Annotated in this window: 312 protein-coding genes, 5 tRNA genes and 3 pseudogenes; 187 read left to right on the top strand and 133 right to left on the bottom strand. The window is 67.0% G+C overall.

The features are described 5' to 3' along the window. Positions 1-96: 96 nt before the first annotated feature. Positions 97-1,293 (bottom strand): annotated as a pseudogene (locus AC4ELS_RS24860) (molybdopterin-dependent oxidoreductase); the annotation flags it as partial. A gap of 101 nt (positions 1,294-1,394) precedes the next feature. Here AC4ELS_RS24860 and AC4ELS_RS24855 point away from each other — a divergent pair. Both AC4ELS_RS24855 and AC4ELS_RS24850 read left to right on the top strand, forming a co-directional pair. After that, positions 1,395-2,555: an acyl-CoA dehydrogenase family protein gene (locus AC4ELS_RS24855; RefSeq protein ID WP_055113240.1), complete on the top strand. Its 1,161-nt coding sequence runs from the start codon at positions 1,395-1,397 to the stop codon at positions 2,553-2,555. 189 nt (positions 2,556-2,744) lie between these two features. Next, on the top strand, positions 2,745-5,048 hold the full coding sequence (locus AC4ELS_RS24850) for an LGFP repeat-containing protein (protein WP_064884420.1): 2,304 nt from the start codon (positions 2,745-2,747) through the stop codon (positions 5,046-5,048). Between the two features lie 47 nt (positions 5,049-5,095). Here AC4ELS_RS24850 and lexA read toward each other — a convergent pair whose 3' ends face one another. Then, positions 5,096-5,818, bottom strand: a complete 723-nt coding sequence (gene lexA / locus AC4ELS_RS24845; RefSeq protein ID WP_064884422.1) for a transcriptional repressor LexA — start codon at positions 5,816-5,818, stop codon at positions 5,096-5,098. 241 nt (positions 5,819-6,059) lie between these two features. Between lexA and AC4ELS_RS24840 the strand changes: the two genes are divergently transcribed. Both AC4ELS_RS24840 and nrdR read left to right on the top strand, forming a co-directional pair. Beyond that, the gene (locus AC4ELS_RS24840) at positions 6,060-6,605 is read left to right on the top strand and encodes a LysM peptidoglycan-binding domain-containing protein (protein ID WP_499049667.1); all 546 of its coding nucleotides are present in this window, start codon (positions 6,060-6,062) and stop codon (positions 6,603-6,605) included. A 164-nt stretch (positions 6,606-6,769) separates the two neighbouring features. Further along, entirely contained in the window at positions 6,770-7,225 is a 456-nt protein-coding gene (gene nrdR / locus AC4ELS_RS24835; protein WP_019348288.1) for a transcriptional regulator NrdR, read from the top strand. 1 nt (position 7,226) lies between these two features. On the opposite strand, the gene AC4ELS_RS24830 is transcribed toward nrdR, so the two are convergent. From AC4ELS_RS24830 to AC4ELS_RS24820, 3 genes are all read right to left on the bottom strand, one after another. Then, positions 7,227-7,904, bottom strand: a complete 678-nt coding sequence (locus AC4ELS_RS24830; protein WP_064960211.1) for a PhzF family protein — start codon at positions 7,902-7,904, stop codon at positions 7,227-7,229. 77 nt (positions 7,905-7,981) lie between these two features. Next, positions 7,982-9,004 (bottom strand): alpha/beta fold hydrolase, encoded by a 1,023-nt coding sequence (locus AC4ELS_RS24825; protein ID WP_064884426.1) that lies wholly within the window; start codon positions 9,002-9,004, stop codon positions 7,982-7,984. A 36-nt stretch (positions 9,005-9,040) separates the two neighbouring features. Beyond that, positions 9,041-10,066, bottom strand: coding sequence for a proteasome assembly chaperone family protein (locus AC4ELS_RS24820; protein WP_064935798.1), 1,026 nt, complete (start codon positions 10,064-10,066; stop codon positions 9,041-9,043). Between the two features lie 186 nt (positions 10,067-10,252). Between AC4ELS_RS24820 and AC4ELS_RS24815 the strand changes: the two genes are divergently transcribed. Then, positions 10,253-11,062: a trypsin-like serine peptidase gene (locus AC4ELS_RS24815; protein ID WP_499049665.1), complete on the top strand. Its 810-nt coding sequence runs from the start codon at positions 10,253-10,255 to the stop codon at positions 11,060-11,062. Here the strand turns inward: AC4ELS_RS24815 and sthA are convergent. Then, positions 11,056-12,462, bottom strand: a complete 1,407-nt coding sequence (gene sthA, locus AC4ELS_RS24810; protein ID WP_498884467.1) for a Si-specific NAD(P)(+) transhydrogenase — start codon at positions 12,460-12,462, stop codon at positions 11,056-11,058. The genes AC4ELS_RS24815 and sthA overlap by 7 nt on opposite strands. Before the next feature lie 171 nt (positions 12,463-12,633). Between sthA and AC4ELS_RS24805 the strand changes: the two genes are divergently transcribed. Continuing rightward, positions 12,634-13,701, top strand: a complete 1,068-nt coding sequence (locus AC4ELS_RS24805) for a DUF4192 domain-containing protein (RefSeq protein WP_448448540.1) — start codon at positions 12,634-12,636, stop codon at positions 13,699-13,701. 4 nt (positions 13,702-13,705) lie between these two features. Here AC4ELS_RS24805 and AC4ELS_RS24800 read toward each other — a convergent pair whose 3' ends face one another. From AC4ELS_RS24800 to AC4ELS_RS24790, 3 genes are all read right to left on the bottom strand, one after another. Continuing rightward, positions 13,706-14,395 (bottom strand): iron-dependent transcriptional repressor DtxR, encoded by a 690-nt coding sequence (locus AC4ELS_RS24800; protein WP_019348280.1) that lies wholly within the window; start codon positions 14,393-14,395, stop codon positions 13,706-13,708. Between the two features lie 202 nt (positions 14,396-14,597). After that, a complete protein-coding gene (locus AC4ELS_RS24795) occupies positions 14,598-15,587 on the bottom strand; it encodes a sigma-70 family RNA polymerase sigma factor (protein ID WP_264010495.1) in 990 nt (329 codons plus the stop codon). Between the two features lie 117 nt (positions 15,588-15,704). Further along, positions 15,705-16,133 carry a DUF3099 domain-containing protein gene (locus tag AC4ELS_RS24790; RefSeq protein WP_064960214.1) on the bottom strand — a complete coding sequence of 143 codons (429 nt, stop codon included), beginning with the start codon at positions 16,131-16,133 and terminating at the stop codon, positions 15,705-15,707. Between the two features lie 77 nt (positions 16,134-16,210). On the opposite strand from AC4ELS_RS24790, the gene AC4ELS_RS24785 reads away from it, so the two are divergent. Then, the gene (locus AC4ELS_RS24785; RefSeq protein WP_055113262.1) at positions 16,211-16,447 is read left to right on the top strand and encodes a DUF3039 domain-containing protein; all 237 of its coding nucleotides are present in this window, start codon (positions 16,211-16,213) and stop codon (positions 16,445-16,447) included. On the opposite strand, the gene AC4ELS_RS24780 is transcribed toward AC4ELS_RS24785, so the two are convergent. Next, positions 16,437-17,435 (bottom strand): YihY/virulence factor BrkB family protein, encoded by a 999-nt coding sequence (locus tag AC4ELS_RS24780; RefSeq protein ID WP_064960215.1) that lies wholly within the window; start codon positions 17,433-17,435, stop codon positions 16,437-16,439. The two genes, AC4ELS_RS24785 and AC4ELS_RS24780, sit on opposite strands and share 11 nt — an antisense overlap. A 64-nt stretch (positions 17,436-17,499) precedes the next feature. Beyond that, positions 17,500-17,691: a DUF7455 domain-containing protein gene (locus AC4ELS_RS24775; protein ID WP_055113266.1), complete on the bottom strand. Its 192-nt coding sequence runs from the start codon at positions 17,689-17,691 to the stop codon at positions 17,500-17,502. A gap of 159 nt (positions 17,692-17,850) precedes the next feature. Between AC4ELS_RS24775 and AC4ELS_RS24770 the strand changes: the two genes are divergently transcribed. From AC4ELS_RS24770 to AC4ELS_RS24755, 4 genes are all read left to right on the top strand, one after another. Continuing rightward, the gene (locus tag AC4ELS_RS24770; RefSeq protein ID WP_448448539.1) at positions 17,851-18,225 is read left to right on the top strand and encodes a DUF952 domain-containing protein; all 375 of its coding nucleotides are present in this window, start codon (positions 17,851-17,853) and stop codon (positions 18,223-18,225) included. Positions 18,226-18,268: 43 nt separating this feature from the next. Further along, positions 18,269-18,907, top strand: coding sequence for a TetR/AcrR family transcriptional regulator (locus AC4ELS_RS24765; protein WP_064884438.1), 639 nt, complete (start codon positions 18,269-18,271; stop codon positions 18,905-18,907). A gap of 87 nt (positions 18,908-18,994) precedes the next feature. Then, positions 18,995-20,191: an LLM class flavin-dependent oxidoreductase gene (locus AC4ELS_RS24760; protein WP_448448538.1), complete on the top strand. Its 1,197-nt coding sequence runs from the start codon at positions 18,995-18,997 to the stop codon at positions 20,189-20,191. Next, positions 20,191-21,243: an alcohol dehydrogenase catalytic domain-containing protein gene (locus tag AC4ELS_RS24755; RefSeq protein WP_448448537.1), complete on the top strand. Its 1,053-nt coding sequence runs from the start codon at positions 20,191-20,193 to the stop codon at positions 21,241-21,243. Before AC4ELS_RS24760 ends, AC4ELS_RS24755 begins: the two co-directional genes overlap by 1 nt. A gap of 78 nt (positions 21,244-21,321) precedes the next feature. Here the strand turns inward: AC4ELS_RS24755 and AC4ELS_RS24750 are convergent, their stop codons facing one another. Genes AC4ELS_RS24750 through AC4ELS_RS24735 form a run of 4 tightly spaced genes read right to left on the bottom strand, consistent with a single transcriptional unit; the run spans position 21,322 to position 25,541 of the window. Further along, positions 21,322-22,095: a glucose 1-dehydrogenase gene (locus AC4ELS_RS24750; protein WP_064960219.1), complete on the bottom strand. Its 774-nt coding sequence runs from the start codon at positions 22,093-22,095 to the stop codon at positions 21,322-21,324. Beyond that, a complete protein-coding gene (locus AC4ELS_RS24745) occupies positions 22,095-22,892 on the bottom strand; it encodes an SDR family NAD(P)-dependent oxidoreductase (protein WP_498884428.1) in 798 nt (265 codons plus the stop codon). Before AC4ELS_RS24745 ends, AC4ELS_RS24750 begins: the two co-directional genes overlap by 1 nt. Positions 22,893-22,932: 40 nt before the next feature. Continuing rightward, on the bottom strand, positions 22,933-23,898 hold the full coding sequence (locus AC4ELS_RS24740; protein WP_448457111.1) for an alpha/beta hydrolase: 966 nt from the start codon (positions 23,896-23,898) through the stop codon (positions 22,933-22,935). Next, on the bottom strand, positions 23,895-25,541 hold the full coding sequence (locus AC4ELS_RS24735) for an AMP-binding protein (RefSeq protein WP_448448533.1): 1,647 nt from the start codon (positions 25,539-25,541) through the stop codon (positions 23,895-23,897). The genes AC4ELS_RS24740 and AC4ELS_RS24735 overlap by 4 nt, the downstream gene beginning before the upstream one ends. Positions 25,542-25,686: 145 nt before the next feature. Between AC4ELS_RS24735 and AC4ELS_RS24730 the strand changes: the two genes are divergently transcribed. After that, positions 25,687-27,123 (top strand): wax ester/triacylglycerol synthase family O-acyltransferase, encoded by a 1,437-nt coding sequence (locus AC4ELS_RS24730; protein ID WP_448448532.1) that lies wholly within the window; start codon positions 25,687-25,689, stop codon positions 27,121-27,123. On the opposite strand, the gene AC4ELS_RS24725 is transcribed toward AC4ELS_RS24730, so the two are convergent. After that, positions 27,073-28,074: an acyl-CoA dehydrogenase family protein gene (locus tag AC4ELS_RS24725; RefSeq protein ID WP_499049663.1), complete on the bottom strand. Its 1,002-nt coding sequence runs from the start codon at positions 28,072-28,074 to the stop codon at positions 27,073-27,075. The genes AC4ELS_RS24730 and AC4ELS_RS24725 overlap by 51 nt on opposite strands. 74 nt (positions 28,075-28,148) lie before the next feature. Here AC4ELS_RS24725 and AC4ELS_RS24720 point away from each other — a divergent pair, with 74 nt between their 5' ends. After that, positions 28,149-29,246, top strand: a complete 1,098-nt coding sequence (locus tag AC4ELS_RS24720; RefSeq protein ID WP_448448530.1) for an acyl-CoA dehydrogenase family protein — start codon at positions 28,149-28,151, stop codon at positions 29,244-29,246. An 8-nt stretch (positions 29,247-29,254) separates the two neighbouring features. On the opposite strand, the gene AC4ELS_RS24715 is transcribed toward AC4ELS_RS24720, so the two are convergent. Beyond that, positions 29,255-30,079 carry an IclR family transcriptional regulator gene (locus tag AC4ELS_RS24715; RefSeq protein WP_082941750.1) on the bottom strand — a complete coding sequence of 275 codons (825 nt, stop codon included), beginning with the start codon at positions 30,077-30,079 and terminating at the stop codon, positions 29,255-29,257. A 208-nt stretch (positions 30,080-30,287) separates the two neighbouring features. Here AC4ELS_RS24715 and AC4ELS_RS24710 point away from each other — a divergent pair, with 208 nt between their 5' ends. Continuing rightward, complete coding sequence (locus tag AC4ELS_RS24710; protein ID WP_448448529.1) at positions 30,288-31,355, top strand: acyl-CoA dehydrogenase family protein; 1,068 nt, start codon at positions 30,288-30,290, stop codon at positions 31,353-31,355. Between the two features lie 69 nt (positions 31,356-31,424). Here AC4ELS_RS24710 and AC4ELS_RS24705 read toward each other — a convergent pair whose 3' ends face one another. After that, a complete protein-coding gene (locus AC4ELS_RS24705) occupies positions 31,425-32,216 on the bottom strand; it encodes an SDR family NAD(P)-dependent oxidoreductase (protein WP_448448528.1) in 792 nt (263 codons plus the stop codon). A 5-nt stretch (positions 32,217-32,221) separates the two neighbouring features. Beyond that, positions 32,222-32,998 (bottom strand): SDR family oxidoreductase, encoded by a 777-nt coding sequence (locus AC4ELS_RS24700; protein WP_499049661.1) that lies wholly within the window; start codon positions 32,996-32,998, stop codon positions 32,222-32,224. A gap of 218 nt (positions 32,999-33,216) precedes the next feature. Here AC4ELS_RS24700 and AC4ELS_RS24695 point away from each other — a divergent pair, with 218 nt between their 5' ends. Continuing rightward, positions 33,217-34,863: a flavin-containing monooxygenase gene (locus tag AC4ELS_RS24695; protein WP_448448526.1), complete on the top strand. Its 1,647-nt coding sequence runs from the start codon at positions 33,217-33,219 to the stop codon at positions 34,861-34,863. A gap of 16 nt (positions 34,864-34,879) precedes the next feature. On the opposite strand, the gene lipP1 is transcribed toward AC4ELS_RS24695, so the two are convergent. Then, a complete protein-coding gene (gene lipP1 / locus AC4ELS_RS24690; protein ID WP_499049659.1) occupies positions 34,880-35,809 on the bottom strand; it encodes a LipP1 family hormone-sensitive lipase in 930 nt (309 codons plus the stop codon). A gap of 349 nt (positions 35,810-36,158) precedes the next feature. Here lipP1 and AC4ELS_RS24685 point away from each other — a divergent pair, with 349 nt between their 5' ends. After that, positions 36,159-37,592: a histidine phosphatase family protein gene (locus tag AC4ELS_RS24685; protein WP_499049657.1), complete on the top strand. Its 1,434-nt coding sequence runs from the start codon at positions 36,159-36,161 to the stop codon at positions 37,590-37,592. 66 nt (positions 37,593-37,658) lie between these two features. Here the strand turns inward: AC4ELS_RS24685 and AC4ELS_RS24680 are convergent, their stop codons facing one another. Next, positions 37,659-39,104, bottom strand: a complete 1,446-nt coding sequence (locus tag AC4ELS_RS24680) for an RNA polymerase sigma factor (RefSeq protein ID WP_498884418.1) — start codon at positions 39,102-39,104, stop codon at positions 37,659-37,661. 204 nt (positions 39,105-39,308) lie between these two features. Beyond that, positions 39,309-40,130: a polyphosphate--glucose phosphotransferase gene (ppgK, locus tag AC4ELS_RS24675; protein WP_064960228.1), complete on the bottom strand. Its 822-nt coding sequence runs from the start codon at positions 40,128-40,130 to the stop codon at positions 39,309-39,311. 157 nt (positions 40,131-40,287) lie between these two features. Here ppgK and AC4ELS_RS24670 point away from each other — a divergent pair, with 157 nt between their 5' ends. Beyond that, positions 40,288-41,136 (top strand): inositol monophosphatase family protein, encoded by an 849-nt coding sequence (locus AC4ELS_RS24670; RefSeq protein WP_064960229.1) that lies wholly within the window; start codon positions 40,288-40,290, stop codon positions 41,134-41,136. On the opposite strand, the gene cei is transcribed toward AC4ELS_RS24670, so the two are convergent. Beyond that, complete coding sequence (gene cei / locus AC4ELS_RS24665) at positions 41,110-41,760, bottom strand: envelope integrity protein Cei (RefSeq protein ID WP_064884469.1); 651 nt, start codon at positions 41,758-41,760, stop codon at positions 41,110-41,112. The two genes, AC4ELS_RS24670 and cei, sit on opposite strands and share 27 nt — an antisense overlap. Positions 41,761-41,925: 165 nt before the next feature. Here cei and AC4ELS_RS24660 point away from each other — a divergent pair, with 165 nt between their 5' ends. Beyond that, positions 41,926-42,228, top strand: coding sequence for a DUF4193 domain-containing protein (locus AC4ELS_RS24660; RefSeq protein ID WP_019344626.1), 303 nt, complete (start codon positions 41,926-41,928; stop codon positions 42,226-42,228). Between the two features lie 34 nt (positions 42,229-42,262). Here AC4ELS_RS24660 and AC4ELS_RS24655 read toward each other — a convergent pair whose 3' ends face one another. Beyond that, positions 42,263-42,742, bottom strand: a complete 480-nt coding sequence (locus tag AC4ELS_RS24655; protein ID WP_064884471.1) for a DUF3093 domain-containing protein — start codon at positions 42,740-42,742, stop codon at positions 42,263-42,265. Between the two features lie 25 nt (positions 42,743-42,767). Here AC4ELS_RS24655 and dut point away from each other — a divergent pair, with 25 nt between their 5' ends. Beyond that, positions 42,768-43,232 (top strand): dUTP diphosphatase, encoded by a 465-nt coding sequence (gene dut, locus AC4ELS_RS24650; RefSeq protein ID WP_064884473.1) that lies wholly within the window; start codon positions 42,768-42,770, stop codon positions 43,230-43,232. Continuing rightward, the gene (locus AC4ELS_RS24645; protein ID WP_110777472.1) at positions 43,229-44,032 is read left to right on the top strand and encodes a DUF3710 domain-containing protein; all 804 of its coding nucleotides are present in this window, start codon (positions 43,229-43,231) and stop codon (positions 44,030-44,032) included. The genes dut and AC4ELS_RS24645 overlap by 4 nt, the downstream gene beginning before the upstream one ends. A 6-nt stretch (positions 44,033-44,038) precedes the next feature. Here the strand turns inward: AC4ELS_RS24645 and AC4ELS_RS24640 are convergent, their stop codons facing one another. Next, positions 44,039-44,758 carry an alpha/beta fold hydrolase gene (locus AC4ELS_RS24640; protein WP_064960233.1) on the bottom strand — a complete coding sequence of 240 codons (720 nt, stop codon included), beginning with the start codon at positions 44,756-44,758 and terminating at the stop codon, positions 44,039-44,041. Between the two features lie 134 nt (positions 44,759-44,892). On the opposite strand from AC4ELS_RS24640, the gene AC4ELS_RS24635 reads away from it, so the two are divergent. Further along, on the top strand, positions 44,893-45,264 hold the full coding sequence (locus AC4ELS_RS24635; protein WP_036444904.1) for an OB-fold nucleic acid binding domain-containing protein: 372 nt from the start codon (positions 44,893-44,895) through the stop codon (positions 45,262-45,264). After that, the gene (locus AC4ELS_RS24630; RefSeq protein ID WP_499049655.1) at positions 45,261-45,956 is read left to right on the top strand and encodes a DUF3159 domain-containing protein; all 696 of its coding nucleotides are present in this window, start codon (positions 45,261-45,263) and stop codon (positions 45,954-45,956) included. The genes AC4ELS_RS24635 and AC4ELS_RS24630 overlap by 4 nt, the downstream gene beginning before the upstream one ends. Before the next feature lie 6 nt (positions 45,957-45,962). Here the strand turns inward: AC4ELS_RS24630 and AC4ELS_RS24625 are convergent, their stop codons facing one another. Continuing rightward, positions 45,963-46,631 carry a potassium channel family protein gene (locus tag AC4ELS_RS24625; protein ID WP_055113307.1) on the bottom strand — a complete coding sequence of 223 codons (669 nt, stop codon included), beginning with the start codon at positions 46,629-46,631 and terminating at the stop codon, positions 45,963-45,965. Then, the gene (locus tag AC4ELS_RS24620) at positions 46,631-47,305 is read right to left on the bottom strand and encodes a potassium channel family protein (protein ID WP_088303980.1); all 675 of its coding nucleotides are present in this window, start codon (positions 47,303-47,305) and stop codon (positions 46,631-46,633) included. The genes AC4ELS_RS24625 and AC4ELS_RS24620 overlap by 1 nt, the downstream gene beginning before the upstream one ends. A gap of 107 nt (positions 47,306-47,412) precedes the next feature. Between AC4ELS_RS24620 and AC4ELS_RS24615 the strand changes: the two genes are divergently transcribed. Together AC4ELS_RS24615 and AC4ELS_RS24610 are read left to right on the top strand one after the other, a co-directional pair. After that, positions 47,413-49,407, top strand: a complete 1,995-nt coding sequence (locus tag AC4ELS_RS24615) for an APC family permease (RefSeq protein ID WP_064960235.1) — start codon at positions 47,413-47,415, stop codon at positions 49,405-49,407. After that, complete coding sequence (locus tag AC4ELS_RS24610) at positions 49,404-50,630, top strand: class I SAM-dependent RNA methyltransferase (protein ID WP_448448522.1); 1,227 nt, start codon at positions 49,404-49,406, stop codon at positions 50,628-50,630. The genes AC4ELS_RS24615 and AC4ELS_RS24610 overlap by 4 nt, the downstream gene beginning before the upstream one ends. Before the next feature lie 11 nt (positions 50,631-50,641). Here the strand turns inward: AC4ELS_RS24610 and AC4ELS_RS24605 are convergent, their stop codons facing one another. Continuing rightward, positions 50,642-51,730: a GGDEF domain-containing protein gene (locus AC4ELS_RS24605; protein WP_064879187.1), complete on the bottom strand. Its 1,089-nt coding sequence runs from the start codon at positions 51,728-51,730 to the stop codon at positions 50,642-50,644. A gap of 188 nt (positions 51,731-51,918) precedes the next feature. On the opposite strand from AC4ELS_RS24605, the gene nhaA reads away from it, so the two are divergent. Together nhaA and dxs are read left to right on the top strand one after the other, a co-directional pair. Further along, a complete protein-coding gene (gene nhaA / locus AC4ELS_RS24600; protein ID WP_448448521.1) occupies positions 51,919-53,211 on the top strand; it encodes a Na+/H+ antiporter NhaA in 1,293 nt (430 codons plus the stop codon). Between the two features lie 28 nt (positions 53,212-53,239). After that, on the top strand, positions 53,240-55,153 hold the full coding sequence (gene dxs / locus AC4ELS_RS24595; RefSeq protein ID WP_064960274.1) for a 1-deoxy-D-xylulose-5-phosphate synthase: 1,914 nt from the start codon (positions 53,240-53,242) through the stop codon (positions 55,151-55,153). Here dxs and AC4ELS_RS24590 read toward each other — a convergent pair. Further along, positions 55,150-55,653 carry a phosphate-starvation-inducible PsiE family protein gene (locus AC4ELS_RS24590; protein ID WP_064960239.1) on the bottom strand — a complete coding sequence of 168 codons (504 nt, stop codon included), beginning with the start codon at positions 55,651-55,653 and terminating at the stop codon, positions 55,150-55,152. The genes dxs and AC4ELS_RS24590 overlap by 4 nt on opposite strands. Positions 55,654-55,753: 100 nt before the next feature. Here AC4ELS_RS24590 and AC4ELS_RS24585 point away from each other — a divergent pair, with 100 nt between their 5' ends. Continuing rightward, positions 55,754-56,653 (top strand): alpha/beta fold hydrolase, encoded by a 900-nt coding sequence (locus AC4ELS_RS24585; RefSeq protein ID WP_448448520.1) that lies wholly within the window; start codon positions 55,754-55,756, stop codon positions 56,651-56,653. A gap of 12 nt (positions 56,654-56,665) precedes the next feature. Here AC4ELS_RS24585 and AC4ELS_RS24580 read toward each other — a convergent pair whose 3' ends face one another. Further along, positions 56,666-57,931, bottom strand: a complete 1,266-nt coding sequence (locus tag AC4ELS_RS24580) for an HRDC domain-containing protein (protein WP_448448519.1) — start codon at positions 57,929-57,931, stop codon at positions 56,666-56,668. Position 57,932: 1 nt separating this feature from the next. Then, positions 57,933-58,541: a DUF3000 domain-containing protein gene (locus AC4ELS_RS24575; RefSeq protein ID WP_448448518.1), complete on the bottom strand. Its 609-nt coding sequence runs from the start codon at positions 58,539-58,541 to the stop codon at positions 57,933-57,935. A gap of 84 nt (positions 58,542-58,625) precedes the next feature. On the opposite strand from AC4ELS_RS24575, the gene hemE reads away from it, so the two are divergent. The 4 genes from hemE to AC4ELS_RS24555 all read left to right on the top strand — a co-directional run bounded on the left by hemE (position 58,626) and on the right by AC4ELS_RS24555 (position 62,695). Further along, positions 58,626-59,687, top strand: coding sequence for a uroporphyrinogen decarboxylase (hemE, locus tag AC4ELS_RS24570; RefSeq protein ID WP_463806018.1), 1,062 nt, complete (start codon positions 58,626-58,628; stop codon positions 59,685-59,687). Next, positions 59,684-61,039: a protoporphyrinogen oxidase gene (locus tag AC4ELS_RS24565; protein WP_064879199.1), complete on the top strand. Its 1,356-nt coding sequence runs from the start codon at positions 59,684-59,686 to the stop codon at positions 61,037-61,039. The genes hemE and AC4ELS_RS24565 overlap by 4 nt, the downstream gene beginning before the upstream one ends. Before the next feature lie 4 nt (positions 61,040-61,043). Next, complete coding sequence (hemQ, locus tag AC4ELS_RS24560) at positions 61,044-61,739, top strand: hydrogen peroxide-dependent heme synthase (RefSeq protein ID WP_055113328.1); 696 nt, start codon at positions 61,044-61,046, stop codon at positions 61,737-61,739. Positions 61,740-61,951: 212 nt separating this feature from the next. Beyond that, positions 61,952-62,695 carry a class I SAM-dependent methyltransferase gene (locus AC4ELS_RS24555; RefSeq protein ID WP_448449165.1) on the top strand — a complete coding sequence of 248 codons (744 nt, stop codon included), beginning with the start codon at positions 61,952-61,954 and terminating at the stop codon, positions 62,693-62,695. A 10-nt stretch (positions 62,696-62,705) separates the two neighbouring features. On the opposite strand, the gene msrB is transcribed toward AC4ELS_RS24555, so the two are convergent. Then, the gene (msrB, locus tag AC4ELS_RS24550) at positions 62,706-63,122 is read right to left on the bottom strand and encodes a peptide-methionine (R)-S-oxide reductase MsrB (protein WP_448449166.1); all 417 of its coding nucleotides are present in this window, start codon (positions 63,120-63,122) and stop codon (positions 62,706-62,708) included. A gap of 71 nt (positions 63,123-63,193) precedes the next feature. Further along, a complete protein-coding gene (locus AC4ELS_RS24545; protein WP_448449167.1) occupies positions 63,194-63,937 on the bottom strand; it encodes a helix-turn-helix transcriptional regulator in 744 nt (247 codons plus the stop codon). Positions 63,938-64,029: 92 nt separating this feature from the next. Between AC4ELS_RS24545 and AC4ELS_RS24540 the strand changes: the two genes are divergently transcribed. Further along, positions 64,030-64,602: a class I SAM-dependent methyltransferase gene (locus tag AC4ELS_RS24540; RefSeq protein ID WP_448449168.1), complete on the top strand. Its 573-nt coding sequence runs from the start codon at positions 64,030-64,032 to the stop codon at positions 64,600-64,602. On the opposite strand, the gene aftC is transcribed toward AC4ELS_RS24540, so the two are convergent. Genes aftC through AC4ELS_RS24525 form a run of 3 tightly spaced genes read right to left on the bottom strand, consistent with a single transcriptional unit; the run spans position 64,594 to position 68,315 of the window. After that, a complete protein-coding gene (gene aftC, locus AC4ELS_RS24535; RefSeq protein WP_064879206.1) occupies positions 64,594-65,871 on the bottom strand; it encodes an arabinofuranan 3-O-arabinosyltransferase in 1,278 nt (425 codons plus the stop codon). The two genes, AC4ELS_RS24540 and aftC, sit on opposite strands and share 9 nt — an antisense overlap. Positions 65,872-65,907: 36 nt before the next feature. Continuing rightward, positions 65,908-67,485 carry an alpha/beta hydrolase gene (locus AC4ELS_RS24530; RefSeq protein WP_463792142.1) on the bottom strand — a complete coding sequence of 526 codons (1,578 nt, stop codon included), beginning with the start codon at positions 67,483-67,485 and terminating at the stop codon, positions 65,908-65,910. 59 nt (positions 67,486-67,544) lie between these two features. After that, positions 67,545-68,315 (bottom strand): pyrimidine reductase family protein, encoded by a 771-nt coding sequence (locus AC4ELS_RS24525; RefSeq protein WP_064879208.1) that lies wholly within the window; start codon positions 68,313-68,315, stop codon positions 67,545-67,547. Between the two features lie 34 nt (positions 68,316-68,349). On the opposite strand from AC4ELS_RS24525, the gene zapE reads away from it, so the two are divergent. Further along, on the top strand, positions 68,350-69,387 hold the full coding sequence (gene zapE, locus AC4ELS_RS24520; protein ID WP_498884403.1) for a cell division protein ZapE: 1,038 nt from the start codon (positions 68,350-68,352) through the stop codon (positions 69,385-69,387). On the opposite strand, the gene AC4ELS_RS24515 is transcribed toward zapE, so the two are convergent. From AC4ELS_RS24515 to AC4ELS_RS24500, 4 genes are read right to left on the bottom strand one after another with little or no spacing between them, the layout of a single operon-like run. Continuing rightward, on the bottom strand, positions 69,384-69,902 hold the full coding sequence (locus tag AC4ELS_RS24515; protein WP_499049652.1) for a GNAT family N-acetyltransferase: 519 nt from the start codon (positions 69,900-69,902) through the stop codon (positions 69,384-69,386). The genes zapE and AC4ELS_RS24515 overlap by 4 nt on opposite strands. Continuing rightward, positions 69,902-70,435, bottom strand: coding sequence for a hypothetical protein (locus tag AC4ELS_RS24510; RefSeq protein ID WP_498884400.1), 534 nt, complete (start codon positions 70,433-70,435; stop codon positions 69,902-69,904). The genes AC4ELS_RS24515 and AC4ELS_RS24510 overlap by 1 nt, the downstream gene beginning before the upstream one ends. 45 nt (positions 70,436-70,480) lie before the next feature. Then, the gene (locus AC4ELS_RS24505) at positions 70,481-70,906 is read right to left on the bottom strand and encodes a PPOX class F420-dependent oxidoreductase (protein WP_064879217.1); all 426 of its coding nucleotides are present in this window, start codon (positions 70,904-70,906) and stop codon (positions 70,481-70,483) included. A gap of 40 nt (positions 70,907-70,946) precedes the next feature. Beyond that, a complete protein-coding gene (locus AC4ELS_RS24500) occupies positions 70,947-71,693 on the bottom strand; it encodes a Clp protease N-terminal domain-containing protein (RefSeq protein ID WP_448449173.1) in 747 nt (248 codons plus the stop codon). A gap of 167 nt (positions 71,694-71,860) precedes the next feature. On the opposite strand from AC4ELS_RS24500, the gene AC4ELS_RS24495 reads away from it, so the two are divergent. Then, on the top strand, positions 71,861-73,201 hold the full coding sequence (locus AC4ELS_RS24495; RefSeq protein WP_064879281.1) for a sensor histidine kinase: 1,341 nt from the start codon (positions 71,861-71,863) through the stop codon (positions 73,199-73,201). A gap of 1 nt (position 73,202) precedes the next feature. Here the strand turns inward: AC4ELS_RS24495 and AC4ELS_RS24490 are convergent, their stop codons facing one another. Continuing rightward, the gene (locus AC4ELS_RS24490; RefSeq protein ID WP_448449174.1) at positions 73,203-73,937 is read right to left on the bottom strand and encodes an SDR family oxidoreductase; all 735 of its coding nucleotides are present in this window, start codon (positions 73,935-73,937) and stop codon (positions 73,203-73,205) included. Between the two features lie 46 nt (positions 73,938-73,983). Here AC4ELS_RS24490 and AC4ELS_RS24485 point away from each other — a divergent pair, with 46 nt between their 5' ends. Continuing rightward, positions 73,984-74,328, top strand: coding sequence for a winged helix-turn-helix transcriptional regulator (locus AC4ELS_RS24485; RefSeq protein WP_064879223.1), 345 nt, complete (start codon positions 73,984-73,986; stop codon positions 74,326-74,328). Here the strand turns inward: AC4ELS_RS24485 and AC4ELS_RS24480 are convergent. Then, complete coding sequence (locus tag AC4ELS_RS24480) at positions 74,316-74,978, bottom strand: FadR/GntR family transcriptional regulator (RefSeq protein WP_463792145.1); 663 nt, start codon at positions 74,976-74,978, stop codon at positions 74,316-74,318. The genes AC4ELS_RS24485 and AC4ELS_RS24480 overlap by 13 nt on opposite strands. Before the next feature lie 140 nt (positions 74,979-75,118). Between AC4ELS_RS24480 and AC4ELS_RS24475 the strand changes: the two genes are divergently transcribed. Continuing rightward, positions 75,119-76,279 (top strand): CynX/NimT family MFS transporter, encoded by a 1,161-nt coding sequence (locus AC4ELS_RS24475; RefSeq protein WP_064879283.1) that lies wholly within the window; start codon positions 75,119-75,121, stop codon positions 76,277-76,279. Between the two features lie 76 nt (positions 76,280-76,355). Continuing rightward, the gene (locus AC4ELS_RS24470) at positions 76,356-77,492 is read left to right on the top strand and encodes a TDT family transporter (RefSeq protein ID WP_498884395.1); all 1,137 of its coding nucleotides are present in this window, start codon (positions 76,356-76,358) and stop codon (positions 77,490-77,492) included. Between the two features lie 91 nt (positions 77,493-77,583). Here the strand turns inward: AC4ELS_RS24470 and AC4ELS_RS24465 are convergent, their stop codons facing one another. After that, entirely contained in the window at positions 77,584-78,519 is a 936-nt protein-coding gene (locus AC4ELS_RS24465; protein WP_064879229.1) for a LysR family transcriptional regulator, read from the bottom strand. Between the two features lie 270 nt (positions 78,520-78,789). Here AC4ELS_RS24465 and AC4ELS_RS24460 point away from each other — a divergent pair, with 270 nt between their 5' ends. Then, positions 78,790-79,848 (top strand): 3-deoxy-7-phosphoheptulonate synthase, encoded by a 1,059-nt coding sequence (locus tag AC4ELS_RS24460; protein WP_064879231.1) that lies wholly within the window; start codon positions 78,790-78,792, stop codon positions 79,846-79,848. Here AC4ELS_RS24460 and AC4ELS_RS24455 read toward each other — a convergent pair. From AC4ELS_RS24455 to AC4ELS_RS24440, 4 genes are all read right to left on the bottom strand, one after another. Next, on the bottom strand, positions 79,845-80,654 hold the full coding sequence (locus AC4ELS_RS24455) for a hypothetical protein (RefSeq protein WP_448446412.1): 810 nt from the start codon (positions 80,652-80,654) through the stop codon (positions 79,845-79,847). The two genes, AC4ELS_RS24460 and AC4ELS_RS24455, sit on opposite strands and share 4 nt — an antisense overlap. 117 nt (positions 80,655-80,771) lie before the next feature. Then, positions 80,772-82,361, bottom strand: a complete 1,590-nt coding sequence (locus AC4ELS_RS24450; RefSeq protein ID WP_448446414.1) for a PPE family protein — start codon at positions 82,359-82,361, stop codon at positions 80,772-80,774. A gap of 228 nt (positions 82,362-82,589) precedes the next feature. Continuing rightward, entirely contained in the window at positions 82,590-83,243 is a 654-nt protein-coding gene (locus AC4ELS_RS24445) for a biliverdin-producing heme oxygenase (protein ID WP_499049650.1), read from the bottom strand. A 91-nt stretch (positions 83,244-83,334) separates the two neighbouring features. Next, a complete protein-coding gene (locus AC4ELS_RS24440) occupies positions 83,335-83,901 on the bottom strand; it encodes a TetR/AcrR family transcriptional regulator (protein ID WP_499049649.1) in 567 nt (188 codons plus the stop codon). 156 nt (positions 83,902-84,057) lie between these two features. On the opposite strand from AC4ELS_RS24440, the gene AC4ELS_RS24435 reads away from it, so the two are divergent. Both AC4ELS_RS24435 and AC4ELS_RS24430 read left to right on the top strand, forming a co-directional pair. Then, positions 84,058-85,689, top strand: a complete 1,632-nt coding sequence (locus AC4ELS_RS24435) for an alpha/beta hydrolase (protein ID WP_499049648.1) — start codon at positions 84,058-84,060, stop codon at positions 85,687-85,689. An 11-nt stretch (positions 85,690-85,700) separates the two neighbouring features. After that, a complete protein-coding gene (locus AC4ELS_RS24430) occupies positions 85,701-86,153 on the top strand; it encodes a hypothetical protein (protein ID WP_448446420.1) in 453 nt (150 codons plus the stop codon). Between the two features lie 12 nt (positions 86,154-86,165). Here AC4ELS_RS24430 and AC4ELS_RS24425 read toward each other — a convergent pair. Continuing rightward, positions 86,166-86,238, bottom strand: a tRNA-Gly gene (locus AC4ELS_RS24425). A gap of 181 nt (positions 86,239-86,419) precedes the next feature. Here AC4ELS_RS24425 and AC4ELS_RS24420 point away from each other — a divergent pair. The 3 genes from AC4ELS_RS24420 (at position 86,420) to AC4ELS_RS24410 (ending at position 88,786) form a co-directional block, all read left to right on the top strand. After that, entirely contained in the window at positions 86,420-88,123 is a 1,704-nt protein-coding gene (locus AC4ELS_RS24420) for a serine/threonine-protein kinase (protein WP_448446422.1), read from the top strand. A 148-nt stretch (positions 88,124-88,271) separates the two neighbouring features. Further along, positions 88,272-88,622: a hypothetical protein gene (locus AC4ELS_RS24415; RefSeq protein WP_064879245.1), complete on the top strand. Its 351-nt coding sequence runs from the start codon at positions 88,272-88,274 to the stop codon at positions 88,620-88,622. After that, positions 88,622-88,786 (top strand): hypothetical protein, encoded by a 165-nt coding sequence (locus tag AC4ELS_RS24410; RefSeq protein ID WP_165609738.1) that lies wholly within the window; start codon positions 88,622-88,624, stop codon positions 88,784-88,786. The genes AC4ELS_RS24415 and AC4ELS_RS24410 overlap by 1 nt, the downstream gene beginning before the upstream one ends. On the opposite strand, the gene AC4ELS_RS24405 is transcribed toward AC4ELS_RS24410, so the two are convergent. The 6 genes from AC4ELS_RS24405 to AC4ELS_RS24380 all read right to left on the bottom strand — a co-directional run bounded on the left by AC4ELS_RS24405 (position 88,787) and on the right by AC4ELS_RS24380 (position 90,466). Continuing rightward, positions 88,787-89,134 (bottom strand): hypothetical protein, encoded by a 348-nt coding sequence (locus tag AC4ELS_RS24405; protein WP_413784891.1) that lies wholly within the window; start codon positions 89,132-89,134, stop codon positions 88,787-88,789. Between the two features lie 91 nt (positions 89,135-89,225). Next, positions 89,226-89,555 (bottom strand): DUF732 domain-containing protein, encoded by a 330-nt coding sequence (locus AC4ELS_RS24400; RefSeq protein WP_448446426.1) that lies wholly within the window; start codon positions 89,553-89,555, stop codon positions 89,226-89,228. A 122-nt stretch (positions 89,556-89,677) separates the two neighbouring features. Then, a tRNA-Val gene (locus AC4ELS_RS24395) sits at positions 89,678-89,752 on the bottom strand. A 16-nt stretch (positions 89,753-89,768) separates the two neighbouring features. Then, positions 89,769-89,842 (bottom strand) — tRNA-Cys (locus AC4ELS_RS24390). Between the two features lie 31 nt (positions 89,843-89,873). After that, a tRNA-Gly gene (locus AC4ELS_RS24385) sits at positions 89,874-89,946 on the bottom strand. A gap of 109 nt (positions 89,947-90,055) precedes the next feature. Further along, a complete protein-coding gene (locus AC4ELS_RS24380) occupies positions 90,056-90,466 on the bottom strand; it encodes a hypothetical protein (RefSeq protein WP_499049646.1) in 411 nt (136 codons plus the stop codon). A gap of 211 nt (positions 90,467-90,677) precedes the next feature. Between AC4ELS_RS24380 and AC4ELS_RS24375 the strand changes: the two genes are divergently transcribed. Together AC4ELS_RS24375 and AC4ELS_RS24370 are read left to right on the top strand one after the other, a co-directional pair. Continuing rightward, positions 90,678-90,752, top strand: a tRNA-Val gene (locus AC4ELS_RS24375). 105 nt (positions 90,753-90,857) lie between these two features. Continuing rightward, the gene (locus tag AC4ELS_RS24370) at positions 90,858-93,263 is read left to right on the top strand and encodes a Tex family protein (RefSeq protein ID WP_463792154.1); all 2,406 of its coding nucleotides are present in this window, start codon (positions 90,858-90,860) and stop codon (positions 93,261-93,263) included. A gap of 3 nt (positions 93,264-93,266) precedes the next feature. Here AC4ELS_RS24370 and AC4ELS_RS24365 read toward each other — a convergent pair whose 3' ends face one another. After that, the gene (locus tag AC4ELS_RS24365; protein WP_498884353.1) at positions 93,267-93,983 is read right to left on the bottom strand and encodes a TVP38/TMEM64 family protein; all 717 of its coding nucleotides are present in this window, start codon (positions 93,981-93,983) and stop codon (positions 93,267-93,269) included. A 123-nt stretch (positions 93,984-94,106) separates the two neighbouring features. Further along, the gene (gene trxA / locus AC4ELS_RS24360) at positions 94,107-94,490 is read right to left on the bottom strand and encodes a thioredoxin (RefSeq protein WP_448446434.1); all 384 of its coding nucleotides are present in this window, start codon (positions 94,488-94,490) and stop codon (positions 94,107-94,109) included. Between the two features lie 184 nt (positions 94,491-94,674). Between trxA and AC4ELS_RS24355 the strand changes: the two genes are divergently transcribed. Further along, entirely contained in the window at positions 94,675-95,079 is a 405-nt protein-coding gene (locus AC4ELS_RS24355) for a DUF302 domain-containing protein (protein WP_064879256.1), read from the top strand. Position 95,080: 1 nt separating this feature from the next. Here AC4ELS_RS24355 and AC4ELS_RS24350 read toward each other — a convergent pair. Beyond that, positions 95,081-95,436: pseudogene (locus AC4ELS_RS24350) on the bottom strand (MerR family transcriptional regulator). 59 nt (positions 95,437-95,495) lie between these two features. On the opposite strand from AC4ELS_RS24350, the gene AC4ELS_RS24345 reads away from it, so the two are divergent. After that, positions 95,496-96,365, top strand: a complete 870-nt coding sequence (locus AC4ELS_RS24345; protein ID WP_499049644.1) for a polysaccharide deacetylase family protein — start codon at positions 95,496-95,498, stop codon at positions 96,363-96,365. Between the two features lie 118 nt (positions 96,366-96,483). Next, complete coding sequence (locus tag AC4ELS_RS24340) at positions 96,484-97,785, top strand: cytochrome P450 (protein ID WP_448446439.1); 1,302 nt, start codon at positions 96,484-96,486, stop codon at positions 97,783-97,785. Here the strand turns inward: AC4ELS_RS24340 and AC4ELS_RS24335 are convergent. Together AC4ELS_RS24335 and AC4ELS_RS24330 are read right to left on the bottom strand one after the other, a co-directional pair. Next, positions 97,748-98,797, bottom strand: a complete 1,050-nt coding sequence (locus AC4ELS_RS24335; protein ID WP_499049642.1) for a ketopantoate reductase family protein — start codon at positions 98,795-98,797, stop codon at positions 97,748-97,750. The genes AC4ELS_RS24340 and AC4ELS_RS24335 overlap by 38 nt on opposite strands. Beyond that, positions 98,794-99,726: a LysR family transcriptional regulator gene (locus AC4ELS_RS24330; protein ID WP_064960264.1), complete on the bottom strand. Its 933-nt coding sequence runs from the start codon at positions 99,724-99,726 to the stop codon at positions 98,794-98,796. The genes AC4ELS_RS24335 and AC4ELS_RS24330 overlap by 4 nt, the downstream gene beginning before the upstream one ends. A gap of 298 nt (positions 99,727-100,024) precedes the next feature. On the opposite strand from AC4ELS_RS24330, the gene AC4ELS_RS24325 reads away from it, so the two are divergent. The 3 genes from AC4ELS_RS24325 to AC4ELS_RS24315 are packed head-to-tail and all read left to right on the top strand — an operon-like array spanning position 100,025 to position 102,603. Beyond that, the gene (locus tag AC4ELS_RS24325; RefSeq protein ID WP_499049640.1) at positions 100,025-100,963 is read left to right on the top strand and encodes a TauD/TfdA dioxygenase family protein; all 939 of its coding nucleotides are present in this window, start codon (positions 100,025-100,027) and stop codon (positions 100,961-100,963) included. Next, positions 100,963-101,760 (top strand): NADPH-dependent oxidoreductase, encoded by a 798-nt coding sequence (locus AC4ELS_RS24320; protein WP_064879269.1) that lies wholly within the window; start codon positions 100,963-100,965, stop codon positions 101,758-101,760. The genes AC4ELS_RS24325 and AC4ELS_RS24320 overlap by 1 nt, the downstream gene beginning before the upstream one ends. A 42-nt stretch (positions 101,761-101,802) precedes the next feature. Continuing rightward, on the top strand, positions 101,803-102,603 hold the full coding sequence (locus tag AC4ELS_RS24315) for an SDR family NAD(P)-dependent oxidoreductase (RefSeq protein WP_110776873.1): 801 nt from the start codon (positions 101,803-101,805) through the stop codon (positions 102,601-102,603). On the opposite strand, the gene AC4ELS_RS24310 is transcribed toward AC4ELS_RS24315, so the two are convergent. Next, positions 102,604-103,671: an NAD(P)H-dependent amine dehydrogenase family protein gene (locus tag AC4ELS_RS24310; RefSeq protein ID WP_499049638.1), complete on the bottom strand. Its 1,068-nt coding sequence runs from the start codon at positions 103,669-103,671 to the stop codon at positions 102,604-102,606. 14 nt (positions 103,672-103,685) lie between these two features. After that, positions 103,686-104,183, bottom strand: coding sequence for a DUF1990 domain-containing protein (locus tag AC4ELS_RS24305; RefSeq protein WP_064879272.1), 498 nt, complete (start codon positions 104,181-104,183; stop codon positions 103,686-103,688). A gap of 31 nt (positions 104,184-104,214) precedes the next feature. Here AC4ELS_RS24305 and AC4ELS_RS24300 point away from each other — a divergent pair, with 31 nt between their 5' ends. The 12 genes from AC4ELS_RS24300 to AC4ELS_RS24245 all read left to right on the top strand — a co-directional run bounded on the left by AC4ELS_RS24300 (position 104,215) and on the right by AC4ELS_RS24245 (position 116,137). Beyond that, entirely contained in the window at positions 104,215-104,847 is a 633-nt protein-coding gene (locus tag AC4ELS_RS24300) for a PaaI family thioesterase (protein ID WP_064879274.1), read from the top strand. Next, complete coding sequence (locus AC4ELS_RS24295; RefSeq protein WP_135360772.1) at positions 104,844-105,275, top strand: TIGR02611 family protein; 432 nt, start codon at positions 104,844-104,846, stop codon at positions 105,273-105,275. The genes AC4ELS_RS24300 and AC4ELS_RS24295 overlap by 4 nt, the downstream gene beginning before the upstream one ends. A gap of 74 nt (positions 105,276-105,349) precedes the next feature. Beyond that, positions 105,350-107,398, top strand: coding sequence for a threonine--tRNA ligase (gene thrS / locus AC4ELS_RS24290; protein WP_064886622.1), 2,049 nt, complete (start codon positions 105,350-105,352; stop codon positions 107,396-107,398). A gap of 28 nt (positions 107,399-107,426) precedes the next feature. Next, the gene (locus tag AC4ELS_RS24285; RefSeq protein WP_499049636.1) at positions 107,427-107,996 is read left to right on the top strand and encodes an ATP adenylyltransferase; all 570 of its coding nucleotides are present in this window, start codon (positions 107,427-107,429) and stop codon (positions 107,994-107,996) included. After that, a complete protein-coding gene (pgsA, locus tag AC4ELS_RS24280) occupies positions 107,993-108,640 on the top strand; it encodes a phosphatidylinositol phosphate synthase (RefSeq protein WP_064886627.1) in 648 nt (215 codons plus the stop codon). Before AC4ELS_RS24285 ends, pgsA begins: the two co-directional genes overlap by 4 nt. Then, complete coding sequence (locus AC4ELS_RS24275; RefSeq protein ID WP_064886621.1) at positions 108,637-109,548, top strand: phosphatidylinositol mannoside acyltransferase; 912 nt, start codon at positions 108,637-108,639, stop codon at positions 109,546-109,548. The genes pgsA and AC4ELS_RS24275 overlap by 4 nt, the downstream gene beginning before the upstream one ends. 34 nt (positions 109,549-109,582) lie before the next feature. Next, entirely contained in the window at positions 109,583-110,707 is a 1,125-nt protein-coding gene (locus AC4ELS_RS24270; RefSeq protein WP_448446453.1) for a glycosyltransferase family 4 protein, read from the top strand. 2 nt (positions 110,708-110,709) lie between these two features. Further along, the gene (locus tag AC4ELS_RS24265; RefSeq protein WP_064886619.1) at positions 110,710-111,780 is read left to right on the top strand and encodes an NUDIX hydrolase; all 1,071 of its coding nucleotides are present in this window, start codon (positions 110,710-110,712) and stop codon (positions 111,778-111,780) included. Positions 111,781-111,845: 65 nt separating this feature from the next. After that, positions 111,846-112,757, top strand: coding sequence for a pyridoxal 5'-phosphate synthase lyase subunit PdxS (gene pdxS / locus AC4ELS_RS24260; RefSeq protein ID WP_064886626.1), 912 nt, complete (start codon positions 111,846-111,848; stop codon positions 112,755-112,757). A gap of 9 nt (positions 112,758-112,766) precedes the next feature. Then, positions 112,767-113,615, top strand: coding sequence for an acyl-CoA thioesterase II (tesB, locus tag AC4ELS_RS24255; RefSeq protein ID WP_064886618.1), 849 nt, complete (start codon positions 112,767-112,769; stop codon positions 113,613-113,615). Next, positions 113,612-114,193 carry a pyridoxal 5'-phosphate synthase glutaminase subunit PdxT gene (gene pdxT, locus AC4ELS_RS24250; protein WP_499049633.1) on the top strand — a complete coding sequence of 194 codons (582 nt, stop codon included), beginning with the start codon at positions 113,612-113,614 and terminating at the stop codon, positions 114,191-114,193. Before tesB ends, pdxT begins: the two co-directional genes overlap by 4 nt. Before the next feature lie 60 nt (positions 114,194-114,253). Beyond that, the gene (locus AC4ELS_RS24245; RefSeq protein WP_448446458.1) at positions 114,254-116,137 is read left to right on the top strand and encodes an ArnT family glycosyltransferase; all 1,884 of its coding nucleotides are present in this window, start codon (positions 114,254-114,256) and stop codon (positions 116,135-116,137) included. Here AC4ELS_RS24245 and AC4ELS_RS24240 read toward each other — a convergent pair. Genes AC4ELS_RS24240 through AC4ELS_RS24220 form a run of 5 tightly spaced genes read right to left on the bottom strand, consistent with a single transcriptional unit; the run spans position 116,127 to position 120,340 of the window. Continuing rightward, positions 116,127-116,990, bottom strand: coding sequence for an SDR family NAD(P)-dependent oxidoreductase (locus AC4ELS_RS24240; protein ID WP_448446460.1), 864 nt, complete (start codon positions 116,988-116,990; stop codon positions 116,127-116,129). The genes AC4ELS_RS24245 and AC4ELS_RS24240 overlap by 11 nt on opposite strands. Continuing rightward, on the bottom strand, positions 116,987-117,877 hold the full coding sequence (locus AC4ELS_RS24235; protein WP_498884335.1) for an NAD(P)-dependent oxidoreductase: 891 nt from the start codon (positions 117,875-117,877) through the stop codon (positions 116,987-116,989). The genes AC4ELS_RS24240 and AC4ELS_RS24235 overlap by 4 nt, the downstream gene beginning before the upstream one ends. Then, positions 117,870-118,265, bottom strand: a complete 396-nt coding sequence (locus tag AC4ELS_RS24230; RefSeq protein WP_064886613.1) for a carboxymuconolactone decarboxylase family protein — start codon at positions 118,263-118,265, stop codon at positions 117,870-117,872. Before AC4ELS_RS24230 ends, AC4ELS_RS24235 begins: the two co-directional genes overlap by 8 nt. 27 nt (positions 118,266-118,292) lie before the next feature. Beyond that, the gene (locus tag AC4ELS_RS24225) at positions 118,293-119,711 is read right to left on the bottom strand and encodes an aldehyde dehydrogenase family protein (protein WP_499049631.1); all 1,419 of its coding nucleotides are present in this window, start codon (positions 119,709-119,711) and stop codon (positions 118,293-118,295) included. Then, positions 119,708-120,340 carry a TetR/AcrR family transcriptional regulator gene (locus AC4ELS_RS24220; RefSeq protein WP_499049629.1) on the bottom strand — a complete coding sequence of 211 codons (633 nt, stop codon included), beginning with the start codon at positions 120,338-120,340 and terminating at the stop codon, positions 119,708-119,710. Before AC4ELS_RS24220 ends, AC4ELS_RS24225 begins: the two co-directional genes overlap by 4 nt. Before the next feature lie 75 nt (positions 120,341-120,415). Between AC4ELS_RS24220 and AC4ELS_RS24215 the strand changes: the two genes are divergently transcribed. The 6 genes from AC4ELS_RS24215 to AC4ELS_RS24190 all read left to right on the top strand — a co-directional run bounded on the left by AC4ELS_RS24215 (position 120,416) and on the right by AC4ELS_RS24190 (position 125,165). Further along, positions 120,416-121,753 (top strand): long-chain-fatty-acid--protein ligase, encoded by a 1,338-nt coding sequence (locus tag AC4ELS_RS24215; RefSeq protein ID WP_499049627.1) that lies wholly within the window; start codon positions 120,416-120,418, stop codon positions 121,751-121,753. Further along, positions 121,750-123,189, top strand: a complete 1,440-nt coding sequence (locus tag AC4ELS_RS24210; RefSeq protein ID WP_499049625.1) for an acyl-CoA reductase — start codon at positions 121,750-121,752, stop codon at positions 123,187-123,189. Before AC4ELS_RS24215 ends, AC4ELS_RS24210 begins: the two co-directional genes overlap by 4 nt. 28 nt (positions 123,190-123,217) lie before the next feature. Then, complete coding sequence (locus tag AC4ELS_RS24205) at positions 123,218-123,541, top strand: hypothetical protein (protein WP_064960868.1); 324 nt, start codon at positions 123,218-123,220, stop codon at positions 123,539-123,541. 77 nt (positions 123,542-123,618) lie between these two features. Beyond that, entirely contained in the window at positions 123,619-124,374 is a 756-nt protein-coding gene (locus tag AC4ELS_RS24200; protein ID WP_064886608.1) for a YebC/PmpR family DNA-binding transcriptional regulator, read from the top strand. A 3-nt stretch (positions 124,375-124,377) separates the two neighbouring features. Then, positions 124,378-124,797: a MarR family winged helix-turn-helix transcriptional regulator gene (locus AC4ELS_RS24195; protein WP_448446692.1), complete on the top strand. Its 420-nt coding sequence runs from the start codon at positions 124,378-124,380 to the stop codon at positions 124,795-124,797. A gap of 38 nt (positions 124,798-124,835) precedes the next feature. Then, on the top strand, positions 124,836-125,165 hold the full coding sequence (locus AC4ELS_RS24190; RefSeq protein ID WP_064886606.1) for a rhodanese-like domain-containing protein: 330 nt from the start codon (positions 124,836-124,838) through the stop codon (positions 125,163-125,165). 3 nt (positions 125,166-125,168) lie between these two features. On the opposite strand, the gene AC4ELS_RS24185 is transcribed toward AC4ELS_RS24190, so the two are convergent. Both AC4ELS_RS24185 and AC4ELS_RS24180 read right to left on the bottom strand, forming a co-directional pair. Further along, on the bottom strand, positions 125,169-125,819 hold the full coding sequence (locus AC4ELS_RS24185) for an NAD(P)H-binding protein (RefSeq protein WP_064886605.1): 651 nt from the start codon (positions 125,817-125,819) through the stop codon (positions 125,169-125,171). Positions 125,820-125,855: 36 nt separating this feature from the next. Further along, on the bottom strand, positions 125,856-126,689 hold the full coding sequence (locus AC4ELS_RS24180; RefSeq protein WP_499049623.1) for an alpha/beta fold hydrolase: 834 nt from the start codon (positions 126,687-126,689) through the stop codon (positions 125,856-125,858). Positions 126,690-126,757: 68 nt separating this feature from the next. On the opposite strand from AC4ELS_RS24180, the gene AC4ELS_RS24175 reads away from it, so the two are divergent. From AC4ELS_RS24175 to AC4ELS_RS24145, 7 genes are all read left to right on the top strand, one after another. Further along, positions 126,758-127,360 carry a TetR/AcrR family transcriptional regulator gene (locus AC4ELS_RS24175; RefSeq protein WP_448446476.1) on the top strand — a complete coding sequence of 201 codons (603 nt, stop codon included), beginning with the start codon at positions 126,758-126,760 and terminating at the stop codon, positions 127,358-127,360. Between the two features lie 72 nt (positions 127,361-127,432). Next, the gene (locus AC4ELS_RS24170) at positions 127,433-127,753 is read left to right on the top strand and encodes a hypothetical protein (RefSeq protein ID WP_499049621.1); all 321 of its coding nucleotides are present in this window, start codon (positions 127,433-127,435) and stop codon (positions 127,751-127,753) included. Positions 127,754-127,828: 75 nt separating this feature from the next. Beyond that, positions 127,829-128,398: a crossover junction endodeoxyribonuclease RuvC gene (gene ruvC / locus AC4ELS_RS24165; protein WP_064886602.1), complete on the top strand. Its 570-nt coding sequence runs from the start codon at positions 127,829-127,831 to the stop codon at positions 128,396-128,398. Next, a complete protein-coding gene (ruvA, locus tag AC4ELS_RS24160; protein ID WP_064886601.1) occupies positions 128,395-128,982 on the top strand; it encodes a Holliday junction branch migration protein RuvA in 588 nt (195 codons plus the stop codon). Before ruvC ends, ruvA begins: the two co-directional genes overlap by 4 nt. Beyond that, complete coding sequence (gene ruvB / locus AC4ELS_RS24155; protein WP_055113446.1) at positions 128,983-130,038, top strand: Holliday junction branch migration DNA helicase RuvB; 1,056 nt, start codon at positions 128,983-128,985, stop codon at positions 130,036-130,038. A gap of 5 nt (positions 130,039-130,043) precedes the next feature. Further along, positions 130,044-130,427, top strand: a complete 384-nt coding sequence (locus AC4ELS_RS24150) for a DUF1304 domain-containing protein (RefSeq protein WP_064960862.1) — start codon at positions 130,044-130,046, stop codon at positions 130,425-130,427. 97 nt (positions 130,428-130,524) lie between these two features. Beyond that, complete coding sequence (locus AC4ELS_RS24145) at positions 130,525-131,286, top strand: MerR family transcriptional regulator (RefSeq protein ID WP_064960882.1); 762 nt, start codon at positions 130,525-130,527, stop codon at positions 131,284-131,286. Between the two features lie 95 nt (positions 131,287-131,381). On the opposite strand, the gene car (AC4ELS_RS24140) is transcribed toward AC4ELS_RS24145, so the two are convergent. From car (AC4ELS_RS24140) to AC4ELS_RS24130, 3 genes are all read right to left on the bottom strand, one after another. After that, entirely contained in the window at positions 131,382-134,852 is a 3,471-nt protein-coding gene (gene car / locus AC4ELS_RS24140) for a carboxylic acid reductase (protein WP_499049619.1), read from the bottom strand. Between the two features lie 171 nt (positions 134,853-135,023). Next, a complete protein-coding gene (gene car, locus AC4ELS_RS24135; RefSeq protein WP_499049617.1) occupies positions 135,024-138,509 on the bottom strand; it encodes a carboxylic acid reductase in 3,486 nt (1,161 codons plus the stop codon). A 170-nt stretch (positions 138,510-138,679) separates the two neighbouring features. Further along, positions 138,680-139,315, bottom strand: a complete 636-nt coding sequence (locus tag AC4ELS_RS24130; protein ID WP_463792193.1) for a maleylpyruvate isomerase N-terminal domain-containing protein — start codon at positions 139,313-139,315, stop codon at positions 138,680-138,682. Between the two features lie 68 nt (positions 139,316-139,383). Between AC4ELS_RS24130 and AC4ELS_RS24125 the strand changes: the two genes are divergently transcribed. Continuing rightward, entirely contained in the window at positions 139,384-140,001 is a 618-nt protein-coding gene (locus AC4ELS_RS24125) for a hypothetical protein (protein WP_064885322.1), read from the top strand. A gap of 4 nt (positions 140,002-140,005) precedes the next feature. Here the strand turns inward: AC4ELS_RS24125 and gabT are convergent, their stop codons facing one another. Continuing rightward, a complete protein-coding gene (gabT, locus tag AC4ELS_RS24120) occupies positions 140,006-141,346 on the bottom strand; it encodes a 4-aminobutyrate--2-oxoglutarate transaminase (protein ID WP_499049615.1) in 1,341 nt (446 codons plus the stop codon). A gap of 160 nt (positions 141,347-141,506) precedes the next feature. Between gabT and yajC the strand changes: the two genes are divergently transcribed. The 6 genes from yajC to AC4ELS_RS24090 all read left to right on the top strand — a co-directional run bounded on the left by yajC (position 141,507) and on the right by AC4ELS_RS24090 (position 149,637). Continuing rightward, positions 141,507-141,860, top strand: coding sequence for a preprotein translocase subunit YajC (yajC, locus tag AC4ELS_RS24115; RefSeq protein WP_499049613.1), 354 nt, complete (start codon positions 141,507-141,509; stop codon positions 141,858-141,860). Between the two features lie 72 nt (positions 141,861-141,932). Then, on the top strand, positions 141,933-143,768 hold the full coding sequence (secD, locus tag AC4ELS_RS24110) for a protein translocase subunit SecD (protein WP_064959142.1): 1,836 nt from the start codon (positions 141,933-141,935) through the stop codon (positions 143,766-143,768). A 4-nt stretch (positions 143,769-143,772) separates the two neighbouring features. Then, on the top strand, positions 143,773-145,047 hold the full coding sequence (gene secF, locus AC4ELS_RS24105; RefSeq protein ID WP_064959141.1) for a protein translocase subunit SecF: 1,275 nt from the start codon (positions 143,773-143,775) through the stop codon (positions 145,045-145,047). Positions 145,048-145,053: 6 nt separating this feature from the next. Further along, the gene (locus AC4ELS_RS24100; protein ID WP_499049610.1) at positions 145,054-146,721 is read left to right on the top strand and encodes an ABC transporter substrate-binding protein; all 1,668 of its coding nucleotides are present in this window, start codon (positions 145,054-145,056) and stop codon (positions 146,719-146,721) included. Next, the gene (locus AC4ELS_RS24095; RefSeq protein WP_174554257.1) at positions 146,718-147,245 is read left to right on the top strand and encodes an adenine phosphoribosyltransferase; all 528 of its coding nucleotides are present in this window, start codon (positions 146,718-146,720) and stop codon (positions 147,243-147,245) included. The genes AC4ELS_RS24100 and AC4ELS_RS24095 overlap by 4 nt, the downstream gene beginning before the upstream one ends. Positions 147,246-147,285: 40 nt before the next feature. Continuing rightward, positions 147,286-149,637 carry a RelA/SpoT family protein gene (locus AC4ELS_RS24090; RefSeq protein ID WP_064885385.1) on the top strand — a complete coding sequence of 784 codons (2,352 nt, stop codon included), beginning with the start codon at positions 147,286-147,288 and terminating at the stop codon, positions 149,635-149,637. On the opposite strand, the gene AC4ELS_RS24085 is transcribed toward AC4ELS_RS24090, so the two are convergent. From AC4ELS_RS24085 to AC4ELS_RS24075, 3 genes are read right to left on the bottom strand one after another with little or no spacing between them, the layout of a single operon-like run. Beyond that, the gene (locus AC4ELS_RS24085) at positions 149,634-150,722 is read right to left on the bottom strand and encodes a preprotein translocase subunit SecD (protein ID WP_499049608.1); all 1,089 of its coding nucleotides are present in this window, start codon (positions 150,720-150,722) and stop codon (positions 149,634-149,636) included. The two genes, AC4ELS_RS24090 and AC4ELS_RS24085, sit on opposite strands and share 4 nt — an antisense overlap. Positions 150,723-150,740: 18 nt before the next feature. Beyond that, positions 150,741-151,715: a peptidylprolyl isomerase gene (locus tag AC4ELS_RS24080; protein WP_064959138.1), complete on the bottom strand. Its 975-nt coding sequence runs from the start codon at positions 151,713-151,715 to the stop codon at positions 150,741-150,743. Positions 151,716-151,721: 6 nt separating this feature from the next. Next, positions 151,722-152,597 carry a peptidylprolyl isomerase gene (locus AC4ELS_RS24075; RefSeq protein ID WP_448446502.1) on the bottom strand — a complete coding sequence of 292 codons (876 nt, stop codon included), beginning with the start codon at positions 152,595-152,597 and terminating at the stop codon, positions 151,722-151,724. Between the two features lie 133 nt (positions 152,598-152,730). Between AC4ELS_RS24075 and AC4ELS_RS24070 the strand changes: the two genes are divergently transcribed. Both AC4ELS_RS24070 and hisS read left to right on the top strand, forming a co-directional pair. Continuing rightward, complete coding sequence (locus AC4ELS_RS24070; protein ID WP_448446504.1) at positions 152,731-153,423, top strand: MBL fold metallo-hydrolase; 693 nt, start codon at positions 152,731-152,733, stop codon at positions 153,421-153,423. Beyond that, complete coding sequence (hisS, locus tag AC4ELS_RS24065) at positions 153,420-154,682, top strand: histidine--tRNA ligase (protein WP_064959135.1); 1,263 nt, start codon at positions 153,420-153,422, stop codon at positions 154,680-154,682. The genes AC4ELS_RS24070 and hisS overlap by 4 nt, the downstream gene beginning before the upstream one ends. Here the strand turns inward: hisS and urtE are convergent, their stop codons facing one another. Genes urtE through urtA form a run of 5 tightly spaced genes read right to left on the bottom strand, consistent with a single transcriptional unit; the run spans position 154,683 to position 159,481 of the window. Next, positions 154,683-155,375, bottom strand: coding sequence for an urea ABC transporter ATP-binding subunit UrtE (gene urtE, locus AC4ELS_RS24060; protein ID WP_064885340.1), 693 nt, complete (start codon positions 155,373-155,375; stop codon positions 154,683-154,685). After that, positions 155,375-156,130 carry an urea ABC transporter ATP-binding protein UrtD gene (gene urtD / locus AC4ELS_RS24055; RefSeq protein WP_110916925.1) on the bottom strand — a complete coding sequence of 252 codons (756 nt, stop codon included), beginning with the start codon at positions 156,128-156,130 and terminating at the stop codon, positions 155,375-155,377. Before urtD ends, urtE begins: the two co-directional genes overlap by 1 nt. A gap of 53 nt (positions 156,131-156,183) precedes the next feature. Further along, complete coding sequence (gene urtC / locus AC4ELS_RS24050) at positions 156,184-157,299, bottom strand: urea ABC transporter permease subunit UrtC (protein WP_055113476.1); 1,116 nt, start codon at positions 157,297-157,299, stop codon at positions 156,184-156,186. Next, the gene (gene urtB / locus AC4ELS_RS24045) at positions 157,296-158,180 is read right to left on the bottom strand and encodes an urea ABC transporter permease subunit UrtB (RefSeq protein WP_135360806.1); all 885 of its coding nucleotides are present in this window, start codon (positions 158,178-158,180) and stop codon (positions 157,296-157,298) included. Before urtB ends, urtC begins: the two co-directional genes overlap by 4 nt. 32 nt (positions 158,181-158,212) lie before the next feature. Next, a complete protein-coding gene (urtA, locus tag AC4ELS_RS24040; protein WP_448446508.1) occupies positions 158,213-159,481 on the bottom strand; it encodes an urea ABC transporter substrate-binding protein in 1,269 nt (422 codons plus the stop codon). Between the two features lie 255 nt (positions 159,482-159,736). Here urtA and AC4ELS_RS24035 point away from each other — a divergent pair, with 255 nt between their 5' ends. Next, positions 159,737-160,162, top strand: a complete 426-nt coding sequence (locus AC4ELS_RS24035; RefSeq protein ID WP_174554256.1) for an Rv2576c family protein — start codon at positions 159,737-159,739, stop codon at positions 160,160-160,162. A 15-nt stretch (positions 160,163-160,177) separates the two neighbouring features. Here AC4ELS_RS24035 and AC4ELS_RS24030 read toward each other — a convergent pair whose 3' ends face one another. Then, the gene (locus tag AC4ELS_RS24030) at positions 160,178-161,614 is read right to left on the bottom strand and encodes a hypothetical protein (RefSeq protein ID WP_499049604.1); all 1,437 of its coding nucleotides are present in this window, start codon (positions 161,612-161,614) and stop codon (positions 160,178-160,180) included. A 143-nt stretch (positions 161,615-161,757) separates the two neighbouring features. Here AC4ELS_RS24030 and AC4ELS_RS24025 point away from each other — a divergent pair, with 143 nt between their 5' ends. Both AC4ELS_RS24025 and AC4ELS_RS24020 read left to right on the top strand, forming a co-directional pair. Further along, on the top strand, positions 161,758-162,912 hold the full coding sequence (locus AC4ELS_RS24025; RefSeq protein ID WP_499049602.1) for a hypothetical protein: 1,155 nt from the start codon (positions 161,758-161,760) through the stop codon (positions 162,910-162,912). Positions 162,913-163,212: 300 nt separating this feature from the next. Next, on the top strand, positions 163,213-164,223 hold the full coding sequence (locus AC4ELS_RS24020; protein WP_499049600.1) for an Rv2578c family radical SAM protein: 1,011 nt from the start codon (positions 163,213-163,215) through the stop codon (positions 164,221-164,223). Between the two features lie 216 nt (positions 164,224-164,439). Here the strand turns inward: AC4ELS_RS24020 and AC4ELS_RS24015 are convergent, their stop codons facing one another. The 4 genes from AC4ELS_RS24015 to AC4ELS_RS24000 form a co-directional block, all read right to left on the bottom strand. Beyond that, a complete protein-coding gene (locus AC4ELS_RS24015; RefSeq protein ID WP_499049598.1) occupies positions 164,440-165,714 on the bottom strand; it encodes an acyl-CoA dehydrogenase family protein in 1,275 nt (424 codons plus the stop codon). Beyond that, positions 165,711-166,871: an acyl-CoA dehydrogenase family protein gene (locus AC4ELS_RS24010; protein WP_499049596.1), complete on the bottom strand. Its 1,161-nt coding sequence runs from the start codon at positions 166,869-166,871 to the stop codon at positions 165,711-165,713. The genes AC4ELS_RS24015 and AC4ELS_RS24010 overlap by 4 nt, the downstream gene beginning before the upstream one ends. 37 nt (positions 166,872-166,908) lie before the next feature. Further along, positions 166,909-168,138 (bottom strand): amidohydrolase family protein, encoded by a 1,230-nt coding sequence (locus tag AC4ELS_RS24005; RefSeq protein WP_064885359.1) that lies wholly within the window; start codon positions 168,136-168,138, stop codon positions 166,909-166,911. Between the two features lie 112 nt (positions 168,139-168,250). Then, on the bottom strand, positions 168,251-168,889 hold the full coding sequence (locus AC4ELS_RS24000) for a TetR/AcrR family transcriptional regulator (protein WP_064960731.1): 639 nt from the start codon (positions 168,887-168,889) through the stop codon (positions 168,251-168,253). Positions 168,890-168,980: 91 nt separating this feature from the next. Between AC4ELS_RS24000 and AC4ELS_RS23995 the strand changes: the two genes are divergently transcribed. Beyond that, positions 168,981-169,814, top strand: a complete 834-nt coding sequence (locus AC4ELS_RS23995) for an LLM class flavin-dependent oxidoreductase (RefSeq protein WP_064885363.1) — start codon at positions 168,981-168,983, stop codon at positions 169,812-169,814. Positions 169,815-169,828: 14 nt separating this feature from the next. Then, entirely contained in the window at positions 169,829-170,728 is a 900-nt protein-coding gene (locus AC4ELS_RS23990) for an acyl-CoA thioesterase (protein WP_064885364.1), read from the top strand. Between the two features lie 76 nt (positions 170,729-170,804). On the opposite strand, the gene AC4ELS_RS23985 is transcribed toward AC4ELS_RS23990, so the two are convergent. The 8 genes from AC4ELS_RS23985 to ypfJ all read right to left on the bottom strand — a co-directional run bounded on the left by AC4ELS_RS23985 (position 170,805) and on the right by ypfJ (position 178,279). Next, positions 170,805-171,626, bottom strand: a complete 822-nt coding sequence (locus AC4ELS_RS23985) for a mycofactocin-coupled SDR family oxidoreductase (protein WP_498884284.1) — start codon at positions 171,624-171,626, stop codon at positions 170,805-170,807. Then, complete coding sequence (locus tag AC4ELS_RS23980) at positions 171,623-173,182, bottom strand: flavin-containing monooxygenase (RefSeq protein WP_499049594.1); 1,560 nt, start codon at positions 173,180-173,182, stop codon at positions 171,623-171,625. Before AC4ELS_RS23980 ends, AC4ELS_RS23985 begins: the two co-directional genes overlap by 4 nt. Next, complete coding sequence (locus AC4ELS_RS23975) at positions 173,179-173,769, bottom strand: TetR/AcrR family transcriptional regulator (RefSeq protein WP_064885369.1); 591 nt, start codon at positions 173,767-173,769, stop codon at positions 173,179-173,181. Before AC4ELS_RS23975 ends, AC4ELS_RS23980 begins: the two co-directional genes overlap by 4 nt. 32 nt (positions 173,770-173,801) lie before the next feature. After that, entirely contained in the window at positions 173,802-174,248 is a 447-nt protein-coding gene (locus tag AC4ELS_RS23970) for an SRPBCC family protein (RefSeq protein ID WP_499049591.1), read from the bottom strand. After that, on the bottom strand, positions 174,248-175,129 hold the full coding sequence (locus AC4ELS_RS23965; RefSeq protein ID WP_499049679.1) for an RNA polymerase sigma-70 factor: 882 nt from the start codon (positions 175,127-175,129) through the stop codon (positions 174,248-174,250). Before AC4ELS_RS23965 ends, AC4ELS_RS23970 begins: the two co-directional genes overlap by 1 nt. A gap of 83 nt (positions 175,130-175,212) precedes the next feature. Further along, entirely contained in the window at positions 175,213-175,737 is a 525-nt protein-coding gene (locus AC4ELS_RS23960) for a DinB family protein (protein ID WP_499049589.1), read from the bottom strand. A 21-nt stretch (positions 175,738-175,758) separates the two neighbouring features. Beyond that, positions 175,759-177,393 (bottom strand): DUF885 domain-containing protein, encoded by a 1,635-nt coding sequence (locus AC4ELS_RS23955; protein ID WP_499049587.1) that lies wholly within the window; start codon positions 177,391-177,393, stop codon positions 175,759-175,761. Beyond that, the gene (gene ypfJ / locus AC4ELS_RS23950) at positions 177,386-178,279 is read right to left on the bottom strand and encodes a KPN_02809 family neutral zinc metallopeptidase (protein WP_064885379.1); all 894 of its coding nucleotides are present in this window, start codon (positions 178,277-178,279) and stop codon (positions 177,386-177,388) included. Before ypfJ ends, AC4ELS_RS23955 begins: the two co-directional genes overlap by 8 nt. A gap of 74 nt (positions 178,280-178,353) precedes the next feature. Between ypfJ and AC4ELS_RS23945 the strand changes: the two genes are divergently transcribed. Further along, entirely contained in the window at positions 178,354-179,829 is a 1,476-nt protein-coding gene (locus tag AC4ELS_RS23945; RefSeq protein ID WP_499049585.1) for a carboxylesterase/lipase family protein, read from the top strand. Between the two features lie 4 nt (positions 179,830-179,833). Here the strand turns inward: AC4ELS_RS23945 and AC4ELS_RS23940 are convergent, their stop codons facing one another. After that, positions 179,834-180,337 (bottom strand): SRPBCC family protein, encoded by a 504-nt coding sequence (locus tag AC4ELS_RS23940; RefSeq protein WP_064960741.1) that lies wholly within the window; start codon positions 180,335-180,337, stop codon positions 179,834-179,836. 36 nt (positions 180,338-180,373) lie between these two features. Further along, complete coding sequence (locus AC4ELS_RS23935; protein WP_499049677.1) at positions 180,374-181,270, bottom strand: oxidoreductase; 897 nt, start codon at positions 181,268-181,270, stop codon at positions 180,374-180,376. 119 nt (positions 181,271-181,389) lie between these two features. Here AC4ELS_RS23935 and aspS point away from each other — a divergent pair, with 119 nt between their 5' ends. Then, positions 181,390-183,189 carry an aspartate--tRNA ligase gene (aspS, locus tag AC4ELS_RS23930; RefSeq protein ID WP_498884275.1) on the top strand — a complete coding sequence of 600 codons (1,800 nt, stop codon included), beginning with the start codon at positions 181,390-181,392 and terminating at the stop codon, positions 183,187-183,189. Positions 183,190-183,273: 84 nt separating this feature from the next. Beyond that, positions 183,274-183,735 carry a nitroreductase family deazaflavin-dependent oxidoreductase gene (locus AC4ELS_RS23925; protein ID WP_448446543.1) on the top strand — a complete coding sequence of 154 codons (462 nt, stop codon included), beginning with the start codon at positions 183,274-183,276 and terminating at the stop codon, positions 183,733-183,735. A gap of 76 nt (positions 183,736-183,811) precedes the next feature. Here AC4ELS_RS23925 and AC4ELS_RS23920 read toward each other — a convergent pair whose 3' ends face one another. Beyond that, positions 183,812-184,999: a thiolase family protein gene (locus AC4ELS_RS23920; protein WP_499049675.1), complete on the bottom strand. Its 1,188-nt coding sequence runs from the start codon at positions 184,997-184,999 to the stop codon at positions 183,812-183,814. A gap of 81 nt (positions 185,000-185,080) precedes the next feature. On the opposite strand from AC4ELS_RS23920, the gene AC4ELS_RS23915 reads away from it, so the two are divergent. Genes AC4ELS_RS23915 through AC4ELS_RS23905 form a run of 3 tightly spaced genes read left to right on the top strand, consistent with a single transcriptional unit; the run spans position 185,081 to position 187,845 of the window. Then, positions 185,081-185,569 carry a winged helix-turn-helix transcriptional regulator gene (locus tag AC4ELS_RS23915; RefSeq protein WP_276029082.1) on the top strand — a complete coding sequence of 163 codons (489 nt, stop codon included), beginning with the start codon at positions 185,081-185,083 and terminating at the stop codon, positions 185,567-185,569. After that, positions 185,566-186,915 carry a DUF4253 domain-containing protein gene (locus AC4ELS_RS23910; RefSeq protein WP_498884273.1) on the top strand — a complete coding sequence of 450 codons (1,350 nt, stop codon included), beginning with the start codon at positions 185,566-185,568 and terminating at the stop codon, positions 186,913-186,915. The genes AC4ELS_RS23915 and AC4ELS_RS23910 overlap by 4 nt, the downstream gene beginning before the upstream one ends. Before the next feature lie 18 nt (positions 186,916-186,933). Beyond that, the gene (locus AC4ELS_RS23905; RefSeq protein ID WP_064960753.1) at positions 186,934-187,845 is read left to right on the top strand and encodes a DUF389 domain-containing protein; all 912 of its coding nucleotides are present in this window, start codon (positions 186,934-186,936) and stop codon (positions 187,843-187,845) included. 13 nt (positions 187,846-187,858) lie between these two features. On the opposite strand, the gene AC4ELS_RS23900 is transcribed toward AC4ELS_RS23905, so the two are convergent. Beyond that, the gene (locus tag AC4ELS_RS23900) at positions 187,859-188,578 is read right to left on the bottom strand and encodes a GAP family protein (protein WP_254358838.1); all 720 of its coding nucleotides are present in this window, start codon (positions 188,576-188,578) and stop codon (positions 187,859-187,861) included. Positions 188,579-188,712: 134 nt separating this feature from the next. Between AC4ELS_RS23900 and AC4ELS_RS23895 the strand changes: the two genes are divergently transcribed. From AC4ELS_RS23895 to AC4ELS_RS23885, 3 genes are read left to right on the top strand one after another with little or no spacing between them, the layout of a single operon-like run. After that, entirely contained in the window at positions 188,713-191,424 is a 2,712-nt protein-coding gene (locus AC4ELS_RS23895) for a circularly permuted type 2 ATP-grasp protein (protein WP_499049583.1), read from the top strand. Further along, a complete protein-coding gene (locus AC4ELS_RS23890; protein WP_499049581.1) occupies positions 191,421-192,350 on the top strand; it encodes a transglutaminase family protein in 930 nt (309 codons plus the stop codon). The genes AC4ELS_RS23895 and AC4ELS_RS23890 overlap by 4 nt, the downstream gene beginning before the upstream one ends. Continuing rightward, positions 192,343-193,368 (top strand): zinc-binding metallopeptidase family protein, encoded by a 1,026-nt coding sequence (locus AC4ELS_RS23885; RefSeq protein WP_499049579.1) that lies wholly within the window; start codon positions 192,343-192,345, stop codon positions 193,366-193,368. The genes AC4ELS_RS23890 and AC4ELS_RS23885 overlap by 8 nt, the downstream gene beginning before the upstream one ends. On the opposite strand, the gene AC4ELS_RS23880 is transcribed toward AC4ELS_RS23885, so the two are convergent. After that, positions 193,355-194,671, bottom strand: a complete 1,317-nt coding sequence (locus tag AC4ELS_RS23880; protein ID WP_499049577.1) for a serine hydrolase domain-containing protein — start codon at positions 194,669-194,671, stop codon at positions 193,355-193,357. The two genes, AC4ELS_RS23885 and AC4ELS_RS23880, sit on opposite strands and share 14 nt — an antisense overlap. A 57-nt stretch (positions 194,672-194,728) precedes the next feature. Here AC4ELS_RS23880 and AC4ELS_RS23875 point away from each other — a divergent pair, with 57 nt between their 5' ends. Continuing rightward, positions 194,729-195,562, top strand: coding sequence for a DUF3097 domain-containing protein (locus tag AC4ELS_RS23875; RefSeq protein WP_448446558.1), 834 nt, complete (start codon positions 194,729-194,731; stop codon positions 195,560-195,562). A gap of 30 nt (positions 195,563-195,592) precedes the next feature. Further along, on the top strand, positions 195,593-196,930 hold the full coding sequence (locus AC4ELS_RS23870) for a replication-associated recombination protein A (RefSeq protein WP_499049575.1): 1,338 nt from the start codon (positions 195,593-195,595) through the stop codon (positions 196,928-196,930). A 67-nt stretch (positions 196,931-196,997) separates the two neighbouring features. Here the strand turns inward: AC4ELS_RS23870 and AC4ELS_RS23865 are convergent, their stop codons facing one another. Next, entirely contained in the window at positions 196,998-197,306 is a 309-nt protein-coding gene (locus AC4ELS_RS23865) for a GlsB/YeaQ/YmgE family stress response membrane protein (RefSeq protein WP_064887059.1), read from the bottom strand. A gap of 89 nt (positions 197,307-197,395) precedes the next feature. After that, positions 197,396-198,016: an antibiotic biosynthesis monooxygenase gene (locus AC4ELS_RS23860; protein WP_064887060.1), complete on the bottom strand. Its 621-nt coding sequence runs from the start codon at positions 198,014-198,016 to the stop codon at positions 197,396-197,398. A gap of 127 nt (positions 198,017-198,143) precedes the next feature. Between AC4ELS_RS23860 and AC4ELS_RS23855 the strand changes: the two genes are divergently transcribed. From AC4ELS_RS23855 to aroB, 11 genes and pseudogenes are all read left to right on the top strand, one after another. Next, complete coding sequence (locus AC4ELS_RS23855) at positions 198,144-198,533, top strand: secondary thiamine-phosphate synthase enzyme YjbQ (protein WP_110777841.1); 390 nt, start codon at positions 198,144-198,146, stop codon at positions 198,531-198,533. Between the two features lie 108 nt (positions 198,534-198,641). Continuing rightward, on the top strand, positions 198,642-201,332 hold the full coding sequence (gene alaS / locus AC4ELS_RS23850; protein WP_499049573.1) for an alanine--tRNA ligase: 2,691 nt from the start codon (positions 198,642-198,644) through the stop codon (positions 201,330-201,332). Between the two features lie 4 nt (positions 201,333-201,336). Continuing rightward, entirely contained in the window at positions 201,337-201,855 is a 519-nt protein-coding gene (gene ruvX / locus AC4ELS_RS23845; protein WP_055113549.1) for a Holliday junction resolvase RuvX, read from the top strand. Next, a complete protein-coding gene (locus AC4ELS_RS23840; protein ID WP_064887063.1) occupies positions 201,848-203,092 on the top strand; it encodes an endolytic transglycosylase MltG in 1,245 nt (414 codons plus the stop codon). Before ruvX ends, AC4ELS_RS23840 begins: the two co-directional genes overlap by 8 nt. Next, positions 203,082-203,897, top strand: coding sequence for a shikimate dehydrogenase (locus AC4ELS_RS23835; protein ID WP_499049571.1), 816 nt, complete (start codon positions 203,082-203,084; stop codon positions 203,895-203,897). The genes AC4ELS_RS23840 and AC4ELS_RS23835 overlap by 11 nt, the downstream gene beginning before the upstream one ends. A 24-nt stretch (positions 203,898-203,921) precedes the next feature. Then, positions 203,922-204,800 (top strand): LLM class flavin-dependent oxidoreductase, encoded by an 879-nt coding sequence (locus AC4ELS_RS23830; protein ID WP_499049569.1) that lies wholly within the window; start codon positions 203,922-203,924, stop codon positions 204,798-204,800. 51 nt (positions 204,801-204,851) lie between these two features. Continuing rightward, positions 204,852-205,277 carry an A24 family peptidase gene (locus AC4ELS_RS23825; protein WP_064887065.1) on the top strand — a complete coding sequence of 142 codons (426 nt, stop codon included), beginning with the start codon at positions 204,852-204,854 and terminating at the stop codon, positions 205,275-205,277. Positions 205,278-205,359: 82 nt separating this feature from the next. Continuing rightward, positions 205,360-205,722 (top strand): hypothetical protein, encoded by a 363-nt coding sequence (locus tag AC4ELS_RS23820; protein ID WP_064887066.1) that lies wholly within the window; start codon positions 205,360-205,362, stop codon positions 205,720-205,722. 61 nt (positions 205,723-205,783) lie between these two features. Then, positions 205,784-206,992: a chorismate synthase gene (aroC, locus tag AC4ELS_RS23815; RefSeq protein ID WP_064960770.1), complete on the top strand. Its 1,209-nt coding sequence runs from the start codon at positions 205,784-205,786 to the stop codon at positions 206,990-206,992. Then, positions 206,992-207,510 (top strand): annotated as a pseudogene (locus AC4ELS_RS23810) (shikimate kinase); the annotation flags it as partial. The gene aroC and the pseudogene AC4ELS_RS23810, both read left to right, overlap by 1 nt. A 193-nt stretch (positions 207,511-207,703) precedes the next feature. Further along, positions 207,704-208,783 (top strand): 3-dehydroquinate synthase, encoded by a 1,080-nt coding sequence (aroB, locus tag AC4ELS_RS23805; RefSeq protein WP_463792262.1) that lies wholly within the window; start codon positions 207,704-207,706, stop codon positions 208,781-208,783. Positions 208,784-208,839: 56 nt separating this feature from the next. On the opposite strand, the gene AC4ELS_RS23800 is transcribed toward aroB, so the two are convergent. Next, positions 208,840-209,409 (bottom strand): B-4DMT family transporter, encoded by a 570-nt coding sequence (locus AC4ELS_RS23800; protein ID WP_064880459.1) that lies wholly within the window; start codon positions 209,407-209,409, stop codon positions 208,840-208,842. 33 nt (positions 209,410-209,442) lie between these two features. Here AC4ELS_RS23800 and AC4ELS_RS23795 point away from each other — a divergent pair, with 33 nt between their 5' ends. From AC4ELS_RS23795 to AC4ELS_RS23780, 4 genes are all read left to right on the top strand, one after another. After that, positions 209,443-210,528 (top strand): aminopeptidase P family protein, encoded by a 1,086-nt coding sequence (locus AC4ELS_RS23795; RefSeq protein WP_064880457.1) that lies wholly within the window; start codon positions 209,443-209,445, stop codon positions 210,526-210,528. A gap of 24 nt (positions 210,529-210,552) precedes the next feature. Then, positions 210,553-211,116, top strand: coding sequence for an elongation factor P (efp, locus tag AC4ELS_RS23790; protein WP_029107488.1), 564 nt, complete (start codon positions 210,553-210,555; stop codon positions 211,114-211,116). 2 nt (positions 211,117-211,118) lie between these two features. Further along, complete coding sequence (nusB, locus tag AC4ELS_RS23785) at positions 211,119-211,607, top strand: transcription antitermination factor NusB (RefSeq protein WP_064880455.1); 489 nt, start codon at positions 211,119-211,121, stop codon at positions 211,605-211,607. Between the two features lie 90 nt (positions 211,608-211,697). Then, entirely contained in the window at positions 211,698-213,947 is a 2,250-nt protein-coding gene (locus tag AC4ELS_RS23780; RefSeq protein ID WP_499049566.1) for a molybdopterin-dependent oxidoreductase, read from the top strand. 191 nt (positions 213,948-214,138) lie between these two features. Here AC4ELS_RS23780 and AC4ELS_RS23775 read toward each other — a convergent pair whose 3' ends face one another. Continuing rightward, the gene (locus AC4ELS_RS23775) at positions 214,139-215,641 is read right to left on the bottom strand and encodes an HNH endonuclease signature motif containing protein (protein WP_448446578.1); all 1,503 of its coding nucleotides are present in this window, start codon (positions 215,639-215,641) and stop codon (positions 214,139-214,141) included. Between the two features lie 289 nt (positions 215,642-215,930). Here AC4ELS_RS23775 and AC4ELS_RS23770 point away from each other — a divergent pair, with 289 nt between their 5' ends. The 9 genes from AC4ELS_RS23770 to AC4ELS_RS23730 all read left to right on the top strand — a co-directional run bounded on the left by AC4ELS_RS23770 (position 215,931) and on the right by AC4ELS_RS23730 (position 226,224). Continuing rightward, complete coding sequence (locus AC4ELS_RS23770) at positions 215,931-216,689, top strand: GntR family transcriptional regulator (RefSeq protein ID WP_448446580.1); 759 nt, start codon at positions 215,931-215,933, stop codon at positions 216,687-216,689. Continuing rightward, on the top strand, positions 216,686-216,913 hold the full coding sequence (locus AC4ELS_RS23765; protein ID WP_003880761.1) for a 4Fe-4S dicluster domain-containing protein: 228 nt from the start codon (positions 216,686-216,688) through the stop codon (positions 216,911-216,913). The genes AC4ELS_RS23770 and AC4ELS_RS23765 overlap by 4 nt, the downstream gene beginning before the upstream one ends. Before the next feature lie 10 nt (positions 216,914-216,923). Beyond that, positions 216,924-218,354, top strand: a complete 1,431-nt coding sequence (locus AC4ELS_RS23760) for an ABC transporter substrate-binding protein (protein WP_499049564.1) — start codon at positions 216,924-216,926, stop codon at positions 218,352-218,354. Next, entirely contained in the window at positions 218,351-219,211 is an 861-nt protein-coding gene (locus AC4ELS_RS23755) for an ABC transporter permease (protein ID WP_064880448.1), read from the top strand. The genes AC4ELS_RS23760 and AC4ELS_RS23755 overlap by 4 nt, the downstream gene beginning before the upstream one ends. Continuing rightward, positions 219,208-219,957, top strand: a complete 750-nt coding sequence (locus AC4ELS_RS23750) for an ABC transporter ATP-binding protein (protein WP_064880446.1) — start codon at positions 219,208-219,210, stop codon at positions 219,955-219,957. The genes AC4ELS_RS23755 and AC4ELS_RS23750 overlap by 4 nt, the downstream gene beginning before the upstream one ends. A 5-nt stretch (positions 219,958-219,962) precedes the next feature. Next, on the top strand, positions 219,963-222,638 hold the full coding sequence (locus AC4ELS_RS23745) for a fumarate reductase/succinate dehydrogenase flavoprotein subunit (RefSeq protein WP_499049672.1): 2,676 nt from the start codon (positions 219,963-219,965) through the stop codon (positions 222,636-222,638). A gap of 139 nt (positions 222,639-222,777) precedes the next feature. Beyond that, positions 222,778-223,272, top strand: coding sequence for a DinB family protein (locus tag AC4ELS_RS23740; RefSeq protein WP_499049562.1), 495 nt, complete (start codon positions 222,778-222,780; stop codon positions 223,270-223,272). Between the two features lie 87 nt (positions 223,273-223,359). Further along, positions 223,360-225,969, top strand: coding sequence for a helix-turn-helix transcriptional regulator (locus tag AC4ELS_RS23735; protein WP_499049560.1), 2,610 nt, complete (start codon positions 223,360-223,362; stop codon positions 225,967-225,969). Between the two features lie 54 nt (positions 225,970-226,023). Beyond that, positions 226,024-226,224 (top strand): hypothetical protein, encoded by a 201-nt coding sequence (locus AC4ELS_RS23730; protein ID WP_463792279.1) that lies wholly within the window; start codon positions 226,024-226,026, stop codon positions 226,222-226,224. A 7-nt stretch (positions 226,225-226,231) separates the two neighbouring features. Here the strand turns inward: AC4ELS_RS23730 and AC4ELS_RS23725 are convergent, their stop codons facing one another. The 4 genes from AC4ELS_RS23725 to AC4ELS_RS23710 all read right to left on the bottom strand — a co-directional run bounded on the left by AC4ELS_RS23725 (position 226,232) and on the right by AC4ELS_RS23710 (position 237,576). After that, positions 226,232-229,336 (bottom strand): hypothetical protein, encoded by a 3,105-nt coding sequence (locus AC4ELS_RS23725; protein WP_499049558.1) that lies wholly within the window; start codon positions 229,334-229,336, stop codon positions 226,232-226,234. Continuing rightward, entirely contained in the window at positions 229,333-234,468 is a 5,136-nt protein-coding gene (locus AC4ELS_RS23720; protein WP_499049556.1) for a hypothetical protein, read from the bottom strand. Before AC4ELS_RS23720 ends, AC4ELS_RS23725 begins: the two co-directional genes overlap by 4 nt. Positions 234,469-235,233: 765 nt before the next feature. Then, positions 235,234-236,436 (bottom strand): serine hydrolase domain-containing protein, encoded by a 1,203-nt coding sequence (locus tag AC4ELS_RS23715; RefSeq protein WP_064960472.1) that lies wholly within the window; start codon positions 236,434-236,436, stop codon positions 235,234-235,236. 51 nt (positions 236,437-236,487) lie between these two features. After that, positions 236,488-237,576: an AraC family transcriptional regulator gene (locus AC4ELS_RS23710; RefSeq protein WP_499049553.1), complete on the bottom strand. Its 1,089-nt coding sequence runs from the start codon at positions 237,574-237,576 to the stop codon at positions 236,488-236,490. 187 nt (positions 237,577-237,763) lie between these two features. On the opposite strand from AC4ELS_RS23710, the gene AC4ELS_RS23705 reads away from it, so the two are divergent. From AC4ELS_RS23705 to pyrF, 12 genes are all read left to right on the top strand, one after another. After that, positions 237,764-238,891, top strand: coding sequence for an NDMA-dependent alcohol dehydrogenase (locus AC4ELS_RS23705; protein ID WP_064879700.1), 1,128 nt, complete (start codon positions 237,764-237,766; stop codon positions 238,889-238,891). Between the two features lie 18 nt (positions 238,892-238,909). Beyond that, a complete protein-coding gene (locus AC4ELS_RS23700) occupies positions 238,910-240,322 on the top strand; it encodes an aldehyde dehydrogenase family protein (protein ID WP_448446602.1) in 1,413 nt (470 codons plus the stop codon). A 4-nt stretch (positions 240,323-240,326) separates the two neighbouring features. Next, complete coding sequence (locus tag AC4ELS_RS23695) at positions 240,327-241,286, top strand: alpha/beta hydrolase (protein ID WP_499049551.1); 960 nt, start codon at positions 240,327-240,329, stop codon at positions 241,284-241,286. A gap of 3 nt (positions 241,287-241,289) precedes the next feature. After that, the gene (locus AC4ELS_RS23690) at positions 241,290-242,897 is read left to right on the top strand and encodes a flavin-containing monooxygenase (protein ID WP_499049549.1); all 1,608 of its coding nucleotides are present in this window, start codon (positions 241,290-241,292) and stop codon (positions 242,895-242,897) included. A gap of 117 nt (positions 242,898-243,014) precedes the next feature. Then, positions 243,015-244,298, top strand: coding sequence for an MFS transporter (locus tag AC4ELS_RS23685; protein ID WP_499049670.1), 1,284 nt, complete (start codon positions 243,015-243,017; stop codon positions 244,296-244,298). A 101-nt stretch (positions 244,299-244,399) separates the two neighbouring features. Beyond that, complete coding sequence (pyrR, locus tag AC4ELS_RS23680) at positions 244,400-244,957, top strand: bifunctional pyr operon transcriptional regulator/uracil phosphoribosyltransferase PyrR (RefSeq protein ID WP_448446608.1); 558 nt, start codon at positions 244,400-244,402, stop codon at positions 244,955-244,957. A 28-nt stretch (positions 244,958-244,985) separates the two neighbouring features. After that, positions 244,986-245,939: an aspartate carbamoyltransferase catalytic subunit gene (locus AC4ELS_RS23675; protein ID WP_055113602.1), complete on the top strand. Its 954-nt coding sequence runs from the start codon at positions 244,986-244,988 to the stop codon at positions 245,937-245,939. Continuing rightward, positions 245,936-247,270: a dihydroorotase gene (locus tag AC4ELS_RS23670; protein ID WP_499049546.1), complete on the top strand. Its 1,335-nt coding sequence runs from the start codon at positions 245,936-245,938 to the stop codon at positions 247,268-247,270. The genes AC4ELS_RS23675 and AC4ELS_RS23670 overlap by 4 nt, the downstream gene beginning before the upstream one ends. Beyond that, positions 247,267-247,767 (top strand): PH-like domain-containing protein, encoded by a 501-nt coding sequence (locus AC4ELS_RS23665; protein WP_064879753.1) that lies wholly within the window; start codon positions 247,267-247,269, stop codon positions 247,765-247,767. The genes AC4ELS_RS23670 and AC4ELS_RS23665 overlap by 4 nt, the downstream gene beginning before the upstream one ends. Continuing rightward, positions 247,764-248,897 carry a glutamine-hydrolyzing carbamoyl-phosphate synthase small subunit gene (gene carA, locus AC4ELS_RS23660; RefSeq protein WP_499049544.1) on the top strand — a complete coding sequence of 378 codons (1,134 nt, stop codon included), beginning with the start codon at positions 247,764-247,766 and terminating at the stop codon, positions 248,895-248,897. Before AC4ELS_RS23665 ends, carA begins: the two co-directional genes overlap by 4 nt. Continuing rightward, the gene (gene carB / locus AC4ELS_RS23655; RefSeq protein WP_499049542.1) at positions 248,898-252,251 is read left to right on the top strand and encodes a carbamoyl-phosphate synthase large subunit; all 3,354 of its coding nucleotides are present in this window, start codon (positions 248,898-248,900) and stop codon (positions 252,249-252,251) included. It abuts the gene before it with no gap. 2 nt (positions 252,252-252,253) lie between these two features. After that, a complete protein-coding gene (gene pyrF, locus AC4ELS_RS23650; RefSeq protein ID WP_463792296.1) occupies positions 252,254-253,066 on the top strand; it encodes an orotidine-5'-phosphate decarboxylase in 813 nt (270 codons plus the stop codon). Here pyrF and AC4ELS_RS23645 read toward each other — a convergent pair. Next, the gene (locus AC4ELS_RS23645; RefSeq protein ID WP_499049540.1) at positions 253,054-254,115 is read right to left on the bottom strand and encodes a DUF2330 domain-containing protein; all 1,062 of its coding nucleotides are present in this window, start codon (positions 254,113-254,115) and stop codon (positions 253,054-253,056) included. The two genes, pyrF and AC4ELS_RS23645, sit on opposite strands and share 13 nt — an antisense overlap. Positions 254,116-254,294: 179 nt before the next feature. Next, complete coding sequence (locus AC4ELS_RS23640; RefSeq protein WP_463805967.1) at positions 254,295-254,816, bottom strand: hypothetical protein; 522 nt, start codon at positions 254,814-254,816, stop codon at positions 254,295-254,297. A gap of 500 nt (positions 254,817-255,316) precedes the next feature. On the opposite strand from AC4ELS_RS23640, the gene mihF reads away from it, so the two are divergent. The 5 genes from mihF to metK all read left to right on the top strand — a co-directional run bounded on the left by mihF (position 255,317) and on the right by metK (position 259,256). After that, positions 255,317-255,631: an integration host factor, actinobacterial type gene (gene mihF / locus AC4ELS_RS23635; protein WP_003880790.1), complete on the top strand. Its 315-nt coding sequence runs from the start codon at positions 255,317-255,319 to the stop codon at positions 255,629-255,631. An 11-nt stretch (positions 255,632-255,642) separates the two neighbouring features. Continuing rightward, positions 255,643-256,236 carry a guanylate kinase gene (gene gmk / locus AC4ELS_RS23630; RefSeq protein WP_448446626.1) on the top strand — a complete coding sequence of 198 codons (594 nt, stop codon included), beginning with the start codon at positions 255,643-255,645 and terminating at the stop codon, positions 256,234-256,236. 91 nt (positions 256,237-256,327) lie between these two features. Beyond that, a complete protein-coding gene (gene rpoZ, locus AC4ELS_RS23625; RefSeq protein ID WP_044518192.1) occupies positions 256,328-256,648 on the top strand; it encodes a DNA-directed RNA polymerase subunit omega in 321 nt (106 codons plus the stop codon). Positions 256,649-256,667: 19 nt separating this feature from the next. Further along, the gene (gene coaBC, locus AC4ELS_RS23620) at positions 256,668-257,915 is read left to right on the top strand and encodes a bifunctional phosphopantothenoylcysteine decarboxylase/phosphopantothenate--cysteine ligase CoaBC (RefSeq protein WP_064960482.1); all 1,248 of its coding nucleotides are present in this window, start codon (positions 256,668-256,670) and stop codon (positions 257,913-257,915) included. 141 nt (positions 257,916-258,056) lie between these two features. Then, positions 258,057-259,256 (top strand): methionine adenosyltransferase, encoded by a 1,200-nt coding sequence (gene metK, locus AC4ELS_RS23615; RefSeq protein WP_064879727.1) that lies wholly within the window; start codon positions 258,057-258,059, stop codon positions 259,254-259,256. 131 nt (positions 259,257-259,387) lie between these two features. Here metK and AC4ELS_RS23610 read toward each other — a convergent pair whose 3' ends face one another. Beyond that, positions 259,388-259,987, bottom strand: coding sequence for a TetR/AcrR family transcriptional regulator (locus tag AC4ELS_RS23610; protein WP_499049537.1), 600 nt, complete (start codon positions 259,985-259,987; stop codon positions 259,388-259,390). 99 nt (positions 259,988-260,086) lie between these two features. On the opposite strand from AC4ELS_RS23610, the gene AC4ELS_RS23605 reads away from it, so the two are divergent. Further along, positions 260,087-260,560, top strand: coding sequence for an SRPBCC family protein (locus AC4ELS_RS23605; protein ID WP_499049535.1), 474 nt, complete (start codon positions 260,087-260,089; stop codon positions 260,558-260,560). A gap of 4 nt (positions 260,561-260,564) precedes the next feature. On the opposite strand, the gene AC4ELS_RS23600 is transcribed toward AC4ELS_RS23605, so the two are convergent. Further along, complete coding sequence (locus AC4ELS_RS23600; RefSeq protein ID WP_499049533.1) at positions 260,565-262,037, bottom strand: flavin-containing monooxygenase; 1,473 nt, start codon at positions 262,035-262,037, stop codon at positions 260,565-260,567. Then, a complete protein-coding gene (locus tag AC4ELS_RS23595; protein WP_499049531.1) occupies positions 262,037-263,416 on the bottom strand; it encodes a cytochrome P450 in 1,380 nt (459 codons plus the stop codon). The genes AC4ELS_RS23600 and AC4ELS_RS23595 overlap by 1 nt, the downstream gene beginning before the upstream one ends. 86 nt (positions 263,417-263,502) lie before the next feature. Between AC4ELS_RS23595 and AC4ELS_RS23590 the strand changes: the two genes are divergently transcribed. Beyond that, positions 263,503-264,561: an AraC family transcriptional regulator gene (locus tag AC4ELS_RS23590; protein WP_499049529.1), complete on the top strand. Its 1,059-nt coding sequence runs from the start codon at positions 263,503-263,505 to the stop codon at positions 264,559-264,561. A 54-nt stretch (positions 264,562-264,615) separates the two neighbouring features. Here AC4ELS_RS23590 and AC4ELS_RS23585 read toward each other — a convergent pair whose 3' ends face one another. After that, the gene (locus AC4ELS_RS23585; RefSeq protein WP_499049527.1) at positions 264,616-265,734 is read right to left on the bottom strand and encodes a suppressor of fused domain protein; all 1,119 of its coding nucleotides are present in this window, start codon (positions 265,732-265,734) and stop codon (positions 264,616-264,618) included. A gap of 235 nt (positions 265,735-265,969) precedes the next feature. Between AC4ELS_RS23585 and AC4ELS_RS23580 the strand changes: the two genes are divergently transcribed. After that, the gene (locus AC4ELS_RS23580) at positions 265,970-267,049 is read left to right on the top strand and encodes a catalase family peroxidase (protein ID WP_499049525.1); all 1,080 of its coding nucleotides are present in this window, start codon (positions 265,970-265,972) and stop codon (positions 267,047-267,049) included. Then, positions 267,046-267,609 (top strand): cytochrome b, encoded by a 564-nt coding sequence (locus AC4ELS_RS23575; protein WP_499049523.1) that lies wholly within the window; start codon positions 267,046-267,048, stop codon positions 267,607-267,609. Before AC4ELS_RS23580 ends, AC4ELS_RS23575 begins: the two co-directional genes overlap by 4 nt. Here AC4ELS_RS23575 and AC4ELS_RS23570 read toward each other — a convergent pair. Beyond that, positions 267,600-268,547 (bottom strand): alpha/beta hydrolase, encoded by a 948-nt coding sequence (locus AC4ELS_RS23570; protein WP_499049521.1) that lies wholly within the window; start codon positions 268,545-268,547, stop codon positions 267,600-267,602. The two genes, AC4ELS_RS23575 and AC4ELS_RS23570, sit on opposite strands and share 10 nt — an antisense overlap. On the opposite strand from AC4ELS_RS23570, the gene AC4ELS_RS23565 reads away from it, so the two are divergent. The 9 genes from AC4ELS_RS23565 to AC4ELS_RS23525 all read left to right on the top strand — a co-directional run bounded on the left by AC4ELS_RS23565 (position 268,510) and on the right by AC4ELS_RS23525 (position 278,048). Continuing rightward, positions 268,510-269,268 (top strand): lysoplasmalogenase, encoded by a 759-nt coding sequence (locus AC4ELS_RS23565; RefSeq protein WP_165609744.1) that lies wholly within the window; start codon positions 268,510-268,512, stop codon positions 269,266-269,268. The two genes, AC4ELS_RS23570 and AC4ELS_RS23565, sit on opposite strands and share 38 nt — an antisense overlap. Beyond that, the gene (locus AC4ELS_RS23560; RefSeq protein WP_499049518.1) at positions 269,265-271,265 is read left to right on the top strand and encodes a primosomal protein N'; all 2,001 of its coding nucleotides are present in this window, start codon (positions 269,265-269,267) and stop codon (positions 271,263-271,265) included. Before AC4ELS_RS23565 ends, AC4ELS_RS23560 begins: the two co-directional genes overlap by 4 nt. 48 nt (positions 271,266-271,313) lie before the next feature. Next, positions 271,314-273,134, top strand: a complete 1,821-nt coding sequence (locus tag AC4ELS_RS23555; protein ID WP_499049516.1) for a DUF2207 domain-containing protein — start codon at positions 271,314-271,316, stop codon at positions 273,132-273,134. Then, entirely contained in the window at positions 273,128-273,664 is a 537-nt protein-coding gene (locus AC4ELS_RS23550; protein WP_064878007.1) for a LemA family protein, read from the top strand. The genes AC4ELS_RS23555 and AC4ELS_RS23550 overlap by 7 nt, the downstream gene beginning before the upstream one ends. Positions 273,665-273,697: 33 nt before the next feature. Continuing rightward, complete coding sequence (gene fmt, locus AC4ELS_RS23545) at positions 273,698-274,627, top strand: methionyl-tRNA formyltransferase (protein ID WP_499049514.1); 930 nt, start codon at positions 273,698-273,700, stop codon at positions 274,625-274,627. Beyond that, positions 274,624-276,027 carry an RsmB/NOP family class I SAM-dependent RNA methyltransferase gene (locus AC4ELS_RS23540; RefSeq protein ID WP_499049512.1) on the top strand — a complete coding sequence of 468 codons (1,404 nt, stop codon included), beginning with the start codon at positions 274,624-274,626 and terminating at the stop codon, positions 276,025-276,027. Before fmt ends, AC4ELS_RS23540 begins: the two co-directional genes overlap by 4 nt. A gap of 36 nt (positions 276,028-276,063) precedes the next feature. Further along, on the top strand, positions 276,064-276,741 hold the full coding sequence (rpe, locus tag AC4ELS_RS23535) for a ribulose-phosphate 3-epimerase (protein WP_064878001.1): 678 nt from the start codon (positions 276,064-276,066) through the stop codon (positions 276,739-276,741). Continuing rightward, positions 276,738-277,739, top strand: a complete 1,002-nt coding sequence (gene ribD / locus AC4ELS_RS23530) for a bifunctional diaminohydroxyphosphoribosylaminopyrimidine deaminase/5-amino-6-(5-phosphoribosylamino)uracil reductase RibD (protein WP_498883198.1) — start codon at positions 276,738-276,740, stop codon at positions 277,737-277,739. The genes rpe and ribD overlap by 4 nt, the downstream gene beginning before the upstream one ends. Before the next feature lie 153 nt (positions 277,740-277,892). Next, positions 277,893-278,048: a hypothetical protein gene (locus tag AC4ELS_RS23525; RefSeq protein ID WP_498883199.1), complete on the top strand. Its 156-nt coding sequence runs from the start codon at positions 277,893-277,895 to the stop codon at positions 278,046-278,048. A 6-nt stretch (positions 278,049-278,054) separates the two neighbouring features. Here AC4ELS_RS23525 and AC4ELS_RS23520 read toward each other — a convergent pair whose 3' ends face one another. Together AC4ELS_RS23520 and AC4ELS_RS23515 are read right to left on the bottom strand one after the other, a co-directional pair. Further along, positions 278,055-279,728 (bottom strand): MFS transporter, encoded by a 1,674-nt coding sequence (locus AC4ELS_RS23520; RefSeq protein WP_498883200.1) that lies wholly within the window; start codon positions 279,726-279,728, stop codon positions 278,055-278,057. Further along, positions 279,728-280,444 carry an LppX_LprAFG lipoprotein gene (locus AC4ELS_RS23515; protein WP_064960557.1) on the bottom strand — a complete coding sequence of 239 codons (717 nt, stop codon included), beginning with the start codon at positions 280,442-280,444 and terminating at the stop codon, positions 279,728-279,730. The genes AC4ELS_RS23520 and AC4ELS_RS23515 overlap by 1 nt, the downstream gene beginning before the upstream one ends. Before the next feature lie 73 nt (positions 280,445-280,517). On the opposite strand from AC4ELS_RS23515, the gene AC4ELS_RS23510 reads away from it, so the two are divergent. The 4 genes from AC4ELS_RS23510 (at position 280,518) to AC4ELS_RS23495 (ending at position 283,503) form a co-directional block, all read left to right on the top strand. Continuing rightward, positions 280,518-281,117 (top strand): riboflavin synthase, encoded by a 600-nt coding sequence (locus AC4ELS_RS23510; RefSeq protein ID WP_055113658.1) that lies wholly within the window; start codon positions 280,518-280,520, stop codon positions 281,115-281,117. A 97-nt stretch (positions 281,118-281,214) separates the two neighbouring features. Further along, the gene (locus AC4ELS_RS23505) at positions 281,215-282,543 is read left to right on the top strand and encodes a bifunctional 3,4-dihydroxy-2-butanone-4-phosphate synthase/GTP cyclohydrolase II (RefSeq protein WP_003880816.1); all 1,329 of its coding nucleotides are present in this window, start codon (positions 281,215-281,217) and stop codon (positions 282,541-282,543) included. Then, entirely contained in the window at positions 282,540-283,019 is a 480-nt protein-coding gene (ribH, locus tag AC4ELS_RS23500; RefSeq protein WP_448446662.1) for a 6,7-dimethyl-8-ribityllumazine synthase, read from the top strand. Before AC4ELS_RS23505 ends, ribH begins: the two co-directional genes overlap by 4 nt. Before the next feature lie 7 nt (positions 283,020-283,026). Then, positions 283,027-283,503, top strand: a complete 477-nt coding sequence (locus tag AC4ELS_RS23495) for a PH domain-containing protein (RefSeq protein ID WP_499049510.1) — start codon at positions 283,027-283,029, stop codon at positions 283,501-283,503. 10 nt (positions 283,504-283,513) lie between these two features. Here AC4ELS_RS23495 and AC4ELS_RS23490 read toward each other — a convergent pair whose 3' ends face one another. Beyond that, entirely contained in the window at positions 283,514-285,478 is a 1,965-nt protein-coding gene (locus AC4ELS_RS23490; protein ID WP_499049508.1) for a gamma-glutamyltransferase family protein, read from the bottom strand. Between the two features lie 50 nt (positions 285,479-285,528). Here AC4ELS_RS23490 and uvrC point away from each other — a divergent pair, with 50 nt between their 5' ends. Genes uvrC through whiA form a run of 4 tightly spaced genes read left to right on the top strand, consistent with a single transcriptional unit; the run spans position 285,529 to position 290,660 of the window. Continuing rightward, the gene (gene uvrC / locus AC4ELS_RS23485) at positions 285,529-287,676 is read left to right on the top strand and encodes an excinuclease ABC subunit UvrC (protein ID WP_498883202.1); all 2,148 of its coding nucleotides are present in this window, start codon (positions 285,529-285,531) and stop codon (positions 287,674-287,676) included. Positions 287,677-287,713: 37 nt separating this feature from the next. Next, on the top strand, positions 287,714-288,628 hold the full coding sequence (rapZ, locus tag AC4ELS_RS23480) for an RNase adapter RapZ (protein WP_055113665.1): 915 nt from the start codon (positions 287,714-287,716) through the stop codon (positions 288,626-288,628). Beyond that, positions 288,625-289,686, top strand: a complete 1,062-nt coding sequence (gene yvcK / locus AC4ELS_RS23475) for a uridine diphosphate-N-acetylglucosamine-binding protein YvcK (protein ID WP_064877987.1) — start codon at positions 288,625-288,627, stop codon at positions 289,684-289,686. Before rapZ ends, yvcK begins: the two co-directional genes overlap by 4 nt. Continuing rightward, positions 289,677-290,660, top strand: a complete 984-nt coding sequence (whiA, locus tag AC4ELS_RS23470) for a DNA-binding protein WhiA (protein WP_064877985.1) — start codon at positions 289,677-289,679, stop codon at positions 290,658-290,660. The genes yvcK and whiA overlap by 10 nt, the downstream gene beginning before the upstream one ends. A gap of 76 nt (positions 290,661-290,736) precedes the next feature. Here the strand turns inward: whiA and AC4ELS_RS23465 are convergent, their stop codons facing one another. Both AC4ELS_RS23465 and AC4ELS_RS23460 read right to left on the bottom strand, forming a co-directional pair. Continuing rightward, positions 290,737-291,033 carry a hypothetical protein gene (locus AC4ELS_RS23465; RefSeq protein WP_064960559.1) on the bottom strand — a complete coding sequence of 99 codons (297 nt, stop codon included), beginning with the start codon at positions 291,031-291,033 and terminating at the stop codon, positions 290,737-290,739. 374 nt (positions 291,034-291,407) lie between these two features. Next, entirely contained in the window at positions 291,408-291,935 is a 528-nt protein-coding gene (locus AC4ELS_RS23460) for a hypothetical protein (RefSeq protein ID WP_448446671.1), read from the bottom strand. 95 nt (positions 291,936-292,030) lie between these two features. Here AC4ELS_RS23460 and AC4ELS_RS23455 point away from each other — a divergent pair, with 95 nt between their 5' ends. The 10 genes from AC4ELS_RS23455 (at position 292,031) to ppc (ending at position 303,745) form a co-directional block, all read left to right on the top strand. After that, entirely contained in the window at positions 292,031-292,672 is a 642-nt protein-coding gene (locus tag AC4ELS_RS23455; RefSeq protein ID WP_448446673.1) for a TetR/AcrR family transcriptional regulator, read from the top strand. 5 nt (positions 292,673-292,677) lie between these two features. Next, a complete protein-coding gene (locus tag AC4ELS_RS23450; RefSeq protein ID WP_448446675.1) occupies positions 292,678-293,622 on the top strand; it encodes a sterol desaturase family protein in 945 nt (314 codons plus the stop codon). A gap of 107 nt (positions 293,623-293,729) precedes the next feature. After that, a complete protein-coding gene (locus AC4ELS_RS23445; protein ID WP_448446677.1) occupies positions 293,730-294,365 on the top strand; it encodes an SOUL family heme-binding protein in 636 nt (211 codons plus the stop codon). A gap of 147 nt (positions 294,366-294,512) precedes the next feature. Continuing rightward, positions 294,513-296,288, top strand: a complete 1,776-nt coding sequence (locus tag AC4ELS_RS23440; RefSeq protein WP_064886531.1) for an ABC transporter ATP-binding protein — start codon at positions 294,513-294,515, stop codon at positions 296,286-296,288. Next, positions 296,285-297,277, top strand: a complete 993-nt coding sequence (locus AC4ELS_RS23435) for a phospholipase D-like domain-containing protein (protein ID WP_055113680.1) — start codon at positions 296,285-296,287, stop codon at positions 297,275-297,277. Before AC4ELS_RS23440 ends, AC4ELS_RS23435 begins: the two co-directional genes overlap by 4 nt. Positions 297,278-297,364: 87 nt before the next feature. Then, on the top strand, positions 297,365-298,387 hold the full coding sequence (gene gap, locus AC4ELS_RS23430) for a type I glyceraldehyde-3-phosphate dehydrogenase (protein WP_055113682.1): 1,023 nt from the start codon (positions 297,365-297,367) through the stop codon (positions 298,385-298,387). A 5-nt stretch (positions 298,388-298,392) separates the two neighbouring features. Further along, positions 298,393-299,619, top strand: a complete 1,227-nt coding sequence (locus tag AC4ELS_RS23425; RefSeq protein ID WP_448446680.1) for a phosphoglycerate kinase — start codon at positions 298,393-298,395, stop codon at positions 299,617-299,619. A gap of 3 nt (positions 299,620-299,622) precedes the next feature. Further along, entirely contained in the window at positions 299,623-300,408 is a 786-nt protein-coding gene (gene tpiA / locus AC4ELS_RS23420) for a triose-phosphate isomerase (protein WP_064886527.1), read from the top strand. 45 nt (positions 300,409-300,453) lie between these two features. Continuing rightward, a complete protein-coding gene (gene secG, locus AC4ELS_RS23415) occupies positions 300,454-300,687 on the top strand; it encodes a preprotein translocase subunit SecG (RefSeq protein WP_003880837.1) in 234 nt (77 codons plus the stop codon). Positions 300,688-300,940: 253 nt separating this feature from the next. Then, positions 300,941-303,745, top strand: coding sequence for a phosphoenolpyruvate carboxylase (ppc, locus tag AC4ELS_RS23410; protein ID WP_499049505.1), 2,805 nt, complete (start codon positions 300,941-300,943; stop codon positions 303,743-303,745). 74 nt (positions 303,746-303,819) lie between these two features. Here the strand turns inward: ppc and AC4ELS_RS23405 are convergent, their stop codons facing one another. The 9 genes from AC4ELS_RS23405 to tkt all read right to left on the bottom strand — a co-directional run bounded on the left by AC4ELS_RS23405 (position 303,820) and on the right by tkt (position 314,767). Then, positions 303,820-304,944: an FAD-dependent oxidoreductase gene (locus AC4ELS_RS23405; RefSeq protein WP_448446685.1), complete on the bottom strand. Its 1,125-nt coding sequence runs from the start codon at positions 304,942-304,944 to the stop codon at positions 303,820-303,822. Between the two features lie 17 nt (positions 304,945-304,961). Continuing rightward, positions 304,962-306,269: an ABC transporter substrate-binding protein gene (locus tag AC4ELS_RS23400; RefSeq protein ID WP_448457041.1), complete on the bottom strand. Its 1,308-nt coding sequence runs from the start codon at positions 306,267-306,269 to the stop codon at positions 304,962-304,964. Beyond that, positions 306,236-307,528: an MFS transporter gene (locus tag AC4ELS_RS23395; RefSeq protein ID WP_448446689.1), complete on the bottom strand. Its 1,293-nt coding sequence runs from the start codon at positions 307,526-307,528 to the stop codon at positions 306,236-306,238. Before AC4ELS_RS23395 ends, AC4ELS_RS23400 begins: the two co-directional genes overlap by 34 nt. 205 nt (positions 307,529-307,733) lie before the next feature. After that, the gene (locus tag AC4ELS_RS23390) at positions 307,734-308,111 is read right to left on the bottom strand and encodes a hypothetical protein (RefSeq protein ID WP_064886522.1); all 378 of its coding nucleotides are present in this window, start codon (positions 308,109-308,111) and stop codon (positions 307,734-307,736) included. Positions 308,112-308,326: 215 nt separating this feature from the next. After that, a complete protein-coding gene (gene pgl, locus AC4ELS_RS23385; protein ID WP_064886521.1) occupies positions 308,327-309,058 on the bottom strand; it encodes a 6-phosphogluconolactonase in 732 nt (243 codons plus the stop codon). After that, positions 309,055-309,966 carry a glucose-6-phosphate dehydrogenase assembly protein OpcA gene (gene opcA, locus AC4ELS_RS23380; protein ID WP_064886541.1) on the bottom strand — a complete coding sequence of 304 codons (912 nt, stop codon included), beginning with the start codon at positions 309,964-309,966 and terminating at the stop codon, positions 309,055-309,057. The genes pgl and opcA overlap by 4 nt, the downstream gene beginning before the upstream one ends. Continuing rightward, complete coding sequence (zwf, locus tag AC4ELS_RS23375) at positions 309,963-311,513, bottom strand: glucose-6-phosphate dehydrogenase (protein WP_055113699.1); 1,551 nt, start codon at positions 311,511-311,513, stop codon at positions 309,963-309,965. Before zwf ends, opcA begins: the two co-directional genes overlap by 4 nt. Beyond that, positions 311,510-312,625, bottom strand: a complete 1,116-nt coding sequence (gene tal / locus AC4ELS_RS23370; RefSeq protein WP_499049501.1) for a transaldolase — start codon at positions 312,623-312,625, stop codon at positions 311,510-311,512. The genes zwf and tal overlap by 4 nt, the downstream gene beginning before the upstream one ends. A 51-nt stretch (positions 312,626-312,676) precedes the next feature. Continuing rightward, on the bottom strand, positions 312,677-314,767 hold the full coding sequence (gene tkt / locus AC4ELS_RS23365) for a transketolase (RefSeq protein ID WP_448447813.1): 2,091 nt from the start codon (positions 314,765-314,767) through the stop codon (positions 312,677-312,679). A 232-nt stretch (positions 314,768-314,999) separates the two neighbouring features. On the opposite strand from tkt, the gene AC4ELS_RS23360 reads away from it, so the two are divergent. Beyond that, a complete protein-coding gene (locus AC4ELS_RS23360; RefSeq protein ID WP_055113706.1) occupies positions 315,000-315,932 on the top strand; it encodes a heme o synthase in 933 nt (310 codons plus the stop codon). A gap of 60 nt (positions 315,933-315,992) precedes the next feature. Beyond that, the gene (locus tag AC4ELS_RS23355) at positions 315,993-316,937 is read left to right on the top strand and encodes a DUF1214 domain-containing protein (RefSeq protein WP_448447811.1); all 945 of its coding nucleotides are present in this window, start codon (positions 315,993-315,995) and stop codon (positions 316,935-316,937) included. Here AC4ELS_RS23355 and AC4ELS_RS23350 read toward each other — a convergent pair. Continuing rightward, positions 316,934-317,908, bottom strand: a complete 975-nt coding sequence (locus AC4ELS_RS23350; RefSeq protein WP_064886540.1) for a quinone oxidoreductase family protein — start codon at positions 317,906-317,908, stop codon at positions 316,934-316,936. The genes AC4ELS_RS23355 and AC4ELS_RS23350 overlap by 4 nt on opposite strands. A 32-nt stretch (positions 317,909-317,940) precedes the next feature. On the opposite strand from AC4ELS_RS23350, the gene AC4ELS_RS23345 reads away from it, so the two are divergent. Together AC4ELS_RS23345 and AC4ELS_RS23340 are read left to right on the top strand one after the other, a co-directional pair. Next, the gene (locus tag AC4ELS_RS23345; RefSeq protein WP_448447795.1) at positions 317,941-318,879 is read left to right on the top strand and encodes an ATP-grasp domain-containing protein; all 939 of its coding nucleotides are present in this window, start codon (positions 317,941-317,943) and stop codon (positions 318,877-318,879) included. 35 nt (positions 318,880-318,914) lie between these two features. Then, positions 318,915-319,718: an SDR family NAD(P)-dependent oxidoreductase gene (locus AC4ELS_RS23340; protein WP_064886515.1), complete on the top strand. Its 804-nt coding sequence runs from the start codon at positions 318,915-318,917 to the stop codon at positions 319,716-319,718. Between the two features lie 16 nt (positions 319,719-319,734). Here AC4ELS_RS23340 and AC4ELS_RS23335 read toward each other — a convergent pair whose 3' ends face one another. The 4 genes from AC4ELS_RS23335 to mptB all read right to left on the bottom strand — a co-directional run bounded on the left by AC4ELS_RS23335 (position 319,735) and on the right by mptB (position 324,146). Continuing rightward, on the bottom strand, positions 319,735-320,655 hold the full coding sequence (locus AC4ELS_RS23335; protein WP_498883324.1) for a COX15/CtaA family protein: 921 nt from the start codon (positions 320,653-320,655) through the stop codon (positions 319,735-319,737). Positions 320,656-320,734: 79 nt separating this feature from the next. Further along, the gene (locus tag AC4ELS_RS23330; protein ID WP_055113716.1) at positions 320,735-321,517 is read right to left on the bottom strand and encodes an ABC transporter permease; all 783 of its coding nucleotides are present in this window, start codon (positions 321,515-321,517) and stop codon (positions 320,735-320,737) included. Beyond that, positions 321,514-322,446: an ABC transporter ATP-binding protein gene (locus AC4ELS_RS23325; protein ID WP_064886512.1), complete on the bottom strand. Its 933-nt coding sequence runs from the start codon at positions 322,444-322,446 to the stop codon at positions 321,514-321,516. Before AC4ELS_RS23325 ends, AC4ELS_RS23330 begins: the two co-directional genes overlap by 4 nt. Further along, positions 322,443-324,146, bottom strand: a complete 1,704-nt coding sequence (gene mptB, locus AC4ELS_RS23320; protein ID WP_064886511.1) for a polyprenol phosphomannose-dependent alpha 1,6 mannosyltransferase MptB — start codon at positions 324,144-324,146, stop codon at positions 322,443-322,445. The genes AC4ELS_RS23325 and mptB overlap by 4 nt, the downstream gene beginning before the upstream one ends. 116 nt (positions 324,147-324,262) lie before the next feature. Between mptB and AC4ELS_RS23315 the strand changes: the two genes are divergently transcribed. The 10 genes from AC4ELS_RS23315 to AC4ELS_RS23270 all read left to right on the top strand — a co-directional run bounded on the left by AC4ELS_RS23315 (position 324,263) and on the right by AC4ELS_RS23270 (position 332,853). Then, positions 324,263-325,030: a helix-turn-helix transcriptional regulator gene (locus AC4ELS_RS23315; RefSeq protein WP_088304528.1), complete on the top strand. Its 768-nt coding sequence runs from the start codon at positions 324,263-324,265 to the stop codon at positions 325,028-325,030. Beyond that, positions 325,027-326,457 carry a Fe-S cluster assembly protein SufB gene (gene sufB, locus AC4ELS_RS23310; RefSeq protein ID WP_055113723.1) on the top strand — a complete coding sequence of 477 codons (1,431 nt, stop codon included), beginning with the start codon at positions 325,027-325,029 and terminating at the stop codon, positions 326,455-326,457. Before AC4ELS_RS23315 ends, sufB begins: the two co-directional genes overlap by 4 nt. Then, on the top strand, positions 326,458-327,636 hold the full coding sequence (gene sufD / locus AC4ELS_RS23305; protein ID WP_448447791.1) for a Fe-S cluster assembly protein SufD: 1,179 nt from the start codon (positions 326,458-326,460) through the stop codon (positions 327,634-327,636). Positions 327,637-327,638: 2 nt separating this feature from the next. Beyond that, a complete protein-coding gene (sufC, locus tag AC4ELS_RS23300; RefSeq protein ID WP_064886509.1) occupies positions 327,639-328,412 on the top strand; it encodes a Fe-S cluster assembly ATPase SufC in 774 nt (257 codons plus the stop codon). A gap of 1 nt (position 328,413) precedes the next feature. After that, positions 328,414-329,667, top strand: a complete 1,254-nt coding sequence (locus AC4ELS_RS23295) for a cysteine desulfurase (protein ID WP_498883215.1) — start codon at positions 328,414-328,416, stop codon at positions 329,665-329,667. 2 nt (positions 329,668-329,669) lie between these two features. Then, positions 329,670-330,122 (top strand): Fe-S cluster assembly sulfur transfer protein SufU, encoded by a 453-nt coding sequence (sufU, locus tag AC4ELS_RS23290; protein ID WP_498883325.1) that lies wholly within the window; start codon positions 329,670-329,672, stop codon positions 330,120-330,122. Next, the gene (locus tag AC4ELS_RS23285) at positions 330,119-330,460 is read left to right on the top strand and encodes a metal-sulfur cluster assembly factor (protein ID WP_064886506.1); all 342 of its coding nucleotides are present in this window, start codon (positions 330,119-330,121) and stop codon (positions 330,458-330,460) included. The genes sufU and AC4ELS_RS23285 overlap by 4 nt, the downstream gene beginning before the upstream one ends. Positions 330,461-330,540: 80 nt before the next feature. Further along, a complete protein-coding gene (locus AC4ELS_RS23280; protein WP_498883216.1) occupies positions 330,541-331,521 on the top strand; it encodes a hypothetical protein in 981 nt (326 codons plus the stop codon). Positions 331,522-331,527: 6 nt separating this feature from the next. Then, a complete protein-coding gene (locus AC4ELS_RS23275; RefSeq protein ID WP_498883217.1) occupies positions 331,528-332,055 on the top strand; it encodes a hypothetical protein in 528 nt (175 codons plus the stop codon). 105 nt (positions 332,056-332,160) lie between these two features. Beyond that, a complete protein-coding gene (locus AC4ELS_RS23270) occupies positions 332,161-332,853 on the top strand; it encodes a DUF8548 family protein (RefSeq protein WP_498883218.1) in 693 nt (230 codons plus the stop codon). 63 nt (positions 332,854-332,916) lie between these two features. Here the strand turns inward: AC4ELS_RS23270 and AC4ELS_RS23265 are convergent. Beyond that, a partial coding sequence (locus tag AC4ELS_RS23265) for an HNH endonuclease signature motif containing protein (RefSeq protein WP_499049499.1) occupies positions 332,917-334,352 on the bottom strand: 1,436 nt, incomplete at its 5' end.

The following is a 334,352-nucleotide window of genomic DNA, read 5'->3' as shown; positions in this document are numbered from 1 at the left end:
GTCCTTCATCGCAGCGCGGACACGCCGAGAACGCTTGAGCTTCAATCGAAAACACCGCTGAACAGCAGAAAAGCGCCCACTAGAACACTAGGAGCGCCACGGTTGTCCGGGGTGCAGCAGCATGTCGGTGACGGCCGCGACGGGGATGAAGGTCTGCACCGGGTTGAAGCCCTGTGGCAGCGCGGGCAGGCCGCAGCGCAGCGGCGGCAACCCCGGCTCGTTCATCGACCCGTAGCCGTGCCCGAAACCTCCTCCGGGCACACCGATCTGGCCCAGCATGGCCGCCAGGGTCAAGCCCATCCACGGCGCCTGCTCGCCGTGCCGGATCCGCTGCAGCGACCAGCTGACGGTGACCAGGGTGCGCGAGGCCGCCATCTGCCTGGCGAGGTCCACGAGCTCGCCGGCGGGCAGGCCGCTGAGCCTCGACGCCCATTGCGGGCTCTTGGCGATACCGTCGTCGCGGCCCAGCAGGTAGCGCTCGAACCGCCGGTATCCGCTGCAGTGCGTGTCGAGGAAATCGAGATCGGCCAGGCCCTCGGTGGCCAGCACGTAGGCCAGCGCGAGCATCACCGCCACGTCGGTGCCGGGGACCGGGGCCAGCCATCGGCAGTCGCCATCGACGTCGTCACGAAGCGGGCTCAGCGACACGATCTTCCCGCCGCGCTCACGCATCCGGCGCAGCGCGTCGCGGGCCGGATGTGCCGTGGTGCCACCGTGGTTGATGCCGGTGTTCTTCAGTGCGAGACCGCCGAAGCACACCAGCAGATCGGTGTGCTCGGTGATGACCTCCCAGTCGGTGGAGCGCTTGAACAGGTCGTCATGGGTCCCGACCACCCGGGGCATGATCACCCCGGTGGCGCCCAGGCTGTAGGAATGGCGGGAAGACGTATAGCCGCCGAGCATTTTCAGAAAGCGGTGCACCTGGCTCTGGGCGTGGTGGAAGCGTCCGGCGCTGGCCCAGCCGTAGGAGCCGCCGTAGATCGCCTCGTTGCCGTAGGTGTCGACGACCCGGCGCAGCTCCTCGGCCAGCAAGTCGGAGAGCTCATCCCAGGAGACCGCGACGTAGTCGTCGGCGCCCCGTTCTGTACTGGGGCCGGGGCCGTCGCGCAGCCAGCCGCGTCGCACTGCGGGCCCGGCGATACGGGAGCGGTGCCGGATCGAGCCCGCGAGGTTGCCGAGCAACGGTGAGGGGTCGGTGTCACCGTCCATCGGGGTGACGGCCGCGATGTCGCCGTCCGCGACGTTCGCGGTGAAGGCGCCCCAGTGCGCGAGGCTCATGGGGGACCGGGGCATGAGCAGAGTTTACGGGCGGCACCCACCCTCCCCAGGGCTGACCAACCACCCGGTTGGTATAGGTTGGCCCCAAATCAGTAACCAGTACCGGAGGTCACACCATGGGCAGTGTTGTGAAGTACGACCGCACGTTGTTCGAGCCCGAGCACGACTTGTTCCGCGAGTCGTACCGGGCGTTCCTGGACAAGCACGTCGCGCCGTTCCACGACCAGTGGGAGAAGGACAAGATCGTCGACCGCGGGGTCTGGCTCGAGGCGGGCAAGCAGGGCTTTCTCGGGATGGCGGTGCCCGAGGAGTACGGCGGCGGCGGCAACGACGACTTCCGGTACAACACGATCGTCTGTGAGGAGACCGTCGCCGGTCGCTACAGCGGCATCGGCTTCAGCCTGCACAACGACGTCGTCGCGCCGTACCTGCTCCGGCTGGCCAACGAGGAGCAGAAGCAGCGTTGGCTGCCCAAGTTCTGCACGGGCGAATTGATCACGGCGATCGCAATGACCGAACCGGGCACCGGCAGCGACCTGCAGGGCATCAAGACCCGTGCGGTGCGTGACGGTGACCACTACGTCCTCAACGGGTCCAAGACCTTCATCACCAACGGCATCAACTCCGATCTGGTGATCGTCGTCGCCCAGACCGACCCGGAGAAGGGTGCTCTCGGCTTCTCCCTGCTGGTGGTTGAGCGCGGTATGGAGGGCTTCGAGCGGGGCCGCCACCTGGACAAGATCGGCCTGGATGCCCAGGACACCGCCGAGCTGTCGTTCACCGACGTCAAGGTGCCCGTCGAGAACCTGCTCGGCGAGGAAGGTCAGGGTTTCGTCTACCTGATGCAGAACCTGCCGCAGGAGCGCATCTCGATCGCGATCATGGCCGCCGCGGCGATGGAGGCGGTGCTGGAGCAGACCGTGCAGTACACCAAGGAGCGCAAGGCGTTCGGCAAGCCGATCGGTAGTTTCCAGAACAGCCGGTTCCTGCTGGCCGAACTGGCCACCGAAGCCACCGTGGTCCGGATGATGGTCGACGAGTTCATCCGGTTGCACCTCGACGAGAAGCTCACCGTGGAGCAGGCGGCGATGGCCAAGTGGTACTCGACCGAGAAGCAGGTGGAGCTCATCGACCGCTGCCTGCAGCTGCACGGCGGTTACGGCTACATGCGGGAGTACCCCGTTGCGCGGGCCTACCTGGATGCGCGAGTCCAGACGATTTACGGCGGCACGACCGAGATCATGAAGGAGATCATCGGTCGCGGGCTGGGCGTCTAGCGGGCCGATCGGCCCCCGAATTTATCCGGTACTTGTCCAAAAAAGCCTAAATCTGGGTCTTCGGACCCAGATATTGGGCCTTTTTTGGTCATGATCGGCCACGTTAGTTGGTTATCGTCACGTGCTGACGCAAAGTTGTCCGGGCGGGACTTTTCTAAGGAAACTTTGCCGAACGAGCGGGGAGGGCGCATGACTAGGCCGGGAGCGAGGCTGAACGCGGCCGTGTGGCGGTTGGCGGTCGGCCTGCTCGCACTCGTAGTCGCTGCTTTGGTGGTGCCGGCGGTGGCTTCGGCCACCCCGGAGTCGGATGCCGACGCCGCGGTCACCGCCGCTTGGGAGGCCAACGGTGGAGACGGCGGCCCGCTCGGGCCGCGGCAGGGCGGCGTGTACGCGGTGGGTTCTGGCTTCGCGCAGAACTTCTCCGGCGGTAAGATGTTCTTCACCCCGGCAACCGGCGCACACTTCATGCAGGGCGCAATCCTGGACAAGTACGAGTCGCTGGGTGGTCCGGCCGACGGTGACATGGGATTCCCCACCATCGACGAGGGCGCTGGACGTGCCGCGGACAGCCGTAACTCGACGTTGAGTGCGCCTGACAACCCGGTCATCTTCTGGACTCCGTCCACCGGTGCCCGGGTGGTGCGGGGCGCCATCAACGCCGCATGGGACAAGCTCGGCGGCTCCGCGGGAGTGCTCGGCGTCCCCGCGGACGACGAGACGTTCGACGGCGACGTGATCTCCCAGAAGTTCACCGGCGGCGAGATCTCCTGGAACCGCAAGACCAAGGCGTTCACCACGGTGCCGCCCGAACTGGCCGATCAGCTCGCCGGTCTGGACGTACCGTCGGATCCCGCCTCGGCGATCGCCGCCGCGCGCCGCGAGGCAGGCGGGGTGATGGGACCGCTGGGAGCCAAGGACGGCGACCAGTATCCGATCGGCGACGGTGGATTCGGCCAGAAGTACGCCGGCGGCAAGATCTTCTACAGCCCGGCCACCGGCGCCAACGCCATCACCGGCCAGCTGCTCGAAAAGTACGAAAGCGTCGGTGGCCCGGAAGGCGATCTGGGGTTCCCGACCGCCGGCGAGTCCGAGGGCGGATTGGGACCCAACAGCCGGATCAGCACCTTCGCCGCGGCCGACAACCCCGTCATCTTCTGGACTCCCGACTACGGCGCGGTGATCGTGCGGGGCGCGATGAACGCGGCCTGGGAGAAGCTCGGCGGGGCGAAGGGAGCGCTGGGCGCCCCGATGGCCGACCAGACCGAAGACGGCGGTGTCATCAGTCAGCGGTTCAGCGGGGGAGCGATCTCGTGGGACCGCGACGCCAACAAGTTCACCACCGAGCCGTCGAAACTCGCCTCCGAATTGAGCGGGCTGCAGGTTCCTGGACTCGACCAGACCCCGGCGGCCGGTCCGCAGCCCTCCGACGCGGACAGCAAGAAGCCGTTCTCCTGGCATTGGAGCTGGTGGTGGCTGATCGCGGTGATCCCGGTCGTGCTGCTCGCCGGGTTGATCGTGGGGGCCGCGCTGTGGCACCGTCGGCGCGCCGGTGGCGATGACGACTTCGACCACGATCCGTTCGACGACGACTACGACGGCGGACCGGGCGATTCGTCCTACGACGAGGGTCGATATGACGACGCGCGCTACGGTTCGCGTGGGTACGACCACGATGAGTACCGCGACGGCGGTGACTCCGACGCGGCCAACGGCTACGGGCCGAGCGCCGCGTACGGCGACGCCGCGACGGCACGGTTTGCCGGGCCCGGCGAGGAATCATCAGGCGCGGCATCTCCGTACGACGGCCCCACCGATATCGCCATTCCGGTCAGTCAATGGGCCGCTCCGCACGGATCGGCCAGTGGGTACGGGGCGCCGGGCGAGGAGGAGGAACCGCCGGAGGATTCCTCGCGGTTGGTCGGGGAGCAGGGTTTCGACGACTTCGGCGACGATGACGACTTCGAAGACGACTATGAAGATGACGACTTCGAGGACGACGACTTCGACGACGAGGATCTCGATACGCCCATTGATGCCGACTTCGAAGAGGTCGCCGAGGGCGACGATGTCGACGACATCGAGGCGGAACTCGTGGACGAGGACCTGGCGGATACCGGGTCTATGCCCGGTCCGGTAGGCGGAGTGCGTGAGGCGCAGGGTTTCGCGGGCCTGGGTGGCCTGACAGTGCCGAGCGATCAGGACAACGTCGACACCGCGCCGACCCGCGTCATCACCGAGGCCGAGGCCTACAGCAGCGAGGCGCACAGCGGGCGCCACGCCGCCATCGAGCTCGACGAGATACCCAGTGCCACCGCCATCCATCTGCCGTTGGAGGACCCTTACCGCGCGCCGGAGGGTTATCCGATCAAGGCGGACACGAAGTCCGGACGGTACTGGGCACCCGACAGCGCCGAGTACGACGACGCAGTAGCCGAAATCTGGTTCGCCAGTGAGGAATTCGCCCGCACGAACGGGTTCGTGCGGACGGACTGAGGAAGCGGGCCCGGCAGCCGTCAGGTGCGGCCGGGCCCCTCACCCGGTCAGATCTTGCGAATTACGGTGACGACCTTGCCGAGCACCGCTGCGTCGTTGCCCGGGATCGGGTCGTATGCCGGGTTGTGCGGCATCAACCACACCTGACCGCGGGTGCGCTTGAACGTCTTGACGGTGGCTTCGCCGTCGATCATGGCTGCCACGATGTCGCCGTTGTCGGCCACGCTCTGCTGGCGTACCACCACCCAGTCGCCGTCACAGATGGCGGCATCGACCATCGAGTCGCCGACGACCTTGAGCAGGAACAGTGAGCCCTCGCCGACCAATTCGCGGGGCAGCGGGAAGACGTCCTCGACGGCCTGCTCGGCCAGGATGGGGCCGCCTGCGGCGATACGCCCGAGCACCGGCACGAACGTCGGCTCGGGTAGTGCGTCGGAGCCGGCCACGTCGGTGGACACCAGTGCTGCGGCCGTCGGATCGTCGGCGGCGCGCACATCGACGGCGCGCGGGCGGTTGGGATCGCGGCGCAGGTAGCCCTTGCGTTCCAGGGTGCGCAACTGGTGGGCGACCGACGAGGTCGAGGTCAGTCCGACCGCATCGCCGATCTCGCGGATGCTGGGCGGGTAACCGCGAGTGGTCACCGACGCGCGGATCACGTCGAGAATGGTGCGTTGCCGGTCGGTGAGGCCGCCCTCGGCCCGGCGTGGGCCCGCGCCGTCCGATCCGGCCGGGCTTTCCGTGTTGCCGTCCCTGCTGCGGTCGTCGCTCATGGGCCGAATGTAGTCCCTGATCGAACATTAATCAAACATGTGTTCGAGGCGTGTTGTGGGCGTGTCTGCTGGTGGAGCGCACGGGGTGGCAGTTCGGGGCCGTCCCCGCGGTCGGTGGCCGGAACTTGTCGGTGCCCTGTTCTATCGTTTGGCAACAGTTCGATCACATGTTCTATCAATCGAACACCTGAGCGAGTATGTTCGAACACAAGAGCGAAAGAGTCCACCGAAAGGCAGTCAGATGGCGATCATCGATATCCCCGCCGATAGCCGCTCCCGTGCTGTTCGGGCCGTGCCGCAGTCCTCACCGCAGCGGGCCCGTGCCAGGGGTGCCGCAGGTGCTGCGGGTACCAGGGGCAGCGCCACCTTCGGTACCGGTGTGGCCCGGCCGGTGCGCCGGGTGCAGCGGGTGCAGCGCCCGCGCCACGCCCGACCCGCCGCCGGCACGGTCCACTACCGCGGAACCGGTGTGCTGATGTCGCGGGCGTCGCACCGCAGTCGGCCCATCACTCCGCTGACCACGGTGTTACTGGCCCTGGTCGCCGCCGGTATCACGGTGTGGCTGGGCCTGGTGGCGCAACTCGGCGGGGTGATGGGGGCGGAGAACCCGCAGCCGGCCGAACTCGCGGTGGTCCAGGTGAAGTCGGGGGAGTCGCTGCAGCAGGTGGCACGCCGGGTCGCCCCGGATGCTCCGGTGGCCCGGGTCGTCGAGCAGATTCGTGACCTCAACCAACTCGACTCCGCCGCGGTCGACGCCGGGCAGACACTGCTCGCGCCGGTTGGCTGAGCAGCGCAATGTCCGCTGAATCGTCCTGGCAGGCAGCATCACTGGCCGGTGTCGGCGTGAGCACCTACATGCCACTGGACCCGGCGGTGAGTCTGCCTAGGGCATCGCGGGTACGCTCAAGGGCGCTCGAACTACTTGTCCGGCGGCATGACGAAGGAGCGGTAATGCATTGTCCGTTCTGTCGTCATCCTGATTCGCGTGTGGTCGATTCCCGCGAGACCGACGAGGGACAGGCCATCCGACGCCGGCGGTCGTGCCCGGAGTGTGGACGTCGGTTCACCACTGTGGAGACCGCGGTGCTGGCTGTGGTGAAGCGCAGCGGGGTGACCGAACCGTTCAGCCGGGAGAAGGTCATCCGCGGAGTGCGCCGGTCCTGTCAGGGCAGGCAGGTCGACGACGACGCGCTCAATGTCTTGGCGCAGAAGGTCGAGGACGCGGTCCGCGGCCTCGGCACGCCGGAGATCCCCAGCCATGAGGTCGGCCTGGCGATCCTCGGACCGCTCCGCGAACTGGACGAGGTCGCCTATCTGAGGTTCGCCTCGGTGTACCGGTCATTCTCCTCAGCCGAGGACTTCGAGCGCGAAATCGAGGCCCTGCGGGCGCATCGCGCCGAGGCGTAATTCAGTCCAGTTGGGTTGTGCCGTCGTTGACGACGCGGCCGGCCAAACGGACCCAGCCTTCCGGACTCCAGCGGGTCTCGATCACCGAACCTTTCCCCTGGATGATCGTGAGGTCCCGGCTGAGATAGTCGGTCATCCGCACCGCCGCCGACCCTGTGGCCTCGTCTTCGGGAATCCCCAGGTGTGAGGCGAACGACCGGGATCGCAACGTGCCGCGCGCTTCGTCGCTCCAGGCCCACAGGTAGGCATCATCGAAATCGTCGGGGTCTGCGGCGAGCACCTCGTCGACCGTGGCCAGGTCGTAGATGGCGAATTCCGGGGCCCATTCCGAGCGGGCATTGACAATGGCGCGATCATCCTCGTACTCGACCGGAAGAATCCCGGCGGGCACCCGCAATGTGTTGACCGGCAGGCCTTTTTCGCGCAGCCACCACGATGCGCCGACCGTTGGGTGTCCTGCGAACGGCAGCTCGGCGACCGGGGTGAAGATGTGGGCACCGGCGGAGTTGGCGCCCGGCTGGGGAAGGTCGATGAATACCGTTTCGCTGTAACCCAATTCGGTGGCGATCCGCTGACGGTCGGCGGGGGCGACGGTGCTGTTGTCGACCACGCCGAGCGGATTGCCGTACTTGCCGTCCGGATCGGTGAATACGCGTAACACGGTGACGTCGATGGCCATGCCCCGATGCTACGTCGCATCTCAGGGCCGCATCTCGGGCTCTTCGCGGGACTGTCCGACCCGGCTGGGGGAGCGGGTCAGGTGGCGCTGCGCTCGTCGGCGTCCATTGCGTCGAGCACCGCGATCTGAGTGTCGAAGGGCCCGCTCATCGTCGCTTCTGTCCGCCCGCTGCGCAGCAGGCTGCGGAGCCGGTCCTGGTCGTACACCGACGGTTCGGTCGTGTCGATGAAGCGTTCGACCACCTCGACGAAGCGGTCGGGATCGTCGTGGAACGGAAAATGCCCGGATCCAGAGAAAATCTCCAACTGGGAACCGGGCATTGCGGCGTGTGCCATGTGGGCGTGGCTGACGGGGATGACCGAATCGCTTTGACCCCAGATCAACTGGACCGGAACCGATTCGGTCAGGTAACAGCGGTCCAGCATCGTCACCACCTGGCCGCGCCAGTCCACGACGGCGCGCAGGGTCCGGGCGAACGCCGACGATGCCGTCGGTTCCGGCAGATCCGCCAGGATGCGCAGCATGTCCGGGATGTCGTGGCCGAGACCGGTTGAGCCCAGTACCGTGCCCGCGGCCCGACCGGCCAGTTGTAGGGCCGGCAGCACCAGGGGCAATCGCAGGAGGGCCAGCGCCTCACTGCCCATCGGGAGGGAGGCCACCCGCAGCGCCACGTTGACATCCTTCGTGACGCCGCCGGAGCCCACGAGGATGAGCCGGTCCACCAACTGCGGGAACTGGTAGGCGAACTGCATCGCCACGCCACCGCCCAGTGAATGACCGACCACGGTCACCCGGTCGATGTCGAGCACGCTGAGTAGGTCGCGCATGCCGTTGGCGTACGCCGCGACCGAGTAGTCCGCACGCGGCTTGTCGGAGCTACCGTGGCCGAGCAGATCGGGGGCGATCACGGTGAACCGCTGGGCCAGCGCCGATTGCACGGTGTGCCAGGTGGTGGAGTTGTCGCCGATGCCGTGGATCAGCAGGATCGCCGGCCCGGATCCGGCCACGCGGAAGGCCCGTCGGTATCCGTGGATCGTGCGGTACTCGAGCGTCGGTGTGAGCTCGCGAACGGTCCGCAGATGGGGTTTGCGTTCGGTCATGCTGGTCAACCTCGCCCTCGGCCCGGCGTCGGGCTGTTATGAGTGGTTGTCGCCGTTCGGGAAGCCGTCGCCGAAGCCGTCCCGTCCGTCTTTGTACCTGTCGTCTTTGTGCTTGTCACCGGTCTGCTGGGCGAGGAACCGTTCGAACTCGGCTCCCAGCTCGTCACCGCTGGGCAGTTCCTCGTCACGCGCCAGCAGAGACCGATTCTCCTGTGCGGCAACGAACGCATCGTACTGGCGCTCCAACCCGGTCACCACCTGAGCCACCTCTTCGCTGGCCTCTACCTGCTCGTTGATCTTGCTGTATACCTCGGCTCCGGCCTCGGAAAGTTTCTCCAACGGCAGTTGTAGCGAACCGGTCCGGGCCACCTCGGCCAGCAGCGCCTCGGCAGCCGGTGGGTAGGCCGTCTGGGCCAGGTAGTGCGGGACGTGCACGGTGTACCCCACCACCTCGTGCCCATGCTGGGCCATGCGGAACTCCAACAGGTTGGAAACGCTGGCCGGGACCTGGACTTCGCCGACCCACGGGGTGTGGTCGGCGATCAGCTCCTTGTCGTTCGCGTGCGCGGTGAGCATGACGGGGCGCGTGTGGGGCACCGCCATCGGGATGGTGCCGAGGCCGATCACCCGGCGGACCCCGAGCTGTTCGGCGAGCAGCCGCACCGCGGTGATGAACCGCTCCCACCGCAGGTCCGGCTCCAGGCCGGCCAGCAGCAGGAACGGCGTGCCCACGCCGTCGTGCAGCGCGTACAGGTTCAGCTCGGGTTCCTCGTAGCTGGTGAAGTGGTCGGTCTTGAATGTCATCAGCGGCCGGCGCGACCGGTAGTCGAGCAGCTCGTCGATGGCGAAGGAGGCCACCAGCTCGGTGTCGAGCGTGTCCTTGAGATGCTCGGCGGCCAGGCGGATCGCGTGGCCGGCATCGGAGAACCCCTCCAGCGCATGGATCAGCACCGGGCCGCGTCCATCCGAAGACGACAACTGCGGGGCCGGGAACTCAAGCTCGTACATGCCGCTCTGGTCGGGCTGGTAGTGCTGATCGGGGGTGTCGCTGGTGTCGGTCATCTCGCTTCGTCTCCTCGCTGCGGTAGGACGCTGTGACGGCCCACCGCCGTATCTTCCAGTGTCCCGCATACCCGTACTGCGGGTTCGTTCCGCCCCGCATGTGCGTTCGAACGCGCCCGGCTGGTGGTCGCATTCCGGCAGTTCTCCGCGCGATCAGGCAAAATCGTGATGATGCGCGTGACCCGGATGGCGAAGTTCACAGTCGCGGCTGCCCTGACGGCGGCCGGGGCGGCGGCGTGCACCGTTCCGGGCCCCACCGCCGGTGGCGCGGCAGCCAACCTCACGACCGTCCCCCCGAGCAGCACGCCGGCTGCGGCCAGCGCGTTGTCGCAGGCCGGGGTCGAGTCGGTGACGCCGGATCGTCGGGTGGGGGCGCTTTTCCTGGGCGATACCACGACGCACACCTGTAGCGGGTCGGTGCTGGCCACCCCGACGGCGGACCTCATACTGACGGCCGCGCATTGCCTACTCGACGGTGTCGACACCACGTTCGTCCCAGGTTTCGGCGCGGGCGCCGGTGACGCCTGGCACGTGAGCAGCGTGTATCTGGACTCGCGCTGGCTCGCCAACCAGGATCCTCAGGCCGACTATGCGATCGTGCGGGTGACCGGGGATTCCACCGCCAGGCTGCTGGCCGAGTCCGGCGGCGGGCTGACCCTGGGGTCGGCGCCGGCGGCGGGAAGCCCGGTGACGGTGACCGGTTACCCGATGGGTGAGGGCGGCAGTCCGATGGCGTGCCGAGGCGCGACCGAGTCGTCACTGCAGGGATTCCCGGCCCTGGCCTGTGCGGGCGTGACCGATGGTTTCAGCGGTGCCCCGTGGGTTTCGGGATCGACGGTGACCGGGTTGGTCGGCGGACTCGACGGCGGCGGCTGCGACGACGACGTGTCCTACTCACCGCGCTTCGATGACCGGATCGCGCGTCTGCTCGTCCGCGCTGAGGCCGACGGCCCCGGCGACGCCGCGCCCGCGGCACTCGAATCGGACTGTCAGTAGCGGAACTGGTTGAGCGCGCGCAGTTTGTTCATCACGTCGAGCGCCGCGACCTTGTAGGCCTCCGAGAACGTCGGATAGTTGAACACCGCGTCGACGAGGTAATCGACGGTGCCGCCGCAACCCATCACGGCCTGTCCGATGTGGACCATCTCGGTGGCGTTGGTACCGAAGATGTGCACCCCCAGTAGCCGCAGATCCTCGGTGGACACGAGCAGTTTCAGCATCCCGTAGGAATCACCGGCGATCTGCCCGCGCGCCAGTTCGCGATACCGGGATACGCCGACCTCATACGGAATCGAATCCTTGGTCAGATCGACCTCGGTGGCCCCGACGAACGACACCTCAGGAATCGAGTAGATGCCGATCGGCTGCAGGCTCATCATGGCCTTGGTGGGTTCGCCGAAGGCGTGGTAGGCGGCCAACCGTCCCTGCTCCATGGACGTCGCGGCCAGCGCCGGGAATCCGATGACGTCGCCGACCGCGTAGATGTGGTCCACCTTGGTGGTGAAGTTGTCGTCGACGTAGATGCGGCCGCGGGAGTCTGCCTCCAGGCCGGCGTTCGCCAGATCGAGGTGATCGGTCTGGCCCTGGCGTCCGGCCGAGTACATCACGGTCTCGGCGGGGATCTGCTTGCCACTGGCCAGGGTGGTCACCGTGCCCGAAGTGCCGATGTCGACGGCGGTCACCTCTTCGCCGAACCGGAACGTCACCGCGAGGTCGCGGAGGTGGAAGCGCAGCGACTCGATGATCTCGGGATCGCAGAACTCCAGCATGTCGGCGCGTTTCTCCACCACGGTGACCTTGGTGCCCAGCGCGGCGAACATCGAGGCGTACTCGATGCCGATGACCCCGGCGCCGACCACCACCATCGAGGTGGGCAGGGTCGCGAGATTGAGGATGCCGTCGGAATCGAGCACGCGTGCCTCGTCGAACGTGACCCCGGCCGGCCTGGCCGGTTTGGTCCCGGTGGCGATCACGATGAAACGGCCACGGACAGTGACCAATTCAGCGCGGGTGGGATCCTCGACGAGGATCGTGTGCTCGTCGGAGAATCGGCCGTGCCCGGTGTACAGCTCGATGCGGTTGCGCATCAGCTGGGACCGTACGACGTCGATCTCCTTGCCGATGACGTGCTGGGTGCGTGACAGCAGATCGGCGGGGGTGATCTTCTCCTTGACGCGGTAGCTCGCGCCGTAGAGTTCGCGCTGACTCATGCCGGTCAGGTAGACGACGGCCTCACGCAACGTCTTGGACGGAATGGTGCCGGTGTTGACGCAGACTCCGCCGAGCATCATGCCCCGCTCGATCACCGCAACGGTCTTGCCGAGTTTCGCTGCGGCGATTGCGGCGCGTTGGCCCCCGGGACCCGAACCGATGACGACGAGGTCATACTCCTGCATCGAACCCATGGGTCAACTGTCTACGCGGGGTGGCCGAACCGGCGCATGTGGCTGCCGCCGAATACCGAGTGAACAAACGGGTTATCCACAGCGCAGCGTCCATCCCCAACCGGGCGTGGGCGCCCGGTTCGTGCGGCGGCCCGTGACGGCGCTGGTTGGCACGGTCGGGCCATGACTACACCATCGTCTTCTTCGCCCGGGTTCGACTTCCACCTCAACCGCCCCGGTGCGCTGATCGCCGCGCTGCCCGCGGTGCTCGGCTTCGTCCCGCACCGCAGCCTCGTGCTCGTCACCATCGACCGGGGCGAGTTGGGCTGCGTCATGCGCGCCGATCTGGCCGACGACATGTCCGGCCGCGTGGCACACCTGGTCGACCTCGCGGCGAACGCCGGCGCGGACGCCGTGATCGCTGTGGTCGTGGACGACCACAGCCGGGACTGCCTGGCGTGCGATGACCGCTACCGCGACCTCGCGGCGGAGCTGGACGAGGCGCTGGGTGCGGACGGCATCGAGCTCTACGCCGCGCATGTGGTGGACAAGGTGGCTGCCGGGGGGTTCTGGCACTGCGCCGACGGTTGTGGCGCAGAGGGATACGTGGACGACCCGGGCGCGTCACCACTGGCGGCAGCCGCGGTGCTCGACGGTCGGCGTCTCTACGGCAGCCGTGACGAGCTACTTCGGGTGATCCGGCCGGACCCCGTGGCCGCCGCGTCGATGAAACGGCCATTGGAGCTCGCGGCGCAGCGGCCGGGACGCCCGGACGCCCGGCCCGACGACGAGGTGCGTGGGGACGTCGAGGCCGCGATGCGGGCAGCGGTGCAGTTGGCCGAGGGCGACGCGCCCGGCAGCACCGAGTTGGCGCGGTTGGCCGTCGGGTTGGCCGATCCGAGGGTCCGCGACACGCTCTATGCGCTGGCGGTCGGGGAGTGCGCGGAGCAGGCCGAAGCGTTGTGGGCGCTGTTGGCCCGCAATCTGCCCGATCCCTGGCGCGCCGAAGCGCTTGTTCTGCTGGCCTTCTCGGCGTATGCGCGGGGGGACGGGCCGCTGGCCGGGGCATCGCTCGATGCCGCGCTGGACGCACGGCCGACGCACCGGATGGCGGGCATGCTCGATACCGCGCTACAAGCGGGCATGCGGCCGGAGCGCATCCGGGAGCTGGCGGTCACCGGTTATCGGCTGGCCGAACAGCTCGGCGTGCAACTGCCGCGGCGGCGGACGTGGCGCCGCAGGGCCGGTTGAGTGGCTAGACCTTCTCCACGCGGACCGCGTGGGCCATGTGATGGGGCAACTCGACCTGCTCGTGCCCCGGGATCACGATCATCACGCCGCCGTGATCGTTGGCCTCGACGGTGACCCTCGCATTCGGCACCACGCCGGCATCCTTGAGTCGACCGATGAGTTCGGTGTCGCCCTGAACATGTTCGGTGAGTTGGCGGACCACCACGGCAACCGGCAACCCGACCGGAAGTTCGGTGAGCCGGACCAGGCTGACATCGTCGTAGCCCGTCGCGCCGACACCGAGGTCGGACAGCCCCGGGATGGGGTTGCCGAACGGCGAGGTCGTGGGGTTGTCGAGCACCTGCACCAGGCGCCGCTCCACGTCTTCGCTCATCACGTGCTCCCAGCGGCAGGCTTCGGCGTGGACGTCCTCCCACGGCAGCCCGATCACGTCGACGAGCAGCCTTTCGGCCAAACGGTGCTTGCGCATCACGGCAACCGCCAGAGCGCGGCCCTTGTCGGTCAGCTCCAGGTGGCGGTCGCCGGCGACGTGCAGCAAACCGTCGCGTTCCATGCGTGACACCGTCTGGCTTACCGTCGGTCCGCTTTGGTCGAGCCGTTCGGCGATGCGGGCGCGCAACGGCACCACGCCCTCTTCCTCGAGGTCGTAGATCGTCCGCAGGTACATCTCGGTGGTGTCGACCAGATCGTTCATGCGCGCCTTCCCAGCCCAAACGTCACGGCTCAGTCTACCGTTTCCGGCTCTTGAACTGCGGCGCAACATCGGGGCGTCGGGCACCTCACAGCGTGGGGCAAAACCCCAGGACATGGGCCCGGAACCGCCCGGCGAGGCCCGAAACAGCCCAGATGTGCGACGTGCCCCGCCGGAAACCGACGGGGCACATCTGGCGGAGGGACTAGCTGGCGTAGGAGCGGAGTCGGTCCGCACGCTCGCCGTTGCGGAGCTTGGCCATGACCTCACGCTCGATCTGGCGGACCCGCTCGCGGGAGAGACCGAACAGCTTGCCGATCTGATCCAGGGTGCGGGGCTGGCCGTCGTCGAGGCCGAACCGCAGCCGGATCACCTGCTGCTCACGCTCGTCGAGCGTGGCCAGCACGTGGCGGATATCGGTGTGCAGCAGTTCGGAGATGACCGCGTTCTCGGCCGACATCGCCTCGGAGTCCTCGATGAAGTCGCCCAGCGGGGCTTCCTCGTCGGTGCCGACGGGCATGTCCAGGCTCACCGGGTCGCGGCTGTGCTCCAGCAGGTCGTTGATCTTCTCGACGGGGATACCGGACTCTTCGGCCAGTTCCTCGTCGGTGGCCTCGCGGCCCAGGTTCTGGTGCATCTCGCGCTTGATCCGGGCCAGTTTGTTGACCTGCTCGACCAGGTGGACCGGGAGCCGGATGGTGCGGCTCTGGTCCGCCATCCCGCGGGTGATGGCCTGCCGGATCCACCAGGTGGCATACGTGGAGAACTTGAAGCCCTTGGTGTAGTCGAACTTCTCCATCGCGCGGATCAGGCCCAGGTTCCCTTCCTGGATCAGATCCAGCAGCGGCATGCCGCGACCGGTGTAGCGCTTGGCCAGCGACACCACCAGGCGGAGGTTGGCCTCCAGCAGGTGCCGCCGTGCTGCCTCACCGTCACGGACGACGGTGGCCAGATCACGCTTCCGGTTCTCGCCCAGGCGCTTCTTGGTGTTCAGCACGTGCTGGGCGTACAAGCCCGCCTCGATGCGCTTTGCGAGTTCTACCTCATCGGCGGCGTTGAGCAACGCCGTTTTGCCAATGCCGTTCAGATACACGCGCACGAGGTCGGCGGCAGGGCTCTGGGCATCCAGATCACTGTCGACGCGGCTTGTGGTGGCATTTGCCATGACGGCCTCCTGATCAGCTCGAACTGTCATGATCTACAACGTCGTAGACCCCATGAGAGTTCCCGCCGACCGTCGGATTCATGCCCGTTGAGCTGCGGTTTTTCCGAACCGACCTGAGAATGTCCTGAGAATGGCTAAAGAAGCCGCTCAGCTGGGCTCATCGCCGTCGGTCCGCGCTGCGTCCGGTTGCGGTGGCGTAAACGGGTCCTTCTGTAACGCCGGCCGCTCTGCGGTGGGGAACAGTGGGATCCGCTCGCCGCGCCCGGCATACCGCCGCGGCTCCTCGGCGCTACGCGGGGGTCGGTCGTTGGCGATCAGCACGGCCATCCAGGGCAGCGGTATCGACGCCACGATGATCGCGAGCGAGATGAGCCCGTTCTGCCAGATGTTGTAGGCGACCGCGGCGAGGATGAGCGCCGGGATGCGGAAGGCCATCAGCGTCAGATACTTGCGGACGCGTTGGCGGTGCTGCACTTCGTAGGCAGGTGCGGCTTTGGTGATGAGAACCGGGCGGGCTTCCTTGCCGAAATCGTCGCCGAAATCGTCGTCGAAACTCAGCTCGTGGCTTTGTTTCATACCTCTACTGTTCCACACCCGGACCGGGTCGTGGCATGCGGATTTCCCAATGCCCCGCAGCCAGGCACAATAAAACTATGCAGACCCAGACCATCGAGCGCCCGGACACCGACGAACGCGTCGACGACGGGACCGACGACGACAGCCCCAAGTTCTTCCATTACGTCAAGAAAAACAAGATCGCCGAAAGTGCGGTCATGGGCACGCATGTGGTCGCGCTGTGCGGCGAGGTGTTCCCGGTGACCAAGTCGGCCAAGCCGGGCTCTCCGGTGTGCCCGGATTGCAAGAAGATCTACGAATCGCTCAAGAAGTAGGCGGCGGCGGTTCAGCCGGCTCGGGCGCGGGCGTTCCTGCCGGCGCCTGGGTCTCGCCATTGTTGGAGCCGTTGAGGGCTTTTTCCTCCAGCCATTCCCGCAGCCTCCTGGCGTGCGTGTCCGACGCCGGCCACTCCTCTTGGATCGCCGCATTCAGTTCGGCGCCGAGCATGATGGCGAAACCCAGGAAGAATGCGAACAGCAGGAACGCGATCGGCGTGGCCAGTGCGCCGTAGGTGTAGCCGGTGCTCGTGATCCAGGTCAGGTAGATCCGCAGCCCGAACGTGGCGACCAGGAACACCACCGTGGCCAGTACCGCGCCCAGCACCAGGCGGTGCGTCGGGATCGGAGCGGGCAACGAGACCCGGTACAGCACAGTCACCCCCACGAACACCGCGAGGAACAGCGCCGGGTAGTAGCCGTAGCGCAGCGCGTTGTCCAGACTGTCCGGAATGTGCTCGGAGACCGCCCGCGGCCCGAGCGCCAGCAGCGGCGCTATCCCGATGGCAGAGACGAGCATGACTACGTACAGGCCCAACGCGTAGAAGCGTTGCCGCACCGGATGCCGCAGCGGTGTCTGATCGTGGGCCTCCACGATGGAGTCCACGAACGCAGACACCGCCGACGACCCGGCCCACAGCGAGATCACGAAACCCACCGACACCACCTCGCCGCGGGCGCCCCGGACGATGTCGCGGATCGTCGGTTCGATGATCTCGTTGACGACGTTGGGGGAGAAGAAGCTGTTCGCCGCGTTGATCAGCTGATCCTGAATTGTCGGCAGGGTGTCCGGCCCGAACAATGGTGCGATATAGGCCAGGCTGCCGAGCATCCCCAGTAGCAGGGGAGGCAGTGACAACGCGCACCAGAACGCCGCCTGTGCCGATTCCGAGAAGATGGAATCGTCCCAGCTCTTCGACAACGTGCGTCGAGTGAGGTGCCAGATGTGGTGGCGTGATGGTGGTACTGGAAGCGGCTGGCCAGTCATGACCAGTCAAGCATTACTGACGAAACGTGCTCCTGCCCAGGCGGGTGGTGCCGGCTGTTGGCGGTCAGGCGTCTGCCGCGCTGGTCTCCAGCACTGCGGCCAGCTCAACCAGCTTTGCTTCGTGTTCGTTCGCGTGGTGCTGGCAGAAGAGCAACTCGGCCCCCGAGGGCAGCTTCGCGCGCACGCGTGCGGCCGCACCGCAACGATCGCAGCGATCGGCTCTGGTTAGCTCCGGGCTTGTCAGAGTTGCGTTCATGGCTCCTCCGTCTTCTGCTCTGCGCATCTCGGCAAAGGCGCCTCGATTGCGTATGTCTACTCTGTCAGACGTTTTGGATTCCGGCCTTGTTCCCCAAGGGTTCACCGGTGTGTCGTGTCTCACTTGGCCCCCGTGTTGCTGGCCCGGCAAGCTGACGATATGCATCCATCCCCGCGTGTCCTGGTTCACTTGTGCAGTGTCGAGGATTGGCTGACGGCCCAGCGTAGCGGTGAGCACCGTCCGGACTCGCTGGGCCTGCAGGGCTTCGTTCACCTGTCGGCGCCTGAGCAGGTGCATCTGCCGGCCAACCGGCTCTACTCCGGACGGCGCGACCTGGTGCTGCTGCACATCGATCCGGCGAAGTTGACCGACCCGGTGCGCTGGGAACCCGGAGTTTCGACGGACCCCGACGCGATGTTGTTCCCGCATCTGTACGGTCCGCTGCCCGTGGACGCTGTGATGACCACCACGACCTATGCGCCCGACGGCGACGGGCGGTTCGCGCCGCTGACCGACGACACGCCGTCGGCGTAGAGCGCAGCTCAGCACCTCATACGCCACGTGACATGCTCGTCGGGTGTCTGTCGCCGCCCAGAACCGGCAGGGCGCGGCCACCCGGCTGCGCCTGGTGAAGGCTGCCGAACGGCTGTTCGCCGCCCAGGGGGTGGACGCCGTGTCGGTGCGGGCGGTCAACGCGGCCGCGGGACTCGGCGCGGCCTCGGTGCACTATCACTTCGGCTCCAAGGACGACCTGCTGCGCGCGGTGCTCACCGACATCGGCGCGCCGGTACGCGACGAGATCGCGGCCAACGTGGCGGCACTGGCGGCCGAGCCGAGCGCGCCGGCTACTGACGCCCTTGTCCGCGCGGTCACCGAGCCGTATCTGAAACTGTTGCTCCGCCACCGGGTCCGGGGGATGCGGTGGATCAAGATCATCGCTCAGATCTCACAGGAGAACCATCCGGTGATGCTCGAAACCGAGCAGCACCTGCCCGACGAACTCTTCGCTCAGGTTCAGCGGGCGTTCCCCGATTCGGACCCGTCGCGCCTGGAGTTGCGCTGGGCCATCTCGATCATGAACTTCATCCAGGCGCTGAGTCGGGCCGACGGATGGCGCCGTAACGGGAACCGTCTGGACGAGACCGAACTGCGGGACTTCTACGAAGACCTGGTGCGGTTCGTCGTCGGCGGGGTCGATCGGCTGCTCGGAACCTGACCCATCAGTGCGGTACCGGCGGGCCTTCGCGGGCCCAAATTTCTGGATCATTTGATCCAATCAGTCGATCCAGATAACGTGCCCGGCATGTGGAATTCGAGTTCGATCAAGTTCGGGGCATTCCTTGCGCCCTATCACCCACTCAACGCCGACCCGGCCCTGCAGCTGCGCCGCGACATCGACCTGATGGAGCATCTCGACCACCTCGGTTTCGACGAGGCCTGGATGGGTGAGCATCACTCGACCGGATCTGAAATCGTCCCTGCACCAGATGTTTTCATCGCGGCAGCCGCCGAGCGCACCGAGCGCCTCCGGTTCGGGACGGGCGTGATGTCGCTGCCGTACCACCACCCGCTGGTCACCGCGGACCGCATCACCCAGCTCGATCTGCAGACCCGTGGCCGGCTGATCGTCGGCACCGGGCCGGGCAAGATCCCGCTGGACGCACACATGATGGGGATCAACCCGATCGACCAGCGCCGCATGCAGGGCGAGGCACTGGAGGCGGTGCTGCGACTGCTGCGCGGTGAGGTCGTCAACATGGAGACCGACTGGTTCACCCTGCGCGACGCGCGAGCCCAGCTGCCGACCTACGATCCGGCCGGCATCGAGGTGGCGACCGCCTCGACCATCTCGCCGAACGGATCGGTGCTCGCCGGCACGCACGGATTGTCCCTGCTGTCACTGGCCGCCAGCTCACCCAGCGGGTTCGACGTACTCGACCGCAACTGGGGTGTATACGAGAAGGTTTCGGCCGAGAACGGGTATCAGGCAGACCGCTCCACCTGGCGCCTGGTCAATCCGATGTTCATCGCCGAGACCCGGGCCGAAGCCGAGCGGGCCGTCAGCCGCCGGATCCATGCCATCGCCGAGTACGTCAACCGGCAACAGGGCATCAATCCCGATTGGGCGCAGACGCCCGAGGGCATCATCAACCAGTGGCGCGCCGACAATCTGGGCGAGTTCGGTCAGGTCATCATCGGTACCCCGGAGGATGCGATCGCTCAGATCGAGCGCCTCATCGACAAGACCGGCGGGTTCGGCACCCTTCTGATCATGCATGTGGACATGGCGAGTTGGGAGGACACCAAGCGCAGTTACGAGCTGTTCGCGTCAGAGGTCGTGCCGCACTTCAAGAACCGCAACGCCGGCAGACAGGCCAGCATGCAGTTCGCCGAGGACAACAGCGAATACCTGCTGGGCGGCCTGATCGGCGCAATCACCAAGGCGCACACCGACTATTACGGCCAGCCTGCCGAGCAGCTCGCCGGGCAGGGGGCGTAATGCGCGCCGCGGAGTACTTCGACGGTCAGTTCACCGTCACCGATGTCACCGAACCGCCCGCCACCGGGTCCGGGCAACTGCGCATCAAGGTGGCCGCGTGCGGCATCTGCGGCAGTGACCTGAGCATGTCCAAGGATCCGTGCCGGTTTGTCGAGGTGGCCGCCGGTGCGGGCTATCCGTTCGCGGTGTTCGACGCCACCCGTCCGGTGGTTCTCGGTCACGAGTGGTCCGGCACCGTCGTCGAAACCGGCCCGGGCGTCGAGGATTTCACCGAGGGGGACCGGGTGACCGGGCTCGGCATCACCACCGAGCAGGGCAGCGGGATGCCGACGATCATCGGCTACTCGAACCGATACCACGGGGCCTTCGGCGAATTCATCGTCGTCGACGCCTTCTGGGTCCGGCACGTGCCCGACGGCCTGTCGCTGGAGCACGCCGCTCTGGCCGAGCCGCTGCATGTCGGCGAGATGCACATGCAGCAGTCGGGTCTGACGCCCGCGGACACCGCTCTGGTGATCGGATGCGGATCGATCGGTCTGGGCACGATCCTGGCCGCCAAGGCGGCCGGCGCGCACACCGTCATCGCGTCGGAGCCGTCACCCAAGCGCCGCGAGCTCGCCGCGAAGATGGGTGCCGACATCGTCGTCGACCCCGGCGAGCGGGATCCGATCGCGCTGTACAACGAGCTGCTGGGCAGCGGCAAGACCGGTGGCGGTCTCCTGATCGCGTACGAGTGCAGCGGGCGCGTCGGCACCCTGAACACGCTGACCCACACGCTGCCGTGGGGTTCGCGCATCCAGGTGGTGGCCTCGCCGTTCGCCGAGGAGACCATCATCCCGGTGGTCGCGCAGATGCGGCAGATCGCCATCAATTTCGGTCACGGCCCCTACGACCAGGCCTACGAGAAGGTGCTGGCACGGCTGGCCGCAGGTGAGATCGATGCCGAGGCGATCATCACGGGGCGGGTCGGCCTCGACGGACTGGGCGGCGCGTTCGAGTCGCTGCGTGACCCCGAGGCGCACGTCAAGATCCTGGTGCTGCCGGGGAAGTGAGATGCGGCGACCCGGTCAGCCGCGGTGTCCGGGGGACACTTTCGGCTGCCGGGTATGCCGGTCGGCGAGGGGCGACTCTCAGTTGGTGTGGACCGGGGTGACGGGGATCCGGCCCGCGCTGGCGCCACCGTCGACGGTCAGATCCGCGCCGGTGATGTACGACGACGCATCCGAGGCCAGGAAGGCGACGACCTCGGCGACCTCCTCGGGCGTGCCCACGCGGGTCAGCGGCGCACCGGGATGGCCGCCCGGCCCGCGTTCCACCTCGAGATGAGCGATCATCGGGGTGTCGATCATGCCGGGATAGACGGTGTTGACCCGAATACCCAACGGGCCCAGCTCGATTGCCGCGACCTTCGACATCCCGCGCAGGCCCCACTTGGAGGCACCGTAGGCGGTGTAGCCGGCCAGCCCCTGCACACCCGCCTGCGACGAGATGTTCACGATCGAACCGCCGCCCGCGGCCTGCATCGGCTCGGTGACGGCCTGCATGCCGAGGAAGGCGCCGATGAGATTGACCCGCAGCATCTGCTCGAACCCGGCGGTGTCCTGCTCGGCCAGCGGCACCACTTTGCAGATGGCGGCGTTGTTGACCAGAACGTCGACGCGGCCGAATTCGCGCACAGCGGTGTCGACCGCTGTGCGCCAGTCAGTTTCGTTGCCGACATCGTGGCGGACGAAGCGGGCGGCGGCGCCGATGGACTCGGCGACCTGCTGACCGTCGGCGACGAGGAGATCGGTCAGCACCACCTTGGCGCCCAGCGCGGCGAACAGCCGCGCCTCGGCCTCGCCCTGCCCGCGGGCGGCGCCGGTGACGATCGCGACCTTGCCGGTCAGGTCCACGCCGGGCATCAGTCGTTGTCCTGGTCGATGCCGGTCAGCATGAGTTCGGAGACGCGGCGGGGGAATTCGGTGAACTTTGCCATCGGGACGATATTGCGCGGCAGGACGACGTGGCGACGGTTGTTCTCGATGGCATCGGCGATCGCCGCGGAAACCACCTCCGGGTCCAACTGGTCGCGCGGAATCATCCGCCACCGGATCGACCGCTCGATGGTGCGCCGCGCCGGACCGAATGCGCGGATGTGGTCGATCATGTCGGTCTTGACCTCGCCGACCTGGACCAGCGTGGTGCCGACCGGTTTGCCCCGCAGCTCGCCGCGGATGCCCGCGGTGAAGTGGCTCAGCCCGGCCTTCGACGTGCCGTACAGGGTCAGTCCCGGCCCCTGCGAAATCGCACCCATCGACGAGACGTTGACGATGTGGCCCCGCCCGCGCTGGACCATGCGGGGTATCGCCTGGCGGCAGATGTCCATCGGCGCAGCCAGATTGACCTGAAGCAGGTTACGGATCTGCTCGGGACTGACCTGATGGAACCGGCCGACGTGGTCGATACCGGCGTTGTTGATCACGATGTCCACCGGCCCGTCGGCCTCGACCCGGTCCAGCAGTCCCTCCACGGCCGCCGGGTCACCCAGGTCGGTGGGGTAGGCCTTGCCGCCGATCTCCTTGACGAGCAGGTTGAGCGCTTCGGCGTCACGGGCCACCACGGCGACGTCGACACCGCGCGCGGCCAGCACCTCGGCGATGCTCTTGCCCAGGCCGCGGCTCGCGCCGGTGACCAGAGCGCGGGAGTTCCTCAGCTTCATGGGTTGCCTTTCAGTGGTTTTCAGGTGTGGTCTTGGTTGTTCAGGACTTCAGGGCGTCGCGGACGACGGCGCACACGTCTTCGGTGGCTTCGGCCGCGGCGGGCAGGTGGTCGGCGAGGTTGAAGAAGCCGTGGAAGCCACGCTCGTAACGCCGGACGCTCACTTTCGCGCCGCCGGCCGCGAGCATGCGGCCGTACTCCTCGCCTTCCTCACACAGCGGATCCAGGGCACCGGTCAACACGTGCGCATCCGGAAGTCCGGTCAGGTCACCGAGAATCGGCGACGCCGACACCTCGGCCTGCGCGCCGCTCGCCCCGAGGTATTGGGCGGTGAACCACTGCATGTGTTCGGCGGTCAGCACCCCGCTCTTGGTGTGCGGGCTGGACAGCGACGACTTGCGACGCTGATCCACCACCGGGTAGATCAGCAGCTGGAACGCGATCGCCGGTCCGCCCCGGTCGCGGGCTGTCATGGCGATCACGGCAGCCAGGTTGCCGCCCGCGCTGTCGCCTGCGATCACGAGCCGGGCCGGATCGCCGCCGATCTCGACGGCGTGGGCTGCTGCCCATTCCGTTGCCGCCCAGGCATCTTCGATCGCGGCGGGGTAGGGGTGCTCGGGTGCCAGCCGGTAGTCGACCGAGACCACGATCGCGCCGATGCCGTTGGCGAGTCTGCGGCAGCACGAGTCGTGTGAGTCGAGATCACACAGCACGAATCCGCCGCCGTGGAAATAGACCAGTACGGGCAAGGCCACGCCGGGCTCGGGGTCCAGCGGGTGATAGATCCGCACCGGAATGTCACCGGCGGGTCCCGGGATCGCACGGTTCTCGACATGGCCCACCTGCACGGGTTTGGCCGGCCGGCGACTGGCCTTGAGCCGGGCCCGCACCTCGCCCGCCGCGGCGACCGGATCCATGCCGCCTTCGAGGATCGGGGCGAACGCGTCGCCCATCCGACCGGCGACCTCGCGCTTCATGGTGTCGTCCTGAGTGTTCACGTCGCTCACCGGGTACCTCCGGTCAGCTCGCCCCGCAGCACCTTGCCGGTGGCATTGCGGGGCAGCTTGCCGAGGAACTCGACGTCGCGCGGAATCTTGTACCGGGCCAGGTTCGCCCGCACATAGTCCTTGATCTCATCGGCGCCCAGCGTCGCCCCGTCGACCAGCACCACATAGGCGTTGAGCCGCTGACCGAAATCGTCGTCGCTGACCCCGATCACCGCCACTTCGTCGACCTCGGGATGGCTGGTGATCAGGTTCTCGACCTCCAGTGGATAGACGTTCTCACCACCGCAGATCACCATGTCGTCGTCACGGCCGTCGATGTAGAGGCGGCCGGTGTCGTCGAAGTGGCCGACGTCCCCGCTGCTCTGCAATCCGTCGATCGATTCCTTGGTGCGGCCGTCGGTGTAACCGGCGAAGCTCACGTCGCTGCCGGCGAATACCCGTCCGATCACGCCGGGTTCGGTGATCTCGTTGCCCGCCGAGTCGTACAGGCGAACGGCACATCCGACCGGGGCCCGGCCGGCCGTGCGTGGATCGTGCTCGAGATCCTCCGGCATCGCCACGGTCATGACCGCGAGTTCGGTTGAGCCGTAGAGGTTGTAGAGCACCGGGCCGAACTCGGCCAGGGTGCGCGTGACCAGGTCGGGCGGCATGGCCGAGCCCGAGACGAAGATGATCTTCAGCGACGACGTGTCGTAGCCGTCGCGGACATCCTTCGGCAGAGCCAGGATCCGCTGCAGCATCGTGGGCACGACGACCAGTACGTCACAGTGGTGGTTCTGGACCGCGCGCAGCGTCTCCTCCGGGTTGAACTTGCGTCGTAGCACCAGGCGGTTGCCAAGGGCCAGCGACAGCACGGCCTGCCCGAGCCCGGTGCCGTGGAACATCGGCGCGGCCAACATGCAGGTCTGACCTCGCCGGCGTGGCACGCGGTCCAGCAGCTGAGCCGAGAACAGGGGAGAGGTCTTGCCTCGCGGGGCGCCCTTGGGGGTGCCGGTGGTGCCGCTGGTGAGCAGCGTCATGCCGCCGGGCTTGGCCGGCGCGGCGACCGGCGCCGGCGAGGTGGCGGCGATCAGACCTTCCAATGAACCCTCGACGTCGGCTGTCGAGCGTTCGTCGGTCCAGGCCAGGAATCGGCGAACGGCGGAATCGACGGCGCTGACGAGGTCGGTGAACTCCTCGTCATAGATCAGTACGGTGACCTTTTCGCGGGCCGCCACATCGGCGAGCTGCGGCTTGGCGAACCCGGTGTTCATCAGCAAGAGCTGCGCCCCGACCTTGCCGGCCGAGGCCAGGACGGTGACCAGGCCGCGGTGGTCCCGGCACAGCGCTGCGATCACCGAGCCCGCACCGATGCCGCGTGAGTTCCAGGCCCGGGCAAGGGCATTGACCCGGTCGTTGAGTTGAGCGAACGTCACGTCACCCCATTCGTCGGTGATCGCGATGGCATTGGGATCGCGGGTCGCGGCACTTTCGATGACGGCGGCGAAGCCGCCGAACTGGCGGACCAACTTTGCCTGCCGGATCCCGTCGGCCGCTCCACCGGACAGGCCGGACTCACGCAGCACGGCGAGGCTACGGGCGATCACCCGGAGCCGGTTGATCCTGGCGGCGAGGCTGGATGGGCGCGGAGTAGCTCGCTTCATGGCGCAAACCGTAGGTCGCATCGGGCCCGGTGCGGGCCCTGAAGTCTCGCTGGGCGAGACAGCTTGTCTCCTGGGACACACGATTGGTCCAGAGTGATGGCAGCCACAGGAGAGCCGTATCGGCGGCGGACAAGCGAGGTTGAGAATGCGGCGTTTGAAAGGCGAGGACAACAGCTTTCTGGCATGGGAGAGCTCGGTCCAACCGCAACACACGATGAAGGCCGTCGTTCTGGATCCCGACCAGGTTTCTGAACCGCTCACCTTCGACCGGATCAAGAGCGCCGTGCAGGGCTGGGTAGATCAGATCGAACCGATGCAGTGGCAGTTGCTGTCACCACGGGTGGGCTTCGGCCGGCCGTGGTGGGTATCGCGACCGGAGATCGATATCGAACACCACGTCCAGCGGACCACCGCTCCCGCGCCCGGCGGTGACGAGGAGCTCGCCGCGACCATCGGCGAGATCTTCGAGGTGGCCCTGGACCGCGACCGACCGGCCTGGCAGCTCTGGTACGTCGAAGGCCTCAAAGACGGCCGTATCGCCCTGGTACTCAAGATCCACCATGCCGTCGCAGACGGCACCGCCTCGCTACGTCTGCTCGAAACCCTGTACAGCGCCGACCCGGCGACCCCGCTACCACAGCCAGGGCGGACTGCACTGCGCAACGAGCAGCGGCCCGCACCGTGGGTGTGGTGGCCGCTGGTGCTGCGTCACCAGATCGCCGCGCTGGCCCGTTTCCCCGGCATCATCGCCCGCACCGTGGCCGTCACCGGTGTGATCCGCCGTCGGCAGAAGACCGGAAAGCCGGGCTACGCAGAGGCTTTCGCCGCACCGGCGATGCCGTTCAACGAACCGTTCTCGGCCAGCCGTCGATTCGCCTACCGACGATGCGACGTCACCGAGATCAAACGCGTGTCCAAGGCATTCGGCGTCACCATCAACGATGTGTTCCTGACCATCTGCGGCGGCGCCCTGCGCGACTACCTGGTCGAGAGCGGACAGGCCAGTGACGAGAGCATGACCGCTGTCGTGCCTGTGTCGATGCGGCCGGCCGAAACCGAGGCTGAGTGGGGCAACAAGGTGGCGCGTTGGAACGTCGACCTCGCCACCCACATCGCCGACCCGGTGGAGCGCCTGGCAGCGGTCGCATCGGCCACCCGGACCGCGCGCGAGGTGCAGGCCGAGCGGGACGCCTGGCTGCAGCATGACTGGATGGAGTACTGGCCGCTGTTCTGGCTGTACTCGCGTGTGCTGCCGATCCTCGGGGCCAAGATGAAGCGCCGCCCGATGTTCAGCCTGATCGCCTCCAACATGCGCGGTCCGCAGGAAACGCTGTACTGGGGCGGTGCGCCGATCGAGCAACTGATCTCGTCGGGGCCGATCGTGTTCCCGATGGGGCTGAACTTCACCGGCTGGAGCTACCGCGACGAGATGGCGGTCTGCGTCCTCACCTGTGGCGATCAGGTGTCGGACCCGTACCGGATCGCCGACCGGGTGCCGCAGGTTCTGGCCGAGTTGGCGGCGCGGGCCGGTTCAGTCGACGGCGAGCATCGAGCGCCGGATCGTCAGGCGGTATCCGGCTAGGACGTCGAACCACAGGCGGGTCACCGGGTCTGTCACATCGAGCGCGTGGCGGTTGCCGCTGCTCAACAGTTGGTCGGCGGCATTGCGCGCGCGGGTGACAACCTGGCGCAGTGCCGAGGCCGCGCTGTCGGCATCTGTGCTCAGTGCTTTGGACAGCTGCAGCCGAGCGGCGTCGATGTCGGATTCCGCCGTCGCCACCAGCACCGCCGAGGCCGTCAGTTCGGTGGTGTCCTCGCTGCCGTACGAGGTGCCCAGCCGCCGGCGGACCTGACCGACGTGTGCCTGCCACACCCCGGATGCGGCACCGACGACGGCGGCCGCCTGCCCGGCTGCGGCAAGGAGCGGGTAGGGAGGTCGGACATCGTCGAATTCGCCTCTGTCCCAGGCGTCGTCGTCAGACGGCGCGAACACGGAGTCGCTGTCGAGGGCGACGTCCGACACTGTGACATCGCCGATTCCGGCCGCGTCCAGACCACGCGGGCCGCCGGTGCCGTCCACCCGGACCGCGCTGCGGGGGACAAGGGCGTACCGGACCGTCTCGCCGTCGAGGGCGCCCAGCAGCAGCCAGTCCACGAGGTGGGCGCCGGTCACCGATGCCCAGCGACCGGTGAGCCGAAACTGTCCGTCGCCGGCGGCCAACCGCCCGACCGGTTCCGCATCAGCGGTCACCAACGCACGGGGGTCGGCGCCCCACACCTGTTCGGCGGCAGGGTCGCCCAGTCCGGCCACCGCGTAGGCGGCGGCGTTGACCGCCGCCGCGAGCCATCCCGTCGACCCGTCGCGCTCGGCGAGGTCGGCAACCGCGGTGAGGAACTCGGCTGGCGGCACTGCCCGCCCGCCGTATCGCACCGGCTGCAACAACCGGCCAGATTCCGAATCACGCACGACGGCAATCGATTCAGCGGCCGAGCGGGTGGGCTCGACGTCGGGCGCACCGGGCGGCTCGGCCATATGACCTCCTGGGAGGGGCGACGAATGGTATTCACGATGGTGACACACCGGACGGGCAGGACAGGGCGGCAACGATGACGCAGAATGTGCGCGGCGCAGTGCGCCAGGCACTGCCGGCGATCGCCGCGGCCGCGGCCGACGTCGACCGTACCGGCGCCGTCGACCCCTCGGTGATCACCGGCCTGCACAACGCTGGTTTCTTTGCGATGCTGCGGCCCAAGGCGTTCGGCGGGACCGAGGCCGACCCGGCCGAGTACCTGGCGGTCACCCGTGAGCTGTCCGCGGCGTGTACCTCCACAGGGTGGCTGGCCGGTGGGTTGGGCGTCAACACCTGGCATCTCTCGTTGTTCGATCACCGGGCCCAGCGCGACGTGTGGGGCGCAGATTCACGGACCCTGCTCTGTGAGTCGTATGCACCGACCGGTCGGCTCGAACGGGTGGGGGACGAATTCCGGTTGTCGGGCCGGTGGAGCCGGTGCACCGGAATCCTGCATGCGTCGTGGCTGATGGCCGCCGCGGTGCTGGTCGGTGAGGACGGTGCGGCCCAGGACTTTCTGGTGGCGCTGGTGCCGCGTCAGGACTACGTCGTGGAATCGACTTGGAACAGTGTGGGATTGCGCGGTATCGGGGCGCACGACGTCGTCGTCTCCGGTGCGGCCGTGCCGCGTTACCGCACGTTCGGCTGGGTCAGCAGTGACCAGCTCGGCTCGCTGGCTCCGCTGTACCGGTTGCCGCAGCCCACCATGTACACCCACACAGGAACGGTTCCGCTGCTGGGCGCGGCCGAGAACGTGCTGTCCGCGCTGCGGCCCGGGCACGGTTCGCCGGTGGATCCGGTGGCGATGGCGTGCAGCGATCTCGACCTGTCGAACCGGCAGATCGAACGCAACCTCGGCGATCTCATGGACTGCGCGCGGGCCGATCTGGCGCCCGGCAACGACCTGGTGCTGCGGTCGCGGCGGGACCAGGTGCTGGCCTCCCGGCGCGCTGTCGCGGCGATCCGAACATTCATCGCGCACTCGCACGGTGGCGACATCGGAGATCCGCTGGTGGAACGGGTGTGGCGCGATGTCCAGACCGCGCAGACCCACGTTGCCAGCAACGTGGAGCAGGTGTTGTCGCTCGTCGGCCGCCACTCGTTCGGCATGGAGGTCGACGAGATCGTCTGGTAGTCGGCCGGTCAGACCCACGCGTCGGAAGTGAGTGTCCGCAGCACGCGGGACAGCATGTTGTCGGTGGCCTGCGTCTGTGAGGTGGCCGGCGAGGTGGAATCACGCGCACTTGTTTGCTGGGAGCCGAGCTGCGCGGAGATGTGCCGGGCCGCCCTGATGACGAACGGGGCGGTGCGCTGGAGGCGATGCAATGGAACCGCGCCCGTCAACGACAGTCCTGCCACTTCACCGTCGGCCGAGCGCAGTGGCGCCGCCACGCTGGTCAGGCCGATCGCCAGTTCCTCGTTGTCGTAGGCGAGCCCGTGGCGTGACCGGATCCGCGCGAGTTCGCGGTGCAGGGTCTCCAGATCACTGATGGTGGACCGCGTGGAACGGGTCAGGCGCGGCCCCAGGACGGCATCGACCTCCTCGGCAGGAAGCTCGGCCAGCATGGTCTTGCCCAGCGCGCTGGCGTGCGCGGGCGTGTGGCCCGCGACGCGGGTGGGCACCACCGCGCTGTTGCGTCCGGCCACCTTGTCGAGGTAGATGACGTCGCCGCCGAAAAGCACGCCGAGGTGGACCACCAGACCGGTGTCGGCATGAAGTCGGGACAGGGTGGGTGACGCCACGCTGCGTAGCTGTGAGTGGTCGATCATCCGGGTCACCGGCAGCGGAGAGGCCGCCAGTGAATAGCCGTCCGGCCGGTGTTGCAGAAGGCCGGCGCTGTGCAGCTGTTTGAGGATGCGGTGCACCGAGGACCGGGGCAGCCCCGTGCGTGCGGCGATCTGATCCAGCCGTAGATGTTTGCCAGGTTCGTCGAAGGAGTTGAGGATCAGGGCGACCCGATCCACCATCGAAACGGCCGCATCACCCGATTCGGCGCGTGGTCGAGCGGTCGCGTTTCTGGTGGATGCCGGCACTGCGCCCCCTAGGACGTCGATCACTGAGTTCCCCAGAATCTCACTCAGCGAGATCCTGGCGCAAGCGTAAAGGTGCCGTACCTCACCATGGTGGGCAACATGCGATACGCGCGACAAGGAGTTTTTGATGCGTGGTGTTGAAATGACCAGGGACGTTCTGGACGGCATCGACGAGAATGCCGATCTGATACTGGCACTCGGGCCCGTCAACGAAAAGCTCGGCCGGCTCGACGATCGGGCCGTCGAGGCGCTGCGTGAGTCCGGCGTGATGCACATGCTGCAGCCCGAGGAGTTCGGCGGAATCGAGACGCATCCAGGTGACTTCGCCGAGGCCGTGCTCGACATCGCCCGGCTGGACGGGGCAGCGGGCTGGGTTGCCGGTTCGGTCGGCGTGCCGCCGTGGGCGTTGGCCTCGGCCGACCGCCGCCTGCGCGACGAGGTGTGGGAGGCGGACTCCGATGTCTGGATCGCCTCGGCTCACGCGCCGGCCGGCGTGCTCCTGCCCGTCGACGGGGGCTACCGGCTCTCGGGAGAGTGGCGGTCGGTCGCGGCCATCGACCATTGCGAATGGGTTGTGGTCGGCGCCCGCGTGGTCGGCACCGGAGACGTCGACGGACTCGGGTATTCGCTTGTGCCGCGGGAAGATCTGCGGATCGACGACGAATCCTGGAACGCCATCGGATTGATCGGTACCGGAAGCAAGAACATCACGATCGACGATGTGTTCATCCCCGGACATCGGCTGCTGAACCACAACCGCATCGTCGACGGCACCGCGCCGGGACACGCCGGCCTGCGCAACCCGATCTACCACATCCCGCTCAGCACCATCGCGCCGTTGGGAATCACGGCCGCGGTGATCGGCATGGCCGAGGGCGCACTGAGCCACCATGTCGAGGTGACCGGTGCCGACGGACCGGTCGAAGAACATGCGGCCGCAGAGATCCGGGCGTCGCGGCTGGTGCTGCTCGACACGCTCACCGCGTCCTTCAACCGGGTGTTGGACGGCCCGGTCGACACGGGGATGCGGGCCCGCGCACGCCGTGATCAGATCGCCGCGGCCCGCCGGGCAGTACGGGCGCTCGATGAGATCGTCTGTCACTCGAACGTCGATGCCTTACGCCGCGGCAACCCGGTGCAGCGGTTGTGGCGGGATGCCCATGTGGGCCTGGCAACCGTGGTCACCGAGTCGAAGGTGGTGTCGCCCTGACCCGACGGCACGGCGAAAAATGCTGGACGGCAAAAAGATCAGCGCCGCCCACCATTTTCGTTGCCCGGGTCAGGCGTGGGTGCCGCCGTCGATGCGGATCTCGGTGCCGCTGATGAACGCGCCGTCGTCGGACACCAGCATGGCGATCACCCCGGCGACCGCGGACGGATCACCCATGCCGGCACCACCGGAGGCCAGGGTGGTCGGCATGATCGGCGACAGTTTCGCGAACAACGACCAGTCGCTGTCGGCCGGAACGAGTCCCGGTGTGGCATCGGTGATTCCGGACTTGATGCTGCCCGGTGCCACACTGACCGCCCGCAGGCCCTGCTTGCCGTACTCCAGCGCGAGCGCATGCGTCATCGCCTGGATGCCGCCCTTGCTGGCCGCGTAGGCCGCCATATAGGGGTGGGCGAAGACTGCCGAGGTGGAACTGAAGTTTACGATCACGCTCTGCGGGTTCTCCAACAGCGCAGGCAGTGCCTCTCGGATCACCAGGAAGGTGCCGGTGAGGTTGACACCGATGATCTGATTCCAGGCCGCCAGCGTCATCTCGTGGGTGTGTACCGCGCGTAGCATCCCGGCGGCGTTGACGACCGAGTCGAGGCCGCCCAGAGCCTCGACCGCGGTGCGCACGCCGTCGACCACCGACGCCTCGTCGCCGATGTCCATCGTCAGCACGGTGAACCGGTCGGCGGTGCCGGCCTGCTGTGCGCTCTGCCGGGTGGTGTCCAGGCCGTCGCCGGAGATGTCGGCACCCACCACCGCGGCGCCCTCGTCGAGCAGCCGCAGCGCGGTGGCCTGTCCGATTCCCGATCCTGCACCGGTCACCAGGATCCGGCGTCCCTCAAGTCGCTTCATGATCGTCACTGTCCCATCACGTATTTCACGGTCGGTCCGGCGGTCCAGCCACCGTCGACGGCGATCTCGGCACCGGTGACGTAGCTGGAGGCGCTGGACAACAGATAGCAGACGGCGCCGGAGATCTCATCGGCCTCGCCCACGCGGCCCATCGGTGTGTTGGGGTAGTTGCCCTCGCCCGGGGTGATGCCGACCTGAGCGGTCATCGGTGTATACGTCATGCCGGGATGCACCGAGTTCACCCGGATCCGGTCGGTGCCGAGTTCCACGGCGGCGATCTTGCTCAGGCCGCGCACACCCCATTTCGAGGCGCCGTAGCCGGCCGTCAGTGCCAGGCCCATCAGGCCTGCGGCCGAGGAGATGTTGACGATGGAGCCGCCGCCGGCGGCGCGCATCGGAGCGATGACGGACTGCAGGCCGTTGAAGATTCCGACCAGGTTCACCTCGAGCACGGTGCGGAAATGGTCGAGCGGTTCATGTTCGATGAACTGGCCGGTCGAGATGCCGGCATTGTTGACCAGGCCGTTCAGTTTGCCGAACTCGGATAGGGCAAGCTCCACCGCGGACTGCCACTGCGCGGCATCGATCACGTCGAGATGGATGTAGCGCGCGTTGCCGCCCAGGTCTGCGGCCAGTGCGGCGCCGTCGTCGTCGAGTACGTCCGAAATCACCACCTTGCCCCCGCGCGTGACGATCTGCCGGGCGAAGGACGCTCCGAGGCCCCGCGCACCGCCGGTGACGATCGCTACGACATCCGACAAGCCATCCGAATTTGCTTGCATCCCAACAACTTCCTTTCAAGGTGAAACTGAGCTGGATCCAGCGTCGATGCGGCCACACCGTGGCCGCAGGGTGACCGCCACGATAACCGCGGTGGCTGTCGTTCGGGCGTGAGTCTCACCCAGCGGGAGTCGTACCGGTGAGTGAGACACCTGCTGTCCAGCGCACACGGTCGTTCGTACCGTGACGCAGGCGAACAGTGAAGCGAAAGGCAACGATTGTGACAGCGCAGTCAGCTCCGTCGGGTACCGCCGAGAAAACACCTGCTGCGGTGGATGTCGTCGTGGTGGGAGCCGGCTTCGCCGGGCTGTACGCGCTGCATCGCTTTCGGCAGCAAGGCCTTTCGGTCCGGGTGTTCGAGGCCGCCGACGGTGTGGGCGGGGTCTGGTACTGGAACCGTTATCCGGGCGCTCGGTGTGACGTCGAAAGCGTCGACTACTCCTACTCGTTCGACAAGGATCTCGAACAGGAGTGGAACTGGACCGAGAAGTACGCGACCCAACCGGAGATCCTGGCCTACCTCAACCATGTGGCCGACCGGTTCGACTTGCGGCGCGACATCTCGTTCGGGACCAGGGTGACCGACATGGTGCTCGACGAGAAGGCGTTGCGCTGGGAGGTCCGCACCGACCGCGGCGACGTGGTTTCCGCGCGCTTCTGCATCCTGGCGGTCGGACCGCTGTCCAACGCGAACATCCCCGCGATCGATGGTCTCGAATCGTTCGCGGGCGAGGTCTATCACACCGCGCACTGGCCGCACGAAGGCGTTGACTTCACCGGCAAGCGGGTCGGTGTGATCGGTACCGGATCCTCCGGTATCCAGGCGATTCCGTGCATCGCCCGGCAAGCCGAACAGCTCATCGTCTTTCAGCGCACCCCGAACTACAGCGTGCCTGCCGGCAACATTCCCCTCGACGATGAGACGCGGGCCACGCAGAAGGCCGGGTACGCCGAACGTCGCAGGCTCTCGATGCTCAGTGGCGGGGGCTCGCCGCACCAGCCCCATCCCAAGTCCGCTCTGGAGGTCTCTGCCGAGGAACTGCAGCAGACCTACGAGCGGCGCTGGGAACTGGGCGGAGTGTTGTTCTCCAAGGCCTTCCCGGACCAGTTGGTCACCATCGAGGCCAACGACACCGCGCGGCTGTTCTGGGAGCGAAAGGTCCGCTCCGTGATCGACGATCCGGCGGTGGCCGACGTGTTGATTCCGAAGGATCATCCGATCGGTGCGAAGCGAATCTGCACCGACGACAACTATTTCCAGACCTTCAACCGGGACAATGTCTCGTTGGTGAACCTGCGGGCGACGCCGATCGAGCGGATCGACCCGTCGGGTATCGACACCACCGATGCGCATTACGACGTGGATGCGTTGGTGCTGGCCACCGGATTCGACGCGATGACCGGCTCGGTCCAGAAACTGAACGTGGTCGGCCGGGGCGGGCGAACCCTCAACGAGGCGTGGGCCGAGGGGCCCGCGACTTACCTGGGCCTGGGTGTCCCGGGCTTCCCGAACGTCTTCAACATCGCCGGTCCGGGTGCACCCTCGGTGCTGGCCAACATGGTGCTGCATTCGGAGCTGCACCTGAACTGGGTGGCCGATGCGATCGCCTACCTCGACGCACATGGAGCCCCGGCGATCGAGGCCCGTGAAGACGCCGCTGCCGAGTGGGTGGCCGAATGCACCCGACGTGCCGCAGGAACTCTCATGCCGCAGGCGAATTCGTGGTACCTCGGGGCGAACATTCCCGGCAAGCCGCGGGTGTTCATGCCGTTCGTCGGAGGTTTCGGCGTGTACGGCGAGATCATCGCCGATGTCGCTGCCGCCGGCTACAAGGGCTTTGACATCCACCAGGATCTGACCGGATAGGCGCCGCTGCGTTGGCTCAGGCGTCCACCACGGCGCGGATGTCCTCGCACACCTGCCGGCCGGCCTGGCCGGCCAACGTCAGTGACGGCATGGTCATGAACCCGTGGATGGCGCCGGCGTAGTCGCGGTACACCACCGGGATACCCTGGGCGGCAAGCGCTTCCGCGTAACTTTCACCTTCGGAATGCAACGGGTCGAAGCCCGCGGTGACGACCACCGCAGGCGGCAGTCCGCGCAGGTCCGCGTGCAGTGGTGCGGCATGCGGATGGGCTCGGTCCCCGGTGTCGGGAACGTACTGATCCCAGTACCACGCCATGGCGGCCCGGGTGTTGTAGAACCCGGTGGCGAATCTCCGGTACGACGCGGTGTCGAAGTCCGCTGCGATGACCGGATACAGCAGTGCCTGACCCGCGATGACCGGCCCGCCGCGGTCACGGGCGAGGATCGTGGTCACGGCGGCGAGATTGCCGCCGGCACTGTCGCCCGCGACGACGAGCTTCGTCGCGTCACCGCCGAGTTCGTCGCCACGGCGCGCGACCCAGCACAGCACGGCGTACACGTCCTCGGCCGCTGCCGGCCACCGCGCCTCGGGCGCCAGACGGTAGTCGACGGACACCACCACCGCGCCGATGCCGTTGGCCAGCGATCGGCACAGGTCGTCGTGGGTGTCGAGGTCGCAGAACACGAACCCGCCGCCGTGCGCGAACACCACGATTGGTGCCAGGGCGCCGGAAGACGCTGCCGGCCAATAGATCCGGACGGGGATGTCGCCCGCAGGGCCCGGTAACTTCCGCTCCTCGATCGCTCCGATCGGCCGCGGCTGCAGCGGAGGTCGGTACCGGGACCGCACGGCGGCCCTGGCCTCGGCCCCGCTCATCGCCTCGACAGCCGGGAAGCCGGTATTCAGCACGGGTAGTAGCGCCGCGATCTCCGGATCGACTTTCATATCGCCCCTCCTGTGCTTCACGACACCACATCGGTCCTGTCTCCGGCTGCGGTGTACCGCGCAGTGAGACACATGGAATCCGGCTCTTGCCCAGCGCGATTGCGGTCTGAACGACTGCGGGCTGGACCCGCGCTGTACCACACGGCCCAAGATTCTGTACCGCTGAGCGAGACTGCCGCGCCCGGACGCGTGGTGAGTGCGCACGATCACATGGCCCGGTGCAGTGAGGTGGTCGACACCCAGAAATCGGTTGCCTCCCGTCGAAATCCCCGGTGGGGGAGTCGTATTCGTCCGGGCAGATCCGAGCTGTCACCACGACGTGCTCGACAACCAAATAGATGGAGGGGAAATGGTCCGACCGAGCAAGCTCGGCAACGGCGCCGCACCTGCTGTGCGTCGTCGTTCGAGAACGACATGGAGAGGCCTTGGCATCGTGCTGACTGCCTTCGGCTTTTTCGTGATGTCCGTGCTGCCCGCCTGGGCGGCCGACAACATGCGGGTCACTTTCGTGCGTCACGGCCAGTCCGCAGGCAACACGTCGGGCAACATCGACACCTCGACGCCGGGGCCGTCGCTCACCCCGCTCGGACGTGAGCAGGCTCAGGCGGTCGCCGACCGGCTGGGGGACAACAACTACGACGCGATCTATGCGTCGCAGATGATCCGCACCCAGCAGACCGCAGAACCGATGTCGGCGTATCTGGGTCTGCCGATCCAGGTGCTGCCCGGCCTACAGGAGATCGAGGCCGGCGACTACGAGGGCACGCCCGAGAGCGGGGCGCTGGACGGCTACCTCAAGGCGCCGATCGCGTGGGCGTTCGCCGGTCAGCTCGGCGCCCGAATCCCGGGTTCGATCGACGGCAACGAGTTCGACGCGCGCGTCGACGGCGCGTTGAAGACCATGTACGACAAGGGCGACCGCAACGTCGTCGTGTTCTCGCACGGCGGCACCATCATGTTCTGGACCATGATGAACGCCAAGAACCTCACCTTGGCGGAGAAGGGCATGCTGCTGAGCCAGCATGCGCTGGGCAACACCGACTACGTCGTCATCGAAGGAAACCCCGAGGACGGCTGGACCCTCGTGGACTGGAACGGCCAGCGGTTCAGCCCCGAGCCGACACTGGCGCACGAGGTCGGGCTGCAGATGCGGACGCTGACCCGCCAGCTCGAAGCCGCCATGAAACAGGTGACGGACTCCTTGGCCACCGGTGACGTGATCAAGGTGGCGACGGCGATCAATCGCAGTATGGCCGATGCCTCGTTCTCGGTGGCCAAGTTCAGCCGTGCGATCAACGCCGAGGTCATCAAGCGGGTCGACAAGGCCATCGGCAAGGTGAGCACCCCGGATCCGGAACCGGTATCTGAGCTCACCGACAAGGTGTCCGACACGGTCAAGGGCGCTGTCCCGAATATCGGTTCGGCCACCGACATGCTGAAGCCGCTCAACGCTGCCGTGTCCGACCCGAAGGAAGCGCAGGCTTCGGCCGGGTCCGACCACAGCAGTGTGGCCGAGAAGGTGACGGCCTCGGTGCGCGGCAAGGGTGCAACGGATCTGCCCAGCGGCAACCTGGTCAGGCCCGGAAAGAACTTCGCCGATACCAAGCGCGCCGGCGAGCAGGCTCGCACCGGCGTTTCCGATGTCGCCGGTCAGCTGAGGTCGACGGTGAAGTCGTCGGTCGCCGGCATCAAGGACGCTGCGAAGAAGGTGTCCGAGAGTGTCGGCGCGGCAAGCGCTTCGCGCGGCGGCGCCGCGTCCGAAAAGCCTTCGGACGGCAAGTAAGAAATCGGCCCCCTCCGTCGAACGGAGGGGGCCGATTTCGTTGTCTGTCGGCTACTCGACGCGGAACTAGTCCAGGTAGTCGCGCAGCACCTGCGAGCGGCTGGGGTGGCGCAGCTTGCTCATGGTCTTGGACTCGATCTGGCGGATGCGCTCACGCGTGACGCCGTAGACCTGGCCGATCTCGTCGAGCGTGCGGGGTTGACCGTCGGTGAGGCCGAACCGCAACCGGACCACGCCCGCCTCGCGCTCGGACAGCGTCTCCAGCACCGACTGCAGCTGATCCTGAAGCAGCGTGAACGACACGGCATCGACGGCCACGACGGCCTCGGAGTCCTCGATGAAGTCACCGAGCTGGCTGTCACCCTCGTCGCCGATGGTCTGGTCCAGCGAGATGGGTTCACGCGCGTACTGCTGGATCTCCAGCACCTTCTCCGGCGTGATGTCCATTTCCTTGGCCAGCTCTTCGGGCGTGGGCTCGCGGCCCAGGTCCTGCAGCAGCTCGCGCTGGATACGGCCGAGCTTGTTGATCACCTCGACCATGTGCACCGGAATACGGATGGTGCGGGCCTGGTCGGCCATGGCGCGGGTGATGGCCTGACGGATCCACCAGGTGGCGTACGTCGAGAACTTGTAACCCTTGGTGTAGTCGAACTTCTCGACCGCGCGGATCAGACCGAGGTTGCCTTCCTGGATCAGGTCCAGGAACGCCATGCCGCGGCCGGTGTAGCGCTTGGCCAGCGAGACCACCAGACGCAGGTTGGCTTCCAGCAGATGGTTTTTCGCGCGGTCGCCGTCACGGCAGATCCACTGGTAGTCGCGCCGGACCTGAGTGGTGAGCTTCTCGCCCTTCTCGACGAACTCGGCCATCTTCTGGGTGGCGAACAGCCCGGCCTCGATGCGCTTGGCGAGCTCGACCTCTTCCTCGGCGTTGAGCAGCGCGACCTTGCCGATCTGCTTGAGGTAGGCGCGGACCGAGTCGGCCGAGGCCGTCAGCTCGGCGTCTTTACGTGCCTGCCGCAGTGCCTCGGACTCTTCCTCGTCCCAGACGAAGTCTCCGGAGGCCTTGTCCTTCTCGGACGGCTCGGGATGCTCCTCGTCGGACTTGGCCGCCTTTCCCGCAGCCGGCGCGGCAGCCTTGGCGTCCTTGCCCTCCTCGGCCTCGTCCTCGTCGTCCTCGTCGTCGCCCGACTCCTCGACGTCGTCGTCACTACCGAGATCGTCGTCGAGCTCGAGGTCGGTGTCCTCGACGTCGAGATCCTCGCCCGGACCTGCCTCCAGGTCGTCGGTGGTCTCCAGATCGTCGTTGAGGTCCTCGGGCTTGCCCGCCGCGGCCTTGGCGGCCTTCTTGGCGGGCGCCTTCTTGGCGGGAGCGCGCTTGGTGGCGGTGCCGCCCTCGGCCTTGGCTGCAGTGCTCTTGGCTGCCCGCTTGGCCGGGGCCTTCTTGGCGGGAGTCTTGGTAGCGGTGCGCTTCACCGGCTCGTCGGTCGCCGGGCTTGCTTTTGTCGCTGCCACGTACACCCTTTCGGTCTCGCGAAATTCTCGGTGGGTATGGGCATAGTCCACCGAAAGCGTCTGCTATCGAATGTTGGCGTTCTATCGGCTGGGATATTCACCGCTATTCGGTAGGCGGCCGCCGAGGACCATTGTAACGACAGTGTGGGAGTTCACCGTGCCGAGCGGCAAATTTCGACACATGACCGACCCAACCCGGCAAAGTTACCGATTGGTAGCTTGCGGGTCGGTGGCCCCCGGTACCTGACTGGCCATGGCCGCCCCCACGATGCCTGCGGTGTTGAGCAGCGCCGCGGGCACGATCGGGGTGCGGATCTTCAGCAGTGGTAGCCACTTGTCCGACTTGCGGCTGATGCCGCCGCCGGCGATGAACAGGTCCGGCCAGATCGCGTTCTCGATCGTCACCAGAACCTTGTTCACCTCTTCGCTCCAGCGCGCGTAACTCCAATCCTTGCGCTCCTTGACCGACGACGCGGCGCGGTGCTCGGCTTCCTTGCCGTCGACCTGTAGGTGGCCAAACTCGGTGTTGGGCAACAACACCCCGTTGTGGATCACCGCCGAGCCGATGCCGGTGCCGAAGGTCAGGAGCACCACGACACCGGAGTTGTCCTTGCCCGCCCCGTAGTGTTCCTCGGCCAGGCCGGCGGCGTCGGCGTCGTTGAGTACGCGCACCGGCAGTCCGCCGAGCGCGGCGCTGATCACCTCGGAGGCGTTGACGCCGATCCAGCCCTTGTCGACATTGGCCGCGGTGCGCACGATGCCTTCGGTGACCACCCCCGGGTAGGTGACGCCCACCTTGCCGGTCCAGCCGAACTCGGCCACCACCGCAGCCACCGTCTTCGCCACCGATTCCGGGGTGGACGGCTGCGGCGTGTCGAGCTTGAACCGCTCGCCGACGAGTTGTCCGGTGTCGAGGTCGACGATGCCGCCCTTGATCCCGCTGCCGCCGACGTCGACGCCGAATCCGCGGCGTTGGGTCGCTTCGGAGGAAACCGGATCTGCCGCGGGTGCGTCGGGTGCGGTCATGGGTGCTCCTTTGAGGGACAGGCGGTGAGGAGGCTGTCGGAAGGGGATAGGGACAAACCAAGCGCGCCACCACCCTAGTTGTTCGCCAACGCCCGCGCGTGCGGTCCGGCATCCCCCCGGAAGCGACTTTTCCGTCGGAAGGTGTTGCGATAGAGCCGTGACCGACAACAGTTTCGATGCTCCCGCCCTGAAGGCGGTGGCCGAGCAACTCGCCACCGAAGCCGCAGAGTTCGTCGCGCGCCGGCGTGCCGAGGTGTTCGGTGCCGCGGCGAACTCCGACGGGGCACCGGCCCCGGGAGCGGTGAGAGCCAAGAGCACCCCGACCGACCCCGTCACGATCGTCGACACCGAAACCGAACGGTGGCTGCGTGAGCGGTTGGCGGTGTTGCGGCCGTCAGAGGCGATCCTGGGGGAGGAGGAGGGCGGTCAGCAGGAGGGGCGTGACGGCCTCAGTTGGGTGCTCGACCCGATCGACGGCACCGTCAACTTCGTCTACGGCATTCCGGCTTATGCGGTGTCGGTGGCCGCGCAGTTCGACGGCCGGTCGGTGGCCGGAGCCGTGGCGAATGTGCCCGCCGGCGAGGTGTACTCGGCCGCGCTCGGGCACGGCGCTGAGGTGGTACGGGCAGGCGTACGTACCCCGTTGCGGTGCAGCGCCGTCGACGAGTTGTCGATGGCGCTGGTGGGTACCGGGTTCTCCTACGATCCCGACCGGCGCGCGAGGCAGGCCGGTGTGCTGGCACACATCCTGCCCACGGTGCGTGACGTGCGCCGCATCGGTTCCTGCGCGCTGGACCTCTGCATGGTTGCCGCCGGCCGGTTGGACGCCTATTACGAAGAGGACGTCCAAGTCTGGGACTGGGCCGCCGCGGCGCTGATCGCGGCCGAAGCGGGGGCGACGGTGTGGTTGCCGACCACACCCGGCGCCGAATACGCGGCGGCGTCGGCGCCGGGCATTGCCGACGGTCTGCGCGACGCGTTAGCAGGCGGCGGTATGGATCTTTGACAGGAGCGCGGAATCCGACGGCGCGGTGGCGTCGGGTCGCAGGCTGGCCAGCACGGCCCTGATGTCGTCGTTGCTGGCGAGTTCACTGAACTCCGTGCCGAGTGCCAGATCGACTGTGGCGTCCGGCCTTTCGTCCTGGAAGAGTTCGGTGCACGGGGCCACCAGCCAGACCGATGCGGCAGCGGCGCGGCCGGACGGACCGAACCGGATCTGGCCCTGGCATTCCAGCCGGGTGTTGGCGTAGATCGGGTCGTTGGCGGCCTCGGGTTGGGCGAAGCCCAGATCGCGCAGTGCGCCGGCCACCTCGCCGGCCTGCCCGCCCTGGCCGCTGGCGTTGAGCACCCGGATCCTGGTCTCGGCCAACGGGGCCGGCGTGACGTCGGTCATCGCCGAGAAGGCCACCTGTTCGCCCAGCTTCGGGGCCGCCGGATCAGCGGCGGGCGGCGGGTTGTTGCAGACCGCGGCCACGTGCACATCGGTCGGTTGGTTGAGCGCGATGATCCACACGATCATCGTCACCACCGCCAGTGCGACGAACAGCACGATGCCGGGAACGAAACTGCGCCGACGGAACGGTCGACCGTGTCGGTCGAAGGCGGTGCCATCGGTGATTTGCGCGACCACACATGCACTCTAAGGGCAACGGTGTTCGCTGACGCAGCAGAGCTCAGACGGTAGTGTGATGTAAATCACACTGAAACGTGTGGCAATACGGGCACGAATCATTTGGGGAATGCGTTCGACGCTGGTACAAAGCTCTGCTGCAAGGTAAGGGAGGGGACACAGACGATGGCTACCGACTACGACGCTCCGCGGCGTTCCGAAGCAGACGAGGTTTCCGAGGATTCGCTCGAGGAGCTCAAGGCGCGGCGCAACGAGGCACAGTCCGCCGTGGTGGATGTCGATGAATCAGAATCGGCCGAGTCGTTCGAGCTGCCGGGCGCAGACCTGTCCGGCGAGGAATTGTCGGTTCGGGTGGTCCCGAAGCAGGCCGACGAGTTCACCTGCTCCAGCTGCTTCCTGGTGCATCACCGCAGCCGGCTGGCAAGCGAGAAGAACGGTGTGATGATCTGTACGGACTGCGCCGCCTGATCGGCGGCTCAGCCACTGGCTCTTGATTCGCGGCTCAGCCGCGGAGCGCCGCCAGGACACGATCCGGATGCCTCGAACTGATCAACCAGTACGGGGTGGGGTCATCCGGATCGTCGAGCACCACCAGGACCATCGGGCCCACCCAGGCCCGGTGCACCACGTAGGCGGCGGGATCGAGCTGACGGCCCAGCGCCGCCGACTTCGCCGACCGCGGTACCTCCGCGGCGCGCGAGATGACGCTCGTCGGCAGGTGCGCGTCACCGATCCACAACTCGGTGTCGCCCCCGCTGTCGCGCACGACCTTCAACTCGGTCTTGCTGAACCACATCAGCACTGCCGCCGCCACGCCGAAGAGCAGTACGTACGGCAACCACGCCGGGATCGCCGGCGCGGCCAGCCCGATCTCGAATGCAATCACTCCTGCCAGCACTGCAGCAGGCAGCGACCACCACCAGGGCACCCACAAACGTTCGCGGTAGTGAACGCTTTGGGCGGTTGCGCGCGTGTCTGACACGCGGCTCAGAGTAATCTGTGACGTCGTGTCCACCTCTCTGGCGGTCGTCCGATTGGACCGCGAACTACCGATGCCCAGCCGGGCGCACGATGGTGACGCGGGCGTAGACCTCTACAGCGCGCGCGATGTCGAACTGGCCCCCGGACAACGGGAGCTCGTGCCCACCGGCGTCGCCGTGGCCATCCCGCACGGAATGGTGGGCCTGATCCACCCGCGGTCGGGTTTGGCTGCCCGCGTGGGTCTTTCGATCGTCAACAGCCCGGGCACCGTTGACGCCGGCTACCGCGGCGAGATCAAGGTCTCGCTGATCAACCTCGATCCGGACACGCCGATCGTGATCAACCGCGGTGACCGGATTGCCCAGCTGCTGGTTCAGCGGGTAGAACTGCCCGAGTTGGTCGAGGTGACCTCCTTCGACGAGGCGGGCCTGGCTGACACCTCCCGTGGCGATGGCGGCCACGGTTCCTCCGGCGGACATGCGAGTTTGTGATGGCATTCGGAAAACGCAAGAACAACGATTCGGCAGACGACACGGCTGATGCACAGGTTGTCGAACAACCGGTTGCGGCAGAAACGACTGACGAGGACCAGAGCGACGACTGGGCCGATGATCAGGGCCCGTTCGACGTCGAAGACTTCGACGACCCCGCCGTCGCGGTGCAGGGTCGGCTCGACCTCGGCTCGGTGTTGATCCCCATGCCCGACGGCGGTCAGGTGCAGGTTGAGCTCAACGAGGCCGGAGCGCCCAGCGCGGTATGGGTGGTGACTCCCAACGGGCGTTTCACCATCGCCGCCTACGCCGCGCCCAAGAGCGCAGGCCTCTGGCGTGAGGTGGCCGGTGAGCTCGCCGAGTCGCTGCGCAAGGACGCCAGCTCTGTGGCCATCCAGGACGGCCCGTGGGGCCGCGAGGTGGTCGGCTCGGGCAATGGCGGCGTGGTGCGGTTCATCGGCGTCGACGGCTACCGCTGGATGGTGCGCTGTGTGGTCAACGGAGCCCCGGAGACCATCGACGCGCTCGCGGACGAGGCCCGGGCATCATTGGCTGACACCGTGATTCGTCGCGGAGACACACCCTTACCGGTACGGACACCACTGCAGGTGGAGCTGCCCGAGCCGATGGCCGCCCAGCTTCAGGCCGCCGCGCAACAGGCCGCGATGCAGCAGGCGGCCCAGCAGCTCGCAGCCACGTCACAGACCCCGCCGCAGGACCAGCCGCCGGCCGAGCCGGTGGCCCGGCGCAGTGTGCAGGGCTCGGCGATGCAGCAGCTGCGCACCATCACCGGCGGCTGAGACTCCTCAGCTCGCGACGGTGTCGCTGGCGGCCTCCTGCAGCGCAGCCACACATGCGGTACCCAGTACGCCGGTATCGAGCCCCATCTGTTCGAGTGTGACCGAGCGCAGCGCCGCCTGCGGTGCAGCGGCCACCCATTCGTAGCCGACCTCGGCAGGGTGCACCGGGTCGTCGGTTGCGACGGCGACGCCCATCGGTATCCGAAGTTGTTCGAGTTCGGTACTGCCGGGTGCGCGGTAACCGGCCGCTTCCTCCATCGCGTCGGGCAGGGTGGGCCACTGGCCCACCCAGGAACGGGCCAGCTCGTCGGCGAGCCACGCCGGGCTGGAAGCCCGCATCTGGGCCACCGTGGCCGCCAGCCCGTCCCGGCGCAGCAGATCCGCCGACTGCCGGGCCAGCAGCGCGGCGGGGGCGTGCTGGGAGGTCCCCGTCCACGGCGGCAGGGCGGCCAGCACCGCCACGGCCCGGCCGGGATGGTCCAACGCCCACCGCACCGCCACGACGGCGCCGATGGACACTCCGCCGACGGCGATGGGGCCCGACCGGGCGGCGTCGTCCAGCGCCTGCAGGTAGCCCTCGACGAGCCGGTCCGGAGTCGGCGGCGGGGTCACCACCAGCGCGCCGGCATCATGCAGCGCATCGGAAAAGGCCCGGTAGACGTAGTTGTCGTCGGACCCGGTACCGGGCAGGAGAACGGTTGGGACACCGCGCAGAATGACGCTCATCACACGATCGTGCCTGCCCGGTCAAATCGTCGGCGTGCCGACCCACACCCCACGTGGCATTCGGTGCACAAGAGGTCTACGGTGGCGTTGGTTGGGCGGATTCACAGTGGATCCGCAGAAGGTCAGGAGAGGCCATGGCTACGGCCGAAGGGTATCTGCGCCGGCTTACGCGACGCCTGACGGAAGACCCCGAACAGCTTGATGTCGAAGAGCTCAGCGATGAGGCCGCCAACACCGGCGCGCTGAAAGCGATCGACGCCCAGCGCGGCCAGGAAGTGACGATGGTCGGCACCCTGCGCAGCGTGGAATGTAACGGCAAGGGGTGTTCCGGCGGCATCAAGGCCGAATTGTTCGACGGTACCGACACGGTGTTGTTGGTGTGGCTGGGACAGCGGCGTATTCCGGGCATCGAGTCGGGGTGCACTCTGAGGGTGCACGGCCGGGTCGGCAAGCTGGAGAACGGCGCGAAGGCGATATACAACCCCCGCTACGAAATTCAGAAGTGAGCCAGCCCGAAGAGGACACAGGCAACGCACCTGAACCCCCCGAGAGTGACCCGGCGTTGACGCCTGCCCATGGCGGCGGACGTGCGGTGCTGGACCAGATGGGCGGCGTCAGCGGTCTGATCTATTCGTCGCTGCCGGTGGTGGTGTTCGTCCCGGTGTCCACGGCGTTCGGCCTGATGCCGGCGATTGCCGCCGCGCTCGGGGTGGCGACACTGATCCTCATCTGGCGGTTGATCCGCCGCGAATCCGTTCAGCCCGCGGTGTCGGGATTCTTCGCCGTGGGTGTCAGTGCCCTGATCGCCTACGTGGTGGGGGAGTCGAAAGGCTATTTCCTGCTTGGCATCTGGAGCTCGCTGGTGTACGCGGTGCTGTTCGGGGTATCGGTGCTCATCCGGCGTCCGGTGGTCGGCTACATCTGGGGTTGGGTGAACACCCACGACCGGGCCTGGCGTGACGTCCGGAAGGCGGTGACGGCATTCGACATCGCCACCCTCACCTGGGTTGCGGTGTTCGGGTCGCGCTTTCTGGTGCAGCAGTATCTGTACGACTCCGACCAGACGGGCTGGTTGGGTTTCGCACGTATCGCGATGGGCTGGCCGCTGACCGCCGTGGCGGCGCTGGTGACGTATCTGGCCATCAGGGCCGCCCAGCGCGCTGTGCACGCACAGGATGCGACGCAGAGCGCCGACTGAGACTACCTAGCGCGGCGCCGGACGCAGCAGCAGCTCGCGCAGCTCGTCCTCGGACTCGGTGACCGCGACGAACAGCAGCTCATCCCCACCCTCGAGGGGGTCGTCGGATTCGGGCACGATCACCCTGGCGCCGCGCAGGATCGTCACCAGGGCGGTGTCGCGGGGCAGCTCGAGCCGTTTGACGGGCTTGCCGCCCCACGGGGTGTCGTCGGGCAGGGTGATCTCGACCAGGTTGGCCTGCCCCTTGCGGAACTCCATCAGGCGCACGAGGTCGCCGACGGCGACAGCCTCCTCGACGAGCGAGGCGAGCATGCGCGGTGTCGACACCGCCACGTCCACACCCCAGTTCTCGTCGAACAGCCACTCGTTCCGGGGGTCGTTGACGCGGGCCACCACCCGCGGCACTGCGAACTCGGTCTTGGCCAGCAGGCTGACCACGACATTGACCTTGTCGTCACCGGTCGCCGCGATCACCACGTCGAATTCCTCGAGCTTGACCGACTCCATCACGGTGAGCTCACAGGCATCGCCGAGCCGCCAGTGTGCGGCCGGGATGGCATCGACGTCGATGTGGGTGGGATTGCGCTCCAGCAGCGTCACATCGTGGTTGTTCTCGAGCAACTCGCGGGCGATGGAGCGACCCACGGCCCCGGCCCCGGCGATGGCAACCTTCATCAGTGCGACTCCAAGTCCTCGCTCGGCGGCAGCGCCGCGATGGCCAGCGCCTCGGCGATGTGCCCGGATACCGCGGCCGCGTACACCTGGTCGCCGGCCTGGATCACGGTCTTGGGTTCGGGAAGGTAGCCGTTGCCGAACCGGATCATGAAGGCCACGCGGCCACCCGTGGCCGCCTCCAGATCGGTGACCAGGTGCCCGGCCCAATCCTGGTGCAGCGGAAGTTCGGCCACGCCCACGTTGCCCGAGGGATCGCGCCACTTGGTGGTCTCGGTCTCCCTGGTGAGCACGTTGAGCAGACGATCGGTGGTCCACGGCACGGTCGCCACCGTCGGGATCCCCAGCCGTTCGTAGACGGCAGCACGCTTGGCGTCGTAGATACGGGCCACCACGCGCTCGACGCCGAACGTCTCACGGGCCACCCGCGCCGAGATGATGTTGGAGTTGTCGCCCGAGGACACCGCGGCGAACGCCCCGGCCTCCTCGATGCCGGCGCGCAGCAGCACGTCACGGTCGAAGCCCATCCCGAGCACACGCTCACCGGCGAACTCCGGCGAGAGCCGGTGGAACGCGGTGGTGTCGCGGTCGATGACCGCGACCTCGTGGCCGATGCGGGCCAGGCTGTCTGCGAGGGACGCGCCCACCCGGCCGCACCCCATGACGACTACACGCACCCGACGGTCCTTTCCGGTGACAGAGGAGCGCTGTTGCGCTTAACCGTTGCACTCGAACGCTACAGCTTTGTGACGACTTTTCGTGTTCGGGCTTAGTCTTGGCTCTCGTGTCCAAGCTTTCGACGGCAACGCGCCGGTTGGTACTGGGGCGGCCGTTCCGCAGCGACAAGCTCTCTCACACGCTTCTGCCCAAACGGATCGCCCTGCCGGTGTTCGCCTCCGATGCGTTGTCGTCGGTGGCCTATGCGCCAGAGGAAATCTTCCTGGTGCTCTCGGTGGCGGGGCTGACGGCCTACTCGCTGACGCCCTGGATCGGTCTGGCGGTCGCGGCCGTGATGCTGATCGTGATCGCCAGTTACCGGCAGAACGTGCACGCCTATCCGTCCGGTGGCGGTGACTACGAAGTCGTCACCACGAACCTCGGGCCGACCGCCGGCCTCACGGTGGCCAGCGCGCTGATGGTGGATTATGTGCTGACCGTTGCGGTGTCGATGTCCTCGGCGATGTCGAACATCGGTTCGGCGGTGCCGTTCGTCGCTCAACACAAGGTGATGTTCGCGGTGGCGGCGATCCTGCTGCTGGCGTCGATGAACCTGCGCGGGCTGCGGGAATCGGGTACCGCCTTCGCGATTCCCACCTACGCGTTCATGATCGGCATGTACATCATGCTGGGCTGGGGTCTGTTCCAGATCTACGTTCTGGACCATCCGCTGCGCGCGGAGTCCGCCGGTTTCGAGATCCGCCCCGAACATGGCGAAGTCCTCGGTTTCGCGCTGGTGTTCCTGGTGGCCCGGGCGTTCTCGTCCGGTTCGGCGGCCCTGACCGGTGTCGAGGCGATCAGCAACGGCGTGCCGGCGTTCCGGAAACCCAAGTCGCGTAATGCGGCAACCACCCTGCTGCTGCTCGGGGTCATCTCGGTGACGCTGTTCATGGGAATCATTCTGCTGTCGAAGGCGACCGGCGTGCAGATCGCCGAGCGTCCGCACGAACAGCTGATCGGTGCGCCGCCGGACTATCACCAGAAGACCCTGATCGCGCAACTCGCCGATGCGGTGTTCCACGACTTCCCGGTGGGCCTGTACCTGATCGCAGGAGTCACCGCGCTGATCCTCGTCTTGGCGGCCAACACGGCATTCAACGGCTTTCCGGTGCTCGGGTCGATCCTGGCCCAGGACCGCTTCTTGCCGCGGCAGCTGCACACGCGCGGTGACCGGCTGGCGTTCTCGAACGGCATCCTGTTCCTCGCCCTTGCCGCGATCGCCTTCGTGGTGGCTTTCCGGGCCGAGGTGACCGCGCTGATCCAGCTCTACATCGTCGGTGTGTTCGTGTCGTTCACCCTCAGCCAGATCGGCATGGTCCGGCACTGGACCCGGTTGTTGCGCACCGAGACCGACCCGGCGGTGCGGCGGCACATGATGCGGTCGCGCATCATCAACGCGGTCGGGCTCACCGCCACCGGTGCGGTGCTGGTGGTCGTCGTGGTCACCAAGTTCGTCGCCGGTGCCTGGATCGCGATCCTGGCGATGAGCGCCCTGTTCGTGATCATGAAACTCATCCACAAGCATTACGACACCGTCGCCCGCGAACTCGAAAGGGAAGACGAGGCCGAGGGTGACATCGTCCTGCCGAGCCGCAACCACGCGGTGGTCCTGGTGTCAAAGCTGCACCTGCCGACCAAGCGGGCGCTGGCGTATGCGCGGGCCACGCGGCCGGACGTGCTGGAGGCGATCACGGTCAGCGTCGACGACGCCGAGACCCGTGCCCTGGTGCACCAGTGGGAAGACAGTGACATCAGCGTGCCGTTGAAGGTGATCGCCTCGCCCTACCGCGAAATCACCCGGCCGGTGCTGGATTACGTCAAACGGGTTACCAAGGAATCGCCGCGCACGGTGGTGACGGTGTTCATCCCCGAATATGTGGTGGGGCACTGGTGGGAGCAGGTGCTGCACAACCAGAGCGCGTTGCGGCTCAAGGGCCGGCTGCTGTTCATGCCGAACGTGATGGTGACTTCGGTTCCGTGGCAACTGAATTCGTCGGAGCGGCTCAAGGCGCTGCAGCCTCGCGCCACTCCGGGCGACGCGCGCAGGGGTTTTCTGGAATGACGGAACTGACTCTGACCACGGGCCCGGCGGCCAACGGTGGCAGCTGTGTGGCCCGCCACGACGGCCGCGTGGTGTTCGTCCGCTATGCCCTGCCCGGCGAGACCGTACGGGTCAAGGTGCTCGACGAGCGCGGATCGTATTGGCACGCAGAGGTTGTCGAGGTGATAGATCCGTCACCGGACCGGGTCGCGTCGCTGTGCCGGATCGCCGGCGTCGACGGTGCCGGGTGCTGCGATCTGGCATTCGCCGAGCCCGGTGCGGCGCGTCGGCTCAAGGGCGCGGTGGTGGCCAACCAGCTGGCCCGGCTGGGCGGATACACCTGGGGCGACGAGCAGAGCGACGAGCCGCCCGCGGCCGAGCCGGTGGGTGCCGGTGACGTACTCGGCTGGCGCACCCGGGTACGGCTGGACACGACAGGCGACGGCCGGGCCGGGTTCCACCGCTACCACAGCGCGGAGCTGGTGACCGACCTCGACTGCGCACAGCTGCCGGCGGAGCTGACCGACGGACTGGCAGAGATGCGTTGGACGCCCGGCGCGCACGTGCACGCGGTGCTGGATTCCGACGGACGCAGGCACATCGTTCAGTCGGGCCCCAAGACCGGCCGCCGAGACGGTCGTGCGGCCGGTGCGAAGAGTCAGACGCGCGTGATCGAAGGCGAGTACGAGGCGCTGCAGCGCATCGGTGACCGGCAGTGGATGCTGCCGGTGACGGCGTTCTGGCAGGCCCACCGTGACGCGGCCGCGCTCTACAGCGGACTGGTAGCCGATCGGTCCGGGCTGCAGCCGGGCATGACGGCGTGGGATCTGTACGGCGGTGCCGGGGTCTTCGCCGCCGCGCTGGCCGAGCAGGTCGGGCCTGACGGACGGGTACTGACGGTCGACACCTCCCGGGGGGCGTCGCGTGCCGCGCGCAGCGCGTTGGCCGACCTGCCCTGGGTCTCGGTGGTCACCGATTCGGTGCGGCGTGCGCTGTCCGCGCAGTCGGGACATCCCGATGTCGTGGTGCTCGATCCGCCGCGCACCGGTGCCGGGCGTGAGGTGATCGACGCGCTGGCCGCCACCGAGGCGCCGAGGGTCATCCACATCGGTTGTGAGGCTGCGTCATTCGCCCGCGACGTGGGGCTGTATCTGCGGCACGGGTACGCCGTGGAGGAATTGCGGGTGTTCGATTCCTTCCCGCTCACCCATCACGTGGAGTGCGTCGCCGTGCTGACCCGCTGAACGGGCCCGACTCATTCCTGGGCGTCGGGGCCCATCGTGGGGGTGGGGAAGTGGGCGTAGGTGGCGCGATTACCGCCCTCGGCCTTCGACTGATTCATCGCCGTGTGGGCCAGGGTCACCAGGGCGTCGACGATCTGCGGAGTGGGCAGTTCGGTCAGCGGACGCAGCTGGCTGCACGCGCTGCCGATGCTGGCGGTCAACCGCATGGGCGTGGTGGTCAGCGCCATGCGGATCCGGTTCACCAGGGGTGACGGATCGTTGGTCTTGAACACGTCGGCGATCAGGAACTCGCTGTCGGACACGTGGGCCAGCGGGACCTTGTGGCGTACGGTCTCGCGGATCGCCTGGGCGACCGCGACGCGGGCGTGCAACGTGCTGTGGCTGCCGTCCATGTCGCTGAGCAGCGCCATGTCATCGATGCCGACGGCCACGACCACCAGGTACTGGTCGTCGTGGCGGCTGTGGGAGCCGAGCATCGTGGCGGTGTGCATGTCGAAGGCCTCGCGGTTGAGCAGACCGGTCAGCGGGTCGATCTCGCTCGGATGCTGGACGCGGTCGGGTTCGATCAGCTCGACCGCCATCCGGCACAGCGCCGAAGTGCTAAGGATCACCAGGAGCGCGACCAGCGTGCCGACGGCCCCGAGCCAGACGTCGGTGAGGCCCACCCGGACCCCGAGGAAGGCCACCACGGCGCCGGAGGCCACCCAGGTCAGGTGCAATACCCGGCGGCTGTGCAGGAATGCGGTGTAGGCGGTGATCAGGCTCAACGAACTGGAACCCATGAGGCCGACTACCGGATCCACCAGCAGGATGCAGGTCGCCGCGATGCAGGCCGTCCCGAGGGTCACGACGGCCCACGACTGGGTGCGGCTGGGCCACTGCCGCCGCCACCACCACTGCGCCAGGGTCAGGCCGCCGATGCCGACCGCCACCGCGACGTACTGGAGGCCGCCGCGTGGCCCCATCGGACTGACCAGCAACAGCAATGGCACCAGACTCAGTCCGACGATGGTGACCCCGACGAGGCGCTGCATACCGGCGCGCTTGCCCTGCGCTGCCAGCAAGGCAGTACGCGCGTAATAGTGATCGAATGGACTCAACCAGCACCCCGGAGTAATCGACTTCGCCTACACCCTACGTAATCATGATGGTCGGCGTTTCGCCGCCGGTTTGAGGCGCTGCCACGGACTTCGTCGATATTTGCTCACGTACCGCACCTGTTAGCGTGAACCGCAGGTGTGCCGGGAAGTCTGGTCGGCGTTCGATGCATGCTGACTTCAGGAGCCCGATGACCAATCGCCGTTCACCCACCAGCCGACGCCTGCTCGCGCGCGGGTCGTGGCCGGAGTGGCAGCGGGTCTCTGATCTGCTGCGCACCGAGACCGTCGGCGGGGCGTTGCTGCTGGCCGCCGCCGGCGCGGCGCTGGTCTGGGCGAACTCCCCGTGGTCGAGCGGCTATCACCGGCTCTCGGAATTTGTCATCGGCCCGCAGTCGCTGCACCTGAACCTGAGCCTGTCGGCCTGGGCCGCCGACGGGCTGCTGGCCGTCTTCTTCTTCGTCGTGGGCGTGGAGCTCAAGCGTGAATTCGTCGCGGGCGACCTGCGTGACCCGGCCCGTGCCGCGCTGCCGATCGCGGCGGCCGTCGGCGGCATGGTGGTGCCCGCGGCGATCTTCGTCGGGATCAACATGTTCTCGGGCCATCCGGAGAACCTCGGCGGGTGGGCGGTCCCCATCGCCACCGACATCGCTTTCGCGTTGGCGGTGCTGGCCGTGGTGTCCACCCACCTGCCCGCGGCGCTGCGGATCTTCCTGCTGACTCTGGCAGTGGTCGACGACCTGCTGGCCATCACGGTGATCGCCGTTTTCTTCACCGACGACGTGGCGCTCGGGCCGTTGGCCGCCGCGCTGATTCCCATCGCGCTGTATGCGTTTGCTGTGCAGCGGGGTGTGCGCCAGTGGTGGATCCTGATGCCGCCGGCGATCGTGGCCTGGGCGCTCGTCCATGCCAGTGGTGTGCACGCCACCGTGGCCGGGGTGGTGCTCGGGTTCACCGTTCCGGTCCTGGGCCGCCACGCGTCGGCCAAGCACTTCGAACACCTCGTACGCCCGCTGTCGGCAGGGTTTGCCGTGCCGGTGTTCGCGTTCTTCGCGGCGGGCGTGACGGTCGGTGGTTGGTCGGGTTTCGCCGGCGCCCTGTCACACCCGGTGACCATCGGGGTGATCGCCGGCCTGGTGCTCGGTAAACCCATCGGCGTGCTGGCTACCACGTATCTGCTGGCCCGCTTCACCCACGCGAGCCTGGACGAGGATCTCGCCTGGCGGGACGTGCTCGGTGTGGCGATGTTGGCCGGGATCGGATTCACGGTCTCGCTGCTCATCGGTGAACTGGCCTTCGGGCACTCCACCGTGGCCGACGACGACGTGAAGATCGCTGTGGTCACCGGATCGGTGGTGGCAGGCCTGCTCGCGTCGGTCGTCCTGGTGTCGCGCAATGCCGCATATCGCCGTATTCACCAGCTGGAGACGGTCGACGCCGACAACGACGGTGTGCCCGATATCTATCAGCCTCGACAGGACTGACTTCGGGATGCGTGCGTACACTGGCTGGATGCTTGAACAGGTCCGCGGTCCCGCTGATCTGCAGCACCTGTCACAGTCCGAGTTGACTGATTTGGCACAGGAAATCCGTCAGTTCCTGATCCACAAGGTCGCTGCAACCGGCGGACATCTCGGCCCCAACCTGGGGGTCGTCGAACTCACCTTGGCGCTGCATCGCGTGTTCGATTCGCCACACGATCCGATCGTCTTCGACACCGGTCATCAGGCCTACGTGCACAAGATGCTGACCGGCCGCGCACAGGATTTCGACAGCCTGCGGTGCAAGGACGGTCTGTCCGGGTACCCGTCGCGCAGCGAGAGCGAGCACGACTGGGTGGAGTCCAGCCACGCCAGCACGGCGCTGTCGTACGCCGACGGTCTGGCCAAGGCCTTCGAGCTGACCGGGCACCGAAATCGCCACGTGGTGGCGGTGGTCGGTGACGGCGCTCTGACCGGTGGCATGTGCTGGGAGGCGCTGAACAACATCGCCACGGGTGGCCGGCCGGTGGTCATCGTCGTCAACGACAACGGCCGCAGCTACGCGCCCACCATCGGCGGCTTCGCCGACCATCTCGCGGGCCTGCGGTTGCAGCCGGGCTACGAGCGGATCCTGGAGGAGGGCCGCAAGGCGGTCCGTGGGCTGCCCGTCGTCGGCGAGTTCTGCTACCAGTGCATGCACAGCATCAAGGCCGGCATCAAAGATGCGATCGCCCCGCAGGTGATGTTCACCGATCTGGGCATCAAGTACGTCGGCCCGATCGACGGTCACGACGAGCATGCCGTGGAGAACGCGCTGCGCCATGCCCGCGGCTTCAAGGCCCCGGTGATCGTGCACGTGGTGACCCGCAAGGGGATGGGCTACGCGCATGCCGAGAACGACGAGGCCGATCAGATGCACGCCTGTGGCGTCATCGATCCCGAGACGGGGCTGCCGACGAAGGCTTCCGCTCCCGGTTGGACGTCGGTGTTCTCCGACGAGCTGGTCAAGGTCGGCGCCAAACGGCGCGATGTCGTGGCGATCACCGCGGCCATGCCGGGGCCCACGGGTTTGAGTGCGTTCCGGGACCGGTTCCCGGACAGGTTCTTTGACGTGGGTATCGCCGAGCAGCACGCCATGACCTCGGCGGCCGGCCTGGCCATGGGTGGCCTGCATCCGGTCGTGGCCCTCTACTCCACGTTCCTCAACCGCGCGTTCGACCAGCTGATGATGGATGTGGCACTGCACAAGCTGCCGGTCACCATGGTGCTGGACCGGGCCGGTGTCACCGGGCCCGACGGGGCCAGCCACAACGGGGTATGGGACCTGTCGGTGCTGGGCATCATCCCGGGCATCCGGGTCGCGGCCCCTCGTGACGGTGCCTCCCTGCGGGAGGAATTCGGGGAGGCGCTCGCGGTCAACGACGGCCCGACGGCGCTGCGGTTCCCCAAGGGTGATGTGGGCGAAGACATTCCGGCGCTTGAGCGGCGCGGCGGCATCGACGTTCTTGCTGTTCCGGCCGAAGGGCTGACCGACGACGTGCTGCTGGTCGCGGTGGGATCGTTCGCGTCGATGGCGTTGGCCGTCGCCGAGCGGCTGCGCAACCAGGGCATCGGTGTCACCGTGGTCGATCCGCGCTGGGTGCTACCGGTTCCGGACGTCGTCGGTGAGTTGGCCCGTCGGCACAAGCTGGTGGTCACGGTCGAGGACAACGGCGTGCACGGCGGCATCGGTTCCTCGGTGTCGGCGGCACTGCGCCACGCCGAGATCGACGTGCCATGCCGGGATCTCGGTGTCCCGCAGGTGTTCCAGGAGCATGCCTCGCGTGGGGAGGTGCTCGCTGCCGTCGGTCTGACCGATCAGCACATCGCCCGCCAGATCACGGGGTGGATCGCCGCGATCGGCGCGCGGGTGGGCGAGCAGGAAGTCAGCCACCAGGTCGACTAGGAATCGTCCGGTTTGTCGCGCATGTGGTCAGCGCCGCGGCGCTGCAGTCGCAGCACGAAGATGGCGATCGCCAGGACGAGCACCAGGCCGCCGAGCACGCCGACCTGAACGATCGCTCGGGCGAACTCCGGCCCTTTGTCGAGCAGCTTGGCCGCGTCCACCGACACCACGACGATTTCCTTGATGCAGGCCAGGATGCCGACGATCAGGAACGGCTCGGCAACCAGCTCACGCGATCGCAGTGAGGTCCGCACCGCGTAGAGCAGTTCCACGAAGATGAAGACCAGTAACAGTCCGTCGAGCAATTCCAGCATGACGGGGGTGGTCGGACTGCCGCCCAGTCGCAGCAAGGTGTTGACCTGCGCGACGATCAGCACGACGGACCCGACGAGCAGTAGTGCCGCGATCGACCAGTAGACCCCGTCCTCGGCGATCCTCAGGGCACGGTCGGCGAAACGCTCTCGTTCCTGTTCGTCTTCGGCTTCCTGCTGCTGCGCCACCGCACTGACGATATGCCAGTCCCCGCGCCACCACGGGCGAATCAGGTCGCGATCGCCGGTCGCGGAGCAGGCGTCACCCCTCCTCAACTACGTTGCAGAGATGGACGGCGAACTGCAGAACTGGAAGGACGCCGGGCAGTCCTTCGACTACCTGGGCTTCGACATCTTCTACCGGGTCGAGGGTAGGGGGCCGAATCTTCTTCTCATCCACGGCTATCCGTTCAACTCCTGGGACTGGTCACTGATCTGGCCCACGTTGACCGAGCGGTTCACCGTCATCGCGCCGGACATGATCGGGATGGGGTTCTCCGACAAGCCCGTGGCTTACGGCTACACGGTGCCCGACCACGCCGACATGCACGAGGCGCTGCTGGATCACCTCGGCGTCGGCAGTGCCCACATCCTGGCCCACGACCTGGGCGATTCGGTGGGCCAGGAACTGCTGGCCCGCCACCGGTTCGGTGACCGGTCCTACGGCGCACTGAACATCGAATCGATCACCTGGCTCAACGGCGGACTGTTCAACGAGGCCTACACGCCGCGGCTGCTGCAGAAGGCGATGTCACGAACCCCGTTGGGCGACATCATGAGTCCGCTGCAGGGCAGCCGGTTCTCACGTCGGCTGGTGGAGCCCACCATCCGGGAAATGTTCGGGGTGAATACCAAACCGTCGCAGGAGCTGATGGAGAAGTTCCACCAGATCCTTGAGTTCAACGACGGGAAGCGGGTCGTCCACAAGGTCGGTCGGTTCGTCAACGACCGCTATACCCACCGCAACCGGTGGGTGCGGGCCATGCGGGAGACCGAGGTGTCGATGCGGCTGATCGACGGGCCGTCGGACCCGAACTCCGGGCGGCACATGGCGAAGCGCTACCTCGAGGTCATCCCTGACCCCGACGTGGTGATGCTTGCCGATGACATCGCGCACTGGCCGCAGATCGAGGATCCGCAGGCCGTGCTGACCCATTTCCTGGCACACATCGACCGGGTGGGCGGATGAAGTGTCGGTGGTTCAGTCGGTACTGAGCGCGGCGGCCAGCACCGGCACCGTCAGTTCCCGCTGCCACGGCCGGACGTTGGCCTCGACGAGGAATTCCTCCACTGCCGTGGCCACATCGGCGACAGGACGCCAGTCCCAGCACAGCCGGCGCACCACTTCTGGGGTGATGAGGTTCTCGGCGGGTACCGAGACCCGTTGCGACAGTTCGGCCAGACCGGCCTTGGCGGCTTCGAGGCGGGCCGCGGCTTCCGGTTTGCGTCTGGCCCACCGCGCCGCGGGCGGCGGGCCGCTCTGAGCCTCGTTGGCCTCGGGCGGATCGGTGTTGTCCCTGGCCCGGGCCAGCGCGTCCAGCCAGACCTTCGCGCTCTTGCGCTGTTTGGTGCCGCCGAAGACCGGCAGGGCGATCAGTTCCTCGACCGTCTTGGGGTCGGTCGTGGCGGCATTGATGATCGCCGCGTCGGGCAGGATCCGTCCGGGTGCGATGTCGCGTCCGCGGGCGATGGTGTCGCGGGTGGTCCACAACTCGCGTACCGCCGCCAGTGCCTGCGGGTTGCGCACCTTGTGGATACCAGAGGTGCGCCGCCACCGGTCACGCCGGGTAGGTTGGGCGACGTAGGTGCGCAGATACTCGAATTCCTGTGTCGCCCAGTCGGTCTTGCCCTGTTCTTCGAGGACCGCGGCGATTGCGTTGCGCAGCTCCAGCAGCACCTCGACGTCCAGGGCGGCGTAGTTGAGCCAATCCGCGGGCAGCGGGCGTTTGGACCAGTCGGCCGCGCCGTGGCCCTTCATCAACTGCAGGCCGAGCAGCCGCTGGACCATCGCCGCGAGGTTCACCCGCTCGAAGCCGGCCAGTCGGCCGGCCAGTTCGGTGTCATAGAGCTTGCCCGGGCGCAGGCCGATCTCGGACAGGCACGGCAGGTCCTGGTCGGCGGCGTGCAGGACCCATTCGTCCTGGGACAGGGCATCGGCCACCGGCGCCATCGCGTCGATGGGGGAGCCGCCGTGGTTGACCGGGTCGATCAGCGCGGTACCCGAACCCACGCGGCGGATCTGCACCAGATATGCGCGGTTGGAGTAGCGGAAGCCCGAGGCGCGTTCCGCGTCGATCGCGAACGGGCCGCTGCCCTTGGCCAGAGATGTTGCCGCAGAGGAGATTTCACTCGCGGTGACGCAGACATCGGGCACCCCTTCGGCAGGGGAGAGCAGCGGGGTCGATTCGGCCTCGTCGGGCTCGGCGGCGCCTGGGTCTGTTGAGACTTGAGGGTTTTCGTCGGTCATGTCAAGCGCGCGTGCGGGAATTCAGGTCGGTGACACCGGCCGGCGGCAACCCGGCGGCGTGCTCGAGAACTTCGCAGAATGCCTCGACATGCGGCCCCAACTCCAGATCGGTGGCGGTCCAGGAGGCCCGCAGCTCGAGCTGATGTGCCCGTGGCGGGCCGGAGATGTCGCCGTAGCGGACCGAGGTGGTGGCGGTGACGGTGCCGCCCAGCGCGGTGACGTGCTCGGCGCGGGTCTCCAGGGCGTCCACCAACCAGCTCCAGGCCACCTCGGGCAGGAGCGGGTCGACGGCCTCGCTGGAGTCCAGGTCGGCCTGGATGTAGGCGACCAGCCGCATGGTGCCGTCCCAGGCCTCGGCGCCTTCGGGGTCGTGCAGCAGGATCAACCGCCCGAACGCGTCGCCCTCGGAGCGCTCCGGGACGACCGTCGTCTCGGGATGTCGGACCTCGGCGCCCAGCGCATAGCTGTACGGCGCCAGCCGCTGGGGCGGTCGTATCGGACCCAGCTCGATTTCCGGCCGTACGGTGGTGGCGCTCATCGCCGCCACCGCCGTCCGGAACTGGGCCGGTTCGGCAGAGGTCACGGCTTTTGACGCTAGCTGATAAGGCAACGACGGTACGCAGGCGCGCCGGAGTGAGGCAGTCACGAACCGGCAACGGCCCGCGTCAGACGGGTCGTGGCACCATAGGAGCCGATGAGTACCCGCCGGGAGCTGCCCGAATCCCCCTACCTTGCCGCCGTCAGTGGCCGCACTCCGCACCGTGTGCCGGTGTGGTTCATGCGCCAGGCCGGCCGGTCATTGCCGGAATATCGTGCGTTGCGCGCCCAGCACCGCATGCTGGACGCCTGCTTCGACCCGGAACTGGTCTGCGAGATCACCCTGCAACCGGTGCGCAGGCACGGCGTGGACGCCGCGATCCTGTTCTCCGACATCGTGGTGCCGCTGAAAGCCGCCGGGATCGGCCTGGACATCGTGCCCGACGTGGGCCCGGTGATCGAACAGCCGATCCGGACTTCGGCCGATGTCGAGGCCATGAAACCGCTTGATGCGGCGCAGGTCTCGTCGGTCACCGAAGCGGTCTCGATGCTCGTGCGCGAGCTGGGCGAGGTGCCGCTGATCGGGTTCGCGGGCGCCCCGTTCACGCTGGCCTCCTATCTGGTCGAGGGCGGTCCGAGCCGTCACCACGAGCGCACCAAGGCGATGATGCTGGGCGAGTCGGCCACCTGGCATGCCCTGATGGCCACGCTGACCGATCTGACCATCGCGTTCCTGCAGGCCCAGGTCGACGCCGGGGTCGATGCGCTGCAGGTGTTCGACTCCTGGGCCGGGACGTTGTCGCTGGCCGACTACCGCGCCTACGTGCTGCCGCACACCACGCGGGTGTTCGCCGCCATGGCCGGGGCCGGCGTACCGATGACACATTTCGGGGTCGGCACGGCAGAACTGCTGGGAGCCATGTCCGAGGCGTTGGGTCCCGCGCCGGCCACCATGGTCGGGGTGGACTGGCGCACCTCTCTGGTGGACGCCGCGGCCCGGGTCGAGCCGGGCCGCGCCCTGCAGGGCAACCTGGATCCGGTGGTGTTGCTGGCCGGTTGGCCGGTAGCCGAGGAGGCGGTGCGCCGTGTGGTCGCCGACGGGCGGGCCGCAGTGGCCGCCGGGGCAGCCGGGCACGTCTTCAACCTGGGCCACGGTGTGCTGCCGGCGACCGATCCCGGCATCATCACCGAGGCGGTGACCCTGGTGCACTCCCTGTGAGTGCGTCCTACTGCGTTGTCGGCGGCGGTATTTCAGGGCTCGTCGCCGCCTACCGGTTGAGGCTGGCAGCCGGACCCCGGGCACAGATCACGCTGCTCGATCCGGCGGACCGGCTGGGTGGCGTGCTGCGCACCGAACGGGTCGGCGGGCAGCCGTTCGACGTCGGCGCCGAGGCGTTCATCGTGCGCAGGCCCGAGATGCTCGACCTGCTCGACGAGCTGGGTCTGGCCGGCCGCCGGCTCAGCCCGACCGGCACCCGCCCGCTGATCTACAGCGGCGCGCGGATGCATCAGCTGCCGCAAGGCACCGTGCAGGGCATTCCGGCGCAGGCGTCGTCGTTGCTCGGTCTCGTCGACGACCAGACCGTGGCCCGCATCCTCGACGAGCGCGCGCGGCCACTGAAGTGGACGCCGGGCGCCGATCCGTCGGTCGCCGAGCTGGTCGGTGACCGGTTCGGCCCACAGGTGGTGACGCGGTCCGTCGACCCCCTGCTCACCGGCGTGTACGCCGGATCGTCGACAACGATCGGGGTGCGTTCGGCGGTGCCGTCGGTGGCCGCCGCGCTGGACCGCGGGGCCCGCAGCCTCACCGAGGCGGTGCGCGAGGCGCTGCCGCCGCCGTCGAACGCACCGGTGTTCGGCGCGGTCGACGGCGGCTACACCGTGTTGCTCGAGGAGCTGCGACGCCGGGCCGATGTGCGGTGGGCCCAGGTCACCGCGGTGCGGGTGGATCGGCACGGACGGGGCTGGTCGGTGCTCGACGACGAGGGGGCCAGCTGGTACGCCGACGGGGTGGTGCTGGCGGTGCCTGCGCCGCACCTGCCGTTGCTGATCGAGCACATCGCACCGCAGACGGCCGCCGCGGCCCGGCGCATCCGGGTGGCGTCGGCGGCGGTGGTGGCCCTGGCGCTGCCGGGTGGGACACCGTTGCCGCAGCAATCGGGCGTGCTCGTGACCGCGGGGGAGCGCCTCAACGCCAAGGCGATCACCATGTCCTCCCGCAAGTGGGGCCGGCGCGGGAATGTCGAAATGGTGCGGTTGTCCTTCGGCCGGTACGGCGACGATATGGCCGCCAACACCGGCGATGACGACCTGCTGGCCTGGTCGGCACGCGATCTGAACACGCTGTTCGGCGTCACCGTGGATCCGGTGGACAGCCACGTGCACCGCTGGATCGACGCGATGCCACAGTACGGTCCGGGCCACGGCGAACTGGTCGCCGAACTGCGCGCCGGGCTGCCACCGACCCTGGCGGTGGCCGGTGCTTACCTCGACGGGATCGGGGTGCCCGCATGTGTGGGCACCGCCACCCGGGCGGCCGCGGAACTGGTGCGCGGCGGCGTGGCACGATAGGCGCATGGCCAAGCTCGACTACGACGAACTGAACTCCACCCTCCGCTACCTGATGTTCTCGGTGTTCGCGGTGAGCCCCGGGGAACTGGGTGAAGAACGCACCCAGGTGACCGACGAGGCGGCGGCGTTCTTCAAGACCCAGGAAGAGCGCGGAGTCGTCGTGCGCGGCCTGTATGACGTGGCCGGCCTCCGGGCCGACGCCGACTTCATGGTCTGGACCCACGCCGAGACCATCGAGGCGCTGCAGGCGACCTATTCGGACTTCCGCCGCACCACCGCACTGGGCCGCATCAGCGACCCGGTGTGGAGCAGCGTGGCGCTGCACCGGCCGGCCGAGTTCAACAAGAGCCACGTCCCGGCGTTCATCGCCGGCGAGGATCCGGGCGACTACATCTGCGTGTACCCCTTCGTGCGGTCCTACGAGTGGTATCTGCTTCCCGAAGAGGAGCGGCGCCGCATGCTGTCCGAGCACGGCATGGCCGCCCGCGGCTACAAGGATGTGCGGGCCAACACGGTGCCGGCGTTCGCCCTGGGCGACTACGAGTGGATCCTCGCCTTCGAGGCTCCACAACTCGATCGCATCGTCGACCTGATGCGCGATCTGCGGGCCACCGACGCCCGTCGCCACACCCGCGAGGAGACGCCGTTCTTCACCGGCCCGCGGGTCAGCGTCGAGGATCTCGTCGCCAAGCTGCCCTAGCATTCTCTTCGTTTTGTCACGCTGGAGTGGCTGTCGAGCCCGACAGCACTCCAGCGTGACAACGGGGGTTGGGTTCGGTGCCCGTTGTCACGCCAGAGTGACCCTGGCCGTCGAGCGCCACTCCAGCGTGACAGTGTGCGCGTGACAGTGGGTATGACTGGTGGCAGGTGGATTGACCTGGGCCTTCAGCCAGCGGGTCTACCCTCGCGGACATGACTGCTCCGCAAGAATCCGATCGCTTCGAAGAGATGTACCGCGACGAGCGGACGGCGCACGGACTGCCCGCCGCGACCCCGTGGGACATCGGCGGGCCGCAACCGGTCGTGCAGCAGCTCGTCGCGCTGGGCGCCGTCAAGGGTGAGGTGCTCGATCCCGGCACCGGGCCCGGTCACCATGCCATCCACTACGCGTCAAAAGGCTTGTCGGCCACGGGTATCGACGCCTCACCGGCCGCGATCGAACGGGCGAGACAGAACGCGCAGAAGGCCGGCGTGACGGTGGACTTCCGGGTGGCCGATGCGACCAAGCTCGAGGGGCTGGAAGGGAAGTTCGACACCGTCGTCGACACCGCCTTCTATCACGTCTTCACCGATGAGCCCGAGCTGCAGAACTCGTACGTGCGGGCCTTGCACCGGGCCACGAAACCCGGTGCGCGGCTGTACATGTACGAGTTCGGCGACCACACCGTCAACGGCTTCAAGATGCCGCGTTCGATGACGGCCGACGATTTCCGCGGGGTGCTTCCCGACGCCGGCTGGGAGATCACCTATCTCGGCACGACCACCTACCAGGGCAACGTCAGCGTCGAGGTCTTCGAGACGATGGCGGCCCGCAACCCTGACATGGCCGATCAGATGACCCCGCTGCTGGAACGGTTGCGGGTCATCGAGCCGTGGTTGGTCGACGGCCGGGTGCACATGCCGTTCTGGGAGGTACACGCCACCCGGGTCGATTGAAGGCCCGGCCTTACTCCGTCTTGGGCACCAGCTTCAGTGAGATGGAGTTGATGCAGTACCGCTGATCAGTGGGGGTGGGGTAGCCCTCGCCCTCGAAAACGTGGCCCAGGTGGCTGTGGCAGTTGGCGCACAGGACCTCGACCCGGCGCATGCCCAGTGAGGTGTCCTCCCGCAGGATCACCGCGGCCGAATCGGCCGGGTCGAAGAATGACGGCCAGCCGCAGTGGGATTCGAACTTCTCGGTGCTGCGGAACAACTCGGCGCCGCAGGCCCGGCACTCGTATACCCCTTCGGTCTTGGTGTCGGTGTACTCACCGACGAACGGGCGCTCGGTGCCCGCCCGGCGCAGCACGGCGAACTCCTCGGAGCTGAGCTTGGCGCGCCACTCGTCGTCGGTCAGTTGCACCTTGGGGCCCTCGGTCGTCATATTCCCAAGTTACGTTCTGTCCGGTGGTCGGCGCCACCGATCTCGCCCACGGCGATCGGGCAGATCGTCTGCTATGCCCACACCAGTTCTCGGCTGGCCTGGCTCGGCGCCATCCCGAACATCTCGTGACAGACCCGGTTGGCGTGTGCGCTGTCGGTGAACCCGGCGGCATGGGCGGCGTCGGTGAGCGATGCCCCGTCGCGCAAGGCTTCCACGGCGCAGCGTAGGCGCGCCCAGCGCACATACGTCGGAAACGACTGTCCCACCTGCTCGTTGAACAGTCGACCGAGCCGGCTCGGTGACAGTGCGACCCGTTGTGCGACGTCGGTGAGCCGGACCGGGTCCGGAAGCAGGCGCGGGATCAACTCGACCGCGGCGAGCACGCTCGCGTGCCAGCTGTCTGCCGTCGGCCGGGCGTACCCGGTGGGCGGAGCGGCCATCAGCTCGTCGAGCAGCTGCTCCGGTGGCAACGGACTTGTCCAGCAGGGAAGTTCGCGACCGGTTGACACCCATTCGGCCACATCGTCACTGTCGGGGGAGGTACGACTGAAGGCGCTCGGATCGAGGAAGACGAGCACCCCCGATGTGGGCGTGAGGATCCGGATCGAATGCTCCCGCCCCGGCGGGATGACCGCAGCGGAGGTCACCTCCCGGCGTCCGTGGCCGTCGGCCAGCTCGAACGGGTCTGTCCAGGACCGCACCACCTGGGCGGCCGCGTGGCGATGTCGGCGCGCATCGGACAACTTGCCGGTGTAGCACAGGGCGCCCGCAACGACCGCCAGTGCACCTGACCAGGCGGCGCGGTCTTCGCTCATCACCTCAATCTCTCATACGACCGATCGGTACAAGCGATGGCGGCGACAACCGGTCAGGGTGGAGTATCAGCACATCGACGAGGGGAGCCCCCATGCCGGCAATGTCACGGATCGAGCGCGCATTCTGCAAGACAGCGCTGTGGCGCGGAGGAACCGGGCAGGCGGTGCTCGGCAGCATCCCGGTGGATCGGCTGGGTCATGATGTGCTCGAAATTGGTTCGGGCAGTGGCGATATCGCGGCCCGGCTACACGAATCGAACCCAGAGCTGGCAATCACCGCCACCGACTTCGACCCGGCCATGGTGCGTACCGCGGCCCGTCGGCTGGGGGCATTCGGGAACGTGACCGTGCGCGGGGCCGATGCCACCGACCTGCCGTTCGGCGACGACTCGTTCGATTCGGTGCTCAGCTGCCTGATGCTGCACCACATCGTGGACTGGGAGAAAGCGATCGCCGAGATCGCCCGGGTGCTGCGACCCGGCGGGGTGTTCACCGGCTATGACCTGACCCGCACCCCGATGGCGACCGCGGTCCACCGGCTCGACCGGTCACCGTTCCGCCTGGTCAATCCCGACGAACTCGACGAGGTGTGTGCGCGGCACGGCCTGGCGATGCAGACCCGTACCCGATTGGCGGGTCAGGTCATGCAGTTCACCTCAGACTGATTCGGCTTCCTTGGGGCGGCTCAGCCAGGGCGGGTCGATGCCGTCGTCGAGTCGCCCGTCCTGCTTGGCGTCCAGGTAGCGGAAGTACAGCACACAGAACACCACGATCAGCATCAGTGACCAGCCGTAGGTGATCTTCATGTACTCCAGGAACCGGCCGGTGGTCGGCCAACGCCACAACAGCCAGCGGTCCATGGTCATGAATCCGTAGACGGCCAGCCACGCCGGCCAGTTGCGGATCACCGAGTTCGGCAGCACCACCGTCATCAGGAACGGGAACAGCATCATCGAGTAGTAGCCCTGGGCCAGTCCGAGCACGAGCCATGAGCTGATCAGCAGGACACCCGAAGAGGTCAGCATCCAGAACAGCTGATCGCGTTCGCGGTAGTAGCGGTACAGCAACCAGAGGCTGACCACTGCCAGCACCACGGCCGCCACGCGCAGCGCGATGATCAACCACATCGGCAGCCCGTAGTAGATGCCGTTGCCCAGGATCGAGGAGTTGAAGTAGTCGCGGGTCTCAAGGATGTAGGGCGCGGTGTTGCGTACGAAGCCCATCGGGTCGGCCGACAGCGGCCAGGCCACGGCATTGAACACCAGGGGCACACCGATGGCCGTGATCAGGGCGCGCCACTGCCGGTTCAGCAGCGGCAGCAGCAGGAGCACCACCAGCAGCGGTTTGACCACCAAGGTCAGACCGATCGCCGCGCCGGCGATCAGGACGTTGCGGGTGCCGCCCTTGAGCAGGAACCAGAAGAACAGCACCTCACCGAGCAGCACGCAGCCGTTGATGTTGGTGAAAACCAGTGTGTTGGTGACCGATTCGGTGCAGAACATGGCTAACAGCAGGGCCGGTAGCGCCACCGAGGTCAGGGAGAACTTGAACAGCCGTACCAGAAAGCAGGCCGCGATGATCACGGCCACGGCGTTGAACGCGACAAACCAGAAGCGCGACGCGAACTCCGGCAGGAACCCGAACGGAGCCAGCAGCAGTGTGCCGCCCGGCGGGTACAGGTAGTGCGGGTCGACGAAGTTGAAATGCTCGTTGTAGATGGCCCAGTGCCGGCGGAAATTCGAGACCGCGCGGTACACCGGCCCGAAGTCGTCGGTGATGTAACCGTTGGTCGCCAGCACGTAGCTGCGATGGATGATCGACAGGATCGCGAGCGGCCACAACACCGAGCGCAGCACCGTGGCGGTGCTCGGCGGGGAGGTGCGGGGACGGAATGCGCTCACGAAACCGGAGATGATGGAATCTGCTGCCGCCACCAGCGAACCTTATACCGACGCCGATCGGGCCCCGCGTCAGGCGGGACAGTACGTGTCGGTCTCGGGCAGTTTGCCGCTGTCGAGGTAGCCCGTCATCGGGGGCAGCGCGCACGGCGTGTAGATGCTCGCGCCGTGGCCGATGCCCTGCCACATCACCCGTCGGTTGTTGGCGCCGGCGTTGATGATCGTCGCGGCGACGGCGGCGACGCCCTCGCTGCCGACGATCGGGTCGTTGCGCACGCCGAGCAGCAGCACCGGAATCTTGAGGTCCTGCGGGTCTTTCGGTGCCGTGCCGCTGGGCCAGTTGAGGCATTTGACGAGATTCAGCGCTCCGACGGCGCCGAACTGCGGGTAGAGCTTGCCCCAGGCGACCACCAGTTCGCGGACGCGGTCCGGGGTGGGCCGGTTGAGCGCATCGCTGCAGGAGTTGACGAACTGGCCGTCGGTTTGGCGCAGGTTGTCCGCCTGGGTGATGAGGCCCGAGATCGGGCCGGCGTCACCGGCGCGAGCCGCCGCCAGGGCGTTCGCCAGGTTGTTGGTGGCGGCCACGCGGTCGCCCTGCGGGAAGCCCAGGCCCGTGGTGATCGCGTCGGCCAGGGTGGCCACCGAGGCACCGCCGGGGCCGCGACCGGCCCGGGCGTCGGCCAGCAGGGCGTCGACGGCGGCCTTCGGATCCGGCGCCAGCGGGCAGTTGGTGGCCACACACTGCGCGGCGAAGGCGTCCAGTGCGGCCTGCTGTCCCTTGACGCGCTGCTCGGCCGCGGCCTCGGCGCCGACGGCCAGCGGCAGCGGGGAGTCCAGGATGAGCCGGGCCACCTTGTTGGGGTGTGACCCGGCGTAGGCGAGTGCCACCTGGGCGCCGTTGCCGACGCCCATCAGCGCCAGGGCGGGCACATCCCAGGTGCTGCGCAGCCGTTCCAGATCTTCGGCGGCGTGGGAGTTGTCGTAGGCCGAGTCGCCCGGGGCGATGGTGTCGGTGCAACTGGTCGTGGCGGTCATGGTGACCGCCCCCAGGTTGGCCACCGGATCATTGCCGGCCTGAAACTGCGTCTGGTCCAGCATCTCCTGACGGTCGTAGACGTCGCGGCAGTCCAGTGCGCCGGACATCCCGATGCCGCGCCGGTCCACTGCGACGATGGGGTGAGATTTGAGAACGTCGGTTCCCGAGTGCGCCAGCCATGTCGGCAGCTGCACCGAGGAGGGGATGTCCGTTCCGGTGGTCATCACCAGCGGGCCGGCATCCGGCGGGGTCTGCGTGGATCGGGCCCGGACCACGCCGATGCTGAGCGTGCCGGTGGCCCCGTTGATCGAGTCCAGGTCGGCGTCGTAGGTCGCGCAGTCCAGCGTGATGTCGGGCAGCGGCTGGATGCCGGCACCGTTGAACACGCGCGGCGTGCAGTCCCGCCAGGACAGGTCGTTCTTGGGTGCATCGATGCCGGGTGGGCCGGGTGGGGCCGCCGAGGTGGTTTCGGGCTGTCCCTGCGGGTGGGCGCCGGAGTTGGTGGCATAGCGCGGATCTGCGGCCAACAGGGGTGAGCAAGCGGTGAGCAGGAGTGACAGGACGGGCGCGGCGACCGCCGACCTCCGCAGGGCTTTCACCAGCTGATGACGCATGCTGACCACAGTAGCGACACGTACGTAGCAGATGCTCCTCGCGCAAGCGCTCGTCGGAACTAGCCGCGGACGTAGCGGGTGTACAGGTAGCCCTCGTCGTCGGTGAGCAGGTGAGCGGGCCGCATCCGGGTGTGCGCATGGCCCGGACCTGTGGCGATGCGTCGAGCCACCCCGCCGACCAGGATCGGTGCCACGGTCAGGCACAACTCGTCGAGCAGATCGTTTTCGATAAGCAGGCTCAGCAGCGACGGGCCGCCCTCGGTCAGCACCCGGAAGAGCTTGCGTTCGGCGAGGATTCGCAGCGCAACGGCCGGTTCGACGCGGGCCGGGTCCGCGCCGGAGGCATCGAGCACCTCGGCGACCCCGCCCAGCCGCCGACGCGCATCGGCGACGGTCTGGGTGGCGGTGAGGATCAACGGTGGGACCTCGGTGCGCTTGAAGAATTTGGCTTCGTGGTCGAGCGCGGCCGACGCGGTGACGACGGCGATCGGCGGCACCTCGGCCTGCCCGCGCCGCTGGCGTTCCTGCCGTTGGGCGGCCGACAGCTGTACGCCGGAGTAGTTCTCGATCCGCACCGTCGCCGCGCCCATCAGGATGACGTCGGCGCAGTGGCGCATGAGATTGAACACAGCCCGGTCACCCGGACCGCCCAGCCCGCCGGACTTGCCGTCCTCGGTGGCACCGCCGTCCAGACTGCTGATCATGTTGCCCCGGACCCAACATCGCTGCAGGTCATCGGGGTAGGCGTAGTACTGAGCCAGCTGACCGTCGGCGATCTTGTCGACGTTTCCCAGCACGGTCAGGTCTGTCCCGGCGATGTCATCGGACATGAACTGAATTGGAGCACGTCGTTACGCTGCCTGAATGCACGGGTCCAGCGGCGTCGCTCATCTCGCCGATCGTCATCCCACCGTCACTCCGGAGCGGTTGGTCGCACAGTTGATTCCGCCGCCGACGTTCGCCGACGTCAGCTACGACAGCTACCGGCCGGACCCGGCCGAACCGTCCCAGGCCGCCGCGGTCGAATCCTGCCGCAGATTCTGCGAGCAGGCTGCGATTCGGCGGGCGGGCAAGAAGAAGCTGTTCGGCAAGCGGGAGGTGCTGCCCGGGGTCGGTCTGTACCTGGACGGCGGGTTCGGCGTCGGCAAGACCCACCTGTTGGCCTCGACGTATTACACGCTCTCACAGGGGGAGGCCCCCACGGCGTTCGCCACGTTCGGCGAGCTGACGCAGCTGGCCGGTGTGTTCGGCTACAACGAGTGCATCGACCTGCTCTCCGAGTATTCGGTGGTGTGCATCGACGAGTTCGAACTCGATGACCCGGGCAATACGACACTGATCTCGCGGTTGCTCTCGGCGTTGGTGGAGCGCGGCGTCTCGATCGCGGCCACCTCGAACACGCTGCCCGAGCAGTTGGGCGAGGGCCGGTTCGCCGCCCAGGACTTCCTGCGCGAGATCAACACGCTGGCCCAGATATTCACGACCGTCCGGATCGAGGGGCCCGACTACCGGCATCGTGATCTGCCGCCGGCGCCCGAGCCGTTGTCCGATGACGAGGTGGCGCAACGGGCCGAGGGCATCGTCGGGGCGACCCTCGACGACTTCGACGTGCTGTGTGCGCACCTGGCGACCATGCATCCGTCGCGCTATCACGCGCTGATCGAGGATGTCACCGAGGTGTTCATCACCGGTGTGCACCCGATCGAGGACCAGAGCGTGGCACTGCGACTGGTCGCGCTGACCGACCGGCTCTACGACGCGGGTATTCCGGTGCTGGCGTCGGGGACCAAGCTGGACACCATTTTCAGCCCCGAGATGGTCGCCGGAGGTTTCCGGAAGAAGTACCTGCGGGCCACCTCGCGCCTGCTGGCGTTGACGGCTGCCGCGCAGCGAACGCCCTAGACGGGCCGGACCATCACGTAGTCGTTCTCCACACCCGTCCCGAGCCGGAACGTCTTGGTGCCGCTGACGGTGAAACCGTTCTTGGCGTAGAAGCGCTGGGCGCGCTGGTTTTCCTGGTTGACCCCCAGCCACACGCAGCCGACGCCGGATTCGGTCGCGGTCCGCAGCGTCGCGGTCATCAGTGCCTGCGCGGCACCGCCGCCGTGCCGATCGGGCAGCACATAGATCTTGGACAGTTCGAGCGCGGGTCGATGCGTCACTGCCCGCTGCACGTCGACGTCGTCGGGAACACCGTGAATCAGCATGGCGTAGCCCGTGATCGAGCCGTCACGCGCCACCAGAACGATCCGGTCCGGATCGGTGAGGTACTCGCCGAAGCGGGCCTGCGAGAGGTTCTCGGCGATGAAGGCGGCGACGTTGTCGGGAGTCACCGACGGGGGACAGGCCAGCGGAAAGGTGGCGGCCGCCACCGCGGCGAGTTCGGGAAGGTCCGCCGCCGTGGCACGGGCGATCATCAAGGCAGGGGCGCGCCTGGCTGCCACAGGTTCCACTGCGCCAGATGCTTGCCCGTCTTGGTATCGGTCAACACCACGTTGGTGACCAGTGCGCGGTAGACGTCCCAGTAGACGTCGCCGTTGACGGTGGCTCCCGGGGGCGCGTTGCGCAGCGCTGCCTCGAGCCGGTTGGGCGCATCGGTGTGTTTGGGTACATAGGCGTCGGCGTAGGGGGTGACGCCGTTGAACGTGAACGCCAGCGCCATCGCGTAGGGATTGGGTGCAGCGATGGTGGTCACGGTGACCGGGGCCCGCCACGGGCTGCCCTGGGCGCGCCAGCGCGGCGAGCCGTTCCAGCCCCAGCCGGGAGGTACGTCGCTGGCGAGCACGTCGTGCACGGTGACGTCGGCGACGATGCCGTTGTCGGTCTCCACCCGCAGTGTCTGGCCGACGTTGCCGATCGGGGCGCTTTCGGCCGAGGCCGTCGGCGGAACCACCAGGGCGGCGACGGCGGCGACCACAGCCGTGAACAGGAGCGCAAACCAGCGAGGCATGCCAGGCATGATCGCACAAATTGAAACGTGTTACAGCCGGATGGGTCAGGACACCCAGGGGCCGACGCCGCCGACCTTGTCGATCCGGATGCGGGTGAGCCAACCGGGCGGCGCGTCCTTGGGGGGAAACGGAACATCGGGGGCGGCCAGGGTCTGCGCCAGCTCTTTGAGGAGCTCTGGTGCTCCGCCCTCGACGATGCGGGCCGTGCCGGTGATCGCCAGGTAGGGGCGCATCGCTTCGCCCACCCGCCCGGGATCGATGATCGTCAGGGCCACGCGAGGGTCGCGTCGGACATTGCGCACCTTCTTGTGCTCGGCCAGGTGCGCGGTCACCAGCTCGTCGCCGTCCGGCGTGGACTGCAGCGCCACCCAGACCAGGGTGACCTGTGGGCTCCCGTCCGGATTCAAGGTGACCAGCGTGGCATCGGCACCCGCGCCGATGAGTTCGCGTGCGGCGTCGTTGAGTAACACGTCAGGTTCTACGGTTGCGCGGGCGCTTTCATTCCCGGTTTCACTGTCCGGCGCTGTCCTGGCCTTTCGCGATGAACGGCGCCAGGGCCGCGGCGAGTTCGGTCTCGAACCGTTCGGGGTCGGCGCCGAGTCGGTGCAGGGGCCCCTCCTCACCTTCGGCCTCGGCGAGGGCGAGCAGGATGTGTTCGGTCCCGATGTAGTTGTGGCCGAGCCGAAGTGCCTGGCGGAAGGTCAGTTCCAGCGCCTTCTTGGCCGCGGCGCTGAACGGGATCAGTGCCGGGACCGTCCCGGCGGGCGGCGGCAGGGTGATGGTCGCGCGAGCCGTATCGGCGGTGATTCCTTGACTGACAAGGAGTTTGGCGGCCAGGCCGTCGGGTTCGGCGAACAGTGCCAGCAGCAGGTGATCGGGGGTGATCTCGGTGTTGCCGGCTTCGTGTGCGGTGTTCTGGGAGACCACGACGACGTTGCGGGCCCTCGGGGTGAACCGGCCGAATCCGGCGTTGGGGTCCAGGGCGGCCGGGTCGAAATCGGGGACTTTCGGTACGAAGCGTTTCTGGGCGGCCTGCTTGGTGACGCCCATGGCCTTGCCGATGTCGGTCCAGGACGCGCCGGAGCGCCGGGCCTGGTCGACGAAATGCCCGATGAGGTGGTCGGCGATCTCGCCGAGGGCATCGGCGGCGATCACGGCATCGATCAACTGCTCGAGTGGTTCGGTATGAGCCTTCTTGATCGCACCGATGAGGTCGTCGAGGCGGACGGGGTTGGAGATGGTGACGGGTTTGCTCATGCGTCAACTGTAGGTTGACGATAGGGCATCGTCAACCATGAGTTGACGATGATTGGTGTGGGCGGTCCGGTGCTCGCGGCGCCGGTCCGCACGGATCGGGCAAGATAGCGCCGGTGAATCTCGAAGATCGCGTCCTGACGCTGCTGCGCCCCGTGCTGCGGCCGGTGATGCGCGTGTTGTCGTTGCGCACGATCGTCATCGTGGGTGCGCTGTCGGTGGTGGTCACCGTCATCACGCTCGGTACCTGGGTGTGGATCGGCGTGACCAACGACCAGTACAGCCAGCTGGATCGGAGACTCGATTCATTGAGCAGCCTCGGCGATGTCAGCACGCTGCTCACCGCCACGAAGCAGGGATCGGCGGACAAGGCCATGCCCGACGACGGCGGTCTCGTCCGCACCGCCCACATCGGTGGCGTCAGCGTCTCGGTGCCCAGCGACATCGTCCTGCCGCGGCTGGAAAACGGTTACACGAACACGACGATCGACGGGGTCGAGTACCGCGTGCGCACCTTCACGGCCGGCCCCGCGACCATCGCCCTCGGTGCGCCACTGGCCGAGACGCAGCGCCGGATCGACGAACTGCACCTGCGTGTCCTGCTGATCTGCGGTGGCGTCATCGGCAGCACCATCGTGGTGGGCTGGATGATCTCGTTGGTGATGATCACGCCGTTCCGGCTGCTGGCGCAGCAGGCCCGCGCCATCAACGCCCAGTCCAAGCCCGACGAGGTACAGGTCCGCGGTGTGCGTGAGGCCGTGCAGATCGCCGAGGCGGTCGAGGGCATGCTGGCGCGCATCGGCAACGAACAGGAGCGCACCAAGGCCGCGCTCGAATCGGCCCGTGATTTCGCCGCGGTCGCCTCCCATGAACTTCGGACTCCGCTCACCGCGATGCGCACCAACCTGGAAGTGCTGTCGACACTGGACATGACCGACGAGCAGCGCAAGGAGGTGATCGGGGACGTCATGCGTACGCAGAGCCGCATCGAGGGCACCCTGACCGCCCTGGAGCGACTGGCGCAGGGGGAGCTGACCACGGTCGAGGACTTCGTGCCGATGGATGTCACCGAATTGCTCGACCGCGCGGCGCACGATGCGTTGCGCACGTATCCGGGCCTGCGGGCCACACTGATGCCCTCGCCGACGGTATTGATGCTGGGCATGCCTGCGGGCCTGCGTCTGGTGATCGACAATGCCATCGCCAACGCCGTCAAGCACGGTGGCGCCACCGAAATCAGGCTGAGCGCCGTCAGTTCGGCCGACGACGTGCAGATCGTGGTCGACGACAACGGTTCCGGGGTGCCCGAGGTCGAGCGGGCCGAGGTGTTCGAGCGGTTCGCCCGCGGATCCACGGCGTCGCGGTCGGGATCCGGTCTGGGTCTGGCGCTGGTCGCCCAGCAAGCCGAATTGCACGGTGGCACAGCTGCTTTGACGGAGAGCCCGCTGGGGGGCGCGCGGTTGCTGTTGCAGCTGCCGTTGACCCGGCGGGTGGAGGATGCGCCCTTCTGAATCAGGGGTGCGCGGCAGCGACGTAATCGGCACCGCCGACATACACGGTGTCACCTGAGGTAGCCGGTTCGAGAGCGGCGTCGACGATCGCCCCGGCGAACTCCTCGATGGTGGGCAGGGCGCCGTGAATCTGCCTGGCCGAAACGGCATCAGGGTCGCGGCGGGCCAGCAACCGCACGATGATCGTGCCCTCGATCATGTCGCCGGACACCACGACGAACGACACTCCGGCTTCATCGAAACGGGACTGCATCGCGCGCAGCGCGTCCTCGCCGGCGCGCTTACTCGCGGCGATGGGCTGGTAATCGTCGGGAACCGGCTGCTGCCCGTGGAAGTGGGCCTGATGGCTGGTGACGAACACGATGCGGCCGCCCGGGCTGAGCAGCGGCAGCGCCAGTTCGGACAGGCGTACCTGGGCATCGCGGTTGATCCGCATCGCGTAGCCGGCGTCGGCGCCACGCTCCAGTCCGCCGGAAGCGTTGAGTACCAACATGTCCAGGCGGCCGAACGTGTCCCTGATGTGATTGATCAGGTCGGCGGTTGCGTCGGGATCGCAGACATCCGCGCCCGCAACGGACCCGTGGCCGCCTGCCGCCGTGATGGCATCCACAATCGCGTTGGCCCGCTTGATCTTCTCGCGGTAGTTGACGATCACGTGCACGCCGGCCGCGCCGAGTTGGTGGGCGACCTCGGCGCCGATCCCACGTGCTGCGCCGGTGACGAGCGCGACTTTCATGACAGGCCTCCGTGCTTCTGATTTAGAACCAATATGATGGTTCTAAATGAGAAGCGCAAGTGGGCCCGAGTTTGTCCGTCGTGGTGAAGACCCGGCGAATGCGCCGATGCTGGCAGTCATGGAGCTGCTGGGTCAGCGCTGGGTGTTGAGGGTGATCTGGGAGCTCGAACCGGGGTCGTTGGGATTCCTCGAACTGCGCCGACACATGGGCAATTGCTCGTCGAGCATGTTGTCGGAGCGGCTGCAACAACTCTTGGCGGCCGGACTGGTCGTCAAGAACGAAACCGGGGCATGGGAACTGACGGTCGCCGGTGCCGGGTTGGGGGCGGCGCTGTCGGGATTGTGGGACTGGTCGGAATCTTGGAAGGCGGGGGAGGCTCAGCAGTCCTGAGCCGGGGACCTCTCCAGCAGTTCGTCGAGGAAGCCCGCGGCCTCCTGCCCGGCACGTTCCACATCGCCGGCTGCGATCGCGTCGACCAGATCGTCGTGCGGGAACATCCCGCCGGGACCCGCGCTCGTCGTCGCGACGCTGGCGGTGATCGCCTCAAGGAGCCCGCGGTAGATCTCGACGAGTACCGGATTGTGCGACGCCCGCACCACGGCCAGGTGGAATTCGGTGTCGGAGTGGGTGAATTGCGCGTGGTCGGTGGTGTCCGTGTGTGCCAGGTGGGCGCGTAGTTCGACAAGGTCCTGTTCGGTGCGCGCGACGGCGGCCAGGCGGGCCCCTTCAACCTCAAGGCAGCGCCGGACCTGCAGCACGTCGCGTAGCTCGGATCCGCACAGCCGGCGCAGGGCCGCGGATACCTCACTGGTGGCGCGCACATAGGTGCCGTCGCCCTGCCGGACTTCGAAGATGCCGTTGTGCGCCAGGGCTCGGACCGCCTCGCGCACGGTGTTGCGTCCCACGCCGAGAGCTTCGACCAGTTCGGGCTCGGTGGGGATGCGGCTGTCGACCGGCCATTCGCCCGAGGTGACCAGCGTGCGCAGTTGCTCGATCACCTGGTCGACGAGGCCTGTGCGTCGCGTTGTGGCGAGCGGCACTTCAAAGTCCTTTCATCCAATCATGGGATGTATGGCATCATAACCGGGTGAGTAGGTCTCTGCGCAAGGAAACGCTGAACGGTTACGAGCATGATCTGGAGCTCGAGCTCGACGGTGCCGTAGAGGTCCGCCCGGCTCAGATGGCGGCGGGCGGTGCCCTGCTGATCGTGGCGGTGATCCTGACCGCGCTGAACCTGCGCCCGGCGATCACCAGCATCGGGCCGGTTCTCGGGGAGATGCGCGAGACCCTCGGCGCGTCCGCCGTGTGGGCCGGCGTGCTGACCACTCTGCCCGGGCTGTGCTTCGCTGCGGCGGGTCTGACCGCGCCGTGGCTGGCCCGCCGGATCGGCCTGGGCCGGGCGATCTCGGTCGCCCTGATGATTCTGAGCGTCGGTCTGGTGGCCCGGGTGCTGGACGGACCGTACGTGGTGATCGGCGGAACACTGGTCGCCACTGGGGGCATCGCGCTGGTCAACGTGCTCATCCCGGTCGTGATCAAGGGCTCGTTCCCTGCCCAGATCGGACTGATGACCGGCGTCTACACCGCGGCCCTGCAGGGCGGCGGGGCGCTGGGCTCTGCGGTCACCCCACCGCTGGAGCCCCTGCTCGGCGGGTGGCGGGGCGCGTTGGGTGCCTGGGCCCTGGTGGCCATTCTCGCGCTGCTGTTCTGGTTGGTGGGCGCGCGGGGAATCAGCACGGCCCGTACCGAAGCGGCCTCGTCGGGGACTGCCGGTCGCTCGCTGCTGCGCAGTCCGTTGGCCTGGACGATCACGTTGTTCTTCGGCTGCCAGTCGTTCCTGGCCTACATCGTCATGGGCTGGCTGCCCGAGGTGTTCATCGACAGCGGGGTCAGCAAGACCGACGCCGGCCTGCTGCTCGGGTTGGTGTCCATCCTGGCCGTCCCGATCAGCCTGATCGTTCCGCCGCTGGCGGCCAAGCAGAAGAACCAGAGTGGCTGGATCGTGGGGCTCGGCGTGGTCGGCATGATCGGCATGATCGGCCTGCTCGTCGATCCCGGTGCGGCGCCGCTGCTGTGGAGCTTCTTCGTGGGCATCGGGATGAGCGTGTTCTCGTTGGCGCTCACGGTGATTGCTCTGCGTGCGCGTAACGCCGAGGACACCGCGCGACTCTCCGGCATGGCGCAGGGTTTCGGCTATCTTCTGGCCGGCGTGGGTCCGTTCTCGTTCGGGCTGCTTCATGACATGACCGCCGGCTGGACGGCGCCGTTTGCCATGGTGATGGTCATCTACCTGGTGCAGATGGTGGCGGGCGCGCTGGCCGGCCGGAACCGATATGTCTGAGTCACAAGCCTGGCTTGTGGCGCCACAAGATCGTGGCACCTACCGCTGATCGGTCGCACCCACCAGCATTGGTGAGGTGACCACCTACACGGCGACTTACACCGCGGCAAGGCCGTTCCACACCGCCCTGCTGGCCGAATTGGACAGTGCGAGTTCGGCCTTCCGGCACATCACGCCGAACTGGTTCGCCTCGGTGATGGGCACCGGAATCGTCGCGACGGCGGCGGCCACCCTGCCGCTGCACCTGTCGGGCCTGCACGAGTTCGCCACTGCGGTATGGATTCTCGCCGCCACCGTGCTGGTGATCCTGACCGCGGCGTTCGCCACGCACTGGATCCGTCATCGGGAACAGGCGAAGGCCTACGCCGGGCACCAGGTGATGGGGCAGTTCTACGGTGCCCCGGCGATGGCGCTGCTCACCGTCGGAGCGGGTGCGCTGCTGCTCGGGCCGGGCATCATCGGCCCGTCCGCGGCGCTGGCCCTCGACGTAGTGCTGTGGATCGCCGGTACGGCGCTGGGATTGGTTGTGAGTCTGTGGCTTCCGTACGCGATGATCACCCGTGAGGATCACACCGACGTCGAGGCGGTGCCGGCCTGGATGATGCCGGTGGTGTCGCCGATGGTCTCGGCCTCCACCGGCGCCCTGCTGCTGTCGCATCTCGGTCCGGGACAAGCGGGGATGACCTTGTTGGTCGCCTGCTATGCCATGTTCGGTCTGAGCCTGCTGGCCGGTCTGATCACCACCACCATGGTGTATTCGCGGCTCATGCACGGCGGCTTCAGCCAGGTGCAGGCGATTCCGACGGTGTGGATCGTGCTCGGCGTCGTCGGCCAGTCGATCACCGCGGCCAATCTGCTGGCGGCCCATGCCGGCTCGGTGCTCACCGACAGCGCCACGGTCTCTGCTCTGCACGCCTTCGGGATCGTCTACGGCCTGGTGATGGGCGGCTTCGGAGCGTTTGTGTTCTGCCTCGCGACGGCACTCACCGTGCACGGTGCGCGCCGCGGGCTGTCATTCAGCCTGACCTGGTGGAGCTTCACCTTCCCGGTGGGGACCTGCGTGACGGGAGCATCAGCACTGGGCGTCGCCACCGGTGCCGTCGCCATTTCCTGGCTGGCTGTCGCCCTGTACGTGGTGCTGCTGGCCGCGTGGGCGACCGTCGCGACCAACACCCTTCGCGGGGTGCGGACCGGATGGCTACTGCGCGGCTGAGGTCAGCGCATCTACCGAGAACAACGCCATGGTCGCGATCCGGCAGCGGGAGCGACCACGGCGTTGTTTTCGTGACGGTTCCTGGCCCGGCTCAACGCGCCGAGGCGATGTGGCTGAGCAGTTCGCGCACCGCCCCGGCCGGCGGGGTGCGGCCACCCGACCAGATGGCACGCAGTTCCCGGTGCAGATCCAGTCCGGCGACGGGTACCTCACACAGCCGGCCCAGGGTGAGATCGTCTTCGACGGCCAGCCGGCTCATCACGGCGGGCCCGGCCCCGGCCAGCACCGCGGCACGCATCGCGGTTGCCGACGACAATTCGATCGCGGGGTCGGCCTGCCGGCTCGACGGGCCCAGCGCGGACCGCAGCGCAGAACTGAGGGCATCCCTGGTGCCCGAACCGATTTCCCTTGACACCAAAGGTGTCTCGCTGAGTTCGACGGGGCTGACCGGGGCGGATCTACGGGCCCACTTGTGATCCGGGGGTACCACGGCGACCAGCTCGTCACGGGCGATCACCCGGCTGTGCAGTCCGGTCGGGACGCCTGGAGATTCGATGAAGCCGAGGTCGGCCGACCCGTCCTGGACGCCGGCGATCACCTGATCGCTGTTGGCCGCGGTGAGGATGACCTGGGGTGCGTTCACTCCGCGGTGTGCCGCGTCGGCCTGCAGCGACACCAGCCAGCGCGGCATGAGTTGTTCTGCGATGGTGAGGCTGGCCGCGACGGTGACGCGATCGCGGCTCTCAGTACGCATCGAGGCCAGCCCGGCGTCCACCCGCTCCGCGACGTCGAGCAATTGGTCGGCCCACTCGGCGACGACCGCACCGGCCGCGGTCAGCTGCGAACCGCGGGGACTGCGCTGTACCAGCCGCACGCCGGTCTGCGATTCGATCGAGGCCAGCCGCGCGGACACCGCCTGTTGGGTGAGACCCAGCTCACGCCCGGCGGCTCCGATGCTGCCGGTACGCGCGATCGCCAGCAGCACTTCGAACGCTGCCAGCTCGGGCATTCGGGGGCTGAGCGGCATGCCCAGGATCGTAGGGCGTGGTCACAAATGGCGGTTGTGAACGCACCGGTTGGGGCGTCGCGCCGGACGTGGTGTAACCTGGCCGACGTGACTATCGGCGTATGTGCCAGCTATTGGCGCTTTATCGAGGCTCCGGGCGGAGCCGATAAAGCGCAGCACTAAGCACGCATCCACCCGGAGCCCAGGCAGTGACCATCGGTCGCTGCCTTTCGTCGTTACAGGGCGCCGGAACTCTTGCAGGTGCCCACCACCAGGAAGGCACCCCCAAAAATGAACTTGGCGCAGATCGCCAACGCCCCAGCCACATCGGACCGACGGGTTCGCAGTTTCAGCGCGATTCCCAGCCCGCACGATGTGCTGACCGAATTCCCGCTGGGGGAGCGCCGCGCGGAGCGGGTGGCCCGCGACCGCGATGAGATCGCCGACATCCTGGCAGGTCGGGACGACCGGCTGCTGGTCGTCGTCGGTCCGTGTTCGGTGCACGATCCCGCAGCCGCGCTGGAGTACGCCAGCCGCCTGGTGAAGGTGGCCGACGAGCTCAAGGATCAGCTCAAGATCGTCATGCGGGTGTACTTCGAGAAGCCGCGCACCACGATCGGCTGGAAGGGTCTGATCAACGACCCTGGCATGGACGGCACCTACGACGTCGCGCGTGGCCTCCGTGTGGCCCGTCGTCTGCTGCTCGACATCATCGACATCGGCCTGCCCGTCGGGTGCGAGTTCCTGGAACCGACCAGCCCGCAGTACATTGCCGACGCTGTGGCGTGGGGAGCCATCGGCGCCAGGACCACCGAGTCGCAGGTACACCGCCAGTTGGCGTCGGGCCTGTCGATGCCGGTCGGCTTCAAGAACGGCACCGACGGAAACATCCAGGTCGCGGTCGACGGCGTGAAAGCCGCTGCCGCTCAACATGTCTTCTTCGGAATGGACGATATGGGCCGTGGTGCGCTGGTGAGCACCGCAGGCAACGAGGACTGCCACGTGATCCTGCGCGGTGGCACCGGGGGACCGAACTACGGCGCCGATGCGGTGGCCTCGACCGCGGCCAAGCTGAGCGGCGCCGGTCTGCCCGGCCGTGTGGTGATCGATTGCAGCCACGCCAATTCCGGCAAGGATCACGTCCGTCAGGCAGTGGTGGCCACCGAGGTCGCTCAGATGGTGCGTGACGGGCTGCCGGTCAGCGGAGTGATGTTGGAGAGCTTCCTGGTCGCCGGGGCGCAGTCACCCGAGGCGCGGCCGCTCACCTACGGTCAGTCGGTCACCGACAAGTGCATGGATTGGGACGCAACCGATCTGGTGCTGCGCGAGCTTGCCAGGCGCGAGGGCTAGCTTCCGCTCGGCTTGCGGTACCGGCCGCCGGGGTCGCGGTCGAACTTGGGCGGTTCGGCGGGGTCGAGTTCGATGAGGACGTCATCGTCGGTGTCGTGAGGCGCACTGAAGACCACGACGCGTGAGCCGGCCAGCGGAACCCGGGAGTGATGGGCGACCATGTTCGCCGTCACCACCCGGCGCCCGGTCGGGCCTTCGAACGCGACGGTGACGGTGAATTGAGGATCGTCCGCAGTCCACCGCTGCTTGAACTCCACATTGCGCAACTCGCCTGGTGAACGCACACCGTGCCGGCGCAGGGCCGCCAGCCGGTCTTGCCTGCGACGGGTATAGCCGATGCCCCGCCACGCCGCCGCAGTGGCGGCCGCCGCGGCGGCCGAGCACACCACGCTGACCAGCGCCAGGACCCCGCCGGTGACACCCCCTATCCACAGTGCGGCTCCCAACAGGCCGACCGCGACGCCGGTGAGGGCGGGTATGACGGCCACCCGGTTGGCGGTACTGCGCTGGCCGAAAGTGTCGAGGGCCTCGTCGGCGAGGATGCCGGCGAGGATGGCCGGAAGAAACGAGCCGACGATCGCGGCGAGGCCCAACCAGGTCGACGGGTTGTGGGTCTGCATGCTGTGAATCCAGAATGCTGCGCCGACGGCGACCGGTACCCACAGGATGAAGGTGAGGACGGCGAAGAATCGCAGCGTTTCTGACGGTCGGGCGACGGGCACGGTGATGTGGCCGTGCTTTTCGACGGTGGAGAAGTGCGGCAGCGTGCTCTCCCATATGGAGGACTGCGCGGTGTCACTGCTCACCTGGTGCTCCCTTCCAACGGAATCACCAGTATTGGCATGACCTCCCGAAGGTCGCGCGCCGTGGACGGAAGATCACGCGGGTTCTCACGAATTACTCACCGCCTCAACATGGATCGGTTAGGCATCGTCCTCTGTCGCCGGCGCGGCGTCCACCTCGGGCTGCCAGCTGCCCGGCACCATCGGGATCGTCGTTCCGTCGCCGAAGGCGTCGTCGGCCAACGTGGTCAGCCCGGCCGGTCCGGCCACCGTCGATTTCACTGCGGTTCCGGTGAATCCGAGGTTTCCTGCCCCACTCTCGGAGGCGCTCGTGTTGACCGCTTGCTCGGGCGGCGGTGCGGCGACACCGTCGGCCGTCAGGAACTCATAGCGGTAACCGCGGTCTTTGGCGGTTCCGCCGCGTCGCTTGCGGGCCTGCGACCGGCGCTTGTTGATCGCCGCGGCTGTGGCGGCGGCCGCGGCGGACGCGCCTACGGAGTCCGAGGCCTTGGCGGTGGCGCTGTACCGCGACGTCGCGCCGTGACCGAATCCGGCGCCCCCGCCCGGCACCGCATACAGGGAGGTCTCGGTCCCGGCGGGCATCGGAGTGGGAGTTGACGGTGCAGGAGCGGCGGGCGCGGAGGTGGGTGTGGGCGTCGGTGCGGCGCCCGCCGCCACCGATGCCGGCGCCGCGGAGCCGGGCAACGCGGCGACTGCGGGCGGCTCGGCGCGGGCGATCTCCTCGGCCGGAGCGTCGATCGGAATGTCGTAGGCCTGGGCCAGTCCGACGATCCCGAGTAGTCCGAGCATGGCCGGGGACGCGGCCGCGACCGCAGCGGCGTACAGCGGAGTGCCCAGCACAGCGAAGACGGCCGTGTACGCACCCAGGAAGAACACGTTGATGTAGGTGCTGAACAACAAGGACGGGTCGGCGATGATCTCGGCGAGGATCTGCGGGATCCGCCAGGGTTCAAGAATGAATTCCCTGAGCTGGTCGTACATCCCGTAGAAATGCTCAGACTGCTCGGCCAGCCAGTTGCCGATCGGATCGTTGGCCTTGATCCACTCGATGAACTCCTCGTACGAACTGAGCACATCGCTCAGGCTGAGGGAAGAGCCCGATTCGCCGGCCCGGGCCACGGCGGCAGACTGCATCATCGTCGCCGACCCGGAGCCCGCTTCCCCGACCCCCGGCGCCAGCAGTACCGGTGCCGCCGTGGACGGCGGCGCGGTCGCCACCGCAACCTCGGTGGACGCCTGGTAGACGGTCATCGTGGTCGCGGCCTGGATCCACATGCGGACGTAGTCGGCCTCGTTGACCGCGATGGGGACGGTGTTGATCCCGAAGAAGTTGGTGGCCACCAGCACACCGAGGGTCGTGCGGTTGGCGGCGAGTTCGGCCAGCGTCGGCATCGCTGCCAGGGCGGCCGTATAGGAGGCGGCCGCGGTCTCGATCTGGGCGGCCACCCGTGCGCTGCTCGCGCTGGTGGCGCCCAGCCAGACCAGGTAGGGCAGGTGTGCCGCCGCGTACCGATCGGCGCTGGGCCCCTCCCATGACCCGGCCTGGACCGTACCCATCAGCGTTGTCAATTCGGTTGCGGCCGAGGAGTATTCGGTACTCAACGAGGTCCATGCCCCGGCCGCCGCCAGCAGTGGCCCGGCGCCCGGACCGCTGCTGAGCAGAGCTGAATGCACTTCGGGCGGCAGCGCCATCCACACGGGGGCGGTCATCGCAGACCCCCCCAGGACGGGCGGAGTGGCGTCGTTTGCCGACGGGGGGACAGGGGTGCAGATAGTCATCGCGTTGTCCGGGATGCAGCGCGTGCCGGCGGCCCGGTTCTCCTCTCGATCGCTTTGCTCCCCCAGTGGCTAAGTATGGTTAGCATAAGCTAACTTTTGCCGATTTGGGGTATGAACTTCCTATGTGCCGACACAGTCGTCAGTTGGTGTGTGCGCGGGTCAGCGGCGGTAAGCGGGCAGGTTGGCGGTGAGTTCGTCGAACAGTGCCTGGTTCAGTGCGAAGGCCACCTTGACCTCGTCGACGACGCGGTCGATGTCGTCCTGATCGAGGTCGAGACCGTCGAGTCGGGCCCGGTAGGCGTCCTTGTACGGCTTGGCCCGCATCGGGAATTCGTAGAACGACAGGCCTGCGCCGTCCAGGTCGAAGGACCGGTCGAGCACTCGACCGATGGCCTGGCCGCCGGACAGGTCGCCGAGGTAGCGGGTGTAGTGGTGGGCCAGAAGTGCTCCGCCCCAATCGGATTCGGCAATCCGGGTGCAGTAGGCCTGGGCGGCGGGGGAGTCGACCTCGTGTGCTGTGCCCGGGGCCCAATGGTCGAGGTCGGCGTCGATGGTGGCCAACCGTTCCAGCATCGGATCATGGAACGCGCCGACGACCGGGTCGGTACGTCGGGCTCGGGTCGTGTCCTCCAGGGTGCGATAGACCGCGCGCAGTCGCAGCAGGTAATCAACGTAGCCCTGGCCGTTGACCCGCCCGCTGAGCAACTCCGACATGAACGACGACTGCTCGGCGGCCTCGTGCTCGCTTCGCGAGTCCTCGCGCATGGCGACGGACAGCGATCGGACGGTCTCGGGGGCAACGGCGCTCGGCATACTCTGGCTCCAGGTGTTTTAACGACAGGTTGTCAACATCATGCCGACAATCTGTCAGGAAACCTAGCACCGGGTCGCGCGGCGTGGGGATCTACGTTTTTGCGGACAGTGCGCGCAGGACAAACTGCTCGATGGCGGCTACTGGAAGGTGCCGTGGCGCCAGGCACGCATGGATCAGTGACATGGTGGCGGCCTCGTCGTCGATGAGGAACTTCCCGTCGGCCACACCCTGCGCGAGGATCTCGCGCAGCACGTCCTCCACCGCCACCACGTGATCGCGGATGGCCAGCATGGTCTCGTTCGACAATGCGCCATACAGCTGCATGCCCATGCCCATGTGGAATTCCTGTCCGGCTTCGAGCTGGTGCCGGATGTAAACCCTAAGTCGCCCAACGGGATCGTTCACCTCGGACAGCGCGTTGCGCAGCCCGTCGAGGTAGCGGCTCGTCTCGTGCGACGCGAATGCGATCACCACCGACTCTTTGTCCGGGAAGTGGTGATAGATCGCGGTCCGTCCGATGCCGGCCTCGGCCGCGAGCTTGGCCATGGTGATCGCGTCGAAGCTGTGCTCGGTCATCAGGGCGGCGAATGCTTCGAAGATGCGCTGCTGGATCTGCTCGCGGTGTTCTTCGACCGATGAGGCGCTGATCCTGGGCACGCTCGAGTCTAACGCCCGCCCTGCCTGCGAATTCTGTTAGTCCAGCCTTAGCCGGCAGGTGGGGAACCCGCCGTCCATTACAGTCTCGATACTCATCTGGATGAAGGGCGGTACTTCGTGCTGCGAGCCTTGCGGGACTTACCCATCCCGGCGCCCGTGACGTCCGCGGCACGCACCCTGCATCCGGTCGGACTGGCCGTCGCGCTGCTGTTCTTCGCCTGGTCGATGAGCCCGTCTCTGTTACCGCGGGCGTGGTACCTGCAGGGGGTCGCGACGGGTATCAGTGTCGGGATCGGATACGGGTTGGGGTGCGCGACGGCATGGGTCGTGCGGCGTTGCGGGATCAGTCCGCAATGGTCCGTGCGCATCCGACGGATCGGGTGGTGGACACTGGCCGGTGCCGCCGCCGTGGTTGTCCCGACGTTCCTGGTGCTCGGGTCGTGGTGGCAGCAGATCGTGCGCGACCTGATCGGCATGCCACGTGCCGAGCGGTCGTTCTACCTCCTGGTGCTGCTCCTCGCTCTGGTGATCGCACTGGCGCTTGTGGCGATCGGGCGTGGATTACGTTGGGCCACCCATCGTTTGACTGACTTCGGTGGCCGGTTCGTGCCCGGCCCGGTGGCCCGGTTGGCTGCCGTGGTGATCGTGGTGACGCTGGTGGTGACGGGGCTCGACGGCGCCCTGCACCGCGGCCTGCTGAGCCTGGCCGAACGCTCTGCGAAGGCGGCTGACAAGAGCACCGCGGAGGGCGTGACGCAACCGAGTGCGCCGGAGCGTTCCGGGTCGCCGGCATCGGCGCAGCCGTGGGACACCCTCGGGCGCGAAGGTCGAAGTTTCGTGGCCGGTGGCCCCCACGTCGAACAGATCTCGAAAGTGACCGGCGCGCCGGCACGTACGCCGATCCGGGTGTACGCCGGCCGCACGTCCGCCGACAGCGTCGAAGGCATCGCCGGGCAGGTGATCGCCGAGCTGCACCGCACCCACGCCTTCGAGCGCAAGGTGCTGGCCGTGGTGACCACCACCGGGCGCGGCTGGGTGAACCCGAATGTGGCGGCCGCCCTCGAATACGTCAACGGCGGGGATACCGCGATCGCGTCGATGCAGTATTCGTTCCTGCCCAGCGCGCTGTCCTTCATCGCCGACCGGGAGACCCCACCGCTGGCAGGGCAGGCACTGTTCGAAGCGGTGCACCGGGTCTGGGTGGCGCTGCCAGAGGTCAAACGGCCGAAACTGGTGGTGTTCGGGGAGAGCCTTGGTTCGTTCGGCGGCCAGTCGGCGTTCCCCTCCGGCGCCGATATCGTCAGCCGCACCGATGGCGCGTTGTTGGTGGGAACGCCCAACTTCGCGCAGCCGTGGGGGAGACTCACCGCCAACAGGGATCCCGGCTCGCTGCAACGACTACCGGTGATCGACGGAGGGCGCCATGTCCGCTTCGCCTCCCGGACCTCCGATGTGAATCTCGCTGGGCACTGGGAGTTTCCGCGTGTGGTGTTCTGGCAGCACGCCAGCGATCCGATCACGTGGTGGTCGTTCGACCTGCTGCTGCACCGGCCGGACTGGTTGCGGGAACCGCTGGGACCCGATGTGGACCCGGGGATGCGCTGGCTACCGTTGGTCACCTTCTGGCAGGTCACGCTGGACATGATTTTCTCCGCCGACGTGCCCTACGGGTATGGGCATGCGTTCGGACCGGATGCCGCTGACCTGTGGGTCGACATCCTCGCGCCGAAGGGTTGGGATCCCGCAGTGACCCAGCGGATTCAGGACGCGATCGGCCGCTTCGCGTAGTCTGCGCGTTTGTGGGAGGACTGTTCGGGTGGATTGTCGGCGTGGTGTTCTTGTTCTGGCCGATCTTGCTCGCGATCGGTGCTGTGGCGTGGCGCAACGAAGTGCTCGCCAAGCGGATTCGTGTGAACCAGGCTCAGCTCGGGATCCTCATCGGACAGGCGATGGAGGAAGCGGCCCGCGGTCGCGAGCTGGGCACGGAGAAGTCGTTCGTCGCGTGGCGCGTCGCCTGGGCCGAAGACGGTGTCATGCGAGTGGAGAACACGGGGCGTGACAAGGCTCGCTCGGTGACGGCAAAGGCTTCGAACTCCTCGGGGTCGGCCGAAAAAACCGTGAGTTCGGTGGATCCGGGTGACTCCGTCAGCCTGGGTGTTGTGTTGTCCGCCGCGGGAGACACCGAGGTCGAGGTCACCTGGCGCACAGAACTGGGCCGTTGGACAACCGAACGGTACGCGGTCAAGCGCTGATCGCACCTTCTGAGCGGATGACGGGATTCGAACCCGCGACCCTCACCTTGGCAAGGTGATGCGCTACCAACTGCGCTACATCCGCGCGCCACGAGCGAGATCGTCGCCCGTCGCGAAGCCGAACAGTAGCCCACGGACGCACGCAGACACAAATCCCGCGGTTTGACTTGCATTGCGGGGCAACGTAACCAGTCCGGGCCCGCGAAACGGTGTCGTGATCCGGATGCCGGCGACAGGCGTCGGAGTGCAGTTCGTAGGATTCCTGGATGGCGCTCAACGTCGATGAGACGTTCTCCGTGTTCCGGATCGTTCGACCGCTGGGGCCAGACGGGGCGGGGGAGGTCTACGTCGCTCAGCATCCGAGGCGTCGTGGCACTGAGGTGCTGAGGGTGCTGCCCAGGGACTGGTCCGACGAGCCCGGGTACCGGGAGCGGTTTCACCGTGAGGCGGATGTGGCCGCCGCGTTGTGGCATCCCAGCATCGCCAGGGTCCGTGGCCGCGGGGAACACGACGGTCAGTTCTGGATATCGAGGGACTTCGTCGACGGCACGGATCTCGCTGGTCTTCTCGATCAGCGGTACCCCGACGGCCTGCCGCGCGAACAGGTTTTCCGCATCGTCATCGCGGTCGCCGGCGCGCTCGACTACGCCCACAAGCACGGTTCCCTGCATCGCGACGTCGGGCCGGCCAACATCATCGTCACCGACGCCGATGGTGATGCGGAGCCGCGCGCGGTGCTGGTCGACCTCGGTGTCGCACGCAACGGCGAGGCTGCGGACAACCCCGGCTATGCCGCGCCCGAACAACTGATGGGGGAGGACGTCGATGGCCGCGCAGATCAGTACGCGCTGGCCTGCACCGCCTACCACCTGTTGACCGGAACGCAGCTGTTCGACCATCCCAATCCTGCTGTCGTCGTCAGCCGCCACGTCAACTCCAAGCCGACGGCGTTGGCCGACATGCGGCCCGAGCTGGCCGACCTCGATCCGGTGCTGGCCAAAGCTCTGGCCAAGAACCCGGCCGACCGATTCGTCAGCTGCGGCACCTTTGCCCACGCCCTGGCCGATGAAACCCCGTTGCCCGCGGTGACTTTGACGCCGGCATCGGCCGCCTCGGCGCCCCAGCCCGGGTTTCGGTTACCCCAGATGCCAGGCTGGGTGCCCATAGCGGCGACCGCCGCCGTCTGCGTCGTCGCCGGCGTCGGGATGTGGCAGCTGTGGCCATCGGCTGACGCCGCAACCAGTGAGCAGCCGAGCCCACCACCGAGCACAGCCGTTGCCGGCGCCACGAATGCAGCGGCCGTCCCAGCGCCCAGCAGCCCGGTCTTCGACGGCCTGTACCGCCTCGACTACGACAACATCCACGCCACACTCAACGGCAGCCCTTGGCCCGCGGCGGGCAACCAGATCGCGAGCTACTGGTGGGCATTCCGATCGGCCTGTACACCGGCGGGATGTGTCACGACCTCGACACGCATGGACAGCATCAACCATGCCGTTCCCTACCTCGAGGGCGGCGGCATGACGGCGGTGTTCCGCTTCCTCAACGATTCTTGGCAGGGTGATCCGGGGCGGGGCTCACTGCCCTGCGAGGCGCCGAACGTCGGGCTGGCACAGGCAACGGATACGGCGTTGGCCTTGACACCCCAGCCGGACGGCGGGCTGGCCGGCGCTCAAACCACCACCATCCAGTCCAACGAGTGTGGGCTGCAAGGTGCGGTGATCACCGTGCCGGTTCTCGCGACCCGGCTCGACGAAGTTCCACCGGGCAGCCCGATTGCCGACCCTGCCGCGGTTGCGGATCCGTTGCCACCCGCTCCGCAATTGCCCCCGCCGCTGCCGCCGGGCCCTGAGGTGCCTCCTCCGCTGCCGCCCGCCCCTCCGGTGGCGCCACCGCCGGCGATCGGCGCGATCATCCCGAACCCCATTCCGCCCGCCGTTCCGCCCGCTGCGCCCCTCCCACCGGCATAGGTGCCCGCTCCGAGCGGCAACAGGAGTTCAGCAGCTTTGCCGAAAAGCGCCGCCCGGCTGCTACTTACGTGTGGTCCAGGCGTGGCTGCGGATGTCAGGTTTTCCGGTTTCGAGGATTCGCTGTGCGCCACCGACCAAGATGCCAACCATGCCATTGAGAAATGATTGGACCATCGGTGACTTGTTCACCGCGTCGGATCAGAATGCCGTTGCAGACGCGGTCAATCAGAACACCACGGACCTCGCCGCGGCGGTCACCGCGTTGTCAGGGAAAGCTGACAAAGCCACGACGATCACGGCGGGCACGGGCCTGACCGGTGGTGGTGACCTGTCGGCCAACCGCACGCTGGCGGTGTCGTACGGTGCGACGGCGGGAACGGCGTGCCAGGGCAACGACTCCCGCGTCACCGGGGCTGTTCAATCCGGCGCAGCGGGCAGCGTCATCGTCGGAACGCTTCCCACGTCTGGGGTAACCGGCGTGCTCTATGTGGTGCCCTGATGCCTGACCTCAAGGTGTGGAACGGCTCCGCGTTCGTCAACGGCGCCCCGAAGATCTGGAATGGGTCGGCGTTCGTCACCCCGTCATCGATCTGCATCTGGGACGGGTACGCATTTCAGCAGGTGTGGCCACATGCCGTCGAGTACGGATCGGCAGCGTTCTGATCAGCTTCGGCGGCGACGCTTTCGAAGACCTTTTGAAGCCTTTTCTCCTTGTCCCTCATGAGGCTTGAGTACCCATGCGGGGATCCAGTGGGTCACGGTTTTTTCGTTCGCTCCGAAACGGATGGGGTAGGTGACGAGGCCCCACCACTGGCCTTGTTCGCACAGCGCCCAGCAGCTCAGCTTGCCTTCGACGACCTTGCTCATCTGGATGCCCAACGGGTGGTAGCGACCCGCCAGGTGTGGTTCGCGGGGGAACAGAGCGACCAGATCGACCAGGACGGGCGCGGGTGGCCGCACGACGCGGAACGCGTCGCGGACGGGTTGCCCGCCGTAGCCGATGGCCTGCATGTCGCCCACGGATCGATCATATGTTCGAACAATCAGGTGATCGAACGAACTGCCTTATTGGCTCACTACGTCCGACAGTGTTATCAGTCGCCTAGTCGATCGTGTCGGGACAAAGCTCGAGTTGCGCCGCGTCGACCAGGTCGTTTATCTGCTCCAGGGTCACCTGACGCTCCGGGGACTGCTGATCGTTGTACGCCTTGAACAGTCCCACGACATCCTCGCGGGGTGTCCCATCGTGCATCAAGTCGCAGAAGAAATGCCCGGTTTTCAGTGCGTATTGCTCTTTGTCCGGCGCGAGTTCGAAGCCGAAGTCGACTCTGAGGCGCTCCATATAACTGGCATCGCTGGCGTGCGCGGTCCCGATCGGCGCGGCGACGGTGAGCAGGGTCGCGGCGACCGCTGCGTATCTGACGGGGATCACCTGTGAATTATTGCTGAAGCCACCCCGCGTGTTGGCGAATTATCGGGGGCCGCAAGGAAAGTCGAACACGTGACAGAGACAAGAAAGGCCCGGTCGAAACCGGGCCTCATCTGCAGAGAATGTGGTGCGCGATACTGGGATTGAACCAGTGACCTCTTCCGTGTCAGGGAAGCGCTCTCCCGCTGAGCTAATCGCGCGGGTCGAAAACCTTCTTGGAGGTGGAGACGGGAATCGAACCCGTGTGCACGGCTTTGCAGGCCGTTGCCTCACCACTCGGCCACTCCACCACTGGGGTTGATGCCACAAATCGCACCTTCGAGCGGATGACGGGATTCGAACCCGCGACCCTCACCTTGGCAAGGTGATGCGCTACCAACTGCGCTACATCCGCGCGCCACGAGCGAGATCGTCGCCCGTCGCGATGCAGAACATTAGTCCACCGACGTGCGCAGACACAAATCCCCATTACGGGAGGGCAAAGCGCGGCCAAAAACGGTGTTTCAGAACAGGTGATAGGCCTGCCGGGAGAGGGTGAACCCGTGGCGGCTCTTCACGTCGAGACATGTGATGCCTGTCGCAGTGCCCTCGCAGCGCAGCGTTCCTGCGGTGATCGAGTCTCGGTCGGCCAGTTGGAGGTCCGCGCGCGGCGCGGCGTCGCCGGCGCATGCGAATTGCGCGGGGCGCCCGGGGCTCAGCGTGATCCCGTGGCCGTAGTCGAACGCGCAACTGGCCGGTCGCAGGGGCGGAGCCCAGTTACGTTCGATGACGTCGCAACGCGCCGTCGCGGTATCGAGGTAGCACCGCACGTTGCCCGACGGCGAGTCGAAGCTCGTCGGCCCCGTGACCTGCCGGTTCACCAGGTCGGCGACGCTCAGGATGTTGGGCGTTACGACCGGGGCCTGATCTGTCATGGCGCCTGGGGCGCTGTGGCAGCCGGAAAATAGTGCACTAGCAGCAAAAACTGCGCCGCTGACCGCCGGCCAGCGGACCTGCAGGTGAACCATGACGGGTGACCATACGCCCGCATCGGCGTGCATATTTGGCAAATCAAACAAGTCGATCGGGTGGATACCGATTCGGGTCTGACCGGAAACGCGTGCTAGTGTTCGACGTCGTTCCCACGGTCTCGTAGCTCAGTGGGAGAGCGTCCGCCTCACACGCGGAAGGTCGCTGGTTCGAACCCAGCCGGGACCACCATCACCTCAGGCGGCTTCGGAGAAATCCGGGGCCGTTTTTTCGTGGCCGGACACACACGCGGCGGTGACGGAGTGTTGTCCGTCCGATTCGGTAGGGTCCTCCGACGTGACTCAGAGCGTGACCGTCGGAACCATCAAATCCGTAACTGCCCGTCTGGCCGAGGAACTCGCCGTGGGCGAGGGGCAGGTCGTCGCCACCGTGGCGCTGCTGGACGAGGGCGCGACGGTCCCGTTCATCGCCCGGTACCGCAAGGAGGTCACCGGCAGTCTCGACGACGGACAGCTGCGCACGCTCGAAGAACGCCTCGGCTACCTGCGTGAGCTCGACCAGCGTCGGGAGGCCGTGCTGGCTTCGATCGAGGAGCAGGGCAAGCTCACCGACGAGCTGAGGGCGGCCCTGATGGCCGCCGACACCAAGGCGCGGGTCGAAGATATATACCTGCCGTACAAGCCCAAGCGGCGCACCAAGGCCCAGATCGCCAAGGAGGCCGGCCTGGAGCCGCTGGCGGAGCGGCTGTTGGCCGATCCGTCGCTGGTGCCCGACGAGGCGGCCGGTGAGTTCCTCAACGACGACGTCGCAGACGCGGCCGCCGCACTGGAAGGTGCCCGTCACATCATCATCGAGCGGGCCTCCGAGGATGCCGAATTGGTCGGCGCGACCCGTGAGAAATTCTGGAAAGACGGCTCGCTGCGTACCGGCCCGTGGTCGGATGAGGCGGCGAAAAGCCCTGCTGCGCAGAAATTCCGGGACTACTTCGAGTTCTCCGAGCCGCTCGAGAACATGCCTTCTCACCGGGTGCTCGCGGTGCTGCGCGGCGAGAAGGAACAGGCACTGTCGCTCAACTTCGACGGCGGTGAGGACGACCTCTACCAGGCGATGATCGCGCAGTCTCTCGGCATCGACATGGCTGCCAAGGCCCCCGCCACTCCATGGCTGACCACCACTGTGCGGTTGGCCTGGCGCGCCAAGCTGATGATCTCGGCCGCTGTGGACGCCCGCATCCGGCTTCGGCAGCGTGCGGAGGAGGAGGCGGTGGCCGTATTCGCCCGCAACCTCAAGGATCTGCTGCTGGCTGCGCCGGCCGGCACCCGCGCCACCCTCGGTCTGGATCCGGGTTTCCGCACGGGCGTCAAGGTTGCCGTCGTCGACGCCACCGGCAAGGTGGTCGACACCTGCGCGATCTTCCCGCACCAGCCGCAGAAGCAGTGGGACCAGGCCAAGGCCACTCTGGCGGCGCTGATCGCCCGGCACAACGTCGAGTTGATCGCCGTCGGCAACGGCACCGCCTCGCGCGAGACCGACGCGTTGGCCGGTGAGCTGATCGCCGACATCCGGTCAGCTGGGGCAAAAGCGCCGGCGAAGGCCATGGTCAGCGAGGCCGGCGCCTCGGTGTACTCGGCGTCCGAATACGCGGCCCGGGAGATGCCCAACCTCGACGTGACCCTGCGCGGCGCAGTCTCGATCGCCCGACGTCTGCAGGATCCGCTGGCTGAGCTGGTCAAGATCGACCCGAAGTCGATCGGGGTGGGGCAGTACCAGCACGACGTGACGCCGGGCTCGCTGGCGCGCAGCCTCAATGCCGTCGTCGAAGACGCGGTGAACGCGGTGGGTGTGGATCTCAACACCGCCTCGGTGCCGCTGTTGGCCCGGGTGTCGGGAGTTACCGAATCCCTGGCCGAGGCCATCGTGGCCCACCGTGAGAGCGCCGGTGCCTTCCGCAGCCGCAAGGCGCTGCTGGACGTTCCGCGCCTGGGTCCCAAGGCCTTCGAACAGTGTGCGGGCTTCCTCCGGATCCGCGACGGTGAGGATCCGCTGGACGCCTCGGGTGTGCACCCGGAGTCCTACCCGGTGGTGCGGCGCATCCTTGACCGTTCCAACGTCACGCTCGCCGAGCTCATCGGTGACGAACGCACCCTGCGGGGGCTCAAGCCCGCCGACTTCGCCGACGAGCGGTTCGGTGTGCCCACCGTGACCGACATCCTGGCCGAACTGGAGAAGCCCGGGCGTGATCCCCGGCCGGCGTTCTCCACTGCCACCTTTGCCGCCGGGGTCGAGAAGGTCGCCGACCTCAAGCCCGGCATGGTGCTCGAGGGCGTGGTGACCAACGTGGCCGCCTTCGGCGCGTTCGTCGACGTGGGCGTGCACCAGGACGGTCTGGTGCACGTCTCGGCGATGGCCGACCGGTTCATCTCCGACCCGCATGAAGTGGTGAAGTCGGGCCAGGTGGTCAAGGTCAAGGTGGTCGAGGTCGACGTGGAGCGGCAGCGGATCGGACTGACCCTGCGGCTCAACGACACTCCGCAGCAGGGAAAGCGACCCGACCGCAACGATCGTGGCGGCCAGGGTGGCCAGAACCGTCGTGACGGTGGCGGTAATCAAGGTCGCGGAAATCAAGGGCGCGGCGGTGACCGGCGAAATCAGAACCGCGGCAACAACTCCGGCCGCCGGGACTCGAATCAGCCGATGGGCTCGATGGCCGAGGCGCTGCGCAACGCCGGCTTCGGTAAGTAGCGGTCAGGGCGTCTGCTCCGGGGCCTGATCGGCCCCGGAGTGGTGGCGGCGCCAGGAGCGGTAGCCGCGGTGGGCGGCGAACGCCCCGACGACGGCGGTGACACACCACACCCCGATCGCGGTGTAGGCAAGCGGGGCCGACAGATCACCGATCGACGCGCCCAGCGCGGTGTAGACGAAGGCGCGCGGCACCGAGCCGATGAACGCCCCGACTGCCATCTGCCACAACGGCACCCCGAAGGCTCCGAACGCATAGGACGCCAGGGCGTCGGACAATCCGGGGACGAACCGCTGTCCGACCACCGCCCACAGACCACCCCGTTCGATCTGATGGTCCAGCCGATCGGCCCGTTGCGCCCCGAGCAGAGCCCGGGCGCTGTCGCGGCCGGCGCGTCGCCCGATCAGGCTGGCCACCACCGCGGTGCCCACCGTCGCGCCCAAGGTCACGAAGGTGCCCAACACCGGACCGAACAACACCCCGCTGCCCGCGGCCAGGATCGGGCCCGGCACGAACAGTGCGCCGAGGCAGGCCGACACCACGACATACGCCAGCGGTGCGGCGGGCCCCGTCGAGGCGACCAGGGCCCGGATGTCGTCGACGTCGATCACGCGCGCGACGGCCACGAGATAGAAAAGGCCGAACAGAAACGCCGCGAACGCGACGAGCCGCAGGATGTGCGGCCGCCGGCTGATGGCGGGGGGATCGTCGTCGTCAGTCATGGCGCCCACGATTCTTCCCCACGGCCGTACCGTCATCGCGGGGCGCGGTCACCTGCCGTCGGGTTGCCACAGCTGCAGCGCGGCGTCTTGGCGCAGCCGTCCTAGGCTGTCGATCCTCCTTGTTCAGCTCGCGGTGCTGTGACTCTTGGCTTTCCGGGCCGCGACGCTGGCCCGGACCTGGTCCATGTCGAGTGCTGCGACCTGCGAGATCAGATCCTCGAGTGCCGCCGGCGGCAGAACCCCGGGCTGGCTGAAGACCAGGACGCCCTCGCGGAAGGCCGCGATGGTGGGGATGGACCGGATTTCCATCAGCGCCGCCAACTCTTGTTCCTGCTCGGTGTCGACCTTGGCATGCACGATCTCGGGGTGGTTGGTGGCCGACCGCTCGAAGGTCGGGGCGAAAGCGCGGCATGGGCCACACCAAGAAGCCCAGAAGTCGACGAGCACGATGTCGTTGTCCCGGATCGTGGACTCGAAATCCGCGTAGCCGATGTTTCGGGTGGTCATTCTGATCTCCTTGTCTTGCGTTGAAGTGCCGGCGATGTCCGCAGGTCGATTCGTTCGACTACTTTCAACATACCCCCAGGGGTATTTATTCCGTGGCCTCGTTCCGCCCTCTGGGCGATGTATCCGCGGGTAGCGTGGCGGCAGAATGAGCACTCGCTTGGTATGGGACGAAAGGAATCGAGAGATGGACATCGCGATGGTGGCCACCACGAGAGGCCCGTTCGACGAGGCTGTCGCTCGTACGCGAGACGCGCTCGCCGAGCAGGGATTCGGTGTGTTGACCGAGATCGACATCAGGGCCACGCTCAACGCCAAACTGGGCGGTGGTGCCGGTGACGAGGTGGGGGACTATCTGATCCTGGGCGCCTGCAATCCTCAGTTCGCCCAGAAGGCACTCGGTGCATACCCACCGATCGGCGTGCTGTTGCCGTGCAATGTGGTGTTGCGCACGGGGCCTGAGGGTGATGCGGTGGTCGTCGTCGAGGCGATGAACCCCAACCTGATGGCCGAGGTGACCGACGAGCCGGCGCTGGCCGATATCGCAGCCGAGGTCGGCCGACGCCTGCAGGCGGCGCTCGACAGTCTTTAGATCACTCCGAGGCCGCGTCGATCACGCCGTCGAGAATCTCGCGTGAGGTCGACAGGTCCCTGATTGCCTGCTCGAGCCGGTTGCGTTCGGCGGTCAGCTCGCTGAGGAGCCGGGGCGTGGCCTGAGGGGCCGGTCCGCCGTCGGTGTCGCGCATACACGGTAGGAGCGACGAGATGGTGCGACTGTGCAGCCCGGCGGCGTAGAGCTCTTGGATGCGGATCACGCGGTCGACAGCTTCTCCGGATACTCGCGTTGCCCACCAGACGTGCGGTCGGACGCCAACAGTCCCTGCTCTTCGTAATAGCGCAGCGACCGTTGGCTGACCCCGGTGCGACGTGCGAGTTCGCCTATGCGCATATGCCAGTTATACCCACGCGACTTGACCCTGACATTGGTGTGAGCTCGTAAGGTTCGCCATGACCACGTCGCAACCGCCTTTCGCCTACAGCCCGATCACCGAACGCCCGCCCATCTGTTGGCCCGGTGGCGCGAGAGTGGCGGTGTACATCGGGCTCAACGTCGAGCACTTCCTCGTCGATCGGCCCTCGACGAGCATCTGGCCGGGGACAGCGGAGCTGACCCCGGATGCGCTCAACTACGGCTGGCGGGATTACGGCGCGCGGGTGGGGATTTGGCGCACCATCGACGCCCTCGACCGGCACGGTATTCGTCCCAGTGTGCTGCTGAACACGGCCGTCATCGAGCATCATCCGCAGATCGTCGCCGCCGGTGTGGAACGGAACTGGGCATGGCTGGCGCACGGGCAGACCAACTCGATTCTGCACACCGGGTTGGCTGTCGACGAGGAGCGTCGGATTCTCACCTCGATCGCCGACGGCATCGCCGATGCGACGGGCCGGCGCCCGCTGGGCTGGATGGGGCCAGGCCTGACCGAAACCGTGCACACTCCGGAACTGTTGGCCGAACTCGGTTTTCACTATGTCCTCGATTGGACCAACGATGACCAGCCCTATCCGCTGACGGTCCCTGGCATGCTCAGTGTGCCGTATTCGGTCGAGCTCAACGACCTACTGATCTTCGGGAAAGGTTTCACCGGGGGTGAATTCGTGCAGATGGTGATCGATCAGTATGAGCAGCTACACGCGGATTCGGCCACCAGCGGGCGGGTGATGGCCCTGGCGCTGCACCCGTTCGTGATCGGGCAACCGTTCCGGCACAAGTACTTCGATCAGGTTCTGCAGTTTCTGGCCGCTCAACCCGACGTGTGGTTGACGACCAGTGACGAGATCGCCGCGCATGTGCGGAATGATTGCGAACGCCAATAGCCGCAGCACGATTCGGCTCGCAATCCTGGACCGGCGCTGTACGGGGTGTCACACTGCGGTAGGGCGGTGGGGCCGGTGACCGGTGGTCCGCGTCGCCGAGAACGTCGGGAGGACCACGATGACAGCAATCGCCGGCATCGCCCACCGTGAAAACGGTGCCGCACCACCATCGGTGCCTCTCGCCGAGATCGACCTCGGATCGCTCGACTTCTGGGGGCGTGACGACGATGCGCGCGACGGCGCCTTCGCCACGCTGCGTCACGACGCGCCGATCTCGTTCTTCGAGGTGGCCGAGTACGCCGGATTTCCCGGCGGCGCCGGGCATTGGGCATTCACCCGCTACGACGATGTGCACTTCGCCAGCCGGCACCCTGAGCTGTTCAGCTCCAGCCCGACCAGCACCACACTCAACGACGTTCCCGCCGAGATTGCCGAGTTCTTCGGGTCGATGATCACATTGGACGATCCCCGCCACACCCGGCTGCGGTGCATCGTCAACCGGGCCTTCACACCCAAGGTGATCGCGCGGATCGAGCAGAGCGTGCGGGACCGAGCGCACCGGCTGGTGTCCGCCATGGTGGGGGCACACCCTGATGGCACCGCGGACTTCGTCGAGGAGGTGGCTTCGCCGCTGCCGCTGCAGATCATCTGCGACATGATGGGCGTCCCGGAGGAAGATCAGGCCAAGCTCTTTCACTGGACCTCGGTGCTCATGGGGGCCGGGGACGACGAGGTTTCCACCGACGATTTCAGTGGGTATCTGCAGGTGGCCACCGAGTTGGCCGGCTACGGCGTGGCGTTGGCCGAACAGCGCCGCGCGCATCCCGGAGACGATCTGACGACGAGTCTCGTGGAGGCGGAAGTCGACGGAGAACGGTTGTCGTCCAACGAGATCGCGTCCTTCTTCATTCTGCTGACGGCGGCGGGCAACGATACGACCCGCAACGCCATCAGTCATGGCATGGTGGCGCTGAGCCGCTATCCCGACGAACGCGCCAGGTGGTGGAACGACTTCGATGCGGTATCGCCGACGGCGGTCGAAGAGATCGTTCGGTGGGCGTCACCGATCATCTTCATGCGGCGCACACTCACCGAGGACGTGGAGCGCAGCGGCGTTCAGATGAAGGCGGGAGACAAGGTCTCGATGTGGTACAACTCGGCCAACCGTGACGAGCAGACCTTCGCCGACCCCTGGCGGTTCGACGTGCTGAGAAATCCCAATCCGCACATCGGGTTCGGCGGCGGCGGAGTGCACTTCTGTCTGGGAGCCAACCTCGCCCGGCGGGAGATCCGGGTGGCCTTCGACGAACTGCGTCGCCAGGTTCCCGACATCGTGGCGATCGGCGAACCGGCCATCCTGCGTTCAGCGTTCGTGCACGGCGTCAAACACCTGCCGGTCGCGTGGACCGCGGTTGACTAGCGCGAGGTTCCTCGAACTCGTGGGTCCGCCGGGGATTCGTAGCCGCCCCGAGCTTCTTGAGGGCGGCGGTCGCGTCCAGGGAGCGCACCGGGCGGCCCACCCGGGCATGTTCGGCGGTGACTCGCTGGATCAGTTCGTTGACGGGGGCCCGCAGACCGTGCAGGCGGGCCTGAAGCACGATCTCACCGTTGAACCAGTCGGTTTCTACCTGGGTGTGGCCCCGGGCCACGCTCTGCCACGTGGAGCTCAAATAGTCGTCGTTGACCCTGCCCTGCAGTAGATCCCCACGCCGTAGCGCATCCTCTTCGGCCGTGACGAAGGGAATGCCGGCCGCGGTGAGAACGTGTTCGGCCTCGGTGCGGGCGCGGGCGACCAGTTCGTCGGCGTCCGGTCCCGGACGGTATGCCGCGATCACGCCATTGCCGAGGTTGGCGATCAGCTTGCGGTGTTTCCACGCCATGACGTCGTCGCGTACCGAGGAACTGAACCCGGATGCGCGGAGCGTGGCGGCGACCAGTTCTGCCGGCTCGTCATGGCCGGTGGGGTAGCGGCCGAGATCGAGGATCCCCGCCACCGGGTGGCTCTGTTGAATGACCACACCGGGGTCGAGGTGAGCCGCCGGGAGCATCACCGTGACGCCGTATACATTGGCGAAACTCCGCAGCGCGGCAGGCTCGTTGGCCACTCCGTTCTGGGCGACGCACACCGCGGTCTCCGGCGGGGCATGAGCGCTGAGATCATCCAGGGCCGAGGCGGTTTGGTGACTCTTGACCGCGAGCATCACCACCGGGTCGGCCGACCAGTCGACCTCGCGGGCGCTCGGTGCGGCCGGGAGTGCCACTGCATCGGTACCGGCCTGTGTCACCAGCGTGAGGCCTCGGGCCCGGATCGCGGAGAGGTGTTCGCCGCGGGCGACAGCTGTCACGTCGAACCCGGCGAGCCGCAACCGTGCGGCGATCACGCCGCCTATCGCGCCGACCCCGTACACCACGAGCGGTCGGGGCGTGGTCACGATGCGACACCGAGCGGCTCGGTGGACTGTCCGGGCAAAGCCTGTTCGGCGATCGTCCGCAGGGTGCGCAGGATCAGTGCGATGTTGGGATCGCGCTGCCGGCCGGCGCGCACCACGGCACTGATGGTGCGGCCGCCGAGGGTGAGGTCGTCCACGAGCAGTCCTTCCAGCCTGGAGGGAACCGACAGCCGGGGCACAATGGCCGACGCTACCTCGGTGGCGGCCAGCTCGCAGATGTTCTGGGCGCCGATCAGCCGGTGCTTGACCTGTGGGGTGAACCCGGCGCTCTGGCACGCATGCGTCGCGGCGATCTCGAGGCCGGAGCCCTGAGGGCCCGTCACCCAGAATCCGTCGGCCAGGGCAGACAGGCCCTGAGTGCGGATTCTCAGGTGGGACTGCGTGGGCGCCAGCAGCACGTGTGGTTCGAACAACAAGGGCACGGTGGTCAGTCCGCCGGCGGAGTCGGGCCCGAGGACGTCGTAGTGGCAGGTGATCGCGACGTCCACCTCACTCTGACGCAGCAGGCGCAGCGCGCCCGAACTCGTGTCCTGCTGAACGTGCACACGCAGATCCGGTTCGGTGGTGCTGAGCCGTTGCATCAGGGGAACGGCCAGCGTCGGAATCCCCATGTTGAACGTGGCGATGGCGACCTGCCCTGCCACCCGGTCCCTGGTTTCGGCGACCGCGCTCATGGCGTCGTCGACGGCGGCCAGGACACGACGCACATGCTCGGCGAGGACCTGGCCGCTGCGGGTCAGTCCGAGGGTTCGCCCGTCCCGACGGAACAGGACTGCACCTGCTTCTTCCTCCAGGACACGAAGTTGTTGGGATACTGCAGAACTCGTGATGTTGCGATGTTCGGCCACGGCGGTCACCGAGCCGAGGTCTGCGAGATCGGACAGCAGCATCATCCGACGTAAGTCCAGCATCAGGCACCTCCTGCGAGGTGATGATCGCAGAACAGGTCGCGCTGCCGCTGACATGTGCAGCCGGTTGGGGCCCGTCCCACCGCCCTGATCAGGGGCTTTATGACACGTCGGGTGCAGGAATCACGCCGGTTGTAATTCTCGCGCCTGCGGGCGGTGCCTGAGATGTTAAGTCGCACTGAAAGGTTCCGGTAGCCACAGACGCTTGTTCGCCACCACCTGCGCGTCGATTCTGACCTGAGCGAGTCGGTCGAGTACGCCTCGCCAGCCCACCATCACGCCACCACAAGGGAGTCCACAGATGACCGATGTCACCGAAAAGCCGCGCACCGATACGGGTCTGGACATCGTGCCGGTTGCCGGCTACATCGGCGCCGAAGTCCGCGGCGTCGATCTGCGCAACGAGTTGGAGGCCGGTGTCGTGGACGAAATCCGCGATGCGCTGCACACGTACAAGGTCATCTTCTTCCGGGACCAGGAGATCGGCCACGCCGAACAGGTCGCCTTCGCGCGGAAGTTCGGCAAGGTGACTCCAGCCCATCCGCACGAGGAAGAAGCGCCGGAAGGGTTCCCCGAGATCCTGCCGATCGACAGCCGCCGCTACGAGCGCCACCTGGGCCGGAAACGTACCTCCTACGACAACAGCTGGCACACCGACGTCACCGCACTGGTGAACCCGCCCGCGGCTTCGATCCTGCGGGCACACATCCTGCCGCCATACGGTGGCGACACAGCCTGGACCAATCTCGTTGCGGCGTACGAGAACCTGCCCAAGGATCTACGTGACTTCGCCGACAAGCTCGACATCAGGCACCAGTTCAACACCCGGGCAGTGGCCGGCAGCCAGCGGGACCGCAAGGTGCGCGAGGCAAACCTGGTGACGTATCACCCCGCGGTCCGGGTGCATCCGGTCACGGGGGAGCGCGCACTGTTCGTCAGCCCCGGATTCACCCGCGGGGCCCGGGAGATCCGCGGTTACTCGCCGACGCAGAGCGAGGCGATCCTGAAGCTGCTGTGGGACGAGGCGACCCGCACCGAGTACACCGTCCGGTTCCGCTGGGCGCCGGGCAGCATCGCGTTCTGGGACAACCGGGCCACCGCGCACCTGGCGATCGACGACGCCGGTCACCTCGATTACGACCGGGTGCTGTACCGCGTCACCCTCGAAGGCGATGTCCCCACCGGTGTCGACGGACGTTCGTCCGAGTCGGTGTCCGGCGTGCCGTTCTACGGATCCTGATGACGGTCATCGCACGCTACGGCGATGTCGACGCCGCGCTCGAGGTTCACAACGCCACACTCGCCCTGCAACTCGCGCACCGGTCGGTGCGCAAGTTCAGCGGCCAACCTGTGAGCGACGCGCAACTCTCGGCGCTGGTCGCCGCGGCCCAGTCCGCGGCGACCTCGTCGAACCTGCAGCCGTGGAGCGTGATCGCCGTACGGGATCCGCAGCGCAAGGCCCGCTTGGCGATCCTGGCCAACAACCAGCAGTTCATCAACGAGGCCCCGTTGTTCCTGGTGTGGGTGGCCGACCTGGGGCGTGCCCGCCGGTTGGCGCAGCGGACCGGGGTCACGCTGGACGGCGCAGACTACCTGGAATCCACGATCATCGGTTTCGTCGACACCGCGCTCGCTGCGCAGAACGCGGTGGTGGCTGCCGAATCCCAGGGTCTGGGAACAGTTTTCGTCGGGGCCGTCCGCAACCATCCCGAGGAGGTCGCGGCGGAGCTCGGGCTGCCGCCGCACGCAGTCGCAACTTTCGGGCTCGCGGTTGGTACACCCGATCCAACGGAGAACGCCGGGATCAAACCACGGTTACCCCAGGCTGCCGTGCTGCATCACGAGCAGTACGACGCCGCGGCCGCCGATTCGCATCTGCCCGGCTACGACGAACGACTGGCGGTCTACAACACCCGTTACGGGTTGTCGGGCAGTTGGAGTGAGCGGGTGTTGAGCCGGTTGGCCGGTCCGCACTCGCTGTCCGGGCGGCACCGGCTCCGCGAGCAACTTGAACGGCTGGGGCTCCCGTCGCGCTGACCGGTGTGCCCACCCGGCGAAACCCCCCGTAGGTTGATAACCGTGGATACCCCGATCGCTGTTGTCACGGGGGCGAGTCGCGGCGCGGGCCGCGGGATCGCCGCGGCCCTGCTCGCCTCGGGTTGGCGGGTGTATGTCACCGGACGTACGGTGACCGATCCGGGGGAGGGCGGTATCGCCGTACCCCTCGACCACTCCGACGACGCCGCGGTGGGCGCACTGTTCGAGCGGATCGGCGAGCAGGAGGGCCGGCTGGACCTCCTGGTCAACAACGCCGCCGCGGTCCACGATGACCTGGTCAACCCGAAACCGTTCTGGGAGAAGCCGATCGAGCTGGCCGACGTGCTCGACGTCGGACTGCGTTCGGCCTATGTGGCGTCCTGGTACGCCGCGCCGCTACTGCTGGCCGCCGAGCGCGGCCTGATCGCGTTCACCTCTTCACCCGGCTCGGTCTGCTACATGCACGGCCCCGCGTATGGGGCGCAGAAGGCCGGGGTGGACAAGCTGGCCGCGGACATGGCAGTCGACTTCGCCGATACCGGAGTGTCGACGGTTTCGATCTGGATGGGAATCCTGCTCACCGAGAAATTCAAGGCCGCCTTCGCCGGCCACCCCGGCGCGCTGGCCAAGACCGCCGAGCATGCCGAAACCCCGGAGTTCACCGGCTATCTCATCGACGCGCTGTACCGGGACCCGGACCTGGCGCAGCTGTCCGGGCACACGGTGATCGGTGCCGAGCTCGCGACCCGCTACGGCATCACCGACGAAGGTGGCCGGGTGCCCCCGTCGCACCGGGACATGCTCGGTGCGCCGAGAGAACCCAGCTCGGCCGTGGTCAGGTAGTCACCGGCGCCGAAACCCGGTGTGGCTGCGGATCAGTGGCAGCGTCGCGAGCGTGGCGAATCCGGGCGCGGCGTCACACACCTCCGGTACCGCATTGAGGACCTGCATCGCCGTGGCGACGTTGGCTGCCCGCACGTGCTCGGCCATCGTGGCCTCGCGGGTGAAGCTGGCCAGGCTGAAGAAATGGGTCTGCATGGACGGGTCGCCCTCGATGGTCAGCGTCCAGCCGTGCTTGGGTCGGGGCCAGTGATCGGGATACTCGTTGCCGACGGTCCAGAGGGTCTCGATCTCGATGAGTGGCTCGCCGTCGCGAACTCCGACCCAGTTCCACCGCTGCCCGGCCGTGGTACCGGCTTCCAGCACGTGGTCGAAGATCTGATGGTCGTGGCGTGCGGGGACAGCCTCAACTGACGAGGTGACCTCGTCGATGTCGGCACCCAGTGCGTCGGCCAGAAGCCACACCTGCTCGGTGAAAAGTTCGTTGTTGAACGCCAGGAATTCGGTTGTGTCGACACCGATCTCGTCGACAGGACGGCCGAAAGACATGTTGTCGAAGGTGATGTGGGTGCTGTCGTAATCCGACCAGTCGGCGCGTTCCTGCAGTGTGATCTTGTCGATGCGCCGGCTCATGCCCGACAGCACCAACGGAAGGGCACCGGACAGGTTGCCGGGATTGAGGCCACTGCCGTGCACTGTCGTCCCGCCTGCTGTGCAGGCGGCCATCAACCGCTCGCGGTCGGCCTCGGGCAGGCGCTGCGGATGGAACAGAAACGCCGTCGTCACCACGTTCTTGCCGCCGGCCAGCAGTGCGCACACGTCGTCGAGGTTCGTGGCCCGCGGGGTGTACACGACGCAGTCGGCCTCCAGGTCCAAGATGGTCTGGACATCGCTCGTGGCGCGGAGCCCGATCGGCGCCCGGCCCAGCAGGTCGCCGACGTCGATACCGTTCTTGGCATCCGAATACACCCGAACGCCGACCAGGTCGAGATCGGGACGGTCGTCCAGCGTCGCCGCCAGCGTCTCGATCCCGACCGCGCCCGTGCCCCACTGAATCACCCGGTATGTCATCGGGCTATTGAAGCTCAGATGCCGGTGAGATACCGGCGTGTCACGATCTGCTGGAGCAGCCGCGTCACCGGCCCGCCCAATCGGCTCCACCAGGTGGCCGGACGGGAGAACGCAGCCACCTCGGCATGCACGGTGTCGGTCTCCGGGTCGTAGCGGACCGAGAACAACTCTTCGCCCGATTCGGGGTGGCCGGCCAGCGTGCCGTAGGCGAACCCCCGACGGTCGGCTTCGTCGAGCACGTAGACCACCCGGCACGGCGCCGGGATCGGGCCGAGCCCGACGATCAGCTCGGTGCCCTCGGCGGCGGAGTCGGAGGTGGCCTGTACCCGCAGGCCCGCGCCCCGCTGCATGCCCCACCGGAGCACGTCGGCGCCCGCCTGCTCGAAGCGGTCACGGCCGGTACCGATCACCGCGGAGGACCGGATGTGCCGGTAGCCCGTGGGCAGTTCGCCGGCGGTGGCGCCGACCTCCGGATAGGTCAATGACAGCTCTGCCAGGTCGCGCAGTTTCACGTCACCACCATGGCACTAATACGGTGGCTTCGTGGCCCCAGAAATCGACACCGCAGGCGCGCACCCCGGCGGTGGGTTCAATCCGCCCGACCCCACCGATCGTGGGGGCCCTGATTACGGCCGCTTCATCGAGGCGGTGCGCACGCTGCAGGACCATGCCCGCAGCGCCGACGCGCCCGACGAGGTCATCACCGAGGCGGCCGACCTGATCGAGAAGGTGTCGGCACTGCTGGCTCCGTACGAGGCCGACGAGTGGAATTCGCCGTCGGGCCGCCGGATGGACCTGCCGAACCGCGGCAACGTCAACAACGTGCCGGTGCATCTGGAACGGACTGCCGACAACCAGATCGCCGGAACCGCCCACTTCCGGCGTTTCCACCTCGGCCGCAACGGTGCGGTACACGGCGGCTCGCTGGCGCTGCTGTTCGATTCGCTGCTCGGCTACACCGCTGCCAAACTGACCGGCAGCATGTACCAGCGCACCGCGTATCTACACGTCAACTACCGCAAGATCGCCCCGATCGAGAAGGATCTGCAGGTGCAGGCCGGGATCGACCGCATCGAGGGCCGCAAGATCTTCGTCGCGGGACGACTGCTCGACGGTGACGACGTGCTCGCCGAGGCCGAGGCGTTGTTCGTTCGGCTCAAGCCGGGGCAGCCATGAGCGTTGGCTCCAATCTCGCCGCGCTGAAGCGGCGCTGGGCGCGCTGGCGGGACCAGTTGCGCGCCCGCCCGGCCGCGGAATTCACCTACCGGATCGTCGTCGGCGTCGTCGGCACGCTCGTGCTGGCGGTCGGCATCGTGGCGATCCCGTACCCGGGACCCGGCTGGGCCATCGTGTTTCTCGGCCTGGCGATCCTGGCCAGCGAATTCGACTTCGCGAAGCGGGCGCTGCGTTACGTCCGGGCTCGCTACGACGTCGTGATGGCCTGGTTCGACCGCCAGCACATCGCGGTCAAAGGGGTCAGTGCGGCGTTCACGGGACTGGTCGTGCTCGGCACGCTGTGGCTGTTCGGCGTCGTCGGTTTCGCGGCGGGCCTTGTCGGGTTGGAGCAGGAGTGGCTCAAGAGCCCCATCGGGCTGGGGTCCTGATCAGCAACCCCGATGGCCCACCCCGATAGCATGACAGCGTTCGCACTAGCCCACGCATGGTAGGAGACTCCCCGATGAGCGCCGCCCTCAGCCCAGCCCCCGCTGCACCGATCCGGGTCGCGGCCGGGACGACCGCCGGCGCGGCGGTGCGCGAGGCGGATCTGCCCAGCCGCGGGACCCCCGACGCGATCGTGGTGGTGCGGGACAGCGAGGGGCGACTTCGCGACCTGTCCTGGACCCCGGACACCGACGTCGAGGTGACTCCGGTGGCCGCCAACACCGACGACGGCCGCAGCGTCATCCGGCATTCGTGCGCCCACGTGCTCGCCCAGGCCGTGCAGGACCTGTTCCCGCAGGCCAAGCTCGGTATCGGGCCGCCCATCACCGATGGCTTCTACTACGACTTCGATGTCGCCGAGCCGTTCACCCCGGAAGACCTGCAGAAGCTCGAGAAGCGGATGCAGAAGATCGTCAAGGACGGTCAGCTGTTCTCGCGGCGCGTCTACGAATCCAAGGATCAGGCCCGCGAGGAGCTCGCCGGCGAGCCCTACAAGCTCGAGTTGGTCGACGACAAGTCGGGTGACCCGGATGTGATGGAGGTGGGCGGCGACGAACTGACCGCCTACGACAACCTCAACGCCCGCACCAAGGAACGGGTGTGGGGCGACCTGTGCCGCGGTCCGCACATCCCCACCACCAAGTACATCCCGGCGTTCAAACTCACCCGCAGCAGCGCCGCGTACTGGCGCGGTGACCAGAACAACGCGAGCCTGCAGCGCGTCTACGGCACGGCCTGGGAGTCGCAGGAGGCTCTCGACCGCCACCTCGAGCTCATCGAGGAGGCCCAGCGCCGCGACCACCGCAAGCTCGGCGTCGAACTGGACCTGTTCAGCTTCCCTGACGAGCTCGGCTCCGGCCTGCCGGTGTTCCACCCCAAGGGCGGTGTGATCCGTAAGGAGCTGGAGGACTACTCGCGGCGCAAGCACTCCGAGGCCGGCTACGAGTTCGTCAACACCCCGCACATCACCAAGGAACACCTCTACATCACGTCCGGTCACCTGGAGTGGTACGCCGACGGCATGTACCCGCCGATGCACATCGACGCGGAGTACAACGACGACGGCACCGTGCGCAAGCCCGGACAGGACTACTACCTCAAGCCGATGAACTGCCCCATGCACCACCTGATCTACCGGGCGCGGGGCCGCTCGTACCGCGAACTTCCGTTGCGGCTCTTCGAGTTCGGCTCGGTGTACCGCTACGAGAAGTCCGGCGTGGTGCACGGGCTGACCCGGGTGCGCGGCATGACCCAGGATGACGCGCACATCTACACCACGCGCGAGCAGATGCGCGACGAGCTGACCTCGCTGCTTCAGTTCGTGCTCGACCTGCTCTCGGACTACGGCCTGGACGACTACTACCTGGAGCTGTCCACCAAGGATCCCGACAAGTACGTGGGCTCCGACGAGATGTGGGACGAGGCCACCGAGACCCTGCGCTCGGTCGCCGAGGCCTCCGGTCTGGACCTGGTGCCGGATCCGGGTGGCGCGGCGTTCTACGGCCCCAAGATCTCTGTTCAGGTCAAGGACGCACTGGGTCGCAACTGGCAGATGTCGACGATCCAGCTGGACTTCAACATGCCCGACCGCTTCGAGCTGGAGTACACCGCCGCGGACGGAACACGTCAGCGTCCGGTGCTGATCCACCGCGCGCTGTTCGGCTCGATCGAGCGCTTCTTCGGGGTGCTCACCGAGCATTACGCGGGCGCGTTCCCGGCCTGGCTGGCACCGGTGCAGGTGGTCGGTATCCCGGTGGCCGACGCGCACGTGGACTACCTGTACGACGTTGCCGCCCAACTGAAGTCGCGCGGGGTGCGGGTCGAGGTCGACGGCAGCGACGACCGGATGGCGAAGAAGATCGTCAACCACACCAACCAGAAGGTGCCGTTCATGCTGCTGGCGGGCGACAAAGATCTGGAGGCCGGCGCCGTGTCGTTCCGGTTCGGTGACCGCACCCAGATCAACGGTGTGCCGCGCGACGAGGCCGTGGAGGCGATCGTGAAGTGGATCGCCGACCGTAACAATGCGGTGCCGACGGCGGACCTGGTACCGGTGGGCTTGTGATGAGCGCTCGCGCGAAGAACCGACGGGTATGCGAATGACGCGGGACGAGCGGTCGATCGTCGATCACGGCGTGGGTGAACCCGACCACCTGCAGCGGCTGTGGACACCGCACCGGATGAGCTACATCGTCGATGCGGTCAAGAGTGACCAGAAGGTGGGCTCGGCCGGCTCGTCGCAGCCGTTCACCGACATCCCCGCGATGTCCGACGAGGACGGGCTGATGGTGGCCCGCGGTGAGCTCGTGTACGCCGTGCTCAACCTCTACCCCTACAACCCGGGCCACCTCATGGTGGTGCCGTACCGGCGGGTGTCGGAACTGGAGGACCTCACCGAGGCCGAGAGCGCCGAGCTGATGGCGTTCACGCAGAAGGCCATCCGCGTCATGAAGGCCGTGTCGCGCCCGCACGGGTTCAATGTCGGACTGAACCTGGGCACCTCGGCCGGGGGATCGCTGGCCGAGCACCTGCACATGCACGTGGTGCCGCGGTGGGGCGGCGACGCCAACTTCATCACGATCATCGGTGGCGCCAAGGTCATTCCGCAGCTGCTGAGCGAGACCCGGGAGCTGCTGGCAGGAGAATGGGCCCGCCAGCCGTGAGCAATCTCTTCCTGATGAGCCGGGCGGCCTACGTCAAGCTGTCGCGGCCGGTGGCCAAGGCGGCGCTGCGCGCGGGCCTGACCCCCGACATCGTCACCATTCTCGGCACCGCCGGCACGGTGACCGCCGCGCTGACCCTCTTCCCGATCGGTCAGTTGTGGTGGGGCGCGTTCGCGGTGTTCGTCTTCGTCCTCGCCGACATGCTCGACGGTGCGATGGCCCGGGAACGTGGCGGTGGCACCCGGTTCGGTGCCGTGCTGGACGCGACATGTGACCGGATAGCCGACGGCGCGGTGTTCGCCGGTCTGCTGTGGTGGGCGGCGTTCGGCATGAACAGTGCGACGCTGGTCGTCGCGCTTCTCATCTGTCTGGTCACCTCTCAGGTGATCTCCTACATCAAGGCGCGCGCCGAGGCCAGTGGTCTGCGCGGCGACGGTGGGATCATCGAGCGCCCCGAGCGACTGGTGATCGTGCTGGTCGGCGCCGGCTTGTCCGGCGTGCCGTTCCTGCATGTGCCGTGGCTGCTGCAGGTCGCGGCGTGGCTGCTGGCGGTGGCCAGCGTCGTCACCGTGGCGCAGCGACTGCACGCGGTGCGCACGTCGGAGGGCGCCATGGACCCGCTGCAACCCCCGGGAGCCTCGTGAACATTCCGCTGTCCGGGCAGGTGACCGACCTGGGTTACGCAGCAGGTTGGCAGCTGGTCCGCGCCATGCCGGAGATCGTGGCGCGCAACGTGTTCGACGCGGGTGCCCTCTACGCCTCGCGCGGCGGCGGGCCGAAGCAGCTGCGGAAGAACCTCGCCCGGGTCATCGGGGTGGCCCCGTCCGAGGTGCCGGAGGAGTTGATCCGTGCCTCGCTCGCCTCTTATGCCCGGTACTGGCGGGAGGCGTTCCGGTTGCCGTCGATGGACCTGATCGCCGTGGCCAAGCGAGTCGATGAGGTGTTCATCGGGGCGGACAAACTGAACGCCGCCCACGACGCCGGCCTCGGCGGTGTACTGGCGCTACCGCACAGCGGCAACTGGGACATGGCCGGAGTGTGGCTGGCCCAGCAGTACGGCACTTTCGCCACCGTCGCCGAACGCCTCAAGCCTGAATCGCTGTACCGGCGGTTCATCGACTACCGGGAGAGCCTCGGATTCGAGGTCTTCCCGTTGTCGGGCGGGGAGCGACCACCGTTCGAGGTGCTCTCGGAACGGTTGCGCAACAACATGTTCGTCTGCCTGATGGCCGACCGCGACCTGACCCGCAACGGGGTGGAGGTCGACTTTTTCGGTGAACCCACCCGGATGCCCGCCGGGCCGGCCAAGCTGGCGATCGAGACCGGCGCCCCGCTGTTTCCTGCGCATGTCCACTACGACGGGGACGACTGCGTGGTCGAGATCTTCGACGCGCTCGACACCTCGTCCGGGGAGGTGTCCGTGGTGATCCAGGCGTTGGCCAACCGGTTCGAGGCCAACATCGCCGCCCACCCCGAAGACTGGCACATGCTGCAGCCGCAGTGGCTGGCCGATCTGTCCGACGAACGTCGTGCCCGACTGGGTACCACCTGATGAGCGCTTGCGCGAAGAGGCGACGGAGCTAGCCATGCGTATCGGGATGGTCTGTCCGTATTCGTTCGATGTGCCGGGCGGTGTGCAATCCCATGTGCTGCAACTGGCCGAGGTGATGCGTGCCGGCGGACACCACGTCAGCGTCCTGGCGCCGTCGTCGCCGCACGTGAAGCTGCCCGATTACGTGGTGTCGGGCGGCAAGGCCGTCCCCATCCCGTACAACGGCTCGGTGGCTCGCCTGCGGTTCGGACCGGCCACCCACCGCAAGGTCAAGAAGTGGATCGCCGAGGGCGACTTTGATGTGCTGCACCTGCACGAGCCCAACGCGCCGAGCCTGTCGATGCTGGCACTACAGGCCGCGGAGGGGCCGATCGTGGCGACTTTTCACACCTCCACGACAAAATCGTTGACGCTCAGTGTGTTTCAGGGAATCCTGCGCCCGTTCCACGAGAAGATCGTCGGCCGCATCGCGGTGTCCGACCTGGCCCGGCGTTGGCAGATGGAGGCGCTCGGTTCGGACGCGGTCGAGATTCCCAACGGTGTCGATGTGCCGTCGTTCGCGAATGCGCCTCGGCTCGAAGGCTATCCGCGGCCCGGCCGCAGCGTGCTGTTCCTCGGGCGCTTCGACGAATCCCGAAAGGGCATGCCGGTGCTGCTGGGTGCCCTGCCGAAACTGGTTCGGCGGTTCGGTGACATCGAGATCTTGGTCGTCGGCCGTGGCGATGAGGAGGCGCTGCGGGAGCAGGCCGGCGAGCTCGCCGGGCACCTGCATTTCCTCGGGCAGGTCGACGACGACGCCAAGGCCGCGGCCATGCGCAGCGCCGACGTGTACTGCGCACCCAACCTCGGCGGCGAGAGTTTCGGCATTGTGCTGGTCGAGGCGATGGCGGCGGGGACGCCCGTGGTGGCCAGCGAGCTAGATGCGTTCACCCGGGTGCTCGACGGTGGCCAGGCCGGCCGCCTGGTGCCGGTCGGCGACGCCGACGCCCTGGCCGATGCGCTGATCGAGGTTCTCGGCGACGAGGCGTTGCGCGACCGCTACATCGACGCGGCCACCAAGCGGGTGGCACGCTACGACTGGTCGGTGGTGGCCGGGCAGATCATGCGGGTGTACGAGACCGTGGCGAGCCCCGGGGTGAAAGTGCAGGTGGGCGACTAACCATGTCGACCTGGATCGTGATCGCGGCGCTGGCGCTGCTGGTCGTCCTGTTGCTCATCGGGGGATGGGCGTATCAGACCGCCAACCGACTCGACCGGCTCCATGTGCGCTACGACCTGTCGTGGCAGGCGCTGGACGGCGCACTGGCGCGCCGGGCCGTCGTGGCCCGCGCCGTCGCGGTCGATGCCTACGCCGGGGCCCCCGAGGGCAGACGGCTCGCGAAGCTGGCAGACGCCGCCGAACGCGCCCCGCGGCCGGCACGTGAGGCCGCCGAGAACGAGCTCTCGGCCGCACTGACCGCGGTCGATCCCGCCGAGCTGCCGGTCGCCCTGGTCGCCGAACTGGCCGATGCCGAGGCTCGGGTGCTCCTGGCCCGGCGGTTCCACAACGATGCCGTCCGCGACACCCTGGCGTTGCGGGAACGCCCGATGGTGCGGGCGCTTCGGCTCGGCGGAACCGCCGCACTGCCAACCTATTTCGAGATCGTAGAGAGTCCCGACGCCCAGGCTGTGCCCAACCTGGGGGTGAACCCGGTGAGCCGTCGGACCTCCGCGCGAGTGGTGCTGCTCGACGAGACCGGCGCGGTGCTGCTGCTGCGCGGCAGCGACCCCGCGATCGACAGCCCGGACAAACCAGCGCCGCGGTGGTGGTTCACCGTCGGCGGCGCCGTCCGCTCCGACGAGGAGCTGGTCGACGCAGCGGTGCGTGAGCTCGCCGAGGAGACCGGACTGCAGGCGACACCGGCCGAGCTTGTCGGGCCGGTGTGGCGGCGCGACGCCGTCATCGACTTCAACGCCTCGGTGATCCGCAGCGAGGAGTTCTTCTTCATCCACCGCACCACCCGGTTCGAGCCTTCGGCAACGGGGCGCACGACGCTGGAGCGGCACTACATTCACGGGCACCGCTGGTGCGATGAGACAATGATCGCCGAGTTGGTTGCCGGCGGGGAGGCCGTGTATCCGCTTCAACTGGGTGAGCTGCTGGCTCAGGCCAATGAACTGGCCGAACAGCCGACAGCGCCGCCGGCGAATACGCGTGGAACCGCGCATCGGGAGCTGCAAGCCATCCGGTGATTGCGGATTTAATGGATTTGGCGGCTTTAATAGACTGAATCAGTGGGAATGTGGAGGTGATTGCGATGGATATCGCAGCGCAGAACGGTTCGAGCAACCAGACCGGTACCGCGCGGGTGAAGCGCGGGATGGCTGAGATGCTCAAGGGCGGCGTCATCATGGACGTCGTCACCCCTGAACAGGCCAAGATCGCCGAGGGCGCGGGAGCCGTCGCCGTCATGGCGTTGGAGCGGGTGCCCGCCGACATCCGCGCCCAGGGCGGGGTGTCGCGCATGTCGGATCCCGACATGATCGAGGGCATCATCGAAGCGGTCACCATCCCGGTGATGGCCAAGGCGCGGATCGGACACTTCGTCGAGGCGCAGATCCTGCAGAGCCTGGGCGTCGACTACATCGACGAGTCCGAGGTGCTGACCCCGGCCGATTACGCCAACCACATCGACAAGTGGCGCTTCACCGTGCCGTTCGTGTGCGGGGCGACCAACCTGGGTGAGGCGCTGCGTCGGATCACCGAGGGTGCGGCGATGATCCGTTCCAAGGGTGAGGCCGGCACCGGAGACGTCTCCAATGCCACCACCCACATGCGCAAGATCGGCGGCGAGATCCGTCGGCTCACCTCGATGAGCGAAGACGAGCTGTACGTGGCGGCCAAGGAGCTGCAGGCGCCCTATGACCTGGTGGCCGAGGTGGCCCGGGCCGGCAAGCTGCCGGTCACGATGTTCACTGCCGGCGGTATCGCCACTCCGGCGGATGCGGCGATGATGATGCAGCTCGGTGCCGAGGGTGTGTTCGTGGGTTCGGGCATCTTCAAGTCGGGCAACCCGGCGCAGCGTGCCGCGGCGATCGTGAAGGCGACCACGTTCTACGACGATCCGGATGTGTTGGCCAAGGTGTCGCGCGGTCTGGGCGAGGCCATGGTCGGGATCAACGTCGAGGAGATCGCCCAGCCGCACCGGCTCGCCGAACGCGGCTGGTAAATACCTCCTATGGCGATCGAAGAGATCCTCGACCTGGAGCAGCTCGAGGTCAACATCTATCGCGGCGGGGTGTTCAGCCCGGAGTCGGGCTTCCTGCAGCGCACGTTCGGCGGTCACGTGGCCGGGCAGTCCTTGGTTTCCGCGGTTCGGACGGTCGATCCGACGTTCCAGGTGCATTCCCTGCACGGCTACTTCCTGCGTCCGGGCGATGCCCGGGCACCGTCGGTATACATCGTCGAGCGCATCCGCGACGGCGGATCGTTCTGCACCCGACGGGTCAGCGCGATCCAGCACGGCGAGACGATCTTCACGATGTCGGCGTCCTTCCAGACCGACCAGACCGGCATCGAACATCAGGACCCGATGCCCGAGGCGCCCGGCCCCGACGACCTGCCCGGGTTCCGGTCTGGGGGAGCGTTCGACGACGCCGGATTCGCGCAGTTCGCCGAATGGGACGTCCGGATCGTGCCGCGGGACAAGGTGGCCCGGCTGCCTGGCAAGGCTTCGCAACAGCAGGTCTGGTTCCGCCACCGGGACCCGCTGCCCGACGATCACGTGCTGCACATCTGCGCACTGGCCTATATGAGCGATCTGACCCTGCTGGGTTCGGCCCAGGTCAACCACCTCGACGTGCGCAAGCATCTGAACGTGGCCTCACTGGACCACGCCATGTGGTTCATGCGGCCGTTCCGCGCCGACGAATGGCTGCTCTACGACCAGTCGTCACCCTCGGCGTGCGGCGGGCGTTCGCTGACCCAGGGCAAGATCTTCAACCGCTACGGCGAGATGGTGGCCGCGGTGATGCAGGAGGGACTGACCCGCTACCAGCGCAACTTCACGCCACCGGAAGGCTCGTGAGCCCCCGGGTCGGGGTGCTCGCGCTGCAGGGGGACACCCGCGAGCATCTGGCTGCGCTGCGTGAAGCGGGTGCCGAAGCAGGCACCGTGCGGCGACTTTGCGAACTCGACGCGGTCGACGCCCTGGTGATCCCCGGTGGGGAGTCCACCGCGATGAGCCATCTGTTGCGCGAGTTCGAGCTGCTCGAACCGCTGCGGGCGCGCATCGCGGCGGGATTGCCCTGCTACGGCTCGTGTGCCGGGATGATCCTGCTGGCCACCGAGATCAACGACGCAGGCACGCCCGGGCGGGAGGCCGTTCCGCTCAAAGGCATCGATATGACGGTGCGGCGCAATGCTTTTGGCCGTCAGGTCGATTCGTTCGAGGGTGACATCGACTTCGAAGGTCTCGACACTCCGGTCCATGCGGTGTTCATCCGGGCACCGTGGGTCGAGCGGGTCGGGCCCGATGTCAAGGTATTGGCCCGCGCCGCCGACCACATCGTCGCGGTGCGTCAGGGCTCGATGCTGGCGACGTCGTTCCATCCCGAGATGACCGGGGACCGTCGCATCCACAAACTGTTCGTCGATTCGCTCTGACCCAGCAAACCCACGGCGGCCGCATAGCTCAGTCATAGCCGGCACCGACTTAATGGACGTGTGACGACGACGCTTGACGAGGCCTGCGCCGAGCCCGCCCAGGAAACCCCGCCGGCTGCCCCGCGATTCGATCGTGAGCGCCTGGGCTTGGCGGCCCTGCTGATAGCCACCGCCGTGGCCTACCTGTGGAACATCACCGTCAACGGGATGGGCAATGAGTTCTACGCCGCCGCGGTTCAGGCCGGTTCGACCAACTGGGAGGCGTTGCTGTTCGGGTCGCTGGATCCGAACAACTTCATCACCGTGGACAAGCCGCCGGTATCGCAGTGGGTGATGGCCCTGTCGGGTCAGCTGTTCGGGTTCAGCAGCGCCAGCATGCTCATCCCGGAAGCGTTGATGGCCGTCGGCTCTGTCGCGCTGCTCTACGGGGCGGTGCGCCGGATCAGCGGACCCCGTGCCGCGCTGCTGGCCGGTGCCGCCCTGGCGCTCATGCCGGTGACGGCGTTGATGTTCCGGTTCAACAATCCCGATGCGGTGATGGTCCTGTTGATGACGGCTGCCGCCTACTGTGCGGTGCGCGCGCTGGGACAGAACGGCGCCCGCTGGATGGCGCTCGCCGGTGTCGCGCTCGGGTTCGCGTTCCTGGCCAAGATGCTCGAAGGGCTGATGGTGATGCCTGCCATCGGGTTGGTCTATCTGGTGGCCGCACCCGTCACGGTCCGCCGCCGGCTGCTGCACCTGCTGGGCTCGCTGGCCGCGTTCCTCGCATCGTCGGGCTGGTTCGTGTTGCTCACCCTGGTGTGGCCGGCCTCGTCGCGGCCTTACCTCGCCGGGTCCACCGACAACAACTTCATGAATCTGGTGTTGGGCTACAACGGATTCGGCCGGGTTCTGGGGCACAACCACTACGGCACGCACGTCGACGTCGATCCGGTTGCCTCCGCCGGGCAACAGCACGGTTTCGGCGGATTCGGCAACCAGACCCAGGGCCTGCCGCGGTTGTTCACCGGCGAATTCGGATTCGAGATCGGCTGGCTGGTGCCGACGGCCCTGCTCGCGGTGGTGCTGGTGCTCGTGTCGCGCGGTCGGGCGCCACGCACCGACATCGTGCGGGCCGGCGCCATCCTGTTCGGCAGCTGGCTGGTGATCGACGGTCTGGTGCTGAGCTTCATGAAGACCAACGTGCACCCCTACTACTGCCTGTCCCTGGCTCCGGCCGCGGCGGCGATGTTCGCGATCGGCATCCACGAAATGTGGCACCGGCGCGAGGGCCGCCTGGGCCAGATCGGTTTGGCCACCATGCTTCTGGGCACCGGGGTGTGGAGCTTCTGGATCCTGGCCCGCAACGCGTCCTGGCTGCCGCCGCTGCGGTGGGCGATCCTGGTGGTGACGGTGGCGGCCACCGTCGGCCTGCTGTGGGCGCTGCGTGGCGGGCACCGGACCGCGGCGACCGTCGCGCTGGCCGCGGCACTGATCGGTGGACTGGCCGGAACGACCGCCTACACGGTGGCCACCCTGGGGCAGCCGCACACCGGAGGCGGCCCGAGTGTCGGGCCGCCCGATCCCGACGACAGCCACGGGCACAGCTGGCACTCCGACAATCCCGAGGTCAATGCGATGCTGCGGGCCACCACCACCAAATGGTCGGCGGCCATCAACCGGTCCGGGGCCGCGTCCGGTCTCGAATTGTCCACCGACACAGCGGTCATGGCGATCGGTGGCTTCACCGGAAGCGATCCCGCGCCGACGTTGGCGCAGTTCCAGACCTATGTCGCCGACCAGCAGATCACCTACTACATCCTCCCGGAACCCAATAACAAGGAGCACGGGTTCTTCGGCAACAATTCCCACACCGACATCTCCGACTGGGTGAAGGCGAACTTCACGTCGACCAAGGTCGGTTCGGACACGGTGTACGACCTGCGCGCTCCGCTCAAGAAGTAGCCACCGCGCACAGCGATTCCGAAACCTCCCACAGCTTCTCGGCGCGGTCGGGATCGGTCGCATAGGGCTCGGCATCGGAGCGCACCGCGCAGTCCGCCAGGTACAGCCCGCCACGGCCGTCGAGGTCGGCGCTGACGGCCGCCCACACCTGGGTGGCGGCACCCTGCTCGGGCGTCGACACCTCAATGGCGTGTGAGCGGGCCTGGCCGCTGACCGCGATCACATCGTCGCGGGACATGTGCCGGGCCAGGTTGGTGGCCACCATTCCCGGATGCACGGCGAACGCGTGGATGCCCCGGTCGCGAAGTCGGTGGTCGAGCGCGACGGCATGCAGGATGTTGGCGGTCTTGGCTGCGCCGTAGGCGGCGAACTTGTCGTATTCGCGGCGATGCCAGTTCGGATCGTCCAGATCGACTTCGCCGAGACGATGGCCCTCGGAGGAGAGATTGACGATACGGGTGCCTTCGACGAACTGTGGCTGCAGCAGGTTTGTCAGCGCGAAGTGGCCCAGATGGTTTGTCCCGAACTGCGTTTCGAACCCGTCGACGGTGCGGCCGAACGGGGTGAACATCACCCCGGCGTTGTTCATCAGCACGTCGATCACCGGGGCGAGCTCGGTGATCCGGGATGCGGCCTCGCGCACACTGGCCAGTGAGGCGAGATCGACGACGACGCCGGACAGATGCGCGTCGTGCACCTCGGCGTGGATGGCGGCACGGGTCTCCGAGAGTGCGGCGGCGTTGCGGGACGCCAGCACGACGTGCGCCCCGGCCGACGCCAGGGCCCGGGCCGACTCGCGACCCAGCCCCGACGTGGCGCCGGTGATCACGCAGGTCTTACCACGCATACTCATCGGTTGGCGCCCTCGACGATGACACCCGCGGCCTGCTCCATCGGCTTGATGACGGAGGTGAAGTCGGATTCGGCGCCTTCGGTGCGAAGCGTCTGCTCCCAGATCCGTTGCACCGTCTCGGCCATCTCGACCGGCAGACCCAGCGACGTGGCCTCAGACAGGTACAGCTCCACGTCCTTGGCCATCAATCCGGTGGCGAACCCGTAGTCGAAGGTGCGGGGGAGTACCGCACGCGGAAACTTGTCGCGGCTGGCGTGTGTCCCGCCGGATCCGGCGTTCAGCACGTCGATCATCACGTCGGCACTCAGCCCCGCCTTGACGCCCATCACCATCACCTCGGCGGTCGCGGCCAGGGTGGTGGCGGCCATCAGGTTGTTGATCAGTTTCATGGTCTGCGCGGCGCCGGGCTGTTCGGAGACGAAGATCGCCCGGCCCAGCACCTCGAAAACTGGTGCCAGCGCGTCGAATTCGGTCCGTGCTCCGGACACCATCACCGCCAGGGTGCCGGCCTGGGCGCCGTGCATTCCGCCACTGACCGGGCTGTCCAGGGCGGCGATACCCCGTGCGGCGAGTGTTGCGTGATTGCGTTGTGCGGCCCCGCCGCCCACGGTGGACAGGTCGACGAAGCGCCGGACCCGGGACCCGGCCACGACGTCGGCCACCACGGATTCGGACGCCTGCGGGGTCGGGAGGCTGGCGAGTACCGACTCGGTGCGGTCGGCCACGTCGCGTACCGAGTCCGCCCGCGAAGCGCCCAGTGTGGTCGCCCTGGCCAGGACATCGTCGCGCACGTCGAAGGCCACCACCGGAAATCCCGCCGCCAGCAGTCGTTCCATCATGGGCCACCCCATGTTGCCCAGGCCGATGAAGCCGATCGGCTCACTCATCGGCTGCCGGGCTCTCGTCGAGTTCGGCGAACACGGCGCGGGCTGCCCGGTTGCTGTCGACCGCGGCCGGGATGCCCGCGTAGATGCCGACCTGCAGGAAGATCTCGCAGATCTCCTCGCGGGTCACCCCGTTGGTGAGCGCGCCCCGGATATGGGTGCTCAACTCGTTGGGCCGGTTCAGCACTGCGATCATCGCGAGGTTCAGCATGCTGCGGGTCTTCAGTTCCAGGCCCTCGCGCCCCCACACCGCGCCCCAGCAGTATTCGGTGACCAGGTCCTGCAGCGGTTTGGAGAAGGCGTCAACGTTCCCGGCCGCATTGCGGACATACTCCTCGCCGAGGACGGCGGTGCGGATCGCCAATCCCTTGTCATACGTGTCTTGATCCATGGCATGCCTTTCAGTAGCGCGGGCAGATCACAGCGCCACCACGACGGTCTTGGTGGCGGTCACGGCATCGAGTGCCTCATAACCTTTTTCGCGGCCGTATCCGGATTTCCTGAAGCCGCCGAACGGGAGCTCGACGCCGCCGCCGGCACCGTAGGTGTTGACGTACACCTGCCCGGCGACCACGTCGGCGGCAAGTCGGTGGGCCCGGGACAGGTCCCGCGTCCACAACGCAGCCAGCAACCCGTACTCGGTTCCGTTGGCCAGCGCGAGCGCCTCCTGCTCGTCGTGAAAGCTGTTGACGGTCAGTACCGGGCCGAAGATCTCCTGCTGGGCGATCGGCGAGGCGGGATCGACACCGTCGATCACGGTGGGGGCGAAGTAGGCGCCGTCGCCGAGTTCCTGGTCCTGCGGGGGCGCACCGCCGCACAGGATCTCACCGGTGGCGGTGCCCGACACCAGATCGGTCACCCGCTGCTGCTGCCTGCGGGAGATCAGCGGACCCAGATCGCGATCGGCGATCCCGGGCCCGATGCTGACCTGCCGGAACCGGTCGAGCACCAGCCCAAGGAGCTCGTCGTGCACCGCCGTATCGACGAGCAATCGCGATCCGGCCGAACACGTCTGCCCGGCGTTCTGCAGGATCGCCCTCGTGATGAAGTCGGCCGCGCGGGGCAGGTCTGCATCGGCGAAGACGATCTGTGGGGATTTCCCGCCGAGTTCCAGCACCACCGGAACCACCCGGTCTGCGGCGGCGTGGGCGATCTCGGAGCCGACGCGGGTCGACCCGACGAATCCGATGGCATCCACCCCGGGGTGTGCGGCCAGTGCGGCGCCGGCCTCTGCGCCGATCCCGGTGACCACGTTGACGATCCCGGCAGGTAATCCCACCTCGACCGCGAGGCGGGCGAACTCGACTGCGGTGCGGGGTGTTTCATCGGCGGGTTTGAGCACCACGGTGTTGCCCGCGGCGATCGCCGGTGCCACCGCACGAGCGAGCAGCTGCATCGGGTAGTTCCAGGCGATGATGTGGCCCGTGACCCCCAACGGCTCGCGGCGGGTGTAGACGTGCAGGTCCTCGGTCAGCGGGATGGTCTGGCCGTAGTAGCTGTCGATCGCGTGGGCGTAGAAACGGAAATACCGTGCGGCCACGGCGATGTCGGTACGGGCCTGGCTCAGCGGTTTGCCGGTGTCCTCACATTCCAGCAGCGCCAGTCTCTCCCGGTGGCCGTCGATGACGTCGGCGATCGCGCCGAGTGCGTCGGAGCGCTGTGCGGGCGCCGTCTTGCGCCACGCGCCGAACGCCCGGCGCGCCGCGGTGACCGCCCGGTCGATCTCGTCGGCGCCGCCGCGTGCCACCGCTCCGATCGACCGCCCCGTCGCGGGATCGATGTTGTCGTACTGCTGGGACGAAGACACCGACGCGCCGTCGATGAATGATTCGGTCATCGCGGCCGTACCCCGTCGAGGAACAGCCGCACCAAGATCCGCATGCGCTTGTCCAGGTCGTCGGGATCCCAGGTCACGCCCCAGAGAGCGCCGGTGGCGGGTCCGCCGACGACCATGCTCAGAAACGCCCCTCCCACCACGGCGGGGTCGTCGATCTCGATGATTCCGGCCTCGGCGTGGCGGGCGAGGACCTCGGCGATGAAGGTCAGAGCCGGCATGGTGCCCTGGTCGTATACGAGCCGGAACAGGCGCGGGAAGCGGTTGCCTTCCGCGTTGAGGATGCGCTGCAATGCGACGCCGGCCGGACTGGTGATGCCCGCCAACCGGATCCGGCCGATGGCGAGCAGCGTCTCTTCCAGGTCAGCGGTCTCGGCGGCACGTAGCGTCTCGATCGGGACCAACCACCGGTCCACCGCACGTTGCACCGAGGCTTCGAACAGGGCGGACTTGTCGGGGTAGAGGCCATAGATGGTGCGCTTGGCCATGCCCGCGGCGGTCGCGATGCCGTCGATGGTGGCGCGCTCGAATCCATTCTCCAGGAACACTTCCAGCGCGCAGTCGAGCAACTCGACGTGGCGCTGTGCGGCCTGCTCCCGGGTCGGGCGGCCCACTTGACGAATTCGGTCCACGGCGTCACAGTAGCAGTAATGAAACGCACTAGGTGCTATTAATCGGGAGTTCTCCCAGATTCGTCAGGAGCCGCCATGACTGCAGTCGACCAACTCCTCGCCCTGCAGGCCGCGCCGGATCGCTACGACATTGCACCCGCCGACGTGCGGCAGTTGCAGATCGACGCGGTCAACGAGCGGTTCACTGTGCACGCCGACCAGATCCCATTGCTGCGCAACCGATCTCAGTCTGCCGACAGCACCAAGGTGGTCGAGGTCCAGGACCTGGTGCCGCTGCTGTTCGCCCACGGCGCCTACAAGAGCTACGCCCAGAACTGGCTGACCGACGGTCGGTGGGACCGAATGGCCAAATGGGTCGGCACGGTCTCCACATGTGATCCGGCGGGAGTCGACGTCGGCGGGGTCGCCGGTCTCGACGACTTTGTGGCCCGGATGGAGTCCGTCGGGTGCTATCTGACCTGCTCCAGCGGCACCACCGGAAAGCCGGCCATGATCGCCTGCTCGGAGTCCGACCTCGACGTCGCCTCACGGGCCAATGTCACCGGATTGACCTGGGCCACCGGCATACCGGCCGACGGCACGCGCAAGCTGTTCGGCCTGGGGCCGCGCACCAATGTCGAGCGCAACGAACGCACCAGGATCGCGCTGGTCGAGGCGTTCTCGACCGAGGCCGACACCTATCAGCTGCCCGTCGACCCCATCTCGGTCGGTTCCATCATGGGCATGATCGACCTGCGCCGGCGCATTGCCGACGGCACGGCCGGCCCCTCGGAGATCGCTGCATTCGAGACCACCAGCGCCGGCCGGCAGAGCGCGATGGACATCGCCACCGCCGGCGCGGTCGATGAGCTGATCGCCAGTCGGGAACGGCAACTGTTGCTGACCGGGATGTTCGCCTCCCTGTACCAGGTGGCTCAGGGGGTACGGGCAAAAGGAATCTCCGGCAACGACTTCCGTGATGACACCGCGCTGCTGGTGGCGGGCGGTCTCAAAGGTGCCGCGCTGCCGCCGGACTACCGGGAGTTCATCTTCGACACGTTCAACATCGCCGATGAGCGGGTGTACCACTTCTACACGATGCAGGAACTGAACACCCCGTTCCCGAAGTGCCCGGCCGGCCGCTACCACGTGCCGCCATGGGTATTGCTGCTGCCACTCGACGAGCCCGGCGAGAACCTCGTCGACATCTCATCCGGACCGGTGCAGGCGCGCGGCGCGTTCTTCGACGTGTCGCTGGACGGCCGCTGGGGCGGGGTCATCTCCGGGGACCGCATCGACGCCGATTTCGGTGCCTGTGAGTGCGGTCATCAAGGTCCGACCGTCGGGCCGGACATCACCCGCTACGCCGATCTGGGCGGGGATAAGATCACCTGCTCGGGCACCATCGACGCCTACGTGCGGGGTGAGGCATGAGCCCGCTGAACGCTTTGTTCATGATTCGCGGTGAGCTCGTCGAGGGTGACGCGGTCCGCCACACCTCCCGCGATCTGGGCATCGACTTCATCACGCCGGCAATCGATCTGGATGCCCTGATCACGCCCCGCGCCCAGCTGCCGCCACTGCTGGACGTGCCGCTGGCCGAGATCATCGACTTCCTCGTCGAGACCGGCGAGCGACTGGCGCTCGACGACAACCCGCACCTGCAGCGCTGCCTGGATCTGGTGGCCGAGACCAACCCGCTGCCCCGCCGGGTGGTGGAGAACCTGTACCGCACCGCTCCGGAGTTGCTGCGCCGCGACAGTCTGTGGGCGCAGGTCGACTCGAACTTCGCCGACCCGGCGGTGCTCGACGGCTGGGTGAGCCGGACGGATGCGGCCGGCAACACCGGTGCGATCCGGGCCTTCCCGCCCCGCATGGTGCACATGCTGGCCGGCAACGCCCCGGCGGGTTGTATCGCCTCAATCGCCCAGGGCGCTCTGGTCAAGGCCGTCAACCTGTTCAAGATGCCGTCCTCAGACCCGTTCACCACCGTTGCGGTATTACGGACCATGGCCGAGATCGACGCCGATCATCCTGTGGTGCAGTCGATGTCGGCGGTGTACTGGGTCGGCGGTGACGAGACGGTCGAGCGCACCATCTACCGTCCGCAGTACTTCGACAAGATCGTGGCGTGGGGCGGTGGACCGGCCATAAACAACGTCATCCGCTACCTGGGGCCAGGAATTCAGCTGGTGTCGTTCGACCCCAAGAGCTCCATCTCGATGATCGGCCGTGAGGTGTTCGCCTCCGACGAGGTGCTGGCCGAGGTGGCCGAGCGGGTCGCCGCCGACACCTGCGTGTTCAACCAGGAGGCCTGTCTGGCAAGTCGATTCGTCTTCCTGGAGACCACCGATCCGGCCGAGGCCAGGCGGTTCTGCGCCGCGCTCTGGCCGCGACTGGGCGCCGACCGGATGTTCGGGTCGGCCGTGGCGCCGTTGCCGCCCGCCGACGTCCGCGACGAGATCGAGGTGATGGGCGCGATGGGTGACGAACTCGAGGTGTTCGGCCGCTTCGACGGGCGCGGCATGGTGCTGCTTTCCGACACGCCGGTGGACTTCCAACCGTCGAACAAAGTCTCCAACGTCGTCATGGTGGCCTCGCTCGACGACGCGATCCGCCACGTCAACGTTGCGACCCAGACCATCGGCGTCTACCCCTATGAGCGCAAGGTCCAGCTGCGCGATGCGCTTGCCGGCGCAGGTGGCCAGCGGGTGTGCCGGGTGGGCACCGCCAACGGCCATGTCGCCGGTGGTCCGCACGATGCGATGTACCCGCTGGCCCGGTTCGTGCACTGGATGGGCGACGACGATATTTTCGGCGGCAATCTCAACGTCAATGCCAACGCGGCGCTGCCGGTGGCTACCGGGTAACCGTGGCGGATCGGCGTACGCTCCGTGCATGTCCGTGTCGTGGCGAACCTCGGTTCGGCGGCCAGGCGTCGTCGAGTCGGTGATCAGTTGGGCTCTATGGGCCTTCGTCGGCCTGATTGCCGTGTTACTGGCGTTCGCCGCGATCTTTCCGGTGGGCTTCAGCGGTGCGTTTCCCGACCAGGCCGATGACGCGGCGACCATGGCGGGATGGGCGGTGCTGACCGTGGCGCTGGTCGTCTTGGCCCCGATCGGCATGGCGATCGGGCATTGGCGGCACTGGCACATCTGGTACTGGCCGGTGCTGTGCGCCGCCTCGGCGGGCACCACGCTCGTCTTGCTGCAGGCGTTGTAGACGTCGTATCGAGCGCGGTAGGACCGGCCACGTAAACTGGAGGGCCGGAGTTTTAACCGGAAAAGGGGCGTACCTGCATGAGCGGCCATTCCAAGTGGGCCACCACCAAGCACAAGAAGGCCGTCATCGATGCCAAGCGGGGCAAGATGTTCGCCAAGCTGATCAAAAACATCGAGGTCGCGGCACGTGTCGGCGGGGGAGACCCGTCCGGTAACCCCACCCTCTACGACGCCATCCAGAAGGCGAAGAAGAGCTCGGTGCCCAACGACAACATCGAGCGCGCCCGCAAGCGCGGCGGTGGCGAAGAGGCCGGCGGCGCCGACTGGCAGAACATCACCTACGAGGGTTACGGCCCCAACGGGGTGGCGGTGCTCATCGAGTGCCTCACCGACAACCGCAACCGTGCCGCCGGCGAGGTGCGGGTCGCGATGACCCGTAACGGCGGCAACATGGCGGACCCGGGCTCGGTGGCCTATCTGTTCTCCCGCAAGGGCGTGGTGACGCTGGAGAAGAACGGTCTGACCGAGGACGACGTACTGATGGCAGTCCTGGAGGCCGGTGCCGAAGAGGTCAACGACCTCGGCGACGCCTTCGAGATCATCTCCGAGCCCACCGACCTGGTCGCGGTGCGCACCGCGCTGCAGGACGCCGGCATCGACTACGACTCGGCCGAGGCCAGCTTCCAGCCCTCGGTGAGTGTGCCCGTCGACCTCGAGGGCGCCCGCAAGGTGCTCAAGCTCGTCGATGCGCTGGAGGACAGCGACGACGTGCAGGACGTGTACACCAACATCGACATCCCCGACGATGTCGCTGCGCAGCTCGACGAGGAGTAGCCACTGCCTGAGTCGCCCCCCTTCAGTCCGACCGTCGGGTTGCTCACTGTCAGCCGAGTCTGGGAATCCGCGTTCACCGACGCGCTGAAACCCCTCGGACTGACCACTCGCAAGTACGGGCTGCTGGGGCATGTTCGGGGTAATCCGGGTATCTCGTTCAGTGAACTCGCGCGACGTTCGCGCATCACGGTGCAGAGTGCACACGCCGCCGTGGCGTCGTTCGTCGAGGCGGGTCTGGTCGACGATGCGACGGCGCATGCCGGCGCCGCATCGACACTGCAGGTCACGGCAAAAGGCGCGGCACTGTTGGACCGGGCGGCCGAGGTGGTGACCAGGCTCGATGCGCAGTTCGCCGCCGAACACCCCGAACTCACCGAAGCGATCCGCGCGTATATGACTCGGATCATGCCGGGCCCCCCATAACCTTCAGCTAGGCTGAAGGTTATGGAAGGCGTGGGCTCATGAGTTTTCGGCACTATCTGCGCCGGCCGCCGGCGGTCAGTGCCGCCGAGGCAGTCCGACTCGTCGAGGCGGGCGCACTGGTCATCGATGTCCGTCGCGCGTTCGAGTGGAATCGGGTCCACATCCCGGCTGCGGTGCACATGCCGCTCGAGGAATTGCCCGAGCGTTGCCTGGACCTCCCCGACGACCGCCTGCTCATCACCTTCTGTACCGGCGGGATCCGGTCGGCGGGTGCGGCGAACCTGTTGGTGGAGAACGGTTTCGAGGCCGTCAACATGAGTGGCGGCCTGATCCACTGGCGTGCGGCGGGTGGACCGCTCACCGGGTGACGGTCAGCGCAGTGCAGCGTCGATGGGCGTCGACCCCGAAATCACCTCGAAGGTCCGGCCTGCGGTCTCCGGCTCGTGCAGTACGGCGAGGAGTATTCGAGCGACGTCCTCACGGGGAATGCTGCCGCGTCCGGTGGCTTCGGCGACCGTGACAGTTCCGGTCCCGGGATCGTCGGTGAGCCCGCCCGGCCGCACGATCGTGGTGCGTAGGCCCGCGCGCGCCCGAACGTCGGCGTCGGCCTCCGACTTGGCCCGCATATAGGCGCGGAACACCTCGTCATAGTTCTTGTCGAGCGAGCGATCGTCGGCCGCAAGGGCCGACACCATCACGTAGCGGCTCACGCCCGCCGCCTCGGCCGCGTCAGCCAGCAGGGTCGCGGCATCCCGGTCGACGGTCTGTTTGCGGGCGGCGCCGCTGCCCGGCCCGGCGCCCGCTGCGAATACCACAGCATCAGCGCCGCGCACGGCGTCGGCCACGTCGTCGACCGATGCACTCTCCAGGTCCAGTACGACCGGGGTCGCCCCGGCCGCCTCCAGGTCCGCCGACTGGGCCGGGTTGCGGATGAGCCCGACCGCCTCGTCCCCTCGTGCGGCCAGCAACCGTTCGAGGATCAGGGCGATCTTTCCGTGTCCGCCCGCAATGACCACGCGCATTTCCGTACCTCCCACCGACACGGTAGCCCGGGTCGTTCAGCGGGTCAGGAAGCGGCCGATCTCCTCGGCAGTCTGTTCGGGTTGATCGAGCATGATGAGCACTCGCGCATCCGCGATCTGGCGCAGCTGCCCGTCGGGTAGCAGGTCGGCCAGTTGCCGCCCGTGTGCGGGCGGCATCACGGTGTTGTCGCTCCACAACACCAGCGACGGGCCGGTGAAATCGGCGAGGGAGTTGGTGGCCCGGATCAACTCGGCTTTGTCGAATCGGCTGCGGCAGTAGCTGATCAGGTCGCGGCGGATCCGCCGATCGGCCAGCGCGGCATCGGTCCAACCCTCGAAAAGATGTTGGGGGATCGGCTTTTTCGCCATCTCGCCCCACAGTATCGGTTGCCGGCGCAACCACTCGATGCGCATCTGGCGTAGTGCGAAGGAGACGGTGCCGGTGGTGCGGCTGGCGAGCCACAGCACCTTGGCGTAGGGCGCTGGTGGGAAGTTGTCGAACGCCTCCGACGGGCAGATCACCAGTCGTGCCACCCGTTTGTCGCGTCCGGTGTCGGTCAGGAACAGCGGTCCGCCCCAGTCGCTGACGATCAGGGTGACGTCCGCCAGATCCAGGGCGTCGAGGAAATCGGCGACGATGCCGAGCATCCCGTCCATCCTGAGATCCGCGTCCTCCCGCATCGGGATGCGGTGTCCACCCAGGGGGAGCACCGGCAGCAGATAGCGGAACCCGGCAGGCAGCAGCGGCAGCGTCATCGTCCACTGCGTGTCGTTCATCAAGAGTCCGTGCAGCAGCACCACCGGCGGCCCGGACGGATCCCCCACTTCGCGATATTCGATGGTCCCCGCGGGCAGTTCCACTGATTTCATGGCGACCTTCCTGGCATTAGAACGTTGATTCTAGAATTTATGCTCTAGTGTGTCGGCAGGAGGTTCAGATGGCAAGGTCCACGCGGGAAACGATCCTGACCGCCACCGCCGAACTGATGCGGCACAAGGGCTACGCGGCGGTCGGCATGAAGGACATCGTCGCGGCCTCCGGCGCCCCGATCGGGTCGCTCTATCACCATTTCCGGGGCGGCAAGCTGCAGATCGCCCGCGAGGCACTGGTCGATGCGGGAGCTGCCTACGGGCTGCTCATTCCGACGATCGTCGATGAGTACGACGACCTGGGCCGTGCGGTCGAGGGGGTGTTCAGCCAAGCCGCGGAGGACATGGCAGCCAGCGGCTACGCGAACATGTGCCCGGTCGGCACGGTGGCGGCCGAAACCTCCGACACCGTCGAGGAGTTGCGGGTTGTCGCGGCGGGGGTGTTCACCGCGTGGCTCGACGGCGGCGCCGCCTACTTCGCCCAACGAGGCGTGGACCCGCCGATGGCGCGCGAGGTGACGATTGCGATCGTCGCGGCACTTGAAGGCGCGTTCATCCTGGCGCGCACGCTGCGTGACGTCGAACCACTGCTGGCAGCCGGCCGCGCACTGGCCCCGCAGTATCGGGGGATCGCGCTGGGGGTCCGAGTGTTGACCGATACGACGAATTGAGCGCACTGCGCCCCTCGTTCGCGCGGTTACGGTGATCTCGGTCGTTTGTGGGTGCGCTAGGAAGGCGGGGTCATGCAGTTGGTCAACGCGGCGGTGACCGACCCGCACGGGGTCACCTGGATGGTGCGACGCAAGTGGATGTACGCCCCGGATACGTGGGGAGACGCCGACGGTGTGGTCGGGGCGTTCTTTGCCATCGTCTCGCTGCTGGTTCTTCTGGCCTGGCCGATCTGGTTCGCGGCGAAGTTTCTCGGGGTGCCCTGGAAGATCGTGATCGAGCGGGCAGGGCGGGAAGTCGGCACCGAACGAGTCAGGGGTTGGCGGGCATCGGGGCGACGGATCGACCAGATCCGCCAGAGCATCCTCGGGGCGGGTGTCTCGCACTACCGGTGATTGGCGTGTCCCTGCCACACCCCGCCGACCCGGCCCGCTAGGCTATCGAACAGATGTTCTGACGAAGGGGTTCGTGTGCGGGTGATGGGAGTGGATCCCGGGTTGACGCGCTGCGGCCTGTCCGTGGTGGAGAGCGGCAAGGGCCGGCAGGTCACCGCCCTCGATGTGGACGTGGTCCGCACCCCGGCTGACGCACCGTTGCAGAAGCGGCTGCTGGAGATCAGCAACGTTGCCGAGTACTGGATGGACACCCACCGACCCGACGTGATCGCGATCGAGCGCGTCTTCGCACAACAGAACGTGTCGACGGTGATGGGTACCGCCCAGGCCGGCGGAGTGATCGCCCTGGCAGCGGCTCGGCGCGACATCGAGGTGCACTTCCACACCCCCTCGGAGGTCAAAGCGGCAGTTACCGGAAACGGTCGTGCCGACAAGGCTCAGGTCACCGAGATGATCACCAGAATTCTTGCGCTGCAAGCCAAGCCGTCTCCGGCGGACGCCGCCGACGCGCTGGCCCTTGCCATTTGCCACTGCTGGCGCGCCCCGATGATCGAGCGCATGGCCGCCGCCGAGGCCATGGCGGCCGAACAACGCCGCAAGTACCAGGCCCGGCTGAAGGCCACCGCGAAGGCGGCCCGGACATGATCGCCTCGGTGCGCGGCGAGGTCATCGACATCGCGCTCGACCATGCCGTGATCGAGGCCGCCGGTGTCGGCTACAAGGTGATGGCCACGCCCTCGACGCTGGCCAACCTGCGCCGTGGCACCGAATCGCGGCTGATCACCGCGATGATCGTGCGCGAGGATTCGATGACGCTCTACGGGTTCGCCGACGGCGACGCCCGCGACCTGTTCCTGACACTGCTCGGCGTCTCCGGCGTGGGCCCCAAGATCGCCTTGGCGACATTGGCGGTCTATGACCCGCAGGCCCTGCGGCAGGCGCTGGCCGACGGCGATGTGACCGCGCTGACCCGGGTTCCCGGTATCGGCAAGCGCGGTGCCGAGCGCATGGTGCTGGAGCTGCGGGACAAGATCGGTCCGGTCACCCCAGGGGCCATCGGTGGGGCGATCGGCCACGCGGTGCGCGCTCCTGTGGTGGAAGCCCTTGTCGGACTTGGCTTTGCCGCCAAGCAGGCGGAGGAGGCCACCGACAAGGTGCTGGCCAACGACCCCGAGGCCACCACGTCTTCCGCGCTGCGGGCCGCGCTGTCCATGTTGGGTAAGAAGTAAATGGGCCGTTTCGACGACACCGAGGAACCTGACGAGCGGGAGGTCTCGCCGGCGCTGACGGTCGGCGAGGGCGACATCGACGCCAGCCTGCGACCGCGCTCCCTCGGGGAGTTCATCGGTCAGCCCCGGGTACGGGAGCAGCTACAACTGGTCCTCGAGGGCGCCAAGAATCGCGGTGGCACACCGGATCACATCCTGCTGTCCGGCCCGCCCGGGCTGGGCAAGACCTCGCTGGCGATGATCATCGCGGCCGAGCTGGGCTCGTCGCTGCGGCTCACCTCGGGCCCCGCGCTCGAGCGCGCCGGTGACCTGGCGGCGATGCTGTCCAACCTCGTCGAGCACGACGTGCTGTTCATCGACGAGATCCACCGCATCGCCCGGCCGGCCGAGGAAATGCTGTACCTGGCGATGGAGGACTTCCGCGTCGACGTGGTGGTCGGCAAAGGCCCTGGCGCCACGTCGATCCCGCTCGAGGTCGCACCCTTCACGTTGGTAGGGGCCACCACCCGGTCCGGTGCGCTGACCGGCCCCCTGCGGGACCGCTTCGGGTTCACCGCGCACATGGATTTCTACGAGCCGGTCGAACTCGAGCGGGTGCTGGCCCGGTCGGCAGGCATCCTCGGCATCGAGTTGGGTCGCGAGGCCGGTACCGAGATCGCCCGGCGCTCCCGCGGTACACCGCGTATCGCCAACCGGCTGCTGCGCCGGGTCCGGGACTACGCCGAGGTCCGCGCCGACGGGGTGATCACCCGCGACATCGCCAAGGCCGCGCTCGAGGTCTACGACGTCGACGAACTCGGGCTCGATCGCCTGGACCGTGCAGTGCTGTCGGCGCTCACCCGCAGTTTCGGCGGTGGCCCGGTCGGGGTGTCGACGCTGGCGGTGGCCGTAGGCGAGGAGGCCTCCACCGTCGAGGAGGTCTGCGAACCCTTCCTGGTGCGCGCCGGCATGGTGGCGCGAACGCCGCGGGGCCGGGTGGCCACGCCGCTGGCGTGGACTCATCTGGGTATGCAACCGCCGGTTACCGGACTGGGACAGCCGGGGCTGTTTGAATAGGCGGCATGGTTATCGCCGGTCTGGTGTTCGCCGCGCTCGCCGCGGCCCTGCATGTCTACATCTTCGTCATGGAGTCGCTGACCTGGACTTCACCGCGGACCCGTGCGACCTTCGGTATCAGCGAGGAGGAAGCCCAGGCCACCAAGGAGCTGGCGTTCAACCAGGGTTTCTACAACCTGTTCCTGGCGATCGTCACCGTGGTCGGCATCGTCGCGGTTGGCATGGGGCATAACGCAGTTGGAGCTGCCCTGGTGTTCGCCGGGGTGGGTTCCATGTTGGCCGCCGCCGCAGTGCTGCTGACCAGTTCGCCGGACAAGGCGCGGGCAGCCATCACCCAGGGCGCGTTCCCACTGATCGCGGTCGTCTTGCTCGTGGTCAGCCTGCTCTAGGCCGTTCGCAGACGCGGCCCCATAGGTTCGAGCAAGAGCACTTGACCCTCACGCGACGTGAGGCGCCAGTCTGATCAACATGACGCAGGAGTTGCCGGTGGATGAGCTCACCGTCGGCCAGGTGGCTGAGCGATTTCGCATCACGGTCCGGACACTTCACCACTACGACGAGATCGGGTTGTTGACCCCGTCCCGGCGTGGCGCCTCGGGATACCGGGTCTACACGTCGGCCGACGTGACGCGGCTGTCCCAGATCATCGTGTACCGCCGGCTCGAGTTCTCGCTTGACGAGATCGCGAGCCTGCTGAACGAGGGCGATGAGGTCAGTCACCTGGTCCGTCAGCGCGAACGCGTCATGACCCGTCTCGACGAGATGAAGGACCTCGTCGAGGCCATCGATCAGGCATTGGAGAAGGCAATGACGAACACCCCCATGACCGACGACGACATGCGCGAACTCTTCGGCGACGACTTCGACGACTATCAGGCCGAGGTCGAACAGAAGTGGGGCGAGACCGCGGAGTGGAAGGAGTCGCAGCGTCGAACGAAGGCCTACGGCAAGGACGAGTGGATCCAGATCAAGACCGAGGGAGAAGCCGTCGAGCAGGCTCTGTCCGACGCTTTCCGCAGCGGACTTCCGGCAGACTCCGACGCGGCGATGGATGCCGCCGAACGGCACCGGCTCCACGTGAACCGCTGGTTCTACGACTGCCCGAGCGAATTCCACCGCAAGCTGGGAGACATGTACGTGAGCGATCCGGCATACGTCGCAAGGTACGACGAATCTTTCGCGCTTCCGGGCTTGGCGGTGTTCTGCCGCGACGCGATTCATGCGAACGCGGACCGAGCTGCTCGCTGACGGGACAACGGCTTGCTGCGCTAGATACTGATTGGCCGCGGTCCTGGATAAGGACCGCGGCCGCTCAGGGGATTCTTCCCTTGTGGGGAAGTCTGTTACAGCAACCCGAGCAGTTTCAGATCGCTGATGTATTTGACGATGATCTCGCGGGTGACATGCGGGATGTCCTTGTCGGGGCCGATCTTCGCGTCCTGCACCGCAGCACGGAACACGTCGGTCGGCGCCATCGCGCCGTTGACCGGCACGCCGGGCTGCTGGTAGTTGTGCAGCAGCGGCAGCAGTGAGGCCTGACGCTGCTTGTCGGGCAACGCCCGCAGCGTGGTCTCGAAGCGGGACAACCACTCCTGGTAGTCCTCCACGCGCTGGATCGGGTAGCCGGCCTCGACGAGCCAGTCGACGAATTCGTCCATGCCGAGGCCGTCATCGTGCGGGTTCATCACGTGGTAGGTCTCGAAGCCGTCCTGGGCATGGGCGCCCAGGGTGGAGATGGCCTCGGCGATGAACTCGACGGGTAGACCGTCGTAGTGCGAGCGCTGGCGGTTGCCGTCCGCGTCGAGCTGGTTGAAGGACTTCGGCGCGACACCGGTGGCGACGAGGCTGAACATCATGCGGGTGAACATGTCCGGCAGGTTCAACTGCCCGGCATAGGTGGTGTCGGCCAGGATCATGTCGCAGCGGAACACCGTCACCGGCAGGCCGGCCAGATCGTGGGCTTCACGCAGCAGGACCTCACCGGCCCACTTGCTGTTGCCGTATCCGTTGGCGTAGCTGTCGTCGACACGTCGAGTGGGGCTGATGGTTCGAATGTCAGCGTCCTCCACGAACTTTCCGTGCTCGATACCGCCGCCCACGCCGATGGTCGACACGTAAGCGAACGGCTTGATCCGCGTGGTGAGCGCGATACGGATGAGCTCGGCAGTGCCAAGCGCGTTGGGTCCGAACAGTTCGCTGTAGGGCAGCACGTGGTTGACCAGTGCGGCCGGGTCGACGATGAAGTCGACGGTGTCGGCCAGGCGCTGCCAGGTCGCCTGGTCGAGGCCGAGGTCGGCCTCACCCTTGTCGCCGGCGATCACTTCGAGGTGGTCGGCGGCCAGTTTCCGGTAGTGCGCCAACAGCTTGGGGTCGCCGCTGTCGAAGGTCTTGTCGAGCCGTGCGCGGGCTTCCTCGTCGGACTTTGCGCGCACGAGGCAGATGACCTTGCCGTCAACCAGATCCATGCGCTCCAGCCAATCCAGGGCCAGGTAACGACCCAGGAAACCGGTTGCGCCGGTGAGTAGTACGGTGCGGATCTCACTGACCGGACCGGGCAGCCCCGGTGCGGCGGCCAACGTCGCGGCGTCGATGAACTTGTCCAACGTCAGATCCGACGCATGGACCTCGGTCGCGTTGCGACCGTGCACCGAGGTGAAGGTCGGCCGCAAATTGGTACCGGAGCGCTGAGCCTCGATGTACTCGGCGATGGTCCGAAGATCCGATGCCGGGCTGACGATGGCCGACACGGGCACCTCGACGTCGAAGATCTCCTGCAGCAGGTTTCCGAAGGTCAACGCGGACAGCGAATCCCCGCCCAGATCGGTGAAGTGGGCCTCGGGTGCGAGATCGGTTGTCGCAGCACCCAACAGGGCGCCTGCGGCCCGGCTCACGGTGTCGAGCACGGGAGCCTGGGCGCCATTGCGCCGCAGCTCGCTCAGTTCGTTGGCCTGCCCCTCGGCCAGTTCGGTGTACAGCTCCTCCAAACGCTCGCCGTAGTGACTCTTCAGGTTGGGACGAGCCAGCTTGCGGATACCGGTCAGCAGACCGTTCTCCAGGCTGAAAGGCGTCGTCTCCACGAGGAAGTCACGAGGAACTTCGTACGACTGCAGCCCGGCGGTGCGGGCCGCTTCCTGAAGTGAATCGCCGATCGCCTGCTTCGAGGCGGTGGGATCGGTGGGCACCACGACGGCCAGCAGATATGAGCGGGCGCTGTTGCCGTAGATGAAGATCTGGCGCACCAGCGGGCTGTCCCCGAAGACTGCCTCCAGCTTGGAGACGGTGACGAACTCGCCCTGCGAAAGCTTCAGGACGTTGTTGCGCCGGTCGAGGTACTCGACATGGTCAGGGCCGAGTTCGGCCACGATGTCACCGGTGCGGTAATAGCCGTCCTCGTCGAACATCTCGGCAGTGATCTCCGGACGCTTGTAGTACCCGGGGAACATCTGCTCGGACTTCACCAGCAGCTCGCCGCGCGGGTGGGGCTGGTCGGTGCGGAAGTAGCCCAGATCCGGGACGTCGACGAGCTTGTAGTCGATCACCGGCGGGCGCTGGATGTAGCCGTCGACGAAGACCGAACCGGCCTCGGTCGAGCCGTAGCCCTCCAGCAGGTGCATGTCGAGCAACCGCTCGACCCACGTTTTCATCTCGGCCGAGATCGGCGCGGAACCGGTCATCGCGGAGACGAATCGTCCGCCCAGCAGGTCCTCGCGGACCTCGGCGAGCACTGCGTCCTCACTGCCGCCGGAACGGTCGAGCCGGCTCTGGTACTCCTGGAACAGCATGTCCCAGATCCGCGGCACGAAGCTCAGCTGCGTCGGCCGCACGAGGGCGAGATCGTCGAGGAAGGTCGACAGGTCGCTGCGCGCGGCGAAGTATGCGGTGCCGCCCGAACTCAGCGTGCCGATCAGGATGCCGCGGCCCATCACGTGGCTCATCGGCATGAAGTTGAGGGTGATCGCGGGCAGGGCAGCCTGGTTTTCGTCCCAGGTGGCCTTGGTGGCGATCTGCCACATGTTGGCGACCTTGCTCTCCGGGTACATGGCGCCCTTGGGGGTGCCGGTGCTGCCGGAGGTGTAGATCAGCATGGCCAGCGGGTCGGCTTGGCCGGAGACGTACAGCGGTGCGTCGGCCAGCGACCGGCCGCGGTCCAGGACGTCGGCCAGCGGCTCGACGACAACGTCGGTGCCGGCGAGCGCGGACTTGGCGGCCTCGAAGGCTTCGCGCTGTGCGTCTACCCGGGGCCGGTAGTCGAAGACCACCAGGCGGCGGGGCGCGGGTCCGGAGCGCACCAATTCGACTGCGTCGTCGAGGAAATCGATGCTCGCCGCGATCACGGTCGGTTCGGTCTCGGCGAAGATGGGCCGCAGGGTGGTGACCGGGGCGCTGGTCTGCAGCGGCACGGACACGGCGCCGAGCTCGATCAGCGCGGTATCGATGGTGGTGTAGTCCACGCTGGTGAAGCCGAGGATGGCGACGCGGTCGCCGGGCTTCACGGGGTGGTTGTGCCAGGCGTTGGTCACCGCTTGGACGCGGTCGCCCAACTGGCGGTAGGTGATGGTCTCAAACCGGGGGAGCAGCTGGGCCGACGTGCGGCCGTCGGCGTCGGTGACGTACTCGACCGCGCGCTGCCCGAGGGCGGGCCGGTCTGCGTACCCGGTGAAGATGCCTTTGACTACGGCGGGCAAACGCAGTTCTGGCTGGGCGACGGCGGCGTTGACGGCGTCGCTGGGGCGGGCATCGGCGAACTGGGCGTCGGTGTCATACAGGTGTGCGATGCGGCGTTGGAGCCGGTCCTCGCGTGTTTCGGTGGTCATATCGGTCCCCTGAGCAAATCAAAATAACTATGGTCGGCGCATTTGCCGCGCCTACTAACTACTACGTTAGTAAAACTAATTATATTTCGAGATCCCAGTCCGGTGGCTGCGAGATTGGTCACGCCCGGCGTGCGCCCGTCCCACTGCGATGGGGGACGGGCGCACGGGGGGTTAGAGCAGGCCGAGCTGCTGCAGGTTGGTGATGTACTTGACGATCACTGCCGGGCTGACATGCGGAATGTCCTTGTCCGGCCCGATCTTGGCTTCCTGCACCGCGGCCCGGAAGTGGTCCGTCGGAGCCAGGGCGCCCAACATCGGCCGCTCGGGCTTCTGGTAGTTGTGCAGCAGCGGCAGCAGGGAGGCCTGACGCTGCTTGTCCGGCAGGGCCCGCAGAGTGCTCTCGAAACGCTGGATCCACTGCCCGTAGTCGGCTATCCGCTCGATCGCGTAGCCCGCCTCGATCAGCCAGTCGGTGAACTCGTCCATGCCGAGGCCGTCGTCGTAGGGGTTCATCACGTGGTAGGTCTCGAAGCTCTCGACGGACTGTCCGCCCAGGGTTGAGATCGACTCGGCGATGAATTCCACCGGCAGGCCGTCGTAGTGCGAGCGCTGGCGCTTGCCGTCAGCGTCCAGCTCGTAGAACGAGCCCGGTGCGATACCGCTGGCGACGAGGCTGAACATCATGCGGGTGAACATGTCCGGCAGGTTCAGCTGACCCGAGTACGTCGTATCGGCCAGGATCATGTCGCAACGGAACACCGCCACCGGTAGCCCGCACAGATCGTTGGCCTCGCGCAGCAGGACCTCGCCGGCCCACTTGCTGTTGCCGTACCCGTTGGCGTAGCCGTCGTTGATCGCCCGGACCGCGCTCATCTGGCGGACGTCGACGTTCTCGACGAACTTCCCGGGCTCGATCTGATCGCCCACGCCGATGGTCGACACATAGGTGTACGGCTTGATCTTCGTGGTGAGCGCGATCTTGATGAGCTCGGCGGTGCCAAGGGCATTGGGTCCGAACAACTCGCTGTAGGGCAGCACGTGGTTGACCAGTGCGGCCGGGTCGACGATCAGGTCGACGTCGTCGGCCAGGCGCTGCCAGGTCTGCTGGTCCAGTCCGAGGTTCTCCTCGCCCTTGTCGCCGGCGATCACCTCGAGGTGGTCGGCGGCCAGTTTCTGGTAGTGCGCCAACAGCTTTGGGTCGCCGCTGTCGAAGGTGGCGTCGAGCCGGGCCCTGGCCTCTTCGTCGGACTTGGCTCGCACCAGCGCGATGACCTTGCCGTCGACCAGATCCATGCGTTCCAGCCACTCCAGGGCCAGGTAGCGGCCGAGGAAGCCGGTGGCGCCGGTCAGCAGCACGGTGCGGACCTCTGCAGGAGCCTTGGGCAGGCCCGGCGCGGCGGCCAGGGTTGCGGCGTCGAGGAACTTGTCCAGCGTGAGATCGGAGGCACTGACTTCGGCGGCGTGCCTGCCGTGCACCGACGCATAGGTCGGGCGCTGGGATCCGCTGCGCTGCGTTTCGATGTAGCCGGCGATCCCGGCCAGGTCGGTGGCCGGGCTGACGATCACGCCGACCGGCACGTCCACGTCGAAGATCTCCCGCAGCAGATTGCCGAAGGTCAACGCCGACAACGAGTCTCCGCCCAGATCGGTGAAGTGGGCGTCCGGCGCCAGGTCTGACGCCGAAGCGCCGAGCAGGGCACCTGCGGCCCGGCCCACGGTCTCCAGCACGGGGGCGTCGGCACTCAGGGAGCGCAGTGCCCGAAGTTCACCGGCCTGCGTCTCGGCAAGTTCGGTGTAGAGCTGCTCCAGCCGCTCGCCGTAGTGCGCCTTCAACTTCGGCCAGGCCAGCTTGCGGATACCGGTCAGCAGGCCGTTCTCCAGCGTGAAAGGTGTTGTCTCCACGATGAAATCGCGGGGGATCTCGTAGGACTGCAGGTCGGCTTCCCTGGCGACCTCCTGCAGGGATTCGCTGATCGCCTCTTTGGAGACGCTGGCGTCGGTGGGCACCACGACGGCCAGCAGGTAGGGCTGCGCGCTGTTGCCGTAGACGTAGATCTGTTGCACCAGTGGGCTGTTGCCGAACACCGCCTCCAGCTTGGCCAACGTGACGAACTCGCCCTGGGCGAGCTTGAGCACATTGTTGCGCCGGTCGACGTAGCGGAGCTGGTCCGGACCGATCTCGGCGACGACGTCGCCGGTCCGGTAGAAACCGTCCTCGTCGAACACCGAAGCCGTGACCTCGGGACGCTTGTAGTAGCCGGGGAACAGGTTCTCGGTCTTTAGCAGCAACTCGCCGCGCGGGTACGGCTGATCGGTGCCGAAGTAGCCCAGATCGGGGACGTCGACGAGCTTGTAGTCGATCACCGGCGGGCGCTGGGCCACGCCGTCGAACAGCGCCATACCGGCCTCGGTCGAGCCGTAACCTTCGAGCAGGTGGATGCCGAGCATGTCCTCGGTCCAGGTCTTGAGCTCAGCGGAGATGGGTGCCGAGCCGGTCATGGCGGCGACGAAGCGTCCGCCGAGGACGTTGTCCCGCACCTCGGCCAGCACCTCGGCCTCGACGGCCTCACGGTCCGCGCCGCCCTCGGCCAGACGGTGATCCACCCGGCTCTGGAACTCGCTGTGGATCATCTCCCACACGCGCGGAACGAAATTCAGTTCGGTGGGCCGCACCAGGGCGAGGTCCTCCAGAAGCGTCGACAGGTCGCTGCGGGCTGCGAAGTAGCAGGTGCCGCCGGCGGCGAGCGAGGCATACAGGATGCCGCGGCCCATCACATGGCTCATGGGCATGAAACTGAGGTTGATCGCCGAGCTGACCGGTCCGAGCCACGCCTTGCTGTTGCGCCGCCAGAATTTGCCGACCGAGCTCTGCAGGTACATCGCGCCCTTGGGGGCACCGGTGCTGCCCGAGGTGTAGATCAGCAGCGCGAGCGGGTCGGTGCCGTCAGCCTTCGGCGCCTCCGGTGAGGGCAGCTCGGCGCCCCGGACCAGCAGGTCGCTCAGGGTCTCGACGGTGACGCCGGCCCCTGCCAGCCGCTCGGCGGCCGATGTCACGGCATCGCGGTGATCGTCGATCTCGGGGTGGTGGTCGAAGGCGACCACCCGAGCCGGGGCGTGGGCGGTGAGCGCCAGTTCGACGGCATCGGCGAGGTGGTCGACACTCGCGGCGATCACAGTCGGTTCGGTCTCGGTCACGATCGGCGCCAGCGATTCGGGCGAGGAGCTGGTCTGCAGGGGCACCGACACCGCGCCGATCTGGCCGAGAGCCGTGTCGATCACGGTGTAGTCAGCGCTGGTGAAACCCAGGACGGCGACCCGGTCGCCCGGCTTGACGCCGGAATCGTGCAGAGCCGCACTGAAGGCGCGCACCCGGTCCCACAGTTGTCCGTAGCTGATGGTGTCGAACCGGGGGAGCAGGCGGGCAGTGGTCCGACCGGTGGCCGGATCGGTGACGAATTCCTGCGCGCGCTCCCCGAGCGCGGGCCGATCGGCGTAACCCTCCAGGAGGGTCTGGACGATCTCGGGAAGAAGGAGGCCGGGGACGTCTACAGAGGCGGTGACGGTGTCGCTCGGTATCGCGGCAGCGAACTGTGGATCGGTAGCGGTCAGATCGGCGATGCGGATCGCCAGTTGCTCCTCGCGAGTATCAAACGACATCGAAAAACCTCTTTGTTGATAGCGGAAATAGTCACCAGCGCAACGTTGCGCCACCGGTTTACTACGTTAGTGAAGCTAAACTTATTTCCGGAAAACCAGCTTCTCGGCTGTCAATGTGCTGTGAGTCCTGTCGTTCCTGCATACCGTCCGGAACAGGCCTGTTATTTGCATCACCGGATCGCCGGCACCACCGCGTGCGCGGGCGTTCGTCCGGCGAGCGCCTCCACCGCCGTTGCTGGATCCGGCACCGCGATCAGCAGGTCCCGCGTCGCAGCCAGAGCCGCCGCCGATGGCGTCACCCCGCCGACAGCGTCGGCCAGGTCGAGTAGATGCACGGTGGCCTCCAACAGTGCGACCTCGGCGACCACGCCGAGCGTGGTGCTGCCGACAACCGGATAGCGGATCACCGTTACGCCGGCCCGGGCCATTTCGGGCATCCGGCGCATCCGGTCCGCCGCGTCGGCGAATCGTGCCGAGGCTGCCGCGGGACTCAGTGTCGAGGCTTCCTGCACTGCCTGTGCGGCGATCCGGTCCGCCGTGGTGTTGGCGACCCCGTCGGGCTGGTTGAAGATGCGCAGCATCTCGGCCGCATCCGTCACTGCGGGCAGGCCTTCCACCCGGGCTTTGACGAGTCCGTCGAACGTCGTTGCCTCTGGACAGACGTGGGCAACCAGCGACTGCACGTCCCAGGCGCCACACCGGGTGGCGGTTCGCCACTGTGCCGCGGTGAGCTCGGCGCATCGTCTGCCCCAACGTTCCCAGGCATCGGCCAACGTATCGCGCAGTGACCTTCCGACGAGACGCATGCCCTCACCCTAGGAGCGTTATTCCCGCTCGAGTTCGGGGTACCCACCCGGAAGTCAAAGGAGGCATCATGACCGAATTCGATACCCGCGGTGGCCGGCTACGCATGCGGCGCAGTCGCGGTGCCGCCAGCGGACTTCTGCTGGTTCTACTGGGAATCTGGGGTGCGCTGATCCCGTTCATCGGACCGTACTTCGACTTTGCCTTCACCCCGGACCAAGCCTGGGTGTGGACGTCGGCGCGCGGCTGGTTGGAGGTGCTTCCGGGCGCTGTCACGGCGCTGGGCGGTCTGCTCCTTCTGGTTTCGGGGAACCGGGCCACGGCTCATTTCGGCGGATGGCTGGCCGTACTGGGCGGAGCGTGGTTCGTGATCGGCCGGGCGCTCGCCGGGCCGCTGGGTATAGGTGATGCCGGGATGCCGATTGCCGTGACCGACGCCAAGCGGGTGTCGCTGGAGTTGGCCTACTTCTCCGGGCTGGGTGCTTTGATCGTGTTGCTGGGGGCCATGGCGGTCGGCCGGTTGTCGGTCCGCAGCGTGCGTGATGTCGAATATGCCCAACGCCCCGTCGCCACGGCGGCGTCGGCCGAACCCGTCGCAGTCGCAGACGCGTCGCCGACCGAAGCCCCCGCGCCCAGACATCGGACCTGGGGTGGATTCTTCGGTGGACGTCACACCCACGCGCACTAGCGCGTCAGAGGTCGCGCAGGATCAGCTCGAGCACGTCGAGTCCCGCGACGAGCAGATCGTCGCTGATCGTCAACGGCGGCAGGAAGCGCAGCACGTTTCCATAGGTGCCGCAGGACAGCACGATCACGCCCGCCGCGTGGGCACCGGCGCACAGCGCCTTGGTGAGCTCCGGGTCGGGTGTGATCGTGCCGGCCTTGACCAGTTCGACGGCGATCATCGCGCCCCGGCCGCGGACGTCGCCGATCCGGTCGTCCTCGGCCTGCAACCGGCCCAGGCGGTCCTTCATCAACGCCTCGATCTGCTGAGCCCGGGCGATCAAGCCGTCGGTTTCGATGGTCTCGATCGTGGCCAACGCCGCCGCACACGCGATCGGGTTGCCGCCGTAGGTGCCGCCCAACCCGGAGACGTGGGGCGAGTCCATGATCTCGGCGCGGCCTGTCACCGCCGACAGCGGCAATCCGTCGGCGATCCCTTTGGCGGTGACGATGAGATCGGGATCGATGCCCTCGTGTTCGCACGCGAACATCGCGCCCGTCCGCGCAAACCCGGTCTGCACCTCGTCGGCGATGAACACCACGTCGTTGTCGCGGCACCACCCCAACAGCGCAGGCAGGAACCCGTCCGCCGGGACGATGAACCCGCCCTCACCCTGGATCGGTTCGATGATGACCGCGGCCAGGTTGTCGGCGCCGACCTGCTTCTCCATCACGTCGATGGCCCGCTTCGCCGCCAGCGCGCCGTCGGTGGCCAACTCCTTGCCGAACTCGGCGTCGCGGTACGGGTAGGACAACGGAGCCCGGTAGATCTCGGGTGCGAACGGGCCGAAGCCGTGCTTGTACGGCATGGACTTGGCGGTCAGCGCCATCGTGAGGTTGGTGCGCCCGTGATAGGCGTGATCGAAGGCGACGACGGCAGGCTTGTGGGTGTGGGACCGGGCGATCTTGACCGCGTTCTCCACAGCCTCCGAACCCGAGTTGAACAACGCCGAACGCTTCTCGCCGCGCACCGGTGTCAACCGGTTGAGGTGCTCGCAGACCGCGACATACTGCTCATACGGCGTCACCATGAAGCAGGTGTGCGTGAACTCGGCGGCCTGGGCGGCCACCGCCTCGACCACGCGGGGCGACGAGTTGCCGATCGTGGTGACCGCGATGCCCGAGCCCAGGTCGATGAGCCGATTGCCGTCGACGTCCTCGACGATGCCGCCCCCGGCCCGGGCGGCGTACACGGGCATGGTGTTGCCGACGCCCCGGGCGACCGCGGCCGTTTTACGGCCGATCAACGCCTCGGATTTGGGGCCAGGGATCGCGGTGGCCAGATGGCGGCTCTGCTCGGGATGGCTCAACACTGCCTCCTGAAAACGGAACGGCGGCGAAGGAAAGAACGCGTATCGAGCCTAGTCGTCCGGGCCGCCAGTCGGCGGCGAATGGGGTGGTCCGGGTCGGCGGCGGTATCGTGGCCTCGGTCGCCCTGACATCTGACCCGACACGAAAGACATAGTTGACATGGATCTCGTCATTTTCCTGCCCCTGCTGATCGTCATGGGCGCGTTTATGTTCTTCGCGTCGCGTCGTCAGCGCAAGGCCATGCAGGCGACCATCGACCTGCACAACTCGCTGCAGATCGGCGATCGCGTGCACACCACCTCGGGCCTGCAGGCCACGATCACCGGCATCACCGACGACAACGTCGACCTGGAGATCGCGCCCGGCGTCGTCACCACCTGGATGAAGCTCGCCGTGCGCGACCGCATCGAGGGGGACGCCGACGACGAGGCCGGCACCGACGTCCCGGCGGCGGCGACCGAACTGACCGAGAGCGCCGGTGTCACCGACACCGACGGCCTCAAGAAAGACTGACCGCAGAGCACCCAGGACAAGCACGTACCCTTTGCGGTGCTGACGAACTGATCTCGAGGAGACCCTAGAAACGTGGCATCGTCTTCGGCGCCGGTGCATCCTGCGCGCTACCTGACACTTTTCCTGGTCCTTCTGATCGGCGTATATCTGCTGGTGTTCCTCACCGGCGACAAGCAGGCCAAGCCAAAACTCGGCATTGACCTGCAGGGCGGTACCCGGGTGACGCTGACAGCGCGCACCCCGGACGGCTCGACGCCGACCAGAGAGGCACTCAACCAGGCCCAACAAATCATCAGTGCCCGCGTCGACGGTCTCGGCGTCTCGGGCTCAGAGGTCGTCATCGACGGCGACAACCTGGTGATCACCGTTCCCGGCAACGACGGCAGCGAGGCCCGCAACCTGGGCCAGACCGCCCGGCTGTACATCCGGCCAGTCGCTCGCGCCATACCGGTACAGCAGATCAAGCAGCTCGCTCAGGGTGGAGCGCCGGGTGCTCCTGGTGCCCCCGCGGCGCCGGGCGCTCCTGCGGCCCCGGGTGCTCCTGCGGCTCCGGGTGCTCCCGGTGCGATCCCCGGCCAGGTTCCGGGAGCGCCGGCCGAGCAGCCCGCGGCGCCGCCCGTGAGTGAGCCTGAGCCGGCCCCACAGCCGCGCCCGTACCCGTTGGATCCGGCACCGGAACCCACACCGGCTCCGGCGCCGGAGCCCGTCCCGGCACCGGCTCCCGGAGAGACGCCAGCGCCGCCGGCGCCGCAGCCCACGCCGCCAGGCGCTCCGGCGAAACCCGACGAGGCAAAGACTCGGGCCGCCTTGATCACGCTGGCGAAGACAATCCGCCAGAGCACCAACCCGATGATGCAGATCCAGGCGATCATGGACCGCGCCCAGAACTGCGACAAGGACGACATTCTGGCCGGCAACGACGACCCCAAGTTGCCGCTCGTGACGTGCTCCACCGACGGGCAGACCGTCTACCTGCTGAGTCCGTCGATCATGAGTGGTGAAGAGATCGCGGACGCCACCTCGGGGCTGAACCAGCAGCAGGCCCAGTACGTCGTCGACGTGACCTTCAAGAGCGGGGGAGCCAAGACCTGGGCCGACTTCACCGCGGCGAACGTGGGCACCCAGACGGCGTTCACGCTCGACTCGCAGGTGGTCAGCGCACCCGAGATCCGGGAAGCCATCCCTGGCGGCAACACGCAGATCACCGGTCAGTTCAACGCGGACACGGCCAAGGAACTGGCCAATGTGCTGAAGTACGGGTCGCTGCCGCTGTCTTTCGAGTCGTCGGAAGCGGAGACCGTTTCGGCGACCCTGGGCCTGTCCTCGATGCGGGCCGGTCTGATCGCGGGCGCGGTCGGCCTGGCGGCGGTGCTGCTGTACTCGCTGCTGTACTACCGGGTGCTCGGTCTGTTGGTGGCCCTGTCGCTGGTTGCTGCCGGCGCAATGGTTTTCGCCATCCTCGTGCTGCTCGGCAGATACATCGGTTACACGCTGGACCTGGCCGGTATCGCCGGTCTGATCATCGGTATCGGCACCACCGCGGACTCCTTCGTGGTGTTCTTCGAACGAATAAAGGACGAGATCCGCGAGGGCCGGTCGTTCCGGTCGGCGGTGCCCCGAGGCTGGGCACGCGCCCGCAAGACGATCGTGTCCGGCAACGCCGTGACCTTCCTGGCCGCCGCGGTGCTGTACTTCCTGGCGATCGGGCAGGTCAAGGGCTTCGCGTTCACGTTGGGATTGACCACGATCCTGGACATCGTGGTGGTGTTCCTGGTGACCTGGCCGCTGGTGTACCTGGCGTCCAAGTCCCCGACGATGGCAAAACCTGCCCTCAACGGTCTCGGCGCGGTGCAGCAGATCGCGCGGGAACGCCGGGAGGCTTCGCATGCGACCGCGGGACGGGGATAGGCACATGGCAGCAAAGAACGACACCACCGCTGACGACGTCAAGGACACCTCGGTGGAGACGCCGAGTATCGAAGCCACGTCTGCGGCCCTGCCCAAGCACGGATTTTTCGTTCGGCTCTACACCGGCACCGGCGCCTTCGAGGTCATCGGCCGCCGCAGGCTCTGGTACGCGGTCTCCGGCGTCATCGTGGCGATCTGTATCGCCAGCATGGTGCTGCGCGGGTTCACGTTCGGCATCGACTTCGAGGGCGGCACCAAGGTGTCGATGCCGTCGGCCGGTTCCGAAGGGGTCGTCTCCGTCCAGCAGGTCGAGGACGTCTACAGCAAGACCCTGAACAAGGCGCCCGAGTCGGTCGTGTTGGTCGGCAGCGGAGCCTCCGCCACGGTCCAGATCCGTTCGGAGACCCTGTCCGAACCGGAGATCGAAGAGCTGCGGACCGCACTGTTCGACGAGTTCCACCCCAAGGGCAGCGACGGTCAGCCCAGCAAGCAGGCCATCAGCGACTCGAAGGTGTCGGAAACCTGGGGCGGCCAGATCACCCAGAAGGCACTGATCGCGCTGGTGGTGTTCATCGTGCTGGCCTCGATCTACATCGCCTGGCGCTATGAGCGCTACATGGCGATGGCCGCGATGGCCACCCTGGTCTTCGACCTCGTCGTGACGGCCGGCGTCTACTCGCTGGTCGGATTCGAGGTCACCCCGGCCACCGTCATCGGCCTGCTCACGATTCTGGGCTTCTCGCTGTACGACACGGTGATCGTGTTCGACAAGGTCGAGGAGAACACCCACGGCTTCGAACACACCACTCGCCGAACCTTCGCCGAGCAGGCCAACCTGGCCGTCAACCAGACCTTCATGCGTTCGATCAACACCAGCTTGATCTCGGTGTTGCCGATCGTGGCGCTGATGGTGGTGGCGGTGTGGCTACTGGGCGTCGGAACCCTGATGGACCTGGCCCTGGTTCAGCTGGTCGGCGTCATCGTCGGTACCTACTCGTCGATCTACTTCGCCACGCCGCTGCTGGTGTCGCTGCGTGAACGCACCGAGCTGGTGCGCAAACACACCAAGCGGGTGCTCAACCGCCGGGAGAAGGGCAACAAGGCGGCGACGGCCACCAATGACACCGACGCGGCCTCCGATGCGACCGAGGCCGCCGACACGGGTGACACGGTGTCGGCGTCGATCGTCAGCGAGCCCGCACCGGCCAAGCCGGCCCCGGGCGCACGTCCGGGCACCCGGACCGGACGTCCGTCGGGCAAGCGGAACACCCGGCGGTAAAGCCAGATGGTTCAGTGGCGGGCCGTGGCCCGAACACGGACAGTAGCGACAGTGGCCACACTGTCCGTGGTCGCCGGGTTGGGCCTGGCGGCGTGTTCGGGCAGTTCGGCCGACGAGATCGACTACGCCGTCGACGGCACACTGACCACCTACAACACCAACACGGTGGCCGGTGCCGCGTCCGCCGGACCGCAGGCATTCGCGCGGGCGCTGACCGGGTTCGCCTACCACGGTCCGGAAGGACAGGTGGTCGCCGACAACGACTTCGGTTCGGTGTCGGTGGTGGGTCGTGCCCCGCTGGTGCTCGACTACGTGATCAGCGACAAGGCGGTCTACTCGGACGGCAAGCCGATCACCTGTGACGACCTGGTGTTGACCTGGGGCGCGCAATCCGGCCGGTTCCCGGTGTTCGATGCCGCCAGCCAAGCGGGTTACCGCGACATCGCCTCGGTGGACTGCGCACCCGGCCAGAAGCGGGCCCGGGTGTCCTTCGCCCAGGACCGCGGGTTCCTCGACTACGGCCAACTGTTCGCGGCCACCTCGCTGATGCCCGCACACGTCCTCGCCGACGAACTCGACCTGGGCGACGGAGCTGTGGCCACCGCGCTGCAGAGCGGTGACCAGCCGGTCATCGACCGGATCGCCAAGGCGTGGAACACCATCTGGGATCTCAAGCCGGACCTGGACCTCAAGCGGTTCCCCTCGTCTGGTCCCTACCGGATCGACTCGGTGTCCAAGGACGGCGTGGTGGTCCTGGTCGCCAACGACAAGTGGTGGGGCACCCCGCCGGTCACCAACCGGATCGCGGTATGGCCGCGCGGGGCCGACATCCAGGAGCGGGTCAACCAGGGATCCTTCGACGTCGTCGACATCGAGTCCGGCTCCTCGGGCCTGCTCAACCTGCCCGACGACTACGTCAGCCTGGAAAGCCCGTCCGCCGGTATCGAGCAGCTGATCTTCGCGCCGGGCGGTCCGCTGGCCGGCCCGGCGGCACGCCGGGCCGTCGCGCTGTGCACGCCGCGCGACGTGATCGCCCGCAACGCCGCGACGCCGATCATCAACTCGCGACTCAGCCCGGTCAGCGACGATGCGTTCAGCGCGGCCGAGAATGTCGGCGAGGCTGCGCAATTCGCGGTAGCCAACCCGGGTGCGGCGCGCGCGGCACTGAACAACAAGCCGCTGACCATTCGCATCGGGTATCAGACACCCAACGCCAGACTGGCCGCGACCGTCGGTGCGATCGCGAAATCGTGTGCTGCGGCGGGCATCACCGTGCAGGACGCCGGATCGGCGACAGCGGGGCCGGTGGCGTTGCGCAACAACGAGATCGACGGTCTGCTGGCCAGCACGGGCGGCGCCGCGGGCAGCGGTTCCTCGGGATCTTCGGCGATCGACGCCTACGCGTTCCACTCCGGCAACGGCAACAACCTGCCTGCCTATTTCAACGAGCGGATCGACGGCATCATCGATGCGCAGGCCGTCACGAGCGATCCGAAGGAACTGGCCCGGCTGGCGGGGGAGGGCGCGCCGATCCTGTGGAACGACATGCCGACTCTGCCGCTGTACCGCCAGCAGCGCACGGTGCTGACATCGAACAAGATGTACGCCGTGAGCAGTAATCCGACGCGGTGGGGAGCGGGCTGGAACATGGACCGCTGGAAGTTGTCCACGTGAGCACGGATGTTTCCCGACTGGTCAGGCAACTGATCCGGGAGGTCCCAGACTTTCCCGAGCCCGGCGTGCAGTTCAAGGACCTGACCCCGTTGCTGGCCGACGCCGAGGGCCTCGGCGCGGTGACCGACGCACTGGCCGCCACCGCGGCCGACGCCGATCTGGTCGCAGGACTGGACGCCCGGGGTTTCCTGCTGGGCGCGGCGGTGGCGACCCGGCTCGGTACCGGCGTCCTGGCGGTACGTAAGGGCGGGAAATTGCCGCCGCCGGTGCACAGCGTGACGTATCAGCTGGAATACGGCAGCGCGACGCTGGAGATCCCGGCCGACGGGATTGATATCGCCGGGCGCAACGTTGTGATCATCGACGATGTCCTGGCCACCGGCGGGACCCTGGCCGCGGCGATGCGACTGCTTGAGGCCGGCGGCGCCAACGTCATGAGCGCCGCTGTGGTGCTGGAATTGACGGCCCTGGGTGGGCGGGACGTGGTGGCACCGCTGAGGGTCAGCAGCCTCCACACGGTGTGAGGGATATCCTCGAACTCTCGGAGGTTGAGCGGAGGTGACGATGGCCGGCGATACGGGTACGGACGCGACTGCCGGCCAGGCGGTGCAGTCGCCTCCGGCGTTGCCGGCCGCCGCGGGACCCGACGCCACGAAGACCAGCGCCTCACGTCGCGTGCGCGCCCGGCTTGCCCGCCGGATGACGGCGCAGCGCAGCGCGGTCAACCCGGTTCTGGAACCCCTCGTCGCGGTGCACCGCGAGATCTACCCCAAGGCCGATCTGCAGTTGCTGCAGCGCGCCTACGACGTCGCCGATCAGCGACACGCCGACCAGTTGCGCAAATCGGGTGACCCCTACATCACCCATCCGCTGGCGGTGGCCAACATCCTGGCCGAGCTCGGCATGGACACCACCACGCTGGTGGCCGCTCTGCTGCACGACACGGTGGAGGACACCGGCTACACACTGGAGGCCCTGACCACCGAGTTCGGGGCCGAGGTGGGCCACCTCGTCGACGGCGTCACCAAGCTGGACAAGGTGGTGCTGGGCTCGGCCGCCGAGGGCGAGACGATCCGCAAGATGATCATCGCGATGGCCCGCGACCCACGGGTGCTGGTGATCAAGGTTGCCGACCGGCTGCACAACATGCGCACCATGCGGTTCCTGCCGCCGGAGAAGCAGGCCCGAAAGGCTCGCGAGACGCTGGAAGTGATTGCGCCGCTGGCACATCGGCTCGGCATGGCGACGGTCAAGTGGGAGCTCGAGGACCTGTCCTTCGCGATCCTGCACCCGAAGAAGTACGAGGAGATCGTGCGGCTGGTCGCCGATCGGGCGCCGTCACGCGACACATACCTGGCCAAGGTGCGCGCCGAGATCGGCGTGGCACTGAGCGCGATGAAGATCAACGCTGTCGTCGAGGGCAGGCCCAAGCACTACTGGTCGATCTACCAGAAGATGATCGTAAAGGGCCGCGACTTCGACGACATCCACGACCTGGTCGGCGTACGGATCCTGTGCGACGAGATCCGGGACTGCTACGCGGCCGTCGGCGTCGTGCACTCGCTGTGGCAGCCGATGGCCGGCCGGTTCAAGGACTACATCGCCCAGCCGCGCTACGGCGTCTACCAGTCGCTGCACACCACGGTCGTGGGGCCGGAGGGCAAGCCGCTGGAGGTGCAGATCCGCACCCGTGACATGCACCGCACCGCCGAGTACGGCATCGCGGCGCACTGGCGCTACAAAGAGGCCAAGGGCCGCAACGGGGTTCCGCACAGCCACGCAGCCACCGAGATCGACGACATGGCCTGGATGCGCCAGCTGCTCGACTGGCAGCGGGAGGCGGCCGATCCCGGCGAGTTCCTCGAGTCGTTGCGTTACGACCTTGCGGTCAAAGAGATCTTCGTGTTCACCCCGAAGGGTGACGTGATCAACCTGCCTACCGGATCGACCCCGGTCGACTTCGCCTACGCGGTGCACACCGAGGTGGGGCACCGCTGTATCGGGGCCCGGGTCAACGGCCGGCTGGTCGCGCTGGAACGCAAGCTGGAGAACGGCGAGGTCGTCGAGGTGTTCACCTCGAAGGCGCCCAACGCCGGGCCGTCGCGCGACTGGCAGACGTTCGTGGTGTCGCCGCGGGCCAAGGCCAAGATCCGCCAGTGGTTCGCCAAGGAACGCCGTGAAGAAGCGTTGGAGTCCGGCAAGGACGCCATCGCGCGCGAGGTCCGCCGGGGCGGACTTCCGTTGCAGCGCTTGATCAATGCCGACTCCATGGCTTCGCTGGCACGGGAACTGCGATACACCGACGTATCCGCGCTCTACACCGCGGTCGGTGAGGGCCACGTCTCGGCGCGCCACGTCGTGCAGCGCCTGCTCGCCCAGTTCGGCGGCGACGACGCGGCCGAGGACGAACTCGCCGAGCGGTCCACCCCGCTGACCATGCCGGTGCGCCAGCGCAGCACCGACGACACCGGTGTCGCGGTGCCGGGAGCGCCGGGAACCCTGACCAAGCTCGCCAAGTGCTGTACGCCGGTCCCCGGCGACACCATCATGGGCTTCGTGACCCGTGGTGGCGGCGTCAGCGTGCACCGCACCGACTGCACGAATGCGGCTTCCCTGCAACAACAGTCGGAACGCATCATCGAGGTGAACTGGGCGCCGTCGCCGTCGTCGGTGTTCCTGGTGGCCATCCAGGTCGAGGCGCTCGACCGGCACCGGCTGCTGTCCGACGTGACGCGGGTATTGGCCGACGAGAAGGTCAACATCCTCTCGGCGTCGGTGACGACCTCCAACGACCGGGTGGCGATCAGCCGGTTCACCTTCGAGATGGGCGATCCCAAGCACCTCGGCCACCTGCTGAGCGTGGTGCGCAACGTGGAAGGCGTATACGACGTCTACCGCGTCACCAGTGCGGCCTAGCGCCGCCTGGCCAGGTAGACCACCCCGACGACGGTGATCGCCACGACGCCGATCCCCACCATGATGACGACCGCGCGCGCCAGCTTGGCGATCACCGTCGCGGGCAACATCGTGTCCGCGGTGGACTCCAGCGACAACGAGAACGGTAACGAACCCGATCCCAGGACGCCGGCCAGCTCGCGCGCCGAGTCGGCGGTGAAGTTGCCGGTGATCTGAACCCGGCCACCGGTGATGGCCTCTCGGATCTGCGGAGCGCTGACCACGCGGGAGTCCAGGGTGAACGCGGTCTGGTTGCCGACGTTGGCCGAGGTGAAGTCGGCCCACGTCTTCGTGCCGGCACCGGTGAGTGCCAGGTCGATCGCGTACTGTCCCGCGTCGTCGTTGTACTCCGAATCGGCGTCGGTGATCTCCGCGCCGGTCATGACGGATTTGCCCAGCAGGTAGACCGTTTGGCCGTCGGTGGAGCAAGTGACCAGCGGCAGGTTGGGGTCGTCGTTACCGGCCATCACGTCGTCGTCGCCGCAGCGGGTGGCCTGGTATTGCAGCGCCAGGATCTGGATCGACGGGTTGATGGACTGCCGAAGTTCCTTCTCGTCGGAAATGCGTTGTGCCTGATCAGGTTTGGCTTTGCGGGGAACAGGCGTCGACGGGGTTTGGGAAGAAGATCCGCTCTTGGCGGCCATCGCATGGATCACCGGGCGGACCGTCAGCCGTCCCGGCATCGTGATGTCCCGCATCGCCGCCGGGTTTCGGCTCGGGATGGTGACCACCACGGTGTCCCCGTCGACTGCCACTTCGGATCCGGAGAGCCGGACCTCGTGCAGGCGCTTCTCGACGACCTCTCGCGCGTTCTCCAGATCATCGGGTGACGGTGGCGCGCCATCCGACGTCGCGGTCGAATACGTCATGCGGGTGGCCTCTCGGTCCTCCCAGATGTGGCGGGTCAGGAACACCGCTGCCGCATAGCCGCAAACCAGCACGGCAAGGAACAGCACCCCGAGCGTGCGGGTCGACGCGCTGGGTCCGCTGCGTTGGGGCGGCGGGAATCGGGGTGGCGGAAATTGGGATGGAAGTGGATAGGACATCGCAATCTCCTGGCCGGGTCAGTCCATGCTCGCCGATTTGATCGTCACCGGTGTGGCCGGCTTGCCGTCGTGGCTGCCGTCGGCAACCCCGTCCGCGGCGATCGCGTCGAGCGTGGCCAGTCCGGTCTTGTCGACGGTGCCGAACACGGTGTACGTCGGTGGCAGCAATGAATCCTCGTAGACCAGGAAGAACTGGCTGCCGTTGGTGCCGGGTCCGGAGTTGGCCATGGCGACGGTGCCGCGGGGGTAGACCACGGGCCGCTGCACGGCAGGGTCGGAGAGCCGGTACTGGTTGGTCGGGTACTCGTTGGGGAACCGATACCCGGGCCCGCCGGTTCCGGTGGCGGACGGGTCGCCGCACTGCAGCGTTGCAAGGTCACCGGTGGTGAGCCGGTGGCACTGGGTGCCGTCGAAGAATCCCTGTCCGGCCAGGCTGGCGAAGTTGTTCACCGTGCACGGTGCCCGGTCGTTGGCCAGCTTGAGCCCGATGCTGCCGCGGTCGGTGACGATGCCTGCGGGCACCGTGGCGGGTTGGGTCGGCACGGCGCCGGTGCGCGGCGGGGCGGCCCGCTTGGCGGCGGGTTCGGCGGTGGCCGGGTACTGGCAGTTGGCACCGAGATTCTGCGACGGCGTGAATGTGGGCAGGTCCTGGCCGGCACCCGGGGAAGCCGTGTAGCGGTCCTGGCGTGGCATGTTCTCGGCGGCCTTGACGACGATGACGGCGAACACCACCGTCAACACCACCGCCACGAGCGCCAGCGCCGTCATCACGTACCCGATGACCAGGCCGGTGATCGCGATACCACGACCCTGCTCACCGCTGCGTTTGAGCTGCGACAGCGAGATGTGCCCGAAGACGATGCCGAGCGGCGCGAAGAGCACCGAGGACACCAGTGCGGCGACCGCCATGCCGTTGGTGTGGGCAGGCGGGGGATGACCAGCCGGATATGGATACTCCGGCTGGTAACCGCCGTAGGGGGGCGGGACAGTCAACGGGGACTAGTCCAGGGCCACTGACTTCAGCTCGACATCGAGTGCCGGCTTGCCGTCGGCTCCGCCTCCGGCGACACCGGCTGCGGCGATCTTGTCGAGGGTGGCCAGGCCGGTGTCGTCGATCTTGCCGAACACGGTGTAGCCCGGCGGCAGCTGCGAGTCCTGGTACACCAGGAAGAACTGGCTGCCGTTGGTGTTGGGACCGGCATTGGCCATGGCCACGGTGCCGCGCGGGTACACCACCGGCTTCTGCAGCGCCGGGTCGTCCGGCTGGAACTGGTTGGTCGGGTACTCGTTGGCGAACTGGTAGCCGGGGCCACCGGTGCCCTGGCCGGTCGGGTCACCGCACTGCAGCACCGAGATGCCGCTGGTGGTCAACCGGTGGCACGGGGTGTCGTTGAAGTAGTTCTGTCCGGCCAGGCTCGCGAAGCTGTTGACCGTGCACGGCGCCTTGCCGTTGTCGAGCTGCAGCCCGATGTTGCCCTGGGTGGTGACCATGCTGACGCTGACCGTGGCGGGGTCGGTGGGGACCTTGCCGGTGCGCGGCGGAGTGTTCGGCTTGCTGGCCGCGGCCGCGGCCGGGTACTGACAGTTGGCGCCGAGGTCAGCGGGGGCGGCGAAGGCCGGCAGTTGGCCGTCGGCCGCCGGCTGGGCCGGTGCACCCGACGTCGCCGTGGTGGTATCCGCCGAGGCGGTGGTGCTGCCCGAGTCCTTGCTGGTGAAGACGAACGTGGCCACGACCGCCCCGATGATCACGAGGGCCGCGACCGCGCTCCCCGAGATGGTCAGGATGCGTCGCTTGCGTTCCTGGGCGGCCCGACGCTCCAGCTGGCGCTCCAGCTTGCGCTTGGCCGTCGCACGCCGTTGTTCGTTGGTCGGCACCGCGGCAGTCCTCCTTGTAGGCGGTTGAGGTTGGCAACGAGTCTGCCAGGCGAAGCTGCGTACCGGTTCTGCGACCCGCGGAGACCGCAGGTCGCGGCACATCGGGGAAGTGGTCGCATGGGAAACTGGGACCGTGTTCATTACCGGATTTCCGGCCGGGATGCTGGCATGCAATTGCTATGTCCTGGCCGAGCGACCAGGGGCCGACGCGATTGTCGTCGACCCGGGTCAGCGGGCGATGGACCGGCTCCGTCGGATTCTCGACGAAAACCGCCTGACCCCGGCGGCGGTCCTGCTGACCCACGGCCATATCGATCACATCTGGTCGGCTCAGAAGGTCGCCGACACCTATGGCTGTCCCGCCTACATCCACCCCGAAGACCGCTTCATGCTGACGGATCCGATGAAGGGATTCGGCCCGGCGGCGCTGGGAGCGTTGTCCCGGCTGGCGTTCGGCGTGCTGTTGTCCGAGCCGAAACAGCTGATCGAACTGAGCGGCGATGGCCAGACCCTGGATTTTGACGGTGTCTCGGTCACCGTCGACCACACCCCGGGGCATACGAGGGGTTCGGTGGTGTTCCGGGTCTCCGGCGGGCCGGAGCGAGCATCGGCGGCCCCGACGGTGTTCACAGGCGATACGCTGTTCCGGTCCTCGGTGGGCCGCACCGACCTGCCCGGCGGCAGCGGACGTGACCTGCTCACCTCGATCGTGACAAAGCTGTTGGTACTCGACGACGACACCGTGGTATTACCAGGGCACGGCCCGCGCACGACCATCGGGCATGAACGCCGTACCAACCCGTTTCTCGAAGGTTTGACTCTGTGACTTCTGCATTCCAGGCGCCCAAGGGCGTGCCCGACTATCTACCGCCCGAGTCGGCACAGTTCGTGGCGGTCCGGGACGGGCTGCTGGCTTCGGCGCGCCGGGCCGGCTACGGCGACATCGAGCTGCCGATCTTCGAGGACACCGCGTTGTTCGCGCGCGGGGTGGGCGAGTCCACCGATGTGGTCTCCAAGGAGATGTACACATTCGCCGACCGCGGCGACCGCTCGGTGACCCTGCGTCCCGAGGGCACCGCCGGAGTGATCCGCGCGGTGATCCAGCACCGCCTGGACCGCGGCGCGCTGCCGGTCAAGCTCTGCTACGCCGGTCCGTTCTTCCGCTATGAGCGTCCACAGGCCGGGCGCTATCGGCAGTTGCAGCAGGTCGGTGTCGAGGCCATCGGGGTGGACGACCCGGCACTGGACGCCGAGGTGATCGCGATCGCCGACGCCGGCTTCCGGTCGCTGGGCCTGGACGGTTTCCGCCTTGAGCTCACCTCGCTGGGCGATGACACCTGCCGGCCGGCATACCGGGAGCTGCTGCAGGACTTCCTGTTCAAGCTCGACCTCGACGAGGAGACCCGCAGACGCGCCGAGATCAACCCGCTCCGGGTGCTCGACGACAAGCGGCCCCAGGTGCGGGAGATGACCGCGGACGCGCCCCTGATGCTCGACCACCTGTCCGACAGCGCCAAGGCCCACTTCGAGGTGGTGCAGGCGCACCTCGACGCGCTCGGTGTGCCCTACGTGATCAACCCCCGGATGGTGCGCGGGCTGGACTACTACACCAAGACCACCTTCGAGTTCGTGCACGACGGGCTGGGCGCGCAATCGGGCATCGGCGGCGGCGGCCGGTATGACGGCCTGATGAGTCAGCTCGGCGGGCAGGACGTTTCCGGAATCGGCTTCGGGCTCGGTGTCGACCGCACCCTGCTGGCGCTGCAGGCCGAGGGCAAGACGGTGGCCGGTGTCGGTGGCGTGCAGGTGTTCGGCGTGCCGCTGGGCGATGCCGCCAAGCTCGAGTTGGCCAAACTCGCCGCGCGACTGCGCGCCGAAGGGGTGCGTGTCGACCTGGCTTACGGAGACCGCGGGCTCAAAGGCGCGATGAAGGCGGCCGACCGCTCCGGCGCCAGGTACGCGTTGGTGGCCGGCGACCGCGACATCGAGGCCGGCACCGTCGGTCTCAAGGACCTCTCGACCGGCGACCAGGTCGATGTTCCTGCCGATTCCGTTGTCGCAGAGGTTCTTTCCCGCCTCGCCTGATCAGATGGCCATGGCGGCGCGGACGTCGGCCTCTGACGTCGAGCCGCCGGCGCCGCTCGAGGTGATCCGTCCCGCCTCCAGGATGTAATAGCGCTGAGCGGATTCCAGCGCGAACCCGATGTGCTGCTCGACCAGCAACACGCCCAGATCGCCGCGTGCGGTCAGCGAGGTGATCGCGGCTTCGATCTCGGCCACCACCGACGGTTGGATCCCTTCGGTCGGTTCGTCGAGGATCAGGCACTTGGGACTCGTGATCAACGCGCGGGCAATCGCGAGCTGTTGACGCTGGCCGCCCGAAAGTAGGCCGGCCCGCCGGCTGAGTAGCTCCTTGAGGGCCGGGAACAGGTCCAGTTGCTCGTCGATCAGCGCCTTGCCGTTCTTGCGGCCGTCGGCGACCACCTGGAGGTTCTCCGCGGTGGTCAGCTGCCCGAAGGACTGCTGGCCCTGGGGCACATACGCCAGGCCACGGGCCACGCGGGCGCTGGGGCGAAGCCTGGTGATGTCGTCACCGTCGAAAAGCACCTTGCCCGCAGTGCATTTGAGCAACCCGACGGCCGCTCGCAGCAGGGTCGTCTTCCCCGCGCCGTTGTGACCCATGACCGCGGCGACGCCGTCGGACGGCACGGCGATGCTCGTGCCGTGGATCACTTCAGACCGGCCGTAACCGGTTCGCACATCGAGCAGTTCGAGCATCAGGCGATTCCTTCCGCGCCGGCCGCGGCAGTGCCGAGGTAGACCTCTTGGACCTTGGGATTGGCCTGCACCTCGGCCACCGAACCTTCGGCGATGACCTGGCCGCGGGCCAGCACGGTCACCGAGGTCGCGAACGCCCGCATGAAATCCATGTCATGTTCCACGACGACCACCGTTCGAGTTCCGCCGATACGGCGCAACAGATTTCCGGTCTCCTCGCGTTCCTCGTGACTCATCCCCGCCACCGGTTCGTCGAGCAACAGGACATCGGCGTTCTGTACCAACAGCATGCCGATCTCCAGCCACTGCTTCTGGCCGTGAGCCAGCACGCCCGCAGGTTTGTCGGCGAGGTCCGCGAGCCCGGTGGTCTCGAGTGCTTCCTCGATCGCGGGCAACACGCCGTGCCGCCGGCGCAGCAGGGTCCACGGCGAACGACCGGCGCCCGCGGCGATATCGAGATTCTGCAACACCGTCAGTTGTTCGAAGACGCTCGCGGTCTGGAATGTCCGCCCCACGCCCAACCGGGCGATCTGATGCACCTTCTTGCCGAGCAGCTCCGCACCTGACTTGTTCACCGAGCCGGTGGCACCCACCAGGCCGGTGATGGCGTCGATGACTGTCGTCTTACCCGCGCCGTTGGGTCCGATCAGAAAGCGCAGATCGCCCTGGAACAGCGTGAGATCGACGTCGCTGACTGCCTTGAACCCGTCGAAATCGACTGTGAGACCGCGAACTTCCAAATATTCGGCACCCATGCCGGCGTTGCCGCCGGCCACCGGCTCTGGCGCCGTGGCCTGCTCGGTTCCGGTCACGATGCGGCACCTACTTTCTCGGTATCGGCGTCGGGTGCCGTCTCGGGCCGGGGCTCCTCCGCATCCGTGGACCGCTTGCGCCGCCACCGGGAGAACAGCACGCCGAGACCGGCCAGGCCGGCGGGGAAAAATCCGACCACCACGATGAACAGCAGGCCCTGGGCGTAGATCCACCCGGACGGAAACCTTTCGGAGAACAGGGTTTGCGCCCAGGCCACGCCGATCGCGCCGAGGACCGGGCCGAGCAGCGTGGTCCGCCCGCCGATCGCGACCCCGATCAGGAACGCGATGGAGGGCACGATGCCGACCTGCGACGGCGCGATGAATCCGACGATCGGAACGAACAGGGCGCCGGCGATGCTGGCGAACAACGCGGCCAGAGTGTAGGCCACCACCTTGATGTTGGCCGGGTCGTAGCCCAAAAACCGCACCCGCTCCTCACCGTCGCGCACCGCGACCAGCAACTCGCCGTAGCGGCTGTACATCAGCTGACGGACCAGGGCCACGACGATCAGCAGCGTCACTGCCGCAAGGAAATACACCATCCGCTTGTTGACCGGGTCGTTGAGGTTGAACCCGAAGAAGGTCCGGAAATTGGTCAGCCCGTTGCTGCCGCCGAGACTGGTCTGGCCGACGAGCAGGATCGCCAGCGCGGCCGCCAGCGCCTGCGACAGGATTGCGAAGTAGGCGCCCCTGACCCGGCGCTTGAACACGCCGAAGCCGAGCAGGGCCGCGATCGCCGTCGGCACCAGCAGGATCGCCAACAACGCGAACGCGGGGGAGGCGAACGGCTGCCAATAAGCGGGCAGCTGCCGAACTCCCGCGATCTGCATGAAGTCAGGGACATCGTGCCCACGGATCTGGGCGTCGGCGATCTTGAGGTGCATGCCCATCATGTAGCCGCCGAGGCCGAAGAACACGCCCTGCCCGAGCACCAGCATTCCGCCACGGCCCCAGGCCAATCCGATGCCCACCGCGACGATCGCAAAGCACAGGAACTTGCCGAGCAAGCTGAGCCGGAAGTCCGACAGTAGCGCCGGCGCCACGCCGAAGAGCACGATCGCTGCGACGCCGAATCCGGCCCAGGTTTGCCAGCGGCCGAGAATGGTCATACGAGACTCCTGGTCCGAACCGTGAACAATCCCTGTGGGCGGACCTGCAGGAAAATCACGATGATGGCGAACACGATCACCTTGGCCAGTGACGCTGTGGTGCCGTATTCGATGAACGAGTTCAGGAAACCCAGGGCCAAGGCAGCGATCACCGTGCCCTTGATCTGGCCGAGCCCGCCGACCACCACCACCAGGAAGGCATCGATCAGGAAGCTCTGGCCGATGGTCGGACTGGTGGAGCCGATCAGCGTCAGTGCCACACCGGCCACCGCGGCCAGCCCGGATCCGATGAAGAAGGTGGTGATATCGGTCCGGCGTGACGAGATGCCGCTGGTCTCGGCCAGATCGCGGTTCTGGACCACCGCCCGGATCCGCCGCCCCATCGGGCTGGTCTTGAGGACCAGCGCCAGCACCGTGACACAGATGACGGCCAGCACCAGGATGAAGATCCGCGTCTTGGGCACCACCGCGCCGAGAATCTCGACGCCGCCTGACAGCCATTCCGGCGCAACGACATTGACCGCAGGCGCACCGAAGATGTCGCGGGCGACCTGTTGCAGGATCAGGCCGACGCCGAAGGTGACCAGCAGCGTATCCAACGGACGGTGGTACATCCGCCGGATCAGCGTCACCTCCAACAGAGCACCCATGGCGCCGCCGACGAGGAACCCGACCAGAAGGGAGATCACCAGGGAGGCGCCGGCATTGGTGATGAGCTGCTGCACCACGTAGGCGGTGTAGCAGCCCGCCATGATGAATTCGCCGTGCGCCATGTTGATGACGCCCATCTGCCCAAAGGTCAGAGACAGGCCGAGCGCCGCCAGCAACAGGATCGAGCCGAGGCTCAATCCCGTTGCCAGCTGGCCGATGAGGATGTCCATGCTGTGTGTGATTCGCCGTCGCTACGCTCGCCTCAGCCGGACAGCCCCGCAGCCCACGGGTAGGACTTCAGGTACGGATCCGGATCGATCGGCCCCTTGGACTCCCAGATGGTGTAGATCAAGCCGTCGGGCCGGATCTCGCCGATGCGGGCGGTCTTGGTGATGTGGTGGTTCTCGCCGTCGATGGTGACCTTGCCTTCAGGGGCGTCGAAGGTGACGCCGTCGGCGTTGTCCTGGACCGCCGCGACGTCGAACGACTTTGCCTTCTCGACGGTGTTCTTCCACAGGTACACCGAGACGTAGGCGGCTTCCATCGGATCGGAGGTGGGCTTCTTGGGATCCTTGACGAAGTCCTTGTAGGCCTTGACGAAGGCATTGTTCACCGGGGTGTCGATGGTCTGGTAGTAGTTCCACGCGGTCAGCTGGCCGGTGACATTCTGCACCCCGATACCGCCGACCTCTTCTTCGGCGATCGAGACCGAGACCACGGGCATCGCTTGCGGGGTCAGACCGACATTCTTGTATTCGCGGAAGAACGCGACATTGGAGTCGCCGTTGAGGGTGTTGAACACGGCGTCCGCGTCGGCGCTGCGGACCTTGTTGACGATGGTGGAGAAGTCGGTCGAGCCCAGCGGCGTGTAGTCCTCGCCCTTGATCTCGATGCCGTTCTCTTTGGCGTAGGCCTTGATGATCCGGTTGGCGGTCTGCGGGAACACATAGTCACTGCCCACGAGATAGAGCGACTTGACGCCCTTCTCCTTGAGGTAGTCCAGTGCCGGCACGATCTGCTGGTTGGTGGTGGCGCCGGTGTAGAAGATGTTCTTGCTCGACTCCAGACCTTCGTACTGCACGGGGTAGTAGAGCAGGGCGTTGGCGCTCTCGAACACGGGCAGCATGGCCTTGCGGCTCGACGAGGTCCAGCCACCGAACACCGCGGCCACGCAGTCACTACTGATCAGCTTCTCGGCCTTCTCGGCGAACACCGTGGGCTCGGAGGCCCCGTCCTCGCCGATCAGCTCGATCTGTTTGCCCAGGACACCGCCCTTGGCGTTGATCTCCTCGACCGCGAGCTTGATCGCATCGCGCACCGTCACCTCGGAAATGGCCATCGTGCCTGACAGCGAGTTCAACGATCCGACCTTGACCTTGGGGCCGGAGGTGTCCACACAGGAAGCAGTGTTTGCTGTGTCGGTTTCGCTCGCCCGGCTGCCGCAACCGGCAAGGAGCAGGCTGGTGACTGCGATCAAACTCCCTGCGGCAAGCGCAGACCGACGCAACGGGGCACGTCCTGGAACTCGCATGGGCGACCTTTCCCTTTGATTGCAGCGCTTCTCAGCCGATCGGTGCCGGCGGCGGTGCAAGAGGCTAAACACCGGAGTGCGGGTGTCGAATCGGGACGTTAGAGCGCCGCTGTTACTGGGAAATGTCTGTGTGTGACAAACAAATTAACCTCAAGCTAGGCCGAGTTGGTTTGCCGTTGGCGGGACGCTGTGACACCCAGTAGTCGCACCTGTAACAAGGCGGTAGCGTGCTCGGATATGACGTATGTGACGAATATGCGAAAAGCGACAACCACGGTCGGTGCGGCGCTCGTACTGGCGGCTGCGGGTATGGCGGTCTCCAACGCAACGTCGTATGCGGACCCGTCGGGCCAGGGCCATCAGGTGAAGTACACGCTCACCTCCGGTGCGCCGTACGAATTCGACCTCTACTACCTGACGACGCAGCCTGCGAGCAAAGACGCCTACAACGCTGATGCGTACAAGTACCTGCAGAAGGCGACGGTGAACGTCGGTCCCGACACGCCCTGGGTGTTCGAAACCACGCTCGCCGATCCGCAGTGGGCTGTCTTCACGGTCGCGAGCACGACGCACGGGGGCCAGGCTCAGCCCAACGCGCACTGTGAGATCTCCGTCGACGGTCAGATCGCGGTCCAGAACGATCATCCCTACAGCCCGCGCTGCCAGCTCGGTCAGTGGTAGCTTGACCCGCCCGCGTTATCCGGCGAGGTACTCGCCGGATAACGCGTAGACCGCTTCGCCGCCGTGCGCGTCGTGGTAGTCCACCTTGATCACGACCTGATCCTCGCGGTCACCGGCGTCGCTGCCCCACGCACCGATGGTGATCTTGGCTTTCCCGCGGTCCACCGGGTCGACCCCATAGCGGCGCATCGCATCCTCACGCACCTGTGCCACGACGGTGGGGGAAATGTCGCTGAACCTGAACCGGGGTGACCGGGTGTCGTCGCTCATCGGATCATCCGGCGTGGTGAATCCGCCGGCGTTCACATGCGTGCGGTAGTAGTAGTCGCCCCGGAAAAAGGTGAGCCAGAATCCGCCCTTGTCGTCCGACAGCTCGATGTTCTTGAGGATCGGTTCTGAGGTCGACAGCCCGCGGGCGACCAGTGCGGCCTCCGCCTGCGCCAGCCCGGCGCCGACATCGTCGGCGGGCCACCACGGCGCGACGGTGCCGTCGGGTTTGCCCATCACCGTGACGTTGGGGTTGCCGAACCAGCCGTCGATCAGCACCGGCCGTTCGGCCCCGAAGATGTCGTCGTCCTCACGGGAGATGGCGAGGCGCGTGGGCTCGTTGTTGTCCGGCGGCAGCATCGCCATTGCCGTAGACAGATAGTTCCTCGCCGAAAAGGCCTGCAGTTCCCCGACACTGAAGGTGTCGCGGCTGCGTCCGCCGGTCGTGGACTCGGTGGTTTCCCAGCCGCGGGTACGGCCTTCGTAGCTCCGGCTCCGGTCTCCACCGAGGTACACAATCGCAGTGACATAGCTGTCGCGGATGTCGATCTCCAGCAGCGCATCGAGCAGATCCGGCGACTCCGCACGCAGGTGGGCGAGAAGTTCGTCGTACCACTGCCACAGCGGTTTCGTATCGGGGTCGTCCGAGGTGATGCCGGGAACCGCGGTCGACACACTTCTGGTCAACGGCTTGAGATCCCAGATGTCGCTCGGAGGGAGCAGCATCGTGGCCCACATCGCCGCCACCGCCGTCAGAGCCGCCGGTGCGTGGGCCCGCGTGGGACCGTGCTCGATGACCGCAGTGCTGCCAGGCGTTCCGATTGCCTCCGACGGCAATTCGCCGCGACCATCGGCGACGAGGCCGGCGATCTGCGCGCGGGACAGGTTGGCGTGACGGTGAAACCGGAACGGTACGTCTCGGGGCGGCCGTGCCTCGCCCGCGACGACGGTCGACGCGACCGCCGGAGCCGGCGCCGAGCGGTCGATCAGGTCCACGGCCACCGGGACCAGTGCACCGGCGGGCGCGGCGGTGACCGACCGCGTGAACGTGCCGGCCACCATCCCGATCCCCAACGTCGCGAGAACGACCGCGAGCACCAGGAACCAGCCACCCGAGTAGGCCCCGATCGCGATGCCGGAGCCGACGCACACGCCACCTGCGATCGAGCGAAGAATCGAATTCACCTCTACTCAACGACCTTTCGGCGGTCCAGCCGGGCCCGGCGGCGTTGCTGCGGGTCGTCAGCCATGGGTCAACCATACGCAGATGCCACTGGCCAGTGGTTGCACGGTAGTGTCGGCGGGGTGCGTTGGACGGTTGCGGCGGCATGAGCGTGGACGCGCCGGCCGGTGAGAATCTCGCGCTGATCTCCCGCACCGAATACCTCGACACTCCAACCCGCATCCGCCGGGGTGTCTGCGCAGCGCTGCTGTTGGCAGCAGCGCCCTTGCTGCTGATCCTCGTGGCCAGTGGGGTGCCCCCGGCGATCGTCATCGTGGTTGTCGGTGCGTCACTGACCAGTTCGGTGCTGTACAGCGTCGTCGGTCGAATGGCAGGTCGACGAGCCGCGGTTCGACTCGCGCTTGTCGACGGGCAGGTCCTGATCGGAACCGAAGACAGCGAGGATGTCGTGCGCTCGCTGTCCGATCTCGTCGATGTGGGCCTGTCCGCCGAAGAGTCGCCCGAGACCCGCATCGCGCTCGCTGACCGTGACCTTCGAGTCCAAGGTGTGCGCTATCTGCAGTTGACCTTCCGCGATGGCGCCGACTTTCACGTCGCGGTCCTGGAGGACGATCCGGTCGCCGCCGAGATCCTGCGGCGTCTGCGGCGCGCGGTCCCCGAGAAGCCGCGCAAGTACAAGCAGATGAGGCCGGCAGGTGGTCAGCCCGGCGCGCCGGCGGAGCCCGTCGCCGCCAGGGTGGAGGAGCCGCCTGTGTCCCCGGCGGCTGAGCCACCCGTGTCCCCGGCGGCCGACGTCCGGCTGTGGGAGGCTGCGCGCGCGGTCCACCGGCGGGTGTTGTCCGAATACGGCGCCTACGAACTGGAGCCCGCGCTGTACCTGCGTTATCCCGGCGTCACCGACATCACCCGCGAGCACGTGATGGATTTCCATACCGCGTTGGAGGAGGCCCAGGCGTTGGCCACCGACGCCTACCCGGACGCCGCATTCGCCGGGCGTTACCGCGCGGCAGTCGATGCGCTGCGGCGCCAATGGGTTCGGTGCGAGCGCGACGGAAAAGCCACCGGGACCAGTTACTTGGCCGACGACGACCGCGCCGACTTGGATACCGCCGCCAAGCTCTACAACCACGCGCAAGCCACCGACCAGCCAGGGGAGAAGACGTCATATCTGCGCAAGATGCAGCAGATAGTCGTCGACCTCGACGGGCGTGGCCGGGTACACCTGCCGCGTCCGGTCGTCGCTGCGATCGAATCCCAGGTTCGGCTGGCGCTCGAACCGGGAAAGCGCTCGGCCGACTGATCCGCCGTTCCCACAGACTGAGAACGGCCTTGACGACGTACTCGAACTGGTGTTCGATAAGTGAGTGCGCGTCGGGCGGTTCCGCTTCCGATCCGATGGGCAATTGACTGGGCAAGCGCCCACGGCGCGCGCCGATGCCGTACCCGAAACCGCGGCATCGGCGCACCCAGTCCTATCTGTGGGCGTCCGTTCGGTGCGCCGCAGCCGCGATGGCGCGAGCGAGATCTGTCGGCGCCTCAATGTGCGAGACGCGCGTGGAATTACCTTGACAACCACATCGAACAATTGTTCGATGATGGTATGCGGTGGGACGGTCAGGCGGTGCGTGCTGACGACGGGGCGCTGCCCGGTCTGCAGCGGCTCGGTTTCGTCCGCAGCGTGCGTACGCCGCAGTTCGAGGGCATCACGTTTCACGAGGTGCTGTGCAAATCAGCGCTGAACAAAGTGCCGGCAGCGTCGATGTTGCCCTTCCGGTACACGGTCAACGGCTACCGCGGCTGTAGCCACGCCTGCCGGTACTGCTTTGCCCGTCCGACCCATGAGTATCTCGAGTTCGACAGCGGCACGGACTTCGACACTCAGGTCGTGGTGAAGACCAACGTCGCCGAGGTGTTGGCCCGCGAGTTGCGGCGCCGGTCCTGGACGCGCGAGACCGTTGCGCTCGGTACCAACACCGATCCCTACCAGCGCGCCGAAGGCAGATACGCCTTGATGCCGGGAATCATTGCGGCGCTGTCGGATTCGGCTACCCCGTTCTCCATCCTCACCAAGGGCACGCTGCTTCGTCGTGATCTGCCGCAGATCGCCGAGGCATCGCGTCGCGTCGACGTGAGCGTGGCGGTGTCGCTGGCGGTCGGCGATCCGGAGCTGCACCGCACGGTCGAACCCGGAACCCCGTCGCCCGAAGCGCGGTTGGGTCTCATCGCGGCGATACGCGACGCCGGGCTGCGGTGTCATGTGATGGTTGCGCCGGTGCTGCCATATCTCACCGATTCGGCTGAGCAACTCGACGACCTGCTGGGTCGTATCGCTGCGGCCGGGGCAAGCAGCGTGACCGTGTTCGGTCTGCATCTGCGGGGGACGACCCGCGGTTGGTTCATGTCCTGGCTGCAGCATGAACGTCCCGAACTGATTGCCGATTATCAGCGGTTGTACCGGCGCGGAGCGTATCTGCCGCCCGACTACCGCGACATGCTTCGGGCCCGGGTGCGGCCACTGGTCGCCCGGCACGGTCTGACGGGCCCGGCGCCCGCCGCGCGCGTCGGGCCGGTACACGAAGCCCCGGCACCGACCCAACCGGCTCTCTTCTAGTGGGCGAGGCCGCGAACGAAGTCGGCGACCGCTACGCCGATCCCGTCCGCCCAGTCCTCTTGAACGAAATTCATACCGAAGAAGGTCATTTCGGTCTGATTCGGCCAAGCCCGGGCGAACTCACATACGCGACCGCGCCGATGGCGCCCGGCTCGGCGTCGACGAACAACTTCGGAACCCTGCGTCGTGTGATGCCCGCTGTACGCCGCGACGCAGTCAGCTCTTGTTGCGTTTGACCTCATTGAACGGCACGCCGCGGTCGGCCGCGAGCTCACGGGGGAAGCCGAGGATCCGCTCGCCGATGACATTGCGCGCCATCTCCGAACTGCCGCCGCCCAGTGACCCGGTCTGCCGGGACAGGTAGCGCACTCCGATCTCCATCAGCCCGGCCAACTCCGGGGCGTCCTCAGAACCCTCGTCGACGACGCCGGCCGTACCGGCGATGGCCAGCGCGGTGTCCACCTCGAGTTCGGTGGTCTCGGCATGGAACAGCCGGATCAACGTCCCCGCATTCGGTGGCAGCGAACCGTTTCCGATCGCCTTGCCGACGTGATCGATCAGCTGCTTCTTGACCATGCGCCGCACGAGCGCACGACCCGCCAGGTCCTGCACCCGGGCGTCGTCGCCCTGCCCGGTGGCCTCGGCCAGCCCGACGTGGTCCGGCGGCATCTCGTTCGCGTTCTCGGCCCCGGTCCCACTGGCGAACTCCGAACCGCCACCGACTGCCCGACGCTCATGGTGCAGCTGACGCGAGGCGACGGTCCACCCGTCGTTGACGTCGCCCACCACGGCGTCAGCGGGCAGCTCGAGATTGTCGAAGAACTCCTCGCAGAATTCCTCGTTGCCGTTCACTTCGGTGATGCGGCGCATGGTGATGCCCGGCGCGTTGAGCGGCACCAGGAACATGGTCAGACCTTCGTGTTTGGGCACGGTCCAGTCGGTGCGGGCCAGCATCAACCCGTAGTCGGCGGCAAAAGCGCTGGTGCTCCAGGTCTTGGCGCCGTTGATGATCCAGGTGTCGCCCTTGAGCTCGGCTCGGGTGATCACACCGGCGAGATCCGATCCGCCACTGGGCTCGGACAGCAGCTGGCACAGGACCTCGTCGCCTCGGATAGCGGCCGAGATGCGCTCACGTTTCTGGTCTTCGCTGCCCATGTCGAGAATGGTTGCGCCGCAGATGGTGAACGACGGCGTGTTGAGGATCAACGGCATCTCGTAGTTCCGGCATTCGTCGTTGAATGCCTTCTGGTACGCGTAATCCAGGCCAAGGCCGCCGTACTCGCTCGGGAAGCAGATGCCGGCGAAGCCGCCTTCGTAGAGGCGCTTCTGCAGTTCCTTTGCCCGCTCCCAGGATTCGTTCTCGGCGCGTACCGCGAACGGCGGGTTGTCTGGGTTGATGGGCGGCATGTTCTCGGCCAGCCAGGTCCGGGCGCGCAGTGCGAACTGTTCGACGGACTCTGTTGTTGCTGCGGTGCTCACGGTGTCGGTCATGCCCCGATCTCCTCGGCTGCGCGGGTCTTGCGGCTCAACGCGTACACGGCGCGGTGGTGGTCTTCGGGTGATCCGTAGAGCGCCCGGTAGAGCGCGACCCGCCGCAGGAACAGGTGCAGGTCGTGCTCCCAGGTCACCCCGATGCCGCCGTGTAACTGCACGCAGTCCTGCAGCATCACCGGTGCCCGTTCGGCCACATAGGCTTTCGCGACGCTGACGAGTTTCGGTGCTTCCTGTGAGCGTTCGGCCACTGCCGCCACGGCTCCGATGGTGGTGGCGCGCGCTGCTTCGAACCACATCTTCATGTCGGCGGCGCGATGTTTGAGAGCTTGATACGACGCGAGTGGACGGCCGAAGCTGTGCCGGTCGCTGAGCCACTGATTGGTCATCGTGAGTACCGCGTCGAGGATTCCGACGATCTCGGCGCACTGCAGCACCAGGGCGACCTGACGCTGGCGTTCGATGATCGCCGGGGTCTCCTCGGCGGTCCCCACCACGGCGGACTCGTCGACCTCTACGCCATCGAATTGCACTCGGGCATAACGCTTGACCAGGTCCACCGATTTCTGGGGGCTGACGGTAACGCCGGTGGCGTCGGTCGGCACGACGAACTGCCGGATCTGGCCGTCGCAGACGGCAACCACCAGGACCGTGCCGGCCTGGTCGCCAGCTTCGACGCGGTCCTTGACGCCGTCGATGCGGTAGCCCGCGTCGGTACGGGTGGCCGTGGTGCCGACCCCGGTGACGGACTGCAGGGCTCCGAATGGCCGCTTGGGTTCGTAGGCCGCCCACGATGCCACGGTCTCGCCGGCAACCAGTGATTCGATGAGTTCCTCGTGCCCGTCCGGTGATTCGACGAGGCCGGCCAGCACGATACTGACCGGATGCAGCGGACCGGGGGCCACGGTGTGGCCGGCCTGCTCGGCAAGCAGCGCCAGGTCGGTCACACCGTCTCCGGACGGACTCCCGCCGCCCAGCTCCTCGGGTACGAGCAGGCTGGCCCAACCCAATTCGGCTGCGCGTCCCCACCATCCGGTGTCGAAGGCGTTGCCCTCGGCATGGAGTTCACGCACGCGGCTCAGCGGCACCTCCTTCTCGAGGAAGGCCTGTGCGGTGGAGGTGAACAGCATCTGTTCGGGATTTGCCACATCTGTCATGTAGTCGCCCAGCTTCGTAGGGGTGGAGGGGACTGGATCAGTTCAGTACGAGTGCGGGAACATCGGGTCGGTACACCTTCTTGTTCTCGACCTTGAACAGGTCGACCAGGTTGCCGCCCATGACCTTTCGGACGCCCTCGTCGTCGAGGCCGTGTGCCACCAGATCATCGACGAGGTTGATCGGATCGGCCAGTCCCTCGGGGTGCGGCCAGTCCGATCCGAAGATGATGCGGTCGATGCCGCACAGGTCGGCCATCTTCTTGAAGTCGTCCTCCCAGAACGGGGCGACGTACACGCAGCGCTTGAACGCCTCGATCGGATCCTCGGGGAACTCCTGCGGCATCTTCGAGTAGACGTCCTTGAACTGGTAGAACAGGTACGGCACCCACGAGGCGCCGTTTTCCACCGACAGGATTCGCAGGTCCGGGTTGCGGGTCAGTGCGCCGTGGCAGACCAGCGCGGCCATGGTGTCCTCGATCGGACGCTTGCCCATCGCCACCATCCGGAACGATGTCGGCTTGAACGGGAGGAACTCGTCGGCGGGCTCCCAGTCGTTGAGGTACTGCGCGTACCCGCTGTCCGAAGCGTGCATGCACACCGGGATGCCCGCTTTCACGCAGGCGTCCCAGAACGGGTCGAACTCCGGAAGGCCCATCGAGCGGGTACCGCGGTAACCGGGTACCGGCGCCGGGCGGACCAGCACGGTCTTCGCCCCGCGTTCCAGGCACCACTCAAGCTCTTCGAGGGCACGGTCCACGACGCCGAGATTGATGACCGGGGTGGAGAAGATGCGGTCGGAGTAGTTGAATTGCCAAGTCTCGTACATCCATTCGTTGAGCGCATGGATGATGTCGAGGATCAGATCCGGATCGTCCTTCAGCCGTTCCTCGACCAGGCTGGCCAATGTCGGGAACATGATCGTGTAGTCCAGGCCGAGGCTGTCCAGAACCTCAAGGCGCGCTTCCGGATTGCGGAATGCCGGGATCGCCTTCATCGGCTTGCCCATCACCTCGCGGTAGCTCTTGCCTCCGCTGCCGTGCCGGAAGTACTCCTCCTGGGCACCCGGCCGCGCGACGACCTCGAACGTGGGGTTCGGGATGTAGTCGCTGATCTGGTTGCGCACCACGATCTTCGTACGGCCGCGCACATCGATGTAGTCGATGACGCCCTTGCGATTGTCGGGCAGGAACTGGGTGAGCGCCTCTTTGGGCTCATAGAAGTGGTTGTCGGCGTCGAACACCGGGTAGGGAAGCTCGCGTGAGGGCATGTTCGCCTCCTGAAAGAGTGTGATTTCCGAAACTGGTAATGACGTTACCACGGGATGAGCAGGGTCGACGAGCCCATTCGGGCGATCGCTCAATTGATCGGAAAGCTGCTGGTCAGACGGGGCGCTGAAGGGTCAGGAGACCGCGCACGCAGAACTCGTAGATGTGCTCCCCGTCGATCGGCGCGCCATTGAGTTCGACTCCCAGTGAACGCAGCCGCATCGCACCCAGGACCGACTGCATGATCAGGGCGGCGGTGCTCTGGACGTCGATGTCGGACCGGAACACCCCCGAATCCATTCCGCGCCGCAGGATGTCGCCGATGAGCTCGTGCAGTGGTGCCAGCACCCGCGCGTATTCGCGCGGTAGCGACTCGGCGAGATGGTCGTTGTAGAAGGTCAGGCCGCGGTTGATGCTGTCCTGGGTGCTCGACGACGCCGGGATGGTGATGCGCTCGATCAACGACCGGAGTGCTTCGGGGCCGGCGAGCCCGTCGGTATCGGCGCGCCAGCGCTGCGTGGACTCGGCCATGATCTTGTCGATGAGTGCCAGTAGAAGCTCATCCTTGGTGGAAAAATGCTGGTAGAAGGATCGCAAGGAGGTCTTGGAGCGTTCCACCACCTCCAGGACCGTGAAGTCGGTGCGTCCGGTTTCGCCCAGGATTGCCAACGCCGATTTCATGAACCTGCGGGCCCGGTCTGCTTGTGCCTCGGCGCGCGCGCCTTCGGGTGGTCGTCCGGCCGGCCTAGCCATTGCGCCATCACCTCCGTCATGCTGCACTTGCGAGAATGACGTTACCGTTTCTGTAGAAGCAATAGGCGGCTTGTGATTATGTGTTGCAGCGATGAGTGAGTGGTTCCTGTTCCTGCCCCAGGTCCGGCTGGCCGTCGACGACGTCGTTGAACGTGCCCAGGTGGCCGAGGCCAGTGGCTTCGACGGCATTGCCTTCATCGACCATCTGGAGGCACCCGGTGCCACTCACCAAAACATCTGGGAGGCAATGACCGTCGCGACGTGGGTGGCGGCGCGCACCGAGCGGCTGCGGATCGGCCACCTGGTGTTGTGCGATGCGTTCCGTCATCCGTCGGTGTTGGCCAAGCAGGCCGTCACTCTTTCCGAGGCCAGTGGCGGGCGCTTCGAACTGGGCCTCGGATCCGGGTCCTGGCCCCAGGAGTTCGAGCGGTTCGGCATCGAGAGCGGCGACGCGGCAGCACGGGTACGCAGGCTCGGCGAGAATTTGGATCTGCTGCACCAGTATTGGGGCGACGGTGAGCGTGGGCAGGTCCCGCGTCCGTCCCATCCAATTCCGTTGGTGCTGGGCGGAACCGGCAAGCGCATGATGGAACTGGTGCGGGCCCACGCCGACTGGTGGAACATTCCGTCGCATCAGCTCGATCGGCTGCCCGCGTTGCTGCCGACAGTGGGCTCGGCACGAGCCTCCCTGCAACAGATGGTCGGCTTCGTCGGCCGCGACGCCGATCGCACGGCAGTCACCGAACGTAGCACCCGACTGTTCGGGCACCTCGGCGACGGCTTGGTGTGCGGCAACGCCGCTGAACTCACCGCCCACTTCGCAGAGCTGTCCGCGCAGGGCGTCGAACGCTTCTACGTGTGGTTCGCCGATTTTGCCGCACCCCAAACCATTTCGGAATTCGCCGAGACAGTCATCAACGCGTGAAAAGAGAGGAAGTCATGACCGCAGAATCCGAGGCACCCCAAGAGGCCGAACCGACCCAGTGGACACTGCAGATGCTGCTGGACCTGTTCGATGCCGAACCCACGGGGGAGAACCGTTTCACCGTCCAGACCGGCATCGCCGGTGTCGACGAGCGTCAGGTGGTCGAAGGCACCCAGATCGTGGGCGCCGCGATCGTCGCGGCGGCGAAACGCTTTCCGGACAAGTCGGTGCGGTCGGCTCACGCGGTGTTCGCCCGGGCTGTGATGGTGGGCCCACCGGTCGAGCTCGACGTCGATGTGATCAGCGAAGGCCGGTCGACAGCTACCGCGGTGATCGCGGCGTCACAGAACGGCAAGCGCTGCATCACCATCACGGTGTTCACCGATGTGCCCTCCGGCGACGTGATCCGGCATCACCTGCCGCGGCCCGAGGTCGCTGGCCCGGCGGACTCGAATGTTTCGCACATGCCGATGATCGGACGGGAACTGCGTGTGGTCGACGTTGTCGACGTCAACAGCCCCGACGAGGTCGGACCGCCCGAGCTGTACGCCTGGCTGCGCTACGATCCGGTGCCGGCCCGAGACGATCTGGCCAAGGCGCTGATCGCATATTTCACGGGGCACCTGGGCATTTCGACCACGATGCGAGCGCATGAGGGCATCGGTACCGCGCAGGCCCACCTCACTGTCTCGACCGCGCCGATGACGGTCACGGTGAGTTTCCACGAGCCGGTCCGGTGGGACGGGTGGCTGCTCTACAGCCACGAGAGCACCCAGGTGGGTTCGGGTATGTCGTATGTGCGCGGCGCGGTGCACACCGAGGAAGGTGAACTGATCGCCTCTTTCAGCCAGGACGCTTTGATCCGTCCGCTGCGCACCACCGACACCAACATCTCCGAGCACTCGCGGCTGTAGTTTCTTGCGCGAGCAGACGCGTAGGCACCCCGAAATGTGCTTGCAAGGGTACCTACGCGTCTGCTCGGCAGGAGAACTAGATCTTCAGATACCCCTTGTCTGCCGGGATCTGAGCGGCGGTGACCAACGACGACGCATCGCTGGCGAGCCACAGCACGATGTCCGAGATGTTGTCGGGCGGGGCGAGTGAATCCGTCGGCAGGGCCCCGGGGGAGAAGCTGTGGATGTAGTTCGGATGGTCGGCGAACATCTGATACATCGACAGGTCGTTACCCATCGGGGTGTCCGTGCCGTACGGGTGGATCGAGTTCACTCGGATTCCGAACTCACCGAGCTCGACCGCCAGTGAATTGGTGAGCCCGACGACACCGAACTTGCTTGCGCAGTAGTGGCCGCACCCGGGCACCGCCTTGATGCCTGCCGCTGAGCTGACCGCGATGATCGAACCGCCGTTGCCTGCCTCGATCATGGGCGGCACCACCGCCTGGACCGTGTTGAACACCCCGGTGAGGTTGATATCGATGATCTCCTGCCACTGCTGCGCCGGAATCTCCCACAGCCGGCCCCAATTGAGCACACCGGCGTTGGCCACGACGATGTCGAGCCGGCCGAATTGTTCGACCGCATCGGCCACCAGCCGCTTCTGGCCCTCGGCATCCCGCACGTCGACCTCCCGGGCCAGGATCTTGCGCCCCTCGCCCTCGACGAGGGCCACGGTCTCGGCGAGGTCCTCCGGAGTGGCTGCGGCGTAACCGTTCTGGGCGGCGACGGGTGCGCAGGCGTCGAGCGCGACGATGTCGGCTCCGGCTCGGGCCAGTCGCACGCAGTGCGAACGGCCCTGGCCGCGCGCGGCGCCGGTGACATAGGCGACCCGCCCGGCCAGTGAAAGATCAGTCATGCGGGTTGCTCCTCGGGTAGTGCGGTGACGCGGATATTGGTGAATTGGTAGTCGGACAGCGGGGAGTGACGGGCGAACTGTCGGGATCCGGTGATCGTCTGCGGCCGGTAATACGGAGTCTCGTACTGGGAGTTGACGAAATAGCTGTTCAGGCCCGACGTAGCGGTGTAGTACACGTGTGCGACCCGGCCGTCGCGACGCATCCGCTCATTCCACAGGTTGAACGCGTCCTGGCTGACGGTGGCGACCTGTGCACCGCGGCGGCGGGTCTCGTGGATGATCCGCACGGCGTGGGCGGCCACGGTCTCGACATAGTCCAGCCAGGCGAATCCGACGAAGCCGAGCGGGCCGACGATCTCCCAGCGGTTGGGCAGTCGTGGGTGGGCTGTCCCGGCGTAGCTCTGCAAACCGTGCGCGCGGTAGTACTGGGCGAGATCGAAACCGTTGGGGCCGACGATGGTGTCTGGCCGGTAGGTCTCCGGATCGATCCACAGTTCGTAGCCGGTGGCCAGCACCAGCAGGTCGGCCGGATGATCGACGCCGTCGGTGGTGCGGATTCCGGTCGCGGTGATCCGTTCGATCGGCGTGGTGATCAGGTTGGTGCGGGGGTTGTTCAGTGCCGGCAGGAATGCGCTGGAGATCACCGGCCGTTTGGCCAGGATGCCATAGCGCGGTACCAGTTTTCGGCGGGTGGCCGCGTCGTCGACGACGGCGCGCAGCAGCAACCGGTACAGCATCCGGGACCAGCCGTCGTACAGCGGCATCAGGCGGCGTAGCCAGTTGTCCGGCAGTCGGGAGAAGACGTGGACGATGGGTGCCACCATGAAGATGTCCATCGCCAGCCGACCGACTGTGTTCACCGCTGGAACGACGCCGGGTAAGCGCATCAGTCGGCGCATCCACGGAGCGAAGTCGAAGTCGACTTTCGGTAGTACCCATGCGGGGGTGCGTTGGTAGACATCGAGATTGGCGGCTTCCGCGGACAGTGCGGCGGTGATCTGGACGCCGGAGGAACCGGTGCCGATCACGGCGATGCGCTTGCCCTTGGTGTCGTAGGTGTCGTCCCAGGCGTTGGGGCGCAGGGCCGTCCCGGTGAAGTCGTCGACACCCTCGATGTCGACCTTGGTCTTGGCATTGACGTACCCGCCGACCGAGCTGACCACGAAACGTGCCGTCACCGGTTCCCCGCCGCGGATCTGCAATCGCCACAGGCCGTGTTCGTCGTCCCACTGCTGGCGGATCACCTCGGAGTCGGGCCGCAGGTGTTCATAGAGTCCGAGACCGGCCGCCGTGTCCTGCAGGTAACGGTGAATTTCCGGGCCGGGTGCGAAGAACCTGCTCCAGTTCGGGTTGGGAGCGAACGACAGTTGGTACCACAGGGTGGGGATGTCGACGGCGAGACCCGGGTAGTGGTTGTCGCGCCAGGTTCCGCCGAAGTCGTCACCGCGTTCGATGATGACGAAGTCGTGGATACCTTTCTGGCGCAAGAGGTGTGCCGTCGCGATGCCGCCGGGGCCGGCGCCGATGATCGCCACCTCGTAATCTGGCTCGGTCATTTCTGCCTTCCGGTCAGGCCGACGACGATGTGGTCGGACACGAATCGTTTGACCGCACGTGGACTGTCGAGGTTCACGCCGATCGGTGGGAGAAGTTCGAAGCTCAGCAACAGGCGCACGATCCATTCGCCGGCCCGTGCCGGGGTGACGCCTGGACCGACCTCCCCGCGTTCCCGGGCCGCCTGCACGGCCGGCTTCCACAGTTCGATCGAGCGTCGCATCAGATCGTCACCGGTGTTGCGTAGCAGTAGCACCAGGATGCTCTCGTTGATGCCGCGCGGCGCGACGGAATCCGACTGCTGCCGGTGCGCGCAGATGACGACCGCGGCTGCAGCTACCTGATCCGCGAGCGTGTCGTGACGGTCCACCTCGGCGGCAATGGTCTCGATGAACGCGCCCGCCAGGTGGTCGAGCCCGATTCTGATCGCGTTGTCGCGACTGCCCAGCGCGTTATGGACGGTACCGCGGGAGACACCCGCATGTTCAGCGACTGCGGTGAGACTGAATTGCCTTGGGCCCAAAAGTCTGAGCGTCGCAGCGGTGGCGGTGAGCAGGGCGGGTGACACCGCTCGGCCCGTATCGCGCATTTGAACAGATTAGCGAAATCTGTTCAATGTGGTCAGAGTTTGGCCAGATCCGTCGCGGCGGCGTCCAGCACGTCGTTGAACACCCTGGTCAGCATCGGACGGCCGACCCGACGAGTCAGAGTTCCGCCGATGAGTGGGAACTTCACCCGAAACGTCGTGGTCCACACGACGCGGGTGCCGCCATCCACCGCGGTGAAGCTCACCCGTCCATGCCGGTGCTCCGAGGGAGGGAAGCTGCGTTCGACCGCGTAGTCGAAGGAGTGCGGCGCGTCGTAACCGGTGATGCGTTCTCGGAACCAGCCGATCGCCCAGACCAGGATGCGTACCGCTCCTTGTCCATAGGGGGCTTGCCGGCCAGGTTCGGCCAGCCGCTGCCGAAGTACCAACGGAGAACGCGTGAAATTGGCTGCGTTGCTCATGAACTCGAACACCTCATCCTGCGGTGCTCCGATAAAACGTTCGACGGTGACGGTCTGCATCAGTTCTCCTGCTGTCTGGTCAGGCTGCGGGTGGTGGCGGTGTCGCGGAGCTTGTCGGGATTGCGCATCGCGTAGAGCGCGGTGATGAGTCCGCCGGTCAGCTCGATGAGCAGGATCGAATCCAGCACTCCGTCCCGGAGGAACGACACGGCGGGCATCGAGTTGTATCTTCCGAACGAGATGTCGAACTCGGCCATCGCGCCCTGGGCAAGCCCCGCCATGAATTGTGCGACGCGGTGTGGCCCGACGACCGGCCGGCGGGCCGCCGATACCTTTCCGCCGCCGTCGGACAGCGCCACGATGTCGGGGGCCATCACCGCGACAAGGCCATCGATGTCACCGGTGTGTGCGGCCCGCAGGAACCTGGTGACAGTAGTCCGTGCCAGCTGTTTGTCCGGCGTGAAGCGTCGTCGTCGGGCGTGTACGTGTTCGCGTGCGCGGTGGGCGATTTGGCGCACCGCGGTATCGGACTTGCCCACCACGGGCGCGATCTCGGGATAGCTGTAGCCGAACACCTCGTGCAAGACGAAGACCACGCGTTCGTCGGGGCTGAGTGTCTCCAGGACCAGCAGCATTGCCATGGATACGGACTCGGCGAGGACGGCGTCCTCGCTCACGTCGGACTCGGTCTGGATCGGCTCGGGTAGCCAGTTGCCGACGTAGTCCTCACGTCGGCGCTTGCTGGCGCGCAGTGCATTGAGCGCCTGCCGCGTCACGACCTGCACGAGATATGCGTGCGGATGCGTCACGTCGGCCGCCGCGATCCAGCGCAGGTAGCTTTCCTGCACCACATCTTCGGCGTCTGCGGCGCTACCCAGAATCTCGTAGGCCAGCGTGAAGAGCAGCGGGCGGTAGCCGGCGAATACCTCGGTGTCGTTCAGATGATCCCCCTGTGCCGTTGGTCGTCACACTCTCAGACACCGCTGGGGCTCCGAACCGTGACAGCCTTCGGCTGTGAACCACATCACATCCCGGCGACGTCGTACGCGTGGTGGACGATGTCATGCAAGTGGTAGATCGCGATCGTCGCGATGGTGAACTCGCTGCCATTGCTGCGCAACCCGCGGCGCGACCACGCGTCGGCCGGCACCCGGTCATAGGTGTCGGCGACAACCCCGGCCGCCTCGTACAGCTCGGTCGCGACCACCCCGGGATCCTGCGACCCGTAGTCGTCGGCGATGGCGGTGGCGTCCTGATCCCAGTTCGGGAACCGGGGATCGTGCTCGGTCAACATCAACTGGACCCGATGCTCGAAGATCCGGTGCACGTCGCGGATGTGGCAGCCGTACTCCAGGATTGACCAGCGGTCCGGACGGGCCCGCACATCGACCCCGGTGCCGTGCAGTCGGGGTACCCACAGTGCGGCATCGTCGCGGATCATGCCGGCCACCGCGCTGTGTTGGACCGAAGCCGGGTCGAACCCGCACTCTGTGCACACGCGAGACAGCACCCAGGTCCAGTCCTTGGTGTCGGGTTCGAGGGATTCCATACCACCCAGTGTTGTCGCCGGTCAGCCGGCTGACAACGCCGATCTGAGGACATCGAGCGGCAATCCGCCCAGATCGAGAGCGCGGCTGTGGAATTCCCGCAGAGATGCTCCGCGGCGCAGGGCGTCGTCGCGCAGTTCGTGCCAGATTCGTTGGCCGATGGCGTACGACGGAGCCTGGCCCGGCCAGCCGAGGTAGCGGTCGAGCTCGAAGCGCAGGTTCTCCTCGGCCATGGCCGAATGCGAGGTCAGGAAGTTCCATGCCCGCTCGGCATCCCACACCTCGCCGTCGGGAGCCGTGAGGCCGCAGTGAACGCCGATGTCGAGCACCACTCGGGCCGCTCGGAACCGTTGGGCGTCAAGCATTCCCATGCGGTCGCCGGCATCGTCGAGCCAGCCCAGCTCGGCCATCAGCCGCTCGGCGTACAACGCCCAGCCCTCACCGTGGCCCGACACCCAGCAGCCCAGCCGGCGCCACCTGTTGAGCCGGTCGGCCAGCGCCACCGCGCGGCCGATCTGCAGATGATGGCCGGGAACACCTTCATGGAACACCGTGGTGGTTTCCTGCCAGGTGTGGAACCGCTCGACGCCGGGTGGAACCGACCACCACATGCGTCCGGGCCGAGACCAGTCCTCGGAGGGCCCGGTGTAGTAGATTCCGCCGGTCTGGGTCGGCGCGATCCGGCACTCCAGCGTGCGAAGCGGCCCGTCGATGTCGAAGTGGGTGCCGGCCAGAGACTCCACCGCACGGTCGGACAAGTCCTGCATCCAGGCCTGCAGCGCATCGGTACCGGTGATGACGTAGCGCGGTTCGTCGTCCAGCCGGCGCAGGGTCTCGGCCACGGTGGCCCCGGGGTAGAGCTGCTGAGCGATCGATTCCTGTTCGGCGACAACGGCATCGAGCAGGCCCAAGCCCCATTCGTAGGCCTCGTCGAGATCGACGGCGGTACCCAGGAACTGCCGTGACATCAGCCGGTAGGTGTCGCGCCCGCAGGCATCGGACTGGCGCGCACGCGGGGCGATGTCCTCCCGCAACACGTCGCCCAGTCGTCGGTAGGCGTCGGCCGCGGCTTCGGAGCGCCGCTTTAGCTGCGCCTGTAGTTGCCGGTTCTCCGGTGCCGCTCCGGCGACCATCTCGGCGAACAGCTGGGCGATCTGCCGGGCCTGGGTGACTCCTCGGGTGACCTGGCGCAGGGCCGGTCCGTGACTGCTGCCGGCCGCGGCGCGTAGGGCGTCCGCGTAGCCGGCGACACGTTCGGGCACCTTCGCCAATCGCGCGGCGATCAGCGCCCAGTCGTCCTCGGTGTCGGTGGCCATCAGGTCGAATACGTCGCGCATGGTTTGCAGCGGTGAGGCGATGACGTTGAGCTCGCCCAGGTCCAGGCCGGCATCGTGAACGTCGACCGCCGCGCCGAGGCGCTCGCGCAACGCGGCCACGGTGACCACGTCGACATCATCGGCAGGCTCCAGCCCGTCGAGTTCCCGCAGCGTTGCGCGGGCAGCTTCGGCGCGGGCTGCCACTCCCTCTGGGGAGTAGTCGGTCACCTCATTGTCGTGGCCGGTGATGCCGAGTTCCGTTGCGGCGCAAGGATCAAGCCGCGCATAGGCATCGAGGTAGCGCTCGGCTACCGCGTCGACGGCAGTGGCGGCCCTAGCCAAGGTTGTTCGCGGCGAAGGTGTCGCACTTGTTCGGATCGCCGGTCTGGTAGCCGATGGTGAACCACTTCTGCCGCTGCTCGGAGGAACCGTGGGTCCACGCTTCGGGGTTGACCCGGCCGGTGGCCTGCTTCTGGATGCGATCGTCGCCCACCGAGGAGGCCGCCGACAGGGCGTCGGTGATGTCCTTGTCGCTCAGTGGCTGCAGGAACGGGACGTCGGTGCCCTCCTGCCGGGTGATCGACGCGTAATGCGCCCAGACGCCGGCGTAGCAGTCGGCCTGCAGTTCGGTGCGCACGCCCGCACCGGTGGCGCCCTCGGGGTCCCGCTGGGCCCGGCCGAGAACGCCGAGCAGGTCCTGCACGTGGTGGCCGAACTCGTGGGCGACGACGTACTCCTGTGCGAGGGGCCCTCCGCTGGAACCGAACTGATCGACGAGCACCTGGAAGAAGTCGGTGTCGAAGTACGCCGTCTTGTCGACGGGGCAGTAGAACGGGCCGACGTCGCTGGTGGCCGGGCCACACCCGGTCTGGACCTGCCCCTTGAACAGTCGGACGTGCGGACGGGTGTATCCCTTGAGCAGCTGGGACCACACGCCGTCGACGGAGTTGCCGGTGGCGACCACCCGGCATTCGACCTTGCTGTTGGCGTCGGCGCCGGTCTTGCACTGGCTGAGGTCGAAACCCTCACCGCCCGCGCTGCTGGTGTCCATCGGCTGCTGCTGTTGCGGCATGACGGTGCCGGGGTCGACGCCCAGGAACATCGCGAGCACAACGATCAACAGACCGCCGAGACCTCCACCGATCGCGATGCCACGGCCGGGGCCGCGGCCACCGCCGGAACTGGAGGTGGTGCTCGTGTCGATCTGCATACCCTCGTTGAAGGTCATCCCGTCACTCCATCGCATTCGCCGGTAGGTGCGTGCTCAACAGCCCGTTAAGCTTTTCACACTACGATTCAGACGTGTCCGTCGTTGCGGAACATTCGACCATTGCCCACACCTCGCTGGGGCGGCTACGCGGTACCCGTGAAGGCGGGGTCAGTGTGTGGCGAGGTGTCGAGTACGCCCAGCAGCCCATCGGCGCACTGCGTTTCTTGGCACCGCGGCCGGTGGTGCCCTGGACCGGAGTGCGTGACGCCGTCGAGCACGGCCCGTTGCCGCCACAAGGCCGGTCGTTCGTCGGGGGAGGCCGAGACGACCCCAAGGTGCGTGACGAGGCTTGCCTGACCGTCACCGTCTGGTCCCCGGACACGGGCGGCTCGTTGCCGGTGATGGTGTGGATCCCCGGCGGGGCCTTCGTCTACGGTGCGGGCCAGCTGCAGCTGTACAACGGCTCGCGGCTGGCCGAGAACGGCAACGTGGTGGTCGTCAACGTCACGTATCGACTCGGCGTGTTCGGGGGATTCGAGCTCGGCGATCTGGGTGAGGGATTCGACGACAACCTGTGTCTGCGGGACCAGATCGCCGCACTGCAATGGGTGCGCGACAACATCGCCGCATTCGGCGGCGATCCCCGGCAGGTGACGGTGTTCGGTGAATCGGCCGGTGCCACATCGGTGTTGGCACTGCTGGCCAGCCCGGCGGCCGACGGGTTGTTCGACCGGGCGATTGCGCAGAGTCCGGCGTTGCCGTTGGTCGCCGACCGGGAAGACCGGGCCCGTCAGTCGCGCCGCTTCATGCAACTGCTCGGGGTGGGGGCCGAGCAGCTCAAGGTGCTGCCACAGCGGCAACTGCGCCGGGCCGCGGGGCAACTGCAGCTCGAGAGTGCCCAGCAGACACCGACGTTGGCCTACGGGCTGACCCACGGTGTCGATCTGCTGCCGTTGCATCCGACCGAGGCGGCGCGCGCGGGTGCGGTGTCCGCGGTGCCGTTGATCATCGGCACCAACAGCCACGAGGCGTCGATGTTCGCCTGGGGTAAGCCGCCGATGCTGCCGACCACCCTGGCCGGGGTCGAGGACTATCTGCGGCGCCACGGTCCGGATGACCGCGATCGGGTGCTGGCCGCCTATCCCGATTTTCCGCGCCGCCGGGCGCTGATCGCCTTTGGCTCCGACGTCATGTTCGGTGCACCCACCTGGGCGTTCGCCGATGCTTACAGTGCACATGCGCCCACTCACGTGTACCGGTTCGACCACACCACGTGGACGCTCAAGGTGCTGGGACTTGGCGCCACCCACGGCAGCGAGATCGTGCACATCCAACACAGCTACGGGTCATATCTGGGACGCAAGCTGCACCCGTTGGGTCGCCGGGTACAGCCGTCGGTCGGTCGGCGAATGCAACGTACCTGGCTGGACTTCGCCCGGGCCGAGATCGCTGACTGGCCGGAATACGACACCGACCGCCGGTTGACCCGGGTGATCCGGTCCACGCGTGACGAGACCGTGGCCGATCCCGACGCGGTGCGACGCCAGGTGTGGGACGAGCTTGGTTAGCGGCCTACTTGCCGTAGCGCTCGTCGGTATACCGGCGGAGGTTGTGCAGGAACCGCTGGAACAACCATGCCATCACGGGCTGTCCGAGCGTCATCCCGAGTCGGCCGGCCAGTCCGCTGGGTTTCATGGCCATCACCCAGGTCAGGTGGCAGCCGTCCCCGGTCTCCACGACGCGGTAGTCCTCGGCGAAGGCCGATATCGCGTTCGAGGTGCTGGTGTTGAACCGGAAAGCCATGTGGGAGAAGGGTTCCCAGGCCAGGAACTCCTCGTCACCGGTGATGTGCCCGCGCATCGTGACGGTGCGGGTGGTGCCCACGCCGCGGGGTTCTGGGCTGGTCCATTCCACATTGGTGATCACCGTGGCCCAGTGCGGCCACGAGGTCGCGTCGCTGAGCACCTCGAACAGTTGCTCTGGAGTGATGGCGAGGTCGACGGTGCTGACGAAGCGGAACGGCGCACGGTCGATGAAATCCAACTCGACGCGTTCGCACTGGTAGGTCCGGGCCATGGGTAGACACCCTAGGGGAGAGTGTCTAGTGGTGGGTCAGCCCGGCCCGTCGCCGGCCGCCGCCAGCAGCGGGACCACCACGTCACTGATCGGTGTGGGCAGGCCGTGGGCGGCCGCCTTGCGGACGATGACGCCGTTGCGGACATCCCACTCCAGCGGTCGGCCGGCCTGGTGGTCGGTCAGCATCGAGGTGGTCAGGTCCTCGGGCGCTGCGGCCAACATGAAGACGATCTCGCCGACCACCTCGTCACCCAGGTCGGCGCCGTCCGCGCGGGCAACCGCCAGGCACTCGGACAGATAGCGCCGCGCCAGCGCGGCCACATCGTCACGGCGGAACATGCCCGCTCGCCGGTCGGACAGCACCATGAACCCGACCACGGCGTTGACCAGCAGCTTGCGCCAGGTGGCGCTACGGAAATCAGGATCCAGTTCGGCGGTGATCGCGGTGCCGTCCAGTGCGTCGGCCACGATCGTCGCCGCCGGGGTGTCGGGCAGTACCAGCCGGGCCTCGCTGCGCAGGCGCACCCAGCCGTCGGGCTGCATCTCCGAGGAGATCCACACCGCCGCCGGCACGACGTGCGCCTCGTCGGTGTGCGGGCCGACGGCGCTGACCCGCTCGACCTGCTCGACGCCGTTCTGCAGCGCGCACACCACGGTCTTCTCGTCGCACAGCCGGTCCAGCCACGCCCCCGCCTGCGCGTTCTGGGTGTCCTTTACGGCAAGAAAGACCACGTCGAGCGGGCCTTCCACGCTGTTGGGATCGGTGTGCACCGGCCCCGGTACCCGGATGGGTTCCCCCTCGTCGGGCCGGACTTCGACGCCGTCGCGCGGGGTGCGGCCACACAACAGAACCGACCGTCCGGCCGCGTGCAGGAGCGCCGCGATGGTCGATCCGATGGCGCCCGGGCCGATGACCGCGATGGGGGAGTTCAGTGCTTTCTGGCCTTCGCGCGAGCGCTCATCCACATCGCCACGTTAGCGCCGCCGGTCGACTCTCTAGACTGTTCACTCGTCACCACCAGTCTTTCTCGACTCAACACTCAGGAGTTTTCGTGCTGCGCAGTCATGCCGCCGGTTCGTTGCGGGCCACCGATGCCGGTCAGACCGTGACACTGGCGGGTTGGGTGGCGCGTCGCCGTGACCACGGCGGCGTCATCTTCATCGATCTGCGCGACGCGTCAGGGGTGTCGCAGGTGGTGTTCCGCGCGGGCGACGTGCTCTCCGCCGCCCACCGGTTGCGCGCCGAGTTCTGCATCGCCGTCACCGGCGTCGTCGAGGTACGTCCGGAGGGCAACGAAAACCCTGACATCCCGACCGGCAAGGTCGAGGTGAACGCCACCTCGCTGACCGTATTGTCCGAGAGCGCCCCGCTGCCATTCCAGCTCGACGAGACCGCCGGTGAGGAAGCCCGGCTCAAGTACCGCTACCTGGATCTGCGCCGCGAGGGCCCCGGTAACGCAATCCGCTTGCGCTCCAAGGTGAACGCCGCCGCTCGCAACGTGTTGGCCGAGCATGACTTCGTCGAGATCGAGACCCCGACGCTGACCCGCTCCACTCCGGAGGGCGCGCGCGACTTCCTGGTGCCCGCGCGGTTGCAGCCCGGCTCGTTCTACGCGCTGCCACAGAGCCCGCAGCTGTTCAAGCAGCTCCTCATGGTCGCGGGCATGGAGCGCTACTACCAGATCGCGCGCTGCTACCGAGACGAGGACTTCCGCGCCGACCGACAGCCGGAGTTCACCCAGCTGGACATGGAGCTCAGCTTCGTCGACGCCGACGATGTGATGGGAATCGCCGAGCAGGTCCTGCGGGCGGTCTGGTCGACCATCGGTTACGAACTGCCCCTGCCGTTGCCGCGGATCAGCTACGACGAGGCGATGCGCCGGTTCGGTTCCGACAAGCCGGACCTGCGGTTCGGCGTCGAACTCATCGAGTGCACCGAGTACTTCAAGGACACCCCGTTCCGGGTGTTCCAGGCCCCGTATGTGGGCGCGGTCGTGATGGAGGGCGGAGCGTCACAGCCGCGTCGCACCCTCGACGGCTGGCAGGAATTCGCCAAGCAGCGCGGCCACAAGGGCCTGGCCTATGTACTCGTGGGTGAGGACGGCACGCTGGGCGGTCCGGTGGCCAAGAATCTCACCGACGCCGAGCGCGACGGTCTGGCGGCCCACGTCGGTGCCAAGCCCGGTGACTGCGTGTTCTTCGCGGCGGGTCCGGCCCGCACGGCGCGCGCGCTGCTGGGGGCCACCCGCATCGAGATCGCCAAGCGCCTGGATCTGATCGACCCGGCCGCCTGGGCCTTCACCTGGGTGGTGGACTTCCCGATGTTCGAGCCGGCCGACGTGGCGACGGCCTCGGGCGACGTGGCCGTCGGTTCGGGTGCCTGGACGGCCGTGCATCACGCCTTCACGGCGCCGAAGGTCGAATCGGAGGACACCTTCGACACCGACCCCGGCAGCGCGCTGTCCGACGCTTACGACATCGTCTGCAACGGCAACGAGATCGGCGGCGGCTCGATCCGTATCCACCGGCGCGACATCCAGGAGCGGGTGTTCGCGATGATGGGCATCGACCATGCCGAGGCCCAGGACAAGTTCGGATTCCTGTTGGACGCCTTCGCCTTTGGCGCACCGCCGCACGGTGGCCTGGCCTTCGGCTGGGACCGCATCACCGCACTGCTGGCCGGGGTCGACTCGATTCGCGAGGTGATCGCGTTCCCCAAGTCCGGCGGCGGCGTCGACCCGTTGACCGACGCCCCGGCGCCCATCACCGCACAGCAGCGCAAGGAATCGGGGATCGACGCGAAGCCCGAGTCGAAGGCCAAGGCCGAGGACAAGCCGCAGGTGAAGGCCTAACCCCTCTCGGCTCTCTGCGCGCGGTTCACCACGGCGAAGTTCGAGTCTGGAATAGAAGGCCCCACCGGAGAAGCTGGAGAAGGCATGAGCGACATCGATCCGAACATCGACAAGACCGAACTGGTCGCCGACGTGGCGGCCCTCGACAACTTCAACCGCAACGTCGTCGAGGAATTCCGGGCCAATGACGGCAAGGTGGGCGGGCCCTTCGAGGGCGGCACGCTGCTGCTGTTGCACACCACGGGAGCCAAATCCGGGCAGCCCCGGCTGTCGCCGCTGGCGTATCTGGACATCGACGGCTCGATGCTGATCGTCGGTTCCTACGCCGGTGGGCCCAAGGACCCCGCATGGGTGCACAACCTGCGGGCCAACCCGCAGGCCCGGATCGAAATCGGTGCCGAGGCCTACGACGTGGTCTCACGCGAACTGCCCGACGACGAGCGCGACGCCGCCTACCCGAAGATCGTCGAGCGCGCCCCGGTGTTCGCCGAGTACCAGTCGAAGACCAGCCGGGCCATCCCGCTTTTCGAGCTGGTTCGCGCCTAATATCCTTGCGCCGAAACCGCATTCCAGCAGGCGCTTACTCGCACTTTCTCTGCTGGAATGCGGTTTCGGCGGGGGATCAGGCGAGCCGCTCGATGATCGTGGCGTTGGCCATGCCGCCGCCCTCACACATCGTTTGCAGGCCGTATCGTCCGCCGCGCTGCTCGAGCGCGTTGACCAGGGTGGTCATGATGCGCGCTCCGCTGGCGCCCAGCGGGTGTCCGATCGCGATGGCCCCGCCGTTGACGTTGGTCTTGCCGAGATCGGCGCCCGTGTCGTGCGCCCAGGCCAGCACCACCGGAGCGAACGCCTCGTTGACCTCGAACAGGTCGATGTCCGCCAGCGTCAAACCCGCACGCGCCAAGACCTTTTCGGTGGCGGGGATGACACCGGTCAACATGTAGAGCGGGTCTGATCCCACGACGGTCGTGGTGTGGATACGTGCCAGCGGCTTGAGTCCGAGCTTCCGCGCCGTGGCACCGCTGGTGATCATCACCGCCGCGCTGCCGTCCGACAGCGGTGACGAATTGCCCGGGGTGATCTCCCATTTGATCTGGGGGAAGCGCGCGGCGTAGGCCTCGTTGTAGAACGCGGGCTTCAGCCCGGACAAGGTCTCCACCGTCGTTCCCGGCCGGATGATCTCGTCGGTGCTCAGCCCGGCGACCGGGGCGAGTTCGGCCTCGAACAGTCCGTCCTTCGTGGCCCGGGCGGCCTTCTCGTGACTGCCTGCAGAGAACTCGTCGAGCTGAGCGCGGGAGAATCCCCATTTGGCAGCGATCAGCTCGGCACTGATCCCTTGCGGTACAAGGCCTTCGGAGTAGCGCTTCGCAAAGTCCAGGCCGAACGGATCGCTGCCCGGTAGTACCGAACTGCCCATCGGTACCCGCGACATGGACTCCACACCTGCGGCGATCACGATGTCGTAGGCGCCGGCCAGCACCCCCTGGGCGGCGAAGCTGATCGCCTGCTGGCTGCTGCCGCACTGGCGGTCGACGGTGGTCCCGGGAACGGTTTCGGGGAAGCCTGCGCCCAGCAGTGCGTTGCGGGCCACGTTCACCGCCTGGTCGCCGACCTGGGTCACTGCGCCGGCGATGACATCGTCGACGAGTACCGGGTCGACGCCGGTGCGGGCGATCAGCTCCCGCAGGCTGTGCGCCAGCAGGTCCGTCGGCAGGACGCCGTGCAGCGCGCCGTTGGCTTTGCCTTTGCCGATCGGGGTCCGGACCGCTCCGACGATGACTGCGTCCCGGTCTGCATATCCGGTCATCTTGACCTCCTGATGCTCCACGCTGAGTATTGTGATGACTACCCAGATATAGCACCTGGGTATAGTTAGAACAACTCAGGGATGGGGTTTGATTCCGTGGGAATGCTGCAGGGCAAGCTGGCCGACCGAGACGCCTGGTCGGCGGTGGGGCACTGCCCGATCGAGCGGACCATGGCGTTCGCGGGGACCAAGTCGGCGATGTTGATCATGCGCGAGGCCTTCTACGGAACCACCAGGTTCGACGATTTCGCCCGCCGGGTCGGGATCACCAAGGCAGCGACATCGGCGCGGTTGTCCGACCTCGTGGCCGCCGGACTGCTGGCGAAGCGGCCCTATCGTGAGCCCGGCCAGCGGGAACGCGACGAGTATGTGCTCACCGACTCCGGAACCGACTTCATGCCGGTGGTGTGGGCGATGTTCGAGTGGGGTCGCAAGCATCTCGGCGACACGGGCCTGCGCCTAGCGCACGACGGGTGCGGCGCACTGGCCGGCGTCGAGATCCGCTGCGACGAAGGGCACCCAGTGCCGGCCGACGAGCTTGTCGTGCGCTTCGAGCGTCCCACGTCGTGACCGTAGGTGCACGTGCGGTCGAGATCCTGGCCGAGCACGGTCAGTGGCGTATCGACCCGGGGCTCACCGAGGCCGAACTGAGCACACTCGAATCGCGATTCTCCTTGTGGCTCAACGATACTCACCGCGACTTCCTGTCCGCCGGGCTGCCGGTAGGGGACGGCTGGCCGGACTGGCGCAACGCCGACGAAGTCACGCTTCGGGCGCACATCGGCCGGCCGGTGCGTGAGTTGCTGCGCGCCGTCCGCGAGGGTGGGTTGTGGCACCCCGCCTGGGGTGACAATCCGGGTGGCGACGCGGCGCTGAAGCTGGCCAGTGCCAAACTCGCCCAAGAACCCAGGGTGGTGCCGGTCTACGGGGTGGCGTTTCTGAAGCAGGGGCCGGGTGCCCACCCGGTGTGGGCAGTCCAGGACGGCGGCCGGGGAGTCACTGCCGTGGCCGCGGACCTGATCGGACTGGCTCAGTTGCTGACCGGTCAGCCCGTGACGTCACCCTCGTCTGTCGGCGATCCTCCGTTCCTGCCGGCGCCGCCACCCGCGCCGGACGTGCCGGAGCTGGACGCGCCGCCGTTCGCGCCCGATCCGGTGAACGTGCCGCCGCCGGCGGTAGCCCCACCACGCGATCCCGGCGCCGCCCTGGCCGCGACGGGGGTCGTCCTGGGCGAACTGAAACGCCACGACGACGTGCTGGCCCACCGCGCACCCATGTGGACAGTCCCGGTGCCGCCGGGTGTTCCTGCCGCGGAGGCGTGGGTTGCGGTTCGCGCGCAGTTTCCGGTGACGGGATTGTGGCCCGTGCTGCTCACCGACATGGCCTGGCACCGGATCGGGATGGACGGTGTGGCCGACGAAACACCGGTATTGGCAGCGGAACTCGACGGCACTCGATGGCTGGAACGCGAGTTCGAGATCCGCACTGCCGGGTACGACATCCCGCGTTATCCGTCCGGGTTCGACACCGGCGACCCGGGGGACTGGCGGCAGCAGTTCGCCGACTTCGACTCTCGCGGCGAGTACACGCGGCTGGCGTTGATTCCCACCCCTGCGGATTGGCTGGTTCCCGGACTGCTGCAGTGGTCGGGCGCGATCAATTCGGGCGTCCTCGGTGCCGAGCACGCGGCGATCTTGAGGCGCTGGTCCGCCCACTACGGGACCGAGGTGTTGGCCCTCGACGACGAATCTCTGGTGCTCGTGGTCGATCAGCCACCACGAAGGCTCCAGGACGCGCTCACCGCCGCCCTGGAGGCCTATCTGTACTGCGACGACGCGGTCAACACCGAGGCCGGTTCGCTCGATGCACTGGCGCGCATGCTGGCGCGTCCGCTGTGGGTCTTCTGGTGGGATTGAGAACGCTACTCTCGGCCCGTGCTCCACTTACGCGTCATCGCGCCGACCGATCTGCGACAGCCGATCCTGAACGTCCTCGACCGGGAAGCCGGCGTCACGAATGTGGTGGTGCACGCCGGGGATGCGAGGGATCCGGCCGGTGACGAGATCACGGCCATCCTGGTCCGGGAGGCGGCCAACGATGTGGTGGAGCGGCTGAAATCCCTTGATGTGCCGCACTTGGGGGCCATCACCCTCGAGCCTCTCGACACCGTCCTGTCCGCGTCGGCCTTTCATGCCGAGGATGCCACCGAGGGAGACGGCGCCGATGCGGTGATCTGGGACGAGCTGGTGTCGCGGACCCGCGAGGAGTCCAGCCTCAACGCGACGTATCTGATGTTCCTGTGCATCGCGTGCCTGCTTGCCGCAATCGGCGTCATCACCGACTCCGCCGTCACTGTGGTCGGTGCCATGGTCGTCGGGCCCGAATTCGGGCCGCTGGCGGCACTTGCAGTCGCGCTGGTGCAGCGACGGATGTCGCTGGCCCGCCGCGCGGGCGCGGCGCTGTTGATCGGCTTCCCCTTCGCGATGGCCGTCACCGCCCTCGCCACCTTGGGCTTCGAAGCTCTGGGGTGGGTGTCGTTGACCAGCTTCCGTGACCTGCAGCAGGTGGATTTCATCTTCCAGGTGGGCCCGTTCTCGTTGGTGGTGGCCCTGCTGGCCGGCGCGGCCGGGATGTTGTCGCTCGTGTCGGCGAAATCCGCGGCACTCGTGGGTGTCTTCATATCGGTGACGACGGTTCCCGCCGCCGGTTTCGCGGTGGTCGCCGCGACGGTCGGGGAATGGGACATCGCGGCCCGGTCGGTACTGCAGTTGGGCGTGAACCTGGTGGGCATCACCATGGCGGGTGTCCTGATGCTCGCGATTTATCGCAGATTCGCGACCCGCTGACGGGACCGCAACCTCACAGGTGGCTGATGCCCGTGGCCAGGAAGTACACGCCGACCGCGCCGGCGATCACGGCCACGACCAGCCGATGGTGAATTCCCATCCACTCGTAGATCCGCTCGACGCCGGACCTCGTGGCGGCCGGAGCCACCCAGAAACTGATGATCGGGATGATCGCCGCGAGGAAACCGACCAGATTGAACACGACCATCGCGACCATCTGCTCGGTCACCGCAGCGCCCGAGGTCAGGGCGGCAGCCATCGCGGCCAAGTAGTACGGCGTGGGGAAACCGTTGATCAGGCCCAGCAGTCCGGCGGCCCAGGGCGCCTCGCCTCGCAGCGCGGCCTGCATGCCATCCGGCAGCTTCGACAGGCCCGGCACCGACTCCGCCGAGGCTGCAGCCGGAGCCGTCCGGCGCGCGCGCACCCTCGTGACCAGGCGTTCGAGCACACCAGTGATGGACAGGACGCTGATCGCCAGCGCCACCACACCGATGCCGATCTCCAGGCCCGGAGGCATGCTGCTCCCACCGTCGCCGGTGACGTTCTTGAACACGAACACCACCGCGGCGCCGACCGCGACGTTGGCGGTGAACGCGAACAGGAAGAACGGAAGCAGCAACCGCACCGGCCGTGACCGAGACAGCATGAAGGCCACGACCCCGATTCTGAGCGGATCGACTGCCGCCACGACGGCCATCACCAGCACGGTGCTCCACATCGCCGGCGGCCACATCCCTTCGCCTCGGTTACCTCACCGCTGAATTCAACCAGCGCCGGGCAAATCCGGCCGAATCTGGGCGGCGTGATCGTGCGCACGGTGCGCCAAGCAAGCCCGGATCATCGGAGGGTGCGTACCGTTCTTCACTGATGGTTCTTCGCGCGAACGGCTCACCGGAGTCCGCTCAGGCCACCGGTGTTGCCCTGGACACCGGTGCGAGTGGCGCCGCCGACGGGATGGACGTCGACGGTGTGGTGGCCGCCTACCGCCGTTCCCGGGCCCAGCGTGCGTTGTTCGAGGTGCGCGACGACGGCGTGGGTGCCGGCTACGACGAGTTGATCGACGCCTCGGGCAACGTCCGCCCGGCCTGGCGCGAGTTGGCCGCCGGCATCGGCGAGCGTGGCCGTGACGGCCTGGACCGGCTGCGTGCCACGGTGCGCGGCCTTGTCGACAACGACGGCATCACCTACATCCAGATGGATCACCACGGGGAGGTGGTCACCGACGACGACGGCACCGCCGTGCCGGGCCCCTGGCATCTCGACGCCGTGCCCCTGGTGCTTTCGGCGACGGACTGGGATTGCCTGGAATCAGGTCTGGTGCAGCGGTCCAGGCTTCTCGATGCGGTGCTGACCGATCTGTACGGCGCCCGCCGCTCGCTCACCAGCGGGGTGCTGCCCGCGCCGTTGTTGTTCGCCCATCCCGGATATGTGCGGGCCGCGCGCGGCATCGTGGTGCCCGGACGTCATCAGCTGTTCCTCCACGGATGCGACGTCAGCCGGGGCGACGACGGCGCCTTCTTGGTGAATGCGGACTGGACACAGGCGCCCTCAGGTGCCGGCTACGCCCTGGCAGATCGCCGCGTCATCGCGCACGCTGCTCCCGACCTCTACGAACGGGTAGGTCCGCGGCCCTCCTCGCCGTGGGCTCAGGCATTGCGGTTGGCGCTGCTCGACGCGGCTCCGGAGGCCGCCGACGAGCCCATGGTCGTGGTGCTCAGTCCCGGCATCCATTCCGAGACCGCCTTCGACCAGGCCTACCTGGCCGGGGTACTCGGCTTCCCGCTGGTGGAGAGTGCCGATCTGGTGGTCCGCGACGGCACGGTGTGGATGCGGTCGCTGGGCACGCTCAAACGCGTCGATGTGGTGTTGCGTCGAGTCGACGCCGACTATGTGGATCCGCTGGATCTTCGCCCCGATTCCCGGCTCGGCGTGGTGGGGCTGGTCGAGGCGTTGCGGCGCGGTTCGGTGACGGTGGTCAATACCTTGGGTAGCGGAGTTCTCGAAAGTCCCGGGCTGGCACGGTTTCTGCCGGATCTGGCCGAGCTGTTGCTCGGCGAGAAACCACAGCTGGCCACGGCGCCGATGTACTGGGGCGGTATCGACATCGAGCGCTCTCATCTGCTCACCAAGCTGTCGTCGTTGTTGATCCGGCCGGTGAGCGGCGGTACCACGATTGTCGGGCCGATGCTTGCGGCCGCGGAGCGCGATGAGCTGGCCGCACGCATCGACGCCGACCCGACTCGGTGGGTAGGGCAGGAACTGCCCCAGTTCTCCACCGCACCAACCAATTACCGGTCCAAGGGGTTGTCGGCAGGAAATGTCGGAATGCGGTTGTTCACCGTGGCTCAGCGCGGCGGATATGCGCCGATGATCGGTGGGCTGGGCTACGTGGTCGCTCCCGGGAATGCCGCCTACCGGATGAACACCATTGCCGCCAAGGATGTTTGGGTGAACGCGCCGCAGCGTGTCACCGCCGAGCGGATCCCGCCGGTCTCGGTCGAGCTCGCCTCCGCGATTGCGGTGCCCAGCCCGACCCGGGCGGTCAGCTCGCCCCGCGTGCTCGCCGACCTGTTCTGGATGGGCCGGTATGCCGAACGCGCCGAGAGCATGGCCCGGCTGCTCACCGTCACCCGGGAGCGCTACCACGAGTATCGATACCGACTGGACCTCGATGAAAGCCAGTGTGTTCCGGTACTGCTCGCTGCGGTCGGTTCGATCACGGGAACCGACACCGGTGACTCCGCCGATGCCCACGAGATGATCGCGATCGCCCCGAGCACGTTGTGGTCGGCCACCGCGGACCGGCATCGGTCGGGATCGCTCGCCCAATCGGTGGAGCGGCTCGGGTTGGCGGCCCGGGCGGTACGCGACCAGATGTCCAACGACACCTGGATGGTGCTGGCCGGCGTCGAACGCGCGGTGCTGCGGCCGTCGGCCGCCCCGCCTCAGTCGCCCAATGTCGCGGAGGGATACCTCGCCGCCGCGCACAGCCAGACCCTGGCCGGGATGTTGGCGTTGTCCGGGGTGGCCGCGGAATCGATGGTGCAGGATGTCGGCTGGACCGTGATGGATCTCGGCAAGCGCATCGAGCGCGGGCTGGCGCTGACCGCGCTGCTGCGCGCCACCTTGACTGCGGTGCGCAGTGCGGCGGCCGAACGTGCCGTGGCCGAGTCGGCCCTGGTGGTCTGTGAATCGTCGGTCATCTATCGGCGGCGGAATCCCGGGCTGATCAGCATCGCCGCGATCGCCGAACTGCTGTTGTTCGACGCCGAGAATCCCAGGTCCTTGATCTACCAGTTGGAGCGCATCCGATCCGACCTCAAGCCCCTGCCCGGAGCATCGGGGTCGTCGCGTCCCGAACGACTGATCGACGAACTTGCCACCCGACTGCGCCGCCTGGACCCGGCAGATCTCGAAGAGGTCAGCGAGGACGGGACTCGGGCGGAATTGGCCGGTCTACTCGACGGAGTGCACGCCGGCCTGCGCGATCTCTCGGGTGTCATCACCGCGGCGCACCTGTCGTTGCCCGGTGGGATGCAACCGCTGTGGGGGCCGGACGAGCGGCGGGTGATGCCATGACCGGACCTGCCGGCGCGGCGGGAACCCGCTGTTACGAGATCATCCACCGCACCGTCTATCGCTATTCCGACGATGTCACCAGCTCCTACGGACGCGGTTTCCTCACGCCGCGTGATCTGCCTTGGCAGCGCTGCCTGTCCCACCACCTGACGATCGAGCCGGAGGCGGCAGACAGCTCCACCAGCCGCGACGCGTACGGCAATGTCAGCTCGTATTTCCACGTGACCGAACGCCACCGCACCTTGAGTATCACCGGTGCATCCGTGGTGGAGGTGGAACCGTTTGCACCCGAGCATTATTCAGGTGCTTCTGCCGGGGCGCCGTGGGAGCTGGCCCGCCCGGTCGGCGGTGATGGTGCGCTGGCCGCGGAGTTCACCCTTGACCTCTCACCGCCGGAGATCACCGACGCGGTGCGGGAGTACGCCGCGCCCAGTTTCGTGCCCGGACGACCGTTGATCGAGGTGCTTCGCGAACTGACGTCGCGGATCTACTCCGACTTCACCTACCGGTCGGGTTCGACGACGGTGTCCACCCAGGTGGCCGAGGTGCTGGACGCACGTGAGGGCGTCTGCCAGGACTTCGCCCGTCTGGCGATCGCCTGCCTGCGGGCCAACGGCCTGGCAGCCAGCTATGTCTCGGGGTACCTGGCCACCGATCCGCCACCCGGCAAGGAACGCATGATCGGAGTCGACGCCACCCACGCCTGGGCGTCGGTGTGGACGCCGCAGAACGTCTGGCTGGGAATGGATCCCACCAACGACCAGATGGTCGACGAGCGCTATATCGTGGCCGGATTCGGCCGTGACTATGCCGACATCCCCCCGCTGCGCGGCATCATCTACACGGACTCTCTCAGCAGCGTGATCGAGGTGTCGGTAGATGTGACACCCTGCCCGCCCGATCGAGAGCCGGTGCTGCATGCGTGATTTCAACTGCCCGAACTGCGGCCAGCGTCTGGCGTTCGAGAACTCGCTGTGCCTGTCATGCCGCAGTGCGCTGGGCTTCTCCCTCGATGACATGGCGCTGTTGGTGATCACCGACACCGAACAGGCCGGCCACGCCGGTGCCGTCGACGAGAAGCAGTACCGGCTGTGCGCGAATCTGCATCTGGCCGAATGTAATTGGCTGGTACGGATCGGCCAGGATCCGTTGTGCGCGTCGTGCAGGCTGACCAGGACCCGGCCCGCAGATGCCGATACCGCGGCGATGACGTCATTCGCCGAGGCCGAGCGGGCCAAGCGCCGACTGATCTCGGAACTACACGAGCTGAAGCTGCCGATCATCGGCCGCGACGAGGATCCGGAATTCGGATTGGCCTTCGACCTGCTCTCCAGCGAATCCGAGAAGGTGTTCACCGGTCACCACAACGGCGTCATCACACTGGATCTCGCCGAAGGCGACGATGTGCACCGCGAGCAGTTGCGGATCGCCATGGACGAGCCGTACCGAACGCTGCTCGGCCATTTCCGCCACGAGATCGGGCACTGCTACTTCTATCGTCTGGTGGCGCCGTCACCCGACTACGCTGCGCAATTCACCGAACTGTTCGGAGATCCGGACGCCGACTATCAGGCCGCCTTGGACCGGCACTACGAGGATGGGCCGCCGTCGGGTTGGGAGGACGACTTCGTCTCCTCCTACGCGACGATGCACCCTGCCGAGGACTGGGCCGAAACCTTCGCCCACTATCTGCACATCCGCGACACGCTCGACACCGCAGCGGCTTTTGGATTCGCTCCGGCCGGAGGCATCTTCGGTCGGCGTCTGTTGGGTCCGGCCGCGTTCGACACCATCATCGAAATGTGGCTGCCGCTGGCGTGGTCACTGAACATGGTGAACCGGTCGATGGGCCGTGACGATCTGTACCCGTTCGTGCTGGCACCCGCCGTCCTGGAGAAGATGCGGTTTGTTCACACCGTCATCGACGAGGTCACCGGCGGTTGAGTTCGGCCGCGATCGCGCTGAACATCAGCGACATCTCCAGCGGCAGGGTGTTGAACGCGGGTTCGGCCTGCGGCCAGGTCGACCATTGCACCATCACGAGGTTCTGCCGTTGATCGACCATGATCACCTGCCCGAATATGCCGAGTGCCCAGAGGTTTTCGTCCATGCCGGTAGCTCGGGGCGGCCGCACGTCACCCGCGTCGGCCGCGATGCTGTTGTTCCACCACTGGTACCCGTACGTGCCCTCAGGATGACTCGGCGTCACCGAGCCGCGCGCCGTCGTCCAGGTCCGTGCGTCGCGCACCCAACCGTCGGGCAGCGTCCTCGTGCCGTCGCGCAGTTCACCGTCACGCATCACGAACAGCCCGAAGCGTCCCCAGTCGGTCAACGTGGCGTTGAACCCGTGCCCGCCCATGTCATGGCGCCCGAGCTCGTAGGAATGCCAGACACCGTCATCGGCCATGCCGAACGGCTTCCAGATCTTGTCTTGCAGGTACGTGGCGAGATTGGTGCCCGTGGCCTTCTCCAGCAGGTCACCGAGCAACCAGGCACCGCCCGTGGTGTACGACCAGACCTCGCCCGGTGCGACGCCGGGTTTCCGCTTGACCCCGTGAACCAGTGAGTACACGCACCGGTAGGTGTCATCAGCCGCTTCGCACGCCGTGAGTTTGGCGAAATCCGAATTCGGGTCCGTGTAGTCCTCGTTCCACGCGATCCCCGAAGTGTGCGTGATGAGCTGGCGCACGGTGACGCCGTCGAACGCGGTGCCGACGAAATCGGGCTCGTACTTGGTCACGGCGTCGTCGAGGGAGGCGATCTTGCCTTCTTTGACTGCGATACCCACGAGCGTGGACACCACGGACTTGCCGACCGACCGCGAGGTCCACAGCGTGGAAGAGTCGTTTCCGGCGCCGTAGTGCTCGTAGGCGATCTTGCCGTCCTTGAGTACCAGCATCCCGGTGACACTCTGCCGGTTCAGGTAGTCGTCGAGATCGTGGGTGATGCCGCCGATCGTGTAGGACGCGTCGGTCAGTCGGCGATCGGCCGTGGGCAGTGGGAACGGGTCACCGTGGCGGAACAGATCACCGGGATAAGCCCGGTAGTCGTTGCGGAACCCGACCACCCGCTCCGATTGATTCCAGGTGAGCATGTCCGCGACGTCCGGCAGATCATGATCGCTCGGCTTGGGGCATACCGTCATTCCCGCGACCCCGCAGTCGGGTTCGGTTCGCGGACTGCACGCGCTCGCCGACACCATCAACATCAGCGCCGACGCCGCGGCGCGCGTGCGAGTTAACAGCACGATCACGATGGTATGTCGCAACCCCGCTGTCGCTGCAGACGTTTCTAGGATCGCCGCGTGACTGATCGCTACGGTTCCGACATCCTGTCCCGAAACCCACACACCCCGAAGCTGACTCGATCGACCGACCAGCCTGCGGAGAAGGGACTGGTCGTCGAGGACGCCCAGAGCGGTTACGTCGGCGCCGTGGTGCGGATCGAGGGTGGTCGGGTGGAGCTCGAGGACCGCAGGGGCAAGGTGCGGACGTTTCCGATGGGCCCGGGCTTCCTGATCGACGGCAAGCCGGTGAGCCTGGTGGTGCCGAAGCGGACCACCGCACCCGCGCGTACGGCGTCGGGCTCGGTGGCGGTGGCGAATGCCAAGGCCCGGGTCGCGCTGGCCAGCCGGATCTACGTGGAAGGCCGGCACGACGCCGAACTCGTCGAGCAGGTCTGGGGAGCCGATCTGCGCATCGAAGGTGTCGTCGTCGAATACCTGGGCGGCGTCGACGACCTGACCGACATCGTTGCGGAGTTCGCGCCCGGGCCGGGCCGGCGGCTGGGAGTGCTGGTCGATCACCTGGTCACCGGGTCGAAGGAGGCGCGCATCGCCGAGGCGGTGCGGCGCGGCCCCGGCGGTGAGCACACCCTTGTGGTCGGACATCCGTTCGTCGACATCTGGCAGTCCGTCAAACCGGCCCGGCTGGGGATGAAGGCCTGGCCGACGATCCCGCGCAGTGTGGAGTGGAAGCACGGCATCTGCGAGGCGCTGGGCTGGCCGCACCGGGACCAGGCCGACATCGCCCGCGCGTGGCAGCGGATCCGCGGGCAGGTGCGCGACTGGAACGATCTGGAGCCCGCGCTGATCGGCCGGGTCGAGGAACTGATCGATTTCGTCACCGCACCGGCGTAGCCCGTCGTGTCGGCGTGGTAAGCAGAAGGCGTGTCCGACGGTTTGTTCGACGTGCCAGGCAACCCGGGGCCGGGTGACCCCGGCGCGCTTGCCGCGCCCGGCACGGCACCGCTGGCGGTGCGGATGCGCCCGGCCGGCCTCGACGAGGTCGTCGGCCAGTCGCACCTGTTGCAGGCCGGATCGCCTCTGCGCCGACTGGTGGAGGGGTCCGGCGCGGCGTCGGTGATCCTGTACGGCCCTCCCGGCACCGGCAAGACCACTCTGGCCTCGCTGATCTCACAGGCCACCGGCCGCCGGTTCGAGGCGCTCTCGGCGCTGAGCGCCGGCGTCAAAGAGGTCCGCGCCGTGATCGATGTCGCCCGGCGCGCGGCCGTCCACGGCGAACAGACCGTGCTGTTCATCGACGAGGTACACCGCTTCTCCAAGACCCAACAGGATGCGCTGTTGGCGGCGGTCGAGAACCGGGTGGTGCTGCTGGTCGCGGCCACCACGGAGAACCCGTCGTTCTCGGTGGTCGCGCCGCTGCTGTCGCGTTCGTTGATCCTGCAGTTGCAGCCGCTGACCCCGCAGGACATCGAGACGGTGTTACGCCGCGCGATCACCGACCCGCGCGGGCTCGGCGGTGCGGTCGAGGTCACCGACGACGCCGTCGACCTCATGGTGCAGCTCTCCGCCGGGGATGCGCGGCGGGCGCTGACCGCGCTGGAGGTGGCTGCCGAGCCCCGTGAACGGGTCACGGTCGAGACCATCGAACAATCGTTGGACAAGGCCGCCGTGCGGTACGACCGTGACGGCGACCAGCACTACGACGTCGTCAGCGCCTTCATCAAATCAGTGCGCGGATCGGACGTGGACGCGGCGCTGCACTACCTGGCCCGGATGCTGGTGGCGGGGGAGGACCCCCGGTTCGTGGCGCGCCGGTTGATGATCCTGGCCAGTGAGGACATCGGGATGGCCGACCCCACCGCGCTGCAGACCGCGGTCGCCGCTGCCCAGACCGTGCAGCTGATCGGCATGCCTGAGGCGCAGCTGACGTTGGCGCACGCGACCGTGCACCTGGCCACCGCACCCAAGTCCAACGCGGTCACCACCGCATTGGGTGCGGCCATGAACGACATCCGGTCGGGCAAGGCCGGTTTGGTGCCCCCGCATCTACGGGACGGGCATTACTCGGGAGCGCAGAAGCTCGGCAATGCCGTGGGGTACAAATACGCCCACGATCACCCCGATGGTGTTGTGCCACAACAGTATCCGCCCGACGAGCTGGTAGGGACGGACTATTACCAGCCGACCGGACGTGGATTCGAACGCGAGCTGGTCACCCGGGTGGACAAGCTGCGGGCCATCATCCGCCGCGCCCGCCGCTGACCCTCCCGGACGAAAACCACGGTCCCGGTTGAATATTCAACCGGGACCGTGGTGCGGGGGCAGCTGGTCAGCGCAGCAGACCGGACCGTCGGGTTCCGAGGATGCCGGTCCTCCTGCGTCCCATCAGAGCGGATATCAGGGCCACCCCGAGTGCGGCCACGATGACCTGGACGAGGAGCTCGAGCCAGTCGACGCCGCTGGTCGCCGTCGGGACGCCCATGGCGCGGGCGAGGGCGGTACCGATGAACGCGGAGACGATGCCGACCAGGATCGTCACCAGAATGCCGATGGGTTGTCTGCCGGGAACGATCAGCCGGCCGATCACGCCGACGACAATGCCGATCAGGATCGCGCTGATGATGCCGGTGATGGTCATTTCTCCTCCAGGGCTGTGTTGGGCTGGAGGGGAGATACCCCGGGCGATCACCGTCCAAACGGTGCCGTCAATTCTGGACGCGTTCTCGGTCAGGCCATCTCGGGTACCCGGAGGTGAGCCAGCACGAGTTCGAACTCGCCGACATCGATCTGATCGGCGCTCAGGTCGCGCAGGCGGGCGGTGCGCAACGCCCTGGCCTGATCGCGGTTGTGGTCCATCGCAGCGGCACTCTCGAAGGTGGCCGAGGACACTGCCCGACCAGATCCGCGGTCGAGCATGAGGCTGGCGCTGCAGAAGCCCTCGAGGTCTTCCATCGCAGGCAACACCGAGCTCCGGTAGAAGTCCACGGCCCGGTCGAACAGTTCGGGGCGGGTTCGCAGCCACGTCGCCCGCACACAGGCGCCCGGCCCGGAGTACTGCTCGCGGTGAACCACCGCGATCTCCCATTCGTCGACCGTGGCAGTGCCGGCGAACGTTTCCACCACCCGATGGCGCATCGGCGCTATCGCGGCGGCACTGGCATGCATGGCCTCTTCGGACCGCCACGCCGTCGTGAGGACACACTGGCCTGATTCCCGGTCCACCATCAGCGAAAGGCCGATGCAGCCGTCGACATCGTCGAGAGCAGGCATCACCTCGTCGCGGACATGGGTGATGCCGGCGTCGATCGCCTTGGTGCGCGCCGCGATCGTGGTTGAACGTGCGAACACGATCCACCCCTTCCTGCCAGGGCGGCGCCCCGGTGGCGCCACCGGTTCCACTACCACCATCCTCTGGTGCGCCGGAGGTGGCAATGGGTCGGCGTGTGCCTCGTAGGCTGGGCAGATGGACACCGGCATGATCGACGTGGACACCTCGCGGCGTCGCATCGTCGACCTCACCGACGAGGTACGGCAGTTTTGCGGCGCTCACCGTGACGGCCTGTGCAATGTGTTCGTGCCGCACGCCACCGCGGGCGTGGCCATCATCGAGACGGGTGCCGGCTCGGATGACGATCTGCTCGATACCCTGGAACGGTTGTTGCCGCGCGACGACCGTTACCGGCACAGCCACGGCTCGTTCGGCCATGGCGCAGATCACGTGCTGCCTGCGCTGGTGTCACCGTCGGTGACGTTGCCGGTCCAGGCGGGCCGCCTGCTCCTGGGAACCTGGCAGAGCGTGGTGCTGGTCGATCTGAACCGCGACAACCCGCAGCGCCACGTGCGGCTGAGCTTTCTGGGGGCGTGACGTTCGTCGCCTTTTCGGGGTGAACGCGCAGAACGGTAATGTAAAGCGGTCTAACTGGTAGTTGCCTGCGCAACCCCAGCCACCCACGAACACGAGGACACGAGCAACGTGCAGACACACGAGATCAGGAAGCGCTTCCTCGATCATTTCGTGAAGGCAGGCCACACGGAGGTGCCCAGTGCCTCGGTGATCCTCGACGACCCCAACCTGCTGTTCGTCAACGCCGGCATGGTGCAGTTCGTGCCCTACTTCCTCGGTGCCCGCACCCCGCCGTGGGACCGCGCCACCAGCGTGCAGAAGTGCATCCGGACCCCTGACATCGACGAGGTGGGCATCACCACCCGGCACAACACGTTCTTCCAGATGGCCGGCAACTTCTCGTTCGGTGACTACTTCAAGAAGGGCGCCATCGAGCTGGCCTGGACCCTGCTGACCAACCCGGTCAGCGAGGGCGGCTACGGATTCGACCCGGAAAGACTGTGGGCAACGGTCTATCTGGACGACGACGAGGCAATCCAACTGTGGCAGGAAGTCGCCGGGCTGCCGCTCGAGCGCATCCAGCGCCGCGGCATGGCCGACAACTACTGGTCGATGGGCATCCCCGGGCCGTGCGGCCCGTGTTCGGAGATCTACTACGACCGCGGCCCCGAATACGGGATCGAGGGCGGGCCGGAGGCCAACGAGGACCGCTACATCGAGATCTGGAATCTCGTGTTCATGCAGAACGAGCGCGGTGAGGGCACCTCGAAGGACGACTTCGAGATCCTCGGCCCGCTGCCGCGCAAGAACATCGACACCGGTATGGGCGTCGAACGCATCGCGTGCCTGTTGCAGGACGTGGACAACGTCTACGAGACCGACCTGGTGCGACCGGTGATCGATCTGGTCGCCGGGATCGCCCCGCGCGGATACGGCGCAGGCAACCACGAAGACGACGTCCGCTACCGCATCATCGGCGACCACAGCCGCACCGCGGCCATCATCATCGGCGACGGGGTCAGCCCCGGCAACGAGGGCCGTGGCTACGTGCTGCGCCGCCTGCTGCGCCGCATCATCCGCGCGGCCAAACTGCTCGGCGTCGAGGAGCCCATCATGGGCCGGCTGATGTCCACGGTGCGCGACGAGATGGGCCCGTCGTACCCGGAGCTGGTCACCGACTTCGAGCGCATCAACCGGATCGCCGTCGCCGAGGAGACCGCGTTCAACCGGACCCTCGTCGCCGGCTCGAAGCTGTTCGACGACGCCGCCGCCAAGACGAAGCGCGCGGGAGCCTCCAAGCTGTCCGGCACCGACGCATTCACCCTGCACGACACCTACGGCTTCCCGATCGACCTCACCCTCGAGATGGCCGCCGAGGCCGGCCTCTCCGTCGATGAGCAGGGCTTCCGGTCGTTGATGGCGGAGCAGCGTCAGCGCGCCAAGGCCGACGCCGCCGCGCGCAAGCAGGCCCACACCGATCTCTCCGCATACCGCGAGCTGGTCGACACCGGGCCCACCGAGTTCACCGGATTCGACGAATTGTCCACCGAGGCACGCATTCTCGGCATCTTCGTGGACGGTAAGCGGGTGCCGGTGGTGACGCACGAGGACGTCGACGCCGAGCGCGTCGAACTGATCCTGGACCGCACCCCGTTCTACGCCGAGGCCGGCGGCCAGATCGCCGACGAGGGTGCGATCACGGGCACCGGCGCCTCGGGAGCCGCGAAGGCCGCCGTCACGGACGTGCAGAAGATCGCCAAAACCCTGTGGGCACACCGGATCAACGTGGAGTCCGGAGAATTCGTCGAGGGTGACACCGTCACCGCCGCAGTCGATCCGAAGTGGCGTCGCGGTGCCACGCAGGGGCACTCGGGTACCCACATGGTGCACGCCGCGCTGCGACAGGTGCTGGGCCCCACCGCCGTTCAGGCCGGTTCGCTGAACCGGCCCGGCTACCTGCGGTTCGACTTCAACTGGCAGGGTGCTCTCACCGAAGACCAGCGCACCCAGATTGAAGAAGTCACCAATGAGGCCGTCGAGGCCGACTACCAGGTGAACACCTTCGTCACCGCGCTCGACAAGGCCAAGGCGATGGGCGCGATGGCGATGTTCGGCGAGAACTACCCGGACCAGGTCCGGGTGGTCGAGATCGGCGGTCCGTTCTCGCTGGAGCTCTGCGGTGGTACGCACGTACACAACTCAGCCCAGATCGGACCGGTGACCATCCTCGGTGAATCGTCGGTCGGCTCCGGTGTGCGCCGCGTCGAGGCGTACGTCGGGCTGGAGTCCTTCCGCCATCTGGCCAAGGAACGCGCTCTGATGGCCGGACTGGCCTCGTCGCTCAAGGTACCCTCCGAGGAGGTGCCGGCCCGCGTCGCGAACCTGGTGGAACGTCTCAAGGCCGCCGAGAAGGAACTCGACAAGGCCCGGTTGGCCAACGCCAGGGCCGCGGCGGCCAATGCCGCCGCAGGCGCCGAGACCATCGGCAAGGTCCGGGTGGTCGCGCAACGGATGGCCGGCGGCATGTCGGCAGGTGACCTGCGCAGCCTGGTCGGTGACATCAAGGGCAAGCTCGGCTCGGACCCGGGCGTGGTTGCGCTGATCGCCGAGGGCGAGGACGACGCGGTGCCGTTCGTGGTGGCGGTCAACCCGGCTGCTCAGGATCTCGGCCTGCGCGCCAACGAACTCGTGAAGCAGTTCGGCGCGGCGGTCAACGGCCGCGGGGGTGGCAAGGCGGACATGGCACAAGGTTCCGGTAAGGGGGCGGCGGGTATCGACGCGGCATTGGCCGCGCTGCGCGCCGAGATCGGCCGGGGCTAGCGTCGTGTCCGACACGGTCGACGACCGGCTACCGGACCGCCCAGGGGACGATGACCCCGGACGTGGCCGGCGCATCGGCGTCGACGTCGGCACCGTGCGCATCGGTGTGGCCAGTTGCGATCCCGACGGGATACTGGCGACCCCGGTCGAGACCGTTCAGCGGGACAAGCGCGACCGGTCGGGCAAACATCTGCGCAGACTGGTGGCGCTGATCGGCGAGTACGAGGCCGTCGAGGTCGTCGTCGGACTGCCGCGCACGCTCGCCGACCGGGCCGGCAGCTCGGCCGTCGACGCCATCGAACTCGCGGATCTGCTGGCCCGCCGGATCGCTCCGATACCGGTGCGGTTGGCTGACGAGCGGCTCACTACTGTGTCGGCGCAACGGTCTTTGCGCGAAGCGGGCGTTCGGGCAAAGGGACAGAAGGCGATGATCGACCAGGCCGCTGCAGTTGGCATTCTGCAGTCCTGGCTGGATCAGCGGCGTGCGGCTCTGGCTGCGCGCGGAGAGGGCATGGATGGCTGAGAAGTGGGGTGCCGACAAGGCCAAGCCCGAGGTGGTCGGACCACCGCGCCGCGGGCTGAGCAAGGCCGAGCGGGCCCGCAAAGCCCGCAAGGACCGGAAGCGACGCACCACCAGGGGCTTCTCTCTCGCCGTGCTCATCATGGTGGTGATCGGTGCGGTGTTCCTGGGGTCCAAGCTGTGGCACAGCATGTCCGGCAGCTCCGGCGACTATGCGGGCGACGGGGTTGCCGATGTCGTCATCCAGGTCCACGACGGCGATTCAACGACAGCCATCGCCAAGACCTTGCAGGACAAGAAGGTGGTCGCCACGGTCAAGGTGTTCGTCGAGGCAGCCCACAAGAATGAGGCGATCTCGGCGATCCAGCCCGGGTTCTACAAGTTGCGTACCGAGATTCCGGCTGCCAATGCCGTTGAACGCCTGGCTGATCCGGAGAACCGGGTGGGCAAACTCACCATCCCGGAGGGGCGCCAGCTCGACGACACCGCCGATGTGAAGACCAAGGCCGTCACCGAAGGCATCTTCACGCTGATCTCCCAGGCCTCCTGCGTCGAACTCGACGGCGAGAAGCGGTGTGTGCCGGTCGATGAGCTCCGGGCCGCTGCGCAATCGGCACCGGCGGCCGCGTTGGCGGTACCCGAATGGGCGGCTGCTCCCGTTGCGGCGATGCCCAACGATCACCGGCGGCTGGAGGGGCTGATCGCGCCCGGCACCTGGAATGTCGACCCCGCGGGGACACCGCAGGACATCCTCTCGACCCTGATCGGCGGCAGCGCCACCGTCTACACCCAGAGCGGTCTGCTCGACACCGCCGCGGCCATGCAGATGTCGCCGTATCAGATCCTCACCGTCGGATCCCTGGTGCAACGCGAAGCCAAGCCACAGGACTTCGACAAGGTTGCCCGGGTGATCTACAACCGGCTGGCCGAACACCGCAAGCTGGAGTTCGACTCGACCGTGAACTACCCGCTGGACCGCCAGGAAGTGGCGACCACCGATGACGACCGCGCCAAGACGACTCCGTGGAATACCTATATGAGTCAAGGGCTTCCGCAGACACCGATCTGCTCGCCGGGCACTGACGCACTGGCCGCGGCCGAGCATCCGGCGGCAGGGGACTGGTTGTACTTCGTGACCATCGACCTGCAGGGCACCACGCTGTTCACCCGTGACTACGACCAGCATCTGGCGAACATCGAACAGGCGCAGCACAACGGTGTCCTCGACAGTGCCAGGTAGGTCAGACAGCGGAGGCCGGCGCGCGGCCGTTCTGGGGTCGCCGATCACGCACTCACGCTCGCCGCAGCTGCACCTCGCTGCCTACCGGGCGCTGGGGCTGACGTCGTGGACGTACGAGCGCATCGAGTGCACCGCGGAACAACTGCCGGGCCTCGTCGGCGCGCTCGGCCCGGAATGGGTCGGGCTGTCGGTCACCATGCCCGGCAAGTTCGCTGCCCTGGAATTCGCCGATCAACGCACCGACCGCGCCCAGCTGGTGGGCTCGGCCAACACCCTGGTCCGGATGCCGACCGGTGGCTGGCGAGCCGACAACACCGATGTCGACGGGGTCACCGGAGCGCTCGGCACGGCCGGCGACTCGGCGTTGGTCATCGGATCCGGTGGCACTGCCCCGGCCGCAGTGGTCGCCCTGGCCGAACTCGGCGTGCAGCAGATCACCATCGTGGCGCGCGACGAGGGTAAGGCCTCGAGGCTGGTCGATCTGGCCGGTCGCTGTGGGGCGCACAGTAGTTGGTGTGACATCGGCGGTGCAGCTCTGACCGATGCGGTGGCCGGCGCGGACTCGGCAGTCAGCACCATTCCGGCCGACGCGGCAGCGGCCTACGCAGACAAGCTGGCTCGGGTGCCGCGCGTACTCGACGCGATCTACGATCCGTGGCCCACGCCACTGGCCAAAGCTGTCGAGGCCGCGGGCGGCGTGGCGATCAACGGGCTGCAGATGCTGCTGAACCAGGCCTTCGCTCAGGTGGAACAGTTCACCGGGATGCCCGCCCCTAAAGAGGCGATGCGCGCCGCACTGGGCTGAGCCCTCGCTCGTAGGGTGGCGAACATGATCCAGACTGGCCAACCGCCCCGTGTCGGTGTGGTGTTCCGCCCCGACCGCTCACCCGCGAGCCTGCCCCGCACCGCGGCGGCCGCACAACGAGCCGGTATCGACGAACTCTGGCTGTGGGAAGACTGTTTCATGCAGGGCGGCATCGCGCAGGCCGCGGTTGCGCTCGCCTGCAGCGACACGCTGACCGTGGGTATCGGTGTGCTCCCGGCACCGTTGCGCAACGTGGTGTCCACCGCGATGGAGCTCGCGATACTGGCCACGATCTACCCCGGCCGCGTCCGGGTGGGTATCGGTCACGGCGTGCAGGCCTGGATGCGCCAGGCCGGGGCCGCGGTGCCGTCACCGCTCACGCTCTTGCGCGAATACCACGCTGCGCTCAGGCGACTGCTCGCCGGCCAATCGGTCAGTACCGACGGCCGCTTCGTGCATCTCGATGATGTGCAACTGGATTGGGTTCCGCCTCAACGCGTTCCGTTGCTCATCGGCGGTACCGGGCCGAAGACGCTGCGGCTCGCCGGCGAGATCGCCGACGGTGTGATCATCGACAGCACCAACACGCCGGACTCTGCGGGTGAATCGCTCGGTCATGTCGCTGCCGGGCTGGCCGAGCGGGACAGTGCGACGGAATTCGCGGCTGTGCAGTACCTGGCGTGTGTTCCGGGTGCGGACGGACGGCGACGTCTCGACGAGGAGGCCGCCAAGCGTGGTCTGGCAGCCGGATACGGCGTCGCCGGATCCGTCGACCAGATCGTCGCCGGTATCGCCGGTTACGCCGCCCAGACCGTGGTGCTCCAGCCGTTGGGGTCAGACGTCGATTTCGACAGCTTCGCTCAAACGGCGGGTGCGGTGGGGGCCGCGCTGCGCGCGGGCTGACCCGCAAAAGAAGCGCGTTGGCGGGCCGGCGGCCGCGCTTAGCCTCGACTGATGGGGGTAGGGATAGCCGCCGTCGTGGTGGTTTGGCTCCTTGCACTGAGCGGCTACGACGTCCGGGAACGCCGGCTGCCGAATTGGCTGACACTGCCGGGCGCGGTACTGATCACGGTTGTGGCGGCGGTGGCTGGGCGCGGTGGCGCCGCGCTGGCCGGGGCGCTGACGTTGTCTGTGCTGTATCTGGTGATGCACCTGGTGGCGCCCCGGTCGCTGGGCGGGGGAGACGTCAAACTCGCCATCGGGCTGGGGGCGATGACCGGTGCGTTTGGTATCGATGTGTGGCTGCTCGCCGCGCTGGCCGCACCCCTGCTCACCGCGGGCCTGGCCCTCGGGGCAGCCATGCGTGGTATCCGCACCGTGCCGCACGGACCGTCGATGTGCGCGGCCAGTGCCGTCGCGGTCGCTCTGGTGCTGGTGTAGCCGACGGCCGAATTGGTGCGAATGACCCGAGAATTTCGTGGTTACGCTCATCACCGCTAATCAGTCGTCCCGGGGGGTTCGCGTGTCACAACCACACTGGCAGCAGGCCGCGCCGCAGTATCCGCCGCCGCCCACGGTCCCGGTGTTCCGAGTGGAGACGACTCGGCACACCGGTCTGCTGGTCTTGTGGTTCAACCAGACCCGCGTGGTGACCGGAACCGCCGAACAGTGCGAGGCCGCGTTGACCAGCGCCCAGCGGCACAATCTCGTCCTGGGTTGGTGGAGCTTCCTGTCGATCCTGTTCATGAACTGGCTCTCGTTGCTGAGCAACGCGGGTGCGCGGTCCACCCTGCGCAAGGAAGTCGAACAGGCGCAGGCCTACGCACAGTGGTGGTACCAGTACGGCCGGCACCAAAACGGATCGCAGCAGCCGCAACAGCGGTAGGTCGTGTCACGAGTGACCACGGATTTCGGGAGGCAAACCCCGACGTGGGAGAATGACAGCCGTGTTGCGATGGACCACAGCTGGTGAATCCCACGGCCGCGCCCTGGTGGCCATGCTCGAAGGGATGGTTGCCGGCGTGCCCATCACCTCAGAGGAGATCGGGGCGCAGCTCAAGCGTCGTCGACTCGGCTACGGCCGGGGCGCCCGGATGAAGTTCGAAAAGGATCAGGTCACCATGCTGGCCGGGGTGCGTCACGGCACCACCCTGGGCGGGCCGATCGCCATCGAGATCGGCAACACCGAATGGCCCAAGTGGGAGATGGTGATGTCTCCGGACCCGGTCGATGAAGCCGAGCTTGCCGCAGAAGGTGCAGCGCGCAATGCCCCGCTGACCCGTCCGCGACCGGGCCATGCCGACTACGCGGGCATGCTCAAGTACGGCTTCGACGATGCCCGCCCCGTGCTGGAACGCGCCAGCGCCCGCGAGACTGCGGCGCGCGTGGCGGCCGGCACCGTGGCCCGTGCCTTCCTGCGAGCTGCGCTCGGCGTGGAGGTCGTCTCGCACGTCATCTCCATCGGCGCGTCAAAGCCCTACGACGGACCTCCGCCGCAGTTCTCCGACCTGGAGGCGATCGACGACAGCCCGGTCCGGGCCTTCGACAAGGACGCCGAGGCCGCGATGATCGCCGAGATCGAGGACGCCAAGAAGGACGGTGACACCCTCGGCGGCGTCGTCGAGGTCGTCGTCGCGGGTCTGCCGATCGGGTTGGGCTCGTTCACCAGTGGTGACAACCGACTCGACAGCCAACTGGCCGCCGCAGTCATGGGCATCCAGGCGATCAAGGGCGTGGAGATCGGCGACGGCTTCGAGACCGCGCGCCGGCGAGGCAGCGTTGCCCACGACGAGATGTACCCCGGCCCCGACGGGGTCTTGCGCTCGACCAACCGGGCCGGAGGTCTGGAAGGCGGCATGACCAACGGCCAGGCGCTGCGGGTCCGCGCCGCGATGAAGCCGATCTCGACCGTCCCGCGGGCACTGGCCACCGTCGACATGGCCACCGGTGAAGAGGCCGTCGCCATCCACCAGCGTTCCGACGTGTGCGCGGTACCGGCCGCCGGTGTGGTGGTGGAGACCATGGTCGCGCTGGTGGTGGCCCGCGCCGTGCTGGAGAAGTTCGGTGGGGACTCGCTGACCGAGACCCGCGCCAACATCGACGCCTACCTGCGGGCCGTCGCCGAGCGCGAGCCGGCGGCGCAGGCCCTGGGCTGATGGCCCCCAAGGCGGTACTGATCGGCCTGCCAGGTTCGGGCAAGTCGACGATCGGCCGCCGGCTGGCCAAGGCGCTGAACCTCACGATGCTCGACACCGACGCCGCAATCGAGGAGACCACCGGCCGCACGATCGCCGACATCTTCGCCACCGACGGCGAGGCAGAGTTTCGCCGCATCGAGGAAGAGGTCATCCGCTCGGCGCTGGCCACCCACGACGGTGTGCTGTCTCTGGGCGGCGGCGCCGTGACCACCGCGGGAGTGCGAGCGGCCCTTGCCGGGCACACCGTCGTGTACCTAGAGATCAGCGCCGCCGAGGGGGTCCGCCGAACCGGTGGTTCCACCGTCCGTCCCCTGCTGGCCGGGCCCGACCGGGCCGAGAAGTACCGCGCCCTGATGTCCGAGCGGGTGCCGCTCTACCGTCGCGTCGCGACCATGCGGATCAACACCAACCGTCGCAATCCCGGCGCGGTCGTGCGCACCATTGTCACGCGACTGGAAAACCCGCAGCCCCAGAAACAGTCCCAACCCTCGGCACGGACCACCAAGCGGCGCCGGCGTCGGCCGCCGTGGCGGCGTGGTGCGGCTTCCTCGCAGTCCTCGTCGGGTTCCGAGGCCACGGGCGGTAAGACCCCGTCCACTTCTTCCAATACTGAATCTGCAGCCATACCCACCCCCGCGGCCCTGGCCGCTCGCAACGCGGAGCGACATGATGACTGACCCGGTAATCGTCGAGGTACTGGTGGACCGGCCCTACCCGGTCATCATCGGAACCGGCTTGCTCGGCGAGTTGGGAAACACGCTCGAGGGCCGTCACAAGGTGGCGATCCTGCACCAGCCCGTGCTGACCCAGACCGCCGAAGCTGTCCGGCAACACCTGGCAGACAAGGGAATTGATGCCCACCGCATCGAGATTCCGGATGCCGAGGCGGGCAAGGAGCTGCCCGTCGTCGGCTACATCTGGGAAGTGCTGGGGCGCATCGGTATTGGCCGCAAGGACGCCGTCGTCAGCCTCGGTGGGGGAGCGGCCACCGACGTCGCGGGCTTTGCTGCGGCCACCTGGCTGCGCGGTGTCGACATCGTGCACGTACCCACCACGCTGCTCGGCATGGTCGACGCGGCGGTGGGTGGCAAGACCGGGATCAACACCGACGCCGGCAAGAACCTCGTCGGTGCGTTCCATCAGCCGGCAGCGGTCCTCGTGGACCTCGCAACGCTGGAGACCTTGCCGCGCAACGAGATCATCGCCGGTATGGCGGAGATCGTGAAGGCCGGTTTCATCGCCGACCCGGTGATCCTCGATCTGATCGAGGCCGATCCGGAAGCGGCCCTGGATCCCTCCGGAACCGTCCTGCCCGAACTGATCCGTCGGGCCATCACGGTCAAGGCCGAGGTGGTTGCTGCGGACGAGCGCGAATCGCAGTTGCGCGAGATCCTCAACTACGGCCATACCCTCGCACACGCCATCGAGCGCCGCGAGCGGTACAAGTGGCGCCACGGCGCCGCCGTGTCGGTCGGATTGGTGTTCGCGGCCGAATTGGGCCGGTTGGCCGGCCGTCTCGACGACAAGACCGCCGAGCGGCACCGCTCGGTGCTGAGTGCACTCGGTTTGCCTGTCAACTACGACGGCGACGCCCTGCCCCAGCTGATGGACTACATGGCGGGCGACAAGAAGAACCGCTCGGGAGTGCTGCGGTTCGTCGTGCTCGACGGGCTCGCCAAGCCGGGCCGGCTGGAAGGCCCGGATCCGTCACTGTTGGCGGCCGCATACGCAGAAGTGGCGCGGGCCTGATCGCCCGCGCCACTCGCGACTGAATTCTCGTTCTGCCCTTGTGGGCAGCGGACCGGCTACTGCTTGGGCTGCTCGGGGTACTCGATGGCCTGGGTGGTGTCGTCGGTGCTCTCGGTGGCGCCGTTGGCGCTCACGGCGGCGAACACATCGGTGTCGGCGCGGTCTTCTGCGGCCAGGCCGTGGTGACGTTGGCGGGGCTGCGGGGGAGCCTTGCGGTCCACCAGCCAGCGGCCCACCGTCACGCCTGCCACGCCGAGCAGGAACGTCAGCAGGGCGGTGAACGCCGCGAACGTGGTCACCTCGTTGAGCAGCGCGTCGGTGTAGAGGCTCTTGTAGAAGAGCCCGATGAACCACGCCACGGCGCCGCTGACGACGCCGGCGAACAGGCCGGCGATCAGCCAGGTCATCGCCATGTCGGCACGACGATCCGGATCCGGATTGGCGCGCGCGTCGCTCTGGCCGTCGAGAAGGCCCCAGATCAGCACGCCGATTCCGAACAACGTGACCAGGCCCAGGCTGAACCAGGTGGCATTACCCGGCGAGGCGTTGATCAGTGCTCCTTGCAGTAAGCGCACGATGACCATCGCTGTTGCGAACACCACTCCGCGCAGTAACCACTTGCTCATGGGGGCACACTGTAGCGAGTAGCGTCACAGACCGTGACTATTTCCCAGCGCAGGGACCGACTGCGGCGTCGACTGGCCGAGCGGGGTCTGGACGCGATGTTGGTAACTGACCTGGTCAACGTGCGTTATCTGTCCGGATTCACCGGGTCGAACGCGGCCCTGCTGATCCTCGCCGAGGATGTCGTGCCGGTGCTGGCCACCGATGGGCGCTACCGCACGCAGGCCGCGCAGCAGTCTCCGGACGCCGAAGTGGTCATCGAGCGGGCATGCGGGTCGCATCTGGCCGGGCGCGCCGCCCGCGCCGGTGCCCTGCGGTTGGGTTTCGAGAGCCATGTGGTGACCGTGGACGCCTATGCGGCGCTGAAGAAGGCTGCCGGCGACACGGTCGAGTGGATCCGCGCGGCGGGCACGGTCGAGGCGCTGCGTGAGGTCAAGGACGCGGGGGAGATCGCGATGCTGCGGTTGGCCTGCGAGGCCGCCGACGCGGCGCTGATGGACCTGCTTGAGCGTGGTGGCCTGCGTCCCGGCCGCACCGAGCGCGAGGTTCGAAACGAGCTGGAGGCCCTGATGCTCGATCACGGCGCCGATGGCCCGTCGTTCGAGACGATCGTGGCGGTGGGCGCGAATTCCGCCATCCCGCACCACCGGCCCACGGATGCGGTGCTGGCCGCGGGTGACTTCGTGAAGATCGATTTCGGTGCGCTCGTCGCCGGCTACCACTCCGATATGACGCGCACGTTCGTGCTGGGCCCGGCGGCCGACTGGCAGCGCGACATCTATGGGCTGGTGGCCACCGCGCAGCAGGCGGGGTGCGACGCGTTGGCCCCCGGAGTGTCGCTGAGCGCGGTGGACGCCGCATCACGCCAGGTCATCGCCGATGCCGGGTACGGCGACAACTTCGGCCACGGACTCGGACACGGTGTCGGGCTGCAGATCCACGAAGCGCCGGGAATCAATGCCGCTGCCGCCGGTACACTGCTTGCTGGCTCTGCGGTCACCGTTGAGCCTGGTGTCTACTTGCCCGATCGCGGCGGTGTCCGGATCGAGGACACCCTGGTCGTCGGAGAGTCGGCACCCGACCTGCTTACCCGGTTCCCCAAGGAACTGGCCATTTTGTGACAAAAGCTTAGGAGCTACACCCTCATGGCATCGACTGCCGACTTCAAGAACGGGCTCGTCCTGCAGATCGACGGACAGCTGTGGCAGATCGTCGAATTCCAGCACGTCAAACCGGGCAAGGGTCCGGCCTTCGTGCGGACGAAGCTGAAGAACGTGGTGTCCGGCAAGGTCGTCGACAAGACCTACAACGCCGGCGTGAAGGTGGAGACGGCCACCGTGGACCGGCGCGACGCCACCTACCTGTACCGCGACGGCAGCGACTTCGTCTTCATGGATTCCGAAGACTTCAACCAGCATCCGCTGTCCGAGGCGCTGGTCGGCCGGTTGGCCGACTTCCTGCTGGAGAGTCTGCCGGTGCAGATCGCCTTCCACGACGGTGTTCCGCTGTACCTGGAACTGCCGGTGTCCGTCGAGCTCGAGGTGTCTCACACCGAGCCGGGCCTGCAGGGTGACCGCTCGAGCGCCGGCACCAAGCCCGCCACCATGGAGACCGGTGCCGAGATCCAGGTTCCGTTGTTCATCAACACCGGCGACAAGCTGAAGGTCGACACCCGCGACGGCAGCTACCTCGGCCGCGTGAATGGCTGAGCATGCCTGATCGCCGTGGCGACCGGGGCCGTCACCAGGCCCGCAAGCGCGCCGTCGACCTGCTGTTCGAGGCCGAGGCCCGCGGTCTGACGCCGGAGGCGGTGGCCGACGGCCGTGCCGCGCTGGCCGAGGATCAGCCCGACGTCACCCCGCTCAACCCCTACACGGTGTCGGTGGCGCGCGGCGTCACCGAGCACTCCGCCCACATCGACGATCTCATCTCGGCGCATCTGCAGGGATGGACGTTGGAGCGACTTCCCGCCGTGGACCGGGCCATCCTGCGGGTGGCCGTCTGGGAGCTGCTGCATGCCGAGGACGTTCCCGAGCCGGTGGCCGTCGACGAAGCCGTCGAGCTCGCCAAAGAGCTGTCCACCGATGAGTCACCCGGCTTCGTCAATGGCGTTCTGGGCCAGGTGATGCTGGTGACCCCGCAGATCCGCGCTGCCGCCGCGGCCGTGCAGGGCGCGGCTCAGGATCGCCCCGAGCAGTAGTAGCTGTCCCGAACAACGGGATACCGGGGTCGTTCGGTGCCACGATGTTGTTACGTGTGTGGTCACACGTAACAACATCGGAGGCCGCTGATGGGACATGAGCCGGGAAGTATCGCGGATATCGGCGAGGACGGCCTGCATCTCCACGCCTGCCCGCTGTGTGAGGCAATGTGCGGCTTGGAGATTCAGGTCTCCGCCGGTTTGGTGGCGAGCGTCCGGCCCAACAAGTCCGACGAGTGGAGCGCGGGGCACATCTGCCCGAAAGGCGCGTCGCTGGCCGCGCTGCACGACGACCCGGACCGGATCCGCCGGCCCATGATCAAGATCGACGGCCAGTGGCACGAGGTCGACTGGGACACCGCGTTCCGCCGCTGCACCGAACTGCTCGCGCCCGTCATCGAGAAGTACGGCATCGGCGCGGTCGCGGCATACACCGGCAACCCACTGGCACACTCGTTCTCACTGTCGCGCTATTCGGCTGTCCTGCTCGGCCTGTCCGGGATGCCGATCACCTACTCGCCCGGGACCATCGACCAGTGGCCGAAGAATCTTTCGTCGCACCTGATGTACGGCAGTTGGTGGGCATTCCCGACCCCCGACATCCAGCGCACCGATCTGCTGGTGGTGATGGGCGCCAATCCCGCGGCGTCACAGGGTTCGTTGCTGGCCGCGCCTGACGTGATGGGCATCATCGGCGGTATCCGCAAGCGCGGCAAGGTGATCGTCATCGACCCGGTGCGCACCGCCACCGCCGCCAAGGCCGACGAGTGGCTGCCGATCACGCCCGGCACCGATGCGGCACTGCTGCTCGGGATCGTCCACACCGTGTTCGACGAAGACCTGGTCAACCTCGGCGACCTGGAGCGCCACCTCGACGGGGTGTCGACGCTGCAACAGGTGGTGGCCGAATGGTCACCCGAAAAAGTCTCTGCCGCAACAGGTATCGATGCAGAGCGGATTCGAGGTCTGGCCCGTGAACTGGCGGGCACACCGCGCGCAGTGGTCTACGGCCGGATCGGTACCTGCAACCAGGAGTTCGGCAGCCTGGCCAGCTGGCTGGTGGATGTGGTCAACATCGTCACCGGCCACTTCGACACTCCCGGCGGCTCCATGTTCGCCACCCCGACCGCCTGGACCGTCACCAGTCAGCCGATCCCGGGCCTGGAGGACGGGGCACCGAACTTCGGCCGCTACCGCACTCGTGTGCGTGGAGCCAAAGAGGTGATGGGCCAGGTCCCGGTGTCGTGCATGCTCGAAGAGATCGTCACTCCCGGCGAGGGGCAACTCAAGGCGCTGATCACGGTCGCCGGAAACCCGGTGCTGTCCACTCCGGGCGGCGACAAGCTCGACGAGGCGCTGCCGCAGCTCGACGCGATGATCTCGGTGGATCTGTGGCTCAACGAGACCACCAAGCACGCCGATGTGATCCTGCCCGGTGCCTCGGCGCTGGAGCAGCCCCATTCCGCCGATCTGCTGCTGGGAGCGGCGATCAACAGCTTCGCGCGCTACTCGCCGCCCGTGTTCCATCGCGAAGACCCAGATGCTCCCGAGGAATGGGAGATCCTGATCCGGCTGACCGGGTTGTGCACCGGCACTGCGGCCGAGGACGTCGACGTCGCCGCGCTCGACGACGGTTGGTTCGACTACCTGTGCTTCACCCAGGGGCTCGACGGCGCCGAGATCCGTAAGCATTACGACCACGGCGGGCCGGAACGCATGCTCGATCTGACGCTGCGGACCGCCGCGTTCGGCGACCGGTACGGCGAGAACCCGGACGGCCTGACATTGGAGAAGCTCAAGTCCCATCCGGACGGAATCAACTTCGGCCCGATGGTGCCCCGGGTGCCCGAGGTGCTCGGCACCTCTGACAAGAAGATCCGGATTGCACCGCAATACCTGCTCGACGACCTGCCCCGGTTGGCCGAGCGACTGGATCGCGCCTCCGACGATCTGGTGCTGGTCAGCCGGCGACATCTGCGCTCCAACAACTCCTGGTTGCACAACGTCGGCTCGCTGATGAAGGGCCGAGACCGGTGCACCCTGCTGATACACAGCCGCGATGCCGCCGAGCGCGGTATCTCTGACGGCGACGCCGCAGAAGTGGCGTCGACCGCAGGCAAGATCGTGGTGCCCGTGGAGGTGACCGACACGATCAAACCCGGTGTGGTGTCCATGCCGCACGGCTGGGGACACGGCCAGCCCGGTACCCGACTCGGCGTCGCCAACGCCGCACCCGGGGTGAACACCAACATCCTGTCGTTGCCGGACTTCATCGACGAGCCGTCCGGCAATGGTGCGCTCAACGGAATCCCGGTGACAGTCAGCCGGACGACGATCTAGCGGCGAGGGACGAGCTGCGCTGAGGAGTGCGGCAAGTCAGGCCCAGCCGGACGACGATCTAGCGGCGAGGGACGAGCTGCGCTGAGGAGTGCGGCAAGTCAGGCCCAGCCGGACGACGATCTAGCGGCGAGGGACGAGCCGCGGACTCAATCACTTTGTGCGTCAGCGTGGTTGCGATAAGCGGGCCGGTTCTACCCGTCAGCGGCTTCGTCCGGGGGTATCAATAGTTCTTCGGGGTGGAAGTGGTGGTTGAGGGTGTCTTGGCCGGTGTCCATCAGCGGCGGTGGATGCCAGTGGATGCGGCCGGTGTCGGGGTCGACGCTGGTGGTCCAGCCCAGTCCGACGAGGCGGTTGTCAGGACCGCAGCTCAGGGCGAGGGCGGGGGCGTCGGTGCGTCCGCCGTGTCGCCAGTCGGCTTTGGCATGGTGCGCCTCGCAGTAGTCTGCCGGTGCGGTGCAACCTGGGCGGGTACATCCGCGGTCTCGGTTGTAGAGCAGGAGCCGCTGCGCTTTCGTGGCCAATCGTTTGGTGCGGGCCATGTAGAGCGGTTCGGCGGTGTGGTGGTCGTAGACGACGAGGTAGTGGTAGCTGTGCGATGCCAGCCGGAGGAGGTCTGTCATCGGCATCCGGATGCCCGCCCCGGTGACGGCGATGCCGGCTCCGGCTTCCAGTTCGGCCAGGGTGGTGGAGACGACCACGGTGACCGGGAGGCCACCGTGCTGGCCCAGCCGTTTGGACATCAGTAGTTCGCGCAGCGCGGCTTTGAGTGCGTCATGGTTGCGTTGCGCCTGGGTTCGCGTGTCGCGGTCGGCGGCGGCCTGCTGCTCTTGCTGAGCATGCTGGTCTGGCGATGTGGCGGTGGTGCCGGCGGCAGCCGCTTCGGGCTCGGCTTCAACGTCAGCGGCCTCGGCATCGGGGGCATCTGGAATGTCCAGTGGGTTGGGTGTCGGGTTGTGGACCGGTTGTGGGTCATTGGGGTTGTTGATGCCCGGTGCGCCCCACACGCCGGTGACGGTGGTCAGATACGACGCAGTCTCGGGGTCCAGCCAGCCCTGCACGTGCACCAGTCCGTCGGCATCTTGTTTGCCGATACGCAGCCCACGCAGGTGTGCTGCGACATCGGGACTATCGCCGTCCTGGTTCAGCAGGTACAGAAGTTTGTCGGCAGCGGCCTTGAGGGTTTCGGGAGTGTCGCGGGTCGCCGCGGCCACCAGGTCCGACTCGATGGAGGCGAGTTCGGTTGGGCCGACGTACTTTTCCGCTTCCGCCACCGTGTGGCGGATGATCGTGATGTGTTCGGTGTTGATCGACCCTGACCGAAGCGCCTCCGCGCATGCAGGCAGCGTGGGCTCCAACACCTCGCCGGTGAGGCCATATCGGGGCCCGAGATCTGCGGCCGCGGCCACTCGGCGCGAGGCTTCCTTGCGGCTGATCCGCATCCGGGTGGCAAGGACGTCAGTCCATGACTTTCCGCCGATCTCGCGTGGACTGGTCCGAGCCGTCAGCGCCGACTGGATGCGGTGATCGACCGTCGCCTGCGCGCGGGCCTGCCGCTCGCGCTCGGACTGGATAGCCAGTAACTCCGCAGTGTCGAACCCGGTGAAATCGACATCGAGGAGCGTCGTGGTCGCGGCCAGGTGGTCGGCCAACGCGGTCTGTGCCGCGCCCCGGTTCTGCGCCAACCCGACCTTCATGTATCGAACACTAGTTCGATTGACCGACAAGAATTCGCTGTTTGGGACCGATGTGGCCAAAGTGGCCAAAGTTTTTTGAGCCGGCCCGCCGGCGGCCCCGAGCCTGCCCAAACGACGTTTCGATCATCGCGATTTGTAAATTCTCCGCACGGCCGAGGTGGCGCAATGAGAGCCGCGACGGCAGTTTCGCCAGGTACCGAACGTCGGCAAGCGGCGCAATCAGTTAACCTGCGTAAACGGCAGATTCGCCGCACTGCGACACCCTGAAATCGCCGCTTACCGTGAGTGCGTGTCGTCGCAGCCCGAAGCCCATCCCATATCGCTGCCGAGTCGTCGTGCGCGTGCTGATCAAGCCCGCCAGGTGGCCGACGTTCTGCGCCACCAGATCTACGAAGGCACCTACGACCGGGCGCTGCCGTCCGAGGCGGACTTGGCTGCCGAGTTCTTCGTTTCCCGCAACACCATCCGTGAAGCCCTGGCCGTCCTCAAGAACGAAGGTCTGATCGACCGCGGCACCAAGGTCGGCACGCACGTGGCGGCCAGAAAATACGACCACGGCCTCGACGCGTTGGTGGGGCTGAAGGAAACGTTCAAGGACTACGGCGACGTCCGCAACGAAGTGAGGGCCGTTCAGCGGCTGTCGGCCCCGCCTGCGGTGGCCCGCAAGCTGGCGCTCGAGCCCGGTGCGCAGGTCGTGTTCATCGAGCGCCTGCGCTACCTCGCCGATCTGCCGGTGTCGCTGGATCTGACCTACCTGGCTCCTGAGATCGGTGAGCAGGTGATCGACCATCCGCTGGAGAGCAACGACATCTTCGCGCTCATCGAACGGGTCAGCAGGCGCCGGCTGGGCGGGGCAAGCCTTGCCCTGGAAGCGGTTTCGGCTGACGCGCACACGGCCGCGATGTTGCAGGTGCCCGCCGGATCAGCCCTGTTGATGTCGGAACGGCTGACCAGTCTGGATGACGGCACGCCCGTCGACCTGGAGTACATCAGGATGCGTGGTGACCGAATCACCATGCGAGGCAACCTTGTTAGGAGAGACGCATGACACTGGTCAATCAGCGAGCCGATGTCCCGGTGACCATCGACGAATCCCTGTGTATCGAGGGCTGCACACTGTGCGTCGACGTGTGTCCGCTGGATTCGCTGGCCATCAATCCCGAGAACGGTAAGGCCTTCATGCACGTCGACGAGTGCTGGTACTGCGGGCCCTGCGCGGCTCGCTGTCCCACCGGCGCCGTCACCGTCAACATGCCCTATCTCATCCGCTAGAGGACCCGATGTGAAAACAGCCCTGATCGCCCTCACCGCCGGTCTCACGCTCGCGACCGCTGGTTGCTCCCTGGACTCGGCGACGAAATCGGCCGATACCGTCGACGTCGTCGTCGGCTACCAGTCCAAGACCATCAACACGGTGACCGCCGGAACGTTGTTGCGCGCCCAGGGATACCTGGAGCGCCGCTTGGCCGACATCACCACCCGCACCGGCACCAAGTACAACGTGACGTGGCAGGACTACGACACCGGAGCGCCGATCACCGCGCAGATGGTCGCCGAGAAGATCGACATCGGGTCCATGGGTGACTACCCGATGCTCATCAACGGGTCCAAGACGCAGGCCAACGAACGCGCCAAGACCGAGATCGTCTCGGTCACCGGGTACAACCCGAAGGGTGCGCTGAACATGGTTGTGGTGGCGCCGGATTCACCGGCAAAGTCGTTGACCGATCTGGCCGGCAAGAAGGTCTCGGCCAGCGTCGGATCCGCCGGCCACGGCATGTTGGTGCAGGCGCTCGGCAAGGCCGGCGTCGACGCCAAGACCGGTGTGGAGGTGCTCAACCAGCAGCCGCAGGTCGGCGCCTCCTCGCTGGAATCGGGTCAGGTTCAGGCACTCTCACAGTTCGTCGCCTGGCCCGGGCTGTTGGTCCAACAGGGCAAGGCCAAACTGCTCTACGACGGAGCCGAGTTGAACTACCCGACCCTGCACGGAGTGGTGGTGCGCCGGGCGTACGCGGCCGACCATCCCGAAGTGCTCGACGCGTTCCTGCAGGCACAACTGGATGCCACAGACTTCCTCAACACCAAGCCGTTGGAGGCGGCCCGCCTCGTGGCCGAGGGCAGTGGGCTGCCGCAGGAGGTCGTCTACCTGTACAACGGGCCGGGCGGAACCTCGTTCGACACCACACTCAAGCCGTCGCTGGTCGACGCACTCAAAGGCGATGTGCCCTACCTGAAGTCGATCGACAACTTCGCCGACCTCGACGTGACCGGTTTCGTGCAGGATGCACCGTTGCGGGCGGCGTTCGCGACGCGTGGTCAGGACTACGACAAGGCGCTGGGGTCGAACGTCAACCCCTCGGCGTTGAGCGGCACCGACCCGGTGTGCCACACCGCTGTCGACAATCCCGCCACCGCAGGCGAACTGTGGCTCGACGGGTCTGATGCCACCACCGCGGCCGCGACGCCGGTCTGCCTGCTCAAGGCGATTCGGCAGGCAGAGGGTGAGGGCAAGAAAGTCCGCGCCGCCTACATCTCTGACGCCGAACTCGGTACGCGATGGTTCGCCGACAAGGCGGTGTGGGTGCGCCTGCCGGAGTCGGGCGCCGAAGGATACCTGCCGTTCGGTACCCAGGCAGGCGCCGAACGTTATACCGCAGCGCATCCCGGCACGGCCATCGTCGATTACCGGCAAGCGTTGGCAGGTGCGGTGTGACCACCACCGATGCCGCTCCGGCCGCGGTCAGCGACCCGCCGGCCGCGCCGGAAGCCCGAAGCGCCCGCCGCACGCCCTCAGTCTGGCGGCATCGCCTGATCCGCCTGACGTCGGTGGTGAGCGCCATCGTGCTGTGGCAGCTGTTGACGGCCAACGACGTGCGGTTCGGGCTACGGTTCGACACGCTGCCCACGGTCACCGAAATCACCGCCGCCCTGGTGAACCGGTTCGGCACTCCGGAGTACTGGCTGGACCTCGGCCAGTCGCTGATCCGGATCCTCACCGGATTCGGAATCGCCGCGGTGGTCGGGGTGATCACCGGAATCCTGCTGGGGCGCACTGCCTTGTTCGCCGACATCTTCGGTCCGCTCACGGAGCTGGCCCGGCCGATCCCGGCGATCGCCATTGTGCCCGTGGCCATCCTGTTGTTTCCCAGCGACGAGGCGGGGATCGTCTTCATCACGTTCCTCGCGGCCTACTTCCCGATCATGGTCAGCGTCCGGCATGCGGTGCGTGCGCTTCCAACCATCTGGGAGGACTCGGTCCGCACGCTGGGGGGTGGTCGGCTCGACGTCCTCCGCCAGGTGGTGCTGCCCGGCATCCTGCCGGGACTGTTCGGCGGGCTCTCGGTCGGCATGGGCGTGGCCTGGATCTGTGTGATCTCGGCCGAGATGATCTCGGGCCGCCTGGGTGTGGGCTACCGCACCTGGCAGGCCTACACGGTGCTGAACTACCCCGACGTTTTCGTCGGCATCATCACGATCGGTGTGCTCGGCTTCCTGACCGCCGCCGCGGTCGAGCTGATCGGCCGTCGGGCCACCCGTTGGCTGCCACGCGGTGAGGAGAGCGTGCGATGACCACAACCCTTGCCGGCACGGGACTGCAGCTGGAGCTCGACGGAATCACGTTGTCCTACACGGGTTCCCCGGTAATCGAGAATCTGAGCCTCACGGTAAAGCCCGGCGAGATCCTGGTGCTGACCGGCCCCTCGGGATGCGGTAAGTCCACGGTGCTGCGTGCGCTCACCGGGCTGCTGCGGCCCGACGGCGGCCGGGTGCTGGCCGACGGCGAACCGGTCACCACCACCTCCCGTGACCGCGGCATGGTGTTCCAGGACAGCGCCCTGCTGCCGTGGCGCACGGTGCGGTCCAACATCGAACTCGCCCTGCAGTTGCGGGGTGAGCCGAAAGCCAACCGTCGCGAGCGGGCCGATCGCTGGATCGCCGAAGTCGGCCTGTCCGGGTTCGCCGATTTCCTGCCGAAGAACCTCTCCGGCGGAATGCGGCAGCGGGTCCAGCTCGCCCGAGGCCTGGCGGGCGCACCCCGCGCGGTGATGATGGACGAGCCATTTGCCGCGCTGGACACCCAGACCCGGGCAGCCATGCAGCGGTTGCTGATCGACACCTGGAAAGCGCACCCGACGACGATCGTGTTCGTCACTCACGACGTCGACGAGGCACTGATCCTCGGTGACCGGGTCGCTGTGCTCGGTCGTGCCGGGCAGCCGTTGCGCGCCCTCATCGAGGTGGGCCAGCCCCGAACCGACCATCCCGAACGATCCGCGCTACGCGCCGAGATCATTGCCGCCTTGGAGCAACCTTGACCGAATTGACCGAGATTCCCGACGTCGAAAACGCGATCCGGATCGACTGCGATGTACTGGTGATCGGCGGGGGCACCGCCGGCACCATGGCTGCTTTGACCGCGGCCGAGAACGGTGCCCAGGTGCTGCTGTTGGAGAAGGCGCACGTGCGGCACTCGGGTGCATTGGCCATGGGGATGGACGGCGTCAACAACGCCGTCATCCCCGGCAAGGCCGAGCCCGAGGACTATGTCGCCGAGATCACCCGGGCCAACGACGGAATCGTCAACCAGCGCACCGTATATCAGACCGCTACTCGCGGATTCGCCATGGTGCAGCGGCTTGAGCGGTACGGCGTCAAGTTCGAGAAGGACGAGCACGGCGAGTACGCCGTACGCCGCGTGCACCGATCCGGCTCCTATGTGCTGCCGATGCCCGAGGGCAAGGACGTCAAGAAGGCTCTGTACCGGGTGCTGCGACAACGGTCGATGCGGGAGAAGATCCGCATCGAGAACCGGTTCATGCCGGTGCGCGTGCTCACTGACGGGGGGAGAGCGGTCGGCGCAGTCGCATTCAACACCCGCACAGGCGAATTCGTCACCGTCGCGGCCAAGGCTGTGATTCTGTCCACCGGAGCGTGCGGCCGTCTCGGACTGCCGGCCTCGGGATATCTGTACGGCACCTACGAGAATCCGACCAATGCCGGTGACGGATACGCGATGGCCTACCATGCCGGCGCCGAACTCTCGGGAATCGAGTGCTTCCAGGTCAATCCACTGATCAAGGACTACAACGGCCCGGCCTGCGCCTATGTGGCCAACCCGTTCGGCGGCTATCAGGTCAATGCGCTGGGGGAGCGCTTCGTCGACTCCGACTACTGGTCGGGCCAGATGATGGCCGAGGTGAAAGAGGAGATCGAATCGGCCCGTGGCCCGATCTACCTCAAGGTCAGCCATCTGCCCGACGAGACGCTGACCACGCTGGAGAACATCCTGCACACTACCGAACGGCCCACCCGCGGAACGTTCCACGCCAACCGCGGGCATGACTACCGCACCCACGACATCGAGATGCACATCTCCGAGATCGGTTTGTGCTCTGGCCATTCCGCCTCGGGTGTATGGGTGGACGAGCATGCGCGCACTACCGTCCCCGGCCTGTACGCTGCCGGCGACCTGGCGTGCGTGCCGCACAACTACATGATCGGCGCCTTCGTCTACGGCGACCTCGCCGGCGAGCACGCGGCCTCGACACTCTCGGAAGTGGCGGCGCCGGAGCAGCTTCCAGCCGATCAGGTGGCCGAGGCTCACGAGCTCATCTACCGTCCGCTGCGGCACCCGGACGGTCCGCCGCAGCCGCAGGTCGAGTTCAAGCTGCGCCGGTTCGTCAACGACTATGTGGCGCCGCCGAAGACCGCCACCAAGCTCTCGATCGCGGTGCAGACATTCGAGCGGATGGAGGCCGAGGTCGAGGGGATCGGAGCCCGCACGCCGCACGAGTTGATGCGTGCTGCTGAGGTGTCCTTCATCCGCGACTGCGCGGAGATGGCGGCGCGTTCGTCATTGACCCGGACCGAATCGCGTTGGGGTCTCTACCACGAGCGGGCAGATCTGCCCCAGCGGGACGACCAGCAGTGGCGTTACCACCTGAACCTCTACAAGGGCGACGACGGCACCATGCAGTTCGTGAAGCGGCCGGTGGCACCGTATTTCGTCGCGGTTCCCGAATTGGACCATCTGACCTCGCAGGACCCGGTGACGACGGTCGAGCAGCCGCACCTGCACGGCGGCCGGGCCCCGGCTGTCGAACGGTCCCGCGTCCGGACCACCGACTCCGGGCAGCCACCGTCGCCACGGATCGCCGCGGTGCTGGCCTTGGAGGAGCCCACGCTGGAGGAACTGAGCAGCTACCTGACCGACGCGGACGCCGGTGTGCGCCGTACCGCGGTCGCCACTCTCGTCGAGTATCTGCCCGACGGGTACCAGCCCGTGTTGGTGGCCGCGCTGGCAGACGATGACGCCGGGGTGCGGCGCGAGACCGCCGACGCGGTCCGTGAACTCGTCGAGGTCCTGCCGGATCCGGGCGCTTTCGCCGATCGACTGGAGTCCGCGGACCCGGTGGTCCGTGCCGTGACGGTTTACCTGCTGAGTTCCCGGCGCGTCGGTGGCGCCGAGGCGTACCGGGTCGCGTCGACCGACATCGATCACCGGGTTCGGATCGAAGCGGTGCGCGCCCTGGTGTCGGTCGACGACCACACCGGCGTCGCGGGAGCCACGACCGACGAGAACCGGGAGGTGCGCATCGCCGCGGTGGGCGGCCTGGCGACCCTGCGGGCCGGTGCCGATGCGGTGCGGGTGGCACTCGACGACCCGGATCCGCTCGTCCGGGCAGCCGCCCTGGCCTCCCTCGGTGCGGTCGGCTGCACCGGTGACGACGTGGTCAGCGTCGAGAAGGCCTTCACCGAGTCGGCCTGGCAGATCCGTCAGGGCGCGGCCCGGGCGCTGGCCGGGGCCTTGCCGGAGTTGGCACTACCCACCCTGTCGCGGGCGCTCGAGGATCAGCACCTCGATGTCCGCAAGGCCGCGGTGCTGAGCCTGAGCCGGTGGGCGGATTCGGAGGGGGCGCGTCAGGCGCTGACCGTCGCGTTGGAGGACAGCGACGCCGATGTGCGGGCGTACGCGCGTCAAGCGCTGGCTGGTTGAGCGGCCCGCCGCTGTCGCTGCTTGAGCGGCCCGCCGCTGTGGCTGGTTGAGCGGCCCGCCGCTGTGGCTGGTTGAGCGGCGCCTTGCCGGAACGGCAAGACGCGTGCCATCGGGCGCGGCCGTGCAGATACTGGGCAGGGTGGATACCAGCGAGCGCCGCAGGCACGACAGTCCGCCGCCGCGGACGGGCAACAGCGAATCCGAGGTATTGCGGGGGTTTCTCGACTATCTGCGGGCGTCGATCGCTGCGAAGGTCGACGGCGCGCCGGAACCGATGGCGCGTACATCGGCGGTGCCGTCGGGGACCACGCTGCTCGGCCTCCTGAAGCATCTGACCTATGTCGAACGGTGGATTTTTCTCGGGGACGACGTCACCGACTGGCAGGCGACGTTCACCGTCGAACGGTCGGACCGCGCCGCCGACATCGTCGCCCGGTACCGGGAAGCCGTCGCGCGCGCCAACGAGGTACTCGACGAGTGCACCGATCTTGCGGCACCCGTTCCGCGATCCCGGCCGGGGCGCCCCGCGGCCAGCGCCCGATGGGCCCTGGCTCACATGATCGAAGAGACCGGCCGCCATGCCGGTCACGCCGACATCCTGCGCGAACTGATCGACGGCACCACCGGTCGATAACCCCGCGGGGGTCGCACCGCATCGCTGGCGGCATCGAAGTTCGTCGTTACCCGTGCTAACGACCGGACCTCCGCCTAATCTCGATGCGTGCGACTCGCCTGGCCGCTGACAGGGCGGTTGGAGGAGAGCCGGCTGATCGATGCCGCGCTGGCCTCCACCGAACTGTCCGGGATCGTGATCTATGGAAGCGCAGGGGTCGGTAAGAGCCGTATCGCCCGAGAAGCGCTCGCGGTAGCAGACACCGGCGGTCACGAAACGCGCTGGACAGTCGGAACATCGGCCGCTCAAGGGTTGCCGCTGGGAACCTTCGCGCGGTGGGTGGGCACCTCGGACGCCGACAGTGTGGCGCTCGTCGGCCGCGTGATTGACGGCCTGACCGGAACCTCCGACGGCCGGCCGGTACTCGTGTGCGTCGACGATGCACACCTGCTCGACGGGTTGTCGGGCTTCGTCCTGCAGCAGATCGTCCAGCGCGGCGCCGCCAAGCTCCTGTTGACCGTTCGTACGGGTGCACCGGTACCTGCCGAGGTGCTGACTGCGTGCGACCGCGGCCGGTTCGAGCGGTTGGACCTGCAGCCGTTGTCCCGAGACGAGTCGACGCGGCTGTTGACCGCCGCGCTCGACGGCCCGCCGGACGAGGACGCAGCGGCACGGCTGTGGCGGCTGACCCGGGGCAACGTGCTGTACCTGCGAAACATCGTCGAGCAGGAAGTCGCGCAGGGACGTCTCGCGTATCGGCAGGGCTACTGGCGGTGGGCCGGCGATCCGGTGATCCCGCCGAGCCTGGTCGAATTGATCGAGACGCGGATCGGTGCACTGCCACCGGCGGTGAGTGAGGTGGTCGACGTACTGGCGGTGGCCGAGCCGATCCAGCTGCATCGGCTGGCGGCAATCACCGATGCCGATGCGGTCGCGACGGCCGAGGCTCGTGGACTGATCACGATCGATCCCACCGACCGTGAGGTCCGCGTGGCGCACCCGTTGTACGCCGAGGTGCGGCGCAACCGGGTGCCGGGTTCTCGGCTGCGCCGCCTGCGGGGGCTGGTGGCCACCGCGCTCGGCGACCGGGACGACCGCGACTCCATGCGGGTGGTGGTGCGGCGAGCCGCACTGATGCTCGATTCGGATCTCGCGCCCGACCCCGAGTTGCTGACTCGGGCCGCACAGGGCGCGGTGTGGTTGTCCGATCTGGCACTGGCCGACCGGCTGGCTCATGGGGCAATCTCCGCCGGAGCCGGCGTAGAGGCGAATTTCATTCGCGCCCATGCCTTGTCGTGGCTCAGCCGGGGCGAGGAGTCGGACGCGATTCTCGGTGCGATCGGGGCCGCCGAGCTCGACGACGACGGCCGCGCCCGGCTGGCCTTCCTACGTGCGTCAAACCTGCTGTGGTCACTGGCCGATCCGGAGGGCGCCAAGCGGCACGTTGACGATGCGGCGGCGGACATTCCGGCTGCTGCCCGGGCCGGCATCGACGCGTTCTACACGGTGTACTGGGCTGCCATCGGAAGTCCAGCGCGAGCCGCGACAGCATCCAGCGGCCTGGACCTCGATGCGCTGCCCGCCATCGTGGGTGCGGTCACGGCGTGGGCCGTGACCGTCTCGTGTGGCGACGCAGGGCGTGCCGACGATGCGGTCGCCGCCGCCCGGGCCGGCTACCGCATCACCGAGCGTTCATTCGATGCCGCGCACATGAGATTCGTCATCGCCGACGCGCACATCGGTGCGCTGCTACTGGCCGGGCGGATCGGTGAGGCGCGTGAGGAAGCCGAGCAACTGAGCCGTCAGGCCGCCGAACTGCCCGGGGCAGCGCAGCTGTTCGGCGTCGCGCTGACGGGTCGCGCCGCGGCGGGGGCCGGGCAGCTCGGCGCCGCGGCTGAACTGCTGGATCCGGTGGTCGAGACGATGCGGGCCGCGGGGGAGACCAACGGATTCGGCTATCGCTTTCATCTGCCCAGGGCCACTGCTCTGGCCATCGGTGGTCTGTCGGGCGACTCCACGGTGGTCGAACTCGACGAGTGTCGGCATCCCAGTTGGCATTACCTCGCCTACGAGCATGCCCTGGTCCGGGCCTGGGTCGCTGCGACTCAGGGGGCGGTGTCGGAGGCCGTGGAGATCGTGCTCGATGCGGCAGATACCGCAGGGGACAACGGGCAACTGGCGGCCGAGGTGTTGTGCCTGCAGACCGCGGCGCAGTTCGGCGACCATTCCCGCTCCCGACGGCTCGACGAGTTGACCGGTCTGGTCGAGGGGCCACGGGTCGGTGCCGCCGCCGCGCTGTGCCGGGCCCTCGCCCATGACGACGGCGACGGGTTGGCAAAGGCGTCAACAGAATTCGAGGCATTCGGCGACCTGGTCGCGGCGGCCGATGCGGCCGGTCGCGCGGCGGTGGCATATCGACGCAAGGACATGCGGGGGTCCGCCCTGGCAGCGGCGGCGCGCGCGACGGCACTGGCCGACGCATGCGGTGGTGCGGCCACGCCGGCGTTGCTCGCCGTCGCGGAACGTCTGCCCTTGACCGGCCGCGAACGTGAGATCGCGATGCTGATCGGTGCCGGGTTGTCCAGTCGTGCGATCGCCGACCGGCTACGCCTCTCGATCCGCACCGTAGAGGGGCACATCTACCGTGCGATGGCAAAAACCGGTGTATCCACCAGAGCCGAGCTGATCGCGCTGCTACCGCGGCGGCATCGCGACTGATTCGGGTATCGCGGTACTCACACCGGTTCAGTGGAACCGTCGCATCCTGGATCGATGGCCGACGAGGGGGACTTGCAGGAACAGGCGTTGCGGCAACTTCCGTTGCCGTACTCGCTGGCATTGCGGCTCCGCGACGCCGGAGTGGCACGTGAACTGGTGTGTGAGTACCTCAGCGTCGAGGACTCCGCGCTCGACGGCATCTACCGGATCGCCGAGGCCAAGCTGGCCGCGGCGGTGGCCCGGGTGGGAGCGTAGCGCGGCCTTAGTCAGCGGCTGCAAATTCCGTCAATGGACCTGCCTGCCCCAGCGGATTGATCAGAAGAGCTGCGTAGCCGACGGCATCAGCGTGCGAGTCGCGGATGTGCAGTTCGGTTGACATGAACGCCCAACCGTCGACTCCGCTGGGCGTTGGTGGGAGCACAGTGAGGTCGGCGTCGCCCGGGGTGAGCCAGTGACGTTCGCCGTCTGCTGTGTTTCGCCACAGGGCGAGGCGCCAAGGCGCGATCTGTTGGGCATGCTGAGTCGGCAGCCCGGTGAAGGTCACCTCGAGACCGCCCCCGGCGGCGTCGCGATGCACTGTCGCATGCAGGGCCGGCGTAGGTGCGGTGACCATGGCAGATACCGGCGCGCTGGGGGCGCTCCACTCGCACGGGTGAGCGTCGATGAGCCCGCCGGTGTTCGCGATCGGCGATGGCAGTGGCGCCGCGCCGGGCCGGGTTGAGACCTCTGCCGGGTAGCGCACCTGCGCGGTGACCGCGATTGTGACGAATGCGGGTAGAACGGCGAGCTTTTCGGGGGCAATATCTGCCCGGTAGGTATCGGGTGAACCGTCGACGGGGACAAGGGCGCCTTCGTCGACCTCCGTACCGTAGAGGTAGGAGGTGGATGCGGCCGCCGCGCAGCTCACCCGGTACTGCGGTGGGGACTGGCTCCCGAGGCGCGCGATCACCGTGCCGTTGATGCCGTACGCCTGGACCTGCACGCTCAGTCCACCGTCTTTGGTGTCGATATGCACTACCGGTGAGGGCGGCTGATCGCTGCCGGGTACGGCCACCGCTGTGAGTCCGCAGCCATCGAACGACGCCTCCACCTGCGCATGGGTCAGCGGCACCACCCGGACGAACTGCAGTGTTTGCACGGAACCGGGGATGCTGTGGGTGAATCGGACTGTCCCGCCTGCGGATAGCGGTACCGGGGTGAGCAGAGTGAACGATTCGCGCTTCATCGGTTCGTGCTGGTGGTCGTAGAGTGCGGCGGCCCGGGTGGCTCGGTTGGCGGATTCGGGAAAAACGTCGAGTTGTGCGGTGACGACCTGTTCGTCGGCGAGGTAGACGTTGTAGGCGGCGTGGCCTGGCTCGGTCGGCCACGACAAGTCGATTTGCGCGCGGCCCACCGGATCCCGTCGTGACGACCACAGGATGCGCGGGGCGGTGCTCAGTGGTCGTGGCCGGCGCGGATCGACAACGCGCACACGCGCCGTGGCTGAACGGCTGTCGGCGGTATTGGGGTTGAAAGTCGCGGTGACGACCTGGTCGGCGATCTCGCCGGTCTGTGTTTGCGCGGCAGGGAAACTCACCTTCACCCGGTCGCCCGGGAACGGGGCGTTCACGATGTGACCATCGACGCTTATCTGGGTGATCGGCGCAGTGCCGGGACCTAGCGCGTCCGGTGGCGGCACATCGACCTCGACGGTGATGGTTCCCGGTGAGAGTGCGCCTGGGGGCGCGTCTCGCAGGTCATAGTCGGCGAAGTAGTGCGCTTCAGGACGCGGTGCGGGCAGCGGTGGCCGCGGTGGCGGTGTCGCGTGAAGCGTCCCGGGTTGGCCCCATCGGCCGAACTCGTCACCTTCAGCGACCTGCCAGCTCACCGGGCCGACGTCGGCGGGCACGCTCGAATCGACCAATGTGCCTTGGCATCCGGTGGGTAGGTCGCGGCGGCCGGGCAGCAGGGTGAGCGCCCGCGGGGTTCCGTCGACGTCGATGAACGCGTGCTGCGAGTGGATCGCGCCATTGTCTGAACGGGTGAAGGCGACTGGTCCGGCCGGCGGCGGCCCGAGGATGGCGATGTCCTGACGGTAGGTGTTGGCCGCGGTCCACTGGGCGGGGCCGTCGGCAGCCAAGGCCAGTGGCGCAGGGGGATCGGGGAGGGCGCCGATGACCGCCGGCGTGACCAGCACGAGTTGCTGCAGGCCCCGCGAGGCGAGCAGCGGTTGGTCGACCGGGGCGCCGGCCGGCAGCCATGAGTTCATCGCCTGGGCGTCTGGGCCTGCAGACTTCATCGCCGCGATGAGGTGGGCGACGGTGGTGTTCGGACTGCCTGCAGCGACCGTCGCGGCAGGGTCGGCTGCCCACACCCCGACAGCGATCCACGCGACCGGCACGGAGTCGTCGCCGACGTCCGCCTGCACCGGGCAGGACAGTCCGAGCCAGCGTGCGATGCCCGGATCGGTGGCGGCGGTGATCAGGGTCTGGATGGTGCCGAGTTCAGTGGTGGCCTGTTGCGCGCGGTTGGGGATGGAAAGCGGCGTGCGGTGCCTACCGGGATAGGAGCCAGGATCGGAGTAGGCCTGCTGCAGGAGCGATCGCACTGAAGTGATGCCCATGTCTGCGATGAGCGTGTCCACCCGCGCTGCTTCATCGTCGGCGTCGGCGGCGCGGTCGGTGGGTAGGTCGGCCGGCCCGGTGTGCCGTGGGGCACCGGCGACGGCCCGGTCGATGCCTGCGCCGGAATCGACCACTGGGTCGGCCCACGGCGACACGTTGTCGAGTGGCAGGAGAAATCGGACTTTGTCGGCCGCAGGATCGACGTACTCGCGGTTGATCAGGCTTGCATCGAGGCCGACCACGTTGCGTGCTATCCCGTCACCGACGAGGCGAATGCGGCGGATGCGGGATGCGGCCAGGGCGAACGGAGCTCGGCTGCGCGACAGCAGTATTCGTTCCTGATTGCCTCCAGCGCGACCGATCACCGAGATTTGCACTGGGCTGAATTCTTCGATGTCGAGCCGAATCCAGCTGATCCATGGATCCTTGTTGCCCTCTTCGTCGGGGCCGAGGATGTCGCCGTAGAGGGGGCGGTCGGGCTTGATCGCCATCTCGGGATCGGTGCCCAGCGGTTGGACCGTGCCGTTGTCGTCGTAGATCCACCAGAAGACGCGCAGCGGCCGCACCAGGATGCGGTTCTCGGGGTCGAGGGCGTCCTTGCGCAGCGGGATGAAGGTGAAGCCGCGCAAGGGGAATCCGATAGCAGGGTTGACCCACGCGCGTAGATGCGCGCCGGTCGCGACGTAGGGATCGTCGGCGGGATCGCGCACCGCGAGGCCCGAGACGCGGAACAGAGATTCTGGGGTGAAGGCTTGCGGTTTCACAGGAGCACCTCGCCGGCAGCTGGGCTGGTTGTCGTGCAGGTGGCGGTCTTGACGGTGCCTGCGTCGGTGTAGGCCAAGGTCAGCGTGACCGGTTGGGACGGCGCGATGACCAGCGGTGCCGGCGGCGTGAACAGGTACCGGCATTGCGACGAATCGCCGTACCGTCCGCCGAAGTTCACGCCATTGACCTGGAAGCTGGTGACGTCGAGCCGGCCTTGCCGGGCCAGCGGCTCCGGGGATTCGACCAGAACGCCGGCGAGGTTTCTCGTGTTGGAGGTCCACAGCAGCGATGTGCGGCCGGATGTCGGCAGCGGCCACCCTTCCATGCCGAGCGCTGTCAGTGCCGCGGCGAGTGCGGCATCCGAGATCTGGGGCTCGGGCAGGACGGCGGGGGTGATGCTGAGATATCCGTGCGGCGCGCCGGGTGGGGACCGGAATCCGAGGTCGGCGAGTTGGTCATCGGGATTGCGGTAACGCGATGTGCTGAAGATGATGCCCGGCAACGGGTCTGCCGGTGGCGGGTCGGCTTGGCCGTCGACGTGGTTGCCGACGAAGCCGATGTTGAGCTGATAGGTCGCCAGCGGCTGCAGGTCATCGGTGGATGCTTTCAAGCTCGCTCCTGACTTCGGCACCGGGCAGCTGTGTGCGGTATCGATGGCGAGGTAGCGCTGGCCGAGCGAGTCGAGAATGTCGGTATCGGTGAGGTCCTGCCATACCGCTGGATTCAGAACCACCAGCCACGGCGCCGGGTGGGTGTCGCTGCGGGGCGGACCATCGGTGCGCTGGCACGCCAGATCCAACCGATACCCGTACAGGCTGGCCAGCTGGTCGACATGATCGACGTCGAAGTTCGCCACGAGATCGTCGTCGAGATACCACCACTGGGTGCGATCACCCGGGCTGTAGCTCTTCAAATACCGTGCCAGATAGTCGGTCTTGAACACGGCCTGCTCCCAGGCGAATTCCCGCCAGGCAAGTTCCGCTACGGGCGGATGATGCACCACCACCGCGCCCGGGGGCGGGAGTTTCGCGGTACGGAAAAAGTACTCCTGCACCTCCTCGGGGAAGAGCGTGGGCGGGACCGGGGGCTGCTGCGCGGCGCCTTGTTCTGTCTGGCCCGCGGTCTGGGTGACCACACGGACCAGGTACAGAGCATCGGGATCCAGCTTGAGTGGGGTGCGGAACTGCGGTGGGGCATTGTTGTGCTGGTCGACGGTGTTGGCCGCATCGGTGGCACTCTTGGCTGCGGCCTTGGCGTCCTTGAACGCGTCCCAACTGGTGCCGTGCAGCCCCAGAACGGTGATGCCCTGCAGCAGCGGGTATCGGAGGCGAGCGCCACGGGTGGTGGTCGGAGCGGTGTAGCCGACCCGCAGCCGACCGTCAGGCAGATCTGCTGCATTGGTGAACAGCCAGTCAGCACCGGAATCGATGTCGACAATTGCGATTTGGTCGACGAGTTCGGGGAAGGTGCCATCGAGGATCACCCACAGCTCCGCCTCACGCAAACTCGTGTCGGCAACGACAGTAAGAGAGATGGGTTCTTCAAGGCCGAGTGCCTTCAGGCTGTCGCCGAGTGGTTGATACGACCTGATCATCGGCAGCCCCAGCGCGGCCTCGAACGACCGCCCCTCGATGGTGATGGGATCGACGGGGACGACCGACCCCGGCCGGAAGGTGAACTGTGCAGGGATCAAGCTCGCCATCCCAGCTTCGCTGAGCGGCAGACCGCGTCCCCAGGGGTTCAACGTGACTGCGGCGGTGAACCGTGAGATGTGGGTACCGGGTTCAGGTGCGGCCGGCAACGTCCACCCGGTCGGCGAGGGCTGCGCGAGGTCGCCGAGCGCCCAACCGGGCATCGCAGAGTGCGGCACCCGGCAGGCAGATGCGGTCGCGGTGACTGGATCGACACCCGGTGCAGTGTTGGCGGCGCCGTCGCTGCGTCGATGTGCCCACATGTCCGACCGGTGAGTCAGCAGGGCCAACTCCCTTGCTCCGCAGGGATTTCCCGTGCCACCGGCACCGACCTCGGCCTGTTTGGGCTGCTGCCACGCCGCCTCCAAACTGGTGGTGAGCAACGCCGGGACACCGTCGACACGCCACAGCTCGACACTGTTCAGATAGTGCGTGTAACGCAGTTTGTCGTTGCCGGTCTGACCGCTGGCGTGCAGACTGTCCACACCTGCGAACGCGGTGTTCAAGTTCGCAAGGTTGGGTCCGAGATCGAACTGCAAAATGGGCACCACGTCCGGCCACACCGTCGGCGCGTCATCGGCGCCGGCAGCGCCCTGCCCCACCTCGACATAGTGCCGATCCGACAGCGACATCCTGAGCGGCCGCCACGGGGCGGGCGGGGGCACGGCGGCGCTGGGCTTGTCGGGCCCGATGTGAAGGTCCACGCAACCCTCAATCTCGGTGAACCACAGGTCGATACTGCCGCACACCCGGAAGTCGGCGGCCAGGAAGTCGCCGGGCCCGAGCTGCAGCGCCAGGTCGGCATGCGCGCCGATGGAGAACGGGCCCAAATGCAAGGCGCCCCCGATCGTTCCCGATCCGGCCAGAAACCACGGGTTGGTGGCCATTCCGACCGCGGCGCGTGCCGAGAGCTGCAGCCAGACAGGTGGCACACCCCAGTTCAGGCTGACGGCGAACCCGAAGCCGATCGCCGGGCCAGGGAGTGTGATCGACGTGCCGCCCAGCTTGTCGATCGTGTCGCCCTGCACCATCAGGTAGGCCGATGCCCCGATGTCGAACAATTTGGGTAGCACCTTGGCAGTCATCGGGCCTGGGGGACGGCCGGGCATTCCGTCTGAGCCCAGCCGGAAGTACCAGGACGACGGGTCGGCGAACGGGAGCCTGGCGTCGAGCGGAATTTTCACCTCTACCAGCTGCGGGGGATCGGAGTCGATGACGAAATTGCCCCTGGCGCCGACGGTGATCCCGTCCTCGTCGATGACGATCAGTCCCTTGAGGGGACTGTTCTGGGTGTTCAGGAAGTCCGGGGTGTGTAGGACCCGCGCATTGACTGCGAGGCGGAACGACGGATCGGGCACGGTGACGATGAGCTTGCCGGTGGCGCTGAAGGTGAACGCGAGGTCGTAGAGGGTGCCCACACCGGCCTGCAGACCGAGCATCATCGCGCCGGCATCGGGCACCGTATCGTTGGGAGTCCACTGCAGCTGCCGCTCGACGATGTCGTCACCCCCGGCGGGCAGTACGGGGCGCATGTTCAGGCCGAACATGCCGCCGAGACTGTAAAGACCAAGTCCGGTCGGCCCCAACGGAATCGCACCGGGCAGTGAGCCGGTCACATCCAGCAGGAAGCTCGTTCCGCCTTTGTAGACGAAGATGACTCGGGCTCCCACTCCCAGCGGTGCGCCGATCTGGGCAGAGATGTCAGCGCTGAAGCCGTCGTCGGTGATGTTGGCTGCGCCGTGCCCGGTCAGTGCGGCGGTGTCGATGTCGACACCCAAGCCGCGCAGTTGCAGGTCGACGTGTCCGTTGCCGTCAGCGGTGATGCGCACCGTGGCGTCGCTGACGGTGATCGGGCCCAGATCGGCATTGAACTTCAGATCGATTTCGTACCAGAGTGATCCGTGGCCGGATCGGGTGCCGAGGATATCCAGCAATGAACCTGGTGTCTGTACGATCCAGGCGCCCGGGTCCTCCACATCCAGCGTGGCGTTGGCGAAGCTGAGATGGATCGACGCCAGATCTTGGCCGGTCGTTTCGACAGCGACGTTGCGGTAGCGGATCCGCATCGGGCGATTGTCAGCCATGGCGATACGCATCGCATTACCAATGCTGAACGTGCTCACCTTGACGTCGACGAGATAGTCGACACTCAACCGCATGGCCTGGCCCGCGCCGGCGGTGGACAGCGCCACCGAAGCACGGTCGATGACCACCTTGCCCGCGGAGTCGAAGAAAGCACTGGCCGCACCCGCGGCGGTGAGTAGTTCATGCAACCAGATCCCCGACTCGTCTCCGCTGGGCGGCTTCTTCGCCCCGAGCTCGGAGTCGGCGATCAGCGCGGTGGCCAAGGCCGCCGCGGTCACCACCGCTTTGCCACCGGCATCAGTACCGGTGGCCTTGACCAGGCCGTCTGGCCCGGCCGCATCCACAGACACTTCGAAGGCGACCGCCGCGGCCGGCTGCAGTGCGCGCGAGCAGCGCACACGCACCGTCAGCGGATCACCGCCGGCGAGGGTGAACGCGCCGCCGCCGGGGCCGGGCGCCGCTTCGTCTCGGCCTGCGACACCAAATTTGGCGGTGGCCTCGATCGCGGTGGGCAGTAGGTCGGCCAGCGAGGAGGCGGCGGGGTCTTGCCACTGCATCCGTACGTCGATTTGGGGGCGCGTACCGGCAGCGGCGATGGTTGCCTCGACCGAGGCCGCCAGCCCACCGGGAGTGCCCAGCCGCAGGTCGAAATCGATGGCGTGCCCGCCGATCAGCGGGATGTCCCGCGGAACGTAGAGCTTGGCGTTGCGAATGGCCAGGCCGGTCCACTCAGGAGAAGGGGAACCCGGCGCCGAGGCGATGGTGGAGTCGTCGACGATGATCCCATCGGTGATGTCGATACCGAAGCCGCTGTCTCCGAACAGGATCTGAGTCGGGGTCGGCTTCAGCACGAACACGTCATCTTGGGGGTCCTGACCCAGTTCGAACTTCAGCCAGGTGATCGTGGCCGCCGCGGTGGGGGTGCCGTGGACGCGAAGGCAGAGGTCGGCGTGCAGGTCGACCGGGTCGCCGGTCTTTGTCAACCATTCTCGCGGCTGTCCGCCCTCCGGGTCAGGTTCAGTCTCGCGACGCGCGGCGACCAGTACCGTGTTGGGATCCACCAACGTCAAGGCGTTCTTTATTCCGGGCAGGTCGTCGAGGAGTAGGTCGAGTTGAAAACCGCCTCCGGGCAGCGCTTTCCACCGATACCCGATATTCGGACCGAAGCGCGCCAAGTCGACAGTGAAGAATCCGAGCAGCTTGGTGTTGACCGTGCCTTGAGCGGTCCCGGAGTGCACGTTGTTCCCGTCGACCACGTCATTGGATACCTGCAGACCAGACAGAAACGCCTCGATGGTCGGGGATACCGCGACCCCATGCCTGGCCGGTGCCAGGTCATCGAAGAGGTTGCTCATCGCATCATCCACCCTCACTCCAACTCGTGACAACAAAGTCATATCAACGCGGAGTCGAAGATGTGCGAGTAGTTCACTACTGCACTTTCCGTTTCGCGGGCGATCTGCTACACCGTGTGTTCCGGCGAGCTCAGATCGACAAGCCGCTGTCTGCTGGTGGCCCAAGCGTCGAAATGGAGTAGCCCGGTACTCGTGTTCGAGTTGCAGGGGCTGCCCATACTGACCTCAGCGCAATTCGCGCGCTTGGCTCATCGAAGTCGGGTTGGAAAACGGCGGGTTATTCACCCAGTCGTTCGTGCTCAAGGCGACGCGAATTACGTTGCTCTGACCAGAAATTCACCGCCAGAAAAGGGGGAGGACCGAGATGCCCTTCTTGTTTGTCGGGAGCAAGCTCCTGAATATCGCGCCGGAGTCGCCGAACGATGGTCTGACCATCGCACTAGCGACCATGAACAACCTAGGATTCGCCAACCTGAGGAGGGGAAACGATGTGTCCGGCTCGCGGGCAGGCGCCTTCGTGTCGGCGTCATGCCGTCCCGGCCCGGGGGACAACTCATTCTGGGTGTTCGTCGCCTCGGCCGGAGAAAACGAGAATGCGACACGGGCGGGAGTTGACGTGGTGATATCGCACCTCTGAAGTCGCGGTGTCTTTCCGTCCGGTGGATTCGGTGGATGACAGGGTCTCGGTAGCGTGCGGGATGAGTTTCACCCCGCGGATGCGAGGTCGACCCAGTGCGGGAGCCGAACGGCCCGAGTCATCACACGTCAGAGATCGAGCGCCTGGTATGTCCGCCGAACGAAACGGGGTTGGGCCACCTGAAGTTTCGCAGTCGAGGTGTTGCCGCTGACGGCCGCGGCGTCCACCGACAGATTCGGATGGTTCTGGATCAGATAGATCAGGATCAGGTCCGCCGACGGGTCGGCCTGCCACCACGTGCCGTAGGCGCCGGGCCAACTGAAGGTGCCCGACCCACCGGGGCCGAACAACTGGCGTGACTTTGTCGGGTCGGTGACCACCGACAAGTTCAGACCGAAGCCGCGACCCACCCAGAACGGTGCGCCAAGGAACTGGTGTTGCTTCTGTTCGGGGGTGAGCCGATCGGTGCGCATCACCTGGACCGACTCCTCGGACAGCACGCGCACCCCGTCGACCGTGCCGCCGGCCAGCAGCATCCTGGCGAACTTCAAATAGTCGTCGGCGGTGGAGAACAAGCCAGCCCCACCCGTGCAGAACGGGGGATCGGCGATCGGCGCCGGGCCCATCACATCGTGGGTCAAGGTGTTCTCGGCGGTCAGCTGGTACATCGTCGCGGCCCGTCGCCGGCCGGCGGCGTCGACCGAGAAGCCGGTGTCGACCATGCCCAGCGGCTCAAAGATCCGTTCGGACAGAACCTGGGCCAACGGCTTGCCCTCGATGCGGGACAAGGCGATCCCCAATACATCGGTGGAATGACTGTAGGTGAGGCGTTCACCGGGCTGATGGGCCAACGGAAGCTTGGCCACCTCGGCCAGCCAACGGTCCTGGTCCTGGCGCAGTGACAGCTTGCCGTAGGCCGTCGCCAGCGGCCCCAGCACCGAGAAAACGTAAGCCAGACCGCTGCGGTGGGTCATCAGGTCGTCGAAGGTGATGGGTCGCCGCGCGGGCTCGGTGCGGTCCAGCGGTCCGCGCGTCTCGCGCAACGCACGCATGTCCGCCAGTTCCGGCAGCCATTTCGTCACCGGCTCGTTCAGCGCGAACTTGCCCTCCTCGGCCAGTGTCATCGCCGCCGCCACCGTGACAGGTTTTGTCATCGAGGCGATCCGGAAGATGGTGTCCCGTTGCATCGGGAGCCGGGCGTCGACGTCGCGGTGTCCCAGGGCGTTCACCTGGAGCACCTTGCCCGCCTGCCACACCAGCGTGACCGCGCCGGCCAACAGCCCGGCGTCGATCGCCTCACGGATGGACGTCTGATTGCCGTCGAGATTCATCCGCGTCAGCCTATCCAGCGGCGGAGCCCCGATCTCCGCTACCTCCGGGCGTCACCCTCGGCGCCAGCGCCTGCGGGCGCGGACCACGCTCGACCAGTCCTGGTACCCGAGCCGGCGAGCGATCTCATAATGCGGAATCATGCGGTCCCGCAGGAGATTGTCGGCGACGCTCCGGCGTACCTCGTCCAGGACGGCCCGGTAGGTGGTGCCCTCGCGCTCGAGGTGCCTGCGCAATGTGCGCGATGCGTAGTGCAGGTGCAGCGCCACGTCTTCCAGGGTGAGGTCCAGAGACGACTGGTCGAGCAGATGTGCGCGCACCTGGGCGGCGACCCCGGTGTGGTGCAACCGCTCGGCACGGATGCGGTCACAGTGAGCGACCATCAGCTCGGTCGTGTGGGCATTCGCCATCGGCGGCGCCAGGTCGAGATAGCCCACGTCGTAGACGATTTCGTTGCGGGTGCATCCGAATGACACCGGCACCCGGAAGTAGTCCCGGTACACGTCGACACGGCCCGCGACAGAAGGAGCCGGGAAGGCGAACCTGATTTCGTGTAGCGGGACCGCGTCGACGTCGGGGAACGTGTCGCGCTGGATCTGCATGACCGCGGTCAGATCACGTTCGATGACGAACCTTCGGATGGCCTCGGGGATGTCACCGGCATCGAAGGCCAGGACGTAGTGGTCATCGTCGATGCGGGCCGTCATGGTCGAGAAGGCGAATGTCAGCATCGCGTAGTACAGGCCCCGATGGACCGTGTCCCGCACGCTGGCCGACGCAGCCAGGAGATAACCCAGATAGCCGTAGGCGGTCAGGTGGTAGCGGCTGCCCAGTTCCACCCCCGAACCGGGACTGTCCGCGCACAGGGCGGCCAGATTGCGGATCACCGCGAGCTCCTGACTGGCCTCGACGACGGTGTCGATGTCGGTCAGGCAGGAGGCATCGAGGTGAGAACCCGCCAGCACCGCCTCGGCAGGGCTGCCGCGCCGGGCCGCCCACTCACACATGATCGCTACCGAAACCGCAGTGCGCGGGTGGTCCCAGGGGTCGGTCATGGCCGCTATGACCCGGTTGGTCGATTGGAGGACCGGGGAGCTGGGCAGTGCCTCCTGATCAGCGGATTCGGCGAGGACCGACGTCATGACGCCCAGTTTTGCCGACCTGGGGAGCGGGGTCAACGAGGGCATGAGCCACCGAAGTGGCCGGAAATGTCGAGTTGTGGCCGGGACGGTCCTGTCGGACGGCGCGCCACCGCTCTACGGTTCGGGGGAGTGATTCCGATCTCAGTTCGCCCGGAACTGTGTCGGATGACACGCGAGGAGACGCTCTGTGAAAGTCAAGGCCGCTGTCGTCGAGGAAATCGGCGCACCATGGACGATCTGCGAGGTTGACCTGGGGGACCCGGTTGCCGGTGAGGTGCAGGTGAAACTGGCCGCGTCGGGCCTGTGCCACTCGGACGCACACGTCGTCGCCGGCAGCAGCCCGGTGCCGTTCATGCCTGTACTCGGCGGGCACGAGGGTGCCGGCGTGATCACCAAGGTCGGGCCCGGGGTCACCGGACTGGAGGAAGGCGACCACGTCGTCCTCGCTTTCATTCCGGCGTGCGGCACGTGTCCGTCGTGCGCCACCGGTCTGCAGAACCTCTGCGACGAGGGCGCCGGGCTGCTGACCGGCCAGGCTGTCTCCGACAAGACGTACCGGGTGACCCGCGACGGCCAACCAGTCATCCAGATGTGCCTGCTCGGCACCTTCGCGCCGTACGTCACGGTCAGCCAGGCCTCGGTCGTGAAGATAGAGAAGGATGTGCCGCTGGAGGTGGCTGCCTTGCTGGGCTGCGGAGTCTCCACCGGCTGGGGCTCGGCGACCGAGATCGGCGACACCCACCCCGGCGACACAGTCGTGGTGATGGGCATCGGCGGCGTCGGCATCAACGCCGTGCAGGGTGCGAAGTTCGCAGGTGCCCGGTTCGTCGTCGCGATCGACCCGGTCGACTTCAAGCGGAAGAAGGCGCTCGAGTTCGGCGCCACCCACACGTTCGCCTCCGTCGAGGACGCCGCCGCCGAACTACCCGACCTCACGTGGGGAAAAATGGCTGAGGTCACGATCATCACGGTCGGCGAGATCAAGGGCGAACACATCCAGCAGGCGCTGAGCCTGACCGGCAAGGGCGGACAGGTAATCGTCACCGGCATGGGCGATTTCACCCAGTCGACCGTCGACCTCAATCTGTTCGAGCTGACCCTGCTGCAGAAGCGGGTCCAAGGGGCGGTGTTCGGCGGCGTCGGACCCCGCACCCAGATCCCGAGACTCCTCGATCTCTACCGCTCCGGCAATCTCAAGCTCGACGAACTCGTCACCACCCGCTACCGCCTGGAAGACATCAATCAGGGCTACCGGGACATGTTCGACGGCAAGAACCTTCGCGGCCTCGTCGTCTACTCCGACACCGACTACTGAACCGAACAGGGGGAATCAATGCAGATCCAAGACAGCAACTACATTGACGGCAAGTGGGCGGTTTCGAGCGGCAGCACCCGCATACCCGTCATCAACCCGGCGAACGACGAGGTGATCGCCGAGGTGGTGGCCGGCACTGCCGCAGACGTCGACGCGGCCGTCGCAGCCGCACGTGCCGCGTTCCCGGCGTGGTCGGCGACGCCGGTCGGGCAGCGCGCGGATTACCTCACCGCGATCGCCGGCAAGTTGGCCGAGCGGTCTGAAGACCTGGCCCGCACCATCTCATCCGAGATGGGTTGTCCCATCACGATTTCCCGGGCAATCCAGCTGGGGCTGCCACTCAACAGTTTCGCCGAGGCCGCCAACATCGTGCGCGAGTACGAGTTCGAGAACGAATACCGCGGATCGACGATCGTGCGGGAACCGTTCGGCGTGCTGGGCGCCATCACGCCCTGGAACTACCCCCTGCATCAGATCGCCCTGAAGGTCGCATACGGATTGGCCGCGGGAAACACCGTCGTCGTCAAACCCAGCGAGGTGACGCCGCTGTGCGCGCTCGCGCTGACCGAGATCATCGACGAGATCGGTCTGCCGCCAGGCGTGTTCAACCTGGTGTTCGGCACCGGGGCGGATGTCGGCGAGGCGATCGCCGGGCATGACGACGTCGATATCGTCAGCTTCACCGGGTCCACCCGGGCCGGCCGGCGCGTGCAGGAAGTCGCCGCCCGCACCGTCAAGCGCGTCTCGCTGGAGCTCGGTGGCAAGAGCCCCAACATCATTCTCGACGACGCCGACCTGGAATCGGTGGTGCCCGCATCGGTCAAGACGATGATGCTCAACTCCGGACAGACCTGTTCGGCGCTGACCCGCATGATCGTCCCGCGCGACAGACTGGCCGAGGTGGAGGCACTCGCGAAGGCGACTGCCGAAGCGCTGCCGGTCGGCGACCCGAGCGACGAAGGAACCGCACTGGGGCCGCTGTCGTCCCGAGCACAGCAGGAGCGGGTGATCGGCCACATCCAGACGGCGATGAGCGAAGGGGCACGTCTGGTCACCGGCGGCGACACCGCAACCGACGGGCCCGGTGCCTTCGTCCGGCCGACGGTGTTCTCCGACGTCACCGAGGACATGACGATCCACCGGGAGGAGGTCTTCGGCCCTGTTCTCGCGATCGAGGCATACGACTCGGAGGACGACGCGGTACGCATCGCCAACGCAACGGATTACGGCCTGGCCGGGGCGGTCTGGTCCGCCTCGCCGGAACGTGCCGAGAGCATCGCGCGCCGGATCCGGGCCGGCCAGGTGCAGATCAACGCAGGCGCATTCAACGCCAACGCGCCCTTCGGCGGATACAAGCAGTCGGGCAACGGGCGTGAGGCCGGCCGGTACGGGCTCGAGGAGTTCCTCGAGATCAAGTCGATCCAGCGGTGATCTGATGTCGCTGGAACCGGTGACCCAGGCACTGCTGGCGCAACTGGCCGAGACCCGTGATCCACCGATCCACGAAGGTACGCCGGCGATGGCGCGGATGGCCGGGCCGATCTTCGCGGGCATGAGCGGACGCGGACCCGACGTGGCCGCGGTGCACAACGTGAAGCTCGCGGGTGAGGACGGCGGGAAGTTCCGGGTCCGTGTCCTCGCCCCGGAGGGCGAATCCCGTTCGGTCATCGTGTATTTCCACGGCGGTGGTTGGGTGATCGGCGACATCGATCTGCAGTACGACCACGTCGGCCGGCACCTGGCGAACCTGACCAACTCCATCGTGGTCCTGGTGAACTACCGCAAGGCGCCCGCGCATCCGTTCCCCGCCGCGCTGGAAGACAGTTGGATCGGATTGTGCTGGGCCGCAGCCCATGCAGCTGAGTACGCACCCGTCGGTGCACCGTTGATCGTCGCCGGCGACAGCGCCGGAGGCAACATCGCCGCGGTGATGACGCGGTGGGCCCGCGACCGGCAGGGGCCCAGGATCGACTACCAGGCACTGATCTACCCGGTTACTGACTGCGACTTCGACCGGCCGTCGTACGTCGCGCCCGAGAATCAGCTGATGCTCGGCCGGGACACCATGATCTGGTTCTGGGAGCACTACCTTCCGGACCCGGCGCGGCGCACGAACCCGGACGCCTCACCGTTGCGGGCGACCAGCCTCGCCGGTCTCCCGCCCGCTCTCGTCTATGTCGCCGAGTACGACCCGCTGCACGACGAGGGCGTGGCTTACGCCTCCGCGCTCGCCGACGCCGGGGTGCGTGTGACGTTGGAGGAGGCGGCCGGCGAGATGCACGGGTATTTCCAGATGGCGAACATCCTGCCCGGTTACCAGACCGGAATGTCGTTGGTCGCCAACAACATCAGTTCGTTCCTCGACACGTACCGGTCCGACCGAAAGGCGGTGTGAGTGGTGGCCGATCACGACGTGATCATCATCGGTGCCGGATTCGCCGGCCTCTACCAGCTCTACAAGTTGCGTGAGCTCGGATTCGACGCACGCGTCCTTGAGGCCGGACCGGAGGTGGGTGGCACCTGGTACTGGAACCGGTATCCCGGGGCTCGCTGCGACATCGAATCGATCGAATACTCGTACTCGTTCGACCCGCAGTTGCAGCAGTCGTGGAACTGGACCGAGCGTTACGCTGCTCAGCCGGAACTGCTCGCCTACGCCAAGCATGTTGCCGACCGCTTCGACCTCCGTCGCGACATCACCTTCGATACCAGGGTTGTCGCAATGGATTTCGACAGCACCAGAAACGAGTGGACCGTCACGACCGAAGCGGGCGCCCAAATCAGCGCGAACTTCGTGATCGCGGCGACCGGATGCCTGTCCAAACCGTTGATGCCGTCGTTCGAGGGACTGAAAGATTTCGCCGGTGACGTCCTCTGGACCTGGGACTGGCCCGCCGACGGCGCGGACCTGGAGGGCAAACGGGTTGCCGTCGTCGGCACCGGTTCCTCTGGCGTGCAGACGATCACCGCGATCGCACCGGTGGTGGGCGCACTGACCGTGTTTCAGCGCACGCCCCCGTACGCCGTCCCGGCGCAGAACCGCCTGATCGCCGACGAGCTCGCCGACGTCAAACAGCGTTACCCGCAGTTTCGCGACGTCAGCCGCCTGTCGCGGGGCGGCGCGCAGTGCGGTGACGGTGCGGCGCTGCCCCCGTTCTTCGGCGATCTCGACAGCGGCACCTCCCGTGCCGAGCTCGACCGGCGCTGGGATGACGGCGGCCTGTGTTTCCAGCAGTCGTTCTACGACCTGCTGTTGGATCCGGTCGCCAACGAGACCGCCGCCGACTATGTGCGCGAGCGAATTCGTCAGAAGGTGACCGACCCTCGGCTCGCCGAGAAGCTGACGCCGCGCGGCTATCCGATCGCGGCCAAGCGGATGTGCGTCGACACCGGTTACTACGAGGTCTACAACCAGGACAACGTGGAGCTCATCGACCTCAACGACGAACCGCTGCACCGGATCACGGCACGCGGCATCCTTGCCGGTGACACCGAGCACGAGTTCGACGTGATCGTGCTGGCCACCGGATTCGATGCCATGACCGGCGCGCTGAACGCCATCGACATCCGGGCCGTCGACGAGACCGGCGCCACCCACACGCTGCGGGAGAAATGGGCCGCGGGCCCGCGGACGTATCTCGGCTTGATGTCGGCGGGATTCCCGAACCTCTTCACCGTCACCGGGCCGCAGAGTCCCTCAGTGCTGTCCAACATGCTCACCTCGATCGAGTACCACGTCGAGTGGATCAGTGCCGCACTGGTGCACCTGCGCGAGCACGGCCTGAACCGGATGGAAGCCGACATCGAGGCCGAGGACAACTGGGTGAACATCACCAACGACACCGCCGACCTGACCCTGCTGCCGCAAGCCGCGTCCTGGTACATGGGTGCCAACGTGCCCGGTAAGCGACGGGTGTTCCTGCCGTTCGTCGCCGGTGTCGGCGTCTACAAGCAGATCGGTGACGGCGTGGCCGTGGCGGGTTATCACGGATTCGAGATGGTCTGACCCAACTGCTGGGTGATACTTCTCGGGCGAAGTTCGTGGCGTGAGAAGAGGCAGATGACCCAGCAGGACCAGATCGACGGCGAACCGAGCTCCGTCGCGACTCCGGAGGCCCACCCCATGAAGCGGGTGGCGTTCGCCAGCTTCATCGGCACGGCGATCGAGTTCTACGACTTCTACATCTACGGCACCGCCGCGGCGCTGATCTTTCCCCACGTGTTCTTCCCGAACATGAGCCCCACGATGGCGACCATCTCGTCACTCGGCACGTTCGCGGTCGCATTTCTGTCCCGCCCCATCGGTGCGGCAGTGTTCGGCCATTTCGGAGATCGGTTGGGCCGCAAGAAGACTCTGATCGCCACCCTGTTGATCATGGGGTTGTCGACGGTGTGCGTCGGGCTGGTGCCCAGCTCCGCGACCATCGGCGTCGCCGCCCCGATCATCCTCCTGGCCCTGCGACTGCTCCAGGGGTTCGCCGTGGGTGGCGAATGGGCGGGGTCGGCGCTGCTCAGCGCCGAGTACGCGCCCGTCGGGAAGCGCGGTATGTACGGGATGTTCACCCAGCTCGGCGCCGGCGCCGGTCTTGCGGTGAGCAATCTGGTGGTCTTCATCGTGAGCCTGACCATCGGCGAGAAGAGCGCGGTCTTTCTCGACTGGGGCTGGCGGTTGCCGTTCTTGTTCAGCGCAGTACTGCTGATCGTGGCGCTCTACGTGCGGCTCAGCATCGACGAGACACCCGTCTTCGCCCGGGAACAGGTGACCGGCGGTGTGCCCAAGGCGCCGCTGAGCGAACTGTTCCGGACCCAGACCCGGCAGGTGGCGCTCGCCGCGGGTTGCATGGTCGGCATTTTCACCATGAGCTTCCTCGGTGGCACCTACCTGATGAGCTACGCCAGCACACCTATCGGGCATACGCGCAGCCTCATCCTCGGTGTCGGTGTGCTCGCCGGCGTCGCGCTGATGGTCTTCTCGGCGATCTCGGCGGTGCTGTGCGACCGGTACGGCCGGAGGCGCGTCATCCTTGCCGGCTTCGGGCTGGCCCTGCCATGGGCGTTCGTCGTGATGCCGCTGATCGACTCCGGTTCACCGGTGGGTTTCGCGGTGGCGATCGCCGGCATCTTCTGCATCTTCGGCCTGTCCTACGGGCCGATCGGATCCTTCCTGCCTGAGATCTTCGCCACCCGATACCGCTACACCGGCGCCGGCCTGTCGTTCAATCTGGCCGGCATCGTGGGCGGAGCGATACCGCCGCTGGTCGCCGGTGCTCTGGTGGCCACGCTCGGTAGCTGGGCTGTTGGGGCGATGATGGCGGTATTCGTCGTCGTCAGCATCGTCTCGACGCTGTTGCTGCCCGAGACGAAGGGAACCGAACTGGACGCCGTGATGAGTGACACTGCGAGGTGACCGTGGCCGGTCGGAGGTTTGCGGCCTGCTAAGCTGCCTGGCAGTTCGACGTCCTTTAACGATCCGTCCCGAGAGGCGGAGAAGGAGGTCAGAGTCACCTCATGGGCTCTTCAGGTACCGACCGGGAATTGTTGTCTGCGGCGGACGTCGGCCGCACCGTTTCCCGGATCGCTCATCAGATCATCGAGAAGACCGCCCTTGACGATCCCGCCGAACGCGAACGGGTCGTTCTCCTCGGCATCCCCACGCGCGGTGTGACCCTCGCCAGGCGGTTGGCCGCCAAGATCAACGAGTTCGCCGATGTGGCGTTGCCCGTCGGTGCGCTTGACATCACGCTCTACCGCGACGACCTCAACTTCAAGCCGCCGCGACCACTGGCGGCCACCTCGATCCCGGCCGGCGGCATCGACGACGCCGTCGTGATCCTCGTCGACGACGTGCTGTACTCCGGGCGCTCGGTGCGCTCAGCGCTGGATGCGCTGCGTGACATCGGTCGCCCGCGGGTGGTGCAACTGGCGGTGCTCGTCGACCGCGGTCACCGGGAACTGCCGGTCCGCGCCGATTACGTCGGCAAGAACGTGCCGACCTCGCGCACCGAGAGCGTCCATGTGCTGCTGTCCGAGGATGACGACCGTGATGGGGTAGTGATTTCGAAATGACGAACGCTTGCGTGAGGAATCGACCGCTATGACGACACGTCATCTTCTGTCGGCAGCGGATCTGAGCCGGGATGACGCGACGGCGATCCTCGACGACGCCGACCGGTTCCGCGAGGCACTGCTGGGCCGCGAGATCAAGAAGCTGCCCACGCTGCGCGGACGCACCGTCATCACCATGTTCTACGAGAACTCCACCCGGACCCGGGTGTCGTTCGAGGTCGCGGGCAAGTGGATGAGCGCCGATGTGATCAACGTCAGCTCGTCGGGATCCTCGGTGGCCAAAGGAGAGTCGCTTCGCGATACCGCGCTGACCCTGCGTGCCGCCGGCGCCGACGCCCTGATCATCCGCCATCCTCACTCGGGCGCCGCGCAACAGCTCGCCGAGTGGACGGCCGAGGAGACCGGCGGTCCCAGCGTGATCAATGCCGGTGACGGAACCCATGAGCACCCGACGCAGGCCCTGCTCGACGCGCTGACCATCCGTCAGCGTCTCGGTTCCATCGAGGGCAAGCGCGTGGTGATCGTCGGCGATGTGCTGCACAGCCGCGTCGCCCGTTCGAATGTGTCCCTGCTCGCCACCCTGGGTGCCGAGGTGGTGCTGGTGGCGCCGCCCACGCTGCTGCCGGTCGGGGTGTCCGGGTGGCCGGTCACGGTGTCGCACGATCTGGATGCCGAGTTGCCCGCCGCCGACGCCGTGTTGATGCTGCGCGTGCAGGCCGAGCGGATGAACGGTGCGTTCTTCCCTTCGGCCCGCGAGTACTCGGTGCGCTACGGATTGTCCGAGAAGCGTCAGGCCATGCTGCCCGGTAACGCCGTGGTGCTGCACCCGGGACCGATGGTGCGAGGCATGGAGATCGCGTTCCCGGTTGCCGATTCCTCGCAATCGGCTGTTCTGCAACAGGTTTCAAATGGTGTCCACGTGCGGATGGCGGTGCTGTTCCATCTGCTGGTGGGCGCGGATCGGGAGGCGATCAGCGTATGACGCAGCAGGTACTCATTCGCGGTGCACGCCTCTACGGCGAAGGCGACCAACTCGACGTGCTGATCGCCGACGGGCAGATCGCCGAGATCGGCTCTGCCCTCAAGGCTCCCAAGGGCGCCGAGGTGATCGAGGCCGCCGGCCAGGTGCTCCTGCCGGGCTTCGTCGACCTGCACACCCATCTGCGCGAGCCGGGCCGTGAATACGCCGAGGACATCGAAACCGGTTCGGCCGCCGCGGCTCTCGGTGGATACACCGCGGTGTTCGCGATGGCCAACACCGATCCGGTCGCCGATTCCGCGGTGGTCACCGACCACGTATGGAACCGCGGCCAGCAGGTGGGCCTGGTCGACGTGCACCCGGTGGGTGCGGTCACCGTCGGCCTGAAGGGCAAGCAGCTCACCGAGATGGGCCTGATGGCCGACAGCGTCGGTCAGGTACGGATGTTCTCCGACGACGGTCTGTGCGTCGATGATCCACTGGTCATGCGGCGGGCCCTCGAATACGCCACCGGCCTGGGGGTGCTCATCGCCCAGCACGCCGAAGAGCCGCGGCTGACCGTCGGCGCGGTCGCCCACGAAGGGCCCAACGCGGCGAAACTCGGGTTGGCGGGGTGGCCGCGCTCGGCCGAGGAATCGATCGTGGCCCGCGACGCGATCCTGGCCCGCGATGCCGGTGCCCGGGTACACATCTGCCACGCCTCCACCGCGGGCACCGTGGAACTGCTGAAGTGGGCCAAGGCGCAAGGCATTTCGATCACCGCCGAGGTCACGCCGCACCACCTGCTGCTCGACGACGGCAGGCTGGCCGGCTACGACGGACGCAACCGGGTCAACCCGCCGCTGCGCGAAGCGAGTGATGCCGTTGCGCTGCGGCAGGCGTTGGCAGACGGGGTCATCGACTGCGTGGCCACCGATCACGCTCCGCATGCCGAGCACGAGAAGTGCTGCGAATTCTCGGTCGCCCGTCCGGGCATGCTCGGCCTGCAGACCGCACTGTCGGTGGTGGCCGAGACCATGGTGCGTCCCGGCCTGCTGACCTGGCGCGGGGTGGCCAAGGTGATGAGCGAGGCGCCGGCAGCCATCGTCGGCCTGCCGGATCAGGGCCGGCCGCTGGAGGTGGGCGAGCCCGCCAACCTCACCGTGGTCGATCCCGATGCGACCTGGACGGTCGAAGGAGACGAGCTGGCCAGCCGGTCGGACAACACGCCCTTCGAATCGATGACGCTGCCCGCCACCGTGACCGCCACACTGTTGCGGGGCAAGATCACTGCACTGCACGGGAAGTGTCTTCCGGCGGGCAGGAGCGCAGCGACCCGGGGATCGGCGCCGTGAACACCCCCACGCTGATCGCATCGCTGATCCTGGCCGCGCTGCTGGCTGTGCTGATCGCTTTCCTGATCCGCCAGATGATGCGCGGCTGGCTGCATCGCGCGCAGCGCCAGGCCGAACTGATCGGCACCCTGCCGCCGCTGCCCGACACGGTCAGCGCATCGATCATCCCGCCCATGAAGGGCATGTACGTGGGCAGCACGGTGGTGCCGCACTGGAACGACAAGGTGGCCGCCGGCAGCCTGGGCTTCCGGGCCAAGGCCGTGTTGACCCGTTACCCCGAGGGAATCATGTTGCAGCGCAGCGGGGCCGGTCCGGTCTGGATTCCCGCCGAGTCTGTCACCGCGATCAGAACCGAGCGTGGGATCGCAGGCAAGGCACTGACTTACGACGGAATCCTGGCAATCAGGTGGAGGTTGCCCTCGGGCACCGAGATCGACACCGGGTTCCGCGCCGACAATCGCGCAGAGTACGACCGCTGGCTGGAGGAAGAGGTATGACGAACAATCGGAACGGCAAGGCGGTCCTGGTACTGGAGGACGGGCGCGTCTTCACCGGTACCACATTCGGTGCGGTCGGGCAGACCCTCGGCGAGGCGGTGTTCTCCACCGGCATGTCGGGCTATCAGGAAACGCTCACAGATCCCAGCTACCACGGTCAGATCGTGGTCGCCACCGCACCGCAGATCGGCAACACCGGGTGGAACACCGAAGATGGCGAAAGCCGCGACGACAAGATCTGGGTGGCCGGTTACGCAGTGCGTGATCCCTCCCCGCGGGCGTCGAACTGGCGTGCCAGCGGAACCCTCGACGACGAGCTGGTCCGTCAGGGCATCGTCGGTATCGCCGGGATCGACACCCGGGCAGTGGTGCGCCACCTGCGGACCCGCGGTTCGATGAAGGCCGGGGTGTTCTCGGGGGATGCGTTGGCGACGACCGACGAATTGGTCGCCCGCGTACTGGACCAGCCCTCGATGCTGGGCGCGGATCTGGCCGGCCAGGTCAGCACGCAGAGTTCCTATGTTGTGGAACCGGAAGGCGGCCACCGGTTTACGGTTGCGGCAGTCGACCTGGGCATCAAGACCAACACCCCGCGCAACTTCGCGCGACGCGGGATCCGCAGCCACGTGCTGCCGTCATCGGTGAGCTTCGATCAGATCGCCGATCTCAAGCCGGACGGGGTGTTCCTGTCCAACGGCCCCGGCGACCCGGCCACCGCCGATCACATCGTCGCGGTGACCCGCGAGGTTCTGAGTGCGGGAATTCCGTTGTTCGGCATCTGCTTCGGCAACCAGATCCTGGGCCGCGCTCTGGGCCGATCCACCTACAAGATGGTGTTCGGCCACCGCGGCATCAACATCCCGGTCATCGACCACATCACCGGGCGGGTGGCGATCACCGCCCAGAACCACGGGTTCGCATTAGAAGGAGAGAAGGGCGAGGTTTTTGATACCCCCTTCGGATCAGCCGAGGTCAGCCACACCTGCGCCAACGACGGTGTGGTCGAAGGCATCCGGCTGGCCAACGGCCGGGCGTTCTCGGTGCAGTACCACCCCGAGGCCGCGGCCGGCCCGCACGACGCCGAGTACCTGTTCGACCAGTTCGTAGACCTGATGGCAGGAGAGAAGTAAATGCCACGTCGCTCTGATCTCAACCACGTGCTGGTGATCGGGTCCGGCCCGATCGTCATCGGCCAGGCCTGTGAGTTCGACTACTCAGGTACTCAGGCCTGTCGCGTGCTGCGCTCCGAGGGGATCCAGGTCAGCCTGGTCAACTCGAATCCGGCGACGATCATGACCGACCCCGAGTACGCCGACAACACCTATGTCGAGCCGATCACCTGGGAGTTCGTCGAGAAGGTCATCGTCCAGCAGGCCGAGCGCGGCAACAAGATCGACGCCGTCCTCGCCACCCTCGGCGGGCAGACCGCGCTGAACACCGCCGTGGCCCTGCACGACAACGGCGTCCTCGAAAAGTACGGCGTCGAGATGATCGGCGCCGATTTCGAGGCCATCCAGCGTGGTGAGGACCGGCAGAAATTCAAGGACATCGTCGCCAAGGTGGGCGGTGAATCCGCGCGCAGCCGTGTCTGTTTCACCATGGACGAGGTCCGCGAGACCGTCGCCGATCTGGGGCTGCCCGTCGTGGTCCGGCCCAGCTTCACCATGGGCGGCCTCGGATCCGGCATGGCGTACTCGGCCGAGGACGTCGAGCGGATGGCCGGTGACGGTCTATCCGCCTCGCCGACGGCCAACGTGCTGATCGAGGAATCCATCTACGGCTGGAAGGAATTCGAGCTCGAGCTGATGCGTGACCACCGCGACAACGTCGTGGTGGTGTGCTCGATCGAGAACTTCGACCCGATGGGCGTGCACACCGGGGACTCGGTGACCGTTGCCCCGGCGATGACGCTGACCGACCGCGAGTACCAGAAGATGCGCGACGTGGGCATCGACATCCTGCGCGAGGTGGGCGTCGACACCGGCGGCTGCAACATCCAGTTCGCGATCAACCCCGAAGACGGACGGCTCATCGTCATCGAGATGAACCCGCGCGTCTCGCGGTCCTCGGCGCTGGCCTCGAAGGCCACCGGGTTCCCGATCGCCAAGATCGCGGCGAAGCTGGCCATCGGCTACACGCTCGACGAGATCGTCAACGACATCACCAAGGAAACCCCGGCCTGCTTTGAGCCCACGCTGGACTACGTCGTGGTCAAGGCGCCGCGGTTCGCGTTCGAGAAGTTCCCCGGGGCTGACGCCACGCTGACCACCACGATGAAGTCGGTCGGCGAGGCGATGTCGTTGGGCCGCAACTTCATCGAGGCCCTCGGAAAGGTGATGCGGTCGCTGGAGACCAGCCGGGCCGGCTTCTGGACCGGGCCGGACCCCGACCTGACGGTCGAGCAGCTGCTGACCGGCCTGCGCACCGCCGTGGACGGCAGGCTCTACGACATCGAACACGCACTGCGTCTGGGCGCCAGCGTCGAGCAGGTGGCCGAGGCCTCCGGCGTCGACCCGTGGTTCATCGAGCAGATCGCCGGACTGGTCGCGCTGCGCGTCGAACTGCTGGAAGCGCCGGTGCTCGACTCCGAACTGCTGCGACGGGCCAAGCACAGCGGCCTGTCGGACCGCCAGATCGCCGCTCTGCGGCCGGAACTGGCAGGTGAGTCCGGGGTGCGCGCGCTGCGCCGCAGGCTCGGCATCCATCCGGTGTACAAGACCGTCGACACCTGCGCGGCCGAGTTCGACGCCAAGACGCCGTACCACTACAGCAGCTACGAGCTCGACCCCGCGGCCGAGACCGAGGTGGCCCCGCAGACCGAGAAGCCCAAGGTGCTGATCCTGGGATCGGGCCCGAACCGCATCGGTCAGGGCATCGAGTTCGACTACAGCTGTGTGCATGCCGCGACCACACTGAGTGCGGTCGGCCTTGAAACCGTGATGGTCAACTGCAACCCCGAGACGGTGTCCACCGACTACGACACCGCCGATCGGTTGTACTTCGAGCCGCTCACCTTCGAGGACGTGCTGGAGGTCTATTACGCCGAGGACGCCTCGGGCAAGGGCGAGGACGGGACCGGTCCCGGCGTCGTCGGCGTCATCGTGCAGCTCGGCGGTCAGACGCCGCTCGGTCTGGCCAAGCGTCTCGAAGACGCCGGAGTTCCGATCGTGGGCACCGGGCCCGAGGCCATCGACCTGGCCGAGGACCGCGGGCTTTTCGGCGAAGTTCTGGTCAACGCCGGTCTGCCCGCCCCGCGGTTCGGCACCGCCACCAGCTTCGAGCAGGCCCGGCGGATCGCCTCCGACATCGGCTACCCCGTGCTGGTGCGCCCCTCCTACGTGCTGGGCGGGCGCGGGATGGAGATCGTCTACGACGAGGCGACGCTTGAGGGCTACATCGCCCGCGCCACCCAGCTGTCCCCGGAACACCCGGTGCTGGTCGACCGGTTCCTCGAAGACGCGATCGAGATCGACGTCGACGCGCTGTGCGACGGCAACGAGGTGTACATCGGCGGCATCATGGAGCACATCGAGGAGGCCGGTATCCACTCCGGTGACTCAGCTTGCGCGCTGCCCCCGGTCACCTTGGGGCGCAGTGACATCGAAGCGGTGCGCCGCGCGACGGAGGCCATCGCCCACGGCATCGGCGTGGTGGGACTGCTCAACGTGCAGTACGCGCTCAAGGACGATGTCCTCTACGTCCTGGAGGCCAACCCCCGCGCCAGCCGTACCGTGCCGTTCGTTTCCAAGGCCACCGCGGTGCCGCTGGCGAAGGCCTGTGCTCGGGTGATGCTGGGTGCCACCATCGCCGAGTTGCGCACGGAGGGCCTGCTGAACAAGACCGGCGACGGGGCCGCCATTGCCCGCAATGCGCCGGTGGCGGTCAAGGAAGCCGTGCTGCCGTTCCACCGGTTCCGCCGGGCCGACGGTGCGCAGGTCGACTCGCTGCTGGGACCGGAGATGAAGTCGACCGGCGAAGTGATGGGCATCGACCACGATTTCGGTACCGCGTTCGCCAAGAGCCAGACCGCGGCCTACGGGTCGCTGCCGACCTCGGGCACCGTCTTCGTGTCGGTGGCCAACCGTGACAAGCGGTCGCTGGTGTTCCCGGTCAAGCGCCTGGCCGACCTCGGATTCCGGGTACTGGCCACGGAGGGTACCGCAGAGATGCTGCGCCGCAACGGTATTCCCTGCGACGAAGTGCGCAAGCACTCCGAGGAACCGCACGGAGATGCGCCGCTGCCGTCGTCGGTCGACGCCATCAAGGCCGGCGAGGTCGACATGGTGATCAACACGCCGTACGGAAATTCCGGGCCGCGCGTCGACGGTTACGAGATCCGTTCGGCCGCAGTGTCGATGAACATCCCGTGCGTGACGACGGTGCAGGGTGCCTCCGCCGCGGTGCAGGGCATCGAGGCGGCCATCCGCGGCGACATCGGCGTGATGTCACTGCAGGAACTGCACAGCGAGTTGGAATCGCGCTGACCATGGACGCTTTCGGGCAACGGCTGGCCACCGCGGTGTCGGAGCGGGGACCGCTGTGCCCCGGCATCGACCCCCATCCCGAACTGCTGCGGGCGTGGGGCCTGTCCACCGATGCCGACGGACTGGCCGCGTTCAGCGACATCTGCGTGACGGCGTTCGCGGGGTTCGCGATGGTCAAGCCGCAGGTGGCGTTCTTCGAGGCCTACGGCTCAGCGGGTTTCGCGGTGCTCGAACGCACCATGGGTGCGCTGCGCGAGGCCGGGGTACTGGTGCTGGCCGATGCCAAGCGCGGGGACATCGGCTCGACCATGGCCGCCTATGCGGCGGCCTGGGCCGGTGATTCGCCACTGGCGGCCGACGCGGTCACCGCGTCGCCGTATCTGGGATTCGGTTCGCTGCAGCCGCTGCTGGACACCGCCGCGGCCAATGGTCGTGGAGTTTTCGTCCTGGCCGCGACCTCCAACCCGGAAGGGCCGAGTGTGCAGCGCGCGATGGCCGGGTCGCGCACCGTGGCTCAGTCCATCGTCGATTCCGTCGCTGAGGTGAATCGGATCGCCGCTCACTCCACCGGATCGGTCGGTGTGGTGGTCGGGGCCACCGTGACGGACCTGCCTGATCTGAGTGCGCTGGGCGGGCCGGTGCTGGTGCCCGGTGTTGGTGCTCAGGGCGGGCGTGCCGACGCGCTGGGTGGGCTCGGCGGGGCCCGACTGGTTCTGCCCGCGGTGTCCCGCGAGGTGCTCCGGGCCGGTCCCGCGGTGGCCGATGTGCGCGCGGCCGCCGAGCGCCTGCGTGACGAGGTCGCCTACCTCGCCTGACGGCGGCCGCGGATCCTGAGCGTCCGAACGATGACGAACACCGCACCGATGGCGGCGGCGGCCAACAGAGCGAGGCCGGTGAGATCCCCGCGATCTCGTTCGCGGTAGATAACTTCCTGGTAGTCGGTGTCCGAAGCAGCAGGTGCGAAGCCGTAATCCCCGTCGATCGATGCGGGGGAGTCGATTGTGTCGGTCCACCGGGTCAGGTAATTCCCCGCTTCGAGGAACGTATCGAGCTCGCGGATCCCGCCCGATATGCGTCCGGCGAACTGCAGCTCGGGCTTCCGTCCGGAGACCGGGAATGCGGTCGGATCCATGCGGTGGTTGGCCAGCACATACAGGTCGACGGCCAGCGGGAGTTTGGCCGCACGGGACAGGCGCATCGGGTAGATCACGGTGTCGGAGGCGAACGACAACCGCAATGGCTGCAGATTCCCGGTCAGGGTCTGGCCGGCCGCGTCGGGAAACAGCTGAATGGCCACGATCTCCCAACCACCGGCGATGTAGGGCGTGAGGTCCTCAGCGAGGCTCGGCGGCTGCGGAAAACCCTTCTCCGACAACCACGACGCCAATGCGTGGGGATCGTCAGAGGCCAGCCGGGTGACATTGAACGGCCCGAGTCGCTGCTGGCTGCGCACCGTGACCCCGTCGGGAGCGGCAGCGCTGACAAGGCCGTCTCCGCGCTGGGAGACCATCCCCGGCAACCAACCGAACGACGGCCACCAGGAGTCGCGATACTCGATACGCGGTGCCGACAGCGCGGCCAGTGCACTGAACACGGCCGGTTCGCCGAGCGTGACCTCGGCCTCTGACGGCACCGGCATGATCCAGGCAGCCTTCGACGAGCCGCCTCGCACGTTGAACGACATCAGGATGTCCTCGGTGACACCGTCCCACGCGACGAGTGCACGCTCGTCGGCGACGCTGGCGCCCGCACGGTCCGGGATGTACGCGCCGCACCCACAAGCCCAGGCCGGGGCTGCGACGTTCGCTGTCAATCCGATCAACAGCAGGATGAGTACCGCGCTCGCCGATCGGATCACGGTCATATCGTATGGGGTTGCAAGGCATCGAAGAGACGGAAAAAGCGGGCCGTCCCGGTGGCGGCCCGCCTTTTCGTCAGCACTCCTCGGTTTGCCCGATTGGGCGGCCGTATCCTCTCGACGAGAATTGCTCGGATACAACCAGTTTGGTCAGTGCGTTGCCAGATGCGGTGAGGCGCACCGGGTCACAGCGGGATCCAGATTCCGAAGAACCAGAAGCCCCATCCGTTGAAGTCCGGGTTGAACAGCGGTGTCACCCACCTGCCGTTGTAGTTGAACGGCTGGTGGTCGAAACGGCCCTGGTCCATCCCACGCCAGGACAGATCGGGGGGCGGGGGGCCCCAGTGCCCACCGCGGTCATCTGGTCCGCCGTGGTCGCCGGGCCATCCAGGTCCTCCGGGGCCGCCTGGCCCGCGGTCGCCGGGTCCGCCGTGGTCGCCCTGCCATCCGGGCCCGCCATGGTCACCCGGTCCGCCGGGGCCGCCTGGTCGATCGGGGCCACCGGGGCCACCCGGACCGCCAGGATGACCGGGCCCACCGGGTCCACCGGGTCCACCCGGACCACCCGGTCCTCCCGGGCCCTGGCAGTTGCCGAAGTTGCACGGTGGCCCGGGTTGGGCGGCCGCGAGCCCGGTCCCAGCGCTCAGGGTGGCGGCTCCGAGGGTCACCGCCAGGGCAGAAGCGCAGGTGAGACGCTTGATGTTCATGTCCAGCTTCCCTTCACGGGCGTCAGATACCCGATCATCGGAGGCTATTTAGCCGAGCTGTGTAATCGCTATGCGGCAACTAGGCGGGGGTTAGGCGTCGTGCATACGCCGACGTTTGACGTGCGCGTCACCCGTTCCGACACGCCCGACACGCCGTGACCAGCGAAAACTTTTTTTACCCGCCGGTAATCCCAGGTTTTGGGGGCACCGCCGAGGGGGCGGGGCCTCTTCGGACTTAGCTGGCGGGTCCTCGAAAACCATTGACTTGCAGGAATATCCGGCCTCCGGGGCCGCCTGGATCGATGCTGAGCCGTGATTTCGGCGAAAAACCGGCGGCCGGCGGAGCGCACTACACGCTGGGCTTTTAGCGCCGTAACCAGGGGGTGGGGTTAGCGTTCGTCAGCCAGCGTGGGTACGGTCGTCGTCGCTGGCTGGTTTGCACTCCAGCCGTACAAAACAAGTGATGGCCGAAGAGAAATCGCCAGGAGACGGAGGAAACCGTGGCCCTTCCCCAGTTGACCGACGAACAGCGCGCGGCAGCGTTGGAGAAGGCTGCTGCCGCACGTCGAGCGCGAGCCGAGCTCAAGGATCGACTCAAGCGTGGCGGCACCAACCTCAAGCAGGTGCTCACCGACGCCGAGACCGATGAGGTCTTGGGCAAGATGAAGGTCTCCGCGCTGCTGGAGGCCCTGCCCAAGGTCGGCAAGGTCAAGGCGCAGGAAATCATGACCGAGCTGGAGATCGCCCCGACCCGCCGTCTGCGCGGCCTCGGTGATCGTCAGCGCAAGGCCCTCCTGGAGAAGTTCGACCAGTAGAGACGCCCGCATTGAGCGCTGGTAGAGGGGCCGGGCAACAGGCATCGACGGCTCCGGTCGTCGTGTTGTCCGGTCCCTCCGCCGTCGGGAAGTCCACCGTGGTCCGCTGCCTGCGGGAGCGGCTTCCCGGCTTGTATTTCTCCGTCTCGGTCACGACCAGGGCACCGCGCCCCGGCGAGGTCGACGGAGTCGACTACACATTCGTGTCCAAAGAGCGGTTTCAGCAGCTGATCGATGACGGTGAGCTGCTGGAATGGGCTGAAATCCACGGTGGTTTGCAGCGCTCGGGGACGCCGGCGCAGCCGGTGCGAGAGGCCACCCGGGCCGGACGCCCGGTGCTGATCGAGGTCGATCTGGCCGGGGCGCGCGCCGTCAAGAAGGCCATGCCCGAGGCGGTATCGGTGTTCCTCGCACCGCCGAGCTGGGACGAACTGGTCAACCGTTTGTCCGGTCGCGGCACCGAGACGCCCGAGGTGATGGCCAGGCGATTGGAGACGGCGCGGGCCGAAATGGCCGCGAAATCCGACTTTGACCAGGTTGTGGTGAACCGCCAGTTGGATACCGCATGCGCTGAATTGGTATCCTTGCTGGTGGACAGCCGATGACTCATCGTGCCGGGACCGACGCGATCGGATCCGCGAGCCACCAGCACGCTGTTCAGTAACCGCATTCACGCAACCGCCAGGAGACTTTTTCGTGAGCACCCCGCACGCCGATGCGCAGCTGGCCGCTGCGGACGACATCGATTCGTCCGCCGCCAGCGCCTACGACACGCCGCTGGGCATCACCAACCCGCCCATCGACGAGTTGCTGGACCGCGCGTCGAGCAAGTACGCGTTGGTGATCTACGCCGCCAAGCGGGCGCGTCAGATCAACGATTACTACAACCAGCTCGGCGACGGCATTCTTGAGTACGTCGGCCCTCTGGTCGAGCCCGGTCTGCAGGAGAAGCCGCTGTCGATCGCGATGCGGGAGATCCACGAGGACCTGCTCGAGCACACCGAGGGCGGCGAGTAGCCAGGCCAGGGCCGGAGACGTGAGCGCGGGTAAGCGAATCGTCGTCGGTGTGGCCGGCGGCATTGCCGCCTACAAGGCGTGCACCCTGGTCCGCCAACTCACCGAGGCGGGCCATTCGGTACGCGTGCTGCCCACCGAGTCGGCTCTGCGCTTCGTCGGCGCCGCCACCTTTGAGGCCCTGTCGGGCAATCCCGTGCACACCGGTGTGTTCACCGACGTGCACGAGGTTCCGCACGTCCGGATCGGCCAGGAGGCCGATCTCGTCGTCGTCGCACCCGCTACCGCGGACCTGCTCGCGCGTGCCGTGGCAGGCCGCGCCGACGACCTGTTGACCGCCACGCTGCTCACGGCGCGATGTCCGGTGCTGTTCGCGCCCGCAATGCATACCGAGATGTGGTTTCACCCGGCCACCGTCGACAACGTGGCCACATTGCGCCGTCGGGGCGCTGTGGTGCTCGAACCGGCGTCCGGCCGGCTCACAGGGGCCGACAGCGGTGCGGGACGGCTCCCCGAGGCCGAAGAGATCGCCACGTTCGCCCAGTTGCTGCTGGAGCGGGGCGACGCCCTGCCCTATGACCTGGCCGGCGTCAAGGCGCTGGTGACGGCCGGCGGCACTCGTGAACCCATCGATCCGGTGCGGTTCATCGGTAACCGCAGCTCGGGCAAGCAGGGATACGCCGTGGCCCGGGTCCTGGCCCAGCGCGGCGCCGACGTGACGCTCGTCGCGGGTAACACCGCCGGTCTGGTCGACCCGGCCGGCGTCGACGTCGTACACATCGGTTCTGCCGCCCAGTTGCGAGACGCGGTGTCCAAGTACGCCCCCGAGGCCAACGTTCTGGTGATGGCCGCAGCCGTTGCCGACTTCCGGCCCGCGCAGGTGGCCACCAGCAAGATCAAGAAGGGCAGCGCCTCCGAGCCCAATTCCATCGACCTCGTCCGCAACGACGACGTGCTCGCCGGAGCAGTGCGCGCCCGGACCGAGGGACAGCTGCCGAACATGCGGGCCATCGTCGGCTTCGCCGCCGAGACCGGCGATGCCAATGGCGACGTGCTGTTCCACGCCAGAGCCAAGCTCCAGCGCAAGGGATGCGATCTGCTGGTGGTGAACGCAGTGGGGGAGAACCGTGCGTTCGAGGTGGACAACAACGACGGTTGGTTGCTGAGCGCGGACGGCGCCGAGGCTGCACTCGAGCACGGTTCGAAGACGCTGATGGCCACCCGTATCGTGGACGCGATCGGGGCGTTCCTGGGCAAGCACGACGGGTGACGTCACGTACTCAATGTGCGGATAAGGGTTGCGCATCGGCGTCCCACGCGCTTGGGTGCAACAGGGCATAGATATTATTCGCCTAACTAAGTAGTTTTGAGACTGAAAACTTTTTCAGATCGGCAAGGAAGGAAGCGGACCGTGAGCGAAGGTCGCCTGTTTACCAGTGAGTCGGTAACCGAAGGGCACCCCGACAAGATCTGTGATGCGATCAGCGACTCGGTGCTCGACGCGCTGCTGGAGCAGGACCCCAAGTCGCGGGTCGCGGTGGAAACGCTGGTGACCACCGGCCAGGTGCACGTCGCCGGCGAGGTCACCACCTCCGCCTACGCCGACATCCCGAAGATCGTGCGTGACCGCATCCTGGAGATCGGTTACGACTCGTCCACCAAGGGCTTCGACGGCGCCTCGTGCGGTGTGAACATCGCCATCGGCGCGCAGTCGCCTGACATCGCCCAGGGCGTGGACACCGCCCACGAGGCGCGTGTCGAAGGAGCCGGCGATCCGCTGGATTCCCAGGGCGCCGGTGACCAGGGCCTGATGTTCGGGTACGCCATCGGCGACACCCCCGAACTGATGCCGCTGCCTATCGCACTGGCCCACCGGCTGTCGCGGAGGCTGACCGAGGTCCGCAAGAACGGCGTGCTCGATTACCTGCGCCCGGACGGCAAGACGCAGGTCACCATCCAGTACGACGGCAAGACCCCGGTGCGGCTGGACACCGTGGTGCTCTCGACGCAGCACGCCGACGGCATCGACCTCGATGGCACCCTGACCCCGGACATCCGGGAGAAGGTCGTCAACACCGTGCTGGCCGATCTCAACCACGAGACGCTGGACACCTCCGATTTCCGCCTGCTGGTCAACCCGACCGGCAAGTTCGTGCTGGGCGGGCCGATGGGTGACGCCGGTCTGACCGGCCGCAAGATCATCGTCGACACCTACGGCGGCTGGGCCCGTCACGGTGGCGGCGCCTTCTCCGGCAAGGATCCGTCAAAGGTGGACCGTTCGGCCGCGTACGCGATGCGCTGGGTGGCCAAGAACGTCGTCGCCGCCGGCCTGGCGGAGCGCGTCGAGGTCCAGGTGGCCTACGCGATCGGCAAGGCGGCCCCGGTCGGCCTGTTCGTCGAGACGTTCGGCACCGAGACCGTCGACCCGGCCCGCATCGAGAAGGCCATCAGCAGCGTGTTCGATTTGCGCCCCGGCGCGATCATCCGTGACCTGGACCTGCTGCGGCCGATCTACGCCCAGACGGCGGCCTACGGCCACTTCGGGCGCACCGACATCGAACTGCCCTGGGAGCAGCTCAACAAGGTCGAGGACCTGAAGGCCTCGGTCTAGCAATTCCTGCCAACAGCCCCCGATCGCTGATCGGGGGCTGTTGTGTTTCCCGGCACCGTCACCGCGAGATCAACGCCATGGTCGTGATTCTTCGGGCGGAGCGACCATGGCGTTGATCTGGGCGGGGTTGATCAGGTGCGGTAGCGCTCTACGACGCGGCCGGCGAGTGTGCGTGCGCGCACCAGTCCGGCATCGGTGCCGAACAGCTCGCGACGGGTGTTGCCCGCACACAGGTAGGCATCGACCCGGAAGGCGTCTTCGGCGGGATCGGGTGAACCCGCTACGGAGAATTCGTTTTCCAGCAGATCCAGCCACTCCTGCTTGAGATTTCGCACCGCGTCGGCCACGGGGCCGGTTCGATGCCCGAACTCGACCGATGTCGCCGATACGAAGCAGCCGCCCGGGAACACCTCGGCGCGCAGGTACGCCAACCAGGAATCGAGAAGGGCATCGAGCCGCGCGGCTCCGGGCGGACAGCTCAGCGCCGGACGGATTACGACGTCGATGTAGACCTGGCGCGCTTCAGCTACTGCGGCCAGTTGGATCGCCTCCCGGTTGTCGAAGACCGTGAGGATTCCGCTTTTGCTCACCCCGGTCGAGGTGGACAGGCCACCCACGGTGATCCCGTCCAGGCCGTGTGTGGTGGCGATGTCTGCAGCAGTACGCGCGACCAGCCGACGGGTGGCATCGCCACGCGCTCTCCGCCCGTCAGCTGCAGGCAAATCGGTCATCAGTTCACAGTAGCCACACTCTGGACGTGGGGCGGCCGAGTCGCGTACGGTCGACATTGGCCAATATGCGACCGATCGGTCGTATAGATCGGAGGAGTGATGACCACCGGCTTCAAGGCGCTACTGGAACGCCAGATCGCCATCGAGACAACACCTTCCGTGGTCTGGGAGATCATCCGCGACGTCCGACGCATGTCACAGTGGAGCCCGCAGGTGATATCGGTGAAGCTGCGCGAACCCGACGATGACATCCGGCTGGGTTCCACGTTCACCAACCTCAACCACCAGGGTGAGCTTGAGTGGATCACGCACGGCGAGGTGGTGCGGTACGAGCCGGAGAAAGAGATCGCCTTCCGCATCGCCGAGAACTATGCGATCTGGTCGTTCTCGATCAGCGCTGACGATGCCGGTGCCACGGTGCTGACACAACGGCGCGAGACCCCCGACGGAATATCGCAACTTTCGCTCGATCTGACCGAGTCGCACCTCGGCGGACAGCAGGCCTTCACCGAACAACTGGAAGTCGGAATGGAGCAGACCCTCGCCGCCATCAAGGCATGCGCCGAGGCCTGACGAGCTAGGAGGTGAACGAGTAGTCGTCGAGGTCGAAAGTCCTGCTGCGCCAGTAGGCTTCGACTGTGGTGGCGGGCCTCAGTGGCACGTCACCGTTGCGGTCGAAGTAGTAGCTGTTGGCCAGGTTGCAGCTGTCCTGCCAGAAGATCTGGCGGTGACGCTTGCGCATCATCTCCGCGAAATACCGGTCGTTGGCCTCCCGGCGGACCTCGACGCGGCGGGCCGCACGACGGTCGGCCTGCGCGATACACCGCACCAGATGCCGGGTTTGGGCCTCGATCAGCGCGAAGTACGACGACCCGACGTAGCCGTACGGACCCATCACCGAGAAGAAGTTGGCGAATCCGGGGACGCTGACGCCTTCGTAGGCCTGCATTCGGTGCTGCATCCAGAACTCGCTGAGTGACTGTCCGCCCGACCCCACGATCTCGAAGGGCAGCGCATCCACGTCCATCACCTTGAAGCCGGTGGCCAGGATGAGCACGTCGACGTCGTGACTCTCCCCGTCAGCCGTCGCGACACCGGATCCGGTGATCTTGTCGATCGGTTCGGTGACCAACCGGACATTGTCCCGGTTGAAGGTGGCCAGGTAGCTGTTGTGGAAGCCGGGTCGTTTACATCCCACCGCGTACCGCGGCGTGAGTTTGTCGCGTACCTCGGGATCACGGACCTGTTGGCGCAGATAGGCCCGTCCGGCTGCACCGGCGCGCTGGGCGAAGGGGTTGATGGTGAAGTACTGCGCGGCCAGCGGGAAGGTGAATTCCACATACGCTTGGCTGATCAGCCGGTGCAACGTCCGGCCGCCGGGCAGCCGCATCAGTCTGCGCGCGACCGGTGGGATCGGCACGTCGAACTTGGGGAAGCACCAGATCGGCGTCCGTTGAAAGACGGTGAGCTGCTCGACCTTCGGGGCTATCTCGGGGATCACCTGGACCGCAGAGGCACCGGTGCCGATGATGGCCACCCGTTTGCCGGTGAGATCCTGGGTGTGGTCCCACCGGGCGGTGTGCACGGTGGTCCCGGCGAAGGAGTCCACGCCGTCGATCTCCGGCAGCTTCGGGATGGTCAACACGCCGCTGGCATTGACCAGGAATCGGGCCGTCAGTATCTCGCCCGACTCGAGTTCGGCCCGCCACAGGTTCTCGTCGTCATCGAAGACCGCTCGTGCGACGGTGGCGTTGAACCGGATCCGGGGGCGCAGGCCGTATTTGTCGACGCAGGTGTCGGCGTAGGTGCGCAACTCGTTTCCGGGGGCGTAGGTGCGGGACCAATCCCGCGACTGTTCGAACGAGAACTGGTAGGAGAACGATGGGATATCCACGGCCACACCGGGATAGGTGTTCCAGAACCAGGTCCCGCCAGCCCCGTTGCCGGCCTCCAGGATCTGGTAGTCGTGCAGTCCGGCCTTATCCAGCGCGATGGCCGTACCGATGCCGGAGAATCCGGCGCCGATGATGAGCGTGTGAAAGTCGGGCATCAGGCCACCTCCCGGCTGCGTCCGATCATGTGGACGCCGTGTTTGGGTCGCAATGTCAACGTAGCCTCCATCTCCACCGAGTGGCCAGGATCGAGATCGAAAACGAACCGTTGGCTCATGATCGCGGCGATCAACACCATCTCCATCAGGGCGAAACTCTGCCCGATACAGATCCGGCGTCCGCCGCCGAACGGCAGGTAGGCCGAGCGCGGCCGGTTCTTGGCGGCGTCACCGAGAAATCGGTTGGGGTCAAAGGTGTCCGGATCGGGCCACCACCGCTTGTCGTGGTGGATCTGATGAATCGGGATGATGACCGTCGTGCCCGGACGAATATGGTGGCCGTCGATTTCGTCGGGCTCGACCGCCTCGCGCGCGATGATCCATACCGCGGAGTGACAACGCTGCGACTCCTGTAGACACGCAGTGGTCCACGGCATCCGGGTCAGGTCGCCTGCCGTCGGACGGCCCGCTCCCAGCACGGAGTCCACCTCGGCCAGCATCCGGTCCCGGGCGTCGGGGTGGCGGGCCATCAGGTACCAGAACCACGACATCGCGTTGGCCGTAGTCTCGTGCCCCGCGAGCATGAAAGTCAGCGCTTCGTCCCGGACCCGCTGGCGGGGCCAGGTGCCATCGTCCGCGCCGAACAACACGTTGAGCAGGTCGGCCGATTCGGTGGGGTGGGCGAGACGTTCGTCGAGCACGGCGTTCACCGCGGCATCCAGGGCCAGGGCGATCCGCTGGCCTTCGCGCAGCGGGGGCGGCAGTGGGATCCCGGAATACGTGCTCGTTGCCATGGCCTCGTAGACCGGGCGGGGGAGCAGGCCCAAAAGGCCCAGCCGGGCCAGCTTCTCGGTGCGCCTGAGCCCGCGTGTGGTGAGGTCTCGCATGCTGTGCACGATTGGTCCGAAATCCTGACTGAACAGGGCATTGGACACGACCCGCAGAGTGGTTTCCACCATGGCGGCGTGCATGTCGAATCGGACGCCGTCACCGCCTTCGGCGAGCTCGTCGGAGGCTCGCGCGATCGGGGCGATCATCAGGTCGACGATGTCGTTGAGATGGCGACGCGCGAACGTCGGGTTCAGCGCCGCCCGGTGGGAGGCCCAGGAGTCACCCTCGTCGGTCAACAGGTTTATCCCCGCTGCGGCACGGATCGGTTCGTACTCGTTGGATTTGACGTAGCGAAGGCGCGCCTGGTGCAGCACGTGATCGACGTAGTCAGGATGTGCGATCGATACGAAACGTCTTCCTGCGCAGCGGTATCGGGTGATGTCCCGGCCCTGTGTCCGGGTCAGGAAGCCGCTGTCGGTGCTGAATCCGACCGTGATCGCCTCGCGGGTCATGGTCCACGTGCTCAGTCGTGCCGCCGGTGCCGCCATGAATTCAGCGTATGAATGACAAGGGGACGCGGGAATGGGACTATCGGACACAGAGTTGGGATTTTGGGACAGCGGGCGGGGAGCCAATGGCCAGGTCAGGATCGATCTCGCGGTCAACATGGTCGGCCGACGTGTGCCATCCGATCCACGCCACCCGCGTGTTGTGCGAGGTGGCGGTCGAGCGCGGGGTCCCGGCGGCACAGGTCCTGGCCGGGACCGGCATCACGCCGGCAGACCTCGATGATCCCGACTGCGTGATCAGCGCACACGACGAGATCCTGGCCGTCCGTCGGCTGCAGGCTCGGCTGCCCGACGCGCCCGGACTGGGGGCCGATGTGGGTGGCAGGTCGGCGCTGACGCACATGGGCCTGTTCGGGTTCGCGGTCATGTCGTGTGCCACGTTGCGTGAATTGTTCAGCATAGGGATGCGCTACTTCGCCCTGACCACATTGCAGATCGATCTTCAGCTGTTCGAGGGCGTCGACGAATGCGTGCTGGAACTCAACGTGGACCACCTGCCCGGCGATGTCCAACGCTTCTTCATCGAACGTGATGTCGCCGGAATTGTCGCCACGACCGCAAGTTTCGCCGCTCCGGTGGTGGCCCAGTACGCCGACCGCATATTCGCCGAGGTGTCGATCGATGAGCACGTACTGCAACCGTTACTGACCCTGATGCCGCTACCGGACGTGGCGTTCGGCCGTGCCCACTCCCGACTGCACTTCCCTCGCGCCATGCTGGACGAGCCCCTGCCGCAAGCCGATCCCTACACCCTCGATCTGTGCATCGCCCAGTGCGATGTGTTGATGCAGCGCTACGAGCAGCGTCGTGGGATCACTGCGGTGGTGCGCAGCAAGCTTTTTCGCGACCCGGGCCGGATTCCGGCACTGCCAGAGGTCGCCGCCGAACTGGGTGTCCATCCGCGGACCCTGCGACGCCGCCTGGCCGACGAGGGAACCACGTTCCGGGCACTGGTCAACGAGGCCCGGTCGGCGCTCGCCGTCGATCTGCTGTGCAGCGTCGGGCTGACGGTCGAGGAGGTTTCGCGACGTCTCGGCTACAGCGAGACCTCGACGTTCTGCCATGCGTTCAAACGCTGGCACGGCATGCCGCCCAGTGCGTTTCACGTCGTGGCACACATGTGAATCGGGCGCAGGGCGCCCGTGGCCCCCTGCGCGGCACGGTCATGTTGCCGCGGATTACTTGATGTCAGTAACGAGTAGGGGATTGGTCTCGGCCATCTTCTCGAGTACCTGAAGCGTGCCCGCGACGCCGTTGTCCAGCGCTTGTGCGGCGGTGACCGTGTCGTCGGTAACTCCCACAAGCTGTACGAAGCGCAGGCTGCCCCGGCCGGTGTCGACCTGCGCGAGTTGAGGGTCTTCGACGAACATGATTGCGGTCAGGTCGGTTTGGGGATCACCGAGCGTAATCGGGCCACCGACCTTGATGCGGTGACCGATATCCAGCGCATCTGTCCCGCTGAAAACCAGGTCACCCAGCCGTTGGAGGAGACGCAGCGACCAGGTGGGGACTTGTGCTGGCAGCGGTTGAGTGAGGTCGATGTCGGCGGCCACCCGGAAGGTCCACTCAAAGTCGGCCCAGGTGTCATCCTCGTCGGACGATGGGTCGGACGCGAACACGTTGGAGAACCCGTAGGTGACCAGATGCCAGTGAGGTTGTGGGGCAGATGTATTCGGGTAGGCGGTGATTCCCCAAATGCCTTGACCGGGCAGACGTGCATCGGTGCGGCCGAAGTGAGGTGCGACATCGCCCAGCCCTGGGTACAGCCGCGCGAAGGCGGCATCGATTGCGTCCCACCCGGGGGCGGAATCGTCATCGTCGTCATCATCGTAGTCATCACGCCGGTCGAAGCGCTCACCAAGCGGCTTGGCAGGCAGCACGCCGAAGATGATCGGGAACACGGATCCGATGTAGGGCAACAGGAATAGTAGGGACATCCATCCTGACAAGTCGGCGTCATGGAGTCGACGGACCATGAGTGCCCAGCTTGGAACCGCGCACACTAGTACGAATACCGCCACGGGTACAAGGGACAAGCGCCCGAGCGCGCTGGGATCACCGGCTACGGCGACGATGGCCAAGCAGAAAACGGTGGCTACTGCGACGGCCAGCTGGACCCACCAATACTCGCTGCGTGACGCGCGGCCGGAGAAGCGGGCGTAGCTGCGGAAGAAGCGCGAGATTGCCTGTCCGAGTGATGCTCCGTACAGCGGCAACGTGAGGTCGCGCGGATCGGTCGCGCCGAGTGGCTCGGATGGGTACTCCGTGCCGGACGAGGTTTCCTCGTTGCGGGTCATTGGTTCCTCTGCTCGATATTCGGTTGTGCGCGGAACCGTCCGGTTCCGCCGCCCCGTCAACGGACGGCTGAGATCACAGCGGACGCTAGCACCGTTGCGCCAAGCAATGCATGCAATGTTCTGCCATGTCCGGGTACAACCCGACACGGCGTCACACTTATCCGATTGAACGGCCCGTGGCCGCATTCCGTTTCACACTGGACGGGGTCCGGCGGCGAAAAGGGGTGCGACCACGATGGGATGCGATGACGTTCCAGAGCTCAACCGCAGGAGAACGCTGCTGGGGCTGGCCGCGGTCGGTGGTGTGGTGGCAGTCGGGGTGGGCGGGCTCGCCGAAGCAGCGGGCTGGCTACGGCCCGACGCGCTGACACCGGCAGATTTCGCCGACCGCTTCGAGCAGGTCTCCGGCCTTCACAAGGGATTCCGCCGCAACCACGCCAAGGGTCTGGCCGCGACGGGAACGTTCACCAGCACGGGCGCGGGTGCCCAGGTGAGCAGGGCGGCGGTGTTCAAACCCGGCACGGTGCCCGTCGTGGGACGGTTCTCGCTGTCCGGGGGGCTGCCCGATCAACCCGACAAACCCGACACGGTCAGGGGGCTGGGTCTGATGTTCCGGCTGCCCGACGGCGAGCAGTGGCGCGTCGCGATGGTGAATCTTCCGGTGTTCCCCGACAGCACCCCGCGGGGCTTCTATGACCGGATGCTGGCCTCGCGTCCCGTTCCAGAGACCGGCAAGGCGGATCCGCAGGCGATGGCGGCGTTCCTGGCCGACCACCCGGAGACCGCCGCGGCGATGAAGATCATCAAGCAGGCTCCGCCGAGTGCAGGGTTCGCCGACAGTACGTACCGCGGCCTCAACGCGTTCCGAGCTACCAACGGCCATGGCGAGACGACGGCGATCAGGTGGGCGGCCGTGCCGATAACAGGGGAGCCGCCCGCCGGGCAGCCCCACGGCGACGACAGGAACGTCCTCTTCGACGCACTCATCGACACCGTTGCCCGTGGCCCGGTCAGCTGGAAGCTCATCCTCACCCTGGCCGATCCCACCGACCCCACCCATGACGCCACCCTGCCGTGGCCGCAGAACCGCGCCACCGTCAATGCGGGCACCATCACCATCGACGCCGTGCAGACCGAGGCCCCCGGCAACGCCCGCGACATCAACTTCGACCCGCTCGTGCTGCCCGACGGGCTGGCCGTCTCCGACGATCCGCTGCCGAGCGCACGGTCGGCGGTCTATGCCCGCTCGTTCAACCGGCGGGCCCGAGAACCCAAGTCGCCCAGCGCAGTCGTCGTCCCCGGGGGTGCGCGATGACCACCGAAACGAACGCGCCGATCACGAAGTTCAACCTGGCCGCGCGGCTGCTGCACTGGTCGATGGCGGCCATGGTGATCGCACAGTTCTTCATCGGCGTCACCATGATTGCCGCGCTCAGCTACTACCCGTTGTTGCTCGCGATCCACCGGCCGCTGGGCATCGCCATCCTGGTGTTCGCGATCGTTCGGTTGGTCAACCGGCTCACCCGCCGGCTGCCGCCGTTCCTGGCGACGATGGGCCCGTTGGAACGCCGTATCGCCGGTTACTCCGAATACCTGCTGTACGCATTGCTTTTGGCGCAACCGTTGATCGGGTGGGCGATGCTGTCGGCTGCCCAGTCGCCGGTCGTGTTGGTCGGGGCGCTGCACCTTCCGGCGATCGCCCCGCACAACATCACCCTGTACGCGGCCTTGCGTACCGCCCACACCGTGGCCGCCTACCTGCTGTTCGCGACCTTCACTGCACATATCTGCGCCGTCTTGTTCCACACCCTGGCGCTACGCGACGGGATCCTCCGTCGAATGTCGTTGTGGCCCAGCAGAAACGGTCAGTCGTGAAGGGCTGCCCGTAGCGCGACCATCGCCCGGTCGAACGATTCGGTGGCCGCCGGGACCACGCCGACGTAGCCGAGGTAGCCGTGCACCAGAGTCTCGGCGTGGTCCAACTGCACGGGAACGCCGGCAGCAGACAACATCTCGGCGTAACGGATGCCGTCGTCACGCAACGGGTCGTGCCCGGCCACCGCGACATAGGCGGGTGCGAGTCCGGAAAGGTCCGCCGCACGGGCCGGCACCAACGTGGCCGGCGGGTCCGACAGATCCACATGCCCGGCGTACCAGCGGGAGAATCCTGTGACGGCATCGAGCCCCAGGATCGGTGCCTCGGCGTTCTCGGTGAACGACGGCAGGCTGGTGTCCCAGGTGGTGGCCGGGTACCAGAGCAGCTGGAAGCGCAGCCCTGGAACACCGGCGTCACGAATCAGCTGCGCCACGACGGCGCTGAGATTGCCACCCGCCGAATCGCCGGCCACGGCCATCCGGTCGGCGTCGACGCCCAGTTCAGCGGCGTTGGCGGCCACCCACTGCGTCGCCGCCCACACGTCGTCCACGGCGGCGGGGTAGGGGTGCTCGGGGGCCAGCCGGTACTCCACCGACACCACGACGGCGTCGGCGGAGACGGCATGCTGGCGGGCGGTGCCGTCGTAACTGTCCAGGTCACCCAGTGCCCAGCCGCCGCCATGGATGAACACCACGACCGGCAGCGTCGTGCCGTCGGCGGTCGGCGGTCGGTACACCCGAACCGGGATCGGGCCGACCGGCCCGGGGATCTCACGGTCCTCGGTCTTCACATCGGGATGGACCGGCAACCGCGGAATCTCACTGAACTGGCGGCGGGCCTCCTCGACACCGATGTCGGTCGACAGTTGGAACGGCACTGCCTCCAGTACCTTCTGCAGGATGGCATCGACAGCTGGTTTCTCGTCAGCAACGGACATTCCGCAACCGTACGCACACCGCGTCACGGTGTGGCTGTGGGTGGTGGCCGCGGTCGTCGCGGCGGGCTACGGGGTGTTCCTGATCGTCACGGCGACGCGGTTGCCGACGGGAGCCGACCTGACGGGGCAATTCACCCTCCAACCTGCGGTGAAGGCGCTCACAGCGGTCCTGCTGGCTGCGGCCGCGTGCGCCCATCCGATCGTTCGGGAACGGCGCTGGCTCATCGGTGCGCTGCTGTTCTCCGCACTCGGCGACTTCCTGCTCGCCATCCCGTGGTGGGAGCCGTCCTTTGTCTTGGGGCTCGCGGCATTCCTGGTTGCGCACCTGTGCTTTCTGGGCGTGCTGGTGCCGCTGGCGCGGCGTTCCACCCCGCGGCTGATCGCGGTGGCCGTCACCATCCTCGCCTGCGTGGCGCTGCTGACCTGGTTCTGGCCCCGGCTCGTCGAACAGGGGATGGCCGTCCCGGTCGTCGCCTACATCGCGGTGCTCGGAGCCATGGTGTCCACCGCGTTGCTGGCCCAGCTGCCCACTCCGTGGACCGCTCTCGGCGGCGTGTGCTTCGCGGCGTCGGACGCCATGATCGGCATCAGCCAGTTCGTGCGCGGCGATCAACTGCTCGCCGTCCCGATCTGGTTCGGCTACGCGGCGTCACTGGTGCTGATCACGGCAGGACTGTTCTTCGGGCGCTCGACACAACCTCCTGCTAAACCTGCACAGTGACGATCACCCGCCGCGCCGCCGAACACGAGCCCATTGCGCGGGTGCTTCCTCTGCTCACGGTTCCGCACCTGGACCGGGAGTTCGACTATCTGGTGTCGGAGGAGCAATCTGACGACGCCCAGCCCGGTGTGCGGGTCCGGGTGCGGTTCAACGGCAGGCTGGTCGACGCTTACCTCCTGGAACGACGCTCCGACACCGACCACACCGGAAAGCTCGGCTGGCTCGATCGGGTGGTCTCGCCGGAGCCGGTGCTCACCCCCGAGGTCCGGCGGCTCGTCGATGCCGTCGCTGCTCGCTACGCCGGCACCCGTGCGGATGTACTGCGCCTGGCGGTGCCTCCGCGTCACGCCAGGGTCGAGAAGCAGACCGCGGAGGAACCGGAACCCGTCACGGCGGTCCCGGTGGACACCAGCGCCTGGGCACGCTACGGCCGCGGAGAACAGTTCCTGACCGCGGTCGGTGAGGGTCGCGCGGCGCGCGCGGCATGGCAGGCACTGCCCGGCGAGAACTGGGCACTGAGGCTGGCCGAGGCGGCCGCGGTGGCGGTGAACGCGGGGCTGGGTGTGGTCGCTGTCGTACCCGATCAGCGCGATGTGGACGCGCTGTATGCCGCAGCGACCCAACAGGTGCCGGTGTCACGGGTGGTGGCGTTGTCGGCCGGATTGGGCCCCTCGGCCCGGTACCGCCGCTGGCTTGCGGCGCTGCGGGGACAGGCTCAGGTGGTGATCGGCACCCGCAGTGCGGTGTTCGCCCCCGTGGCCAATCTCGGCCTGGTCCTGGTGTGGGACGACGGCGACGACAACCTCGCCGAGCCGCGCGCGCCCTATCCGCACGCCCGCGAGGTCGCCATGCTGCGCGCCCACCAGGTGCGCTGTGCCGCGATCATCGGTGGCTATGCGCGCAGCGCCGAGGCGCAGGCGCTGGTGCGGACCCGCTGGGCCCACGATGTGGTGGCGGCTCGGCCGGTGGTGCGGGCCGCCGCACCGCGAGTCGTCGCGTTGGAGGACAGCGGCTACGCCCAGGAACGCGATCCGGCCGCCCACAGCGCGCGGCTGCCGTCCATGGCGCTGCAGGCGGCCCGGTCGGCGTTGCAGGCGCAGCACCCGGTGCTCATCCAGGTTCCTCGGCGCGGATACGTGCCCGCGTTGGCCTGTGCGCGATGCCGCGCGGTGACACGCTGCCGGCACTGCACGGGCCCGCTGGCCCTGCCGGACCGGGGGAGCGCGGCTGCCGAATGTCGCTGGTGCGGCCGGGCCGAGCCCGCATTGCGTTGTGTGCGTTGCGGTTCGGATGCGGTCCGGGCGGTCGTGGTCGGGGCCCGGCGGACGGCCGAAGAGCTGGGCCGGGCCTTTCCCGGCACGTCGGTGATCACCTCCGGCGGCGACGCCGTGGTCGATGTGGTGAAGGCCGGCCCGGCTCTGGTGGTCAGCACCCCCGGCGCGGAGCCCGTGGCCGACGGCGGTTACGGCGCGGCCCTGTTGCTCGACGCGTGGGCACTTCTGGGCCGGCAGGATCTCCGGGCCGCCGAGGACACGATGCGCCGGTGGATGGCTGCGGCGGCCCTGGTGCGGCCGCGCACCGAAGGCGGTGTGGTGGCCGTGGTCGCCGAGTCGGCGATCGCCACCGTGCAGGCGCTGATCCGGTGGGATCCGGTCGGACATGCCGACACCGAACTCGATGCCCGCGGTGAGGTGGGATTGCCGCCGGCGGTGCACATGGCGGCCATCGACGGGACGACGACGGCGGTCGAGGCGCTGCTCGACACTGCCCAACTGCCCGACACCGCGGAAGTCCTCGGGCCGGTGGAACTGCCGCCCGGCGCCCGCCGCCCGCCGGGACTGGCGTCCGATGCCGAGGTGAGCCGGATGCTGGTCCGGGTGCCGCGTGATGGTGGTCTGGAGTTGGCGGCCGCGCTGCGGCGAGCCACCGCGGTGCTCAGCGCGCGCAAAGATCAGCAACCATGTCGTATCCAAATCGACCCGCTCCACATCGGATAGGGCGGATACTTCACCCGTTATCGGTGAGTGCCGAATCAGGAGGCTGCGATGCGCCGGGTGTGGTCGTGGTTGTTCACGTTGGGGCTCATCGCCTTTGGTCTGCTGTGGCCGCTCGTGTTCACGGGTGGGTCCGCGTCGGGCCCCGGCCCCGTCGACCCGGTGGTGATCACCGATTACCGCGCGGATTTCACCGTAGACGCCGACGGTCGGATGACCGCGGTGGAGACCATCACCGGGGATTTTCCCGGCGGGCGGCACGGCATCTTCCGGTACTGGGATGTGGCCAACCAGAACAACTCCCGGCTGCGGCAGATACCCGAGATCACCTCGATCACGATGGACGGCTCATCGGTTCCGTATGAACTGTTGTGGGAAACCGGTAAACGGTTCCGGGTGGCCAAGATCGGCGACCCGGGCTCGACGCTGAACTGGGGCAGCCACGTTTTCGAGATCCGGTACACGATCGACGGTGTCCTCGACCCGGGACGCAACGGCGCTCACCGTCAGTTCGCCTCGAACACCGGAAACCCCGACGCGCGGTCGGCGTTCTACTGGAACGTCGTCGCGCCCGCCTGGAACAACACGATCGAGCGGGCCGACATCTCGGTCACCCTGCCGGCGGAGGTGACCGGTGCCGGTTGCAGCGTCGGATTCGGCGTCGGCAGTGCGTGCACGGAGCTGCGCACCGACGGCAACACCGTGCGGTTGTCCGCGACCAATCTGGAGCCCCACACGCCGGTGACGCTGCGCGCCGGAGTCGACATCGCCGCTCCGGCGCAGGTGAGCCTGCCGTGGCCATACACCTGGGACCGCATCCTCGGTCGGTCGGTGACCGCACTGGCGTGGGTCGCGCTGGTGGCCGTCGGGATGGGCCTGCTCGCCTACTTCTGGACGCGCACCACTGTCGAACCGCCACCGGGATTCCCGGTGCAGTACGCGCCGCCCGATGGGCTCGGCCCGGTGCAGACCGAGTACATCCGCACCGAGACCATTCCGAAGAACGGGCTCAGCGCGACGCTGTTCCACCTCGCCGAGCGCGGGCTTGTCGAGCTGCGGCAGGTCAGTGACAAGCATTGGAAGATCAAGGGCCTGGCCAAGCCGGCCGAGTGGTCCGGAGTGGATCCGGTCGCCATCGACGTGGGCGCAGCACTCAAGGTGATGTCGGTGGGCGCCGAGTTCTCCGCCAAGAACACCGCGGCTTCGGGGAAGAAGCTCAGCAAGGCCAAGGCCGACATGGCCGTTGCCGTGCGGAAGTGGGCACTCGACGGCGGATTCATGGTCAGGCGTCGTAAGGAATTGTGGATCCGCGTCGCCAATGTGGTGGCGTTCTTCGCGGCGCTGGCCGGTTTCTTCCTCTGGTTCGGCATCACATTGTGGGGGTTGCCCTTCGCAGTGTTCTTCCTGTGCTCGCTGCGCGGCTGGTCCGGGGGCGTGGGTACCCGGCGGACTCCGGCCGGTCGGGAACTGTGGTCGCGCGCAGAAGGTTTTCATCGCCTGCTGTCCACAGATTCGGCTGAGTCCAGGTTCGATTTCGCCGCGCGCAAGGACCTGTACCTGGCCTACATCCCGTTCGCGGTGGCGGGCGGCGCCGCCGCACTGTGGGCGAAGAAGTATCAGGACACGATGGGGGCTCCTGCACCCCAACCAAATTGGTACGACTCGTCGTCATCGTCATCGGACAGCACCCACGGTTTTGCCGGCGGATCCGGCGGCGCGGATTTCGACAGTTTCGAGTCGGCACTGTCATCATCGATCGGGGCGTACACCGCCTCGCAGTCATCGTCGTCGTCTTCGTCGAGCGGCGGATCATCGTCGTCTGGTGGAGGCGGGGGCGGTGGTGGTGGAGGGGGAGGAGGCGGCTCATGGTGAGACTGCTGTTGGTCGTCGTGCTGGCGCTCGCGGTGGCGGTGTTGGTGGGCTTCGTCGTGGGCTATAACAAGCTGCGCGCGGCGGACGTGCGCGTCGCCGAGGCGCTCGGCGGCATCGATGTGGAGCTGACCCGCCGTGCGGCTCTGATTCCGGCGCTGGTTCAGGCCGTCGCGACGTTCGCCTCGCATGAGACGGCGGTTCTCGGCCGGGTCAGTGGTGCGCAGGCCGCGCTGGCCTCGGCGACCGGCAGCGCCTCGGTGGTTCAGCGCAGCGCTGCCGAGCGTGATCTGGACAGCGCGCTGACCGGCGTGCTGGCACTGGGATCGTCCTACCCGCAACTCAATTCGTCGGCCAACTTCCTGAACCTGCAGGAGAACCTGGCCGACACGGAGAACAAGCTGGCGTTCGCCCGGCAGTACTACAACGACGCGGTGGCCACCCTCAACCGGCTCGTCGGAACGATCCCGTGGGTGTACCTCGCGCCGCTGGCCGGCGTCTCCGAGCGGGAGTACTACCGCCCGCCGCATTAGGGAAGCAGCACCCCGAATCCCTAAACTGGTCGGGTGCGTCTTGTCTTTGCCGGAACCCCAGAGCCCGCCCTCCCGTCGTTGCAGCGGCTGATCGACTCGCCCCGCCACGATGTGGTCGCGGTCCTGACCCGGCCCGACGCCGCCGCCGGGCGCCGCGGGAAACCCGCTCCGTCACCGGTCGCGAAGCTGGCGCTCGAGCACGACATACCGGTCCTGCGACCGGCTAAGCCCAACTCCGACGAGTTTGTCGCCGAGCTGTCCGAGCTGGCGCCGGACTGCTGTGCGGTGGTCGCCTACGGTGCGCTGCTGAGCGAGCGACTGCTCGCGGTGCCACAGCACGGCTGGATCAATCTGCACTTCTCGTTGCTGCCGGCCTGGCGCGGGGCCGCTCCGGTGCAGGCCTCCCTGGCGGCGGGTGAAGAGGTGACCGGAGCGACGACGTTCCTGATCGAGCCGGCCCTCGATTCCGGTCCGGTCTACGGGGTGGTGACCGAGCGGGTGCGCGACACCGACACGGCGGGCGAACTGCTTGGGCGACTTGCTGATTCGGGTGCCGCGTTGCTGGAGTCGACCCTGGACGGGATCGCCGAGGGAGCGCTGACCGCGGTGCCGCAGCCTGCCGTCGGAGTCAGCCTGGCACCCAAGATCACCGTGGAGTCGGCCCGGGTGCGCTGGGATCTGCCGGCCCACGTCATCGACCGCCGGATCCGCGCCGTCACCCCGAATCCCGGTGCGTGGACGATGATCGGGGACCTGCGGGTCAAGGTCGGGCCGGTCACGGTGGAGCCGTCGGAAGATTCGTTGGACCCCGGCGAGATCCGCGTCGAACGCAACGCGGTGCTGGTCGGTACCAGTTCCCAACCCGTCCGGCTCGGGCAGATCCAGCCGCCCGGAAAGAAACTCATGAACGCGGCCGACTGGACCCGCGGGGCGCGGCTCGACGAATCGGTGCGCGCCTCATGAGCAACAGGCCGAACCGTCCCAACCGTCCGCCGCAACGCAACCGCCAACACCGGCGCACCCCGCTGGATCCAGCTCGGGGGGCCGCCTTCGATGTGCTGCGCGCGGTGTCGGAGCGTGATTCCTACGCCAACCTGGCCTTGCCCGCGCTGCTGCGGGAGCGGGGGATCGAGGGCCGCGACGCGGCCTTCGCGACCGAGCTGACGTACGGCGCGTGTCGCACCCGGGGACTGCTCGACGCCGTCATCGAGGCGGCCGCCGGGCGTCCACCCGAGCGGATCGATCCGGTGCTGCTCGATCTGTTGCGTCTGGGCACCTATCAGCTGCTGCGCACCCGGGTCGAGCCGCACGCCGCGGTGTCCACCACCGTCGAACAGGCCGGCATCGAATTCGACACGGCCCGAGCTGGTTTCGTCAACGGTGTGCTCCGGACCATCTCGCGTAGTACGGAGCAGGAATGGATGGAGCAGCTGGCTCCGCCGGCAGCCACCGACCCGGTCGGACACGCCGCATTCCTGCACGCCCACCCGCGGTGGATCGCCCAGGCCTTCACCGACGCGCTGGGCGCCAGGGCGGGGGAGCTCGACGCCCTGCTGACCAGTGACGACGAGCGTCCCCTGGTGCACCTGGCGGCACGGCCGACCGCACTGACCGCGGCCGAACTGGCGGAACAAGCTGATGGCGCCGTCGGCCGCTACTCGCCGTATGCCGTCTATCTGCCGGGCGGTGATCCTGGACAGTTGGCGGCCGTGCGCGATGGTGCGGCCCAGGTGCAGGACGAAGGCAGCCAGCTGGTGGCCCGCGCCCTGACCCTGGCCGAGCTCGACGGCCCGGACAACGGCCGCTGGCTGGACCTGTGCGCCGGCCCGGGTGGCAAGACCGCTTTGCTGGCCGCGATCGGTGCGGCTTCGGGGGCCAGGGTCACCGCGGTCGAGCCCGCGCCGCGTCGCGCCGACCTGGTCGAGGAGAACACCCGCGGGCTCGACGTCGACGTGCGCCGCGTGGACGGGCGGGAATCGGATCTCGAACCAGGATTCGATCGCGTCCTCGTCGACGCCCCCTGCACCGGGCTGGGTGCGCTGCGCCGACGGCCCGAGGCGCGGTGGCGACGCCAGCCCGGCGACGTTCCCGGACTGGCGAAACTGCAGCGTGAACTGCTGGCGGCGGCCATCGCCGTGACCCGCCCCGGCGGCGTTGTCCTCTACGCGACCTGTTCGCCGCACCTCGCCGAAACCGTCGGGGTGGTGGCCGACGCCGTCCGCCGCCATCCGGTGACCCAACTGGACACCCGGGAGTTGTTTGCCCCGGCCGACGACCTGGGCGACGGACCGCACGTTCAGCTGTGGCCGCATCGGCATGGGACCGATGCGATGTTCAGTGCAGCCCTGAAGGTTCACCGATGAGCGCTTGCGCGAAGAGCATGACTTAGGCTGACCGCCATGGCAGAACCCCTGATCGCCCCGTCCATCCTGTCCGCTGACTTCGCGCGGCTGGCCGATGAGGTCGCTGCGGTGGCCGGGGCGGACTGGTTGCATGTCGACGTCATGGACAACCACTTCGTGCCCAACCTGACGCTGGGCATGCCCGTCGTGGAGTCGTTGCTCAAGGTGACCGACATCCCGATGGACTGCCACCTGATGATCGATCGGCCGGAGCGCTGGGCGCCGCCGTACGCCGAGGCGGGTGCCTACAACGTCACCTTTCACGCCGAGGCGACCGACAACCCGATCGGCGTGGCCCGCGATATCCGCGCCGCCGGCGCCAAGGCCGGCCTTTCGGTGAAACCCGGCACCCCGCTGGAGCCGTACCTGGAGATCCTCAAGGAATTCGACACCCTCCTGGTGATGTCGGTGGAGCCCGGGTTCGGTGGGCAGAAGTTCATCCCGGAGGTGCTCACCAAGGTGAGCACGGTGCGCCGCCTCGTCGACTCCGGCGAGCTGACCATCGTCGTGGAGATCGACGGCGGCATCAACGCCGACACCATCGAGCAGGCGGCAGAGGCCGGTGTGGACTGCTTTGTCGCCGGCTCCGCGGTGTACAGCGCGGCCGATCCGGCCGCCGCGGTGAGTTCCCTGCGCCAGCAGGCGGCGAGCGCCTCGAGACATCTGACGCTATGACGCTCGAGTCCGTGATGCGGCTGGCCATCGAGCAAGCCGAACAGGTCAAGGGCTCGACCTATCCCAATCCGCCCGTCGGCGCGGTGATCCTGGACCGTGACGGGCAGATCGCCGGGGTCGGGGGAACGCAACCGGTCGGCGGCCCGCACGCCGAGGTGGTGGCACTGCAGGCGGCCGGTGACCGGGCCAAGGGCGGCACCGCCGTCGTCACCCTGGAGCCGTGCAACCACCATGGCCGAACCCCACCGTGTGTAGATGCGCTTCTGGCATCAGGGGTTTCGAATGTCACATACGCGGTGTCCGACCCCAATCCGGCCGCGGCGGGCGGGGCGCAACGCCTCGCCGATGCCGGCGTCACCGTCAGCGCCGGACTCCTGGCCGACGAGGTCGAGAAGGGGCCGTTGCGTGAGTGGCTGCACAAGCAGCGCACCGGATCACCCCATGTCACATGGAAATTCGCCACCAGCGTGGACGGTCGTAGCGCCGCTGCCGACGGTTCCAGCCAGTGGATCACCAGTGAGGCCGCCCGCGCGGACGTTCATCGCAAGCGGGCGGCGGCGGATGCCATCGTGGTCGGTACCGGGACGGTGTTCGTCGACGATCCGACGCTGACTGCACGTCGGGCCGACGGCACGCTCACCGATCACCAACCGCTGCGGGTGGTGGTGGGGATGCGGGAGGTGTCGTTGGACGCCAAGGTGCTCAACGACGATTCGCATACGATGCTGATCCGGACGCATGATCCGCACGAAGTGATGCGGTCGCTCGGCGACCGGACCGACGTCTTTCTGGAAGGCGGGCCGACCCTGGCCGGGGCCTTCCTGCGGGCCGGGGTGGTCAACCGGATCGTGGCTTACGTCGCACCGATTCTGCTGGGCGGGCCGATCACCGCGGTCGACGACATCGGGGTGCTGAGCATGGTGCACGCGCAGCGCTGGCGGTTCGATGGCATCACTGCCATCGGTCCGGATGTTCGCCTGAGCCTCGTGCCCAACTGACAGAAGGCGCGCAGCCATTAGCCAGCCTAGGTTAGGGTGACCTAAGTTACGGTCCTGAAATGACGAGCATTGTCGGTCATGATCGGTACACTCGTACCAAAGCGCGTTCGCTGCCGAATGTGCACCGGGTGTACACGAGCAAAGGACGCACATATGACTGCCCTGCAGGATTGGCTCCCCAGCACATCATGGGCCCCCCGCACGCTCCGCGCGCTGGTGAGTGTCCCGCTACGCCTCGTGCTGCCCAGCCGGCCGGAGGAGGCCGACCGGGCACCACGTTTGCTGCGTCCCGGGGTGGAGCGCTGCTGAAACCGATCAGCTGGATCGGTGGCGCCCTGGCGGCTGGTCGGTGCGCTGATCCTCTTGGTCGGCGGTCTGGACCGGCAGGGCCTCCGTCGGCAGGAACAGCTGCCCGGTTGACGTGTCATCGTCCGCACCGGTGTCGCCACTCTCGGGAGGTCCCGCCAACTCGTCGACGTGGACGTTGCGCGCGGCGATCAGCAGGCCGAGCACCGCACCCACCACACAGACGATCGCGGTGATACCGAAGATGTCGCCGTACATCGACACATACGCCTCGCGATAGCGGACGGCCTGTGAAGCCAGCCGCTCCTGCAGCGACATCTGGCTGGTGTTCGCCGCAGCCGCCAGGCTGGCCAGGTGCTGATTGAAGCGGAACAGACCCCAGGCGGACAGTGCCGCCATGCCGATCAGCATGCCGATCATCCGGGCCACCACGACGAATGCCGAGGCGATGCCGTGCTGCGCGGCGGGTACCACCCGTAGCGTGGCCGACGTCAGCGGGGCGATCACCAACCCGAGGCCCAGACCCACGATCGCCAGATCGGTGTCGAGCACCGGCAACTGGAACAGGACAAGGTCGTGGGTCCTGTCGAGCACGTCGATCGACCAGTGGGTGATCAGCCAGAAGCCGCCGGCCGCGATCATCAGGCCGACGAAGCTGACGATGCGATCCCCGACCCGGGTGGCGATCCAGCCACCGATCAGCGCGCCGATCGGCAGGGCGATCAGGAATCGCAGCAGCAGGAAGGCGGCGTCGTACTTGTCCTTGCCGAGCACGCCCTGGCCGAACAGTTCGACGTTGACCAGCGTGACCATCAGGGCGGCACCGGTGCACAAGGAGGCGGCAAGCGCGGCCAGGAACGGCCGGAACTTCACCCCGGCGGGTTCGATCAGCCGCGTGCGGGCCAACTTCTCCCAGACGAAGAACGCGACAGCCGCCACCAACGCGCCGATCAGCAGCGGTGGGCCCCACTCGGGCAGCACGTGCTTGCCGTCCGGCTCCGGGTTGTACAGACCCACGACAGCCAGGCCCAAGGCAATGGCCAGCAGGAGGCCGCCGACGACATCAACCTTTTCGCGGTGGTCGCTGGGCTCCTTGCCCGGCAGGCTGAAGTGGATCATCGCCATCGCGATGATGGCCAGCGGCACGTTGATCCAGAACACGGCCTGCCAGTGATGGAACAGCGCGACGGCGCCGATGCCGTACAGCGGGCCCAAGACGCTGCCGAACTCCTGCGCGGCACCGACGCCGCCCAGCACGGCAGCGCGACTGCGCGCCGCCCACAGATCAGCGGCCAGCGCCAGCGTCACCGGCAACAACGCACCGCTCGCGGTGCCCTGCACCACGCGGCCGATGACCAGGGTGGTCAGGTCGCCGGACAGTGCGGTGATCACCGAACCGACCGCGAAACCGGCCAGACCGACCTGGATCAGCATCTTGCGGCCGAACCGGTCCGAGGCCCGGCCCAGCAGCGGCATGGCAGCGATATAGCCCAGCAGATAGCCGGTGATGATCGGCGTGACCTGCTGGATCTTGTTTATCGCGATCCCGACGTCGGACATGATGTCGGTCATGATCGTGACCACGACATAGGTGTCGAGGGCGCCGAGCAGCACGGCGAGGCTGCCCGCGCTGATCGCGATGTGGCGGCTGCGGCCGGCGCTCACCGCCTGCGCGGCCCGCATCAGGACGCGGGCTTGGCGACGGTGACCTGCTTACCCCAGTCAGTCAGGGTCATGGTGACGCTGTTTCCGGGGGTGGGCTCAAGCTTGGCCTGCAGAAGGGTGTGGTCCCCGTCCTCGGTGATCCAGGCGGTTCCCGGGACCGGGCCGGTGGCCTTGAGCTGGGGGGCGATCTTGTTGACCGCATCGGCGCTCACGTTGCCGGTCACCCGGACGCCCTCGGTGCCGTTGATCGACTCGCGGCCGTCGGCCTTCGCGTCGCTGAAGTTCGCCAGCACGTTGGCCAATCCGGTGTCGGGGTTCAAGATGGCCGAGATGTCGTAGATCTTTTCGGCCGGCCCGTAATTGGACAGCGGGTCACCGGGGGTCAGCGCGGCGTACAGGTCGCCACCGGAGACGACGAACTTTGCGTCAGCCAGTTTCTGACCCATGAAGATGAGATCGGCGGTGCCCTCGGCGGCCACCTCGGGGGCATTGGTCAGGTCACCGTCGAGCTTCTCGACGGGAAGACCCTCGATGGTGCCTTGCACGGTGAGGAGGAGATGGACGCTCTGCTGAGCCTTGGTCGAGGCCGCCGACTCCTGAAGGAGTTGGCCGGCGTCGGGCAGCGGGGCGCTCGACTTCTCCGAGGACGATGACGAACAACCCGCGACCAGCGCGGTCGCGGCGAAGAGGATTGCGAGTAAGGACTGGACTGCGAAGCGTGGGCGCGTCTGCATTACTGCATCGTAGAGGCTTCCGACGGTCGGGCGTTTTCTCCAACTCCGGGTTGAGGCGAATACTCTGGTCGCCGTGTTCACCGGAATCGTTGAAGAGCTGGGTGTCCTGGTCGACAAGGCGGAGCTGACGGATGCCGCCCGGTTCACCATCCGCGGCCCTGTGGTCACCGCCGACGCCGGCCACGGCGATTCGATCGCGGTGAACGGGGTCTGCCTGACCGTGGTCGACGTGCTGCCCGACGGAGCATTCACCGCCGACGTCATGGGGGAGACGCTGAACCGGTCGAGTCTGGGCGGGGTCGGCGTCGGCAGCCAGGTGAACCTGGAGCGGGCTGCCGCGGTCAACAGTCGCCTCGGTGGTCACATCGTGCAGGGCCACGTGGACGGCACCGGCACTGTGATTTCCCGCACGCCCTTCGACCACTGGGAAGTGGTGCGCATCGGCCTTCCGGTCACGCTGTCGCGCTACGTGGTCGAGAAGGGTTCGATCACCGTCGACGGCGTCTCGCTGACGGTGTCCGCGGTCGGTGACGACTGGTTCGAAGTGTCGCTGATTCCCACCACGCGTGAGCTCACCACGCTGGGGCAGGCGGCCGTGGGGACGACGGTCAATCTCGAGGTCGACATCATCGCGAAGTACGTGGAACGGCTGATGGCCGGTCCCGGTGAGTAAGAGCTGGCAATAACCGCTGGATTTCGGTGGTTCATACTGGAGTCGGCATATGGTCCCGCTTTGGGGACCTGGCATTCGAACAGGCAAGGTGGCGCAGATGACCAGGCTCGATTCCGTCGAGAGGGCGATAGCCGATATCGCGGCGGGCAAAGCCGTGGTGGTGATCGACGACGAGGACCGCGAGAACGAAGGCGACCTCATCTTCGCTGCCGAGAAGGCCACCCCCGAACTCGTTGCGTTCATGGTCCGCTACACCTCCGGTTACCTGTGTGTGCCGTTGGACGGCGAGATCTGCGACCGGCTGGGGTTGCTGCCCATGTACGCGGTCAACCAGGACAAGCACGGCACCGCCTACACCGTCACCGTTGACGCGAAAAAGGATGTGGGAACCGGCATCTCGGCGTCGGACCGGGCCACCACCATGCGTGCCCTCGCCGATCCGGGTTCGGTGATCGACGACTTCACCAAGCCCGGTCATGTGGTTCCACTGCGGGCCAAGGACGGTGGAGTGCTGCGCCGCCCCGGGCACACCGAGGCTGCCGTGGACCTGGCCCGTCTGGCCGGGCTGCAGCCCGCCGGCGCGATCTGCGAGATCGTCAGCCAGAAGGACGAAGGCGATATGGCGCGCACCGATGAGCTGCGGGTCTTCGCCGACGATCACGACCTGGCACTGATCTCGATCGCCGACCTGATCGAGTGGCGGCGCAAGCACGAGAAGCACATCGAGCGCATCGCCGAGGCGCGGATCCCCACCCGGCACGGCGAGTTCGTGGCAGTCGGCTACAAGAGCATCTACGAGGACGTCGAGCATGTCGCGCTGGTCCGCGGCGACATTTCCGGACCGGCGAGCGACGGCCACGACGTCCTGGTCCGGGTGCACTCCGAATGCCTGACCGGTGACGTGTTCGGCTCCCGGCGCTGTGACTGCGGCCCGCAGCTCGACGCCGCGATGGCAATGGTGGCGCGGGAAGGCCGTGGCGTCGTGCTCTACATGCGCGGCCACGAGGGCCGGGGCATCGGTCTGATGCACAAGCTGCAGGCCTATCAGCTGCAGGACGCCGGTGAGGACACCGTCGACGCGAACCTGAAGCTCGGCCTGCCCGCCGACGCCCGTGACTACGGCATCGGTGCGCAGATCCTGGTCGATCTGGGAATCCGGTCGATGCGACTGCTGACCAACAACCCGGCCAAGCGCGTCGGACTCGACGGCTACGGGCTCCACATCATCGAGCGCGTGCCGCTGCCGGTACGGGCCAACTCGGAGAACATCCGCTACCTGATGACCAAGCGGGACCGGATGGGCCACGACCTCGTCGGCCTCGAAGACTACGACGAAGCGGTGAGCATGGACGACTACGACGAGGCGGTGTACCTGCTCGGTGACCGCCGGCCGCCCAGCGCGACCGATTCGGGTTCGAGCCTGTGAGCGCCCACGGAGTCCCTGATCTGCCCCAGGTGGACGCTTCGAAGGTGAAGCTGGCGATCGTAGCCAGCACCTGGCACACACAGATCTGCGATGCACTGCTCGACGGCGCACGCAAGGTCGCCGCCGACGCCGGTATCGCCGAGCCGACGGTGGTCCGCGTGCTCGGGGCCATCGAAATCCCCGTGGTGGCACAGGCATTGGCCGCCACCCATGACGCGGTGGTGGCGCTCGGTGTCGTGATCCGTGGCCAGACCCCACATTTCGATTACGTGTGTGATGCGGTGACGCAGGGCTTGACGCGGGTGTCACTCGATGCGTCCACCCCGGTCGCCAACGGCGTGTTGACGACCGACAACGAGGCACAGGCCCTCGACCGTGCCGGGTTGCCGGATTCCACCGAGGACAAGGGCGCTCAGGCGGCGGCAGCAGCCCTGTCCACCGCGCTGACGTTGCGCGAGCTGCGCGCCAAGGCATGACCGACAGATGACTGACAAGAAGACCGAGAAGAAGGCCGGAGACCGCTGGGACCTCGAGATCCGGCCTTACCGGACACCATATTTCGCCTACGGTGCGGCTCTGATCATCTTCCTGGCGCACGTGGCGGTCGGTGTGCTGCTGAAGGTGGGCTCCACCGGCGTGGTCTTCCAGGCCTCGGACCAGATCGCGATCGCCTTGCTCGGCGCGATCATCGGCGGAGTGGTGCTGATGTTCGCCCGGCCTCGGCTGAAGGTCGGGCCGGCGGGCGTGGCTGTGCGGAATCTCGTCAGCTTCAAGGTGTTTCCGTGGTCTGAGGTACTCGGCATCACCTTCCCGGTCGGGGCTCGGTGGGCCCGACTGGACCTGCCCGACGATGAGTACATCGCGGTGATGGCGATCCAGGCGATCGACAAGGGACGTGCCGTCGCGGCCATGGACGAGGTCCGGGCTCTGCTCGACCGGTATCGCTCAGATCTGGGCTGACACCGAGCGGTCAGCCGGCATCGCCGAGCACCAGACCTTCGCGGCGGGGGTCGGCCCCGCCGACCCAGCCCGGCGACGTGCGTACCAGGGCTGAGAGCCCACTTGACTGATCGGCCAGGGAAACCTGATGCCCCAGCGCGCGCAGGCCCTCGACCAGCTGATCGCGGTCGCCGTTGGCGACGGTGTCGACCAACGGATGCTCACCTCCGACGTTGGTGACGGGCGTGTTGGCCGCGCCGAAATCGATCATCGATACGGCCTGCTGCGGATCCAGGTTCCAATCCATGATGCCGACAAGGGTTTTCACCACGAACTGGATGATCACCGAACCGCCGGGGGAGCCCAGGACCGCATACAGCGGACCTCGTTGGGGGCCGGCCTTGTCGAATACCAGGGTGGGGGCCATGGTGCTGCGCGGGCGCTTGCCGGGCTGGACGCGATTGGGTATCGGCGTCCCTTCGACACTGGTCGGCTCGGCCGAGAAGTCGGTGAGCTGGTTGTTGAGCAGGAAGCCGTCGACCATGTGGAACGACCCGAACGCCGACTCGATGGTGGTGGTCAGCGAAGCTGCATTGCCGAAGCGGTCGATCACGCTGATCTGGCTGGTGCCGTGTTCCGGGGCGGGCGGGATGGTCATCGGTGGGGCGAAGTCCCCGGGTGCGGCTATGCCCATCGTGTGGCCTCGGGAGATCAGTGCGGCCCGGCCGGTGAGGTAGGCGCCGTCGAGCAGGGTTTCGGGTGATCCACCGGGCAGCGGGACGAAATCGGTGTCGGCGACGTAGCGATCGCGATCGGCGTAGGCGAGACGCTCGGCCTCGGAGATCAGGTGTACGCCGGTCACCGATGGATGACCGCCGTTGAGGTCGACGCGGTCCGGCTTGTAATCGCTCATCGGGAAGTGTTCGAGCATGCCGAGGGTGGCCGCTACCGCGATGCCGCCCGACGATGGGGGCGGCATTCCGCAGACCTCGCGGCCACGGTAGGTGGTGCACACCGGATCACGCTGTTTGACCGTGTATCCGGCGAGATCCTGCTCGGTCATGACGCTGGGCGTGCGCCCGCCGCTGGTGTCGGTGGCGGAGGCCACGACAGCACGGGCGATGTCACCGGTATAGAAGGCCTTGGCCCCCTCGGATGCAATGGCGCCCAAGGTTTTCGCGTAGGCCGGGTTGGTCATGCGGGTGCCAACGGGTTTGGGGCTGCCGTCGGGGTTGAGGAAGTAGCCGGCGGCGGCGGGGTCCAGCCGAAGTTGTGCATCGGCATTGTCGATGGCGGCCGCCAGGCGCGGGCTGACGTCGAACCCCCGATCGGCCATCGACACAGCCGGGTCGAAGAGATCGCGCCAGGCCTTCTTGCCGAACTGGCGGTGGACGTCGTCGAGCAGTCGCACGATGCCGGGTACCCCGATGGAGCGGCCCGACGCCCTGGCGTCGGGTTTGGGGACCACCCGGTCGGTCTCCGACACCCAGCGCAGGTAGTTCTCGGTCGCTGCTGCCGGCGCGGTCTCACGCCCGTCGTAGGCGTGCACTGCGTTGCCCACGGCGTCGTAGTACAGCAGGAAGCCGCCGCCGCCGATCCCGGAGGACTGCGGTTCGACCAGGCCGAGCACGGCCTGCGCTGTGACCAGGGCGTCCGCCGCGGTGCCTCCGTCGCGTAGCACCTTGCAGGCGGCTTCGGTGGCCAGGGGATTGGCGGTGGCCACCGCGTAGGTGGAGGTGTGGACGGCCGTCATGTCGCTGCGGTACCCGGTACCGATCTCGGGGTTGGTCGCCAGGTCCGGTGTCGGCGGTGCCGGCGGTTTGGCTGGTGTCGGCGGTGCCGGCGCCTTGGGCTCCGGGGTGCCGTTGGACAGGATTTGGCACGGTCCGGCATCGGTCCTCGCGGGGCGCCGAATGCCGTCCGAGCATCCGGCAAGGATCACAGCGACGACACTGAGCAGCGCGATGACCGAACGGGTGGACGCCAGCAACCGCACAGTTCGACGGTAGCGGAGTTCGGTCGGATCGCGGCAGTAACCTGGAAACCGTGCCCGATCCAGCGACGTACCGGCCGGCGCCCGGATCGATCCCCGTGGAGCCTGGCGTGTACCGGTTCCGGGACCCGCATGGTCGGGTCATCTATGTCGGTAAGGCCAAGAGCCTGCGTAGCCGCCTGACGTCCTATTTCGCCGATGTGGCGAGCCTTGCGCCGCGCACCCGGCAGATGGTGATGACGGCGGGCAGTGTCGAGTGGACCGTGGTCACCACCGAGGTCGAGGCACTGCAGTTGGAGTACAACTGGATCAAGGAGTTCGATCCACGCTTCAACATCCGCTACCGCGACGACAAGACGTACCCGGTGCTGGCGGTGACGCTCAACGAGGAGTACCCGCGACTGATGGTGTACCGCGGGCCACGGCGCAAGGGTGTGCGGTACTTCGGCCCGTATTCGCATGCCTGGGCCATCCGCGAGACACTCGATCTGCTGACTCGCGTTTTTCCGGCCAGGACCTGCTCGGCGGGAGTGTTCAAGCGGCACAGGCAGATCGACCGTCCATGTCTGCTCGGCTACATCGACAAGTGCTCGGCGCCGTGCGTCGGTCGGGTCAGCGCCGAGGAGCACCGACGGATCGTGCTGGATTTCTGCGACTTCCTGGCAGGCAAGACCGATCGGCTGGCCCGTGACATGGAACAGCAGATGATGGCCGCTGCCGAGGATTTGGATTTCGAGCGGGCAGCCAGGCTGCGCGACGACATCGCGGCGCTCAAGCGTGCGCTGGAGAAGCAGGCCGTGGTGCTCGGCGACGGCACCGATGCCGACGTGGTGGCGTTCGCCGATGACGATCTTGAGGCAGCCGTGCAGGTGTTCCACGTACGTGGGGGCCGGGTGCGTGGCCAGCGGGGATGGATCGTCGAGAAGTCTTCGGAGCCGGAGGCGACCCGTGATTCGGCCCCAGAGCAATCCGGGCAGGAGCATCTGGTTGAGCAGTTCCTCACCCAGTTCTACGGCGAGCAGGCCGAACTGGGCGGTGCGGCCGACGAGGCCACCAACCCGGTGCCGCGTGAGGTTCTGGTGCCGGTGCTGCCGCCGAATGCCGACGAACTGGCGGCATGGTTGTCGGGGCTTCGTGGTTCGCGGGTGAGCCTGCGGGTGCCGGTGCGTGGTGACAAGCGCACCCTGGCCGAGACTGTCCAACGCAACGCACGTGAGGCACTGGCCCAGCACAAGCTCAAGCGCGCCGGCGACTTCAACGCGAGATCGGAAGCGCTGCAGAGCATTCAGGATTCCCTCGGGTTGGCCGATGCGCCGCTGCGGATCGAATGCGTGGATATCAGCCACGTACAGGGCACGGACGTGGTCGCCTCGCTGGTGGTATTCGAGGATGGCCTGCCGCGCAAGTCGGACTACCGGCACTACGCGATCCGTGAGGCTGCCGGCGACGGCCGCTCGGACGATGTCGCCTCGATCGCCGAGGTGACGCGACGTCGTTTCCTGCGGCACGTGAGCGATACGCAGCCGGAGGTAGGTGCCGATCAGCGTCCCCGCCGGTTCGCCTATCCACCCAATCTGTTCGTGGTTGACGGCGGGGCCCCTCAGGTCAACGCGGCGGCCGCGGTCCTCGACGAACTGGGGGTCACCGACGTCGCGGTGATCGGGTTGGCCAAGCGGTTGGAGGAAGTGTGGGTGCCGGCTGAGCCTGACCCACTGATCTTCCCGCGGAACAGCGAGGGGCTTTATCTGTTGCAACGCGTGCGTGATGAGGCACACCGGTTCGCGATCAGCTACCACCGCAGCAAACGGTCGAAGCGGATGACCGCCTCGGCGCTCGACTCGGTGCGTGGCCTGGGCGAACAGCGTCGCAAGGCGTTGGTGACACACTTCGGCTCCGTGGCGCGGCTCAAGGAGGCCACGGTCGAGGAGATCACCGCGGTGCCGGGGATCGGGGTGGCGACGGCGCAGGCCGTCCTGGCTGCGCTCGGCGGCGGGCCGCCAAGTGACGACGGCGGCGGGCCGCCAAGTGACGACGGCGGCGGGCCGCAAAATGAAGACAGCGGCAGGCCGCCATCGCCCGAAAGCGGTGAGCCGTCATCGGTCGAATGCGGTGGCCCGCGAAGTGAGAACAGCGCCGGACTGGGCGATTCAGGGGCGCCCGCAACGGTTATCGAGGATGATCGACGCAGGGTGTCGGGATGACGGGTAACGGGGACATGACTAGCCAGGCGGATCGCGCATGAACGAACATCTGCGCGAGGGCGGCATCATCGGTGGTGCGGACGCAGATTCGGGGATCGACGTGGTCCTGGTCACCGGCCTGTCGGGAGCCGGCCGCGGTACTGCGGCCAAGGTGTTGGAGGACCTCGGCTGGTACGTCGCCGACAACCTGCCACCGGAGCTGATCGCCCGCATGGTCGAGTTGGGGTTGGCCGCCGGATCGCGGATCACCCAGTTGGCCGTGGTGATGGATGTGCGGTCACGGGGCTTCACCGGTGATCTGGATTGGGTGCGCAATGAATTGGCCGCACGGAGCATCACCCCGAGGGTGCTGTTCCTGGAGGCGTCCGACGACATTCTGGTGCGCCGCTACGAGCAGAACCGCCGCAGCCACCCGCTGCAGGGCACGCAGACCCTGGCCGAGGGGATCGCTGCCGAGCGGGCGTTGCTGGCGCCCGTGCGCGCGGCGGCTGACCTGGTGATCGACACATCTGCCCTCCCGGTGCCGGCGTTACGTGAGAGCATCGAGCGTGCGTTCGGCGGTGAGACCGTCGCCTACACGAATGTCACTGTGGAGTCCTTCGGTTACAAGTACGGCCTGCCGATGGATGCGGACACGGTGATGGATGTGCGGTTTCTGCCGAACCCGCACTGGGTGGACGAGTTGCGGCCGCACACCGGCCAGCATCCGGATGTGCGTGATTACGTACTGGGACAACCAGGCGCCAGGGAATTTCTCGACACCTACCATCGTCTGTTGGACGTGGTGATCGCCGGTTACCGCCGGGAGGGGAAGCGTTATATGACCGTCGCCATCGGGTGTACCGGCGGCAAGCACCGAAGCGTGGCGATCGCCGAGGCGCTGGCGGAGCGGTTGCAGGGCGGTGACGGGCTCACCGTTCATGTGCTGCATCGGGATCTGGGTCGCGAATGACGCCGCGGATCGTGGCCCTCGGTGGAGGGCACGGGTTGTACGCCACCTTGTCGGCGGCCCGGCGGCTCAGCCCACATGTGACGGCCGTGGTGACGGTTGCCGACGACGGCGGTTCATCGGGACGGCTCCGCAGCGAACTTGACGTAGTGCCACCCGGCGACTTGCGAATGGCGTTGGCGGCCTTGGCTTCTGACAGTCCGCACGGCCGATTGTGGGCGACGATCATTCAGCACCGGTTCGGTGGCAGCGGCGCACTGGCCGGGCATCCGATCGGCAACCTGATATTGGCGGGCCTCAGTGAGGTGCTGGCCGATCCGGTCGCGGCACTCGACGAGCTCGGACGCATTCTGGGGGTGAAGGGCCGGGTGCTGCCGATGTGCCCCATCGCCCTGCAGATCGAGGCCGACGTGGCGGGTCTGGAGTCCGACCCTCGGATGAGCCGGGTGATCCGCGGCCAGGTGGCGATCGCCACCACGGTGGGCAAGGTGCGCCGGGTGCGGTTGCTGCCAGGCGATCCGCCGGCCACCCGGCAGGCGGTGGAGGCCATCATGAGTGCCGACCTCGTGGTGCTCGGGCCGGGCTCGTGGTTCACCAGTGTGATCCCGCACGTCTTGGTGCCGCAGTTGGCGGCGGCATTGCGGGCGACGACGGCGCGGCGAGCGCTCGTGTTGAATCTGGCTGCAGAGCCGGGCGAAACGGCAGGGTTCTCGGCCGAGCGTCACATCCACGTTCTGGCCCAGCATGCTCCGGACTTCAGCGTGCATGACATCATCGTCGATGCCAGCCGAGTGCCGAGCGACCGTGAACGGGAGCAACTCAGCCGCACAGCCAACATCCTCAATGCCCGCGTTGAGTTTGCTGACGTGTCCCGACCTGGTACACCTTTACATGACCCGGCGAAGTTGGCCGCGGTGCTGGAGGGGGTCCGGTTGCGTGCGACGGGGCCGGGCCGGGCTGTGCAGGAGTCCACCGTTCCGACGCCCGCTGCGAGGTCGGTCGACGTGGCGCACCAGGAGCCGGCGCCGAATACACCGAGAGGGGACGATCCGTGGCGATGACAGCCGAAGTGAAGGACGAGCTGAGCCGCCTGGTAGTCAACTCGGTGAGCGCTCGCCGCGCGGAGGTGGCGTCGTTGTTGCGTTTTGCCGGTGGCCTGCACATCGTGGCCGGCCGGGTGGTGGTGGAAGCCGAGGTCGATCTCGGGATCATCGCGCGACGCCTGCGCAAGGACATCTACGACCTTTACGGGTATAACGCGGTGGTCCACGTCCTGTCGGCCAGCGGTATCCGCAAGAACACCCGCTATGTGGTGCGGGTGGCCGCCGACGGCGAGGCGTTGGCGCGGCAGACCGGATTGCTCGACCTTCGTGGACGCCCGGTACGTGGCCTGCCCGCGCAGGTGGTCGGCGGCAGCGTCGGTGACGCCGAGGCCGCGTGGCGCGGGGCGTTCCTCGCTCACGGATCGTTGACCGAGCCTGGCCGCTCGTCGGCGCTCGAGGTCAGTTGCCCCGGCCCGGAGGCGGCCCTGGCCCTCGTCGGTGCCGCGCGGCGGCTCGGGGTCAGTGCCAAGGCCCGCGAGGTGCGGGGTGCTGACCGGGTGGTGGTCCGTGACGGCGAGGCGATCGGGGCGTTGCTGACCCGGATGGGGGCCCAGGACACGCGGCTGACGTGGGAGGAACGGCGCATGCGCCGCGAGGTCCGCGCCACTGCCAATCGCCTGGCCAATTTCGACGACGCGAACCTGCGCCGGTCGGCGCGTGCCGCGGTGGCCGCGGCCGCCCGGGTGGAGCGTGCGTTGGACATCCTCGGTGACGGGGTGCCCGATCACCTGGCCGCGGCGGGCAAGCTGCGTGTGGAGCACCGGCAGGCGTCGCTGGAGGAGTTGGGCCGGCTCGCCGATCCGCCGATGACGAAAGATGCTGTGGCCGGCCGTATCCGGCGCCTGCTGTCGATGGCCGATCGCAAGGCGAAGCAGGAAGGGCTGCCTGACACCGAATCGGCGGTGACTCCGGACCTTCTCGACGACGCCTGAACCGCGGCCGGCGTCCAGGTCAGGTGAACGCCGCGCCTGATGTCCGTAATGAACAGCGGATGGGGCTCGGCCATCGTCATGCCTCAGGATCGGTGCCACTGCCTGACCCCGGTCCCCGCGCTTGGTTGTGGTCCTGTTGCGCCTGGGCGAGGTCAACCAACTCGCCGTAACCCTTGCTCAGCGCCTGAGGATCCGCGGCGTTTCTCGCCACCCACGAAAGAAATTGTTCGGCAATGAGATCCACGATCTGGCTGTGTGATGGATCCCGCAGATCAAGTATCAGGACATTGTGTTCATTCAGTTCACGAATTTCTTGTCGCGCCGGCCCCTCGGGCAGGGTGTCCTCAAGAAAGTCGAACAAGAATGACGTCATGGAGCTGCTCCATGACCAGTCACCGTCCCGGAAACGAACAAAACCGCCCATACAATTCTCTCTGTGGTCGTGTGTTCGCACTGCACGAGCACGTCGGCGGTTCGTGTATCGCCCCCGGCCGCACGAGGTTCGGGGAACGGATTCCAGTGCGCTGCCCACTCAGTTCGCGTCCTGCGGTCGCGACGCGTTCGCGGACAGTCTCAATTGATTCCATCTGTGCCCTGAACTTTCCAGCCGCGTGTCCGGCACGTGTAGTTGCGGGAGTCCAGGCGCAGCATAAGCAATCGGCGTCTGTCGGGGCTTGTGGGCCACGGAATCAACTGGGGGAAGACCGGTTTCGGCAGGGCCAGTTGGCCGGCGCGTGTTCCGTGGGGTCAGTTGTGCAGTGGGTGGCTACGGTATTCGGGCTTCGGTGGGCCGAATTCGATGGCGTTGTCGTCGAGGCCGTTGGTGATGGTGATCCGGTCGTGGGCGAACCCGAAGCTGACCGCGACCATCTCGTTGGCGAGGTCGGTTTCGCTGCCGCTCCACGCCAGAAGTTCGACGGTGTGGAGCTGTTGTCCGTGAAAGGCTGAAAGCCGCCGACATGCGTCGTCTCGCCACGTCAGGGAGATGTCCTTCGGATCCTCGCCGTAGGCGATCGGCTCACAGGGGTCGATGTTGTTCCAGGTGATGGACAGATCGTCGACTTTCTGGTGGGTGAGCTCTACCTGCTCGCCTTCGAAGTCCAGCAGGACGGGGCAGTCGGCGACCCACTCATCGGCGACGCGGTCCCAGACCAGCCAGCTGCGGGTGAGGCGGCGTCCGATCTGTGCGTGCAATCGGCGTCCGTGGGCGCGAGCAATTGTGTGCCGGCCGACGAGCCACTGCGGCTGATAGCCCGGGATCCCGAAGAAGGACACCCGCCGATTATTCCGATCGACCGCTGACAGGCCCAAGGAATATTTCGGATAACGAACACTATCTGAAAACTCAGATAGCGACTACTATCTGAAATATGGTCGACGATCGAAGCGATGATGAGACGACGCCGGCGCGGCGGACGCGGGCAGAGAACCAGGCCCGGACCCGGGCGGCGCTCTTGGACGCCGCCGCCCAGACGTGTGCCCGCAAGGGCTACGCCGCGGCGTCGGTGGACGAGATCGCTGCGGCGGCGGGGTATTCGGTCGGCGCGGTTTATTCGAACTTCTCCAGCAAGGAGCAGCTGTTCTCCGAGCTGATGAACGAACGTGCCTCCGGTCGGCTCGACCAGGTGGCGCAGACCATCTCCGAGAACGCCGACGGCCCACTGGCCGCGCTGGGGCGGATGCTCGTCGAGATCGCCGATAACGACATCGAGTTCGAGGCGATCCAGGCCGAATTCTGGTTGCACGCGGTGCGCAATCCCGATGGTATGCAGATCTTGCAGGACCGGTCCGCCCGCACACTGGCCTCTCTGCGCGAGATCCTCGCCGAGGCGCTCGAGCGCAACAACGTCGACGACAGCGTCTCGTTGGACGGATTCACCGTCGTGGTCCTAGCGCTGTTCCAGGGGCTGATCCGGCAGCGCCGCATCGACCCGACGAGGGTGCCCGAGGAACTGTTCGGCCAAGCGCTGACCTGGCAGTTGGCCGGTATGCCCAAGAAAGCCAAGGGGTAGTCGCGATGGATCCGTTGCGTATCGGGCTCTACGCCATGCCCGCTTTCTTCGTCCTGATGGCGGTCGAGTTCCTCAGCTACCACTTCGACAAAGACATGGACAAGGACAAGGACACAGACAAGAACGGCGATTCCGCCCGGCCCCGAGCCGGCATCTCCTGGCGGGATACCGGCACAAACCTCTCGATCTACGCGCTGGGTTTCATCCTGCGGCCATTGGACAAGTTCATCGCGGTACCGATGGTGGCGATCGCCGCTGCCGTGACACCACTGCACCTCTCGGCTTCGCACTGGTGGGTCTGGGTGCTGGCCATCGTGCTGGCTGACCTGGCCTACTACCTGCAACACCGGATGTCCCACCGCATCCGGATGTTCTGGGCTGCCCACAACGTGCACCACTCGAGTCAGTACTTCAACCTGTCCACTGCCACGCGGCTGTCCTGGCTGATTCCCGGGTCGTTTCTGTCCACGATCGGTTATGCGGGGTTGGCCCTCATCGGGATCCCGGCCTGGCTGGTGTTCCTGTCGCAGGCGATCGTTCTGCTCTACCAGTTCCCAATCCATACCGAGCGCATCGACCGGTTGCCCCGCGCGATCGAGTATGTGTTCAACACCCCGTCGCACCACCGCGTGCATCACGGCGCCAACAACCCTTACCTCGACAAGAACTACGCGGGCATCTTCATCCTGTGGGACCGGATGTTCGGGACCTTCGTTGCTGAAGATGAGCCCGTCCGGTACGGCCTCACCAAGAACATCGACACCCACAACCCGATCAAGGTGAACTACCACGAGTTCGTGGCCATGGTCGGTGACGTCTGGCGGGCCCGAACCTGGCGCGGCCGCCTCGGCTATCTGTTCGGTCCTCCCGGATGGAGCGAAAATGCCGATGCCACAACGGCTGTCGAAGCCTACGCGCAGAAGGTGCCGGTCGAGAACGCGATGAGCTGAGGGCGGGCGACCAGATCTGATCGGCGTGCCGCCCATCCGCGATGGCGGCGGCTCCGAATACCTGATGACGCCGCAGCAGGCTGCGTCACGGGAAGAAGGAGCAAGCCATGCTGGACCGCTTCATCGGCTTGATCGGCGACACCGTTGCGCTGGCCGGGTCGGTCATCGGATGCCGGAGGGGCACCGAGGAACCGTCCTACCGGGCTGAACCGCTGATCGATGGGGTCGAGCTGCGTCACTACCTGCCGCGCCTGGCCGCCGAGACCACCGTCTTCGCTGACAGTAGGGAGGCTGCGCTCCACACCGGATTCCGCAGGTTGGCCGGCTATATATTCGGCGGGAACCACCGCCACGGAGCGGTCGCCGCCTCGGCGTCCGAACGCGAGACCGCCCGAGGTGGGCAGAAGATCGCGATGACCGCGCCGGTGGCGCAAGACGGCGATGCCGAGCAGGGGTGGGACGTCCGGTTCTATCTACCTGCTGCGTGGACGGTGCAGACACTTCCCGAGCCTGATGACAACCGGGTCCGGATCGTGGAGTTGCCCGCTCAGACCGTCGCGGTGCTGCGATTCAGTGGTGATCGTCGAGCGGATGCCATCTCTCGGCGCACGGAGCAACTTCGGGAGGCGCTGCGGGCCACCGGCTTCGACAGCGGGGACGAGGCGACGGCCTGGTTCTACGACCCGCCATGGACGCTACCGCCGCTGCGGCGAAACGAGGTCGCCGTACCGGTCGATGTGTAGTCCGGCCACTTCGCTGGGCGTGCGCCTTCAGCAAAAGGTCAGCGGGGTGATAAGTGAGCCACGCTGATGTCATTGCGGCGTTGTAGTGTGTGGCGACCAACTGGACGTCAATCCAGTTCACGACCCCCGATTGAGGCAGCGGCCGCAATGCGACTGATTCTTGAGCTGATCCGCCCCTACCGGTTGCTGATCGCCGGGATCTTTGCCGTGCTGCTGGTGCAGATCGCCACCGGCCTGGCCGCGCCGTGGCCGCTGAAGGTCGTACTCGACAGCGTGGTCGGTCACCACCCGCTGCCCGGATGGCTGCATGGCATGCTGCAACCGCTGCTGGGCGGCGAAACCAAGATGCACATCGCCGGTCTCGCGGCGATCATGGTCCTGGTCATCGCCGTGGTGGCAGCGATCGCGTCGTACATCTCCAACTACCTGACCGAAACCGTCGGCCAGCGCATCGGCAACGACCTGCGCACCCGCGCCTACCATCACTTGCAGCAGTTGTCGCTCAACTACTTCGACACCCACCGCGTCGGCCCCATCTTGAGCACGCTCACCGATGACGTCGACACCATCCAGAGCTTCGCGTCGTCCTCGACCCTGGGCATCGCGACCGACCTGCTGACCATCGTCGGGATGCTGGCCATGATGCTGTGGCTGCAGTGGGATTTCACGCTCATCGCGCTCGCCGTGGCGCCCTTGCTCCTGTTGTTCGTGTCCCGGATCCGGAAGGCCGTGAAGGCGGCGACCCATGAGGTGCGCAGACGGGAATCCGACATCGTCGCGGTCGCGGAGGAGGGCCTGCAGTCCATCCGGGTGGTCAAGGCGTTCGATCGCGAGGACATGCAGGAGCGTGAGCTGGCGGCAGCCGGCCAGCAGGCCGTCGATGCGGCACTCAATGCGCGGCGCGTGAAATCGGTGGTGTCACCCATCGTCGGCGTCGTGGTGGCCGCCTGTACCGCGGTGGTGCTGTGGCGCGGGTCGGCGCTCATCCTCGCGGGCGCGATGACGGCGGGCACGTTGACCGTCTTCATCTCCTATCTGGCCTCGTTCTTCAAGCCGGTGCAGGATCTGGCCAAGCTCACCAACACCATCGCCATGGCCTCGGTCGGGGTCGACCGTGTCAACGCCCTGCTCACCGCGGAGACGTCGGTCGAGGAAAAACCCGACGCCATCGACACCGAGCGCATCAAGGGCGCGATCAGCTTCGAGCGGGTGGCGTTCAGCTACGACAGCGAGACACCCGTGCTGCGCGACGTCACCTTTGAGGTGAAACCGGGTCAACTCGTCGGCGTCGTCGGACACACCGGAAGCGGAAAATCCAGCCTGGTCAGCCTGATTCCGCGGTTCTACGACCCCAGCATGGGCACCGTCCGCGTCGACGGGGTCGACCTGCGCGATTACAAACTTCACGAACTCCGCCGCCAGATCGCCTACGTATTGCAGGACACGGTCCTGTTTCGGGGCACCATCCGCGACAACATCGCCTTCGGCCGGCCCGACGCCGACCACGACGAGATCGTCGAAATGGCCAAACTGGCCAACGCCCACGAGTTCATCTCCGAGATGCCGCAGGGCTACGACAGTCCGGTGGGGGAGCGTGGCCTCACCCTCTCCGGCGGCCAGCGTCAGCGCATCGGCATCGCCCGTGCGCTCATCCGGGACAGCCCGATCCTCATCCTCGACGAACCGACCGCAGCGCTGGACGCCGAGTCCGAGCGTCTCGTGATGTCCGCGTTGCAGCGGTTGATGAAAGACCGCACGGTGATCACGATTGCCCATCGGCTCAGCACAATTCGTGACGCGGACACGATCGTGGTGCTCGAGGAGGGCCGTGTCGTCGAGCAGGGCACGCACACCGAACTACTCACCGCCGGCGGCAGATATGCCGAACTGCACCGCATCCAATACGAGGACGAGACAACGTGACGCGTTCGCTGATCATCCTGCCCGACGACTCGGCGAAGCCCGTGATCGATGCGATCGGGGAGTCCACCCGGTCGGTGCGCATCAAGATGTTCGCCTTCAGCCACCGGCCGCTGTTGGAAGCGGTGGTGGCGGCCCACCGGCGTGGTGTCGACGTCAAGGTCATGCTCAACCCCGAGCGGCGTGACGGCGAGACCGACAACGACGTTGCCCGGGAGACGTTGCAGCGGTTCGGTATCGCGGTCCGCGAGAGCAACCCGGCCTTCGACCTCACGCACGAGAAGTCCATGGTCGTCGACGACGAGCGAGCGTTCGTCGAGTCGCTGAACTGGACAGAGGAGAACTTCACCGTGACGCGGGACTACGCCGTCGTCACTCCCAGCGCCTACGAGGTCGCCGAGATCATCGACTGCTTCGAGGCCGACTGGGCGCGTGAGGACTTCGATCCGGGCGGTGGAGCACACCTGATCTGGTGCCCCACCAACGGCAGGCATCGCATCGCCGAGTTCATCGACACCGCCAAGCACACGTTGTTCGTCCAGAACGAGCGTTATCAGGACCCGGTGATCATCGAGCGGTTGGTGCGCGCGGCGCACCGCGGGGTGAAGGTTCATGTCATGGCCCGCGCGGCCCACCACCTCAAGTCGGGCAAGCTGCTCGAAGGCGTCAGCGGGATGCGCATCCTCGACGACGTCGGCATCAAGATCCACCGCCTCAAGCACATGAAGCTGCACGCGAAAATGATCCTCGCCGATCACGAGCGGGCGATAGTCGGCTCGATCAACTTCTCTCCGGGCAGCTTCGACCACCGCCGCGAATTGGCCATCGAAGTGACCGACCACCACATCATCAAGCGCCTCAACGAGGTGGCCCATCACGACTGGAAACACTCCGAACCGATGGACTTGTCAGACGACGGGCTGATCGCCGATCTGGTGGGTCAGGATCCGCACGAAGTCGACCAACTAGCCCTACGCGACCGCGAAATCTGATGCACTGGCCGGACCGCGCGGCACGGCGTTTACGCCACTAGGCTGGCGGCGGGCAGTTCAGTTAACGGCAACTGTAGGGAGAATCACGTGACTATCCGGGTAGGCGTTAACGGCTTCGGCCGCATCGGGCGCAACTTCTACCGGGCCCTGGCAACGCAGCAGGCCGAGGGCAAGAACACTGATATCGAGATCGTGGCGGTCAACGACCTCACCGACAACGCCACCCTGGCTCACCTGCTGAAGTTCGATTCAATCCTGGGCCGTCTGCCGCAGGACGTCAGCCTCGAGGGTGAAGACACCATCGTCATCGGCGACAAGAAGATCAAGGCCCTCGAAGTAAAGGAAGGTCCGGCAGCCCTGCCGTGGGGCGACCTCGGAGTCGATGTGGTCGTCGAGTCGACCGGCATCTTCACCAAGCGCGAAAAGGCCCAGGGTCACCTGGACGCGGGCGCCAAGAAGGTCATCATCTCCGCGCCCGCCTCCGGTGAGGACATCACCATCGTGCTGGGTGTGAACGACGACAAGTACGACGGCAGCCAGAACATCATCTCCAACGCCTCCTGCACCACCAACTGTCTCGGCCCGTTGGCCAAGGTCCTCAACGACGAGTTCGGCATCGTCAAGGGCCTGATGACCACCATCCACGCCTACACCCAGGATCAGAACCTGCAGGACGGTCCGCACAAGGATCTGCGCCGTGCTCGCGCTGCCGCGCTGAACATCGTCCCGACCTCCACCGGTGCCGCCAAGGCCATCGGTCTGGTGCTGCCTGAGCTCAAGGGCAAGCTCGACGGCTACGCTCTGCGCGTGCCGATTCCCACGGGATCGGTCACCGACCTGACCGCCGAGCTTGCCAAGTCGGCTTCCGCCGACGAGATCAACGCCGCGATGAAGGCCGCAGCCGAGGGACCGATGAAGGGGATCATGAAGTACTACGACGCGCCTATCGTGTCGAGCGACATCGTCACCGATCCGCACAGTTCGATCTTCGACTCGGGTCTGACCAAGGTCATCGACAATCAGGCCAAGGTCGTCTCCTGGTATGACAACGAGTGGGGATATTCCAACCGCCTCGCCGATCTTGTTGAACTCGTAGGGAAGTCGCTCTAATACCAATGACTGTCAAGACACTCGCTGACCTGTTGGCCGAAGGTGTGGAGGGGCGGGGCGTCCTGGTGCGCTCCGACCTAAACGTCCCGCTCGACGACGAGGGCAATATCACCGATCCCGGCCGCATCATCGCCTCGGTGCCGACGCTCAAAGCGCTGGCCGAGGCCGGTGCCAAGGTCGTCGTCACCGCGCACCTGGGCCGCCCCAAGGGCGCCCCGGACTCGAAGTTGTCGCTGGCCCCGGTCGCCGCGGCGCTGGGGGAGAAGCTCGGGCGCCACGTGCAGCTGGCCGGTGACGTGGTCGGCACCGACGCCCTGGCCCGGGCCGAGGGCCTGACCGACGGTGACGTCTTGCTGCTGGAGAACATCCGCTTCGACCCGCGGGAGACCAGCAAGGACGACGCCGAGCGGTTGGCGCTGGCCAAGGCGCTGGCCGCCCTGGTCGAGGGTGCCGACGGCTCGCCGGGTGCCTTCGTCTCCGACGGCTTCGGCGTGGTGCACCGCAAGCAGGCCTCGGTCTACGACATCGCCACCTTGCTGCCGCACTACGCCGGCACGCTCGTGGACGCCGAGGTCAAGGTGCTGGAGCAGCTGACCAGCTCGACCGAGCGTCCCTACGCGGTCGTGCTCGGTGGCTCCAAGGTCTCCGACAAACTCGCGGTCATCGAGAATCTCGCGACCAAGGCCGACAGCATCATCATCGGCGGCGGCATGTGCTTCACCTTCCTTGCCTCCCAGGGGGTTTCGGTGGGTACCTCGCTGCTGCAGGAGGAGATGATCGATACCTGCAAGCGGCTGCTCGACACCTACGCCGACGTGATCCATCTCCCGGTGGACATTGTCGTGGCCGACAAGTTCGCCGCCGACGCCGAGTCGCAGACGGTGGCCTCCGACCGCATCCCTGACGGCAAGATGGGCCTCGACATCGGTCCGGAGTCGGTCAAGCGCTTCACCGCACTGCTGTCCAACGCCAAGACCGTGTTCTGGAACGGCCCCATGGGCGTGTTCGAGTTCCCGTCCTTCGCCGAAGGAACCCGGGGAGTGGCCGAAGCGATCATCGGCGCCACCGAGAAGGGCGCATTCAGCGTCGTCGGTGGTGGTGACTCTGCGGCGGCGGTGCGTCAGCTCGGCCTGCCCGACGACGGTTTCTCCCATATCTCGACCGGTGGCGGCGCGTCGCTGGAATACCTTGAGGGCAAGACCCTGCCCGGCATCGAAGTACTGGAGTCGTAGAACATGGCCCGTAAGCCACTCATCGCCGGCAACTGGAAGATGAACCTCAACCACTTCGAGGCCATCGCGCTGGTGCAGAAGATCGCATTCGCCTTGCCGGACAAGTACTTCGACAAGGTGGATGTGACGGTTATTCCACCGTTCACCGATCTGCGCAGCGTGCAGACCCTGGTCGACGGCGACAAACTGCGGCTCACCTACGGCGCCCAGGACGTGTCCAAGCATGATTCGGGCGCCTACACGGGTGAGATCAGCGGAGCGTTCCTGGCGAAGCTCGGCTGCAGTTTCGTGGTGGTGGGGCACTCCGAGCGGCGTACCTACCACGGCGAAACCGACGAGCTGGTGGCTGCCAAGGCGGCCGCGGCGTTCAAACACGGCATCACGCCGATCATCTGCATTGGTGAGCAGCTTGAGGTGCGTGAGGCAGGTAACCACGTCGAGTACAACGTGAACTCGTTGCGCGGCTCCCTGGCCGGTCTGAGCAAGGAGCAGATCGGCCAGGCCGTCATCGCCTACGAGCCGGTGTGGGCGATCGGCACCGGTCGGGTGGCCAGCGCGGCCGATGCCCAGGAGGTCTGCAAGGCGATCCGCGGCGAACTGGGGAACCTGGCATCGCCGCAGCTCGCGGCCGGCGTCAGGGTCCTGTACGGAGGGTCGGTGAACGCCAAGAACGTCGGCGAGATCGTCGCCCAGGGCGATGTCGACGGTGCCCTGGTCGGTGGCGCGTCGCTGGACGGCGAGCAGTTCGCCACGCTGTCGGCGATCGCCGCGGGCGGACCACTGCCGTAACCCCGGGGACCTGGGCCGGACACTGCACCCGGTAGTCTTACAGCCATGGAATTGGCTCTGCAGATCACTCTGGTCGTGACCAGCGTGCTGGTCGTGCTCCTGGTGCTGCTGCATCGCGCCAAAGGTGGCGGTCTGTCCACCCTGTTCGGTGGCGGTGTCCAGTCCAGCCTGTCCGGCTCCACCGTGGTCGAGAAGAACCTCGACCGGTTGACGCTCTTCGTGACCGGCATCTGGCTGGTGTCGATCGTCGGCGTCGCGCTGCTGATCAAGTACGGCTAACCCTGGTTGTCCGGATACTCCCGCCAGTCGGGGGTATTGCGGTGCCCGCTCGCTACTGGCGTGGTGCCGCGGCCGTTCGGGCGGCGTGACCCGCAGTTCACCCTGAACGGAAACGTCGTGCCGTCCGCGGGATGGGGCCGGACCGTTCTCCCGGTTCTTCCCGGCAGGCACTTTCTACATATCGAAATTCCGGCCAGCGCTTCCTCTTCTGACCCGGGGTGCGGCACGCCGGCGTGGCAACGATACTGAGGACATGGCTGACGGTCCCGACACCGCCCTGGATCCGATCGGTGCGGTTCAGCGCACTCCGGTGGGCCGCGAGGCCACCGAGCCGATGCGTGAGGACATCCGGTTACTCGGTGCGATCCTCGGCGACACCGTGCGCGAACAGAACGGAGACGAGGTCTTCGACCTGGTCGAACGGGCCCGGGTCGAGTCCTTCCGGGTTCGCCGCTCGGAGATCGACCGGGCCGAGCTGGCCGACCTGTTCACCGATATCGATGTGCACCAAGCGATCCCGGTCATCCGTGCCTTCACCCACTTCGCGCTGCTGGCCAACGTCGCCGAGGACATCCACCGCGAGCGCCGACGCGCCGTGCACGAGGCCGCCGGCGAGCCACCGCAGGACAGCAGTTTGGCCGCCACCTATCTCAAGCTCGATCGGGCCGACCTGGCAGCGTCCTCCGTCGCCGACGCGTTGAGCGGTGCCCTGGTGTCACCCGTGATCACCGCGCATCCCACCGAGACCCGGCGTCGCACCGTCTTCGACACCCAGCATCGGGTCACCGAGTTGATGCGGCTGCGCATGAACGGACTCACCCGCACCGCCGACGGCCGGGACGTCGAGATCGAGTTGCGCCGCAACATCCTGACGCTGTGGCAGACCGCACTCGTACGGTTGTCGCGACTCAAGATCTCCGACGAGATCGAGACCGGGCTGCGGTACTACCCCGCGGCATTCTTCGAGGTGATCCCACAGGTGAACGCCGAGGTGCGGAACGCGTTGCAGGCGCGCTGGCCGGGGGAGAACCTGTTGGAGCAGCCGATCCTGCGGCCGGGAAGCTGGATCGGCGGTGACCGGGACGGTAACCCCAATGTCGATGCGGGCGTGGTGCGGCTCGCCACCGGGCGCGCCGCTCACGTCGCCTTCGCGCACTACTTCACCGAGATCACCGCGCTGGAAGAAGAGCTGTCGATGTCAGCCCGGCTGGTCACGGTCACCGACGAGCTGACCGCGCTGGCCGAAGCCTGCCATGAGCCGGCACGCGCCGACGAGCCCTACCGGAGGGCGTTGCGGGTGATCCACGCCCGTCTGACCGCCACCGGTCGCGAGATCCTGGACGACCAGCCCGAACACGAGCTCGACCTCGGTCTTGCCGCGTATGCCACTCCGGAAGAGTTCCTGGCCGACCTCGACATCGTGGACGCCTCGCTGCGCGGCCACGGCAGCGCGGTGCTGGCCGACGATCGGCTGAGCCGGTTGCGAGAAGCAGTGCGGGTCTTCGGTTTTCATCTGAGCGGCCTGGACATGCGCCAGAATTCCGAGGTACACGAGCAGGTGGTCGGCGAGCTGCTGGCCTGGGCCGGAGTCCATCCCGACTACGCTTCTCTGCCCGAAGCGCAGCGGGTGGAATTGCTCGCGGCCGAGATCTCCACCAGACGTCCACTGATCGGTGAGGGTGCCGAGCTCTCGGAGCTGACCCGCAAGGAACTCGACACCGTGGGTGCCGCAGCGCGGGCTGTCGCCGTCTTCGGCGCACAGGCGGTACCCAACTACATCATCTCCATGTGCCAGTCGGTGTCCGACCTGCTCGAAGCGGCGATCCTGCTCAAAGAAGCCGGCCTGCTCGACGTTTCGGGTGCGGCTCACGGCGAGGTATACGCACCCGTCGGCATCGTGCCGCTGTTCGAAACCATCGAGGATCTCCAACAGGGTTCGGCTGTTCTGGAGACTGCGCTCGCGTTACCGGTCTACCGCAGCATCGTCGCTGCGCGGGGACAACATCAGGAAGTGATGTTGGGCTATTCGGACTCGAACAAGGACGGCGGTTATCTGGCGGCGAACTGGGCGTTATACCGAGCCGAGCTGGACCTCGTCGAAGCGGCGCGCACGACCGGGATCCGGTTGCGTCTGTTCCACGGACGGGGCGGTACCGTCGGCCGAGGCGGCGGGCCGAGTTATGACGCGATCCTGGCGCAACCGCCCGGTGCGGTGAACGGATCGCTGCGGATCACCGAGCAGGGTGAGGTGATCGCGGCCAAGTACGCGGAGCCACGCATCGCGCACCGCAACCTGGAGACGCTGTTGGCCGCGACGCTGGAATCCACCTTGCTCGACGTCGAGGGGCTCGGCGACGACGCCGACCCCGCCTACCAGGTGCTCGACGAGCTCGCTGCCCTGGCACAACGGGCGTACGCCGAATTGGTCCATGAGACACCTGGATTCGTCGAGTACTTCAAGGCGTCCACACCGGTCAGCGAGATCGGTGCACTCAACATCGGCAGCCGGCCCAGCTCACGCAAACCGACCACCTCCATCGCCGATCTGCGGGCCATCCCGTGGGTGCTCGCCTGGAGCCAGTCCCGCGTGATGCTGCCGGGTTGGTACGGCACGGGCACCGCGTTCGCGCAGTGGATTGCCGACGACGACACCAGGCTCTCGGTGTTGCAGGACCTGTATCGGCGCTGGCCCTTCTTCCGCACGGTGTTGTCGAATATGGCCCAGGTGCTGGCCAAGTCGGACATGGGTTTGGCGGCACGGTATTCCGAGCTGGTCGACGACGAGGAATTGCGGGCCCGGGTGTTCGACAAGATTGTCGCCGAGCACACCCGCACCATCGAGATGTACAAGCTGATCACCGGTCAGGACGACCTGCTGGCTGACAACCCGGCGCTGGCCCGCTCGGTGTTCAACCGGTTCCCCTACCTCGAACCGCTCAATCACCTTCAGGTCGAGCTGCTGCGCCGGTACCGCGGCGGGGATACCGACGAACGGGTACAGCGCGGAATCCTGCTCACCATGAGCGGTTTGGCGACAGCGCTGCGCAACAGCGGCTGAATTGTTGCTGCCGCAACGGTGGCTAGATTGTTGCTGCCGCAACGGTGGCTAGATTGTTGCTGCCGCAACGGTGGCTACCTCACCAGGACATCGGCCAGCCGCAACGACACCCGCGCCCGGCGGTCGGCATAACCGCGTGCCGCACGCTGAATCTCTGCCGTCTGTTCCGTTCGGACGCGTTGATAGCGTTGCAGCGCTTCGGCGTAGTCGCCGTCAGACACCGTGGCGATCTGGGTGGCCAACTCGGCGGCGTCCTGGATGGCCTGATTGGCGCCCTGGCCACCGAACGGCGTCATAGGGTGTGCCGCATCCCCGAGTAGCGCGACGCGCGCAGTGGTCCACCGGTCGATCGGGTCGCGGTCGTACACCGGATGCATGTACACCGGACTCGTGGCGGCGCGCAGCATCCGACCGACCGCGGGGTCGAACTCGTCGAACTGGGCGGCGAGTGCCTGTAGGTCCGCCTGGGCCGACCAAAGGTGCAGCGGAGGCTCGTCCACCCCGAGGGTGGCATCGACGGCCACCTGCCTGCCGGCTCGCACCGGCATGGCGATGACGTGCTTGGCGTAGTCCGCCGAATGCCAGGACCGCAGCCGGTCATTGGGAATCTCTAGGCATTCGGCGGGGCTGACGGCTCGGAAGATCACCGAGCCGCAGTAGTGAATGTCATCGTCGCTGAACATCTTCCGTGCTCGCGAACGCAGCCCGTCTGCGGCGATCACCAAGGCGGCCCGGACCACCTCACCATCGGTGAAGGTCAGCTCGACGTGGTCGTCACGCTCGGTGATACCGGACAGTTCGTGGCGAAGGCGCACCTGCTCGGATCCCACCGCCGAGACCAGCAGGCCGTGCAGATCCGCGCGGTGCACGGTGCGGGGAGCAAGGTCGGAGTCGGCGTAGCCGAACCGGCCGTGTTCGGCGCCGGCCTCCGGCGTTGCCGCGTAGTCGGTGATCTTCTCCAACTGTCCGAGCTGATCGCGGTTCTCGAAGTACTGGGTGGCCGAGGAGATTTCGTCGAACGCATCGGCAATACCCCACTCACCGAACAATCGGAGGGTCTGCGGCGAGATACCCAGTGGGCCGCCGACCTCGCCGAGTTCGCGGGTCTTGTCGAAGACGACGGGCCGGTGACCGTGGCGCTGCAGGGCGACGGCGGCGGCGAGGCCACCGAGGCCTGCGCCGATGATGGCGATATCCATCGAGATTCCTCTCGGGTTCATGGGATCCGAACCAGGGCTTCGGTGTCGAGGTGGACATCGGGCAGGACGTCGGGCCGGTAACTGGTGACGGTTCGGACATTGCAGAGCGGCAGCCACAGCCCGGTTTCGACGATGCGGCGTTGGATCGCATCCACGAGCCCGCGGCGGCCGTCTGGATCCGCACAGATGAGCTGGGCGTCGAGCATGGCGTCCAGGTCATCTGGGGCGTTGCGGCGGTTCATGTTTCGCTGGGTCACGGCGAACTGATAGCGCAGCAGGTCGGGGTCGGCACCGGTGAAGTAGAAGAACCGGAAGTCGTAGTCGCCGGCCTCCTGGCGGCTTCGCAGTTCCGGGAAGTCGACGTCGGCGAGGACCAGCTCGATACCGTGTTCTCTCCACTGTGCTGCAACTGCGGTGAGGACGGCGGCGTCGACAGGGGAGAACGTGCTGTTGAACACCACGTCGAGCGAAAGCCGCTGCGCATCCGCGGTGGCGAGGAGTCGGCGCGCCGTCACCGGGTCGTAGGCCAACTCGGCGGAGCAGTCCCGGTACCCGTCGGTCGTCGGGGTCAGCACCGATGAGGCGACGGAGTATCCGTGGCCATCGAGGATCGGTCGCAGCGCGGAACGGTTGATCAGCAGCGACAGTGCTCGGCGCACAGCAGGATCGGTCAGCGGTCCACGGGAAGCGTTGGGACACAATCCGTAACTGATCCCCGGGTTGCGGATCTCGGCGAGGTGATGGCCGTCGATCGCGCCGGCGTACAGGTCGCCGGTATCGGTCTGCTCGAACATCAATCGGCGCGAGCCGTCGGTCAGCCCGCCCGTGACCGGGCGCCATCGGCCGGTGCCCAGACCCTGCGCGTTGCGGATCGCCAGATTGACAGTGGCCAGTGACCGCAGGAACGCCGCATTGTGACGCGCGAAGTGAAACGTCACGGTGTCGGTTCCCGCCTCGACTGATTGGAGCCCGGCGAGCATCGTCACCGCGGCAGGACGCGGTGAGACCTCCTGGAGCGCAGTGATACCAGCAAAGCTCTGCACGACGGCCTCCGGGGTCAGCGGTGTGCCGTCGGAGAAATGCCGATCGGGGGCGATCGTCACCTCCAGGGTCAGCGGGTCGCAATAGTGCCACGAGGTGGCCAGCCACGGCAGGAGCCTGCCGGTTCCCGGATCGGTGTCGAGGAGGCTCTCATAGATCAGCCGGCAGTAAGTTTTCGAGATGCTGTTGTAGGCCAGGCGCGGGTCGCTGGTGAGCTGATGGGTCGGCCAGCCGAACGTGAGGTCGCGCATCATCGCACCGGCGCCAATCTCGTTGCCTGCCATGCCGAACGGGCCGCGAGCGCCGCCACCACCCCGATCGCCGTCACCAGCACTGCCGCTCCGCTGAACAGTTCGGCGCCGAACCCGTCGATCATCGTCGCCCCGGTCGCCACTCCGATCGCCGCGCCCAACGCCCGAAGGTAGTGGTACAGGCTGGAATCGAAGGCCACCTGAGTCGAATTTGTCAGCACGTTGGCTGCCAACGAACTCCAGAGGAACCCCATCGCGCAACCCATCAACGCGGCGCTGCCCAGCGGCACGTGTCCGAACAGGCTCAGACCCGCCACGATCAGGAAGACCGAGCCTGTGCACACCAGCCGGGTGCTCTTCGAATTGTCTCCGGGCCTACCGAATCTCAGCATCGGGATCAGCCCGGCGAAGAACGCCATTGGCAACAGGAACAGTGCCGAGGCATAGGAATCCAGTCCGCGAACCTGCTGCAGCACATACACCACGGAGAGGGTGAACACGTTGGTCGCGATGCCGGCCATGAATACCACGACCAGACTTCCCGACAGGACCCGGGTCTGGGACCGGCTGCGCAGAACGATCACGGCGATCCCGAGCAGGATCGCCACGATCAGCAATGCCACCTCGGCGTACACCGTGGTGGACCGACCGATCGTCAGGAAGACCGCGAGCTGAACCACCGCGAGCGCCACCAGCGGGGTCGCCACCCGTCCGGTCGTGGCGGTGTCATCGGTGTCTGGCGTGGCGGGCGCAATGGCCAACAGCGCCATCGCCGCGACGGTGGTCACCACGGTTTCGTAGGGGAACGAGCGCCAGCCCCACAGATCGTTGAGCAGGGCGGTGATCAGCGGTGAGCACAGGGCTGAGGCCGAGACCACCAGGCCCCAGGTACCAAGGACCGCCGAGTGATGGTCGGGATAGAACTGAGCTCGGATGATCCGGAAGATCTGCGGTGCGAGCACCGCCGAGGCGATGCCCTGCAGGAAGCGCAACGCGATGAGGACCCAGAACTCGGGGCTGAGTCCGACGGCGATACCGAGGACCGCCAGGACCCCCGAACTGGCGAAGAACAGAGTCGTGGGTCGGTACCGGTGCGACAGCAGGCCCGCAGGCAGCAACGCCAGACAGAATCCGGCGAGGAACGCCACGCCGATATAGGCGGCCCGTGAGAACGGGATGCCGAAATACTCGGCAATCGCCGAGTTCAACAGCACAGCCGACGACGAATTGGAGTAGAGGGTGTATTCGGTCAGGTAGAGCGATGCCGCAACGGCATATAGGGACGGCTTCATGACGCCTCGAAGCTGATAGCAGGAGTAAATGGGCAGCGAAAGCTAACCCGAGATCCTCTTCAGCGGCGCCAGACGTGCTCGATTCCAGATCGAAGCCAGCAAACTGGGTGCGAACGCCGCGGCAGCACGCACGGCACGTGCGTCTGCTCGATCGAATCCGGCACCCATGGGCACCACTGTAACCGAGGTGCCGACCGGACCCGCCCTACAGGCCTGTGCTCTTGCGGACCCGGTCGATCATTCCGCGCACCGCACTCTCCGTTGCGGCCAACGGTGCCATCACGGCCTCGCCGATACCGACGATGACCTCGACGCGGTCCACGATCGACTCCAGGCGCTCGACCATACCGATGAGGCGAGGCGCGAGTTCGTCGATGCGGGTGATGGTTTCGTTGAAGCGGTCGAGCGTGGAATCCAGGCCGCCGGTGGACCTGTTCAGGTCGACCAGGGTGCTGCTGAGATCGGTGAGCAGGGTGTCTACCTGCTCGACGGTCATATCGGCATTGAGTGCGGCCTGCGTCAGCGTCCGGATGCGCTGCCGCCCGGAGTTCGGGCGGGCGCGGCCGTCCCCTTTGTCTGCCATGGCACACAGTATGGCCGCTGGGGAACCAAACGCGGGCCAACCGCGTCTGAATGGTTGTGCGGCAATTCTGCGAACACCGAGTCCGGTCGGCGGTGGTGACCGACCTGGCCACGCCCAACCGTCAGGTGGCCGACTACGTGGCCGGCTATGCCGAGGCCCTGGCCGACCGAACCGCCGAGCGGAAGCGCAGCAACTCCGACGACTAGTCGACTGGCTCAGAGCTTGCTTGCGGCAGCCTCGTCGAGCAGCCACACCGTCCGGTCGCGACCGACGGCGCCCGCGGCGGGGATGTCGACCGGATCGGCACCACCGAGCGCGGCGGCGACCGCGTCGGCCTTGGCTTCTCCGGACACCACCAGCCACACCTCGCGGGAGTTACGAATCGCGGGGAGTGTCAACGTGATACGTCGTGGCGGTGGCTTGGGGGAGTCGGGCACCCCCACCACCATGCGGTCGTTCTCACGCACCGCGGCAGTGTCCGGGAACAGTGAGTTGACATGTCCCTCACCGCCCATGCCGAGCAGATGCACATCGAACTCGGGGCCGGGAGCGTCGAAGTTGGCGGCCAGCAGTTGTGCGTACCCGGCGGCGGCCGCGGTGAGATCGTCACCGAATTCGCCATCGCTGGCAGCCATCGCGTGCACGTTGACGTCCGAGATCCCGACATGGTCCAGCAGTGCCTCGCGGGCCTGCTTGTCGTTGCGTTCGTCGTCGTCCTGCGGCACGAAACGCTCGTCGCCCCAGTAGACGTGCACCTTCGACCAGTCGATCTCGCCGCTGCGCTCTCCGACCCGCTTGAGCAGGCCGATTCCCGTGCCTCCGCCGGTGAGCACGATGTTGGCATGACCTCGCTCGGAGATCGCCGACGTGATGGCTCCTACCAACCGGTCTCCGGCTGCGGTCACCAGCGCGTCGGTGTCGGCGTAACGCTCGATAACAGTGCTCATACGTATTGGACCTTGTCGATTCCCGTGAGTGCGTCGTAGTAGATTTCGTCGGCGTCGAGCCGGCGCAGATCCTCTGCCAGGCACTCCTTGGCTTCGCGGCGGGCCAAGGGCACCAATGCATCCGGCTTGCCGGTGCGGCTCAGTACCGCCGTGACGCCGGTCTGCGGCCGCGCCAGGGTCACGGTTTCACTGGGCCGGGTCAGCTCGACCTTCAAGTCACCCGTCGTCCGGGTCACCGGCCCGTCGATGCGGTTGGCCAGCCAGCCGGCCAGGATGTCGAGCGCGGGCTCGTCCTTGAGCCCGGACACGAGCGCCGAGGTGATGGGTTCGTGTGGCGGCTGATCGATCGCGGCGGCCAGCAAGGCGCGCCAGTAGGTGACGCGGCTCCAAGCGAGATCGGTGTCACCATCGGTGTAACCGTTGAGCCTGCTCTTGATACAGGCCAGCGGATCAGAGCCATTCGTGGCGTCGGTGATCCGGCGAATCGCCAACTTGCCCAGCGGATCCTGTGCCGGGAAGGCGGGGGCGAGGTCGGGCCACCAGGTCACCACCGGCGTGTCCGGCAACAGGAACGGCGTCACGACACTGCTGGCGTGGTTGGCCAGCGGACCGGACAACCGCAGCACCACCACCTCGTTGGCGCCGGCATCGCGGCCCACCCGCAACTGGGCGTCCAGTCGGGCCTCCGTGGTCAAGCGATCGCCGGGGATGACCACGATCACCCGGCAGGGATGCTCACGGCTGGCCCAGTTGGCCGCCTCGATCGACTCCTCAAGCACCGCTTCGGTATCGGGGGCGATGACCAACGTCAGCACCCGGCCGAGGGTGATCGCACCGCCCTCTTCGCGCAGAGCGACGATCTTCTTGTTGATCGCCCCGGTATTGGTCTCGGGCAGATCGACAATCACGGCCGCCTCCATTCCCGGCCTGACCGGCGCAGCATCTCGAACGACGATTCAGGGCCCCAGGTTCCGGACTCGTAGGAATCGGGCTTACCGTGGGTAGCCCAGTACTCGAGTGCGGGATCCAGGATTTTCCAACACAATTCGACCTCGGCATTGACCGGGAACAGCGATGGCTCGCCCAGCAACACGTCGAGGATCAGGCGCTCGTAGGCTTCCGGCGACTCCTCGGCGAAGGCCGAACCGTAGGAGAAGTCCATGCTGACATCGCGGACCTCCATGATGTGGCCCGGGACCTTGGACCCGAACCGCAGCGTGATGCCTTCGTCCGGTTGGACCCGGATCACCAGCGCATTCTGGCCGAGCTCATCGGTCATCGTGGCATCGAAGGGCAGGTGCGGTGCCCGCTTGAAGAGCAGCGCGATCTCGGTGACCCTGCGGCCCAAGCGTTTTCCGGTGCGCAGATAGAACGGCACGCCCGCCCAGCGTCGGGTGTCCACGTCCAGTGTGATGGCTGCGAACGTCTCGGTGGTGGATGTCTTGGAGAAGCCTTCCTCGTCCAACAGCCCGACGACCTTCTCGCCGCCCTGCCAGCCCGCGGCGTACTGCCCCCGCGACGTGGTCTCGTCCAGCGGCTCGGCAAGCCGGGTGGCCGAGAGCACTTTGATCTTCTCGGCCTGCAGTTCGGCGGGGGAGAAGCTCACCGGCTCTTCCATCGCCGTCAGTGCCAGCAGCTGCAGCAGATGGTTCTGGATGACGTCGCGGGCGGCGCCGACTCCGTCGTAGTAGCCGCCCCGCCCGCCGAGCCCGATGTCCTCGGCCATGGTGATCTGGACACTGTCGACGTAGTGGGAGTTCAGCACCGGCTCGAACATCTCGTTGGCGAAGCGCAGTGCCAGGAGGTTCTGGACGGTTTCCTTGCCCAGGTAGTGGTCGATGCGGAACACCGACGACTCCGGGAACACGCTGTTGACCACAGCGTTGAGTTCCTCGGCGCTCTTGAGGTCGTGACCGAACGGCTTCTCGATGACCACCCGGCTCCAGCTGCCCTCCGGCTTGTCGGCCAGCCCGGATTTGCTCAGCTGCTCGCAGACCTGGGGGAACGCCTTCGGCGGAATCGACAGGTAGAACGCGTGATTGCCGCTGGTGCCGCGCTCGACGTCGAGTTTGTGCAGGGTGTCCTTGAGCCGTTCGAACGACTCGTCGTCGTCGAATGTGCCCTGCACGAACCGGAATCCCTCCGCCAGGCGGTCCCAGACCTCCTGGCGGAAGGGAGTGCGGGCGTGCTGCTTGACCGCGTCGAAGACGATCTTGCCGAAATCCTCGTCCGCCCAGTCGCGGCGGGCGAAGCCCACCAGCGCGAAGCTGGGTGGCAGCAGACCGCGGTTGGCCAGGTCATAGATGGCCGGCATCAACTTCTTGCGGGCCAGATCGCCGGTCACACCGAAGATCACCACCGCACACGGGCCCGCGATGCGGGGCATGCGCTTGTCGCGCTTGTCCCGCAACGGGTTACGCCAGGCGGTCTCCGGCCTGTCGTTGAGCGGGCTCATTTCTTGGCGGCGTCGAGTTGGCCCTGTGTCGCGTCGAGCAGTTCCTGCCACGACTTTTCGAACTTGTCCACACCCTCGTCCACGAGCACCTTGAACACATCGACCAGGTCGATGCCGACGGCGCTGAGCTTGTCGAAGATCTCCTGCGACGCCGCAGCGGTCCCGGTGATGGTGTCCCCGGTGATCTTGCCGTGGTCGGCGAACGCTTCCAGCGTCTTCTCCGGCAACGTGTTCACCGTGTGCGGCGCAACCAGTTCGGTGACGTAGAGGGTGTCCGAGTAGTCCGGATTCTTGACACCGGTGGAAGCCCAGAGCACGCGCTGCACCCGGGCGCCGTTGTCCTTGAGCGCCGCGAAGCGCTCCCCGCCGAAGACTTCCTCGTAGGCGGCGTAGGCGAGCCGCGAGTTCGCCACACCGGCCTTGCCGCGCAGGGCCAGTGCATCCTCGGAGCCGAGCTTCTCCAGCCGGTTGTCGATCTCGGTGTCCACGCGGGACACGAAGAACGAAGCGACGGAGTGGATCTTGGACAGATCGTGGCCGGCCTCGCGGGCCTTCTCCAGCCCGGACAGGTAGGCGTCCATCACTGCCCGGTGCCGCTCCACCGAGAAGATCAGCGTGACGTTGACCGAGATGCCCTCGGCGATCACCGCGGTGATCGCGGGCAGCCCCGCCAGCGTGGCCGGGATCTTGATCAGCAGGTTCGGGCGGTCGACGGTCTTCCACAGGTCGATGGCCTGCAGGATCGTCTTGTCGGTTTCGTGGGCCAGCCGCGGGTCCACCTCGATGGATACCCGGCCGTCGACCCCGTCGGAGGCCTCGTACTGCTTGGCCAGGACATCGCAGGCGTTGCGGACGTCGTCGGTGGTCACCGTGCGGATGGTGTCGTCCACGTCGGCTCCCTGCTTGGCGAGCTCGGCGACCTGGGCGTCATACGCGGTGCCCTTCGACAGCGCGGCCTGGAAGATCGACGGGTTGGTGGTGACGCCCACGACGCTGCGGGTATCGATCAGATTCTGCAGATTGCCGGTCTGCAACCGCTCGCGCGACAAATCGTCGAGCCAGACGGATACACCCGCGGCGCTCAGCGCCGCGAGATTCGGGTTCTGAGTCATGTTCGCCTTCTCCTGCCAGTCGTGAAGTTAGTTGTCGCGACCGCGGTGCGGTCAGTTGTCCAGCGATCGTTCCGCCGCGGCCGCCACGGCCTCGGCGGTGAAACCGAACTCACGGAACAGCGTCTTGTCGTCGGCAGAGGCACCGTAGTGCTCGATCGAGACGATCTCGCCGGTGTCTCCGACCAGCTTGTACCAACTCTGCGCCACTGCGGCCTCGACCGCCACCCGGGCCGAAACCGCCGGCGGCAGCACCGAATCGCGGTACTCCTTGGGCTGGGATTCGAACCACTCGACACACGGCATCGACACCACGCTCGCGTTGATGTCCTTGTCCGCCAACAGCTTCTGTGCTGCGACGGCGAGCTGCAGCTCGGAGCCCGTGCCGATGATCACCACGTCGGGATTCTCCTCCGGGGTGCCGCCCAGCACGTAGCCGCCGCGGGCCACGCCTTCGGCGCTGGTGCCTTCGATCACAGGTACACCCTGGCGGGTCAGGATCAGGCCCACGGGGCCGGTGCTGGCGGTGCGCTCCAGCACGGTCTTCCAGGCGTAGGCGGTCTCGTTCGGGTCGCCCGGACGCACCACCGACAGATTCGGGATCGCCCGCAGCGCCGCCAGGTGTTCGATCGGCTGGTGCGTCGGGCCGTCCTCGCCGAGGCCGATCGAATCGTGTGTCCAGACGTAGATCGGATCGATGTTCATCAACGAGGCCAAACGCACGGCCGGCCGCATGTAATCCGAGAACTGGAGGAACGTTCCGCCGTAGGGCCGGGTCGGGCCGTGCAGCACGATGCCGGACAGGATCGCGCCCATCGCGTGCTCGCGGATACCGAAGTGCAGGGTGCGCCCGTACCAGGTCGCGTTCCAGTCCTCGGTCGAGATCGACGGCGGCCCGAACGAATTGGCACCCTTGATCGTGGTGTTGTTGCTGCCGGCGAGATCGGCCGAACCACCCCACAACTCGGGCAGCGTCTGTCCGACGGCGGCCAGCACGGCACCGGAGGCGGCGCGGGTGGCCACGGGCTTGGAGTCCAGGTCCCAGTGCGGCAGGTCGGCGTCCCAGCCCTCGGGAAGCTCCTTGGCCTGCAGCCGGTCGAGCAGGGCCTTGCGCTCGGGCTCCCGCTTGGCCCAGGCGTCGAACGACACCTGCCATTCGTCGTGGACCTGCTTGCCGCGGGTCACCAGTTCACGGGTGTGGGCGATGACGTCGTCGCGCACCTCGAAGCTCTTGTCCGGGTCGAACCCGAGGACCTTCTTGGTGGCGGCCACCTCGTCGGCGCCCAGCGCCGAGCCGTGCACGCCACCGGTGTTCATCTTGGTGGGGGCGGGGTAGCCGATGATGGTGCGCAACGCGATGAACGACGGCTTGTCGGTCACCTTCTTGGCCTCGGCGATGGCCTGCTCGATACCGACTACATTCTCGCCGCCCTCGACTTCCTGGACGTGCCAGCCGTAGGCGCGGTACCGCGCGGGGACATCCTCGCTCAGCGCGATGTCGGTGTTGTGCTCGATGGAGATCTTGTTGTCGTCCCAGAACACGATGAGGTTGCCGAGCTGCTGGGTGCCCGCGAGCGACGACGCTTCGCTGGTGACGCCCTCTTCCATGTCGCCGTCAGAGGCCACCACATAGATGTAGTGGTCGAAGGGGCTCTCGCCCGGGGCGGTGTCCGGATCGAACAGGCCGCGCTCGTAACGGGCGGCCATCGCCATACCGACGGCCGAGGCCAGGCCCTGGCCCAGCGGGCCGGTGGTGATCTCCACACCCTTGGTGTGGTGGTACTCGGGATGGCCGGGGGTCAGCGAGCCCCAGGTGCGCAGCGCCTCGATGTCGGCCAGTTCGAGGCCGAAACCGCCGAGGTAGAGCTGGAGGTACAGGGTGAGGCTGGAGTGCCCACAGGACAGTACGAAGCGGTCCCGACCGATCCACTCGGTGTCGCTGGGATCGTGCCGGAGCTGCCGCTGGAACAGCGTGTAGGCCAGCGGTGCCAGGCTCATCGCGGTTCCCGGGTGGCCGTTGCCGACCTTCTGCACCGCGTCAGCCGCGAGCACCCGGACGGTGTCGACGGCAACGCTGTCGACTTCGGTCCAGTCATCTGGGTGGTTGGGCTGGGTGAGAGCGGTGATCTCTTCGGCGGTGGTCACTAAGCTCACTTCCTCGTCTTCTATCTGCCGGCACGTGCGCGCAGTTGCCATGCTGCTACGACAAACACCCTAGTGGGGCGGAGTCATCCGATGCAGACTGGTTGGCGCACCGATACCCGCTCGTTTACCCGGTTGTTGCCCCGAACAGACCCTGCGGTGCCGAGGCGTTCGGGCGGCGGTCTACCATCGTGTGTAGTAGAAGCCGCGTGACGCCACCCGAGGAGTTATTTGCGTGAGCATTCGCGAGCGCCGGCTCATCAATGGGGCGCCGAGCCGAGTACGGTCCACCTTCCTGTCGTATTTGGCGTTGACCAAGCCGCGTGTGATCGAGTTGTTGCTGGTCACCACCATTCCGGCCATGTTGCTGGCCGAACGGGGCACGGTTGACCCGCTGCTGATCCTCAACACCCTGATCGGCGGCATGCTTGCCGCGGCAGGCGCCAACACGCTCAACTGTGTGGCCGACGCCGACATCGACAAGGTGATGAAGCGCACCGCCCGCCGCCCGTTGGCTCAGGCCTCCGTGCCGACGCGGCATGCACTGATCTTCGGGTTGGTGCTGTCGGTGACGTCGTTCTGCTGGCTGACCTGGACGTCGAACCTGCTGTCCGGGGTGCTGGCCGTGGCCACCATCGCGTTCTACGTCTTCGTCTACACCCTGCTGCTCAAACGCCGCACCTCCCAGAACGTGGTGTGGGGCGGAGCGGCCGGTTGCATGCCGGTGATGATCGGTTGGTCCGCGGTGACCGGCACCATCCAGTGGCCGGCGGTGGTGATGTTCCTGATCATCTTCTTCTGGACACCGCCGCACACGTGGGCACTCGCGATGCGTTACAAGGACGACTACAAGGCGGCCGGCGTGCCGATGTTGCCCGCCGTGGCCACCGAGCGTCAGGTCACCCGCCAGATCCTGATCTACACCTGGTTGACGGTCCTCACCACGCTGGCGCTGGCGCTGGCCACCGGATGGCTGTACGGCGCTGTTGCCCTACTGGCGGGCGCCTGGTTCCTGGTGATGGCGCACCAACTGTACTCCGGGGTGAAGCGCGGTGAGCCGGTGAAGCCGCTGCGGTTGTTCCTGCAGTCGAACAACTACCTGGCTGTCGTGTTCTGTGCATTGGCCATCGACTCGGCGCTGGCGCTGCCGACGCTCTTCGGTCACTAGGTCGACGAACCCGCGGTCCGCACCTGCGGGGTGTGGCAGCGTTGTGGCATGACCGAATCGGTGAGTCCCGACAACTTCGCACGTGCCGAATCCGACCTGTACTTCGCCAGTATCGTCAACGACGGCGGTTTCGGGCAGTTCTTCCACAACCGTGAGATGAGCTCGATCGAGCATCAGATCGTCATCCGGCAGAACCGCGACACCCTGTACTCCGCGGCGGTCTTCGATCTCGATGCCGGGCCGGTCACCATCACGCTGCCCGAGTGCGCCGGCCGGTTCATGTCCCTGCAGATCATCAGCGAGGACCACTACACCACCAACGTCGTCTACGCGCCTGCCGAGCTGACGTTCAGTCGCGATTCCGTCGATAGCCGCTATGCGGCAGCGGCAGTACGCATCCTGGCCGATCCCGCCGACGCAGCGGACCTTGCCGCGGTGCATGCGCTGCAGGACGCGATCGTGGTCTCACAGGACGATGCGCCGGGATTGTTCGAGGTTCCGCCGTGGGATCCGGTCAGTCAGAAGACAGTTCGGGACGCACTCATCAGCCTGTCGACCACTCTTGCCGACACCCGATCGATGTTCGGTCCAAGGTATGAGGTGGAGCCGGTGCGTCACCTGATCGGCTCGGCGTTCGCCTGGGGCGGCAACCCGGAACGCGATGCGCTGTATCTCACCGTGGTGCCACCGGCGAACGACGGCGCCACAGTGCACCGGCTGACCGTGAAAGACGTCCCGGTCGACGGGTTCTGGTCCATCACGGTCTACAACAAGGACGGCTACCTCACGTCGAATGCGCAGAACGCCTATTCGGTGAACAACGTCACCGCCGTCAAGGACGACGACGGCGCCACCACGGTGCAGTTCGGCGGCAGTGACGAAGGCGGCGCGGTGGCCAACCTGCTGCCCGTCACCGAGGGCTGGAATTACCTCGTGCGGTTGTACCGGCCGAGGCCCGAGATCCTCGACGGATCCTGGACGTTCCCCGCCGCGCAGCCGGTCTAGGGGACCAGCACGACCGAGCCGACGGTCTTGCGGCCCTGCAGGTCGGTGTGGGCCCGGGCGGCCTCGGCCAGCGGGTAGCGCCCGCCGACGGTGATGGTGATCGACCCGTCTGCGATCGCATTGATCAATTCACCTGCACGCCAGGAGAATTCGTCGGGCGTGCGAGTGTGGTGGGCCAGCGTCGGCCGGGTCAGGAACACCGAGCCCGCCGCGTTGAGCCGTTGCGGGTCCACCGGTGGCACCGGCCCGCTGGCCGCGCCGAACAGCGCCAGCGTGCCCCGCACCGCGAGGCTGTCCAGGCTGGCGTCGAACGTCGACGCACCGACCCCGTCATATACGGCGGCGACCCCCGCCCCGCCGGTGAGATCACGGATCTTGTCTCCGAACTCGGTCGGGTCCTCGGGGTATTCGAGGACCTCGATCGCGCCGGCCTGCCGGGACAGTTCGGCCTTCTCCGGAGTCGAGGCGGTAGTGATCACCCGGGTGCCGATGCTGGTGGCCCACTGGGTGAGGATCAGGCCGACGCCGCCTGCCCCGGCATGCACCAGCACGGTGTCGTTCGGCTGCACCGGATAGGTGGACTTGATCAGGTAGTGCGCGGTCATGCCCTTCAGCAGAGCCGAGGCGATTGCGTCGGGAGCCACCCCTTCAGGCACATACGCGACGAAATCAGCTGGGGCAATACAGAAGTCGGCGTAGGCGCCGATCGCATTGGCGGTGACCACGCGGTCACCGACAGCCAGCGCGGCCACGTCGTCGCCGACGGCGGCGACCGTGCCGCAGACTTCGGACCCGACGACGAAGGGCAGGTCACGCGGATACAACCCGGATCGGAAGTAGGTGTCGATGAAGTTGACGCCGATGGCCTCGGCCTTGATTAGGACCTCGCCGGGCCCCGGGGCGGGCTCGGGCCGTTCGACGTAGCTCAGGACTTCGGGTCCGCCGGTCTCGGCAACTTCGATGGCATACACGCCATCCATCATCCACACCTATCATCGCGGGGGTGAAGCTCGCCCGTCCGGATGCGTTCCATCCCCGCATCGTGTTGGCCGGCTGCGCGGCACTGCCAGACGGGGACGGCGACGACGCCGGCCTGGTGACGGCGCTGCGCAACCGCGGCCTGCATGCCCGCTGGCTGCCGTGGGACGACCCGGCCACCCTCGACGCCGACGTGGTGATCCTGCGGGCCACCTGGGACTACGCCGAGCGCCTCGAGGAGTTCCTGTCATGGACGCGCTCGGTGCGTCACCTGATCAACCCGCCGGGAGTCGTGGCGTGGAATACCGACAAGCGCTACCTCGACGATCTGCACAGCATGGGGATTCCGGTGGTACCGACCGGATACTTCGCGGTCGGTGAACAGGTCATCGTGCCCGACGGTGAAGTGGTGGTGAAGCCCGCGGTCGGTGCGGGCTCGCGCGGGGCGCAACGATTCGTCGACACCTCCGAGGCTCTGGCCCACGCGGCGGCACTGCACGCCACGGGTCGCGCCGTGTTGGTGCAACCGTACGACCACCGGATCGCCGAAGGAGAGACCGCACTGGTGTTCCTTGGCGGCAAGGAGTCCCACGCGTTCATCAAGGGACCGATGCTGCCTCCGCCCGGACAGTCACCCGAGTTCGAGGAGACCGGGACCTACGCGCACGAGTCGTTGTCGCCGGCCGATCCTGACGACGAGGTGTGGCGGGTCGGGCGCCTGGCGATCGACGCGGTGATCCGGTCGTTCTACCTTCAGCCCGAGGAGTTGGTTTACGCCCGTGTCGACGTGATCGGCGGCCCGGACGATCCTCGCGTGTTGGAGCTGGAGCTGGTCGAGCCAGGGCTGGGTTTCCGGCAGCTCGATCAGGTCGATCGGGAAGACGCCGAGCGGCGGTTCGCCGTCGGTGTGGAGGGCGCGCTCGAACGGCTCGGCCTGGGCCCCTTGTCGCACCGCGGTTTCTGACCTCCACATGACCTGGCCGCCCTAGAGTCGGCGCGATGGACACCTTTGAAGGACGGGGCGCCGTGGTCACCGGCGGCGCCAGCGGCATCGGCCTGGCGACGGCGCGTCAGTTCGCCGCGCGGGGCGCCCGGGTTGTGCTTGCCGACCACGATGCGGCGGCGCTCGACCGAGCCGTCGCACAATTGCGGTCCGAGGGGCACGACGCACACGGCGTGCCGTGCGATGTCCGCGAGCTCGAACAGGTCACCCACCTCGCCGACGAGGCCTTCGGGCTGCTCGGTGCCGTGCACGTGGTGTTCAACAACGCCGGCGTGGCTGTCGACGGCCCGGTCGCCCAGATGACCCACGACGACTGGCATTTCGTCCTTGACGTCGACCTGTGGGGGCCGATTCACGGCGTCGAGGCGTTTCTGCCCCGCCTCATCGAGCAGGGCCAGGGCGGGCATCTGCTGTTCACCGCGTCTTTCGCCGGGCTGGTCCCCAACGTCGGCCTCGGCGCGTACTGCGTGGCCAAATACGGTGTGGTCGCACTGGCTGAGGTGCTCGCCCGCGAGGTCGGCAACGACGGCATCGGGGTTTCGGTGTTGTGCCCGATGATGGTTGGCACCAACCTTCTTGCCACCTCGGCGCGAGCCCGCGGAGAGGCGGTCGAGGACCAACTCATCGCCGGCAACGACGTTCTCGACGTCGACGAGGTTGCCCGGCTCACCGCCGAGGCGGTCCTTGCCGACCGGCTGTATGTGCTGACGCACGAGGCGTCACGAACGTCGATCCGCCGCAGATTCGATCGGATCGACGCGACCTTCGACGCACAGAGCGCCGCCGGGTGGAGCCACTGAGGCGGGCGGGACCGGACTAGGTGCCGGCCGGGACCCGCTCCCGCATCGAGGCCCACAGCGCCGCGGTGGCCGCGGTACAGGTGGCCGCACCGGCGACGTGGACGGCGACCAGGACGGCGGGAACGCCGGTATAGAACTGCACGATCCCGACGAGCCCCTGTGCGCACACCACCACGACCAGGACGGCGAGCCGGATCATGACCGGTCGAGAGGCGCGCACCGCGGTGAGGCCGAATCCCAGCGCGACGATCAGGGACAGGTACGCGACCAGCAGCGACGAATGCATGTGCACCAACGTGGTGATCTCGACCTCAAGTCGCGGCACCACGCGGTCGAGGCTCTTGTCCCCGGCATGCGGACCGGCGCCCGTCACCAGCGTGCCCGTCACCAGGACGGCGGCCAGGACGATTGCACTCAGGACCGTCAACTGCCGCAACGGTTTCGGCACGGTCGCGGTGGGCGCGCCGTCGTCGGATTGACCGATTTTGACGAACAGCAGCACCGCGAGCCACACCATTGCCATGGATGCGAGCAGGTGGATGGCCACGGTCCACCACAACAGGCCGGTCCGCACCGTGATGCCGCCGATGATGGCCTGGACCACGGTGGAGGCCGGCATCAGCCAGGCGTAGATCAGCACCTCTCGGCGGCGACGGGCCCGGGTCACGGCCAGGACGGCCGCAATGGCGGTCAGCACCACCAGGAAGGTGATCATCCGGTTGCCGAACTCGACCACCTGATGCACGACGGCGACCTCGGCGTGCGGGACGGGGGTGAAGCTGCCCGGGAAGCACTGGGGCCAGGTGGGGCAGCCCAGGCCGGACGCGGTGACGCGCACGATCGCCCCGGTGACCGAGATGCCGCCCTGGGTGAGGATCACCAGGAATGCGATCAGGCGCTGGACCCGGAGACTTGGCAGGGGCAGCAGGTCGACCATTCGCTGGAAAGCTGTTCCGCCGGGCACGGCCTGATCGTAGTTGATCAGGAACTACAACCCGTAGTAGGGCCGGTGTGGATCAGGTGAAGCGGAACCAGCGCAGCGCGCAGATCGCGGCGACGGCACCCCAGACCACCAGCACGGCCACGCCGAACCAGTCCATCGACAGTGTCATCGCCTGGGTCAGGGACTCGGTGAGGGCTCCCGACGGTGTCAGCCGGGCCGCCCAGCGCAGGGCCGACGGCACGGGGCCACCTTCGAGGGTCAGCGCGCCCAGACCGGCGAACACGAACCACAGCAGGTTCGCCAGCGCCAGCACGATCTCGGCCTTGAGGGTGCCGCCGAGCAGCAACCCCAGCGCGGCGAAGGTGGCCGTGCCCAGCGCGATGATCACCGCACCGAGCGCCAACCCCAGCGGCGAAGGCCGCCAACCCAGCGCAAAACCGATGGCGCCCAACAAGATTGCCTGCAAGAACACGACAGTGACGACCGCCAGTGACTTGCCCGCGATGATTCCCCACACCGGAAGCGCGGTCGCGCCCAGCCGTTTCAGGGCGCCGTAGCGACGGTCGAAGGCCACCGCGATGGCCTGCCCGGTGAATGCCGTGGAGATCAGGGCCAGCGCCATGATCGCCGGGGTGAAGGTCCCGGCCCGGTCGTCGCCGAACGAGCCAAGGGGCAGCAGCGTCATCCCGACCAGCAGCGTGATCGGGATGAACATGGTCAACAGCAGCTGTTCACCGTTGCGCAGCAGCAGCTTCAGTTCCAGCTGGTACTGCGCGGCGAGCATCGCCGGCACCTTGGCCGGACGGGGATCGGGGGAGAAGGTGCCCGGGGCGAACCGGTTCGGAGCGCTCGTCATGACCGCAGCTCCCGTCCTGTGAGGTCGAGGAATACATCTTCGAGACTGCGCTGCTCCACCCGCATGTCGGTGGCCAGCACGTTGAGTCGGGCGCACCACGCCGTGACGGTGGCCAACACCTGCGGGTCGATGTGCCCCTCGACCAGGTACTCGCCGGGTGCCGTCTCGGTGGCCTTGTATTTCTCCGGCAGGGCCGCGGAGAGCAGGGACAGGTCGAGCTTGCGCGGCGCACTGAAACGCAGCTGGTTCTCGGCGCCGCTGTGGGTCAGCTCGGCGGGTGTGCCGGTGGCGACCGCCACGCCGTGATCGATGATCACGATCCGATCCGCGAGTTCCTCGGCCTCGGCGAGGTGATGGGTGGTCAGCACGACCGTCACGCCGTCCCGGCGCAGCGCATCGATCAACTCCCACACCACGATTCGGGCGTGGGCGTCCATTCCTGCGGTCGGCTCGTCGAGGAATACCAGCTCGGGGCGACCCACCACGGCGCAGGCCAACGCCAGGCGCTGTTGCTGGCCGCCCGACAGTCGCCGGTAGGTGGTGCGGGCGGATTCGGTCAGGCCGAGGGTGTCCATCAACCAGGCCGGATCGAGAGGGTCGGCAGCGTAGGAGGCCACGAGATCGAGCATTTCGCCCGCTTTCGCAGCGGGGTACCCGCCGCCGCCCTGCAGCATCACGCCGATCCGCTCACGGAGTTGGGCGTTGTCGGCAACGGGGTCCAACCCGAGGATCTCAACTCGGCCGTCGTCCGGGCGGATGAATCCCTCGCACATCTCGACGGTGGTGGTCTTGCCTGCGCCGTTGGGTCCGAGCAGAGCCAGCACCTCGGCGCGCTGCACTTCGAGGTCCAAATTGGACACCGCCGTCGTCGCGCCGTAGCGCTTGCTGACGCCGCGGAGCAGCACCGGTTGATCAGAACGCGAGGTCACGGGGATTCAGCGTAGGCGTCGGGGGATTGCGTAGGTGTCGGCGGTGCGTCCGTGTCGGTCTGGCGTGACGCGCGCCACGGCAGCCGGCGCCAGGTTATGCCGATCAGGATCAGCACGATCAACGTGCTGGCCAGCGTGGCCATCACGATCTGGAACAACGTGAACCGGTCGCCGTTGGCCGTCGGGCCGAAGATCCCGACGACCAGGGTTATGGCGATCGTGGACCCACGGAAACCGGGCCGGGTGGCCCACGCGGCCAGCGGGATCACCGCCCACAGCAGGTACCACGGCTGCACCACCGGGAACAGCAGGATGGTTCCGCCCAAGGCGACGCCCAATCCACCCACGGGGTGCAGCCGGCCGCGCATCACGGCCAACAACAGCCAGCTGACCAGGATTGCGATCAGGAAGACGCCGATGGCGCGGGTCAGGGCGAGCACTGCGGTGGTGTGGTCGCCAAGCCCCAGCAGGATGCCGACCTGACCGGTGCCCAATGCCAGCAGGGTCGGCGGCGACATCCAGCTGCGCACCACGTTGGCGGTGCCGAGGGTGGACAGCCAGCCGAAGCCGAGCCCGCTGGCCCAGCCGATCAGGCCCATCACGGCCAGCGAGATCACGCCGAGCGGGACACTGGCCACGAAGAACGCCTTGATCGTGCCGCCCAGGCGCCAGGCCAGGGCCATCGCGACGAACCCGAGTGCGAGCAACGACGGCAGCTTGACCTGCGAGGACAGTGTGATGAGGACGGTGCCGAACAAGAGCATCCCCGCGGGATACCAGCGGTCCCAGTCCTCGCGTGAGTGTGGCCAGGTCAGCGGCCGGGGAATTATGGGAGCGGCGACTGATCCCGATGTCGCCGACCTGGCAGCTCCGATGCCCCGCAGCGCGAACTCGGTCCCGGCCAGCATCAGGCCGAGCATCAGCGCCTCGTTGTGGATACCGGCCACCAGATGCATGAAGAGCAGGGGATTACATGCGCCGAGCCACAGTGCGCTGACCTCGGCGACGCCGCAGCGCCGGGCCAACCGGGGCGTCGCCCACACGATGAGCCCGACACCGAGCAGCACCACGGCGCGGTGACACAGCACGGCGGCGACGATGTTCTCACCGGTCAAGGCGGAGATGCTCTCGCCGATCCACAGGAACAGCGGTCCGTACGGGGCCGGGGTCTCGCGCCACAGACTGGGTACCGACAACGTGAACACGTGATCGAGGCCGAGACCGGTCGCCGGGCCGACCTGATAGGGGTTGAGGCCGATGTACCCGATCTCACTCTGGGCCAGGTAGGAGTAGACGTCCTTGCTGTACATCGGGGGTGCGATCAGCAGCGGGATGGCCCACAGCAACAGGGTGCGGTCGAGCTGGCTGCGTGACATCCGGCGGGGGCCCAGAGCGAAGCGTCCGAGCATCAGCCAGGCCAGCGCCATCATCACCGCACCGGTGGTGGTCATGGTGAGAGACACGGTCTGGATGCGGGACGGCAGGTTGAGCAGCCGCACGCCGAACGTCGGATCCTGCACGACGGGACGGGCGCCGGCACCGAGGGCGCCGATCGCCATCAGTACGGTGCCGGTGGCACCGAAAAGCCGGGTACGACGCAGCGCGACGACCTCGGCGGGGTTGAGTGGGGATCCGACTGTGCGTTCGTCGCCGTGCCACCGGGCGATAGATGTGCTGAAGGTCGACAGGCGGCTTGCCATCAGGGCAGCGTAACCGTCGGCCGCGGCGGTCTTCGCCGGGCAACGGTGGCCCAGGTCACGTAAGGGTGCCCTTGGTGGATCCCTGAGCGGAATTCCGTCACAATGGTGTTGTGAAAATGGGTCGGACGACTGCGGGCTCTGCTTCGGCTGGTGCGCCGAAGCCGGTCAACGACGTCGTGCCGGCATCGGACGGGCATACCCGCCGCGCGATCATCCACCTGTTGCTCGAAGGCCCGATCACCGCGGGGCAGATCGGTGACCGGCTCGGCATCTCGGCCGCCGGTGTACGCCGCCACCTCGATGCCCTGATCGAAGCCGGCGATGCGCAGGCCAGTGCCGCGGCCGCCTGGCAGCACAACGGCCGGGGCCGCCCGGCCAAGCGCTACCGCTTGACGGCTGCGGGGCGCGCCAAGCTCGGCCACACGTACGACGATCTCGCCGTCGCCGCGATTCGGCAATTGCGCGAGATCGGCGGCAAGGACGCCGTACGGACCTTCGCTCGGCGCCGGATGGACACCATCCTGGCCGGCGTGACCGAGGGGTCCGAGGGCGTCGCCGACACCGCCCAGCGTGTCGCCGACGCACTGACCCGGGCCGGGTATGCCACCACCACGAACCCGGTGGACGGCCCGATTCGCGGGGTGCAGATCTGCCAGCATCACTGTCCGGTATCGCACGTCGCCGAGGAGTTCCCGGTGTTGTGCGAGGCGGAGAGTGAGGCGTTCGCCGAGATTCTGGGCACCCACGTGCAGCGACTGGCGACCATCGTCAACGGTGACTGCGCCTGCACCACCCACGTTCCACTCGATGCGGACGGCCCAGCCCGGACGGCCGCAGCGACAAGCCAAACGACAGCGAGCAACAAGCAAGGAGCGGCGACATGACCATCACGCCCGAAACGCCATTGACCCAGGAAGAGACCATCGCGTCGCTGGGCAACTACGGCTACGGCTGGTCGGACTCGGACGTCGCGGGCGCCAGTGCGCAGCGCGGCCTGTCGGAAGCCGTCGTGCGTGACATCTCGGCCAAGAAGAACGAGCCGGAGTGGATGCTGGAGTCCCGGCTCAAGGCACTGCGCACGTTCGACAAGAAGCCCATGCCGAACTGGGGTTCCAACCTCGAGGGCATCGACTTCGACAACATCAAGTACTTCGTGCGCTCCACCGAGAAGCAGGCGGCTTCCTGGGAGGAGCTGCCCGAGGACATTCGCAATACCTATGACCGCCTTGGCATTCCGGAGGCCGAGAAGCAGCGTCTGGTGGCGGGTGTGGCTGCGCAGTACGAGTCCGAGGTCGTGTACCACCAGATCCGCGAGGACCTAGAGGCGCTCGGCGTGATCTTCCTCGACACCGACTCGGGCCTGCGCGAGCACCCGGAGATCTTCCAGAAGTACTTCGGCACGGTGATCCCGGCCGGCGACAACAAGTTCTCGGCACTCAACACCGCGGTGTGGTCGGGTGGTTCGTTCATCTATGTCCCGCCGGGTGTGCACGTCGACATCCCGCTGCAGGCCTACTTCCGGATCAACACCGAGAACATGGGGCAGTTCGAGCGGACGCTGATCATCGCCGACGAGGGCTCCTACGTTCACTACGTCGAGGGTTGTACCGCACCGATCTACAAGTCGGATTCGCTGCACTCGGCCGTCGTCGAGATCATCGTCAAGCCGGGCGCCCGCGTCCGCTACACGACGATCCAGAACTGGTCCAACAACGTCTTCAACCTGGTCACCAAGCGTGCCCGGGCCGAGGCCGGCGCCACGATGGAGTGGATCGACGGGAACATCGGTTCCAAGGTCACCATGAAGTACCCGGCGGTGTGGATGACCGGTGAGCACGCCAAGGGCGAGGTGCTCTCGGTGGCGTTCGCCGGCGAGGGACAGCACCAGGACACCGGCGCCAAGATGCTGCACCTGGCCCCGAACACGTCGAGCAACATCGTGTCCAAGTCGGTGGCCCGCGGCGGTGGCCGCGCGTCCTACCGCGGACTCGTCCAGGTCAACAAGGGCGCGCACGGCAGCAAGTCGAGCGTGAAATGCGATGCGCTGCTGGTCGATACGATCAGCCGGTCGGATACCTACCCGTACGTGGACATCCGCGAGGACGACGTCACGATGGGCCACGAGGCCACGGTGTCCAAGGTCAGCGAGGATCAGCTCTTCTATCTGATGAGCCGCGGTCTGACCGAGGACGAGGCGATGGCGATGGTGGTGCGCGGCTTCGTCGAGCCCATCGCCAAGGAACTGCCCATGGAATACGCGCTCGAGCTCAATCGGCTGATCGAGCTGCAGATGGAAGGCGCGGTCGGTTAAGTGGCACAGAATCTCACTGAAGCGGTCGAGGGGATCGCGACTAATAAGGGCGAGCTGTTCGCATCCTTCGACGTCAACGCCTTCGAGGTGCCTGGCGGTCGCGACGAGCTGTGGCGGTTCACCCCGCTGAAGCGGCTTCGCGGCCTGCACGACGGTTCGGCCGTTGCGAACGGCAAGGCCGGCATCACGGTGACCGAGCGCCCGGGCGTGACGGTCGAGACCGTCGGCCGTGACGACAAGCGGCTCGGCGAGGGCGGAGTACCCACCGATCGCGTTGCTGCCCAGGCATACTCGTCGTTCGAGACCGCGACGGTGGTGACGGTCAAGCGTGACACCGAGGTGGCCGAGCCCATCGAGATCGTGATCGACGGACCCGGCGCGGACACCGTGGGTTACGGGCATCTGCAGATCCGGGTCGAGGAACTGTCCCGGGCGATCGTGGTGGTCGACCTGCGCGGCAGCGGAACCTACGCCGACAACGTCGAGATCATCGTCGGTGATGCGGCCGGTCTTGGACTGATCTGGATCGCCGACTGGGCCGACGACATGGTGCATGTCAGCGCGCACCACGCCAAGCTCGGTAAGGACGCGGTGCTCGGACACGTCAACGTCACCCTCGGTGGCGATGTCGTGCGCACCTCGGCCACCGTGCGATTCACGGGGCCCGGCGGTGACGCCAAGATGCTCGGCACCTACTTCGCCGACGACGGTCAGTTCTTCGAGTCGCGGCTGCTGGTCGATCATGCTCAGCCGCACTGTAAGTCCGACGTCCTCTACAAGGGCGCGTTGCAGGGCGATCCGGATTCCAAGAAGCCTGACGCGCACACGGTGTGGATCGGCGACGTGCTGATCCGCGCCGAGGCCACCGGCACCGACACCTTCGAGGTGAACCGCAACCTGGTGCTCACCGATGGTGCCCGCGCCGATTCGGTGCCCAACCTCGAGATCGAGACCGGCGAGATCGTCGGCGCCGGGCACGCCAGTGCCACCGGACGTTTCGACGACGAGCAGTTGTTCTACCTGCGTGCCCGTGGCATCCCCGAAGATCAGGCCCGACGTCTTGTCGTGCGCGGATTCTTCAACGAGATCATCGCCAAGATCGCTGTCCCCGAGGTGCGCGAGCGTCTGACCGCAGCCATCGAAAAAGAACTTGCCATCACTGAATCGAGAGCCAACTAGTCATGACCACTCTGGAAATCAAGGACCTGCACGTCTCGGTCAACGCCGCCGAAGGCGCTGAGAACACCGAGATCCCGATCCTCAAGGGTGTCGACCTCACCGTGAAGTCGGGGGAGACCCACGCGGTGATGGGCCCCAACGGCTCGGGCAAGTCGACCCTGTCCTATGCGATCGCCGGTCACCCGAAGTACACCGTGACCTCAGGGTCGATCACGCTCGACGGGCAGGACGTCCTCGAGATGAGCATCGACGAGCGGGCGCGCGCGGGCCTCTTCCTGGCCATGCAGTACCCCGTCGAGGTGCCCGGCGTGTCGATGTCGAACTTCCTGCGCACCGCGGCCACCGCGGTCCGCGGCGAGGCCCCGAAGTTGCGGCACTGGGTCAAGGAAGTCAAGGGCGCGATGGACGATCTGGAGATCGACCCGGCGTTCGGTGAGCGCAGCGTCAACGAGGGATTCTCCGGTGGCGAGAAGAAGCGCCACGAGATCCTGCAGCTCGGTCTGCTCAAGCCCAAGATCGCAATCCTCGACGAGACCGACTCGGGTCTGGACGTCGACGCGCTGCGCATCGTGAGCGAGGGTGTCAACCGCTACGCCGAGGCCGAGCACGGCGGCATCCTGCTGATCACCCACTACACCCGGATCCTGCGCTACATCCGTCCGCAGTTCGTGCACGTGTTCGTCGGCGGCCGCATCGTGGAATCGGGCGGCCCGGAACTCGCCGACGAGCTCGAAGAGAACGGATACGTGCGCTTCACGCAGGCGGTCGGAGCCTGACATGACAGCCGCACGGACTATCGACCCCACCGTGCTGGCTGAGGTCAGGGCGGACTTCCCGATTCTGAGCCGGGTCATGCGCGGTGGAAAGCAGTTGGCGTACCTGGATTCCGGGGCGACGTCGCAGAAGCCGCTGCAGGTGCTCGACGCCGAACGGCGCTTCCTGACCACTTCCAACGGTGCCGTGCACCGCGGTGCGCACCAGCTGATGGAAGAGGCCACCGACGCCTACGAGCAGGGCCGCGCGGACATCGCGGCGTTCGTCGGTGCCGATCCGGATGAGCTGGTGTTCACCAAGAACGCCACCGAGTCGCTCAACCTCGTCGCATACGTGCTGGGGGACGAGCGGTTCGAGCATGCAGTCGGCCCCGGTGACGTCATCGTCACCACCGAGCTGGAGCACCACGCGAACCTGATTCCCTGGCAGGAGCTGGCCCAGCGCACCGGTGCGACGCTGCGTTGGTATGGCGTGACTGACGACGGCCGCATCGATTTGGATTCCCTGGAGCTCGACGAGCGGGTGAAAGTGGTGGCCTTCAGCCATCATTCGAATGTCACGGGCGCCGTTGCCCCGGTGGCCGAACTGGTGTCGCGGGCCAAGGCGGTGGGTGCGCTCACGGTGCTGGACGCCTGCCAGTCGGTGCCCCATCAGCCGGTTGACTTTCACGCGCTCGACGTCGATTTCGCGGCATTCTCGGGTCACAAGATGCTTGGCCCTACCGGTATCGGTGTGCTCTACGGGCGACTCGCGCTGCTGAACTCGATGCCGCCGTTCATCACCGGCGGCTCGATGATCGAGACCGTCACGATGGAGCAAACCACCTACGCGCCGGCGCCGCAGCGATTCGAGGCAGGCACGCCGATGACCTCGCAGGTGGTCGGATTGGCCGCAGCCGCAAGGTATTTGAGCGCGATCGGGATGGACGCCGTCGAGGCTCACGAAGCCGAACTGGTGGCAGCCGCGCTGGAAGGTCTTGCCTCGGTTCCGCAGGTTCGGATCATCGGGCCGACGACGATGGAACATCGGGGGTCCCCGGTGAGTTTCGTGGTCGACGGGATCCATGCCCACGATGTCGGGCAGGTGCTCGACGACGAGGGCGTCGCCGTGCGCGTCGGACACCACTGCGCCTGGCCGCTGCACCGTCGCTTCGGGATCGCCGCCACCGCTCGTGGGTCCTTCGCGGTCTACAACACGCTCGACGAGGTCGACCGCCTGGTGGCCGGCATCAGACGCGCCGTGGAGTTCTTCTCGTGAAAATGGAACAGATGTACCAGGAAGTGATCCTGGACCACTACAAACATCCGCACAATCGCGGACTCCGGGAGCCTTTCGCCGCCGAGGTACATCACGTCAACCCGACCTGCGGGGACGAGGTGACGCTGCGGGTAACGCTGTCCGACGACGCGGAGACGGTGGCGGACATCTCGTATGACGGGCAGGGCTGCTCTATCAGCCAGGCTGCCACCTCGGTGCTCACCGATCAGGTGATCGGTCAGAGCGTCGGAGACGCCCTCAAGACGGTCGAGGCGTTCACCGAGATGATTTCCTCACGCGGCAACGTGGAGGGGGACGAAGATGTAATCGGTGACGGCATCGCGTTCGCCGGTGTCGCCAAGTATCCGGCGCGGGTGAAGTGCGCGCTGCTGGGTTGGATGGCTTTTAAAGACGCGTTGGCACAGGCCAGCGACGACGTGGAGGACAAGCGATGAGTGATACCGCTTCTGACGAGCTGCTCGCCGATGTCGAGGAGGCCATGCGCGACGTGGTTGATCCCGAGCTGGGCATCAACGTCGTCGACCTGGGCCTGGTCTACGGACTCAACGTCGAGCAGGGCGATGAAGGCGCGGTTGCGCTGATCGACATGACGCTCACCTCGGCAGCATGCCCGCTGACCGACGTGATCGAGGATCAGTCGCGCACCGCGCTCGTGGGCGCGGGCCTGGTCAACGAGATCAAGATCAATTGGGTCTGGAACCCGCCGTGGGGCCCGGACAAGATCACCGACGACGGTCGCGAGCAGTTGCGCGCGCTCGGGTTCACCGTCTAGCTGTACCTAGCCGCCAAGGTCGTCGGACTGTCGGTCCTCAGTGCTACCAATATCGCCACCAGGCGAATACGGAGGCACACATGGGACACAGTCCTGAGGTAAAGGTCGTCGGTGACCGGCTGTTTTTGGGGCCGGCAACGGTGACGTTCGAGCGGACCCTTCGTATTCCGGAAACCGGATTACACCCGCTCCCACCGAGTCTCGGTTCGTTTCCGCTGCGTCGGGTCCAGGACTATCCCCATCGGGTCCCCGCCGAGTGGCTGGCGCACGGCGGGGTCATGCTGCCGGTCTATCAGCGTGAGGCGATGTGGCTGTCGTTCGGCTCAGATGAACCCGCCGCGCTGCAGATCGGCATCGGGAAGGTGTGCGCGGTCAGCGGCGAGGGCTGGACCGACCGGCTGGCCCATGATCCGCAGAACTACGTCGCTCTACCCGAGCAGCCATGGCTCGACGGCATCAACGCCGGTGACGGGTTCATCCGACAGTTCGTGGCCGTGCCGCTCGGTTCCGGGGCAACGGTCGAAGGGCAGGTCACCGGCGAGGAAGTCCACGGCGGTGTCCAGCTGCGCGCGGTCGGTCTGACGCCAGAGGCCCTCGACGAGTGGCGGGCGCGTCGTCTGATCGAAGAAGCGACGGTGGATTTCGATGACTGCGGTCCGCTCCCGGCGCCCTGTGCAGCAGCGTCGATGGGTCTGGGCGCCGGCGGCAGGATGCGGCAGGAGGTATACGTCGACGACCGCCCGCTGTCCGACTACGACGAGGACCGTTCGTGGCGGGTGTTCGTGCATCTCTGCAGCGCGGCGCAGTGGACTGCGATCACCGGTGAGGTGCCGCCGCCCACGCCGGTGGACCGCGACGCCTATGTCGAAGCCGGTCTGCCATGGTTCGACTATTACGACGCGGACGCCCAGGATCTGGCAGCCACCGAGGTGTTGAAGAACGTCAAGAGTGTCGGGGAGTGGTTCGGGGAAGGCGAGATGCCGTTTGTCCCTGTTGATCCCGCGAAAGTCGTCACGGTGAAGGGCACGCCGGGTGATGCTGTGGCCGATGGAGATTGGTAGCGGGCGGTGCTGACCGTCCCGGCGTTCGTCTGGCGCCGCGGCTTTTGGGGCCGAGCGCTGCTGATCGGCGGCAGCGTGGGATTCGTGCTGGGCGTGCTCTCCTGGCTGGACTCCGGATTCTGGATCTCCGGCGTGCTGGTCCTCGTCATCGTGGGCACGTTCTACGGCGTCTGGATGGCGCGCCGGATGGCCCGGTACTGGCCGATGTCGGGACAGCTGACCGGCGCTGATCGGGTCAGGGTCGTTGCCTTTGCCCGCCGTGGTGAGCACATCGACGACCCACGACTGGTCGAGGCCGCCCGCGACTACGACCGCGGCGTGCATGAGGCCGCCGAGGCAGCCAGACCGTTTCGCTGGCTCTTGCCGGTGGTGCTCATCGTCGCCGCGGCAAGCGCGTTGTGGGACGCCGTATTCGGGTCGGTCGGCAATGCCGTCGTCTCGGTCGTCTACCTGGTGGCCTTGGCGGTCGAATTGTTCTGGTGGCCGCAGCGGCACGCGCACCTGCTGGCCAATGTCCGGCAGGCCTGTGGATAACTTCGCCACCGCACGGATTTTCGACGGCTTTCTGTCGGCCTCCGTCGTTAGCTTCCAGCGCATCGGGAGCCGACGGGGTTCCCGAACAGCCGGAAGGAACTCCCCATGCACTCAGACGTCGAAAAATTGCACCAAGCGTGCCTGCGCGATCTCGGTGATCCGCAGCGCTGGTTCAGTCCGCTCGGATATCCAGAATCACTGGCGTTGTGCGTGATTGATTCGATCTACTCGACCGGGGCGCAACGTGCCTCTGTGGAGAAGATCATCGCCCGATACCGCGGCTATCGGGCTGCGCAGGGCGCGGACGCCGATACTGACGGCGCGGTCGAACTTCTTCAGAACATCGCCGAGTTGGGCGGGCCGGACTCATGGGCGACGCAGATCGGAAATCGTCGGCCCACCTCGACCATGGCGAACGCGCCCTTGAAGTCGATTGCCGTCAAACAGGTTGCGGAAGCGCTTGTCGCACTGGATGTTCGCACGACCGCGGACCTGCGCACCCTGGTTGAGGAGGACGACCGCCGGGATCAGGTCGCGAAGGCATGGTGCGCGGTGTCCGGGCAGCGGTCGGGCGTCACCTGGGAGTACACGCTGAAGCTCACACAGATCCCTGGGGCGAGGGCCGGCCGTGTGGTGGCGGCGTACGTGTCCCGCCAAATCGGCGCTCTCAGTGCCGAATGCGCAGCTGAGATGGTGCGTGAGGTAGCTGCATCCGCGGGGTGGAATGTGTTCGCGCTCGATCACGCGATATGGCGGTTCGAATCCGGACGACCACATCAACGCGATCTCGCGTCGTGAGGTTGTTGCCGCTCGGGGACTGCGGACTTTTTCGCCGAACCGAGCGGCACCAAACCGCCTGTCTCAGAAGGGTGGTGGTGGTCCGTATTGTTCGGCGAGCCAGGCTTGGTAGTCGCGTTCGTAGGCGAGGTCGTTGTTGAGTTCGGCGCGCAGGCGTCGTTCTTCGGCGATGCGGTCTTGGCGGTCTTGTTCGCGGGTGCGTGAGCGTTTGGGCATCTTCGCACCGCGATTGGGGCTGGGCGCTTCAGGTTCGGGGTCGGGGAGGTTGAGGTCCCCGGTCGGTTGGGCCAGAGTCGGGAACAGGGCGGCGCCGTGAGGTTCGGTGCTGTGGGTGTGTCCGGTGGGGGTGGTGAATTCGATGGTGCCGTCGGGTCGTTGACGATCGGTCCAGCCGGGGCAGAACGTTTTCACCAAATGGTGTGCCCGGCAAAAGAGTTTGGTGTTCGACGGATGCGTCGGCCCGGCGGGCCAGGGTGCGGTGTGGTCGATGTCGCAGCGTTCGGCCGGGGCGTCACAGCCGGGGAACCGGCACGTCAGATCGCGCCACCGGATGAATTCTGACAAGGCCACCGAGGGGCGGTACTGCGGCTCGCCGGCCGCAGCGGGCATGCGCACCGGTTTGACCTTCGCGGTGGCGGCCAGATCACGCACGGACTCGGCGGGCAGGATGCCGTGGCCGACCAGATACCCCGGATCATCCGAGGTGCCGTTCACGGTGGATTGGTCGGCCAGCACATGCACCATCGCGGCATCGGCGGCCGCCCGCTGCTGTGCGGCCGGGCAGTCCTCGCGCCGACACAGACACGGCAGGTGCGATTCCAGTCGGGCCACCGGCCCCACCGCATCGGCGCGGCGCTGCTCGCGGGTACGCGGATCGTGGCTGCAGACCGTGGCGGCGACGGCATCGAGACGTTGATTCAGCGCGACCCCGTCAGCGGCGTGGATGTTGGCCCACACCGAGGCCATGCCGGGGCTGCTCGCCTCGACCTGCACAAACCGCCCGTCATCGATCGGGGGTGGGACCCGTACCCCGTTGGGGTCGAGTTTGGCGATCCATTGATCCACCCGGTCCCGCAACTGCCGTTCAGACAACCGCATCCATTGATGTGCCCGGGCCGCGAGTTCCTCATCCAGTCCGGCCCACACTGCGGGGTCGACGATGCCGGTGCGGGCGATGAGCATCCGCACCACCCGATAATCGATATCCCCGACGGCGAACCGGGCGGCCACCAACGGGAGTTTGTCGCGTAATACCCGGGCGTGATGAATCTGGGTGCCGGCCCGGCCCCGGCTGATCCGCAACGCCGCCGACACTTCGGCAGAGACTTCTTCGAACGGGTCGGTGGTCCAAAAGATCGACTCGGCCAACTCCTGTTCCCGCAGGCTGTCCAACGCCCCGATCGCAGCCAGCCGCCCCGCGATCGCCGCCGACTCCGCGCGCGCCGCGGCACTGATCTTGTCGATCAGCGCGACATCGGAATCAGTGTCGAACATGTGTG

Source organism: Mycobacterium shunyiense (assembly GCF_058270035.1).
This window is presented reverse-complemented; position numbering and strand designations above follow the sequence as displayed.

What these genes read in the sequence shown, in the direction of transcription:
- AC4ELS_RS24855 (WP_055113240.1), top strand. Translation starts at nt 1,395, where the DNA reads ATGGGCAGTGTTGTGAAGTACGACCGCACGTTGTTCGAGCCCGAGCAC.
- AC4ELS_RS24850 (WP_064884420.1), top strand. Translation starts at nt 2,745, where the DNA reads ATGACTAGGCCGGGAGCGAGGCTGAACGCGGCCGTGTGGCGGTTGGCG.
- lexA (WP_064884422.1), bottom strand. Translation starts at nt 5,818, where the DNA reads ATGAGCGACGACCGCAGCAGGGACGGCAACACGGAAAGCCCGGCCGGA.
- AC4ELS_RS24840 (WP_499049667.1), top strand. Translation starts at nt 6,060, where the DNA reads ATGGCGATCATCGATATCCCCGCCGATAGCCGCTCCCGTGCTGTTCGG.
- nrdR (WP_019348288.1), top strand. Translation starts at nt 6,770, where the DNA reads ATGCATTGTCCGTTCTGTCGTCATCCTGATTCGCGTGTGGTCGATTCC.
- AC4ELS_RS24830 (WP_064960211.1), bottom strand. Translation starts at nt 7,904, where the DNA reads ATGGCCATCGACGTCACCGTGTTACGCGTATTCACCGATCCGGACGGC.
- AC4ELS_RS24825 (WP_064884426.1), bottom strand. Translation starts at nt 9,004, where the DNA reads ATGACCGAACGCAAACCCCATCTGCGGACCGTTCGCGAGCTCACACCG.
- AC4ELS_RS24820 (WP_064935798.1), bottom strand. Translation starts at nt 10,066, where the DNA reads ATGACCGACACCAGCGACACCCCCGATCAGCACTACCAGCCCGACCAG.
- AC4ELS_RS24815 (WP_499049665.1), top strand. Translation starts at nt 10,253, where the DNA reads ATGGCGAAGTTCACAGTCGCGGCTGCCCTGACGGCGGCCGGGGCGGCG.
- sthA (WP_498884467.1), bottom strand. Translation starts at nt 12,462, where the DNA reads ATGCAGGAGTATGACCTCGTCGTCATCGGTTCGGGTCCCGGGGGCCAA.
- AC4ELS_RS24805 (WP_448448540.1), top strand. Translation starts at nt 12,634, where the DNA reads ATGACTACACCATCGTCTTCTTCGCCCGGGTTCGACTTCCACCTCAAC.
- AC4ELS_RS24800 (WP_019348280.1), bottom strand. Translation starts at nt 14,395, where the DNA reads ATGAACGATCTGGTCGACACCACCGAGATGTACCTGCGGACGATCTAC.
- AC4ELS_RS24795 (WP_264010495.1), bottom strand. Translation starts at nt 15,587, where the DNA reads ATGACAGTTCGAGCTGATCAGGAGGCCGTCATGGCAAATGCCACCACA.
- AC4ELS_RS24790 (WP_064960214.1), bottom strand. Translation starts at nt 16,133, where the DNA reads ATGAAACAAAGCCACGAGCTGAGTTTCGACGACGATTTCGGCGACGAT.
- AC4ELS_RS24785 (WP_055113262.1), top strand. Translation starts at nt 16,211, where the DNA reads ATGCAGACCCAGACCATCGAGCGCCCGGACACCGACGAACGCGTCGAC.
- AC4ELS_RS24780 (WP_064960215.1), bottom strand. Translation starts at nt 17,435, where the DNA reads ATGACTGGCCAGCCGCTTCCAGTACCACCATCACGCCACCACATCTGG.
- AC4ELS_RS24775 (WP_055113266.1), bottom strand. Translation starts at nt 17,691, where the DNA reads ATGAACGCAACTCTGACAAGCCCGGAGCTAACCAGAGCCGATCGCTGC.
- AC4ELS_RS24770 (WP_448448539.1), top strand. Translation starts at nt 17,851, where the DNA reads ATGCATCCATCCCCGCGTGTCCTGGTTCACTTGTGCAGTGTCGAGGAT.
- AC4ELS_RS24760 (WP_448448538.1), top strand. Translation starts at nt 18,995, where the DNA reads ATGTGGAATTCGAGTTCGATCAAGTTCGGGGCATTCCTTGCGCCCTAT.
- AC4ELS_RS24755 (WP_448448537.1), top strand. Translation starts at nt 20,191, where the DNA reads ATGCGCGCCGCGGAGTACTTCGACGGTCAGTTCACCGTCACCGATGTC.
- AC4ELS_RS24750 (WP_064960219.1), bottom strand. Translation starts at nt 22,095, where the DNA reads ATGCCCGGCGTGGACCTGACCGGCAAGGTCGCGATCGTCACCGGCGCC.
- AC4ELS_RS24745 (WP_498884428.1), bottom strand. Translation starts at nt 22,892, where the DNA reads ATGAAGCTGAGGAACTCCCGCGCTCTGGTCACCGGCGCGAGCCGCGGC.
- AC4ELS_RS24735 (WP_448448533.1), bottom strand. Translation starts at nt 25,541, where the DNA reads ATGAAGCGAGCTACTCCGCGCCCATCCAGCCTCGCCGCCAGGATCAAC.
- AC4ELS_RS24730 (WP_448448532.1), top strand. Translation starts at nt 25,687, where the DNA reads ATGCGGCGTTTGAAAGGCGAGGACAACAGCTTTCTGGCATGGGAGAGC.
- AC4ELS_RS24725 (WP_499049663.1), bottom strand. Translation starts at nt 28,074, where the DNA reads ATGGCCGAGCCGCCCGGTGCGCCCGACGTCGAGCCCACCCGCTCGGCC.
- AC4ELS_RS24720 (WP_448448530.1), top strand. Translation starts at nt 28,149, where the DNA reads ATGACGCAGAATGTGCGCGGCGCAGTGCGCCAGGCACTGCCGGCGATC.
- AC4ELS_RS24715 (WP_082941750.1), bottom strand. Translation starts at nt 30,079, where the DNA reads ATGGTGGATCGGGTCGCCCTGATCCTCAACTCCTTCGACGAACCTGGC.
- AC4ELS_RS24710 (WP_448448529.1), top strand. Translation starts at nt 30,288, where the DNA reads ATGACCAGGGACGTTCTGGACGGCATCGACGAGAATGCCGATCTGATA.
- AC4ELS_RS24705 (WP_448448528.1), bottom strand. Translation starts at nt 32,216, where the DNA reads ATGAAGCGACTTGAGGGACGCCGGATCCTGGTGACCGGTGCAGGATCG.
- AC4ELS_RS24700 (WP_499049661.1), bottom strand. Translation starts at nt 32,998, where the DNA reads ATGCAAGCAAATTCGGATGGCTTGTCGGATGTCGTAGCGATCGTCACC.
- lipP1 (WP_499049659.1), bottom strand. Translation starts at nt 35,809, where the DNA reads ATGAAAGTCGATCCGGAGATCGCGGCGCTACTACCCGTGCTGAATACC.
- AC4ELS_RS24685 (WP_499049657.1), top strand. Translation starts at nt 36,159, where the DNA reads ATGGTCCGACCGAGCAAGCTCGGCAACGGCGCCGCACCTGCTGTGCGT.
- ppgK (WP_064960228.1), bottom strand. Translation starts at nt 40,130, where the DNA reads ATGACCGCACCCGACGCACCCGCGGCAGATCCGGTTTCCTCCGAAGCG.
- AC4ELS_RS24660 (WP_019344626.1), top strand. Translation starts at nt 41,926, where the DNA reads ATGGCTACCGACTACGACGCTCCGCGGCGTTCCGAAGCAGACGAGGTT.
- AC4ELS_RS24640 (WP_064960233.1), bottom strand. Translation starts at nt 44,758, where the DNA reads ATGAGCGTCATTCTGCGCGGTGTCCCAACCGTTCTCCTGCCCGGTACC.
- AC4ELS_RS24635 (WP_036444904.1), top strand. Translation starts at nt 44,893, where the DNA reads ATGGCTACGGCCGAAGGGTATCTGCGCCGGCTTACGCGACGCCTGACG.
- AC4ELS_RS24625 (WP_055113307.1), bottom strand. Translation starts at nt 46,631, where the DNA reads ATGAAGGTTGCCATCGCCGGGGCCGGGGCCGTGGGTCGCTCCATCGCC.
- AC4ELS_RS24610 (WP_448448522.1), top strand. Translation starts at nt 49,404, where the DNA reads ATGACGGAACTGACTCTGACCACGGGCCCGGCGGCCAACGGTGGCAGC.
- nhaA (WP_448448521.1), top strand. Translation starts at nt 51,919, where the DNA reads ATGACCAATCGCCGTTCACCCACCAGCCGACGCCTGCTCGCGCGCGGG.
- dxs (WP_064960274.1), top strand. Translation starts at nt 53,240, where the DNA reads ATGCTTGAACAGGTCCGCGGTCCCGCTGATCTGCAGCACCTGTCACAG.
- AC4ELS_RS24585 (WP_448448520.1), top strand. Translation starts at nt 55,754, where the DNA reads ATGGACGGCGAACTGCAGAACTGGAAGGACGCCGGGCAGTCCTTCGAC.
- AC4ELS_RS24580 (WP_448448519.1), bottom strand. Translation starts at nt 57,931, where the DNA reads ATGACCGACGAAAACCCTCAAGTCTCAACAGACCCAGGCGCCGCCGAG.
- hemE (WP_463806018.1), top strand. Translation starts at nt 58,626, where the DNA reads ATGAGTACCCGCCGGGAGCTGCCCGAATCCCCCTACCTTGCCGCCGTC.
- hemQ (WP_055113328.1), top strand. Translation starts at nt 61,044, where the DNA reads ATGGCCAAGCTCGACTACGACGAACTGAACTCCACCCTCCGCTACCTG.
- AC4ELS_RS24555 (WP_448449165.1), top strand. Translation starts at nt 61,952, where the DNA reads ATGACTGCTCCGCAAGAATCCGATCGCTTCGAAGAGATGTACCGCGAC.
- msrB (WP_448449166.1), bottom strand. Translation starts at nt 63,122, where the DNA reads ATGACGACCGAGGGCCCCAAGGTGCAACTGACCGACGACGAGTGGCGC.
- AC4ELS_RS24545 (WP_448449167.1), bottom strand. Translation starts at nt 63,937, where the DNA reads ATGAGCGAAGACCGCGCCGCCTGGTCAGGTGCACTGGCGGTCGTTGCG.
- AC4ELS_RS24540 (WP_448449168.1), top strand. Translation starts at nt 64,030, where the DNA reads ATGCCGGCAATGTCACGGATCGAGCGCGCATTCTGCAAGACAGCGCTG.
- AC4ELS_RS24530 (WP_463792142.1), bottom strand. Translation starts at nt 67,485, where the DNA reads ATGCGTCATCAGCTGGTGAAAGCCCTGCGGAGGTCGGCGGTCGCCGCG.
- AC4ELS_RS24525 (WP_064879208.1), bottom strand. Translation starts at nt 68,315, where the DNA reads ATGTCCGATGACATCGCCGGGACAGACCTGACCGTGCTGGGAAACGTC.
- zapE (WP_498884403.1), top strand. Translation starts at nt 68,350, where the DNA reads ATGCACGGGTCCAGCGGCGTCGCTCATCTCGCCGATCGTCATCCCACC.
- AC4ELS_RS24515 (WP_499049652.1), bottom strand. Translation starts at nt 69,902, where the DNA reads ATGATCGCCCGTGCCACGGCGGCGGACCTTCCCGAACTCGCCGCGGTG.
- AC4ELS_RS24510 (WP_498884400.1), bottom strand. Translation starts at nt 70,435, where the DNA reads ATGCCTCGCTGGTTTGCGCTCCTGTTCACGGCTGTGGTCGCCGCCGTC.
- AC4ELS_RS24500 (WP_448449173.1), bottom strand. Translation starts at nt 71,693, where the DNA reads ATGAGCAAACCCGTCACCATCTCCAACCCCGTCCGCCTCGACGACCTC.
- AC4ELS_RS24495 (WP_064879281.1), top strand. Translation starts at nt 71,861, where the DNA reads ATGCGCGTGTTGTCGTTGCGCACGATCGTCATCGTGGGTGCGCTGTCG.
- AC4ELS_RS24490 (WP_448449174.1), bottom strand. Translation starts at nt 73,937, where the DNA reads ATGAAAGTCGCGCTCGTCACCGGCGCAGCACGTGGGATCGGCGCCGAG.
- AC4ELS_RS24485 (WP_064879223.1), top strand. Translation starts at nt 73,984, where the DNA reads ATGAGAAGCGCAAGTGGGCCCGAGTTTGTCCGTCGTGGTGAAGACCCG.
- AC4ELS_RS24475 (WP_064879283.1), top strand. Translation starts at nt 75,119, where the DNA reads ATGGCGGCGGGCGGTGCCCTGCTGATCGTGGCGGTGATCCTGACCGCG.
- AC4ELS_RS24465 (WP_064879229.1), bottom strand. Translation starts at nt 78,519, where the DNA reads ATGCCGCTCAGCCCCCGAATGCCCGAGCTGGCAGCGTTCGAAGTGCTG.
- AC4ELS_RS24460 (WP_064879231.1), top strand. Translation starts at nt 78,790, where the DNA reads ATGAACTTGGCGCAGATCGCCAACGCCCCAGCCACATCGGACCGACGG.
- AC4ELS_RS24450 (WP_448446414.1), bottom strand. Translation starts at nt 82,361, where the DNA reads ATGACCGCCCCCGTGTGGATGGCGCTGCCGCCCGAAGTGCATTCAGCT.
- AC4ELS_RS24445 (WP_499049650.1), bottom strand. Translation starts at nt 83,243, where the DNA reads ATGCCGAGCGCCGTTGCCCCCGAGACCGTCCGATCGCTGTCCGTCGCC.
- AC4ELS_RS24420 (WP_448446422.1), top strand. Translation starts at nt 86,420, where the DNA reads ATGGCGCTCAACGTCGATGAGACGTTCTCCGTGTTCCGGATCGTTCGA.
- AC4ELS_RS24415 (WP_064879245.1), top strand. Translation starts at nt 88,272, where the DNA reads ATGCCATTGAGAAATGATTGGACCATCGGTGACTTGTTCACCGCGTCG.
- AC4ELS_RS24410 (WP_165609738.1), top strand. Translation starts at nt 88,622, where the DNA reads ATGCCTGACCTCAAGGTGTGGAACGGCTCCGCGTTCGTCAACGGCGCC.
- AC4ELS_RS24405 (WP_413784891.1), bottom strand. Translation starts at nt 89,134, where the DNA reads ATGCAGGCCATCGGCTACGGCGGGCAACCCGTCCGCGACGCGTTCCGC.
- AC4ELS_RS24380 (WP_499049646.1), bottom strand. Translation starts at nt 90,466, where the DNA reads ATGACAGATCAGGCCCCGGTCGTAACGCCCAACATCCTGAGCGTCGCC.
- AC4ELS_RS24365 (WP_498884353.1), bottom strand. Translation starts at nt 93,983, where the DNA reads ATGACTGACGACGACGATCCCCCCGCCATCAGCCGGCGGCCGCACATC.
- trxA (WP_448446434.1), bottom strand. Translation starts at nt 94,490, where the DNA reads ATGACCACCCGAAACATCGGCTACGCGGATTTCGAGTCCACGATCCGG.
- AC4ELS_RS24355 (WP_064879256.1), top strand. Translation starts at nt 94,675, where the DNA reads ATGGACATCGCGATGGTGGCCACCACGAGAGGCCCGTTCGACGAGGCT.
- AC4ELS_RS24345 (WP_499049644.1), top strand. Translation starts at nt 95,496, where the DNA reads ATGACCACGTCGCAACCGCCTTTCGCCTACAGCCCGATCACCGAACGC.
- AC4ELS_RS24340 (WP_448446439.1), top strand. Translation starts at nt 96,484, where the DNA reads ATGACAGCAATCGCCGGCATCGCCCACCGTGAAAACGGTGCCGCACCA.
- AC4ELS_RS24330 (WP_064960264.1), bottom strand. Translation starts at nt 99,726, where the DNA reads ATGCTGGACTTACGTCGGATGATGCTGCTGTCCGATCTCGCAGACCTC.
- AC4ELS_RS24325 (WP_499049640.1), top strand. Translation starts at nt 100,025, where the DNA reads ATGACCGATGTCACCGAAAAGCCGCGCACCGATACGGGTCTGGACATC.
- AC4ELS_RS24320 (WP_064879269.1), top strand. Translation starts at nt 100,963, where the DNA reads ATGACGGTCATCGCACGCTACGGCGATGTCGACGCCGCGCTCGAGGTT.
- AC4ELS_RS24310 (WP_499049638.1), bottom strand. Translation starts at nt 103,671, where the DNA reads ATGACATACCGGGTGATTCAGTGGGGCACGGGCGCGGTCGGGATCGAG.
- AC4ELS_RS24295 (WP_135360772.1), top strand. Translation starts at nt 104,844, where the DNA reads ATGAGCGTTGGCTCCAATCTCGCCGCGCTGAAGCGGCGCTGGGCGCGC.
- thrS (WP_064886622.1), top strand. Translation starts at nt 105,350, where the DNA reads ATGAGCGCCGCCCTCAGCCCAGCCCCCGCTGCACCGATCCGGGTCGCG.
- AC4ELS_RS24285 (WP_499049636.1), top strand. Translation starts at nt 107,427, where the DNA reads ATGCGAATGACGCGGGACGAGCGGTCGATCGTCGATCACGGCGTGGGT.
- AC4ELS_RS24270 (WP_448446453.1), top strand. Translation starts at nt 109,583, where the DNA reads ATGCGTATCGGGATGGTCTGTCCGTATTCGTTCGATGTGCCGGGCGGT.
- AC4ELS_RS24265 (WP_064886619.1), top strand. Translation starts at nt 110,710, where the DNA reads ATGTCGACCTGGATCGTGATCGCGGCGCTGGCGCTGCTGGTCGTCCTG.
- pdxS (WP_064886626.1), top strand. Translation starts at nt 111,846, where the DNA reads ATGGATATCGCAGCGCAGAACGGTTCGAGCAACCAGACCGGTACCGCG.
- tesB (WP_064886618.1), top strand. Translation starts at nt 112,767, where the DNA reads ATGGCGATCGAAGAGATCCTCGACCTGGAGCAGCTCGAGGTCAACATC.
- AC4ELS_RS24240 (WP_448446460.1), bottom strand. Translation starts at nt 116,990, where the DNA reads ATGAGTATGCGTGGTAAGACCTGCGTGATCACCGGCGCCACGTCGGGG.
- AC4ELS_RS24235 (WP_498884335.1), bottom strand. Translation starts at nt 117,877, where the DNA reads ATGAGTGAGCCGATCGGCTTCATCGGCCTGGGCAACATGGGGTGGCCC.
- AC4ELS_RS24230 (WP_064886613.1), bottom strand. Translation starts at nt 118,265, where the DNA reads ATGGATCAAGACACGTATGACAAGGGATTGGCGATCCGCACCGCCGTC.
- AC4ELS_RS24225 (WP_499049631.1), bottom strand. Translation starts at nt 119,711, where the DNA reads ATGACCGAATCATTCATCGACGGCGCGTCGGTGTCTTCGTCCCAGCAG.
- AC4ELS_RS24215 (WP_499049627.1), top strand. Translation starts at nt 120,416, where the DNA reads ATGACTGCAGTCGACCAACTCCTCGCCCTGCAGGCCGCGCCGGATCGC.
- AC4ELS_RS24210 (WP_499049625.1), top strand. Translation starts at nt 121,750, where the DNA reads ATGAGCCCGCTGAACGCTTTGTTCATGATTCGCGGTGAGCTCGTCGAG.
- AC4ELS_RS24205 (WP_064960868.1), top strand. Translation starts at nt 123,218, where the DNA reads ATGTCCGTGTCGTGGCGAACCTCGGTTCGGCGGCCAGGCGTCGTCGAG.
- AC4ELS_RS24200 (WP_064886608.1), top strand. Translation starts at nt 123,619, where the DNA reads ATGAGCGGCCATTCCAAGTGGGCCACCACCAAGCACAAGAAGGCCGTC.
- AC4ELS_RS24190 (WP_064886606.1), top strand. Translation starts at nt 124,836, where the DNA reads ATGAGTTTTCGGCACTATCTGCGCCGGCCGCCGGCGGTCAGTGCCGCC.
- AC4ELS_RS24185 (WP_064886605.1), bottom strand. Translation starts at nt 125,819, where the DNA reads ATGCGCGTGGTCATTGCGGGCGGACACGGAAAGATCGCCCTGATCCTC.
- AC4ELS_RS24180 (WP_499049623.1), bottom strand. Translation starts at nt 126,689, where the DNA reads ATGAAATCAGTGGAACTGCCCGCGGGGACCATCGAATATCGCGAAGTG.
- AC4ELS_RS24175 (WP_448446476.1), top strand. Translation starts at nt 126,758, where the DNA reads ATGGCAAGGTCCACGCGGGAAACGATCCTGACCGCCACCGCCGAACTG.
- AC4ELS_RS24170 (WP_499049621.1), top strand. Translation starts at nt 127,433, where the DNA reads ATGCAGTTGGTCAACGCGGCGGTGACCGACCCGCACGGGGTCACCTGG.
- ruvA (WP_064886601.1), top strand. Translation starts at nt 128,395, where the DNA reads ATGATCGCCTCGGTGCGCGGCGAGGTCATCGACATCGCGCTCGACCAT.
- ruvB (WP_055113446.1), top strand. Translation starts at nt 128,983, where the DNA reads ATGGGCCGTTTCGACGACACCGAGGAACCTGACGAGCGGGAGGTCTCG.
- AC4ELS_RS24150 (WP_064960862.1), top strand. Translation starts at nt 130,044, where the DNA reads ATGGTTATCGCCGGTCTGGTGTTCGCCGCGCTCGCCGCGGCCCTGCAT.
- car (WP_499049619.1), bottom strand. Translation starts at nt 134,852, where the DNA reads ATGACCACCGAAACACGCGAGGACCGGCTCCAACGCCGCATCGCACAC.
- car (WP_499049617.1), bottom strand. Translation starts at nt 138,509, where the DNA reads ATGTCGTTTGATACTCGCGAGGAGCAACTGGCGATCCGCATCGCCGAT.
- AC4ELS_RS24130 (WP_463792193.1), bottom strand. Translation starts at nt 139,315, where the DNA reads ATGCGTCTCGTCGGAAGGTCACTGCGCGATACGTTGGCCGATGCCTGG.
- AC4ELS_RS24125 (WP_064885322.1), top strand. Translation starts at nt 139,384, where the DNA reads ATGACCGAATTCGATACCCGCGGTGGCCGGCTACGCATGCGGCGCAGT.
- yajC (WP_499049613.1), top strand. Translation starts at nt 141,507, where the DNA reads ATGGATCTCGTCATTTTCCTGCCCCTGCTGATCGTCATGGGCGCGTTT.
- secF (WP_064959141.1), top strand. Translation starts at nt 143,773, where the DNA reads ATGGCAGCAAAGAACGACACCACCGCTGACGACGTCAAGGACACCTCG.
- AC4ELS_RS24100 (WP_499049610.1), top strand. Translation starts at nt 145,054, where the DNA reads ATGGTTCAGTGGCGGGCCGTGGCCCGAACACGGACAGTAGCGACAGTG.
- AC4ELS_RS24090 (WP_064885385.1), top strand. Translation starts at nt 147,286, where the DNA reads ATGGCCGGCGATACGGGTACGGACGCGACTGCCGGCCAGGCGGTGCAG.
- AC4ELS_RS24085 (WP_499049608.1), bottom strand. Translation starts at nt 150,722, where the DNA reads ATGTCCTATCCACTTCCATCCCAATTTCCGCCACCCCGATTCCCGCCG.
- urtE (WP_064885340.1), bottom strand. Translation starts at nt 155,375, where the DNA reads ATGCTCGAACTGCTCGATGTGCGAACCGGTTACGGCCGGTCTGAAGTG.
- urtD (WP_110916925.1), bottom strand. Translation starts at nt 156,130, where the DNA reads ATGGGTGCCGAATATTTGGAAGTTCGCGGTCTCACAGTCGATTTCGAC.
- urtC (WP_055113476.1), bottom strand. Translation starts at nt 157,299, where the DNA reads ATGACCATTCTCGGCCGCTGGCAAACCTGGGCCGGATTCGGCGTCGCA.
- urtB (WP_135360806.1), bottom strand. Translation starts at nt 158,180, where the DNA reads ATGGACATCCTCATCGGCCAGCTGGCAACGGGATTGAGCCTCGGCTCG.
- urtA (WP_448446508.1), bottom strand. Translation starts at nt 159,481, where the DNA reads ATGCGAGTTCCAGGACGTGCCCCGTTGCGTCGGTCTGCGCTTGCCGCA.
- AC4ELS_RS24035 (WP_174554256.1), top strand. Translation starts at nt 159,737, where the DNA reads ATGCGAAAAGCGACAACCACGGTCGGTGCGGCGCTCGTACTGGCGGCT.
- AC4ELS_RS24025 (WP_499049602.1), top strand. Translation starts at nt 161,758, where the DNA reads ATGAGCGTGGACGCGCCGGCCGGTGAGAATCTCGCGCTGATCTCCCGC.
- AC4ELS_RS24020 (WP_499049600.1), top strand. Translation starts at nt 163,213, where the DNA reads ATGCGGTGGGACGGTCAGGCGGTGCGTGCTGACGACGGGGCGCTGCCC.
- AC4ELS_RS24015 (WP_499049598.1), bottom strand. Translation starts at nt 165,714, where the DNA reads ATGACCGACACCGTGAGCACCGCAGCAACAACAGAGTCCGTCGAACAG.
- AC4ELS_RS24010 (WP_499049596.1), bottom strand. Translation starts at nt 166,871, where the DNA reads ATGACAGATGTGGCAAATCCCGAACAGATGCTGTTCACCTCCACCGCA.
- AC4ELS_RS24005 (WP_064885359.1), bottom strand. Translation starts at nt 168,138, where the DNA reads ATGCCCTCACGCGAGCTTCCCTACCCGGTGTTCGACGCCGACAACCAC.
- AC4ELS_RS24000 (WP_064960731.1), bottom strand. Translation starts at nt 168,889, where the DNA reads ATGGCTAGGCCGGCCGGACGACCACCCGAAGGCGCGCGCGCCGAGGCA.
- AC4ELS_RS23995 (WP_064885363.1), top strand. Translation starts at nt 168,981, where the DNA reads ATGAGTGAGTGGTTCCTGTTCCTGCCCCAGGTCCGGCTGGCCGTCGAC.
- AC4ELS_RS23990 (WP_064885364.1), top strand. Translation starts at nt 169,829, where the DNA reads ATGACCGCAGAATCCGAGGCACCCCAAGAGGCCGAACCGACCCAGTGG.
- AC4ELS_RS23985 (WP_498884284.1), bottom strand. Translation starts at nt 171,626, where the DNA reads ATGACTGATCTTTCACTGGCCGGGCGGGTCGCCTATGTCACCGGCGCC.
- AC4ELS_RS23980 (WP_499049594.1), bottom strand. Translation starts at nt 173,182, where the DNA reads ATGACCGAGCCAGATTACGAGGTGGCGATCATCGGCGCCGGCCCCGGC.
- AC4ELS_RS23975 (WP_064885369.1), bottom strand. Translation starts at nt 173,769, where the DNA reads ATGCGCGATACGGGCCGAGCGGTGTCACCCGCCCTGCTCACCGCCACC.
- AC4ELS_RS23970 (WP_499049591.1), bottom strand. Translation starts at nt 174,248, where the DNA reads ATGCAGACCGTCACCGTCGAACGTTTTATCGGAGCACCGCAGGATGAG.
- AC4ELS_RS23960 (WP_499049589.1), bottom strand. Translation starts at nt 175,737, where the DNA reads ATGGAATCCCTCGAACCCGACACCAAGGACTGGACCTGGGTGCTGTCT.
- ypfJ (WP_064885379.1), bottom strand. Translation starts at nt 178,279, where the DNA reads ATGACCTTCAACGAGGGTATGCAGATCGACACGAGCACCACCTCCAGT.
- AC4ELS_RS23940 (WP_064960741.1), bottom strand. Translation starts at nt 180,337, where the DNA reads ATGGCCCGGACCTACCAGTGCGAACGCGTCGAGTTGGATTTCATCGAC.
- AC4ELS_RS23925 (WP_448446543.1), top strand. Translation starts at nt 183,274, where the DNA reads ATGAGCGACATCGATCCGAACATCGACAAGACCGAACTGGTCGCCGAC.
- AC4ELS_RS23920 (WP_499049675.1), bottom strand. Translation starts at nt 184,999, where the DNA reads ATGACCGGATATGCAGACCGGGACGCAGTCATCGTCGGAGCGGTCCGG.
- AC4ELS_RS23915 (WP_276029082.1), top strand. Translation starts at nt 185,081, where the DNA reads ATGGGGTTTGATTCCGTGGGAATGCTGCAGGGCAAGCTGGCCGACCGA.
- AC4ELS_RS23900 (WP_254358838.1), bottom strand. Translation starts at nt 188,578, where the DNA reads ATGTGGCCGCCGGCGATGTGGAGCACCGTGCTGGTGATGGCCGTCGTG.
- AC4ELS_RS23895 (WP_499049583.1), top strand. Translation starts at nt 188,713, where the DNA reads ATGGTTCTTCGCGCGAACGGCTCACCGGAGTCCGCTCAGGCCACCGGT.
- AC4ELS_RS23890 (WP_499049581.1), top strand. Translation starts at nt 191,421, where the DNA reads ATGACCGGACCTGCCGGCGCGGCGGGAACCCGCTGTTACGAGATCATC.
- AC4ELS_RS23885 (WP_499049579.1), top strand. Translation starts at nt 192,343, where the DNA reads ATGCGTGATTTCAACTGCCCGAACTGCGGCCAGCGTCTGGCGTTCGAG.
- AC4ELS_RS23865 (WP_064887059.1), bottom strand. Translation starts at nt 197,306, where the DNA reads ATGACCATCACCGGCATCATCAGCGCGATCCTGATCGGCATTGTCGTC.
- AC4ELS_RS23855 (WP_110777841.1), top strand. Translation starts at nt 198,144, where the DNA reads ATGATCGACGTGGACACCTCGCGGCGTCGCATCGTCGACCTCACCGAC.
- AC4ELS_RS23840 (WP_064887063.1), top strand. Translation starts at nt 201,848, where the DNA reads ATGGCTGAGAAGTGGGGTGCCGACAAGGCCAAGCCCGAGGTGGTCGGA.
- AC4ELS_RS23830 (WP_499049569.1), top strand. Translation starts at nt 203,922, where the DNA reads ATGATCCAGACTGGCCAACCGCCCCGTGTCGGTGTGGTGTTCCGCCCC.
- AC4ELS_RS23825 (WP_064887065.1), top strand. Translation starts at nt 204,852, where the DNA reads ATGGGGGTAGGGATAGCCGCCGTCGTGGTGGTTTGGCTCCTTGCACTG.
- aroB (WP_463792262.1), top strand. Translation starts at nt 207,704, where the DNA reads ATGACTGACCCGGTAATCGTCGAGGTACTGGTGGACCGGCCCTACCCG.
- AC4ELS_RS23800 (WP_064880459.1), bottom strand. Translation starts at nt 209,409, where the DNA reads ATGAGCAAGTGGTTACTGCGCGGAGTGGTGTTCGCAACAGCGATGGTC.
- efp (WP_029107488.1), top strand. Translation starts at nt 210,553, where the DNA reads ATGGCATCGACTGCCGACTTCAAGAACGGGCTCGTCCTGCAGATCGAC.
- nusB (WP_064880455.1), top strand. Translation starts at nt 211,119, where the DNA reads ATGCCTGATCGCCGTGGCGACCGGGGCCGTCACCAGGCCCGCAAGCGC.
- AC4ELS_RS23780 (WP_499049566.1), top strand. Translation starts at nt 211,698, where the DNA reads ATGGGACATGAGCCGGGAAGTATCGCGGATATCGGCGAGGACGGCCTG.
- AC4ELS_RS23775 (WP_448446578.1), bottom strand. Translation starts at nt 215,641, where the DNA reads ATGAAGGTCGGGTTGGCGCAGAACCGGGGCGCGGCACAGACCGCGTTG.
- AC4ELS_RS23765 (WP_003880761.1), top strand. Translation starts at nt 216,686, where the DNA reads ATGACACTGGTCAATCAGCGAGCCGATGTCCCGGTGACCATCGACGAA.
- AC4ELS_RS23750 (WP_064880446.1), top strand. Translation starts at nt 219,208, where the DNA reads ATGACCACAACCCTTGCCGGCACGGGACTGCAGCTGGAGCTCGACGGA.
- AC4ELS_RS23730 (WP_463792279.1), top strand. Translation starts at nt 226,024, where the DNA reads ATGGCCGACGAGGGGGACTTGCAGGAACAGGCGTTGCGGCAACTTCCG.
- AC4ELS_RS23720 (WP_499049556.1), bottom strand. Translation starts at nt 234,468, where the DNA reads ATGAGCAACCTCTTCGATGACCTGGCACCGGCCAGGCATGGGGTCGCG.
- AC4ELS_RS23715 (WP_064960472.1), bottom strand. Translation starts at nt 236,436, where the DNA reads ATGAATCTCGACGGCAATCAGACGTCCATCCGTGAGGCGATCGACGCC.
- AC4ELS_RS23710 (WP_499049553.1), bottom strand. Translation starts at nt 237,576, where the DNA reads ATGACGTCGGTCCTCGCCGAATCCGCTGATCAGGAGGCACTGCCCAGC.
- AC4ELS_RS23700 (WP_448446602.1), top strand. Translation starts at nt 238,910, where the DNA reads ATGCAGATCCAAGACAGCAACTACATTGACGGCAAGTGGGCGGTTTCG.
- AC4ELS_RS23695 (WP_499049551.1), top strand. Translation starts at nt 240,327, where the DNA reads ATGTCGCTGGAACCGGTGACCCAGGCACTGCTGGCGCAACTGGCCGAG.
- AC4ELS_RS23685 (WP_499049670.1), top strand. Translation starts at nt 243,015, where the DNA reads ATGAAGCGGGTGGCGTTCGCCAGCTTCATCGGCACGGCGATCGAGTTC.
- pyrR (WP_448446608.1), top strand. Translation starts at nt 244,400, where the DNA reads ATGGGCTCTTCAGGTACCGACCGGGAATTGTTGTCTGCGGCGGACGTC.
- AC4ELS_RS23675 (WP_055113602.1), top strand. Translation starts at nt 244,986, where the DNA reads ATGACGACACGTCATCTTCTGTCGGCAGCGGATCTGAGCCGGGATGAC.
- AC4ELS_RS23670 (WP_499049546.1), top strand. Translation starts at nt 245,936, where the DNA reads ATGACGCAGCAGGTACTCATTCGCGGTGCACGCCTCTACGGCGAAGGC.
- carA (WP_499049544.1), top strand. Translation starts at nt 247,764, where the DNA reads ATGACGAACAATCGGAACGGCAAGGCGGTCCTGGTACTGGAGGACGGG.
- carB (WP_499049542.1), top strand. Translation starts at nt 248,898, where the DNA reads ATGCCACGTCGCTCTGATCTCAACCACGTGCTGGTGATCGGGTCCGGC.
- pyrF (WP_463792296.1), top strand. Translation starts at nt 252,254, where the DNA reads ATGGACGCTTTCGGGCAACGGCTGGCCACCGCGGTGTCGGAGCGGGGA.
- AC4ELS_RS23645 (WP_499049540.1), bottom strand. Translation starts at nt 254,115, where the DNA reads ATGACCGTGATCCGATCGGCGAGCGCGGTACTCATCCTGCTGTTGATC.
- AC4ELS_RS23640 (WP_463805967.1), bottom strand. Translation starts at nt 254,816, where the DNA reads ATGAACATCAAGCGTCTCACCTGCGCTTCTGCCCTGGCGGTGACCCTC.
- AC4ELS_RS23610 (WP_499049537.1), bottom strand. Translation starts at nt 259,987, where the DNA reads ATGACCGATTTGCCTGCAGCTGACGGGCGGAGAGCGCGTGGCGATGCC.
- AC4ELS_RS23605 (WP_499049535.1), top strand. Translation starts at nt 260,087, where the DNA reads ATGACCACCGGCTTCAAGGCGCTACTGGAACGCCAGATCGCCATCGAG.
- AC4ELS_RS23600 (WP_499049533.1), bottom strand. Translation starts at nt 262,037, where the DNA reads ATGCCCGACTTTCACACGCTCATCATCGGCGCCGGATTCTCCGGCATC.
- AC4ELS_RS23595 (WP_499049531.1), bottom strand. Translation starts at nt 263,416, where the DNA reads ATGGCGGCACCGGCGGCACGACTGAGCACGTGGACCATGACCCGCGAG.
- AC4ELS_RS23590 (WP_499049529.1), top strand. Translation starts at nt 263,503, where the DNA reads ATGGCCAGGTCAGGATCGATCTCGCGGTCAACATGGTCGGCCGACGTG.
- AC4ELS_RS23585 (WP_499049527.1), bottom strand. Translation starts at nt 265,734, where the DNA reads ATGACCCGCAACGAGGAAACCTCGTCCGGCACGGAGTACCCATCCGAG.
- AC4ELS_RS23580 (WP_499049525.1), top strand. Translation starts at nt 265,970, where the DNA reads ATGGGATGCGATGACGTTCCAGAGCTCAACCGCAGGAGAACGCTGCTG.
- AC4ELS_RS23575 (WP_499049523.1), top strand. Translation starts at nt 267,046, where the DNA reads ATGACCACCGAAACGAACGCGCCGATCACGAAGTTCAACCTGGCCGCG.
- AC4ELS_RS23565 (WP_165609744.1), top strand. Translation starts at nt 268,510, where the DNA reads ATGGCATCGACAGCTGGTTTCTCGTCAGCAACGGACATTCCGCAACCG.
- AC4ELS_RS23570 (WP_499049521.1), bottom strand. Translation starts at nt 268,547, where the DNA reads ATGTCCGTTGCTGACGAGAAACCAGCTGTCGATGCCATCCTGCAGAAG.
- AC4ELS_RS23555 (WP_499049516.1), top strand. Translation starts at nt 271,314, where the DNA reads ATGCGCCGGGTGTGGTCGTGGTTGTTCACGTTGGGGCTCATCGCCTTT.
- AC4ELS_RS23550 (WP_064878007.1), top strand. Translation starts at nt 273,128, where the DNA reads ATGGTGAGACTGCTGTTGGTCGTCGTGCTGGCGCTCGCGGTGGCGGTG.
- AC4ELS_RS23540 (WP_499049512.1), top strand. Translation starts at nt 274,624, where the DNA reads ATGAGCAACAGGCCGAACCGTCCCAACCGTCCGCCGCAACGCAACCGC.
- rpe (WP_064878001.1), top strand. Translation starts at nt 276,064, where the DNA reads ATGGCAGAACCCCTGATCGCCCCGTCCATCCTGTCCGCTGACTTCGCG.
- ribD (WP_498883198.1), top strand. Translation starts at nt 276,738, where the DNA reads ATGACGCTCGAGTCCGTGATGCGGCTGGCCATCGAGCAAGCCGAACAG.
- AC4ELS_RS23525 (WP_498883199.1), top strand. Translation starts at nt 277,893, where the DNA reads ATGACTGCCCTGCAGGATTGGCTCCCCAGCACATCATGGGCCCCCCGC.
- AC4ELS_RS23520 (WP_498883200.1), bottom strand. Translation starts at nt 279,728, where the DNA reads ATGCGGGCCGCGCAGGCGGTGAGCGCCGGCCGCAGCCGCCACATCGCG.
- AC4ELS_RS23515 (WP_064960557.1), bottom strand. Translation starts at nt 280,444, where the DNA reads ATGCAGACGCGCCCACGCTTCGCAGTCCAGTCCTTACTCGCAATCCTC.
- AC4ELS_RS23505 (WP_003880816.1), top strand. Translation starts at nt 281,215, where the DNA reads ATGACCAGGCTCGATTCCGTCGAGAGGGCGATAGCCGATATCGCGGCG.
- AC4ELS_RS23495 (WP_499049510.1), top strand. Translation starts at nt 283,027, where the DNA reads ATGACTGACAAGAAGACCGAGAAGAAGGCCGGAGACCGCTGGGACCTC.
- rapZ (WP_055113665.1), top strand. Translation starts at nt 287,714, where the DNA reads ATGAACGAACATCTGCGCGAGGGCGGCATCATCGGTGGTGCGGACGCA.
- yvcK (WP_064877987.1), top strand. Translation starts at nt 288,625, where the DNA reads ATGACGCCGCGGATCGTGGCCCTCGGTGGAGGGCACGGGTTGTACGCC.
- AC4ELS_RS23465 (WP_064960559.1), bottom strand. Translation starts at nt 291,033, where the DNA reads ATGACGTCATTCTTGTTCGACTTTCTTGAGGACACCCTGCCCGAGGGG.
- AC4ELS_RS23455 (WP_448446673.1), top strand. Translation starts at nt 292,031, where the DNA reads ATGGTCGACGATCGAAGCGATGATGAGACGACGCCGGCGCGGCGGACG.
- AC4ELS_RS23450 (WP_448446675.1), top strand. Translation starts at nt 292,678, where the DNA reads ATGGATCCGTTGCGTATCGGGCTCTACGCCATGCCCGCTTTCTTCGTC.
- AC4ELS_RS23445 (WP_448446677.1), top strand. Translation starts at nt 293,730, where the DNA reads ATGCTGGACCGCTTCATCGGCTTGATCGGCGACACCGTTGCGCTGGCC.
- AC4ELS_RS23440 (WP_064886531.1), top strand. Translation starts at nt 294,513, where the DNA reads ATGCGACTGATTCTTGAGCTGATCCGCCCCTACCGGTTGCTGATCGCC.
- AC4ELS_RS23425 (WP_448446680.1), top strand. Translation starts at nt 298,393, where the DNA reads ATGACTGTCAAGACACTCGCTGACCTGTTGGCCGAAGGTGTGGAGGGG.
- tpiA (WP_064886527.1), top strand. Translation starts at nt 299,623, where the DNA reads ATGGCCCGTAAGCCACTCATCGCCGGCAACTGGAAGATGAACCTCAAC.
- secG (WP_003880837.1), top strand. Translation starts at nt 300,454, where the DNA reads ATGGAATTGGCTCTGCAGATCACTCTGGTCGTGACCAGCGTGCTGGTC.
- ppc (WP_499049505.1), top strand. Translation starts at nt 300,941, where the DNA reads ATGGCTGACGGTCCCGACACCGCCCTGGATCCGATCGGTGCGGTTCAG.
- AC4ELS_RS23405 (WP_448446685.1), bottom strand. Translation starts at nt 304,944, where the DNA reads ATGGATATCGCCATCATCGGCGCAGGCCTCGGTGGCCTCGCCGCCGCC.
- AC4ELS_RS23400 (WP_448457041.1), bottom strand. Translation starts at nt 306,269, where the DNA reads ATGGCAGGCAACGAGATTGGCGCCGGTGCGATGATGCGCGACCTCACG.
- AC4ELS_RS23395 (WP_448446689.1), bottom strand. Translation starts at nt 307,528, where the DNA reads ATGAAGCCGTCCCTATATGCCGTTGCGGCATCGCTCTACCTGACCGAA.
- AC4ELS_RS23390 (WP_064886522.1), bottom strand. Translation starts at nt 308,111, where the DNA reads ATGGCAGACAAAGGGGACGGCCGCGCCCGCCCGAACTCCGGGCGGCAG.
- pgl (WP_064886521.1), bottom strand. Translation starts at nt 309,058, where the DNA reads ATGAGCACTGTTATCGAGCGTTACGCCGACACCGACGCGCTGGTGACC.
- zwf (WP_055113699.1), bottom strand. Translation starts at nt 311,513, where the DNA reads ATGAGCCCGCTCAACGACAGGCCGGAGACCGCCTGGCGTAACCCGTTG.
- tal (WP_499049501.1), bottom strand. Translation starts at nt 312,625, where the DNA reads ATGACTCAGAACCCGAATCTCGCGGCGCTGAGCGCCGCGGGTGTATCC.
- AC4ELS_RS23340 (WP_064886515.1), top strand. Translation starts at nt 318,915, where the DNA reads ATGGACACCTTTGAAGGACGGGGCGCCGTGGTCACCGGCGGCGCCAGC.
- AC4ELS_RS23335 (WP_498883324.1), bottom strand. Translation starts at nt 320,655, where the DNA reads ATGGTCGACCTGCTGCCCCTGCCAAGTCTCCGGGTCCAGCGCCTGATC.
- AC4ELS_RS23330 (WP_055113716.1), bottom strand. Translation starts at nt 321,517, where the DNA reads ATGACGAGCGCTCCGAACCGGTTCGCCCCGGGCACCTTCTCCCCCGAT.
- mptB (WP_064886511.1), bottom strand. Translation starts at nt 324,146, where the DNA reads ATGGCAAGCCGCCTGTCGACCTTCAGCACATCTATCGCCCGGTGGCAC.
- AC4ELS_RS23315 (WP_088304528.1), top strand. Translation starts at nt 324,263, where the DNA reads ATGGGTCGGACGACTGCGGGCTCTGCTTCGGCTGGTGCGCCGAAGCCG.
- sufB (WP_055113723.1), top strand. Translation starts at nt 325,027, where the DNA reads ATGACCATCACGCCCGAAACGCCATTGACCCAGGAAGAGACCATCGCG.
- sufC (WP_064886509.1), top strand. Translation starts at nt 327,639, where the DNA reads ATGACCACTCTGGAAATCAAGGACCTGCACGTCTCGGTCAACGCCGCC.
- AC4ELS_RS23295 (WP_498883215.1), top strand. Translation starts at nt 328,414, where the DNA reads ATGACAGCCGCACGGACTATCGACCCCACCGTGCTGGCTGAGGTCAGG.
- sufU (WP_498883325.1), top strand. Translation starts at nt 329,670, where the DNA reads ATGGAACAGATGTACCAGGAAGTGATCCTGGACCACTACAAACATCCG.
- AC4ELS_RS23285 (WP_064886506.1), top strand. Translation starts at nt 330,119, where the DNA reads ATGAGTGATACCGCTTCTGACGAGCTGCTCGCCGATGTCGAGGAGGCC.
- AC4ELS_RS23280 (WP_498883216.1), top strand. Translation starts at nt 330,541, where the DNA reads ATGGGACACAGTCCTGAGGTAAAGGTCGTCGGTGACCGGCTGTTTTTG.
- AC4ELS_RS23270 (WP_498883218.1), top strand. Translation starts at nt 332,161, where the DNA reads ATGCACTCAGACGTCGAAAAATTGCACCAAGCGTGCCTGCGCGATCTC.